This is a genomic window from Pseudomonas sp. ArH3a (assembly GCF_022648765.1).
Taxonomy (GTDB): Bacteria; Pseudomonadota; Gammaproteobacteria; order Pseudomonadales; family Pseudomonadaceae; genus Aquipseudomonas.
In genome coordinates this window covers 6,274,905-6,729,688 of sequence record NZ_CP080330.1, presented here as the reverse complement: position 1 = coordinate 6,729,688, position 454,784 = coordinate 6,274,905, and the positions used below count along the sequence as shown (strand labels likewise).

Genomic DNA, 454,784 nt, shown 5'->3' with positions numbered 1-454,784 from the left:
TCCAGGGCGTTGATGTCCTGGGTGAAGTCGATGTCTGACAGGGTGCCGAACAACACGTAGTCCGCGCCCTTGAAGTTGCCGGCCTTGATGCGCTTGATCACGTCATACACGTCACCCTTGGCATCGGCGGTGTAAGGCGTGCCCTGCACCAGCTGGAACTGGCGCGACTTGAGAATCTCGCCCTTGATATCACCGCTGAATTTACGCAGCTCGGTCTGTTCGATGTAGCTGGTGCGGCTTTCGTACTCGCTGTAGCTCGACGCACCGCTGGCGTTATACGCGCTGGCCTGGAAGTTATTGCTGGCCGAAACCGCGTGGATGTATTCCTCGACCCGCGCCTCGTAGGCAAGGTCGGTCACCGCGATCTTCGGGGCGGCCGAGGCGCCAAAGGCGCACAGCAGGCCGATCATGCCGATCCATGCACGCATTGCTTAGCGCTCCGTGGTTTTGCGGATTTCTTTTTCGTCCATCCATTCGGCCAGGCCGCTCTCGACGTCGATCAGCTGCAGGCTGAACTTGTAGAACACGTCCTTGTAGTCCGAGCTGCGTTTGACGATGGAGCTGATGGAGCCTTCCAGGCGGTACTTGGCGGCGACCATGTTGCCGGTCTTGCTGACCGTGGATTTCTTGTACAAGCCGCTCTGGTTCTGCAGCTTGAGCTGGTCGACCTGGCTTTGCATGTCGGTGTTATCGCTGGCGAAGCGGGCGGTGCCGGTCTTCATCAATTGGGTCTTGATCGACGTGGTGATCTCGCGGGTGTCGATGTACTCGCTGGTCTTGTTCTTCACGTCATACACCTGCACCACCGGGCGGCCTTGCAGGATGCCGGACTGAGCCAGGGAGCGGGTCATGCTTTCGGCGATCATCTGCAGGTCGGTGGAACCGAACTCGTTAGTCACCAGTTCCACAGCCTTGGTGTCGCCGTAGCTGATGTTCTTGCCGCCGAGTACCGGCGAGGTGTTGGAGCAACCGCTGGCCAGAAGGGCGACGACGGCGATGATCGAGAAGCGTGCAAACATGGGGAAATCTCTCTGAATTCTGATAGAGCAGCGGCTCAAGGGGTTTTCACTTCAAGACGGAAGTCCGCGGCCTGGGGCAGGTTAGCGATGGCCGGCAGGAAGGTTGCCTGGTTGGCGTACAGGTTCAGCACTTTCCAGGTTTCTTCATCGCCTACCGGGAAGCCATCGGCACCCAGCCAGGCGAAGCGGTAGTACATCATCTGGTTGCTGCTGGTGATGTTGCTCAACTGCACTTTGGCGGTGAGGAAGCCGTTTTCACGGGCCACACGAATGGCGCCGACGGCGATGCCCTTGAATTTGCCCATCACCACGATTTTGCTGGCGGCGCTGCCAGGCTCCGGCGGCGGCGGAGTGGCGCAGCCGGCGAGCAGGACCAGCGCCAGGGCGCCGAGGATGAAATGACGCATAGCGTGCTCCTTAAGGTTGTTTGAGGGCGATGGCTTGAGTGGAAGTGCTCGGCACTACACGGGCCGCGAGGCCGCCGGCGAATACTTGGTTGCCGACCACGCGCAGGGTGATCACTTGGTAGCGCTGATCGGCCTTGACCGTCACCAGCGTGCCGCCCAGGGCGTTGGGCAGGCTGACCTGATGGTCACCGTGCTTGAGGCGCAGGCGCGTCACTTGGGTCATGTCCGGCAGCGTGCGCCAGGTGCGGGTGTCGGCCCCTTCGGTCACGGCCGAGGCGATGCCCAGTACCAGACCTGCCATGGGGTTGGCCTTGTTCAGGTTGTTTTGCGCAATGCCACGGCTGACCGCACGCACGGTGGTGCGCAGGATGATCCCCGGCATGTCGTCACGCAGGGCGCGGCGCGACATGGCGGTGGTGCTGTTGAGTGCGGTGAGGTTCTGTTGCTTGCCGTCGACGCCGATCTGGGCAAAGGTCGCCGTGGAGTTGTCAGCCTTGATCACCGGGAACGACAGCGGCGTGATCACCAGGCGGCCGTCGATCGGGATCGGCAGTGGCAGGCGAATCGAGTCACGCGCCGGTGCCAGGCCGCTCTGGACCACAATCAGCACGTCGGTCTCGTCGGCACCGACCTTGGATTTGTCCAGGTTCAGCAACGCTTGCTCCAGCAGCGGCGTATTGGGGCGCAGCTCGGCGGCCTTGCGATAGCCGGGCGCCGCCAGGTCTCTTTCGCCCAGGGCTTCGTAGACAAAGCCCGCCAGGTAATGGCTGAACGCACTCTGGTAGCTGTTTTTCAGGCCGACCACTTCCGGTGCATCCAGTGCTTCTATCGGGTAGCCGCGCAGGTCTTTGATCTGGGTGGTGACGCCCTGGCGCTCGGCTTCGTTTTCGCGCTTGAGGTATTCCCTGTCGCGCAAGTCGGCGATGACCGCTTCGCGCTCGTGGGTCTTCTTGATCTCGGTGCGGGCACCATCGAAGTCGTTCAAAGCCAGCAGGTTCAAGGCCATCTGGGTGGTCAGCATGACCTTTTCGTAGTCATAACCCTCGTAGCGACGCACTTTGTCGTTGACCATGAAGCTGCCGAACTGGGCGAGGTACTTCTCGCTGTCGAACTTGACCGACTCTTCCCACTTGTAGACTTGCAGGTCGGCGCTGCGCCAGGCGGTCTGGCTACCGGTGAGGTCGCCTTTGGCACGTAACAGCTCGCCCTTTTCAAAGAAATAGAGCAGGTCCTTGTCTTCGCCGGTGTTGTTCTTTTCCAACAGGGTCAGGGCGCCGTCGACATTGCCGGTGGCCAGCTGTTGGTTGGTGGCTTGCAGCTCGGTGTCGTAGCTGCGAAACATCGTACAACCGGATAACAAGGTAACCGCCGCGAGTGCGAGTGGGGTCAAGGCGCGAAATGCCATGTAAACGTCTTCCCTGAAAGTCATCAGCCGATGTGCTAGTTCCTCATAAGAACGAGGAAATAAATTCCCTTTCGCAATAACAGGGCGCGGCATTATAGGCACCGCGAGTGGCAAAACAATGGCTTTTTGCTGTGATGTAATCGACAAATGCCATCGCTGGTATCTCGAAATAACGCATCCCTTCCGACGAGAAATCATTAACGCCTTGAGTCAAACCTTTTAACGATAAACAATGTGTTACTTCGCATTTCCACTTGAGATTCATTCATGACTGCCCCCTACCGTTTTCTCGCCTGGCTGCTGTTGCCGGTGTTGATGTCGTGCAGCTTCAACCTGCTGGCTGCGACTGCCGAAGGCGCCCCGCAAGCCCTGCATCTTCTGGATTACATTGGTGCTGACTACCCACCGACGGTGGAGGCGGGCAAGGTTATCGATGAGTCTGAATACCGCGAACAGCTAGAGTTTCTCGGCGTTTTGCAGGGCTTGGTGGCTGAACTGCCGCAAAGGCCGGAGCGCGCGGAGCTGGTCAAGGGCGTCGACGAATTGTTAGCGGCTGTAACCGCTCATCAGGATGGCGCGACAGTCGCCCGCCAAGCCCGTCAGTTGGGCGCCAAGCTCGCGGTGGCGTATGAAGTCAGCCAGGCGCCGGCGATCACGCCAGACCCCGCGCGTGGCGCACCGCTCTATGCCCAGCATTGCTCGGTATGCCACGGCACTGCGGGCGCGGGTGATGGCCCAGCGTCCACAGGCATGACGCCGCCGCCCGCTAACCTGCGCGATGCCGTGCGCCTTGATCGCCTCAGCCTCTATGCGATCTACAACACGCTCGGCCTGGGCGTTGAAGGCACCGACATGCCGTCCTTCGCCGATCAGTTGGACGACCGTCAGCGCTGGGACTTGGCAACCTACATCGCCGGCTTCACGGCTGACCCGGCCGCGGCCAAAAGCGAACAACCGTTCAACTTGGCCGACCTGGCCCGCCAGACCCCCAATGAAGTGCTGGCAGCCAGTGGTCCGGGCGCGGCCGCGACGTTCCGCGCCCAGCGCGCGCAACCGCCGCAGGTCAAGCGTGGCCCGGCGCAGTTGCTCGATTACACCGCCAGCACGCTGGACAAGAGCCTCGCCGCGTTCCGTAATGGTGATCACGAGCAAGCTTACGACTTGTCGGTGGCCGCGTACCTGGAAGGCTTCGAGCTGGTGGAAAGCTCGCTGGATAACGTCAATGCCAACGTGCGCAAGGACACCGAGAAAGCCCTGATGGCGTACCGGCAGTCGTTGCAGGACGGCCTGCCGATCGAGCAGGTGCAACAGCGCCTGGACGTGGCCAAGGGCAAACTCACCGAATCTGCCGGCTTGCTGGGCAGCGATGGCTTGAGCTGGTCGTTGAGCTACATCTCCGGCTTGCTGATCCTGTTGCGTGAAGGCCTGGAAGCGATTCTGGTGCTGGCGGCGATCCTGGCGTTCCTGCGTAACACCGGCCAACAGTCGGCGGTGCGCAGCGTGAACGTCGGCTGGGGCCTGGCGCTGTTGGCCGGCCTGGCGACCTGGGCATTGGCGGCGTATGTGATTGACGTCAGCGGCGCCCAGCGCGAATTGCTTGAAGGCTGTACGGCGTTGTTCGCCAGCGTGATGGTGTTGTGGCTGGGCGTGTGGATGCACGACCGACGCCACGCAGCGGCTTGGCAGGATTACATCAAGAGCAGCCTGGTGGGCGGCGGCGGGCGATTTGGCTTTGCGGTGCTGGCGTTCTTCTCGGTGTACCGCGAGTTGTTCGAAGTGATCCTGTTCTACGAAACCCTGTGGCTGCAAGCCGGCCCCGCCGGGCACAACGCGGTACTGGCGGGCGGCGCCACGGCGCTGGTGTTGCTGGTGGGCCTGGCGTGGGTAATCCTGCGCGGTTCGGCGAAGCTGCCATTGGCGTTGTTCTTTGGCATCAACGCGGCGCTGCTGTGTGCCTTGTCGGTGGTGTTCGCCGGGCATGGCGTCAAAGCGTTGCAGGAGGCGGGCATTTTCGGCACGCGGCCGGTGGCGTTCTTTGACTTCGACTGGCTGGGCATCCACGCCGATGCCTACTCATTGAGTGCGCAGGCGGTGGCGATCCTGGCGATTGTGGTGCTGTACGGCCGCAGCCGCCTGACTGAAAAACGCCGCGTGGCGGCCTAACCATGCGCGTATGGATCGATGCCGATGCCTGCCCACGGGCGGCCAAGGACCAAGTGGTGAAGTTCGCCCTCAAGCGCGAGTTCGAGGTGGTGCTGGTGGCGGGGCAGAGCCAGATCAAGCCGAGTTTCGCCTGTGTAAAGCTGATTGTGGTGCCCAGCGGCCCAGATGCGGCGGATGACTACCTGGTGGAGCACGCGGTGCCTGGGGAGTTGGTGATCTGCAGCGACGTGCCCCTGGCCGACCGCCTGGTGAAGAAGGGCGTGACGGCCCTCGACCCACGCGGTAAGGAATTCAGCCCGGCGAACATGAGCGAACGGTTGGCGGTGCGTAACCTGTTTACCGATCTGCGTGAGCAGGGCCAGATGGGCGGCGGCCCACCGCCCCATGGGGAAAAGGATAAGCAGGCTTTTGCCAATGCGCTGGACAGGATACTGACCAAGTTGATGCGCCAGGCCTGACCTCTTGTGAGCAGGGCTTTTTGTGGCTGACGGGTTTGTTGTGGCGAGCAAGGCTTGTTGTGGGGAGCGGGCTTTTCGTGGCAAGCCCGCTAGCCACAACATAAGTGTTCGGCGACCCGATCAATCATTCTCGTGGGTCAATTCCAACACCCGATCCACCAGTTTGTTGATGCCTGACGCCACTTCACTGATGCTCTTGCCGAGCATGTAGGCCGGGGTGCTCACCAGTTTGCGTGCCTTGTCCTCGACAATATCCTCAACCCCGCATTCCTGGTGGGTGGCGCCCATCTTGTCCAGGGCAGCGGCGGTGTCGGCGCAATTGCCGATGGTGCAGGTGACGCCGGGGCCGTAGATCTTCGCGGCGAGTGCTGGCGAGATACAGATCAGCCCCACCGGCTTGCCCGCTTCAGCAAACGCTTCAGCCAGCGCCAGCACCTGCGGGTTGACGCTGCAACCGGCGCCTTCCACGGCAAAGTTCGACAGGTTCTTCGCCGCGCCAAACCCGCCGGGCACGATCAGCGCATCGAAGTCTTCGGCGCTGGCCTCACGGATGTCCTTCACGTCACCCCGGGCGATGCGCGCCGATTCGACCAGCACATTGCGCGACTCAGGCATTTCCTCGCCGGTGAGGTGGTTGATCACGTGGTGTTGAGCGATATCCGGCGCAAAGCATTGAACCTGGGCGCCACGCTGGTCCAGGCGCAGCAAGGTGATGACGCTTTCGTGTATCTCTGCACCGTCGTACACGCCACAGCCGGAAAGGATCACTGCAACTTTTTTGCTCATGAGTATTTCTCCCTATTTCATGGCGTTAAATGTCTACTAATTTGTCACCTGTTGCCAATGGGATCTTGCTCCGCTACACCTAATCTTGATGTAACAAAAATAGACCGGACTAGCCCATGGACTTCGTGCCTTACGCGGTACCGTTTTTCATCGCCTTGATCGTGGTTGAGCTGCTCGCCGACCACTGGCGCGGCGAGCGCAACTACCGGGTGGCGGACGCCATCAACAGCCTCAGCACCGGCGTGCTCTCGACCACCACGGGGCTGCTGACCAAAGGCGTGGGCCTGCTGACCTACGCGTTCGCCCTCAAGCACCTGGCACTGATCGAACTGCCTGCCCAGAGCGTGTGGACCTGGGTGTTCGCCTTCGTCTTCTACGACTTCTGCTACTACTGGCTGCATCGCTGCGGCCATGAGCGCAATATTCTGTGGGCCGCGCACTCGGTGCATCACCAGAGTGAGGACTACAACCTGACCACCGCTTTGCGCCAGACCAGCACCGGCTTTCTGCTGAGCTGGATCTTCTACTTGCCTCTGGCCGTGGTGGGCGTGCCGCTGGTGGTGTTTATCAGCGTGGCGTCGCTCAATCTGCTGTATCAATTCTGGGTGCACACCCGCCATGTGCCCAAGCTCGGCTGGTTCGAGTGGTTCTTCGTCACACCGTCCAATCATCGGGCCCACCATGCACAGAACGCTCTCTACATGGATCGCAACTACGGCGGGGTGTTCATTATTTGGGACCGCCTGTTCGGCAGTTTCCAGGAAGAAGACGATAACGAACCGGTGATCTTTGGCGTCACCACGCCTTTAGCCAGTTGGAACCCGCTGTGGGCCAACCTGCAGTTTTATGCGCAGTTATGGAGTGACGCACGACGTACCGAGAGCGGGTGGGACAAGCTGCGCATCTGGTTCATGCGCACCGGCTGGCGCCCGGCAGACGTTAAAGCCAAATACCCGCTGGCTAAGCCTGACTTGAGCCAGTTCCGCAAATTCGAAGTGCCGTTGGACGCGCGCCAGCAGGTCTACATCGCCCTGCAATTTGCAGCGTATGTGGGGTTTGGCAGTTATCTGATGAATTTTGGCGAAGGGCTGTCTACGGCGGCGCTGATCCTGGGCTGGAGTGCGATGGCGTTGGGGTTGTTTACGCTGGGCGTGGCCCTGGAGAACCGCCCTTGGGCGCTAAAGGCTGAGCTGGTGCGCCTGGGGCTGAATGTGCCGCTGGTGTGGCTGGCGCCGGCGGTCGGGCTGTGGCCGGCCAGCAACTTGGGCTGGCTGGGCCTGGTGAGTTACAGCTTGCTCAGCGTGATCGGCCTCTACTGTTGCAGAGACCGGCTTACTCGATTGGCGTCTTAGGCGCCTCGACCGTGGCGGGCTCGGCGGCGAGCCGGGCTTTTGCATCTTCGCAGGCCTGGCGGGCAATGCGTGCGTTCTTGAAGCGGCGACGCAGCCACAGGCCTAAGCCCAGCAGCAGTAGCGCGCCCAACACCCACAGCTCATATTTCTTGATGCTGCCCAGCATGCCTTCCAATACCGCGCCAAAATGGTACGCCGCAGCGCCAAGCGCTGCCGCCCACACCGCTGCGCCAATGCCGTTCAGCACCAAATAGCGCAAAGGCGGGTAACCGGACAAGCCAATCGCCACAGGCATGACGGTGCGCAGACCATAGACGAACCTGAAGCTCAGCACCCAGATGTCCGGATGCTTACGGATATGTTCCAGCGCTTTGTCGCCCATCAATTGCCAGCGCGGCTTGCGCGCCAGCAGTTTGCGGCCGTGCTTGCGCCCCATGAAGTACCACAGCTGGTCGCCGGCGTAGCTGCCACAAAAGGCAACGACCACGACCAGATTGATATCCATGTATCCACGGAACGCCAAGAAGCCTGCGAGAACCAGGATGGTCTCGCCTTCAAAGAACGTGCCCAAGAAGAGCGCAAAGTAGCCGAAGTCATGCAGAAATTGTTGAAGCATGGTCTGGGGTGCTGGCGAAATGAACGCGCAGCCTACGCCTTCGTGAACATTCATGAAAGTATCGAGATGTGTCACGAAGTGAACAATTCCTACATAAACGACGAATGCGACTACAGGTCGCATCGATAAGCACAACTGTCATTCCTTCGTCATAATGGCCGCTTATAACTGCAACGCTCGCCCGTAAACGCGGGCTCAGGAGTCTGTCGTGAGCTTTACCCCTGCCAATCGCCTGTTCCCTGCCACCCGCCTGCGCCGTAACCGTCGTGATGATTTTTCTCGCCGCCTGGTCCGTGAAAACGTGCTGACGACGAATGATCTGATCCTGCCGGTGTTTGTGCTGGACGGTGAAAATCGTCGGGAAGCAGTGGCGTCGATGCCGGGTGTGGAGCGTTTGACCATTGATCAGTTGCTGATCGAGGCGGCGAACTGGGTCGAACTGGGGATCCCGGCGGTTGCGCTGTTTCCGGTGACGCCGTCTGAACTCAAGTCGCTTGATGCTGCGCAAGCCTGGAACCCGCAAGGTATCGCTCAGCGCGCCACCCGCGCCTTGCGCGAGCGTTTCCCGGAACTGGGGGTGATCACCGACGTGGCGCTGGACCCGTTCACCACCCACGGCCAAGATGGCATTCTTGACGAAGACGGCTATGTTCAAAACGACATTACCGTCGATGCGCTGGTTAAACAGGCGTTGTCCCACGCAGCCGCAGGCGCCCAGGTCGTCGCGCCGTCGGACATGATGGATGGCCGCATCCAGGCGATTCGCGAAGCCCTGGAGCTGGCCGGTTACGTTAACGTACGGATCATGGCCTACTCGGCCAAGTACGCCAGCGCCTATTACGGCCCGTTCCGCGATGCGGTGGGCTCGGCGCTGAACCTGGGCAAGGCTAACAAGGCCTCGTACCAGATGGACCCGGCCAACAGCCATGAAGCCCTGCACGAAGTGGCGGCCGACCTGGCCGAAGGTGCCGACATGGTGATGGTCAAGCCTGGGATGCCTTACCTGGACATCCTTTATCGGGTCAAAGAGGAATTCAAGGTGCCGACCTTTGTCTATCAGGTCAGCGGTGAATACGCCATGCACATGGCCGCGATCCAGAATGGTTGGTTGAGTGAAGGGGTGATCCTCGAATCCCTGACTGCCTTTAAACGTGCTGGCGCTGATGGCATCCTGACCTACTTCGCCGCCCGCGCTGCCCAATTGCTTAGAGAGCAACAATAGCCCTCACAGGAACACTCGATGAATACCGAAGGACTCTCAGAAGTTGCCGTAAAAGACGCTCACCCGGTGGTGGAACAAGTCACCGAGACCCCGCCGGAGCTGGAGCCCGCAGCGCCTGCGGTAGTGGCCGAAGCACCGGCGCCAGCCCCGGTGGTCGCGGTGACCAACCTGGATGACAGCAGCCTGTACATCCACCGCGAGCTGTCACAACTGCAATTCAACATTCGCGTGCTCGAGCAGGCGCTGGATGAGTCCTATCCGCTGCTGGAGCGGCTGAAATTCTTGCTGATCTTCTCCAGCAACCTGGACGAGTTCTTCGAGATCCGTGTCGCCGGCCTCAAGAAGCAAATTACCTTCGCCCGCGAACAAGCCGGCGCCGACGGCCTGCAGCCGCATCAAGCCCTGGCGCGCATCAGCGAGCTGGTGCACGGCCATGTAGACCGCCAATACGCGATCCTCAACGACATCCTGCTGCCGGAGCTGGAAAAACATCAGGTCCGCTTCATCCGTCGTCGCCACTGGACCACCAAGATCAAGACCTGGGTGCGCCGTTACTTCCGTGACGAGATTTCACCGATCATCACCCCGATCGGCCTCGACCCGACGCACCCGTTCCCGTTGCTGGTAAACAAGAGCCTGAACTTCATCGTCGAGCTGGAAGGCATTGACGCCTTCGGTCGCGACTCGGGCCTGGCGATCATCCCGGCGCCGCGGTTGTTGCCACGGATCATCAAGGTACCGGAAGAGGTGGGTGGCGCTGGCGACAACTATGTATTCCTGTCATCGATGATCCACGCGCATGCCGATGACCTGTTCCAGGGCATGAAGGTAAAAGGCTGCTACCAGTTCCGCCTGACCCGTAACGCCGACTTGGCACTGGACTCCGAAGACGTCGAAGACTTGGCCCGCGCCCTGCGCGGTGAGCTGTTCTCGCGCCGCTACGGTGACGCAGTGCGCCTGGAAGTGGCCGATACCTGCCCTAAACACCTGTCCGACTACCTGCTCAAGCAGTTCAACCTGGCTGAGTCCGAGTTGTACCAGGTCAATGGCCCGGTGAACCTGACGCGCCTGTTCAGCATAACCAGCCTGGACAGCCACCCGGAACTGCAATACACGCCGTTCACGCCGCAGATCCCGAAACTGCTGCAAAACAGCGAGAACATCTTCAGCGTGGTGAGCAAGCAGGACATTCTGCTGTTGCACCCCTTCGAGTCCTTTACCCCGGTGGTCGACCTGCTGCGCCAGGCCGCCAAAGACCCGCATGTATTGGCCGTGCGCCAGACCCTGTACCGCTCCGGCGCCAACTCAGAAATCGTCGATGCGCTGGTAGACGCCGCGCGTAACGGTAAGGAAGTCACCGCGGTGATCGAGTTGCGTGCGCGGTTTGACGAAGAGTCCAACCTGCAATTGGCCAGCCGCCTGCAGGCAGCCGGTGCGGTGGTGATCTACGGCGTGGTCGGCTTCAAGACCCACGCCAAGATGATGCTGATCCTGCGTCGCGAAGCCGGAGAGATCGTGCGTTACGCGCACTTGGGTACCGGTAACTACCACGCCGGTAACGCCAAGCTCTACACCGACTACAGCCTGTTGACCTCCGACGATGCCTTGTGTGAAGACGTCGGCAAGTTGTTCAGCCAGTTGATCGGCATGGGCAAGACCTTGCGCATGAAGAAGCTGCTGCACGCGCCGTTCACGCTCAAGAAGGGCATGCTCGACATGATTGCCCGCGAAACCCAGTTCGCCCTCGACGGCAAACCGGCGCACATCATTGCCAAGTTCAACTCGCTGACCGATCCGAAGATCATCCGCGCGCTGTACAAGGCCAGCCAGTCCGGTGTGCGCATCGACCTGGTGGTGCGCGGCATGTGCTGCCTGCGCCCAGGCATTGTCGGCGTGTCGCATAACATCCATGTGCGCTCGATCATCGGCCGCTTCCTGGAGCACACGCGGGTGTTCTACTTCCTCAACGGCGGCGAAGAGCAGATGTTCCTCTCCAGTGCCGACTGGATGGAGCGCAACCTCGATAAGCGGGTGGAGACGTGCTTCCCGGTGGAAGGCAAGAAGCTGATCATGCGCGTCAAGAAAGAACTGGAAAGCTACCTGACCGACAACACCCACAGCTGGAGCCTGCAATCGGACGGCCGTTACGTGCGTAACACCCCGACCGGCAACCAGAACCCGCGCAGTGCGCAGGCGACGTTGCTGGAGAAGCTGGGTAGCCCGATTCTTGTGGTGAATTAAGGCTGTACTTGGCACCCAAAAAATGGCCCTCTAGAGGGCCATTTTTATTTGCACTTTTGAGTGATGTGCAAGCCCGCTCGCCACAACAAGCCTGTCTGCCACGATAGCCATCAGCGCCCGAGTTAGCGCAGGTTTAATGTGAACCCCACCCGCGTCAGCCACTCCGCTTCCTGGGCGAAGTCCGCCTGGGTCAGTTGGTTTTCATCCAGCCAGCCTTTGGGGAACACCACGTCCAGGCTGTCGCCGTTGGCGCGCAGGGCCACCTGGGGCATTTCCTGGGTGCCACGGATGTGGTGGAACAGGATCGCAAAGCGCAGCAGCACGCACAGGCGGATCAGCTTGCTGCCCTCGCTGCCGAAGTCGGCAAACTTGTCCTTGGGGATGTTGCGGCGATGGCCGCGCACCAGCAGGGCGAGCATCTGTTGGTCTTCGCGGGAGAAGCCGGCGAGGTCCGAGTGCTCGATCAGGTAGGCGCCATGCTTGTGGTAATGGTAGTGGGCGATGTCCAGGCCCACCTCATGCACCTTGGCGGCCCAGCCGAGCAGCTCGCGCCAGACGCCGTCTTCCAGGTCCCAGTCTTCGGCTACTTGGTCGAAAGCATGCAGGGCTTTGCGTTCCACGCGCGCGGCTTGTTCCAGGTCGACGTGATAACGCTCCATCAACGAGCTGAGGGTGCGCTCACGCACGTCTTCATGGTGATGGCGGCCCAGCAGGTCGTAGAGCACGCCTTCGCGCAGGGCGCCGTCGCAGTGGTCCATGCGTTGCAATTCGAGGGCGTCGAAGATCGCCTCGAGGATCGCCAGACCGGCCGGAAAGATGGTGCGACGGTCGGGCTTGATACCGTCGAAATCGATTTTCTCTGCATCGCCCAGCTTGAACAGCTTGCGCTTGAGCCACGCCAGGCCTTCGGCGTTGACCTCACCGGTGCCATGGCCGCCAGCTTTCAGCGCCAGGCCAATAGCGCGAATGGTGCCGGACGAGCCGATGGCCTCATCCCAGGTCAGGCGGTGCAGGGCGTGCTCGATGCTCATGATTTCCAGGCGCGCGGCCGTGTAGGCCTGGGCATAGCGCGCCGGGGTGATCTTGCCGTCCTTGAAATAACGTTGGGTGTAACTGACGCAACCCATCTGCAGGCTTTCGCGCAGCAGCGGTTCAAAACGCTGGCCGATGATGAATTCGGTACTGCCGCCACCGATGTCGGCCACCAGGCGCTTGCCGGGGGTGTCAGCCAGGGTGTGGGACACGCCGAGGTAGATCAGGCGTGCTTCTTCGCGGCCCGAGATGACTTCTACGGGGTGCCCGAGGATTTCCTCGGCGCGGCGGATGAATTCGCCGCGGTTGCGTGCTTCACGCAAGGCGTTGGTGCCGACGATTCGCACGGCGCCCAGGGGCATGCCGTTGATCAGTTGGGCAAAACGCTTGAGGCAATCGAGCCCGCGCTGCATGGATTCTTCATTGAGCTGGCGCTCGTCGTCGATCCCGGCAGCCAGTTGTACTTTTTCGCCGAGCCGCTCAAGGATGCGGATTTCGCCGTTCTGGGCCTTGGCCACGACCATGTGAAAGCTGTTGGAGCCCAGGTCGATGGCGGCGATCAGGGACAGATTCTTGGCTTGGGATTGCGGCATGGTTTGGGGGTCTCGGTCGATAACCCGACCATCGTGCCACGATCGACCGCCGCCGCCAACGCGTGTGCTTCAGTAATTTGCGTGATGCTGTCTGTGAGGAATTCTTGTGGGAAATGTAGGATTGTTTTGTAAGTGTGCGTTGAATGAGGTGTTCGATACTGTAGGGGGTTTTAACTGTCTACTGTTGCAAGGCGCCTTATTGTTTTTCCTACAGTGGAAGAGTCGATAGGGATCTTTATTGTTTTGCTCAGTACTACATTGTCGATGGGTTAAGGCGATTATTTGTTTTTACTATTCCCACAGTGACTGATGTGTTGTCTGATTCTTTAAGTCAGTGCCAAAGCGACAGACTGTCATCGGCAATTTTGCCTGGGTGGTATTTATTTATCGTCGTGCATGTCCCGGAAGATAGTTGTTAGGCGATGGAGTCGCCAAGGCGCAAATAAAAAACACCTGATAACTTATTTTAGTGACAGGATAAAAATGAAAAGAATTGTTGGATTGACTCTCGGTATCGCGTGCCTGACTGCAGCCTTGAGTGCTCAGGCAGCGGGCAGCGCCCAATTAAGCGTCAAGGGTACGATCAAACCTGCAGCCTGTAGTCTCAGCCTGACGGGCAACGGTGAGATCAACTACGGCACGATTCACTCCGGCGATTTGTCCCAGGCAGCGTTCACCCCGCTCGCAGAGAAGACCACTGGCTTTAACGTCAGGTGCGATGCGAAGAGCACGTTCGCAATCACCTTCTCCGATTTGCAAATGGGCAGCAAGGTGACGAATATCCTGGGTGCGGGGTATAGCGAATCGCAAAACTTTGGTTTGGGGGCTGTAGGCGCCCAGCGCACCGGTGGCTATTCGGTCACTCTCCGGGACCTGGTGGCGTCCGGTACAACCCTACAGCCAATCATGCGTAACAGCAGTGGTAACTCTTCCGCCCCGTGGCAGCTCAGTGATGGCAAAGTTGCACAACTCAGCCAGTACTCGTGGCGCTATGGTGCTGCCGTCGCACCCGCCTCTATTAGCCAGTTGACGGGCACGATTGCGGTGAAAGCGGTCATCAATAGGGCGGCGGATCTAAACTTGACCAACGAAGTCCGCCTTGATGGGCGCGCGACGATTGTATTGAATTACACCTAAGCAACGGAAAACAGCCGATCAAGAAACTAACACTTCCTGATGGGCTGTTTTTTTATGGGTGTTTGTCTGCCAATGGTCAGCTTTATCGGTTGCGGGGAACATTGAGTGCGTAATTGTTCAGTACTAAGTTGTGCCGTGTTGTTGAGTGCAAGTGCTTGTCTGTTATTTACTGCCGTTGCAGCGGCGGACGGCATGCAGCCTGAAACAACTGTGGTGGTGCTTTATGAAGAAGAAGGCGAAGCCACAATAAATGTTAAGAATACCGATGCAGGGCCGGCGTTGCTTCATTCGGTCGTGGAGAACGTGCCCGAAGACCTGGAGCTGCTACTGATCGTCACACCGCCCATCGCCCGTGTGGAGGCGGGAGACACGCAATTGGTGCGTTTCATCAGCACCTTGAAGGAGCCGCTCAAGACTCAACGGCTCAAGCGCGTTTCCTTCGAGGGCATTCCCCAGGCGCGCGCAGCGAAAGGCGCGACCATCGGTATCACCATTCGCCAGAACTTGCCGTTGATCCTGCACCCACAAGGCCTGCCTCGGCATAACACACCCTGGGAGTTGCTGAAGTGGAAACGCGTGGGGGAGCGTCTTACCGTTCATAACGACAGTGCCTATATCGTGCGCATGACGGCGGATGTGCAGCTGCTTCCACAAGGCGTCAACGCTGTGATGCCGCGTACTTACATCTTGCCGGGCGAGGCGCTGGCGGTGACAGTCGACAGCCCTTTGGGCAGTGTGGCTGAGGTCGAGATTCAGCCGGCTAGTGTCTATGGGTTCGCAGTAGACAGGTATCGGGCCCCGATCAATGCCGATGAGGGTTGATCGACGCATGGCAAGCCCATCGAATAGGACCATCACGGCGTCTTTTTGGCTTGGCAGGCCGACGCTGCTCATGGGGTTTGCGACGCTGTGGGGGTTGCCCGGCCTTGTATCTGCGCAGGAGCTTGGTGAGGGGTTCGACCTTGCGGCACTGACAGCCCACGGTATCGACCCGAAGGTCTCCGATTACTTTCGCAACGCGGCGCGCTTTCGTGAGGGCGTCCAAGTGGTGGGGTTGCGCGTCAATGGCAACCCGCTTGGGCTGGTAGATGCACGGTTCGATCAAGAAGGCCGGTTATGTTTCACCCCTGGGTTTCTGGAAAAAGCCGGGCTGGTAACGCCTAGCGCAATCATTCAAGAGAACGCCACGCCGGACCAGGCCTGCCATGACTTCTTCGGGCAATTCCCGACGACGATGGTGAGGCTGCGTCCCGGCATTGACGAGGTGACGCTGGTAGTACCGACCCAGTCATTGCGTGATCCCCAGTGGGATGCGGGGCATTTCTCCAAAGGTGGGGCAGCGGCGTTGTTCAACTATGAAGTGCTGGGTTTCGACAGCCGTTCGCGCAGTGGGCCCAGCCGGTTCGTCTCCGCCTATACCGAGGCGGGTTTTAACCTTGATGACTGGATTGTTCGCAGCCGCCAGTTCTATGTGTCTGACAACGGTAAGGCCCGTACCGAACACCTCTACGCTTATGCACAGCGGGATATCGCCGCGCTGCAGTCGACTTTTCAGGTGGGCCAGATCTCCAGTAATAACCCACTGTTTGGCGGCGTGCAGTTGTCCGGCCTGCAGTTTTCCCCTGATGGGCAATCACGCACGCCTGCAGGCAGCAACAATGCCGTGGTGGAAGGGCTTGCGCAGAGCCAGTCACGCATTGAAGTTCGTCAGTCCGGCGTATTGATCCACAGCACGCTAGTGCCCGAGGGCCCCTTCCGTTTGACGGGGCTGGCATTGCTCAATGGCACCAGTGACCTGGAGGTCAGCGTAATCGATGTGCGTGGCGCCAGGCGTAGCTTCGTGGTGCCGGCGGCTTCATTCGCGGGGGCTGTGCCGGCGGCACCGGGTTACTATTTTTCTGCCGGTAAGCTGCGCAAAAATGCGGGCGAAGAAGGCCCGACGCCGGTGGTTGCCATGGGCAGCGGCACCTGGGGGTTGGGTCGCGACTCGTCTGCAGGCTTTGGCTTGTTGAGTACCGATGACTACTGGGCGGCAGGCGGCACACTGAGCAGCATATTCTTCCAGCGGGTTTCCGTGGGCACACGGCAGAACTTGTCCAGAGACAGCAAAAATGCAGTGTCCGGGGTGCGTAGCAGTGTGTCGGTTAGCAGCCCGCTGGCCGCCAATATCGACGTCAGCCTCAGCGCAACGAACCAAACGCGGGGTTATCGCGAGGTACTTGAAGTCGGCCGGTCATACAGGGGCGATGAGCTCAATTCGCGTTTCAAGAACCAGTACACGGCAAGCGTGAGTTGGGCGGATGCCACGCTAGGCGTTTTCTCTGCGGGCTATACCCGCAGTTCTCAATTTGACGGGCAAACCGCCGAACATGTGTCGGCCTCGTGGAACACATCATTCAGTCGCGCTGATGTTGCATTGATTGCCGATGCGCAAGTAGGCGGCACGCAGTCTGGCCGCGACACCACGCTTGCCGGCCGGCGACGTGATAACAGTCAGGAGAATGACCTGTCCTTGCGGCTACAGGTCAGCGTGCCCCTGGGCGGGGACCGTCGCGTGAGCAGCTACACCAGTCGCCGTGGCGACCGGTTCACCGCGGGTGCAGCGCTCAGTGAGCGGGTCAATGAGTACGTGAATTACGAAGTAGGCGTCGAACGGGACATCAGGGCTCGGGAGCAATCTGTTCGCGGGAACGTGGACGTCCTGGCGCGTTATTCCCGCGTTGGCCTGGGTGTCAGCCGTGATCCGCTGGGCACCAACTACACAGGGCAGTTGCAAGGTGGCGTGGTGGCTCACGAAGGAGGGGTGACCTTCTCGCCTTATACCGTGCAGGACACATTCGGCATCGTCTCGGTAGGCGACATTGGCGCTGCAAAAGTCGAAACGCCCCAAGGCCCGGTGTGGACCGATTCCAGCGGGAAGGCGGTGATCGCCGGTTTGCCGGCCTACACCAACAGCCGAGTCGAGGTACAGACCCAGTCCTTGCCCAAGCGCGTGGACCTGAAAAACGGCACCCAGGTGCTCACTGCCGGGCGCGGTTCCTTTAATGCCGTGAATTTCGACGTAGTGAAAGTGCGCCGCGTATTGCTCACCGCGAATGATCAGCAGGGCCGACCATTGCCCCAGGGCGCCTCGGTGTTCGGTAAGAACAATCGCTTCCTGACCAGCGTGGTGGGTGAAGGCATGATTTTCCTCAACGACGTCGATGAGGCGCAAAGCCTGCGGGTTTCGTTGCCGGATTCTTCCACCTGCCTGTTGCGCATTGACCTCGAGACCCCGCCAGACAATGACAAGTTCTATGAAACCAACTCGGCGGTGTGCCATGGCCAATAAGCTTAAGAACCTACCTTTGGCGTTGCTCTGCACAGTGCTGGCAGTGCCTGACGCTTGGGCCGAAAACTGTCGGTTATCGCTGAGTCAGCCGCGCATCGACTATGGCGCTATACGCCGAGAAGCGCGCGTTGAAAGCGCCTCCTTGGTGCTCGGCACTCGCTCGTTGCGCCTGAGCGTTCTTTGCACTGAGCCTGCGGCCATAGCGCTGCGTTTTATCGGCATAGCGGCCGATGGGCAGGGTTTTCAGTTTGGTCGCCAGGGGCGTTTTCGCTTGACCCTCAAACACGCCCAGGTGGATGGGCATGCAGTCGGCTGGGTTGCTGCGCAGCTGCCCGGCGAGCCTGCCAGTGGGCAACTGCTGCCCGGCCAGACGTTGATGGCGCGAATAGCAGGGATGCCCTTGGTAGGCCGGCAATTGACCGCCCAAGTTGATATCGACACCGAACTGCCCGCCGACGCCTTGCACGTGCGCGACGAGACGCGCCTGGAAGGGCTGGGCAGTTTCGAGCTGGTCAGCCCGGCTGTTCCACCGAGCCAATGAAGTTGGCAAGTTCCGGCGTTCTGGGGTTGGCGAACAAGGTCTTGGGATCGCCCACTTCATGCACCTTGCCTTGGTGCATAAACACCAGCTTGTCGCCGACTTCCCGGGCAAAACGCATTTCGTGGGTCACCATGATCAAGGTCATGCCGTCTTTTGCCAGTTGGCGCACCACACTGAGCACTTCATTGACCAATTCCGGGTCCAGGGCCGAGGTGATTTCGTCGCACAGCAGCACCTTGGGTGACATGGCCAGTGCACGCGCAATGGCCACGCGTTGCTGCTGGCCGCCGGACAGGCGATCCGGGAAGGCGTCGAACTTCTCGCCCAGCCCCACGCGTTCCAGCATCTGCCTGGCAAGCTGTGCGGCTTTGGCCTTGGGCACTTTCTGTACCACTTGCGGCGCGAGCATGACGTTTTCGCCCACTGTCAGGTGTGGGAACAGGTTGAACTGCTGGAACACCATGCCGACCTTCTGCCGCAGGCTGCGCAGGTCGGCGCGCGCGGCGTCAAGGTACTCGCCGTCGACTTCGATCACGCCGTCGTTAATCGATTCCAGGCCATTGAGGGTTCGCAGCAACGTGGATTTGCCCGAGCCACTGCGGCCGATGATCGCCACCACCTGGCCTTCATCCACCGTCAGGTCGATGCCCTTGAGTACGTGGTGGTCGCCGTAATACTTATGCAGGGCAGAAATTCTAAGCAGAGGCATGCAGTCTCCTTTCCAGGTAGCGGGCACTGAGGGACAAGGGGTAGCAGAGCAAAAAGTAACCGAGGGCCACCAGGCCGTAGACCATAAAGGGCTCGAAGGTGGCATTGGCGAGCATGCCGCCGGTCTTGGTCAGTTCGGTAAAACCGATAATCGAGGTCACGGCGGTGCCTTTGACCACTTGCACCGAGAACCCCACGGTAGGCGCCACGGCAATGCGCAGGGCTTGGGGCAGGATCACGTAGCGCAGTTGTTCAAGCGGGTTGAGGGCCAGGCTGGCCGACGCTTCCCATTGCCCGTGGGCGATGGATTCGACGCAGCCGCGCCAGATCTCGGCCAGGTAAGCGCTGGTAAACAGGGTCAAGGCAACTGCCGCCGCCAGCCAGGGCGAGATATCCACCCCCAGCAGGGCAATGCCGAAAAACACCAGGAACAGCTGCATCAACAGCGGCGTGCCCTGGAACAGTTCGATATAGGTGCGCGCAACATTACGCGGGAAGGCTTTGCGGCTGATGCGCATCGTCATCACCAGCAAGCCGATCAGACCGCCGCCGATAAACGCTACCAACGATAGCAACAGCGTCCATTGCAGGCCGGTGGCCAGGTTGCGCACGATGTCCCAGAACGAAAAATCACTCATCGGCTGTTCCTCATCACAAACCGGCGGCCAATCCAGTTGAGCAACTGGCGAATCATCAACGCCATGCACAGGTACACCAGCGTGGTCAGTGCGTAGGTTTCAAAGGCGCGGAAGTTACGCGACTGAATAAAGTTGGCGGCAAAGCTCAGCTCTTCGGTGGCGATCTGCGAACACACCGCCGAGCCGAGCATCACGATGATGATCTGGCTGCTCAGCGCCGGCCACACTTTGCCCAGCGCCGGCAGCAGCACCACGTGGCGGAACGCCTCGAAACGCGTCATCGCCAAGGCGGCAGCGGCTTCCAGCTGGCCGCGCGGGATGGCCTGGATGCCGGCGCGGATGATCTCGGTGGAATAGGCCCCCAGGTTGATCACCATCGCCAGCACGGCGGCTTGCCATTCGGTGATTTTCAGCCCCAGGGACGGCAGGCCGAAGAAGATGAAAAACAACTGCACCAGGAACGGCGTGTTGCGGATCAACTCGACATACACACCGAAGAACCAGGCGAACGGCTGGATCTTCCACGCCCGCACCACGGCGCCGACGGTGCCCAGGGCCACCCCCAATATCGCGCCGATGACCGTCAGCTCAAGCGTGAACAGCGCGCCGCGCAACAGCAGGTCGGTATTGGCCAGCACGGGCATAAAGTCGAATTGATAGGCCATCAATCAGCTCCATTGCTTCAAAGATCAGCAGGCAGCGGCTCTTTAAGCCACTGCATTGCATTCTTTTCCAGGCTGCCGTCGGCCTTGGCCGCCACCAGGATCTGGTTGACCTTCTCCAGCAGCGCCGGCTCGTTCTTGTTCACGCCCACGTACACCGGCGAGTCCTTGAGTTTCACTTTCAGCGCCGGTACGCGTTTTGGGTTGCGCTCACTGATCGCCACCATCACCACGTTACCGCTGGCGATCAGGTCGACCTGGCCGGCCAGGTAGGCGGCGATGGTCGAGTTGTTGTCTTCAAAGCGCTTGATGGTGGCTTCCTTGGGCGCAACAGCGGTCAGCTCGATGTCTTCAATGGCGCCACGGGTCACGCTGATGGTCTTGCCCTTGAGGTCGTCGGTGCTGCTGATGGCCGCATCAGGTGGGCCGAACACGGCCAGGTAGAACGGCGCGTAGGCCTTGGAGAAATCGATGACCTTTTCCCGCTCGGGGTTCTTGCCCAGGCTGGAAATCACCAGGTCGACCTTGCCGGTGGTGAGGAACGGAATACGGTTGGTGCTGTTGACCGGGGTCAGCTCCAGCTTGACCTTGAGTTGGTCGGCCAGCAGCTTGGCCGTGTCGATGTCCAGGCCGCGGGGCTTCATGTCGGGGCCGACCGAGCCGAACGGCGGGAAGTCCTGAGGCACGGCGACCTTGAGGGTGCCACGGGCGACGATATCGTCCAGACCATTGGCCTGGGCGGGTGCCTGGCTCAGCATCAGGCTGGCAAACAGGGCAGTGAGCAGGGCGCTGTAGCGCTTGGTCATGGCAACTCTCCGAAAAAGGCGAAGGGGTTTTCTGACTTTGCTCAGTGCACAGCCCATGCCATCACTGTCTGAATCGTCCGCGAAGCCGGTATTTGTTGAGCTGCAGTGGTCTTACTGGTCTGAACAGTGCTTAGGCTTTTCGCACCCTTTTCGAGCGTCGACAAAACCGTGCGAGCCCCTTTGGGGTGTGGCTTGCCGCCAGCCGCGAATAGCTTTACAACTACTCGCTACGTTGACTGCAACCTTGAGTTTTTTATGAATTCCATCGCCCAAGCCGTACCGGAAGCGGCCCTGCAGGCCATCCGCAAACTGATCAAGGAACAGGGCTTCGCAGCGGGCGATGCGTTGCCGTCCCAGCGCGACCTGGCGGTGCAGTTGGGCGTCAGCCGGGCGTCGTTGCGCGAGGCGTTATCGTCTCTGAGTGCCTTGGGCGTGGTCAGCGTGCAGCCCGGCAAAGGTGTGTTTGTGCAGGCGGCCGACGAGTCTCCGGGGTTTGCCTGGCCGTTCGCAGCCCAGGCCACGCCGCTGGATATCTTCCAGTTGCGCTATGCCCTGGAAGGGTTTGCTGCGGGGCTGGCTGCCGTGACGCTGACGGTCGAGGAGTTGGATGGCCTGCAAGATAATGTCGAGGCCATGCGCAAGGTGCTCAAGGCCGGCGACTTTGAAGCCGCCGCCCGGCTGGACTTCGAATTTCACCAGCGGATCCTGCTGGCCAGCGGTAACCAGGCGATGGTGAGCATCCTGAGTGCCAGCGCCGAGGTGTTCCTGGAGAGCCAGAAGCTACCGTTCATCCGGCCGGAACGGGCGATGGAAACCTGGCAGGAGCACCGCAAGATCCTGCGCGCGCTGGCCCGTCGCGCCAGCGCGGCGGCACAGAAAACCATGCAGGAACACGTGCGCAATGCGGCATTGCGCACGGGCATCGCGTTCGTCACGCCCGTGTCGCCCTGAGGTGGGCTATACCCAAACTCATGCACGGTCATAGCAAGACTCAATTAGAGGCGGCTTCCTGAACGAGGGAAGGGCAGCTATGATGGGCAACGTTTTTTTTGCTTACAATCCGGAGACATCCATGAGCAACGATCTTATCAAGCACGTCACCGACGCGACCTTTGAGGCCGAAGTACTCAAGGCTGCTGGCCCGGTGCTGGTTGACTACTGGGCTGAATGGTGCGGCCCTTGCAAAATGATCGCTCCGGTTCTGGACGACATTGCAACCACCTACGAAGGCAAGGTAACCATTGCCAAGCTGAACATCGACGACAACCAGGATACCCCGCTCAAGCACGGCGTGCGTGGTATCCCGACGCTGATGCTGTTCAAGAACGGCAACGTCGAAGCCACTAAAGTGGGCGCGTTGTCGAAGTCTCAGCTGCAAGCTTTCCTCGACGCGAACATCTAAGCGTCGTCAAAAAAGCCCCGCAAAATAGCGGGGCTTTTTCGTGAAACAGGGCTAGACGCTCCGAAACTCAGGTGGTACATTCGGCCCCGCACTGGTTTCTCCACTGCCCCCTGCAAGCCGTCGCCGACGCATTCCTTTTCGATTAGTACGCGATCCTGTCGCCTTCTCTGCGGCGCGGCCTCATTAAGCCAAAAGCTTAATTTTCCCCCCTCCATAAATGATTACGTCATTCCTATATGAATCTGACTGAACTCAAGCAAAAGCCGATTACCGACCTGCTCCAACTGGCCGAAGAAATGGGCATAGAAAATATGGCCCGTTCGCGCAAGCAGGACGTGATTTTCTCCCTGCTCAAAAAGCACGCGAAAAGCGGCGAGGAAATCTCCGGTGATGGCGTGCTGGAGATTCTCCAGGACGGCTTCGGCTTCCTCCGCTCCGCTGACGCTTCCTATCTCGCCGGCCCAGACGACATCTACGTCTCGCCGAGCCAGATCCGTCGCTTCAACTTGCGCACCGGTGACACCATCGTTGGCAAGATCCGTCCTCCGAAGGAAGGTGAGCGTTATTTCGCCCTGCTCAAGGTCGACACGATCAACTTCGATCGCCCCGAGAACGCGAAAAACAAGATTCTCTTTGAGAACCTGACGCCGCTGTTCCCGACCGTGCGCATGAAGATGGAAGCCGGTAACGGTTCCACCGAAGACTTGACCGGTCGTGTCATCGACCTGTGCGCCCCGATCGGTAAAGGCCAGCGCGGCCTGATCGTCGCACCGCCGAAAGCCGGTAAGACCATCATGCTGCAGAACATTGCAGCGAACATCGCCCGTAACAATCCTGAAGTTCACCTGATCGTGCTGTTGATCGATGAGCGTCCGGAAGAAGTAACCGAAATGCAGCGCACCGTGCGCGGCGAAGTGGTTGCATCGACGTTCGATGAGCCGCCAACCCGCCACGTGCAGGTTGCCGAAATGGTGATCGAGAAGGCCAAGCGTCTGGTTGAGCACAAGAAAGACGTGGTGATCCTGCTCGACTCCATCACCCGTCTGGCCCGTGCCTACAACACCGTGATCCCGAGCTCCGGCAAGGTCCTCACCGGTGGTGTCGATGCCCACGCCCTGGAGAAACCAAAGCGTTTCTTCGGCGCCGCGCGGAACATCGAAGAAGGCGGCTCGCTGACCATTATCGCCACCGCGCTGGTTGAAACCGGCTCGAAGATGGACGAAGTGATCTACGAAGAGTTCAAGGGTACCGGCAACATGGAACTGCCTCTGGACCGCCGTATCGCGGAAAAGCGTGTGTTCCCTGCGATCAACATCAACCGCTCCGGCACCCGCCGCGAAGAGTTGCTGACCGCCGACGACGAACTGCAGCGCATGTGGATCCTGCGCAAGCTGCTGCACCCGATGGACGAAGTCGCCGCCATCGAGTTCTTGCTCGACAAGCTGAAAGCCACCAAGACCAACGACGAGTTCTTCTTGTCGATGAAGCGTAAGTAATACGACGCTTCAGGTCCGAAAAATGGCGCCCTTTGGGGCGCCATTTTTTTTGCGCTGAAAAAAGGGAGGTTTGCACGGCAGGAGTGTCAGTAAAGAAACAAAAAGGGTAAGTGCGCCTACGCTTGCCTCCATCTGTATCAGAACTGACTACGATTTATGACTGCGCTTGCTTACCGAAGAGACATTGACGGCCTGCGTGCCATCGCTGTCCTGGCTGTTGTGCTTTTCCACTTTGGGGTTCCAGGCGTTACCGGCGGCTTTGTCGGCGTTGATGTGTTCTTTGTGATTTCAGGTTTCCTGATCACCTCGATCATCTGGCGCGAACGCGAAACCGAGCGTTTCAGTTTCCTCGATTTTTGGGCTCGACGCGCCCGGCGTATCCTGCCGGCGCTGATTGTCATGATGCTGGCGTCATTGGTGGTCGGCTGGTTTCTGATGGCGCCCAAGGACTACGAAGAGTTGGGGCGCTCGATTCACAATCAGGCGATTTTCATCTCTAACCTGTTCTTCATGCGTCAGGACGGCTACTTCGATACGGCCTCCGACATGAAGCCGATGCTGCACACTTGGTCGCTGTCGGTTGAAGAGCAGTTCTACATCGCATTTCCGCTGCTGCTGGTGTTGCTGTCGAGCCGGCTGAAGCAATGGCGTGGTGCTTTGTTTGTGCTGTTGCTGGTTTCATTTGCGGCGAGCGTGTGGGCGGTCTCTCATGAGCCTGAAAAGGCCTTTTTCCTGTTGCCTATGCGCGCCTGGGAGTTGTTGGCAGGCGCCATGCTGGCCGTCTTGCCGGTGCGCACTCAGCGCGTAAGCCCGAGGCTGGCCCAGGCTGTCAGCCTGATCGGCCTGGGCCTGATTCTAGTGGCGGTATTGGGTTATGACGCCGACACGGCCTTCCCTGGGGCCACGGCCCTATTGCCGGTGTTGGGTGTGGTGGGCCTGATTTGGGCCAACGGCCAACACACGACGCTGGTCGGGCGGTTGCTGGGCAGTCGTGTATTGGTGGGCATAGGGCTGATTTCCTATTCCTGGTACCTGTGGCACTGGCCGGTGCTGGTGTTTGGCAAGTACGCCAGTATCTTTGGCCTGGCGCCCTGGGAGCTGACGGCGCTGTTCTTCTTGAGCCTGTTACTGGGTTATGGGTCCTGGCGGTTTGTCGAGGGGCCGTTTCGTGAGCGGCGCCTTTTAGCGGGGAGCCGGTCGGTCCTGGTTGCGGGTGTCATGGCCCTCGTAGGCCTGGGCCTGGCCGGCAAAGGCCTGGTCTGGTCGGATGGGTTTGCAGAGCGCTTGTCACCCCAAGCACTGCAGTTTGCCCAGGCGCATACTTGGAGCCCTAAGCTCATGAGTTGCCTGGGCGATGACAAGAAAAACACTCACCGTGAACCTTGCCATTTTGGCCCGCAAACGAGCGCGGCGCGGGCCCTGGTATGGGGTGACAGCCATGCCTCGGCGCTCATTCCGGCGCTAAGCGACGCTTCGAGCAGGTACGACTTCAGCATCACCCAGGCCGGTTACGCCGGTTGCCTGCCTTTCTACAGAAAAGAAAACACGCCCGGATGCAGAGCCTTCAACGAGCACGTCACCCAACTGCTGAGCCGCGAGCAGTTCAGTGATGTGGTGCTGGTCGCGCGTTGGAGCCTTTACGTTTATGGAGAGCGTTCCGGTGATACGGGCGCGTCCATTCATGACCCGGCGACCGGGAAGTATGACCGCGCCATCGCTCAACAACTGTTTGCCGACGGTTTGAGTGCGTTGGTGCAGCAAATTCGGGCCAGTGGCCACCGGGTATGGCTGGTCAAGGAAGTGCCGCTGCAGGACTTCAACGTCCCTTATCGGCTCGCCCGCTTGGCGATGTTGGGGCGCCCAACCGATAAAGAAGGCTTGCCACTGGCCGAACATCTGGAGCGCCAGGCTTATATAAGCCGCGTGTTTGAGCGAATCGCGGCGGCGGATTCAGGGGTTCGAGTTCTGGATCCGGCGCCTAAGCTGTGTGATGTGAACGGCTGGTGTCGGGTCGAGCTTGATGGCCACTCGCTCTATACCGATGACAACCACCTATCAATCGCGGGCTCGCGGCTTGTTGAGGGGTTCCTTGAACCCTTCTTCCACGCGCTGCGCAACACATCCACTGAATCAGATGTGAGTCGCACTGACGTGCAATAAGCTGTCAGCGCTCTTAAGAGCAGGTAGGATGTACGCCTATTTTACGGGTGGCATGGTTAATGAAATTCAAGGATCTTCGGGATTTCGTGCAGCAACTTGAGCAGCGCGGAGAGTTGAAACGCATCCAGGTGCCGGTTTCCCCGGTACTGGAAATGACTGAGATTTGCGACCGTACCCTGCGCAACAAGGGCCCGGCGCTGCTGTTCGAAAAACCGACCGGCTTTGATATCCCGGTGCTCGGCAACCTGTTCGGCACCCCGGATCGCGTCGCCTTCGGCATGGGCGCTGAATCGGTCAGCGAACTGCGCGAGATCGGCAAGCTGCTGGCCTTTCTCAAGGAGCCCGAGCCACCCAAGGGCCTGAAGGACGCCTGGTCGAAGCTGCCGATCTTCCGCAAGATCATTGCCATGGCGCCTAAAGTGGTCAAAGACGCCGTGTGCCAGGAAGTGGTCATCGAAGGCGATGACGTCGACCTGGCCATGCTCCCGGTGCAAACCTGCTGGCCCGGCGACGTCGGCCCGCTGATCACCTGGGGCCTGACCGTTACCAAAGGCCCGAACAAGGATCGTCAGAACCTCGGCATCTACCGTCAGCAAGTGATTGGCCGCAACAAGGTCATCATGCGCTGGTTGAGCCACCGTGGCGGCGCCCTGGACTTCCGTGAATGGTGCGAAAAGCACCCCGGCAAGCCATTCCCGGTGTCCGTGGCCTTGGGCGCTGACCCGGCGACCATCCTCGGCGCCGTTACGCCTGTGCCCGACAGCCTGTCCGAATACGCCTTCGCCGGCCTGTTGCGCGGCAACCGTACCGAACTGGTGAAGTGCCGCGGCAACGACCTGCAAGTGCCGGCCACTGCGGAAATCATCCTCGAAGGTGTGATTCATCCGGGCGAAATGGCCGATGAAGGCCCTTACGGCGACCACACCGGCTACTACAACGAAGTCGACAGCTTCCCGGTGTTCACCGTCGAGCGCATCACCCACCGAATCAAACCGATCTATCACAGCACCTACACCGGCCGCCCGCCGGATGAGCCGGCCATTCTCGGCGTGGCCCTCAACGAAGTGTTCGTGCCGATCCTGCAAAAGCAGTTCCCGGAGATCACCGACTTCTACCTGCCGCCCGAAGGCTGCTCGTACCGCATGGCCATCGTGACCATGAAGAAGTCGTACCCAGGCCATGCCAAGCGGGTAATGCTCGGTGTGTGGTCGTTTTTGCGACAGTTCATGTACACCAAGTTCGTTATCGTCACCGACGACGACATCAATGCACGGGACTGGAACGACGTGATTTGGGCCATCACCACGCGCATGGACCCCAAGCGCGACACGGTGATGATCGACAACACGCCGATCGACTACCTCGACTTCGCTTCGCCGGTGTCGGGCCTGGGCTCGAAGATGGGCCTGGATGCTACCCACAAATGGCCGGGTGAAACCACTCGCGAGTGGGGCCGGGTGATCGTCAAGGATGAAGCCGTGACTGCTCGTGTCGATGCGATGTGGAAAGAATTGGGAATAGATTGATGCGTGTAACCCTGCAACCTTCCGGCGCGGTACTGGAACTTGTCCCTGGCGAGCGAATCCTCGAAGGCGCGCGCCGCCTGGGCTACGAGTGCCCGCAAGCGTGCCGCAATGGTGTGTGTCATGTGTGCGCGGCATTGCTGGTGGAAGGCCGGGTGCAGCAAGCCGGTGAGGTGCGTGACCATGGTGAGTTCTACACCTGCATCGCCGAGCCGCTGGAAGATTGCATCGTGTTATGGGATGGCGTGTTGGCGCCGGGAGAGTTGCCGTTGCGCAAGTTGTCGTGCCAATTGAGTGAGTGCGTGGAAGTCGGTGGCGATGTATGGCGCGTGCGCCTGCGGGCTCCGGCCGGCAAAGCGGTGCGTTACCACGCCGGGCAATACCTGATGATCGAGCGGGAGAATGGCGAAAAGTCGGCGTTCTCCCTGGCCTCGGCGCCCCACGCCGGGCGTGAGCTGGAGTTGCATGTGCTGGTCCGCGAGGACAGCGCCCGCAGCCTGATTGAGCAACTGCAGCGTAATCAGATGGCCCGCATCGAGCTGCCGTTTGGTGATACCCACCTGGCCGAGCTGCCGGACGGGCCGTTGGTGCTGATCGCCGCCGGCACCGGCATGGCGCAAATGCACAGCCTGATTGAGCATTGTCGCGCCTCTGGCTTCAAACACCCGGTGCACCTGTACTGGGGCGTGCGTCGCCCGGAAGACTTCTACGAAATCGAGCACTGGGACCAATGGAAGCAACTGCCTAACTTGTTCCTGCACAAAGTCGTCAGCGACCTGTGCGGTTGGGAAGGGCGTTGCGGGTTGCTGCATGAAGCAGTGTGCGAAGACATCAGCGACCTCAAGGCCGTGCACGTCTACGCCAGTGGTTCACCGGCGATGATCTACGGCACCTTGGATGCGCTGGTCGATGCTGGCATGGACGCGCACCAGATGCGCGCCGATGTCTTCGCCTACGCGCCGCGCCCTTAATGTGGGAGCTGGCTTGTCTGCGATAGCCATGCTGCGATAGCGGCAGTCAGTGCGACATGGGCTGGCTGACACCTCGCTATCGCAGGCAAGCCAGCCCCACACTGATAAGCGGTGCTGTCAGAAACGCACCCCCGCCGTCAGCATCGCCGCATTAAAGCCCAGCAACACCAACTCGCTGGCCACCGGGCCGAAGTTCACGCCCACCGAGGGGATGATCGCCGGTGCCACGCCAAAGCGGTTGAGGGGGATTTTGTCTCGGTACTTGCCGCGATACCCCTGAAGCGCGCCTGCAGTCACCTTCACGTAGAACGGCGAATCGCCAAGGTCGTAGCGTTTGCCTGCGTAAACGTAATATGAACGCTGGCTGAACGAGTTGCGAAAGGTCGCCCCGCCATACACCAGCCCGGACGCTTCGTTGCGTTCCAGGTTGATCAAATCCTGGTTGTTGTTGTGCTTGGGGTCCGGTGAAAAGTGCTGGGTGTAGACGCTCGTCTGGGCATACCAGAAGCCCTTATCGTCTTTGGCGGTAGCCTCAGAGGCCAAGGCGGTGGCGGCTTGTGCCATAAGCAGCAAGCCGGAATAAAAGTACTTCATGGTCCGACCTCGATAGTCGTTTGAATAGGCGGCTAATGTGGGGTCGCTAAACTTCTACAGTTTGGCGGCTAACGTCCTGCGCGGCCTGAACCTGCGCTGAAGGTTTGGTCGCCTATGCTTATGCATTTACGGTATTACTTATGTAGGAAAAATCTCCTTAAGCTATAAGCAACGGACTACCGACTATCTGCCAATAACCAATAGATGACCGCCACCGCCCGCCAGCCGGATCGATCGTATGAACTCAGAGCATTGACGTTCTGATTGTCGATTCTTGGGTTTTAAAAGGAGGGGAGCGGTATGGGGCGCTACAACAAGCACGCGCTGTACACAGCGATTTTGTCGGCTAATTTGCTGACCGCTGTGGGATTCAATCCAGTCCAGGCGGCCGAAACAGCGGCTGGCGACGCACCAAAACTCGACACCGTGATCGTCACCGGCACCCGCGCCCAAGAGCGCACCGCCAGTGCTTCGCTGTCGCCCATCGATGTGATCTCCGGCGAAACCCTGCGCAGCACCGGCTCCGATGAGCTGGGTGCGGTGTTGGCGCGCTTGATTCCGTCGATCAACTTCCCGCGCCCAAGCCTGGTGGATGGCGCCGAACTGGTGCGCCCTGCGCAGTTGCGCGGCTTGTCGCCGGACCAGGTGTTGGTGCTGGTCAACGGTAAACGTCGCCACACCAGTGCCTTCGTCAACCTCGGCGGCGCCGTGGGCCGAGGCTCGGCACCGGCGGACTTGAATGCCATCCCACTGTCGGCGGTCGATCATGTCGAAGTGCTGCGCGATGGCGCGTCCGCGCGTTATGGCTCGGATGCAATTGCCGGGGTGATCAACGTGATCCTCAAGCACGACGACCACGGCGGTTCGGTCTCGACCAAGTTCGGAGAGTACAAGAAGGGCGACGGCATCCAGCGCAATGTCAGCGGCAATACCGGGTTTGCCTTGGGCGACAACGGCTTTATCAACGTCTCCGGCGAAGGTGCCGACAACGACTACACCAACCGCGCCGGTGACGATTTGCGCCCGGGTAGCGTAGGCTCCACCACCTACGGCCAGCGCGTATTCCGTCAGGGCGAGCCGGCCACCAATGAAGGCAAGTTCCAGTTCAACTCTGAATACTCCTTCAACGATGCAGCCGAGTTCTACACCTTCGGCGGCTACAGCAAGCGGCGCGGCGAGACGGCGGCGTTCTACCGTGCGAGCAATGCGTCCAATAACATCCGCGCACTCAACCCCAATGGCTACCTGCCGCTGATCAAGGGCAACCTGGAAGACACCTCATTGGTCGTCGGCCTGCGTGGCTTGCTGGCCTACGACTGGCATTACGACCTGTCGGCCAACTACGGCAAAAACCAATACGCGTTGAGCACTGAAACCATCAACACCTCGCTGGGCCTGGCCACCCCGCGCAAGTTCGACAACGGCACCCTGAGCAACGACCAGAAACAAATCAGCCTGGACCTGTCGCGCGAATTCGACGTGGGCTTCCTGCCGTATCCGGTTTCCGTGGCGTTTGGCGGCGAATACCTACGCCAAGGCTATGAAATCGAAGCCGGTGAGCCTGCGTCCTACTACCAGACCGGCAGCTCGGGCCTGGGCGGTTTCCGTGATGCCGACGCTGGCAGCAGCTCGCGGCACAACTGGGCCCAGTACCTGGACCTGGAAACCAACTTCACCGAAAAACTCAGCGCTTCGGCCGCCGTGCGGCATGAGGACTACAGCGACTTCGGCTCCAACGTCAGCGGCTCGCTGTCGGCGCGTTATGACTTCACCCCACACGTAGCGTTGCGTGGCAGCATTTCCAACGGCTTCCGCGCGCCTTCGCTGGCCCAGCAGAACTTTGCCTACACCTCGTCACAATTGATCGGCAGCACCATTCAGGAAGCGGGCACGTTCCCGGCCAACAGCAAGGTGGCCCGCCTGCTGGGCGCTGAAGACCTGAAGGCCGAGAAGTCGCGCAACTACAGCCTTGGCCTGGTGCTGGAGCCGGCGGATGACCTGACTGTGACAGTCGACGTCTACCGCATCGACATCCGCGACCGCATCAGCCTGTCGTCCAACCTCACGCTCAACCCGGCGACAGTGGCTTACCTGCAAGCCAATGGTGTGGGCAACATCAACTACACCACCGCGCGTTACTTCACCAATGCCACCGACACCAGCACCGACGGCGTCGATCTGGTGGCCAACTATCGCTATCAGTTCGATAACGGCATCCGCTGGAACAGCACCGTGGGCTACAACTACAACCACACCAAAGTGACCGACGTGAAACCCAACCCGGCCATTCTGAACAGCCTGGGTGCCAACCTGGTGCGGGTGGACCGTCGCGAGCGCATCGGTTTGCTCGGTGACACCACGCCGCAGCACAAACTCAGCCTGGGTAACGACTTCACCTACGGCAATTGGGCGCTGCACAGCAACCTGGTGCGCTATGGTGAATTCACCAGTTACCAGGCGGACAAGGTCAACGACCAGACCTTCAAGGCGGCGTGGGTGTTGGACCTGTCGGCGGATTACAAGTTGAAGAGCTGGACCTTCACGTTGGGCGGCGACAACGTCACCGACAAATACCCGGAAAAGGTCAATGCCTACGCCAGCAGCGGCGGCAACCTCGCCTATAGCACTTTTTCGCCGTACGGTTACAGCGGCGCGTTCTATTACGGTAAAGTTGCTTACAACTGGTAATAGATTCTCGTAGCAGCATTGTGCAGTGGTAAAGGAGACCTAATCGATCCGCCATGACCGTCATTGAAACCGATCTTTTGCAATTGGCTTACCCTCCGCGGCTCGATCTGGGGCCGCAACTCACTCACGAACAGTTGATGAGCTCGATGCAGGCCACCATGGCCAAGCATAAGGGTGGGCCGGTCTGGCTATTCGCTTATGGTTCGCTGATCTGGCGGCCTGAATGTTCGTCGACCTTGAGAATGCGGGCGCGAGTTCACGGTTATCACCGGGGCTTGTACCTGTGGTCCCACGAGCATCGGGGCACGCCGGAGTCACCGGGTTTGGTGTTCGGGCTGGATCGCGGGGGTTCCTGCAGCGGGTTTGCCTACCGCTTGCCGGAAGATCAACTGGAGGCCTCGCTTTACGCCTTGTGGCAGCGCGAGATGCCTTACCCCTCTTACCGGCCGCACTGGCTCAGCTGCCGTCTGGAAGATGGCAGTCAGGTGCAGGCATTGGGGTTTGTGTTGGAGCGGCATTTGCCCAGCTATGCCGGCAACTTGCCCGACATCGTGCTTAACCACGTACTGCAAAGCGCTTGCGGGCGTTACGGCACTACTCGCGATTATGTCGAGCAGACCGTGAACGCCCTGCGTAGCCACGCCATGCCAGATAAGAATCTGGAGGCGCGGCTCAAGCGTTGTGCAAAGGATTGCTCAGGCGGTTAACGCGCTGTGCTGACGCTGTTGGTGTGCCACAGCGTTGGGATCAGGAAGGCGATCGCCAACAGGCATGCGCCCACCAGCAACACAAAACCACCATCCCAGCCGAAATGGTCAACCGTGTAGCCCATGGCTGCGCTGGCTGCCACCGAACCACCCAGGTAACCGAACAAACCGGTGAAGCCCGCAGCGGTGCCAGCGGCTTTCTTCGGTGCCAGTTCCAGTGCCTGCAGGCCGATCAGCATCACTGGGCCGTAGATCAGGAAGCCGATGGAGAACAGCGCGATCATATCGACCATCGGGTTGCCTGGCGGGTTGAGCCAGTAAACCAGGGTGGCCACGGTCACTAGGGCCATGAACACGATGCCGGTCAGGCCACGGTTGCCACGGAAGATCTTGTCCGACATCCAGCCGCACAGCAGCGTGCCCGGAATACCTGCCCACTCGTAGAAGAAGTACGCCCACGAGGTTTTATCCACGTCGAAGTGCTTGGCTTCCTTGAGGTACGTCGGTGCCCAGTCGAGTACGCCGTAGCGCAGCAGGTAGACGAAGACGTTGGCGAAGGCGATGTACCACAGCATTTTGTTGCGCAGCACGTACTTGACGAAGATTTCCTTGGCGCTGAATTCGTCTTCGTGGGTGGAGTCGTACCCTTCCGGATAGTCGTTCTTGTATTCCTCAATCGGTGGTAAGCCTACCGATTGCGGGGTGTCGCGCATGGTAATGAAGGCAAACGCCGCCACCAGCAAGGCCACGGTCGCGGGCACATAGAACGCCGCGTGCCAGTCGTTGAACCACGCCATACCCAGCAAGAACAGCGGGCCGATCAGGCCGCCGCCGACGTTATGCGCCACGTTCCATACCGACACCACGCCGCCGCGTTCTTTCTGCGACCACCAGTGCACCATGGTGCGTCCGCTGGGTGGCCAGCCCATGCCTTGGGCCCAACCGTTGATGAACAGCAAAATGAACATCATGGTCACGCTGGACGTTGCCCAAGGTGCGAAACCGAAAATGAACATCACCCCGGCCGATATCAGCAGGCCGAAGGGCAGGAAGTAGCGCGGGTTGGAGCGGTCGGACACCAGGCCCATGAGGAACTTGGACAAGCCGTAGGCAATCGCGATTGCCGACATCGCCAAGCCCAGCTCACCACGGGTGTAACCCTCGTCGATCAAGTAGGGCATGGCCAGGGAGAAGTTTTTGCGCAGCAGGTAGTAGCCGGCGTAGCCGAAGAAAATACCGGCGAAAATCTGCCAGCGCAGTCGTCGGTAGGTACTGTCTATTTTTTCTTCAGGCAGAGGCGCCTGGTGTGCGGCAGGACGAAAGAAAGCAAACATTCAAGAGCTCCAAATTTCTTGTTTTGACTGCGGATGCGAATGTTACAGTTTCGTTACCGAAAATAGCATCGCCTCTTATCTGCAAACACAGGAAATCAGAGCAATTGCATGTTCTCTTATGAACATGTCGCAAATGGATAAGTGTGGGTCGGTATCAGTGCTTGAGACCTATGGAGATCAACTGTGGGAGCAGGCAAGCCAGCTCCCACAGTTAATGGCATTTCAAGTCGGTCAGCGGGTTTGCACGACGACCTTGCCCACCGCCTTGCGCTGCCCCAGGTCATTGATCGCTTGGGCAGCCTGCTCCAGCGGATACACCTTCGACACCAATGGCTTCAACTTCCCCTCGGCATACCAACTGAACAACTGCTGGAAGTTCGCCGCATTGTCCTGCGGCTGGCGCTGGGCGAACGAGCCCCAGAACACCCCGACCACCGAGGCACCTTTGAGCAGCGCCAAGTTCACCGGCAACTCGGGAATGCGCCCGCTGGCAAAACCCACCACCAACAGGCGGCCGTTCCAGGCGATGCCCCGAACGGCCTGGTCAAACAGGTCGCCGCCGACCGGGTCGTAGATGACGTCGACACCGTTGCCGTCGGTCAGGCGCTTGATTTCATCCTTGAGGCTGGCTTCGCTGTAGTTGATCAGCTCATCCGCGCCGGCCGCCTTGGCCACGGCGAGTTTATCGGCACTGCTGGCGGCGGCGATCACCCGCGCGCCCATGGCCTTGCCGATTTCCACGGCGGCCAGGCCCACGCCACCCGAGGCGCCGAGCACCAACAGGGTTTCGCCGGGTTGCAGGTGGGCGCGTTGTTTCAGCGCATGCATCGAAGTGCCGTAGGTCATGCTGAACGCGGCGGCGGTGTTGAAATCCATGCTCGGCGGGATCGGCAGCACGTTGTAGCCCGGCACCGCGACCTGCTCGGCAAAGCTGCCCCAGCCGGTCAAGGCCATGACCCGGTCGCCGACTTTCAGGTGGCTGACCTTCTCGCCCACTTCACTGACCACGCCCGCTGCTTCGCCCCCCGGTGAAAACGGGAAGGGCGGCTTGAACTGGTATTTGCCCTCGATGATCAAGGTGTCCGGGAAATTCACCCCGGCAGCGTGCACGTCCAGCAGGATTTCGTTCTTCTTGATCGCGGGGCTGGCGATCTCTTCCAGCACCAGGGTTTCGGCGGGGCCGAAGGCTTTGCACAGCACAGCTTTCATCGGGCTATTCCTTTTGGTGTCGTGGCCGATAAGTGTAGGAGGGTACGCCCGTGGGTCAACGAGCATGCCCGGGCCTGATAAGTCGCCATAAGCTTGTGCTCAGCCTTGCTAGCGTTATGCTACCCGGCAACCGAATTTGAGGAATGAACTGTGAAAGCGTGGATCCTGTTGATGCTCGCCCTGACCTTGCCGATGGCAGCCCAGGCCGAAGAAGCAAAAGAAGGTGAGGCACCGAAGGTCAGCTATATCAGCCTGACTCCGCCGTTCGTGGGCAACTACGGCCTGGATGGCACGGCAAAACTCAAGGTATTCAAAGCCGATATCGCTCTGCGCGTGACCGGGCCGGAAGCCGCGGCGGCGGTCAAAGCCAACGATCCGCTGATTCGTAACCAGTTGGTGGCGTTGTTCACTCAGCAGACCAACGAGGCCATGAGTACGGTTGAAGGCAAGGAAAAGCTGCGCCAGGAAGCCCTGAAGCAGACTCAGCAAGTGATGAGCGACGAGACCGGCAAACCGGTGGTGGAAGACCTGCTCTTCAATAACCTGATCATCCAATAAAGCGGGCGCTTCGCGCCATCGCGGGCAAGCCCGCTCCCTCATTTGGAATGCATTCACCTGTGGGCGCGGGCTTGCCCGCGATGACGGCAGTAGATACGCCTCAAGACGCCAGGCTCTTCCTGAACCTGGCCAGCGCCACGGCAAAAAACACCAAGCCAATCCCCGCCAGCGCCAGCAAGTCCGGCCACACCACGCTCACGCCCGCATCCCTGAATAAAATCGCCGCGCTCAAACTCACAAAGTGCGTGGACGGCGAGCCCTGCATCACCCACTGCAACCACTCGGGCATGCTGTCCAGCGGCGTGCTGCCACCTGACAGCAACAGCATTGGGATGATCACCGGAATCGCCAGCAAGCCGAACTGCGGTGTCGAGCGGGCGAGGGTGGCGAGGAAGATCCCCAGCGCGGTACTCGCAAACAGGTACAGCGCCGTCACAAACAGGAACAGGCTCAAGGAACCGGCCAGCGGCACGCCGAGCAAGCCTTTGACCACCAGTTCCAGCGACAGCCACGTACACAGCACCACCACCAGCATGTTGCTCCAGATTTTCGCCAGCATGATTTCCAGCGCGGTCAGCGGCAGCACCAGCAAATGATCGAGGGTGCCGTGCTCGCGTTCGCGCAGCAGTGCGGTGCCGGTGAGCACGATGGCGAGGATGGTGATGTTGTTGACGATCTGGATCACCGCCAGGAACCAGCCGCCTTCCAAGTTGGTGTTGAACAGCGCACGGGTCGTCAGCAATGCGGGCGCCTTTTGGCTGGCGTCGGCCTGGCCGCTGTAGTTGAGCAATTCACGCTGGAAAATTCTGCCGATGTAGCCTGCGCCCATAAACGCTTGGCTCATCGCCGTCGCATCCACGTTGACCTGCACACCCGGCTGGCGACCCGCCAACAAGTCGGCTTGGAAATTCGCCGGCACGTTGATCACAAAGGTGTACTCGCCGCTGTCCATGACCTTGTCCAGTTGGTCGTAGGCCAGCGGCGCGGGCGGCTGAAACTCGGGAGGCTGCAACGCCTCGGCCATCTGCCGCGACAGCGCGCTGTGGTCTTCATCGATAAAGGCCACGCTGGCGTTGTGCACGCCAATCACCGAACCGGCGGCGGGCATGTAGATCGCGACCGTGAAGGCATAGGCCAGAAACAGCAGCAATACGCTGTCATGGCGCAGGCTGGTGAGTTCCTTGAGGCCCAGGCGCAGGATGTGAGCGAGCTTGTGCATCAGGCCTCCTGCTTCTTGAGCATGATCAGGCTTAACCCGGTGAACCCGACAAAAAAGCCGAACAGCGCCAGGCATTGCGGCCACAGCTGGCGCAGGTCCAGGGCCTTGGTGAAGGTGCCCACGGCGATGTCCAGAAAGTGCCCCGCCGGAAACAGCATGCCCATCCATGCGGCCGCGCCTTCCAGGGATGAGCGCGGCACGATCAGCCCGGAGAATTGGATGGTCGGCAGGCTGGTGATGATCATGGTGCCGAGGATTGCCGCGATCTGGGTGCGGGTGAATGCCGAAATCAACAAGCCCATGCTGGTGGTGGCCAGCACATACAACAGGCCGCCGACTGCCAGCGCCAAGGCGCTACCCTTGAACGGCACACCGAACAGCCAGCGGTTCATCGCCACCAGCAGCGCCAGGTTGACCAGGCTCACGGCCAAGTACGGCGCCTGTTTGCCCAGCAGGAACTCCAGGCGGGTCAGGGGCGTGGCATAGAAGTTGGTGATCGAACCCAGCTCCTTTTCGCGCACGATGCCCAGGGCGGTGAGCATCGCCGGGATAAACGCCAGGATCAGCGCCATCACGCCCGGGCCGATGGCATTTACGCTGACCACGTCCTGGTTATAGCGAAAGCGCGTTTCCAGCTTGGCGGCGGCTTGGCTGCTGCGGGGCACGCTGCTCAATTCGGCCAGTTGCGCAAGATTGCCTTGGTGCACGGCCTCCACGTAATTGCGGCTGGTTTCCGCGCGAAACGGCATGCCGCCGTCGATCCACGCCGCTACCGTGGGTTGGCGACCGGCGTACAGGTCACGGCCAAAGCCCGGCGGGATTTCCAGGGCCAATTTGATTTCCGAGCGTTGCAGGCGTCGGTGCAGTTCGGTCGCGTCGCGGATGGGCGCCTGTTCGGCGAAGTAGCGCGAACTGCGGAAGGCTTCTAAGTAAGCGCGACTTTGTGGGGTCTGGTCCTGGTCGTAGACGGCGAAGGCGAGGTTTTCCACGTCCAGGGAAATGCCGTAGCCGAAGATCACCATCATAAACATCGCCCCGAGCAGGGCGAAGGCCATGCGCACTTTGTCGCGCAGCAGCTCTTTGCCTTCGCGGCTGGCGACCGCCAATAGCCGAGACACGCTGAAGCCACGTTTGCTCACGGGCGGCGCGCTGGTTTCGCTGACGGTAGCGCTGGGCGTGGCAGGTTCGGCTTCGCCTTGGGCCTGCTCCAGGCAGGTAACGAAGGCGGCTTCCAACGTGTCGCCGTGGAATTGCTGTTGCAGTGCCTTGGGTGTGTCGCAAGCCAGCACCTTGCCCGCATGCATCAGCGAGATGCGGTCGCAGCGCTGGGCTTCGTTCATGAAGTGGGTGGACAGGAAGATCGTTACGCCTTGCTCGCGGGACAGTTCAATCAGCAGCCGCCAGAAATCATCCCGTGCTGCCGGGTCAACGCCCGAGGTGGGTTCATCGAGGATCAGCACTTCCGGGCGGTGCAGCACCGCCACGGCCAATGACAGGCGCTGGCGCAGGCCGAGGGGCAATTCGCCGGAAGGCTGCTCGGCCACCTCGCCGAGGTCGAAGCGCTGAATCAACTCGTCGATACGCAGGCCGCTGTCAGCCTTGGGTAAGTCGAACAGTTGCGCGTGCAGCACCAGGTTCTGGCGCACGCTGAGTTCGCCGTACAGCGAGAAACTTTGCGACATGAACCCCACACGCTTGCGGGTCGCCAGGTCCTTGGCGTTCACCGGGTTGCCGAGCAGCGTGGCACTGCCTTCGGTGGCCGGCATCAGCCCGGTAAGGACTTTCATGGTGGTGGTCTTGCCGCAGCCGTTGGAACCGAGAAAGCCAAAAATCTCGCCGCGGCCGATGGCGAAGCTGACTTTGTTTACTGCCGTGAAATCACCAAAACGCAGCGTCAGGTTGTGGGCTTCGATGGCGATATCGGTGTTGCCGCTTTCGCGCGGGGGGATCACCAGTGGTTGATTGTTGTGGGCGCTGTCGCCCTGGAAATGGGTAAAGGCTTCATCGAGTTTGCCGCTGGGTGTGGCGGCCGCCAGTTCGCTGCTCAAGCCATCGGCAATGAGTTTGCCGCGATCGAGCATCAGGCAATGTTCGAACTGTTCGGCTTCTTCCATGTAGGCCGTAGCCACCAGTAGCGTCAGTTGCGGGCGCTCTCGGCGTACGCTGTCGACCAACTCCCAGAAGCGTCGGCGCGACAGTGGGTCGACGCCGGTGGTGGGTTCGTCGAGGATCAGCAGGTCCGGGTCGTGGATCAGCGCGCAGCACAGACCGAGCTTTTGTTTCATGCCGCCGGACAACTTGCCGGCCGGCCGCTCGGCGAAGCGCGCAAGGTCGGTGGCCAGCAACAGGTTGTGCATGCGCTGCTCGCAGTCAGCTTTCGACAGGCCGAACAGCGTGGCGAAGAAGCGGATGTTTTCGCTGATGGACAATTCGGGATACAAGTTGCCGCCCAGGCCTTGAGGCATGAAGGCAATGCGCGGGTACAGGCTGTTGCGGTGACGGCGGTCTTCGATGGAACCGCCGAGCACTTCCAGCTGGCCGACTTGAAGCTTTTTAACCCCGGCGATCAACCCCAGCAGGCTCGACTTGCCCGCGCCATCCGGGCCGATCAGCCCGCAGCGAGTGCCGGCGGGCAAGCTGAAGGCGATGTCGACCAGTGCCTGTTGCTTGCCGTAGCGGTGGTTGATACCCGTGGCGTGCAGCGCCAGGCCGGTCATTGCAGGTTGGCCGGCCAGTCGATATCAGCCGTGCGCACGTAGCCGGCGCCGGGCATGCCCGGTTTGGCTTGCGGTACAGCACTGGGTTGAGTCAGGCGTAGTTTGACGCGGAACACCAGCTTCTGGCGTTCGTCGCGGGTTTCCACTTCCTTGGGCGTGAACTGCGATTTGGCGGCGACAAAGCTGATTTTGGCCGGCAACGGTTGCTGGGGCAGGGCGTCGAGCAGGATGCGCGCATCACTGCCGACGGTCAGGCGACCGGTGACGGAGGCGGGCAGGTAGAGGTTCATGTACTGGTCATTCGGATCAATCAGCAGCAACACGCGGCCGCCCGCGCCGAGCACTTCACCCGGCTCGGCCAGGCGCAATTGAATAATGCCGTCGATGGGCGCGCGCAGGCTGCTGTCGTCGATTTCGCTGGTGAGCTGGGCCACTTGGGCCACGGCGGCGCCGATGGCGGCCTTCACCGAGTTGACCTGGGCTTGCGCGGCAACCACGGCAGCATTGCCGGTGTTCTGGCGCGCTTGTTGTTGGTCGATCAACTGGCTGCTGGCGAAGCCGCGCCGGTACAGCTCTTGGGTGCGCTTGAGTTCCTGATTGGCCAGCAGTTGTTCGCTCTGGCGCAACTGCACGTTGGCCTCGGCGGCGGCGAAGTTTTCTTTGGCACGTAGCACTTCGGCTTCGGCCTGGGCGCGCTGGGCTTCGAGGGTGCGGGTGTCCATGCGCGCGAGCAATTGGCCCTTGAGCACCTTGTCGCCTTCATCCACGCGCACTTCGGCCAGGCGCCCGGGTATCTTGGCGGCGATCTGCACTTCGGTGGATTCCAGGCGGCCGTTGCCCATGCTCAAACCTTCGGGCAGGCGGTCCTGGGTCGATCGCCAGTAACCGAAGCCACCGGCGCCCAGCAACAGCACGATCAGGGCGATGGCGAAAAGGCGCGACATAGTAGGGTGGTTCGTTGACATGGCTGCATCCTGCGGCATTAGCATCCTAGTTTGACCGGTATCGACCCGAGGGCCGTTGATACGGGTCAACTGAAGCGCAAGCCTAACCCGCTTGGCACGTAGATGCATGCACCAGAAGTGTGACCGCAGGGTTCTGCCTGTTCAGCGCAGGGCAAGTACCGCCGCCCATTGATCGGCCGTCACCGGCATTACGGATAAACGGCTGCCTTTTTGCACCAGCGGCAACTCGGCCAGTGCCGTTTGTTGTTTCAGGTAGCCCAGGCCCAGCACCTTTGAAAACGTCTCGACGTGCGCCACGTTGATCGCACTCCACGGATTTTTCTCCGGGCTGGCCTTGGCGTCGAAATAGTGGCTATCCGGTTCCAGCGCGGTGGGGTCCGGATAGGCGGCTTCGATGATTTTGCCAATGCCGGCAATGCCTGGTTCGGGGCAACTGGAGTGGTAGAAGAAGAACTCATCACCCACGGCCATTGCGCGTAGGAAATTGCGCGCCTGATAGTTACGCACCCCGTCCCAACGGGCTTCGCCGAGCTTTTCAAGACCCGTGATGGACAGTTCATCGGGCTCGGATTTCATCAGCCAGTAGGCCATTTTTGGGCTCCTGAAAAAGGCATTGGGCAAGTTGTCCGGCAATTCCATGACAAACCGACAGTCGGTTGGCGTCAAGGTTTGCGTGTTGGTTCACGTTACCGCAGAATGCCCGCTTTTAAGCTTGACGCAGCTGCAACGGACTACATTGGAACGTTGTTGTCATCGTGTACGAGTGCCTGAAGGGGGGCAATCGATGCAACGTAAACCGGATTTACTATGGATTTTGGTTATTTTGTTTGGTCTGGGCGTCGTGACCACCGGGTATGCCCAGAGCTTGTGGTCGAACAAGACGGATGCACCTGTTGAGCTGGCTCAGCAGCAGCCACAACCGTTCAAGCGTTAAAACTATTCAAGACGTCGCTGGTTCCAGCGACGTTTCTGCGACATACCAGTGCTTATCGGTGATGGTGCCCGCCAACGGCACGTCCCAGCTCGCCTGCGCCAAGCGCTCGACCTTCTGACATTCATGGGCCAGCCCCAGCAGCGTCGGCTTGCGCCAGCTCTGGCGCCTGGCGAGGTAGGCCAGGCTGCGGTCGTAAAAGCCGCCGCCCATGCCCAATCTTCCGCCCCCATCGTCGAACCCCACCAGCGGCAGCAACACCAGATCGAGTGTCCAGACTTGGCGCTGGCGATTGGCGTTCACTCGCGGTTCTAGGATGCGAAAACGGTTGGGCAGCAACTTATCCCCAGGCCGCACGCGCTGGAACACCATCTTGGTTCGCGGCCAGGCGCTGAGTACCGGCAGATAGGTAGCCTTGCCCCGGCGCTGAGCGGCGCGCAGCAGCAGGCGCGGATCGATTTCACCGTCCGTCGGTAGGTATAAAGAAATATGCTTGGCCCGGCGAAACAGCGGGTGCTGTGCCAGTTGCCGATACAGGCCTTGGGCGGCCTGGCGCTGCTCGCTCGGCGTGAGGGCGCGGCGGGCTTTGCGCAACATGCGTCGAAGTTGCGGACGGGAAAGCGGCGCAGGTTCGGTCATGGTTTTTCGGCTCATAAAACAATGCCAGTCCTAAGACTGGCATTGAGTTTGGGAATTCAGGCTCCCCGACAGAGCCGCTGTCGACTTAGCCCTTGAACCCGAAAGTTCAAGGTGGAAGATGCAGTAGGCTTTAAGGCTTTCCGTCTAGCGGACATGCACACCAGCCCAACGTGCAACTTCCAGGGTAGTGCGAATCGGCTCAGGGACATCGCCGACTGGCAAACACGCCAGGGAGTGGGGCGAGTATACCTTAAACAGACTCGGCAATCAGCCCTTGGGTGGCTCTGGATCGGTAGAAAGTACCAGATCAACCCGCTCCAGCAGGTCACGCACTTGCTCGCGCGTCGAGCCGCTGGCCTGCACGTCAGGCCGCTCCTGCTTATGCAGCAAATCGTGGGTAATGTTCAGTGCGGCCATCACAGCGATACGATCGGCGCCGATAACTTTGCCGCTGCTGCGGATTTCACGCATCTTGCCATCCAGGTAGCGGGCAGCACTCACCAGGTTGCTGCGTTCTTCCTGGGGGCAGATGATCGAATATTCTTTGTCGAGGATCTGCACGGTAACGCTATTGCTTGAACTCATGAGTCTTGCTCCAGGGCCTTCAGGCGCGAAATCATCGATTCGACCTTACGCCGGGCGATTTCGTTTTTTTCAATGAGGTGCGCGCGTTCCTCGCGCCAGGTCTTTTCCTGAGCTAATAGGAGTCCGTTTTGACTCTTAAGTTGCTCGACCCGATCAATTAGCAGCTCGAGTCTGGCCATCAGCGCTTGCAGGTCGGTGTCTTCCATTGGGTTCCACTGGATTTGTCTGATGAATGGCAGCTGCAGGATAAACGATCTGACGCCCTCGATAGTCTTGGTACGTCTGCCGGTGCTAGGATACAGCGCTTCATTCTAGACATTGCGCCGTCTGGCGCCTAGCTCACCATGCCTATTCAGAACTCCCCGTACGATGCTTTTTCCAAACTGCTGAGCACCAGCGGTCATCCTTGCTCGCCTGCCGAACTGCACGGCGTGCTGTTGGGCCGCAGTTGCACCGGTGTTGGCTTTGATGCTGACAACTGGCTGGCTGATGTGGCCGAGCTGCTCGAAACCGAGCCGACCGAGAACGTGCGTAACGCGCTGATCGGCCTGCAAGAGATGGTCAAAGGCGAGCTGACCGGTGACGACGTCACCGTAGTCCTGCTGCTGCCGACCGACGACGCGCCGCTCGCCGAACGCGCTGCCGCGCTGGGTCAATGGTGCCAGGGTTTCCTCCACGGTTTCGGCGTGAACGCCGGCGGCCTGGAGCTGAGCACCGACGCCAAGGAAGTGCTGCAGGACCTGGCGGCGATCTCCCAGGTGCAAGACGCCTTGGAAGAATCCGAAGACGGTGAAGGCGACTACATGGAAGTGATGGAATACCTGCGCGTCGCGCCGCTGCTGCTGTTCACCGAGACCAAAAAATCCGCTGAGCCAGCCGCAGCCAAGCCGTCGCTGCATTAAGAAAGGAAGCCCATCTGCCCATGATCCATATCCCGAAAGCGGAATACACCCGTCGCCGCAAGGCGCTCATGGCGCAGATGGAACCCAATAGCATCGCAATCCTGCCGGCTGCCGCCGTGGCGATCCGCAACCGTGATGTCGAGCACGTCTACCGCCAGGACAGCGACTTCCAGTACCTGAGCGGCTTCCCCGAACCGCAAGCGGTGATCGTGCTGATGCCTGGTCGCCTACATGGCGAGTACGTGCTGTTCTGCCGCGAGCGCAATGCCGAACGCGAATTGTGGGACGGCCTGCGTGCCGGTACCGAAGGCGCGATCCGTGACTTTGGTGCCGACGATGCGTTCCCCATCACCGATATCGACGACATCCTGCCCGGCCTGATCGAAGGTCGCGACCGGGTGTACTCGGCTATGGGCAGCAACGCCGAATTCGACCGGCATGTGATGGAGTGGATCAACGTGATCCGCTCTAAAGCGCACCTGGGCGCCCAGCCGCCGAATGAATTTGTTGCCCTGGATCACCTGCTCCACGACATGCGCCTGTATAAATCGGCGGCAGAAGTGAAGGTGATGCGCGAGGCCGCACGAATTTCCTGCGCCGCCCACGTGAAGGCGATGCAGGCCAGCCGCGCGGGGTTGCATGAATTCAGCCTGGAAGCCGAGCTGGATTACGAATTCCGCAAGGGCGGCGCGAAAATGCCCGCCTATGGCTCCATCGTCGCCGCCGGGCGCAATAGCTGCATCCTGCATTACCAGCAGAATGACGCGGTGCTCAAGGACGGCGACCTGGTGCTGATCGACGCCGGTTGCGAGATCGACTGCTACGCCAGCGACATCACCCGCACCTGGCCGGTTAACGGCACGTTTTCGCCCGAGCAGAAGGCGATCTACGAGATTGTGCTGGCCTCCCAGGAAGCCGCTTTTGCCGAGATCGCGCCGAACAAACATTGGAACCAGGCCCACGAGGCGACGGTGCGCGTCATCACCGCCGGGCTGGTGAAGCTGGGGTTGCTGCAAGGCGACGTCGACGAGCTGATCGCCGGCGAAGCCTATCGCGCCTTTTATATGCACCGCGCCGGCCATTGGCTGGGCATGGATGTGCATGATGTGGGCGAGTACAAGGTGGGCGGTGAATGGCGGGTGCTGGAAGTCGGCATGGCGTTGACCGTGGAACCTGGCATCTATATTTCGCCCGACAACCAGAACGTGGCGAAGAAATGGCGTGGCATTGGCGTACGCATCGAGGACGACGTGGTAGTGACCAAGCAAGGCTGTGAAATTTTGACCGGCGGCGTGCCCAAGACCGTCGCCGAGATCGAAGCGCTGATGGCGGCTGCCCGATGAGCCGGGTCAACGTGGCGATTATCGGCGGCGGTCTGGTGGGCGCCAGCCTGGCGTTGGCGTTGCAGGCGGGTGCCAAGGCACGCGGCTGGAAGATCGTGCTGATCGAACCGTTCGCGCCGGGTGACAGTTACCAGCCGAGCTATGACGCGCGCTCTTCGGCGTTGTCCTACGGCGCTCGGCAGATTTATCAGCGCTTGGGCCTGTGGCAGGACATTTCCCGCCGCGCCGAGCCGATCAAACAGATTCACGTGTCGGACCGTGGCCGCTTCTCCACTGCGCGCCTGTCTGCCATGGAGGAGGGTGTGCCGGCCCTCGGCTATGTGGTGGAAAACGCCTGGCTCGGCCAATGCCTGTGGAAAGGCCTGGACAAGGACGTGGTCAGTTGGCGTTGCCCGGCGGAAGTCACCCGCATGGAGCCGCTGGCCGATGGCTATCGCCTGACCCTCAACGATGAAACCGTGCTGGAATGCGACCTCGCGGTATTGGCCGATGGCGGTCGCTCCGGTTTGCGCGAGCAATTGGGCGTCGGTGTGAAAACCCGGCCCTACAACCAGAGCGCGTTGATCGCCAACATCACCCCAAGCGAAGCCCACAATGGCGAGGCCTTCGAGCGTTTCACCGATGAGGGCCCCATGGCCCTGCTGCCGCTGCCGGACAACCGCTGCGCGCTGGTGTGGACGCGCATCGGCATGGACGCCCAGCGCCTGGCCAACCTTGATGAGCGCAGCTTCCTCAGCGAATTGCAGGGCGTGTTCGGCTATCGCCTGGGCACGTTGAAGCAAGTCGGCGCGCGGCACCTGTACCCGCTGACGCTGGTGGAGGCCGAAGAACAAGTACGCTCGCACCTGGCCATCCTCGGTAATGCCGCCCACAGCCTGCACCCGATTGCCGGGCAGGGTTTCAATTTGTCCCTGCGCGATGCCAACGCCTTGGCCGAAGCCTTGCTGGCCGGGCCTGAGGTGCCGGGCGATTTGGCAACCTTGCAACGCTATCGCGAGCGCCAACGCCTGGATCAGAAATTGACCGTAGGTTTCTCCGATCAAGTCACGCGGCTGTTTGGCAGTGCTCAACCGTTGGTGGCCTTGGGCCGTAACATGGGCTTGCTGGGCCTGGATTTGTTACCGCCGGCCAAACGCTGGTTCGCCCGTCAGGCCATGGGCCTGGGCACGCGCCCCGATGCGTAACTGGCTGACCCGACGCCTGGGCAAGGCGCGGCTGTTGCGCTGGGCTCTGTCCTTGTACCCGCCGTACCTGGGCGCTGGAATCCGGGTGCAGGCACTCAGTGCGGATTTGCGCTATGCCAAGGTGCGCATGGGCCTGGGCTGGTACAACCGCAATTACGTCGGCACGCAATTCGGCGGCAGCCTGTATTCGATGGTCGACCCGTTCTACATGCTCTTGTTGATGGAAAACCTGGGCCGCGACTACATCGTCTGGGACAAAGCCGCGAGCATCGACTTCGTGTCGCCGGGCAAAGGCCCGGTGTACGCCGAATTTTCCATCGACGAGGCCTTGCTGGACGAGATTCGCAGGCAGACCGAAGGTGGCGAGAAGTACTTGCCCCACCTCAAAGTACAGATTCATGACGGCTCCGGCACCTTGGTGGCGCGGGTCGAAAAAACCCTTTACGTGCGGCGCAAGCCGCCAGCAAAGCAGGCTTAAAGCATGGACATGCGCGCAGATGTGCTGATTGTCGGGGCCGGAATGGTCGGGAGCGCCCTGGCGCTGGCGTTGCAGGGCAGTGGCCTGCAGGTGCTGCTGCTGGACGGCAGCCCGCTGAGCGTCAAACCGTTCGACCAGGATGCGGCCTTCGAACCCCGCGTGAGCGCCTTGTCGGCCGCCAGCCAGCGCATCCTCGAGCGCCTCGGCGTGTGGGACGGCATCGTGTCGCGACGCGCCAGCCCTTATGGCGAGATGCAGGTGTGGGACGGCAGCGGCACCGGGCAGATCCACTTTTCGGCGGCCAGCGTGCATGCCGAAGTGCTTGGGCATATCGTCGAGAACCGTGTGGTTCAGGATGCCTTGCTCGACCGCCTGCACGACTGCGACCTGGGCCTGCTGGCCAACGCGCGCTTGGAACAGATGCGCCGCTCCGGCGATGACTGGCTGCTGACCCTGGCCGATGGGCGCAAATTGCGCGCGCCGCTGGTCGTGGCCGCCGACGGCGCCAATTCCGCCGTGCGCCGCCTGACCGGCACCACGACGCGCGAATGGGATTACCTGCATAACGCCATCGTCACCAGCGTGCGCAGCAGCCAACCGCACCAGCGCACGGCCTGGCAGCGCTTTACCGATACCGGCCCGCTGGCATTCCTGCCGCTGGTACGCGATGGGCAAGAGGACTGGTGCTCAATCGTCTGGTCGACCACGCCGGCGGAATCCGAACGCCTGATGGCGCTGGATGACGAAAATTTCTGCCGTGAACTGGAGCGCGCCTTTGAAGGGCGACTCGGTACGGTGATCAGCGCCGACCCGCGTGTCTGTGTGCCGTTGCGCCAGCGCCACGCCAAACGCTACGTGGCCGAAGGCCTGGCGTTGATCGGTGATGCGGCCCATGTGATCCACCCGTTAGCGGGCCAGGGCGTTAACCTGGGCTTCCTGGATGCGGCGGTGCTGGCCGAAGTGCTGTTGGCGGCGACCGAGCGCGGCGAGCGCCTGGCGGATGTGAAGGTGCTGAGCCGTTACGAGCGTCGGCGCATGCCGCATAACCTCGCGCTGATGGCGGCGATGGAAGGCTTTGAACGGTTGTTCCAGGCTGACCAGCTGCCATTGCGCTGGTTGCGCAATGCCGGGTTGAAAATGGTCGACCAGATGCCGGAAGCCAAAGCCATCTTCGTGCGCCAGGCCTTGGGCCTGACTGGCGATCTCCCGGAGCTGGCCAAGCCCTGAACTTGAAATGCGATCGTCTGTGGGAGCGGGCTTGCCCGCGATGAGCATAGGTCTCTACACAGCTTTCAAAGGCCGCCACAATCCTCCGTGGCGAGCCCGCTCTTCACAAAAGCTCGCCTGCTACAGATTTTGCGTTCACCAGCAGCTGTGTAGATACCTATGCCGCGATGAGGCCATCAGCCTCACGTAAATCGCGGCCATGCAACATCTGGTAACGCCTCCACCGAGCGCCACTAAATGTGAGTCCCTATCATTTGCTTTCCATTTGCATATGAGAGACCGCACCCATGTTGGCACCCAAACGCCTCCTGACTGCCCTGGCACTCACCCTCATCGGCAGCACCACCGTGCAGGCAGCCGACGAAGTCGTGGTCTACTCCTCGCGCATCGACGAACTGATCAAGCCGGTGTTCGACGCCTACACCCAGAAAACCGGCGTACAGGTGAAGTTCATCACCGACAAGGAAGCCCCGCTGATGCAGCGGATCAAGGCCGAAGGCGAAAACGCCACCGCCGACCTGCTGCTCACCGTCGACGCCGGTAACCTCTGGCAGGCCGAGCAAATGGGCATCCTGCAGCCGTTCACCTCGGCGGTAATCGACAAGAACATTCCTCTGCAATATCGCTCTTCAAAGCATGCCTGGACCGGCTTGAGCTTGCGCGCGCGGACCATCGCCTATTCCACCGACCGGGTAAAACCGGGTGACCTGACCACTTACGAAGCCCTGGCCGACAAGCAATGGGAAGGCCGCCTGTGCCTGCGCACGGCGAAGAAGGTCTACAACCAGTCGCTGACTGCCACCCTGATCGAAACCCACGGCGCGGCCAAGACCGAAGAAATCGTCAAAGGCTGGGTCAATAACCTGTCCACCGACGTGTTCTCCGATGACATCGCCGTGCTCGAAGCCATCAACGCCGGGCAGTGCGACGTGGGTATCGTTAACACTTACTACTACGGCCGCCTGCACAAGCAGAAGCCGGACCTGGCGGTGAAGCTGTTCTGGCCGAACCAGGGCGACCGTGGCGTGCATGTGAACCTGTCGGGCATTGGTCTCACCAAGCATGCGCCACACCCGGAAGCCGCCAAGGCGTTGGTGGAATGGATGACCACGCCTGAGGCGCAGAAAATATTTGCCGATGTGAACCAGGAATTCCCGGCCAACCCGGCCGTGCCGCCATCGGCGGAAGTGGCGACCTGGGGCAAGTTCGTGGCCGATACACTGCCGGTGGAAGTGGCCGGTAAGCGTCAGGCGGAGGCCATTCGCTTGATGGATCGCGCTGGCTGGAACTAAGTACAATTTGTAAGACGCCGCCGATCTAGAATGTGGGAGCCGGGCTTGCCCGCGATGCAGGCACCTCGGTGTGTCAGTCACACCGAGGTGATGCTATCGCAGCGTTGCGACGATTCGACAAGCCCGCTCCCACGCCAGCCCGCTCCCACATTGGTTGGTGGTGTTTTCAAGACAACTGACACTCTGAGAGTTTTTCCTTGGCCCACCCCGCCCAACGTCGCTGGTACCTGCCGGTCTTCACCGTCGCCGCATTGGTGCTGCTGCCGCTGAGCGTGCTGTTGCTGTCCTGGCAAAGCATCGATCAACAGATCTGGTCCCACCTGTGGGAAACCCAGATGCCGCGCCTGTTGGGCAACACCCTGACCCTGGTGTTGGGCGTCGGTGTCGGCGTGACACTGTTGGGCGTGAGCCTGGCCTGGTTGACCAGCCTGTGCGAGTTCCCCGGGCGGCGCTGGCTCGACTGGGCGTTGATGCTGCCTTTCGCGATTCCCGCCTACGTGCTGGCCTTTGTGTTTGTCGGCCTGTTGGATTTCGCAGGCCCGGTGCAAACCCTGCTGCGTGAATGGTTCGGCAGCGGCTTGCGTCTGCCACGTGTGCGCTCCACCAGCGGCGTCATCATCGTGTTGGTGCTGGTGTTCTATCCCTATGTCTACCTGCTGGCGCGCACTGCGTTCTTGGCTCAGGGCAAAGGCTTGATGGAGGCGGCACGGGTGCTTGGCCAATCGCCATGGCAGGCGTTCTGGCGTGTGGCGCTGCCCATGGCACGGCCGGCGATTGCTGCTGGCGTAGCCTTGGCGCTGATGGAAACCCTGGCGGATTTCGGAGCCGTCTCGGTATTCAATTTCGACACCTTCACCACGGCCATCTACAAGACGTGGTACGGCTTTTTCAGCCTGTCCAGCGCCGCCCAACTGGCCAGCCTGTTGCTGCTGGTGGTGATGTTGGTGCTCTACGGCGAACGGCGTGCTCGCGGAGCCAGCCGCCCGAGCAATGAGCGGCCACGGGGCAAGGCGTTGTACCACTTGCGCGGGTTCAAGGCCGCAGCGGCCAGTACCTGGTGTGGCTTGGTGTTCGCGTGCGCCTTTGTCATCCCCATGCTGCAACTGGTCGTCTGGTTCTGGCAGCGCGGCCGGTTTGACCTGGATGAGCGCTATAGCGGCCTGATCGTCCACACCCTCTACCTGGGCGGCATCGCCGCGCTGATCACGGTCAGCGTTGCGCTGATATTGGCGTTTGCCAACCGTCTGGCGCCGACTCGGGCGATTCGCTCTGGTATCAGCCTGGCTAATGTCGGCTATGCCTTGCCGGGCTCGGTGTTGGCGGTGTCGATCATGCTGGCGTTCAGCTACCTGGACCGTGAGCTGGTGGTGCCGTTGTCGGGTTGGCTCGGCGGTGCGGGCAAGCCCTTGTTGCTCGGCAGCCTGTCGGCGTTGGTGCTGGCGTATTTGGTGCGTTTCCTGGCGGTGGCCTATGGGCCGTTGGAAAACAGCCTGGCGCGAATCCGGCCCTCTTTACCGGAAGCGGCGCGCAGCCTTGGCGTGAGTGGGCCACGACTGTTTTGCAAAGTGTATCTGCCACTGCTGTTGCCCGGGACGTTGAGCGCGGCGCTGCTGGTGTTCGTCGATGTGCTCAAGGAAATGCCCGCGACCCTGCTGATGCGCCCGTTTGGCTGGGACACCCTGGCGGTGCGGATTTTTGAAATGACCAGCGAAGGCGAGTGGGCGCGTGCATCGTTGCCGGCGCTGACACTGGTATTGGTGGGGCTGTTGCCGGTAATCGGGCTGATCCGGCGCTCTGCCCGGCAAATCGCTTAGGTGCCAGTCCTACGGCTTACGGCTACAATGCGCGGCATTCGGTGCGCTCCGTCTTTCGGAGCGAGTCGCTGTATGTCACTGCAGGCCTTGTAATACGGGGTTCTCAGCGTAAACGGTAACTCTGCGCATCTTCGCCAAGCCCGGAAGGAGAAACCCATGGGACAGCGTACGCCTCTGTATGACCTGCATCTCGCCCTCGGCGCGAAAATGGTCGATTTTGGCGGTTGGGATATGCCTTTGCACTACGGCTCGCAAGTTGAAGAACACCATCAGGTGCGACGCGACTGCGGGGTGTTCGATGTATCTCATATGACCGTGATCGATGTTACAGGCCAACAGGCCAAGGAATGGCTCCAGCACCTGCTGGCCAATGATGTCGATCGTTTGCATGGCTGCGGCCGTGCACTTTACAGCGCCATGCTTAATGAGCAGGGCGGCGTAGTGGACGACATGATTGTCTACCGCACCGAGACCGGTTATCGGCTGGTGGTAAACGCCGCCACGCGTGATCAGGATATGGCCTGGATGCAGGCGCAGTTGGGCAACTACGCGGTGCAACTGCATGAGCGGCCCGAGTTGGCCATGCTCGCCATACAAGGCCCGCACGCCCGGCAGAAAATCGCCGAGCTGGTTACCCAGTCTCGTGGCACCCTGATCCACCAACTCAAGCCCTTTGAAGGCCAGGCAGACGGCGACTGGTTTATCGCCCGCACGGGTTATACCGGCGAAGACGGCCTGGAAATTGTCCTGCCGGCCGATCAGGCGCCAGGCTTTTTCAACGACTTGGTCGGTGCCGGTATTTCACCCATCGGCCTCGGCGCCCGCGATACCCTGCGCCTGGAAGCCGGCATGAACCTGTATGGCCAGGATATCCACCAGAATGTTTCGCCCCTGGCGGCCAACATGGCTTGGAGCATTGCCTGGGAACCTGTCGAGCGCCAATTCATCGGCCGCGCCGCCCTGGAGGCGGAAAAAGCCGCCGGTGTGCAGTTCAAATTGGTCGGTTTGGTACTGGAAGAACGTGGCGTTTTGCGCGCTCACCAAGTGGTTCGTATCGCCAATGTTGGCGAAGGGGAGATCACCAGTGGTAGTTTCTCTCCTACGCTGAGCAAATCCATTGCCCTAGCGCGCGTACCGACGGCAACCGCCGACCGGGCCGAAGTGGAAATCCGCGGCAAGTGGTACCCGGTTCGAGTGGTCAAACCGACCTTCGTGCGCCATGGCAAAACCTTGATCTAACGATTACCGGCAGCCCAGAGGCCGCTGACATTTCTTCTTGAGGACACAGACTATGAGCAATATCCCTGCCGACCTGCGTTTTGCCGAGAGTCACGAATGGGCCCGTCTAGAAGCTGACGGCACCGTGACCGTCGGTATCTCCGATCATGCTCAGGAAGCTTTGGGTGATGTGGTGTTTGTTGAGCTGGCTGAAGTTGGCGCCAACTTTGAAGCTGAAGGCCAGGCGGGTGTGGTCGAGTCGGTGAAAGCGGCGTCGGATATCTACTCGCCGATTGCTGGCGAAGTGATCGCGGTGAACGACGCCTTGGGTGGCGAGCCTGAGCTGCTGAACTCCGACCCGTACGGCGCCTGGATCTTCAAACTCAAGCCAAGCAACCCGGCTGATCTGGAAAAACTGCTGGATGCTGCTGGCTACAAAGCCGCCATCGGCGAGTAAACACAAGCAGCTGTAACAGCACAAATCAATGTGGGAGCTGGCTTGTGTGGGAGTCGGGCTTGCCCGCGATGCAGGCACCTTGGTGTTTCAGTCACACCGTGGTGATGCCATCGCAGCGGTGCGCCGACTCGACAAGCCAGCTCCCACATGGTTTAACCGGCTTTCAATACCGCTTTAACCGCTGCTACAGACCGTTCCACGTCCGCCTCTGTCATCGCCGTGAACATCGGCAACGACACGATCAAACGCCCAACACGCTCCGCCACCGGGAACATGCCTTCCTTGAAACCTTGTGCCCGATACAGGCTCAGCAGGTGGATCGGCGGGTAGTGATAGCCAATGCCGACGCCGTGGGCCTGCATTTGCTCCATGAAGGTAGCGCGCGCCGGCAGCCCATCCTGACGTTCCGGCAATACCAGCTGGAACAGGTGCCAGTTGCTGTTTTCGAAATCCGCCGGCGGCAATTGCGCGCCGTATTGCTCTTCAAAGTCACTGCCGAAGCACTTGAAGTAATGTCGCGCCAGGTTCTGGCGATGCGCCGTGATCTTCTCGATATGCGCGAACTGCCCTAGGCCGATGGCTGCAGCAATGTCGGTCATGTTGAACTTGCCACCCAACACGTCCACATCCAGGCCGTCGAAACCTGTACGGGTAACGCCCTGCAGGCGATACTTTTCGGCCAGGCGGGCCTCTTCGGCGTTGTTCAACACCAGGCAACCGCCTTCGGATGACGTGATGTTCTTGTTCGCCTGGAAGCTGAACGATACGAAATCACCGGTAGCGCCGATACGCTCGCCATCCCAGCTCGACCCCAAGGCCTGGGCGGCGTCTTCGACGATGCGCAGGTTGTACTTGTCGGCCAGTGCATACAGCATCGGCATGTCCAGGGGCAGCCCCGCCAGGTACACGGGGATAATTGCTTTGGTACGCGGGGTGATCGCGGCTTCCACCTGGGCCAGGTCGATATTGCGGGTGACCGGGTCGATATCGGCAAACACCGGCGTGGCGCCCACTTCCAGAATCACGTTGGCCGTCGCGACCCAGGAAATCGGCGTGGTGATCACTTCATCCCCAGGCCCGATACCGGCGATGCGCAACGCGATCTCCATGGTGCAAGTGCCGGAGTTGAAGGTGCGTACCGGGCGGCCGCCAAAGTATTCCGACAGCTGTGCCTCGAATGCCTGCACTTTCGGCCCGCTGGTGATCCAGCCCGAGCGTAAGACATCGCCGACCGCCGAGATGGTGGCTTCATCAATGGTAGGTTTGGAAAACGGCAGAAAGGGCTGTTGGCTCATAACGACGAAGGCATCCGTTTCAGGTAGGCGATGAGTAAAGGGTGTATCCGTACCGGCATGGTTACACGGCTCGACTGAATATAGCCTGTCGCCCGTGAATGAATCGTCATCTAGCGCACAAAAAATGCCGCTTCATCAGCGGCATTTTTTTGCAGCAGGTTAGAAGGCAATGCGGGCCTCAACAAACACATTCTGCTCCTTGAGTTTGCCTTTGAGCTGTTCATCGCGGGCGTTTATCCGGTTGGCGAAGGTGTTGTAGCCGGTCTCGACCTTGCCCATGTCTACGTAGCGCCAACCGGTGCCCAGGGTGACCGTTTCGCTGACCTTGGCGTCCAGGCCCAGGCCTACGCTGTAGGCGAAATTGTATTGGCGGTTGCTGGCGAACTGGCGGGTGGCGTTGCTCTGGTAACCCTCGGCATCAATTTGTGCCATGCCGATACCGGCCATGCCGTAGAACGACAGCCAATCATTGATCGGGATGTTTTTATAGCCATTGAGCATCAAGCGCTGGCTGTCGACTTCCAGGCGGTTGACGTTGGCATTGAACGGAGCCCAATAAGAGTCGAACGTCGAGCTGCTGCGGGTGGTGTATTCCCCTTCCAGGCGCCAGCCATCCGCAAAGGCGTAACCTACGGCGAATGAGCCGGTGAATGCTTTGTTGCTGTCAGGTGCCTCCACCTGATCAGTGACGCGAGGGCTGGTCAGTTGCGCACTGGAGAGGTTTTGACGAGCACTGTTGAGTTTTGCCGACCCATACCAGTTTTCTGCCTGAGCAAAAGGGGTGGCTAACGCAGAGAGAAGTAGCGCGTAGGCGAGTTTTTGCATGGAGAGAGATTCGCTTTGTATAAAGGAATCTTTAGTTTGTTGCCTGGTACTTAAGGGCTCGGCAGGACTTTTCTGCTTTTGGCGGGAAAAACCGGAAGACCTGGGCTGGCGGCAATAATCGTGGGGAGACAGGCAAAAAAATACCGCTGAAAAAGCGGTATTTTTTTTGGTTCGGGGTTTACTCGGTTACGGCATTTTTTGCGAGGATGGCGTTGGCCAGCTCCATGTCCGTGGCTTTGAGGCCAGGGTTGTCGGCGCGGACTTTCTGCATGGCAGCTTCAAGGTATGGGCCGCGGATGCCGCCGTCGCTGGCAACGAAGCTGCCCGCGTCGTCTTGGGCGGCGACCACCAGCTTATGGTCCTTGAAGGTCAGGTACGTCGAGCCGGTAGTGGCGCCCGACGAAATGACGTTGCGCCAGAAACTGTCGGCCATGGCTGAGCCGACAGGAAGGGAAAGCACAGCGAGGGTTGCGACAGCATATTTGAGACGCATGATGGGTGACTCCGACTGGGTTATCTGAACAGTTTGATTGTAGTTAGCCCAAGCGAGTTCCATCACTGACTAAACAGTTTCCACCTGTAAAATTACACCGTCCTGACCCGTGACACGCACATGAGCGCCCACGGGACTGTCCGGTCCGGTTGCCATCCACACACTGTCGCCGACTTTTATTTTGCCCCGGCCATCCATGATCGCCTGATGCACCACAAAGGTGCGGCCGATCAACTCCGAGCCACGCATGTTCAGCCCTGGCTGGTCGCTGACCTTCGCGCTGCTGCGCTGGCGTTTCCACCAGTACACCGCAGTCAGGATCGATAACACGGCGAACAACAGCAGTTGCCATTCCAGCCCGAGCGGCGGGACCAGGAACTTGATCACGCCCACGGCGGCGGCGGCGATCCCCATCCACAACAGGTAGCCACCGGTACCGAACACCTCAAGAATCAATAGCACCGTACCCAGTGCCAGCCAATCCCAGAACGACAGATGCTGCAGGAAATCCCACATGGCGATGGCCTCAGCCTTTCTTATTGTCGAAGGTTGCCTTGACGATTTCGCCGATACCGCCGACGGCGCCAATCACCTGGCTGGCTTCCAGCGGCATCAAGATGACTTTGCTGTTGTTGGCCGAGGCCAGCTTGCCCAACGCATCGATGTATTTTTGCGCGACGAAGTAGTTGATGGCCTGCACGTTACCGGTGGCGATAGCTTCGGACACCACTTGGGTCGCACGGGCTTCAGCTTCGGCCTGACGTTCACGGGCTTCAGACTCCAGGAACGCGGCTTGACGGCCACCTTCTGCTTCGAGGATTTGCGCCTGCTTCTTGCCTTCGGCGGTCAAAATCGCCGAGGCCCGCAGGCCTTCGGCTTCGAGGATCTGCGCACGCTTGATCCGCTCGGCTTTCATCTGGCCGGACATGGCGGCCATCAGGTCGGCAGGCGGGCTGATGTCCTTGATCTCGATCCGAGTGATCTTGATGCCCCACGGCGCTGTGGCTTCATCAACGGTACGCAGCAGCTTTTCGTTGATGCCGTCACGCTGGCTCAACATTGCGTCCAGCTCCATGGAGCCGAGCACGGTACGGATGTTGGTTTGCAGCAGGTTACGGATGGCGTGCTCGAGGTTGTTGACCTCGTAGGCGGCCTGGGCGGTATTGACCACCTGGAAGAAGCACACAGCGTCGATCTGCACGGTGGCGTTGTCGGCGGTGATGACTTCCTGGGGCGGGATATCCAGCACGCTTTCCATCACGTTGATCTTGCGACCGATGCGGTCCATGACCGGGATGATGATGTTGAGGCCGGGTTTGAGAGTGTTGGTGTAGCGGCCGAATCGCTCGACTGTCCATTGGTAGCCCTGAGGCACTACTTTAAAGCCCATGAACAGGATGGCCACGGCCAAACCCACGAAAAGAAGCAGTACGGTTCCGATCTGCATTGCGATTCCCTATCTGATGATGTCAGTGAAACAACGTTCGGGCGATTGTAACGGTCTGGTCACAGATAAGGACGGTTTCACGGCCCAACAATAAAAGCATTTGTATCTGAATCCCCGGGCGTTACCCGCATTACTTCTGCCGGGGTTGTCAGCCCGGCGTTCACCTTGTCGATACCGGCCATGCGCAAGCTGTGCATGCCTTGCCCCAGCGATGCCCGGCGCAGAGCCTGCACGTCGGCGCCGGGAGTGATCAGCGCCTTGAGTTTTTCGTCCACAACCATGATTTCGTAGAGCCCGGCCCGGCCGCGATAACCGCTGTCACGGCATTGCGCACAGCCCACCGCCTCATGAACATTATCCAGCGCGTTCGCCGGACGTTTGCAGTGCGGGCACAAAAGCCGCACCAAGCGCTGCGCCATCACGCCTATCAGCGTAGCTTTGATCAAATAATGAGCAATGCCCAGTTCTTGCAGGCGACTGATGGCGCTGGGCGCATCGTTGGTGTGCAGTGTGGACAGAACGAGGTGCCCGGTCAGCGCGGCCTGGATCGCCATTTCTGCGGTTTCCTGGTCACGAATCTCGCCGATCATGATGATGTCCGGGTCCTGTCGCAGCAGGGCGCGGATGCCACTGGCAAAGGTCAGGTCGATGTTGTGCTGCACTTGCATCTGGTTGAAGGCGGGCTCGACCATTTCTATCGGGTCCTCCACCGTGCACAGGTTGACCTCGCGGGTCGCCAGGCGCTTGAGCGTGGTGTAGAGCGTGCTGGTCTTGCCCGAGCCGGTCGGCCCGGTGACCAGGATGATGCCGTTGGCCTGGCCGGTCATGGCGTGCCAGCGCTGTTGGTCCTCGGGCGACAAGCCAAGCTGGTCGAAATCCTTGAGCAGCACCTGCGGGTCAAAAATCCGCATCACCAGTTTTTCGCCAAACGCCGTCGGCAAGGTTGAAAGGCGTAGTTCCACTTCAACGCCCGCTGGGCTTTTGGTCTTGACCCGGCCGTCCTGGGGTTTGCGTTTTTCCGCCACATTCATCCGGCCCAGGCTCTTCAGGCGGCTGACCACGGCCATGGTGACCTGGGCTGGAAATTGGTAGACGTCATGCAGCAGCCCGTCGATGCGAAAACGCACGCGGCCCTGGTCGCGACCCGGTTCGATATGAATATCACTGGCCCGCTGCCCGAAGGCGTACTGCAACAGCCAGTCGACGATATTGACGATATGCGCGTCATTGGCGTCTGGTTCTTTGTCGCTGGCACCCAGGTTGAGCAGTTCGAAATTGCCGGCCGCCGCGACCTTTTGATCAGCGCCGCTGACCGACTTGGCCAACCGGTAAAACTCGTCGATGCAGCGCTGAATGTCCTGGGGGTTGGCGACCACGCGCTTAACCGAGCGCTTGAGCACCTGCGCCAACCCGGCTTCCCATCCGCTGATATGCGGCTGTGCGCTGGCGACGGTGACACTCTGCGCATCCACGGCCACCGCCAGAATGGCGTGGCGCTGCGCGAAGGCGTGAGACATCAGCGGCACAACCGTTGCCACGTCGATCTTCAGTGGGTCGATACGCAGATAGGGCTGCCCGACATGCCCTGCCAGCCATTGAGTCAGCGCTTCCAGGCAAGGCCCTTGCGCCGCGATGCATTCCAAAGGGTGTTGCGTGGAGGGCGCCGTCGCCAACCTTTGCGCCACGTCCGCTGTCACCAGCCCTTGCTCAAGCAAGGCAGGCAGCAGTTGATGCAGTTCCAGTGGGTGATCGTGCAAGGCCGCGGGCATGAAGATTTCCTGGGTGGCGTGGGCTGTAATCCCAGGCTAGTCAGCCGCTGAAAATCCTCCTCCCAGTGTGTATTGCAGGCTTTTACTGAGCTGCTGCCGCCACCGCCTGAGGCCGCACGGAATCAGCTGGCCACAGCTCCAGCGTGCATACGCTGATCACGTTTCGAATCTTTTCACCGATCACTTGGGCGCGGTGCCAGCTCAAACCGTCCATCACAATTTCAATGTTCAGCAGGTCGCCCTCGCGGTTCACATTAACCTGTTGCGGCGTCAGAAATTGCAGCGCGAAGTAGTTGAGCACCCGGCACAGCACATCCGGCTCAGCCTCGGCGATGATCTGATAATGCGCCTGGCAATGGGCGCTGTTGACGGCCCACGCATCGACGCGGGTAGCGGGGTGGCGGGTTTCGACGGCGTGCATGCTGACTCTCCAAGTTCGACTGGAGAAATTTTTACATTCGCCTGCGGAGATTTCTTATCTAAGATGAGCCGTATTAACAGTAAATCGACTTAAATAATTCAAGTTAAGCATCATCATGGGTATTTTTATGCACAGCGAGTTGGACGCCTACGACCGCCGCATCCTGGCCTTGTTGCAAGAGGATGCCTCGCTTTCTAGCGCACAGATCGCCGAGCAGGTCGGCCTGTCGCAATCGCCGTGCTGGCGGCGTATTCAGCGGCTCAAGGAAGAAGGCGTGATCCGTGGCCAAGTCACCTTGCTGGACCGCAAGAAGATTGGCCTTAACACGCAGATTTTTGCCGAGGTCAAACTCAACGCCCACGGCCGATCCAACTTCACGGAGTTCACTGAAGCAATTCGCGGGTTTCCGGAGGTGTTGGAGTGTTATGTGCTGATGGGGGCGGTGGATTTTCTGCTGCGCATCGTCACCTCTGACATTGAGGCGTATGAGCGGTTTTTCTTCGAGAAGCTGTCGATGGTGCCGGGGATTCAGGAGGTGAACTCGATTGTGGCCTTGTCGGAGATCAAGTCCACCACCAGCCTGCCGGTTTAGCGCTAAACCTGTGGGAGCGAGCAAGTCGAATCGTCGCACCGCCGCTCCCACATCTGACCGATTTGCCTGGTATTACAGGCGCAGCAGGGTTTTCCAAGCACGATTCTGATACACCGCAATCGCCTGATGCATACGCGCATCCAGAGACTCATCGGTAATCGGCTGGTTAGCCAATTGCGCCAGCTTGTTCAGCTCGCCGTACAAACGGTCCAGTTCAGGAATGTCCACCACCTGACGTGCATGGTGCAGCCAAGCCTGGATACGTTCGATGCGCGGCAGTTGCTCGGCCAGGTCTTCCGGTTGCTGCTGGTAACGCTGCAGTTGCAGGGCAACGGCGTCGTCAGCCAACAGGCGTGGCAGCCAGTTGGTGATCTGCGCGGCGCCCTGGCGGTTGCCACGTACGTTGCGGTCGGCGGTCCAAGTGCGGGCCAGCAGCCAGCGCGAGGTGTTCAACGAGAACAAGCCCCAGCGCACGTCTTGCAGTTCTTCAACAAACTGTTCAGGTGCGGCTTTGCGGATGTCTTCATCGTCGTCACCGGCCTGCACCAGTGGGCGCCAGTCTTCCAGCAACGCATCCAGTGCGCTGCGCAGTTCGCTGGTGGATTGACGCGGTGCGGCCTGGCCGAGGCTGCCGATCAGCGCGCGCAGTTCGCCGAGGTTTTCGACCCAGTCCTGCAGCAGGCGCCAGTGGCCATTGAAGCGATACTGCTCAGCCAGGCGCTGGCTGCTGCCGAGCAGGTGCCACATGATCGCGGCGAACGCATCATCCAACGGCATTTCGGCCTGAATCTGTGGGGCCGGCAGGCTCAGCGAGTAGCTGCTGGCGTCATACAGACGGTAGCCGCGTTCGGCCTTGCTGATGTCGCACGGCATCAGGGCCAGGGTCGCGGCGAGTTCGGCGGCCAGCTCAAGCAGGGCGGCCGGTTCACCTTCGCGCAGTTCCAGTTCCAGCTCGCAGATTTCTTCTTTCTGCTTGCCGACCACAACATGGCCCAGGTCCAAAGCGGCTTCGATCACTACCTTGGCCTTGCCACGGCCCCAGGCGATTTCGGCGCGTTCACGCACAAAGTCGGTGGTGAAGATCGGCTTGAGGGTCTTTTTGTCCAGCTCGGCCAGTTGCTCGGGCCAGCATTCGCCGTCGAGTTTCTTCACGTCGAGCTTGGCTTTGGGCAGGTCCCAGTTGTACTCATTACGTTCCGACAAGCCTGCGACGCTTTGGCCGCGGGTCTTGAGGGTCTGGATGATTTCGTCACCGTCCTTGCGCAAACGCAGGGCGACTTTAGCCTGGGCCAGGTCGCGCTCAGGGGTGTCGAAATACTGGTTCATCAACTCACGGCGTTCCCAGCCACTTTTGTTGCGTTTTTTCAGTAACGGGTGCTCACGCAGCGCGGCGAGTGTTTCGCGGCTGACGCGGAGCTTGATTTCGGTTTCTTTCTGCATGGCCGGAAAATCCAGGATCGGGAGCGCAGCCGGGAAAAAGAGTGGCTGCCAAGGTCGTGCAGTGTACAGGACTGAGCCCGGCAACGCGCCGCAACGGTTTATTGTCGCGTGCAGATGGTTCTATAGTGGGGCTCATCCGGGAAGTTGAGAGGCCGCGCATGCCGTTACCGTCTATGAAAGAGCAATTCGCCGCGCTGATTGCCGCGCCGTCGGTCAGTTGCACCCAAGCGTCTCTCGACCAGACCAACCGCCCGGTGATCGATCTGCTTGCCGGTTGGCTGGGCGACCTGGGTTTCGCCATCGACATCCAGCAAGTCAGCCCCGGCAAGTTCAACCTGCTGGCCAGTTTCGGCAGCGGCCCTGGCGGCCTGGTGCTGGCCGGCCATAGCGATACCGTTCCCTACGATGCTGCGCTGTGGAAGACCGACCCGCTCAAGCTGACGGAAGTTGACGGCCGCTGGGTAGGACTGGGCAGTTGCGACATGAAGGGCTTTTTCGCACTGGCGATTGAAGCGGTGCTGCCGCTGCTGGACCAGCCGTTCAAGCAACCGCTGCTGATCCTCGCCACCTGTGACGAAGAAAGCTCCATGTCTGGTGCCCGTGCGCTGGCCGAGGCCGGGCGCCCGTTGGGCCGCGCAGCGGTGATCGGTGAGCCGACGGGCCTCAAGCCTATCCGCCTGCACAAAGGCGTGATGATGGAACGCATCGACATCCTTGGCCAAAGCGGCCATTCGTCGGACCCAAGCCTGGGCCACAGCGCCCTTGAAGCCATGCACGACGCCATCGGTGAGCTGCGCGGCCTGCGCCTGGCCTGGCAGCGTGAGTACCGCAACCCGCAATTCAGTGTGCCGCAACCGACCATGAACTTCGGCTGCATCCATGGCGGCGACAACCCTAACCGCATCTGTGGCCAATGCTCCCTGGAATTTGACCTGCGGCCCTTGCCGGGCATGGACCCGCAGGTATTGCGCGCGGCGATCCGGCAGAAGCTCGAGCCTTTGGCCGAGCGCCATAAAGTCAAGATCGACTACGCGCCGTTGTTCCCGGAAGTGCCGCCGTTTGAGCAGGCCGAAGACGCTGAGCTGGTGCGGGTGGCGGAACGATTGACCGGCCATCGTGCCGAAGCAGTAGCGTTCGGCACAGAAGCGCCTTATCTTCAGCGCCTTGGTTGTGAAACCCTGGTGCTTGGCCCCGGCGATATCGCCTGCGCCCACCAGCCGGGTGAGTACCTCGAAATGTCACGCTTGACGCCTACAGTGCGTCTATTGCGGGAACTGATCGACTATTACTGCCTGAAACCCGCATAAATTAACCCCTGCCCATTCGTACATAAGGAGAGCGAGCGTGTCGCCAAGCCTGTTCCGACGATAACCATCAGCCCGCTGTGCGCTTTTACGATTCATCCTTTTTTGGCTGCTTTTTATTACAGGCCCAGGTTTTATGCCCGAATACGTCAATTGGCTTCGTCACGCTTCGCCCTACATCAACGCCCACCGCGACTGCACCTTTGTGGTCATGCTGCCCGGCGATGGTGTGGAACACCCCAACTTCGGCAATATCGTCCACGACCTGGTGCTGCTCCATAGCCTGGGTGTGCGGTTGGTATTGGTTCACGGTTCGCGCCCACAAATCGAAGCGCGCCTTGAAGCGCGCGGCCTCACCCCGGCTTACCACGAAGGTTTGCGCATCACCGATGCCGCGACGCTGGAGTGTGTGATCGACGCGGTCGGCCATCTGCGGATCGCTATCGAAGCGCGCCTGTCGATGGACATGGCCTCTTCGCCAATGCAGGGCTCGCGCTTGCGCGTGGCGAGCGGCAACTTGGTCACCGCGCGGCCAATCGGCGTGCTTGAGGGCGTGGATTACCACCACACCGGCGAAGTGCGCCGTGTCGACCGCAAGGGCATCAATCGCCTGCTGGACGAGCGCTCCATCGTGTTGCTGTCACCGCTGGGTTATTCGCCCACCGGCGAAATCTTCAACCTGGCCTGCGAAGACGTCGCCACCCGCGCCGCCATCGACTTGGGTGCCGACAAGCTGCTGCTGTTTGGCGCCGACTTGGGCCTGATCGACGAACAGGGGCGGCTGGTTCGTGAGCTGCGCCCGCAACAAGTGCCGGCGCACTTGCAGCGCTTGGGCAGCAACTACCAAGCTGAACTCTTGGATGCGGCTGCCGAAGCGTGCCGTGGTGGAGTAGGGCGCAGCCATATCGTCAGCTACGCCGAAGACGGCGCGTTGCTCACTGAGCTATTTACCCGGGACGGTGGCGGTACGCTGGTGGCCCAGGAGCAATTCGAACTGGTGCGCGAAGCGGCGATTGAAGACGTCGGCGGCTTGCTCGACTTGATCAGCCCGCTGGAAGAGCAGGGCATTCTGGTTCGGCGCTCGCGAGAAGTGCTGGAGCGTGAGATCGAACAGTTCAGCGTGGTCGAACGCGAAGGCATGATCATCGCCTGTGCGGCGCTGTATCAGATCGCGGATTCGGATGCGGGTGAACTGGCGTGCCTGGCGGTCAACCCCGAGTACCGCCACGGCGGGCGCGGCGATGAGCTGCTGGAGCGCATCGAGACGCGTGCTCGGGCAAAAGGATTGAAGACGCTGTTTGTACTCACCACCCGCACCGCGCACTGGTTCCGTGAGCGGGGGTTTGTGCCGAGTAGTGTGGACCGCCTGCCATCGGCGCGGGCCTCGCTGTACAACTATCAGCGTAATTCGAAGATTTTCGAGAAGGCTCTCTAAGCCCGTTTTTCCTGCTTAATAAAGAGCTGGTTCTTGTGGGAGCTGGCTTGCCTGCGATGCTGGCGACTCGGTCTTTCGGATAAAACCGAGGTGATGCTATCGCAGCGATGCGGCGTTCCGACAAGCCAGCTCCCACATCTATGGTTACCCCCTTTTCTGCAATACTGTCTTTGATGGCGTGTATGGCTTGCTTTCATCTATTCGGCGTCTGAGTGGGGTATTGGCCCCGCGCCTCGATGAGAATTGATGCCCAACGACCCTAATTATTTGGACGGCCTTTCAGCCGTGTGGGAGCTCAGGGTTGTCGTCAGGCCGGTTGGCCGTTCACGTCATCTGTTATCCAGCATCGCAAAACCAGGTGGGTGGTGCTTGGGTGACAGCAGGGTCAAGCGTTCATCGCGCTTGGCCCTGCATCAAATTCAGTGTGGTTTGCCGCGATCGACCAAGCGATTCTTGCCAGCTTGTTGGCTAGCGCGCAGACCACTAAATTGGAGTGCCGATGGCCTGCCAGCAGCTTGCGAACCCAATCGGCCAAACTCCCTTTTTGCTTATCCAAGTGCATCAAGTAGATACGGGCACATTGAACAAACAAGCGTCGCTGGTTTCGATCTCCGCGCTTGCTGATGCCCAAAAGTACGGTTTTACCGCCAGTAGAATGCTGCTTTGGCACAAGTCCTATCGAGGCTGAATAGCCTCGACCACATTTGAACTGCTTGCCATCGCCCAACTCCGCAGCCAAGACGCTGGAGGTGATCGGGCCAACGCAGGGAATTGTCATCAAACGAGAAGCCAGATCATCTTCAGCGACTTGGCTCTCAACTTCTTTGTCGAGAACCTTAACCTGACGATCCAGGTAGACGTAGTGGTCATACAGCCCTTGCAGCAGCTTTTTGATCAGCCCATGAAATGAGGCTGTTTCGAGTAACGCGGGCACCTCTTTGACTGATTTAAAGCCCGGTGCCAAGCTGACACCCACCTCCAAAAGCCCTGCATGAATTCGATTAACGGCGGCTGTGCGTTCCTTGATAAGCGAGTCGCGGACCGAGTTGAGCATGGCCAACGCTTGCTGAGCTTGGGTTTTTACTGGTACGAAACGCATCGTTGGGCGACTAGCTGCCTCACAAATCGCTTCGGCATCAGCGAAGTCGTTTTTATTGCTTTTTACGTAAGGGCGCACGAGATGAGGAGCAATAAGTTTGGGGGTGTGTCCCAGCATGGCGACTTGTTGCGCCATGAAGTGGGCGCCGCCGCAGGCTTCCATCACAACAGTACAAGGCTCGATGGAAGCTAAATGCTGGAGCAATCCTGCTCGATTAAACTTTTTGCGCAGCAGTACATGGCCACGCTCATCTTGTTCGTGAGCGTGATAGCTGTGCTTACCAAGGTCAACGGCGGTGATGTCTACTTTGCTCATGGCTGCGGTCTCCGATAGATCCCCCTGTGAAAGCTTAGTGGGCGTTCACAGGGGGCGGCGGGGGTAGCCATCTCATTATTTGATTGCCTTACTTGCTGATAAATTTGTCAGTCACAAAGGCCGAGTAGTCCGGCAACACCGCTTCAACCTTCCCCTGCTCCTTCAAAAACTTCGCCGTCTCCCCAATCGCCTTCGCCGTGCCGCCTTTAAGCAGGGCATCGGTTTGTTGCGCCTGGGCATCGGGGAACGTGGTGCCGGCCAGCAGCTCAGGAATGTCGGCCGCATTTGAGCCTGTCAATTTAGCGATTTTCTGCACGGGTTCGGAATCTACCGTCCAGCTGTCTTTGTGGGCGGCATAGTCGGCGAACGAGTCGAGGGTGACTTTGGCAAACTTGGCCACTACGTCAGGATGTTTTTCCGCGAAATCCTTACGCGCCACCCACACTTCGAACGTCGGTGCGCCCCACTGGCCCACCTGGGCTGCGTCTGTCAGGGTTTTCCCGGTCTTGCGAATCTCGCCCAGGGCCGGTGACCACACGAACGCGCCGTCGATATCGCCACGTTTCCACGCGGCGGCAATTTCCGCCGGTTGCAGGTTCACGACTTTGACTTGCTGAGTGTTCAGCCCCCAATGCTTGAGCGCACCGAGCAGGCTGTAATGAGAGGTTGAGACGAACGGCGTGGCGATGGTCTTGCCGACCAGATCTTGCGGTTTGTCGATACCGCTGCCGTTACGCACCACCAAGGCTTCAGAAGCATTGATCTGGGCCGATACGACAAAGGCCACGATCGGTAGATTGCGTGAAGCCGCCGCTGCAAGGGGGCTGGAACCGAGATTACCGATTTGCACATCGCCGGAGGCAATGGCAGTGACGACTTCGGGCCCGCTGTTGAATCGGCGCCAGGCGATCTTCTCGCCAATGGCCTTTTCATAGAGGCCGTCGGCCTGGGGAACTTTGCTGGGGTCGATGCCGGTTTGGTAGCCAATGGTTAAATCGGCCGCTTGGACACCAAAAGAAATTATTAGTGACACAAAAACTGTAACAAATTGACGGGAGGATGTGCGTTTGGCCATGATGGCGTCGCCTTTTTGATCGTGAGTGACGTATGCAACCGTACGGCAACACTAATCGATCTAAAAAAAGGCTGGTAAATACCCTTTAGGAATTAGCTTATGGAGCAGGTGGTCTATGCTGATCAGCTTGCTGCGTGAAAAGTCTTATTCCTGAATCGTATGAAAAAGGATGAAACAATTCTTTTTGGGTGTATGAAAAACTCATTACCCTGCAGGGACCAAATCAACTGCGGTTAGACGAAGGTAGTAGACGTCAAAAGTTACGATTGACTTGGTAGTCACTATCCGGCGCTAATCGCGCATCTGTGGATCGAGGGCGTTAGACCCGAGACCAAAGAAATACAAAAATTAGAAATGAGAGGAGCGGTACATGAAGAAGTCCACCTTGGCTTTGGCTGTTGCTTTGGGCGCAATCGCCCAGCACGCAGGCGCTGCCGGTTTCATTGAAGATAGCAAGGCAAGCGTCAGTTCCCGAACGTTGTATTTCGATAACGACCAGCGTGATGGCGGGGCAGATCAGCGCGAAACAGCCACAGGCTTGAAGTTCAACTACCTGTCTGGTTTCACTCAAGGCGTTGTTGGCTTTGGGATTGACGCTCAGGCACTGGTTGGTTTTCATCTGGACGGTGGTCGTGGCCATCACCCAAACAGCAACTCCTTCGTTCCAAGTGATACCGATGGGTCTGCCGTCAGCAGCTGGAGCAGCGCGAGTGCCAACGTCAAGGCCCGCTTCTCCAAGACAGAGGCTCACTTAGGTGGTGCTCTGATGCCGAACTTGCCGGTCGTCATTGCGAGTGACGGTCGTCTGCTGCCACAAACCTTTGAAGGCGGCACTATCACCTCCAAAGAAATCGACAATGTGACCTTTAATGCCGGTCAACTTGAACATGCTACTGGCCGTGCCTCGAGCAACAGCACTGGCTTAGCTGTCAATGGTGGTACGAGAGACAGTAACCAGTTCCGTTTTGGTGGCGCTGACTGGAAGGTCACTAAAGACCTGACCCTGCAGTACTACTACGCGAACCTGGAAGATTACTACAAGCAACAATTCCTCGGCCTGGTACACGTTTACCCGATCACCGAGGGGCAGTCGTTCAAGACCGACCTGCGCTACTTCGACAGCAGTTCTGACGGCAAGAACGGCAAGACTGGTTATGCGTTCAACAACAACGGTGGCTACGCGAAGAACAATGGCGAGGTTGATAACAAGACCTGGAGTGCCATGTTCACCTACACCTTGGGCGGCAATGCCTTCCTGCTCGGTCATCAACGCGTCAATGATGACGGTGGTTTTGTTTGGCTGAACCAGGGTAGCGTTGTAGACGGTAATGGACGTAACGAAGGTGCCGGTGGCTCGAGCTTCTATCTGTTCACCGACAGCATGATCAACTCATTTGTCCGCGCCGGTGAAAATACCACCTTCGGCCAATACTCGTATGATTTCGCTGCGCTAGGTGTTCCGGGTCTGAAAACCTCGATTGCCTACCTGCATGGTGACAACATCAAAGCCAAAAACGGTGGCAGTGACCAGTCCGAGTGGGAGCGCGATATGCGTATCGACTACACCATTCAGCAAGGTGCTCTGAAGGGCTTCGGCACCACACTACGTCACGGTGCTTATCGTGGCAGCGGTACTGGTATCCAGGACCAGGATCAGACTCGCCTGATCTTCAACTACACCTATAGCTTCCTGTAACACCAAGGGAAGTTGTTGAAAAACCTCGCGCTTGCGCGAGGTTTTTTTGCGTTTTCTCAAGTCGGGCTCAACCCCCGCAAGCCCTTCTTGAATTCCTCTTTGTACAGCGTCTCAAGGCCTTCTCGAACCTTGGAATGGATGTTGATCCTCACCAGTAGAAAAGTCCAATGAACAGAATTTTAATATTCGTTTATCGTCTAAATAAATCGATATTTATTCTTTTTAAATAATCTCCAACCCATGCACAGTGGGCTCCATAAGCACTCACTAGGAGCCACACCATGAGCCTAAGATTGGGCGACATCGCCCCCGACTTCGAGCAGGATTCCAGCGCCGGCAAGATCCGCTTCCACGAATGGCTGGGCGATAGCTGGGGCGTGCTGTTTTCCCATCCGGCGGACTTCACTCCGGTGTGCACCACAGAGCTTGGCTTTACCGCCAAGCTCAAGGACGAATTCGCCAAGCGCGGCGTCAAGGCGATTGCTTTGTCGGTAGACCCGGTGGACTCGCACCACAAGTGGATCGAAGACATCAACGAAACCCAGAACACCGTCGTCAACTTTCCGATCCTGGCGGATGCCGATCGCAAGGTCTCGGACCTCTACGACCTGATCCACCCGAATGCCAGTGACACCCTCACCGTGCGTTCCTTGTTCGTGATCGACCCGAACAAGAAGATTCGCCTGACGATCACCTACCCGGCCAGCACCGGCCGCAACTTCCACGAAATCCTGCGGGTTATCGACTCGCTGCAGTTGACCGACACCCACAAGGTCGCCACGCCCGCTAACTGGCAGGACGGTGATGAAGTGGTGATCGTGCCGTCGCTCAAGGACGAGGAAGAGATCAAGAAGCGCTTTCCGAAGGGCTATCGCGCGGTGAAGCCGTACCTGCGGCTTACCCTACAACCTAACCGCTAAGGCTGAGACCGCCATCGCGGGCAAGCCCGGCTCCCACAGTTGACCGCATTCCCCTGTGGGAGCCGGGCTTGCCCGCGATGGCGGCCTCCAGGCTGATGCAGGATTCAAGGTGTAAACCGTCTCACATAGCAGGGGTTTTCATGCCGTTTCGACGGCCTTTTTTTTCGTCCTAAGCTTTATAAACTTCATATGCATTTATAGAATAAACAAATGAATAAATAAGATTTATAGATATATAAATCTGCTGCTAAGGTCTGTCACATCTTGGCGCCATCGCCACACAGCGAACCGCCGACACTTGCTCAAGGAATTTCCTACATGCTGGTCGTAACACTTGGAGGCAGTCCCAGCCAGCGTTCCCGCTCTGGGGTCTTGCTGGAAAAAACCCGTCAGTGGCTGCAAGACAAAGGCGTGGAAGTGGTGAGTTATCAGATACGCGACTTCCCGGCCGAAGACTTGCTGCACGCGCGCTTTGACAGCCCAAAAGTCATCGACCTGCTGCAACAAGTCGCCAACGCCGATGGCCTGGTCATTGCCACGCCGGTGTACAAGGCCTCGTTTTCCGGCGCGCTGAAAACCGTGCTGGACCTGCTGCCCGAGCGCGCCCTGGCGCATAAGATCGTGTTGCCCATGGCGACCGGCGGCAGTATCGCGCACATGCTGGCAGTGGATTACGCCTTGAAACCCGTGTTGTCGGCCCTGAAAGCCCAGGAGTTGCTCCACGGCATTTTTGCCGAAGACAGCCAGATCGCTTACGCCGAAGGCAGTGCCCAGGCGCAATTGGTGCCGGTGCTTGAACAGCGTTTGCACGAGGCCCTGGAAACGCTCTACGGCGCCATGGCCCGTCGCCCGAAACCGCTGGACCCCAATGTGTTGAATGAACGTTTGTTGAGCGCTCGCTGGAGCATTTGAGCCTTACCCGATTGTGTAGTACTCACCTTACTCAGCCGCCAACGGCCAAGCAGGTGCAGCCAACCCCCTAATCGCAATTTTTGGAGAGAGCGCCATGCGCACTGTCATCTTGCGTCGTGGTCTGGTCGCACTGTTTGCTGCGGCTGTGTCCTTCGGCGCCATTATTCAAGCCCAGGCCGCCGAAACCCTGCGCATCGGTTATCAGAAGTACGGCACGTTGGTGCTGCTCAAGGCCAAGGGCACGCTGGAAAAACGCCTGGCCGCCCAGGGCGTACAGGTGCAATGGACTGAATTCCCCGGTGGCCCGCAATTGCTGGAAGGCCTGAACGTCGGCTCCATCGACTTCGGCGTCACCGGCGAAACCCCGCCGGTGTTCGCCCAGGCGGCCGGTGCCGACCTGCTCTACGTCGCCTACGAACCGCCAGCGCCGACCAGTGAGGCGATCCTGGTGCCCAAAGATTCGCTGATCAAATCCGTGGCTGAGCTCAAGGGCAAGAAAGTCGTGCTCAACAAAGGCTCCAACGTGCACTACCTCCTGGTACGTGCGCTGGAAGATGCCGGCCTGAAATACACCGACGTACATACCGTGTTCCTGCCGCCCGCCGATGCCCGTGCTGCATTCGAGCGTGGCAGCGTGGACGCCTGGGTGATCTGGGACCCGTACCAGGCCGCCGCCGAGAAACAACTGCAAGCGCGCACCCTGCGTGATGGCACCGGCATCGCCGACAACCACCAGTTCTACCTGGCCACTAAGCCGTATGCCACGCAGCACCCGGAAGTGATCAAGGCGCTGGTGGAAGAAGTGCGCGCGGTGGGCGAGTGGTCCAAGGCCAACCCGCAAGAAGTCACCGAACAAGTCGCCCCGCTGCTTGGCTTGCCGGCTGACATCACCCTGACGTCGGTGAAGCGCCAAGGCTATGGCGCGCTGTTCCTGACCCCGGAAGTGGTCGCCGCCCAGCAGAAAATCGCCGACAGCTTCTACCAGCTCAAATTGATCCCCAAACCCTTGAGCATCAAGGACGTGATCTGGACTCCACCCGCCGCCGTCGCCACAGCGCCGTAAGCCGATTTATTCAGGAGACAACTCCATGAGCCTCAATATTTTTTGGTTCCTGCCTACCCACGGCGACGGCCATTACCTTGGCACCGCCGAAGGCGCCCGCGCCGTTGACCACGGTTATCTGCAGCAAGTGGCCCAGGCCGCTGATCGGCTGGGTTTTGGTGGTGTGCTGATCCCTACCGGCCGCTCCTGCGAAGACTCCTGGCTGGTGGCCGCCTCGCTGATCCCGGTGACCCAGCGTTTGAAATTCCTTGTCGCACTGCGCCCCGGGATCATTTCCCCGACGGTGGCTGCGCGCCAGGCCGCGACCTTGGACCGTTTGTCTGGCGGGCGCGCACTGTTCAATCTGGTGACCGGTGGTGACCCGGAAGAGCTGGCCGGTGACGGTTTATTCCTCAGCCACGAAGAACGCTACCAGGCCTGCGTCGAATTCACGCGCATCTGGCGCCGCGTGCTGGAAGGCGAAACCGTGGATTACGACGGCGAGCACATCAGCGTCAAAGGCGCGAAGTTGCTCTACCCGCCGATCCAGCAACCGCGTCCGCCTCTGTATTTTGGTGGTTCCTCTGAAGCGGCCCAGGACCTGGCAGCCGAACAGGTGGAAATGGTGCTGACCTGGGGCGAGCCACCGGCTGCGGTCGCGGAAAAAATTGAACAGGTGCGCGCCAAAGCCGCAAAACTTGGGCGCACTGTGCGCTTCGGCATTCGCCTGCATGTGATCGTGCGCGAAACCAACGATGAAGCGTGGAAAGCCGCCGACAAACTGATCTCCCACCTGGACGACGAGACCATCGCCCGTGCCCAGGCATCCCTGGCGCGCTTCGATTCCGTCGGCCAGCAACGCATGGCCGCTTTGCACGGTGGCAATCGCGACAACCTCGAAGTCAGCCCCAACCTGTGGGCCGGCGTCGGTCTGGTACGTGGCGGTGCCGGCACCGCGCTGGTGGGCGATGGCCCAACTGTTGCTGCACGCGTCAATGAATACGCTGCATTGGGCATCGACACCTTCATTTTCTCCGGTTATCCACACTTGGAAGAGTCGTATCGGGTTGCTGAGCTGTTGTTCCCGCACTTGGATATCGAACGTCCCGAGCTGCCGAAAAGCGCCGGTTACGTCAGCCCGTTCGGCGAAATGGTCGCCAACGACATTCTTCCCAAAGCTGCGTCGCAGAGCTGAGGCGTCGTTATGAACTTTGAAAAATTGAGCCATCGTGTCGCGCCCTGGGTGCTGCCGATCTTGTTACTGGCGGTGTGGCAGCTGTCGGTGTCGGCGGGCTGGTTGTCGACCCGTATTCTGCCGGCGCCGAGTGCGGTGATCGAAGCCGGGGTCAACTTGGTGCGCACTGGGGAAATCTGGACGCACCTGGCCATCAGCGGCTGGCGTGCGGGCTTGGGCTTTGTGATCGGTGGCAGCATCGGTTTGGCCTTGGGTTTTATCACCGGCCTGTCGAAGTGGGGCGAACGCCTGCTCGACAGCTCGGTGCAGATGATCCGCAACGTGCCGCACCTGGCGCTGATTCCGTTGGTGATCCTGTGGTTCGGCATTGACGAGACCGCGAAGATTTTCCTGGTCGCCCTCGGCACGTTGTTCCCGATCTACCTGAACACCTATCACGGCATCCGCAACGTCGACCCGGCGCTGGTGGAAATGTCGCGCAGCTACGGCTTGTCTGGCTTCAGCCTGTTCCGCCAGGTCATCCTGCCGGGCGCGCTGCCGTCGATCCTGGTGGGCGTGCGCTTTGCCCTGGGCTTTATGTGGCTGACGCTGATCGTGGCGGAAACCATCTCGGCCAGCTCGGGTATTGGTTACCTGGCGATGAATGCCCGCGAATTCCTGCAAACCGACGTGGTGGTGTTGGCCATCGTCATGTACGCCATCCTCGGCAAGCTGGCCGACCTCGCCGCTCGTGGCCTGGAGCGTGTGTGGCTGCGCTGGCACCCGGCTTACCAAGTGAATAAAGGAGGTGCGGTATGACTGCTCAACAACCTCCGCGCCTGCTCAAGGGCATCCCGCTGGCAGTGCGCAAATTGCGCAAAGCCTTTGGTGCGCGGGAAGTCCTCAAGGAAATCGACCTGCACATTCCGGCTGGCCAGTTCGTGGCGGTGGTCGGTCGCAGTGGCTGCGGCAAAAGTACCTTGCTGCGCCTGCTGGCCGGTTTGGACAAAGCCAGTGGCGGCGAGCTGTTGGCCGGTTCCGCGCCGCTCGCCGAGGCGATTGAAGACACGCGGTTGATGTTCCAGGAAGCGCGCTTGCTGCCGTGGAAAAAGATCATCGACAACGTGGGCCTGGGGCTCAAAGGCAACTGGCGGCCCAAGGCTTTGGAAGCCCTGGAAGCGGTCGGCCTGGCCGAACGCGCGAATGAGTGGCCTGCGGCGTTGTCCGGTGGCCAGAAGCAGCGTGTGGCCCTGGCGCGTGCGCTGATCCACCAACCGCGCTTGTTGTTGCTGGATGAGCCGCTGGGCGCGTTGGATGCCCTGACCCGCATCGAGATGCAGCAACTGATCGAAAACCTGTGGCAAAAGCACGGTTTCACCGTATTGCTGGTGACCCACGATGTCAGTGAAGCCGTGGCCATTGCCGATCGGGTGATCCTGATCGAAGACGGCGAAATCGGCCTCGACCTGATCGTCGACCTGCCGCGCCCACGTGCGCGAGGCTCTCATCGCTTAGCCGCGCTGGAAGCCGAAGTGCTCAATCGTGTGCTGTCGTTGCCAGGCGTGCCGCCGGAACCTGAACCTGTTTCACCGCTGCCTACGCAATTGCGTTGGGCGCAATAAAAGCAGCGGCAAGCTTCAAGCTTGAAGCTGCAAGGGAACGCAACGCGCTTTTACTTGCAGCTTGTAGCTAACAACTTGCAGCTATTTCGACCCGAGGAGAAATCGTATGACTATTAAAGCCATCAACGTGCGTAACCAGTTCAAGGGCACCATCAAGGAAATCGTCGAAGGCGACGTGTTGTCGGAGATCGACGTGCAGACGGCGTCCGGCATCGTGACGTCTGTGATCACGACTCGCTCGGTCAAAGAGTTGGAACTGGTGATTGGCAGCGAAGTGATTGCCTTCGTTAAATCCACCGAGGTGTCGATCGCCAAGTTGTGATTGCCCACCTTGAAATCGCTATCGCAGGCAAGCCCGCTCCCACACTTGAATGTAATCAGCGCTCAAAATGTGGGAGCGGGCTTGCCCGCGATGGCGCCCGCCCAGGCAGTACATGACTCAGGCAGCCACCACCCGCTTGGGCAAATACGCCGGCAAATAAAGCCCCACATACGCATCGAACACCCGCATCCCTTCCTCGGCCATGCGCGAGGTAATCTGCCCATGCTGATGCACCGAGCGCGCATACACGCGGTCGCTCAACTCCAGCGCTAGGGCAAACACGTCCACCTCTTCAGGCAAGGTCGGCACCTCGAAGTGGCGGTTGAAGACTTCGAACATCAAGTCGCCCAATTCCAGATCATGCTGACGATCAGCCTGTGTCACCTCGGTAAGCCCATGCTGCGCCAGGATCAACTGCCGCGCGGCAGCGTCGTTGCTGTAGATGCTGAGCATGCGCTGTTCGACGATGTAGGACAGGTCGCGCCAGTGCTTGAGTGAATCATGGTCGATAGGTGCCTGAATCGCGGCGCGGAAAGCGGCGTGCACATCGGCGGTCAACGCCTCCAGCAATGCCGGCACACTCGCGAAGAAGTGATACACCGACGACGGCGGAATCTGCGCGCGCTCGGCCACGCTGTAGATCGACAAACTGGCCACGCCTTCGGTCGCCAGCAAGGTGCGGGCGGCATCGAGGATCGCACCGATCCGGGCCTGGCTGCGGGCGCGGGGTTTGCGAGGGGCGGCGGGGCGGGTTGTCATGGAAGTCTCCTACAAGGCAGCGGGCATTGTATGAGCAGGAAGGTGTGTTGTCTGCCGGGCCGCCATCGCAGCGGTGCGACGATTCGACAAGCCCGCTCCCACCTTTTTGATTTGTGAATACATTCAAGTGTGGGAGCTGGCTTGCCAGCGACAAAGCCACCGCGGTCTACCTGACGAAACCCATAAAAAAAGCCGCAGGCCCTAAAGCCTGCGGCATTCTTTTATTGCAGCAACCGCTTACACGGTATGCAGGTACCAGTTGTACTCAAGGTCGGAGATGGAGTGTTCGAACTCTTCCAGCTCACTTTCCTTACAGGCAACGAAGATATCGATGTACTTAGGATCGATGTACTTGGCCATCACCTCGCTGTCGTCCAACTCGCGCAATGCATCGCGCAGGTTGTTTGGCAGGCTTTGTTCGTTCTGCTCGTAGCTGTTGCCTTCCACCGGTGCGCCAGGTTCGATCTTGTTGGTCAGACCGTGGTGCACGCCTGCCAGGACCGAAGCCATCAGCAGGTAAGGGTTGGCGTCGGCGCCGGCCACGCGGTGTTCGATACGCACGGCATCGGACGAGCCGGTCGGTACGCGAATCGCCACGGTGCGGTTATCCAGGCCCCAGCACGGCGAGTTCGGCACGTAGAACTGTGCGCCGAAACGACGGTAGGAGTTGACGTTAGGGCACAGGAACGCCATTTGGGCGGGTAGGGTCTCGAGCACACCGCCGATCGCGTGACGCAATGCGGCGTTCTGCTCGGGATCCTCGCTGGCAAAGATGTTCTTGCCGTCCTTGTCCAGGATCGAAATGTGTACGTGCAAACCGTTGCCTGCCTGGCCTGGGTAAGGCTTGGCCATGAAGGTGGTGTCCATCTCATGGTCGTAGGCGATGTTCTTGATCAGGCGCTTGAGCAGTACCGCGTAGTCGCAGGCCTTGATCGGGTCGGCCACGTGGTGCAGGTTCACTTCGAACTGCGCCGGGGCACTTTCCTTGACGATGGCGTCAGCCGGGATACCTTGCTCTTTGGCACCTTCCAGAATGTCCTGGAGGCAGTCGACGTATTCGTCGAGGTCGTCGATCAGGTAGACCTGTGTCGAGTGCGGACGTTTGCCGGAGATCGGCGAGCGGGGCGGTTGTGGGCGGCCGTTCACGTTCTCCTGGTCGATCAGGTAGAACTCAAGCTCGAAGGCGGCGCAGATGGTCAGACCGAGGTCGTCAAATTTGCTTACAACTTGGCGGAGCACTTCGCGAGGATCGGCGAAGAAAGGTTCACCTTCAAGTTCGTGCATGGTCATCAGCAATTGCGCGGTTGGGCGCTTTTGCCAAGGTTCATTGCACAGGGTGTCGGGGATTGGATAACAGATTCGGTCAGCATCACCGATGTCCAGACCCAGGCCGGTGCTTTCCACCGTCGAGCCGTTGATATCCAGGGCAAATAAAGAGGCAGGCAGGTTAATGCCCTTCTCGTAAACCTTGTGGAGGCTGGTGCGTTCGATGCGCTTGCCGCGCACCACACCATTCATATCCGCAATTAGAAGGTCTACGTACAGAACCTCAGGATGATCCTTAAGGAACGCGTTCGCTTCGTTAAGCTGAACGGCACGCGGGGGTACCGACATGATGCAACACCTTTGTTGTTAAAAATATCAATCATTGATCTTTCTGGTTTCAGTCAACCCGAACGGCATGCCGAAGTCAAGCGAGGCCTTTTTTGCCCTAAAAAAGCGCCTTGAGGCCTTTTTTGAGGCTTTTTGGGGCGATTTTTTGGGTTTGACCGGCTTGGGACTAGCAGGCTTGAGCGGGCCGTGTTGTATTTTTTACGGGGGTGTTGTGTAAAAAAATGAACAAGGCTAAGCTCGATTCAAACCCATAACAGCAATAATACCGGGGTGCTTCATGTCTCGCCTGCCGCTACTCGGCGTTTCAACCTGCTTCAGACAAGTCTTGTCACCAGTCCAATTTTTCCTTGTCAATGATCGCGCCCCGGCCAATATTCTTGACGCCTTGGGCGACCTCTTTTTTGCCTCCTCATTTCCCTCGCGCCTGCCACTGAGCGGCTCCCACCCAGGGTGCTGCTCATGATTCTGCACGAGTTTGGCCTGAGGAATGCAACGCTGCAGCAAATGGCAGGTAAGCTCCTAACCTGAACGAAAAAGACGACGCGGATGCTGCGTCAAACAACGCCTGACCTTTAATGGATGTCAGGAAACCCAGCCCAGAGGCATTTATGAGTAACAACCTCGACCAGCTCACCGATTGGTTGAAAGACCACAAGATCACAGAAGTCGAATGCATGATTGGCGACCTGACGGGCATCACCCGGGGCAAGATCTCGCCGACCAACAAGTTCATCGCCGAAAAAGGCATGCGCCTGCCCGAGAGTGTTCTGTTGCAGACCGTGACCGGCGACTATGTCGAAGACGACATCTATTACGAATTGCTCGACCCGGCCGACATCGACATGATCTGCCGCCCCGACCAGAACGCGGTGTTCCTGGTGCCTTGGGCCATCGAGCCCACCGCGCAGGTGATCCACGACACCTACGACAAGCAAGGCAACCCGATCGAGCTGTCGCCGCGCAACGTGCTCAAGAAAGTCCTCAAGCTGTACTCCGACAGAGGCTGGCAGCCCATCGTGGCGCCGGAGATGGAGTTCTACCTGACCAAGCGTTGCGAAGACCCGGACTTCCCGCTGCAACCGCCGATCGGCCGTTCCGGTCGCCCGGAGACGGGCCGTCAGTCCTTCTCTATAGAAGCAGCCAACGAATTCGACCCATTGTTCGAAGACGTCTACGACTGGTGCGAACTGCAGGAGCTGGACCTCGACACACTGATCCACGAGGACGGCACGGCGCAGATGGAAATCAACTTCCGTCACGGCGACGCACTGTCGCTGGCCGACCAGATCCTGGTGTTCAAGCGCACCATGCGTGAAGCCGCGCTCAAGCACAACGTGGCCGCCACGTTCATGGCCAAGCCGATGACGGGCGAGCCTGGCAGCGCGATGCACTTGCACCAGAGCATCATCGACATCGCCACCGGCAAGAACGTCTTCTCTAATGAAGACGGGAGCATGAGCCAGCTGTTCCTTAACCACATTGGTGGCCTGCAGAAATTCATCCCTGAATTGCTGCCACTGTTTGCCCCCAACGTGAACTCGTTCCGCCGCTTCCTGCCCGACACCTCGGCGCCGGTGAACGTGGAGTGGGGCGAAGAGAACCGCACCGTCGGCCTGCGCGTACCGGATGCCGGCCCGCAGAACCGCCGCGTGGAAAACCGCCTGCCGGGCGCCGACGCCAACCCATACCTGGCGATTGCCGCCAGCCTGTTGTGCGGCTACATCGGCATGGTCGAAGGCCATAACCCGAGCGCGCCCGTGGTGGGCCGTGGTTACGAGCGCCGCAACCTGCGCCTGCCGTTGACCATCGAAGACGCCCTGGAACGCATGGAAAACAGCAAGACCATCGAGAAATACCTGGGTCAAAAATTCATCACAGGTTACGTCGCGGTCAAGCGGGCCGAGCATGAAAACTTCAAGCGCGTGATCAGTTCGTGGGAGCGGGAATTCCTGCTCTTTGCCGTCTGATCCGCTGGGCGCGTCGCAGGAAAAGACGCGCCCTCACCTGAAAAAGTCTAGGAGATTGGTATGTCCAGCAACAACCCGCAAACCCGTGAATGGCAAGCCTTGAGCAATGATCACCACCTTGCACCGTTCAGTGACTTCAAGCAATTGAAGGTGAAAGGCCCACGGATCATCACCAAAGCCCACGGCGTTTACCTGTGGGACAGCGAAGGCAACAAGATCCTCGACGGCATGGCCGGCCTGTGGTGCGTGGCGATTGGTTACGGTCGCGCTGAACTGGCTGACGCCGCCGCCAAGCAGATGAAAGAACTGCCGTATTACAACCTGTTCTTCCAGACCGCTCACCCGCCGGTGCTGGAGTTGGCCAAGGTCATCTCCGACATCGCGCCAGCGGGCATGAACCACGTGTTTTTCACCGGTTCCGGCTCGGAAGGCAACGACACCATGTTGCGCATGGTCCGCCACTACTGGGCGATCAAAGGTCAGCCGAACAAGAAAACCATCATCAGCCGCAAGAATGGCTACCACGGCTCCACCGTGGCCGGCGCCAGCTTGGGCGGCATGATCGCTATGCACGAACAGGGCGACTTGCCGATCCCAGGCATCACCCACATCGCGCAGCCGTACTGGTACGGCGAAGGCGGCGACATGAGCCCGGAAGAGTTCGGGGTGTGGGCTGCCAACCAACTGGAAGAGAAGATCCTGGAACTGGGCGTGGACAACGTCGGTGCCTTTATTGCTGAGCCGATCCAGGGTGCCGGTGGCGTGATCGTGCCGCCAGCCACCTACTGGCCGCGCATCAAGGAAATCCTCGCCAAGTACGACATTCTGTTCGTCGCCGACGAAGTGATCTGCGGTTTCGGCCGTACCGGTGAGTGGTTCGGTAGCGACTTTTACGACCTCAAGCCCCACATGATGACCATCGCCAAGGGCCTGACCTCGGGTTACATCCCTATGGGCGGCCTGATCGTGCACGATGACGTGGTTGCCGTGCTGAATGAAGGCGGTGATTTCAACCACGGTTTCACGTACTCCGGTCACCCGGTGGCGGCAGCAGTGGCCTTGGAAAACATCCGCATCATGCGCGATGAAAAAATCGTTAAGCGTGTGCACGACGAAACGGCACCGTATTTGCAGAAGCGTCTGAGGGAGCTGGCTGATCACCCGTTGGTGGGTGAAGTTCGCGGTGTGGGCATGCTCGGGGCGATTGAGCTGGTGCAGGACAAGGCCACGCGCAAGCGTTACGAAGGCCGTGGTGTGGGCATGATCTGCCGCACGTTCTGCTTCGAGAATGGCCTGATCATGCGCGCCGTGGGCGACACCATGATCATTTCGCCGTCGCTGGTGATGAGCAAAGCGGAAATCGACGAGCTGGTGACCAAGGCTCGCCATTGCCTGGACCTGACTTTGGCGGCATTACAGGGCTAAATGCTAGGCTCAGTGCGCAGCGGCTTCGGCTGCTGTGTCTGAGCAGTTAGAAATCTGCATTGATAAAAAGGGTGCTTTGGTTGAAAGCCGGCACTCGAACTTGCCAGACTGTCGCCCTGTTTTGTTGCCCTTTAGACGGGCCGCTAAACATTAAGAACGTGGCCCAAAAAAGAAAAATTGGAGCATCACCAAATGAAGGCATTAGGTTTGAAGAACGCTGGCAAGACCCTCCTCGCCTTGTCCCTGATGGGCGCAATGGTGGGCGCGGCCCAGGCAGGCGATAAAGTGCTGCACATCTATAACTGGTCTGACTACATTGCACCGGACACCATCGCCAACTTTGAAAAAGAGTCGGGCATTAAAGTGGTGTACGACGTTTTCGACAGCAACGAGACCTTGGAAGCCAAGTTGCTGGCAGGCAAGTCCGGCTACGACATCGTCGTACCGTCGAACAACTTCCTCGCCAAGCAGATCAAGGCCGGTGTCTATCAGGAGCTGGACAAGTCCAAGCTGCCCAGCTACGACAACCTGAACAAATCCCTGCTTAAAGCCGTGTCGGTGAGCGACCCGGACAACAAGCACGCCTTCCCGTACATGTGGGGCTCCATCGGCATCGGTTACAACCCGGAGAAGGTCAAGGCTGCGCTGGGCGTGGACAAGATCGATTCGTGGGACGTGCTGATGAAGCCGGAAAACATCGCCAAGCTGAAAAGCTGCGGCGTGAGCTTCCTCGACTCGCCAACCGAAATGCTGCCGGTTGCGCTGCATTACCTGGGCCTGCCGACCGACACCCAGAAGAAGGCTGATCTGAAACAAGCCGAGGACCTGTTCCTCAAACTGCGCCCATCGATCGGCTACTTCCACTCGTCCAAGTACATCTCGGACCTGGCCAACGGCAACATCTGCGTGGCCGTGGGTTACTCGGGTGACATCCAGCAGGCCAAGTCCCGCGCGGCTGAAGCCGGTGGCAAGGTCAAGGTTGCCTACGACATTCCAAAAGAAGGCGCCGGCAGCTTCTATGACATGGTCGCCATCCCTAAAGATGCCGAAAACGTCGAAGCCGCCTACAAGTTCATGAACTACCTGCTGGAGCCAAAAGTGATGGCGGCCATCACCAACAGCGTACGTTTCCCGAACGGTAACGAGAAAGCCACCGCACTGGTCGACAAAGACATCACCAGCGACCCGGGCATCTACCCGGCGGCGGATGTGCAAGCCAAGCTCTACGCCATTGCTGACTTGCCGGCTGCAACCCAGCGTGAAATGACTCGCAGCTGGACCAAAATCAAATCGGGCAAATAAGCCTTGATACCGGTGGGGGCGGCGAATGGCCGCTCCCACAAATTAAATGACATAAAGCTTTGCCGGATCGGTTTATCGAGGGTAAGTTGCGCGCCGGTTTTGTTGCCGGGCAACAACTTTGGGCCCAACTATTTAAGAGGACCTCCACTTGCCAATTTCTTTATTTCGCAAAGCCATGCTGGTGGGTGCAGGTATCACGCTGGCTGTGAGCGTGCAGGCCGCACCGACGGTGCATATTTATAACTGGTCGGACTACATTGGCCCGGACACCCTGGTCAACTTTGAAAAGGCCACCGGCATCAAGCCTGTGTATGACGTGTTTGATTCCAACGAGACCCTGGAAGGCAAGTTGCTCGCCGGGCGTACCGGTTACGACGTGGTCGTGCCGTCCAACCACTTCCTCGGCAAGCAGATCAAGGCCGGGGCGTTCCAGAAGCTCGACAAGTCATTGCTGACTAACTATTCCAACCTCGACCCGGTGCTGCTCAAGCGTCTGGAAAAGAATGATCCGGGTAACCAGTACGCCGTGCCGTACCTGTGGGGTACCAACGGCATCGGTTACAACGTCGACAAAGTCAAAGAGGTGCTGGGCGTCGATCACATCGATTCCTGGGCCGTGCTGTTCGAACCGGAAAACATGAAGAAGCTGGCCACCTGCGGCGTCTCGTTCATGGACTCGGCGGATGAAATGCTGCCGGCGGTGCTCAACTACATGGGCTTGAACCCTAACAGCACTAACCCCGAAGACTACAAAAAGGCCGAAGAGAAGTTGCTGAAAGTGCGGCCCTACGTGACCTATTTCCACTCGTCCAAATACATCTCGGACCTGGCCAACGGCAACATCTGCGTGGCGGCGGGTTTCTCCGGTGATGTGTTCCAGGCCAAGGCCCGCGCAAGCGAAGCCGGCAAGGGGGTGAACATCGCCTACACGATTCCGAAAGAAGGCGGCAATTTGTGGTTTGACGTACTGGCGATTCCCGCGGACGCCGCCAACGTCAAAGAGGCCCACGCCTTCATCAACTATTTACTGCAACCTGAGGTGATCGCTCAGGTCAGTGATCAAGTCGGTTACGCCAACCCTAACCCAGGGGCGGACAAACTGATGGAGCAATCGATACGCACTGACGCAGCGGTTTACCCACCGCAGGCGGTTCTCGACCGGACGTTTGTCAACTTCGAGCTACCCCCGAAAGTGCAACGTTTGATGACCCGTAGCTGGACCAAGGTCAAGACGGGCAAGTAAGGCTTAAAGCTCAAACTATCCAAGGTTTCGCCCGTATTGGGTGAACCTCAAATTTTGTTGGGAGTTTCGTAAATGGCAGTTGCCTCCGGCGCCTATAAGAAAGCCCTCGAGGGCGACCAGACACCGAAAAAGGTGCTGGTCAAAATCGACCGGGTCACGAAGAAGTTCGACGAGACGATTGCCGTGGACGATGTGTCCCTGGAAATCAAAAAAGGCGAGATCTTCGCCTTGCTCGGCGGTTCGGGTTCGGGCAAATCCACCTTGCTGCGCATGCTCGCAGGCTTCGAGCGCCCAACGGAAGGTCGCATTTACCTCGACGGTGTGGACATCACCGACATGCCGCCGTACGAGCGGCCGATCAACATGATGTTCCAGTCCTACGCCTTGTTCCCGCACATGACCGTGGCGCAGAACATCGCCTTCGGCCTGCAACAGGACAAGATCTCCAAGGCTGAAGTCGACGCCCGCGTGGCCGAGATGCTCAAGCTGGTGCAGATGAGCCAGTACGCCAAACGCAAGCCGCATCAGCTGTCTGGCGGTCAACGTCAGCGTGTGGCGTTGGCGCGTTCCCTGGCCAAACGCCCGAAACTGCTGCTGCTCGATGAGCCGATGGGCGCACTCGACAAGAAGCTGCGTTCGCAGATGCAGCTGGAGCTGGTGGAGATCATCGAGCGCGTGGGCGTGACCTGCGTGATGGTGACCCACGACCAGGAAGAGGCCATGACCATGGCCGAGCGCATCGCGATCATGCACCTGGGCTGGATCGCCCAGATCGGCAGCCCGATCGACATCTACGAAACGCCTACCAGCCGCCTGGTGTGTGAGTTCATCGGCAACGTGAACATCTTCGACACCCAAGTGGTGGACGACGCCGAAGGCCACGCGGTGCTCAAGTGCACGGACCTGGACCGCGACATCTACGTGGGCTACGGCATCGCTACCTCGGTGGAAGACAAGTCGGTGACTTACGCCATCCGCCCGGAAAAGCTGCTGGTCACCACTGAAATGCCGACCTGCGAACACAACTGGTCCAGCGGCAAGGTGCATGACATCGCCTACCTGGGCGGTCACTCGGTGTTCTACGTGGAACTGCCGAGCGGCAAGCTGGTGCAGTCCTTTGTCGCCAACGCCGAACGCCGTGGCCAGCGCCCAACCTGGGGTGATCAGGTGTACGTGTGGTGGGAAGACGACAGCGGCGTGGTACTTCGCTCATGAATATGAAGAAGTTCAAGCGGCGCTTGGATCGCATAATCCCCAGTGGCAAGCAGGTGGTCATTGGGATTCCTTTCCTGTGGCTGTTCCTGTTTTTCGCACTGCCGTTTTTCATCGTATTGAAAATCAGCTTTGCCGAAGCCGATGTGGCGATACCGCCGTACACCGAGATCTACACCTACGTTGAGCAGAAGCTGCAACTGGTGCTGAACCTGGCGAACTACAGTTTGCTGGCGGGCGATGAGCTGTATATCGCCGCGTACCTGGGCTCGCTGAAGATGGCGTTTTTCAGCACGCTGTTGTGTCTGCTGATCGGTTACCCGATGGCCTACGCCATTGCCAGCGCGCGTAAAGAGATACAGACGGTGCTGGTGCTGCTGATCATGATGCCGACCTGGACCGCGATCCTGATTCGCGTGTATGCGTGGATGGGCATCCTCAGCAACAACGGTTTGCTCAACAGCTTTCTGATGTCCATCGGCTTGATCAACGAACCGCTGCAGATCCTCAACACCAACATCGCGGTGTACATCGGCGTGGTCTATTCGTACCTGCCGTTCATGATCCTGCCGCTGTATGCCAACCTGGTGAAGCATGACCAGAGCCTGCTGGAAGCCGCGTCCGACCTGGGCTCGAGCACCTTCAACAGCTTCTGGAAGATCACCGTGCCGCTGTCCAAGAACGGCATCATCGCCGGCTGCATGCTGGTGTTCATTCCAGTGGTGGGCGAGTTCGTGATCCCGGAACTGCTCGGCGGGCCGGAAACCCTGATGATCGGTAAAGTGTTGTGGCAAGAATTCTTCAACAACCGTGACTGGCCGGTGGCGTCTGCCCTGGCGGTGGTGATGCTGGCGATCCTGATTGTGCCGATCATCCTGTTCAACCGCAGCCAAGCCAAAGAGCTGGAGGGCAAGATATGAAGCGCTTCAGTTTCTCGAGTTTTATGCTGGTGGCGGGGTTGTTGTTTATCTACCTGCCGATGCTGATACTGGTGATCTACTCGTTCAACGAATCCAAGCTGGTGACGGTGTGGGGCGGTTGGTCGATCAAGTGGTACGTGGGCCTGTTGGACAACACCCAACTGATGGGCTCGGTGGCCCGCTCCCTGGAAATCGCCTGCTACACGGCGGTGGCCGCCGTGGCGCTGGGTACGTTGGCGGCGTTCGTGCTGACGCGCATCAGCCAGTTCAAGGGCCGCACGCTGTTCGGCGGCTTGGTGACGGCGCCGCTGGTAATGCCTGAGGTGATCACCGGTCTGTCGCTGTTGCTGCTGTTCGTGGCCATGGCGCAGATGATCGGTTGGCCGCAGGAACGTGGCATTGTCACCATCTGGATCGCCCACACCACGTTCTGTGCGGCGTATGTGGCGGTGGTGGTGTCGGCGCGCTTGCGTGAGCTGGACTTGTCGATCGAAGAAGCGGCCATGGACCTCGGCGCGCGGCCGTGGAAGGTGTTCTTCTTGATCACCATCCCGATGATCGCACCGTCGTTGGCGGCGGGCGGCATGATGTCGTTCGCGCTGTCGCTGGATGACCTGGTACTCGCCAGCTTCGTGTCGGGCCCGGGCTCGACCACCTTGCCGATGGAAGTGTTCTCGGCGGTGCGTCTTGGGGTTAAACCTGAGATCAACGCCGTGGCCAGCTTGATCCTGTTGGCGGTGTCGCTGGTGACCTTCCTGGTGTGGTTCTTCAGCCGTCGTGCTGAAGAGCACCGCAAGAAAGCCATCCAGCAAGCGATTGAAGAAGCCGCGGCCGATGGCTGGCAGCAGCCGGACAAGCGCCGGGCGGCTGCACCGGTTTAACTGCCGGAGTGGGATGAAAAATGTGGGAGCTGGCTTGCCTGCGATAGCGGTGTGTCAGTCGACAGATGAGTCGACTGGCAGGGCCTCATCGCAGGCACGCCAGCTCCCACAGTTGATTGCATTCCAAGTCAACTAGGCAGCCCACGGCGACTTACGAATCACCTCCACAAAATTCATCGGCTTGAACCCCGGCTCCTGATCCACCAGCACATCCGTCTTCACGTTGCCAAACGTGGTCTGCGGGCGATGGCGCAAGCCGTCGGCAAACGCGCAGATGATGCACTCCTTGAACCCCTCACCACGTGGATGCGCATGCACCACGGCTTCGCGCTGCACGCTGGTAAAGGCGGCGTAGTCCATGCCCAGCACGTCCATCTCGACACCGGCGGTCACCAGCGCCACGGTGGGGCGCAGATGCTGCGGCACGCCCGGCGTGGTGTGCAGGGCGATCGACAACCACACTTGCTCAATATCGGCATCACTCAGCCCGTACGGCTTTAGGAACGCGGCGGCGGCGTTGGCGCCGTCCACTTCGAAACGTTCGTTGTCACTGCGATGGCCTTCAACCAGGCCCAGGTCATGGAACATCGCGCCGACGTAAAGCAGCTCCGGGTTGTAGGCCAATTGTTTGCGTTCGCCGCTCAACGCACCGAACAGGAACACCCGGCGGGAGTGGTGGTAGAGCAGGTCGGATTCGACGTCGCGGATGTATTCGGTGGTGGCCTTGGCCAGGGCGCTGTCCGGGATCTGGATGCCGGCGATGGTGGGGCTCATGGTCGTTCTCCTCAAGCAAGCGCCGGTGGGGCGCCGATGAGTGAAGTCTGGTCGCGCGCTCGCGACGGGGCTATTGCCGCGAGGGTGCAATCCCGGCCAATGTGCCTCGATATCGCGCCAGATGCGGTCAAATGTGGGCGCTGGCTTGCCTGCGATGCTGGCGACTCGGTCTGTCAGTTAGACTGGGGTGATGCGATCGCAGCGATGCGGCGACCCGACAAGCCAGCTCCCACAGGGGGTTTATGTTCTTCCAGTAGAAGGTGAGTTGTTCATGGGCAAAACCATCGCCATCCTGATCTTCCCCGGCGTCCAGTCACTGGACGTGACCGGCCCCATGGATGTGTTCTGCGAGGCCAACCGTTTCCTGCCGCCCGAAGACCATTACCAACTCGAAGTGATCGGCCTGGGCCACGGCACCATGGCGGCCTCCAACGGCTTGTCGTTGCAGGCCCACCGGCATTACAGCGAAGCCCTGAGCGCCTACGACCTGCTGCTGGTCGCCGGCGGCCCGCAATTGCCCTTCGAAAATTTCGGCCCGGCGTTTGATGCTTGGCTATGCGACGCCACCGCCCGAGCGCAGCGCTTCGGCTCGATCTGCAACGGCGCCTTCATGCTGGCCCGCGCCGGGTTACTGAATGGCAAAACCGTCACCACCCATTGGAACGATGCCGCTGACCTGGCGCGCTTGTGCCCCTTGGCCCAAGTCGACGCCGACCGCCTCTACGTGCAGGACGGCAACCTCTACACATCGGCGGGTGTCACGGCGGGCATCGATCTGTCGCTGTTTCTGCTGGCCCAGGACCACGGCGCGGAAGTCGCGCTGAGCGTGGCCAAGCGCCTGGTGGTGTTCACCCAGCGTGCGGGCGGGCAGTCGCAGTTCAGCCCCTTCCTCACACCCCACGCCGAAAGCACCTCGGCGGTGGCGCTGGTGCAGTTGTACGTGCTGGCGAACCTGACCGGGGATTTGACCATCGCCGACCTGGCCAGGGCGGCCAATATGAGTGCGCGCAATTTCTCTCGCGTGTTTGCCCGTGAGGCGCGCATCACCCCGGCGGAGTTTGTCGAGCGGGCGCGGGTGGATGCGGCGCGGGTAATGCTCGAAAGCAGCCCCGCGCCGCTCAAGACCGTGGCCTACCAATGCGGGTTTCGCGATGCCCAGCACATGCGCAGCGTGTTCAACCGCCGGCTGGGCGTGACGCCGCAGCAGTTCAGGCTTAACTTTGCGGCGCTGGTTTGAGCGTGTCGTAGGCTTCCAGGGCGCGCAGTGAGTAGATATATGCCGCCCCCGCGTTCATGGAAATTGCGGTGGCCAGGGTCGCGGCCACTTCCTCGCGGGTCGCGCCGGCTTTGATCGCCGCATCCGCATGCACGCCGATGCAGCCGTCACAGCGCGTGGTGATAGCCACGGCGATGGAAATCAGCTCACGGGTCTTGGCGTCGAGCACGTTGTTTTCCTCGGCAGCCTCGTCCAACGCCATGTACGCTTTGACCATCTTCGGGTTGCTCTTGCCCAGCGCGCCAAAGGCTTTCTTTACGGTAGGCAGCAAGTCGGACCAGTTATTGAACATTGCGGTAACTCCTGAACAGGTTGGGTGTGAAGCCAGTCTGTGCTGTTCGGGGTTAGGGGCATTGTTCAATCCGCTCATCTTTTTGACCGATGTTCGCAAATGAATTCGATCGACACCCTTATCAAGATGGCCAACCTGCGCGGCAGCCTGGATTTGCGTTGCCAGTTCCAGGGCGACTGGGCGCTGGATCACACGCCGGAGAATTTGGGCGTGGCGCCGTATCACATTGTGCTCAGCGGCACCTGCCGCGCCGAGTTAACGAGCGGGCAGCACGTAACGCTGGGGGAGGGCGATATCCTGCTGATGCCCGGTGGCGCCACCCATTTGTTGCGCAGTCCAGGTTCACGCATCCAGCCGATGCCACCGACGGTGATTGAGGGCGGTTTACTTCCGGTTCATCGCCTGGGTGGCGAACGGGTGGACTTGGACATGCTCTGCGGCAGCTTTCACTACAACCGGCAGTCGTTGTTGTTTGCCGCGTTGCCGGAGTATCTGGTGGTGTCCAGTCGGCAGTGGCAGGGCGATGGGCAATTGGCTGCGTTGATTGCTTTGTTGCGCAGCGAAGCGGATGGGCAACAACTGGGCGCCCGCTCGTTTATCGATGCACTGTCGTCGGCCTTGTTCACCCTGATCCTGCGCACCTGGCTGACCCTTCAGGCGCCGGTGGCCGGCACCTTCGCCTTGCTCGCCGACAAGCGCCTGAGCAAGGCCTGGCAGGCGATGCTGGCCGAGCCCGGCCATGAATGGACCATCGACAGCCTGGCCTTGGTTGCGACGATGTCGCGAGCGACCTTCATGCGTACCTTTGTGAAGGTGGCGGGTGTATCCCCGTGGGTGCTGCTGACCCAGTTGCGTATGGAGTTGGCGTTCAATCTGCTGCACCAGTCACGCCTGAGCCTGATGGATATCGCCGCCCAGGTGGGTTATCAGTCCCAGGCAGCGTTCAGCAAGAAGTTCAAAGAAACCTACGGCGAGGCGCCGGGGCGCCTGAGGGCGCGGTAGCCGTCACAACCAAGATCAAATGGGTGAGCTGGTTTGCCCTGCGATGGTGGTGCGTCAGTCGACAGATGAGTCGACGGACATGGCCTCATCGCAGGCAAGCCAGCTCCCCCATTGACCGGGTTTCCAGGCGGTTATCTGGCAGGCAGTAATTTCAGCGTGCCCCGCGTATTCGCCGTCACTTCCTCATCACTGAAATGCGCCTGCTCATACCCGCCTTCAATGTAGGTTTCCGCTTGGTCGCCATAGTGCGAGTCAAACGGCACACCGCTTTGCCCCACCGGGTTGATGGTCAGGGCGTGGGCCGGGTCGGCGAAGTCGATCAGGCGGCGGGTCGATGGGCCGTAGGTCACCGGCCACGGCGCGGGGCCAATCATGGCTGTCTGGTTGTTCGGTACTTCGTGGCTGCCAGGGGCGGGGAAGGGGCCGACGTTGAAGACTATATCCAGCGGCTTCTGCATACCCAGCGGGTGGCCGTGGGTCAGGGTGTGCGCCTTGCCCCACTGCCATTGAGTCGGGTCATCACCGAAGGTGGCTTTGAGGTGTGTCAGGCTGTTGTCCCAGGCGAGCTTGACCGTGTCGGCGCGCTTGCCGTCCCACCAGGGCGAGTCCGGCGAGGCGGCCAGGCGTGGCAGGGCGGCATCGATCACCCGCGTAGTCAGCAGGGTCTTGAACATGGCATCGCCCAGTTTCGGGTGGAAGGCCGCGTCGGCGAGGTTGAACAGGAACTGGTTGAACAGCGTGGCGCTGGTGGAATCCAGCGGGTAGTCACCCTTCCAGCTTGCAAGCTGCTCCACCAGTTTCAACTGTGCCGGGTCCTTGACCACCTCGCGCAGCACCGGCAACAGCGGCGCCAGCAGGCGTGGGCCGTAGGCGGTGGTGGTGCCCAACTGCAAGGCCTGGCTGTTGGTCACGTCCCACTTCACGCTTTTGTCGCTCAGTTGCGTGTTCAACTGCTGGCCACGGTCGGCGAGGTTGTAGTAACCGGGGATTTCCATGCCGGTGGGCGAGACCGGCTGGGCATTGGCCGACACCACATAACCGCGCGCCGGGTTTTCTTCCTGGGGGTTGGCGCTGAATGGGTAGAAGCCCAGCTTGTCGGCCTGGGCGGTGCTGCCATCGAGAATAAAACCGGCATTCACCCCCGCCGGGCGGATTGGCAACTGCGCCGCCGCCCACCAGCCGATGTCGCCCTTGGCATTCGCCCACACAATGTTCAGGCCCGGCGCCGAGACCTTGGCCGCTGCCGCGCGGGCCTTGGCCAACGTGTCGGCGCGGTTGAGCTGGTAGAAACCTTCAAGGATCGGGTTTTCGGTGTCCAGGAACGCCCACCACATCGCGATCGGCGTCTTGCCGGCATTTTCGCCGAGCACGTCATTGATGATTGGGCCGTGGGGCGATTGGCGCAGCGTCAGCGTCACCGGCGCCTGGCCCTTGACCGCGATCTGCTGCTCGCTGCTGGTCATGTCGACCCATTGGTCGTGGTACCAGACTTGGTTGGGGTTGTCCGGGTTGACCTTTTCGGCGATCAAGTCGAGGTCGTCGTTCTGGAACATGGTCAGGCTCCAGCCGAAATCCAGGTTGTGGCCCAGGAATGCTACCGGCACCAGCGCGTTGTGATAGCCGTAGAGCTCAAAGCCCGGCGCCGACAACTGCGCCTCGTACCACACCGACGGCACCGAGAAGCGAATATGCGGATCGCCCGCCAGCAATGGCTTGCCACTTTTGGTGCGGCTGCCGCTGATGGCCCAGGCGTTGCTGCCTTCGAACTGCGGCAAACCGTTGTCGGCCAGGGCCTGATCGCTCAACGAGGCGAGGGCGCCGAGGGTTTTCCAGTCGCTGGCGGCAAGGTTGAGCGCGCCTTTGGGCTGCCAGTCCAGGTCGAAGACTTTCAGGTAATCGCTGCCCAGCTGGTCGCGTACGTAAGTCAGCAGCGGCTCGGTACGAAATGCGGCGGCAAAGCTGTAGGCCATGTACCCGGCAACGCTGATGGTGTCCTCGGCAGTGAACGGTCGCTTGGCAATGCCCAGCACGTCGAACTCCATCGGGCTGGCGTGGCTGTCCTGATACTGGTTGATCCCGTCCAGATAGGCTTGCAAGGCCTTCCATGCCTTGGAGTCGTGGTCGGTGTGTTCCACGTAACTCAAGGCACGCTCGCGAATACGCAGGCTGCGAAACAGCTTGTCGGTGCTCAGCAGCTTGGGGCCGAGCACTTCAGCCAGTTCACCACGGGCCAGGCGCCGCATGATCTCCATTTGGAACAGCCGGTCCTGGGCATGCACGTAGCCCAGGGCGCGATACAGGTCGGTCTCGTTCTCGGCGCGGATGTGCGGCACGCCACGGTCGTCGTAACGCACCGTGACCGAACCTTGCAGGTTGGCCAGTGTTTCGGTGCCCTGGCGGGTCGGTTGCTTGCTGTAGACATACCAGCCGGCGCCAGCCAAGAGGGTGGCAATCAGCAGAGCGAGCACGGTCAGGCTGCGTTTCATGGACGATCCTTGGTCATTCGCCTTTTAGGTCAACGGAGTCTAATAGGTTTGGTGAGGGCTGAGGGAAATGCTGATAACGCGCCCGATGTGCCTCGCCGACAGCCGAGGTTCAAGTGACCGGCAAGTCAAAAGGCTAGTATTGCGCTGTCATCTATGAGCTTTTTCCCATGACTTGCGCCACGCAACCATTGCCAGAACCCAGCCGCGCCGAGGCGACTTACGCGTGCTGCTTGGAAGCGCAATCGCTGATCAAGCGCTTTTTGCAGCACCCGCCGGAGGGCTTCGACGCCCGGCTATCCGAGCAGGGCCTGCCGTATTTTTTCACGCCATTCGACCTGTTGACCACCGCCGACGATGGGTTCGAGCAGCGCGTTCGCAACTGGCCGGGGTATCGGTTTTGGCGTTCGTGGCTGCGTATCGACAGCTGCTTCGTGGGCACTACCGTCAGTGAGTACTCGCCGTTTCCCCAAGGCGTGTCGCCCCAGGACCTCGCGCAGTGGCTGCAATATGAATGTGCACCGCAGCGCAAACTCACCGTGATCAAAGACGTGCCGTACAACTCACCGTTGCTCAGCGACGCGGACAACCTTTACGCGCAAGCCTTGATCGACGATTGCACCCAGCGTGGCTTCATCAGCCTGGAAGGCCAGGCGCTGGCCTATGTGCCGATCAACTTCACCAGCATCGACGAATACTTGGCGCGCTTGTCCCACAGCCGTCGGCGCAATATCCGGCGCAAACTGCGCAGTCGTGAAGCGATGCGCGTGGAAGTCCTGGAGACCGGCGATGCGCGCTTCAACGATGACGCCTGGCTCACGCACTTGTACGGGCTGTACAAGGCGGTGTACGACCAGAGCGAGATCCACTTTGACCTGCTCACCCCTGAATTTTTCCGTGGCTTGTTCCGCGACGCCAGCAGCAATGGGCGCGTGTTCTGCTACTGGCACTGCGATGAACTGATCGGCTACAACCTGTGCTACGTGGAAGGCGACAAGCTGCTCGACAAGTACATCGGCCTCAATTACCCGCTGGCGCTGGAATTCAACCTGTACTTCGTCAGTTGGTTTGTAAACCTTGAGTACGCGCTGGCCAATGGGCTGAAGTTTTACGTGGCCGGCTGGACCGACCCACAGGTCAAGGCCAGCCTTGGCGCCGACTTTACCTTCACCCGCCACCTGGTCTGGGTGCGCAACCCGCTGCTGCGCAAGCTGGGCAGTCGGTTCCGCCATCACTTTGAAAGCGATGCCCAGTGGCAACAGGAGCACACCTCATGAGCCTGGCCCGACCGCCGCTGATTCTGGATTTTGATGGCGCCGTCAGTGACATCCCCGGCGCGACCACCTTAGCGCTACAGGCCTGGCAGGAAAAAATCCGCTTCGGCTGCCGGTGGGCGCAGTTCAAGGCGCTGGAGACGGCCCTGCACGCGCAAATGCCCGGTGACTACGGCTGTGTGTTTACCGGCAGTGGCGACTATCACCACCTCAGCCAGTTGTTGCTGAACCGACTGCCAACGCAGCAGAAGTTCCAGTTGATCATTTGCGACAACCACCCCGACAACATGCGTTACCCGTTCGGCATCCATTGCGGCTCGTGGGTCTATTGGGCCAGCCGCTTGCCGCAGGTCGAGCATGTGCATGTGCTGGGCATCGGCTCGCAGGATATCGGCCTGGGCCACGCCTGGGAGAATCACTGGTCGCCGCTGCTCAAGCGCAAGCTGACCTACTGGAACGTCAACGTCGACACGCGCTGGATGAACTGGGTCGGCGCCGGTCGCAGCAATCGCGCCTTCAGCAACCCGGACGATTTGATGCGCGCGTTCTTGGCGCAGTTTGACCGTTCGTTGCCGGTTTACCTGTCCATCGACAAAGACGTGTTGAGCCCCGAGGTGGTGAACACCAACTGGGACCAGGGCGAGTTTCTGGAGCAGCACTTGAACGACCTGATCAGCGCCTGCCATGGCCTGATCATCGGCGCGGACATTACCGGCGACGTGTCGGCGTACCACTATGAAAGCAAGTTCAAGCGTTGGTTGAGTGCTTCCGATGGCCAAGAGGCGCTGCCTGAGGCGCAAGTGCAGATTTGGCAACAGCAACAGAACGCGCTGAATGGCCGTTTGGTGGACCGTATCAATCAGGGCTGGCGACAATAACCTTGAGCTGAGCCAGTACCTGTTCGAAGTGTTCGTCCGTCAGCCAATGGCTGTTGCTGATTGACAGTGTGCGGGCGGCGAAGGCTTGGGCCTGGGTAAGGTCGCCGCCTGGCTGCAACAGCGGGGCCGCCGCCGGATAGTCCGGCAAGGTGTGGATAAACAGGCGGGTCACGCCCAGCCCTGAGGTCCACAGCTGCGCCATCGCCGCATCACGTGTCTGTGCAGACGGCATCATCACCATCAAAAAAGGCCAGGTGCCTTGCTGCCCGGGCCGGTCCATTACCACCGAGACGCCGGGCAAGGCATTTAAGCGTGCTGCACGGCGTAAGGCGCGGGTTTGGCCCTGTTGCAAATAATCCGGCAGGCGCGCCAGCGCGGCGGCCCCGACCTTCTGGCGATAGCCGCCGAGACGGTGCAATGGGATGTCGTTAACCGAAAAGTCGTCGCCCACGGCGGCCACTTCATCGCCTTGGGCCAACGCTTTGCGCAGCGCCTTGCCATACACGTAATACAAGCCACGCGGCTGATAGGCCAGGGCGTAACCCCACAGTTCGGCGCTGCGTTGCAGCTCCCAGCGCAGGCTGAAGGGCAGGTCTTGCCGGCACTGGCGGTGCAGCGCCTGGTGCAACACCGGGTCGCGACTGAACAGCACACCGCCTTCGGCTGTCGTCAGGCCTTTACCCAATGCCAGGCTGAAAAAACCTACGTCGCCTTTGAGCCCAACGCTACGGCCATCGTCAAGGGCGCCCATGGCTTGCGCGGCGTCCTCGATGACTGCCGCACCGACGGCGTCGGCAATACGCTTGGCGGCACCCACATCGGCCACGCGCCCAGCCAGGTGAGTGACCACCACCGCCAGCGTGCTGTCGTCGCACAGGTGCGCCAGTTGCTGTTCATCGAGGTCAATGCTGTTGGGCTGCAAATCACAGGGCACTACTCGCAGCGGCGGGCAGTAATGCGCGGCCAATGCCACCAAGGGGCAGGTGTAGGCGGGCACGATGAGGCGCGTGCGGCCGGGCATACGCTGCTGCAAGGTGCGCAGGGCGATGATCAGCGCAGCGGTGCCGGAGCAGGGCAGCGCCGGCCGTGGAATCGAGAATTGGCGGGCCAGCGAGTCGGCCAGGCCGCCCGAGAAACCGAGTAAATCCCGCCAGCGCAAAGGCAGCCCTGCGGTCGGCGGGATTTCCCATGGGTGTGTCATGACACCGGGGCCTGCGCCGGCTCGACCTCGACCTGTTTGCTCTCTTTGTCTTCGCTGCGCGCCAGGCAGAGGATGCCGGCGATAATCAGCGCGCCACCGATGATTTTAGGCAGGGTCAAGGTGTCATCGAACAGCCACACGGAGATCAGCGTCACACTGATCAACTCCAGGTGGGAAGCCGCAAACGCCGGGCCCACGGGGGCGTATTTGAGCAAGGTCATCCAGGTGAAGAAGGCGCCGATATAGCCCACAAAGGCGCCGTAGATCCACGGTGCGCCAAACACCCGGACCAGCCAGGCGACGTCCATGGTCAGCGGTTCGGCATGCACCGAGGCGAATTTGAAGCTGACCTGCGCCAAAGTGTCGAAAATGATCAGCGCCAGAAAACCCAGGATATAGAAACGTTTCATCATTCAAACCCTACGACAGTCACGCCACAGGCGATCAGCATGATGCCGATCAAGCGCCATTTGCTCAGGTTCTCTTTAAACAGGAAACGCCCGGCAATCATGATCACGACAATATTGATGGAGCCCAGCATCACACCAACCGACAGTGGTACGAGTGTCAGGAACGCCAGCCACAACACGAATTCGAAGACATAACAGATCACGCCCAGCCAGATCCATGGACGCTTGAGCATGTGCTTCCAGTGGGCCAGACCGTCATGTTCGGCGCTGGCTGAGGCGGCGGCTTTAAAGGCCAGCTGGCCGGACGTATCAACGATAACGTTGAGCATCCAGAGGATGATGGTTAACTGGCTCATGTATTCCTACGCTTACAATCTCACTGAAAACGTACGATACAGCAGGCTGTGAATCGGGTAATTGGAGTTTGCCAGTTGAACAGCCTGTGTTCAGTTTGACGCCTTGCTCCACGCGCAATAGCAGCCCACTGCCAGGGTGTGGGTGGCGTCTACTTCGCGTCCGGCCTCAAGGGCTTGCAGGATCGGCTCAATGAAACTGTTGCTGGAATTACACGTGAGCCCTTCGCTATAGGGCCCGAAATACGCGAGCTTGCCCGTGCGATCCCAAATACCCACGGCAGGCGTGGCCGGTACCTGATCGGCGCCGGGCAAGGCGTTGAGGGTTTTCATCTTGCGCAGGTTGTCGGGCAACTGGCCGTGGCTGCCGGCTTTTTGCAGGGCGTAGAACTCGACGCCTTGGGGCGCGTACTGCTCGATCAACTCGCCCAGGTGCTGTTGGTTGCCGACGTTGCACGGGCAGGCCGGGTCCCAGAAGTGCACCAGGCGGATCGGGCCGGGGCCTGAGAGTTCGGCGGGCAGGCGCAGGGCATCGCCGGAGAAGACGGCCGTGTGTTCGCTGAATGCGCGCAAGTAGCGACCCTGGAACCAGTCATACGCCGCCCACAGCACGCCGGCGCAGATGATCAGGGTCAGGCTGGCGAACAAGGCGGAACGGTAGGGCTGTCGCATTCAGAACTATCCTCACAGGTCGCGTAGCTTGCCATGCTTGCCCGGACAGATGAATATCGCAGCTCGATATTCATCTTCACCGCAAGTCTGGAACCTTTTATGCCTGTCAGCTTTGACCCCGATCATCTGCGTGAAAGCTTGCGGCCACTTGTGGACGCGCAACCGCTCAGCGCCGAGGCGCGGGTCTACCAGCGCTTCTACGGGCTGGACCTGGCCGCGCGCAAAGTACCGGCGGTGAGCCGCCTGGGGTGTTTTGAGGTGGACGGCTTTGAGGTTGTCGCCCAAGTGTGGTGGCCGCCTGTGCCTGTGGCGACAATGTTCATGTTTCACGGCTTCTACGACCATATGGGTCTGTACCGCAACGTGGTGGACTGGGCGCTGGACCAAGGCTTCGTGGTCATCGCCTGCGATTTGCCGGGCCATGGCCTGTCGAGCGGCGCACGTGCCAGCATCGACGATTTTGCGGTGTATCAGGACGTGGTGCAGGCGCTGTTCGCCCAAGCCAAGGCGCTGCAACTGCCACAGCCCTGGCACCTGTTCGGGCAAAGCACGGGCGGCGCGGTGGTGGTGGACCATTTGCTCCATCACGGCGCCGACAGCCCGGCGCAGGGCAAGACCTTCCTGCTGTCACCCTTGGTGCGCCCGCGTGCGTGGGGGTGGTCGCAGGTCAGCTATTACCTGCTGCGGCCCTTCGTCAAAGGCATCGCCCGGCGGTTCAGCGAGAACACCAACGACCCTAAGTTCAAGCCGTTCCTGGAAGCTGACCCGCTGCAGCCGCGCCAGTTGCCCACCGCCTGGGTTGGCGCACTGGCGCGCTGGATCAAACGCATCGAAGCCGCCCCGCGCAGCCCGCGGCGGCCGGTGATTGTGCAGGGTGAGGAAGACATGACGGTGGATTGGCAGCACAACTTGCAGGTGCTGCGGGGCAAGTTTGATCAGCCTGAGGTGTTAATGATCCCGCGTGGCAGGCATCACTTGGCGAATGAGATTGCGCAGATTCGTGAGGAATACTTCAAGTACCTCACCGACCATCTGAAGTAATACGGACTAAATGTGGGAGCTGGCTTGCCTGCGATAACGGTGGGTCAGCAGCTTATTTGTGACTGATCCACCGCTATCGCAGGCAAGCCAGCTCCCACAATGATTACGGCGCCAGGCTTGAGGTGCTTTGGCCGACCGCCAAGCCTGCGCGAATGGCTGCAAGCGCCGCTTTGTAATACGTCCGACCCTCCGGCGACTCCGCAAACGTGGCGAATTCTTCCAGCTCCGGGTCAGACAAATCCCGATAGACGTACAGCAACGTGTTGTTCAGGTCATTGCCAATCTGCTGCATCAGCCGCTCACGCTGGCCATTCAACATGCCTTGAGCCTGACCACCGCCCAACAGGCCCGGGATCATCTGGCTTAGGCTATCGGCCGCCACACCGGCAATCGCCAAGCTGACTTCCGCGCCGGCTTCACGGGCGGGCAGCGCCTGGGCCAGGTGGCCGATGATCAGGCTGCGGGTGGCGTCGGCTTCGATGTGCGGCAGGCCCTTTGAGTTTTTTGCAAGTTGGTCGCGGCGCGTAGCCAGCAACTCGGCGGCGACAATCTTGCGGCCCAACGGCGATTGGAAAAACGCCAGGGCCGGTTTCGGGTCCGTGAGGTTCTTACGCAATTGCGCTTCGGCGCGTTGGTCCACGGCTTGGGCGGCAAAGCGTTTATTGCTGTTGTCCACCAGCGCCTGGTACACCGCCGGCGGCAGGCTATTGCGGTAGCGTTGCTGGGCGGCACTGAGGGCGTCATTGAAATGCGCACGTTGTTCGGCCCAGCCGGCGACCTTGTACAACTGGTCATGGCCGTCTGCCCACGCGGGCAAAACGCAGAACATCAGCATGGAAAAAAACAAACGACGCATATGGACTCCTGTCAGTCGGCCACTATTGTCCGTGTCGGGCGTAGGATTTGTCGAGAAATCCTATCGGTCACCTGACTAAAGTGTATTCAGACGCTCGGCGGCTCTGTCGGATTCACAGGCGTATGGATACTATGCGCGCCATGCAAATACCCCTTGATCATCCCCTGCTGCAACGCATCGTCGACGACCTGGCCGAAAAAGGTTGGTCGCAGCAGAACGGCTTCCTGCCCCAGGCTCTGACCCTGGAACTGGCGGCTGAGTGCCGTAAACGTGCGGCAGAGGGTGAATTGGCGCCTGCAGCCGTAGGACGCGGCCCGGCCCAGGAGATTCGCGAGGGGATTCGCGGTGACCATATCCAGTGGCTGGAAGAGGGGGATGCCGCAGTCTGCGAGACCTACATGGGCGTGATGGACAGCCTGCGCCAGGCGATGAATCGCGGCCTGTTTCTGGGCCTGGAAGACTTCGAAAGCCATTTCGCGATGTACCCGCCGGGGGCGTTTTACCTCAAGCACGTGGACCGTTTTCGCGACGATGACCGGCGCATGGTCTCGGCCGTGGTGTATTTGAACGATGCCTGGCTGCCCGAGCATGGCGGCCAGTTGCGCATGTACCTCAAGGGCGGCGTCGAACATGACGTGGTGCCCACCGGCGGCAGCCTGGTGGTGTTCCTGTCCGGGGAGGTGCCCCACGAAGTCCTGCCCGCCACGCGCGAACGCCTGTCCCTGACCGGCTGGTTTCGCCGCCGGGGTAACGAGCCTTTTTAACCATGCAAAAGATTCTGATCAGCCGCTGCCTGCTCGGGCACAAGGTGCGCTACGACGGCGGAGCCAGTGGCCCATTTGATCAATTGGCGGCGTGGCAGGCTGAAGGCCGCGTGGTTGCCATCTGCCCGGAAGTGTCGGGCGGTTTGCCCACGCCGCGTCCCTCCGCCGAGATACCGGGCGGGCAGGGCATCGATGTGTGGGAAGGCCGCGCTCAGGTGCTGACCGCCGAGGGCGAAGACTTCAGCGCCGCCTTTCTCGATGGCGCCCGCCAGGCGTTGGCGCTGGTGCAGCGCCATGACATCCGCATCGCCATTCTCAAGGCCAATAGCCCTTCCTGCGGTAACCTGTTGACCTATGACGGCACGTTCACTGGTGTAAAGGTGAGCGGTGAAGGGGTGACGGCGGCGTTGCTCAAGCGCCATGGGGTGTTGGTGTTCAGTGAGCTGGAGCTGTCCGAAGCGGCACGGCATCTCTCAAGCCTTATATAGATCAAAAATGTGGGAGCTGGCTTGCCTGCGATAGCGGTGTGTCAGTCACACATTAGGTGCTGACCCGTCGCTATCGCAGGCAAGCCAGCTCCCACATTGACCGAGTATTTATTCGGCCTTCGTATCGTTCTCAAACCACTTCTGCGCCAGCGCCTTCAGTCGGCCATCGGCCTTCACGTGCTGCAACGCCTTGTCCAAGCTGCTCTTGAACGCCGGGTTGCCCTTCTGGAACGGAATCACCAGCTCAGGCTTTTCCCGATAAGGCTCACTGAAATCGAAACGATCCTTCAGCTCGGCAGTCATAGCGATATGGTTGATGGCCACGTCGTACTTGCCGGTTTCCACGCCCGGCAGCAGGTCAGTGTCATCGGTGGTGATAAACGAGGGGCGCACGTCCATTTCCTTCGCCAGTTGCTCGCCCAGTTCCACTTCAAAACCGGTGAGCTTGTCGCCGTCCTTGAAGCTGAATGGCGGCGTGTTGGCCTCCAGGGCGATGCGCAGTTCGCCGCGATCAAACACATCATCGATCAATTCGGCGTGAGCCAATGGGCTCAGAAGGGGCAGTAAAAGTACAAGGCCAGGCGAAAAGCGCATGGTCGCTCCTAAAGAATTCGTCTGTGCGAGGCGCCGATCAGCATCGCTTTGCTATGGTGTTCAGTGCCTTGGACAGCAATTTGTCGCGAAGTTGTCATAACCCTACAGATTTCATAGAAAAACTGGAGAAGCGAATGAAAGCCTTTTTGTCCCGTGCCACCCTGGCCAGCCTGTTGCTGGGTGCTTCGATGCTGGCTACTGCGGCTGACGGTATTCCGCGCAGTGCGCCACCTGAAGGTGCCAAAGTGTTTATCGTGTCGCCAAAAGACGGCGCCACCGTCGATAAAACCTTCACCGTCAAATTCGGCATGGAAGGCCTGCAGTTGGCCCCGGCGACCAGCCAGGACCCAGGCACCGGCCACCACCACCTGCTGATTGACCAGAAAGAGCTGCCGGACGCCAGCGTGCCGATCCCGGCCACCGACACCGTGATCCACTACGGCAAGGCCCAGACCGAAACCCAGCTGACCCTCACCCCAGGCAAGCACACCTTGCAGCTGGTAGCTGGCGACAAACTGCACATGCAGTTCAACCCTACTGTAGCCTCGAAAGTGATCACGGTTAACGTTAAGTAAGATTTGTTCAGACAAAAAAATGGGAGACCCCTGCGGGCCTCCCATTTTTTATGCAGCGTTTAAAGCCTTAGAACAATACGCGGCTACGAATCGTGCCGTTGATGTGCTGCAGCTTCTCTTGCGCCAGGTCCGAGTACTCGGCGTCGACGTCGATCACCACGTAGCCGACCTTCTCGTTGGTCTGCAGGAACTGACCGGAGATGTTGATGCCGTTTTCCGCGAAGACCTTGTTGATCTCCATCATCACGCCAGGGATGTTCTGGTGGATGTGCAGCAGGCGGTGCTTGCCAGGGTGAGCCGGCAGCGCCACTTCCGGGAAGTTGACGGAAGACACCGACGTACCGTTGTCGCTGTACTTGACCAGTTTTTCCGACACTTCCAGGCCGATGTTGGCTTGGGCTTCAGCGGTGGAACCGCCGATGTGTGGAGTCAGGATCACGTTGTCCAGGCCACGCAGCGGGCTTTCGAAGATGTCGTCGTTGGAGCGTGGCTCCACCGGGAACACGTCGATCGCGGCGCCGATCAGGTGCTTGTCCTTGATCGCGTCGGCCAGGGCGTCCAGCTCAACCACGGTGCCACGTGCAGCGTTGATCAGGATGCCGCCTTTCTTGATGGCGCGGATTTCCTTCTCGCCGATCATCCACTGGGTCTCAGCGGTTTCCGGAACGTGCAGGGTGACGATGTCGGACATGCCCAGCAGCTCGGTCAGGCTCGACACCTGAGTGGCGTTACCCAATGGCAGCTTGGTCAGGGTGTCGTAGAAGAACACCTGCATGCCTAAGCCTTCGGCCAGCACTGACAGTTGAGTGCCGATCGAGCCGTAACCGACGATACCCAGCTTCTTGCCGCGGATTTCGAAAGAGTTGGCCGCGCTTTTGATCCAGCCGCCACGGTGGCAGGAAGCGTTTTTCTCTGGGATACCGCGCAACAGCAGGATGGCCTCGGCCAGCACCAGTTCAGCAACGGAACGGGTGTTGGAGTACGGTGCGTTGAACACCGCGATACCGCGCTCACGTGCAGCGTTAAGGTCGACCTGGTTGGTGCCGATGCAGAAACAGCCGACAGCCACGAGTTTCTTGGCGTGGTCGAAGATCTCTTCGGTCAGCTGAGTGCGGGAGCGAATGCCGATAAAGTGCGCGTCGGCGATCTTTTCCTTTAACTGGGCTTCCGGCAGAGAACTGGTGATGTACTCAATGCTGGAGTACCCAGCGGCTTTCAGTACGTCGACAGCCGATGGGTGGACGCCTTCCAGAAGAAGGAACTTGATCTTGCTCTTATCGAGAGAAGTCTTGCTCATCTGCGTAAACCTGTATCCCGGAGAAAAATGGCAGGGAATCGAGCAGTTAGTGCCTTGAATCAGTGCACAAGAGCTGACCCGGACGGCAGGAAAGCCGTCACCGCAGAACGCCCTTGGGCTCTGTCCTGCGGGGGCGGTATGCTAGCATACGCGCCCCGCTAAACACCTATTCCTGCGACGTGAAGCGTTCTCAGGATGACCATGAATTGTTCGAGAGTTCTGTCGATGACCCATCCTGCCCTGATTGATGAGCTGAAGACCCTGGTTGAGCCTGGCAAAGTGCTGACCGATGCAGACTCCCTGGAGGCTTACGGCAAGGATTGGACCAAGCACTTCGCGCCCGCGCCTAGCGCCATCGTGTTCCCCAAGACCACCGAACAGGTGCAAGCCATCGTGCGTTGGGCCAATGAACACAAGGTGGCACTGGTGCCGTCGGGTGGCCGCACCGGTCTGTCGGCTGCTGCTGTGGCGGCGAATGGCGAAGTGGTCGTGTCGTTCGACTACATGAACCAGATTCTCGGCGTGAACCTCACCGACCGCACCGCCGTGTGCCAGCCGGGCGTGGTCACCAAGCAATTACAGAACGTCGCCGAAGAAAAAGGCCTGTACTACCCGGTGGACTTCGCTTCGTCCGGTTCGAGCCAGATTGGCGGCAATATCGGCACCAATGCCGGCGGGATCAAGGTGATTCGCTACGGCATGACCCGCAATTGGGTGGCCGGCATGAAAGTGGTCACCGGCAAAGGTGATGTGCTGGAACTGAACCGCGACCTGATCAAGAACGCCACCGGCTACGACATGCGCCAGCTGTTTATCGGCGCTGAAGGCACCCTGGGTTTCGTGGTTGAAGCCACCATGCGCCTGGACCGTGCGCCAAAAAACCTCACCGCCATGGTGCTCGGCACCACTGATTTCGACTCGATCATGCCGGTGCTGCATGCGTTCCAGAGCAAGCTGGACCTGACCGCCTTCGAATTCTTCTCCGACAAAGCCCTGGCCAAAGTTATGGGCCGTGGCGATGTACCCGCGCCGTTCGAAACCGACTGCCCGTTCTACGCGCTGCTGGAATTTGAGGCCACCACCGAAGAAGTTGCCAACCACGCCCTGGAAACCTTCGAGCACTGCGTCGAGCAGGGCTGGGTGCTGGACGGCGTGATGAGCCAAAGCGAAACCCAGCTGCACAACCTGTGGAAACTGCGCGAGTACATCTCCGAGACCATTTCCCACTGGACCCCATACAAGAACGATATTTCGGTCACTGTCTCCAAAGTGCCGGCGTTCTTGAAGGAAATCGACGCGATCGTCGGCGAACACTACCCGGACTTCGAAATTGTCTGGTTCGGCCACATCGGCGACGGCAACCTGCACCTGAACATCCTCAAGCCGGAAAACCTGAGCAAGGACGAGTTCTTCGCCAAATGCGCCACCGTCAACAAGTGGGTGTTCGAAACCGTTCAGAAGTACAACGGCTCGATCTCCGCCGAGCACGGCGTAGGCATGACCAAACGCGATTACCTGACCTACAGCCGCTCACCGGTTGAAATCGAATACATGAAGGCAGTGAAGGCGGTGTTCGACCCTAACGGGATCATGAACCCGGGCAAGATCTTCGCTGTTTAATCGCCCCTGAAGGAGTCGTTCCATGAGCTACCAGCACAAGTATGTCGACGGCACCAACATCCACTTTCCCCTGGGTAAAGTGGTGTGCATCGGGCGTAACTACGCCGAACATGCCAAGGAACTGGACAACCCGGTGCCGACCGAGCCGCTGCTGTTCATCAAACCGGGCAGCTGCGTGGTCGCACTGGAAGGCGGCTTCACCATCCCTACCGAGCGCGGTTCGGTGCATTACGAAGCGGAAATCGCGGTGTTGATCGGCAAGCCCTTGTCGACCAAACCCAGCCGTGAAGAAGTGCTGGACGCCATCTCCGGCTTCGCCCCAGCCCTGGACCTGACCCTGCGCGACAAGCAGGCCGAGCTGAAAGCCAAAGGCCTGCCGTGGGAAATCGCCAAGTCGTTCGACGGCGCCGCTGTGATTGCCCCGTTTGTGGTGAGTAGCACCTTTGCGGACGTGACCGACATCGGCATCCGCCTGACCATCAACGGCCAAGTGCGCCAGGACGGCAACAGCGCGCAGATGCTCAACCCGATCATCCCGATGATCCAGCACATGGCCGGCTGCTTCTCGCTGCAGGCCGGCGACGTGATCCTCACCGGCACCCCGGCGGGTGTGGGGCCGTTGAATGTGGGGGATGAGTTGGTGCTGGAGTTGGCGGGCGTGAGCCGCTTCGAAAGCAGCGTTCGCTAAAGGCTGGATGCACTTCAAATGTGGGAGCTGGCTTGCCTACGATGCGGACACCTCGGTGTATCAGTGATACTGAGGTGATGCTATCGCAGGCAAGCCAGCTCCCACATTTGATTGAGTACATCCTCAGAATCCCAGGCTTTTGCATTTTTTTCACACGCCATCCGGATAATTCCAGCCTCCTGCGCGCAGGCCTGTTGATCCTGTGCTATCACCTAACGCTGACTTTCCGGAAAAGCGCTCAATGGCCGTGACCTTGCCCACCGCGACACCCAAGCCCCGTTCACGTTTTGCCCTGCGCTGGTATTCCTGGCTGTTCCTCGCCGGGGCGATTGTGTATGGCGTTGCCTGGCTCATGCACTGGGACGATCGTGGTGCGCTGTGGGTGGCGGAGCGCTTTGAGACGCCGGCCGAACAACAAGCCAGTGTGTGGCTGCCGGACTATCACGCGGTCATCGACGGCAAGTTGCTGCCCGGCATGGAGAAGGACGAGGCTTCGGACCTGGCCTACAACCCGCAGACCAAAACCCTGTTTTCCGTGATGGGCAAAAACCCGTTCCTGGTTGAGTTGAGCCTGCAAGGCGACGTGCTGCGCAAAATGCCGCTCAACGGCTGGAACAACCCGGAAGGCCTGACGGTGATGGAGAATGGCTTGATGGCCATTGTCGATGAGCGCATGCACACGCTCACCGTGGTGACAGTCGATGCCGGCACTCAACAACTGAACATCGCTGACTTCAAGACCTACGACCTCGGCCCGTCCAAGGACCAGAACAAAGCGTTTGAAGGCATCGCCTGGGACAAGCGTAACCAGCAAATCGTACTCGGCGAAGAGCGCCCACCTGCGCTGTTTACCTGGAAAAGCGATGGCGCCACGCTGACAGGCGACAAGCAAAAAGTCGCCAGCACCGAGTTGGACATGCGCAACCTTTCGGCCCTGGATGTCGACCCGCGCACCGGGCACTTGCTGGTGCTGTCGGCCGACTCCCACCTGTTGCTGGAGCTGGATGCAAAGGGCGAGCAAGTGAGCTTCATGACCCTGCTCGGTGGCTTCAACGGCCTCAAGCAGACCATCCCGCGTGCCGAAGGCGTGACCATGGATGAGAGCGGCACGTTGTACATGGTCAGTGAGCCGAACCTGTTTTATCGCTTCGAGAAACAGAAATAACTGACGATTACGTCGGATACAGCGCTAGGAGCGTCATTCGCCAGGCAGTCGGCTGCGTTTAAGTTTAAATTCAGACAGGCGTGATATTCATTCGCCACTTTTTGACGTTGAGCTTGCCTGATGCGCCGACTTACCCGCCCCAAACCCGCGTTTTTTTTGGTGTTGCTGATCGCCTTGGTCACCGGCGCGGTGGTCGCACAGCAATTTCGCTTGTTCGAACGCGCGTGGTTCAACTGGCAGGCGTGGGGCCAGCCCGCCAATGAGCGCTCCATCGGCTTGGCCGATTACCGTGTCAGCCTGGAAGCCAAAGTGATCGAAGGCCTCGACGATGACGTCTCGGCACTCACTTACGACCCGGTGCGAAAAAGCCTGTTTACCGTCACCAACAAAAACGCCGAGCTGGTCGAGCTGTCCCTGGACGGCAAGATCTTGCGGCGCATTGCGCTGGTGGGCTTTGGCGATGCCGAGGCGGTGGAGTTCATCAGCGACAACATCTACGTCATCAGCGATGAAGCCCAGCAGCGGCTGATCAAGGTGCATGTGAATGATGACACCCAGTTCCTTGACGCTGCCGACGCAGAGCAGATGACCTTGGGTGTGCACATCGGTGGTAACAAGGGTTTCGAGGGCCTGGCGTATGACTCGGTAGGTAAACGCCTGTTCGTGGCCAAGGAGCGCGACCCGATGCTGATCTACGAGGTCCACGGTTTTCCGCATTTCAAGCCGGAAAAAACCTACTCGGTGCACGTGATCAACAACCCTAAGCGTGATGCCGGGCTGTTTGTGCGCGACCTGTCGAGCTTGCAATACAACGAGCGCAGCGGGCATTTGCTGGCGCTGTCGGATGAGTCGTTTTTGGTGCTGGAGTTGGACATCGACGGTCGCCCGTTAAGCAGCCTTTCTCTGCTCAACGGGCGCCATGGTCTGCAAAAACGTGTGCCCCAGGCCGAAGGTATCGCCATGGACGATGACGGCAGCTTGTACCTGGTCAGCGAGCCGAACCTGTTTTACGTGTTCAAAAAGCCCTGATCAAAACATCCACTGCACACCCAGCGAATAGCCGGTCTGGCTGCCTTCGGCATGCCCAAGGCGGCTGTTCACCTCGGCGTAAACGCCCAACTGCGGGGTGATCGCCAGTTGGCTGCCGATTTGCGCGCGGCCAAAGCTTTTATCCACTGAACCCAGTTTGGCGGTGCGCGCCTGGCCGTCGGCGTGGGCGGTCAGGTCGAGGTCATCCAGGCGCCCATCTGCCAGCTCCTTGACCCAGGCGATATCGCCGTAAGGCAGCAGGCTCAAGCCATAGGGCAGGGCGACTGCGCCGCGCACGCGCCAACCGAGGCTGGCTTCCAGGGAATCGAAGGCTTGTTCTTCGTACTCAAGCGCGGTGCGCAGGTTCTGTTTCTCGTGGAATTTATCGATGCGGTAATGGCTGTAATCCAGGCCGGCAAACGGCCCGCTCTTGATCGCGCCGAAATCGAAATCATAGCCGCCAAGCACCCGCGCGCCCAAGGACAGGGCGTCAGTGTTGCCGCTCAGTCGCTGGTTGAGCAGGATCGGGCCGCCATTGGCCTGGATCAGCAGGTTGCGCTTGGCGTCGAAGCGCGTATGGCCGACGCTCAGGTCGCCGGCCAGCCAGCTTGGGCCGCCGTCATTGAGCAAGGCGTAGGCCGCAGCCTGCCAGGTGTCGCTGTCCAGTTTGCCGCGGTGCTCAAGTTTGTCGCGACCATTGAGGTAGCTCAGGCTGGCGCCGATGTTCAGGTTGGAGGTGAGTTGGTAATCGCCCAGCGCATGCACGCCCAGGCGCCGCGCCTCGGGGTTGAGTGGGCTGTCGAAGCCGCTGTCCGGGTTGTATTCGCCGTCCACACCGATTTCGCCATCGAAGCTTCCCACCTCGCGGCTGGCCGCTTGCAAGGTCAGCCAACGGCGATCATGCAGGCGCACCATGGCTTGGTGCTGGCGCTGCAGGTTGTCCTGCATATTGCGCGCAACGGCGCCGCCGGAGGCGGTCGAGGCCATCAGGTCGGCGTTGGTCAGCTCCAGCACCAGGCGGCTGAGCAGGCGCGAATAGTCGCGCAGGCGCTGGTCGATACGCGCCTGGCCGAAGGCGTCGGTGAGTACGGCTTTGTTGTCCTCGGCCGGGTCGTGCCAGGTGGAGCCGCCGGGGATTTTCGGGTTGTTGGTCTGGGTGTAGCCGTCCAGGTCGCCCAGCTCCCAGTTGGTGGCTTCTATGTACAGAATCGGAATTTTCAGCGGTTCGAACGGTTCGCCATCGCTGCAGCAACCGGTGCCCTTGGGGTATTGCGGGTCCAGGCCCGGGTTGGTGAACAGCGTGATGTTCAGCTCCTTGGCGATCTGCAAGGCGTGTTCGCGCAATGAGGCCAGCGCGGGGTTGGCGGTGCTGTTCTGGCCGGCGTGGGCGTACATCATGTCGCCGGTGATCAGGCTGTCGAGGTTGATCATCGCCAGCATGTTCGCGCGCTGGCTGGCGCTGAGTGAGTCGACGAAGGCCTTGGAGCCGCGTAGGCCTTCTTCTTCGGCGCCGAAGCCGACGATTTGCAGGCCGTTTTCCAACTGCAAGCCGCCGAGGTTCTTCGCCACCTCGGTCAGCACGCTGGCGCCGGAGCCATTGTCGTCCAGGCCTTGCAGGGCCGGGCGGCCGAAGTAGGTATCGAAATGCGCGCCAATCACCACGTACTGCGGTTTGGTGCCGGCGGCGTAGGCCACCACGTTTTGCGAGGCGCGACTGCCGTTGTTCCAGGTGAAATTCTGGCGACTAAGGCTGTAGGCCGAACCCATCTGGCTTTGCATCCAATCCGCGGCGCCGGCGAAATTGGCGGTGCCGCGATACCGGCCGGGGTAGTCGTTGATCAGCTTTTCCAGGGTGGTGTTGGCATGTTGGCCGTAATCGTAGGCCTGGGTGTGTGTCGACAGCAGCGTGCCGACAACGCTGATCGCGAGGGCTAAGGGCTTTATCACAAGGTCGTCCTTGAGGTGATGGGGATGTTCAAGCCCAGACCCATTGCACAATGCGCGCCTCATTCCGTGGGCGACTGCGAAGTGGCGCATTGTTAAACGCGTGGGTCGCTTGGCTGTAATTTGTAACGGATTTGATACTGATTGAGGTGTGAGATGTCGTGACTTGGCGCACGATTTTGGAGGGGGATGCTGCGAAAAGTAGCGTTTTTGTTACATGGATCTTTCGGACAATGGAATCAAATGTGGGAACTGCGGTGCGACGATTCGACTTGCCTGCGATGCGAACGGCTCGGTGTGTCAGTTAAACCGAGGCGATGCTATCGCAGGCAAGTCGAATCGTCGCACCGCAGCTCCCACACAAAGCCAGGCGGTGAGCTTTAGGCCTTGAGGGTTTTCACGCCTTCAGAGGTGCCCAGCAGCAACACATCAGCCGGGCGCGCGGCGAACAAACCGTTAGTCACCACACCGACGATCGCATTGATCTGGGTTTCCAGCTCCACCGGGTTGGTGATCTGCAGGTTGAACACGTCGATGATGATGTTGCCGTTATCGGTCAACACGCCTTCGCGGTACACCGGGTCGCCGCCCAGTTTCACCAGCTCGCGGGCCACGTGGCTGCGGGCCATCGGGATCACTTCCACCGGCAGCGGGAACGCGCCGAGTACCGGCACCAGCTTGCTGGCGTCGGCGATGCAGATAAAGGTCTTGGCCACGGCCGCGACGATCTTCTCGCGGGTCAGGGCTGCGCCGCCGCCTTTGATCAGGTTCAGGTGCTCGTCGCTTTCATCGGCGCCGTCGACGTAGAACTCCAGGTCGCTCACGGTATTGAGCTCGTACACCGGAATGCCATGGCCCTTGAGGCGCGCGGCGGTGGCTTCGGAGCTGGCCACGGCGCCGTCAAACGCGCCCTTGTGCAGGGCCAGCGCATCGATAAAGCAGTTGGCGGTGGAGCCGGTGCCGACACCGACGATGCTTTTGTCGTCGAGTTTAGGAAGGATTAAATCGACGGCGGCCTGGGCCACTGCCTGTTTGAGTTGATCCTGGGTCATGCGGGCTCCGGAACGGGCGGGGAATTATCGAGGGCGGCGAGTATAACCCAACAAAACCTCGGGATTCGTGTGGTCGCCCGGCTAAACGCTGGGTTAGACTCCTTGGCCCTGCCCAACCCGCCCAGTGATGCTTTCCGATGCTTGAACAGTACGTCAAAAAGATCCTCACCTCGCGCGTTTACGACGTTGCCGTAGAAACCCCCTTGCAGACCGCGCGCCAGCTCTCCGAGCGGCTGGGCAACAAGGTCTGGCTCAAGCGTGAAGACTTGCAGCCGGTGTTCTCGTTCAAGATTCGGGGCGCCTACAACAAGCTGACCCAACTGAGCGCTGAAGAACGCGCGCGCGGCGTGGTCACCGCGTCTGCCGGCAACCACGCCCAAGGCCTGGCCCTGGCGGCCAAGGTGTTGGGGGTCAAGGCCACCATCGTGATGCCCAAGACCACCCCGGAGATCAAGGTCGAAGGCGTGCGTTCGCGTGGCGGCAAAGTGGTGCTGCACGGTGATTCCTTCCCGGAAGCCCTGGCCTACTCGCTGAAACTGGTCGACGAAAAAGGCTACGTTTACATTCACCCCTATGATGATCCGCACACCATTGCCGGGCAGGGCACCGTGGCGATGGAAATTCTGCGCCAGCACCCGGGGCCGCTGGACGCGATTTTCGTACCGGTGGGCGGCGGCGGGCTGATTGCCGGTATTGCGGCGTACGTGAAATACCTGCGCCCGGAGATCAAGATCATCGGCGTTGAGCCGGACGACTCCAACTGCCTGCAAGCCGCCATGGCTGCCGGTGAGCGCGTGGTATTGCCGACCGTCGGTATCTTTGCCGACGGCGTGGCGGTGGCGCAGATCGGCCAGCACACGTTCGACATCTGCAAAGACTATGTGGACGAAGTGATCACCGTCAGCACCGATGAAATCTGCGCGGCGATCAAGGACATCTACGACGACACCCGCTCCATCACCGAGCCGGCGGGCGCATTGGGTGTGGCGGGGATCAAGAAGTATGTCGAGACCCGAGGCATCACCGGGCAAACCCTGGTGGCCATCGACTCCGGTGCCAACGTCAACTTTGACCGCCTGCGCCATGTGGCCGAGCGCGCCGAGCTGGGTGAAGGCCGCGAAGCTATCATCGCCGTGACCATCCCCGAGCAGCCGGGCAGCTTCAAGGCCTTCTGCGAGGCCGTGGGCAAGCGCCAGATCACCGAATTCAACTACCGCTACCACTCCGGCCGCGAGGCGCACATCTTCGTTGGCGTGCAGACTCACCCGGAAAACGACCCGCGCAGCGCGTTGATCGCCAGCCTCACCAGCCAGGGTTTCCCGGTGCTGGACCTGACCGAGAACGAACTGGCCAAGTTGCACATTCGTCATATGGTCGGTGGGCACGCGGCGAAAGTCAGCGACGAGCTGGTATTGCGTTTCGAATTCCCGGAACGCCCGGGCGCGCTGTTCAACTTTCTTAACAAATTGGGCGGGCGCTGGAACATCTCGATGTTCCACTATCGCAACCACGGCGCGGCCGACGGCCGTGTGGTCGCCGGCTTGCAAGTGCCGGCGGACGAGCGCCATTTGGTGCCGGCCGCATTGGCGCAAATCGGCTACCCGTACTGGGATGAAAGCGAAAACCCGGCCTACCAGCTGTTCCTCGGTTGAGCGACTACGCTGACTGAGCGGCCTATAAGGAATCAAGACCATGGAAACGCTGACCACCCTAAAAGTTATCCACATCACCGCCACTGTGTTGCTGTTGCTCTGTGGCCTGGGCCTGGCGGTACTGGCCTGGCGCAAGCGCAGTGCCGGCCCGGCGGTTACCGTGCAACGCCCGTGGGCATTTGTGTGGCTGCTGATGGGGGTTTGCATGGTCAGCATGCCATTCACCGGCTGGTGGCTGGCGCATTTGATCGGCTGGCCGCTGGGGCAAACCTGGATTCTGGGTTCCAGCATCCTCTACACCGTGGCGGCGCTGGCCTGGTTCTGGCTGGTGGCACGGCTTAACCGCCTGCGCCTGGGCGGCGGTGGCAGCCTGAATTTCACCCTGGCGCTGGCCGTGGTCAGCCTGGTGGGGTTTGTGGCGATTGCCGGGTTGATGGGCGCCAAGCCGGTCTAAAGGGGCTTCATGAACGTCCTTCTGGTCGGCGCCACAGGGTTTGTGGGCCGCCATCTGTTGCGCGCCTTGCAGCACGCCGGACACTGCGTGATCGCGACCTCTCGAACGCCTCAACACCAGAGTTGGCCGGGGGTTGAGTGGCGTTCGCTGGACCTTGGCCGCCTGGCTGTCGACCCCGAGCACTTTGTCTTTCCTGAATCTGTTGATTTATTGATCAATGCGGCGGGCCTGCTCAGCGTGGATGTGGCTGAGTTGAGCCGGGTGCAGGATCAGGGCACTCGCGTGCTGTTTGATCTGGCCGCCCAGCGTGGCGTGCGGGTGTTGCAGATTTCCGCCTTGGGCGCTGCGGCGCAATCCGACCTGCCGTTCCTGGCCAGCAAAGGCTTGGCGGATGATTATCTGCTCAGTCTGGGCATAACCGCTGTGGTGCTTCGGCCTTCATTGGTGGTGGGCGCGGGCGGCACCAGCAGTGCGTGGCTGGCCGGGCTTTCGCCTTGGCCGCTGATTCCGCTGCTCGACCTCAAGGCCCAGGTGCAGCCCGTGCATATCGACGATCTGGTCGGTGCGGTAATGGCCCTGCTGCGCCAGTGGCCTGCCGAATCAATGGTGCTGCCGTTGGTGGGGCCCGAGCCGATGCGGCTGTCGCAGGTCGTTGACCACCTGCGCGCGGCTCAAGGCTGGGAGGCGGGCCGCTACGTGCAAGTGCCGCTGCTGAGGTTGGGCGGTTGGTTGGGTGATCGCCTGGGCTGGCAGGTTTTGAACCGACAAAGTATCGCCCTGGCGCAACAGGACAATGTGGCCGACCCCGAGGTGCTGGCCTCGGTCTGCGGCTATACCGCCGCGCCGCTGGCCTCGCGCCTGCAGGATTGGCCGAACGCGGCCATCAGCAGCCAGCGCACTGTCCGCCCTCTGATGCTGGCGGTGATGGTGCTGATCTGGCTGGGCACCGCAGCGGTCTGCCTTGGCCCGGGTTACGACTGGGGCCTGCGCATCATGGCCGAGGCGGGCGTGCAAGGTACTTGGGCGACACTCGCTGTTATCGGCGGTTCGGCCTGCGATGCCCTGCTGGGCCTGGGCTTGCTGGTGAAGCGCTGGCGCAGGCAGGCCCTGATCCTGCAACTGCTGCTGATGGCCGGTTACACCGTGTTTATCAGCTTTGTTCTGCCCCATTACTGGTTTGACCCTTATGCCGCCGTCGCCAAGAACCTGGTGCTGATGGTGGCGACTGTATGGCTTCTTTGGACTGAACCTTTTTTGAATGAGCCTCGTCGATGAGCGCGTACCTGCTGCTGAAAACCCTGCATATCCTGTCCTCGACCATTCTATTCGGGTTGGGCGCGGGCTCGGCTTACTATGCCTTGCGCGCCTGGCGCAGCGGCAAGGTTGAAGTCATCGCCGTGACGTTCAAGCACCTGGTGTTCGCCGACTGGGCGTTTACCGCAACCACGGCGGTGTTCCAGCCCTTAAGCGGGGTCGGCTTGATGCACTTGGCGGGTTGGTCGATGCAGCAGAGCTGGCTGCAATGGACCGTCGGCCTGTATTGCCTGGCTGGGGTTTGCTGGTTGCCGGTGGTGTGGTTGCAGATTCGTGTGCACAAGATGGCGGAGCAGGCGTTGCGCGACGGCACGGCGATGCCGATCAAGGCGGCGACCTATATGCGCTGGTGGTTTGGCCTAGGCTGGCCGGCGTTTTTGGCGTTTATGGTGATTTTCTATTTGATGGTGGCTAAGCCGATGTAGGGCTTGGGACTGAGTCGACTTCATCGCAGGCAAGCCAGCTCCCACACTTGAATGTATTCACGAATCTAGGTGTGGGAGCTGGCTTGCCTGCGATGGGGCCATCAGCTTCGCAGTGTTATCACCGGCCAGCCGCGCTTCTGGGCCTCAGCCCGCAAATTCGGATCCGGATCCACCGCCACCGGGTGGGTCACTTGCTCCAGCAGTGGCAAATCATTCATCGAGTCGCTATAGAAATAGCTGTCTTCCAGGCTGTGCCCGGTTTCTTCCAGCCAACGATTCAAGCGCGTCACCTTGCCTTCACGGAAGCACGGCACATCGGTGCTGCGCCCGGTGTAGCGGCCATTTTCCATCTCGCACTCGGTGGCGATCAGGGTATCGACGCCCAGGCGTGCGGCAATTGGCGCGGTGACGAAGCGGTTGGTGGCGGTGATGATCACCAGCTTGTCGCCGGCAGCGCGGTGCTTGGCCAGCAGTTCCACTGCCTGGGGCAGCATGATCAGCTCGATGCAGTCGCGCATGTAGTCGTTGTGCCATTCGTCCAACTGGGCCATCTCGGTGCGGCCGAGGATTTCCAGGCAGAAGTTCAGGTAAGCGGCGTTATCCAGCGTGCCGGCCAGGTAGTCCTGGTAAAACTCGTCGTTGCGGGCCTTGTAGGCCACCGCGTCGAGAATCCCGCGTTCGCAGAGGTAATCGCCCCAGGCGTGGTCGCTGTCACCGCCCAGAAGTGTGTTGTCCAAGTCGAATAAAGCCAGGCGCATTGCAGTTACTCGCTGAAAAGTCTGTAAAAAGGCGTCCAGAATACGGTCTTTTCACAAGAGTGCACATAAGGTAAGAAGCCTCGTTGCCGCTGGAACAACCTTTGTGGAACAATGCGGCGACATGCGTTTGCGAGGTTGTTGCCGTGATCGACCCCGATGGTTTCCGTCCTAATGTCGGGATTATTCTTACGAATGATGCCGGACAGGTGCTATGGGCTCGCCGAATCAACCAAGATGCCTGGCAGTTTCCTCAAGGCGGAATCAACCCCGACGAAACCCCTGAAGACGCCTTGTACCGTGAGTTGAACGAAGAAGTCGGCCTTGAGCGTGAAGATGTGCAAATTCTGGCCTGTACACGCGGCTGGTTGCGCTATCGTTTGCCGCAACGCCTGGTGCGTACCCACAGCCAACCGCTGTGCATCGGCCAGAAGCAGAAATGGTTTCTCCTGCGCCTGATCTCCAACGAGCAGCGGGTGCGGATGGATTTGACCGGTAAACCGGAGTTCGATGGCTGGCGTTGGGTCAGCTATTGGTACCCGCTGGGCCAGGTGGTGACATTCAAGCGCGAGGTTTATCGTCGCGCTCTCAAAGAACTTGCCCCGCGCCTTTTAGCGCGCGACTGACGACGGAGTTCGACCCCGAGCCATGCTCAATACGCTGCGCAAGATCGTCCAGGAAGTTAACTCCGCCAAGGATCTCAAGGCGGCGTTGGGGATTATTGTGTTGCGCGTCAAGGAAGCCATGGGCAGCCAGGTCTGCTCGGTTTACCTGCTGGACCCTGAGACCAACCGTTTTGTGCTGATGGCCACCGAGGGCCTGAACAAGCGCTCCATCGGCAAGGTCAGCATGGCGCCCAATGAAGGTCTGGTGGGCCTGGTGGGGACGCGTGAAGAACCCCTGAACCTTGAAAACGCGGCCGATCACCCGCGTTATCGCTACTTTGCCGAAACCGGTGAAGAGCGCTACGCCTCGTTCCTCGGCGCACCGATCATTCACCACCGCCGCGTTGTCGGCGTGTTGGTCATCCAGCAAAAAGAACGCCGCCAGTTCGATGAAGGTGAAGAAGCCTTCCTCGTGACCATGAGCGCGCAGCTTGCCGGGGTTATTGCTCACGCCGAGGCGACGGGTTCGATTCGCGGCCTGGGGCGCCAGGGCAAGGGCATCCAGGAAGCTAAGTTCGTCGGCGTGCCCGGTTCGCCGGGTGCTGCCGTTGGTACGGCGGTGGTCATGCTGCCACCGGCCGACCTCGATGTGGTGCCGGACAAGACCGTCAACGACATCGACGCTGAAATCAAACTGTTCAAGACTGCCCTGGAAGGCGTGCGCGCCGACATGCGCAACCTCTCGACCAAACTGGCCACGCAACTGCGCCCCGAAGAGCGCGCGCTGTTCGACGTGTACCAGATGATGCTCGACGACGCGTCCCTGGGTAATGAAGTCAAAACCGTGATCAAGACCGGCCAATGGGCCCAGGGCGCGCTGCGCCAGGTGGTCACCGATCACGTCAACCGTTTCGAATTGATGGACGACGCCTACCTGCGCGAGCGTGCCTCGGACGTCCGTGACCTCGGTCGCCGTCTGTTGGCCTACCTGCAGGAAGACCGCACCACCAACCTGGTCTACCCCGACAACACCATCCTGATCAGTGAAGAGCTGACCGCCACCATGCTTGGCGAAGTGCCGGAAGGCAAACTGGTGGGCCTGGTCTCGGTATTGGGTTCGGGTAACTCCCACGTCGCGATCCTGGCCCGCGCCATGGGCATTCCGACGGTGATGGGCCTGGTCGACCTGCCGTACTCCAAGGTCGACGGCATCGACATGATCGTCGACGGCCATCGCGGTGAAGTCTTCACCAACCCCAGCGAGCTGCTGCGCAAGCAATACGCCGAGGTGGTGGAAGAAGAGAAGCAACTCGCGCTGGGCCTCGACTCGCTGCGCGAACTGCCGTGCGTGACCCTCGACGGCCACCGCGTACCGCTGCTGGTCAACACCGGCCTGCTGGCCGATGTGGCCCGCGCGCAACAGCGCGGCGCCGAAGGGGTAGGGCTGTACCGCACCGAAGTGCCGTTCATGATCAACCAACGGTTCCCGAGTGAGAAGGAGCAGCTGGCGATTTATCGCGAGCAACTGTCCGCCTTCCACCCCTTGCCGGTGACGATGCGCAGCCTGGACATCGGCGGCGATAAGTCACTGTCTTACTTCCCGATCAAGGAAGACAACCCATTCCTTGGCTGGCGCGGCATTCGCGTGACCCTCGACCATCCTGAAATTTTCCTCGTACAAACCCGCGCCATGCTCAAGGCCAGCGAAGGCTTGAATAACCTGCGCATCCTACTGCCGATGATCTCCGGCACCCATGAGCTGGAAGAAGCCCTGCACTTGATCCACCGCGCCTGGGGCGAAGTGCGCGACGAAGGCGCTGACGTGCCGATGCCGCCGATTGGCGTGATGATCGAAATCCCGGCAGCGGTGTACCAGGCTAAAGAGCTGGCGCGGCAGGTGGACTTCCTCTCGGTCGGCTCCAACGACCTGACCCAGTACCTGCTGGCCGTGGACCGCAACAACCCACGGGTGGCCGACCTCTACGACTACCTGCACCCGGCCGTGCTGCAAGCCCTGCAACACGTGGTGCGCGACGCCCATGCCGAAGGCAAGCCGGTGAGTATCTGCGGTGAAATGGCCGGCGACCCGGCGGCGGCGGTGCTGTTGATGGCGATGGGCTTTGACAGCCTGTCGATGAACGCCACCAACTTGCCGAAGGTGAAGTGGATGCTGCGTCAGGTGAATTTGAGCATGGCCAAGGAATTGCTGGCCGAGCTGATGACCATCGACAACCCGCAAGTTATCCACAGCTCGCTGCAATTGGCGCTGAAAAACCTGGGGCTGACGCGGATGATTAACCCGGCTTCGGCGAAAACCCTCTAGGCCGAGGCGCGGCCATTGCAGGCAAGCCAGCTCCCACAGGGGAATGCATTCCAAACTGTGGGAGCTGGCTTGCCTGCAATGGCGCCAGTCCAGTCACCGCTAAATGTTGAGTTCGACTTCACCCAGCCGGCCACCCAACGGCCCGAAGCTGCGCTCCACCATCCGCCGTGTGCCGTCGGCATTCACAATCAACGCCGTACTCGCCCGCGTCCCGTAACTGGGGCTGGCAATAAACACACTCGACAACAAACTCTCTGTCGCCAGCCCCACGCCGGTGTCCGGCAAGTCGGCAAACGGCGCGGTCTGTGGGTCGCTCAAAATGTCCAGCAAAGCCTCCGGCTGCGGGTTTTCCAGCACATCACTCAACGCCGCCTTGGCCTTGAGCAGCTTCGGCCACGGCGTATCCAGCCCGGCGTTGGATAACCCATAAACCCCAGCCTCGAGCCGCGTAGGGTCGATTTGGTTGGCGTTGTAGTGCCACAGCTCATCTCGTGTGCCAATCAGCAGGTTAAAGCCGGCATATTCGATCGATCTTCCGTTAACGTCGGTTAAATAGTCGTCAATCGGTAGCGATCCACTGAGAAAGCGCGCCACCAACTCGCCACGGGACTTGCGTGCGGGCGGCTGGTGCGGGTCGCGGATATTGGTCAGGGCGGCAAAACGCCCGTCGGCGTTCACCCCAAGCCAGGTGCCGCCTGCTTCCTGGTCGCGGCCGGCGTAGATGTGCGGCGCATCCGGCCACTGGGCCAGCGGCAGGCTGGGGCGGGCGTAGAACTCATCACGGTTGGCCGCGACGATCAGCGGTTGGGCATGGCCCGGCCGCCAGGCGAAAACAATCAGGCACATCAGGCGATCCCTTTTGTGTTTTTCTTCACTCTACCCATACAACGGCAGGCGTTCCATCGTATCGAAGTTGGGCGGCACGCCTTCCATCCGTTAACATGCCGGGCTATTAGGCGCGTGTGGACTTCTTAGTTTAAAAGAGCAGCTTAATTTGAAATTGCGGCTGTAACGCAGGCTTAATCGCACACCGGCATGGTCCGGTGCGCCATGACTATTGATTTAACGAGGAGTCGCAATGCTGCCTTACCCGCAGATCAACCCGGTGGCCTTGGCCATCGGTCCGCTGCAAATCCATTGGTACGGGTTGATGTACCTGATCGGCATCGGCGGTGCCTGGCTGCTGGCTTCCCGGCGCCTGAACCGTTTCGACCCGACCTGGACCAAGGAGAAGCTCTCCGACATGGTGTTCTGGATGTCGATGGGCGTGATCGTCGGCGGGCGTCTGGGGTATGTATTGTTCTACGACCTGTCGGCCTATATCGCCAACCCGACACTGATCTTCGAGGTGTGGAAGGGCGGCATGGCATTCCACGGCGGGTTTGTCGGCGTGATGATCGCCGCCTGGTGGTTCGGCCGCCGCAACGGCAAGTCGTTCTTCCAACTGATGGACTTCGTCGCGCCGTTCGTGCCGATTGGCCTGGGTGCCGGGCGCATTGGTAACTTTATCAACGCCGAGTTGTGGGGCAAGCCGACCGACGTGCCGTGGGCCATGGTGTTCCCGCCGTTCAGCGACCCGGCGCAATTGCCGCGCCATCCGTCGCAGCTCTACCAGTTCGCCCTGGAAGGTGTGGCACTGTTCCTGATTCTGTACATCTTCTCGCGCAAGCCGCGCCCAACCATGGCGGTGTCGGGGATGTTCGCGCTGTTCTACGGGATCTTCCGTTTCATCGTCGAGTTTGTCCGTGTGCCGGATGCACAGCTGGGCTACCTGGCGTGGGGCTGGTTGACCATGGGTCAGATCCTCAGCATGCCGATGATTCTGGCGGGCCTGGGCCTGTTGTGGTGGGCTTACAACCGCCCGCAAGGCATCAAGAACACCGCGCTTTAAATTCGAATGCCGAGGCTTTTGCATAGCCTCGGCTTCAACGATACGGGTACTCACATGAAGCAATATCTCGAACTACTGAACGACGTCGTGACCAATGGATTGACCAAGGGCGATCGCACCGGCACCGGCACCAAGGCCGTGTTTGCCCGTCAGTATCGGCATAACTTGGCCGACGGCTTCCCGCTGCTGACCACCAAGAAGCTTCACTTCAAAAGCATCGCCAACGAACTGATCTGGATGTTGAGCGGCAACACCAACATCAAGTGGCTCAACGAAAATGGCGTAAAAATCTGGGACGAATGGGCCACCGAAGACGGTGACCTGGGGCCGGTGTACGGCGAGCAGTGGACCGCCTGGCCGACCAAAGATGGCGGCAAGATCAACCAGATCGACTACATGGTCGACACGTTGAAGAACAACCCCAACAGCCGTCGCATCCTGTTCCACGGCTGGAACGTCGAATACCTGCCGGACGAAACCAAGAGCCCGCAGGAAAACGCACGCAACGGCAAGCAAGCGCTGCCGCCGTGCCACCTGCTTTACCAGGCGTTCGTGCATGACGGCCATCTGTCGATGCAGTTGTATATCCGCAGCTCCGACGTATTCCTCGGCCTGCCGTACAACACCGCCGCGTTGGCGTTGCTGACCCACATGCTGGCCCAGCAATGCGACCTGATCCCGCACGAGATCATCGTCACCACCGGCGACACCCACGCCTACAGCAACCACATGGAACAGATCCAGACCCAGCTGGCGCGCACGCCGAAGAAGCTGCCGGAATTGGTGATCAAACGCAAACCTGCGTCGATCTACGACTACAAGTTTGAAGACTTCGAAATCGTCGGTTATGACGCTGACCCAAGCATCAAGGCTGACGTGGCTATTTAAAGATGGCCCCGGTCTAAATATGAGAGCTGGCTTATGTGGGCGCTGGCTTGCCTGCGATAGCGGAGTGTCAGGCGACATCAATGTCGCAGATCCACCGCTATCGCAGGCAAGCCAGCTCCCACAATAGTATTCGGTTACCAAGCTGAATCAGTGCCCGTGGCTTCTGCCCACATGCGAAGGCTCAGCCTCGCTGGCCGCGACACTCCCGCTGACTTCCAACCGCTGCAAAATCCCGCACTGATCCAGGCCCGGCCCACCGCCGCAGCGTTGGCGAAGGTCCAGCAATTGCTCCTGTAACGCCAACAACCCATCGATCCGCGCTTTCACGTGGTGGATATGTTCGTCGATCAACGCATTCACGCTTTCGCACTGGTCCTGAGGGCTGTCGCGTAGCCCGAGCAGGCTGCGGATTTCCTCAAGCGTCATGTCGAGGCTGCGGCAGTTGCGGATAAAGATCAGCCGCTCGGTGTGCGCCTGGGTGTACACGCGGTAGTTGGCATCGGTGCGCGCCGGGGGCGGCAGCAGGCCTTCTTTCTCGTAATAACGGATGGTTTCCACCTGACAGTCGGTCAGTTTGGCCAATTCGCCGATCTTCATCGCAGCAATCTCCAAATGGGTGCTTGACCCTATAGTGGCTACAGGGTCTTTACTTGGCAACAGGCACCTTTACGGACGCGACAGAATGAGCGATTCCATCCACACCCCCAAACCGCATGATCACCCGCACGACCATGATCATGACCATAGCCACGACCACGGCGCCAAACTGACGCCCGTCAAACAGCATGACCATGCCAGCCATGGCGACGCTTGCTGTTCCAGCAAGGTTGCGCCTGCCGTGGTCACGCTGAGCGAAGCCCCGACCGCCGGCTCGCGGCTGAGCACCTTTCGCATCGAAGCCATGGACTGCCCCACCGAGCAGACGCTGATCCAGAACAAACTGGGCAAACTGGCCGGTGTGCAGCAGCTGGAATTCAACCTGATCAACCGCATCCTCGGCGTCACCCACGACCTGCCGAGCACCGCGCCGATCATCGAGGCGATCAAATCCATCGGCATGCAGGCCGACCCCATCGAAGAAGGCACCCCAGCCGCCGCGCCGCCCGCCAAGAAACACTGGTGGCCGCTTGCGCTGTCCGGTGTCGGCGCGTTGGGCGCTGAAGTGCTGCATTTCACCGGCGTAGCCCCGACGTGGGTGATTGCGCTGGTGGCGTTGGTATCGATCCTCAGCGGCGGCCTCACCACCTATAAAAAGGGCTGGATCGCGCTCAAAAACTTCAACCTGAACATCAACGCGCTGATGAGCATCGCGGTGACCGGCGCCGTGCTGATCGGTCAATGGCCGGAAGCGGCGATGGTGATGTTCCTGTTCACCGTGGCTGAATTGATCGAAGCCAAGTCCCTGGACCGTGCGCGCAATGCCATCAGTGGCTTGATGCAGATGACCCCGGAACAGGCCACGGTGCAGCAGGCTGACGGTACTTGGGTCGAAAAAGAAGTTAAAAGCATCGAGCTTGGCGCCATCGTGCGGGTTAAGCCCGGCGAGCGCATTGGCCTGGACGGTGAAGTCACCGCTGGCCAATCCACCATCGACCAAGCGCCGATCACCGGTGAAAGCCTGCCGATTGAAAAGGGCGTGGGCGATAAAGTCTTCGCCGGCACTATCAACCAGGCCGGTTCCCTGGAGTACAAAGTCACCGCAGCGGCGAACAATTCCACCCTGGCGCGCATCATTCACGCTGTGGAACAGGCTCAAGGCGCGCGGGCGCCGACCCAGCGGTTTGTCGACAGCTTCTCGAAGATCTACACCCCAGCCGTCTTCCTGTTTGCTTTGGGCGTGGCGCTCATTCCGCCGCTGTTCATGGCGGGTGCCTGGTTTGACTGGATCTATCGCGCCCTCGTGCTGCTGGTGGTTGCTTGCCCATGTGCGCTGGTGATCTCCACGCCGGTCACCATCGTCAGCGGCCTGGCCGCAGCGGCGCGCAAAGGCATCCTGATCAAAGGCGGCGTGTACCTCGAAGGCGGCTACAAACTCGATTACCTGGCCCTCGACAAGACCGGCACCATCACCCACGGCAAACCGGTGCAGACCGACTACCTGGCGCTGTTCCCGACTGTCGAAGACAGCGCACCGTCCTTGGCCGCCAGTTTGGCCGGGCGTTCCGACCACCCGGTGTCGCTGGCCATCGCCAACGCGGCTGTGGATAAAAACCTGCCGACCCACGTTGTGGATAACTTCGAGGCCTTGGCCGGTCGCGGTGTGCGCGGTGATATCAACGGCGAAACCTACCACTTGGGCAACCACCGCTTGGTGGAAGACCTTGGCCTGTGCTCACCTGAGCTGGAAGAAAAGCTCTTCGCCCTGGAAAAACAAGGCAAGTCCGTGGTGTTGCTGCTCGATAAATCCGGCCCGCTGGCGCTGTTCGCCGTCGCCGACACGGTCAAGGACAGTAGCCGCGAAGCCATCCAGCAACTGCACGAGCTGGGCATCAAAACCCTGATGCTCACCGGCGACAACGCCCACACCGCCAAAGCGATTGCCGCCCAGGTCGGCATCGACCAGGCCCAGGGCGACCTGTTGCCCACCGACAAACTGCAAGCCATCGAAACCCTCTACGGCCAAGGCCACCGCGTGGGCATGGTCGGCGACGGTATCAACGACGCTCCGGCGCTGGCCCGCGCCGAGATCGGTTTTGCCATGGCCGCCGCCGGTACCGACACGGCAATCGAGACCGCCGACGTGGCCTTGATGGACGATGATTTGCGCAAGATCCCGGCTTTCATTCGGCTCTCCAGGCAAACGTCGAGTATCCTCAAGCAGAACATCGCCCTGGCGCTGGTGATCAAGGCGATTTTCCTCGCGGTCACCTTCCTCGGCATGGCGACCATGTGGATGGCGGTGTTTGCCGACATGGGCGTGAGCCTGCTGGTGGTGTTCAATGGCCTGCGCCTGTTGCGCAAATAATTGATGTGAGGGTGGTGTGCTGAGTGCCGAGTTAAAGGCGTTTTTTATGGTCGCCCGCCTGGGCAGCATTACTCAGGCGGCGAAAAAACTCGGCCTGAGCCAGCCCACGGTCACCACCCAGATTCGCAACCTGGAAAGCCAGTACGGCGTTGAGCTGTTCTACCGTGGCGGCCGGCGCCTCACCGTCAGCGACGACGGTGCGCGCCTGCTGCCGATGGTCAAGACGCTGTTGCAGCAGGAAGCGGATATCGAGTTTTTCCTGCGCAACAACGGTCAGGTCCAGGGCGCCTTACGGATTGCCGCAACGGCGCCGTACTACATTCTCGACCTGGTCAAAGCCTTCCGCGAGCGCCTGCCCCAAGTGGACGTGTCGGTGGAAATCGGCAACTCCCAGCAGGTGCTCGAAGCGCTGGATGATTACCGCGTCGATGTCGCCGCGTCCTCACAACTGCTGGAAGACCCACGCCTGATCCGCCGCGTACTCGGCACCGATCCCTTGGTGTTGGCGGTGCATCGCAATCACCCTTTGGCCACGCTTGATCATGTGCCACTCAGTGCGTTGGCCGGGCATACCTTGCTGATGCGTGAGGCGGGTTCCACCACACGGCGCCTGACCGAAGAAATGTTGCAAGGCGCGGGTGTGAGCTATGGGCCGCTGCTGGAAATCGGCAGCCGCGAGTCGATCCGCGAGGCGGTGCTGCGCAACATCGGCATCAGCATCATCGCCCGCCAGGAAGTGCCCCATGACCCGCAGCTGCGGGTGCTGACTATCGAAAATGCGCCGCAGATTCCGGAGTATTTGTACTGCCTCAAAGAGCGCAAAGGTGCGCGCCTGCCGGCTGCCTTTCTGGGGTTGGCGCAGGAAATGTCGCCACTCTGAGGTCTTGTTGATCGTTCCCACGCTCCGCGTGGGAATGCCGCCCTGGACGCTCCGCGTCCGCTCTTGGACGTCGTGACGCGGAGCGTCACAAGATGCATACCCACGCAGAGCATGGGAACGATCGGCTATACCCAAATCCACCAATACCACTATCACTCCCTTTTGCCTTCCTGCCACACCAGGGACTCATTGCCCACCTAGCATGGCCTTCATCAGTTTGATGAGGTGCCTCCATGAACACAGCCCTGACCAACCCCGGCGCGCCCATGACGGTGCGCGGTATCCAGAAACGCTTCGGTGCCTTTACCGCGCTGGATAATGTGTCCCTGGACGTCGCCGCCGGCGAGCTGGTGTGCCTGCTGGGCCCGTCCGGCTGCGGCAAAACCACCTTGCTGCGCTGCATCGCCGGCCTGGAACGCCAGGACAGCGGTGAACTTCGCCTCGGCAACCGCGATGTTTCCCTACTGCCGCCTCAAGCGCGGGACTACGGCATTTTGTTCCAGTCCTACGCGCTGTTTCCCAACCTGACTGTCGAAGCGAACATCGGCTACGGCCTCACCGGCAGTGGCCGCGATGAAGTGCGCAAGCGCGTCGGCCAGATGCTTGAACTGGTCGGCCTGCTGGGCAGCGAAAAGAAATTTCCCGGCCAACTCTCTGGCGGCCAACAACAGCGCGTCGCTCTGGCCCGCGCCCTGGCACCGGCGCCTTCGCTGTTACTGCTCGACGAACCCATGTCTGCCCTCGACGCCCGCGTGCGTGAGCACCTGTGCACCGAGCTGCGCCAGCTTCAACGGCGCCTGGGCATCACCACGCTGATGGTCACGCACAACCAGGACGAGGCCATGTTGATGGCCGACCGCATTGCCGTGATGAACAACGGCAAGGTCGAGCAATACGCCACGCCCCAGGAAATCTACGACCGCCCGGCCACGCCGTTTGTGGCGGAGTTTGTCGGCCAGGGCAACTGGCTGCCGTTCAGCCGCAACAGCGCGAGCCATGCCCAGGTCGGCGGGATGAATATGCGCCTGGCCGACGATGCCGGCGTGGCCAAATCCGGGCGCCTGTTCTGCCGCCCTGAAGCCATCAGCGTCAACCCGCCGGTGCATGAAGAAAACCTGTTCCCAGCCAAAATCCGCGAGATCACCTTTCTCGGCAACCGCTGCCGCATGAGCTTTGAACTGGAGCAATTGCCCGGCCACCCGCTGCTGGCCGAACTGGCCCCCGAAGCCATGCCACGCCTGGGCGCCCAGGACATCTGGGTCGCCTTGCCGCCACGCAGCCTCCAGGTGTTTGCCTGAGATGGCGGCTGAAATGACTGTGCCGGTGCCGCGCCAGGCTTCCCGTGCCGAAACAGGTGATCGCATTTTTGTGCTCGGCGGCAAACTGCTGTGGCTGTTGCTGCTGGGTGTCGCCGTATTGTTGCCGTTGCTGGCGATCTTCTGGCGTGGCTTCAGCAGCGATGCCGGGCAGGGCGGTGGCTGGGTGGCGGCACGGGAGCTGGTGACCAGCGCCAACTTCCACTGGTTGCTGGGCAATAGCCTGAAAGTCTCCCTCAGCGTGGCGGCCATTGTCGTACCGCTGGCTTACCTGTTTGCCTACGCCCTGCAACGCACGCTGATTCCCGGCAAGACGATCTGGCGCGGCCTGTCACTGCTGCCACTGATGGCGCCGTCGATGCTGCCGGGCATTGCGCTGGTGTACCTGTTTGGCAACCAAGGCCTGTTGCGCGGGTTGCTCTCGGACAACATCTACGGCTTCTGGGGCATCGTGCTCGGTGAAGTGATCTACACCTTCCCACACGCATTGATGATTTTGCTGTCGGCACTGTCGCTGGCGGATGCGCGGCTTTTTGATGCGGCATCGAGCATGGGCGCCAGCCCCGCGCGTGCGTTTCGCAGCATCACCTGGCCGGCCACGCGCCAGGCAGTCTTCGCCGCGTTTTGCCTGGTGTTCACCCTGACCATCACCGACTTCGGCGTGCCCGTGGTGGTCGGCGGCGATTATCAGGTGCTGGCGCTGGAGGCCTACAAGGCGGTGGTCGGCCAGCAACAGTTTGGTCGCGGCGCATTGATCGGCATGGTCTTGCTGTTGCCGGCGCTGTTCAGCTTTGGCGTCGATGCCTGGTTGCGCCGTCGGCATGGCGACGCCATGAGCGGCCGCGCCCAGGTGTTCCAGCCGGCGCCATCGCGGCTGCGTGATGGCTGCTACTTGGCCATCGTGCTGCTGATTTGCGCGGTGTTGCTGCTGGTATTCGGCATGGCGGTGTATTCCTCGCTGGTGAAGTTCTGGCCGTACAACCTGTCGTTGTCGCTCAGCCACTATCAGTTCGAAGACACGGCCGGCGGCGGTTGGCTGGCCTATCGCAACAGCCTGACTATGGCCCTGTGCACAGCGCTGATCGGTAGCGTGCTGATTTTTACCGGCGCCTACCTGATGGAAAAGACCAAGAGCCAGAAAGGCCTCAACCTGGCATTGCGCATGCTCAGCTTTGTGCCGATGGCCGTGCCGGGCCTGGTGCTGGGCCTGGGCTACGTGTTCTTTTTCAACCTCAACGGCAACCCGCTGCACGTGTTCTACGGGACCATGACCTTACTGGTGGTGTGCACCATTGCGCACTATTTGACCACCGCGCAGATGACCGCCACCACGGCGCTGCGCCAGCTTGATAGTGAGTTTGAAGCCGCTGCGCTGTCCCTAAAAGCGCCGCTGTACCGCCACTATCTGCGCGTCACGGTGCCGATCTGTCTGCCGGCGCTGCTGGACATCGTGCGCTACCTGTTTGTGTCGGGGATGACCACCGTTTCCGCCGCGATCTTCCTCTACAGCCCCGACACCATCCTCGCCGCCGTCGCCGTGTTGAACATGGACGACGCCGGCAACGTGGGCGGCGCCGCAGCCATGTCGACCCTGATCCTGTTCACCTCAGCCGGCGTCTCGCTGCTGCTGGCGTGGGCTTCACGTGGCGCGCTGCGCCGCTCCCAAGCCTGGCGCCAGACTGCGCCGGGCCAATAACATCCTTGAAGGAGGTGCTCCATGTTCAAGCCCCTGGCGCTGGTCGCTGCCGTACTCACCGCATTCAGCCTGAATGCCTTCGCCAAGACCGAGCTGACCGTGTACACGGCCCTCGAAGCCGAGCAGTTGAGGACCTATAAACAGGCCTTCGAAAAGGCCAACCCGGACATCGAGATCAAGTGGGTGCGCGACTCCACCGGCATCATCACCGCTAAGCTTTTAGCCGAGAAAGTCCGCCCGCACGCCGACGTGGTGTGGGGTTTGGCCGCCTCGAGCCTGGCGATCCTCGACCAGCAAGGGATGCTCGATAACTACGCGCCCAAGGATCTGGACAAAATCGGTAAGAACTACCGCGACCCCGCTAACCCGCCAGCCTGGGTCGGCATGGACGTGTGGGCCGCGACCATCTGCTTCAACACTGTCGAAGCCGAGAAACAAGGCTTGAGCAAGCCGGTGAGCTGGCAAGACCTGACCAAGCCTGAGTACAAGGGCAAGATCGTGATGCCCAACCCGGCATCCTCCGGCACCGGTTTCCTGGACGTGAGCGCCTGGTTGCAGACCTTTGGCGAGAAGCAGGGCTGGCAGTACATGGACGACCTGCACCAGAACATCGGCCAGTACGTTCACTCCGGTTCCAAGCCGTGCAAGCTGGCGGCGTCCGGTGAGTTCCCGATTGGCATTTCCTTCGAGTACCCAGCGGTACAACTGAAACGCCAGGGCGCGCCACTGGACATCATCCTGCCCAAAGAAGGCTTGGGCTGGGACATCGAAGCCACCGCCGTGATCAAGGGAACGCCCCGTGCTGATGCGGCGAAAAAACTCGCTGACTTCTCTGCAAGCGCGGCGGCGATGGACCTGTACAAAGAAAACTTCGCTGTGCTCGCCCAGCCGGGTATTGCCAAGCCGCAGACTGAGCTGCCGGCCGATTACGAGCAGCGGCTGATCAAGAATGACTTTGTCTGGGCCTCGAAAAACCGCGACAGCATCCTGGCCGAGTGGCGCAAGCGCTATGACGGGAAGTCGGAGAAACAATGACTGATCGTTCCCACGCTCTGCGTGGGAATGCCGCCCTGGACGCTCTGCGTCCGCTCTTGAAGTCTTGACGCAGAGCGTCACCGGATGCATTCCCACGCAGAGCGTGGGAATGAGAGGAATGCATGAGTAGTGATCTCTTAGTTATCGGCGCCGGTATCCTCGGCCTGTCCCACGCCTATGCAGCCGCCAAACGCGGCCTCAAGGTCAAGGTGTTCGAGCGCAGCGCCACGCCGCTGGGCGCCTCGGTGCGCAACTTCGGCCAGGCACTGGTCACTGGCCAGCCGCCGGGGCCGATGCTTGAACTGGCCCAGCAAAGCCGTGATATCTGGGGGCACTGGGCGCAGGTGGCCGGTCTGCCGCTCAAGCGCAATGGCTCGTACCTGTTTGCCCGCACCGAAGCCGAAGAACACTTGCTGGAAGCCTTCTGCGCCGGTCGTGGCCGAGAGCACGGCTACAACGTCGAGCTGCTGCAAGGCGCGGCGATGAAAGATTTGTATGGCGGCCAGTTTCGCCATCACCGCGCGGCGCTGCATGGCAAGGATGATCAGCAGCTGTATTCGCGCGAAGCGATCCCGGCGCTGATCAACTACCTTCGCAGTGAACTGGAGGTGGAGTTTTATTTCTCCACGCTGGTACGCGACGTCGAGCCGGGCCAACTGCACAGCACGGCGGGCAGCTTTCGCGGCGAGCAGATCATTGTCTGCTCCGGGCATGATTACCAAACCCTGTTGGCCGAGGCGATCGGCGCACTCAACCCGAGCATCTGCCGCCTGCAAATGCTGCGCGCCCGGCCAGCGGTTAACCTGAACCTGCAACATGCTTTGCTCACAGGCCTTAGTTGCGTGCATTACGGCGCGTTCGCTGATTTGCCGCAAGCCGCGCCAGTGCAGGCGCAAATCCTGCGCGATGCGCCGCATTTGCAGGAACATGGGATCCACCTACTGATCAGCCCCACGCCCCACGGTGAGCTGATCATCGGCGATTCACACGACTACGGCAGCGATGCCTCGCCGTTCAACGCCGAGCAGATCGATGACTGGCTGATCGAACTGGCCGAGCAGACGTTGGGGTGCAAGATCCAAGTGGTGGAGCGCTGGCAGGGCGTCTACGGTTCACGCGGGCCGGCGCCGTTTTCATTCCTACGGGCGGCACCGGGCGTGAGTGCGGCATTGATGCACAGTGGCGTAGGCATGAGCGTGGGACCGGCGATGGCCGAGCGAAATATCACAGCATTGTGGGGATAAGCGCCATGAACCCTGAGCAGGCGATTGCCGAAGTCTTCGGCTTGTACGAGCAGCACGGCACGGCGGATTACATCGGCGAGCCGGTGTCGCAGATCGAACATATGTCCCAGGCCGCGCAGCTTGCTATCGCTGAAGGCTTTGATGATGAAGTGGTGCTGGCGGCGTTTTTCCACGACATCGGCCACCTCTGCGGCCAGGGCGGCGAGAACATGGGCGGTTATGGCGTGGTCAGCCATGAGCGCCTCGGCGCGGACTATTTACGCCGCGCAGGCTTCAGCGAGCGCATGGCCAAACTGGTGGAGTATCACGTGCAAGCCAAGCGCTACCTGACCTTCAGCCAGCCGGACTATTACGCCCGCTTGAGCGAAGCCAGCCGCCGCACCCTGGGTTATCAGGGCGGCGTGATGACGGCCGAAGAGGCCCGCGCCTTCGAGCAAGACCCGCTCTGCCAAGTCAGCCTGCGCATGCGTCACTGGGATGAGCAGGCCAAGCACATGCATGTGCCGGTGCTGGACCTGGAGCCGTTGAAAGCAATGGCACAACGTCTGCTGATAGCCGGCAGCGTGAATTCATACACGCAGCCCGGAAGCGGCGGCTAGCGAGGTTTTCGTCTGGCTCATTACTCTCATGCGACTTCAACCACGCAAGAGAGCATGTGATGCGTTACTTGAAAGCGACCGCACAGGATCGCAGCGGTAATGGAAAGGCCGATATGGTTGTCCTGCAGATTTTTGAGCAGGCTCCCAACGAACCTGACGAGATGATTCACGAGGCGGTGGCGATTGACATCACCGCTGACGGTGCCGCCGATATTCTGCTGCCCGGAGATATCAACCGCGACGGCTGCAAATCGGCCGAAGATAAAACGCTGCTCAAGCGTTTTACCGACACTTACTTGACGTTGAACTGGTTCAATTGTGGCGACACCTGGGCACGGTATATGACGATACGCGTCATGCACACCGCCAAGAACGGTGCGCCCAATGCGATTCAACTCAGCTTTTATGAATGCAGCGCGTCACGGGGAAAACGTACTTTGGTCTACACCGCGTCCGGCTATGACGGCGATAGCGATGGGGTACTGGAGTCATTCACGAACAGCGACGTGGACCGCAACGGCATTGCCGATCACAGCGACAAGGCGGCCATCAAAGCCCTGTGCAATGTGTTCCTGGCGCTCGTGCGAGAGGGTGCGGCTTGGCGTCATTCAGCTCACCACGGTGATGAGTCGCCAATTCCTACCGCCTTGGTAGACGCCGCATGCTAGTGGGCAAATAGGGCTTCAATTAGCGTAGGGGCCTGTTCTTTAAATGAGACACCCCATGCGCTATTTAAAAGCTACCGCCCAAGATCGCCGCAGCCTGCTGCGCAACCCCATACTGGTCTACCGGGCCGCCGGCTACGATGCCGACGGTAACGGCGTATTGGAGTCATTCAGCGCTAACGATGTAGACCGAAACGGCGTCGCTGACAAAGACGACAAAGCGCTGATCCGGTCCATGTGCAACCACTACCTTGCGTTCAAATGGTATGACGACGCTCCCCCGCGTTTGAGTGAACGCAAACAAGGAGTGGATCAATGCGCTATTTGAAAGTCATTGCCCAGGACCGCACAGACAGTGGGCAGGCCGATGCGGTGTTACTGAACTTCTATGAGCAACGTGACGGTGCGCAAGACGACGTTTTGCTCAACCAAGCTATTGCGACGGCTCGCATCGCGGGCGGCAAGCTGGATTGCACAGTGGGTGATGTAAACAACAACGGCCGTGAAACCTCCGTCGATCAGCGCCTGTTGGACATCTTCGCCAATAACTACCTCAAGTTGAAGTGGCTCAATCAAGGCCATGGTGTGGAACGCTACATGAAGGTCTCTGCCAGGGATCTTCATGCTGACGGTTCGCCCGACTCAGTGCACCTGGAATTACATGAAGGCGAGGGCGCGAGCAGCGGTAAAACCTTGGTCAGTTGGCATGCGGCATTCGACACGGATAACAACGGCTTGCTGGAAAGTATCGTCTACGGTGACGCCGACCAGAACCAGCATGTGGACGCGGCCGACCGGGCTGTCATTCAGTCCTTGGCCAATGTGTTCTTGAAATTCAACTGGAAGTGAAAGCGTCCGTCTCAATGGAGAGGAATCAATCAATGCGTTACTTAAACGTTTTCGCACAGGACCGAACAGGGGCTGGTTAGGCGGAGACTGTGTTGCTTCAGTTCTACCAAAGCACGCCGGGTATTCAAGACAGCTTGGTCAATGACGCCGTGGCTTACGACTTTTCGGCTGACGGAAAAGTCGACTACAGCAGGGGAGATGTGACGCATGGCAGCCGGGAAAGCCGCCTCGATAAAGTCTTGCTGGACAGGTTTGCCGCGGCCTATTTGAAGCTCAACGGGTTTAGCCCAGGGACTGCATCAACGCGCTACATGAAAATTTATTCCGAAGACTTCTACAAAGACGGTACGCCCGACACCGTGCGCCTGCACGCGCTGGAGCGGGCGGGGATTATCAACCCACCCACGCTGCTCGCCTGGCCCTAGCTGTCAATCTTCATTGAGCTCCTGCGCCAATGCTTGAATCTGCTCCTGGCGCTCAGCTTGGCTCAGCTTTGGCTGCGGGTTGAGGGACGACCACTGCGGATAGGCGCGGGCCTTGTTCAACGCATCCGGCAACTTGCCTTCACGCCAGGTTTTGTCCTGGGGCGTGTCGACCTTGATGCTGTGCATCGCCGCATGGCCGCGCAGGTTGAGCGCTTTGAGCAACTGGCGTTGGCGCAGGGCGAGCAGGCGTAGCACGCTGTCGTCGACGGTCAGCTCGCGGTGGCCCTTGATCTTGCCCAGCAGACGGCTGCCGTAGCTGCGCGCGGTTTGCAGCGCGCCACCGGCAATCGCGCCGGCAATCGCGGCAGCGCCGAGGGTCAGGCCGCCGACCAGCAGGTCCACACCCGCACCGGCGGCCGCGCCTGCAGCAATTCCACCGCCGACACGCACGCCCAGTTGCTTGAGGGTTTGCGGGTTGAACAGGTCATCGCCCCAGCGGCCGTCCAGCAACGGCAAGTCGCTGGCGGCGGCATCCTGTGGGCGGAAACCGAACAGTTTGAGCAGGGCATCCACGCATTTTTGCTCGCGCTGGCGCACAGCTTTGCGTAAATCGCTGATGGCTTGTTGCTCGTCTTCGGTGACCACGCTGCGCCGGCACGCGGCGCAGTCGATCAACAGCTCGGCGATCAACCGTGCAGCGCTTTGTTGGCGGGCGACGCGCTGGGCTTGCTGGTCAATAATCAAGCGTTCCAGCTGCGGCCGTGCGTTTTCCAACAGCAGCGCCAGGCTTTCGTACAGGCGGCGCTCGCCATCCTCCGGCGGCGCCACGCTGTCGAAACGCACCAGTGCGTGCAGGCCGAGGCGGGCCAGGGCTTCGCGCCAGTCCGGCTCGCGGTGGTCGCTGCTCGAGACAAAATTGAGCACCGGCAGCAACGGTTTGCCGCAACTGGCCAGCACCTGCAGCTCGTCGCGGTATTTGGCCAGCACCGGCTCGCGGGCGTCGATCACATACAGGCCAGCGTCGGAGGCCAGCAGTTGGCGCAATACTTTGGCTTCCTGCTCGAAACGCTGGCGCGCTTCGCTGCCCTCCAGAAACCGCGCCAGGCGGGCCGGGCCGTCGAGGCGTTCGCCGGGGCGGTCCAGGCGTTCCAGGTAATCGAGCAGGGCGATGGCGTCTTCCAGGCCGGGCGTGTCGTACAGCTCCAGCAAGGCTTCGCCGTCGACCGACAACCGCGCGCCTTCCACATGCCGCGTGGTGCTGGGGCGATGGGAGACTTCACCGAAACCCACGTCCCGGGTCAGCGTGCGCAGCAGCGAAGTCTTGCCGACATTGGTGTGGCCGACCACGGCGAGTTTCAGCGGTTTAGTCATGACCGGTCTCCAGCCACGTGAGCGGCGCGCAATCGGCGAAGGGCAATTCCAGCTGTTGCAGCGCAGCGTGCCAATCGCCCAGGCGTTCGGCGTCCAGCGCTTGGCCGGCTGGGGCTTGCAGCAGCCATACGCGGGTGGCCGTGGCGCTGCGCGCGAGCTCGGCGACCAATGCCAGGCTGCCACGGTCGGGCGAACGGCGCGGGTCACAGGCGATGGCCAGGCGCGCAGGCGGGAAGCGCGTGAGTTGTTCCAGCAGTTTGTTGCGCGATTCGCGGCTGTCGAGGATGCCGGCGTTTTTTACGCTGGCCGGCAGTTTGGGTGGCCAGGCGTGCTGGTCGTCCAGTTCGATGGCCACCAGCAGGGCACCGTCGCTCTCCAATTCGCTGACGCCGCCGCTGATGGCGTGCAGTTGCTCGGGGGCGGCATCGCTGACGCCAAGCCGTTCGCTGCTCGGCATCAGGCGTTCGCGCAACTGGCTGTAGCCGGGCAGGTTGAGGTCCAGGCGCAGGGCCGCGCACCCGCGTTTCCAGCGCCACAAGCACAGCAGGGCGAGGATCAACCGGGGCAGCAGGCCGTAGACCAGCAGCACGCCTACCAGCCAGGCGGCCCAGGCTTGGCGGGCGCTTTCGATATTCAGGGCCGAGTCGCCGCTGGCGCGGATCATCTCGACCGTCGGCACGTTAAAGCCCAGCAACGCAGGCAGGCTGCCCAGGGCTTGGGTCACGGCGACAAAGGTGTCGGCGCCGAGGAGGGTGGTTTCCCACACAAAGCCGTAGCGCCGCGTGGCCAATAGCGTGAGCAGGATCAGCATGGCGCTGAGCAGCGCCAGTAACCACAGGCTATTGACCAGCACACCCACGGCCCAGCGATTGAGCTTCTGGCGCTGCAATAACAGCAGCAACGCTGGCGCCAATTGCGCGGCCTTGGCATCGCGGGCGAATTTTTCGCTGAGCCACAACCACAGGCGGCCGAGGCTGGCGCTGTGTTCGCCGGCAAACAGCAGGCCCAGGGCCCAGCTGATTAACAGGATCAGATTCAAGCCGAGCAGGCTGCCCAAGGCCCAGAACACGTTAACCGGCGTCAAACCGTTGCCCAGCGCGGCAAACGCCAGGCCGGCGCCACTGATCACCGCGACCACGGCCAACAGCACCAGCGCCAAGCGGGCGCCCTGCAGCCAGCGCGTGAGGGCGGCGGTCAAACCGTCGCGTTCGGCCAAGTGCAGGGCGCGCTGTTGAATGCGCGTTGGCAAGTCGCCACCGGCCGTACGGGCGAGGCGGTTGGCTTCCAGGTCTTCGAGGGGACCTGCGTGTTCTTCACGCAGGCGCACGGTTTCTGTCAGCCAGAGTGTGTGCAGCGGGGTCAGTGCAGTCACGCGCTATCCTATTGAGCCAGTGAGGTTGGAGCATAACCGCAGACTCGCAGCTCTGGTATTCTCGTCGTCATGAAAAAAACTCTCCCTTTAAGCCTAATCGCAGCCCTCGGTGAAAACCGTGTGATCGGCGTCGACAACAGCATGCCCTGGCATTTGCCGGGGGACTTCAAATATTTCAAGGCCACCACACTCGGCAAGCCGATCATCATGGGGCGCAAGACCTGGGATTCCCTGGGCCGACCGTTGCCGGGGCGCCTGAATATCGTGGTTAGCCGTCAGACCGACTTGGCGCTTGAAGGTGCGGAAGTTTTTCCGTCACTCGATACGGCGGTCGAGCGGGCGCAAGCCTGGGCACTGGAACAGGGCGTGGATGAGCTGATGCTGATCGGCGGGGCGCAGTTGTATGCGCAGGGGCTGGAGCAGGCGGATCGCCTGTATTTGACGCGGGTCGCGTTGAGCCCGGAAGGCGATGCGTGGTTTCCCGAGTTTGATGTGAGCCAGTGGAAGCTGGTGTCGAATATCGAGAATGCGGCTGAGGGTGATAAGCCGGCGTATAACTTCGAAGTCTGGGAGAGGAGCAACTGCTAGCTTTAAGCCACAAGCTGCAAGTTAAAGCGAAGTGCTCTTTCTTGCAGCTTGAAGCTTATAGCGTGCAACTCAGCTAGCTAGCTGCACATGCTCATCGGCATTCAACAGCGTTTTATCCGTCTGCCCCATGATCTGGCTGGTAATCGCGCCCGCCGTCATCGAACCGTTCACGTTCAGCGCCGTACGGCCCATGTCGATCAGCGGCTCAACCGAAATCAGCAGCGCCACCAGTGACACCGGCAAGCCCATCGCCGGCAGCACGATCAGCGCGGCAAAGGTTGCACCGCCGCCAACACCGGCCACACCGGCCGAGCTCAAGGTCACAATCGCCACCAAGGTCGCGATCCACAGCGGGTCGAGCGGGTTGATGCCCACGGTCGGGGCAACCATCACCGCCAGCATGGCCGGGTAGAGACCGGCGCAACCGTTCTGGCCGATGGTGGCGCCGAACGAGGCAGCGAAACCGGCGATGGACTGCGGGATACCCAAGCGACGCGTCTGCGCTTCAATGCTCAGCGGGATGGCGGCTGCGCTGGAGCGGCTGGTGAAGGCAAACGTCAGCACTGGCCACACTTTACGGAAGAAGCGCAGCGGGTTGACCCCAGCCAACGACAGCAGCAGGCCATGCACCACAAACATCAGGCCCAACGCCAGGTACGACACCACCACAAAACTGCCGAGCTTAATGATGTCTTGCAGGTTGGAGCCGGCGACCACTTTGGTCATCAGCGCCAAAACACCGTACGGCGTCAGCTTCATCACCAGGCGCACCAGGCGCATCACCCAGGCTTGCAGGGTGTCGATGGCGTTGAGCACTTTTTGGCCTTTTTCCACGTCATCCTTGAGCAGTTGCAGCGCGGCAACCCCTAGGAACGCGGCGAAAATCACCACACTGATGATCGACGTCGGCTTGGCCCGGGCCAGGTCGGCGAAGGGGTTGGCCGGTACGAACGACAGCAGCAACTGCGGGATATTCAGGTCGGCGACCTTGCCTGCGTAATCACTCTGGATCACTTGCAGGCGCGCCATTTCCTGGGTGCCGGCCACCAGGCCTTCGGCGGTGAGGCCAAACAGGTTGGTCAGGCCGATACCGATCAGCGCCGCAATTGCCGTGGTGAACAGCAGCGTGCCGATGGTCAGGAAGCTGATCTTGCCCAGGGACGAGGCGTTATGCAGGCGCGCTACGGCACTGAGGATAGAGGCGAATACCAGCGGGATCACGATCATTTGCAGCAGTTGCACATAGCCGTTGCCGACCAGATCGAACCAACTGATCGAGGCCTTGAGCACCGGGTTACCGTCGCCATAAATAGTGTGCAACGCCGCGCCAAACAGCACACCAAGCACCAGTGCAAACAGGACCTTTTTAGCGAGGCTCCAGTTGGTGCGACGCGTTTGTGCCAGGCCCAGCAACAGGGCCATGAACACCAGTAAGTTGAGAATCAGGGGCAGATTCATTGAAGCTCCGTTGAGAAGGCAGCCAATCGCGTGAGCCTGCGATTGCGAACCGGGAAGCCTAACAGCTTGAAATATATTGATTTAATACCGATATGGAATGGTGACTGTCGTTTTTGGAATAAGCATTTGACGCTCAGGCACATGCCCTTGGCGCAATCACGACGCAAGCAGTCGCGCTCGGGCGATAACTGTCACACAAATTTGTTAGCGTCGATGTCTTTCACTCAGGGAGAAACGCTTATGAAGTTCGCGCCAACATTACTTGCCGCTGCCTTCTGCTTCGGCCTCGCCAGCCAGGCATTTGCCGCCACCGAGTTGAAGCACTGGCCGGCGCCTGCGGCCGAGCAATTGAACAAGATGATCGCCGCCAACGCCAACAAAGGCAACTTCGCGGTGTTCGACATGGACAACACCAGTTACCGCTATGACCTCGAAGAGTCCCTGCTGCCGTTCCTTGAGAACAAGGGCCTGATCACCCGCGAGACCATGGACCCTTCGCTCAAACTTATGCCCTTCAAAGACACCGCCGAGCACAAAGAAAGCCTGTTCAGCTATTACTACCGCCTCTGTGAAGTCGACGACATGGTCTGCTACCCGTGGGTCGCGCAGATTTTTTCCGGGTTTACCCTCAAGGAACTCAAGGGCTACGTCGACGAGCTGATGGCGTCGGGCAAGCCGGTGCCGGTCACCTATTTCGAAGGCGACGTGGTGAAAAAAACCGAGGTCCAGCCGCCGAAAGTCTTCACCGGCCAGGCTGAGCTGTACAACAAGCTGATGGAAAATGGCATTGAGGTGTATGTGATGACCGCCGCCTCTGAGGAGCTGGTGCGCATGGTCGCCGCCGATCCGAAGTACGGCTACAACGTCAAACCCGAAAACGTTATTGGCGTGAGTACCCTGCTCAAAGACCGCAAGACCGGCGAGCTCACCACCGCGCGCAAACAGATCGCCGCCGGCAAATATGACGAAAAAGCCAACCTCGGCCTGGAGCTGACCCCGTACCTGTGGACCCCGGCGACCTGGATGGCCGGCAAGCACGCGGCGATCCTGACCTACATCGACGAGTGGAAAAAACCGGTGATCGTCGGCGGTGATACACCGACCAGCGACGGCTACATGCTGTTCCACGATGTGGACGTGGCCAAGGGCGGCATCCACCTGTGGATCAACCGCAAGGACAAGTACATGACCCAGCTCAACGGCATGATGGCCAAGCATGCGGCCGCACAGGCCAAGGAAGGGTTGCCGGTGACGGCGGACAAGAACTGGGTGATCGTCAAGCCGGACGAGATTCAGTAAGAGCGAGGTGCCTGCTTCGCGAGCAAGCCCGCTCCCACATTCGACCGCATGCTTATGTTGGAACACGGTCAAGTGTGGGAGCGGGCTTGCTCGCGAAGGCGGTGTGTCAGGCAGTACAGATGTTGACTGGCTAACCGCTATCGCAGGAAAGCCAGTTTCCACATGTAATCTTCAGTGATTTGGCGAGTTAGCCAGGCAAAAAAATGCCCCGCACCTGGCGGGGCATTTTTATGCGCGAGGCTTACAGGCCGTCGAGCATCGCTTTGTTACGCACGGCACCCTTGTCGGCGCTGGTGGCCAGCAACGCGTAAGCCTTCAACGCGGTGGTGACTTTGCGCGGACGTTTTTCCACCGGCTTCCAGCCTTTCTTGTCCTGCTCGACGCGGCGCGCGGCCAGCTCTTCGTCGCTGATCAACAGGTTGATCGAGCGGTTCGGAATGTCGATCAGCACTTTGTCGCCGTCCTGCACCAGACCAATCGCGCCGCCGGCAGCGGCTTCCGGTGAAGCGTGGCCGATGGACAGGCCCGAAGTGCCGCCGGAAAAACGGCCGTCGGTCAGCAAGGCGCAGGCTTTGCCCAGGCCTTTGGATTTCAGGTACGACGTCGGGTAGAGCATCTCTTGCATGCCCGGGCCGCCTTTCGGGCCTTCGTAACGGATGATGACGATGTCACCTTCTTTCACTTCGTCAGCGAGGATGCCGCGTACCGAGCTGTCCTGGCTTTCGTAGATCTTGGCGCGGCCTTCGAACACGTGGATGGATTCATCCACACCGGCGGTTTTCACCACGCAACCATCCAGGGCGATGTTGCCGTACAGCACGGCCAGGCCGCCTTCTTGCGAGTAGGCATGCTCGACACTGCGGATGCAGCCGTTTTCACGGTCGTCATCGAGGGTGTCCCAACGGGTCGACTGGCTGAACGCCGTCTGAGTTGGGATGCCCCCCGGGCCTGCCTTGAAGAAGGTATGCACGGCTTCGTCGTCAGTCTGGGTGATGTCCCACTTGGCGATGCCTTCGGCCAGGGATTTGCTGTGCACGGTCGGCAGGTCGGTGTGCAACAGGCCGCCACGGGCCAGGGAACCCAGGATCGAGAAGATACCGCCGGCGCGGTGCACGTCTTCCATGTGGTACTTCTGGATGTTCGGCGCGACCTTGCACAGCTGCGGCACGTGGCGGGACAGACGGTCGATGTCGCGCAGGTCGAAGTCGATCTCGGCTTCTTGCGCGGCGGCCAGCAAGTGCAGGATGGTATTGGTGGAACCGCCCATGGCGATGTCCAGGGTCATGGCGTTTTCGAACGCCTTGAAGTTAGCGATGTTGCGCGGCAACACCGACTCATCGTTCTCGGTGTAGTAGCGCTTGCACAGCTCGACGATGGTGCGGCCGGCCTGCAGGAACAACTGCTCGCGGTCGCTGTGGGTGGCCAACGTGGAACCGTTGCCCGGCAACGCCAGACCTAAGGCTTCCACCAGGCAGTTCATCGAGTTGGCGGTGAACATGCCGGAGCACGAACCGCAGGTCGGGCAGGCGCTGCGCTCGTATTCCGCGACCTTCTCGTCGGACGCGCTGGAATCGGCGGCGATGACCATGGCGTCAACCAGGTCGAGGCCGTGGGAGGCGAGCTTGGTCTTGCCGGCTTCCATCGGGCCGCCGGAGACGAAGATCACCGGGATGTTCAGGCGCAGGGCGGCCATCAGCATGCCAGGGGTGATCTTGTCGCAGTTGGAGATGCACACGATGGCGTCGGCGCAGTGGGCGTTGACCATGTATTCCACGGAGTCGGCGATGATCTCGCGGCTCGGCAGCGAATACAGCATGCCGTCATGGCCCATGGCAATGCCGTCATCCACGGCGATGGTGTTGAATTCTTTCGCTACACCGCCGGCGCGTTCGATCTCGCGGGCGACCAGTTGGCCCAGGTCCTTGAGGTGGACGTGGCCCGGTACGAATTGGGTGAACGAGTTGGCAATCGCGATGATCGGCTTTTTGAAGTCGTCATCTTTCATCCCCGTGGCACGCCACAGTGCGCGCGCGCCGGCCATGTTGCGGCCGTGGGTGGATGTTTTCGAGCGGTAATCGGGCATTGGAGCTCTCCGGGCGGCTAATCAGGTACTAATCAGGTGCTAAAGGGGAAGTGAGCTTCTATTGACGTCTGGAACACTCAGAAAATGGCCGTGTGTCCAAACGTTGCCACTCGCGTCGCGGGATCGCCGCGTGCTTGGGCCTCGAGCTCATAAACCCGCCGGGGGATGACTGGCGATGAATAGGGTCGATTCTACACCGCTGGCGGCGGGAGGGAATGGGCAGGTGCTAGCGTCGGATGCGTGGGATCGCGGTTTTAGACCGTCTGTCGACGCCGGACAAATCTCTCTCGCTGATAAGTCAGGGCCTACAAGGGGCGATATCTAGCGCAATGTAGCTTGTTTAGACTCGCCCGCTTCGGCCTACACATCGCCCTCAAGGAATAGGAATGCCCGGTCCCCATCGTTTTTTAGGATTTTACCTGCTGATCGGCTTGCTCCAGGGGATCGTGTTCTATCTCTTCGACAAGCTTCATACGCTTGGTGTGCCGCTATTGTTTGTCTTCCTTACCCTGGCCTTGGTAGGGGGTACGACCCTGCAATTGCTCGGAGAAAAGGCTCGGCATTGGCGCTCTATGCTGCCTGCGCTGGTGTTCACCCTGTTGATGGGCGCAATAACACTGTGGATCAGTTACCGCGAGTCTGCAGGAGCCGGCGGTGTGAATGTTTTTGTGTGGCTGTTCAGTCTGCTGCCGCTCAGTTACATCGGCGCCAGCTTTTTGTCTGCATGGCCTGTCACCAAGGGGCAACGCTGGCGGTATGAAGACTTGTTTCATCACGCCTGGAACAGCGTGTTCATTGTGCTGGGCGCACTGATCCTGGTGGGTTTGTACGTGTTGTTGGTCACGTTATGGAGCCAACTGTTCCTGATGCTGGGCATCGAATTCTTCAAGCACCACTTCTGGAGCAATGGGTTCATGTCCATCAGCCTGCCGCTGGTGTTCGCGCTGGGCATGCACATGGGCATGCGCAACGAGAAAGTTATCGGCCAGATGCGCAGCATGTTCTTTGGCGTCTGTAGATTGTTATTGCCGATGATTGCACTGATCAGCCTGCTGTTTACGCTGACCTTGCCGTTCACCGGGCTCGGGCAGATCTGGGCAACTGGCTACTCCACGCCGATTCTGCTGGTGCTGGCCGGAGCTCAATTATTCTTGCTCAACGGCGTGTTCCAAGCGGGCGACCAGCCTCGGCCCTATCCGAAATGGCTGACGCACTTTATCGAGTTGAGCCTGCTGTGCCTGCCGATTCTCGCCGGGCTGGCGTTTTACTCAAGCTGGCTGCGTGTAGAGCAATACGCGTTGTCGCCGCAACGCTTTATCGCCCTGGTGCTGGCCTTGCTGTGTGGTGTGTATGGTTTGGCCGCGGTGTGGGCGGTGGCGCTGCGTTCGCCGGTCTGGCTAAACAACTTGCGCCTGACGAACCCGCCATTGGCGCTGCTTTTTTGTGGGCTGCTGGTGTTGATCCATACGCCGTTGCTCGACCCGGTGCGGCTCAGTGTCGACGATCAGGTCCGTCGCTTGCTCGACGGGCGAACCAAGCCTGAGGCGTTTGATGCGCACTACCTGCGCTTTAATCTGGAAAAGGCCGGTGAGGAAGCTTATGCCAAGCTGCGAATTGACTTGGATCAGGAGCGTATCCTGGACCCGGAAGCGCGTCGCTTATTGCGTGAGCGAATGGAGCGTACGGCGTTGAGTTACAGTGAGCGGTATGCCAAGGCAGAGGCCCAACGACTCAAACCAGAGCTGGAGTGGATCGGTCCTCAACCCACAGAAAGCGCGTATTTTGCTGTAGCCAGCGGGTTCGCTGACTCGCCGTGCAGAAACGGCTGTGTGTTATGGGCGGTCGACCTCGACCAGGATGGGCGTGATGAGGTGCTGGTGGTGTCCCGGACCGATCCGGGTCACAACTCCAAGCCGCCGCGCATTTTTGTGCAGGATGATATGGGCAGATGGAACGATCGCGGCCCGATGTTTTGGACGCAACAGCAGGACGGCTATATAGACACCGAGGCGCTGGTTCAGGATATCCGTGACGGCAAGGTCTCGCTGGTCCAACCGCGCTACATGCAATTGCAGTCCAGCGACAGGCTATTCACGCCGGTGATTCGCGAGCCTTAGCGGCGCCCGATCCGCCGGTTAGTGAGCAGCCCCCAAAGGCTGAACCCGATGAAGCTGAGGGCGATGGTCATCAGCAAATGGCTGCCAGTCTGCGCAAGGGCGGCGCTGCTGACGGCGGCGGTGAGGAACATGATGCTATTGCCCGCCGATGCCGCGGTTCCCGCGCTGCTCGAAAACAACAGCATCGCGGCCGAAATGGCGGCAGGCCTTACCAGCGTGACCGCCAGGGCGCTGATCAGCATGGGAATCAGCAGGGTGATGGTCGTTATGGCCTCGTAGTGAATGATCAGCGCCAGCAGCACGCCTGAAACACTGAGCAAGCCGAGGCCGATGTTGATTTGCCGGGACAGTGAGATGCGTTTTTGCAGGTACGAAGCCGCCACGCCACCGAGCAGGTAGGCAATGCCGTACACCATCAGCACCAGTGCATATTGGTATTCGGACAGCTTCAACGCATCCATGAAAATCAGCGGCGTTACGCTGATCAAGGCGAAATAGCAGGCGAACACCAGCGCGGCGATCCACCAGTAACGCAGGAAGTCGCGGTTGCTGGCGACGGCTTTGAGCGTGCCGATGATCGACACCGACGCGCGGTGCGGGCTGGCGGACTTGGATGGCAGGATGCAGAACGCATGAATCAACATGCCCAGTGCCATGAGCGCAAAGCCATAGAAGCTGCCCTGCCAGTCGAAGGTGGTTTGCAGCCATGAGCCGATCAACGGCGAGAGTGCGACAAACGAGCCACTCAGGGTCATGTAGTAGAGGCGCACGCGGGCGCGGTCTTGCTCTTCGAACAGGTCTTCCACCAGTGCGTGGCCCAACACGAAAAAGCCGCAGCCCATGGCCTGCACCGTACGAAACAGCAGGAAGGTCAGGTAGTCAGACGCCAGCGCGCAGCCAATCGCACCGAGGATCGACAGCGTGATGCAGCTGAGCAGGACTTCCTTGCGCCCCCATTTATCCGACAGCGGGCCCGCGACCAGTTGGGAGATAGAAAACACCAGCGTAAATAAGCTGATCGAGAGCGCGATGTCTGCGGTGGGCGTGTCGAACCGGGCAGCCAGAGCAGGGAACGAGGGCAGCAGAATATTGATCGGGAAGAAGCTGATCAGTGAAATGCAGGTGATGAGGATGAAGCGCGAGTGCTGTTGGCGTTTTACGTCGGCACTGGGCTGGGCGTAGGACTCAGACATTGTTTTTGTTTTCCGGAGTAATTCCAGAAACCGATACTAGTCTGCGAAATGTGGAATTCAATCAAAACCGGCGAGAGAGCTGCCTCCACTTGCATGGCTTGCGGCAATATTTCTGACACAGCACAAAAAAATGTGGGATCTGGCTTGCCTGCGATAGCGGTGCAACAGGTTAAAAGTCTGTACCTGATACACCGCTATCGCGGGCAAGCCCGCTCCCACAGTTTGATCTGCGCTTATAGCTTAGCTATTAGGCAGCAACCGGCACGTAATGCTCTTGATGTAACGCGTCTCGGCAATCGCCGGGTGCACCGGGTGATCCGGGCCCTGGCCGCCGCGTTCGAGCATCTGGATATTGCGGTCCAGGTGGCGGGCGCTGGTCAGCAGGATGTTTTGCAGGTCGTCTTCCGGCAGGTGCATCGAGCACGATGCGCTAACCAGAATGCCGTCCTTGCTGAGCAGGCGCATGGCTTGCTCGTTCAGGCGGCGGTAGGCGCCTTCGCCGTTTTTCATGTCTTTTTTGCGTTTGATGAAGGCCGGTGGGTCGGCGACGATCACGTCGAAGCGTTCTTCGCTGGCTTTCAGTTCTTTCAAGGCTTCGAAGACGTCGCCTTCGATGCAGGTCATTTTCTCGGCAACGCCGTTCAGCGCGGCGTTGCGCTCTACGCCGTCGAGGGCGAAGGCGGAGGCGTCGACGCAGAACACTTCACTGGCGCCGAAGGCCGCGGCTTGCACGCCCCAGCCGCCGATGTAGCTGTAGAGGTCGAGCACGCGTTTGCCTTTGGCATACGGGGCCAGGCGCGCGCGGTTCATGCGGTGGTCGTAGAACCAGCCAGTCTTCTGGCCCTGGATCACCGGGGCTTCGAATTTCACGCCGTTTTCTTCCAGCGCGACCCACTCCGGCACCAGGCCGAACACGGTTTCAACGTAGCGGTTGAGGCCTTCGGCATCGCGCGCGGCGGAGTCGTTCTTGAACAGGATGCCGCTCGGCTTGAGCACTTGGGTCAGGGCGGCGATCACGTCTTCTTTGTGCGCTTCCATGGTCGCCGAAGCGATCTGGACCACCAGGATGTCGCCGAAACGGTCGACTACCAGGCCCGGCAACAGGTCGGAATCGCCGTAGACCAGGCGGTAGAACGGCTTGTCGAACAGGCGATCACGCAGGGACAGGGCGACGTTGATGCGGTGCACCAGCAGCGACTTGTCCAAAGGCAACTTGATGTCGCGCGACAGCAGGCGCGCGCAGATCAGGTTGTTCGGGCTCATGGCCACGATGCCCAGGGTCTTGCCGCCGGCCGCTTCCAGGATAGCCTGGTCGCCCGCCTGGAAGCCGTGAAGTGGGGTGGCGGTCACGTCGATTTCGTTGCTGTAGACCCACAGGTGGCCGTTGCGCAAACGACGATCGGCGTTGGCTTTGAGACGCAGGCTTGGCAGGGACATGACGTCGCTCCGGAAAAAAGAGCGGGAGTATACCTGTTGCGCAGATATTCATGTGGGAGCTGGCTTGCCTGCGATGCAGGCGGCTCGATGTATCTGACGTACGGTGGTGATGCCATCGCAGCGGTGCGGCGACCCGACAAGCCAGCTCCCACATTTGACCTGGTTTCAGTTCGGTTTTTTGAGGTGTCGGTCAGCTTCCCATAGAGGTTAGAATCCCCGCCTAGCCCAGAGTGTGTACTTATGTCCCAAGAGCTTTCCGCCGAACAGATCCAACAGGCCCTGCAAGGCATCAGCGTGCCGCCCCAACCGCAAATCATGGTGGATTTGCAGATGGAGCAGTACATGCCCGACCCGGACCTGGACGTGATCGCGCGGTTGATCTCCCAGGACCCAGGCCTGTCCGGGGCCTTGCTGAAAATCGTCAACTCGTCGTATTACGGGCTGAGCAACAAGATCGCCTCAATCCAGCGCGCGGTGAACCTGCTGGGCAGCCGTTCGATCATCAACCTGATCAACGCCTTGTCGATCAAGGGCGAGATGAGCGATGACACCATCGTCACGCTCAACCGCTTCTGGGACACCGCGCAGGATGTGGCCATGACCTGCCTGACCCTGGCCAAGCGCACCGGCTCGCAAGCGGTCGACGAGGCGTATGCCTTAGGCTTGTTCCACGATTGTGGCGTGCCGTTGATGCTCAAGCGCTTCCCCAATTACATGACGGTGCTGGAACAGGCCTACGCCAATGCCGGCCCCGACTGCCGCGTGGTCGATACCGAAAACAACGCCTTCAACACCAACCATGCCGTGGTGGGCTATTACACGGCCAAATCCTGGCGCCTGCCGGAGCATGTGACCGACGCCATCGCCAACCACCACAACGCCCTGGCGATTTTCAGCGATGAGTCGACGCGCAACCCGCAACTGAAAAACCTGCTGGCGATCCTCAAAATGGCTGAGCACATCTGCTCGTCCTATCGCGTGCTGGGTAACCAGACCGTGGACCATGAGTGGAATGCCATCGGCCATCTGGTGCTGGATTACCTGGGCCTGTCGGACTACGACTTCGAAAGCATGAAGTTGTCGATTCGCGAACTGGGCGCGCACTGACCCTTTCTTCACGAGGTACACATGCCCGAGTTACCAGAAGTCGAAACCACCCGGCGCGGTATTGCGCCGCACCTGGAGGGCCAGCGCGTCAGCCGCGTGGTGGTACGTGAGCGGCGCCTGCGCTGGCCGATCCCGGAAGACCTCGATGTACGCCTGTCGGGGCAGCGCATTGTGCTGGTGGAACGGCGGGCCAAGTACCTGTTGATCAATGCCGAAGTGGGCACCCTGATCAGCCACTTGGGCATGTCGGGCAACTTGCGTCTGGTGGAAGTCGGCATGCCGGCGGCCAAGCATGAGCATGTGGATATCGAGTTGGAATCCGGCATGGCCCTGCGTTACACCGACCCACGGCGCTTCGGCGCGATGCTGTGGAGCCAGGACCCGCACAACCACGAACTGTTGATTCGCCTGGGCCCGGAGCCGTTGACCGACCTGTTTGATGGCGAGCGTCTGTTCCAGCGGTCCCGTGGCAAGTCGATGGCGGTGAAGCCGTTCATCATGGACAACGCGGTGGTGGTGGGCGTGGGCAATATCTATGCGACGGAAGCGTTGTTTGCCGCCGGGATTGACCCGCGTCGGGCCGCCGGTGGTATTTCACGCGGGCGTTACCTGAAGCTGGCGATCGAAATCAAGCGCGTGCTGGCGGCCGCCATTGAACGTGGCGGCACCACATTGCGGGACTTTATCGGGGGTGATGGGCAGCCGGGGTATTTCCAGCAGGAACTGTTCGTCTACGGCCGGGGCGGCGAGGGGTGCAAGGTTTGCGGGACCGAGTTGCGCAATGTGGTGCTGGGGCAGCGGGCGAGTGTGTTTTGCCATAAATGTCAGAGCTGATTGCTGTGTGATGGCTGATGCCGCCATCGCAGGCAAGCCAGTTCCCACAGTTAGATTTGTGAATCCATTCAGTGTGGGAGCGGGCTTGCCCGCGATGAGGCCCGGCCAGACACCACAAGGTCTCAGGCCTTACCGGTAATCAACCGGTACTTCTCCATCAACTGCTCTTCCGTTTCCGGATGGGCTTCATCCAGCGGAATGCAATCCACCGGGCACACTTGCTGGCACTGAGGCTCGTCATAGTGGCCGACGCACTGGGTGCACAGGTTGGGGTCGATCACGTAGATCTCTTCGCCTTGGGAAATCGCAGCGTTCGGGCACTCGGGTTCGCAGACGTCGCAGTTGATGCAATCGTCGGTGATGATCAAGGACATGGAAACTCCTGCCAGGGCTGTCAGCCAGGGCATCTGAAAACTAATGCGCGCAATTGTGCCGCATTGGCGCCCGCAGTGCGAGTGCACATGACCTGAGGTCAACTGGCATGTCTGTGTGGGCGCTCACCTGTGGCGAGCGCTTATTAGGGCAAGCCCGCTCGCCACAACAAGCCCACTCATCAGAAATTACTTCCTGAAGCGCAGCGTCAGCGCATCCGCGACAGCCGGGTGTACGAACTTGGTGATATCCCCGCCCAAAGCGGCAATTTCACGCACCAACGTCGAGGAAATGAACGAATAACGCTCCGACGGCGTGAGAAACAGGCTTTCCACGTCCGGCGCCAGTTGGCGGTTCATGTTGGCCAGCTGGAATTCGTATTCGAAGTCCGATACCGCACGCAGGCCGCGCAGGAATACATTGGCGTTCTGCTCTTTGGCGAAGTGCGCGAGCAAGGTCGAGAAACCCACCACTTCTACGTTGGGCAGGTGCTTGGTGACCTCACGCGCCAGTTCCACGCGCTGTTCCAGGGGAAACAGCGGGTTTTTCTTGGGGCTGGCAGCGACTGCGATGATCACATGGTCGAACAGGCGAGAGGCGCGTTCGACCAGATCGCCATGGCCTTTGGTAATCGGGTCGAAGGTTCCTGGGTACAACACTCGGTTCATCGCGTCGTCCTGGCGGAGTCCGTTGGGGAACCGGATGGTATCGCAGCCATCCCGGTCGGCCAAGTCAACTTATGCAGAAGAAAGCAGTATAGACATGGCGAATACCGTGTTTTTTCACGCTGTTTTCAGACGTTCGGCCAACGCTGTCGCCAGTTGCGCGGTTAATCCATACACCGACAATTGCGGATTAGCCCCAATGCTGGTGGGGAATAACGAGCCGTCGTGGATCGACAGGTTGCGCAGTTGGTGATGGCGACCGAGGCTGTCGGCCACTGCGGTTTTCGGGTCTTCACCCATGGCGCAACCGCCCATCACATGGGCACTGCCCAGCGTGGTTCGGTGCAGTTCCAGGCTCAGGCCGTCAATCAGGTTGCGTGCCTCAGCCAGGGTGTTCACGTAGCGCGCATCGTGATGCAGCGGCTTGACTGACTTGGCGCCCGCCGCGAACTGAATCTCGGCCATGCTGTGGAAGGCACGGCGCAGGCCGTCCCACGCGTAGGGCGAAACCTGGTAGTCGAGCACCGGCGTGCCGTCTGCGCGTAATTCCACTGTGCCGCCGGGGCTGTCGGGGTGGAAACCGTCGCGCAGCAGCGCGAGCATGGCGTGGGTGTGGGGCAATTGGCTCATGTCGAGCGCGTTCCCTGTGCCGTAGCCGCCGAACAGGGTGCTGGCCAATCCCGGGTGTAACGGCGGTGCCTCCAGCTTGTAGGACATTTTGCCGGTGGTACCGTCCTGCCATTGGAAGTGGTCGGAGTAGATCGACTGCGGCGCGCCGTAGAACGGGTTGATCACATCGTCGAACAAGCCGGCGGAGAAGTTCACCAAGTGCAGGAACGTTCGCTTGCCCAGCCGAGAATGCGGGTCAGGCGCGTCCGAGCGCATCAGCAGCGCCGGGCTGTTGATGCCGCCGCCCGCGAGCACGTAATGCTTGGCCTTGACCGTAATCTTGCGCCCGGTGGGTGCCACGCAGCGTTCGTCCATCGCCACGCATTCCAGGCTGCTGATGGTGTCGCCGCTGAATTTGAGGCGCTCGGCGCGGGCCAGGTACAGCAGCTCGCCGCCCTTTTCCAGGGTGGACGGGATGGTAGTTACCAGCATTGATTGCTTGGCGTTGACCGGGCAGCCCATGCCGCAGTAGCCCAGGTTGAAGCAGCCACGCACGTTGCGTGGGATCACGTGCCAGCTGTAACCGAGTTTTTCGCAGCCTTTGCGGATCACATCATTGTTGGCATTCGGTGGAATGGCCCACGGGGCGATGCCCAGGCGCTGTTCCATCTTCTCGAACCACGGTGCCATGTCGGCGCTGCTGTGGCCTTTTACTGCGTATTCACTGGCCCAGTGGGAAAGAGTGGCGTCGGGTGTACGAAAGCTCGACGTCCAGTTGATCAAGGTGGTGCCGCCTACGGCCCGGCCCTGCAGGATGGTGATCGCGCCGTCCTTACTCATGCGGCCGATGCCTTCCTGATAGAGGCTGGCGTAGGCCTCGTCTTCGAGCAGCTTGAAGTCGCTGCTGGTCTTGAGCGGGCCTTCTTCGATCAGCAGCACCTTGTAGCCGGCGGCGCTGAGGACCTCGGCGGTGGTGCCGCCACCGGCGCCGCTGCCGATAATTGCCACATCGGCTTCCAGGGTCAGATCGCCGTCAAGGGCAGCGCCATTGTGGGTTTTCCAGCCGCGGGCCAGGCCGTCGCGGAACAGATCGGGTACGGGCATAGGTGTGCACTCTTATTTTTTTGTACGAAGTGGCAACCAATGTGGGAGCTGGCTTACCTGCGATAGCGGTCTGCCTGCCGATCAATTCATCGCTGGCCCACCGCTATCGCAGGCAAGCCAGCTCCCACCTGTCTGAATGGGTTATCAACGTCAAATTTTGGGTGGCCCGGGGTAGCCGCAATGCGCCCAGGACTGCGGGCGGAAGTACCAAGCCATGATCACCAGCTTGAGCAGCGAGCCCTGGCCCATGCGCAGCAGGTTCAGGTAGCTGTTTTCCCAGCGGTGCAGGAAGTTGCGGATCTGCTCGCTACTGGCGTTTTCCCAACTGCCCCAGATACCGGTCAGTGGGCCGCGGGTGATGCCCATGCTCAATACGTCGAACAGTTGCTGGGTGAGCTTGAACATTTCCGGCGACAGGTGCTGGAGGCTGTAGTCGAGCTTTTTCAGGGTGTCTTCGATCCCGGCGACCACGTCCTGGGCGCTGGCCGCGCCTTCGAGCAGCACGGGGATTACCGCGCGCAAGAACGGTAAGTCACTGCTGCGCAACAGGGCAAAGCCGCTGGCCGGGGTGCTGCTGGAGCAGCCGCTGAGGCTGGCGCCTAGCCCGGCGGTGGCCAGGAATGCGCTGGCGCACAGGCCGATTTTCAGGACGCCGCGCCGCGACAGCGCAGGTGAATCAGTCAGGCTAGGGTTCATTGTTATTGTTACCCCGAGGTTGGCGGAATCAGCGAATAAACAGTTTTTGAATCAACGTCTGGATCGACTTGCCGTAAGGCGGGTAGATCAGCTTTGCCGCGTTCAGGCGCTGTTTCACCAGTACGCCCTTGGCTTTGCTGAACGTGAGGAAGCCTTCATGGCCGTGGTAGTGGCCCATGCCCGAGGGGCCGATGCCGCCAAAGGGCATGTCGTCCTGGGCCACATGCAGCAGGGTGTCGTTCAGGCACACGCCACCGGAGTGGGTTTCATGGAGTACGCGGTTCTGCTCGCCCTTGTTGTAGCCGAAGTAGTACAGGGCCAATGGGCGAGGGCGCTGGTTGATGTAGGCAAACGCCTGGTCAATGCCGCGATACGGCACGATCGGCAGCACCGGGCCGAAGATTTCGTCCTGCATCACGGTCATTTCATCGCTGACATTTAGCAGCAGGCTGTGGGCCATACGCCGTGCCTGGCCTTGGTCGTACAGCGGAATCAGGGTGGCGCCTTTGTCGGTGGCGTCTTTGACGTAGGCATTCAGCCGTGCCTGCTGCCTTTCGTTGATGATGGCGGTGTAGTCCGGGTTGTCGGCCAGGGTCGGATAAAACCCGCGAACGGCTTTGCTGTAGGCCTCGACGAACCCTTCGACGCGATCTTCCGGCACCAGCACGTAGTCCGGCGCTACACAGGTTTGCCCGGCATTCAGGCATTTGCCGAAGGCGATGCGCTCGGCGGCGTCCTTGAGCGGTACGTCGGCGGAGACAATCGCCGGCGACTTGCCGCCCAGCTCCAGCGTAACCGGCGTGAGATGCTCGGCAGCGGCGCGCATCACGTGCTTGCCGATGCTGGTGGCGCCGGTAAACAGCAGGTGATCGAAGCGCAATTTGGAGAACGCCATGCCCACTTCGGCTTCGCCCAGCACCACGCATACCAAGTCTTCGGGGAAGATTTTCGCCAACAACGCCTTGAGCAGTTCACCCGTGGCGGGCGTGGATTCGCTGAGCTTGAGCATCACCCGGTTACCGGCCGCCAGAGCGCCGACCAACGGGCCAATGGCCAAATACAGTGGGTAGTTCCACGGCACGATCACCCCAACCACGCCCAGCGGTTGGTAGATGACTTTGGCCGACGCGGGTTGGAAGGCAATGCCTACGGCGCGGCGGGAAGGTTTCATCCAGCCCTTTAGGTGTTTACTGGCGTAGTGAATGCCATGCAAGCTCGGCATCAGTTCGGCGAACAGGGTTTCGTCTGCGCTGCGATGGCTGAAGTCCTGGCTGATCGCGTTGATCAGGGCTTGGCGTTCGTCGCTGAGCAAGTCGCGCAAGGCTTTGAGCCATTGCTGACGCTGCGCCGCCGGCGGCATCGGGTTGGCGGCATAGGCGCGGCGTTGGGCGTCGAACAGGTCCTGGAGTTGATCCAGCGCCTGGGAATCTTGCAGGTAGGCAACGGTGGCAGACATGGTGCAGTTCCCAATTGTTATAGGTCTGCCTGGATTTTTAGAGTCATTGCTCTAAATTGTCAAATGTCATTGCAGCAACAAGCGGATTTATCCAGACAAGGATAGGCCGTAAGATGCCCCATCACGTGTTTAGAAGCTGATCCCCTATGGCACCACGAGTAAAGACCAGCGAGCGCATTGTGCAAACCAGCCTGGAGCTTTTTAACCAGCAGGGCGAGCGCAGCATCAGCACCAACCACATTGCCGCCCACATGGAGATTTCCCCGGGCAACCTGTACTACCACTTCCCCAACAAGCAGGCGATCATCGCCGTGCTGTTTCGCGAATACGAAGTGTTGGTGGACAGTTTCCTGCGCCCGCCTCAAGGCCGTGCGGTAACCGTTGAAGACAAACGCTTCTACCTGCAGGCCGTGCTGGCCGGCATGTGGCGCTACCGTTTCCTGCACCGTGACCTCGAGCACCTGCTGGAAAGCGACCCGGAACTGGCCACCGGCTACCGGCGTTTCTCTCAGCGTTGCCTGATCCAGGGCGGCGCTATCTATCAGGGGTTCGTGGATGCCGGCATCCTCAATATGGACCCGATACAAACCGAGGCCCTGACCCTCAATGCCTGGATCATCCTCACTTCCTGGGTGCGTTTCCTGTGCACCACCAATGAAAACTCCACCCATTTGAGCGCCGAGGCGATCAAGCGCGGGGTGTATCAGGTGCTGGTGCTGGAAGCAGGGTTTGTCACGCCCCAGGCGAAAGAGGCGGTGGACGCCTTGTTCAAAGAGTTTTACGTGCCGTTGAACCAGGCACTGGAAGAAGTGAAGTAGGACCTTTCCCGAATGTGTTCACAGGAGTCCGTCATGCCGCTTGCCCAACTGATCAGCCCCCAGCAATTAGCCGAGCGCCAGCAGGCTGCCGGGCTGGTGATCCTGGATTGCCGCTTTGCCTTGGAAGACCCGGACTACGGGCTTTGCAGCTATGCCGAAGGGCATATCGAAGGGGCGCAATACGCTGATCTGGAGCGCCACCTCAGCGGTCCGGTGACCAAAGGCGTGACCGGCCGACACCCATTGCCAGCCGCGGACACGTTCACCGAGCAACTGCGGGCTTGGGGTATCAACGCCGACACCGACATCGTGCTGTATGACGACGGCCCCGGTGCCTATGCCGCCCGCGCCTGGTGGCTGCTGGCCTGGCTGGGCAAGCGTGATGCTGTGTTTATCCTGGACGGTGGCCTCAAGGCCTGGCACGCCGCCGGTTTCCCGCTGAGCCTGGACGCGCCGGTGGTTGAGCCGGGGACGTTTGCCGGTACGCCGGACAATCACTTGGTGCTGGACGCCGAACACCTGCAAAAACGCCTGGGCGAACCGGGCATGACCTTGATTGATGCTCGGGCTCAAGCGCGCTTTCGTGGCGACGTGGAACCTATCGACCCCATCGCCGGGCACATTCCCGGTGCGCAATGTGCGGCGTTCAATGAAAACCTGGGCAGTGATGGCCGCTTTCTTCCGGCTGAGCAGCTCAAGCAGCGCTTCGCCGCGCAGTTGCAGGGCCGTTCGCCGGATGCGCTGGTGGCGTATTGCGGTTCGGGCGTGACGGCGTGTCATAACCTGTTTGCGTTGAGCTTGGCGGGTTATCCGTTGGGCAAGCTGTATGCGGGGTCGTGGAGCGAGTGGATTACTGATCCGGCGCGGGAAATTGCGACCGGCGACTGAGCTGTCAGGTCTGTAAACCCAATCAAAATGTGGGAGCTGGCTAGCCTGCGATGCCGGTGTGTCAGCTAAAAATCGGCTAACTGAAAAGCCCGCTCGCCACGAAAGCCCATCTGCTACAGATTTTGCGCTCACCGAAAGTTGTGTAGATACCTATGCGCATTGCAGGCAAGCCCGCTCCCACATTATTTATCGTGTTTCTCCAGTAGCCACTGGGGGATTCGGCGCTCCAGGTAGTAGCTGGGGCGCTTGAGCGAACCATCGACAAACCCCACATGCCCACCCTTGGTCAATAACTCGAACTCGGTGCATTCCGACAATTCACTGGCCTCGGGCAAGCTGTGGGCGAACACGAACGGGTCATCGGCGGCCTGGATAATCAGGGTGGGGGTGCGGATAGCACCCAGGTAATACCGACTGGATGCGCGGCGGTAATAGTCCTCGGCGCTGAGGAAGCCGTGCAGCGGCGCGGTCACCCTCCCATCGAAGTCCCAGAACGTGCGCATCTTCTCCAGCGAGCCCAGTGCCTCCAGGGTTTTCAGCCCGTCAGCCTGGCCATCCTGTAAAAAGCGCCGCTGCTTGGCGCGGATATACGCCAGCATCTCGCGCATAAAGTGCTTCTGATAAACCCGCGAAAAGCCCAGCCCGATGCGATCGGCGCATTGATCCAGCCGAAACGGCACCGACACCGCCGCGGCGCCGTGCAACCCCGAGGCCTCGCCGGTTTCCCCCAAATGCTTGAGCAGCACATTGCCGCCCAGGGAATAACCCACTGCGTACAGCGGCGCCAACGGCCGCTTGGCCCGCAGATGGGCAATCGCTGCCGCCAGGTCTTCGCTGGCGCCCGAGTGGTAACTGCGCGCTAGCAGGTTCGGCTCGCCCGAGCACCCGCGCCAGTTCAACGCTGCGCTGGCCCAGCCTTGAGCCGCGAGGGTTTTTTGCAGGCCGGCCACGTAGGGCGAGTTGGATGAACCCGTCAGCCCATGCAGTACCAGCACTAATGGCGCTTGTGCGTCGTGGGGGCCGTGCCAGTCGAGGTCGAGGAAGTCGCCGTCGTCCAGCCACAAGCGTTCGCGTTGGCGTTCGATATGGGTGGTGGTGCGCCACAGCGGCCCCCACAGCGTTTGCAGATGGGGGTTGCCGAGGCCGAAGGCGGGTTTGAACAGGTCGGAAGAAGGGGTCATGTAACTCTCGGTAGCAAGTGAACTCACTGTGGCGAGCGAGCTTGCTCACGCTGGGCTGCGGAGCAGCCCTATCAAGAACACCGCACTTATTCAGCCAGAACACTATTGCAGGTTTTGGGGCTGCTTTGCAGCCCAGCGGGAGCAAGCGCCCTCGCCACAATTGAAGCCAGGCTGAAAGACTAGGCAGCGATTTCGACCAACCGATGCCACAACGCGTAATACACCCGCCCGGACTTCTGCTCCCGGTGCAGGCGCCAGCTGCCCGGCAGGCCGAGGGTAGACGGGGCGGTCTCACTCTCAGTGTAGATCCACGCATCCGCAGCCAGCCACTGTCGCTCTTCCAGCAACGCACACACCGTCGGCAACAGGTTTTGATTGAACGGCGGGTCGAGGAACACCACGTCGTACTCAGTCGCCGCCTGGGTTTCCAGGTAGCGCAGCGCGTCGGCGGTCTGAACCTGGCCGGTGGTGCAACGCAGTGTGCCCAGGTGTTCCTTGAGGCTGGACACCGCCACATTGCTGGCATCCAGCGCCTGGCCCTGGGCCGCGCCACGGGACAGCGCCTCCAGGAACAGCGCGCCGCTGCCGGCGAACGGGTCCAGCACTTTGGCCCCGCCGATGTACGGCGCGAGCCAGTTGAACAGGGTTTCACGCACGCGATCCGGCGTCGGGCGCAGGCCTACGACGTCGGGGAAGCTCAGCTTGCGACTGCCCCATTCACCGCCAATGATGCGCAGTTGGCCCACACCGTTATGCACGTTGTGGACAGGTTTTTTTGGGCGAGATGAACTGGCCATTAATGCTCCGGAACCCCGAGCGGCTGCTCGGCAGGTTTATCAGTGGGGGGCGGTAGTGGCTTTTGCGCAATCGTCGGGCCGGCGGTCACGATGACCATCTTGTCGGCGCTCAAGTGTTTGTTCAATGCAGCCTTGACCTGCTCTACGGTAAGGGCCTGGGATTGTTTCATGAAATCTTCCAGATAGCTCAGCGGCAGGTTGTAGAAACCCATCGCGCCCAGTTGCCCGGCAATATCGGCGTTGCTGGCGGTGGACAGCGGGAAGCTGCCGGCCAGCTCACGCTTGGCGTCATCCAGTTCCTTTTGCGTCGGGCCGGTCTTGAGGTAGTCGGCCAGTACGTCCTCAACCAGGCGCAGGGTGCCGCCGCTCATTTCGGCGCGGGTCTGCAGGTTGATCATGAACGGGCCGCGTACTTGCATCGGCGAGAAACCGGAGTACACGCCATAGGTCAGGCCGCGTTTCTCGCGCACTTCGCTCATCAAGCGGGTGCCGAAACCACCGCCGCCGAGGATCTGGTTGCCCAGGGACAAGGCTGCGTAGTCCGGGTCGGCGCGGTCGATGCCCAGTTGCGCGAACAGCAGGTGCGTCTGCTTGGATGGGAACTCAATATGGCTCAGGCCGGCTTTGGGTTCGGTCGGTTGGGCGATCTTCGCCAGGGCCGGGCCTTTAGGCAGCGATGCGGAGACCTTGGCGGTCATGGCTTCGGCCTCGGCGCGGGTCAGGTCGCCTACAACGGCAATCACCGCGTTACCGGCGGCGTAAGCCTTGGCGTGGAAGGCCTGCAGCTGCGCGAGGGTAATCTTCGGAATGCTTTCAGGCGTGCCTTCGCTCGGGTGAGCGTAAGGGTGGTCGCCGTACAGGCGCTTGAACAGCTCAAGGCTGGCCAGTTTAGCCGGGTTCTGTTTCTGGTATTCAAAACCGGCAAGGATCTGGTTCTTGATCCGCGCCAGGGAGTCTGCCGGGAAGGTCGGCTTGCCGATCACGTCGTCGAACAGCGTCAGGGCTGCGTCGCGCTTGTCGCTGTCACTCAGGCTGCGCAGGGACACCAGCGCCATGTCGCGGTAGGCGCCATTGCCAAAGTCGGCGCCCAGGCTTTCAAAGCCACTGGCGATCTGGCTGACGCCCTTGCCCGGCACACCTTCATTGAGCATGGCGTTGGTCAGCAGGGCCACACCGGGCGTGTTGCCGTCCTGGCTGCTGCCGGCGGCGAACAGGATGCGCACGTCGAACATCGGCAATTCGTGGGCTTCGACGAACAGCACCTTGGCGCCTTCGGCGGTGGTCCAGGTTTGCACGTCGAGCTTGCGGTTGGTCGGCGCCTTGCCGTCCAGCTCCGCCAAAGATTGCAGTTTGCTGGCCGATTGGGCCTTGTCCAGCGCCTGGCTGGCCACGGATTCGCTCGGGCGCAGGAAATACACGGCGCTGGCGGCGATCGCGGTGACGGCGATCAGGGCTGGCAGGATCAGGCGGCTGCTTTTGCGATCACTCATGAGCGGTCTCCTCAGGCAAAACATGGGCGACGCTCAAACGCTCGCGGGTGAAATAAGTACGTGCGGCCTTCTGGATATCTTCCGGGGTCACGCTTTGCAGGTCGGCCAACTCGGTGTCCATCAGTTTCCAGGACAGCCCGACAGTTTCCAGGGAGCCAATGGCCGTGGCCTGGCTGGTGATGGAATCGCGCTGGTAGACCACGCCGGCGATGACCTGGGCGCGGATACGCTCCAGTTCTTCGGTGGTCGGCGGTTTGGCTTTCAATTCGTCCAGCAGGTGCCACAGGCCGGCTTCGGCTTGGGCAATGGTCTTTTTCTTCTGCTGGTTCGGCGTGGCCGTCAGGGTGAACAGGCTGTCACCCCGGGTGTAGGCGTCGTAGCTGGTGGAGGCGGCGGATACCAGCTCTTCACCGCGTTCCAGTTGCTCGGAAATACGCGCACTGTAGCCGCCATCGAGCAGGGCCGAGAGCAGGCGCAGGGCCTGAACCGAGCGTTTGTCTTCGGCGGTGGCCAGGCCTGGCACGTTGAAGCCCAGGATCACGCTCGGCAGTTGGGTCTGCACGTGCAGGGTCAGCAGGCGTTCGCCAGGCTCGGCGAGCTCCAGTGGGATTTTCGCGGGCGGCACATCACGCTTGGGGATTGGGCCGAAATAACGCTGAGCCAGGTTCTTGACCTCATCCGGGGTCACGTCACCGACTACCACCAGCGTGGCGTTGTTCGGTACATACCAGGATTGATACCAGTGGCGCAGCTCTTCGACTTTCATGCGCTCCAGGTCAGCCATCCAGCCGATGGTCGGCGTGTGGTAACCGCTGGCCGGGTAGGCCATGGCCTTGAAGCGCTCGTAGGCCTTGGACATCGGGTTATCGTCGGTGCGCAGGCGGCGCTCTTCCTTGATGACCTCGATCTCGCGGCTGAACTCATCCGCCGGCAGGCGCAGGCTGGCCATGCGGTCGGCTTCCAGCTCGAAAGCGACGCCCAGGCGATCACGGGCCAGTACTTGGTAGTAGGCGGTGTAGTCATCGCTGGTGAAGGCGTTTTCTTCGGCGCCTAGGTCGCGCAGGATCAGTGAGGCTTCGCCGGGGCCGACTTTCGCGCTGCCCTTGAACATCATGTGTTCCAGGGCGTGGGACAAACCGGTCTGGCCCGGGGTTTCGTAGCTCGAACCAACCTTGTACCAGACCTGGGAAACCACCACCGGCGCGCGATGATCTTCGCGCACGACCACTTTAAGGCCGTTATCCAGGGTGAATTCATGGGTGGGTTGTGGGTCGGCAGCCAAAGCTGAAAGGGGCAGACAAACTGTGCTGAACAGCAGGCCTGCAGCGCGGCGGGCTAGAGCATTCATTCGTTTTTAAACCTGTTGGGCTGCCCGCTTGGTCTTAGCGTCGGCGGGCGAGGAGGTTAGGGCGTGTCATTCCTCATTACCAGTACCGCGCCGCAGCCTGCTAGTGTGCAGGGCAAGGCGCGAGGAGCGCGATTTGGTTTTTCCAAATAAGCTCCGAGTAACGCAGCCCAGCACACTAACAGGCCCGGCCCTTCGGGTTGTGCCTAAAAGCAAGCCAGGCTGCGTTTGCAGGCCTGGGCAAGGGAAGCACATTCCCGGCGGCCTGCGCCTTGCCTGGCTTGCTTTTAGGCGGCAACGCGGTACTGGTAATGAGGAATGACACGCCCTAGGATACTGATCCGATTTGGACACGGCCACCATGGCGGTCATCTTGTTCCGGATCCAGTCGTAGGAACGTGGAGGTTAAAGGTGTTTTTTCCCGACAATCTTCCACTTTTCGCCGATTTTATCGCTTCAGTCCTTTATTGAAACGATTTGTTGAGGCCTTTATTTACGCCTTACAAAATGTTGCGCATGAACAAGCGAGCGTTAAAGCAGTCTGTTCTGCATCGAATTTATTTACCGAGGCGCCCTGGCGCATCGCTACTTTGAGATAGCCGTCCTCCATGTTTGGTTCCAACGACGACAAGAAGAGCCCAGCTGCGGCTGGCGAGAAAAAAGGCCTGTTCGGATGGCTGCGCAAAAAGCCGCAGGAAACCGTCGTCGAACAGCCGCAGGTTCAACCTGAGCCTATCCCTGAACCGATAGTAGAAGCCGAACCGGTTGCTGAAATCCCGGCACCGGTGGTGTTGCCGATGGCCGAGCCGGTGTTGCAGCCGGTGGCTGAAGCCGCGCCGGAACCTGAGCCCGAGCACAAGCCGTGGCTTGAGCTGCCGGTGGCCGAAGAGCCCGTAGCGCTGGTTGACGATGTGCAGGCCGAACATGTGGCGCCGCCGATTCCGTCGGTGGTTGAGCCGGTGGAAGTGGTGGTTGAAGCGCTGCCGGTAGTCGAAGTGCCTGCGCCGGTCGTTGTTGAGCCGACGCCTGTGCCTGTCGTCGTGGCCGCGCCTGCCGTTATCGAGCCGCCTGTCGAACAAGAGCCGGTCACCGCTGCTGTCGAAACCAGCAAAACCGGCTTCTTCGCGCGCCTCAAGCAGGGCCTGAGCAAGACCAGCGCCAGCATTGGCGAAGGCATGGCCAGCCTGTTCCTGGGCAAGAAGGTCATCGATGACGAGCTGCTGGAAGACATTGAAACCCGCCTGCTGACGGCCGACGTGGGCGTTGAAGCCACCGCCGTGATCATCCAGAGCCTGACCCAGAAGGTCGCACGCAAGCAACTGACCGACGCCGACGCGCTCTACAAATCCCTGCAGGCAGAGCTGGCTGCGATGCTCAAACCGGTAGAAGCCCCGCTGGTGATCACGCCGAACAAGCCGTTTGTGATCCTGGTGGTCGGCGTCAACGGCGCCGGCAAAACCACCACCATCGGCAAGCTGGCCAAAAAGCTGCAGTTGGAAGGCAAGAAAGTCATGCTCGCCGCCGGCGACACCTTCCGCGCCGCTGCCGTGGAGCAACTGCAGGTCTGGGGTGAGCGCAACAAGATCCCGGTGATCGCCCAGCACACCGGCGCCGACTCTGCCTCGGTGATCTTCGACGCCGTGCAAGCCGCCAAGGCGCGCAACATCGACGTGCTGATCGCCGATACCGCCGGTCGCCTGCACACCAAAGACAACTTGATGGAAGAGTTGAAGAAAGTACGCCGCGTGATCAGCAAGCTCGACGCCGAGGCACCGCATGAAGTCTTGCTGGTGCTTGACGCCGGCACCGGCCAGAACGCCATCAGCCAGGCCAAACAATTCAACCAGACGGTGCAACTGACCGGCCTGGCATTGACTAAGCTCGACGGCACAGCCAAAGGCGGCGTGATCTTCGCCCTGGCTAAACAGTTCGGGTTGCCGATTCGTTACATCGGCGTCGGTGAAGGTATCGACGACCTGCGCACCTTTGAAGCCGAACCCTTTGTACAGGCACTCTTTGCCGAGCGGGAGCGTTCATGATTCGATTCGAACAGGTCGGTAAACGCTATGCCAACGGGCATGTGGGCTTGCATGAGCTGAGCTTTCGAGTGCGTCGCGGCGAATTCTTGTTCGTGACCGGTCACTCGGGCGCGGGCAAAAGTACGCTGTTGCGCCTGCTGCTGGCCATGGAGCGTCCGACCACTGGCAAGTTGCTGCTGGCGGGCCAGGATCTGGCCACTATCAGCAACGCACAGATTCCTTTCCTGCGCCGTCAGATCGGCGTGGTGTTTCAGAACCACCAGTTGCTGTTCGATCGCACGGTGTTCAACAACATTGCCTTGCCGTTGCAGATCCTGGGGCTGTCCAAGGCCGAGATCGTCAAGCGTGTGGATTCGGCGCTGGAGCGCGTGGCGCTGTCGGATAAAACCGATCTGTACCCAGGCGACCTGTCCACCGGCCAGCAACAACGCGTCGGCATTGCCCGCGCCATCGTCCACCGCCCGGCCTTGCTGCTGGCGGACGAACCCACCGGTAACCTCGACCCGCGCCTGGCGGCCGAGATCATGGGCGTGTTCGAAGACATCAACCGCCTGGGCACCAGCGTGCTGATCGCCAGTCACGACCTGGCGTTGATCGCGCGTATGCGCCATCGCATGCTGACCCTGCAACGCGGCCGCCTGATCGGCGACGGGGAGGCCGGCGTATGAGTGCAACACGCAGCCCTAAAGTCTCCGAACGCGTGGCGCCAAAAGCGGCCGACCCGCAACCGCAGAAGAAAAAACGCGATGAAGACGATGGTCCGGATTTCAGCACGCTGCTGCGCGCCTGGATCGAAAGCCATCGCGCCAGCCTGCTCGACAGCCTGCGCCGCCTGGCCAAGCAGCCGATTGGCAGCTTTTTCACCTGCCTGGTGATGGCCGTGGCGCTGAGCCTGCCGATGGGTTTGTCGCTGCTGCTTAATAATGTCGAGCGTCTGGGCGGTTCCTGGCAGCGTGCGGCGCAGATTTCGCTGTACCTGAACCTCGACGCCAGCGCCAAAGATGGCGAAAGCTTGCGCGACGACATCAAGAACCTGCCGGGTGTGGCGGACGCCGAATACATCAGCCGCGACCAGGCCCTTGAGGAGTTTCAGCAGCAGTCTGGCCTGGGCGAGGCGCTCAAGGAGCTGCCGCAGAACCCGCTGCCGGGCGTGGTGCTGGTGACGCCGAATGAAGTCGACAAGCCGGCGCTTGAGGCCCTGCGACAAAAACTCGCAGAGATGCCCAAGGTGCAACAGGCGCAACTTGATCTAGTCTGGGTAGAGCGTCTTGCCGCGATTCTCAAGCTGGGCGACCGCTTTGTGTTCGGTTTGACGGTGCTGTTGGTGTCTGCATTACTTTTGGTGATAGGTAATACCATTCGTCTTCATATTGAAAACCGTCGCATCGAGATAGAAGTGATTAAACTGGTCGGCGGCACGGACAGCTATGTGCGTCGTCCTTTTCTGTACATGGGCGCGCTTTATGGCTTTGGTGCCGGGATTTTGTCCTGGGGCGTGCTAGCGTTTGGCCTTGACTGGCTGAACGACGCGGTAGTCGGGCTTGCCGGCTTGTACGGCAGCGATTTTGCCTTGGCCGGCGTGCCGGTTGCCGATGGTTTGTCACTCTTGCTTGGCGCGGTATTGTTGGGGTATATCGGTGCGTGGATTGCGGTCGCTCGTCATTTACGTGAGTTGGCGCCGAAGTAGTTAATGTCAGATTAATGTGGTTTCGTTTGTATTGACCGTATCAGTGGTTTAGGGAACTTGTCCTACGGTTCCCGGTCAATTTTCGCAGTGCTGAACTGCACGAGTTATGTGAGTCGGAGGTTTTTTCGTATGACCACTTCTTTGCAACCTGCTTATGCCTTGGTCCCAGGTGCGAACCTGGAAGCCTATGTGCACACGGTCAACAGCATTCCATTGCTGACGCCCGAGCAGGAGCGTGAACTGGCCGAGAGTCTCTACTATGAGCAGGATTTGGGGGCGGCTCGGCAGATGGTGCTCGCCCACCTGCGTTTTGTCGTACATATCGCCCGTAGCTATAGCGGCTACGGCCTGGCCCAGGCTGACCTGATCCAGGAAGGCAACGTCGGCCTGATGAAGGCTGTAAAACGCTTCAACCCGGAAATGGGTGTACGTCTGGTGTCGTTTGCTGTGCACTGGATCAAGGCGGAAATCCACGAGTTCATCCTGCGCAACTGGCGCATCGTGAAGGTGGCGACCACCAAGGCCCAGCGCAAACTGTTCTTCAACCTGCGCAGCCAGAAAAAACGCCTGGCGTGGCTGAATAACGAGGAAGTCCACCGTGTGGCCGAAAGCCTCGGTGTGGAGCCGCGTGAAGTGCGCGAGATGGAAAGCCGCCTGACCGGCCATGATATGGCCTTCGATCCGGCCGCAGAAGCGGACGACGACAGCGCCTTCCAATCGCCGGCCAACTACCTGGAAGACCACCGGTACGACCCGGCGCGTCAACTGGAAGACGCCGACTGGAGCGACAACTCCAACCACAACCTGCACGAAGCGTTGGAAGTGTTGGACGACCGCAGCCGTGACATCCTCTACCAGCGCTGGCTGGCAGAAGAAAAAGCCACGCTGCACGACCTGGCGCAGAAGTACAACGTGTCAGCCGAGCGGATTCGTCAGCTTGAGAAAAGCGCGATGAACAAGCTGAAGTTGTCGATCGCTGCTTAAAGGCTGCGAAAAGACAAAAAAATGCCCCGATCGAGAGATCGGGGCATTTTTGTTTGCATTCGAAAATCTCAAGTCCAACTCGGCCAGCTCCCACAGGGGGATGTGGTGTCAGTCGGACCAAGGTGCCTTGCGAGAGTTGTTCAACTCCACCAGATAACCATCCCCGCCCAATTGGCTCATCTGCTGGCGAATCCACGCCGCTCGCCGCGCCACATACGCGGTCGGATGGCTGGCACTCCACACCCGTGGGTTCGGCAACACTGCCGCCAAATAGCTGGCCTGCTGGCGAGAAAGCGCCTTGGCACTCACCCCAAAGTGATGCCGCGCCGCCGCTTCTGCGCCGAAAACACCTTCATCCCACTCCACGCTGTTGAGGTACACCTCAAGAATCCGCTGCTTGGGCCAGAACACTTCGATCAACCCGGTAAACCAAGCCTCCAGGCCTTTGCGCAAGTAACTGCGCCCGGCCCACAGGAACAGGTTCTTCGACACCTGTTGGCTCAACGTGCTGGCGCCGCGAATCGAACCGCCGCGCTCGTTGTGCAGCAGCGCCGCCTGAATCGCGCCAAAATCAAAACCCCAGTGCTGCGGGAAGCGCTGGTCTTCACCGGCCATCACCGCCACTTTGAGGTCATCGGAGATCTCGTCCCACGCCACCCACGTGCGTTGCAGGTCGATCGGCTCGCCGTCGATCCAGGATTCGACCTTGCGCTCCACCATCAGCGCGGTGAACGGTGGCGGCACGACACGAAACAGCAGCACCAGCAGCACACTGCCGATGGCAAACCATTTCACGACTTTGAGAAAACGCTTGAAGAGGAGACGCAGCATAGAGATGGCTTGGCCGAACCCGTTGAGCGGGCCATTATACAGACCCGGCCCTTTGAGTCTGATTGGAGTTCCTCATGCTGCGTAGCTTTCTGATGCTGGCTGCCTTTTTCGGCTTCACCGGCGTCGCCCTCGGCGCCTTTGCTGCTCACGGCCTGAAAAACCGCCTGAGCGCCGAGTACCTGGCGATCTTCCACACCGGCGTGACTTACCAACTGGTGCATGCCCTGGCGCTCTTCTGCGTGGCGTTGTTGGCTGCGCATATTCCTGGCCGACTGATCGGCTGGGCGGGTATCTCCTTTACTGTCGGCATCCTGCTGTTCTCCGGCAGTTTGTATGCGCTGACCCTGACCGGCATCAGCAAACTGGGGATCATCACGCCATTTGGCGGGCTGGCGTTTCTGCTCGGCTGGTTCTTCCTCGGTCTTGCTGCATGGCGCCTGCAGGCCATCTGACCGAGGGGCTTCTGACCAAGGGGCTTGGGCCGACAACCATGATCGGGCTAGAATGCTGGCCCCTAAAAACGATGGCGGCCCGTGGCATGCGCATTCAGTTGAACGGCGAATCCTTTGAACTGCCCGACGGTGAAACCGTTGCGGCCCTGCTGACCCGTCTGGACCTGACCGGGCGTCGCGTCGCAGTGGAGCTCAACCTGGATATCGTCCCGCGTAGCCTGCACGTCGAAACCGCGCTCACCGAAGGTGATCAGGTCGAAGTGGTCCACGCCATCGGTGGCGGCTAGCCGCCCGGCGCTCAAGGGCGCCATCCCGCATTCTGCAGAACCTCACTCCAATTCGAGGATTTCCCATGAGCATCGTTCGTAGCGACAAGCCCTTCGTCCTGGCCGGTCGCACCTACCAGTCCCGTCTGCTGGTCGGCACCGGCAAGTACCGTGACATGGAAGAAACCCGCCTGGCCATCGAGGCCTCGGGTGCCGAGATCGTCACCTTCGCCGTGCGCCGTACCAACCTCGGCCAGATCGAAGGCGAGCCGAACCTGCTCGAAGTGCTGTCGCCGGATCGCTACACTTTCTTGCCGAACACCGCCGGTTGCTACGACGCCATCGAAGCCGTGCGCACTTGCCGCCTGGCCCGTGAGCTGCTCGACGGCCACAACCTGGTGAAGCTGGAAGTGCTGGCCGACCAGAAAACCCTGTTCCCCAACGTGATCGAAACCCTCAAGGCCGCCGAAACGCTGGTCAAGGAAGGTTTCGACGTGATGGTCTACACCAGCGATGACCCGATCATTGCCCGCCAACTGGCGGAAATCGGTTGCATCGCGGTGATGCCGCTGGCTGGCCTGATCGGTTCCGGCCTGGGTATCTGCAATCCGTATAACCTGCAGATCATCCTCGAAGAAGCCAAGATCCCGGTGCTGGTGGATGCGGGCGTGGGCACTGCCTCCGACGCCACCATCGCCATGGAACTGGGCTGCGATGCGGTGCTGATGAACTCGGCCATCGCCCATGCCCAGCAGCCGATCATGATGGCCGAAGCCATGAATCACGCGATCGTCGCAGGCCGCTTGGCCTACCTCGCCGGCCGCATGCCGAAAAAACTGTACGCCAGCGCCTCCTCGCCGCTGGATGGTCTGATCAAGTAAGAGCCATTGATGACTGAATCAAACGAAACGCCGAACACCGTGGAAGAAGGCGACGAGTCCAAGCACCGCCGCATCAAGAGTTTTGTGATGCGCGCCGGTCGCATGACCGAAGGCCAGCAAAAGGGCTTGGAGCAGGGCACGCCGCTGTTCGTATTGCCATTGGCCGACGCGCCGGTGGATTACGACCAGGTGTTCGGCCGTTCGGCCCCGCGTTCCCTCGAAATCGGTTTCGGCATGGGCCACTCCCTGTTGGAAATGGCCGCAGCCTCGCCGGAGCAGGACTTCATCGGTGTGGAAGTACACCGCCCGGGTGTCGGCGCGCTGCTCAACGGCGTGCTCACCCAGGGCCTGACTAACCTGCGGGTCTATGACTGCGACGCGATTGAAGTGCTCAACCGCTGCATCGCCGACAACAGCCTCGACCGCCTGATGCTGTTCTTCCCGGACCCTTGGCACAAATCCCGTCACCACAAGCGCCGTATCGTCCAGGCGTCCTTCGCGGAACTGGTGCGCAGCAAGTTGAAAGTCGGCGGCATCCTGCACATGGCCACCGACTGGGAACCGTACGCGGAATACATGCTGGAAGTGATGAACGTCGCCCCTGGCTACCGCAACCTGGCCGAAGACGGCAAATGCGTGCCACGCCCGGCTGAGCGCCCGATCACCAAGTTCGAACGCCGCGGCGAGCGGTTGGGGCATGGGGTTTGGGATTTGAAGTTCGAGAAATTGGCGTAACTCGCCACTGATTTGAAATGCAATCCAATGTGGGAGCTGGCTTGCCTGCGATGCAGACACCTCGGTGTATCAGTGATACCCAGGTGATGCTATCGCAGGCAAGCCAGCTCCCACATTTGGTTTTGTGTTGGGTTTGGGGTCAGCGGCGGTCTGCGACGACGCCAATCAACACCAGCACCACCACCAACACGGGTGCCAGGCTGTAGTTATTGAACTGGCTCAGGCCCCGCACAATCCACGGTGTGGCATAGATCAACGCCGCACCGCTACCGATCATGCACACCAGCGCCATCAACGGTACGCGCAATGCACCGGCGATGCTGCCCAGTCGCGCCTCAACCCAGCCTTTGATGTCCGCGCCGAACAGCACCAGCAAGCAGCCGACGAGGGCCAGGGAGATTTCCGACAGGTTGCTACGGCTCCAGCGGGAGACGGTGGCGAGCAGGTCGAGTACCAAATCCATTCGATTTCCTTAAGAGCGATCAGCTCAAAAACGTCTGCAACAGGTCATTGAGAAAGAGTTGCCCGCGGTCGGTCGCCGCCAGGCGTGACGGTTCGACCTGCATTAAGCCACTTTGTTCTGCCTCACGGCGGCCTTCGTCCAGGCTCGCCAGATCAAGGCCGGTGCGCTCGGCGTAGAGCTTGGCGTCAACGCCTTCGGTGAGCCGCAATGCGTTCATCAGAAACTCGAACGGCAGTTCTTCGTTGGTCAGTTCTTTCGCCCCGGCCTGGAAGCTTTTGGCCGGGTTGAGGTAGTCCTTCGGTGCGCGGGTCTTCCAGGTGCGCACGATGCGCCCGTCCGGGTGGCTGAGCTTGCCATGGGCACCGGCGCCGATGCCGATAAAATCGCCGAAGCTCCAGTAATTCAGGTTATGCCGCGCCGGGCGACCCGGTTGGGCATAGGCCGACACTTCATATTGCGCGTAACCGTGTTCGGCCAGCAGCGCCTGGCCGGCTTCCTGGATGTCCCACAATGTGTCGTCTTCCGGCAGCGCGGGCGGCTGGTTCCAGAACACGGTGTTGGGTTCCAGGGTCAGTTGGTACCAGGACAAGTGCGTCGGCTTCAGTGCGATAGCTTGGCGCAAGTCGCTCAGGGCATCGTCCAAGGACTGATCGGGCAAGCCGTGCATCAAGTCCAAGTTGAAGTTATCGAACCCGGCCTGGCGCGCCATGCCCGCTGCGCGCACCGCTTCGTCGCCATTGTGAATGCGGCCCAGGGCCTCGAGCTTTTGCTGCTGGAAGCTCTGGATGCCGATGGACAGACGATTGATCCCCAGCTTGCGGTATGCCACGAACTTCTCTTGCTCGAAGGTCCCGGGGTTGGCTTCCAGGGTGATCTCGATGTCGCCGGCAAACGGGATACGCGCTTGCACACCCTTGAGCAAGCGCCCCAGCGCGGCGGCGCTGAACAGGCTCGGCGTGCCGCCACCGAAAAAGATCGAGCTGAGTTCACGGCCGTAAACCGCGTGCAGGTCTTGATCAAGGTCAGCCAGTAACGCGTCCACATACTCTTCTTCCGGCAGCACTTTGCTCGCGGTGTGGGAGTTGAAGTCGCAATAAGGGCATTTGCGCACGCACCACGGGATGTGGATGTACAGCGCCAAGGGCGGCAGCTGGGGCAGGGCCGCCCGAGGTGTTTGCGCGCCGCCGTGGATCAGCGGCTGCGCAGAGGTGTTTTGGGTCATTTCAGGCTCAGGCGTTGGCGCAGCAAATCCATTGCGCGGGCGCGGTGGCTGATCTGGTTCTTGTCGGCCGGGCTCAGTTCGGCGCTGGAGATATTGCGCTCCGGCACCCAGAACAGCGGGTCATAGCCGAAGCCATGCTCGCCACTGGCTGTATGCAGAATGCGCCCGTGCCACAGGCCTTCGCAGAGGATCGGCAACGGGTCATCGGCATGCCGCACCAGTGCCAGCACGCAGACGAACTGCGCGCCACGTTCCGCATCCGGCACGCCCTTGAGGGCGTCGAGCAGCTTGGCGTTGTTGGCCGCGTCACCCTTGCCGTCAGCGTAACGCGCCGAGTAGATGCCCGGCGCGCCGCCGAGGAAATCCACCGCCAGGCCCGAATCATCCGCCAATGCAGGCAAGCCGGAGATACGCGCGGCATTGCGCGCCTTGAGGATGGCGTTTTCGACAAACGACAGGCCGGTTTCTTCCGGCTCCACCTGGCTGAATTCGCCAATCGAGCGCAATTGCACGGATTCACCGAGCATGGCCTGCAATTCTTTGAGTTTGCCGGCGTTATGGCTGGCCAGTACGAGTTGGGTCAGGTTCATTATTCGGCCGGAAACAGTTCTTGGTTGAATTGGAAGCTATGGGCTTTTCCGCCGGTTTCAACGTTGATGGTAAACGTCTTGTATTCACGCTGCGGCACGGAGTAGGGCGCGAGGTAGTTGATTCCGCCTTTCTCGGTGATTTGCTTGAACGTCAATATCTCGGTCTTGCCGCCCAAATCCTTGATGGTGCCGGTCACTTGCGCCGCCACAGGGGTCACGCCCTTGACCACGGTTACATTGATCAAACCTTTGTTCTTGCTGCGCACAACGCCAACTGCCTGGGCGGTTTCCGGTTGCAGGAAGCTGGAGGTGAAGGTGTTGTAATGCACGGTGATATCGCCGAATTCTTTCTGGCGATTACCGTCGATAGTGTCCGCCGCCATGGCGCTGGCGCCCAGGCACGCGGTGAGCAGGAATACAGCCAAACGACTCATGTTCGTCCTCCTTGAAAATGGTTAGACGGCGATTTTGTGGTCTGTGAGGCCAGGACTGCTGACCCGGTAGATACCAATTTCGCCCAATAGGTTGGGCCATAGCTTACTCGCCCAGCCGTGGCGGTGCTGTTGATCGACAGCAAGGCGGTTGATCACCTTGGCTTCACGCTCGCCGCACAAGGCTTCGAAGTCTTCGAAGGTGCAGAAGTGGATGTTCGGCGTGTTGTACCACGTGTACGGCAGGAAATCCGACACCGGCATCCGGCCCTTGGTGGCCAGGTACCAGCGGCAGCGCCAGTGGCCGAAGTTGGGGAAGGTGATGATGCACTGGCGACCCACGCGCAGCATTTCGTCGAGGATGCGGTCCGGGTAGTGCACCGCTTGCAGGGCCTGGGTCATCACCACGATATCGAAGCTGTTGCTGGCAAAGTTGCCCAGACCCTTGTCCAGGTCCTGCTCGATCACGTTGATGCCCTTGGCCACGCACTGGGCGATGTTGTCCGGGTCGTTTTCCAGGCCATAGCCGGTGACTTGCTTGTTGTCGCGCAGCCAGCTCAGCAGTTCGCCATCACCGCAGCCAAGGTCGAGCACGCGGCTGCCGGCGGGGATCCAGTCTTGGATGATTTCCAGGTCGGCTCTCATGGCGTTCTCACAAAGAAATGCGGTTCATGTAGTTGCGAAAGGCCTGCAAGTAACGCGGGATCGGGATCAGGAAGGCGTCGTGGCCTTGCGGCGCATCGATCTCCAGGTAGCAGACGTCTTTCTTGGCGGCCATCAAGGCGTCCACCAGTTCACGCGAACGGGCTGGCGAGAAGCGCCAGTCGGTGGTGAACGACATCACGCAGAACTTGGCCGTGGCGCCCTCGAAGGTTTTCGCCAGGTCATCGTTGAAGTTGGCGGCCGGGTCGAAATAGTCCAACGCCTTAGTCATCAGCAAGTAGGTATTGGCGTCGAAACGCCCGGAAAACTCCTCGCCCTGATAACGCAGGTAGCTTTCCACCTGGAACTCGACGCTGTGGAAGTCGTAGTTGAGCTTCTCGCTCTTGAGGCCGCGGCCGAATTTCTCGCCCATGGAGTCATCGGACAGGTAAGTGATGTGCCCGACCATTCGCGCCAGCATCAAGCCACGTTTGGGGATCACGCCCGCTTCCTGGAACGAACCACCGTGGAACTCAGGGTCAGTGAGGATCGCCTGGCGTGCCACTTCGTTGAAGGCGATGTTCTGCGCCGAGAGTTTGGGTGCCGAGGCGATGGCCAGGCAATGGCGTACGCGGTCTGGGTAGGTGATGGTCCATTGCAGCGCCTGCATGCCGCCCAGGCTGCCGCCGATCACCGCGGCCCATTGGCCGATGCCCAGCAGGTCAGCCAGGCGCGCCTGGCTGTGCACCCAGTCTTCCACGGTCAGTACCGGGAAATCCGCGCCGAACGGTTTGCCGGTTTCCGGGTTGAGGCTGCTGGGGCCGGTGGAACCATTGCAGCCGCCGAGGTTGTTCAGGCTGACCACAAAGAATTTATTGGTGTCGATGGGTTTGCCGGGGCCGATGCAGCTGTCCCACCAGCCGGGCTTGCGCTCGTCGGCACTGTGGAAACCCGCGGCGTGATGGTGCCCGGATAAGGCGTGGCAGATCAGCACGGCGTTGCTCGCCGTGGCGTTCAGTTGGCCGTAGGTTTCGTAGATCAGGTCATAGGCCGGCAGCGAACGACCGCAGGCCAGGGCCAGCGGTTCGCTGAAGTGCGCCATTTGGGGCACGACCAGTCCAACAGAATCGGGGGGGAAGGCAGTTGGCATCGACCCTGCTCTCGTTTAAATGAGGCTTAAGTCTAAAGACCACTGCACCCAGCGGCAAGCAAAGGCCGGAGGTTTAGAGAACGTTCCTGCGCGGGTGCGCAGGAACGAATCGCCAATCAGATCAAGCTGTACAGCAGCGGCGGCATGCCGGTGAACTCGGCGAGGTAGGGGATTACCCAGATTTGCAGCAACTGCAGCGCGATAAATGCAAAAATCGGCGAGATGTCGAGGCCACCCAGGTTAGGCACCCATCGACGAAACGGCGCAAGTACCGGTTCGGTGATCTGCTTAACCAGCTCGGCACCCGGGCTGCGGCTGTCCGGAGCGACCCAGGACAAAATCACGCTGATGATCATTGACCAGAACAGGATCTTCAAAAATAGCGACAAGATACCAATCAGCGCCCATGGCACCATCAGCACCGTGTCAGGTCGCGAGCCCTTGAGCACTACGACCACCGCGAAAAGTGCCAGCTGCAACAGGAACGCCAAGACCAGTGATGACATGTCCAGGCCAAACATGCTCGGCACGATGCGGCGCAGTGGCTTGAGCAGCGGTTGCGTAGCTTTCACCACGAATTGGCACAGCGGGTTATAAAAGTTCGCCCGCACCACCTGCAGGATAAAACGCATCAGTACGATCAGCAGATACAGGCTGCCCAGGGTCTTGATGATGAAAATGACAGCGTCATTGAGTCCGAGCATCATTGTTTCCTTCGTAAGGGGCGACTACTTGCCCAGTTGTTCGGCCATTTCTGCCGAGCGATGCGCGGCGGCGCCGAGGGCTTTTTCCACCAGGGCTTCAAAGCCCCCGGCCTGGAACGATTCGATGGCGGCCTGCGTGGTGCCGCCCGGCGAGGTTACGCGGCGGCGCAACTCGGCGGCGTCCACGTCGCTGCCAACGGCCATCTTCGCAGCGCCCAGCGCGGTTTGCTCAGCCAGTTGCTCAGCCACTTCGTGTGGCAGGCCCAGTTTCACGCCAGCGGCAGTCATGGCTTCGATCAGCAGGAAGAAGTAGGCCGGGCCGCTACCGGAGACGGCGGTGACCGCATCCAGTTGCTGTTCCTGTTCCAGCCACACGGCGATGCCCACGGCGGACAGCAGTTCTTGAGCCTGGTCACGTTGTTCGGCGCTCACTTCGGACGTAGCGTACAAACCACTCACGCCCTGGCGCAGCAGCGCCGGGGTGTTGGGCATGCAACGCACGATCGGCTGGGCGCCCAGCCAGGTGTTCATGCTGGCACAGGTGATACCGGCGGCGATGGAGACCACCAACTGATGCGGCTGCAGGCTCGGGCGCAGGCTCTCACACACCGCCTTCATGGCCTGCGGCTTGACCGCCAGTACGATCACGTCAACGCCTTGGATGGCCTCAGCGTTGTCGGCAAAGGTTTCAATACCGTGCTCGGTGCTGACGCGGGCGCGGGTGTCGGCGCCTGGGTCGCTGGCGCGGATCTGTGTGGCTTCGAGGCCTTTGGCCCGTAAGCCACCGATCAGGCTGGCCGCCATGTTACCGGCGCCGATAAAGGCAATACGCGTGTTGCTCATGACAGGTCCTTATTCAGAGGAAAGTCAGCCATTTCACGGCTGGCCGTAGTCGCGGGCACCAAACAGGGCGGTACCGATCCGCACCCAGGTGGCGCCTTGGGCGATGGCTGATTCAAGGTCGTGGCTCATGCCCATAGAAAGTGTGTCCAGGCCCAAGTTCAGGCTCGCTTGCAGGTCGCGTACTGTCGCGAAGGCTGCATCCTGCTCGGCACGGTCGTCAGTCGGTTCGGGGATCGCCATCAAACCACGCAACGTCAGGCGCGGCAGGGCGCTGATTGCGTTAGCCAGTGCCGGCAGGTCGGCGGGCGTACAGCCGGACTTGCTGGCTTCGCCACTGACGTTGACCTGAATGCAGATGTTCAGCGGCGGCAGCTCGGCCGGGCGTTGTTCGGACAAACGTTGAGCGATTTTCAAGCGGTCCACGGAATGCACCCAAGCGAAGTTCTCGGCGATCGCACGAGTCTTGTTCGATTGAATGGGGCCGATGAAGTGCCAACTCAAGGGCAGGTCGGTTAATTCGGCCTGTTTGCCCAAGGCTTCCTGCAGGTAGTTCTCGCCAAAATCACGCATTCCGGCGGCATAGGCTTCGCGCACGGCTTGTGCAGGTTTGGTCTTGCTCACGGCCAGCAGGTGAATACTGCTTTCGTCACGTTGCACGGCGTGGGCCGCGGCGCGGATCCGCTCGCTAACCAGGCCAATGTTGTCTGCTATCGTCGACATTCAAGATGCACCCGTGGATATGGAGTCCGCGGCATTCTACTGGAAATGGAAAGCCCTATGGATATCACTGAACTGCTGACGGCCAGCGTGCGCCGTGGCGCCTCCGACCTGCATTTGTCAGCCGGCCTGGCGCCGATGCTGCGCGTCGATGGCGAAGTCTGGCCACTGGAAGGACCGACGCTTTCGCCTACGCAAGTTGCGGACATACTCAGCCCTTTGCTCAACCAGCACCAACAAAAGGATTTCGAAACATCTCTTGAAACGGATTTTGCCTTCGAACTGCCGGGCGTGGCGCGGTTCCGGGCCAATGTGTTTCAGCAGAACCGCGGCATGGGCGCGGTGTTTCGCACCATCCCCGCCGAGGTGCAGAGCCTGGAAGGCCTCGGGCTGGGCGAGGTGTTCCGGCGTATCGCGCAACTGCCGCGCGGCCTGGTGCTGGTGACCGGGCCGACCGGGTCGGGCAAGTCCACGACATTGGCGGCGATGATCGACTACCTCAACCAGCACCGGCGCCAGCACATCCTCACCCTGGAAGACCCCATCGAATTTATCCACAGCCCGAAAATGGCCCTGATCAACCAGCGGCAGGTACACCGAGATACCCACAGCTTTTCGTCGGCCCTGCGTTCCGCGCTGCGCGAAGACCCAGATGTGATCCTGGTAGGCGAGTTGCGCGACCTGGAAACCATCCGCCTGGCGCTGACGGCCGCTGAGACCGGGCACTTGGTGTTTGGCACCCTGCACACCACTTCGGCGGCAAAGACCGTGGGCCGGCTGGTGGACGTGTTCCCGGCGGGGGAAAAGGCCATGGTGCGCTCGATGCTCTCGGAGTCGCTACAGGCGGTGGTGTCGCAGGTGCTGGTAAAGAAGGTCGGCGGCGGGCGGGTGGCGGCTCACGAGATCATGCTGGGCACGCCAGCCATTCGTAACCTGATCCGCGAGGACAAAGTGGCGCAGATGGTCTCGGCGATTCAGACCGGTGGGGCGTTGGGGATGAAGACGTTGGACATGAGCTTGAAGGCGCTGGTCAGCGAGGGGCTGGTCAGCCGGGAGGAAGCGCGGGGGCAGGCGAGGGTGCCTGGGGATATCTAAAGGACACTGAGATCGCTGTGGGAGATGGCTTGCACGCGATGACGGTGTGTCAGCTTGCAGAGATGTAACCTGTCAGCCCGCTATCGCAGGCAAGCCAGCTCCCACATTTGATTGCATTTCAAATGGGGAGCTCAGTGCCTATTGGCTTAGCGCTGCACAACCCGCAGGTTGCTGTTCTGCTCTTTCGGCAGAACTCGTTTGGCAATCACGTAGTTCTTGTCCCAGAACGGCTTTTTCAGCGTGTCGATGCTCACCGACTTGCCACGACGCGGTGCGTGGATAAAGCGGTCGTTGCCCAGGTAGATGGCAACATGGTTGACCTGGCGGCTCTTCAATTTGAAGAACAACAGGTCGCCCGGTTTCAGGTCTTTGCGATCAACCTTCACGCCGTGGCCGGCGGCCATGGCGTTGGAGGTGCGTGGCAAATCCACCGCTTTGACGTCGTTAAACGCATATTTCACTAAACCACTGCAGTCGAACCCTTTACTTGGGCTGCTGCCGCCCCAACGATAAGGAGTACCGAGCACATTCACGGCGCGGCTCAAAACGTTGCTGCTTTGTTTGGTGTTGACTGCCATCAGGCCAGGAACTGCTTTACCGTTGTGGGCCTTGCTCACGTGAGTCGGGCGGTTGACGGTCAGCTTTACCGATTTGGCAGTGCTTGGCGTGCTGTGAACTTTAGGGGTGAAACCGTTAACGTTAGGAAGACGTTGCTCACGATTGGTGGCGTGGGCGGCCAGTGGCATTAATAGGCAGATGGTCAGCCATGTCTTGAAAAATGGTCGCATTCGGCGTGGCTCTTTTTGGTTTGCGCGCAACTTTATAACAGCTTTTTGTGTCGTTCTAAGGCCGTTTGTCGACTGAACCCTGGGGTCAAATTCAGGAAAAACGCGACGAATTGCCGCTATTGTCCTACAGAGGTCAGGTGGCATAAGGCTTTGCGGGAAGGAAGATACCATTTGCCGTGCGTCGGGCGCCCGTAAAAAAGTCACAAAGAAAATGAAAAAATTTATCTATCGAGGCAAAAGAGGTACTCCATGAACACCTATCGACAGGATGTGATGCAGCAGGACACCCACAGCAAGCTGATCGGTTACCTGCTGTGGATTTTCGGTTTTACTGGGGCGCACCGCTTCTATTACGGCAAGCCTGTGACCGGGACAATCTGGTTTTTTACCTTTGGTCTTTTCGGTATTGGCTGGCTGATCGACTTGTTTCTGATCCCCGCCATGGACCGCGAGGCGGACCTGCGTTTTACCGCCGGGCCTATCGAATACAACGTGGCCTGGATACTGTTGGCGTTCCTGGGTGTGTTCGGCTTGCACCGCATGTACCAGGGCAAATGGATCACCGGCCTGATCTACCTGCTGACCGGTGGGTTGTTCCTGATCGGGGTGCTGTATGACTTCTGGACGTTGAATACGCAGATTTCGATCCGCAATGCCGAGCGCAATAACGGGCGATAAAGATGCATCCATTTAACGTAGTCACGGCCAATGTGGGAGCCGGGCTTGCCCGCGATAGCATCACCTCGGTGTATCTGACGCACCGTGGTGCCTGCATCGCAGGCAAGCCAGCTCCCACATTAACTGTGCCCACTTTAGATTTTGCGATCTATCAGGCCTGGTAGCTGATCCGCCCATCCACCAAGGTGTACCGCACCGTCGCCGGCAGGCTATGGCCGATGAACGGGCAGTTTTCACCCTTGGACAACCAGTGCTCTCCGGCAACCGTAGAGCTGGCCGGGTCAAACAGCACCAGATCCGCCGCCGAACCCACTGCCAACTTACCCGCCGGCAGGCGCAGGGCCTCAGCCGGGCCAGCGCTCAGGCGCGCGAGCAACGTCGGCAGGTCGAGCAAACCGTCTTCCACCAACGTCATCGCCAACGGCAGCAACAACTCAACGCTGCTGATGCCCGGCTCTGTCGCGCCAAACGGCGCCAGCTTGGCGTCACGCTCGTGGGGCTGGTGGTGGCTGGAGATTGCCGACACCACACCCGACTTCACGGCCGCACGCAACCCTTCACGGTCGGCCAGGGTGCGCAGCGGTGGTTGCACGTGGTAGAGGCTGGAGAAGTCGATCAGCGCCTCATCGGTCAAAATCAGCTGGTACAACGCCACGTCCGCCGTCACCCGCATGCCGCGAGCCTGTGCCTGGGCGATTAATGCCACGCCGCGAGCACTGGTCAACTGGCTGAAGTGCGCACGCACGCCGCTTTGTTCCACCAACAGCAGGTCACGGGCCAGGGCCACGGTTTCAGCGGTTTCCGGAATGCCCGGTAGGCCGAGGAAGCTGGCAACGGCGCCTTCATGGGCCAGGCCGCCTTCGGCCAGGTCGCGGTCCTGGGAGTGGAAGATCACGGTCAGGTCGAAAGTGGCCGCGTATTCCAGGGCACGGCACAGCGTGCGCGTGCTGCGAAAGCTTTCCAGGCCATTGCCGAACGCCACGCAGCCGGCGTCGCGCAGGGCGATCAGCTCGGCGAGCTGTTCGCCTTCCAGGCCTTTGCTCAGGGCGCCGATGGGGAACACTTTGCAATTGCCGGCTTCACGGGCGCGGTCGAGGATCAGTTCGGTCACCGCCGAGGTGTCCAGGATTGGCTTGGTGTGCGGCGGGCAGCACAGGCTGGTGACGCCACCGGCAGCGGCGGCGCGGGTTTCACTGGCGATAGTGCCTTTGCGGCTGTAGCCCGGCTCGCGCAGGGCGACGTTCAGGTCCACCAGCCCAGGCGCGGCCACCAGGCCTTTGGCGTCGATCGTCTGGCTGGCGCTGAAGCCCGCAGGCGCGGCGCCGATGGCGATGATCTTGCCGGCTTCCAGATGAAGGTCGGTGACGTGATCCAGGCCACTGGCCGGATCGATGACGCGAGCGCCAAGTATGCTGAGCTTCACTGGGCGTTCTCCTGCTCGAATTGACGTTGCGCGGTTTGCCCGCTCATGGCCATGGACAACACCGCCATGCGCACGGCGATGCCGTAAGTCACCTGATTCAAGATCACCGACTGGTTGCCGTCGGCCACCGCCGACTCAATCTCCACGCCACGGTTGATCGGGCCTGGGTGCATCACGATGGCATCCGGCTTGGCGCCGGCCAAACGCGCGGTGGTCAGGCCAAACAGGCGGTAGAACTCACCTTCGCTCGGCAGCAGGCCACCGGACATGCGCTCGCGTTGCAGGCGCAGCATGATCACCACGTCCACATCCTTAAGGCCTTCGGTCATGTCGGTGTAAACCTTCACGCCGTACTGTTCGATGCCGATGGGCAGCAGGGTTTTCGGTGCGATCACGCGGATGTCCGGGCAGCCCAGGGCTTTGAGGGCCAGCATGTTCGAGCGCGCCACCCGTGAGTGCAGGATGTCGCCGACGATGGCCACCGAGAGGTTTTCAAAGCCTCCCTTGTGCCGACGAATTGTCAGCATGTCGAGCATGCCCTGGGTCGGGTGCGCGTGACGGCCGTCGCCGCCATTGATAATCGCCACGTTCGGGCACACGTGCTCGGCGATGAAATGCGCGGCGCCGGAGTCGCCGTGGCGCACCACGAACATGTCGGCGGCCATGGCTTCCAAGTTGCGCAGGGTGTCGAGCAGGGTTTCGCCCTTGCTCGCCGACGAGGTCGACACGTTCAGTGTGATCACGTCGGCCGACAACCGCTGGGCCGCCAGTTCAAAGGTGGTGCGGGTGCGGGTGGAGTTCTCGAAGAACACATTGCAGATGGTCTTGCCGCGCAAAAGCGGGACCTTCTTCACCGCGCGGCCACCGACTTCGAGGAACGAGTCGGCGGTGTCGAGGATTTCGGTCAGCAGTTCGCGGGGCAAACCGTCGAGGGACAGGAAGTGTTGCAACTGGCCCTGAGCATTGAGCTGCAGCGGGCGCTTGGCATCTAGAGGCGTCATCGCGGGGACTCTGTACAAGGCGGTTTAAAGGGCAAGGTCTTGCAGTTCGAGTTCGAGCGGCGTGGGACCGGACAATTTTACCCGTTGGTGGGCTTCCAAGGACAGGGTGGCGCCGACCACATCCGGGCTGATTGGCAATTCGCCGGCCTCCAGGTCCAGCAGGCACACCAAGGTCACGCTGGCCGGGCGGCCGTAGTCGAACAACTCGTTCATGGCGGCGCGGATGGTGCGGCCGCTCATCAACACGTCGTCGATCAGCACCAGGTGTTGGCCTTCGATCTCGAACGGCAGGGCCGAAGGGCGTACTTGCGGGTGCAGGCCGTTCTGGCTGAAGTCGTCGCGGTAGAAGGACACGTCCAGCGTGCCCAGCGGCGAATCACTGCCCAGTTCGTCCAGCAACGCTTGGGCCACCCACACACCGCCAGTGCGAATGCCGATAAAGCGCGGCTCGCTGATGGCACGGTGTTGCAGGTGCGCCTTGAGGCGAATCGCCATTTGGCTGATCAGTTCGGCGGGATTGGGCAGGCTCATGGTGGCTCCTTCAGGGCCTTGCGCAGGCAAGGTCCGGGCTCAAACGTAAAAAGACGCGGCAAGCCGCGTCAGTCAGGATTCAAATAAAGCGGTGTTTTCATCCAGCCAACCCTGCAACAGCAAGGCGGCGGCGATGGCGTCCACGGGGTTGTCGCGGTAGCTGCCTTTCTGCCCACCTCGGTCGCGACGTTCACCCTTGGCTTCAAAGGTGGTCAGGCGCTCGTCGTGGGTATAGAAGGGCAGGTTGTAGCGGCCATTGAGGCGGCGCGCGAACTTTTCGGCGCGCAGGCACATGTCGCTGGGGGTGCCGTCCATGTTCAAGGGCAGGCCGACCACGACGGCATCGGGCTTCCACTCCTTGATCAGGGCTTCGACCTGATTCCAGTCCGGCACGCCGTTCTGGGCTTTCAAGGTGCACAGCTCGCGGGCCTGGCCGGTAATCACCTGGCCGACCGCTACGCCGATCTGTTTGGTGCCGTAGTCAAAACCGAGGATCAAACGCAAGGCCATCAGGCGTGCCCCGCCTGGGTGGTCAGCAGGCTGAGGTTAACCCGCAGCTTGGCCGCCGCCGCTTCCAGGCGCAGTTCGCTGGCCGTGTTGAACAGAATGTCGGCGTCGAACGGGCAGGTCAGCCAGGCATTGCTGGCCAGTTCCGCCTCAAGCTGCCCGGCTTCCCAACCGGCGTAGCCGAGGGTGATCACGCTTTGTTCAGGCCCCACGCCGTCGGCGATGGCGAACAACACGTCCTGGGAGGTGGACAGCGACACACCTTCGAGGTCCACCGTGGCCTGAAACTTGGGCCCGGTGGGGTGCAGCACAAAACCGCGATCGGTCTGCACCGGCCCGCCGATATAGATCGGTACGTTTTGGCAACGCGCCGGCGGGTCGATCTCAGGGCGCAATTGCTCAAGAATGTCCGCCAGGCTCAGCTCTTGCGGGCGGTTCACCACCAACCCCATGGCACCATTGGCCGTGTGCTCGACGATGTAGGTCAAGGTTTGCGCAAAGTTCGGGTCGGCCATATGGGGCATAGCGATCAGGAATTGGTGCTTGAGGTAGGTCGGGCTGACATTTTTCATGTCCGCTAGTGTGGCGTTGGAGGGGCGAACTGACAAGCTGGGGATGCGCCCCGGAGGGTAATTGTCATCAATTGCTCGACAGCCGATCACCCCGGGCAAACTTCCAGGTGCGGATGATTTCCAGGCGGTCGATGTCGTTCAGGTCGCCGGTAAACGGTGCAAAAGGTGCGGCCAGGCGCACGATGCGCTGGGCGGCCTGGTCCAGCAACGGTTGGCCGGACGACTCCAGCACCTGCACTTCATATAACGAACCGTCACGGTTGATCGACACCAGTAAGCGCAAATTGCCATAGATCTGCTGGCGCCGGGCTTCGTCCGGGTAGTTGAGGTTGCCGATGCGCTCGACCTTCTTGCGCCACTCGTCCTTATACCAGGCGCCTTTGTCGCGCATGGTCGAGGCGGCATTCAAGCGGTAGATACGCGGGCGCTTGGCGTACAGCTGTTGTTCGTTGGCCAGTTCGGCTTCGAGGCTGGAAATCTGGTCGGAGAGCTGCGAACTGTCGAACGTCGGCGCCGGTTTTACTGGCTCGGGTTGCGGCTCGGTCTTGGCTTTCTCGCGCTGGGTCGGGGCTTTTTGCGGTCTCGGCGCGACGGTGGTCACAGCGGCCTTGGGCTCGGCCTGCTTGACCTCTGGCTTAGGCGTCGGCGGCGGGGTGACTTTATTGACCTTATTGTCCTGGAACGGCGCCACTTCGGTGGTCTTGGGCACGGCTTTCTTGTCGAGGGTGCCGCTGCCTTGCTGATTGTCCTGGGCGAGAAAGTCAGCCTTTTCGGGCTTCTTTTCGCTCTTGAACGTGGCGAGGGTGATTTCCAGGGTTTTGGTGATCTGCTTGGGTTCGACGAAGGTGAAGCCCAGGCCGAGCAACAACGCGAGGTGGATCAGGGCTGCCAGGAACAGGGTAAATCCGAGCCGATCAGCCGGGCGCACGCCGCTGTGGGAGAGTTCGGGGGGCAGATCGGGCGGGAGCGTCATGACAAAAAAACCAACATCGCGCGTTTCACAGGTGCCGCATGATAGCGCAATGTTGGTGTGTGTCCGGCTGTTCTATGTCACTTGGCTTGTAGCTTGCGCTCGATGGCCGCCATGAGCATTTCGCCGATGTTCGTGCCAAATGCGTTGTCGATCTCGCGAATACAGGTCGGGCTGGTGACGTTGATTTCGGTGAGGCTCTCACCAATTACGTCAAGTCCTACGAACAGCAGGCCTTTTTCCCGCAGGGTCGGGCCAACCTGAGCGGCGATCCAACGGTCTTTGTCCGACAAAGGCCGTGCCTCACCGCGACCGCCGGCTGCCAGGTTGCCGCGTGTTTCGCCCGCCGCCGGGATACGCGCCAGGCAGTAATCCACCGGCTCGCCGTCGATCATCAGGATGCGCTTGTCGCCGTCCTTGATCGCCGGCAGGTACGCCTGGCCCATGATCTGCTGGGTGCCCAGCGCAGTCAGGGTTTCCAGGATCACCGACAGGTTCGGGTCGCCGGCACGGTGACGGAAGATCGAAGTGCCGCCCATGCCGTCCAGCGGCTTGAGGATCACATCGCCATGTTTGGCGGCGAATTCACGCAGCACATCGGCGCGACGGCTGACCACGGTCGGCGGCGTGCACTGTGGGAAAAGGGTGGCGAACAGCTTTTCATTGCAGTCGCGCAGGCTCTGCGGCTTGTTGACGATCAGCACGCCGGCGCGCTCGGCCTGCTCCAGCAGGTAAGTGGAGTAGACAAACTCCATGTCGAACGGCGGGTCCTTGCGCATCAGGATCACGTCCAGATCGCTCAGCGGGCTGTCGATTTCATCCGCAAGCTCGAACCACTTTTCAGGGTTGGCGAACACCTGCAGCGGGCGCATGCGTGCGCGGGCTTCGCCGTCACCTTGATAAAGGTCGCGCTGCTCCATGTAGAACAGGGTCCAGCCGCGGGCCTGGGCGGCCAGGAGCATGGCCAGCGAGCTGTCCTTTTTATAGGAGATGCTGGCGATAGGGTCCATGACAATGCCGACGCGAACGCTCATGGGGATTTCCTCTAGCAAATTAGGGCGCATAAAAGTGGCGTCAGAGTGGCGCTGCGGCTGTTGTGGGTCAAGGAAAAACCACCTGGCCGGTTGCTCGATAGATTGCGCCCGGAGACTGTGCTAAAAAGACTCCCACGGTGCAGCAGCCCTTGAATTCCAAGGCTTGCAGCGCTCATCCTGTGCAACATCAGGCAGTACACACCGAAAACCGATTCGCTGTGGCGATGGTAGAGCAGATATGGAACAGCATTCCAACGCCTTGAGAGTGATGGTGATCGACGATTCGAAAACGATCCGCCGCACCGCCGAGACCCTGTTGAAGAACGTGGGGTGCGATGTGATCACGGCCATCGACGGTTTCGATGCACTGGCCCGGATTGTTGATCATCACCCGCACATTATCTTTGTCGACATCATGATGCCGCGCCTGGATGGCTATCAAACCTGCGCGCTGGTGAAGAACAACCCGGCGTTCAAGTCGATTCCGGTGATCATGTTGTCCTCCAAGGACGGCCTGTTCGACAAGGCCAAGGGGCGCATCGTTGGTGTCGATCAGTTTTTGACCAAGCCTTTCAGCAAGGAAGAACTGCTGAGTGCGATCAAGGCCTACGTGCCGGGCTTCGCCGCAGTAGAACAAGCACACTGACACCGCCTCACAAGGGCCGGCGTCCACCAATGTAGTGGGGAAAACCATGGCACGTGTTCTGATCGTCGACGATTCGCCGACCGAAATGTACAAACTGACCGGCATGCTGGAAAAGCACGGCCACCAGGTCCTCAAAGCCGAAAACGGCGCGGACGGCGTGGCCCTGGCCCGTCAGGAAAAACCCGACGCCGTGCTGATGGACATCGTGATGCCGGGCCTCAATGGCTTCCAGGCCACCCGCCAGCTGTCCAAGGAGCCGGAAACCAACGGTATCCCGATCATCATCATTACCACCAAGGATCAGGAAACCGACAAAATCTGGGGCGCGCGCCAGGGCGCCAAGGATTACCTGACCAAGCCTGTGGACGAAGAAACCCTGATCGCCACCCTGAACAAGGTGCTGGCCGGCTAACGGCACGCCATCATGACCGAGTCGCAAACCGCCTTCGAGCTGCTGCTGGACATCGACCGCCGCTGCCGCCTGCTGGCCGCCGACCTGCCGTCCCAGGAAACCCGCCTGCAACGTTGGAGCGGGATCGGTTTTCGCCTGGGGCCGTATTGGTATGTGGCGCCGATGGGCGAAGTCGCCGAGGTGTTGCATGAGCCGCGCTGCACCTTGATGCCCGGGGTCAAACCCTGGGTCAAAGGCGTGGCCAACCTGCGCGGGCGCTTGCTGCCGGTGATGGACCTGGGTGGGTTTCTCGAGCTGGGGCAGTCCAAGGCGGGCAAGCAGCGGCGGGTGCTGGTGGTGGAATTCAACGACTTGTTTGTCGGGCTGCTGGTGGACGAGGTGGTGGGCATGCAGCATTTCGCACAAGACGCATTATTAGCGAGCGCCGCGCCCACTGCGCCGTTTATCCAGGGCCAGTTCGACAGCGACCAGCTGTGGCAGGTCTTCAGCCCCTTCGCTTTGGCCCAGGCCCCAGGCTTCATGGATGTTGCCGCATGACCACCGTTACCTCGCCCAAACCGCAAGCCGCCTCGCGCAGCCGTTCGCAGATCATCGTGCTGTTTATTGCACTGATCGTGTTCATCATGCTGCTGTTCGCCAACTTCGCGTACCTCAACACCCAGTCCACCTATGACAAGCAGTACATCGGCCACGCCGGTGAGCTGCGCGTGCTGTCCCAGCGCATCGCCAAGAACGCCACCGAAGCCGCCGCCGGCAAGGCTGCCGCGTTCAAGCTGCTGAGCGATGCGCGCAACGATTTCGCCCAACGCTGGGGCTACCTGAAAAAAGGTGATACCGAGACCGGCCTGCCGGCCGCGCCCAGTGCCGTACGCGCCGAGATGCGCGCGGTGCAGACTGACTGGGAAGCGCTGCTGAAAAACACCGACGCGATTCTCGCCAGCGAGCAGACCGTGCTGTCGTTGCACCAAGTGGCCGCCACCCTCGCCGAAACCGTGCCGCAATTGCAGATGGAGTCGGAGAAGGTCGTCGACATCCTGCTGCAACGCGGCGCCCCGGCCAGCCAGGTGGCGTTGGCCCAGCGCCAGTCGCTGCTGGCTGAACGCATTCTTGGCGCGGTTAACACCGTGCTGGCAGGTGACGAAACCGCCGTACAGGCTGCCGACGCCTTTGGTCGCGATGCCAACCGCTTCGGCGTGGTACTCAACGGCATGCTCAACGGCAACCCAGGCTTGCGTATCACCCAGGTCGAAGACCACGACGCGCGTGCGCGACTGGCGGAAATCGCCGAGCTGTTCGAGTTTGTCTCCGGCTCCGTGGATGAAATTCTCGAAACCTCGCCGCAGCTGTTCCAGGTGCGCGCTTCGGCGAGCAATATCTTCAACCTGTCGCAAACCCTGCTCGATGAAGCCTCGCACCTGGCCACAGGTTTTGAAAACCTCGCCAGCGGGCGCAGCTTCGACACCATCGGCGGCTATGTGCTGGGCCTGTTGGCACTGGCCTCGATCATCCTGATCGGCCTGGTGATGGTGCGCGAAACCAACCGCCAGTTGCGTGAAACCGCCGAGAAAAACGAGCGCAACCAGAACGCGATCATGCGCCTGCTCGATGAAATCGAAGACCTGGCTGATGGAGACCTGACGGTGACGGCCTCGGTGACTGAAGACTTCACCGGCACCATCGCCGACTCCATCAATTACTCCGTGGACCAGCTGCGCGATCTGGTCGCCACCATCAACCTCACCGCCGGCCAAGTGGCCGGCGCGGTGCAGGAAACGCAGGCCACCGCCATGCACCTGGCACAGGCCTCGGAGCATCAGGCCCAGCAAATTGCCGAAGCGTCTACCGCGATCAACCAGATGGCTCAGTCCATCGACCAGGTATCGGCCAACGCCGCCGAGTCCTCGGCGGTGGCGGAGCGTTCGGTGGAAATCGCCAACAAGGGCAACGAGGTGGTGCACAACACCATCCATGGCATGGACAACATTCGCGAACAGATCCAGGACACCGCCAAGCGCATCAAACGTCTTGGCGAGTCTTCGCAGGAGATTGGCGACATTGTTAGCTTGATTGACGACATTGCCGACCAGACCAACATCCTCGCCCTCAACGCCGCAATCCAGGCGAGCATGGCCGGGGACGCCGGGCGCGGGTTTGCGGTGGTGGCCGACGAAGTGCAGCGGCTGGCCGAGCGTTCATCGGCGGCCACGCGGCAGATTGAAACCTTGGTGCGGGCGATCCAGACCGACACCAATGAGGCAGTTATTTCCATGGAGCAGACCACCACTGAAGTGGTGCGCGGTGCGCGGCTGGCGCAGGACGCCGGGGTGGCGCTGGAAGAGATCGAAGGCGTGTCGAAAACCCTGGCGGCGTTGATCCAGAGTATTTCCAATGCGGCGCAGCAACAGACCTCGTCGGCGGGGCAGATTTCGTTGACCATGAACGTGATTCAGCAGATCACCACGCAGACGTCGTCGGGCTCGACTGCCACGGCGGAAAGCATCGGCAACCTGGCGAAAATGGCCAGTCAGTTGCGCAGGTCGGTGTCAGGTTTCACCCTGCCACCGCCAAAACAGGTAGACGATTGAAAGGCTATCTGGAGAACACCACAGTCCAACTGTGGGAGCTGGCTTGCCTGCGATAGCGGACTGTCAGTTGATACATCTGCAACTGACCCACCGCCATCGCAGGCAAGCCAGCTCCCACAGTGGTTCTCCATTGTTCTTGGCAATACCAGCAATTCACGAATTCTAAGCGGAGCAGTTATGGTTGATCGGCACGACTACGTGGCCCTCGAATGGGTCAAGGGCGACATTGCCGAAACCCTGAAACAGGCCCGTTCGGCGCTGGACGCGTTTGTCGAAACCCGCGACAGCGACGCCATCGCTGAGAGCCTGGCCGGCATCCACCAAGTGCATGGCGCGCTGCAAATGATCGAGTTCTACGGCGCGGCGCTGCTCGCCGAAGAGATCGAAGCACTGGCCCTGGCCCTGCAAGCCGAGCGCGTCGGTCAGCGCGATGAAAGCATCCGCTTGCTGCAACAGGCCCTCGGCCAACTGCCGCTGTACCTCGACCGCGTGCACAGCGCCCGCCGCGACCTGCCGCTGGTGGTGTTGCCGCTGCTCAACGACCTGCGCAGTGCGCGCGGTGAAAGCCTGCTGTCGGAGACCAGCCTGTTCAGCCCGCAACTGTTGTCGATTGCGCCGTTGCCCGATGAGGCCTTGGCCCAGCGCACGCTGCCGGACCTTCACGAGCAGCTGCGCCAGTGGCACCAACTGCTGCTGCAAGCGCTGGCCGGTTTGCTGCGCGAAGACCACGGCCCCAGCAACCTGGAAGACATGGCGCGGGTATTCGCGCGTCTCGAAGCGCTGTGCCAGGGCGCGCCGCTGCTGCCGTTGTGGCAAGTCACCTCGGCACTGGTCGAAGGCATGCTCACCGGTGTGATTGCCAACAGCCCGGCGCTGCGCAGCCTGCTCAAGGCCAGCGGCAAACAACTCAAGCGCCTGCTGGCCCAGGGCATTGGCGGCATCAACCAACCGGCGCCGGATGAACTGCTCAAGAGCCTGCTGTTCTACGTCGCCAAGGTCACCCGGCCGACGCCGCGCATGCAAAGCCTCAAGGAACGCTACGGCCTGGATGAGGCCTTGCCCGACAGCGCCGTGGTCGATGCCGAGCGCGCGCGCTTGGCCGGGCCGGGCCGCAATGCCATGGGCTCGGTGCTCGGTGCCTTGTGCGAGGAACTGGTGCGGGTCAAGGAACGCCTCGACCTGTTCGTGCGCAGCGACCGCCAACACACCCACGACCTCGATGCCTTGCTGGCGCCGCTGCGGCAGATCGCCGATACCTTGGCCGTGCTGGGTTTCGGCCAGCCGCGCAAGGTCATCATCGACCAGCTCGCCGTGGTGCTGAGCCTGGTCCAGGGCCAGCGCGAACCCAATGACGCCGTGCTGATGGACGTCGCCGGCGCCTTGCTCTACGTCGAAGCCACGCTGGCGGGGATGGTCGGCACCGTCGAACCGGAAAGCCGTGAAGAAAGCCGCCTGCCCACCACCGACCTGACCCAGATTCACCAGTTGGTGATCCGCGAATCCTGCCAGTGCTTGCGCCAGGCCAAAGAGCTGGTGATCGACTGCATCGAGGCCGATTGGGACCGCCAGCGCCTGGAGTCGCTGCCGGAACTGCTGAGCCAAGTGCGCGGCGCGTTAGCGATGATCCCGCTGCCACGCGCGGCGAGCCTGATGCGCGGCTGCACCGATTACGTCGATGAACAGTTGATGGCCAGCGATACCGCACCGCCCGAGGCGCAGCTGGCGCACTTTGCCGACGTGATCAGCAGCCTGGAGTACTACCTGGAACGCATGCTCCAGGACCCCGACGCCGCTGGCGAACGGGTGCTGGAATTGGCCACCCAAGGCCTGGCGGCACTCGGCTATTTGCCCGCCGCAAAACCTTGGCGCCAAGCGCTGGTGGCGCCGGATGGCGCGCTGTCCAGCGAGATCACGCCGAGCCAATCACAGTTCGATGCCTTGGCCAGCCCCACTTCGCGCCTGAACCCACCGGCCCTGCAGCGTCCGGGCAGCCTGCTGCCGCCGCCCGCTGGCGAAGAGCCCATCGACGATGAACTGCGCGACGTCTTCCTTGAAGAAACCGACGAAGTCCTCGAAGTACTGCATCGCTATTTGCCCAACAGCGCCGACAAAACCGCTCAAGGCGAAATGCGCCGTGCCTTCCACACCTTGAAAGGCAGTGGCCGTATGGTCCGCGCCCTAGTGCTGGCGGAGTTGGCCTGGGCGGTGGAAAACCTGCTTAACCGCGTGCTCGAACGCAGCGTGACCCTCGGCCCTGACGTGCAACAGGTGCTGGATGAGGCCGTGGTCCTGCTGCCGGAACTGATCGCCGACTTCGCGGCCGACGACCAGCGCCAGCGCAATGAAGTCGACGCCCTGGCCGCCCGTGCACACGCTTTGGCCAGCGGCACCGAGCCGGCCGCAGAGCCCCACGACCCGATGTTGCTGGAGATCTTCCGCAACGAAGCCCAGAGCCACCTGGAAAGCCTCAACCACTTCCTGCAACAGGCCGCCGAACACGTGCCGCTGCAAGTCAGCGATGAACTGCAGCGCGCCCTGCACACCCTCAAGGGCAGCGCCTACATGGCCGGCGTGTTGCCAATTGCTGAACTGGCGCGGCCGCTGGATCACCTGACCCGCGAATACAAAGCCCACCGACTGCCGCTGGACCTGGATGAAGTGGAGCTGCTGCTGGAAGCCGAGGGCCTATTCCAGCGTGGCTTGCGCCAACTCGACAGTGACCCACTGGTGCCGATCAAGGGCGCGCCAGACCTGATCCGCCGCACCCAAAGCCTGCTCGATCAACAGCTGCAAGCCTTGCTCGACGCGCCCAACACCGGGCTTCGCATCAAGCGCGACCCGCAGCTGATTGCCAACTTCCTGGCCCAAGGCATGGACATCCTGCTGGACGCCGAAAGCCTGCTGCGCCGCTGGCAGCAACACCCCGGCGAGCGACAGGAACTGACTGCGCTGCTGGACGAATTGACCACCTTGGGCGAGGGCGCGCACATCGCCGACCTGCACGCCATCGACGCGCTGTGCGAAGCCTTGCTGGATCTGTATGGCGCCGTGGAGGAGAGCAGCCTGGCGGTCAGCGAACGGTTTTTCCATGAGGCCGAACAGGCCCATGAAGCGCTGATCAACATGCTCGACCAACTCGCAGCCGGCCAGGAAATCAACCCGGCCCCGGCGCGGGTGCAAGCCCTGCGCGAACTGCTCGATGAAGCCCTCGACCCGTCCGCCACCGGCCTGATCAAAAGCGACGGCAGCCGCGCCCTGAGTATCTGCGAACTGGGCGCCGCCACGGCCCAGTTGGACCAGGACACGGTGATGGACGACGAGATCGTCGAGATCTTCCTGGAAGAGGCGGTGGACATCCTCGACAGCGCCGGGCAGTCGCTCAAACGTTGGTTGTTGGAGCCGGATAGCACCGCACCGTTGTCGTCGTTACATCGGGATTTGCACACCCTCAAGGGCGGCGCGCGCATGGCCGAAATCGGCCCGATTGGCGACCTGGCCCATGAGTTGGAATGCCTTTACGAAGGGTTGGTGGACCGTCGCTACAGCTACTCGACCGAACTGTCCCAAGTGCTGATGGCCAGCCATGAACGGCTGGCCTTGCAGTTGGATGAACTGCAAGACCATCAGCCCCTTAGCGACTCCGGCGACTTGATCGCCCAACTGCGCGAGTTACGCCAGAGCAGCACGCCCGCTACGCCTACCGCTGCACCGGAAGCGGCGACGGCTGATCCTGAATTGCTGGATATCTTCCTCGAAGAAGCCGCCGATATTCTCGACAGCTCAAGCAGCGCTTTGCTGCGCTGGCAGGCCGAGCCGAGCAACCGCCAGGAAGTGGAAACCCTGCTGCGCGACCTGCACACCCTCAAGGGCGGCGCGCGCATGGTCGAGATCGGGCCGATTGGCGATCTGGCCCATGAGTTGGAGTTTCTCTACGAAGGGCTGTCTGCTGGCTTGCTCGCGCCGTCGCCGGAGCTGTTTGCGTTGCTGCAAGGTTGCCATGACCGCCTGGCGCAGATGATCGACGCCGTGGCGGGCGGGGCGCCAGTAGGGTCGGTGGACAAACTCATCGAGCGCATCAAAAGCCTGGTGCACCCCAGCGATGAATCGCTAGCGCCGGTAGCCTTGCCGGCCGGCAAGGCCGAGGCGGCGGTTGATCCCGCCGCCGACATGGTGAAAATCTCCGCCGATTTGCTCGATGACTTGGTCAACCTGGCCGGTGAAACCTCGATCTTCCGTGGCCGTATCGAGCAACAGGTCAACGACGCTCGCGTTGCTCTTAACGAGGTCGAAACCACCATCGAGCGCATGCGCGACCAGCTGCGCCGCCTCGACACCGAAACCCAGGGCCGTATCCTCAGCCGTCAGCAGGCCGAGGCCGAGCGCCTGGGTTACGAAGAGTTCGACCCGCTGGAAATGGACCGCCATTCGCAGTTGCAGCAGTTGTCGCGTGCGCTGTCCGAATCGGCCTCCGACCTGTTGGACCTCAAGGAAACCCTCGACCGCCGTAACCAGGATGCGCACACCCTGTTGCAGCAACAGGCGCGTATCAACACCGAGTTGCAGGAAGGCCTGATGCGCACGCGCATGGTGCCGTTTGAACGCATGCTGCCGCGCCTCAAACGCATCGTGCGCCAGGTGGCGGAGGAGTTGGGCAAGGACGTTGAGTTTGTGGTCGGCAACGCCGAAGGCGAGATGGACCGCAACGTGCTGGAACGCATGGTGGCGCCGCTGGAACATATGCTGCGCAACGCCGTCGACCATGGCCTGGAGTCCCGCGAGGCACGCGTGCTGGCCGGTAAGCCAGAGAAGGGCCGTATCAGCCTGGACCTGACCCACGAAGGCGGCGACATCGTCTTCGACATGCGCGACGACGGTGCCGGTGTGCCGCTGGACGCGGTGCGGCGCAAGGCGATCAAGCGCGGCTTGCTCACGCCTGATCAAGACATCAGCGACCGCGACGTGTTGCAGTTCATCCTGCAGCCGGGCTTCTCCACGGCGGAAAAAATCACCCAGATTTCCGGGCGCGGCGTGGGCATGGACGTAGTGCACGAAGAAGTGCGCCAGCTTGGCGGCTCGATGTTCATCGACTCGACGCCGGGCTCGGGCGTGCACTTTCGCATTCGCCTGCCGTTTACCGTGTCGGTCAACCGCGCGCTGATGGTGCAGTGCGCGGACGACCAATACGCGATCCCGCTCAACACCATCGAAGGCTTGGTGCGTGTACTGCCCCACGAGCTGGCCGGGCACTATCAGCAAGATCCGCCGCGCTACGAGTACGCCGGCCAGCGCTATGAGTTGTTTTACCTGGGCGACTTGCTGCACACCGTCGCCCGGCCGAAACTGCTGGGCCAGTTCCAACCGGTGCCGGTGTTGCTGGTGCAATGCAACGAGCGGCGCGTGGCGGTGCATGTGGATGACATGGCCGGTACGCGCGAGATCGTGGTCAAGGGCTTGGGGCCGCAGTTTGCCGGCGTGCAAGGGTTGTCCGGGGCGACCATTCTGGGCGATGGCCGCGTGGTGCTGATTATCGACTTGCTGGCGCACATCCGCGCACGGCAACCGGCGTTGCCGGCCCAGTCGGTCGACGCGCCGCTGATCCTCAACGACCCGCTGAAAAAGCGCCCGCTGCTGGTGCTGGTGGTGGACGACTCGGTCACCGTGCGCAAAGTCACCAGCCGCCTGCTGGAGCGTAACGGCATGAACGTGCTCACCGCCAAAGACGGCATCGACGCCATCGCACTGCTCGAAGAACACACCCCGGACCTGATGCTGCTCGACATCGAAATGCCGCGCATGGACGGCTTCGAAGTGGCTATCCAGGTGCGCAACGACCCCCGGCTGATGCGCTTGCCGATCATCATGATCACCTCGCGCACTGGCCAGAAACACCGCGACCGCGCCATGGCCATCGGCGTCAACGACTACCTCGGCAAGCCGTACCAAGAGTCGGTGCTGCTGGAAAGCATCGCCTACTGGAGCAAGTCCCATGCTTGACCACCGCACCAGCCAACTCACCGGCCTGCTACTGCCCCTGGCCGACCGCCACCTGGTGCTGCCCAACGTCGCCATCGCCGAACTGATCGACTTCCAACGCGGCGAGCCGGCCAGCGATGCACCGCCGTGGTATTTGCGGCAAGTGACATGGCGCGATCGGCAATTACCGCTGATCAGCTTTGAAGCGGCGTGCGGTGAGGCCAGCGTGACCGGCGAGCGCTCGCGGATTGTGGTGTTGAACGCGCTGGGCGGGCGGCCGACGTTGAAGTTTATTGCGATGGTGATTCAGGGAATTCCGCGTTCGTACAAGTTGGATAGCCAACTGAGTTACGTCGACGTGCCGCTGTGCCCGCTGGAGTTGGCGGCGGTGCAAGTGGGGGAACATGTGGCGAAGGTGCCTGACCTTATGGGGCTTGAAGCCTTGTTGGTGGAGTCCGGTCTGGCCTGACTGCGATGATCGTTCCTACGCTCCGCGTGGGAATGGATCCCGTGACGCTCCGCGTCACCTTTGTGCTGAACTTGAGCGTTGCACTGTCTGGCGGGACGCGGAGCGTCCCAGGCGGCATTCCCACGCAGAGCGTGGGAACGATCGAATCAAGCTAGGTGGTTTCCTTCGGATTTTTCCCGCAAGATTTCGGGCTGTGCATGAACTTGTTGCGGGTAGTCATGGCGGCTAGTCTTCGTCCCGTCATCGAAAAAACGGTGACACGGACGTGCAAGTCCGAGAAATCTGTTTAGGCGTTCAAGACGCCTAGATTCAAAGGCGTTCCTCAATGATTCGTTTAGGAACCGCACATCATGTCGAATTCGTCCTCGTCCAATATTTTCACCGTTAACCCCGATCAAAACACCGAAGCTCTACTGGTCAACGCCAGCGAAACCTTATCGTCGCTAAACGCCATGACCTGCAATCTTGCCTTCAACCTGGGCACCTCCCAGCGCGCAATCATGCTCGGCATTCAGCAAATGGCCGAGTTGGGTCAGTTGCTGGTCGATAGAGCGCTGGAACAAGTCAGCCCTGCACCGGAAGGTTAAATCGGTCCCTGTTTGGGACCGCTATCGAACACCCACCACCGAACAAATGTGGGAGCTGGCAAGCCAGCTCCCACATCTATGGTTACCCCCTTTTCTGCAATACTGTCTTTGATGGCGTGTATGGCTTGCTTTCATCTATTCGGCGTCTGAGTGGGGTATTGGCCCCGCGCCTCGATGAGAATTGATGCCCAACGACCCTAATTATTTGGACGGCCTTTCAGCCGTGTGGGAGCTCAGGGTTGTCGTCAGGCCGGTTGGCCGTTCACGTCATCTGTTATCCAGCATCGCAAAACCAGGTGGGTGGTGCTTGGGTGACAGCAGGGTCAAGCGTTCATCGCGCTTGGCCCTGCATCAAATTCAGTGTGGTTTGCCGCGATCGACCAAGCGATTCTTGCCAGCTTGTTGGCTAGCGCGCAGACCACTAAATTGGAGTGCCGATGGCCTGCCAGCAGCTTGCGAACCCAATCGGCCAAACTCCCTTTTTGCTTATCCAAGTGCATCAAGTAGATACGGGCACATTGAACAAACAAGCGTCGCTGGTTTCGATCTCCGCGCTTGCTGATGCCCAAAAGTACGGTTTTACCGCCAGTAGAATGCTGCTTTGGCACAAGTCCTATCGAGGCTGAATAGCCTCGACCACATTTGAACTGCTTGCCATCGCCCAACTCCGCAGCCAAGACGCTGGAGGTGATCGGGCCAACGCAGGGAATTGTCATCAAACGAGAAGCCAGATCATCTTCAGCGACTTGGCTCTCAACTTCTTTGTCGAGAACCTTAACCTGACGATCCAGGTAGACGTAGTGGTCATACAGCCCTTGCAGCAGCTTTTTGATCAGCCCATGAAATGAGGCTGTTTCGAGTAACGCGGGCACCTCTTTGACTGATTTAAAGCCCGGTGCCAAGCTGACACCCACCTCCAAAAGCCCTGCATGAATTCGATTAACGGCGGCTGTGCGTTCCTTGATAAGCGAGTCGCGGACCGAGTTGAGCATGGCCAACGCTTGCTGAGCTTGGGTTTTTACTGGTACGAAACGCATCGTTGGGCGACTAGCTGCCTCACAAATCGCTTCGGCATCAGCGAAGTCGTTTTTATTGCTTTTTACGTAAGGGCGCACGAGATGAGGAGCAATAAGTTTGGGGGTGTGTCCCAGCATGGCGACTTGTTGCGCCATGAAGTGGGCGCCGCCGCAGGCTTCCATCACAACAGTACAAGGCTCGATGGAAGCTAAATGCTGGAGCAATCCTGCTCGATTAAACTTTTTGCGCAGCAGTACATGGCCACGCTCATCTTGTTCGTGAGCGTGATAGCTGTGCTTACCAAGGTCAACGGCGGTGATGTCTACTTTGCTCATGGCTGCGGTCTCCGATAGATCCCCCTGTGAAAGCTTAGTGGGCGTTCACAGGGGGCGGCGGGGGTAGCCATCTCATTATTTTCAGTCTTTGTTTGGCTCAAGCCCTCATTTGCTGATAGTCCATTACTCCAACCGTAACGATCCAGCTTCGGGCTTGATTGATACCCCCCGATTTCACTCCTAAGGTACAGCCCACGACAGCAAACCCCGTGGAGCGACCATGACAACAACCATCACCCCCGACTCGCGCTGGACGCGGCGGCGCGACGAGAAGCAGCGGCGTCTCGGGCTGGTCAAAAAATACGCAGACGGGGCGGTGTTGCCCAGCGACAAAATCGTCGAGGCCCTGGAAGCCCTGATCCTCCCTGGCGACCGCGTGGTGCTGGAGGGCAATAACCAAAAGCAAGCCGATTTCCTCTCGCGCTCCCTGGCCAAGGCCAACCCGGCCAAGCTCCACGATTTGCACATGATCATGCCCAGTGTCGGCCGCTCCGAGCACTTGGACCTGTTTGAAAAGGGTATCGCGCGCAAGCTGGATTTCTCCTTTGCCGGCACCCAATCCTTGCGCATCAGCCAGTTGCTGGAAGACGGCTTGCTGGAAATCGGCGCGATCCACACCTATATCGAACTCTACGCACGGCTGGTGGTGGATTTGATCCCCAACGTCGTACTGTCGGCCGGTTTCATGGCCGACCGCGCCGGCAATATCTACACTGGCGCCAGCACCGAAGACACGCCGGCGCTGATCGAGCCTGCCGCGTTCAGCGATGGCATCGTGATCGTGCAGGTCAACCAGTTGGTGGATGACGTCACGGATTTGCCCCGCGTCGACATCCCAGCCAGCTGGGTGGATTTTGTGGTGGTGGCCGACAAGCCGTTCTACATCGAGCCGTTGTTCACCCGCGACCCGCGCCATATCAAGCCGGTGCATGTGCTGATGGCGATGATGGCGATCCGTGGCATCTACGAAAAACACAATGTGCAGTCGCTTAACCATGGCATTGGCTTCAACACCGCCGCCATCGAATTGATCCTGCCGACCTACGGCGAATCTCTCGGTCTGAAGGGCAAAATTTGCCGCAACTGGACCCTCAACCCGCACCCGACACTGATCCCCGCTATCGAAAGCGGCTGGGTGCAAAGCGTGCATTGCTTCGGCACCGAACTGGGCATGGAGAACTACATCGCCGCCCGCCCGGATGTGTTCTTCACCGGCCGTGACGGCTCGATGCGTTCCAACCGGATGTTCTGCCAACTCGCCGGCCAGTACGCGGTGGACCTGTTTATCGGCGCCACCCTGCAAGTGGATGGCGACGGGCATTCCTCCACCGTAACCCGTGGCCGCCTCGCCGGTTTTGGTGGTGCGCCGAACATGGGCCATGACCCGCGCGGCCGTCGCCATGGCACCCCGGCGTGGCTGGATATGCGCCACGATGACGCGCCGCAAGCCTTGCTTGAACGTGGCAAAAAGTTGGTTGTACAAATGGTTGAAACCTTCCAGGAAGGCGGCAAACCTACGTTCGTCGAAACCCTCGACGCAGTGGAAGTGGCGCGCAAAAGCGGCATGCCGCTGGCGCCGATCATGATCTACGGCGACGACGTCACCCACTTGCTCACCGAAGAAGGCATCGCCTACCTGTACAAGGCGCGCTCCTTGGAAGAGCGCCAGGCGATGATCGCCGCCGTGGCAGGCGTCACCGCCATCGGCATGCGCCACAACCCCAAGGACACCGCGCGCATGCGCCGCGAAGGCTTGATCGCCTTGCCCGAAGACCTCGGCATCCGCCGCACCGACGCCACCCGTGAGCTGTTGGCCGCCAAGAGTGTGGCCGACTTGGTGGAGTGGTCCGGTGGCTTGTACAACCCGCCCGCCAAGTTCAGGAGCTGGTAAATGCGCGCGCTCAAATTGCATGAAATAAGCCTCGCTGATCGCCTGGCGGATAGGGCCGTCGATGCGCTGATCGATGAGGCTGACCTGTCGCCCAAACCCGCCTTGGTGGACCGTCGCAGCAACGGCGCCCACAGCGATTTGCACCTGGGCCTGATGCACGCTTCGGCACTGTCACTGTGGCCGATGTTCAAAGAAATGGCGGAAGCCGCGCTTGAATTCGGTGAAGTCGGTTTACCTCTGCGCGAAGCCCTCGGGCGTATCGGTCGTGAAGGTGAACAGGCCATGCTCACCACCACCCACGGCGTGAACACCCATCGCGGCGCGATCTGGGCGCTCGGTTTACTTACCGCTGCCGCCGCCCTGGAGCCACGCGCCGTCACGCTGACGGCGGCCAAACTGGCCCTGCTCAACGACCGCTACGCCCCGCAGCCCCTGAGCCACGGCGCCCAGGTTGCGCAACGCTACGGCGCGCGCGGCGCCCGTGAAGAAGCGCAACTGGGCTTCCCATCCGTGATGCAACGCGGCCTGCCGCAACTGCACAAAAGCCGCCGGCAAAACGCTGGCGAACAAAACGCCCGCCTGGACGCCTTGCTCGCGATCATGACCGACCTGGTCGACACCTGCGTGCTCTACCGCGCAGGCACCGAAGGCTTGCACGCCATGCAACGCGGTGCCCAAGCCGTGCTGGATGCGGGCGGCAGCGCAACCCTCGCCGGCCGGCGCCAACTGCACGCACTCGATCTCCAATTGCTGGCCCTGAATGCCTCCCCCGGCGGCGCCGCCGACCTGTTGGCCGCCTGCCTGTTTATCGACCGCCTCGACGGAGCGTTGTGATGGAAACCTTATCCTTTGAATTCCCCGCCGGGCAGCCGCCCAAGGGCCGTGCGCTGGTGGGGTGTGTCGGCTCCGGCGACCTGGAAGTGCTGCTGGAACCGGGCACGCCCGGCACGCTGACTATCCAGGTGCAGACCTCGGTGAATGGCGCCGAACAACGCTGGCAGCATCTGTTCGAGCGGATCTTCCAGGCGTACACGCCGCCGGCCTTGAAGATTGATATCCACGACTTTGGCGCCACGCCCGGCGTGGTGCGCTTGCGCCTGGAGCAAGGCTTCGAGGAGATCGGCCATGACTGACTTGCTCAACAAACACAGCTTCGTTGAACTGGGCGCACGGCAGCGGGCCAAGGCCTTGCTGGACGCCGGCTCTTATCGCGAACTGATCGACCCCTTTCAACGCGTGATGTCGCCCTGGCTCAGCCGCCAAGGCGTGGTGCCCCAGGCCGATGACGGCGTGGTGATTGCCAAGGGCAACATCGCCGGATTGCCAGTCGTGGTCGCTGCTATCGAAGGCAACTTCCAGGGCGGCAGCCTGGGTGAGGTCGGCGGCGCGAAAATCGCCGGTGCCCTGGAACTGGCGGCTGAAGACAACCGCAAGGGCATCCCGACCCGCGCGGTGCTGTTGCTGGAAACCGGCGGCGTGCGCCTGCAGGAAGCCAACCTCGGCCTGGCGGCGATTGCCGATATCCACGCGGCGATTGTCGACCTGCGTCAGTACCAGCCGGTGATCGGCGTGGTGGCGGGCAGTGTTGGTTGCTTTGGCGGCATGTCCATCGCCGCGGGGTTGTGCAGTTACCTCGTCGTTACCCGCGAAGCGCGCCTGGGCCTTAACGGCCCGCAAGTGATCGAGCAGGAAGCGGGCCTGGACGAATACGACTCTCGCGACCGCCCGTTTATCTGGAGCCTCACCGGAGGCGAGCAACGTTTTAACAGCGGCTTGGCTGACCGTTATGTGGCGGACGATGTGGCGCAGGTGCAACAGACTGTCACCGCGCTGTTGCAACAAGGCTTGCCCGAACGTCAGCGCAGCCGTCAGGCCGATGTCTACCTGGCGCGCCTGGCCGAACTCGACGCCACGCCGCAAATCGACGCGGCCACGGTGCGCGACCTGTATCAAGGAGACCGCTCATGAGAGGGTTGCAGTGGTTCAACGCATTGAGCGCCGGCGCCACGCCTGTGGAAGGGCTGCCGGCCTCGCTGAAAGTCGCCGACGGCGTGTTAGGTGAACAAGCCGTGCGCTTCATCGCCGTGGTCACCGACGCGCAAAACCGTTTCCCGCGTGCGCGCAATGGCGAAGTCGGCTTGCTCGAAGGCTGGGGCTTGGCCAAGGCCGTGGACGAAGCCATCGCCCGTGGCGACAAGCGCCCGATCATCGCCATCGTCGATGTGCCCAGCCAAGCTTACGGCCGTCGCGAAGAAGCCCTCGGCATCCATCAAGCCCTGGCCGCCGCCGCCGACAGCTACGCCCGCGCTCGGTTGGCCGGCCACCCAGTAATCGCGTTGCTGGTGGGCAAGGCCATGTCCGGGGCGTTTCTCGCCCACGGCTATCAGGCCAACCGGATGATCGCCCTGCGTGACCCCGGCGTGATGGTGCACGCCATGGGCAAGGCCTCGGCGGCGCGGGTGACCCTGCGCAGCGTCGAAGAGCTCGAAGCCCTGGCCGCCAGCGTACCGCCCATGGCCTACGACATCGACAGTTATGCCAGCCTCGGTTTGCTCTGGGAAACGCTGTCGGTCAGGCAGATTGAACAACCCACGGCGGACGATGTGGTGCGGGTCAGTGATTGCTTGCTGCACGCTATCAACGATGTCGCTGGCCCGGATTTAAAAGGACGCCTGGGCGCCACCCATCGCGCCGCTTCCAGCCACGTACGCCAACTGCTGCGGGAGCAGTGGTGAACGCGCACGATTTGCTCTGGGGCATGGCCCCGGCGCATCTGCCCACCGATGCGCCGGCCTGGGCGCTGGATGTGATCAGCGCCGGCCACCCGGTGGTGGTGCGTCGTGCCATCGCCGAGTCGGGCCAGGTGGCGATCGGCGTGCGCGGGCGTTTGCGTGAGCAGCGGTTTGCGGCAGTGATGCCCGTCGCGGCCGTGCAGCGGCGAGTAACGCCGGAGGCTTTGCGTGGGGTGATCTCGCGTCGGGATCTACCGGCGTTGCGCGCGCTCGATCTACTGCGCCCGGTGTTGGCGCAGGAGGCGTGGGGCGTCACAGGCAGCGCGGGTTTCGAGCTGGCCAGCGGAATTGAAGCGCTGCATGAGCAGAGCGACCTGGATTTGATCCTGCGCACGCCCGAGCGGCTGGCGCGCGGCGATGCCGAGGATCTGCTGGCGATACTGGACACCGCACCGTGTGCCGTGGACCTGCAACTGCAAACCCCATTTGGCGCCGTTGCCTTGCGCGAATGGGCCGGCGGCTCACGCCGGGTACTGCTGAAAACCCTCAGCGGCGCGCATTTGGTGGTGGACCCGTGGCAGGCCGTGGCATGAGCAGCCTTCTGGTGTTTCCGGGGCAGGGCGCCCAACGCACGGGCATGCTCCAGGCGCTGGCGGCTGACATTCTGCAAGAAGCCAGTGATGCCTTGGGCGAAGACGTTCGCACGCTCGATTCGGCACACGCCTTGGCAAGCACGCGTGCCGTTCAGCTATGCCTGCTGATCGTCGGTGTCGCCCATGCCCGCCAGTTGCAACACACGCCCGATTACGTCGCGGGCCTGTCCATCGGCGCCTACCCGGCGGCGGTGATCGCGGGCGCCCTGGATTTTGCCGACGCAGTAAAACTGGTCAGCCTGCGCGGCGAACTGATGCAAAGCGCTTATCCACAAGGCTTTGGGATGACCGCGATCATCGGCCCGGCGTTATCCACAGTCGAAAATGTGCTCGCCGAAATCCACAGCCCGCAAACCCCGGTGTATTTGGCCAATATCAACGCCGACAACCAAACCGTCATCGCCGGCAGCGACGAGGCAATGAAGCTCGTCGTAGCACGCATCAAAGGCAACGGCGTTGCTAAGCGCCTGGCCGTCAGCGTGCCGTCCCATTGCGCGCTGCTGGAGGCGCCTGCCCAGGCGCTGGCCCAAGCGTTCGTGACGCTCAAAGCGCCGCGTATTACCTACCTGAGCAGCACCCGCGCGCGGCCGATCCACAACCCTGAGCAACTGCGCGACGACCTGGCCTTCAACATGTGCCGCATTGTCGATTGGCGCGGCACCGTGCAGAGCGCCTACGAGCGTGGCGTGCGCTTGCAAATCGAACTGCCGCCGGGCGCGGTGCTGACCGGCCTGTCACGCCGTGTCTTCGAACAAGGTACGGTGATCGCCTGCGAAGGCGCACGCCTGGACACCTTGCAGGCCCTGCTGCAAGAGGAGGAGCGCCGCCACCGATAAAGCATTACCCAAGGCTTTCGAAGCACAAAAACAACAATTTCGATGAAGCACTTTGAGGAAAAACACGATGATTATTTACGGTGTAGCGTTTCTAGCGTTTTGTACGCTGGTGGGGCTGTTTGTGGGCGAGGTGCTGGGTAAGTTACTGGGCATCCCAGCCAACGTTGGTGGCGTGGGTATCGCCATGTTGTTGCTGATCGGCCTGGGCAGTTATTTGCAAAAACGCGGCCTGTTTGTCGGCAAGTCCGAGCAGGGCCTGACGTTCTGGGCGGCGATTTACATTCCTATTGTGGTCGCCATGGCGGCCCAGCAAAACGTCTACGGCGCGATCAAGGGCGGCCCTATGGCGATTCTGGCTGGCACGCTTGCAGTGGTGCTGGGCTTTGCCTTAGTGCCGCTGCTGTCACGCATCGGCAACCGTGAGCCGCGCGCGGTTGTTCCCACCAAAGAAGCCGGGTGATCGTCATGTACGAATCGATGATGAAAGTGATCACCGGCTACGGCCTGATCAGTGGTTTTGCCGTGATCGGCCTGACCATGTGGGTGTCCTACTGGATCTCCAATAACTTTACCAAAGGCCGTCTGCACGGCTCGGCCATCGCTATTTTGCTTGGGCTGGCGCTGTCCTATGTCGGTGGCGCATTTACCGGTGGCTCCAAAGGGGTGGTGGATATTCCGTTGCTGTCGGGCATCGGCCTGTTGGGCGGTGCAATGCTGCGGGACTTTGCGATTGTCGCCACGGCGTTTGGGGTGAGTGTCGATGAGCTCAAACGCGCCGGCTATGCCGGTGTGCTGGCACTGTTTGTCGGCGTGGGTTCATCGTTTATCGCCGGGGTCGGCGTGGCCATGGCGTTCGGTTATACCGATGCGGTGAGTCTGACCACGATCGGTGCTGGCGCCGTGACTTATATTGTCGGGCCGGTCACCGGTGCGGCGATTGGCGCCAGCTCCGAGGTGATGGCGCTGTCCATTGCCGCGGGGTTGATCAAGGCGATTCTGGTGATGGTCATGACGCCGTTCGTGGCGCCGTTTATCGGCCTTAACAACCCTCGCAGCGCAGTGATTTTCGGAGGTTTGATGGGTACGTCCAGCGGCGTGGCCGGCGGGTTAGCGGCAACCGATCCGAAACTGGTGCCGTATGGCTGCCTCACAGCCGCGTTTTATACGGCGCTGGGGTGTTTGCTGGGGCCGTCGTTGTTGTTTCTGATCATGCGTGGCTTGGTGGGTTAGCCGCCCCGATTGGCATACATCCGACACTCGGCCAACAGCGCCAGCAAATTCGGGTCGCGCTCCTTGGCCTTCAAAAACGCCACGCCAATATGCTGCTGCAACCGATACCTGGGTTGCAGCGGTATCAGCTTCACGCGGTTCTCATACACCGCCGCAATCCGCCCCGGCAGCAGCGCATAACCCACGCCAGAACTGACCATGCTCAGCAGCGTGAAGATGTCATTGACCTGCATCGCCACCTTCGGCTCAAACCCCGCCTGCTTGAACACCCGGTTGCCATCCTGATGGGTGGCGAAGCCTTGGGTGAGGGTGATGAAGGTCGCGTCGCGCACGTCGGCCAGGTCGATTTCCTGTTCGCGGTCGAAGGGTGAATCGGCCGGCGTGGCGAGGAATATGTCGTCGGTGAATAGCGCGATCTGTTCGCAATCAGGGTCGTTGGCGCGTTCGTCGAAGGAGATCAGGATCGCGTCCACTTCCATGTTCTTGAGCTTGTAGAGCAGGTCGAAGTTGGAGCCCAGGATCAGGTCGATATTAAGTTCGCTGCGACGGATTTTCAGGCCCATGATCAGCTGCGGTACGGTTTTGACCGTCAGCGAATACAGCGAGCCGAGCTTGAAGCGCTCAGCTGAAAAGCCCGCAGCTTCGCGGGTCAGGCGCACGCTGTCGACCACGTCGGCCACCAGCTTTTGCGCGCGTTCCTCCAACACGTAAGCGCTTTCCAGCGGGGTGAGGTTGCGCCCTTCGTGTTTGAACAAGGGGCAGCGCAGCGCGTTTTCCAGCGAGTGGATGGCGCGGTGCACGCTGACGTTGCTGGTTTGCAGCTCGGCGGCGGCGCGGGCCAGGTTGCCGGTGCGCATGAACGCCAGGAAGATCTCGAGCTTCTTGAGGGTGAATTCTTCGTCGATCAGCATGGCCGTGGCTCTTATTTGAATGCCGTCGATTGTGCCTCTAAAACCAGTTTGCTCCCAGCCATGCACTGCACCGCCACTTGGCATAGGCCAAACCTGCGCACGCGGTGATCAATGGGGGGAACAGGTACCGCCTGCACACGGTCACAACCGCACCCGCCAAACTAAGCAGGCGTCGGCCGAAGAGAATGCCGACGTTGGCGAAGTTGGGGCCCAGGCATGAAGCGAATCATCTATCGGCGTATGCGTTTGGGAAAATGAAGAAAAGGTTGTTACCTGCCGAGCCGCCCAGCGCGTCAGAATGCAGGTAGCACAACCAAGTGGTAACCGTTATTCGAGGTGAGTGACACATGTATCACGGGGAACGATTCAACGCCTGGAGCCATTTGTTCGGGGCGGTTGCAGCTTTTGTGGGGGCAGTGTGGATGTTGGTGGTGGCGAGCCTGGACGGCAGCCCCTGGAAGATCGTCAGCGTGGCGATTTATGGCTTTACGCTGCTGGTGCTGTACAGCGCGTCCACCGTGTACCACAGCGTGCGCGGGCGGCGAAAAGCGATCATGCAGAAGGTCGACCACTTTTCGATCTACCTGCTGATCGCCGGCAGCTACACGCCGTTTTGCCTGGTGACGCTGCGCGGGCCGTGGGGGTGGACGCTGTTCGGGATCGTGTGGGGGCTGGCGGTGATTGGCATCCTGCAAGAGATCAAGCCGCGCTCCGAGGCGCGCATTCTGTCGATTGTGATCTACGCGGTGATGGGCTGGATCGTGCTGGTGGCGGTCAAGCCGCTGCTTGCCGCGTTGGGTACGGCGGGCTTTGTGTGGCTGGCCTCGGGCGGGGTGTTGTACACCGTGGGCATCATCTTTTTTGCCCTGGAAGATCGTATGCGCCATTCCCATGGGATCTGGCACTTGTTCGTGATCGGCGGCAGCGTGCTGCATTTTGTGGCGATCATGCATTACGTGCTGTAACAGGCAACGCGGTTAAAAAATGTGGGAGCGGGCGTGCTCGCGAATGCGGTGTTGAAGTGCGCCCCAAAAGTTGGACAGCTAATGGTTAGGCTACCGCGGACCGGGTTCTGTAAGCCACAGGGCTCAGTCCGCCAAGCTTCGTTTTGATTCGCTTATGGTTGTAGTAATGGATGTACTTATCCAGCCCGGCCTGCAGCTGAGCAACGCTGTCGAAGCTTTCCCGATAGTAAAACTCCGACTTCAGGGTACCGAAAAAGCTTTCCATTGTGGCGTTGTCATAGCAGTTCCCTTTGCGAGACATGCTCTGTTCCAACCCAGCTTTTTCCAGTTTTTCCCGATACTTTGAGTGTCGATAGTGCCAGCCCTGATCCGAGTGCAGCATGGGTTTGGCGCCTTCGGGCAAGCGCTCAAGGGCAAGCTCCAGCATGTCGCCTACCAAGGCGTATTGGGGGCGGACGGCGGTCTTATAGGCCACAATCTCTCCGTTGTACAAGTCCAGTACTGGGGACAGATACAGCTTTTTGCCGGCCACTTTGAACTCGGTGACATCGGTTACCCATTTCTGATTTGGTTGCTCAGCTTCGAACTGACGAGCCAGGATATTGGGCGATACCTCTCCCATTGGCCCTTTATACGATTTGTATTTTTTCGGTCGCACTGTGCATTTCAGGCCTAACTCTCCCATCAGCCGTCGTACCGTTTTACCGTTGATCAACGGCGTTTGCTTACGTAGCTCTAAAGTCATCCGACGGTAACCAAGGCGGCCCTCATTCTCGTCTTGGATAGTCTGGATAGAGGCTTTGATCGAGATAAACCGGTCCGCAACGCCCATCGCCTTGAGTTGGTAGTAGTACGTACTTCGCGCAAGACCTACCAGCTTGAGCAAATCACTCAAGGGGAAAGCTTGTTTGAGCTCAGTGACTAATCGGGCTTTTTCTTCGCTTCTCTCTCTCGCCTCATCACCGCCTCGCCCAACTCTCCAAGCTTTTTTAGGTAGGCGTTCTCCATGCGCAAATACTGCAGTTCATCGAGTAATGCCTTGTGTGCAAGCTGTGCGTCGGTGAGTGGGGTGGTAGTTTTACGCGGTTTAGAAGGCGGCTTGGGCATAGCGGTAATCGATCCTTTTTTCCCTGACTCCAGGGCTTCAATACCGCCACTGTAATACTGCTGTTGCCATCTGCCCACCTGGCTTGAGTTACCCAGGTTGAAGAGCGCCGCTGCGCGGCGCAAAGATAAGGAGTCGCGCCACATGCGTTGCAGCACTGAAAACTTGAACAAGGGACTGTAGCGTTCGCCGGTTCTGCTTAGACAGGCTTCGCCATGTAATCGGTAAGCCTCCACCCAACGACGAAGCAAGGTGGGATCCATTTGAAATTGAGCGGCTATGCGGCGAAAGCCTCGGCCCTGTTCAAGGAAAGTGGTAATGGCGGAAAGCTTGAACTGCGTCGTGTATTTGCTCATGAAAAGCCTCAGGAGTTGGACGGGTGTCCAACTTCTGGGGCGCACTTCAGTGTATCAGTGACGGATGAAGTGGCTGACACGCCGCATTCGCGAGCAAGCCCGCTCCCACATTAGTTTTGTGGTGTTCTCATAAGCGTTCCAGCAGTTCACGCGCGCGCTTGCCGAAAATCTGCAGCAGGTTCGCCAGCATATGCGGCGGCGGTTCATCGGCGCGGGTCAGCGCGTACAGGGTGATCGGCAGCGGCGGGGTAAGCGTACGGATGCAGGTAGTGGCCGTCGACGCGCCGAGGGCGGTGAACGGGTCGATCACGGTCAAACCGGCGCCGGACTCCACCATGGCCCGGGCCAGGGAATAGGTCTGTACGGAAATGGTCACCCGCGGCGGCGGGTCGACATTTTCCAGGTAACTGTCGAGTTTGGCCGCCAACGGGTCGGCGCTGGACAAGCCAATCAACGGCGCCCCCGCCAGATCGGCCAGTGGCAGTGGTTGGTGCAATTGCGCCTGCGGCCAATAGCCTTTTGAAGCCAACGCCACCAACACCCCATTGGCCAACACTTGCGTGGTCAAGCCGGGGTGGCCGGAGAAGTTGAGGGTCAGTGCCAGGTCGATCTCACGCATCAACAGCTTCTGTACCAACTCGCGGCTGTGGTCGCTGGACAGCTCGCAGGCGATGTCCGGGTAGTCGCGCGTCCACTCCAGAATCGCCGGCGGCAGCAGCGACAGGGCCAGCGCCGGAATGGCGCCTATGCGCACGCTCTGGCCTGGCTCGCGGCGCAAGCTCTTGGCCAGGCGCCGCACACCTTGCAGGCTCTGTGTGACTTTCTCGACTTCGCTTTCCAGCGCCAGGGCTTCCGGGGTGGGCTGCAACTTGCCGCGCACGCGCAGAAACAGCGGGAAACCCAATTGCAGCTCGGCGTGCTGCAACACTTTGGTCACCGCCGGTTGCGAGACGTGCAGCAACTGCGCGGCGGCGCTGACCGAGCCGGTTTGGCGGATAGCCTGGAAGATTTCGATATGACGTAAGCGCATGGCACGTCCATAACCTTTGTTTATAGGTGACCCATCTTTATTCATTGTCGCGGGCCTGTCACCTGGCCCTACGCTTGAGGCCTATTCATTCAACGGTAGGGGGCGGGGATGGCCAAGCGCATTTGCATCATCGGCGGTGGCGTCATCGGCTTGGCGACTGCCTACGCGCTGGTGCGTGCCGGGCACGCGGTAACGGTGATCGAGGCGCGCGACAGCCTGGGCAGCGAGACCAGTTTCGCCAACGGTGGGCAATTGTCCTACCGCTACGTCGCGCCGTTGGCCGATAAAGGCGTGCCGCTGCAAGCCCTTGGCTGGCTGCTGCGTGGTGATTCGCCGCTGAAGCTGCGCCCGCGCCTCGACCCGCAGCAATGGCGCTGGATGGCGGCGTTTCTCGGCGCCTGCCGTGGCTCGGTGAACCAGCGTAATGCCGCTCACCTGCTGCGCCTGGCGTCCTTGAGCCAGGCCACCTTGCAACAGTGGCGCGAGGATGACCGCCTGGGCGACTTCGACTGGCGGCGCAACGGCAAGCTGGTGACCTTTCGCAGCGCTGGTACTTTCGACAAGGCACGCAGCAGGGTCACCGATATTCTGCAGCAGCAGGTGCTGTTGGCCGCCGACTGCGCGTGCCTGGAACCGGCGTTGGCGGGCGGTGATTTTGTCGGTGGCATCTACACGCCCAATGAAGAAGTCGCGGACTGTCATGCCTTCTGCCAGCGGCTGGCCGCGCGGCTTGAGGCCTCGGGGCTTTGCACCTTTTTGCTGGGGCGCAAGGTCACGCAAATCCGCCACGCCGACGGTGCGGTGCAGGCCATCGTGCTCGGCGATGAAGTGCTGCCGGTGGAACACGTGGTACTGGCGGCCGGGCATCGCAGTGCGCAGTTGGGGTTGCCTGGCCTGTCGCTGCCGCTGTATCCGCTCAAGGGCTACAGCCTGAGCGTGCCGATTGGGGCGCAGCACCAGGCGCCGAGCGTGAGCATCACCGACTATGACCGCAAGATTGTTTATGCGCGGATTGGCGAGCAGCTGCGTGTGGCCGCCATGGTCGATATCGTCGGCTTTGACGCGAGCCTTGAGCCCAAGCGCCTGGCGCTGATCAAACGCCAGGCGCTGGAGACGTTTCCCCATGCCGGCGACTATGCCCACGCTGTCGAATGGGCCGGCATGCGCCCCGCCACGCCAACCGGGGTGCCGCTGATTGGCGCCAGTGCTTATCGCAACCTGTGGCTGAACCTGGGCCACGGCGCGCTCGGCTTTACCTTGGCCTGCGGCAGCGGCCAACTGCTGGCCGAGTTGATCGGCCAGCACGTTCCTTCCATTGATATGCAGGGCCTGACGCCCCGCGCCGCTTGAGGATGCAGCCATGACCATCAACCGAATCAGCAGCAATGAGCGCCTATCTGGCGCCGTCACCTTCAAGGACCTGGTGTTTCTTTCGGGCCAGGTGCCGGGTGAGGGCCAGGATGTGGCCACGCAAACCCGCGAAGTATTGGCCAAGATCGATGCATTGCTGGCGCAAGCCGGCAGTGATAAGGATCACCTGCTCAACGCAACGATTTACCTGAAAAACATCGGTGACGGTTTTGCGCCGATGAATGCAGTGTGGGCCGCGTGGCTGTCGCCAGGCATGGCGCCCACGCGCACGACCTTGCAGGCAGAACTGGCGCGCCCGACTGTGCTGGTGGAAATCAGCGTGATTGCTATCCGTAAATAACCGCAAGACCAACGGAGAATAACAATGAAAAAAATCCTGTTGACCGGCTGCACCCTGGGGCTTTTGTTTGGCGCCCAGGTTCAGGCGACTGAAACCCCGCTGGACGGCACGTTGAGCAAGATCGCCAGTGCCAAGTCCATCACCTTGGGTTATCGCGATGCGTCGGTGCCGTTCTCCTACGTTGGGGATCACAGCGGCAAGCCCATGGGCTATTCGGTCGACCTGGCGAGCAAGATCGTCGAGCGTGTCCAGCAGAAAACCGGGCTGGCCAACCTCGGCGTGAAGTACAACCTGGTGACTTCCCAAACCCGTATCCCGCTGGTGCAAAACGGCACGGTGGACCTGGAATGCGGCTCCACCGGCGTGACCGCCGAGCGGCAGAAGCAGGTGGCGTTTTCGTACGGGTTTATCTACGTGAAGGGCCAGTTGCTGACCGCCAAGGACAGCGGGATTCAAGGCTTTGAAGACCTCAAAGGCAAGAATGTGGTGACCACCGCCGGCACCACTAACGAACGCTTTCTGAAGAGCTATAACGCCGAACACAAGGCCAATATGTTTGTGATCAGCGCCAAGGACCACGGCGAAGCCTTCAAGATGCTCGAGACCGGACGTGCGGTGGCGTTTTACATGGATGACGCGTTGCTCTACGGCGAGCGCGCCAAGGCGCGTGACCCGCATCGCTGGGTGGTGGTGGGCAAGGAGCAGTCGCGGGAGATCTACAGTTGCATGGTGCGCAAGGACGACCCGCAGTTTCTCGCGGTGGTCAACGAAACACTCGGCGACCTGTATCGCTCCGGGGAGATCAACGGAATTTACCAGCGTTGGTTTGAACAGCCGATTCCGCCCAAGGGCTTGAACCTGGAATTCCCGATGACGGCTGAGTTGAAGGCGATTATTGCCAAGCCGGTCAGTGATCCGGTGGACTGACAGCCCGGTTCAAAATGTGGGAGCAGGCAAGCCAGCTCCCACAGTTGAATGGGGTTCACACGGCAGGGCTAGAAGTCGCCCCAGAGTTGCTGTGCGACGGCCAGCGCCACCACTGGCGCTGTTTCAGTGCGCAGCACCCGCGGGCCGAGGCGGGCGGCGTGGAAACCGGCGCCTTGGGCAGTTTGGACTTCGTTATCGGTCAACCCACCTTCAGGCCCGATCAGGAACGCCAGGCTCGCAGGCTTGGCATGGCTGATCATCGGCTCGGCCACTGGGTGCAGCACCAGTTTCAAATCGGCCTCGGCCTGCTTTAACCAGTCCGCCAGCAGCAGCGGCGGGTGAATCACCGGCACCGTTGAACGCCCGCATTGCTCACACGCACTGATTGCCACCTGGCGCCAGTGCAGCAGGCGTTTGTCGGCGCGTTCGTCCTTGAGGCGTACTTCGCAGCGGTCGCTGAAGATCGGCGTGATTTCATTCACGCCCAGTTCGGTGGCTTTCTGGATCGCCCAATCCATCCGCTCGCCCCGGGACAAGCCCTGGCCGAGGTGGATGTGCAGGGGCGATTCGGTCTGGCCTGCGAAGCTTTCGGTGAGTTGCACGCTGACGCGTTTTTTACCAACCTCCAGCAACGTGCCCGAAAACTCCTGGCCGGAGCCGTCAAACAGTTGCACGGCATCGCCTTCGCCCATGCGCAATACGCGGCTGATGTAGTGCGCCTGGGCTTCGGGCAGTTCGTGCTCGCCGAGGCTCAGCGGGGTGTCGGTGAAAAAGCGGGACAGTCTCATTTCTGTTCTCTGGAGAAGGTTGTGCACAGCGGACGCGCAGCGTCTTGGGCTGCATTCCCACGCAGAGCGTGGGAACGATCAGGTAGGGACCGTCAGCCTGGATCGCGGAAGCCTGGGTGGAAGTCTTTGGGCACCGCAACGCTGACTTTACTGTTGGTGGCGATATCGATGCCTTCGCTGGCCACTTCGGCCAGAAAGTCGATCTGCTCCGGTGTGATCACATACGGCGGCAGGAAATACACCACGCTGCCCAACGGCCGCAACAGTGCGCCGCGCTCCAACGCGTGTTCGAACACCTTCAGGCCACGGCGCTCCTGCCACGGGTAGGCGGTCTTGGTGGCTTTGTCCTGCACCATCTCGATGGCCAGCACCATGCCGGTCTGGCGCACTTCCGACACGTGCGGGTGGTCCACCAGGTGTGCGGTGGCCGTGGCCATGCGCTGGGCCAGGGCCTTGTTGTTTTCGATGACGTTGTCTTCTTCGAAAATATCCAGGGTCGCCAGCGCCGCGGCACACGCCAGCGGGTTGCCGGTGTAGCTGTGGGAGTGCAGGAAGGCGCGCAGGGTTGGGTAGTCGTCGTAGAAAGCGTCGTAGACATCGTCGGTGGTGACCACCGCCGCCAGCGGCAAATAGCCGCCGGTGAGGGCTTTGGATAAGCACAGGAAATCCGGGCGGATGCCGGCCTGTTCACAGGCGAACATCGTGCCGGTGCGGCCAAAGCCCACGGCGATTTCGTCGTGTATCAGGTGCACGCCGTATTTGTCGCAGGCTTCACGCAGCAGCTTGAGGTACACCGGGTGGTACATGCGCATGCCGCCGGCGCCTTGGATCAGCGGTTCGAGGATAACGGCGGCGACGCTGTCGTGGTTCTCGGCCAGGGTCTGTTCCATGGCCAGGAACATGTTGCGCGAGTGCTCTTCCCAGCTCATGCCCTCGGGGCGCAGGTAGCAATCCGGGCTGGGCACTTTAATAGTGTCCAGCAGCAGTGCTTTGTAGGTTTCAGTAAACAGCGGCACGTCGCCCACCGACATCGCGGCGATAGTTTCGCCGTGGTAGCCGTTGGTCAGGGTCACGAAGCGCTTTTTGTTCGGCAGGCCGCGGTTGAGCCAGTAGTGAAAGCTCATCTTCAGCGCGACTTCGATGCACGACGAACCGTTATCGGCATAGAAGCAGCGGGTCAGGCCTTCGGGCGTCATTTTGACCAAGCGCTCGGACAGCTCGATCACCGGCTGGTGGCTGAAACCGGCGAGGATCACGTGTTCCAGCTGATCAACTTGATCTTTGATGCGTTGGTTGATGCGCGGGTTGGCGTGGCCGAACACATTGACCCACCAGGAACTGACGGCGTCGAGGTAGCGCTTGCCTTCGAAGTCTTCCAGCCATACGCCTTCACCGCGTTTGATCGGGATCAGCGGCAATTGCTGGTGGTCTTTCATCTGGGTGCAGGGATGCCACAGCACCGCGAGGTCGCGTTGCATCCACTGGTTGTTCAAGCCCATCGTCTATCTCCTCGAAGCGGTCCTGCGGCCTGCGCAGGTGAAACAATCGCGCAAGCCTATGCAATGGTCGGCTGTGTCACAACCCATTACGGATAAATTCGTAGTAAACGCAGGACGGTCTGTCACGTTTCTTAGCAATAGTCCTTAATCCATTGTTAACGTACTGTGCATAACCTCTTGATCGTATTTCTCGATATTTCAAAGCGAAATTTTGAGCTTTAATTCGATAGGTAAATCGCTAGTCTTGGGCACAGTTCTTACGGGATTTGGGACATGCAGCTACGTAATTCACCGGCCCGCTATGGCTGGGTCAGTATGGTTTTGCACTGGGGTGTGGCCCTGGTGGTGTTCAGTTTGTTCGCCTTGGGCCTGTGGATGGTCGGTCTCGACTACTACAGCGCCTGGCGCAAAGACGCGCCCGACCTGCACAAGAGCATTGGCATCACGCTGTTCGCCATCATGCTGGTGCGCATCGTCTGGCGTCTGGTCAGCCCACCGCCACCACCGCTGGCCAGTTACAGCCGCTTGACCCGCATGGGGGCCGCGTTTGGCCATGTTTTTCTTTATCTCGGGCTGTTTGCCGTGATGATTGCCGGTTACCTGATTTCCACCGCAGACGGTGTCGGTATTCCGGTATTTGGCCTGTTTGAAATCCCTGCCGTGGTTTCCGGGCTACCGGACCAGGCAGACACCGCCGGCGTGGTGCACCTGTACCTCGCCTGGGTGTTGGTGGTCTTCGCCGGTTTGCACGGCGTGGCTGCGTTGAAACACCACTTTATCGATCGTGATGCGACCCTCAACCGAATGCTGGGGCGCAAAGCCTGATGTTCAACCTCGACTCATAAGGAATAGAAAGCATGTTGAAAAAGACTCTCGCTGCTCTGGCACTTGGTACTGCTCTGCTGTCTGCAGGTCAGGTCATGGCCGCTGACTACAAGATCGATAAGGAAGGCCAGCACGCCTTCATCGACTGGAAAATCAGCCACCTTGGCTACAGCTTCATCCACGGTACCTTCAAGGACTGGGATGGTTCGTTCAGCTGGGATGCCGCCAAGCCTGAAGCCAGCAAAATCGCCGTCGACGTGAAAACCGCCAGCCTGTGGTCCAACCACGCAGAGCGTGACAAGCACATCGCCAGCAAAGATTTCCTGGACGTCGCCAAGTTCGCTGATGCCAAGTTCGTGTCTACCGCGGTTAAATCAACCGGCGAAAAAACTGCTGACGTGACCGGCGACCTGACCTTTCATGGCGTGACCAAACCTGTGACCTTCAAGGCCACTTTCAACGGTGAAGGCAAAGACCCATGGGGCGGCGAACGTGCTGGCTTCAACGCCACCACCACGCTGAACCTGAACGACTTCGGCGTCAAAGGCCCAGGCCCGACTTCCCAGACCGTGGACCTGGACATCTCGCTGGAAGGTGTCAAAGCGAAGTAATTACTTTCGCTGCTTCACACTCAAAACGCCGACCTCAGGGTCGGCGTTTTACTGTCTGCCTGCTTATAAACTGGCCTTATAGATCACCACTTGCTCTTTGAGCCAGGTGTGCAGCGAGGTTAACTGCGCTGAATGTTTACTGCCGACCGGCCAGACCAGAAAGTAGCGTGAAGTGTGCACCGGTTCGATATCGGTGAGCCTGACCAAGTCCCCACGTTGAATCAGTGAGTGAGCAATCGAGCGGCGGGTCAGCGCGACGCCATACCCCAGCCTGACCGCTTCAAGCATCAACGTAGAGTCGGTGAACTCCAGCGAGGCTTGAGGGCGTTGTTCTTCCGCGCCGGCTGCACCGAGCCAAATTGGCCAGCTTTCACTGGCGTGCAGCAGTGGCTGCTCCAAGATGGCTTGCGCAGTGTCGGGCAACACGCCGTGATTGAAGTCGCGCGCGGCGACCACCAGCAATGAGTCATCCATCAGCGTTTCGCAATGCACATCGGGCCATTGCCCATGGCCGAAGCGGATGGCGCAGTCGAGCGGGCCCTGCCCGAAGCTGGCGAACTCCATGCCCGACTCCAATCTCAGGTGCAGTTCGGGGTGGGCGCTTCTGAAATCATGCAAACGCGGCAGCAACCAATGCATGGCATAGGAGGGCAGCACCGACACGGTCAGTTGCGGGTGCTTGGTCTTCGCCAGGAGCTTTTCCGTGACGCCTGCGATCTCGCCCAGTGCTTGCCTGATCTGGTAGGCATACACACGTCCCTCATCAGTCAGTATCAGGGAGCGTTTGTTGCGCATCACCAAGGCGATACCCAAATATTCCTCGAGAGAGCGAATCTGGTGGCTGACCGCACTGTGGGTCACATGCAGTTCAATCGCTGCCAGGTTCACCTTGCCCAGTCGAGCCAATGCCTCGAAGGCTCGTAACGCGGCGAGAGGAGGGAGTTTCATTGTGTGAATTCCTTTCACATAAAAACCCAATAATAGCCGCTATACGTGAAATAAAGGGACTAACGATAATGCGCGACCGGTTATTTATTTAAATAGCCCTGTGTTGAAATCGGGAGTTTTGAATCGTGATAGATGAAATTCAGGCGTTTCTGAAAGACTACTTTGATGTGTTGCAAACTCAGGACTTGAACAAGTTCGATCAGGTGTTTCACCGTGGCTGCGTGCTCTATAGCGCGCAGAATGCGGACGTGGTTGTGCGGCCTTTTGCTGAGTATCGCGCCATGGTTCAAGGCCGTAAGTCACCCTATGAGGGCGGCTTTCCACAACTTGATGAAGTGCTGATGATTGACGTGATGTCCTCGGAAATGGCCATCGTGAAGGTGCGCCTGCGCTTGTTCAATAATGTAATGGTCGACTATTTGAATCTTATGAAAGTTGAGGGGCGCTGGATGATCTTCGCCAAACTTTTTCATAAGGCGGGTGACGCGACTGAACAATAACTTAACCGCCGGATGCAAAAACGCCCCGATTAATCGGGGCGTTTTTTTTGCCGTCTAAAACTCAGCGGTTGCGGGTGAGCAGCGCTGGTTTTTCACCACGAGGGCGGCCTGGCAACTGATCCAGCTGCTCAGGTGTCGGGAAGCGGTCAGCTTTCGACTCCTTGTGGATGATCTTCGGCGCCGGGCCACCGCGCGGGTTCTGCACGGCGGGTTCGGACAGACTCGGCTGCTCATCACGGGCTGGGCGGCGGTTGTTGCTGCGCGAATCGTCGCGACGAGCTTGGCCGTCACGTGGCGCACCGCTACGTGGACCGCTGCGCTTGGCAGGCGGAGTGCCGGTGGTGCCGCCGCTGCTGTTGCGCGGAGCATTCTGACGACCGCCCTGTGGCTGGCCGCCACGTGGAGCGCCGGAACCTGTGCCCGCGCCCGGCGCTGGTGCACCTGGACGACGGCCACGGCCCTGGGCCGGCTTGGCCTGGGGCACGTAGTCGACGCGGTTACCGAAGTTATCCACGTCGTCGTCGAGGAACTCGTCCGGCGCGCGGTCGGCTGTGGCGCGTGGCGGTTGGCTCGGCTGGCGCTGTTCGCGGGCCGGGGTGCCTTCACGGGGCTTTTGCTCACGGGCTGGGCGTTCGCCACGGCCGTTGGTAGGCGCTTTTTCCTTGCCGCCTTTGTCTTTGCCCTTATCGCGACGACCACCGCCACCACCGCCGCCGTTCGGGCCATCGCCCTTCGGACCGCGTGGGTTGCGTGGGTTGCGCACATCCGGACGCTCGCGCACTTCAGGCTTCTCAGCCTCAACGGCGCTTGAGTCGAAGCCCATCAGGTCGCCGTCGGCGATTTTCTGCTTGGTCATGCGCTCGATGCTTTTCAGCAGCTTTTCTTCGTCCGGTGCGACCAGGGAAATGGCCTCGCCCGAACGACCAGCCCGGCCGGTACGGCCGATACGGTGCACATAGTCTTCGTCGACGTTTGGCAGTTCGAAGTTGACCACGTGTGGCAACTGGTCGATATCCAGGCCGCGGGCGGCGATATCGGTGGCAACCAGGATGCGCACTTCACCGGCCTTGAAGTCAGCCAGGGCTTTGGTGCGCGCGTTCTGGCTCTTGTTGCCGTGGATGGCGACGGCGGTGAGGCCGTGCTTGTCCAGGTACTCGGCCAGGCGGTTGGCGCCGTGCTTGGTGCGGGTGAACACCAGCACCTGTTCCCAGGCGCCTGCGGTGATCAGGTGGGCCAGCAGCGAACGCTTGTGGCTGGCGGCCAGGCGGAAGACACGCTGCTCGATACGCTCAACCGTGGTGTTCGGCGGCGTGACTTCAATGCGCTCTGGGTTGTGCAACAACTTGCCCGCCAAAGCGGTGATGTCGTTGGAGAACGTGGCCGAGAACAGCAGGTTCTGACGTTTGGCCGGCAGGCGCGCGAGGACCTTTTTCACGTCATGGACAAAGCCCATGTCGAGCATACGGTCGGCTTCGTCCAGCACGAGGATTTCCACGTGGGACAAGTCAACGCTGCCTTGGCCGCACAGGTCGAGCAAGCGACCCGGGCAGGCGACCAGCACGTCAACACCGCGGGACATGGCCTGAACCTGTGGGTTCATGCCGACGCCGCCGAAGATGCAAGCGCTGACGAACTTCAAGTCGCGGGCATACAGCTTGAAGCTGTCGTGCACTTGGGCGGCGAGTTCGCGGGTAGGGGTCAGGACCAGTACGCGCGGTTGGCGCGGACCGTGACGCTGGGATTTGTCCGGGTGACCGTTGGGGAACAAGCGCTCCAGAATCGGGAGGGCGAAACCACCGGTTTTACCAGTACCTGTCTGAGCCGCAACCATCAGGTCGCGACCTTGCAACACGGCGGGAATGGCCCGCTGTTGCACCGGAGTAGGCTCGGTATAGCCCGCCGCCTCGATGGCGCGGACTAAAGCCTCGGAGAGACCGAGGGAAGCAAAGGACATGAGTAATCCTGTTTTAGTTAGGGCTTGGCCCAAAGGGATAATCTTGCCGGGCGTGAATGGCGCTTAGGGGAGCGCAACCCCGTCCGGTCCTGCTGCGTCTGGCGGGCACTCCACTGGCTCGCGCGGGCTGAAAGCTGCGCAGTAGCTAGGTTAGGTGCCTTTTTCAAGACCTCAGCGGCCGGGCGTGAGCCTGGCGGAAAGGTCGGAGTATAACAGAGCAATCACGGCGCGCCGCTTTCCTGCTGCTCAACGGTGTGTTCTGAGGCCGTAATCGCTTGAATTCCGCCATATTTGGCGCTCAAGGCGGCGTAGGTGGGCTCTTGTTTAAAGCGCTTGAGCTCGGCGGCGAAGCGTTGCACCAGCAGGTCCATGCCCGCGCCACGGCGCACGGCGAGAAATTGCGGCTGGCGGCTGACCACGAGGGGCGCCTGGCTGACCTTGCCTTCCAGGCCCATGGCCTTGATCACATGCTGGCCGACCCGGCGGTCCGTGATCACCAGATCGACACGCCCCAGCGACAGTTTGCCGAAGTTGGCTTCATGGCTGGGCGCCGGCTCGCGGTTGAACAGGGTGGAGTCGCTGAAGGCGTCGCCATACAGGTAGCCCGGCGAATTGCCGACAGTCAGCCCGCGCAGGTCGTCGAGGGTTTCGGCCGGGTGAGGGCGGTCGTTGGCGTAGAACAGTACGAACTCGACGTCCGACAGCGGCTCGCTGGGGTAAAGCAGCAGGGCGTCGCGCTCATGGCTGTGGAAAATGTCCAGCGCGCCATCGGCGTGGCCTTGCTCGAGCATGGCCAGGCAGCGTTTCCAGGGCAGGAATTGCCACTCCACGTCCACGCCCAGGCGCTGGAACACGATCACCGTGGTTTCATAATCCAGGCCGCGCATGCTGCCGTTATCGTCGTACACATAAGGTGCCCAGGGCTCGGTGACAATGCGCAATTTCTCGCCGTAAGCGGTGAAGCTCAGGCAAGTAAAAAGCACAGCGGTCAACAGCTTAAGAATGACGGGCATACCCTGAGGTTACGATGCTAGAGCGCTAAAGAGAAGCTCTGGCACGAGCATTTGCGAGCGAGTCGATGTGGCGTATTTAAAACCAAAAGGCCCTCGTATTGACGAGGGCCCTTGAGTAACGGAGCAAGCCTTAGCGCGGCAGCTTGAGGTTGTTCCAGATGGCCAGGCTAGGCTCAGCCTGGTTCAGGGTGTAGAAGTGCAACCCTGGTGCGCCACCTTGCAGCAGTTGTTCGCACATCTGGCTGATAACCTGCTCGCCGAATGCCTGGATGCTCTTGACGTCATCGCCATAGGCTTCCAGTTGCTTGCGCACCCAGCGTGGGATTTCAGCACCGCAAGCGTCGGAGAAGCGCGCCAGCTTGCTGTAGTTGGTGATCGGCATGATGCCCGGCACGATCGGGATGTTCACACCCATGGCCCGTACACGCTCGACGAAGTAGAAGTAGCTGTCGGCGTTGAAGAAGTACTGGGTGATCGCGCTGTTGGCGCCGGCGTTGGCCTTGCGCACGAAGTTCTGCAGATCGTCTTCGAAATTGCGTGCCTGGGGGTGCATCTCCGGGTAAGCCGCCACTTCGATATGGAAGTGATCGCCGCTCTCTTCACGGATGAAACTCACCAGGTCATTGGCGTAGCGCAGCTCGCCGCTGGCCATGCCCATGCCGGACGGCAAGTCACCACGCAGGGCGACGATGCGCTTGATGCCGGCTTGTTTGTACTGGGTCAGCAGGCTGCGCAGGTCGGCCTTGCTGTCGCCTACGCACGACAAGTGCGGAGCGGCGGGAATTTTGACTTCGCTTTCCAGCTGCAACACGGTGTTGATCGTGCGATCACGGGTAGAGCCGCCGGCGCCGTAGGTGCAGGAGAAGAAGTCGGGGTTGTAGCTGGCCAACTGCTTGGCAGTCGCCATCAGTTTTTCATGCCCAGCATCGGTCTTGGTCGGGAAGAACTCGAAGCTGTAGCGACGGTCTTGGGACATGGTCGTACCTATGGAAACTCAGAATACCGGTGTGGGAGCGGGCTTGCCCGCGATGCAGTCACCTCGGTGTTTCAGTCATACCGAGGCGATGCTATCGCAGGCAAGCCAGCGCCCACAAAAGCCAGCTCCCCTATGGAAGCTGGCACTAGGCCGATCAGTAGCGGTAAGCGTGCGGCTTGAACGGACCTTCGACGGTCACGCCGATGTAGTCGGCCTGGGTCTTGGTCAGTTGAGTCACCACGCCGCCGAAGCCGCGGACCATTTCCAGGGCCACTTCTTCGTCGAGTTTCTTCGGCAGCACTTCCACGGTCAGGCGCTCGGCTTTCTGGGCTGGCGACAGGTCGGCGTACTTCTGGTCGAACAGGAAGATTTGCGCCAGTACCTGGTTGGCGAACGAGCCGTCCATGATGCGGCTTGGGTGGCCGGTGGCGTTGCCCAGGTTAACCAGGCGGCCTTCAGCCAGCAGGATCAGGTAGTCGTCGTTCTGTGGGTCGAAATCACCCGCACCGGTACGGTGAACCTTGTGTACCTGTGGCTTCACTTCTTCCCATGCCCAGTTTTTGCGCATGAAAGCGGTGTCGATTTCGTTGTCGAAGTGACCGATGTTGCACACCACGGCGCGCTTTTTCAGGGCCTTGAGCATGTTCGCGTCGCAAACATTGACGTTACCGGTGGTGGTCACGATCAGGTCGATCTTGCCCAGCAGGGCCTTGTCGATGCTGGCTGCAGTGCCGTCGTTGATGCCGTCGATGAACGGCGAAACCACTTCGAAACCGTCCATGCAGGCTTGCATGGCGCAGATCGGGTCAACTTCGGAGACCTTAACGATCATGCCTTCCTGACGCAGGGACTGGGACGAACCCTTGCCCACGTCACCGTAGCCGATCACCAGGGCTTGTTTGCCCGACAGCAGGTGGTCGGTACCGCGCTTGATCGCATCGTTCAGGCTGTGACGGCAGCCGTACTTGTTGTCGTTCTTGCTCTTGGTCACCGAGTCGTTGACGTTGATGGCCGGGATTTTCAGCTCGCCCTTGGCCAGCATGTCCAGCAGGCGGTGCACGCCGGTGGTGGTTTCTTCGGTCACGCCGTGGACGCGGTCGAGAATCTGCGGGTACTTCTTGTGCAGCAGCTCGGTCAGGTCGCCGCCGTCGTCGAGGATCATGTTGGCGTCCCATGGCTTGCCATCTTTCAAGATGGTTTGCTCCAGGCACCACTCGTACTCTTCTTCGGTCTCGCCTTTCCAGGCATAAACCGCGATACCGGCAGCAGCGATAGCGGCAGCGGCCTGGTCTTGAGTCGAGAAAATGTTGCAGGACGACCAACGCACTTCGGCGCCCAGGGCAACCAGGGTTTCGATCAGTACGGCAGTCTGGATGGTCATGTGGATGCAGCCGAGGATCTTCGCGCCTTTGAGCGGAAGCTCTGCGGCGTACTTGCGGCGCAGGCCCATCAAGGCAGGCATTTCGGATTCGGCGATAAAGGTTTCGCGACGGCCCCAGGCAGCGAGGGACATGTCGGCGACTTTGTAGTCGTTGAAATCTGCAGGCGTAATTACAGCGCTCATGAAGAGCCTCCATTCGTAGTGTGCGAATGGGCGCCGTTGTGCGTTTAGTATCCAGCCAGTAACCAGGCTGGACAACGCCCCATCCGAGCCTGACAGGTTGAACCTGCTGCAGCGCCCCTCGGACAGGTGGCGGGAGAACGGAATAGCCGTTCGAAATCGGAGACGATTATAGCTTTCTTTGTCCGGCTAGTGGCAAGCGACAAGCTACAAGCGGCAAGTTAAAACGATTCGGCTTTTACTTGCAGCTTGCAGCTTGCAGCTTGTCGCTTAAAACTTGAAGCTGGGGCCATTACTCTATCTCCCAAGCACCTCAACCCCGGAGCCCCCATGAACTTCCACACCCGCAAATGGGTAAAACCTGAAGACCTCAACCCCAACGGCACCCTGTTCGGCGGCAGCTTGCTGCGCTGGATCGATGAAGAAGCGGCCATTTATGCGATTGTCCAATTGGGCAACCAGCGGGTGGTGACCAAGTACATCTCCGAAATCAACTTCGTCAGCGCCTCGCGCCAGGGCGATATCATCGAGCTGGGCATCACCGCCACCGAGTTCGGCCGCACCTCGATCACCCTGACCTGCGAAGTGCGCAACAAGATCACCCGCAAGAGCATTTTGACCGTGGAAAAAATGGTCTTCGTCAACCTGGGTGAAGACGGCTTGCCGGCGCCCCACGGCCGTACCGAGATCAAGTACGTGAAAGACCAGTTTCAAGAAGACGGCATCAAAGACTAATCGTGTGGCTGACCAGTGAACGCTCTTGATGGGCGACAGGTCGTACCTGAACAACACCCCCGTTCAGGTACGACCCATGGCCACGCAAGAAGACGGCAAGACCCCCAACTTGTCGCAGGAAGAGCAACACGACGTCGACAAGAACCAGCCGCCTCGCGCGGCAGTGCTGCACGAAATCATCCGTACTCAGGGCGATCAGGAACTGGAGCGCAGCGTCGCCGCTTTATGGTGGTCGGCGTTGGCCGCCGGCCTGACCATGGGCTTGTCGTTGATGGGGATGGGCCTGCTAAATTCACGGCTGCCGGACGGTGAAGGGTTCAAGGTGATTGCCAGCTTCGGTTACTGCGCAGGTTTTCTGGCGGTGATCCTCGCCCGTCAGCAGTTGTTTACCGAAAACACCCTGACGGCCGTGCTGCCGGTAATGAGCAAGCCCACCCTGAGCAATGCCGGGCGATTGCTGCGGTTGTGGACGGTGGTGCTAGTCGGCAACCTGTGCGGCACCTTGCTGGTGGCCTACGTGATGCTGCACTTGCCGATCTTCGACACCAAGACCGACATGGCCTTCCTCGAAATCGGCCGTAAGGTCATGGAAAACGACCCCGGCCAGATGTTCGCCAAGGGCATAATTTCCGGCTGGATGATCGCCACCATGGTGTGGATGATCCCGTCCATGGAAAGCGCGAAGATGTTCATCATCGTCCTGATCACCTACCTGATGGCGCTTGGGGATTTCACCCATATCGTGGTGGGTTCGGCGGAAGTCTCGTACCTGGTATTTGCCGGCGAACTACCGTGGAAGGACTTCTGGCTGATATTTGCCGGGCCGACCCTGGCGGGCAATATCATCGGCGGCAGTTTTATCTTTGCCCTGATCAGCCATGCGCAGATTCGCAGCGAAAGCAGCTTGCCGGGCAAAGCGGCTGCGGACCCGAGGCATCCGCAGCAGATCAACAAGGGTCAGTGAGGCTCAGGCGTGGCCTGGGGCTCGTCCCGGGTCACGCGCTTGACCAGCTTGCCGATGCTCAACCCCTGCAACAGGATCGACGACAGCACCACGATGTAGGTGATGCTCAGCAACAGGTCGCGCTCCGGGCCCAGTGGCAAGGCCAGCGCCAGTGCCACCGAAACCCCGCCGCGCAAGCCGCCCCAGGTGAGGATGCGGATGGTGCCGCGCGGCACTGTGCGCCAGCGGCGCAGCAGCAGGATCGCCGGGGCCACGGTCAGTAGGCGTGAGAGCAAAATCGCCACGGCCAGCAAACTGGCGGCCAAGACGTGCAGCCAGTTGAACGGCAACAGCAACAGCTCCATGCCGATCAGCGCGAACAGCAGGGCGTTGAGCATGTCATCAAGCAATTCCCAGAAGCCGTCCAGATAGCGTCGGGTCATGTCGTTCATCGCCAGCGTGCGGCCCAGGTTGCCGATGATCAGCCCAGCGACCACCATCGCAATCGGCGCCGAGACGTGCAGTTCGGTGGCCATTGCCGAGCCGCCGATCACCAGCGCCAGGGTCAGCATGACTTCGATCTGGTGTTGCTCGATGCTCTTGATCATCAAGTACACCAAGTAGCCGATCAGCCCGCCGAACACCACACCGCCAATCGCCTCATGGGCGAACAGCATGGCGGTGGCGCCCACGGTCGGTGTTTCGCCTAACTGCGCGATGCCCAGCAGCACGGTAAACACCACCACGGCCGTACCGTCGTTGAACAGTGACTCGCCGACAATGGTGGTTTTCAGCGGTTTCGACGCGTTGGCGGTTCGCAGCACACCCAACACCGCAATCGGGTCGGTGGGCGAAATCAGCGCGCCGAACAGCAGGCAGTAGAGGAAGCTCACGTGCCAGCCAAACAGGGCAAAGATGTAGTACGCCAAGCTGCCGATTACCACGGTGGCAATCAACACGCCGAAGGTCGCCAGCAGGCCGATGGGCCAGCGGTAACTGCGCAGGTCGTTCAAGTTGACGTGCAAGGCGCCGGCGAACAGCAGGAACGACAGCATCCAATTCATCAGCAGGTCGCCGAAGTCGATCTGGCCGATTAACTGCTGGATACGTTCTTCCAGGCCTGGGTAGCCGATAAAACTCAGGCCTTGCAGGAGCAGCGAGAACAGCAGGGCCGTGACCATCACACCGATGGTGGGCGGCAGGCCGATAAAACGGAAGTTCACATACGTGAGCAGGGTGGTGAGGCAAATGAAGGCGGCGACAAGTTCAAGCATCCGGGGTCCTTGGAAGGTGGAGTGAGCGTTAGTTAATGGGTGGATGGACCGCAGCAGTGGCGGGAGGTTGCAAGCCATGGGGCAGAAGGCCGGTAGAACCTTTTGCGGTGGCGTGGTTCATAGCGGTTAAGTGCGGCGTGGCATTTTTAGTGCTAAAACTCTAACCGCTGGCTAAAACTACAAAAGGAATCAGTAATGACGGTGGCTTTCTGGTGTGTGTTGATCGCAATTTTCCTGCCTTACCTGTGCACGGGTGTGGCCAAGTTCAGCGGCGGCAAGTTCGGCCCACGCCAGAACCACGACCCCCGCGGCTTCCTGGCCACGCTCGAGGGGTTCGCCAAACGCGCCCACAATGCGCAACTCAACAGCTTTGAAGTGACACCTGCGTTTTCGGCGGCGGTGATCATTGCGCACCTGGCCGGCACGGCCTCGCTGGTGACCATCAATGTGCTGGCGGTGTTGTTTATCACCAGCCGCTTGCTGTACGTCATTTGCTACCTGGCGGACTGGGCGATGCTGCGCTCGCTGGTGTGGGCGGTGGGCATGGCGTTGATTGCGAGTTTCTTTTTTGTCTCGATCTAAGGCTTAACGCAGCGAGCGGGCTTGTTTGTGGCGAGCGGGCTCGCCACAGCAAGCCCGCTCCCACACTTGATCTTCAGGTTCCGGCAGGCGCATCCGGCACCTGCGGCAACGCCGCGCCCTTCGGCCACAACATCCAGATCTGCCCCTGCTGCTTCATATTCCCGGCCAATTCCCCCGCCGCATCGCCGGTGCCCCAGAACAAGTCCGCGCGCACTTCGCCGATGATTGCCCCGCCGGTGTCTTGGGCGGCCACAGGTCGGGCAATCGGCGAGCCGTCAGGTTTGGTGGTCGACAACCATAGCAGGCTGCCGAGCGGGATCACTTTGCGGTCCACCGCCACGCTGTAGCCGGCCGTCAACGGCACATTCAGCGAGCCGCGTGGGCCTTCATTGCTGTCCGGGCGGGCACTGAAGAATACGTAGCTGGGGTTGCTCGCCAGCAGTTCGGGGATGCGCTGCGGATGTGCCTTGGCCCACGCACTGATCGCACCCATGGTCACGTCTTCTTTCTTCAGTTCGCCTTGCTCCACCAGCCAGCGGCCGATCGGGCGGTAAGGGTGGCCGTTCTGGTCGCCATAACCCACGCGCAGTTGGCGCCCGCTCGCCAGTTGAATGCGGCCCGAGCCTTGGATCTGCAGGAATTGCAGGTCCATCGGGTTGGTCAGCCAGGCAATCGGCTTGGCGCTGGAGCCTTGGCCGTTGATGGTGTTGGCGTCGTCATAAGGTTTGAGCACACGGCCTTCGAGGCGACCGCGCAGGCGCTTGCCCTTGAGTTCCGGGTAGATGCTTTCCAAGTTGACGATGATCAAGTCATCCGGCACGCCATACACCGGCACATGGGCAGTGGCGGTTTCGGTCAGGCTGCCGGGGTACACCGGTTCGTAGTAGCCGGTGATCAAGCCGTTGGGCGTGTTATCGGCCGAACGCAGGCCGAACACATCCAGGCGCTCTTTGAGGAAGCTGCGCACCGCCGGGGCATTACCCGGCACGGTCGCCGCCGCCGCACATGTCGCGCCCCAGGTCGGATCAGCCTTGAGGCGTTGGCAAGCGCTGCGCCAGGATTCAAACCCGGCCAACAGGTCGCTGTCGGAAACAGCCGGCAGCGCGTCCCACGGTGCATTTACATAGGTGGCGACGGCATGAGGTTTAACGGTTTCATCTTTGCCGGCGTCTTTGCCGCCATCGCAACCGGCCAGCAGTGCAATCATCGGCAGAGCCCAGGCCAGGCGGCGGCTCCAAGGTTTCAAGGTGACATTCATACACGCAATTCCTGAAGCGATTGCCCGCGCCGTAGCGCTTTTGGGCAACCCTTATTAATAATAGGGCTATTGGCCTTTACGGGCGGGGCGAGGATACTGGCCGCCGTTTTCCGTGACCTTGAAGCCATGATGACCTTTAAAAAACTGACCCTGGTATTGCTGGCCTGCCTGACCTTGTCCGCCTGTGGCGGTGTTGATCCGAACTCGCCCTTGGGTCAGCGCAAGGCGATTTTCAAACAGATGCTCAAGACCGGCGAAGACCTGGGCGGCATGTTGCGTGGGCGTCTGCCGTTCGACGGCGCGAAGTTCGCCGAAGGCGCGGTCAAGCTCGATGCGTTGTCCCACGAACCGTGGAAACATTTCCCGAGCGTGCGCGAAGAAGATCACACCAGCGCCAAGGACAACGTGTGGCAGCAACAGGCACGTTTCCAGGAACTGGCCCGAAACCTTGAAGCGGCCACCGGTGAATTGGTGATCGCAAGCCAGGTGCAGCCTTACAAGGACAGCAATCTGGGGCCTGCGGTGCAGAAAGTCGAAGATGCCTGCACGGCTTGCCATAAACAGTTTCGGGACCACTGACCGGGCTTACTGGTCGAGTTCTTCGACGGCGTCCTGCAGTTCTTTGCGCGACTGGGCGAGCTTGTCTTTGCGCTTGTTGATCTTGTCCGCATCGCCCTTTTTCATGGCTTTGTCGAGGTCGGCCTGACGGCGGCTGACTTCGTGCTTGGCGTCGAGCACTTTGTTTTCACGCTCTTTACGCAAGGACGCGTCGGTGCAATGGGCGGTGACTTCACTCAGGGCTTTTTCCAGGCCTGCCTGTTGTTCGCTGTTGCCATGGGCCTTGGCTTGCTCGATCTGGGTGCTGATGGCTTGGCGCTTGGCGGCGCAGCCGGCCAGGGGTTGTGCATCTTCAGCGGCCAGCAGTGGCGTAGTCATGAAGCTTGCGACGGTGAGCAAGGCAAGCGGGGCAAGGAATTTCATGTGAGGCTCCAGAAACGCAATTAAATGGCAGGGTGAATTCTGCCGAGGGTTAGAGGTGGCAAGGCCGGGTTTAAAACCCTTCAACCCCCGCCACGCGTAATGTTTCAGCCAAAGCCTGTACCTGCGGGTCGCGAAAAAAAGCGCTCAGTTGCGCTGCGCGGCCCGGGCCGATGCCGTCGGTAGCCAGCCAGGCCTGGGTGTCTTTGGCGGCCAGGGTCTGCCAGCCGCCAGCCAGGTCGTTACGTGCCGAAGGCGGTACGCCCAGGGCTTTGAGCCATTGTGCAAAGGGCCGTTGCCGCGCGCTTTGAAGGCTGTTGAGCAATCGCGCACGGCTGCGATCACCGAAGCCCTCAATGTTAGCAAGCTCTGCCGCATCCAGGGTCAACCAATCGAGAATGCCTACGATTAGACCCGCCTGGATCAAGGCGTTCCAGGTCTCGCGGCCGATATGCGGCAAGGACAAGCCCTGGCTGCCGCTTAACCAGGCCAGGCGCGCCAGCAATTGTTCCTCACAGCCGGGGTCCAGTTGCCAGCAGCTCAACGCGTGAAAGTCCCGTGCATCGGGCGCTTGCACCTGCACCCTGGTTTCATTGCGCAGGATCACCTGCTCCAACTGTGGGATCACTTGGCCGGCAAGGCTGATGGACACCTGATCGCCGGGCCGGATATCCAGCGTTTGCCAGCGTTTCAGCGAGCCGACGCTGACGCGGCTGATTTGCCGATCGTCCAGTTGCACCGGCTCCAGTTCCAGGATAGGTGTAATGCGCCCGGTGCGGCCGATCTTGAACTGTACCTTGCGCACCAGCGCCAGCGCCTTGGCGGCCGGGTACTTCCAGGCGACCGCCCAGTAAGGCGTGCTGGCTTGCCAGCGTTTGGCGGGTGCGCGCAACGCTTGGTGCAACACCACGCCATCGCTGGCGAAAGGCAGTGGGTGGTTGTACCAGTACGTGCGCCAGTGCGCGGCATCGGTGATGTTTTCGATAGGCTGGCTGTAGCGACGGCTGTCGGTAAAGCCCCAGCGCGCCAAGGTGTCCAGGCGCTCGGTGAAGTCGGTTGGGCCGTCAGGCCAGGCCCAGACGAATAAGCCGATCCTCGCGGCCTCGGTATCGCTCAGCTGCCGGCGGTTCATCAAACCGGCCACTTTGCTGCGTGCATTCAGCCCGCCATCGGTTGACTGCACATGATCGTCGAGGCGCCAGTAGAGTTCGCCTTGCAGCACCAGGTTGATGGGCTCAGGCAGTTGCTGGAGGATGCCGGGAATCTGCCGTGCGGCAGTTGACCAGTCCTGGCCGAGCAGGCCATTACCTCGGCTGATAAGTCGGCTCAACCGGCCCTGGCGATAGACCAATGTCACTGCAACGCCGTCGACCTTGGGTTGAACCCACACGTCTCGGCGTGTCCTGAGCCAGTCATCGACTGCCTGCTCATTCAACAGCTTTTCCAGACCGGTATGAGCGACTGGGTGCGGTTGCGTACCCCGTGAACTCGCCAGAGGGTTGTCAGCCGCCTTTGGCGTTTGGGTGAAACATTGGCGCCAGTGAGCCAGGCGCAGGCGGGCCTGATCGTAGAGCTCGTCGCTGACCGGGGATTGGCCAAGTCGGTGATAGCTGTCATCCCACAGCTTGATCTGTTCAGCCAGAGTGTCGACCTGTGAGCGGGCTTCTTCGGGGCATTCTTCGGCCCACGCCAAAAAAGGTAGGGCGCTGAGTAAAAGCGTAATCAGTAAACGCACGATGAGCATCCTTGCTCGAGAAGGGTGCCCAGCCTAAGTGATCCACACCGCCATAAAAAAGCCCCGCCAGTGCGGGGCTTTTTACCGGGTGTTTCAGATTACTTGAACAGACCGCCCAGTGCTTTCACGGTGTCGTTCTTATCGGCCTTAGCTTCCTGTGTTTGCTGCTTGGCGTCGACTTTGGCTTGGGTTTCAGCAAGTTTGTTGCAACCTTTGTTGACCTGGTCCTGCGCTGCTTTAAACGCCTTCACTTTCAGGGTGTCGTTCGCGGCTTCGGCGGCATCGATCTTGGTTTGCAGGTCTTTGGCTTGCTGCTGGCAGTTGCCGGAGTTGCCGCCCAATTGGGAGCTCAGGGCGCCACTCAATGCGCTCAGGTCGGCGGCATGCGCCGGCAGGGTGAACAGGCTGAGCAGAAGGGCGGCAGGGGCGAGCGTGGAAATGCGCATGAAAACCTCAATGTTCGATTGCCTGCGCGTTTATCTGTCCCGGGCTGGCGCAGGGCAATATCCAAGTAAGGTGAAGGGCCCGAGAGGGCGCGGATTCTAGAGGGCCATTATTTGGCCTGCAAGCATTGGATCCAAAAACATGAGCATCGCTGGTTAATCATCCGGCAATAAAAAAGCCCCGCCGGTAAACCGACAGGGCTTTGTGTACCGCGAGCGATTACAGACCGGCAGCCGTGCGCAGGTCGTTGGCGCGGTCGGTTTTTTCCCAGGTAAACGTGGTGAAGGTGTCGTCGCCGACAGTCTTCTGTGCAGGCGTGCGACCGAAGTGGCCGTAGGCTGCAGTTTCCTGGTACATCGGGTGCAGCAGGTCGAGCATGGTGGTGATCGCGTAAGGACGCAGGTCGAAGATCTCACGCACCAGCTTGACGATCTTGTCATCGCTGATCTTGCCGGTGCCGAAGGTATTCAGCGAGATCGACGTAGGCTGGGCCACGCCGATAGCGTAGGAAACCTGGATTTCGCAACGCTCGGCCAGGCCGGCCGCGACGATGTTCTTGGCCACGTAACGACCGGCGTACGCCGCCGAGCGGTCAACCTTGGACGGGTCTTTACCCGAGAACGCGCCACCGCCGTGACGGGCCATGCCGCCGTAGCTGTCGACGATGATCTTGCGGCCGGTCAAACCGCAGTCGCCCACTGGGCCGCCGATGATGAACTGGCCGGTCGGGTTGATGTGGAACTGGGTGTCTTTGCTCAGCAGTTCGGCAGGCAGTACGTGCTTGACGATCAGCTCCATGACGCCTTCGCGCAGGTCGGCGTAGGAAACATCCGGGTTGTGCTGGGTCGACAGCACAACCGCGTCGATACCCACGACTTTGCCGCCTTCGTAACGGCAGGTTACTTGGGACTTGGCGTCCGGGCGCAGCCATGGCAGCAGGCCGGATTTACGCGCTTCGGCTTGGCGCTGCACCAACTGGTGCGAGAAGGTGATCGGCGCCGGCATCAGTACATCAGTTTCGTTGCTGGCGTAGCCGAACATCAGGCCCTGGTCGCCGGCACCCTGATCTTCAGGCTTGGCACGGTCCACACCTTGGTTGATGTCGGGCGACTGCTTGCCGATGATGTTCATCACGCCGCAGGTCGCGCCGTCGAAGCCGACGTCGGAGCTGTTGTAGCCAATGTCAGTGATCACGTCACGGACGATCTGTTCCAGGTCGACCCAGGCGGTGGTGGTGACTTCGCCGGCGATGATCGCCACGCCCGTTTTCACCAGAGTCTCGCACGCCACACGGGCGAACTTGTCTTCAGCAATGATGGCGTCCAGCACCGCGTCAGAAATCTGGTCGGCGATTTTGTCCGGATGCCCTTCAGACACGGACTCGGAGGTGAAAAGGGAGTATTCGCTCATCTCGATGTTTTCCTGATATTTACCGATGGTGAGTGTCGCCAGCCGGCCGCTGAAAATGGCGGACCTGAATCTGGAAACCATTACGTAAACCTACATAGAGGCTTTCCCCGGGAACGAGTCCCGCAGCGGTGGCCCAACGGGCCAGATCGTCCTGTTCAAAACCCAACCAGAGATCACCGCAGGCCTCCTTGGCCCAACTCTGGTTGTGGCTGCATAAATCTGTGACCAGCAGGCTACCGCCGGGTTGCAGCAAATTTGCCATCTGCTTGAGGGCGTCGGCAGGGGCGGCGAAATGGTGCAAGACCATGTTCAGCACCACGCAATCGGCCCGCAGGCTGGTGTCATTCAACGCGTCCGCCAGTTGCAGGCTGACGTTGCCCAGTGCTTCGCGCTCACAGAGCTGGCGCGCCAGTTCGAGCATCGCCGGGCTGTTATCCAGCGCGGTGACGTGCGCAAAGCGGCGTGCCAGTTCTGGCAGGAAACCGCCATCACCAGGGCCGACTTCCAGCGCCGTGGCCTCATCACTGAAGCCTAGCTTGTCCAGCAGTGCCAGTACGCTTTCGCGGTACTGCGGCAACCCTGCGATCAAGTCCTGCTGGGCGCGAAACTTCTCGGCGACCCGTGAGAAAAAGTCCTGGCTGGCAGCGGCGCGTTGCCCGTGGACTTGGCTGATGCGCGACTGCACTTCAGTCGGCAGGCTCAAGTTGTCCACTTCTTCGAGCAGGGCGGTGTGCAGCTTGCCGCCGAGCAGTTCAGTGTGGGGCAGGGCGCGGCGGTAAAAAATCGCATTGCCTTCACGGCGAGTAGCCACCAGATCGGCCTGGGCCAAGACCTTGAGGTGGTGGCTCATGCCGGACTGGCCGATGGCGAAGATCTGCGCCAGTTCCAATACACCGAAAGAGTCGTTGGCCAGTGCGCGCAATACGTTCAGGCGCAACGGATCACCAGCGGCCTTGCACAAGGCAGCCAGCTCATCGCCGTCGTCGGAACGTAGGGAGGGCACGGGTAGGTTCATAAGGCCAGCAGTCTAGTGACGGGTGGAACTCCCCGCAAGACCAATATCAAAAAGTTTTGATATTGGTCGATAATCGGTAGTTATGAGCAGCCGCTATAACCTTTAGACGAAGCCGGGGCGCTTTTCTGCAAGGGAATGCCGGGCAAACCGCAGGAAAAACACCTACAAGTGACTATCTATCATTGCCCGCAGGCGGTGGCTGAGGGAAAATGCCGGTCCTTTTTTCCGTTTCTTTTATTCAACCCCCTAGGAGATCAGCGATGCCCAGCCGTCGTGAGCGTGCCAACGCCATTCGTGCCCTCAGCATGGATGCCGTGCAAAAAGCCAACAGCGGCCATCCCGGTGCCCCGATGGGCATGGCGGATATCGCCGAGGTACTTTGGCGTGACTACCTGAAACACAACCCGAGCAACCCGTCGTTCGCCGACCGTGACCGCTTCGTGCTGTCCAACGGCCATGGCTCGATGCTGATCTATTCGCTGCTGCACCTGACCGGCTACGACGTCACCATTGATGACCTCAAGAGCTTCCGCCAGCTGCACAGCCGCACCCCGGGCCACCCGGAATTCGGCTACACCCCAGGCGTCGAGACCACGACCGGTCCCCTGGGCCAAGGCCTGGCCAACGCCGTGGGCTTCGCCCTGGCTGAAAAAGTATTGGGCGCGCAGTTCAACCGCCCTGGCCACAACATCGTCGACCACCACACCTACGTGTTCCTGGGTGATGGCTGCATGATGGAAGGCATTTCCCACGAAGTCGCTTCCCTGGCCGGCACCCTTGGCCTGGGCAAGCTGATCGCTTTCTACGATGACAACGGCATCTCCATCGACGGCGAAGTCGAAGGCTGGTTCACCGACGACACCCCGAAGCGTTTCGAAGCCTACAACTGGCAGGTGATCCGCAACGTCGACGGCCACGATCCGGAAGAGATCAAGACCGCCATCGACACCGCGCGCAAAAGCGAGCAGCCGACCCTGATCTGCTGCAAGACCACCATCGGCTTCGGCTCGCCGAACAAGCAAGGTAAAGAAGACTGCCACGGCGCCCCACTGGGTGACGCGGAAATCGCCCTGACCCGCGAAGCACTGAAGTGGAACCACGGCCCGTTCGAAATCCCGGCTGACATCTACGCCGAGTGGAGCGCCAAGGAAAAAGGCCTGGCGACCGAAGCCGAGTGGGACCAGCGTTTTGCAGCCTACTCCGCCGAATTCCCGGAACTGGCCAACGAACTGGTGCGCCGCCTGGCCGGTGACCTGCCTGCCGACTTCTCGGAAAAAGCATCGGCCTACATCGCCGAAGTCGCGGCCAAGGGCGAGACCATCGCCAGCCGTAAAGCCAGCCAGAACACCCTGAACGCCTTTGGCCCATTGCTGCCGGAAATTCTTGGCGGTTCGGCTGACCTGGCCGGTTCCAACCTGACCCTGTGGAAAGGTTGCAAAGGTGTCTCGGCTGAAGACGCCAGCGGCAACTACATGTACTACGGCGTGCGCGAGTTCGGCATGAGCGCCATCATGAACGGCGTGTCCCTGCACGGCGGCCTGGTGCCTTACGGCGCAACCTTCCTGATGTTCATGGAATACGCACGTAACGCCGTACGTATGGCCGCGCTGATGAAGAAGCGTGTTATCCATGTGTACACCCACGACTCCATCGGCCTGGGCGAAGACGGCCCGACGCACCAGCCGGTCGAGCAACTGACCAGCCTGCGCACCACGCCGAACCTGGATTGCTGGCGCCCAGCCGACGCGGTCGAATCCGCCGTGGCCTGGAAGCACGCCATCGAGCGTAAGGACGGCCCTTCGGCGCTGATCTTCTCGCGCCAGAACCTGCAGCACCAAGTGCGTACCGACGCGCAGATCGCTGCGATCAGCCGTGGTGGCTACGTGCTCAAGGACTGCGTTGGCGAGCCGGAGCTGATCCTGATCTCCACCGGTTCCGAAGTGGGCCTGACCGTTCAGGCGTACGACAAGCTGACTGCCCAGGGCCGTAACGTGCGCGTTGTGTCCATGCCGTGCACCAGCCTGTTCGAAGCCCAGGATGCTGACTACAAGCAATCGGTTCTGCCGTTGCAGGTCAGTGCGCGTATCGCCATCGAAGCGGCTCACGCCGACTACTGGTACAAGTACGTGGGCCTGGAAGGCCGCGTGATCGGCATGACCACCTACGGTGAGTCGGCGCCGGCGCCAGCGTTGTTCGAAGAGTTCGGCTTCACCCTGGAAAACATCCTGGGTCAGGCTGAAGAGCTGCTGGAAGACTAAGTCAGTCTGCGTTGTTTGCACTGGCGCTATCGCGGGCAAGCCCGCTCCCACATTTGATCTCGGTCTAAGGTGGGAGCGGGCTTGCCCGCGATGGCGTCAGAACATTCAACTCCGAACTAACATTGATCGAGAACCCCATGCCCCAACCGCGTCCCTACAAAGTTGCACTCAACGGCTACGGCCGCATTGGTCGTTGCGTCTTGCGTGCTCTGTTCGAGCGAGGGGCGGCGGCCGGGTTTGAAATTGTGGCGATCAACGATTTGGCCGACATGGCCAGCATCGAATACCTGACACGCTTTGACTCCACCCATGGCCGGTTCCCCGGCGAAGTGCGGGTTGAAGGCGATTGTCTGCATATCAATGGCGACTGCGTGAAAGTCTTGCGCAGTGCCACCCCCGAGGGCATCGACTGGGCGGCGCTGGGCGTCGACCTGGTGTTGGAATGCTCCGGTGCTTACCACACCCGTGCCGATGGCCAGCGTTTTCTCGACGCCGGCGCACCGCGTGTGTTGTTTTCCCAGCCGATGGCCAGCGAGGCGGATGTCGACGCCACCATCGTCTACGGCATCAACCAGGATTGCCTGACCGGCGCCGAGCTGCTGGTGTCCAACGCCTCCTGCACCACCAATTGCAGCGTGCCGCTGTTGCGCCTGCTGGATCAGGCGATCGGCCTGGATTACGTGTCGATCACCACGATTCACTCGGCGATGAACGACCAGCCGGTCATCGACGCCTATCACCACGAAGACCTGCGCCGCACACGCTCGGCGTTCCAGTCGGTGATTCCGGTGTCTACCGGCCTGGCTCGCGGCATCGAAAGATTGTTACCGGAACTTGCCGGGCGAATTCAGGCCAAAGCCGTACGCGTGCCGACAGTGAACGTGTCGTGCCTGGATATCACCATGCAAACTGTCAGTGACACCGATGCCACTGAGGTCAACCGGATACTGCGCGACGCCGCCACCAGCGGCCCGCTCAAGGGGCTTTTGGCCTACACCGAGTTGCCGCACGCCAGTTGTGATTTCAACCATGACCCGCATTCGGCCATTGTCGATGCCAGCCAGACCCGCGTTTCCGGCCCACGGCTGGTGAACATCCTGGCTTGGTTCGACAACGAATGGGGGTTTGCCAACCGAATGCTGGATGTTGCCGAACATTATCTGCACATCGCCTCTGCTAAATCAGCCCTTTAAATCAGCCAATTCAGGAACTGCGACCCATGACCGTGTTGAAGATGACCGACCTCGATCTGCAAGGTAAGCGCGTACTGATTCGCGAAGACCTCAACGTCCCAGTCAAGGACGGTGTTGTCACCAGCGATGCGCGAATCCTGGCCTCGCTGCCGACCATCAAGCTGGCCCTGGAAAAAGGCGCGGCCGTGATGGTCTGCTCCCACCTGGGTCGCCCGACCGAAGGTGAGTTTTCCGCCGAAAACAGCCTCAAGCCGGTCGCTGACTACCTGAGCAAGGCCTTGGGCCGCGATGTGCCGCTGGTGGTTGACTACCTGGGTGGCGTCGACGTTAAGCCTGGCGACATCGTGTTGTTCGAAAACGTGCGCTTCAACAAGGGCGAGAAAAAGAACAGCGACGAACTGGCCCAGCAATATGCGGCCCTGTGCGACGTGTTCGTGATGGACGCCTTCGGCACCGCGCACCGCGCTGAAGGCTCGACCCACGGCGTGGCCAAGTTCGCCAAAGTCGCCGCTGCTGGCCCACTGCTGGCTGCTGAACTGGATGCACTGGGCAAAGCCCTGGGCGCTCCGGCCCAGCCAATGGCCGCCATCGTTGCCGGTTCCAAAGTCTCCACCAAGCTGGACGTGCTCAACAGCCTGAGCCAGATCTGCAACCAGCTGATCGTCGGCGGCGGCATTGCCAACACCTTCCTGGCGGCTGCCGGCCACCCGGTGGGCAAGTCACTGTACGAACCGGACCTGCTCGACACCGCCCGCGCCATCGCTGCCAAAGTCAGCGTACCGCTGCCGGTGGACGTGGTGGTTGCCAAGGAATTTGCTGAAAGCGCCGCAGCCACCGTCAAGCTCATCGCTGACGTGGCGGCCGACGACATGATCCTGGACATCGGCCCGCAAACCGCAGCCAATTTCGCTGAGTTGCTGAAGTCCTCCAAGACCATTTTGTGGAACGGCCCGGTTGGCGTGTTCGAGTTCGATCAGTTCGGCAACGGCACCAAAGTACTGGCGCACGCCATTGCTGAAAGCTCGGCCTTCTCCATCGCCGGTGGTGGCGACACCCTGGCGGCCATCGATAAATATGGCGTTGCTGACCAAATCTCCTACATTTCTACCGGTGGCGGCGCGTTCCTCGAATTCGTCGAAGGCAAAGTTCTGCCAGCCGTTGAAGTGCTGGAAACCCGAGCCAAAGGCTAAGGCTCGTGATCCGGAAAAGGAGCATTCCCATGATCAAGTCGTTGGCACTGGTGATCGCAGCGGGCCTGTTGGCCGGCTGCGGCAGCACGCCAAGCGCTAAGCCTGCGGGCGCAGAGTCTGCGCCGGGGCAGAAAAAGAGCTGCTACCAGGCTGACTGGCAAGCCGAAACCATGCCGGTGATCAACAAGCGCATCGGCAACGAACGGCTGGAGCAATACGGCGCCGCGCCCAACGGTCAGGAACAGGGTTGCCCCTGACGGGTCTGATCAACTAACCGACAGCAGTGGCGGCCCTTGGGCCGTCGTTCGAGGATTGGCAATGAAAGGCGTTTTCGCCCTGGCAGCCCTGGCTTTATTGGCCGGTTGCAGCAACATGAACATGTTCAACAAGGCAGAGCCTGCCGACAAGTGGACCACTTGGACCTGCGACAGCAAGGCCGAGGTCAACTGGCGCTTTGCCAACCAGGCTCGTTCCGAAGTGGATGTACGCCTCGGCGGTTCGGACCAGGTTTACCGTCTTAAAGAAGACGTTGCCGCCTCGGGCGTGCTGTACAGCAACGACCAGTTGGCGTTTCACACAAAAGGTGAAGAAGGCCTGATTTACTGGGTCGCCACCGATGATTTGATCGGGCGAGGCTGCAAAGCTCAGTGAGAACACTATCTCAAGATAAATGAGATCTAAATGTGGGAGCTGGCTTGCCTGCGATTGCGGTGGGTCAGCAAAACAAATGTTGTCTGATCTGCCCCTATCGCAGGCAAGCCAGCTCCCACATTGATCGGCTTTTTCAGTGGCGTTAGCACACGGCCATGCCAGCAATAACGATTCAGCAGGCCAAGCCTTAACCCCTTGATCTGCAATAACTTGAATAGCAGCCGCCGCTACGGCAGGCTTGCACGATTAACGACCCTCGATCGGGAGAGACAACACAATGGCACTTATCAGCATGCGTCAAATGCTGGACCACGCAGCCGAGTTCGGCTACGGCGTCCCAGCTTTTAACGTCAACAACCTTGAGCAGATGCGCGCCATCATGGAAGCCGCTGACAAGACCGACTCCCCAGTGATCGTCCAGGCTTCGGCCGGTGCCCGCAAATACGCTGGCGCGCCTTTCCTGCGTCACCTGATCCTCGCCGCGATCGAAGAATTCCCGCACATCCCGGTGTGCATGCACCAGGACCACGGCACCAGCCCTGACGTGTGCCAGCGCTCCATCCAACTGGGCTTCAGCTCTGTGATGATGGACGGCTCCCTCGGCGAAGACGGCAAGACCCCAACCGACTACGAGTACAACGTACGCGTTACCCAACAAACCGTGGCCATGGCTCACGCCTGCGGCGTTTCGGTTGAAGGCGAACTGGGCTGCCTGGGTTCGTTGGAAACCGGTATGGCCGGCGAAGAAGACGGTATCGGCGCCGAAGGCGTGCTGGATCACAGCCAGATGCTGACCGACCCGGAAGAAGCCGCTGACTTCGTCAAGAAGACCCAGGTGGACGCCCTGGCCATCGCCATCGGCACCAGCCACGGCGCCTACAAGTTCACCAAGCCGCCTACCGGCGACGTGCTGGCTATCGACCGTATCAAGGAAATCCACAAACGCATCCCGAACACACACTTGGTGATGCACGGTTCTTCCTCGGTACCGCAAGAGTGGCTGGCGATCATCAACCAGTACGGCGGCGACATCAAAGAAACCTACGGCGTACCGGTTGAAGAAATTGTCGAAGGCATCAAGTACGGCGTGCGCAAGGTCAACATCGACACCGACCTGCGCCTGGCGTCCACCGGTGCGATGCGTCGCCTGATGGCTACCAACCCGAGCGAATTTGACCCACGTAAATTCTTCGGCGCCACCGTGACCGCGATGCGTGATGTATGTATCGCGCGTTATGAAGCGTTTGGTACGGCCGGTAATGCTTCGAAGATCAAGCCGATCTCCTTGGAAGCGATGTACCAGCGTTACCTCAAAGGTGAGTTGAACGCTAAGGTGAACTGAGCCTAAGGCGTTTGAAAAGAAGCCCGCAGCGATGCGGGCTTTTTTGTGGCTGGGATTTGATCAGGCCGCGTCAGGTGTATCGAAGCCGCGGCGCTCAATCACCCGGAACACATCACTCACGTCCTGCACCAGAATGCGCGCGGTGTTGGCCACGTTGTTCAGGTCGCGCTCGGCGAAGTCCGGCAGGCTGGAGCAGGCGATCAGGTTGAGGTGTTCGAGGGCGGCGTTGAGGCGTTCGCGCAGGCAGGCGTGGAGTTCAAGCAGTGGGGCGTCGCTGTCGATTAACAGTACGGGGTAATCGGTTGCGGTTTCGGTGCATGGGGTGAAGCGGCGGGGTGGCAGTTGTTGGGTCATGGTGAATCCTTAACTCGGGAGAAGAATGACCACCGTTTGCTGCGAAACAAATTGGGTGGCAGCTGTACGCGGGTTCGCAGACCGAGGAGTTAAGACCCGGCAGACCCGAAGGTCTCCCACGCACAGCCGCCATAACAAGACGGCCATTGGCAGGAACGCCAGGGCTGTTTTGACGGGTGCGGAATTAACTCTGTAGGGCTGCGAAACCCTATCGCTGTTCAATGCCAGCGACGGGGGGAACTATAAGCGCCGATCTAGCTTGCCGCAACGGTCGTGTAGGACGAGCACTTAACCCTCAACCGACGCAGGGCAACTGTGGGAGCCGGGCTTGCCCGCGATGGCGGTGTGTCAGCCGCCGCAAAGACTGGCTGATCCACCGCCATCGCGGGCAAGCCGGGCTCCCACAGGGACTGGCGGTGCGTTTAAGAGGTTGGATTACCCCATGAATTGTCCTTGGGTTTGCCGGACATTACCTACGAATCGAAACGCTCCTGAGTTGTTTGCAGTCGGAACTGTCCTGAATACTAATAAGTTGATGTTCCGGCGGCGCTACAGCCTTTCTGTTTTATTGGTAGGTCATTGAAAGTGCGCTTTTATCGGCCTTGGATCATTTAAGGTGAAGCCTTGGTGAAGTTCAATGATGGAGCGTTGATGATGGGTTTTATTAAAGCCGCTGGCGTTATTCTGGCGTTGGCAGCTGCAGGGTCTTTTGCATACGCGGAAAGTCGGATATTTACCGCCTCTATTGATGATAAAGGCCAGGTCACTGCGCAATCTCCCCAGTGGCTGAAAGAGGTAAAGTTGACTGCGCAGCCTGATTACTTTTCGGAGTACAAAGTCCGCTTCGTGCCCGGCGTCTTTAAACAGCCACCACGCTTCTGTTCGGTCTCGGTAACCGATGTCAGTACCACTGAGCATGTTTTCTATGGTCATGCGAAGTTGGGCAGTGTGCCCGCGATCAACTACGTGAATGTCTTGACCCTCAAGGTGGGCGATAATAACCCTACCGGTGATTCATCGATGGGCTTCATGTTGATATGCATTGAATAACTTTCTGTCACTGACAGGCGTTGGTAGGGCTTCCTTTAAGAGGAGGGTAGGTCACTAAAAACCTGGCTGCCATGCGCTTATTATTTGGTTTTATCAACTGTCAAACTTGGCAGTTGTTTTTCAGTGCCGGGTCTCTACGATCATCGTATAACCCACCCGGGTTTAAGCATGGTCGCAAGGTGAGGTGCAGGATGCCGCCCAGATATCGCGTACTTTCAGTAGCGCTTGACGGATATTATTCGGACTTTTTTACGGACAGGCTTGAAGATGAGCTGGGCTTTGATCCAGTTAATCCAGCAAACGTTGCCTACGCCAAATATAATAAGCCATATGCTCGATTTCAATATTTGGGCGGCTTTGGTCTGGCGGTACCCGCCACTGCATTGCCCGTTACGCCACAGCCTGGCGATAAATGGGACATTGATATTCAAAATTTAACAACGGGTAGTCCTTCGGCGGTTTTTAATTATTCATACACCTTTTTGTCGGGCAGTGTGGGCCGGTCACTGCGTGCATTGGTGGGTATGCCCGCTATGCAAGTGCTCGGGCCGGGCCTAATTGAAATCAACGCTTCATTCACATCAAACGCCGCCAATACGGTCTATATTTTCCAGCCTAAACAGATAACGTTGGTAGCGCCGTAATGATAACGTTCAGGCTAACAAACCATTACGTAGAGATACATCGACCTGTCGGAACTTGGCTGCTTACGTAATGCGAACCCCTATGGGGGCGATGAAAGCCCGCCCCCACCGTCGGTCGGCTATGCAATGATCATTGGGTTCAAAGGTTGAGGCTTATGTCGATTGAAGCCTGGCTTACTCGTGATCAATATCCAACTTCGCAAATGTCACCCGCGCGCCTTCTTTATTGTCCCCACTGTTGTCTTGCACATACGCCCCCGCCTTGAAATACAACGGTTTGGCGCCCCACGCGGCACCGATGCGTTCATTCCACTGCCCGTCAGCGGCCTCCACACTCAGCAAGCCGGCCTTATTGAGGTTGATCACATAGGTAAAGCTCTTCTCCAGCGGCACATTGGAGGCCACGATAACCACGCGGCCTTCGTCTTCATCCGGGCGCATGCGCACTTTGGCGACGATGTTGCCGGTCTGGGTTTTTTCCTTGAATTGGTATTCCAGTTTGATCAGCGGTTTTTGGCTGTCATAGGCGTGGATCTGGCCGATCACGACTTTGCCGGAAGAGGGCACCTGATTGACGGCCAGGGTTGCGCGCAGGAAGTTGTCGGCGTCGGGGTAGGTCCAGTTACGCAAACGCCCGTCGGCGTAGGTTTCGCGCAGTTCGCTGCGCGGGTAAACGGCGTTTTCGGTGCGGGTACCGGTCACCGGTGTCCAGAATTTCACGTTGCTGCCTTCGGCCTGGAAATATTGGTCCTTGAAGCCGCTAAGCAGTTTCGGCGTGTCGATGGTCGCGGGCGGCGAGCCGACCGGAATGCTCAGGTTCCAGGTGGAAAGGTCGATCATGGTGTTGGCCTTTTACAGAGGGTGAAGGCTTTGGCCCGAGGGCCTTGCAGGTTCTTTATAGGCGGTGATCGTCCGGTTGTTAAACGATTACTGGCAATTTATTGGCGTCAGAGGAGTGCCAAAAAGCCATGTTTCCCATGAACCGTGGCCTGTAGGGCTTGACCGTTAGTCGGCTTCCAGGGCTTTGGCGCAATGATGGCACCCACGTCACTTCTGCTTTTTTGGAACCGGGGCTAGAGTGAGGCCTCATTGTTTGTCCGGTTTTTATATCAGAAGTGACCGGTGCAGCCCCTCAAGGAAGAGACGTAGCATGGATTGCGCTCCACACCCAGGCGATGGCAGTTCGGTACTCTTGGTGGTCGATGACTACCCGGAGAACCTCGTCAGCATGCGTGCGCTTTTGCAGCGTGAAGATTGGCACGTGATGACTGCGGCGTCGGGGCTTGAAGCCTTGGAGCTGCTGCTGGCGCACGAAATCGACCTGGTGTTGCTGGATGTGCGCATGCCCGGCATGGACGGCTTCGAAGTCGCCCGCCTGATGCGCGGCAGCCAACGTACGCGCATGACGCCGATTATCTTCCTGACCGCCCACGCCCAATCGCCCGCCGCGGTGCTGGAAGGCTATGCCAGCGGCGCCATCGATTACCTGTTTAAACCGTTTGACCCGCATATTCTCAAGCCCAAGGTGCAAGCCCTGCTGGAGCACCAGCGTAACCGCCGGGCCTTGCAGCGCTTGAGCCATGATCTGGAATCCGCGCGAGCCTTCAATGCCTCGGTACTGGACAACGCCGCCGAAGGCATCCTGGTGGTGGGCGAGGGCAGTGTGATTGAGTACGCCAACCCGGCAGTTTCGCGGCTGCTTAACGCCACGATGGCGGAGTTGCAGGGCGAGAGCTTCCTGAGTTTCTTGCAAAAGCCCCATGTGCCCGCCTGGCTGGGCTTCCCGATGTACGAGGCGTATCGCAAGGGTGAGACGTGGCGCCAGCACGACGCCATTTTGCGCACCGGTCGCGGCCAGCAGGTGCCGGTGGCGTTGTCCTGCGCGCCCTTGCCCGCCGAGCAGAAGGCCATGGTGGTGACGGTGCTGGACATGTCCGAGGTGCGCCACCTGCATCAGCAACTGGAGTTCCAGGCGGTGACCGACCCGTTGACCGGGCTGCTGAACCGGCGTGGCTTCCACCAGGCGGTGGAGAACATGCTGCTGCGCAGCGAGCGTAACGAGTTGTCGCTGGTGTTGCTCTACCTGGACCTCGACGGTTTCAAGCGGGTCAACGACTCGTTGGGCCACGATGCTGGGGATCGGGTGCTGCGCTGGGTCTCGGAGCAGATGCAGGCGTGTCTGCGTTCCTACGACATTCTCGGGCGCATGGGCGGGGATGAATTCACTGCATTGTTAGAGCTGGAGTTCCCGGAGCAGGCGGCGAAAATTTCGGAAAAACTGATCGAGCGCGTGTCTGTGTGCCAGCAGGTCGACGGTTTGGATGTGATGCTCGGTGTCAGTATCGGCATTGCGACCTTCCCGGACTGCGGCTCGGATTTGAACGGCCTGCTGCGCGCGGCGGACATCGCCATGTACGAAGCCAAGCGCGCGGGGCGTCAGCAATATCGGTATTACGATCAGGAAATGAACGGCCGCGCCCGCTCGCGCCTGATGCTTGAAGACAGCGTGCGAACCGCGATTCAGAACAAGGACTTCACCTTGGTGTACCAGCCCCAGGTGTCGCTGGAGGACGGGCGTTTGCGCGGCGTCGAGGCGCTGCTGCGCTGGCAGCACCCGAGTGTCGGCGATGTGCCGCCGGGCCTGTTTTTGCCGCTGTTGGAAGAGGCGCGGCTGATCAGCCAGTTGAGCGCCTGGATCTACCAGCAAGTCGCCGCCCAACGGCAAGCCTGGCAAGCGAGTTTCCATGAAGAGCTGGTGCTGAGCGTGAGCTTGAGCAGCAGCCAGTTCAACATGCCCAACCTGGCCAGCCAGCTGCAGCAGGTACTCGACCGACATGGGTTGCAGGGGCGGCAGTTGGAGGTGGAAATCAGTGAAGACAGCCTGATGAGTAACCTTGAAGAAACCAACAAGCAGTTCAAATTATTGCGTCAGGTCGGCGTGCGTATCGCGCTGGATGACTTTGGTTTGGGGCAGTGTTCCCTGGCCCACCTGCGTGACCTGGAGTTCGACACGCTCAAGCTGGACCCACAACTGGTGGCGCGCCTGCCGGGCTCGATGCGGGACGCGGCCATGGCCCGTAGCATCATCCAGCTGTGCGGGCATTTTGATGTGCTGGTGATCGCCGAGGGCGTGGATACCCTCGAACAGTCGCAGTGGCTCAAGGCCAATGGTTGCTCATTTATCCAGGGGCCGTGGGCGGCGCAGCCGCTGCGGCCTGAGGAAATGGCCGATTGGTCCCACCCTGGGCCGCTTTGAATTCGCTACACTGGCGGCCATTCGAACCTTGTTGCTGAACTCATGACCGCGCTGAAATACCTCCAGGCCTACCCCGCAGCTCTTCAGGAACAAGTGCGCCAGATGATCGCCAAGGACCAGTTGGGCGCCTATCTGGAACAACGTTACCCCGAACGCCATGCGGTGCAGAGTGACAAGGCGTTGTACAGCTACGCCCTGGCCTTGAAGCAGGAACACCTGCGTAACGCGCCGGCCATCGACAAAGTGCTGTTCGACAACCGCCTGGACCTGACTCACCGCGCGTTGGGCCTGCACACCACGATTTCACGGGTGCAGGGTGGCAACCTAAAATCCAAGAAAGAGATTCGTATTGCCGCACTGTTCAAGGAGGCGGCGCCGGAGTTTCTGCGCATGATCGTGGTGCACGAACTGGCGCACTTCAAGGAATCGGACCACAACAAGGCGTTCTACAAACTCTGCGAATACATGATGCCCGGCTACCATCAGGTGGAATTCGACCTGCGGGTGTACCTCACGTATCGCGACTTGCAGGGCAAGCCCTAACCTCAGTAGGCGATCAAGCATGGACGTGAGCAAGACCAAAAGCAGTTTCTACCGCCGCCTGTATGTGGCGTACCTGATCGACAGCGGGCAAGCCAGCAGCGTCCCGGCGTTGACCGACGCCACCGGCATGCCTCGGCGCACGGCGCAGGACACGATTGCCGCGCTGGCCGACCTGGATATCGTGTGCGAGTTCGAGCAGGAAGACGGTGCGCGCAACCATGCCGGGCACTATCGGATTCGCAGTTGGGGGGCGATTGATCGGAAGTGGATCGAGGCGAACCTGGCGGGGATCAAGCAGGTGTTGGGTTATCCCTGAATGTGGCGGTGATTGGGCTGACGCTTTCGCGAGCAAGCCCGCTCCCACATTCGACCGCGTTTCAGAGGGTGTACACGGTTAAATGCGGGAGCGGGCTTGCTCGCGAAAAGGGGCTCAAGCGCGCCGCATACCAATATGTGGAATATCATCTTCCAAATATTGCTCACCCTCCACCACAAACCCATACCGCGCGTAATACCCCTGCAAGTGCGCCTGGGCTGACAGAAAGATCGGCGTCTCAGGCCAGATATCTTCAATGCGCTTGAGGGCCTCTTCCATCATCTGATGGCCCAGCCCGGTGCCGCGTGCCACTGGCGCGACGATCACGCGGCCGATCACCACATCATCGTCCTGGGTCTGCGGGTCCAGCAGGCGCAGGTAGGCCACCAGTTCGTCATCTTTCCAGGCCATCAAGTGGTGGGTATCGCCCGAAAGGTCCTGCCCGTCGAGGTCCAGGTAAACGCACTGCTGTTCAACGACAAAGACCTCGCTGCGCAGACGCAGAATGGCGTACAGCTGTTCCTTGCCTAAGTCATCGTGATGCTTGCAGACCCAATCAACCGTCATGGTGTGCTCTCTCAATTAATGGCTGTTGCCGATAGTAAGCGCGACGGGCCCCCCTGTCTAAATTCGTCATTTTTGTGAATGGCGTCAATTTGCCATCATTCAGTGCAATCCCCGCTGAGTTCTTTGTGTAATCTGCAATACAGGCTCATTGATGAGCTACTGTTATCAGGCCACTGCCTGCCCGCCAAGGACTTTAAGCATGCCGCGATTTTCTCGTGCCGTTGCTTTGATAGGAGTGTTGCTGCTGACCACGCCTGCGGTCGCACAACGTCTGCGCCTGGTAGCGGATGCCTGGCCCCCGTTCACCGATGCCACCTTGGTCAACGGTGGGTTGGCCACCGATATCGTCAGCACCGCCTTGGCTCGCGCCGGCTACGCCAGTGATTTCGAACAGGTGCCCTGGGCGCGAGCGCTGATGGGCGTGGGCGACGGGCGTTATGACGTGCTGGTCAATGCCTGGTACGACGATTCACGCACGCAATTGGGGCAGTTTTCCGCGGAATACCTGTTGAACCGTGTGCGCTTTATCAAGCGCCGCGACGATCCCATCGATTATCAGAGCCTGGAACAACTGCACGACCAGCCCATCGCGGTGGTGCGCGGTTATGCCTACTCGGCGGCCTTCGACCAGGATGCGCAGTTGCAGAAAGTGCCGGTGCATAACTTCGCCATGGCCGTGCGCATGCTCGCGGCGCAGCGCGTAAGGCTGACGCTGGAAGATGAATATGTTGCGCGCTATTACCTGGCGCGCGAATCGCCCCGGGTGCGCAATACGGTGGAGTTTTTACCCAAGCCGCTGAGTGAGAACAGCCTGCATATTCTGGTCAGCCTGAAGAACCCTGAGCATGAGCAAATTGTCGCCAGTTTCGACCGGGAGATTGCCAGGATGAAGGTCGATGGCAGTTATGCGCGGTTGATGAAGGCGCACGGGATGTAGGGTGCTTGAGGGCCACATCGCGGGCAAGCCCGGCTCCCACAGGTAACCGCATTCCAATGTGGGAGCTGGCTTGCCTGCGATAGCGATTTAGGCCGCGCTGGTATCTTTGATCAGGTGCGCCGCCAACGTGCGCAATGGCCCCAACTGCCGGCAGATCAACGCCAACTGGGTCTGCACCAACCGTTGCCCTTCATCAATCTCATCCGGCATCTGTTCCAGCTCCGCCGCCAACGCTTCCTCAGCATCGCTCTGAATCGCAACCGGCTGCTTGTTGGCCAGCCCCGTGGCGATCTCGTCGATGCTCGCCGCCAGGCTGTTACCGGCGCCGTCGATCAAATGTTCACGCACCTCGGCCGGCAGTTGCGTTTCGCGGTGCGCGCCCAGCCCCGACAGGTAACTGAGCAAGGTGTGCGACAGCACCAGAAAACGGAAGCCTACGTCAGCCTCTTTGCGAAAGTGCCCTGGCTCCATCAGCATATTTGCCAGCGTGGTGGACAGCGCCGCGTCGGCGTTGTGGGCGTTGCGCCGGGCCAAGCGGTAGGCCAGGTCGTCGCTCTTGCCCGCGGCGTATTGCTGCATGATCTGGCGCAGGTAGATGCTGTTGCAGGTCAGGGTGTTGGCCAGCACCTTGTTCAGGCGGCGGCCTTGCCAGTCTGGCAAGAACAGGAACACCGCGAGGCCCGCGATCAGGCTGCCGAGCAGGGTATCGAACAGCCGTGGCAGGAACAGCCCGTAGCCATCACCCACTTGGTTGAAGCAGAACAACACCATCAAGGTGATCGCCGCCGTGGCCAAGGTGTAGCGGGTGGTGCGGTTGATAAAGAACACCAGCCCTGCGGCGATGGCGAACAGCGATTGCACCACGGGGCTTGGGAACAGGTCGAACAGCGCCCAGGCCACGGTCAAACCGATGGCGGTGCCGATGATCCGCTGGCCGAGCTTGCGCCGGGTGGCGCCGTAGTTGGGCTGGCAGACGAACAAGGTGGTGAGGATGATCCAATAACCCTGGGAGGCGTGAATCGCATGCAAGGTGCCGTAGCCGATGGTTAACGCCAGGGCCAGGCGCAAGGCATGGCGGAACAGCAGCGAGGTCGGCGTCAGTTGCGTGCGCAGGCGCGTCCACATTTCCTTGAGGTTGCGCGGGGCGCGGTCCAGCAGGTTGCTGTCGGTGGCGTCGGCGAGTGCGTCGGGGTTGCTGGCGTCGCCGAGCAGGCGGTCGAGTGTCGACAGGTTGGCCGCCAGGGCGCGCAATGAGCGCAGCAGGCCGCGCCAGGCCGGGTTGCTCTGGACGCGCAGGTGTTCCAACGAGGCATTCAGGTCGCCGAGGGCTTCGGCGAAGCTGTCGTCGTAAATGAACGGCTGGCGCAGTTGAATCGACTCGCCCAAGGTCTGGCAGGCCTTGCCTTGCTGGCGCAACAGGCGCTGGCAGCGGAACAGCACGTCGCTGTGGAAGAAGGCATCGGCCAAGGCGTTATACGGGTAGTGAGACGAGCTGGCGCGTTCGTGGATGTCCTGGGCCAGGAAATACAGCTTCAAGTAGCGGCTGACCTTGGAGCCTGGGCGGCCATTGCCGACGCGGTGCAGGATGATTTCCTTCGCCGCATTCAGCGCCGCCACCACCCGGCCATTTTGCTGGGCCAGTTCCAGGCGGCGCGCTTCTACGTCCAGCTGACGGATCGGTTCGAACAGCGACGATTTGAGCTTGAGGTAACGCCCCAGCTCGCGAAACAGCCGCGCCAGGCTTTGCTGCACTGGCTGGTTGGAAAACAGCGCCTGCCACAGCACCGACAGCACGCCATACCACGCGGCACCGGCCACCAGCAGCAGCGGTTCATGCCAGAAATCAGACACGGCACCACCGCGCTGGTCCACACCGATCATGGTGTACACCGACAGAATCAGCGTCGCCGAGGCAATCGCACCATAGCGCTCGCCCAGCGCCCCGAGCATGGTCAGGCAGAAACTGGCCAGGGCCAGAGCGATCGCGAAGATCCAGGGGTAAGGGAACAGCAGTTCCACCGACAGCGCGGCGATGCTGAAACACACCAGCGTCACCGCTAGGGCATTGAGGCGGCCTTGCCAACTGTCATCGGTCTCGGCCAGGGCGCTGGCGATGATCCCCAGGAACAGCGGGATGAGCAGCGTCATTTCATCCTGATACCAGCACAGCGCCATGCTGCCGGTGAGGGCGATGAATACCCGCACGCTGTAACTGAATTTATCCAGCGCCCACAGGCGCCGCATGGACTGCTTGAACGAGGTCGATGACATGAAGTCTGGTGTCTTCCGGGACGATGCCGTTAAATTGAGCTATCAAGGACGCCACGGCAAGCGTAGCGATCACATCAATTGCGCAAAATAACTTCCAAGCACACCACAAAAGCAATGTGGGCGCTGGCTTGCCTGCGCTAGCGATGTTGGATTCACCACCGCTATCGCACGCAGGCAAGCCAGCTCCCACATTTTGACCGCGTACAACCTTTAGGCGTATTGCGCAGCCGCGTAGCCCGAAGCCCACGCCCACTGGAAGTTGAACCCACCCAAGTGGCCGGTCACATCCAGCACTTCACCGATGAAGTACAACCCCGGGCTTTTCAGCGACTCCATGGTCTTGGACGACACTTCGCGCGTATCCACCCCACCCAACGTCACCTCGGCCGTGCGATAGCCTTCAGTGCCGGCCGGCACCAGTTGCCAGCTGCCGAGTTTTTGCGCGATATCGGCGATTTCGGCGTGGGTGTACTGCTTCATCGGCTTGGACACAAACCAGGTTTCCGCCAGCAGGTTGGCCATCTTCTTGGTGAAGATCTCACCCAGCAGGGTTTTCAACTCGCTATTGGGGCGCTCGACCTGTTGCTGTTGCAGCCAGGCGTGGGCGTCGTGGTCGGGCAGCAGGTTGATTTCCACGGTGTCGCCGGTTTCCCAGTACGAGGAGATCTGCAGAATCGCCGGCCCGCTCAGGCCGCGGTGGGTAAACAGGATGTTCTCGCGAAAGCTTTGGTCGTTGCAGCTGACCAGGCAGTCCACCGAGGTGCCGGACAGCTCGCCACACAAGTCCTTGAGCTGGTCGGTGATGGTGAACGGCACCAATCCTGCGCGGGTCGGCAGCAGTTCATGGCCGAACTGCTTGGCCACTTGATAACCAAACCCGGTAGCGCCCAAGGTCGGGATCGACAGGCCGCCCGTGGCAATTACCAAAGACTCGCAGCGCAGTTCACCCAACGTTGTTTGCAACTGATAACCGGCGTCCAGCTTGGCAATCTCCTGGACCGACGTGTCCAAGTGCATGCTCACGCCAACTTGAATGCATTCATCCAGCAGCATGCCGAGGATGTCGCTGGATTTGTTATCGCAGAACAGTTGGCCGAGCTTCTTCTCGTGATACGGCACGCCGTGCTTGGCCACCAGCCCGATGAAATCCCACTGGGTGTAGCGGGCCAGGGCGGACTTGCAGAAGTGGGCGTTGTGCGAGAGGAAGTTGGCAGGCTCGGTGTACATATTGGTGAAATTGCAGCGGCCACCGCCGGACATCAGGATCTTTTTGCCGGCCTTGTTCGCGTGGTCGATCAACATCACCTTGCGCCCACGCCCGGCGGCGGTCAGCGCGCACATCAAACCTGCGGCGCCGGCGCCAATGATCACAACTTCGGTCGAGCGCAAAACGGTGTCCTCATACAAATTCTGAATTGGAATACAGTCAAATGTGGGAGCGGGCTTGTGTGGGAGCCGGGCTTGCCCGCGATGCAGGCACCTCGGTATGTCAGGTACACCGAGGTGATGCTATCGCAGGCAAGCCAGCTCCCACACAAGCCCGCTCCCACATTTAGATCTCTGTATAGCTTGAGATCTTTACAGGATCCGCACGCGCAACGAACGGCCTTTGATCTTGCCGTCATTCAAGCGCTGCAGGGCCTGCTTGGCGATCCCGCGCTCCACGGCCACGAAGGCCTGGAAGTCAAAGATCGCGATCTTGCCGACCTGGGCACCGGGGATGCCGGCATCACCGGTCAAGGCGCCGAGGATGTCGCCCGGGCGAACCTTGTCTTTACGGCCGGCGGCGATGCACAGGGTGCTCATCACCGGCAGCAACGGGCCGCCGCTCTGAGGCTTGAGGTTGTCCAACTGGTCCCAGTTCAACGGCGATTTCTGCAGCTGCTCGATGGCCTGGGCGCGGTGCGCTTCGGACGGCGCCACCAAGCTGATGGCGAGGCCGGTCTCACCGGCGCGGCCAGTACGGCCTACACGGTGAATGTGGATTTCCGAGTCACGGGCCAGTTCGACGTTGATCACCATGTCCAGCGAGTCAATGTCCAAACCACGCGCGGCCACGTCGGTGGCTACCAGTACCGAGGTACTGCGGTTGGCGAACATCGCCAGTACCTGGTCGCGGTCGCGCTGTTCCAGGTCGCCATGCAGGCCGACGGCGGAAATGCCCTTGGACGTCAGGTGGTCCACAGTTTCCTGCACTTGCTGCTTGGTGAAGCAGAACGCCACGCAAGAGGCTGGACGGAAATGCGCCAGTACCTTGGTCACGGCGTCCATGCGCTCTTCCGGAGAAATCTCGTAGAAGCGCTGCTCGATCTGGTCGTCGGAGTGGAACGCTTCGGCCTTCACTTGCTGCGGCGCGCGCATGAATTTCGAGGCCAGCTGCTTGATGCTCACCGGGTAGGTGGCCGAGAACAGCAGGGTCTGGCGGCGCGCCGGGGTCTTGCTGATGATGTCTTCGATGGCGTCGTAGAAGCCCATGTCGAGCATGCGGTCGGCTTCGTCGAGGATCAGCGTGTTCAAGCCGTCCAGCACCAGCGAACCTTTGCGCAGGTGCTGCTGGATGCGGCCCGGGGTGCCGACGATGACGTGGGCGCCGTGTTCCAGCGAGGCGATCTGCGGGCCGAGGGACACGCCGCCACACAGGGTCAGCACCTTGATGTTGTCTTCGGCACGCGCCAGGCGACGGATTTCCTTGGCGACTTGGTCGGCCAGCTCACGCGTCGGGCACATCACCAGGGCCTGGCAGCCGAAGTAGCGCGGGTTGATCGGGTTCAACAGGCCGATGCCGAAGGCGGCGGTCTTGCCGCTGCCGGTCTTGGCCTGGGCAATCAGGTCCAGCCCTTTGAGGATCACCGGCAAGCTTTGCGCCTGGATCTGCGTCATCTCGACATAACCCAGCGAGTCGAGGTTAGCCAGCATGGCGGCGGAGAGCGGCAAAGTATTAAAAGCGGTGGCGATGGTAGTCACGGGACTGGCTCTGCAAAACAAAATGTCGCGCAGTGTACCAGTCTCGTGGGAATTTCCCTGCAAGTTCTAGACGAGAAGCCTGTTAATGCTCGATGTCGTGCTCGCGGCTGACCACGCGTTTGCCGTCCGTTGGCGACAGTTGCAGGAAGATCGCCGCCGCCAGCATGGCCATGATGCCCACGGTGAGGAAGGTCAACTGGAATGCGCCGAGCACGCTTTCCACGCCATCGTTACCGGCCTCAGCGGTAAAGCCGCCGAGCAACGCACCGGCACAGGCCACGCCCAGGCTCAGGGACAGTTGCGCTACCACTGAGAGCAAACTGTTGCCGCTGCTGGCCTGGGCGTCGTCGAGGTCGATCAGGGTGACGGTGTTCATCGCGGTGAACTGCAAGGAGTTGATCGCCCCCAGTACCGCCAGCATCCCCAGTAGAAGCGGATAAGGCGTGTGCTCGCTGACCAGGCCCATGCTCGCCAGCATGATACCCAGTGCCAGCGTATTGCCGGTCAGCACGATGCGGTATCCCAGGCGCTCGATCAGTGGCCGGGCGATTGACTTGGCAAACATCGCCGCCGCCGCCAGCGGCAGCATGCTCATCCCGGCTTGCGATGGCGAGTACCCCAGCGCTACCTGCAACAGCAGCGGCACCAGGAACGGCAGGGCGCCGCTGCCGAGGCGCGCAAACAGGTTGCCGAGAATGCCCACGGCAAAGGTGCGGGTCTTGAACAGCACCGGCGAAAACAGCGGGTTATCGATATGCCCGGCGCGCAGCCAGTACGCCGCCAGGCACGCCAGCCCGCCGAACAGCAGCAACATCACGCGCAAATGCGGCAGGTGCAGTTCGCCCAAGCCTTCCATGGCGATGGTGATCAGCACCATCGCCGCACCAAACAGCACAAACCCCACGCTGTCGAAACGTGTGCGCTCGCTGCCGCGCAGGTCGGGGATGAGTTTCCACACGGCGTAGCAACCGATCATGCCCACCGGCAGGTTGATCAGGAAGATCCAGTGCCAAGTCAGGTATTGCACCATCCAGCCGCCCAGGGTCGGGCCGAGCAACGGGCCAAGCAGGCCGGGGATGGTAATAAAGCCCATGATCCGCACGAGTTCGGAGCGCGGATAAGCGCGTAAGACGACCAGGCGCCCCACCGGCAGCATCAGCGCACCGCCCAAGCCCTGGATGACCCGCGCGCCCACCAGCATGGTCAAGCTGCTGGACAGGGCGCACAACAGTGAGCCAATGCTAAACAGCATGATCGCGCCAAAGAAGATTTTCTTGGTGCCGAAGCGGTCGGCGACCCAGCCCGACGCAGGGATCAGCAAGGCGACGGTGAGCATGTAGGCGATCACCACCCCTTGCATGCGCAGCGGGTTTTCCGCGAGGTCCCGGGCCATGGCCGGCAGTGCCGTGTTGAGAATCGTCCCATCCAGCGACTGCATGAAGAAGGCAATCGCCACCACCCAGGGGAGCCAGCGGGCGGTCTTGGCATCGAGAGGGGCACGATTGGGCATGAGCTACCTTTTTGTTAGCAGGCTATGTGTCGGCGATTATGCGCCTTCCGTTACTCCTTTTCCCACTGGCGGTTCGTCTAAATCTGACAATGTCGCGTGCTCTCCGACGAGGAAATCCAACAGCGCTCGGTGCACCGCCAGCGCCGCCTCGCGGGACTCAAGGTCGAGTAAGTGGCCGGTGTGTTCGGCGACGGCGAAGCTGCTGCGACCGACGTACTTTTTGAACAGTTGGGCTTCGGCAGCCGGGGTGTACTCATCCAACGTACCGTTGAGGAAATGCACCGGGGTTTCGATCTGCGCGAGCGCCGGCAGGTAGTTGCCATCGCCCAGGCCCAGCACCTGGTGGATATGAAAGCGCGCTTGGCGGTACTCGTTGGTGGCCATGCTCGACAGGTGGCGGTGGTTATTGCGCTTGAGGCGGGGCGAGAGGTATTTGCCGACTGTTTCGTTGAGCAAATGGCCGACGGCGGACTTGTCATCGGCCTCAATTAGCACGCGCACGCGCTCCACATAATCGAGCATGGCCTGGTTGAGGTTGGGTGCCAGGGCCATCACCACCGAGCTTTCGATGGAGGGCGGGTTGTGCGCCAGGGTCAGCAATGTGGAGATGCCGCCCCACGAGGCTGATACCAAGTGGTTGACCTGGAAGCGCTCCACCAGCGCGCGCAGGATCTGCACCTCGTCGTCCTTGGTCACCAGGTCAAGGTCGGTGTTGTGCTCGCGCGAAAGGCCGGAGAACGGCAGGTCGAACAGCAGCACATTGAAGTGTTCCGCCAGGCATTTGCTGGTGCGGGCGAAGGAGCGGGTGGTGGACAGCGCTCCGTTGACCATCAGCACTGTTTTTTTTTCCGGATGCTCTTGTGAATGCTTACCTAGCTGCTCTACGTGCACGTTGTAGTGCTTGTAAAGCTTTTCAATGACAAAACTTCCATGGTCCATGTCAACGCTCCAGCTTGCCCAATCCAGGCAAGGTCATGCATCACGTGCGGGCACGTGGGGTTGGTGGCGGGATGCCACTAACCGTTATAACGAGGTTTTTTGCGGGCGACAACCGGCCGCACGGGGAGAAGTGTGAGATGGGATTTTGCGGTAGGAAGGGGTGAAGCGGGGGGGCAGAAACGAACATAGAACAGTGTGGGAGTTGGCTTGCCTGCGATGGCATCACGGCGGTCCTACTGACACACCGAGGTATCTACATCGCAGGCAAACCAGCTCCCACATAAGCCAGTTGCCACATTGGGTTTTGTGTTTACAGGGTGAGGGTCAGGCGTTTTACCAACGCGCCCGGCAACAGATTGGACGCCGTATTGCGCTGGCTGTACGTACTGGCCGACAACAACAGCTCCCGCTCAGCGGTCAGCGCTTCAAGCTGCGAACCGAGCAGGCTATAGACGCTGTCATCAAAACGCATGGTGCTCACCGGCGCCTTGATCTCGCCGTCTTCCACCCAGAACGTGGCGAAGCGCGTCATCCCGGTCAGGCGTGCTGCGGGCAAGTCCGAGTAGTTCAAATACCACAGGTTGCTGATGTACAGCCCAGTGCCCAACTGCTTGAGGATATCGGCCTGGGCCAGGCTGCCTGCGGCCATCTGCAAGGCGCTGGGCGACTCGTCGCTGCTGGCGCCGTTGGTGCTCAGGCCGTATTCGGCGGCGCTGCGCGAGTTGATCAACTGGCCGCAGGCGGTGCCCGCGTTAATCAGCGTGACATCCCCGCGCGGGTAGCCTTCGGTGGAAAACGCCTGGCTCAGCGAGCCGCTGATCTGCTCATCGACTTTTACCAATGGGCTCAACGACTGCTCACCGGCATACAGCTTTTGTAGCGAGCTGCCTTTGCTGGCGATGGCCTGGGCGGAAAACCCGCCCCAGGTGATGATGCCGATGATTTCTTCCAACGCTGCCGGGGCGAGGTAGGCGCGGTATTGGCCGGGGGCCAGGTTGTGCAAAGGGCGACCCAGAAATTCCAACTGTTCGCGCGCTTGCTGCAAGCGTGCGGCAAACTCGGCGCTGTTCCAGGTGTGCCCGGCGTAGCTGGCTTTGACCGCTTCGCCATTGGCGTGGAACAGGCTGAAATCGAAGTTGAAGCTGTTGGCCTGATGCCAGCCAAACGCACCGTCCGAACTGGCGAAGCCACGGCTGATCGGGCCTGCGGCATAGAAGCCGACCAAGTCCACGCCGGCGGCGGCCTGGCTGATGTCTTCCAGCACCTGGGCCAGTTCCGGTAAGGGCCGAAGCTGCTCGTTGTGGCTTTGCCAGGCGTTGTGATTAAGCAGCAAATACGGATCTTGCGGCAGCAAGGGCAAGGTTTCGCGCAATTGTTGCAGGCCATCGGCGAGGCGCTGGCGGTCCAGTTCCGGGGAGCCTGCCAAGGTAATGCCGAGGTCCGCATGGCGGCCGTCGTTGATCAGCTTGAGGTTCAGGCTGGCCTGTTGCACCTGGCCGGCTTGGCGTACCTGAGCGTGGTTGAAGCGCACGAACTCGGAGGATTCGCCCGCATAACCCAAGTGAAATTGTTCCTTGTCGGTGATGGCCTGCTTGAGCCATTGCACCAGTGCCTTAAAGTTGTTCATCAGGCATCTCCCCCAAATACGTCGACATCACTGAATACACACGCAGGTGACGCGTGGCCCACGCGGATCACTTGGTTAGGTTCGCCTTTGCCGCAGTTCGGCGTGCCCAATACCTTAAAGGTGCTGGCATCGCCGACGGCGCTGAGCTTGCGCCAGAACTGCGCGGAAATGGCACGGTAGTTGGGGTTTTTCACCACGCCCTTGAGCTCGCCGTTTTCGATCAGTTGGCCCCACTCGCAGCCGAACTGGAATTTATTGCGCGCGTCATCAATGGACCAGGAGCGGTTAGTACTCATCAGAATGCCGTGCTCGATACCGCTGATCAGCTCGGCCTGAGTCTTGTCGCCGGCCTCGATGTTCAGGTTGGCCATACGGTCGATCGGCGCGCGGTTCCAGCTGCACGCGCGGCTGTTGGCGACGCCGCCCAGGCCTGAGCGAAATTGCGACAGCGCGCCGCCCAATGGCTTGAGCAGCAGGCCGTCACGGATCAGGAACTGCTTGGTGGCGCGGGTGCCGTCGTCGTCATGGCTGTAGCTGGCGAGCTGCTCGGGGATGTCCGGGTCGAAGGTCACGTTGAGCAACGGCGAGCCGTATTGCAGGTGGCCGAAGTCGCTGGCTTTCACAAAGCTGGTGCCGGCGTAATTGCGCTCATCGCCCAGGATGCGGTCCAGTTCCAGCGGGTGGCCGATGGACTCGTGGATCTGCAGGATCATCTGGTCGGGCATCAGCAGCAGGTCGCGCGGGCCGTGGGGTGTGTTTGGCGCGAGCAACAGTTGCAGGGCTTCATCGGCCACTGAGCGGGCGGCGCCGGCCAGGCCGAAGCGGCGAATCACGTTCGCGCTGCCTTGCTGGCCGAAGTTGGTGCCGCCCAGGGTGCGAGTCTGGCTGTCGTTGCCGTCGAACGCGGTGACGCTCAGGCCCGGGTAGACGAAGCGCTGGGCCTGACGCAGCTCGGCACCGGCACTGTTGAGGTAGATCTGTTCCACGTGGGTGGTGCCCAGGCTGACTTCCCAGCTGACCAGGCGTTCGTCCTTGGGCACGCTGGCGGACTCATCGCCCAACAGTTGGTAGCAGTCGCTTAAGGAGGGAAAGGGCTGGTCAAGGTCAGGCGACAGGTAGTCGGCAACGTCGCTGGCCACCGGCTGCGTGTGCAGGTCGAGCAGGGCGTGGGGCAATATCCGCTGGGCTTGCTGTTCAGCGCGCTCAAGGGCGGCTTGCAGGCCGGCCAGGGAGGTGTCGTGGGTGGCGGCGTAGGCTTCCACGCCATTGAGGCGCACGGTGAGCATGGCGCCCTCATCGTGGTTCAGGTGTGGCGGCTCGGCGACGTTCTTGCGTACCGACAGGTATTGGCCGGATTCGCGCACGTAACGCAGCGAGAAGAATTCGGCGCGGGTGCGCAGGGCACTGAAGTGCTTTTTGAGTGTGGCGTGTTGGTCGAACATGGGGCCTTCCTTGTGGGCGGCTCATCGCGGGCAGGCAACAGATTAGGCCTGGGGCGGGGAGCGGATCAAGGAAAGTGTAGGGCGGCGAACTTGCGGTGTGGGGTCGGGCCTCATCGCGGGCAAGCCCGGTTCCCACAGTTGACCGAGTTGTTCAGATGAACTCGGTCAACTGTGGGAGCTGGCTTGCCTGCGATACAGGCACCGCGGTGCGTCAGTTACTGCGCGGTAGGGCCTACTTCACGCATCGGCTTGCCACGCACCGGCGCATCGCCGGCCACGTAGTAGTCGGCGGTGCTGCGCGGCAGCGGCTTGCGGCCACGGATCTTGTCGGCGATTTTCTCGGCGATCATGATCGTCGGCGCGTTGAGGTTACCGGTGGTGATGATCGGCATGATCGACGCATCGACCACACGCAAGCCCTGCATGCCATGCACGCGGCCTTCGCCATCCACTACAGCCATCTCGTCGTCGCCCATCTTGCACGAGCAGGACGGGTGGAACGCGGTTTCGGCGTGTTCGCGGATGAACTTGTCCAGCTGCTCATCGGTTTGCACGTCAATACCCGGGCTGATTTCGCGGCCACGGTATTGGTCCAGTGCCGGCTGCTGCATGATTTCGCGGGTCAGGCGGATGCCGTCGCGAAATTCCTGCCAGTCTTGCTCGGTGGCCATGTAGTTGAAGAGGATGCTCGGGTAGTCCCGTGGGTTCTTCGACTTCAATTGCACGCGGCCACGGCTTGGCGAACGCATGGAACCCATGTGCGCCTGGAAACCGTGCTCTTTCACACCGTTGCTGCCGTTGTAGTTAATCGCGACCGGCAGGAAGTGGTACTGGATGTTCGGCCAATCGAATTCTTCACGGGTACGGATAAAACCGCCCGCTTCGAACTGGTTGCTGGCGCCGATGCCGGTGCCGTTGAACAGCCATTCGGCACCAATGGCCGGCTGGTTGTACCAGAGCAGCGACGGGTACAGCGACACCGGTTGGGTGCAGGCGTATTGCAGGTACAGCTCAAGGTGGTCCTGCAGGTTTTCGCCGACGCCTGGCAGGTCGTGGACCACCGGGATGTCGAGGCTTTCCAGCAGTTTGGCCGGGCCCACACCGGAGCGTTGCAGCAGTTGCGGCGAAGCGATTGCGCCGCTGCACACCAGCACTTCTTTACGCGCACGGGCTTCAACGCGCTCTTCGGCGGCGCCGATCAGGTAGCGCACGCCAACGGCACGCTTGCCTTCGAACAGCACTTTGTCGGTCAGGGCGTGGGTGACGATGGTCAGGGTCGAACGCTTTTTAGCCGTGTCCAGGTAACCGCGAGCGGTGCTGGCGCGACGGCCTTTAGGCGTGACGGTACGGTCCATCGGGCCGAAGCCTTCTTGCTGGTAGCCGTTCAAGTCTTCGGTGCGCGGGTAACCGGCTTGTACGCCAGCTTCAACCATCGCGTGGAACAGCGGGTTGTTGCCGGCTTTAGGCGTGGTCACGCTGACCGGGCCGTCGCCACCGTGGTAATCGTTGGGGCCGATGTCGCGGGTTTCGGCCTTACGGAAATACGGCAGGCAGTCGAGGTAGGACCAGTTTTCCAGGCCTGGCAGTTTCGACCAGTTGTCGTAGTCCATCGCGTTGCCGCGGATGTAGCACATGCCGTTGATCAGTGAGGAACCGCCGAGGCCCTTGCCGCGACCGCATTCCATCCGGCGGCCGTCCATATGTGGCTCTGGGTCGGTTTCGTAGGCCCAGTTGTAGCGGCGGCCTTGCAGCGGGAACGCCAGGGCGGCCGGCATTTGGGTACGGAAGTCGAAACGGTAGTCTGGGCCACCGGCTTCCAGCAGCAAAACAGTGACGCCTTCGTCTTCGGTCAGACGGGTCGCCAGGGTGTTACCGGCGGAGCCGGCACCCACAATGATGTAATCGTATTCTTGGGACATAATGCGCCCTCGTAAAAGTTGGTTCAGGCTGTTTTTTGTGGCGAGGGGGCTTTTCCCCCGTTCGACTGCGCAGCAGTCGCAAATTCAGCGATCGAGTTCTATCTGAAAGACTGCGGTGGCTGGAATGGGGCTGCTTCGCAGCCCAACGCGGGGCAAGCCCGCTCGCCACAGAGGCCAATCCGCTTGGCTTTAGAACACCGAGGCGTAGTCGCCCAGCTCTACCTGTACCGATTTGATGCGGGTGAAGTTGTTCAGCGAGCTGATGCCGTTCTCACGGCCCACACCGGATTGCTTGTAGCCACCGACCGGCATTTTGGCGTCGGATTCGCCCCAGGCATTGATCCAGCAGATACCCGCTTCCAGCTGATGAATCACGCGGTGAGCGCGGTTCAGGTCTTTGGTCACAAGGCCAGCGGCCAGGCCGAAGTCGGTATCGTTGGCGCGGCGGATCACTTCTTCTTCGGTCTCGTAAGTGAGGATGCTCATCACTGGGCCGAAGATTTCTTCACGGACGATGGTCATTTCGTCGGTGCAGTCGGTGAACACGGTCGGGGCCACGTAGGCGCCTTTGGCGAATGCACCGTCGGTCAGACGGTCGCCGCCGCACAGGACGCGGGCGCCTTCTTCCTTACCTTTGGCGATGTAGCCGAGCACGCTTTCCATGTGGGCGAAGCTGACCAGCGGGCCGAAGTTGGTGTTCTCGTCTTGCGGGTCGCCAACGCGAATGCGCGCAACACGCTCAACGATCTTGGCTTCGAAGGCCGCTTGCAGGTGCTTAGGCACGAACACGCGAGTGCCGTTGGTGCAGACCTGACCGGAGCTGTAGAAGTTGGCCATCATCGCGATGTCGGCCGCACGATCCAGGTCGGCGTCTTCGAACACGATCAGCGGCGACTTGCCGCCCAGTTCCATGGTCACTTCTTTGAGCGAAGAGCTCGAAGCGCTGGCCATGACTTTCTTGCCGGTGTCGGTGCCGCCGGTGAACGAGACTTTCTCGATGCGCGGGTGCTCGGTCAGCCAAGTGCCGACTTCACGGCCGCTGCCGGTCAGGACGTTGAACACGCCATCCGGAACGCCGGCTGCGGTGTAGATTTCAGCCAGTTTCAGGGTGGTCAGCGAGGTGACTTCGCTCGGCTTGAAGATCATCGCGTTACCGGCGGCCAGGGCCGGTGCGGATTTCCACAGGGCGATCTGGATCGGGTAGTTCCACGCGCCGATACCGGCAACCACGCCCAGCGGCTCGCGGCGGGTGTAGACGAACGAAGTGTCGCGCAGTGGGATCTGCTCGCCTTCGATGGCTGGCACCAGGCCTGCGTAGTATTCCAGCACGTCAGCGCCGGTGACGATGTCGACGTATTGGGTTTCGGAGAAGGCTTTACCGGTGTCCAGGGTTTCCAGCGCGGCCAGCTCGTCGTTGCGCTCACGCAGGATGTCGACGGCACGGCGCAGGATGCGCGAACGCTCCATGGCGGTCATCGCAGCCCAGATTTTCTGGCCTTTTTCAGCGCTGACCACGGCACGTTCAACGTCTTCCTTCGTGGCGCGTTGCACTTGGGCGAGAACTTCACCGTTAGCCGGGTTGATGGCTTCGAAGGTGGCATCGCTGCCAGCGTCGCTGTAGCCGCCGTCAATGTAGAGTTTTTGCAGTTCGAAACGGGCCATAAAGTCCTCGCAAGTGCATAAGTGGTTGGCGTTACCCGCCGCCAGTGGGCCATGGTGTTCTGGCAACACTGAGCGGCAGACGTTCAGGGGTTGAGCGTTTATGTGTGCTCTAACTCACCTGCTTGGCCAATTGGAAATCCATGTATTCGTAAGCGATCCGTTGCGCCTGCTCCGTGTCGAAAGCGTCTCCCGACAGGGCGCCGCGCAACCACAAACCGTCGATCAGGGCCGCCAGGCCTCTGGCTGCTTTGCGTGCGTGCGGCAGCGGTAGCACTCGGCGGAACTGGCAGCACAGGTTGGAATACAGACGTTGATCGTTGATCCGCTGCAACCTGTGCAATGACGGGTGATGCATGCTGGTGGCCCAGAAGGCCAGCCAGGTTTTCATTGCCGGTCCGTTGACCTGGCTGGCGTCGAAGTTGCCCTCGATGATCACCCGAAGGTGCGCCCGTGGGCTGTCGTCCTTCAGCGCAAGCCTGCGTTCGTGGACGTTCTCGATCAGCACATTCATCAAGTACCGCATCGTTGCGGCGATCAGGCCGTTCTTGTCCTGAAAGTAGTGACTGATGATGCCGTTCGAGACACCGGCCAAACGGGCGATCAGCGCAATGCTGGCATCTCCCATCCCAACCTGATCGATGGCCGTCAAGGTGGCTTCGATCAACTGCTGGCGGCGTATGGGTTGCATACCGACCTTGGGCATGTAGCACCTCTCCTTAGGCCTGCCGGTGGGCGATAAACGTCCGTCGGCTTGAAGGCCAGTCTATTTTGTTTTGATTGAACGTTCAATCAACAAAGAATAAGATCTGCGACAAATGGTCGCTCCCTACAGATATTTCCTACCTGTGAGCAGCAGCCTCTGACACCTGCAAAAATCCTTGAAACCGGCCATATCAGGGCCTGCCACCGCTTCGGCGGGGCTCAGGAATTTTCGGGGTGTCTTTATAACACCCGTCCGTCGACTGCCGAAAAATCGATGTCCCGGGATAACCGTTGCCTTGTGTTTCTCTCTCGCACTGCCCGGAGCATCTGCGCCATGAGTTCTGCCTCTCTTATAAAGACCCCACCGGAAAAGGTCCGGGTCAACGGTTGGGTGTTCTACACCTCCACCGCGCTCATTCTGTTGTTGACCGCCATTCTGATCATCGCCCCGCAGGAGGCCGGGCGCATGCTCGGCGTAGCACAGGCTTGGCTTTCCAAAAGCTTTGGCTGGTACTACATGGTGGTCATCGCCGCTTACCTGGTGTTTGTGGTCGGCCTGGCGTTTTCGTCCTACGGTAAATTGAAACTGGGCAGCAAGGACGACACCCCGGACTTCAGCTACGGCGCCTGGGCCGGCATGTTGTTCTCGTCGGGTATCGGCATCTCGCTGCTGTACTTCGGCGCCTCGGAACCGTTGGACCACTACTTCAACCCGCCCGAAGGCGCGGCTGCCAGTAATGGTGCGGCACGCCAGGCGTTGCAGCTGACCTTCCTGCACTGGGGCCTGCATGGCTGGGCGATCTATGCTTTGGTGGGCCTGGCCGTGGCGTACTTCGCCTACCGTCACAACCAGCCGCTGGCCTTGCGTTCGGCGCTGTACCCGCTGGTAGGCGAGCGTTGGGTGAAAGGCGCGGCCGGCCACGCGGTGGACGGTTTCGGCATGTTCGTGACCTTGCTGGGCCTGGTGACGAACCTGGGGATTGGTGCGATGCAAGTGTCGTCCGGGTTGGAAAACCTGTTCGGCATGGAGCACAACAACACCAACCTGCTGATCGTGATCATCGTGATGAGCACCGTGGCGACCATCGCCGCCGTGTCGGGTGTGGAAAACGGTATTCGCCGCCTGTCCAACCTCAACATCGTGCTGTTCAGCGGCTTGCTGATTTTCGTGCTGTTGTTCGGCCCGACGCTGCACCTGCTCAATGGCTTGGTGCAGAACACGGGTGATTATCTCAACGGCATCGTGCTGAAGACTTTCGACCTGTATGTGTACGAAGGCGACGCCGACAAGACCGAGCGTTGGATGGGCCTGTGGACCCTGTTCTACTGGGCCTGGTGGATTTCCTGGGCGCCATTCGTAGGCATGTTCATCGCGCGTATTTCCCGTGGTCGCACCGTGCGTGAACTGGTGGCCGGCGTGCTGCTGATCCCGCTGGGCTTCACCTTGGCGTGGTTGTCGATCTTCGGTAACTCGGCCCTGGACCTGGTGCTCAACCACGGTGCCGTGGAGTTGGGCAAGACGGCGCTGGAACAACCGTCGATGGCCATCTACCAATTGCTGGAGCACTACCCGGCGTCGAAAATTGTTATCGGTGTGTCGATCTTCGTGGGCTTTGTGTTGTTCCTGACCCCGGCGGATTCCGGCGCGGTGATGATGGCCAACCTTTCCTGCAAAGGCGGCAATGTGGATGAAGATGCGCCGCACTGGTTGCGTATCTTCTGGTCGGCCGTGATCACCCTGGTGACCATCGGCCTGTTGTTTGCTGGCAACTTCGAAGCCATGCAAACCATGGTGGTGCTGGCGGGGCTGCCGTTCTCGGTGGTGCTGATTTTGTTCATGTTCGGTTTGCACAAGGCGATGCGCCAGGATGTGGCCATCGAACAGGAGCAGGCGCAATTGGCCGAACGTGGCCGCCGTGGTTTCAGCGAGCGCTTGACCGCCCTGGACCTGCAACCGAGCCAGGCCACCGTGCAGCGCTTTATGGACAAGCACGTAACGCCGGCGCTGGAAGAAGCGGCGGTTGCGTTGCGTGATCAAGGGCTGGAAGTGCAGACCTTGTTGGGCAAATCCAAGCGTTGCATCGGTGTGCGCATCGAGATGGAAGAGGGCAACCCGTTTGTCTATGAAGTGAGCCTGGATGCTTATTCGGCGGCACCGAGCGACTTGCCCGAAGAAGAGCGCACGCGTTATTACCGGGCCGAGGTCTACCTGCACAACGGACCTCAGGAATACGACCTGATGGGCTTTGCCCAGGAACAGATCACCCGGGACGTGCTCGACCAGTTTGAAAGCCATCGGCAGCTCCTTGGCCGTGTCTATAGCTGATAGTTGAGTTTGAATGATCATTCCCACGCGCAGCAAAGGAATGCATCCTGTGACGCTCTGCGTCACGACTTAAGAGCGGACGCAGAGCGTCCAGGGCGGCGTTCCCACGCAGAGCGTGGGAACGATCAAGCGACTAGCCCAGGTTCTTGCCCAGCAGGGCATGGTAAAGCTCACTGTCCCCCAAGATTCCCACCACCTGGTGGTTGCTGTCATGCAACACCAACTTATTCCCGGTGTGATAACGAATCTGCAACGCATCACGCATGCCGATATTGGAATCCACCAGCGTCGGCACACGGCCCAAACCTTCTACCGGTTGCCCTGGTGCCCAGTTCTGCAGGTTCATCACCGCGCCATTCTGGCGGGCACCCTTGATGGTGTTGCCTTCTGCCAGGTCCAGCCACGAATCGCCGCCCGGGTCCAGGCACACTGAACCGTTGATGCGTTTGCAGTTGTCCAGGGTGCGCATCAGGCTGCGACCGCACAATACGTTCAGCGGGTTGGTATGCGCGACGAAGGTGCGCACATAGTCGTCCGCCGGGTTCAGCACGATCTCTTCCGGCACGCTGTACTGGATGATCTTGCCGTCTTTCATGATCGCGATGCGGCTGCCGAGTTTCAGTGCCTCATCCAGGTCGTGGCTCACGAACACGATGGTCTTGCTCAGCTTGCGTTGCAGCTCCAGCAGTTCATCTTGCAGGCCTTGGCGGATCAGCGGGTCGAGGGCGGAGAAGGGTTCGTCCATCAGCAGGATATCGGCGTCCATCGCCAACGCGCGGGCCAGGCCGACGCGTTGCTGCATGCCGCCGGAAAGCTCGTCGGGCTTCTTGTTGCGCCATTGGGCCAGGCCCACCAGCTCGAGTTTTTCATCCACCAGCGCGCGCCGTTCTTTCTCGGGGCGGCCCTGCATCTCAAGGCCAAAGCTGATGTTTTCGCGCACCGTCAGCCAGGGCATCAGGGCGAACTTCTGGAACACCATGGCGATGCGCTTGGTGCGCATCATTTTCAGCTCCGCAGGCGTGCAGGACGCGATGTCGATCTGGCGCCCTTCATGCTCCACAAACAGCTGGCCACGGCTCACGGTGTTGAGGCCGTTGATACAGCGCAGCAAGCTCGACTTGCCGGAGCCCGACAGGCCCATCAGCACGCAGATCTCGCCTTTCTCCACGTCCAGGCTGGCTTTTTCAACGCCGACAATCTGCCCGGTCTTTTTCAGGATCTCGTTGCGGTGCATGCCCTGGTCGAGCAGCTTGAGCGCTTCGCGCGGGTCTTTGGAGAAGATCACATCGACATTGTCGAATCGGATAATGCTCATGCATCACCCCCTACTTTGGCGTCGGGTTGTTTGCAGATGCGGTCGAGCATGATCGCCAGCAATACGATTGCCAGGCCGGCTTCAAAGCCCAGGGCGATGTCGGCGGTGTTCAGTGCGTTGACCACTGGCTTGCCGAGGCCGTCGGCGCCTACCAGGGCCGCGATCACCACCATCGACAACGACAGCATGATGCATTGGGTAATGCCGGCGGCAATGCTCGGCATAGCGTGGGGCAGTTCAATCCGTGAGAGCAACTGGCGGCGCGAGCAGCCAAAGGCCTTGCCGGCGTCCATTAACTCTTGCGGCACATCGCGGATACCCAGGTAAGTCAGACGGATAGGTGCGGCAATCGCGAACACCACCGTGGAAATCAGCCCGGGCACCACACCCAGCCCGAAGAGGGTCAGGGTAGGGATGAGGTAGACGAAGGTCGGTACGGTCTGCATCAGATCGAGCACCGGCCGCATCAGGGTGTAGAACATGGGTTTGTGCGCGGCAACAATGCCCAGTGGCACACCGATGACCACGCAGACCAGGGTGGCGAACAGCACCTGGGCGAGGGTCTCCATGGTTTCCTGCCAGTACCCAAGGTTCAGGATCAGCAGGAAGGAGGCAATGACAAATACCGTCAGGCCCCATTTACGTTGAATAAAGTGAGCGAGTAGCGCAATCAGACCGATCAATGCCAGCGGATTGAACCAGGTCAGCGCAAACGTCACGCCGTGGATCATCGTTTCCAGAGTCGATGCGATTGCGTCGAAGTAGTTGGCACCGTGTTGGGTCAACCATTCGACGAAGGCAGCGATGTACTGGCCTAGTGGGAGTTTATGTTCAGTCAGCATGGTAGTGAATGTCCACATGCGAAGGGGAAAACATCCCAGGCCAGCGCACCGGCCTGGGGTCAGCGGGTGCTAGTTGGCGAGATACGCTTTTACGGCCTCCAGCCCAGGTTTGCCGTCAACCGTGGTCACACCGGCGAGCCAGGTGTCGAGCACTTGCGGGTTCTTCTGCAGCCAGGCCTTGGCCGCGGCGTCGGGCTTCATCTTGTCGTCAAGGACGTTACCCATCAGGGTGCTTTCCATGTTCAACGTGAACGCCAGGTTTTTCAGCAGTTGGCCAACGTTGCTGCATTCCTGGGTGTAGCCCTTGCGGGTGTTGGTGTAGATGGTGGCCTGGCCGTAGTTGGGGCCGAACGAATCGTCACCGCCGGTCAGGTATTTCATCTTGAAGCGGGTGTTCATCGGGTGCGGTTCCCAGCCGAGGAACACGATGGCCTGGCCGCGCTTGGTGGCCCGTTCGACCTGGGAGAGCATCCCGGCTTCGCTGGATTCCACGACCTTGAAGCCCGCGTCTTTCAAACCGAACTGGTTCTTGTCGATCACGGTCTGGATGGTGCGGTTGCCGTCGTTACCCGGCTCGATGCCGTAGATCTTGCCGCCTAGCTCATCCTTGAATTTGGCGATATCGGCGAAGTCTTTCAGGCCCTTGTCATACAGCGCCTCGGGGACCGCCAGGGTGTACTTGGCGTTTTCCAGGTTGGCGCGCACGGTTTCCACGGTGCCGGCATCACGGTACTGCTTGATGTCGTTTTCCATGGTCGGCATCCAGTTGCCGAGGAAGATGTCCATGTTTTTGCCGTCGGCCAGCGACTTGTAGGTCACAGGTACCGAAATCATCGTGGTGCGCGGCTTGTAGCCTAGGCCCTTGAGGATTTCGCTGGTGGTCGCGGTGGTGACGGTAATGTCGGTCCAGCCGACATCGGAGAAGTTAACGGTCTTGCACTGTTCCGGTTCTGCAGCGTGTGCCAGGACTGGCAGACTCAGCATGGCGGCCAACAACAACGAGGGTGAACCTTTCATCGGGGTAGACTCCTGTGTCTTTTTTCTGGCGGCTTTCGCCGCGCTTTATAAGTGTTGCGGTTGGGGCGTGCGATGAAGCGCCGGCACGGTGCCTTGCCATCGAGTCGAGACTGATCATGTACCAGTGAAAATCTGACGCCTACAGGGGGCGTCGTATCCAGTACAGGGATGGTCGTATCCAGTGTCGGTGACGTCGCTTACAGATTTTTCCGAAGGCAAAACTGCAGTTTTTATCGATCTGCACCGCTAAAAACGGCCAAAACGCTTGATCGCACGGGAGCGACGCTGTTGAGCATGGGTGCGTCGGTGTGAGACGCCGTGAGGGCGGATAAAAGCTTGATGATGCCGCCATCTGGGCGATCTGAGCGTAGCAGCTTGTTCATGCCTAGCCTGCTCACCGAGGAGTTTCACGGCAATGGCTATCAGCGTTTTCGACCTGTTCAAGATCGGCATCGGGCCTTCTAGTTCTCACACCGTCGGCCCCATGCGCGCCGCAGCGTTGTTCGTCCAAGCTTTACGTGAACGTGAACTGTTGGAACAAGTCAGGCGCGTCGAAGTTCAGCTGTATGGCTCATTGTCGGCCACCGGCATCGGCCACGGCAGCGACACCGCCACCATCATGGGCCTGATGGGCGAGTGGCCGGACGCTATCGACCCGGCGCAAATTGGCCTGCGTATTCACACCCTGCGCGAGACCGACACACTGTTGCTCGACGGCCGCCTGCCGGTGCCCTTCATCTGGGCGCGCGACATGCGCCTGCTCGACGAAAACCTGCCGTTCCACCCCAACGCCATGACCCTGGTGGTGTTTGGCGATGATGGCGAGTTGCACCGCGATACCTACTATTCGGTCGGTGGCGGTTTTGTGGTGGACCACGCCCAGGCGCAAAGCGGCGTGGCCGATATGGACCGCACCGAGCTGCCGTATGATTTTTCCAGCGCGGTGGAGCTGTTGCAGCTGTGCAAGACCCACAACCTGCGCGTGGCCGAGTTGATGCTGGCGAATGAAAAGACTTGGCGCAGCGAGGAAGAAATCCGCAGCGGCCTGATGAAGCTCTGGCGCGCCATGCAAGATTGCGTGGAGCAGGGCCTCAAGCACGAGGGCATCTTGCCCGGCGGCTTGAACGTGCGGCGTCGCGCCGCCAAATTGCACCGCAGCTTGCAGGAGTTGGGCAAGCCAAATGTGATTGGCTCGACCTTGAGTGCGATGGAGTGGGTCAACCTGTTCGCCCTGGCGGTGAATGAAGAAAACGCCGCCGGCGGGCGCATGGTCACCGCACCGACGAATGGCGCGGCGGGGATCATCCCGGCGGTGCTGCACTACTTTATGAAGTTCAGCGACGAAGTGACTGAAGCCAACGTGGTCGACTATTTGCTCAGCGCGGCGGCCGTGGGAATTTTGTGTAAAAAGAATGCCTCGATTTCCGGCGCCGAAGTCGGCTGCCAAGGCGAAGTCGGTTCGGCCTGCGCCATGGCCGCAGCCGGGTTGGCCGAAATCCTCGGTGCCACGCCGGAGCAGCTGTGCAACGCCGCCGAAATCGGCCTGGAACATAACCTCGGCCTGACCTGCGACCCGGTGGGCGGGCTGGTGCAAGTGCCGTGCATCGAGCGCAATGCGATTGCAGCGGTGAAAGCGATCAACGCGGCGCAGATGGCGCTGCGCGGCGATGGCCAGCACTTTATCTCCCTGGACCGAGTGATCCGTACCATGCGCGATACCGGCGCGGACATGCATGACAAGTACAAGGAAACATCGCGGGGTGGGTTGGCGGTAAGTGCGGTGGAGTGTTGAGCGCTTTCTTCGGGTGAGCGGCTTGTTGTGGCAAGCCCGCTCGCCACAATTGATTGGCAAACTGCTCATAAAGTGAACACCCGGATTCAAAAGCGCCACCTTTTAGCGCGTCGCAAACAGATAAGTAGCTCCAGAACGAATTCCCGCCCGACCACCCGTCACCCGTGCGTGCGGTGACAGACTCTTCCTACGCCCGCAAAGCGCCTTCCCACAAGTGCTACCGATCTGCTCACACCCCGTGAGCAGGCGCACGCCAGCGTCCTTTTCGAGGCATATCCCGCACTTCCTGCGCGGGCTTAAATAGACGCGTCATCAGGTCGTTTTCAGGAGTTATTGAATGCTCATTCAATTTTAGGCATGGCATTTGCTCTATCTATTCAAAGCCTCTCCTTTCCAGGGCGAGCGCAATAACAAGAGCCTCGCCTGAGGCCATCACCCGCTTTGTGTGAGGAGATACCGCGATGACGTCGTTCAACTCAGGGGCCCAACCCCAGAACCGTGCGCCTCAATCCATCGGCTTTTTGCTGCTGGACAATTTCACGCTGATTTCCCTGGCGTCCGCAGTGGAACCGCTGCGCATGGCCAACCAGTTGTCCGGCCGTGAGCTGTATCGCTGGTCAACCCTGAGTGTCGACGGCAACCAAGTGTGGGCCAGCGACGGTCTGCAAATCACCCCCGATGCCTCCATGCACAAAGCCCCGGCCCTGGACACTGTGATTGTGTGCGGCGGCGTGGGTATCCAGCGCACCGTTACCCGTGAACACGTGTCGTGGCTGCAAAGCCAGGCGCGCCAGTCGCGTCGCCTCGGCGCCGTGTGCACTGGCAGTTGGGCCCTGGCCTGCGCCGGTTTGCTCGACGGTTTCGATTGCAGCGTGCACTGGGAATGCCTGGCGTCGATGCAGGAAGCGTTCCCGCGTGTCGCCATGAGCACACGCCTGTTCACCCTTGACCGCAACCGCTTCACCAGCTCGGGCGGCACCGCGCCGCTGGACATGATGCTGCACCTGATCAGCCGCGACCACGGCCGTGAATTGTCGGCAGCGATCTCCGAGATGTTTGTGTACGAACGCATCCGCAACGAACAGGATCACCAGCGTGTGCCGCTCAAACACATGCTCGGCACCAACCAGCCGAAACTGCAGGAAATCGTCGCGCTGATGGAAGCCAACCTGGAAGAGCCGATCGACTTGGACGAGCTGGCGGTGTACGTCGCCGTGTCGCGTCGCCAGTTGGAGCGGCTGTTCCAGAAATACCTGCACTGCTCGCCGTCGCGTTATTACTTAAAACTGCGCTTGATCCGTGCACGGCAACTGCTCAAGCAAACGCCGATGTCGATCATCGAAGTAGCCTCGGTGTGCGGGTTTGTGTCCACGCCGCACTTCTCCAAGTGCTACCGCGAATACTTCGGCATACCGCCACGGGATGAACGCGTAGGTTCCAACACCACCCAGCAAGTGGCGATGATGCCGATTCCGCAGGCGCTGGTGTTGTCACCGTTGTCGGGGCCGATGTCGGCGTTGAGTCAGGCCAGGAATGAGTCGACTTTCGCGAGTGTAAGGCTCTAGACCGAAGGTACTTCATCGCAGGCAAGCCAGCTCCCACATTTTGATCTGTGAATACATTCAAATGTGGGGGCTGGCTTGCCTGCGATAGCGATCTATCAGACGCCAGAGTTCTGCTTGAACTGCCCCAACGCCGGCAACAACTGCTTATCGATCGCCTGGCGCACAGCCGGCAAGATCGTCGCGCTGCCGGTGTACATCTGTTCCACCATGCCCTTGAGCGCCTTGGCCCGCGCGGCACTCAAACCGCGCACCGCACACTCGCAAGCCTGCTCGGCGGTGGCGCCGCTGGACACTTCAAAACCCAGTGAGCGCAGTTGGCCCAGCAGGTCATCCTGGTCAATCAAATCCGCGTGCATCATGACGTTCATCCTGGTGTAGGGAGCGGGGACTGACTGGGATTCTGGTAGGCCCTCGGCCGGTCGGCAAGGGCAGATTCAACGAATGGCTCAGATGGCTATGAACAGGTCGTTTTCGGGTCATTTACCGACACAAGTAATAGGCACACTGAACGCCAGGCACGCACCTTGAAGGTTTGGTCACCCTCGGGATGTCACGCTCACACCAAGCACTCTGCCCCGATCCAGTCACGGCTGGATCGGGGCTTTTTTTGCCTGGGGTTTGTGGTGAGTTCACGGGCCCCCTCGCAGGCAAGCCAGCTCCCACATTTTGACTTGTGAACGCAGTCAAATGTGGGAGCTGGCTTGCCTGCGAGGGGCGCGCCGCGGTCTACCGCTGCAACACCAGAATCCGTGAGAGCAACTCATCCCGGTCGATGTAACAACCCTGAAAGTGCCGCGCTCCGGAAGCCGGGTCAAACGCATTGCGCGCATGCAACGTGCGGCGGTTATCAAAGCACCACAACTCGCCCGGATTCAAACGCTTGACCAACCGAAACCGCTCCTCCCGCGTCATCGCAATAAAGCGCCGATACGCGCGATACAACAACGGCATCTGTTCCACCGGCGCCTCGAATGGCCCACGCAGAAAGTTGGCCATGCGGATCTCCGCCACTTCACCCAAGGCATCCAGCGCAATGATCGGCGCGAGGCGGCGATAGTCGCTGTGACGGTCCTTGTTGCGAAACTCCACCGGTATTTCACACAGCGCGCGAAACGCCTCGGGGTCTTCGCTGCGCAGCGCATTGGCGATGGCGAACCCATCGACAAAAATGCTCTCGCCGCCCGTGGCCTCGTTCACCAGGCAGTGCAAAAACTGCAGCCCCGGTTGCAGCTCCCGCGTCGGCAAATCGCTGTGCAATGGCAGGTTGAAAGCGGTGTAGGCATTGCTGTCGGCATCGGCCTTGGATTGCACGTTGAACAGCACGCCGAAGTTGCTCTCGCGGATAAACGAAATACGCTTGGCGATCAGCGCCAGGGAGCCGGGTTCGGTGGGTACGCCACGGATTTGCGTGAGGCCGCCTTCACGCAAGGCCAGCAACCATTGCAGCAGGACCTTGGGGTCTTCCATCACCGCCGCGTAGTCGAAAACCGGCAACGTGAAGTGCTGGTCCCACAGCTGGGGTTGGGGTATCGCCGCACGGCGCTCAGCGCGGGATTCATCGTCGTAGGCGTGCGCCCGTAACCAGCCGGGATCGTACTGGCTCAGGTGGCCGCCGTTCCATTCCACACTCAGCAAGCCCTGATCAATGCGCGCGCTGCTGGCGCTGAGATTCTCATCCACATCGACAATCTCCAGCACCTGCTCACGGGTCACGCTGTACACGCATTCCGCGCACGGGCAGTTGTCCCGCAGCCATTGATGATGAAACGGGCTTACCCGGCCATCGGCCCAATGCACGCGAAGCTGATCCTCCAGCACCTGCACCTCGGCGAGGTCGCAGATCGTTGGGTAAGTACGAAAGTCGGCAACAGCGGCTGCAGTGCGCATGACGGCTCCTTAGGGTTTTTTGGGCGGCAAACCGATCACACGGCCGAGGAGGGCGGGCCTTGGCAGGTCGGCCTGCGCAGCGCGGATAGCGATGAGTTTTTCCAGGGTGGCCGCGGTGAACGGCGCCGAATGCGGGCCGGCGAGGTCGACGTGCAGCAGCATCTGTTCGTTGCCGGCCAGTTCTTTTTCATCGCCCGCTAAATGCAGGCTGTGATACAGGTGCAGGCGCTTGGCATCGTGGGCGATCAGTTGGGTGTGCACCTCTACCTCGGCACCGAGTTTTACCTCGTGCAGGTAGTTGAGGTGCAGTTCCAGGGTGAACAATGAATTGCCGCTGGCCTCGCGGTTTTCACTGTCCAAACCCAGGGTGTCCATCAGCGCGTCGGTGGCGTAGCTGAAGATCAGCAGGTAGAACGCATCGCGCAGATGGCCGTTGTAATCCACCCAGTCGGGGAGGATTTTTGTGGTGTAAGTCGTCAGTGCAGGCATCACATAAATTCCGGCTATGTACTCGGTCAAATGTGGGAGCTGGCTTGCCTGCGATAGCCATGTACGACTCACCGCCGCTATCGCAGGCAAGCCAGCTCCCACAGGAAATCAACAGCGGTTACTCAGCGAAGCTCATGCCGTGTTTGGCTTTGGTGGTTTTCACCGCTTCAAGCACCGCCAACAGGCAATCATCACGATAGCGTTCCAGCGCCGAAATGCTGTGCTTGCCCAACTGCTCGCTGGTGCCATCGACCACATCATCAATCAACTTGTCAGTCAATTCCGGCGCCGGCAGGTACGTCCACGGCAACTGCAGCGCCGGGCCGAACTGCGCCATGAAATGCCGCATCCCGGCATCACCGCCGGCCAGGGTGTAGGTTAGGAAGGTGCCCATGAACGACCAGCGCAACCCGGCGCCAAAACGGATGGCGTCATCGATCTCTCCGGTGGTCGCCACGCCGTCGTTGACCAAGTGCAGCGCCTCACGCCACAGCGCTTCAAGCAGGCGGTCTGCGATAAACCCCGGCACTTCCTTACGCACATGCAACGGGCGCATGCCGAGGGATTCATACACCTTGATCGCCGCCTGAACAGCCTCCGGCGCGGTATTTTTGCCGCCCACCACTTCCACCAGCGGCAACAGGTAAACCGGGTTAAACGGGTGGCCGACCACGCAGCGTTCCGGGTGGGTGGAACCCTCGTAGAACTCGCTTGGCAACAGGCCCGAGGTACTCGAACCAATCAGCGCATTCGGCTTGGCCGCCGCGCTGATCTTGCTGTGCAACTCCAGTTTCAGCTCCAGGCGTTCCGGGGCGCTTTCCTGGATGAAGTCGGCGTCTTTCACGCACGCTTCAATGGTGGCGACAAAGCGCAGGCGGTCCTGGGATGCTCCCGGTGCCAAGCCTTGTTTTTCCAAAGCGCCCCAGGCGTTGGCGACACGTTTGCGCAGGGCCGCTTCGGCGCCGGGCGCCGGGTCCCAGGCGACTACATCCAGGCCGTGGGCCAGGGCGCGGGATACCCAGCCGCTGCCGATGACGCCGCTGCCGAGGGCGGCGAAGGTTTTGATTTCGGTGATAAAGCTCATAGTGACGATCCTGAAAAGTCCGGTGATTCAATGTGGGAGCTGGCTTGCCTGCGATAGCGGTGTGTCAGTTGGAGTATCCGGTGCAGGTGTACCGCCATCGCGGGCAAGCCCGGCTCCCACAGGGTTCAGCGGTGGTTGGAAAAATTAGCCGCGCTTGGTCAGGCCCATCTTGACTCGGCCTTCCGCCGGGCTCATGACCCGCGCGCCCAGGCGGCTGAGGATTTCACTCGCTCGCTCCACGAGCTGGCCGTTGGTGGCGAGCACGCCTTTGTCCAGCCACAGGTTGTCCTCCAGACCGACCCGTACGTTGCCGCCCAGCAGCACCGCTTGCGCCGCCATCGGCATTTGCATGCGGCCGATACCGAAGCCGGCCCACACCGCGTCGGCGGGCAGGTTGTCGACCATGGCTTTCATCGTGGTGGTGTCAGCCGGTGCGCCCCATGGGATGCCCAGGCACAGTTGGAACAACGGGTTGTCGAGCAGGCCTTCCTTGATCATCTGCTTGGCGAACCACAGGTGGCCGGTGTCGAAAATTTCCAGCTCGGCCTTAACGCCCAGTTTCTGAATGCGCTTGGCGCCAGCACGCAGCTGGGCCGGGGTGGACACGTAAATGGTGTCGCCATCGCCGAAGTTCAGGGTGCCGCAGTCCAGCGTGCAGATTTCCGGCAGCAACGCTTCCACGTGGGCCAGGCGGGTCAGCGGGCCGACCAGATCGGTGTTGGGGCCGAACTCCATCGGGTTCTCGCCACCGCCGATTTCCAGGTCGCCACCCATGCCAGCGGTGAGGTTGACGATGATGTCGATGTCGGCCTCGCGGATGCGCTCCATCACCTCGCGGTACAGCGCGACGTCGCGGCTGAACTTGCCGGTTTCGGGGTCACGCACGTGGCAGTGCACCACGGTCGCGCCAGCCTTGGCGGCTTCCACGGCGGCAGCGGCGATTTGTTTGGGAGTGACCGGCACGTGTGGGCTTCTGCCGGTCGTGTCGCCAGCACCGGTGAGTGCGCAGGTGATGATGACGTCGTGGTTCATGAGTCGGTTCCTTGCAGGCGGGCGTAGTGATGCCGCGCGCAGCCAAAAGCGGCTGCGACACGGTGATTCGGATCGGTTATTTGCGGGTCAATTGCAGGTTGGCCGCGGCCGGTTTGCCGTCGAAGGTGGTCACGCCTTCAAGCCAGCGCTGCTGGTCTTGCGGGTGGTCCTTGAGCCACTGCTTGGCGGACTCGAGCGCGTCTTTGTGATCCAGCAACGGCTGCATCATTCGGCTCTCGTCGGCGGCGGTGAAGGTCAGGTTGGTCAGCAGCTTGTGCACGTTCGGGCATTGTTCGGCGTAGGTCGGCGAGGTGACGCTCCACACCGTGGCCATGCCTTCGTTCGGGCCCAGGGCGTCGTCGCTGCCGGTGAGGTAAGTCATCGCCACGTTGACGTTCATTGGGTGCGGCGCCCAGCCGAAGAACACCACGGCTTCCTTGCGGCGTACCGCACGGTCGACAGCGGCGAGCATGCCGGCTTCGCTGGATTCCACCAGTTGGAATTTGCCCAGGCCGAACTGGTTCTTGGCGATCATCGCCTTGATCTGGGTGTTGGCGCCCGAGCCTGGCTCGATGCCGTAGATCTTGGCGCCCAGTTCTTTCTCAAACTTGGCGATGTCGGCAAAGGTTTTCAGGCCCTTGTTCGCCAGGTAAGTCGGCACGGCGAGGGTGGCGCGCGCGTCTTCCAGGCTGGGTTTTTCGAGGACTTTGACTTGCTTGGCGTCGACGAACGGCGTGATGGTCTGGGTCATCAGCGGGTTCCAGTAGCCCAGGAACAGGTCCAGGCGCTGGTCACGGATGCCAGCGAAGATGATTTGCTGGGACGCGCTGGTTTGTTTGGTCTTGTAGCCGAGGCCGTCGAGCAACACTTGGGTCATGGCGCTGGTCGCGATCACGTCGGTCCAGTTCACCACGCCCATGCGCACGTTTTGGCAAGACGCCGCATCGGCTGCCATCACGTGGGTGCTCAAAATGGCGCTGGCGCTGAGTGCAAGCACACAGCGGCTGATCAGTCGGTTCATGGTGGATCCCTCGGCAGGTCGTTATTGTGGGGGCCGGCGTCTTTGTGCACCGTGGGATCAAGGTACGCAGCTTAAAGGGCGGCAAAGCGCACGGCGGCGACCAGCTCTTGCACTGCAGCGACCTGTGCTCTTGAATGGCCTGTTGAACTGGCGTATCACAGTGACCACGCTGCCCGTCCTACGAGAGCGCCACCATGTCCCAGGATTTCTACTTTCTGCTGATGCCGGGTTTCTCGGCCATCGGCTTTATCTCCGCGCTGGAACCGCTGCGCGTGGCAAACCGCTTTCGCGGCGAGCTGTACCGCTGGCATGTACTCAGCGCCGACGGCGGCGCGGTGCTGGCGAGCAATGGCATGTCGGTCAACGCCGACGCCGCACTGGAACCGCTGAAAAAAGGCGCGACGCTGATGGTGGTCGCCGGCTTCGAACCCTTGAAGTTCACCACGCCCGCGCTGGAACACTGGCTGCGCCGGCTCGACCACGATGGCGTCACCCTCGGCGCCATCGACACCGGCGCCTGTGTGCTCGCCGAAGCCGGTTTGCTCGACGGCCACCGCCTGACCCTGCACTGGGAAGCCATCGATGCCTTCAAGGAATCTTATCCACAGCTCACCGTGACCCAGGAGCTGTTCGAAATCGACCGTCGCCGCATCACCTGCGCCGGCGGCACCGCCTCCATCGACCTGATGCTCGACCTGATCGCACAGGCTCATGGCCCCGACTTGGCGATCCAAGTCTCCGAACAATTCGTGCTCGGGCGCATCCGCCCACGCAAAGACCACCAGCGCATGCAGATCGCCACGCGCTACGGCATCAACAATAAGAAGTTGGTGCAGGTCATCGGCGAAATGGAGCAACACACCGAGCCGCCGCTGAGCACCTTGGCATTGGCCGATGCGATCAAGGTGACGCGGCGCCAGTTGGAGCGGCTGTTTCGTCTGCACTTGAACGACACGCCGAGCAACTTCTACCTCGGCCTGCGCCTGGAAAAAGCCCGGCAGCTATTGCGACAGAGCGATATGAGTGTGCTGGAGGTGAGTATCGCGTGCGGGTTTGAGTCGCCGTCTTACTTCACCCGTAGCTATCGAGCGCGGTTTGCCAAATGCCCGAGGGAGGATCGGCGACGGGAGGTGGTTTGACGGGCAATTATAGTCAATTATACTCGTCACTATAATTTATAGTCCTTTCCATAATTGAGTATAAAAGTATGTCGAAGAACAGCGGCTTCGTGTTCCGCCGCCCCGCCCTGGCAAGCAGCATTGCTGACGGATTGGTGGGGGCCGGTATTCAGGATTTTACGTCCGGCCTGTTCCTTGCGGCGCCGCGTCGCACCGGCAAAAGCACCTTTTTGCGCGAAGACCTGATCCCCGAGTGCCAACTGCGGGGTTGGTTGGCGGTGTATGTCGATCTCTGGGCGGACAAAGAGAAAGATCCCGCTGAGTTGATCGCCAGCGCTATTGCCGCTGCTCTGGTGCCCTATGAAAAAGGCATTCGCAAACTGGCCAAGAATATTGGAATCGAGAAACTCAGCTTTCTGCGTACCCTCTCCTGGGACTTTACCAAGCCACAATTGCCCGTCGGCGCCACGCTGACCCAAGCCTTGGAATTGCTCCACAGCGCGGCGGAAAAAACCGTGGTGCTGGTGATTGACGAAGCGCAGCACGCCTTAACCACCGAGTCCGGTATCAACGCGATGTTCGCGTTGAAGGCCGCCCGGGATCAGCTCAATCAAGGTCGTGACGAGGAAGGCAGTGGCTTGCGCCTGGTGTTTACCGGCTCCAACCGCGACAAGCTGGCTCACTTGGTGTTGGGCAAAAGCCAGCCATTCTTCGGCTCCAGCATCACGCCGTTCCCCTTGCTCGGCAAAGAGTTCACCCAGGCCTACACCGTGCACCTCAACGCGCATTTGGCTAAAACCAATCAGTTTAACGCGGCGGATATCGACGAAGCCTTCGAGCTGGTAGGCCGTCGTCCCGAGATGCTGCGCACCATCATCGGTGAAGTGGCGCTGGAGCTGGGCGAGGCAAGCAATTTGGGCCAACTGCTGCACAGCCGTGCCGAACTGCTGCGCGCGGGCGTGTGGACCGAATTTGAAAGCGCCTGGAACAACCTCACCATCCCCCAGCGCGCCGTGTTGGAAGTGATGGTGGAGCGTTCGCAACACAACCAACCGTTCGCGCCGTTTACCGACAGCACCCTGACGGCAGTCAGCAAAGCGCTGGAAGACATGGGCAGCGACGTGGTGCCAGGCACCCAGACCATTCAGGCCTGCATCGATGCGTTGCGCGACAAGGAGCTGGTGTGGAAGTCGAGCCGGGGCGGCTATGCCCTGGAAGACAAAACGTTCGGCGATTGGCTGCAGCACAAGAACCGCACAAGGATTTAAACGCAACAAGGTTCAAAGGTGGGAGCTGGCTTGCCTGCGATGCAGGCACTTCGGTGTATCAGTGACACACAGTTGATGCCATCGCAGGCAAGCCAGCTCCCACATTGATCTTCGGTGTGGCCTATTTCTTTACCAGCGCCGAACACGCCGCCTTAAAGGCCTCATGCTGATACTTGTTCAGCGAGGCCGGCAGGGGAAAATCGTGCTTCTTGTTCTGCGCATTAATGGTCTGTGGCGACAACAACGTCACCTCAACCCCCTCCAGCAACTGAAACACTCCTTCAATCTTGAACGTGGTCGGGCCACCGGCGAACTCGCCTTTCTTGCTGCGCTTCTTGATCGCGATGCGGGTGATGGCGTTTGCCTGTACAAACGCTTTCACTTGGGCGGCGAAGGCTTTGACGTTGGCCGCCTCATCGTCGTCTTCCAGGGCGATTTTCTTGGTGGCCACCGTGATGTGGGTCAGCGCCTGGTTGTCCAGGGAGGCGACGGCGATGATGGCTTCGCTGCCTTTGATTTCGATGCCGCAGATAGTCATGAAAGGCCTTGGTTGGGAAAGAGGGAGTGGAAAAAGGATTGTCACCTATCTACTCCCAGATGCACTACCGCTTCTATAGCGTAAGGTCGTCACGGCCTACAATTTTGAAGTGTCCGTCGTTGATCACCAGGATGCTTCCATCCGGGTTGGTGGACTTGAAGCTGAAGGTTCCTTCGACAGTCTCGAGTGCGTCATTGAAAGCCACGTTGATGAAACCGGAGTCTGCGTCATGGGTGTAGAAAACCGATTCGTCGTTTTCTGCCAATAATTGCCAATAAACGGCACTTACCTTCTTATCTTCAATCGTGTGTTTACCGTCGGTGAGCGTGCTGAGAAAGGTGATTTCGACGCCGTGAATCATGTCGGGCAAGTGCTGCAGCACCGAGAGCGTCATACGCATTTGTCGGTCGGTCGTGTAGTAGTCCCGTGCGAAATTGATGCCTTCGGCCGTTAACGTCAGGGAAGGGGACGTTCCAATGTTGGCGCTCAGATTGCCCTGGGATGGGGTTGTATAGATTTGAGGAATGACGTGTCGAGTCAGCATGATCAGCTCCTTGGAGTAGCTCCTTGATGATCGGATAATCCGTATCACCGGCTAAACTTAGGCGCTGCCTGGCACATCGTAAACTGTGAGAGTTGACAGTTGACATGTGCCTGGCAATTAAAATGACAGCGCATTTTGTATGCGCTTATTCCTGCCCAATCGACTCCAAAAACTCCGACCGCTCGTCGCTCATCCGCGCCAGGCAATCATTCTGTTGAATCGCATACTCCTTGCTACCGTTCACCGCCGGGAAGGTGTCCACTGCACAATCGGCATCGCGCAATTTTTCCCATTTCTGCTGGGCATCCTTCAGACGAGCGGTAATGTCGGCCAGTTGCGACTTGTTGCTGCCATAGGTCGAACCCATGCGTTCCAGCAGGCCTTGATAGTTATCCTTGAGCAATTGCTCGGCGGTGGTTTTGTTATAGGTGGCGCATTCCAGGGTTTGCTTGTCGTTCTCGATGCCATCGCACGGCGTGCTGTCGGTGTCTTCGGCCGCGTGGACGCCGGTTGCGATGAGTGCCAAAGCCAGGAAAATCGATTTCATTGCGCCGTCTCATATCAGGTGATACGGAATTCTGGCTCAAGCGTCAGACAAAGAACAGTCGTCAGTCGGACGTGTCATGTAGGCCTTTGTCGCGGATTGACGCTTTCGGCAATTCCCCTGTCGTTTTTGCACCCGGTTCGTTCAGCCCCTGGGCATATGCTGGCCCCAAAGCGCCGGCAGACGATTCGGCGCACGAATCGCCAAAAAGGGGACAGCCTGATGAGCCCAGCCGAACTGCACGCCGACAGCATCGTTATCGACGGGCTGATCATTGCCAAGTGGAACCGCGACCTGTTCGAGGACATGCGCAAAGGTGGGCTGACCGCCGCCAACTGCACCGTGTCGGTGTGGGAAGGCTTCCAGGCCACGATCAATAACATCGTGGCCAGCCAGACCCTGATCCGTGAAAACAGCGATTTGGTGATCCCGGTGAAAACCACCGCCGACATCCGCAAAGCCAAGGAGCAGGGCAAGACCGGCATCATCTTCGGCTTTCAGAACGCCCATGCGTTTGAAGACCAGCTCGGCTATGTGGAGATCTTCAAGCAGCTCGGCGTCGGTGTGGTGCAGATGTGCTACAACACCCAGAACCTGGTCGGCACCGGTTGCTACGAGCGTGACGGTGGCCTGTCGGGCTTTGGCCGTGAGGTTGTCGGTGAGATGAACCGCGTCGGCATCATGTGCGACCTGTCCCACGTCGGTTCCAAGACCAGCGAAGAAGTCATCCTCGAATCGAAAAAACCGGTGTGCTATTCCCACTGCCTGCCGTCCGGCCTTAAAGAACACCCGCGCAACAAGTCTGATGAAGAGCTGAAGTTCATCGCCGATCACGGCGGTTTTGTCGGCGTGACCATGTTCGCGCCGTTTTTGGCCAAGGGCATCGATTCGACCATCGACGACTACGCCGAAGCCATCGAATACACCATGAACATCGTCGGCGAGGACGCCATTGGCATCGGCACCGACTTCACCCAGGGCCATGGCCAGGATTTCTTCGAAATGCTGACCCATGACAAGGGCTACGCCCGCCGCCTGACCAGCTTCGGCAAGATCATCAACCCGCTGGGCATCCGCACCGTGGGCGAGTTCCCCAACCTCACCGAGACCCTGCTCAAGCGCGGCCACAGCGAGCGCGTGGTGCGCAAGATCATGGGTGAAAACTGGGTCAATGTCCTCAAGGACGTCTGGGGCGAATAAGCCAACCTCTCTTTTCCTCCGGCCATCTGTGCCGGGGGCATCAAAACGAATTTTTCGGAGTTAAGTTTCCATGGCCAAGATCGCCCCGCAATTGCCAATCGAAGTCGACAGTGAAACCGGTGTCTGGACCTCCGACGCCCTGCCGATGCTGTATGTGCCACGCCATTTCTTCGTCAACAATCACATGGGGATTGAAGAAGTATTGGGCGCCGACGCCTACGCCGAAATCCTCTACAAGGCCGGCTATAAATCCGCTTGGCACTGGTGTGAAAAAGAAGCTGAATGCCACGGCCTGGAAGGCGTTGCGGTGTTTGAGCACTACATGAAGCGCCTGTCGCAGCGCGGATGGGGCCTGTTCAAGATCCAGGACATCGACCTCGACAAAGGCACCGCCAGCGTCAAGCTCGAGCACTCGGCGTTTGTCTACGTGTATGGCAAGGTCGGGCGCAAGGTCGACTACATGTTCACCGGCTGGTTTGCCGGCGCCATGGACCAGATTCTGCAGGCGCGTGGCAGCAAGATCCGCACGGTGGCCGAGCAAGTCTACGGCGGCTCCGAAGAAGGCCACGACGACGGCCTATTCACCGTCAAGCCGTTGTAAGTCGAGGACCCTGCCATGGCTTTCGAAGCAATGTTCGCACCGATCCAGATCGGCAAACTGACCATCCGCAACCGCGTGCTCAGTACCGCCCACGCCGAGGTGTATGCCACCGACGGCGGCATGACCACCGACCGCTATGTGAAGTACTACGAAGAGAAAGCCAAGGGCGGGATTGGCCTGGCGATCTGCGGCGGGTCTTCCAGTGTGGCCATCGACAGCCCGCAAGGCTGGTGGAAATCGGTGAACCTGGCCGACGACCGGATCATCCCGCACTTCCAGAACCTGGCCGATGCCATGCACAAGCATGGCGCCAAGATCATGATCCAGATTACCCACATGGGCCGTCGCTCGCGCTGGGACGGCGAGCATTGGCCGACCCTGCTGTCGCCGTCGGGCATCCGTGAGCCGGTGCACCGTGCGACCTGCAAAACCATCGAGCCGGAAGAAATCTGGCGCGTGATCGGCAACTACGCCAGCGCCGCCGCGCGGGCCAAAGCCGGTGGCCTGGATGGCGTGGAGCTGTCGGCGGTGCACCAGCACATGATCGACCAGTTCTGGAGCCCACGGGTCAACAAGCGCACCGACGAATGGGGCGGCAGCTTTGAAAACCGCATGCGCTTCGGCTTGGAAGTCCTGAAGGCTGTGCGCAAGGAAGTCGGCCCGGATTTCTGCGTGGGCATCCGCCTGTGCGGCGATGAATTCCACCCGGACGGCTTGTCCCACGAGGACATGAAACAGATCGCCAAGTATTACGACGACACCGGCATGTTGGACTTTATCGGCGTGGTGGGCTCGGGTTGCGACACTCACAACACCCTGGCCAACGTGATCCCAAACATGAGTTACCCACCGGAGCCGTTCCTGCACTTGGCAGCCGGTATCAAGGAAGTGGTCAAGTCGCCGGTGCTGCACGCGCAGAACATCAAGGACCCGAACCAGGCCACGCGCATTCTGGAAGGCGGCTACGTAGACATGGTCGGCATGACCCGTGCGCACATCGCCGACCCGCACCTGATCGCCAAGATCAAGATGGGCCAGATCGACCAGATCAAGCAGTGCGTCGGCGCCAACTACTGCATCGACCGCCAGTACCAAGGGCTGGACGTGCTGTGCATCCAGAACGCCGCGACCTCGCGTGAGTACATGGGCGTGCCGCACATCATTGAGAAATCCACCGGGCCCAAACGCAAGGTCGTGGTGGTCGGTGCCGGCCCGGCCGGGATGGAAGCTGCGCGCGTTGCCGCCGAGCGTGGCCATGACGTGACGCTGTTCGAGAAGAAAGACTTTATCGGTGGGCAAATCACCACCGCCTCGAAAGCCCCACAACGTGACCAGATCGCCGGCATCACGCGCTGGTTCCAGCTGGAACTGGCACGCCTGAACGTCGACCTGCGCCTGGGCGTGGCGGCGAATGCCGAAGCGATCCTCGACCTGCGCCCAGATGTCGTGGTGCTGGCTGTCGGCGGGCATCCATTCCTGGAGCAGAACGAACACTGGGGCGCGGCGCAAGGCCTGGTGGTCAGCAGTTGGGACGTGCTCGACGGCAAAGTCGCGCCGGGCAAGAACGTGCTGGTGTACGACACCATCTGCGAGTTCACCGGCATGTCGGTGGCGGACTTTTTGGCGGACAAGGGCTGCCAGGTTGAGATCGTCACTGACGACATCAAGCCCGGCGTGGCCGTCGGTGGTACGTCGTTCCCGACTTACTACCGCAGCATGTACCCCAAGGAAGTGATCATGACCGGCGACATGATGCTGGAAAAGGTCTACCGCGAAGGCGACAAGCTGGTGGCGGTGCTGGAGAACGAATACACCGGCGCCAAAGAGGAGCGAGTGGTGGATCAGGTGGTGGTGGAAAACGGCGTGCGCCCGGACGAGGAGATCTACTACGCCCTCAAACCCGGTTCGCGCAACAAGGGCCAGATGGACATCGAAGCCCTGTTCGCGATCAAGCCACAGCCGTGCCTGAGCGAGCCGGGTGAGGGGTACTTGCTGTTCCGCATTGGTGACTGTGTGGCGCAACGTAATACCCACGCCGCCATCTATGACGCCCTGCGCCTGTGCAAGGATTTCTGACCCAACAGGAACGCGATCAATGTGGGAGCCAGCTTTTCTGTGGGAGCCGGGCTTGCCCGCGATGCAGGCAACTCGGTCTATAGGAAGACCGCGTTGATGCCATCGCAGGCAAGCCAGCTCCCACACAAGCCAGCTCTCACATTGAACCGATTCCCATGCAAGACCTGTGTGGTCTTCGGGAGCTTCACCATGTTGAACACCTTGCTGCCTGTTCTCTTGTTTGCCGCCCTGGGCCTTGCCGTCTTGGGCGCCCTGCGCCGGGCAGCCATGTGGCGCCGTGGCCGCGCCTCCAAAGTCGACCTGCTTGGCGGCCTGCTGGCCATGCCCAAGCGCTACATGGTCGACCTGCACCACGTGGTCGCCCGCGACAAATACATTGCTAACACCCACGTCGCTACCGCGCTGGGCTTTGTGCTGTCGGCGCTGTTGGCGATTCTGGTGCACGGTTTCGGCCTGCATAACCGCGTCCTCGGCTATGCCTTGCTGCTGGCCTCGGTGCTGATGTTTGTCGGCGCCACGTTCGTTTACCTGCGGCGGCGTAACCCGCCGTCACGTCTGTCGAAAGGCCCGTGGATGCGCCTGCCGAAAAGCCTGATGGCGTTCTCGGTGAGTTTCTTCCTGGTGACCTTGCCGGTGGCCGGGGTTCTGCCAGCCGACTTCGGCGGCTGGTTGCTGGCCGCCTTGTTGAGCCTGGGCGTGCTGTGGGGCGTGTCGGAAATGTTCTTCGGCATGACCTGGGGCGGCCCGATGAAACACGCCTTCGCCGGTGCCCTGCACCTGGCCTGGCACCGCCGTGCCGAACGTTTTGGTGGCGGCCGTTCCACCGGGTTGAAGCCGCTGGACTTGAGCGATAAAACCGCGCCGCTGGGCGTGGAAAAACCCAAGGATTTCACCTGGAACCAACTGCTCGGCTTCGACGCCTGCGTGCAGTGCGGCAAGTGCGAAGCCGCGTGCCCGGCGTTCGCCGCCGGCCAGCCGCTGAACCCGAAAAAGCTGATCCAGGACATGGTGGTCGGCCTGGCCGGTGGCACCGACGCCAAGTTCGCCGGCAGCCCGTATCCAGGCAAGGTTATTGGCGAACACAGCGGCAACCCGCACCAGCCGATCGTCAACGGCCTGGTGGATGCTGAAACCCTGTGGTCGTGCACCACCTGCCGCGCCTGCGTGGAAGAGTGCCCGATGATGATCGAGCACGTGGACGCCATCGTCGACATGCGCCGCTACCTCACCCTGGAAAAAGGCGCGACCCCGAACAAGGGCGCCGAAGTCCTGGAAAACCTGATCGCCACCGACAACCCTGGCGGCTTCGCACCGGGCGGTCGCCTGAACTGGGCGGCGGATTTGAACCTGCCGTTGTTCAGTGAAAAAGGCAGCGCCGATGTGTTGTTCTGGGTCGGCGACGGCGCCTTCGACATGCGCAACCAGCGCACCCTGCGCGCCTTCGTCAAAGTGCTGAAGGCGGCCAAGGTCGACTTTGCCGTACTCGGCCTGGAAGAGCGCGACAGCGGCGATGTCGCGCGCCGCCTGGGCGATGAAGCCACGTTCCAACTGCTGGCCGCGCGCAATATCCAGACGTTGGCCAAGTACAGCTTCAAGCGCATTGTCACCTGCGACCCGCACAGCTTCCACGTACTGAAAAACGAGTACGGCGCCTTCAACGGCAATTACCTGGTGCAGCATCACAGCACCTTTATGGCCGAGCTGATCGGCGACGGCGCGTTGAACCTGGGCCAGCACAAGGGCAACATCGTGACGTATCACGACCCTTGCTACCTGGGCCGTTACAACGGCGAATACGAGGCCCCGCGCCAAGTGCTGCGCGCGCTGGGCATTGAGGTCAAGGAGATGCAACGCTCGGGCTTCCGTTCTCGCTGCTGCGGTGGCGGTGGCGGTGCGCCGATCACTGACATTCCCGGCAAGCAACGTATTCCCGATATGCGCATGGAAGACATCCGCGAAACCGGCGCCGAGCTGGTGGCTGTGGGTTGTCCACAGTGCACAGCGATGCTTGAGGGTGTGGTTGAACCGCGCCCATTGATCAAGGACATCGCCGAGTTGGTGGCCGACGCGTTGCTGGAAGACGCCGCCCCGGCCAAGACCCTGAAACGTGAACCTGCGCAGGTGCATTGATGAGCGACATTATCCGCCGCGACCCACGGGCCGAATGGATCGCCCGTAACCGCCTGCACCCGCTGCATGCGGCGATGCAGCCGGTGCAACACAGCTGGATGGGGCCAAACGGCGTCATTCGCAAAAACGTGCATGGCGTCGGTTTTATCGGCCCCAATGGCATCAAGCGCATTGACCGCAGCGGCGCCCAGCAGGGCGGCGCGGCCAAACGCACAGCGGCGGTGCAAGTGCAGTTGCCGCTGCATCAGGTGCCTGCGCCGGCGTTCTACATCAACGTGGTGCCGGACATGGTCGGCGGCCGCCTGAGCAGCCACGACCGCGACTTGCTCGGTTTGGCGCGGCAACTCGCCGGCAGCGACGGCGCGGTGTTGGCCGTGGTGTTCGGCGAATACAAAGAAAGTGCGTTCGCCACGGCGGGCGTTGATCGCCTGCTGGTGTTGGAAGGCCATGAATTCGACGGTTATTCACCGGAGCAACGCGTGCAAGGCCTGCGGGCTGTGGATAACCAGTTCAACCCGCGCCATTGGCTGCTGCCGGATAGCCGCAGCGGTGGTGGCGAGTTGGGTCGGCGTTTTGCCGCGAGCCTCAAGGAGCGCCCGGCCACGCGAGTCTGGCAGATCAAGGGCGAGGCGTGTATCGGCCGCGCCGGTGCGGGCCAGGAAGATTTGGCCCGGCCATTGCCGCGCCTGATCCTGGCGGCAGTGGAATGCGCCGAACCGGTCAGCGAAACACGCCATGAAGTATTGCCCGTGGAGTTATCCACAGCCTTGGCGCGCAGCTTGCCGCGTATCGAAGACCTCGGTGCCGTGGCGGTGGACCCCGGCGCGATTCCCATGGCCGAGGCGGAGTTTATTTTCTCCGGCGGCAACGGCGTGAAGGACTGGGCCCTGTTCCATCAGACCGCCGCGGCCCTGGGCGCCACCGAAGGCGCCTCGCGGGTGGCGGTGGATGATGGCTTTATGGCGCGTGATCGCCAGGTTGGCGCCAGCGGCACCTGGGTCACGGCGCGGGTTTACGTGGCCGTGGGGATTTCCGGGGCGATCCAGCACCTGCAAGGCATCGGTGCCTGCGACAAAGTGGTGGCAATCAACCTCGACCCGGGCTGCGACATGATCAAACGTGCCGACCTGTCGGTGATCGGCGACAGCGCCGCGATACTGCAAGCCTTGATCGCTGCGGTCGAGGCCCACCGCAACGGCGCCAAGCGCGATGCGGCTTAAGGACATGACCATGACGACACATGTAATCAGCTTGGTGTCCATCGGCGCCCACCCTACTTCAGGCCGCCCACGCCGCGCCGAGCAAGATGCTCGCGCTGTCGAGCTGGGTTTGCAGATGGCTGGGGATAAGTTGCAGGTGCTGCATGCGGGCAACATTCACGAGCCTACGTTACGCAGCTACCTGGGCATGGGCTTGCCGCAGTTGCACGTGCTGGAGCAGCCGGCAGGTTCTGATGCCTTGCCGGTGCTCAGTGAATACCTGCGTGACGCCGGCGCCCAGGTGGTGCTCACCGGTAGCCAGGCGGAAACCGGCGAGGGCTCGGGCATGTTGCCGTTCCTGCTGGCCGAACAACTGGGCTGGCCGCTGATTGTCGGGCTGGCGCAGGTGGAGTCCATCGATGGCGGTGTGGCCCATGTGCTGCAAGCCTTGCCGCGCGGGCAGCGGCGGCGCTTGAAGGTGCGCTTGCCGTTTCTGGCCACGGTGGATAACGCTGCGCCCAAGCCACGGCAAAGCGCCTACGGCCCTGCGCAACGAGGCGAGCTGGCCGCCCATGAGGTCGAGATTGAGCAAGACGAGTTATTCACAGGTGCGCTGCTGCAACCCGCCAAGCCACGGCCTAAGCGCCTCAAGGTGATCAAGGCCAAGAGCGGCGCCGACCGCATGAAGGCCGCCACGGCCAAGGCCAGCGGCGGCGGTGGGCAAGTGCTCAAGGGCCTCAGCCCCGAGGCGGGCGCCGAAGCAATCCTCAAGCTGCTCATCGAAGAAGGCGTCGTGCGCTAACCCAAGGTGGGAGGAGGCCAGTGTGGAAGCTGGCTTGCCTGCATCGCGGGCAAGCCCGGCTCCCACAGAAAAGCCAGCAGCCAGATTGTTTTTGCGGCGCGCGTGTAGGCTTACCCACAATCCCTGTTGACCCGTCTGTGGATAACCTGTTCGCGGTTGTCCACAGCCCCGGTAAATCAAGCCCTGCAGCCCTCTGTACGAAAAACAACCAGGCTAACTGACGGTTTTTGCTTGGGTTTTTCCACATCCCAAGCCATCGCCCAGTTCAGACTTGCCCCCAAAGTCTGTTGGCGCTTCTGTGGATAAGATGTTCGCTATCATCTGCAGCCCATATAAATAAAGGCTTTCACTGGGTTGATCAAAATATGATCAATTGGTCTTATTTGCCGAAGAAAAACCCTGAATGGCCCGATTTGTGAAGCTTTGACGCGGTTTTCCACAGCGTTGGCAAAGTTGCCCCCAAAGTCTGTTGGTGCTTCTGTGGATAAGGTGTTTGCGTACTGCTACAGGCCACGTGAATAGAGGCTTTCAGAGACTTGGTTAATAAATGATCAGGCGTGCAAAAAACCGCAAGCTTTGAATAAGTCACGGATTTTCTTCATTTAATTTCGGGAGGAAGGTGTACTTGCCCACAATTACTGTGGGTGGCTTTGTGGATAAGTTGTTGGGCGAAGGCTGGAGGGCAGGTTATTAGGGGCCTGTAAAAGGTTTGATCGAAATTTGAACAATGGTGATAGCCAATGTGGGAGCTGGCTTGCCTGCGATGGCATCACCCCAGTGCAACTGAGGCTCCGAGGTGTCCGCATCGTAGGTAAGCCAGCTCCCACACAAGCCCCATATTGATGATCTGTGGGGTGTCAGTTATTCGTGTACGGCCACACCTTTGAGATACGGCGCCGGCGCCGCGCCCAGGTTGCTCAGCATCCGCTCGCTGTACCAATCCACAAAATTCACCACGCCAAACTCATAGGTCTTGGAGTACGGCCCTGGCTGGTAAGCGGTGGAGTTGATCCCGCGCTGGTTTTCTTCGGCCAGGCGACGGTCCTGGTCGTTGGTGGCGTCCCACACTTTGCGCATGCGCTCCACGTCATAGTCCACGCCTTCGACGGCGTCCTTGTGCACGATCCACTTGGTGGTGACCATGGTTTCCTGTGCGCTGATCGGCCACACGGTGAACACGATGATGTGATCGCCCATGCAGTGGTTCCAGGAGTGCGGCAAGTGCAGGATGCGCATCGAGCCCAGGTCCGGGTTCTTGATGCGGCCCATCAGCTTGTTGCAGCCTTGTTTGCCGTCGAGGGTCATCGACACGGTGCCCTTGAGCAGCGGCATGCGCACGATACGGTTACGCAGGCCGAAGCTGGCGTGGGCGTAAGGGATTTTTTCCGCGTCCCAGGCGGCGGCCGACGCCGCGACGTGGTCCTTGAAGGCCTGGTCGGCGCGCGGGTCGGTGACGTCGTCCCATTCCAGCAGGGTTTTCAACAGTTCCGGGTGCGACGCGTTGCAGTGGTAGCACTCGCGGTTATTTTCCAGCACCAGTTTCCAGTTGGCTTTTTCAAACAAGGTGGTCTGGATCGCCACCTTGGTGTTTTCCATGTCGTAGGGTTCCATGTAGTGGTTTAGCGTCGACAGGAAGTCATCGATGGCCGGCGGGTTCTCGGCCAGGCTGATGAAAATGTAGCCGCCGGCGGTCTTTACGTTCACGGGTTTCAAGCCGTATTGCTTCATGTCGAAGTCGGCGCCCATCTCGGTGCCGGCGAACAGCAGGCGGCCGTCCAGTTCGTAGGTCCACTGGTGGTAGTGGCAGACCAGTTTGGCAACCTTGCCCTTGTCGCTGGTGCACAAGCGCGAACCACGGTGGCGGCACACGTTGTGGAACGCATGCACCACGCCTTCGGCGCCACGGATCACGATGATCGGGTTCTTGCCCACTTGCAGGGTCAGGTAGTTGCCCTTGGTGGGGATCTCGCAGGTCATGCCGGCGATCAACCACTCTTTCTGGAAAATCTCCTGCATGTCGATGTCAAACAGCCGCTCGTCAGAGTAAAACGGCTGCGGCAGCGAAAAGGTGCGCTCGCGCTCTTGCAGCATGTGCGCGGTGGCCTTGCGTGCGGGTTCCAGCGGATCGCCCAAGCTTAAGGTTGCGGTGACGTCCATCGTGTGTGTCCTCAGGGCCATTCTGTGTGGCCGGCGAATAGTGGCTACGGTTGTTGCTGTGCAAGGCGTAAAGAAAGTGTCTTTGTTGGGAGTGAGTGTGGGCCCGGCAAAGGCCAGAACCTTGTCCATTAACGACATGGCCCACTCTGATCCCGACGCGCAACCCCCGTGATATGGGGGCTGGTCGCGATAAGTATGTGAATGTCGCAGATAGGTAAATGGGTGGTTCTCGCGTTACGCAGAATCGCCACCATAAGGCCGAATATCGGCGGTGGAGAACAGCATGTCCAACAGCTTCCTGAATCCGGTAACTACCCAGACCTGGGCCAATGGTCGGCACATCGTCCGTTGCGTCAAAGTCATCCAGGAAACCTGGGACGTGCGCACCTTCTGCTTTATGGCCGACCAACCGATCCTGTTCTTTTTCAAGCCGGGGCAATTCGTCACCCTGGAGCTGGAAATCGATGGCCAGCCGATCATGCGTTCCTACACCATTTCCAGTTCGCCGTCGGTGCCGTACAGCTTTTCGGTGACGATCAAGCGTGTGCCGGGTGGCAAGGTCTCCAACTGGCTGCACGACACCCTGCACGAAGGGCAGGAGCTGGCGGTGCACGGGCCGGTCGGGTTGTTTAATGCCATCGACTTCAGTAACCCCAAAGTCCTCTACCTCAGCGGCGGCGTCGGCATCACGCCGGTGATGTCCATGGCGCGTTGGTATTACGACACCAACGCCAACGTCGACATGACCTTTATCCACAGCGCGCGCTCGCCCAAAGACATCATTTACCACCGTGAGCTGGAACACATGGCGTCGCGGATCGACAACTTCAGCCTGCACCTGATCTGCGAGAAGCACGGCCTGGGCGAGCCCTGGGCCGGCTATCGCGGCTACCTGAACCACAAGATGCTCGAACTGATGGTGCCGGACTTCCTCGAGCGCGAAGTGTTTTGCTGCGGCCCTACGCCGTACATGAACGCGGTGAAGCGCCTGCTGGAAGTGGCGGGCTTCGACATGGCGCGTTACCACGAGGAATCCTTCGGCGCCACGCCTCCCGAGGCGCGTGCCGACGCGGTGGAACAGGCCGAGCAAGCCGCCGACGCCCCGGAAATCGACTTGGCGGATTTGCATCAGGTGGAGTTCATTGCCTCGGGCAAAAGCATCCGTGTGGCCCCGGGCGAAACCGTCCACGCTGCTGCCGCCAAGCTTGGCCTGCTGATCCCCAAGGCCTGCGGCATGGGCATTTGCGGTACGTGCAAGGTGATGAAGCTGGGCGGAGAGGTCGAGATGGAGCACAACGGCGGTATCACCGAAGAAGACGAGGCCGAGGGTTACATCCTGTCGTGCTGCAGCGTGCCGAAGGGTGATGTGCGTATCGAGTTCTGAAAGATCGTTGAAAGATCGTTCCCACGCTCCGCGTGGGAATGCCTCCTGGGACGCTCCGCGTCCCGCCTCCGTGTATCTTGTGACGCGGAGCGTCACGGGCTGCATTCCCACGCGGAGCGTGGGAACGATCGTTACGATCATCAGTACCACTGTTGTATGTCTATTAAACCCTCACTTCCTGCGTAATTACGGGCGCTGGAATATCGCCAGTGCTCGGCCAAGTCCACATATCCTCGCTTTACTGGGTTGCAATGGATGTAATCAAGTTTTTGGCGCATCACTGTCTCGCTGTACACCAATTCGGCATGTGAGCCTTCCTGCCAAAGCTGATAAACCCGATCTGCCTTGTGTGCTCGTTTGCTGAAGCGCAGGCGTTGTAACACCCGCTCGGCACCTTTGCTTTGCAGGTCATCAATGATGGTACGAGCGGTGAAGGATTTGAATTGACTGACGCACTTGCGCAGGTCCGGCGCTTGGGCGACGAAGTGCAGGTGGTTTTCGAGAATGACGTAGCCAAATAGGCTTAGCGCATGGTGCTTTTGCTGATATCGCCAACAATCCAAGAGATGGCCCACGAGGTAGTCGCGGGTAAACAGCGGTAGCCACTCCATGACAGTGCACGTTAGGAAGTGCGGTTTTTCGGGTTCGGTGATGACGTAGCGGCTTCTACCCATCTATTCGTCCTTGAATGGAGGTGTGGCGTGGACGCGGAGCGTCCCAGGGAGGCATTCCCACGCGGAGCGTGGGAACGATCACTACGATGCGACGCGCTCCTTAGTCGTTAGCGGGTGTAGATCTGGATGGAGAACTGATCGCCGGAAGCTGTCAATTCGAAGGCTTTTTCATAGATGGTCAGGGTTCTCGAAGGCTCCCTGATGGTGTCACCGACGTTTGCCAGTTTCCTGAACTCGTCCCAACTTACGAACGTGTCGTTCAGGCTGCCGTCTTGTCGTGCGTTCATGGCGTAGCATTGAACTTCCATGGTCTAACCCTCTGCTGGATTTCCGTTTCCGGCCGATTATTCGGCAGGCAGTTGTTCCCGAAAGGTGGCCGCTGCAGCGGCCTTTTCCTTCCGAGTTCCAGTAGGCTAGTCGATGAAAATAGGGTTAGATGCTGTCGGAAACACCAAATAACAGTCTCGGCAATCCGCCAGTATTCGTCACGCCTAGGCGCCCATCACTTTCCTAATATCCGCAGCTAATTCTCTTACGCGTTCTTCCTCGGTATCCCACGCACACATGAAGCGCGCGCCGCCTTTGCCGATGAAGGTGTAGAAACGCCAGCCCTTGGCCGTCAGCGCCTCGATGGCCGCTTCAGAGAGCTGTAGGAACACGCCATTGGCCTGTACCGGGAACATTAATTCCACGCCGGGAATATCCGCCACCAGGCTGCTGAGCAGTTGTGCGCAATGGTTGGCGTGGCGTGCGTGTTTGAGCCAGGCGTCGTTTTCCAGCAAGCCCACCCACGGCGCCGAGAGAAAGCGCATTTTCGACGCCAGCTGGCCGGCCTGTTTACAGCGGTAGTCGAAGTCTTCGGCCAGTTTGTGGTTGAAGAACAGGATGGCTTCACCCACCGCCATGCCGTTTTTCGTACCGCCGAAGCACAGCACGTCCACGCCGGCTTTCCAGGTCAGGTCGGCTGGGGAGCAGCCGAGGAACGCGCAGGCGTTGGAGAAGCGCGCGCCGTCCATGTGCAGGTTCAGCCCCAGTTCTTTGCAGGTGACGCTGATCGCGCGGATTTCTTCTGGGGTGTACACGCTGCCGACTTCGGTGGCTTGGGTCAGGGTGACCACGCGTGGTTTGGGGTAGTGGATATCCTGGCGCTTGAGGGCGATCTCGCGGATCGACTCCGGGGTCAGCTTGCCGTTTTCGGTGCGCGCGGTGAGCAGCTTGGAACCGTTGGAGAAGAACTCCGGTGCGCCACATTCGTCGGTTTCGACGTGGGCGGTTTCCGAGCAAATCACGCTATGGTAGCTCTGGCACAGCGAGGACAATGCCAAGGAGTTGGCGGCGGTGCCGTTGAAGGCGAAGAACACTTCGCAGTCGGTTTCGAACAGGTTACGGAAACCGTCGGCGGCGCGGTGGGTCCATTCATCATCGCCGTAGGCGCGTTGATGGCCTTGGTTGGCGAGTTCCATGGCGGCCCAGGCTTCCGGGCAGATGCCGGAATAATTGTCGCTGGCGAATTGTTGGCTCTTGTCGGTCATGGCCCATTCCTGTGGTCGATGTTGGTGCGCACTGTACCCAAGATTGTCTGAGGTGCGCACGCACTGTAAATGCAAAGTCACTGGGGAATTATGCACGGTACACAAGCGTTGCCTGTCGGACGCGTCCGCGATGGCGCCCTGGATTTGCTCAAGTGGCTGGCACTGCTGAGCATGGTGCTCGACCATTTGCGTTATGTCGGTTTGAACCTGGATGGCCTGTATGTACCCGGCCGCCTGGCGTTTCCCTGGTTTTGCCTGGCGATTGCGGCCAATTTGCACCGAGTCAGGCATGCGCCCGTAACCGGCCAATGGCGATACCTGGGCTGGCTGCTGCTGTTCAGTGTGATCAGCGAAGTGCCCTATCGAATGTTTATCGATGATGCCGATACGTTGAACGTATTACCGACCTTGGCGCTGGGCTTGCTGGTTGCCCGAGGATGGCAGCATAAAGCGCTTTTTGATCGAGGATTGGCGCTGATCGCCCTCATGATCGCCGGTGTGTTTTCCACGCACCTGATGTTCGGTTTCTTCGGTGTCTTGCTGCCGCTGGCGATGCTGCTGGTGTTCAGCCGCCGATGGTATTTCAGCGTGTTGCCGGGTTTGGTCTGTGTGGCTGCCAACCAATGGCAGATTCTGCTCAATAGCGGCACGCTGGTCGCGATACTTGGGCTGGCGGCTTGCCTGATCGCGCCATTGGCGGGATTGCTGCTTTTGCGACACGCCAAACACGCCTCCGCACCCGCCATGCGCCGCTGGGCCTATGCGCTGTACCCGCTGCATTTTTTACTGCTGTTGTTGGTGCGCAAAGCCATTGGCTGAACACGCGTGAAGCCAGCGAGGAGGAAACGGGTGAGCCGCGTAAAACTCGCGCATTTTTTGTACGTCGCGTTCGAACCAGTCCCGTAGCCATTGGCAATATTGCAGTGAGATAGCCTGCCTATGCGCTGGGGTGGCATGTTCATCGACAATGCAGCGCGCGGCCATCATTCCCGACATCAAGGCCTTGAGTACCCCGTGAGAAGCCCCCGGGTCCAGCACGGCAGCCGCGTCGCCTATGATGAAGTAGCCATTACCGGCCGCGTGTTCGCAGACTCTCCAGGTGACATCGGCACCCTGGATCGCGCCCTCGCACACCAGTTGTTCAAAACAGCCCGGTACCGCTGACGCCTTGGGGGCTTTATCTTGCGCAAAGTGCAGTCGTGTCCAGTGATAAAGCCCCTGGCCTATGTGAGCCGTCCAGTACCAGCCTGATCGGTCAGCGAAGATACCAAGAGCGCGCTCGTCGACCGTTCCGCGCTTATAGCCATACAGGGCCGTCAGTGCGGGTGAGTAGCGACGTGTTGCCAGCCCCAGTTGGCGTGCCAGCCAGCCATGAGCACCGCTGGCATCGATAAGGTGCCTGCAAAACAATTGCTCAGTCTGGGTACGAATACCAACAACGCGATCGTTTTCCACCAACAACTGCTTTGCCTGGCAGGGTTGCAGGGCATGCACGCCCAATGCGATCGCTCTGTCCAACAGCAACCCATCCAGCGTAGCCCTTGGAATCTGAAACCCTCGCCACGGCCCATTTGCGTCTTCCCCGAAGGGCACAAAGCGCCGGTCTTTATCCCACTTCACCCAGGCACCCTCAGGGCGGATGAAGGTATCACCGCCCACTTTTTCAGCCACACCCAGTTGCTGGAGCAGCGGTTCTATACCCGGGTGCAAAGTTTCACCTGGGCGATGGCGGGGAAACAACAGGCGCTCAACAAGGGCCACTTTCAGGCCCTGTTGAGCGCAAGAAATAGCGGCCGAACAACCCGCCGGGCCGGCGCCTAGGATGATGACGTCATATGTGTTCATTGAGTCTGGCCTGGATCTCTCTAAACGCGTTGCCAAGGTTTAATACCTTGCTGGCGCAAGATAACGTTCGGCCATACGAAGTAAGTAAAACTCTCGGTCAGTTTGCGACGTACTTGGTCGAACGCCGGTGATTGTGCAGGGAGAAAGCGGAACAGTTCAAGCCGATAACCTGGGCCATATGACGTCGCTGGCAAGTCTGTGTTTGCCGTGACTACTGCGTAGTCGACAGGCATTGCAGGGTTGAACGAGTCGATAAACCAATCCCTTGCGGTGCTTCCCAATGAACGTCTGACTCGCCGCCAGGCATCAACGCGACGTTGATATTCCTGTGAATCGACTTTACCCGTCAGCGCCAGTGAGAACGTCGCGTTTAGCGCGTTTTCCACGTAATCGGTGTAGTGGTAAGTCTCGTAGGCCCTATGTGTCGCGCCATTGGAGATATAGCTTTTCGCAGCGGGTACGCCATCCCAGGGTAATCCGGTTTTCTTGCCGATTTCCTGATCCAACATCGGCTTGACGGTCGGCCCGGCTCTGCCTCCCGGTTCATAGGATTGCGCTGAGTCCGGCGCAACGGCGGGCCAGAAGGAACTCAGGGCTGCGCAAAGTTTGGCATCTTCGGGAAATGGGCTACCCAGTCTGTAAGAGGCCAGGTGCGTAACGTCGTCCAATTCAGAGATGCCAACGTCCCATCCAGGTGCGAATACCCCGGCTCCTGCATCAGTCAGATGCGAGGCACACTTTGCTGATGCGACATTCGGTGTCAGGGGTGTAGCAGGGGCGGGCGAGGTATTAAACTGGGCGACAATTGCAGTCATGCTGACGTCGGTGCTGGAAAAAGACTCTGGGAAAGACTGGATATTGGCCGCGAAACGAGAGTCGGACAGGCACCTCGGTCGTACGGAAAAGACCGTGAACTGAGAGGCTGCATCCATGCTTTCAAGCCATTCCAGCAGGTGCCGCTGGTCGCACAAAGGGTAAAAGTCAGGTGCGCAGATCAGCGAATACGCGGTCACACGTTGTGGAATCGCGGGGTCCAGCGCCGCGCAATGGGCTTTAATCCCGCCATCGCCAGTGAAGTCCAGATAGTGCAGGGCCTTGAAATTGCCCTTCCTCAATTCGCCAAGCATGTCTGGCCGCCGATTCAGATTGATCACGTTCCCCGTGTCATCGACTTTATGACGAATGTGCACAAATTCCGGCGCATTCCCGTCAATTGCCAAGCTGGAAATCAGAATTCCAGGATTGGCAGGCACATTGAACGTCAACGGTTTGCCCAGGTATTGGGCAGCCTCCGTCAGGCGTTTATGGGGCATGGCAGACATGAGTCCGGGGCCATACGCTTGTTCAGGGAGCCAGTCTGCGAGACCTTCAGTCATGACGAAGGGCGGTTGGCTGATATCGGGTTCGCCCCAGCCCGAACCCGCCCCTAATTCCAAGTGTATGCGGCGTAACTTCTCGTTTTTATGCTGCGCCTGGAGGTTAACCGCCAGCGTCATGCCGGCGATGCACTCGTTGCCGCTGAACAGTTTATGCAGTGGCACCCAGAAATCATTGGCTGCGTCATTTGTCCCAAAACGCATGGGGCCGAAACTGGCGCGGTCGCCTTTAAGCTGCACCGCAACATAAGCACTGTAGCGCGCCGGCAAGACGCGAATAGCGTGGTTTTCCCCTTCTACAAAAGGCAGGAAACCCCTGCTTTTTTCATCGTACAGCGGGGCCGCAGTACCGACTCGTGTTATGCCGGTGCGGGAAAAACACAGATCGGCATGGGCCTTATGCACAGTGTCCGGTGCTGTGCGGTATTCGAGTGCGAAAACCACCACCGCCATGGGCCTGCCATTGGCGCGCGCCTGCAACTGCGCAAGGCTGGGCGCCTGTCTGGCATAAACATAGTTGAGGACGGTTTCAAGTTCTGCCGGCGTGGGGTACGCCTGGAGCGGGTTGCCCCTGGCATCGGTTGTCACGTTGGCATTTGCCAGTGCGTGGTACAGCAGGCTATGTGCGGGTTTGCCAGGCTCAATACCGCGGGTTCCGGCCAAGGCAAAGTCTTCAAAACCTGGAAGTGTTCGGTTTGGGGTCAGCGTTTTACCCAGTTCGGCTTCAAGGCTGGGCGCCAGGATGTCGAGACCATGGCCAAGCAACAAATTTTGCCAGCCATGGGGCGCCAGGCGTTTGCAGATATCAATAACTTGGTTAAGTAGAGCCATGTTGGCATTCCTCGACGTAGCAGGGCGTTCAATCTTTTCGATTGAACCGTGAACGCGTCGAATGCATGAACTGGCGCTTTTGATTGGCAATCGTAGCTATCTTTTTGTGTTTTGTGCGACTAGGCCGGTTTTTTTGCGTTCCCCGCGCCCTGTGTGACGTGAGCAATCTCAGCGCTTTGTTCGCCTGCACGTCAGGCCATGTCGTAAACGCACCTTTGCGTGGCGTCCGTAGGCATTTGACCTGTCTGCGCCAGCCCTACCATCGCATCAAAGGGCCCTGCACGGGCCTTAACAATACGAAAGGCTGGGAGAGACGCGATGTTCAGCAAAAAAGACCAGATCCAGGGATATGACGACGCCTTGCTGGCGGCGATGAATGCCGAGGAGCAGCGTCAAGAAGATCATATCGAGCTGATCGCGTCAGAGAACTACACCAGCAAACGCGTGATGGAAGCCCAGGGCAGTGGCCTGACCAACAAATACGCCGAAGGCTACCCGGGCAAGCGCTACTACGGTGGCTGCGAGCACGTGGACAAGGTTGAAGCCCTGGCCATCGAGCGCGCCAAGCAACTGTTCGGCGCCGATTACGCCAACGTGCAGCCGCACTCCGGTTCGTCCGCCAACAGCGCGGTGTACCTGGCGCTGCTGAACGCCGGCGACACCATCCTTGGCATGAGCCTGGCCCACGGCGGTCACTTGACCCACGGCGCCAAAGTGTCGTCCTCGGGCAAGCTGTACAACGCAGTGCAGTACGGCATCAACACCGACACCGGCCTGATCGACTACGACGAAGTCGAGCGCCTGGCGGTGGAGCACAAGCCGAAGATGGTGGTGGCCGGTTTCTCCGCTTACTCCAAAACCCTGCATTTCCCACGTTTTCGCGCGATTGCCGACAAGGTCGGCGCGCTGCTGTTCGTCGACATGGCTCACGTCGCCGGCCTGGTGGCTGCTGGTTTGTACCCGAACCCGCTGCCTTACGCTGATGTGGTCACCACCACCACCCACAAGACCCTGCGCGGTCCCCGTGGCGGTTTGATCCTGGCCAAGGCCAACGAAGAGATTGAGAAAAAACTCAACTCTGCGGTGTTCCCCGGTGCCCAGGGCGGCCCGCTGATGCACGTGATCGCCGGCAAGGCCGTGTGCTTCAAGGAAGCGGCAGAGCCGGGCTTCAAGGTTTATCAACAACAGGTGATCGACAACGCCCAGGCCATGGCCAGCGTATTTATCAAGCGTGGCTACGATGTGGTGTCCGGCGGCACCGATAACCACCTGTTCCTGGTCAGCCTGATTCGCCAGGGCCTCACCGGCAAAGAGGCGGACGCCGCCCTCGGTCGCGCCCACATCACCGTCAACAAGAACGCCGTGCCGAATGACCCGCAGTCGCCGTTCGTGACCTCGGGCCTGCGTATCGGCACCCCGGCGGTGACCACACGTGGCTTCAAAGTACCGCAGTGCATTGAGCTGGCTGGCTGGATCTGCGACATCCTCGATAACCTCGGCGACGCCGATGTCGAGGCCAACGTGGCCAAGCACGTGTCTGCCCTGTGCGCTGATTTCCCGGTTTATCGCTGAGCGCGGTTTTGGAGTAATGACTATGCAACGCTACTCGGGCTTCGGCCTCTTCAAGCACTCACTCAGCCACCACGAAAACTGGCAGAAGATGTGGCGCACGCCCACGCCGAAAAAAGTCTACGACGTGGTCATCGTCGGCGGCGGCGGGCATGGTCTGGCGACCGCCTATTACCTGGCCAAAGAGCACGGCATCACCAACGTGGCCGTGGTCGAGAAAGGCTGGCTGGGCGGCGGTAACACCGCGCGCAACACCACCATCGTGCGCTCCAACTACCTGTGGGACGAGTCAGCGCACCTGTACGAACACGCGATGAAACTGTGGGAAGGCCTGTCCCAAGACCTGAACTACAACGTGATGTTCTCCCAGCGTGGCGTCTACAACCTGTGCCACACCCTGCAAGACATCCGTGATTCCGAGCGCCGCGTGAGCGCCAACCGCCTCAATGGCGTGGATGGCGAACTGCTCAACGCCAAACAAGTGGCCGACGAGATCCCGTACCTCGACTGTTCGAAAAACACCCGTTACCCCGTCCTTGGCGCCACCGTGCAACGTCGCGGCGGCGTGGCCCGTCACGATGCCGTGGCCTGGGGCTTTGCCCGCGCGGCTGACGCACTCGGCGTGGACCTGATCCAGCAGACCGAAGTGATCGGCTTTCGCAAGGAAAACGGCGTGTGCGTCGGCGTGGAAACCAACAAGGGCTTTATCGGCGCCAAGCGCGTCGGTGTGGTCACCGCCGGTAACTCCGGGCACATGGCTTCGCTCGCCGGTTTCCGCCTGCCGATCGAATCCCACCCGCTGCAAGCGTTGGTGTCGGAGCCGATCAAGCCGATTATCGACAGCGTGATCATGTCCAACGCCGTGCACGGCTACATCAGCCAGTCGGACAAAGGCGACTTGGTGATCGGTGCCGGTATCGACGGTTATAACGGTTATGGCCAACGCGGCTCGTACCCGGTGATCGAACACACCATCCAGGCCATCGTCGAGATGTTCCCGGTGCTGTCGCGCGTGCGCATGAACCGCCAGTGGGGCGGCATCGTCGATACCACGCCGGACGCCTGCCCGATCATCTCCAAAACCCCAGTGCCGAACATGTTCTTTAACTGCGGTTGGGGCACCGGTGGCTTCAAGGCCACGCCGGGCTCAGGCAACGTATTTGCCGCCAGCCTCGCCAAGGGTGAAATGCACCCGTTGGCCGCACCTTTCTCCATCGACCGTTTCCACAACGGTGCGTTGATCGACGAACACGGCGCTGCGGCCGTCGCCCACTAGCTCTCGGCGTATCAAGAGGAGAAATACCCTATGTTGCATATCTTCTGTCCTCACTGTGGCGAACTGCGCTCTGAAGAGGAATTCCACGCGTCCGGCCAAGCGCACATCCCGCGCCCGCTGGACCCGAACGCCTGCACCGACGAGCAGTGGGGCGACTACATGTTCTTTCGCGATAACCCACGAGGCCTGCACCACGAACTGTGGATTCACGCCGCCGGTTGCCGCCAGTATTTCAACGCCACCCGCGACACGCTGACCTACGAAATTCTTGAAACCTACAAGATAGGCACCAAGCCGCAATTCACCGCCAAGGCTTCTGGAGAGAAGGTATGAGCCAGATCAATCGCCTGTCCAACGGTGGCCGCATCGACCGTAATAAAGCCCTGACGTTTACCTTCAACGGCCAGAGCTACAAAGGCTTTGAGGGCGACACGCTTGCCGCTGCCTTGTTGGCCAACGGCGTCGACATCATCGGCCGTAGCTTCAAGTATTCGCGCCCACGCGGCATCTTTGCCGCCGGTGCCGAAGAGCCGAACGCGGTGCTGCAGATCGGCGCCACCGAAGCCACCCAGATTCCCAACGTGCGCGCCACGCAACAGGCGCTGTACCAAGGCTTGGTCGCCACCAGCACCAACGGCTGGCCGAGCGTGAATAACGACATGATGGGCATTCTCGGCAAGGTCGGCGGCAAGCTGATGCCGCCGGGTTTCTACTACAAAACCTTCATGTACCCGCAATCGTTCTGGATGACCTACGAGAAGTACATCCGTAAGGCCGCAGGCCTTGGCCGCTCGCCGACCGAGAACGACCCGGACACCTACGACAACTTCAACCGTCACTGCGACGTGCTGATCGTCGGCGCCGGCCCTGCCGGGCTGTCGGCAGCCTTGGCGGCTGCGCGCAGTGGCGCGCGGGTAATCATTGCCGATGAGCAGGAAGAATTCGGCGGCTCTTTGCTGGACTCCCGCGAAAGCCTCGATGGCAAGCCGGCTACCGAGTGGGTCGCCAGTGTGATCGCTGAACTCAACGCCCTGCCGGACGTGGTGCTGCTGCCTCGCGCCACCGTCAACGGTTACCACGACCATAACTTCCTGACCATCCACGAGCGCCTCACCGATCACCTCGGTGACCGTGCGCCGATTGGCGTGGTGCGTCAGCGTATCCACCGTGTGCGCGCCAAGCGCGTAGTGCTGGCGACCGGCGCGTGCGAGCGCCCGCTGGTGTACGGCAACAACGACGTGCCGGGCAACATGCTCGCTGGCGCCGTCTCCACTTACGTGCGCCGCTACGGCGTGGCGCCGGGCAAAAAACTGGTGCTGTCGACCAACAACGACCACGCCTACCGCGTAGCGCTGGACTGGTTCGACGCAGGTCTTACCGTGGTGGCCGTGGCCGATGCGCGCCACAACCCACGCGGCGCGCTGGTGGAAGAAGCGCGCGCCAAAGGCATTCGTATCCTCACCGGCAGCGCCGTGATCGAAGCCCGTGGCAGCAAACACGTGACCGGCGCCCGCGTGGCGGCCATCGACGTCAACGCGCATAAAGTCACCAGCCCCGGCGAGTGGCTGGAGTGCGACCTGGTCGCCAGCTCCGGCGGCTACAGCCCGGTGGTTCACTTGGCTTCGCACTTGGGCGGCAAGCCGACTTGGCGTGAAGACATTCTCGGTTTCGTACCGGGCGAAGCACCGCAGAAACGCGTGTGCGTCGGTGGCATCAACGGCGTCTACGGCCTTGGCGATTCCCTGGCGGATGGTTTTGAAGGCGGCGTGCGCGCGGCCAGCGAAGCCGGTTTCACGCCGGTGGAAGGCACGCTGCCCAAAGCCTTGAGCCGTCTAGAAGAGCCGACGTTGGCGCTGTTCCAAGTGCCTCACGAGAAAGCTACCGCACGGGCGCCCAAGCAATTTGTCGACCTGCAAAACGACGTGACCGCCGCCGCCATCGAACTGGCGACCCGCGAAGGTTTCGAGTCGGTCGAACACGTCAAACGCTACACCGCGCTGGGCTTCGGCACCGACCAGGGCAAGCTCGGTAACGTCAACGGCCTGGCCATCGCGGCCCGCTCGCTGAACGTGACCATCCCGCAGATGGGCACCACCATGTTCCGTCCCAACTACACGCCGGTGACCTTCGGCGCAGTCGCGGGCCGCCACTGTGGGCATATCTTCGAGCCGGTGCGCTACACCGCGCTGCAAGCCTGGCACGTGAAAAACGGCGCCGAGTTTGAAGACGTCGGCCAGTGGAAACGCCCATGGTATTTCCCGCGTGACGGTGAAGACCTGCACGCGGCGGTGAAACGCGAATGCCTGGCTGTGCGCGACAGCGTCGGCCTGCTGGATGCGTCGACCCTCGGCAAGATCGACATTCAAGGCCCGGATGCCCGTGAGTTCCTCAACCGCATCTACAGCAACGCCTGGACCAAGCTCGACGTGGGCAAGGCGCGCTACGGCCTGATGTGCAAGGAAGACGGCATGGTCTTCGACGACGGCGTAACAGCCTGCCTCGCCGACAACCACTTCCTGATGACCACCACCACCGGCGGCGCGGCGCGTGTACTCCAGTGGCTGGAAATCTACCAACAGACCGAATGGCCGGACCTCAAGGTGTACTTCACCTCGGTCACCGACCACTGGGCGACCATGACCTTGTCCGGCCCCAACAGCCGCAAGCTGTTGGCCGAAGTCACTGACATCGACCTGGACAAGGACGGCTTCCCGTTCATGACCTGGAAAGAAGGCTTGGTCGGCGGCGTACCGGCGCGGGTGTTCCGTATCTCGTTCACCGGTGAGCTGTCGTACGAAGTCAACGTGCAGGCCGACTACGCCATGGGCGTGCTTGAACAGATCGTTGAGGCCGGCAAGAAATACAACCTGACGCCGTACGGCACCGAAACCATGCACGTACTGCGCGCCGAGAAGGGCTTCATCATCGTCGGCCAAGACACCGACGGCTCGATGACCCCGGACGACCTGAACATGGGCTGGTGCGTAGGCCGCACCAAACCGTTCTCGTGGATCGGCTGGCGCGGGATGAATCGCGAAGACTGCGTGCGTGAAGAGCGTAAGCAGTTGGTGGGCTTGAAGCCGATTGATCCGACGGTGTGGCTGCCGGAAGGCGCGCAATTGGTGTTCGATCCGAAGCAGACGATCCCGATGAAGATGGTCGGCCACGTGACCTCAAGCTATGCGCATAACTCGCTGGGTTATTCGTTTGCGATGGCGGTGGTGAAGGGCGGCTTGAAGCGCATCGGTGAGCGGGTGTTTTCGCCGCAAGCGGATGGCAGCGTGATCGAGGCGCAGATTGTGTCTTCGGTGTTCTTTGATCCGAAAGGTGAGCGGCAGAACATCTAACACCTGATCGTTCCCATGCTTCGCGTGGGAATGCATCCCGGGGCGCTCCGCGCCCCAAAAGCGGACGCAGAGCGTCCATGGCGGCATTCCCACGCAGAGCGTGGGAACGATCAAATTAGGAAAGGTGCTTTATGACAGCAGCCAATGTTTACCAGCAACGCCCCACCTCCGGCGCCAAGGCCGAGTCGTCGCTGCACCATGCCGACCTCGCCAGCCTGGTCGGCAAGGGCCGCAAGAACGCCGGCGTGACCGTGCGCGAAAAGAAACTTCTCGGCCACCTGACAATCCGTGGCGATGGCCACGATGCGGCCTTCGCTGCCGGCGTGCACAAAGCCCTGGGCATCGAACTGCCTGGCGCCCTGCAAGTCATCGTCAAAGGCGAAACCAGCCTGCAATGGCTCGGCCCGGACGAGTGGCTGTTGATCGTGCCAAGCGGTGAAGAATTCGCCGCCGAACAAAACCTGCGTGCCGCCCTGGGCGACCTGCATATCCAGATCGTCAACGTCAGCGGCGGCCAGCAGATCCTCGAGCTTAGCGGCCCGAACGTGCGCGACGTGCTGATGAAGTCCACCAGCTACGACGTGCACCCCAACAACTTTCCGGTGGGCAAGGCGGTGGGCACGGTGTTCGCCAAGTCGCAGCTGGTGATCCGCCACACCGCTGAAGACACCTGGGAGCTGTTGATCCGTCGCAGCTTCTCGGACTACTGGTGGTTGTGGTTGCAGGATGCCTCGGCCGAGTTCGGCCTGAATGTCGTCGCATAACGATCATTCCCACGCTCTGCGTGGGAATGCATCCCAGGACGCTCCGCGTCCCAAGAGCGGACGCAGAGCGTCCATGGCGGCATTCCCACGCAGAGCGTGGGAACGATCAACGACGATCAACGAAGGCCTGAGGATTCACTATGAGCCGCGCACCTGATACATGGATTTTGACCGCCGACTGCCCCAGCGTGCTCGGCACGGTGGACGCGGTCACCCGCTACCTGTTCGAACAGGGCTGCTACGTCACCGAACACCACTCGTTCGATGATCGCCTCTCGGGCCGCTTTTTTATCCGCGTGGAATTCCGTCAGCCCGACGGTTTCGACGAGCAGGCTTTGCGCGAAGGCTTGGCCACTCGCGGCGAAGCCTTCGGCATGGTCTTCGAGCTGACGGCGCCGAACTACCGGCCAAAAGTGGTGATCATGGTCTCCAAGGCCGACCACTGTCTCAACGACCTGCTGTACCGCCAGCGCATCGGCCAACTGTCGATGGACGTGGTCGCGGTGGTGTCCAATCACCCTGATCTCAAACCCTTGGCCGACTGGCACCAGATTCCCTACTACCATTTCCCCCTCGACCCTAACGACAAACCGTCCCAGGAGCGCGAGGTGTGGCAAGTGATTGAAGCTACCGGCGCTGAACTGGTGATCCTTGCGCGCTACATGCAAGTGCTGTCGCCGGAGCTGTGCCGCAAGCTGGATGGCAAGGCCATCAACATCCACCACTCGTTACTGCCGGGGTTCAAGGGCGCCAAGCCGTATCACCAGGCGTACAACAAGGGTGTGAAGTTGGTCGGCGCCACCGCGCATTACATCAACAACGACCTGGACGAAGGCCCGATCATCGCCCAAGGCGTGGAGGTGGTGGATCACAGCCACTATCCCGAGGATTTGATTGCCAAGGGGCGCGATATCGAAGGGCTGACATTGGCCCGGGCCGTTGGGTATCACATAGAGCGCAGGGTGTTTCTCAATGCCAATCGCACGGTCGTTCTTTAGATCGCTATCGCAGGCGAGCCAGCTCCCACATTTGAATGTGTTCACAAATCAAAAGGTGGGAGCGGGCTTGCCCGCGATGAGGCCATCAGCAACAACGCACAAACAGCATCTGTACCCGAGCATTTTACGCGCTGCCTGCCTGGGCAACGCGGTTCCATAAAAACAACAGCGAGGTGAAAGCATGTCTGGTAATCGTGGTGTCGTGTATCTCGGCAACGGCAAGGTCGAAGTACAGAAAATCGACTATCCCAAAATGCAGGACCCCCGTGGCAGGAAGATTGAACACGGCGTCATCCTGCGCGTGGTCTCCACCAACATCTGCGGCTCCGACCAACACATGGTGCGCGGCCGCACCACTGCCCAGACCGGCCTGGTGCTCGGTCACGAAATCACCGGCGAAGTGATCGAGAAGGGCAGCGACGTAGAGAACCTGAAAATCGGCGACTTGGTCTCGGTGCCGTTCAACGTCGCGTGCGGCCGCTGCCGCTCCTGCAAAGAACAACACACCGGCGTGTGCCTGACCGTTAACCCGGCGCGTGCCGGTGGTGCTTATGGCTATGTCGACATGGGCGACTGGACCGGTGGCCAGGCCGAATACGTACTGGTGCCGTACGCCGACTTCAACCTGCTGAAACTGCCGGACCGCGACAAGGCGATGGAGAAAATCCGCGACCTGACCTGCCTCTCCGACATCCTGCCCACCGGCTACCACGGCGCCGTCACCGCTGGCGTTGGCCCAGGCAGCACGGTGTACATTGCCGGTGCTGGCCCGGTCGGCCTGGCCGCTGCCGCGTCCGCACGCCTGCTCGGCGCGGCCGTGGTGATCATCGGCGACGTCAACTCTATCCGCCTGGCCCACGCCAAGGCGCAAGGGTTTGAAGTGGTTGACCTGTCCACCGACACCCCGCTGCACGAACAGATCGCCGCGTTGCTGGGCGAGCCAGAAGTGGACTGCGCCGTTGACTGCGTGGGCTTCGAAGCGCGTGGCCACGGGCATGACGGCGCCAAGGCCGAAGCCCCGGCCACCGTGCTTAACTCGCTGATGGGCGTGGTGCGTGTGGCAGGCAAAATCGGTATTCCTGGCCTGTACGTCACCGAAGACCCAGGCGCGGTCGATGCCGCCGCGAAAATGGGCAGCCTGAGCATTCGCTTTGGTCTGGGCTGGGCTAAATCCCACAGCTTCCACACCGGGCAGACGCCGGTGATGAAGTACAACCGCCAGCTGATGCAGGCGATCATGTGGGACCGCATCAACATCGCTGAGATTGTGGGTGTGCAGGTGATCAGCCTGGATGATGCGCCGCGTGGGTATGGCGAGTTTGATGCGGGTGTGCCGAAGAAGTTTGTGATTGATCCGCATAAGTTGTTCAGTGCGGCGTAACTATCGGAGAAGCAAGAGGAGAGATGATCGCTTCATTTCTCCTTTTGCTGTAAACAGCGATGGGGGCGTATCTGGTGTGATTAGCTAAGTCTTGATTTTTATCTTTTATCCTCCATTCGCCTCCCTCTCTTGCTTCTCAAACTCCGCTTTCTCTCGTTCGAATTCGTCTGATGTAACGCAGCTAAATGTGTCTCTCGGATCAGTGTATTTTTTCTTCAGTATTTCAATCGCCTCGGCCTCGCTGTTTGCAACGACATCCTCTTTTTGCACGTTGCGGTAGCCGGTTGTTGTCCCAATAGTGCAATTGTATTCGCGCTCGCTCATCTCAATCATCCTTGTGCGTGTTCGGCTTTTTTTTGGCTTCCAGAGAGAGTGTGTTTGATATTTTATTTGTGTGTACCTGTTAGATTTCACAGTTTTTTATAGGTGTTCGAAATATTAATGCGAGGTTTTTTTCTTAAAGGATCTATGCGGGTGCTTTGTTAAAGGTAGAAGTGATTAGGTCGTTTTTGCCTGGGCGATCTGGGCACCGTTATCAAAAAAATCAGCAGATGAACTGGGTGCTTGGACGATGCGTCCCATGGTGATGGCGAGTTTGATGCGGGTGTGCCGAAGAAGTGTGTGATTGATCCGCTTAAGAAGCTGAGTGACGCGTAAAGCCAAAGCTGAAAAAATGGCGACCCTGGAGTTTGCCCGTGAGTCGCCCATTGTGTACGTTCAGTGTCCCCAGGTCAGGTTTAAATTGTTTATACTGCCGAAGGTTCTGAAGAGCGTTGCTGCAGGTCGTGTTGAATCGGAGTGTTGGATTTAATTTCGTTGTAATTGCTCTAACTTTACTTGGAGATATATCTTCTTTTGTGGATCCGTCTCAGTCTTTAATTGTTCTTCAATCTCTGCTTTGCGTTTATTTTCCTCTGCTTTCCCCGAGAAAGTGCAGCTAATAACATCGCGGGAGTCGTTGTACTTTTGCTTCATCTTCTCAAGCGCTGCAGCCTCGCTATTTGCATTTAGACTCTCATATATTACGTTGCGATAGCCAGTTGTTGTACCTATGCGGAAACTAAAATTATAATCTTTCGTTGCGGCATTTCTCATGTTTTCTTGGTGGTGGGCTTACAGGGTGATGTTATTAGGAAAACGTATTATGTGTAGCTGTTGGTGCTAACAGGTTGTTGTGTTTTTTAGAAAAAAAGTTATTGAAGAAGTATTTTGCTTGTCTCATTTAAGGTACTTGAAATAGTGTAAGTTCAAAGAAAAAGCACGGCGCCCGATGGGCCGCCCTTGCTATTTATTTGAACGTACAGGCTGTCGGGTCTGTAGACGTGCAGTACGTGTTTTCAGTGCCGGCGGAGTTGGTAACGACAGTCCTGTTAATGGTCTCGGTCAACCAATTGCCTTTGTCTGGCTTAGGCAGCGTAGTGTATCGCTTGGAAAGCCGGACGCGATCAGGCGGTGAGCCGGCTTTGCTGCCACCAGCGCCAACATAATCGCATTTGACAAACGAGACGATAGAGCCCGCTGTATCTTTTGGGTCTTCTCCATGCGTGCCAATTTTGCGTTGCGACAGGGTCGCTCGTTCAAACTTTAAGGTGGGGCTCAAGTACGATCGATTTTCGTCGTTTCCGCTGTCCTCGTTATTGCCTTTAAACTCGCCCGCTGTGTATACGACCTCGCCGCCACTTTCACTTGCCGTAATCTGGCTCTCTGGCGCACAACTTTCAGCGAATGCGCAAGTGCTACCAATTAGGGTCGCCAAGGTAATGACAACTTTCAAACATTGAGAGCTAAGAGTTGATCGTTTTGTTGTGCTTAGGCATTTCATGAGTAGGTACCCTGTGTGTTGGTTCAAGACTGAATATTCAGTGATGATCAGGGCGGACGGATACTGTTAGAAACAACAGTTTTTTAGAATTGTTCGTGCTTAGTCGCCTTATTGTTTGTTGCGATAAACTATAAAGACGTGCGGTGAGAGGGGCCACGTGCTGTACAGAAAGGGCTACCCATAGGTCGCCCTTTTTTGCATCTGGGTGTTTAGGCCTGCAACCGCCGGCTGATCACATCCAGCAGGTCGCACCCGTCCCGCAAGGGAATGGCGCAGAGCAGGGCGAAGTCCTGGAGGACGAGATTGTCGATGTGCAGGCCCTCACGAAACGCGAGGTTTTCCATGACTTGTGTCACCGCGCGGATGCGGTAGACCGCGGCGTCGTGGAGGACGTCGAGCGGGACTTGGGTGTCGATGAGCAGGGAAGGGGTGGTGCTGTCGTGGCCGGTGAGCGGCATGTATCGGTTCATGTTTTAAAACCCATTCAAGTAGAGGTGGGCTACACACTTATTCGTCGCCAAACGAATTGGGTGGCAGCTGTACGCAGGTTGGCGAACCGGGAATGGAACCGGCAGACCCGAAGGTCTCCCGCGCACAGCCACCATGAAAGCAGCTATTGCGGACGCAAAAGAACCTGCAAAAAAGCAGAAGCTTTTGCACCATTCACCCGAGTCGCCAAACCCGTGTCGCCATGTGGACGACCGCCGAACTATAAGCGCCATCCGTCGCCAGGAGCAAGTCGCCTGGGCGATGATGATCAACTGCGGGTCACCGATGGGTGAATGAGCACTTGGTGGCGTCAGAGTCTTCGCAATAGGTGCCTTTCCAGTAACCAATAGGCGTGAGGTTCCACCCCTCGACGGATTTGAGCGTGACCGAAAGCTGTGCGTCATTACCCATTGGACCCTTGTAGGTGCAGGTGACGGCTTCGTTTTGTGCATCGTAACGGGCATCGTGAAACGTCGAGTCATTGAGGTAGGAGGCGGTAGCTGACGGGTTTTTGCCGGTCCAGGTAAGCCCGCCCGGCTGTGAGGCTTCATAGCTATAACCGCCACCGGCCATCGCGGTTTGATGGATGCTCTGGATCGGTGGGCAAGTTGCGGTCGCCGCGATGGCATTTGCTACCAGCCCTGTCATTGCAGACAAGCCCGCAAGCAGTGCGCGCTTCATAAATGTCTTCCGGTGGGGAGCAGATGTTTCATGCTGCGGGTGATACAGAGTGTTGGCTACTGTTATAAATGACAGTTCTTTAGCGTATTTACTTCTTGTAGAGGCACTGGTTATTTCAAAGTTGCCCAGCCGATGAAGATCAAATGTGGGAGCTGGCTTGCCTGCGATTGCGGTCGGCCAGTCAACCTGTCTCTGGCTGACCCACCGCTATCGCAGGCAAGCCAGCTCCCACAGGGATTATGTGGTGTCAGCGAGAGGCCAGTGCGCCTTGATAGAGCACCGGTCCGGTGGGTTGGCCTGTCGGCGAGCCGCCTGCAGGCTCCAGGCTGACGGCGAGGGTCAGCGGTGCGGCCAACAATGCTTGCTGTTCCTTGCTCAACTGGATTCGGCCTTTACCCGAGCTGGGCACCAACCCCAGAGAAATCGGTTTGCCGCCGGCCGCAATGGCCCACAGTTCCAGTGCACGCGTCGGCTCAACCGCCGCCAACGTCAACGGCTCAACTTGCAGGTGATCCCCAAATGCCTGGATCTGCAACGCCGGTTGTTGGTTAGCCGCGATCAGCGTGGCGTTGTACTCGGCGCCGATATCACGCTGATAAAGCACACCCACCAGCACTGCGACGACCACCGCGCAGGCAGCCGCTAGCACACGAAAGCTCATCCAGAACGGTTTCTTCGCCGGCACATGCAGCACCTGCGGCTCGATACGTGCCTTGATACCTGCCCACACGTGATCGGGCACCGGCCGCTCGGGCAGGGCGCCGGTCAGGCTGGCGAGCGCATCCTGCCAATGACCGAGTTCGACGCGCAGTGCGGCGTCTTCCACTAACAGGGCGTCGAAACGTCGACGCGCCGTGGCTGGCATTAGCCCGATGGCGTAATCGGCGGCTAGGGCTCGGCGCAGGGCGGTGGTTTGGTAGTTCATGATTCAAGGCACCTGCGCAGGCGCTCTATGCCGCGGCGAATCCAGGATTTGACCGAGCCCAAAGGCGCCGCCAAATGTTCGGCTAACTCCGAGCACGACAGGCCTTGGAAGTAAGCCACGGTGACTGATTGGCGCTGCATGCCGTCGAGCGTGTCGAGGCAGCGGTTGAGGGCGCGCGCTTCGCGTTCGTTGTTGAGTTGCTCGTGGGCGCTGGGGCTGTCGTCGAGCAGGGCGTCCTGCTGGCCGTCGGCCAAGGGCTGTTCGCGGTGTTTGCGCAATTGGTCGATGGCCAGGTTGCGGGTGATGTTGACCATCCATGTCATGGGCGCCGCCAGGTGTGCTTCGTAGCGTGAGGCGTTGTACCAGATACGCACGAAGGCTTCCTGCAGTACCTCTTCGGCCAGGTCGGCGCGGCCCATGAAGCGCAATGCAACACCGTGAAGACGTGGCGAAACGCTGCGGTAAAGGGTTTCGAACGCCTGGCGGTTGCCCAGGGCACACTGGGCCAGCAAGGGCCGCAATAGATCAGCATCGTTGATGGAAATAGGGCTTCTCCAGGCTCTCGAACGAGGGCGACGGGACTGCGCACGGTAGGCAGAGGGTAGACCAGCTTGAGCATTCATTCCATCCAACTCCGGGCGGCGCATGTTCGATATACGCGCGGGCGGGTGATTTGGATGCAGCTTTTTCTGAACTAATCTCTAGGTGGGAACATTCCTTCTGGACCGTCAGTCCAACGCCTGCTTTTAGCTCCTACATTCAGAGGTTGTCTTGATGAAGATTTCACGCGGTTTTGCCCTGTCCTGCCTGATGACCGTGGCTGCCAGCCCGGTATTTGCCGCAGGTTTCAGCCTCGGTGACGTGGCCAATGCCGTCTCCGGCGCTCAGGGCAGCAATAACAAGGCGGCTGCCGCAGCGCCGAGTTCCCAGACCGCCGGCCTGCTGAGCGCCCTGACGTCGCAACTGAACGTCACCCCCGAACAAGCCGTCGGCGGCACCGGCGCCATGCTGGGGCTGGCCAAAAACAAACTGAGCGGCACCGATTATTCGCAACTGGGCAAGAGCGTGCCCGGCTTGGATCAACTGTCGGGGAGCAACTCCCTGGGCAGCCTTGGCGCCTTGAGCGGGATGCTCGGCCAGAGCGGCGGCAGCAAGACCAGCGGCCTGGACGGCTTGCTGGGTAACGTCAAGAACACCAGCGACCTGAACACCGCGTTCAGCGCGCTGGGCATGGATAACAGCATGATCGGCAAGTTTGCGCCGGTGATCCTGCAATACCTGGGTGGTCAGGGCGCCAACGAGTCGGTGCTGGGCAAACTGGCCTCGGCCTGGGGCACTGGCAGCTAAATACGTTCCGCGCGCAGTTGAGCGATGCGCGCGTCCTTCTCCCTCCAGAGCTGGTTCACCCAGTTCTGGACGGTCTGGCGAAAGGCCGGATCATTCTCGTAATCGCCCTGCCACAACGCCGGGTCCAGCTCGCGGGTGCGGATATCAATGATCACTTTTGGCACCGCGCCGCTGATCAAATCCCAGAACCCCGGAATCTTTTGCTGCTGCTTTTGAGATGGATAGACCACGGTCACATCAAGCACCGCGTCCAGCTGTTCCCCCATCGCCGCCAACACAAACGCCACGCCGCCCGCCTTGGGCTTGAGCAACCGGGCAAACGGCGACGCCTGCTGCTTGTGTTTGGCCGCGCTGAACCGCGTGCCTTCCAAGTAATTGACCACCGTCACCGGCTGGCGCTTGAACAGCTCGCAGGCCTCTTTGGTGATTTTCAGGTCCTGGCCTGCCAGTTCCGGGTGCTTGGCCAGGAATGCCTTGGTGTAGCGCTTCATGAACGGGTAATCCAGCGCCCACCAGGCCAGGCCGAGGAAGGGCACCCAGATCAGCTCCTTTTTCAGGAAGAATTTGAAAAACGGCGTGCGCCGGTTGAGCGCCTGGATCAGGGCCGGAATGTCGACCCAGGATTGGTGGTTGCTGATCACCAGATAGGACGTGTCACCGCGCAGGTCGCCGCCGCCGCGGATCTCCCATTGGGTTGGGATGCACAGCGAAAAGATCAGCTTGTCGATTTCTGCCCAGGTTTCGGCGATCCACATCACCGCCCAGGAGGCATAGTCGCGATAGCGACCGGGGGCCACCAGCTTGAGCAGGGCAAACACCATCAACGGGCCGAACAGCACCAGGGTGTTGAGCAATAACAGCAGTGTGACGAAACAGCCGGTGAGCAGGCGGCGCATAAGTAACTCTTGGAATCCTGTGGGCGGGCCATGATAAGCAAGCTGAGTCTAGAGGCCAAATCGCAAATCGCCGCACGAATGTTTCACAATGTGAAGGCTATGCTGATCGTTCCCACGCTCTGCGTGGGAATGCCGCCAGTGACGCTCTGCGCCAAGCCTTTAAAAGCAGACGCAGAGCGTCCAAAGCTGCATCCCCACGCAGAGCGTGGGAACGAGCTGCTGATGGCGGGGCTAACTAAGTGCTGCTTTTGCGGTCTAGAATCCGCCTACTTCTTTCGAGGAAATCACTTCGTGAAATTGCTCCTTGCTGCGTTCGCCCTGGTGGCTCTGCCGGTCATGGCTGCCGAACCGACCCTCTACGGTCGCTACGAATACATCCAGCTGCCGGAGATCGGCGAAACCTTCAAGGCCAAGATGGACACCGGCGCACTGACGGCTTCGCTGTCGGCCCGTGACATCGAGACCTTCACCCGCGATGGCGACGACTGGGTGCGCTTCCGCCTCGGCGGCAAGGACACCACCAACAAGGTCTACGAACACAAAGTCTCGCGCATCAGCAAGATCAAGAGCCGCGCCGACGAAGATGAGGACAAGGACGAAGCCACCGTGGCCAAGCGCCCGGTCATCGACCTGGAGATGTGCCTGGGCAACGTCAAACGCACCGTGGAGGTCAACCTCACCGACCGCAGCAGCTTCAACTACCCGCTGCTGATCGGCGCCAAAGCTCTGCGTGAATTCGGCGCAGCGGTAAACCCGGCACGTCGTTACACTGCTGACAAACCGGACTGCTGACGGACCCACATGCCGCATATCCTGATTGTCGAAGACGAAGCGGCGATAGCCGACACGCTGATTTTCGCCCTGCAAGGCGAAGGCTTTACCACCACCTGGCTGAGCCTCGGCCAGGAGGCGCTGGCCCACCAACGCCAGACGCCGGCGGACCTGATCATTCTCGACATCGGCCTGCCCGACATCAGCGGCTTTGAAACCTGCAAGCAATTGCGCCGTTTCAGCGAAGTGCCGGTGATGTTCCTCAGTGCGCGGGATGCTGAGATTGACCGGGTGGTGGGCCTGGAGATCGGCGCCGACGATTACGTGGTCAAACCGTTCAGCCCACGGGAAGTGGCGGCGCGGGTCAGGGCGATCCTTAAGCGCGTCGGCCCAGGTGTTGCGCCCAGCGTGTTTCAGGTGGACCTGGAGCGCATGCAGATCCATTATCGCGGCCAGCCTTTGAGCCTGACCCGTCATGAGTTCCGTCTGTTGCAAAGCCTGCTCGAGCAACCCGAGCGCGTATTCAGCCGCGAGCAATTGCTCGATGCGGTGGGCGTGCCCGCCGACGCTGGCTACGAGCGCAATATCGACAGCCATATCAAAAGCCTGCGCAGCAAACTGCGTAGCGTGGCCGCCGATGCCGAGCCGATCCAGACCCATCGTGGCCTGGGCTACAGCTATAGCCCGAGCCACAGCTGATGCGCCTGGGGCTGCGGATTTTCCTGGTGTACGCGCTGTTTATCGGCCTGACCGGCTACTTCGTGCTCAACACGGTGATGAAGGAAATCCGCCCCGGCGTGCGCCAGTCCACCGAAGAAACCCTGGTGGATACCGCCAACCTGCTGGCTGAAATCCTGCGGCTGGACGTCAAGAACGGCACCCTTGGCCAGAGCCACTGGCCAGAGTTGCTCAAGGCCTATGGCAACCGCCAACCGGGCGCGACCATCTGGGGCCTGCCGAAAAACCAGGTCAACCACCGTATCTACGTGACCGACGCCAAGGGCATCGTGTTGCTCGACTCGACGGGCGAAGCGGTGGGCCAGGACTACTCCAAGTGGAACGACGTGTACCTGACCCTGCGCGGTGAGTACGGCGCCCGTTCGACCAAAAGCGAACTGGATGACCCCAACTCGTCGGTGATGCACGTGGGCGCGCCGATCCGCGACAACGGCCAGATCATCGGCGTAGTCACTGTGGCCAAGCCCAACAGCTCGTTGCAGCCCTATGTCGACCGCACCGAGCATCGCCTGCTGTGGTACGGCGCAGGGTTGGTGATTCTCGGCCTGCTGCTCGGCGCGCTGTTGTCCTGGTGGCTGAGCGGTGCGCTGCACCGGCTCACGGCGTATGCGCAGGCCGTTAGCGAAGGCCGGCGTGCCGAGTTGCCGCATTATCGTGGCGGCGAGCTCAAGCAACTGTCCACCGCTGTGGAGCACATGCGCACGCAGCTGGAAGGCAAGGCCTACGTCGAGCATTACGTGCACACCCTGACCCACGAATTGAAAAGCCCGCTGGCGGCGATTCGTGGCGCGGCGGAGTTGTTGCAGGGTGACATGACCCGCGAGCAGCAGCAGCGTTTCGTCGGCAATATCGACAGTGAAAGTGCGCGCTTGCAGCAGTTGATCGAGCGCCTGCTAAACCTGGCCCAAGTGGAACAGCGCCAGGGGTTGGAAGAACAAATCAGCATGCCGTTGGCCGCCTTGGTCGACGAGGTGCTCAAGGCCCAATGCGCGCGAATCGAAGGCGCCGGTTTACACATCGAACAGGCGATTACCGCGGATGTGAAAGTGTTCGGCGAGCCTTTCCTGCTGCGCCAGGCCTTGGGCAATCTGCTGGATAACGCCCTGGACTTCACGCCACCCGGTGGCACGTTGAGGTTCAGTGCGCACACCCAGCACAACGACGTGCAGGTGAGCCTGTTCAACCAGGCCGCGCCGATTCCCGACTACGCCTTGCCGCGCCTGAGTGAGCGTTTTTACTCCCTGCCACGCCCGACCAGCGGGCGCAAAAGCACCGGCCTTGGCCTCAACTTTGTCGAAGAAGTGGTGAAACTGCACGGCGGCGCCCTGCAGATCGGCAATGTGCAAGGCGGCGTGCAAGTGGTGCTGCATCTCCACACAGTCTCCACATTGCCCACATAAATCTCCCATACGCGCGGTTCACGCTCTGCCCATCAAAACAGGGAGAGACCCATGAACCGCAGCTTGCTTTTCAAACTTGGCGCGATTGCGCTGCTGATCCTGCTGTTGCTGATTCCGTTGCTGATGATCAACGGCATCATCAGCGACCGCCAGCAGATGCGCGATGGCGTATTGATGGACATCGCCCGCAGCTCAAGCTACAGCCAGCGCCTCACTGGCCCGGTGATGGTAGTGCCCTATCGCAAGACCGTCCGTGAGTGGAAGCTCAATGAAAAGCTCAACGAACGCTACGAGCAAGTCAGTGAAGTGCGCGGTCGTCTGTATTTCTTGCCGGAGCAGTTTGAACTCGACGGCAAGGTGCAAACCGAGCTGCGCTCGCGGGGCATTTACCAGGCGCGGCTGTTCCATGCAGACAACCGCATCAGTGGGCGTTTTGAGCTGCCTGCGCAGTTGGGCATCACGGAAAACTTTGCCGATTATCGTTTTGAGCCGGCGTATTTGGCGGTGGGTATCAGTGACATTCGCGGCATCGAAAATGCGCTGAAGCTGGAACTCGGCAGCCAACGCCTGGAGTTTGCGCCCGGCTCTCAAGTGGCCTGGCTGGGCGAGGGCGTGCACGTGATGCTGCCCGAGCAAGACAGCAGAAAACCAGCCCCGTTTGACTTCGCCTTTGACCTGCGCCTGCAAGGCACCGAGCAGATGCAAGTGGTGCCGGTGGGCAAGACCAGCCAGGTGAAACTGGCGTCGAACTGGCCGCACCCAAGCTTTGTCGGCAACTTTTTGCCAGCTCAGCGTGAGGTCACGGCTCAAGGCTTTAGCGCCCATTGGCAGACCACGTTCTTCGCCACCAACCTGGAAGAAACCCTGCGCGGCTGCGAGTGGGACAAGGTGTGTGACGACTTCAACAGCCGCAGCTTCGGCGTGCGCTTTATCGACCCGGTGGACCAGTACCTCAAGAGCGACCGCGCGATCAAATATGCGCTGCTGTTTATCGCCCTGACGTTCGCCGGCTTCTTTCTGTTCGAGGTGCTCAAGAACCTGGCGGTGCACCCGATTCAATACGCGTTGGTGGGCTTTGCCTTGGCGTTCTTTTACCTGCTGTTGTTGTCGTTGTCCGAGCACATTGGCTTTGGCCTGGCGTACCTGTTGTCGGCGAGTGCCTGTGTGTTGTTGATTGGGTTTTACGTGTGCCATGTGCTGCGCAGCATCGCCCATGGCCTGGGCTTTTCGGCAGGGTTGGCGGCGTTGTATGGCTTGTTGTACGGGCTGTTGAGCGCCGAGGATTACGCGCTGCTGATGGGCTCGCTGTTGCTGTTCGGCCTGCTGGGCACGGTGATGGTGCTGACGCGCAAGCTGGATTGGTATGGCGTGGGCAAGCGCAAGGTGCAGTTTGATCTGGAGGAGGTGCAATGATCGGGTTGCGCGAAGATCAGCAGGTGAGGGCGCAGCTGATAGGCAAAATTAACGCGCTGTTTTTTGTGGTAAATGGGCTCCCTGTGGCGAGCCCGCTTGCCACAGGTAGCGGGCTTGCCTCAAGGCAGGCTAGACCGGCGGCTGGGTCTCAAACATCGACGGCCGCTGGCTGACCTCGGCGTACCAATCGGCAAGCTTGGGGTTAGCCGTGCGCCATTGCAGGTCAGGGTGGCGGAAGTCCAGGTAACCCAGCGCGCAGGCCACGCTGATGGAGGCGATGTCGAAGCGGCTGGCCAGCTCGGCAATCGCCTCTTTCTCCAACTCGGCGACGGCGCGGCGGATTTTGTTGCGCTGCTCATCGAGCCATTGGGCCCAGTGCTTTTCTGCCGGGCGCATGGCGGTTTCGTAACGCACCAGCACGGCGGCATCCATGATGCCGTCGGCCATCGAGGCTAGGGTCAGGCGGCGCCACCGGGCGGAACCGTCGCGCGGTATCAGCGGGTTGCCGACATGCTGGTGGTCCAGGTAGTCGAGGATCACCCGGCTGTCGTGCAGCACCGAACCGTCGGCCAGGCGCAGGGCCGGGATCTTGCCCACGGGGTTTTCGCGAGCCAGCTGCGCATCCGGGTTGACCGGCGTCGGCATGCAGCCGTGCAGCGCCACACGGTCCTGCTGGCCGGTCTCGATCAGCAGCACGCGGACTTTGCGAACAAAGGGTGAGGCCGGGTTGTGAAACAAGGTCATGCTGGGCGCGGACATGGGCATTCCTCGAAATGGGCAGTGGCTAGCCTAGTGGGTTGCTCGGTGGCTGGCGAGTGGTGGGTGGGTGTTTTTGGCGGTCTCATCGCAGGCAAGCCAGCTCCCACAAGGGGAATGCATTTCAAGGTGGGAGCTGGCTTGCCTGCGATAGCGCCCTCAGCCGCGCCGCTTAAATAACGCCCAAACACCAATGACAGCAGGAACCCCCAACCCCACCCAACTGAGCGAATCCCACAGCCCATCCCCCAGCAACGCGGCAAACAACCCGGCCGCGCTGAGCACGCCAATCCCCAGCGGTATGCCAAACACCTTCCAGAAATTCGACTGGCGCGGCTTCATACCTGGGCCGCCTTGCGCCGCACGATCCACAGGTACACGCCGCTGCCCAGCATGATGATGGTCAGCACATCCAACAGCGCCCAGAGGATCTTCATCGGCATGCCGCCGTAGTCACCGAAGTGCAACGGCTGGGACATGCCCATGGCGTCCATGTACCACGGCCGCTCGGCGATAGCGGTGACGGCCAGGGTGCTGGCGTCGATCAGCACCGGCGTGAGCAAGTGCGAGGTCAGGTGCGTGCTGCCCTTCATGAACACCGCGTAATGGTGCTCACTGGAAAAGCGCGTGCCGGGGAAGGCGATAAAGTCTGGCTGCATGCCGGGCGCGGCCTTGGCGGCGATGCTCAGCAGCTCGGTAGCCGGTGCACGCAAGGTCAGCGGCGGCGCGTTTTTGTACGGTTCGATCATGGCGCTGAGGCTGTCCTGGCGCCACGCGGCGATGATCAGGTCGGCGCAGGCACTGATTACGCCGGTCACGCCCACCACCAGCGCCCAGGTCAGTGTGACCACGCCGATCAGGTTGTGCAGGTCAAGCCAGCGCAGGCGAGTGGATTTGTCCTGGCGCACAGTGGCGAACTTCACGCGGCGCATGAACGGCAGGTACAGCACCGTGCCGGAAACAATCGCCACCACAAACAGAAGGCCCATGAACGCCAACAGCAACTTGCCCGGCAGGCCGGCAAACATGTCCACATGCAGGCGCAGCAGGAACAGCGTCAGCCCGCCATTGGCCGCCGGCGTTTCCACGGCTTCGCCAGTGCGCGCATCGAGCATGAAGGTGTGGGACGCGTTGGGTTCGGTGCCGGCCGTCGCGGCCATGATCGCGATCACGCCGTTCTTGTCGTCCTCGTCCCACGCCAGGTATTGCATCGCCTCACCCGGGCGATGCGCCTGGGCTTTGGCCACCAGTTGCTCAAGGTTCAGCTGTGGGGTGTTGGCAGGCATCTGCTGGAGTTCGGGCTCGTTGCCCAGCAGGTGATCGATCTCGTGATGAAACACCAACGGCAGGCCGGTGAGGGCGAGCAGCAGCAGGAACGCCGTGCAGATCAGGCTGGTCCAGGTGTGGATGAAGGACCAGTGGCGGATGGTTTTGCTTTTCATTTTCGAACCTTCAGACACACCAAAGCCGCCCCGAAGGACGGCCTGGTTATTAACTCAGCCGATTACCACTGGTAGGTGGCGCTGGCGACTACGCTGCGTTGGTCGCCGAAGTAGCAGTAGGAAGCATCACAGGTGGAAATGTAGTCCTTGTTGAACAGGTTAGTGGCGTTGAGTTTCAACGAGGCACCTTTGAGGCTGCTGTCGAGGCTGCCCAGATCGTAATGCACGGCACCGTCGAACACGGTGTAGGCATTTGCTTTACCCAGCCATGTGTTGGCCTGGTCGCCATAGGTGTTGCCGGTGTAGCGGGCACCAAAGCCGATGCCGAAACCATCGAGTACACCGTTGTGCCAGGTGTAGTCGGTCCACAGGGAGGCTTGCTGGTTTGGCATCAACTGCAGGCGGTTGCCCTTGAAGCTGCCTTTTTGCACTTCGGATTTTGCCAGCGTGTACGCGGCGATCACTTTGAGGTTTTCGGTGACGTCGGATACGGCTTCCAGCTCCAGTCCTTTGACTTTCACTTCGCCGGTTTGGTCGGTGACAGACTGGCCGCCTGCGCCGGTGCTAGAGACAAGCACGTTTTTCTGAGTCAGGTCATACACCGCCGCACTCAGCAAAGTGTTTGAGCCGGGCGGCTGGTATTTGATCCCCAGTTCCCATTGCTTGCCTTCGGTGGGCTTGTACGACTTGAGCGGGTCAACACTGGCATTGCTGGCGGGCTGGAAAGATTCGGCGTAGGACAGGTATGGCACAAAGCCCGAGTCGAACACGTAGCTCAGTGCCGCGTTGCCACTGAAGTTTTTGCTGCGGTCGGTATTGGTCGCGTCGTTCTTGTTGAAGTAGGTCGTGCCTTGATGCACCCAGTCTTCACGCCCGCCGAGGGTCAGGCGCCATTTGTCCAAAGCCATCTGGTCTTGCACATAGAGGCCGGTCTGTATCGTCTTCTGGTTATAGTCGTAGTAAGCATCGGCGCGTGCCGGACGCACTACCGGTGTTGTGTTGACGGGGTTGAAGATGTTGACGCGCCCAGCGCCACCATAGATCGACAGGTAAGAAGTGTCGGTGCGCTGGTGGTCCAGGCCCAGTAGCAGAGTATGGGTGACATCACCGGTCGAGAAGTCGGCTTGGAAATTGTTGTCGACCGCGAATTGGCCGATGTTCTCGTCCACGTTGGTCGAGGTGCGGTCGATATTGCCCGCTGCATCAACCGGATAATAGCCGAAGGCGCCCACGGTCAGTTGCTGGAATGACAGCTCGGACTTGGTATAGCGCAGGTTCTGCTTGAACTGCCAGGTATCGTTGAAACGATGCTCGAAGGCATAGCCCAGCGCGTAGTAGGTGCGGTCGTAGAACTCGTAATCCGGGTCGCCCAGGTTTTTGTGGTGCGAGACTTTGCCCAGCGCAGAGTCGATTTTGGTACCCACAATCGGCAAGAACTGACTGGTGGCACCCGTATCGTCACGGGTGAACTGCGACAGGAAAGTCAGCTTGGTGTCGGTATCAATATTCCAGGTCAGGCTCGGCGCGATGTTATAGCGCTTGTTGTCGATGTGATCGACCTGGGTGTCGGCATCGCGCACTACGCCGCTGATGCCATACAGGAACTGGCCTTCATCATCGATTTTGCCGGTGCTGGCAAAGTTGATCTGGCGGTAGTTGTCACTGCCGTATTGCAGCTGGATAGCATGGCTCGATTCCTCGTTGGGGCGGCGGCTGACCATGTCCAGCAGGCCGCCCGGTGGCGTCTGACCGTAGACCGACGAAGCCGGGCCGCGCAGCAGGGCGAGACGATCGAGGTTCCAGGTTTCGGCTTTTGGGTTGGCATACACACCGCGTGGCAGTGGCAGGCCGTCAAGGAACTGCGTGGGTTCGAAACCGCGCACGCGCATCCAGTCGTAACGGGTGTCGCTGCCGTAGCTGGAAGATACGATGCCGGGCATATATTTAACCGCGTCATCGAGGTTCTGGACGTTGCGGTCCTGCATCTGCTGGCGGGTGGCGACGGAGATCGAGCGCGGCGCTTCAACCAGTGCTGTATCGGTCTTGGTGCCCGCTGCGGTGCGTGTCGCCAGATAGCCAGTCACCGGCCCCCATGCACTTTCAGTGTTGCCTTGAGCAATGATGCTGGTCTCGGCCAATGCAACCACCCCGTCAGGAATCGCAACCAGGGAATAAGTCCCCGCGCTGCTTTGCTCCAACTGCAACCCAGTCCCCCGCAACGCTTCCCGCAACGCGCCTTGCGCATCGAATGGGCCCTTGACCGGTGCCGAGGTCTTGCCCGATGCCAGCGAAGGATTAAGCGTCAACGCAAGACCGGCTTGGCTGGCGATCTGGTTCAGGGTGCTGGCCAATGGGGCCGCCGGCAGGTTGTACGCGCGCACGCTGGAAGCCTGTTCGGCGGCGATCAGCGCGGTGCTGGCCAGCGGGGCGCTAAGGGCAATGGCCACGGCCAACAGGCTGGGGCGCAACAAGGTGTCTAGCGTGCGGGACATAGGACGGCTCCTGAATGGAAACATTTCTCAATTGCCTAGGTGCCGAGCGAGAATCAAAAAGTGATAGGGCCAAGCGAAAATAAATCTGTGAATGCTCACAACTGTTCGAACTGCATGGCCCTCAGGGCTCAGGATAGCGGGGGTTCTCAGCCGACGGCCCACTGCAGTTTGTCGGCCAGTGCTTCAGGGTAATCGTCGACATTGGAGATCGCAGCGCGCGTGGCTTCGCCATGGCCGAAGGTTTCGATCAGCAGCTCGACGTGTGTGGTCAGGAAATCGCTCAACGTATCAAGCCGTTGCTCAAGCGCGCGGTAGCGGGCAATGTCCATGAGGCCTTCGCTGATGAACCAGGCCGCGTGTTTGTTCAGGTACTCCAACACGTAAAGGCCGCACAGCGCGCTTGCCAGTTCCTTGGCCAGCCCTTGGGCCAGTGAGTCGCCGGCCCGGACTGCGCTCTCGATGGCCAGGCGGTGGGCATAGGCCTCACCCGCGCGGGCAACGATCATCAATTGCGAGTTCCAGATCTGCATGTCGTCTTCTCCCTCGCCACGGTGCTGGGCAACATGGTCGGCAACCTGCTTGAGCAAGCGGTACTCCAAGGTGTGAGCCATGGCCAGCCAATACTCGGCATCATCCAGCTTGCCTTGTGGGTCTGGCGGGGTGGGTTCGCTCAAGGGCTGGCCGATCAAGACCTTGGCCGCGTCCAGCAGGATCATGCGGTTATTGCCACCGGCATCCTGATAGATCTTGGCCATGCCTTCGTAGTCGGCGAAGCGATTGAGGTTAAGCGCACCGGCCACCCCGCAGCGCAAGCGGCATTCTGTCGCCAGTGCTTCGGCGGCGGGGGCGCAGAGCGCTTTGGTCAGCGCCAGGGTCTGGCTGATGGCGGCCCACGGTGTCCACGTCACATCGCCTGTGCCGGTAGCTTGCAGCGACGCCTGACTGGCCGTGCCTTCAATCCACAGGCGCGCGGAGTCATTGGCAAAGCATTTCATGACATACGCGGTGGCCAGGCAACCGAACAGCGCGCGGCGTTGAGTGCGAAACGCCAGCAGGCTGGTGCCGTTGCCGATGCGCGCCTGCGTGGTGCGGCGGTTGGCATGGGTCAGGGCCAGGGTGGAACAAGCCAGCATCACCGAGCTCAAGCCGACACCGACCATTGCCCATACATTTTTGGGCGCGAACAGTGAGCGAATCAGGCGTCGGTCGGTGCTGCCCAGCGGGTCGTGGAACTGGTTGGATGCGCTGATCGAGGCGCCATCGCGAAGCCACGCATCGAAGGGCAGACGCACGTGATCAAAGCTTGCCAGGCCGTAATCCAGTGGCACTGCACGAATTTCTGTCGGTGACGACATTGAAATACCCGGGCGCGGGCCCTGGGCATCACTCATTGGCAGCACAAAAGCGAATACGCCACAGTGCTGGCCTTGCACGATGACTTGGGCAAACACCACGCCGACCTTGTTCAGGTTATTGATACCCACGTTGGCGAATTTCAAGGCCGCCTTGTTTGGCGTATTCAGCACAAAGGTACGCGTGTCGGCGTCGAAGGTTGCCTCGACACACGCGCCCATATGGGAGTTGCTGTGCCCTATCTCGGTCAGTGCGTAAACCCCCAGGGTTTCGCCAGCCTCCAGTTCGCGGCGCCACGTTGCCGCATGAGGGTGATCCTGCTCGAACGCCAGGAGTGTGCCGATGCATAGCCCCTGCTGAATCACGCATCCCATGAACAACGAGGGGTCACTAATCGCCGCATGGCTGGCCACGGCCATCAACAGTTGCGGTTGTTTGAACGCGTGAATGCCTTCGGGCAGCTGGCGCATCAAATGTTGCAAGCGCTGGTAGGTCTGTCGATGCCCGTCGTGGAAGCTCTGGTTGGCGCGGGGATGGAGCTGCCGGTCGCTGAAAATCCTGGCCATTTGCGCGTGTGCCTGAGCGTCGACGGGGCCATTGGCCAACTCACGCAAAGCCGCGACCGCGGCCTGTTCAGTCGGCGCTTTGAGCAACAAGTGGTGCAGGGTTTCGATGGGTTCTGCAAGCGGTGCGTACGTCTGTGCAGGTGGCAAGCTCTTGCGTATGCACATCGACATGCCGCTGTTCACCCCGAGGTCGATAAACACGGTGTGTTCGTCGGTCGGCAGTTGCGCCAGTGTGTGGGGCAGGTTGGTCGGTTGCGTGACGCCCCGGGTAAACATTTCATGCAGGTCGTCCGTGGCCTCATAGCGACGTCCCAGCACGGTTGAGTAGATCGGTGTGTTGAAGGGTTTGGCTGTCAGCGGTTGTAGGTTCTCGAGGAGGCGCCGGGCAACTTCCTGGTGATGGGGGTAGTGTGAGGCGTAGGCGATCGCGACCGGCCGCAAAGGATGCGCGCTGTCGTCATGGTGGGCAAGCAGGTGTTCAAGGTCTGCCGTCTCGCCGCTGATGATGCATTGTGCCGGCGCGTTGACGGAGCCCAGCACCAGGTTCGACGCGGGGAAACGGTCCAGCAGTGCTTGAGTGGCCTGCGCTGAAAGGTTGATCAGCAGCATGGTGCCTCGTCCCTCTTCGGCGCGGTAGGCGTCGTTGAGAGCACAGACCGCGCGGGCGCCCTGGGCAATGTCGAGCACTCCGGCACAGACCCTGGCCGCAATTTCGCCGAAGCTTTGCGCCAGGATCAACGTCGGACGAACACCTGCATCCTCAAGCAACTGATTGAGCACCACGGCCGCGCCATACAGCGCCAACTGCGCGATGCCGGAAGGCAGAGGGAGCCTGTGATCCCGGGTCAGCAGTACTTGCGTTACAAGCCCAGGTTTTGGCTCGGGTTCGTACTGCGCAGCCTCGTTTTCGATAATTGCCAGAAGGGTGTCAATTCGGTGCCTGGTTTCAGGAACGCATTGATACAACTCGGTCAGCGCACCACAAGGATCGCTGCCTTGGCCGGGAAACGCGAAGACGTAGCTCTGACGTGAGATGTTTAGTTGGGTTGACATGGAACCATCCTCGTTAGCCTAACAGGGAACGCTTTTACCAGCGTCATGCTGGAAAAAACGAAGGCTCATTGGATGGCAAAAGAGGGTGGTGCGGATCTGTGAGATATGACAGTTCTTTGGACTATTTCGAAATAACCCTAATTCAGTTATGGCTGATGGACCCACCTTGCGCTGGCCCTGCGATAACCTTGGTCCACCACGGCGTGTGCTGCTCGATCTGCACCGGCAAGGTCGGCAGCAGCGCATTCAGCGCCAGCGTGGTGTCGTGCAGCGGGAAGCTGCCGGTGATGCGCAGGTCGGCCACGCTTTTATCCACACCCAAATAGCCGCTGCGGTAGCGGCTGAGTTCCTTGACCACATCGCCCAGGCGGGCGTTGTCGACCACCAGCATGCCGCGTGTCCAGGCGTCGGCGGCGTGGGTGACGGCAAGCGCAGGGCCGAGGCCGTGGCTGCGCATCAGCACTTGCTGGCCTTGTTCGAAAATCTGTTCCGTGTGCAATGCCCCTGGCTGGGCGGCCACGGCGGACTGCAGCACGCTCAAGCGCGTGGCGTCGTCTTCGCGTTTTACGATGAACCGCGTGCCCAGGGCCCGCAGGCTGCCGTCGCGGGTTTGGACATAGAACGGGCGGGCATCGTTGTGGCCGGTTTCGACAAGGATTTCGCCTTCCTGCAGCACGATCAGCCGGCGTTTTTCATCAAAGCGCACGTCGATGGCGCTGTGGGTGTTGAGGTTGATCAGAGTGCCGTCCGTCAGTTTCAGCGTGCGCTGCTCGCCCGTGGCGGTGCGTTGGTCGGCCAGCCAGTAGTGGATCGGCACGTAACGCTCGCCGGCAAACAACGCCAGGCCGCACACCAACGCGATACTCGCCAAGCCGCTCCCAAGCTTGCGCACGCGCTGGCGAATGCCCTCGCGTGACTGCAACAACGCCGCCCGCGCCGGGCCTGCGGCCGCGCTGAAACGCTGGTCGAGCATGCCCAACTGGCGCCAGGCGCGTGCATGTTCGTCATTGCTGGCCAGCCATTTGGCGAATTCTTCCTGTTCCACAACGCTGCCATCGCCCGAGTCGAGGGACAGTTGCCAGGCAATCGCAGCATCCAGCACACGGGCCGAGACCGGTTTGGAACTGATCGCGGTCACAACGGCTCGCCATACAGCGCGATGTAGCACTGGCGAATGCCCTGGGCCAGGTATTGGCGCACGCGCGGCACTGAAACGCCGAGGCGCTGGGCGATTTCGGCGTGGCCCAGGCCATCGAGGCGGTTGTAGAGGAAGGCGGCGCGGGCCTTACTCGACAGCTTGCCGAGCAGGCGGTCGATGGCCTTGAGGTCTTCGAGGATCAGGTGCTGTTCTTCCGGTGAAGGGTGTTCGCTTTCCGGGATCAGCATTAATTCGGTGAGGTAGGCCTGTTCGAGGGCTGCGCGCCGGAAGTAGTCGAACAACAACCCTTTGGCGATCGCCACCAGAAACGCGCGTGGCTCGCGGGGTTCGCGCAGCTCTTCACGGCCCAGCAGACGCATGAAGGTGTCTTGGCTGAGGTCTTCGGCGCGGCTCGGGCAGGCCACGTTGCGGCGCAACCACGCCAACAGCCAGCCACGATGGTCGCGGTACAACGCGCCAACAAGCTCACTGTGTGGGTTTTGGACCGACGACAAGGCATCACCGAATAAAAGAGAGGTTTAAACTAACGAGAATTATTCGCGATTGTGTCAGAGGCAGGCAGTGGGCGCAATTGGCGTCTGTCGGGCGATCATTCCCACGCTCTGCATGGGAATGCCTCACTGGACGCTGCGCGTCCCGCTAGAAACCGGGCGCTTGTTTACGCCGTTTCCATTGGCTCAAGCGTTCCTGAAGCGCTTGCGGGGAGTCGATGTGCTGCTGGCGCGCACGACTAAACAGGATGAGCATCAACTCCGCCGTGGCCAGGGCATCGGCGCTGGCGTGATGGCGCTCACCCACCTGCAGCTTGAAGTGGCTGATCCAGTCGTCCAGCCCGGCTTCACGGATATTCGCTTCGGGGCAGAGGAGCGGGGCGATGTCGGCAACGTCCAAAAAAACATGGGCGAGGCGATAACCCAGGCTGTCCTTGAGTGCCCGGCACAGCATGTGTTGATCGAACGGCGCGTGGAAAGCCAGCAGTGGGCTGTCGCCAACAAACGCCAGGAAATCCAGCAGCGCCTCGACCGGGTCGCTGCCGGCGGCGATGGCGCTGGGGCCGAGGCCGTGGATCAGCACGCTGGGGCTGAGTTTTGTTTCGGCTCGGTGCAGGGTGCGCTCGAACATTTGCGAGAAATCCACGGCGCCGTCCTCAATCACTACGGCGCCGATGGACAACACCTGGTCACGGTTGAGGTTCAGGCCGCTGGTTTCCAGGTCGACCACTACCCAACGCTGGCTGCGTAAGGCGTTGTCGCCCAGCACTGCGGGTTTGGGCAATTGCTCCAGGCGCCGCTGTTGGACCGCGTCGAGGCCAGGCTTTTTCGTACGCAGCCAGTCGAACAAGCTCACAGCTGATACCGAAAGGTCAGGCTGCTTTGCAGGCGCTGGGCCTGGCGCAGGGATTCACGCAGGATGCGCCGGTCCAGGTGGTTGAGGCTGTCGGGGTCGACTCGGTTGGAGTACGGCTGGTTCTCGCGGGTTTGTAACTGGTGCTGCTGCATGCGGGTTTGCTGGATGAAGTGGTAGGCCTCTTCGTATGCGGCGCCGTCCAAGGGCTCAATGACCTCTTTATCCACCAACTGGCGCAGGCGCTCCAGGGTGTTGTTGGCGTGGATGCCGTTGGCCAGGGCCAGCAGGCGCGCGCCATCCACAAAGGGTGTGAGGCCCTGCACCTTGAGGTCGAGGGTGGCTTTTTCGCCGCCTTTGCGTGTCAGCACAAAGTCCCGGAAGCGACCCACCGGCGGGCGCTGGCGCAAGGCGTTCTCGGCCAGCATGCGTTGGAACAGCCGGTTATCCGCGACCTGATCGAGAATGCCCTGGCGCAATTGCTCGCAACCCTGTTCATCGCCCCACACCACGCGCAAATCGAAATAGATGCTCGACCCCAGCAGGTTCTCCGGCGTCGCCTCACGGATAAATGCCCCGAAGCGCCGCGCCCATTCGGCCCGCGACAAGCACAGCTCGGGGTTGCCGGCCATGATATTGCCCTTGCACAAACTGAAGCCGCACAACGCCAGGCTCTGGTTGATTTGCTGCGCCAGGGGCAACAAACGGCCGCGAATCTCGTCGGCTTCGGCGGCGTCCTTGGCGTCGAACAGGATGCCGTTGTCCTGGTCGGTAAACAGCGTTTGCTCGCGGCGGCCTTCGCTGCCGAAACATAACCAACTGAATGGCACGCCGGGGTCGCCTTTGTCGGCCAACGTCAGCTCGATCACCCGGCACACGGTGTGATCGTTGAGCAGGGTAATAATGTGGGTGATCTGGGTGGAGGACGCGCCATGGGCCAGCATGCGTTCCACCAGTTGGCCGATTTCACCGCGAATCGCCACCAGGTGTTCCACCCGTGGCGCGTTGCGGATGGTGCGGGCCAGGTGCACCAGGTCCACCCGCTGCAGGGAAAACAGGTCGCGCTCAGACACCACGCCGCACAGGCGCTGGTATTTCACCAGGCACACATGGGCGATGTGCCGCTCGGTCATGGCAATGGCGGCGTCAAAGGCGCTGTGGTCCGGGCTCAAATAGAACGGCGCCTGGGTCATATGGCCTGCGATGGCCTGATTGAAGTCACTGGTGCCGTCGGCCACCACTTGGCGCAGGTCGCGCAGGGTGAAAATCCCCAGAGGCGCCTTGTGTTCGTCGACGATCACGATGCTGCCCACCTGCTGCTCATGCATCAGCGTCACCGCCTCGCGCAGCGGCGTGTTCGGGCTGCACGTGACCGGATGGCGCATGGCCAATTCGCCCAGGCGCGTGTTCAATGAGTATTGGGTGCCGAGGGTTTCCACGGCTTTTTGCTGCACCTGTTGGTTCACTTGGTCTAACAGGCTGCTGACGCCGCGCAGGGCAAAGTCGCGAAACGGGCTCGAAAGCGCGAACAGCTTTATAAACGCCGGCTTGTTCAGTTGCAGGCAGAAGGTGTCTTCGGCGGCTTTGTGCTCAGTGCGGGTGGCGCGTTCGCCCAGCAGTGCGGCGAGGGGGAAACACTCGCCGGTGGCGATTTCGAAGGTGGTTTCGGTCGCATCTTGATTCAGCAGCGGGCGTTCGCCGACGACTCGGCCCTGCTTGACGATGTAAAAGTGCTCCACCGGCCCGCCCGACGGCGTGAGGATGCTGTCGCCTTGGCCGTAGAAGCGCAATTGGCACTGTTCGACCAGAAACGCCAGGTGCGCGTTTTCCATCTGGTTGAACGGGGGAAAGCGTTGCAGGAATTGCAGGGTGCCGTGGATGTTCTGCAACACGGCAGTTTTTCCCGCCTGCGTGAAAGCATCAGCTTTACTCATAACAGTGACCGCAGTTTCTTGTCGTTATCGTTCTTTATGGTCGGCCCCCGTGCCCTGGGTGCCCATTGGACGTAAGTCTAGGTAGCGGTAAATCCATTCACGAATAGGGAAAAACCTTACACGACTATCGTCCAAACCCCGTAGAACGCCCACTAGGCAAACTTTCCGACGAAGTGCACATTGTTCGCACTTCCGCAGATGTCTGACGAGTGTGCTGCGAGATTGATGAGAACTGCTGAGAAACGTATGTCCGACCACGATATTTTGAGTGATGCCGAGCGCGAGGCGCTGAGCGCCGTGATGCTGGAGCCCGATCTACCGCCACAACGCGTGTTGATTGTTGATGATGACAAGGACGCGCGCGAACTACTGGCGGAGATCCTGGGCCTGGACGGCATTCGCTGCATGACCGCCGACAGTGGTGAGTCGGCGTGGGATTTGTTGGAATCCAGCAGTTCCATTGGCCTGTTGATTACCGATCTGCGCATGGAGCCCAGCAACGGGCTTAAATTGATCGAGAAAGTGCGCAGTTCCGAGCGCGCGGCGTTGCCGATCATCATCATGTCGGGGGACGCCGAAGCGCCGGATGTGATTGATGCAATGCATTTGAGCGTGGTGGACTTTTTGCTCAAGCCGATTGATAGCGTGAAGCTGGCGAAGATGGTCAAGCGCGAGTTGGGCATGGCTTCCTGATTTTTTGGCTGTGCTCGCGAAAGCGCCAGTCCAATCGCTACACAACTTAGTAAAAAAGGCCCTGATCTCGCGATCAGGGCCTTTTCTTTTACAGGCCGTTTTTAGCCTTGAACTCACGACGCCTGCGGTGCAACACCGGCTCGGTGTAACCGTTAGGCTGCTTAGTCCCTTCAATCACCAACTCCACCGCCGCCTGGAACGCGATGTTGCTGTCGAAATCCGGTGCCAGCGGGCGATACAGCGCATCCCCGGCGTTCTGACGGTCTACCACCGGCGCCATGCGCTTGAGGCTTTCCATCACCTGGGCTTCGTTGACGATGCCGTGGCGCAACCAGTTGGCGATGTGCTGGCTGGAGATGCGCAGGGTAGCGCGGTCTTCCATCAGGCCGACGTCGTTGATGTCCGGCACTTTCGAACAGCCTACGCCTTGGTCGATCCAGCGCACCACATAACCGAGGATGCCCTGGGCGTTGTTGTCCAGTTCGTTGCGGATTTCTTCGTCGGACCAATCGGTGTTGCTGGCCAGAGGAATCGTCAGGATGTCGTCCACCGACGCACGCTCGCGCGTGGCCAGTTCGGCCTGACGCGCGAACACATCGACCTTGTGGTAGTGCAATGCGTGCAGCGCTGCCGCCGTCGGCGATGGGACCCACGCGGTGTTGGCGCCAGCCAGTGGGTGAGCGATTTTCTGTTCGAGCATCGCCGCCATCAGGTCGGGCATCGCCCACATGCCTTTACCGATCTGCGCACGCCCTTGCAGGCCGGTGCTCAGGCCGATATCAACGTTCCAGTTTTCGTAGGCGCCGATCCATTTCTCGGCTTTCATGGCCGCTTTGCGCACCATCGCGCCGGCTTCCATGGAGGTGTGGATCTCGTCGCCGGTACGGTCGAGGAAACCGGTGTTGATAAACACCACGCGCTCGCTGGCCGCCTTGATGCAGGCCTTGAGGTTGACCGTGGTACGGCGCTCCTCGTCCATGATCCCGACTTTGAGGGTGTTGCGCGGCAGGTTCAGCACTTCTTCGATGCGGCCGAACAGCTCGTTGGTGAACGCCGCTTCTTCGGGGCCGTGCATTTTCGGTTTGACGATGTACACCGAACCGGTGCGGCTGTTCTTGCGGCTGCTGTTGCCATTGAGGCTATGGATCGCCGCCAGGCTGGTGAGCAGGCCGTCGAGAATGCCCTCAGGCACTTCGTTGCCGTCTTTGTCGAGGATCGCATCGATGGTCATCAGGTGGCCAACGTTGCGCACGAACAGCAGCGAACGGCCGTGCAGGGTCACGTCCTGGCCGTCCACTCCGGTGTAGACGCGGTCGGGGTTCATGGTGCGGGTGAAGGTCTTGCCGCCCTTGGCCACTTCTTCGGCCAGGTCGCCCTTCATCAGGCCGAGCCAGTTGCGGTAGATCACCACTTTGTCGTCGGCATCGACGGCGGCGACGGAGTCTTCGCAGTCCATGATGGTGGTCAGCGCAGCTTCCATCAGCACGTCTTTGACGCCGGCGGCGTCGGTCTGGCCGACCGGGGTGCTGGCGTCAATCTGGATCTCGAAGTGCAGGCCGTTGTGTTTCAGCAGGATTGCAATCGGCTCGGCCGCTGGGCCTTGGAAACCGATCAACTGGGCATCGTCGCGCAGGCCGCTGTTGCTGCCGCCTTTAAGGCTGACGATCAGCTTGCCATCAACGATCTTGTAGCCGGTGGAATCGACGTGGCTGCCCGCCGTGAGCGGCGCCGCTTCGTCGAGGAACGCACGGGCGAAGGCGATGACCTTGTCGCCACGGACCTTGTTGTAACCCTTGCCCTTCTCGGCGCCGCCGGCTTCGCTGATGGCGTCGGTGCCATACAGCGCGTCATACAGCGAGCCCCAACGCGCGTTGGAGGCGTTGAGGGCGAAACGCGCATTCATCACCGGCACCACCAGCTGAGGGCCGGCCATGCGGGCAATTTCGTCATCGACGTTTTGGGTCGAGGCCTGGAAGTCTGCGGCTTCTGGCAGCAGGTATCCGATGTCTTGCAAGAAGGCTTTGTAGGCCGCCGGGTCGTGGGCCTGGCCGGCATGCGTCTGGTGCCAGGTGTCGATTCGCGCTTGGAAATCGTCGCGTTTGGCGAGTAGGGCTTTGTTCTTCGGTGCCAGGTCGTGGATGACCTTGTCGGCGCCGGCCCAGAACTGGTCGGCAGTAATGCCGGTGCCGGGAATGGCTTCGTTGTTCACGAAGTCGAACAGGACTTTGGCGACCTGCAGGCCACCGACTTGAACGTGTTCAGTCATTGCTTGCCTCACTCTGCGGAGCTTATGCGCTTTTTCAGATTTTCATTATGTAGTGCACGGTTGGGCATACTACATGATGACTTGCGGTTGTGAAAATTAGACTAAATACGTCGTTTAGCGACCCACTTTGGTCGTACGGTCACAGCGGAGTACCGGATGTTCTCAAAAAACTATTCGATTGTTCCAGATAAATATAAAAATGGTACACGATTTGTTTTCGAGGGCTCACGAGTCCACCTTGTAGATTGAATTCAGAGGGCTTCGCCATGGACCATCTTGTACTCACTATTATCGCCGCCGACAAACCCGGGCTGGTTGAACGCATCGCGCAGAACATTGCTGCCCACGGCGGCAACTGGCTGGAAAGCCGTATGGCGCACATGGCCGGGCAATTTGCCGGGATCCTGCGGGTCAGCGTGCCGACAGAAAGCCGTCAGGATCTGGTGAATGCGCTGGAGGACTTATCCACACATGGCATTCGCGTACTGGTGGGCGAGGGCAGCACCGGCCAGGCGTCGGCTGCAAAGGCGATCCTGATGACGCTGGTGGGCAATGATCGGTCGGGCATCGTGCGTGAGATCACGGCGCTGTTGAGCAAGCAGGGCGTCAACCTGGAGCGGCTAAGCACCGACGTGCGCCCGGCGCCCATGAGCGGTGATCCGTTGTTCAATGCCGAGGCGCTGTTGCAGGTGCCGTCGTCGCTGTCGCTTGAGACATTGCAGGCGTCGCTGGAAACCTTGGCGGATGACTTGATGGTGGAACTGCGCAGCGAAGAGTAATTGCCTACAGGGTTATGCATGGAAATCTTGCATGGGCCTGTGGATAACCTGTAGAGACCCGGCGCTATGCCACACCGGCCGGGCCTCTTCCACCGTTGAGCAAAAAACGATCAGTTTCAACGGCTTGTGCACAAATGGCGGGGATCAGGTTGTGGGTAACCTTGGGGTGGATGCCTGCAAGCCACGCCCGTTGTGGCTTGCAGAGGTTTGTATGTTATTTGATCAGCGTTTACGCAGGGTCAGCCACGCATCCAGGCTGTAGACCACCAAGCCGGCCCAGATAAACGCGAAGGCAATCAGGGTGCTCGTTGCCAAGTGCTCGCCGAACAACAGCACCGCTTCAAGCAGCACCAGGGTCGGCGCCACATACTGCAAGAAGCCCAGCGCGGTGTAGGGCAAATGCCGCGCAGCCGCGTTGAAGCACACCAGCGGGATCAGCGTCACCGGGCCTGCGGCCACCAGCCACCAGGCTTCGGACGTGCTCCAGAATTCAAGCTGTGCACTGTGCGCCGACGGGTTGAACAGCAACCACGCCACGGCGATCGGCACCAGCATCCAGGTTTCTACCACCAGCCCCGGCAGCGCCTTGACCGGCGCCTGCTTGCGGATCAAGCCGTAGAAGCCGAACGTCAGCGCCAGCACCAGCGACACCCACGGCAAACTGCCGACCTGCCACACCTGCTGCATCACGCCCACTGCAGCCAGCCCGACGGCCATCCACTGCAAGCGGCGCAGGCGTTCGCCGAGGATCAGCATGCCCAGCAGCACATTTACCAGCGGGTTGATGTAGTAACCCAGGCTGGCTTCGAGCATGCGCCCGCTGTTCACCGACCACACATAGGTCAGCCAGTTAGCCGCAATCAACGAACCGCTGAGTGCCAGGATCGCCAGGCGCTTGGGGTTGTCGCGCAGTTCGCGGAACCAGCCCGGGTGTTTCCACACCATCAGCAACAAACCGCCGAACAGCGCCGACCACAACACGCGGTGCACGATGATTTCGGCGGCAGGAACGCTGGCGATGGCTTTGAAGTAAATCGGGAACAGGCCCCAGATGATATAGGCGCTCAGGCCCAGGATGTACCCTTTGCGAGGGTTGGCGGCTTGCATTGCAGAATCCTTGCTTAGGCAGCTAACAAAGGCGCAATTGTAAGGATTTTTGTCAGGCGATGGGTGATGCTTTTCTGTGGGCGCTGGCTTGCCTGCGATGGCATCACCTCAGTGTGACTGATACACCGATGTGGCTGCATCGCAGCGGTGCGGCGATCCGACAAGCCAGCTCCCACAAGGAGTAGCGGCAGTGTCAGAACAGTTTCAGCGGTTCTTCATTCAGCGCCGACAACTGCTCGCGCAACGCCAACACCTGATCACCCCAATAGCGCTCGCTGCCAAACCACGGGAAGCTGTGCGGGAACGCCGGGTCATCCCAGCGCCGTGCCAGCCAGGCGCTGTAGTGCATCAGGCGCAAGGCGCGCAGGGGCTCGATCAGTGCCAGTTCGCGTGGGTCGAAGTCGTGGAACTCCTGATAACCGTCCATCAATTCCGACAGCTGGCCGAGGCATTCCTGACGGTCGCCAGCAAGCATCATCCACAGATCCTGCACGGCCGGGCCCATGCGGCAGTCATCCAGGTCGACGATATGGAACATCTCGTCGCGGCACATCATGTTGCCGGGGTGGCAATCGCCGTGCATGCGGATGTTCTTGTGCGGCGTGGCCTTGTACACCTCTTCCACCCGCTTGAGCAGGTCGCGGGCCACGGACTCGTAGGCCGGCAGCAGGCTATTGGGAATGAAGTTGCCTTCGAGCAAGGTGGTGAGGGAGTCGTGACCGAAGTTCTTCACCCCCAAGGCTTCGCGGTGTTCGAACGGGCGGGTGGAACCCACCGCGTGCAAACGGCCGAGCAATTGCCCCAGGCGATAGAGCTGATCGAGATTACCCGGCTCCGGCGCACGGCCGCCACGGCGGGGGAACAGGGTGAAGCGGAAACCGGCGTGTTCGAACAGGCTTTCGCCGTTGTGGATCATCGGCGCGACCACCGGCACTTCGCACTCGGCCAGTTCGAAGGTGAAGCGGTGTTCTTCAAGGATCGCTTCGTTGGTCCAGCGCTGCGGCCGGTAAAACTTGGCGATCAGCGGTTCGGAGTCTTCGATGCCCACCTGGTAGACGCGGTTTTCGTAGCTGTTAAGCGCCAGAATGCGAGCATCGCTGAGGAAACCGATGCTTTCGACGGCGTCGAGCACCAGGTCGGGGGTGAGTGTTTCAAACGGATGGGCCATGCGAACTCCTGCGCGCAGCAGGTCGCCGCGTCCGGCTCGGTATGGTAACGCACCAAGGCAGGGATAGGTGGTGACTGTTAGTCCGCCATCGCGGGCAAGCCCGCTCCCACACTTGGAATGCAATCCCCTGTGGGAGCGGGCTTGCCCGCGATGGCTGTCTATCAGGCGCCTACAATCCCGCCGTCATCCCGCCGAATCGCCATCACCGACGAGCGCGGCTTGCCATTGGGCAAATGCTCTGGCCAGGTCGAACCGCCGGTTTCGCCCGGGTGTTGAATCCCCACAAACAGCGTCTTCTGATCCGGCGAAAAGCTGATGCCTGTCACCTCACACGCCACTGGCCCGACCATGAACCGGCGGATTTCCCCGGTGCTCGGGTCAGCACACAGCATCTGGTTATTGCCCATGCCGGCGAAGTCGCCCGCGTTGCTGTAGTCGCCGTCGGTGAGAATCCACAGGCGCCCGGCCTTGTCGAAACCCAGGCCGTCGGGGCTGTTGAACATGTTCTGCGGGTTGATGTTGGACGAGCCGCCCTTCGGCGTACCGGCATGCACGCCGGGGTTGCCGGCCACCACAAACAGGTCCCAGGTAAAGTCTGGCGCGCCGTGGTCGGAGGCGTTGGCCTTCCAGCGTAGGATCTGGCCGTAGACGTTTTTCTCGCGTGGGTTAGGCCCGCCCACCGGCTGGCCGTCTTCGCCGCGCTTGGCGTTGTTGGTCAGGGTGCAGTAGACCTGGCCGTCGGTGGGGCTGACCACGATCCATTCCGGGCGGTCCATGCGCGTGGCTTTGACCACACTGGCGGCCAGCCGCGCGTGGATCAGCACTTCGGCCTGGCTGGCGAAACCACTGCTGGCGTCGATGCCATTTTTGCCATGGGTGAGCTCAACCCATTGGCCGCTGCCCTTGGGGTGGTCGGCGTTGCCGTCGCCTGCGTCGAAAATCGCCACGTACAAGGTGCCGTGGTCGAGCAGGTCTTTGTTGGCCTTGGGGTTTTTGTGGTTGATCTTGTCACGGCTGACGAACTTGTAGATGAACTCACCGCGCTCGTCGTCGCCCATGTACACCACGGCGCGACCGTCGCGGGTTTCAGCCAAGGCGGCGTTCTCGTGCTTGAAGCGGCCCAGGGCGGTGCGTTTGGCCGGGGTGGATTGTGGGTCGAACGGGTCGATCTCTACCACCCAGCCATGACGGTTGAGCTCGTTGGGGTTTTTGGCCAAGTCAAAACGTGGGTCGTGTTGATGCCAGTTGATGTCTTTGCTGGCCGCCACCGCGCCGTAGCGCTTTTGCCCGGCGTCGAAGGTTTGCTGTGGGTTGCTGCTGCCAAAGCAGTCGGTGAAGTTCTCTTCGCACGTCAGGTAAGTGCCCCACGGGGTCTTGCCGTTGGCGCAGTTTTGGAAGGTGCCGAGGGCTTTCTTGCCGGACTTGTCGGCGCTGGTTTTCAACCACTCGTGGCCGGCCGCCGGGCCGCTCAGGCGAATCGGCGAGTTGCCGTGAATGCGCCGGTTGTAGCGTGAGTCCTGAACGAACTGCCAGGTGTCACCTTTGCGCCGCACCTCGATCACCGACACGCCTTCGCTGGCCTGAGCCTTGCGCACGTCTTCGGCCGATTGCGGCGCGCCGCCATGGGCAAAGAGGTAACGGTAATTGGTGTATTCGTTGTTGATCGCCATCAGCGCGCGGTTGTCGTCGCCGGGGAAGGCGAACAGGCTCATGCCGTCATTGTTGTCGCCGAACTGCTGCTCCTGGGCCTTGGCTGTGCCGTTGCCGGACGGGTCGAACGCCGGGGCACTTTTGTGCAGCGGCTGGCCCCAGCTGATCAGCACCGAGGCGCTGTAGCCCGGCGGCAAGGTGATGGCGTCGCTGGTGGCGGCGGCGATGCTGGTGAACCCCAGCAGGGGGCTGGCGCTGGCGGCATTCACGGCGAGGGCGCTACGGGTCAGCAGGTTGCCGCCGAGGAACATCGCGGCACCGCACAGGGCGCCGGCCCCGATAAAACGACGGCGGGTGAGGCCGACGATTTGTTCCAGGTCGGTGGCTTGGTTTTCTTCTAATAGGCTCATCTCAGGCTCCCTACGGTTTTTGCAGATACCTTAAGGAGCACTCGTGACGAAATTGTTGCAGTTTGAAGAGACTCGCCCGCTACACCGGCGTGCCGAGCAGCACATTGCTCGGGGCGAATTGCACCTGGATCGGCTGGCCCTTGGCGGCCTTTAATGCCTTGAGCGCCGCAGGCTGCGCCAGGGCGCATAAAACCTGGCCGTTGGGTAGCGTGATGCGCACCTCGCTGGGGCCATCATCGGCGTCGAAAATCGTCTCGATCACACCGCCCATGCAATTGTGTCCAGGTGTTGCAGCCTGATCCATTGCGAGCAGTTCCAGCCAACCGGCCTTGATCAAGGCGACCACTTCCACGCCGGTCTCAAGTTCCAGGCGTTGCGTGCTGTCGTGGGTGATTTGCGCACTCAAGCTCAAGCCGCCCGATAACTGCAGGCGGATAAGGTCATTGCGGCCATGGCTGTCGATGCCGATGACCTGGCCGTGCAATTGGTTGCGCGCGCTGGTGCGCAGCATCAAGCGGCCCAGCAGGTTGAAGTCGCTGGCCGCTTCGTCGGAGCCGAGCACCTCGGCCTGCAGCACTTGCAGGCGCTGATAAAGGCGCAGCACGCGCTCACCTTCGGCCGTGAGCTTGGCACCGCCGCCGCCTTTGCCGCCAACGCTGCGTTCCACCAGTGGTTTTTGCGCCATATTGTTCAGTTCATCGATAGCGTCCCAGGCGGCCTTGTAACTCAAGCCGGCGCTTTTGGCTGCGCGGGTGATTGAGCCTTGCTCGGCGATGTGCGCCAGCAAGGCAATGCGCTGGGGGCGGCGGATGATGTGTTGGCTGAGGGACGTCGGCAGAGACATGTGGATACGCTTAGATAAGGTCAGCCGACGTTGCAGGTGTGGCGCACGCGAGTCAAGTCATGTACCCGGTTTGGGTGTGCGTGCCAGGCAGTACACGTCGACCTGACGCGCACCGGCCTCCATCAACAGCCGTGCCAGGCTGTGGGCGGTGGCGCCGGTGGTGAGTACGTCGTCGACCAGCGCGAGGTGACGGCCCTGCACCTGGGCGTCGGGTGCCAATGCAAACGCGGCGAGCAAGTTGCGTTTGCGCGTCTTGGCGTCGAGGGCTTGTTGCGCAACGGTTTCATGGGGGCGTAACAACAGATGTTCATCGTGTGCAATAGCCAGGTGTTCACTGAGCCAGCGGGTCAGCATCAGCGCCTGGTTGAAGCCGCGCTGGCGCAGACGTTTACGCGCCATGGGCACCGGCAGCAGGCAGTCGGGGAGGCTGAGTTCAGCGTTGTCGAACCGGTGTTGCAGGTGCTGCCCCAGCAGGCGCGCGAGCAGGTGGCCGAGTGGCCAGCGCGACTGATGCTTGAAGCGGCTGATAAGGGTGTCGACCGGAAAACTGTAGGTCCAGGGCGCGACCACCTGTTTAAAGGCCGGTGGTTGTTTCTGGCATTGGCCGCAGATCAGACCGTCCATCGGCAACGGCAGGGCGCACACCTCGCAGTGTTCCAGTAACCACGGCAGCTCGGTTTCGCAGACGTTGCAGACACAATCGGCCGATTCTGTGGGCTCATCGCAAATTAAACACATCTGGTTGTTTTTTAGCCAGATGTAAACCTCGCGTTTGTATCTAGGTTGACAGTGCATGAATCTTCCTTAAATATGCCGAGCATCCGTGTCGTGACTGTGGGTATTGCCCTTCCCGCAGCGAAAGCCCAAGCATAATCAAGGAATCGCCCATGAGCGCCAGCACCACTGCCACCCTGCGTCACGATTGGTCCTTAGCCGAAGTCAAAGCGCTGTTTGTGCAGCCCTTCAATGACCTGTTGTTCCAGGCGCAGACCGTGCACCGCGCGCATTTCGACGCCAACCGCGTGCAGGTGTCGACGTTGTTGTCGATCAAAACCGGCGCCTGCCCAGAAGATTGCAAATATTGTCCGCAGTCGGGCCACTACAACACTGGCCTGGAAAAAGAAAAGCTGATGGAAGTGCAGAAGGTCCTCGAAGAGGCCGCCCGCGCCAAGGCCATCGGTTCGACCCGCTTCTGCATGGGTGCCGCGTGGAAGCACCCGTCGGCCAAAGACATGCCGTACGTGCTTGAGATGGTCAAAGGCGTGAAGGCCATGGGCCTGGAAACCTGCATGACCCTCGGGCGCCTCGACCAGGACCAGACCGAAGCCCTGGCCCAGGCCGGCCTCGACTATTACAACCACAACCTCGACACCTCGCCTGAGTTCTACGGTTCGATCATCACCACCCGCACCTACGGCGAGCGCCTGCAAACCCTGGCCTACGTGCGTGATTCGGGCATGAAAATCTGCTCGGGCGGCATCCTCGGCATGGGCGAGTCCCTCGACGACCGCGCCAACCTGCTGATCCAACTGGCCAACCTGCCGGAGCATCCGGAGTCGGTGCCGATCAACATGTTGGTGAAGGTGGTCGGTACGCCGCTGGAAAACGCCGAAGACATCGACCCGTTCGACTTTATCCGCATGCTCGCCGTGGCGCGCATCTTGATGCCGCAATCGCACGTGCGCCTGTCGGCCGGCCGTGAAGCCATGAACGAGCAGATGCAGGCCCTGGCGTTCTTTGCCGGTGCCAACTCGATCTTCTACGGCGACAAACTGCTGACCACCGCCAACCCGCAGGCTGACAAGGACATGCAACTGTTCGCGCGCCTGGGGATCTTGCCGGAAGCCCGTGAAGAGCACGCCGATGAAGTGCATCAGGCGGCGATCGAGCAGGCGTTGGTGGAGCAGAAAAGCAGCGAGCAGTTTTATAACGCCGTGGTTTGACACCGACCCACATTGGATTGAGTTCAACCTGATCTACCGAGGCCTGCATGTCTTTTGATCTCGCCGCGCGTCTCGCTGCCCGCCGTGCCGAACACCTTTATCGTCAACGGCCCTTGCTCCAAAGCCCTCAGGGCCCGCAAGTGGTGGTGGACGGCCAGCCGCTGTTGGCGTTCTGCAACAACGATTACCTGGGCCTGGCCAATCACCCGCAGGTGATCGAAGCCTGGCGTGCCGGTGCGTCGCGTTGGGGCGTGGGCGGTGGCGCGTCGCACTTGGTGGTCGGGCATTCCACGCCGCACCATGAACTGGAAGAGGCCCTCGCCGACCTGACCGGCCGCCCGCGCGCGCTGCTGTTTACCACCGGCTATATGGCTAACCTCGGCGCCGTCACGGCGCTGGTGGGGCAGGGTGATACGGTGCTGGAAGACCGTCTCAACCATGCCTCGTTGCTGGATGCCGGTTTGCTCTCCGGTGCGCGGTTCAACCGCTACCTGCATAACGACGCCGCCAGCCTGGCCAAGCGCTTGGAGAAGGCCACCGGCAATACGCTGGTGGTCACCGACGGCGTATTCAGCATGGACGGCGACCTGGCCGACCTGCCCGCGCTGGCCCGTGAAGCCCGCGCCAAAGGTGCATGGTTGATGGTGGATGACGCCCATGGCTTCGGCCCGTTGGGTGCCACTGGCGCTGGGATTGTCGAGCATTTCGGCTTAAGCCAGGAAGATGTGCCGGTGCTGGTCGGCACCCTGGGCAAAGCGTTCGGCACTGCCGGTGCCTTTGTAGCGGGCAGTGAAGAGCTGATCGAAAGCCTGATCCAATTCGCCCGGCCCTACATCTACACCACCAGCCAACCGCCGGCGCTGGCCTGCGCCACCTTGAAAAGCCTGGAACTGCTGCGCACCGAGCATTGGCGACGTGAGCACCTCAATGGCCTGATCCGCCAGTTCCGCGAGGGCGCCGAGCAGCTCGGCCTGGGCTTGATGGACAGCTTTACGCCGATCCAGCCGATCTTGATCGGCGACAGTGCCAAGGCCGTACGCCTGTCGCAGATGCTGCGCGAGCGCGGCCTGATGGTTACTGCGATTCGCCCGCCCACTGTGCCTGCCGGTAGCGCGCGTTTGCGCGTGACATTGACGGCGGCCCACAGCGAGGCGCAGGTGCAGCTACTGTTAAACGCATTGGAAGCGTGTTTTCGCTTGTTAGGCGCCACGGAGCCCGACCATGCGTGATCGACTGATATTACTGCCCGGCTGGGGCCTCGGCGTGTCGCCGCTGGAGCCGTTGGCCGCCGCCTTGCGCGGCCTCGACGAGCACTTGCAGGTGCAGATCGAACCGTTGCCGGCGCTGGATTCCAGTGACTTGAATGAATGGCTCGATGAGCTCGACGCCACACTGCCGGACAACGCCTGGCTGGGTGGATGGTCCTTGGGCGGCATGCTCGCGTCAGAACTGGCGGCACGGCGCGGCGAGCGTTGCTGCGGCCTGCTGACGCTGGCGAGCAACCCATGTTTTGTTGCCCATGCCGGTTGGCCCAGCGCCATGCCGGCCGAGACGTTCGATGCGTTTCTCGCCGGTTGCCAGGCCGATTCCCAGGTCACCCTTAAACGCTTTGGCCTGCTGTGTGCCAAGGGCTCGCAGGACCCGCGCGGGCTCTCGCGTTTGTTGGTCAGTGGTGCGCCGAGTGCGCCGTCCAGCGTGTTGATGAGTGGCCTTGAGCTGCTTGCCCAGCTGGATACTCGCGAAGCCTTGCAAGCCTATCGCGGCCCGCAGTTGCATCTATTCGCCGGTATGGACGGGCTGGTGCCTGCCGAAGCCGCCAGCGACTTGCTGGCGCTGCTCCCCGATGTAGAAATCGGCCTGATTGAACAGGCCGGTCACGCTTTTCTTCTGGAAGACCCCCACGGTGTAGCGGCGGCCATCCAGGCTTTTTTGCATGAGTGCGTTGATGACTGATTTATCCCACCCATCACTGCCTGGCGGCTTGCCGGACAAGCGCCAAGTGGCGGCGTCCTTTTCCCGTGCCGCCGCCAGCTACGACAGCGTGGCCGAGTTGCAGCGCGCGGTGGGCACTGAGCTGTTGGCGCGCTTGCCGGCGGCCACCGCGCCGCAACGTTGGCTGGACCTGGGGTGTGGCACGGGGTTTTTCAGCCGCGTATTGGGCCAACGGTTACCGGCCAGCCACGGCGTGGCGCTGGATATTGCCGAGGGCATGCTCAACCATGCGCGACCTTTGGGTGGCGCCGAGCATTTCATCGCCGGTGATGCCGAACGCCTGCCGTTGCAGGGTGAGAGTTGCGGGCTGATCTTCTCCAGCCTGGCGGTGCAATGGTGCGCGGATTTCGACGCGGTGCTCAGCGAGGCTTATCGCGTGCTGCAGCCCGGTGGGGTGTTGGCGTTTGCGAGCCTGTGCGTGGGCACCCTGAATGAATTGCGTGAAAGCTGGCGCGCGGCGGACGGCCTGGTGCACGTTAATCGCTTCCGCACCTTTGAGGCGTATCAACAGCTGTGCGCCGCCAGCGGCTTGCGGGTGGTGAGCCTGGAGCGCCAGCCCCACGTGTTGCATTACCCGGATGTGCGCAGCCTGACCCACGAACTCAAAGCATTGGGCGCGCATAACCTCAACCCCGGTCGCCCAGGAGGGTTGACGGGCCGCGCGAGGATTGTTGCACTGGTGGACGCTTACGAGCAGTTCCGTCAGGCCCAGGGCCTGCCCGCCACGTATCAAGTTGTGTACGCCGTACTGGAGAAACCTTTATGAGCGCCGCTTACTTCATCACCGGCACCGACACCGATGTCGGCAAAACCACCATCGCGGCAGGCCTGTTGCATGCCGCAAGGCTGGCGGGCAAAAGCACTGCAGCCGGCAAACCGGTGGCCTCGGGTTGCCAGGTCACGGCTAAAGGTTTGCGTAACAGCGACGCCTTGGCACTGCTGGCTGAATGTTCGTTGCCGCTGAGCTATACCGAGGTCAACCCGGTGGCGTTCGAGCCGGCCATTGCGCCGCACTTGGCGGCGCGGGAAGCGGGCGTGGCCTTGACGGTGCAATCGCTGCTCAAACCCATGCAGCAGATTCTGGCGCGGCAGGCTGACTTCACCTTGATTGAAGGCGCGGGCGGCTGGCGCGTGCCGTTGGCCGATCAAGACAACCTGTCGGACTTGGCCATGGCGCTCCAGCTGCCGGTGATCCTGGTGGTCGGCGTGCGCCTGGGCTGTATCAGCCATGCGTTGCTCACCGCCGAAGCCATTGCGCGGGACGGTTTGCCGTTGGCGGGCTGGGTGGCAAATATCATCGACCCCAAGACCTCTCGTCTGGAAGAAAACCTCGCCACCCTGGCCGAACGGTTGCCTGCGCCGTGCCTGGGTCGTGTACCGAAACTTAAGCAGGCCAGCGCTGAAGCCGTCGCCGAGTACTTGGAATTGGACCTGCTTGACTGATTTTGGCTATCGCTAAGGCATTATGCCATTAGTGTTTTTGACGAGCGTTTTGCCGGGATGTCTGCTTCAATTCAACTTCACGATTCTCTAAAGGCAGGCTTACGCCATGGAAATCTCTGGAAGCAGCGCGTTTTATTCGGGGCTGAGCACTATTCAGGCCGGGCAGAGCCGCGTCGACCAGGCCGCCGGCAAAATCGCCAGCGCCGCGACCACCCAGCCATCGGATGCACAAAGCGACCGTCTGCAAGCTAACGACCGTGCCCAGCCGTCTAACTCGGCGAGCAACATGGTCGAAATGGCCCAAGGCAAGTTTCAAGTGGAGCTGGGCGCCAAAGTCGCCAAGGCTTCGGATGAAATGCTTGGCACCTTGATCGACACTTACGCTTAATCCCTCTCTCCAGGTATGCCGGCTCGTCTGTGGGAGCTGGCTTGTCGGGTCGCGCATCGCTGCGATGGCATCCACTCGGTCCCCCTGATACACCGCGGCGTCTGCATCGCAGGCAAGCCCGCTCCCACATTTGTCCTGCTTAGCGCTCTCGAATTTCTAAACTCCTTTTGACGTGGCATCTCGCCGCAGGCGTTGCCGTGCCTGATGTTGATCCGCGTCATGACAAATGGCATCTGGACGGTGCTTGACAACCCCAGGACGTAAACGTATGTTTCAAACACCTGTTTGACCGCCACAACACATCCACGCGGTTGTTCATCCCAGATACATCAGCAGAGGTTTATCGCTATGCCTGACTACAAGGCCCCCTTGCGTGATATTCGCTTCGTTCGTGACGAACTGCTCGGCTATGAAGCGCACTATCAGAGCCTGCCGGCTTGCCAGGACGCTACTCCGGACATGGTTGACGCCATTCTCGAAGAAGGCGCCAAGTTCTGTGAGCAAGTGCTGGCACCGTTGAACCGCGTGGGTGACATCGAAGGTTGCACCTGGAGCGAGTCAGGCGTTAAGACCCCTGCTGGTTTCAAAGAAGCCTACAAACAATTCGTTGAAGGCGGCTGGCCAAGCCTGGCCCACGACGTGGAGCACGGTGGCCAAGGCCTGCCGGAATCCCTGGGCCTGGCCGTCAGCGAAATGGTCGGTGAAGCCAACTGGTCATGGGGCATGTACCCGGGCCTGTCCCACGGTGCGATGAACACTATCTCCGAGCACGGCACCCCGGAACAGCAACACGCTTACCTGACCAAACTGGTCTCGGGTGAATGGACCGGCACCATGTGCTTGACCGAGCCCCACTGTGGCACTGACCTGGGCATGCTGCGCACCAAGGCCGAGCCTCAGGCGGACGGTTCCTACACAGTCACCGGCACCAAGATCTTCATCTCGGCCGGCGAACACGACATGGCCGATAACATCGTCCACATCGTGCTGGCCCGCCTGCCGGACGCGCCGGCCGGCACCAAAGGTATTTCGCTGTTTATCGTGCCAAAATTCCTGCCGAACGCAGACGGCTCGATCGGTGAGCGCAACGCGGTGACCTGTGGCTCCCTGGAGCACAAGATGGGCATCCACGGTAACGCGACCTGCGTGATGAACTTCGACGCGGCCACCGGTTTCCTGATCGGCCCGGCGAACAAAGGCCTGAACTGCATGTTCACCTTTATGAACACCGCTCGCCTGGGCACCGCACTGCAAGGCCTGGCCCACGCTGAAATCGGTTTCCAGGGCGGCCTGAAATATGCTCGCGATCGTCTGCAAATGCGCTCCTTGACTGGCCCGAAAGCGCCGGAAAAAGCCGCTGACCCGATCATCGTGCACCCCGACGTGCGCCGCATGCTGCTGACCATGAAAGCCTTCGCCGAAGGCAACCGTGCGATGGTGTATTTCACCGCCAAGCAAGTGGACATCGTCAAGTACGGCACCGACGACGAAGCCAAGAAGCAGGCTGACGCACTGCTGGCCTTCATGACCCCAATCGCCAAAGCGTTCATGACCGAAGTCGGTTTTGAGTCCGCTAACCACGGCGTGCAAATCTACGGCGGCCACGGCTTTATCGCCGAGTGGGGCATGGAGCAGAACGTTCGCGACAGCCGCATTTCGATGCTGTACGAAGGCACCACCGGCATCCAGGCGCTGGACCTGCTCGGCCGTAAAGTGCTGATGACTCAAGGCGAAGCGCTCAAGAGCTTCACCAAGATCGTGCACAAGTTCTGCCAGGCCAACGAAGGCAACGAAGCCGTGAAGGAATTCGTCGCACCGCTGGCTGCACTGAACAAAGAGTGGGGCGAGTTGACCATGAAGGTCGGCATGGCCGCGATGAAAGACCGTGAAGAAGTCGGTGCCGCCTCGGTGGATTACCTGATGTATTCCGGCTACGCGTGCCTGGCTTACTTCTGGGCCGACATGGCGCGCCTGGCTGCCGAGAAACTGGCTGCCGGCACCGGCGAAGAGGCGTTCTACACCGCCAAACTGCAGACCGCGCGCTTCTACTTCCAGCGCATCCTGCCGCGTACCCGCACCCACGTGGCCACCATGCTGTCGGGCGCCAGCAACCTGATGGACATGAAAGAAGAAGACTTCGGCCTGGCTTACTAAGCCTCAGCTGGTTCACTAAAAAGCCGCCGCTCCTTCTGGAGCGGCGGCTTTTTTGTGGGCGTGGGCAACATGGCACTTAAGGTGTCGGGATAAAAGGCGCGCCGTCGCAATAGGTGTTGCCGGGCAAAACACTCCTGACTGCAATTGCCACGGGCGGTGATTGAAGCACTTGCCCGGCAGTATTCGGCGTCGTATAGCTGAAATACATCACGCCTCTGCCGATGATCCGCATTGTGGTCGAGTACGGTACGTTTACGGTCTGCCCCACTGTTGATGCATTGGGTGAAAGTGTTATTGGGATAGTCAGCGGGGGCGCAATCAGGGTTGAGCCATCGTCCTGCCGGCTCAGTACGCAGGTCAATATCGCCGCCGTGTTAGCCCGCAACAGAACAGAAGGTGGAAGAAATACCTCAATAAACCGGTTTGCATAGGCTGCGCTCGCAGGCAGCGGTGAGTTGCAAGTGAGGTTGCCGTTACTCAGGTTGCGCACCACCGGTGGTGCCAACTGCATCAAGGTCCAAAAGTTGAAGAAGATGTTTCTGGCAGGCCCAAAGACGGTATTCAGGCCGCTGCTGACCATGAACCTTAGCGCGGCTTGCGTATTACCGTTTGCGGTGCCTGGAAGATAGGCTTGTATTTGCGCCACGGTAACAATAAACCGTAGCGGTAACGGCTGCCCTGTGTAAGTCAAAGGCGTTGTCAGCGGGGTATTCGAACCATTGATTACCGTGACAGTATCGCCAGGTTGCAAACCGTCGGCGCTGTCCAGCCACACCTCGACCCCGCCTTGCCCGCTTTGGTTGATATCCCCCAAAGTCACCGTGTTGTCGGGCGCAATCGCTTGGAGCACGCGTGGCATGGCAATGTTCGACGGCGTGATTCGCAGCGCCACCATGATTTCAAGAATCAACGAATCCCGAGCGCGGTTGCCGGCCCGGTCCAGAAGGCGGTAAGTCAGTTGCCGCATGCCGTTGCCACGAGCGCGAATAACTGACGCTGGAACAGGTAGGTAGCGAACCGCCGGATAGTCGGGCAAGTTGACCACAATGTTAGGTGCCAGGTTGTAAGACACCTCCATATGGCTGTCGGTGCTGCCATAGTAAGGGACGTACCTCAGCCCTGTTTCGGCGTTTGTCACCGGGTGTTCAGGAATCCGGAACATGACGGGATCATTGTTGGCCAAATACTCGTCTGTAATCGGCCCGGTCAGGTTCGCGGGCAGCAGTGGGCGCGGCGCGGTGATGACCTCGTAACCAAACGGTGGGGTTTTGTGCACCCGCAGGGGAGTGCTGGCGGTCGCGCGCAGAACGTTGTCACCATCGTCCACGATATAGGTGAGTCGATACTCGCCTTCATTGCCCACCATGCGGCGCGGCACTTCTATATTGATATCCCCTGTGGGGAAAGTCGGAAATCGCTGGTAGGCCACCGCTTGGTATTCACCCGGCGGGGGAGATTCAATGAACACCATGATTCGGCACTGAGCCCCGGCAGGCCCGGGTTGCGGCAGCGCCGGGATTTGAACTTTCAAGTCACTTGCCGCCGCCCGCAAGGGGATCAAGCCGTCGGTATTGGGGATCGCGTCCACTACGATCAGCGGCGGCAGCCTGAGTATTGCGTTACGAATCAAGAACAGTGAGCCGGTGCGCACTTGTTCGGTGACTAAGTTATCCATGGCGGTTACTCCCATTGCGTGTAAGGACACTCCCTTGTCCCGAATACCCACTGGGGAAAATTGAGTGGACCGCGCAAGTAAGCACGCCACAGCCAACGATGGATACTGTCATAAATGACAGGTTGAGATGGCTCACGCATTGCGCGGGCTTCTTGCTGTATTCATAGCGGTGATAAAAAACCGCAGCGTGACACTCAGGGATTAGGCTGATCGGCCGTTACAGTGATGGCAATGTGATACAGGTCACATTGAATGTGCTTAACTGTGAGCAGTGAAGGCACTGTGCCATCTTTTTAAGTGGGTCGGAGCTTTACCCTTGTCGCGCGCGTCTGCTGTACGTTTCAGTCATTTTTTACCCTCACTGCTGTTGCTATTGGCGGGGCTCTCGGCTGCGTACGTGAAGGACCTCAACGTATTCTTCACTTCGTTATTCAACGTACTGCCAACCTTGGTGTTGCTGCTCGGTGGTGCGTATTGCGCGGTGTATCGGCGCCAGCGTGAGCTGTTTTTGATGATCACGGTGTACGTCGTCTACTTCCTGCTGGATACCCAGACCGATTACTACCGCGACAACGGTCGCGTGCGAGAAGATGCGGCGGTGGTTTTCCACCTGTGTTGCCTGCTGTTGCCGCTACTGTTCAGCATCTATGCGTTGTGGCAGGAAAAAACCCACCTGTTCCGCGATTTCGTGGCCCGCTGCGCGGTGCTCTTCGCGGTCGGCTGCGTGGCCCTGGCGCTTGAGCAAAGTTTTCCACAGGCCTTGTTGAACTGGCTGGCGGAGATTCGCTGGCCGCTCTTGCACGGCAGTTGGATGAGCCTGATCCAGCTGTCGTACCCGATGTTCCTGATTGGTTTTGTCACCCTGGCGGCGCAGTACTGGTATCAGCCACGGCCCTTGCACGCCGCGCAACTGGTCGGTTTGCTAGGGTTGTTCTGGATGTTGCCGCAAACCTTCATCCTGCCGTTCACCCTGAACATCATGTGCAGCCAAGTGATGCTGATGATCGCGGCCGGCGTGGCGCATGAGGCCTATCAAATGGCCTTTCGCGATGAGCTGACCGGCTTGCCAGGCCGCCGTGCCCTCAACGAGCGCATGCAGCGGTTGGGGCGCAACTATGTGCTGGCGATGAGTGACGTCGACCACTTCAAACGCTTTAACGACACCCACGGCCATGACGTCGGCGACCAAGTACTGCGCCTGGTCGCCAGCAAGCTGTCGAAGGTCAATGGCGGCGGGCGCGCCTACCGGTATGGCGGTGAAGAGTTCGCCGTGGTGTTTGCCGGCAAGACCTTGGATGAATGCATGCCGCACTTGGAAGAGATCCGCGAGATCATCGCCAACTACGATATCAAGCTGCGCAACCCGGACCGTCCCCATGACGACCAGCAAGGCCGCCAACGCCGAGCAGGCAGTGGCGCGTCGAGTGTGTCGGTGACGGTCAGCATCGGCGTGGCCGAGCGCCAGGTCGAGCAACGCACCCCGGAAGAAGTCCTCAAGTCCGCCGACCAGGCGCTCTACACCGCCAAGGGGGCCGGGCGTAACTGCGTGGTCGCGGCCGGGCAAACCCGGCGTGGCGCGGTGCGTATGGAAAGCGCTGTCGGTTGAGTGATGGCGATGTATTCAGCGGTTCTACAGTGATTGTTTGCGGCGTTGGCCAGCAGTAGGTTGAAACCATCTGCTGCCGGAGACATCGCCATGCCTGAGTACAAAGCTCCCCTGCGCGACATGCGCTTTTTGATCGACAACGTGTTTGATTTTCACGGCCACTACGCTGCCCTGGGCGCGACGGACGCCAGCCCGGATATGGTCAGTGCGATCCTCGAAGAAGGCGCTAAGTTCTGCGAAAACGTACTCGCACCGCTCAACCGTAGCGGCGATGAAGAAGGCTGCCATTTCGACAACGGCGTGGTCACCACGCCCAAGGGTTTCAAGGAAGCCTTCGCGCAGTACGTGGAAGGCGGCTGGCACGGCCTGGCAGCGGACCCGGCTTACGGCGGCCAGGGCTTGCCACAGTCGCTGGGCCTGGTGCTGAGCGAAATGATCGGCTCCAGCAACACCTCCTGGGGCATGTACCCGGGGCTGACCCACGGCGCCATGACGGCAATCCACGCCCACGGCACTGAAGAACAAAAAGCCACCTACCTGAGTAAACTCACCGCCGGCGAATGGACCGGCACCATGTGCCTGACCGAAGCCCACTGCGGCACTGACCTGGGCCTGATCAAGACCCGCGCCGTGCCCCAGTCGGATGGCAGTTACGCGGTCACCGGCAGCAAGATCTTCATCTCGGCCGGCGAGCACGACCTGAGCGCCAACATCATCCATCTGGTGCTGGCCAAGCTGCCGGAGGCGCCGGCCGGCACCAAAGGCATCTCGTTGTTTATCGTGCCCAAGTTCCATGCCGATTCGGGGGAGCGTAACGCGGTGCACTGTGGCTCCATCGAGCACAAGATGGGTATCAAGGCCTCGGCCACCTGCGTGCTGAATTTCGACGGTGCCAAGGGGTTTCTGATTGGCGAGGCGAATAAAGGCCTCAATTGCATGTTCACCATGATGAACCACGCGCGCCTGGGCACCGGTATGCAGGGCCTGTGCTCTGGCGAAGCGAGCTTCCAAGGCGCGATCAAATATGCCAACGACCGCCTGCAAATGCGCTCGCTGACCGGCGCCAAGGCCCCGGAAAAAGCCGCCGACCCCATCATCGTGCACGCCGATGTGCGGCGCATGTTGCTGACCATGAAAGCCTTCAACGAGGGCAACCGCGCGCTGACCTATTTCACCGCGCAACTGCTCGACACCGCGCACCTGAGCAGCGACGCCGCCCAGCGCCAGGACGCTGAAGACCTGTTGGCGTTTCTCACGCCCATCTGCAAAGCCTTTATGACTGACACTGGGCTTGAGGTGACCAACCACGGCATGCAGGTATTCGGCGGCCATGGCTACATTCGCGAATGGGGCATGGAACAGTTGGCCCGCGATGCCCGGATTGCGCCGATCTATGAAGGCACCAACGGCATTCAGGCCCTCGACTTGCTGGGGCGCAAAGTACTCGGCAGCCAAGGCAAGCTGTTGCGCGGCTTCACCAAGATTGTGCATAAGTTCTGCGCGGCCAATGCCGAGCATCCGCAGCTCAAGGCGCAGGTGGAGCAGCTCAATCAACTGAACCAGCAGTGGGGCGAGTTGACGGTCAAGGTCGGCATGGCCGCCATGAAGAACCCGGATGAAGTGGGCGCGGCGGCGGTGGATTACTTGATGTACAGCGGTTACATCATCCTCGCCTACCTGTGGTTGCGCATGGCGATAGCGGCTCAGGCACAAGACGACGTTGAGTTTGCCAAGGCCAAATTGGCTACCTGCGACTTCTACTTCAAGCGTTTGCTGCCGCGTACGGCCACGCACCGGGCGGCGGTGGAGGCGGGCAGCGAATGCCTGATGAGCTTACCTGCTCAATTGTTTGCACTGTAGGCGCTAGATTCTCCAGGGTTTAACTGTGGGAACGGGCTTGCTCGCGAGTGCGATGTGTCAGAAACAAATTAGGTGACTGACACGCCGCTTTCGCGGGCAAGCCCGCTCCCACATTAGAACCATGCGTGACTTATAAAAACCTAATAGTCACGAAAGGACCCTATGTGTTTGAAAAGTTGTTCGGGTACACTCGGAGCTTGTAAAACCGACCCTATCGAATCACTTTTCACGTTCTCACGAGGTTTGCCATGGCTGATTACAAAGCGCCGCTGCGGGATATGCGTTTCGTCCTCAACGAAGTTTTTGAGGTCGCCACGACTTGGGCCCAATTGCCGGCATTGGCAGACACCGTGGATGCCGAAACCGTCGAGGCGATCCTCGAGGAGGCCGGCAAGGTCACCGCCAAATCCATCGCCCCGCTCAGCCGTGGCGGCGATGAGCAAGGCTGCCGTTGGGCGGATACCGTGGTCAGCACGCCGGATGGTTTCCCCCAGGCCTACAAAACCTACGCCGAAGGTGGCTGGGTAGGTGTTGGTGGTGATCCGATCTTTGGCGGCATGGGCATGCCCAAGGCGGTGTCGGCCCAGGTCGAAGAGATGATCAATTCGTCGAGCCTGGCGTTCGGCCTGTACCCGATGCTGACCTCCGGCGCCTGCGTGTCGATCAATACCCACGCCAGTGAGGAACTCAAGGCCACCTACCTGCCGAAGATGTATTCCGGTGAGTGGGCCGGTTCCATGTGCTTGACCGAAGCGCACGCCGGGACCGACCTGGGGATTATCCGCACCAAGGCTGAGCCTCAGGCGGACGGCTCCTATAAGGTCAGCGGCACCAAGATCTTTATCACCGGTGGCGAACACGACCTTACCGAAAACATCATCCACCTGGTGCTGGCCAAGTTGCCGGATGCGCCAGCCGGGCCCAAGGGCATTTCGCTGTTCCTGGTGCCGAAGTTCATGGTCAATGCCGACGGCAGCCTGGGCGCGCGTAACCCGGTGAGCTGTGGTTCCATCGAACACAAGATGGGCATTCAGGCGTCCGCGACCTGCGTGATGAACTTCGACGAAGCCGTGGGTTATCTGGTGGGCGAGCCGAACCGTGGGTTGGCGGCGATGTTCACCATGATGAACTACGAGCGTTTGGGGGTGGGTATCCAAGGCTTGGCATCGGGCGAGCGCTCTTATCAGAACGCGATTGAGTACGCCCGTGACCGTCTGCAAAGCCGTTCGCCGACCGGCGTGCAGGCCAAGGACAAAGTGGCTGACCCGATCATCGTCCATCCCGACGTGCGCCGCATGTTGCTGACCATGAAAGCCTCGAACGAAGGCGGTCGCGCGTTCTCCACCTATGTGGCCACGCAGTTGGACATCGCCAAGTTCAGTGAAGATGCCGTCGCCCGCGAGCGTGCCGACAACCTGGTGGCGCTGTTGACGCCGGTTGCCAAGGCCTTCCTCAGTGACCTCGGCCTGGAAACCACCGTGCTCGGCCAGCAAATCTTTGGCGGCCACGGTTACATTCGCGAGTGGGGCCAGGAGCAGCTTGTTCGGGATGTGCGCATCACCCAGATCTACGAAGGCACCAACGGCATCCAGGCTCTGGACTTGATGGGGCGCAAGATTGTCGGCAGCGGCGGTGCGTTCTACACCCTGTTCGCTGATGAGATCCGCCAGTTCATCGCCACGGCGGGCGCCGAACTGGGTGAATTCACCCGGCCGCTCAGCGCGGCGGTGGACAACCTGGATGAATTGACCGCCTGGGTGCTGGATCGCGCCAAGGCCAACCCGAATGAAATCGGCGCGGCCTCGGTGGAGTACCTGCACGCCTTTGGCTACATGGCTTATGGCTATATGTGGGCACGCATGGCCAAGGCCGCGTGGGGCAAAGAGGCTGAGGAAGACTTCTACGCCAGCAAACTGGGCACCGCGCGCTTCTACTTTGCCCGCTTGCTGCCGCGTATCCAGTCGCTGAGTGCGTCGGTAAAAGCCGGTAGCGAATCGTTATTTTTGTTGGATGAAGCACTGTTTTAAGGGCTTGGAGGGCGTGTAAGCATTCTCTTACATGACGTGCTGCTATTCGTCCTCTATCGCCAAATTGGATCCACGGATAATCTACTTCACATGGACGTCGCGCAGGAAGCGCAAAGCAACAACAGGGACACGTAGGATTCTGCCAGGATGGCGGAGTGAAATGGATGTCAGGGAAACAGTCTGCAAAGCCCCGCTTCGGCGGGGTTTTCTTTTGCCTGCGAAAAAGTCAGGCAGGCGCCTGCGGCGCGTTCATCACGTCTTCCAGCAAGGTGCGCAGCAACGCCACCGTCGCTTGCTGGCGCTGCACATCGCGGCACACCAAACCCACTTTCAGCGGCACCCTCGGCTCACTCAAAGGCTTCCACAGCAGCGCCTTGCTGTTGTGCTCATCTTGGGAGCGTCCCGGCAGCACTGTTGCCAGTTTGGTGTGGGGCAGGCTGTCGAGTATCCCAATCATCGTATTGAGCTCCGCCTGCACTTGCGGCCGCCGGCCCAGGTTAGAGAGTTGGCCCTGCCAGATCTGCCGCACCTGAAACTCTTCACCCAACAGCAACATCGGCAATTCGGCTGCCTGTTTCAGTGAGACTTTCTTGAACTCGCGCAGGGGATGGTCTTCGGGTATCACCACCTTCAACTCATCTTCATACAACAGCACACCGTGCAGCCCCGGCTGGCGTGGCGGCAGGTAGCTGATGCCGATGTCCAACGAGCCGTTAAGCAGCCGCCGTTCGATCTCAAGCCCGGTCAATTCGTAGATCTGCACCACCAAATGCGGCTGAGCCTTGCGCACGCGCTCGAGCATTTGCGGGACCAGGCTGGTGTGCACGGTTTGCAGCACGCCGATGGCCAGGGTGCGCATCGCCTGGCCCTTGAAGTTGCGCAAGGCTTCGACGGCTTGTTGCATGCCATCAATCAGCGGCAACGCGTGGTTGTACAAGGTATGCGCGGCCAGCGTCGGCAGCAGGCGCTTGCTGCTGCGCTCGAACAGGCTCACATCCAGGTTCTGCTCCAGCTGGCGAATCTGTTGCGACAGAGCTGGTTGAGAGATCGAAAGACGCTCCGCAGCCCGGCCCACGTGGCCTTCCTCATACACCGCGACGAAATAACGCAGTTGCTTGAAATCCATAAGACTTACTTATCGAAAAAGCTGGAAAATCGAAATGGCCGATGGCCCCTGAGACGCCTAGTCTAGCGCCTATTCGCAAGGCTTACAGGGCCGGATCTGGCAATGAACAGCGTATTTGTTGATAGCGTTTACATAGGCAAGGCAAAACACCTCAAGGCGCTTTTTCGAGGCGACATCGACCAAGGTCAGGTTGCCATCGGGGCCAACCTATGAACCTGTTCAATATCCGTCGCCCCGCGCCAAGCCTGGATGACCTGATCCTGGATACCCCGCGTGATCATCTCTGTGGTGAATGTCTAATGCCGACGGTGGCGCGAGCGCCTCAAGTCTTCGTGCGTGGCCAGGGTTCCTGGCTCTGGGACAGTGACGACCGCGCCTACCTGGACTTCAGCCAGGGCAGCGCCGCCAACAGCCTCGGCCACAGCCCGCAGGTATTGATCAAGGCCTTGGCCGATCAAGCTCACGCGTTGATCAACCCCGGTAGCGGCCTGTACAACCGCGCGCAACTCAACCTCATCGACCAGCTCTGCCAGCGCACCGGTAGCGGTCAGGCCTACCTGCTCAACAGCGGCTCGGAAGCGTGCGAAGCCGCGATTAAGTTGGCGCGCAAATGGGGCCAGCTGCATCGTGGGGGGGCTCATCGCATTATTACCGCCAGTAACGGCCGCCATGGCCGCAGTTTTGCGGCGATGGCGGCCTCGGCAGGCGGCTGCGAAAACCGCTTCGATCCGCAGTTGCCTGGCTTCAGCCACGTACCTTTCAACGACCTGCCGGCCCTGCACGCTGCGGTCGATGCGCAGACCGTCGCGATCATGCTGGAGCCTATCCAGGGCGACGCCGGCGTCATCCCTGCAACCGAGCACTACCTCAAAGGCGTCGAGCGGCTGTGTCGCGAGCTGGGCATTTTGCTGATCCTCGATGAAGTGCAAACCGGGATTGGCCGTTGCGGCACTTTGCTTACTGAACAGCAGTACGGCGTACGTGCCGACATCATCACCCTTGGCAAAGGCTTGGGCGGCGGCGTGCCATTGGCGGCGCTGCTGGCGCGAGGCAAGGCCTGTTGCTTCGACGTGGGCGAGCTGGATGGTACCCATCATGGCAATGCGTTGATGGCATCGGCCGGGGTGGCGGTACTCGATACGGTGCTGGAGCACGGCTTCCTGGAACAAGTCCGTGAGTCCGGCGTTTACCTTGGCGAAGGCCTCGCTCGACTGGCCTATCGCTACGACCACGGCCAGTTGCGCGGCCATGGCCTGATGTGGGGCCTGACGTTGTCGGATGATTCTGCAGATGCCGTGGTAAAGGCAGCACTGCACGAAGGCCTGATTCTCAACGCCCCGCAGCCCAATTGCCTGCGCTTCACGCCTGCCTTGACGGTGAGCAAAAGCAACATCGACGAAATGCTCCAGCGCCTGGTCCGCGCCTTCTCCCGCGTGCGCACCGCACAGCTGCAATGCCGCAAGGGCATCGCCGTTTAACCCCCATTCCAGAACCGTCTCGCGGCATACGCGGCGCCTCCAGCTTGATTCTTTTGGCTGGGGGCGTTTTTTTGTCTGCTCATTTCAGGATGGCCCAGTGCCAGATCTCACTGAACCCTTACGAACGCCCAAGGTCGATTAGCTACACGGCTCACACGAGCCGATTTTCTGGAGCTGACCCATGGATATCATTCGTATCATCATCGCCATTCTGCTGCCGCCACTGGGTGTGTTCTTGCAAGTGGGTTTCGCCGGCGCGTTCTGGCTGAACATTTTGCTGACCTTGTGCGGTTACTTCCCAGGCATCATTCACGCCGTGTACATCATCGCCAAACGCTAAAACCCTCAGCCTTTTGCGATGAGTCGTGAGTTGCGCTCGTTGCGAAAGGCCAGTTGCTCGATGGTCTGAGTGGCGTGTTCGGCCTCTTCCCGCGCTTGCAGGATGATGCCGTGCTGCTCGGACTTGCTGCACACCGGGTCGGCATTGCTCGCGTCGCCCGTGAGCATGAACGCCTGGCAACGGCAGCCGCCAAAGTCCTTTTCCTTCTCGTCGCATGAACGGCACGGCTCGGGCATCCAGTCGTAGCCGCGAAAGCGGTTGAAGCCAAACGAGTCGTACCAGATGTGCTGCATGCTGTGGTCGCGCACATTCGGAAATTGCACCGGCATCTGTCGGGCGCCGTGGCAGGGCAGGGCGGTGCCGTCCGGCGTGACGGTCAGAAAAATACTGCCCCAGCCATTCATACAGGCTTTGGGGCGCTCTTCGTAGTAATCCGGCGTGACGAAGATCAGCTTGCACGGGTGGCCTTCGGCTTCCAGCTTGGCGCGGTACTCGTTGGTGATGCGCTCGGCACGCACCAGTTGTTCTTTTGTCGGCAATAACCCCACACGATTGAGCTGCGCCCAGCCATAGAACTGGCAAGTGGCGAGCTCGACGAAGTCTGCTTCCAGCGCGATGCACAGTTCGATGATGCGGTCGATCTTGTCGATATTGTGCCGATGGGTGACAAAGTTCAGCACCATCGGATAGCCATGCGCTTTCACCGCGCGGGCCATTTCGAGCTTTTGCGCGAAGGCTTTTTTCGACCCGGCCAACAGGTTGTTTACCTGTTCATCACTGGCCTGGAAGCTGATCTGAATGTGATCCAGCCCAGCCTTCTTGAAGTCGCTGATCTTCTGCTCGGTCAGGCCAATGCCGGAAGTGATCAGGTTGGTATAGAACCCCAGCTTGCGCGCCTCGGCGATCAGCTCGGCAAGGTCCTGGCGAACCAGCGGTTCACCGCCGGAAAAGCCCAACTGTGCGGCACCCATCTCCCGCGCTTCACGAAATACCTTGATCCATTGCTCAGTGCTCAGCTCCTTGCCCTGCTCGGCAAAATCCAGCGGATTAGAGCAATACGGGCATTGCAACGGGCAGCGATAAGTCAGCTCGGCGAGCAGCCACAGTGGCAGGCCAACAGGTGGCTTTTCAGGCAAGGGTGATCCAGTGCTCAGCACGGGCGACCTCCATGAAATCCTCGATGTCTTTGCCGAGCTCAGGCACGCCGGGGAATTGTTTATCCAGCTCGGTGATGATGGCGGCGACGTCGCGCTCGCCGTCGATCAAACCACCGATCAGCGCGGCGCTGTCGTTGAGCTTGATCATGCCTTCGGGGTAGAGCAACACGTGGCCTTTTTGCGCCGGCTCGTACTGGTAGCGATAGCCCTGGCGCCAGGTCGGTGTTCTGCTGCGATCAAAGCTCATAGGGCGATCCCTTTATGCCACACCCGCTGCGCGGTCACGCTGTGATAAGGCGGGCGGTTCAGTTCGTAGGCCATGCTCATGGCATCCAGCATGCTCCACAAAATGTCCAGTTTGAACTGGAGAATTTCCAGCATGCGCTCCTGGCCCTCGCGGGTGGTGTAGTGCTGCAGCGTTATCGCCAGCCCGTGTTCCACGTCGCGCCGGGCTTGGCCCAGGCGGGTGCGGAAGTATTCATAGCCGGTGGGGTCGATCCACGGGTAGTGCTGCGGCCAGCTGTCGAGGCGCGACTGGTGGATCTGCGGCGCAAACAGCTCGGTCAGCGAGCTGCTGGCGGCTTCCTGCCAGCTGGCGCGGCGGGCAAAGTTGACGTAGGCATCCACCGCAAAGCGCACGCCGGGCAGCACCAGTTCCTGGGAGCGCAGTTGGTCCGGGTCGAGGCCGACCGCTTGGCCCAGCCGCAGCCAGGCTTCGATGCCGCCGTCTTCTCCGGGGGCGCCATCATGGTCAAGCAGGCGCTGGATCCACTCGCGGCGGATCTCGCGGTCCGGGCAATTGGCCAGAATCGCGGCGTCCTTCAGCGGGATGTTCACTTGATAGTAGAAGCGGTTGGCGACCCAACCCTGGATCTGCTCGCGGGTGGCGCTGCCTTCATACATCGCCACGTGGTACGGGTGATGAATATGATAGAAGGCGCCTTTGGCCCGCAAGGCATGCTCGAACTCGGCGGGCGTCAGCGGTGTGTCAGTCATGTGGTCTGCTCCTACAATTCTATGCTCATGCCGTCGTAAGCCACTTCGACATTACGCCGCACCAGCTCGGCTCGCTCAGGGGAGTCTTCATCGAGGATCGGGTTGGTGTTGTTGATGTGGATAAGTACCTTGCGCTGCTCGGGCAACTGCTCCAGTACTTCGAGCATGCCGCCGGGGCCGTTCTGTGCCAAGTGGCCCATCTCGCGACCGGTGCGGGTGCCGACGCCACGGCGCTGCATTTCATCGTCGTCCCACATCGTGCCGTCCACCAGCAGGCAATCGCTGCCGGCCATGATCTCCAGCAGCGGCGCGTCGACCTTGCCCAGGCCCGGGGCGTAGAACAGTTTGCCGCCGGTGCGCAGGTCTTCGACGATCAGGCCGATGTTGTCGCCAGGGTGCGGGTCGAAGCGGTGCGGCGAGTAGGGCGGCGCGGCGCTGCGCAGTGGCAGCGGGGTGAAACGCAGGTTGGGGCAGGCGGGGATGGTGAAGCTGGCGTCCAGCTCAATGCGGTTCCAGGCCAGGCCGCCATTCCAGTGCGTGAGCATGGTGAACAGCGGGAAGCCGGTGCTCAAATCTTCGTGGACCATGTCGGTGCACCACACCTGGTGCGGGCAGCCTTCGCGCAGGCTCAACAGGCCAGTGGTGTGGTCGATCTGGCTGTCCATCAGGATTATCGCGCTGATGCCGGTGTCGCGCAGGGCACGGCCGGGTTGCATCGGTGCAAAGCCTTGCAACTGCGCGCGGATATCCGGCGACGCGTTGCACAGCACCCAATTGACGCCATCGTCGGAGATCGCGATGGATGATTGAGTACGCGCCAGGGCCCGCAGGCTGCCGTCGCGAAAGCCTGCGCAGTTCACGCAGTTGCAGTTCCACTGCGGGAAGCCACCGCCGGCGGCGGAACCTAGAATCTGGACAAACATGATCGCTCCATCAGCAAAGCTCAAAACAAAAACGCCCCGGACGAGCCGAGGCGTTGTATTACTCAGCCAATCAACGGCTGGCGAAGTACATGGTGACTTCGAAACCAATACGCAGATCAGTGTAAGCAGGTTTGGACCAAGACATATTTATACTCCTACGAAGGGATGGGACGTTCAATACTCATACATATAGTCCACCTCCAACCGGAGATGTTCAGAGGTGTGCGTATGGATGTTACGCAATTCTTTTCAAGTTAGCGCTGTCTTGGTGGCAAAAGCCTTTTGCAGGGCCAGCAATGATCAGCCTGCCGCGTGCCAGGAACCCTTGATGGACGGGCCGTTGGCCACACAGCGCCAGCCGCCAGCAGCGTCGTTGAGTTGCCGTGCGGCGTGCTGCAAATCCTCGCGTGTACGGGTTTGGATCAGTTGCTGAAGCGGCTCCAGATAACCCGACGAATGGTCGGCCAACTGCGCTTGCCAGAGCAGCTCGGCCGCTTGGGCGATGGGTAATGCCTGGGCAGTGAATTGCTGCGCCAGGGTCTGGTTGCCCAGGTCGGCATTGTTGGCGATTAACGCCGGCATTTGCGCCAGGAAGGTCTGCAGGTGTTCGAAGATCCCAGCCAGGGAGACGCTTGGGGATTGCACGCCGAACAGCAGGCCGGTTTGCCCGTTGATCTGTCGGATGCCGCTGAATACGGCGTAGCCGACTTGCAGTTCGACCCGCAGGCGTTGGTAAAACGGCGCGTGGAGCAGATGCCCGAGCAGTCGCCATGCCGCTTCATCGGCCAGGGTTTGGGTTGGCGTTGGGCAAAACAGCAGCAACGCGGCTTCGCTGGAGTCGGTTTTCACCGGGTGCCAGAACCGCTGGCCGTCGAGGCTTTGGCGCGTGTATTCAAGGCTTGCCGGCTGGCCGGGCAATCGCACTGCTGCGGTTTTGATCGCCGCTTCACACGCGGCGGGCAAACCGATTCCCAGACCTTGCCAGCGCGCGGTGCTCCATGGCGCTGACGTCTCGCTGGCTCCCGAACTGCCGACACAACAAGCAGGCAACGCCTTGAGCAATTCCCGAATCGCAATCATCGGCGTTGATGTGGAAGGCGACGGCAGTTCATCGGACCGGCTCAGGTTAAGCGCTAGCGCTTCGACCACGGCCGGCATCGGTTCGTGAAGGCCGACCATTTTCACCCGCCAGTCATTGGCGAGGGTCTCGAAAGACAATTCGATTCCAGCCTGGCGAGCATGCTCACGCAACGGCTGTAATGGGTTTTCCAGCCCGGCGGGCACGCCGCCATCAAATCGCCAATGCAGATACAGCGCGCCCTCATCCGTGTCATCCGCCAAGGCTTGGCTGAAGGTCAGCGCCGACACGTCTCGACGTCCCCGCGAGCGATCCTGGGCAAAGGTGCGCAAGCCACGGTGGGCGCTGGTCTGGCCGCGAATCAGGCCGGCGCGCTCTTCTTTGACCGGTGGGCGCAGGAATGGATTGTTGGGCGGCAATTGCCAAGCGTGCTGGGGAGGTGGCAGGTGCAGTGAGTCGAGCAGGCTCTTCAGGGCTGCGATGCCCGGCCCCGACAGGTCTTCGCTGTCGTTGCGAGCCAGTGCCAGGGCGCCTTGGACCTGTTGCTGGCGAGCGTTCAGCAAGGCGAACTCTTCTCGCAACAGCGTCCAATCGCTCTGTGCGAAAAAGCTCAACCAGTCGTGCAACAACACTTTGGTCTGAGTAACCGACTCGCCTTGAGTGACGAGGGTAAAGTCGATATCCAGCAGCGCTTGCCCGGCGAAGTGATACAGCACGGATGCTTGCAGTGCGCTCGCCAGCTTTCGCGCTTTCAGCTCCGCCAGCAAACCGCCGGGCGCCGAGGCGTTGAGCCAGGAGCAGAGAAAATCCAGTGCTTGGCGGGGTACGTCACAGGCAATGACGTGGTGCAAGTGATGATTGGCGGCGTGTTGATAGGCGTGTGCTGCGCCTTGCATCAGTGCGGGCGGTTCGGCCTGGGGGTGCAAAGGCCCCGAGGCTAATGCTTCGCTGAATTGCTGCGCCAAGGCTTGCAGTTCATCCAGCGGCTGCGGGCCTGCAAGGCTCAAGGTCATCTGCCCGCTTTGGTAAAAGTGCGCGTGGAATTCCCGCAGTGCTTGCTGAAATGCCTCACGCTCCACCGGCAAACTGTCGCGATTGCCCGCGTGAAAACCGCGCAGAGGGTGATCAGCCGCCAAACCCTCCAGCAGCGCAACCTCCTGCTGCGCCTTGGCATCCTGGGACCAGGCGATAAACTCCGCGTGCACCACTTCGCGCTCACGCAACTGATCTTCAATCGCCAAGCACGGGTGGGCCAGCATGTCCGCCAGGCGCTCCAGCCCATCGGTAAAGGCCGCCACCGGCAGTTCAAAGAAGAAGTCGGTGGTGCGTTCGCGGGTGCTGGCGTTGACCTGCCCACCGTGGCGTTGCACGTAGGCCATCAAGCCTTCGCTTGTGGGAAAGCGCTCGGTGCCGAGAAACAACAAATGCTCAAGGAAATGCGCCAGCCCCGGCCAGGCCAAGGGCACGTCATGGCTGCCAGCGGCCACGCGTAAAACGGCAGCGCAACGCTTCAGGCGCGGCGCATGGCGCAGGGAAACCCGCAGGCCGTTGGCCAGGGTCAGGTGAAGGTGGTGAGGGTGGGCCGGCGCAGGCATGGGCACTTCCGAAACGTAGGATGTGGCCATGTTAACAAACCGCTGACAAACCGGCTGGGTCAGGGCTTATGCAGTGCGCCGTACAACTCCGGGCGACGGTCTTGCAGGTAGTGATTGGCGGCGCGTGCATCAAGGATCGACTGGCGATCCAGCTCCCCGACGATCAAGGCCTCATCCAACCCGGCCTGGGCGATGCGCTGGCCATTGGGCGCAGCAATGCTGCTTTGCCCGCAATAGTGAATCTCGCCTTCCTGCCCGCAGTAATTGGCGTAAGCCACATAACACTGGTTTTCAAAGGCCCGCGCACGCACGGTCACGTCGGCGACAAAGTCGAACGGCACCATATTGGCGGTGGGCACCAGGATCAACTCGGCGCCGGCCAGGGCCAGGCGACGGGTATTTTCCGGAAACTCCAGGTCGTAGCAGATCAGGAAACCGAGCTTCCAGCCGTTCAATTCCACCAGCGGGAAAGCATCTTCCCCGGCACTGAACATCGAGTGGTCCAGATCGCCAAACAGGTGGGTCTTGCGGTAGTTGCAGAGGCGCTGGCCATGGGCGTCGATCAACTGCACGGCGTTGTAGATCTGGCCATCCTCGGCCCGCTCCGGGTAGCCGTACAGAATCGCCAGCCCGGCGCTTTTGGCAAGTGCAGCTATCGCCTGTGCCGAGGCGCCATCCTGTGCTTCAGCCAGCGCGCCAACGGCTTCGGCGCCGATGTTATAGCCGCTGAGAAACATCTCCGGCAGCACCAGCACATCGGCATCCGACGCCTCATGCGCGAGCTGGTGCAGGCGCTTGAGGTTACCGGCTACATCCAGCGGCAGCGGTGGGCATTGGTACAGGGCGACGCGCATACTCAACTCCTTAATCGGCCAGGGCGATTGGGCCGATTTCGTCAAATACATCTCCCGGCCCTGGGTTCTGCGGATGCGTGCTGCCGCCGAAGTGGGTCATGATGCCCCACACCGCGTTCAGCGAGGTTTGTACCGCGCCTTCCACCCAGGCGGGTGTCCAGGAGACGTCGTCACCGGCGATAAAAATCCCACGTTGTTCGGCGGGCATGTCCTTCTGCATGAAGTGCGCATACATCCGCTGGTTGTAGCGATAGTGGCCGGGCAACGCGCCTTTGAAAGCCCCAAGGAAGTGCGGGTCGGCTTCCCAGGACACCGTGATCGGGTCGCCGATGATGCGCGCCTTGATATCGACTTTAGGGTAGATCTTCTTCAGCGCATCAAGGGCCAATTTCACGCGCTTGTCGATGGGCTGCGGCAGCATTTTCAGCGCGTCGCTCATCCACGAGTACGACAGGCAAATCACGCCCGGCTTGTCGTCACCATTGTCGAACAGATAAGTGCCACGGGTCAGGCGATCGGTGAGGGTCATGCTCATCAAGTCGCGGCCGGTTTCCGGGTCTTTGTCTTTCCAGAACGGGCGGTCAACCATCACGAAGGTTTTCGACGACTGCATATAGCGGGTGCGATCCAGTGCCATCCACATTTTCTGCGAGAACAGGGTTTCGTCGCATTCGATCTGGGTGGTCAGTAGCCAGCTTTGGCAGGTGGTCAGTACGGCGGCGTATTCACGCGTGTCGCCATAGTTGTCGGTCACGGCAAAGCGGCCATCGGCGGCGTGGGCAATACGGCTCACACCGGCCCGTGGCGCACCGCGATGCAGCGAGCTGAGGCTGGTGCCGGCGGGCCAGTGCGCACAACGTTCCGGCACATGGCGCCAAATGCCCATGGGCACTTGCGCCACGCCGCCGACCACCAAGTGCTGGTGGTCGTCGCAGTTGGTCATCACCACGCGGAAAATTTCCAGCATCGAGTTAGGGAAGTCCGAGTCCCAGCCGCCGGTGCCGAAACCCACTTGGCCAAACACTTCGCGGTGCGCGAAAGACAGTTTGGCGAACGCCTTGGAGGTGGCGACGAAGTCATAGAACGTGCGGTCGTCCCACAGCGGCACCAGCTTGTTCCACAGCTCTTTGAGGCGTGGCACGTCGCGGTCGCGGATGGCCTGCTGGATATCACCGAACTGCGAGCCGGCTTCCAGCGCATCGGCCCAGGCGTCAGCGACTTCCTGGAACAGCACCGGCAAGTCAGAGAGTTTTTGCGCGTAGTGGGTCTGGCCTTCGAGGTCGACCACGGTGCTGCCGGAGGCCGGCGTCAGCGGGTTGGGGAAGGGTTTGGTCTCCAGGCCCAACTTGTCCACATAGTGGTAGAACGCGGTGGACGACACCGGAAAACGCATGCCGCCCAACTCGGCGATGATGCCCTCGGCCCCTTCAAACGCCTGGGAGCGCAAACGGCCGCCCATCTTCGAGGCTTCGTACACCACGGGCTTCAGGCCCAGCTTCATCAGCTCGTAAGCGGCTACAAGGCCCGCGATCCCGGCCCCGACAATCGCCACTTCCGCGCCATGGTTGGCCGCGGGGATGCTGCCCAGGCCAGCCGGGTGTTCGATCCAGTCATCAAAGGCAAACGGAAAGTCCGGGCCAAAGATGGTGATAGGCTTTTTACCGTCGGCGGGGTGGCGATGGGTCTTGCTGATGGTGCTGGACGGAATGCTCATGGCTGACCTTACTGACGACTCGGCGGGAGGTGGCCCGTTGAGTATAGGAAAAGATGGCAGCCAGTTTAGGCAGCGTAGCGTTCGTTATTAAGACTCAATGTGTCGTCGGATTGAGCTGTTTTTAGTCAGAGTGACGAACGTGGTGGTCAGATTGGCTGTCCGCGATCCAATTTGTTACTGAGGATGATCGAAGTAGTGGTTTTCTCCACACCGTCGACACTGCCGATCTGGTCCAGCAATTGATCCAGTTGCTCCGGCGAATCCGTGCGCAGCCAGGCCACGTAATCGAACTCGCCACTCACCGCACACAACTGCTGCACCTGCGCCATGGCACTCAGCCTGCGCAGCACTTCCTTGCCCGAGCGCGCTTGCACGGTGATCCCCACATAAGCCTGCAAACCGCCATCGACCACCCGCTGCCCGAGGCGCACGCCATAACCGGTAATCACCTGGGTTTTTTCCAGGCGCGCCAGGCGCGACGTCACCGTAGTGCGCGCAATACCCAACTGCCGGGCAAGCATGGCCACGCTTTCGCGGGCGTTGATCTGCAAGGCAGCGATCAGTTGGCGATCGATTTCATCGAGGACGGGCAAGGGGAGCTCCAGTGCGGGCGGCAATGGGTCGCCATGTTACAGGCTTGCGCCCTTCTGGAGCGGTGCGATCTGCGAGATTAAGGCGCCTTGCATACTTTCGCAGCGGCAGCATCGTTCGGGATAAACGAGTCCGGCGTGCCAGGCTTGAGCACTACGTAGCCACGACGCCACGGCTGATCGTCGATTAGATTCCAACGATGGCCGGTGCCGGTATTGTCTTCAGCGACCAGCACTTCACCGGGGTGCAGGGTGAACGTCTCGCCGCCTCGGGTAGCAAAGCAGTTGGGGACAATTAACAAATCTTTCATTGCAGAAAAGGGCGAGAGGGCCAGCGTTCCCCATTTCCAAACGCCAGACACACAAAAGCCGCGCAGTGCGCGGCTTTCTTGTTTGGTGGGCCCAGTAGGACTCGAACCTACGACCAAGGGATTATGAGTCCCCTGCTCTAACCAACTGAGCTATAGGCCCTCAGTAGGTCGCGGATTATAACGATGGTTTCCCCACTGTGCCATCCGAAAAGTCTGAAACCCTCATATGAAGAAAAGCCTCGGCAAAAAGCTCGGGCGGCAGGGGCAGGCTGACGATGTAGCCTTGCATCTGTTCACAGCCTTCGGCAGCGAGGAATGCCTGCTGTGCGGGGTTTTCCACGCCTTCGGCGATGATGGTGAATTGCATGCTGTGGCCTAGGGCGATGATGGCGCGCACGATGGCGGCGTCGTGGGGGTCGTCGGGCAGGCCGCGTACGAAGGATTGGTCGATCTTCAGGAAGTCCAGCGGCAGGCGCTTGAGGTAGCTGAGGGATGAATAGCCGGTGCCGAAGTCATCAATCGCCAGTTGCACGCCCAGGCGTTTGAGTTGGTGCAGTACTTCCAGTGCTTCTTCGGCCTGGCTCATGATGAAGTTTTCGGTGATTTCCAGTTGCAGGCAGCCGGGCTCCAGGCGGTAGTCGCGCAGGAGCTGTTCGATGCGTGCGAGCAGGCCGGGGTGGCGCAGTTGGGCGCCGGCAAGGTTGACCGACAGTGGGCCGAAGTCATCGAAGGCTTCTTTCCACTGGTGCATCTGACGGCATGCCTGTTCCAGTACCCAGTCACCGATCTGCAGGATCATGCCGTTCTCTTCGGCCAGGGCGATGAAGTGTTCAGGCGGCACATCACCAAAGGTCGGATGGTGCCAGCGAATCAGGGCTTCGGCGCCGATCAGTTCCTGGGTGATCAGGCTCAGCTTCGGCTGGTAGTACAAAAATAACTCTTCACGCTCGATGGCGCGGCGCAGTTCGTGTTCCAGGGCCACGCGTTCGTTGGCCTGGGCGGTGAGGTCTTGGGTGTAGCTTTCGACGCGGTTGCGGCCCTTGGCCTTGGAGCGGTACATCGCCGCGTCGGCGTTTTTGACCAGGGTGGCGACGTCGGTGCCGTCCTGTGGGTACAGGCTGGTGCCGATACTAGCGCTGATAAAGAACTCGTGCTCGCCGGCCTGGAACGGCGGGGTGAAGCAGGCGAGCAGTTTATTGGCCAGGTGCTCGGCATCGCTGGCGTGCTGCAGGCCGGGCAGCAGGATGATGAATTCGTCGCCGCCCAGGCGAGCCACGGTGTCGACGTCGCGCAGTTGGTCTTTGAGGCGCACGGCGATGTCTTTGAGCAGCAGGTCGCCGACGGGGTGGCCAAGGCTGTCATTGATGTGTTTGAAACGGTCCAGGTCGAGGAATAGCACCGCGCCTTGGTTGCCGCTTTCTTGCTGGCCATTAAGTGCCGCCTGCAGCCGGTTTTCGAACAGGGTGCGGTTAGGCAGGCCCGTCAGTGGATCATGATGCGCCTGGTAGTCGAGGCGCGCCTGGGCATGCTTAAGGCTGGAGATGTCGGCAAACACGGCAACAAAGTGGGTGATCAGTTGCTCGCGGTTGCGCACGGCATTGATGGTCAGCCAACTGGGGTACAACTCGCCGTTCTTGCGGCGGTTGGAGATCTCGCCCTGCCAGTGCCCCTGGGCGGTCAGTTGGTGCCACATGGCCGCATAGAACGCGCTGTCGTGCAGGCCGGAAGCGAGCAGGCGCGGCGTACTGCCGAGGGCTTCGGCTTCGCTGTAGCCGGTGATTTCGCTGAAGGCGCGGTTGACGGCGCTGATGTTCTGCCGGGTGTCGGTGATCAATACGCCTTCGGCCGTACTTTCGAACACCGTCGCGGCCTGTTGCAGCTTTTCCTGCATGAATTGGCGTTCGGTGATGTCCCGGGCGATGGTCAGCATGCAATCTTCATCGCCGATGGGCAGTGGGCGGCTGGACACTTCACAGAGGCGAATCTGGCCGTCGTTGCGGCGTATGTGGCAGACGAAATCGCGGACAAGCCCGTCGCGCTGCATCAGTTCCAGCATGTGTTTGCGTTCGTTGAGGTCGACCCAAATGCCCAGTTCCAAGGTGGATTGGTCGAGCGACGTTGCGCTGGTGAACCCGGTCAGCCGGCTGAAACCGTCATTCACTTCAATCAGCAGCCCATCGCGCTGGCGGCTGAGCAGCAAGCCATCGGGTGAGGCGTGGAAGGCCTTGGCGAATTTCTCTTCGGAGGTTTGCAGTTGTTGCTGGGTTTCCTTGAGCGGGGTGATGTCACGCACCACCACCACCAAGGCTTCGGTGGTGTCGAGTTGGAATGGCTCTGCCGAGATCAACCCGGTAAAGGTTTGGCCGTTGCTGCGCCGAAAAGGCATTTCCAGGTTGCGGATGCTGGTGGTTTGCACCCGTTGCAGCAGGTCGGGACCGACGCCTTGAATGCCCCAGATATCTAATTCGGTGGCGGTTTTGCCCACCACGTCTGCGGCGCTCAGGCCGATCTGGTCCTCAAACGCCTTGTTGACCTCCAGAAGGCAGCCATCGGACAAGCGCGCAATCACCAAGATGTCCGGGCATTGCTGGAACACCGAGGCAAATTTCTCCTCGGACAATTGCAAGGCTTCTTCGGTGCGCTTGGCTTCGCTGATATCGATCATCAGGCCGCGCAGTACTGGCTCATGCCCGTGCTCGATGAGGCTGACAATGTCGCGCACCCACAAGCAGCGGCCGTCGGCGGTGATTACCCGATAATCGACGCTGTGATCACGGTTGGCGCGGGTTTCCTGGTAGCAGTAGGCCTCGGCACGTGTCAGGTCGGCGGGGTGGATGATGTTGCGCCAGAAGCCTGGAATCAGCCAATGCGCACGCGGGTAGCCGAGCAAGTCTTCGGCATGGGGCGACACGTAGCTGTAGGTGAAATCGGTGATGCTGGCCTCCCAGGCGATGGCGGACAGGCTCTCCACCAGGCCGCGGTAGTGGTATTCGCTGCTGCGCAGTTCTTGCTCGAGGGCCACCCGGCGGGAGATTTCCGAGCTGAGCCGGCGGTTGATCCGAATCACAATGGCCAGCACGGTGCTCAGCAGCAGCACTGCCGGCAGGCCGTACATCAGCAGGTCGGACCAAAACGTGCGGTGATCGGTGATGCTGCCGACCCAGTGTTGCTGGATGGCGTCGGTTTCGCTGGGGCTGAGGTCGGCGAGGACCTTGTCGAGGATGCCCACCAGCATTTTCTCATCCCGCGGCACGCCCATTGCCAGCTGATAGCGGTAGGGCGTTTCGCCGCTGACGTATAAACCATCGAGCTTGAGCTGGCGCAGGCTCCAGACGCTGGACGCGAGGTCGCCGACCACGGCATCCACTTCGTCGGTGGCCAGGGCTTGCAGCGTCGAGCTGACGTTGGGCAAAGCCACCAGGTTGAGGTCGGGATGGTGGGTGCGCAGCAATTCATGGGGGGCGTAGTTTTCCACTACGGCGATCTTCAGCCCGTAAAGGTCCTTGAGGTTGCGCGGTTTCGCGCCGCCTTCATGGGCGAGGATGACAATAGGGAAATCCAGGTACGGGCGCGTAAAGGCCAGGAAGCTCTGGCGCTCCGGCGTGGACATGATGCCGGGCAGCAGGTCGAGCTGGTTGTTTTTGGCCTGCTCAAGCACGGCGGTCCAGTTGACCGGCTCGATCAGCTTGATTCTGACGCCCAGGCGGTCCTGGATCAGGCGGATGTAATCAGCGGCCAAGCCCTGATAGCGGCCATTTTCATCACGGTATTCGAAGGGTGGCCATGAGGCGTCCACCCCAAGGCGCAGCTCCTGATGGTCCGACAGCCAGCCACGCTCTTCATCAGTAAGAGTCAACGCGCCAGCCGTTGCGGTCCAGGTCAGCAGCGACAGCAGTATCACGGTCGGCAGTCTGGGCATAACGGTCTCGTTATGGCACGGGGAATGTTTCGAGTGTAGACGGGCATTGCGGGGGAGGGGGGCGCGGCAGTTAATCTATAGAAAGTAATCGGCACAAAGCAAAACCCCCGGCCTGGGCCGGGGGTTTTGGTATCACTCGTCGAGGAAGGAGCGTAGATGCTCGCTTCGCGTCGGGTGGCGCAACTTGCGCAGCGCCTTGGCTTCGATCTGACGGATCCGCTCGCGGGTCACGTCAAACTGCTTACCGACTTCCTCAAGGGTGTGGTCGGTATTCATGTCGATGCCGAAACGCATGCGCAGTACCTTGGCTTCACGGGCAGTGAGGCCGGACAGTACGTCGCGAGTCGCTTCTTTCAAGCTCTCAACAGTGGCGACATCGATTGGCGACTGCATAGTCGAGTCTTCGATGAAGTCACCCAAGTGGGAGTCTTCGTCATCACCAATCGGCGTTTCCATGGAGATCGGCTCTTTAGCGATCTTCAATACCTTGCGGATTTTATCCTCAGGCATTTCCATGCGTTCGCCCAGCTCTTCCGGGGTCGGTTCGCGACCCATTTCCTGCAACATCTGCCGGGAAATACGGTTGAGCTTGTTGATGGTCTCGATCATGTGCACCGGAATACGGATGGTGCGGGCCTGGTCGGCGATCGAGCGAGTGATCGCCTGACGGATCCACCAGGTGGCATAAGTCGAGAACTTGTAGCCGCGACGGTATTCGAACTTGTCCACAGCCTTCATCAAGCCGATGTTGCCTTCCTGGATCAGATCGAGGAATTGCAGGCCACGGTTGGTGTACTTCTTGGCGATGGAGATCACCAGACGCAAGTTCGCTTCAACCATCTCTTTCTTCGCGCGGCGGGCCTTGGCCTCACCGATCGACATGCGACGGTTGATGTCCTTGATCTCGGCAATCGTCAGACCGGTTTCGGTCTGCAGCGCAGTCAGCTTCTGCTGGCAACGGATGATGTCGGGCTGCAGGCGACCAATGGCTTCGGCGTATTTTGCCTTGCCCTTGGCCAGTGCGTCGGTCCAGCTTTCGTCAACTTCGTTGCCCGGGAACTGGCGCAGGAAGTCAGTACGCGGCATGCGTGCATCACGTACACAGAGCTGCATGATTGCGCGCTCTTGGGCACGCAGACGCTCAAGGGCACTGCGAACACGCTCAACCAGGCCTTCGAATTGCTTCGGCACCAGCTTGATTGGCATGAACAGCTCAGCCAGGGCTACCAGCTCGGCGATTGCCAGCTTGTTGCCACGACCGTGCTTTTTCAGGGCCTTGCGGGTGATTTCCATTTGATCGGAAACCGCACCGAAACGCTGGGCAGCGACGATTGGGTCCGGGCCGCTTTCGACTTCATCTTCGTCGTCGGTGCTGGCTTCAGCCTCGTCGTCATCAGTGTCGTCGTCAGCTTTAACCGCCTTCGGGTCGACTGGCGGCGGTACTTCGGCGGCAGGCGGCGCAATGCCGTCGTCCGGGTCGATGTAACCGCTCAAGACGTCAGACAGGCGACCACCTTCGGTGGTGACGCGGGTGTACTCGGAGAGAATGTGGTCAACCGTGCCAGGGAAGTGCGCGATTGCGCCCATCACTTCACGGATGCCCTCTTCGATACGCTTGGCGATTTCAATTTCGCCTTCGCGTGTCAGCAACTCGACCGTACCCATTTCGCGCATATACATGCGCACAGGGTCCGTCGTGCGACCGATATCGGTCTCCACTGCTGCCAACGCTGCTGCTGCCTCTTCGGCCGCCGCTTCGTCGGTATCGGCGTCGGCCAGCATAAGGGAATCCTTATCTGGCGCAACCTCGAATACGTTGATCCCCATGTCATTAATCATGCGGATGATGTCTTCCACCTGCTCTGGATCTGAAATATCCTCAGGCAGGTGGTCGTTGACCTCCGCGTAAGTCAGGTAACCCTGCTCACGACCGAGTGTGATCAACTCTTTGATACGAGACTGCTGTTGCGCTTTTCCGGACATAACACCCTATCCACTGAAGGTCTTGGCGGGCAAAAAACAAGCCGAGGATTATACCCGAGCTATGACCTCACGCGCCAGCTGAGGTCGGGTTTGATGCGGAAACATTCTGTTTTAAGAGGTCGCGCATCTGTTTTGCTATCTGAATTTGCTCTTCAGCCGACAATCCCGGCTGTCTTGCTCTTTTGATGAGTTCGTCGAGGGTCTGCGTATGCTGACCCGCGGATAACCTAGTAATGGTGTCTAAAAACTGTTGTTCAAGGTTATCGCCGTCAATTAGCCACTCCTTTTCTGCGAGTGCTCTCAAGAGGCGGCCTTGTTCGGTGCCATGCCAACGAGCCATAAGCTGAATTGAGTTTAGCTTAGGATTTTTCTGTACCGCCCCGATCAAGGCGATCAGTACCTGCGCATAGGTGTTGCTTTCGTTGGCAAAATGATCAGCGCTCTCGACCTTCTTGGCCAATTGCGGGTGGTGGATAAGCGTGCGCAACGCAATAAGCGTCGGTGCTTCCACCGCCACTGGCGTACGTGGCGCGTAGGCTTCATCGCGGTCGCCGCGTTTGCCGTTCTTGCTCCAGGGTTTCTTATCCCATTTCTTGCCGCCGGCGCCGGGTTTCTTCGGTGTCCACTCCTGCTGGGGCGTGAACGCATCCTGCGGTTGGTGGAAGTCTGAATAGTCCGGCATGGCGTCGTAATCCATGCCCGGGTCGTACGCCGGTGGCGCATTTTGTGGTGCGTTGTGCACCAGCTGGCTGACGGCTTCACCGCTCAAACCGGTGATTTCCAGCAGGCGCATGCGCATCAGTGATTTCAGGTTGGCGCCCGGCACTTTGTCGATCAGCGGTGCTGCGAGGGTAGCCATATGGGCCTTGCCTTCGAGCGAGCGCGGGTCGGCTTCTTCGGTCAATTGCTGGAAGAAATAGTCCGCCAGTGGTTGCGCGTGTTGATTGATGCGCGCACGGAACGCGTCGGTACCTTCGGAGCGCACCAGGGTGTCCGGGTCTTCGCCTTCGGGTAGGAACAGGAAGCGCGCACGGCGGCCATCCTGCAGGCTCGACAGCGTGGCTTCGAGTGCGCGCCAGGCGGCGTTGCGGCCGGCCTGGTCACCGTCGAAACAGAACAGTACGTTGGGCACCACGCGAAACAGGCGTTTCATGTGTTCTTCGCTGGTGGCGGTGCCCAGGGTGGCCACGGCGTTACGCAGGCCTTGCTGGGCGAGCGCGATCACGTCCATATAGCCTTCAACCACGATGATTTCATCGAGGTTGCGGTTGTTTTTGCGCGCTTCGAACAGCCCGTAGAGCTCCTGGCCCTTATGAAACACCGGGGTTTCCGGGGAGTTCAGGTACTTGGGCTTGTCGTCGCCGAGTACGCGGCCACCGAACGCGATGATCCGGCCACGGCTGTCGCGGATCGGGAACATCACGCGGTCGCGGAAACGGTCATAGCGCTTGCCGGTCTCGGCGTTTTCCACCAGCAGGCCAGCGTCGATCATGGCTTTCTGCTGCAGGGTGTCGCTGCTCAGGTGCTTGTACAGGTTGTCCCAGCCGGGCGGCGCGAAACCCAGGCCGAAGTCCCGGGCGATTTCACCGGTGAGGCCGCGACCCTTGAGGTACTCAACGGCGGCCTTGCGCTGCGGATGGCTTTTAAGCGCCTGACGGTAGAAGTCGGCAGCGGCCGTCAGCAGCGGGTACAGCGGCGAGTCGGTGGGTTGGCGCGGCTTGTGCGGGCGGCCACTTTCTTCGCGAGGTATTTCCATGCCCGCGGCTTTCGCCAGTTCCTCGACGGCCTGGGGGAAGTCCAGGTTGTCGTGGTCCATGATGAAGCCGAGGGCATTGCCGCCCGCGCCGCAGCCGAAGCAGTAGTAGAACTGCTTGTCGGGGCTGACGCTGAACGAGGGGGTTTTTTCTTTGTGGAACGGGCAGCAGGCGGTGTAGTTCTTGCCAGCCTTCTTCATTTGCACGCGAGAGCTGACAACATCGACGATGTCGGTGCGGTTCAGAAGGTCGTCAATAAAGCTCTGGGGAATTAGCCCGGCCATGGCGTTCTCGTCATCACTGCGTGTCAATGAGGCCCGCGAAGTGCTCAGGCGCGCATTATGCGGCTCGATCAGCTTTCGTCTGGTTGGGCTGTCAGGGAGTGTATCTGCCGAACATTCACTGACGTTAATTTCTATCAGTGTTCGGCTTTGAAATGTTGCCCTGGCGTCCGGTGTTGGCCAATAAAGGGCCTCGGAAACGCATCGTTGGGCACAGCCGACACAGTTGATCGTCTGCTTAAAAGAATGAGTGTGCTCGTCAGTAGCCTTGTTAGGCTCGTCAGAAGAGACGCGCACCGCTGGCAAAAGAGCCAGTCCTGACGTTTGAAGCAGTGTCTCGGTCGCATGTGCGGCGTCGACGATGAAGCATCAAGCGATATCCGCAAATGCCAATAGCCCGGCTGAGGGCCGGGCTTGGCAGAAGCTTGCTACGTAAGTCTGTGTATTAGTACAGACGAACGGCGCGGCGCTGCTCGCGCTGAACTTTCTTAGCGTGACGCTTAACAGCGGCTGCTGCTTTACGCTTACGCTCAGAAGTTGGCTTCTCATAAAATTCGCGGCTACGAACTTCAGCCAGAACACCGGCTTTTTCGCAGGAGCGCTTGAAACGACGCAGAGCTACGTCGAAGGGTTCGTTCTCTTTTACTTTGACGGCTGGCATCCAGAGCTACCTTCTTTCATTACCGGGAATCAACGTTCTCATCGCAAAAAATTCGCGGCTGAGGTCGTCGGTTTTTAAGGGTTGCGGATGTTAACCCCTCATTGCCCGGAATGCAAAGCCTCTGATCGAAAACCGCTAGTCGGGAGGGGGAGTGGCGACTATTATGCGCGCCTTCGAATTCAGCCTCTACAAGGCGCAAACCCATGCTAGTACTGGGACTTGAAACCTCCTGCGACGAAACCGGTGTCGCACTTTACGACAGTGAACGCGGGCTTTTGGCCGATGCACTGTTCAGCCAGATCGACCTGCACCGCGCCTATGGCGGCGTGGTGCCGGAGCTCGCCAGCCGTGATCACGTCAAACGCATGCTGCCGTTGATTCGCCAGGTGCTGGACGAGGCTGGCTGCGTGCCGACCGAGATTGACGCGATTGCCTACACCGCCGGCCCCGGATTGGTCGGAGCCCTGCTGGTTGGGGCCTCTTGCGCCCAGGCGCTGGCGTTTGCCTGGGGCATTCCGGCCCTCGGCGTGCACCATATGGAAGGCCATTTACTGGCGCCTATGTTGGAAAAAACACCGCCGCAGTTCCCGTTCGTCGCTTTGTTGGTGTCGGGTGGGCATACGCAGCTGGTTCAGGTCGATGGGATCGGCCAATACACACTGTTGGGCGAGTCTTTGGACGATGCCGCCGGTGAAGCGTTCGACAAAACCGCGAAGATGATGGGCCTCAATTATCCCGGCGGCCCGGAAATCGCGCGCCTTGCCGAAAAAGGCGTCCCAGGCCGCTACACCTTCCCGCGCCCAATGTGTGATCGCCCGGGCCTGATGTTCAGCTTCAGTGGTTTGAAAACGTCTGCGCTGAACACCTGGCAGCAGAGCGTCAGCGCCGGGGACGACAGTGAGCAAGCCCGTTGCGACATCGCACTGGCGTTCCAGCAGGCCGTGGTGGAGACTTTGACCATCAAGTGCAAGCGTGCCCTGAAACAGGCGGGCATGAAGCGCCTGGTGATCGCAGGCGGCGTCAGCGCTAACAAAGCCTTGCGCACCTCGCTGGAAAAAATGCTCGGCGACATGCAGGGCGATGTGTTCTATGCGCGCCCTGAGTTTTGCACCGACAACGGCGCGATGATCGCCTATGCCGGTTGCCAGCGCCTGCAGGCCGGGCAGCATGAAAGCCTGGCGATCAGCGTGCAGGCGCGCTGGCCGATGGAGCAACTGTCGCCGCTGTAGGCCGTTGTATGGCCGCGACGTGAGCCGGGCTCATCGAACGTATTTAAAAATGCCGTTCGCGCCCGGTAAACAGGTCGCGTAAATTGCCGCGGTGGCGCCAGACGATCAGCAGGGTCAACACGCTCATCGGCAACAGCGCTGCCGGCGCTTGCCAGGCCAGCAAGGGCAGGGTGAGCGGCGTGGCGATCAATGCGGCCAGCGAGCTGGTGCGGGTCAGGTAGAACGTCAGCAGCCAGGCAAGCACGGCCAGTAACGCCGCTGGAGGGTAAATCCCCAGCAACATGCCGGCCGCCGTGGCGACACCCTTGCCACCGCGAAAGCGGAAGTACAGCGGAAACAGATGGCCGAGGACGGCGCACACGCCTACCCAGGCCTGCTGTTGCAGGGTGAGGCCGGCGAGGCTGGCGATGAGTACGGGCAACAGGCCCTTGCAGATGTCGCCCAGCAGCGTCAGTACGGCGAGTTTTTTGCCGGCCAGGCGCAACATGTTGGTGGCACCGGCATTGCCTGAGCCACTCATTCGCGGGTCGGGATTTCCCGTCAGGCGGCTGAGCAAAATGGCGAAGGACAGCGAGCCGAGCAGGTAGGCGAGAATCGCCAGTGACCAAAACATGCTAACTATTCCGGGCGAGGACGCCCTGATTCTAACGGGGCATCGCGCCCTTGTCGTGCTGCGGAGAAGAGCTTGGACAGAGTGTTTATCGAAGGCCTGGAAGTCGACACCGTGATCGGGGCCTACGACTGGGAGCGCGGCATCAAGCAATGCCTGCGCCTGGACCTGAGTTTTGCCTGGGACAATCGCCCGGCCGCGGCCGGTGACGACCTGACCCTGGCGCTCGATTACGCCAGCGTGTCCGCGCGTATCCAGGCCTTTGCCGAGCAGTCCCAGTACCAACTGGTGGAAACCTTTGCCGAGCGTCTGGCCGAAGTGCTGATGAGCGAATTCCAGATTCCTTGGCTGCACCTCAAATTGACCAAGCCAGGCGCCGTGCCGGCAGCCAAAGGCGTGGGCGTGGAGATCGAGCGCGGATGTCGCTAACTCAGGTTTACCTTGGCCTTGGCAGCAATATCGAGCGCGAGCCGCACCTGCGCGCTGGCCTGGACGCGCTGGCGAGCTTCTTGACCGACGTGCGCTGCTCGCCCGTGTTCGAAAGCCAGCCGGTGGGGATCAAGAGTGGGCCGTTTTTCAATCTGGTGGTGTCGGCCTATACCGACTTGCCGTTGATGGAACTTGATCGCCGGTTGAAATTTATCGAGGCCGACAATGGCCGCTATGCGCCCGACCGCAAAGGGCTGCCGCTGGATATCGACGTATTGCTGTATGGCGAGCTGGTGGGGAATTTCGACGGCTTGATCCTGCCGCGCGCAGAAATCCTGAAAAACGCCTTCGTGCTGTGGCCGCTGTCGTTGATGGCACCGGATCGCGAGCACCCCGAAGCGGGCAAGACATTGGCCCAGCTGTGGCGCGATGCGCAGATCGATCAAGTGCTGGCGCCTGTCGGCTTCGAGTGGCAGGGCCGGCAACTCACCCCGGCGGATCTCCTATAGCCGCCGATACTCTTGGCTTGACCGATTCAAGTGTGGGAGCGGCGGTGCGACGATTCGACTTGCCCGCGATGACGTCGGCCCAGCAAACATGGATGTTGACTGACCCACCGCTTTGGCGGGCAAGTCGAATCGTCGCACCGCCGCTCCCACAGGGGATCTGCGCTTAACTGAACGGCATTAGGGCAAGCCCGCTCGCCACAAAAGCTCGCCCGCTACGCGTTGTGTTGTTCCTTGTAGGTTTTCAGCGCTTTGAGCCGTTCGCGCTTGAGCGCCTCGCCCAGTTCCGGGCCTTTGAAGCCTTTCTCCAGCAGGGGCGCGACCGCCACTTCGCGCGCAACCTTGGCCGCACCACGTAAATAATCCGCCTGTGGATAACTTCGTTGCTCAAGCCCCTTGCGGCCACGCGCATCCATTTCACAGCTCACCACGAATTCCTCAAAGCGTTGCGGCCGGCGATACACGTCGAAACTCTGCAGCAACTCCAGCAATGTCGAAGCTTTTAGCTCCGGCGCTCGATGGCCATGAGTGTGATATTGGCCCACCAGCAGTGCCAGCTCCTGGCAGTCCTTCGGCACTTTGAAGCGCTCATTGACCGCCTTGATCAGCTTCAAGCCCGTATGCTCATGAGCAATATGCTGCGGCAACTTATCCACAGGTGTCAGGCCCTTGCCCACGTCATGCAGCAAGCAGGCCCAACGCACCGTAAGCGGTTGTTTGTGCAAGGCGGCCTGTTCCAACACGCTCAAGGTGTGCAGGCCGGTGTCGATTTCGGGGTGATGGGCCTCGGGCTGTGGCACGCCGAATAGCGCGTTCACTTCCGGCATCAGGGTTTTCAGCGCATCGCAGTCACGTAGCACCTGAATAAACACCTGTGGCTGATCTTCCATCAGTGCCCGGGAAATTTCCTTCCAGCTGCGTTCCGGTGTCAGTGCTTCCAGTTCGCCGGATTCGCTGAGCTGGCGCATCAATTCCAGCGTCTCAGGAGCGACCGTGAAACCCAGGTGCGCATAACGCGCCGCAAAGCGGGCAACACGCAATACGCGCAGAGGATCTTCGGCGAACGCCGGGGAAACGTGACGCAAAATGCGCGCCTCCAAATCGCTCTGGCCGTGGTACGGGTCGGTCAAGTTGCCGTCATCGTCCTCAGCTATGGCGTTGATGGTCAGGTCGCGACGAATCAAGTCTTCTTCCAGCGTGACTTCGGGGCTGGCATGAAACACAAAGCCGCCGTAACCCCGGCCACTCTTGCGTTCGGTGCGGGCGAGGGCGTACTCATCGCCGTTTTTCGGGTCGAGGAATACCGGGAAGTCAGCGCCCACCGGCTTGTAGCCCTTGGCGAGCATTTCTTCAGTGGTCGCGCCGACCACAACGCGGTCGATGTCAGTGACCTTGATGCCGAGCAGGCGATCACGCACCGCGCCGCCAACTGTGTAGATTTTCATGAAAAAGCCTCCATTAGCGGCACAGGATAACGCCTGTGCCTGACCAATGGAGGCTTTGCTGTTTCAGAGATGAACGACGGCCAAGTCCAGGCGGCCGTAGTCGTTGTCGTTGTGATCGCTGCGCGGTGGCACGTGGTGAGTCTTCATCACTTGGTCGCCCTGCAGGGTTTCCAGGTGAATGTCGAAGCCCCACAACCGGTGCAGGTGCTTGAGCACTTCCTCGGTGGATTCGCCCAAGGGTTTGCGGTCGTGCTGCTGGTGACGCAAGGTCAGCGAGCGGTCGCCGCGTACATCGATGCTGTAAATCTGCACGTTGGGTTCGCGGTTGCCCAGGTTGTACTGCGCCGCCAGGGTTTCACGGATGGTGCGGTAGCCGGGTTCGTCGTGGATGGCCGGCACCACCAGATCATCCTTGAGGTCGTCGTCCATGATGCTGAACAGCTTGAGGTCGCGAATCACCTGGGGTGACAGGTACTGCAGGATGAAACTCTCGTCCTTGAAGCTGCTCATGGCGAACTTGATGGTCGACAGCCAATCGCTGCCGGCGATTTCCGGGAACCAGCGGCGGTCTTCTTCGGTGGGGTGTTCGCACATGCGCCGGATGTCGCGGTACATGGCAAAGCCCAGCGCATAGGGGTTGATGCCGCTGTAATAGGGGCTGTCGAAGCCGGGTTGGAACACCACGCTGGTATGGGAGGTGAGGAACTCCATCATGAAACCGTCCGTGACCAGGCCCTCGTCGTACAGGTCATTCATCAAGGTGTAGTGCCAGAACGTCGCCCAGCCTTCGTTCATTACCTGGGTCTGGCGCTGTGGATAAAAGTACTGGGCGATCTTGCGCACGATACGCACGATTTCGCGCTGCCAGGGCTCCAGCAGGGGCGCGTGTTTTTCCAGGAAGTACAGGATGTTTTCCTGAGGTTCGGCGGGGAAGCGTGCATTGTCTTTGTCGCTGTTCTTGCCGGCGCGCTTTGGAATGGTGCGCCACAAATCGTTGATCTGCTTCTGCAGGTGCTCCTCGCGCTCCTTCTGGCGCAGGCGTTCTTCCTCGGCGGAAATCGGGTATGGGCGTTTGTAGCGGTCGACCCCGTAATTCATCAGGGCGTGGCAGGAATCGAGCAAATCCTCCACTGCATCGATGCCGTGGCGTTCCTCGCACTGCATGATGTACTGCTTGGCGAACACCAGGTAATCGATGATCGAGCTGGCATCGGTCCAGGTGCGGAACAGGTAGTTACCCTTGAAGAAGCTGTTGTGCCCGTAGCACGCGTGCGCCACCACCAGTGCCTGCATGCAGATGGTGTTTTCTTCCATCAGGTAGGCGATGCACGGGTCGGAGTTGATCACGATCTCGTAGGCCAAACCCATCTGGCCACGCGTGTAGGACTTCTCAGTGCTGAGGAAGTGTTTGCCATAGGACCAATGGTGATAGCCCAAAGGCATACCCACCGAGGCATAGGCATCCATCATCTGTTCGGCGGTGATCACTTCGATCTGGTTGGGGTAAGTGTCCAGAGCATAACCGGCCGCGATACGGCTGATTTCCCGGTCATAGGCCTGGATCAGTTCAAAGGTCCACTCGGACCCGGTGGAAATGGGTTGGCGCTTATGCTCTTTTTTGGCGGTCATGTCACTAACCTGCGCTGGAAGAGTTCACGGAAGACCGGGTAGATATCGCCGGCCGAGACCAGTTGCTGCTGGGCGAACGTGTCGGCAAAGGCTTCGCCGATGCGTTCATATTCGAACCACAGGGCCTGGTGCTCACGAGGGGTAATTTCGACGTAGGTGTAGTACTGCACAAACGGCATGATCTGGTTGATCAGAATGTCGCGGCAGATCGGCGAATCATCATTCCAGTTGTCGCCGTCGGAAGCTTGGGCTGCGTAGATATTCCACTCATTAGCCGGGTAGCGTTCGGCCATGATTTCCTGCATCAGCTTCAACGCGCTGGAGACGATGGTGCCGCCGGTTTCCCGCGAATAGAAGAACTCTTCTTCGTCGACTTCCCGGGCGCTGGTGTGATGGCGGATAAACACCACATCGATCTTGTCGTAGTTCCGCTTCAGGAACAGGTACAGCAGGATGAAGAAGCGCTTGGCAATATCCTTGGTTGCTTGGGTCATCGAGCCGGACACGTCCATCAGGCAGAACATCACGGCCTTGGAGCTCGGGTTGGGTTGTTTGACCAGCAGGTTGTATTTCAGGTCGAAGGTGTCGAGGAACGGCACGCGGTGAATCCGCGCGCTGAGTTTCTCGATTTCCACTTCGACTTCCTGGATATCGCCGAAGTTGTCGGGCTCTTCGCGTTTTAAACGCGCCAACTCTTCCTTGGCCTGCTTTAGTTTGGCGCGGCTGCTGCCGGACAGGGCGATACGCCGGGCGTGGGCCGAGCGCAGGGTGCGGATGATGTTGATCCGCGACGGGTTGCCCTCATTGCTGATCCCCGCGCGCACGGTCTTGAAGGTGTCGGTGCCGGTCAGGTTGCGTTTGACCAGGTTGGGCAGTTCCAAGTCTTCGAACATGAACTCCAGGAATTCTTCCTGGGTGATCTGGAACACGAACTCATCCATGCCTTCGCCAGAGTTACCGGCCTTGCCTGGGCCTTTACCGCCGCCACCGCCTTGCGGGCGTTGGATATGTTCGCCGGTGGTGAATTCCTTGTTGCCGGGGTGCACGACGGTTTGTTTGCCGCCGCGCCCGTGGTGCAGCACCGGTTCGTCGATGTCGCGTCCGGGAATGCTGATTTGCTCGCCATGCTCCATATCCGTAATGGAGCGGCGGCTGACGGCCTCTTCAACGGCCTTTTTGATGTGGTCACGGTAACGCCGCAGGAAACGCTGACGGTTTACCGTGCTCTTGTTCTTGCCATTGAGGCGTCGGTCGATCACATAGCTCATGGGGAGCCCTCCGGGCAGCTTCACGTTACAAGCTTCAAGCCGCGAGCTGGAAGCTTAGAGACAAGCGGTCAGCTGCCAGGCCAAAGGCCCGGCAGCGCGCGCCTGTCGCTGCCTTACTGTGATTTACGAACCCGCAGGTACCACTCGGAGAGCAGCCGTACCTGTTTGTCGGTGTAGCCACGCTCGACCATTCGTGTAACGAAGTCGTTGTGTTTTTGCTGATCCTCCTTGCTGGCCTTGGCGTTGAAGCTGATGACCGGCAGCAGATCCTCGGTGTTGGAGAACATTTTCTTCTCGATGACTACCCGCAGCTTCTCGTAGCTGAGCCAGGTAGGGTTCTTGCCGTTGTTGTTGGCGCGGGCGCGCAGCACAAAGTTGACGATTTCGTTGCGGAAATCCTTCGGATTGCTGATGCCGGCCGGTTTCTCGATCTTCTCCAGCTCCTCGTTGAGGGCCACGCGGTTGAGAATCTCGCCGGTTTCCGGGTCGCGGTACTCCTGGTCCTGGATCCAGAAGTCGGCGTACAGCACGTAGCGGTCGAAGATGTTCTGGCCGTACTCGCTGTAGGACTCCAGGTACGCGGTCTGAATTTCCTTGCCGATAAACTCGATGTAGCGCGGCGCCAGGTATTCCTTGAGGAAGCGCAGGTAGCGTTCGCGGGTTTCGGCCTGGAACTGTTCCTGTTCGATCTGCTGCTCCAGCACATACAGCAGGTGCACTGGGTTGGCGGCGATTTCGTGTGGGTCGAAGTTAAATACCTTGGAGAGGATCTTGAACGCGAAACGTGTGGAAAGGCCATTCATGCCCTCATCCACGCCCGCAGTGTCGCGGTATTCCTGGATCGACTTGGCCTTGGGATCGGTGTCCTTGAGGTTTTCGCCGTCGTAGACGCGCATCTTCGAATAGATGTTCGAGTTCTCCGGCTCCTTGAGGCGCGACAGCACGGTGAACTGGGCGAGCATCTTCAAGGTGTCAGGCGCGCAATGGGCCTTGGCCAGGGAGCTGTTGAACAACAACTTGTCGTAGATCTTGATCTCATCGCTGACGCGCAGGCAGTACGGCACCTTGACGATGTAGATCCGGTCGATGAAGGCTTCGTTGTTCTTGTTGTTACGGAAGGTGTGCCATTCCGATTCGTTGGAGTGGGCCAGCAGGATCCCGGTGAACGGAATTGCGCCCAGGCCTTCGGTACTGTTGTAGTTACCTTCCTGGGTGGCGGTCAGCAGTGGGTGCAGCACCTTGATTGGCGCCTTGAACATCTCCACGAATTCCATCAGGCCCTGGTTGGCCCGGCACAGCGCGCCCGAGTAGCTGTAGGCGTCGGCGTCGTTCTGTGGGAACTCTTCGAGTTTGCGGATATCGACTTTACCCACCAGTGCCGAGATGTCTTGGTTGTTCTCATCGCCCGGTTCGGTCTTGGCTACGCCGATCTGGTTGAGGACCGACGGGTAGAGTTTCACCACGCGGAACTGGCTGATATCGCCGCCAAACTCAGCCAGGCGCTTGGTGGCCCAAGGCGACATGATGGTATTGAGGTAGCGCCGTGGGATGCCGAAGTCTTCTTCGAGGATCGCGCCATCTTCCGTGGCGTTGAACAGCCCTAGAGGCGACTCGAAGACCGGCGAGCCCTTGATCGCGTAGAAGGGCACTTTCTCGATCAGTTGTTTGAGTTTTTCCGCCAGGGACGACTTGCCGCCGCCGACGGGGCCGAGCAGGTAGAGGATTTGCTTCTTCTCTTCCAGGCCTTGGGCGGCATGGCGGAAGTAGGAGACGATCTGGTCGATGCATTCTTCCATGCCATGGAAGTCTTCAAAGGCCGGGTAGCGGCGGATCACCTTGTTGGAGAATATTCGCGACAGGCGCGAATTGTTGGCGGTTTCCACCAGCTCCGGCTCACCAATTGCCAATAGCAGGCGTTCGGCGGCAGACGCGTAGGTGCTGCGGTCCTGTTTGCACAGCTCGAGATACTCTTGCAGCGTGAGTTCTTCCTGCTGGGTGGACGCGAAGCGTTGTTGGAAGTGGCTAAAGATACTCATGACGTCGTCACCTCGCTCGATACGTGGAGCCGACGCCGGGTCAATCAGTCGATGCTGGCAGTCATTGGTGATCAACCAATGGCCGTTTTCCCCCCAAACACCCTGAAACGCTACCGATGACCCGTACGCCGGTGTACCGGCTCTCCCCTGATTCGGATGGCCTGCGCTTAAGGATAGTTCGGAATCCGGGAGGTCAAGGCGGGATACGTAATTAGTTTGGCTGCGCCGTTCGTCAGAAACGGCGCGAGCCCAAGCGTCACGCGGGGTAGCGGGGTGTGAAAAAAATTATTGCGAATCGCTGGAGGCAATTTCCGCAGGATAGGTCGCACGCCACAGCTCAAAGCCGCCGTCCAGGCTATAGACGTCGGAGAAGCCCTGGCTGATCAGATAGGCCGCTGCGCTCTGGCTGGAGTTGCCGTGGTAGCAGGCCACGATCACCGGCGCGTCGAGGTCGGCGGCACGGATGAAGTCGGCAATGCTGTGGTTGTCCAGATGCTGCGCGCCGGTGATATGGCCAGCGGCGTGAGCCTGAGGGTCGCGGATGTCGACCACCACGGCACCTTGCTCGCGCAGGGCCTGGGCTTGTTCGGGAGGGATACGTTTGAATTCGCTCATGGCGGGCTCCTTGGACATGGCTGCGGCGTTTAGCGCTTGGCGGCAGCCGGCAGTGTAACGGGAAGGGGAGATTCGCACTGGCAGCTCAGGCGCTCGCCGGTGTCGATGTTCATCAGGGTCATGCTACCGCCCCACACGCAGCCGGTGTCGAGTGCGAATACGCCGGGTTCATTGCACTTGCCCTCAAGGGCTGCCCAGTGGCCGAAGATGATCTTCGTGTCACGGGTCTTGCGTTCCTTGTGCGCGAACCACGGCTTATAGCCGGGCAGTGCGGTGTCGGCGCCTTCCTTGCTCTTGAGGTCGAGCTTGCCCTCGGCAGTGCAGAAGCGCATGCGTGTGAAATAGTTGGTGATCACGCGCAGGCGGGCCACGCCAGTGAGGTCGTTGTCCCACTTGACCGGCTCGTTGCCGTACATGCCGTCGAGGTAGGCGGTGTACAGGCTGTCATCGGTCAGGGCGCTCTCGACTTCGGCGGCGCACTTGAGGGCTTTTTTCAGCGTCCACTGCGGCGGGATGCCGGCATGGACCAGCGCCATGTTGCGGCCTTCGTCGTAATGCATGAGTTTCTGCCCACGCAGCCACTCCAGCAGCTCGGTGCGATCCGGCGCTTCAAGGATCTCACGCAGGGTGTCGCCCTTTTTCAGGCGCTCGATGTTATTGCCGGCGGCCAGCAGGTGCAGGTCATGGTTGCCCAGTACGCACACCAGCGATTCGCGCAGGCTATATAAGTAGCGCAAAGTCTCCAGAGACTCGGGGCCGCGATTGACCAGATCCCCCACCAACCACAGGCGGTCGCTTGCCGGGTTGAAGGCCACCCGCTCCAGCAAGCACTTGAGGGGCTCTAGGCAGCCTTGCAGGTCGCCGACCGCGTATGTCGCCATCAGTGCAGGGCTCCAGGCACTGCGAGGCGGAACGGCGCGATGATGGCGTCGAACAACTTACCGTCGGTGGCCTTCATCTGATACGAGCCCTGCATGGTGCCGACCTTGGAGGTCATGACCGTGCCGCTGCTGTAGGTATGGCTGGCGCCAATGTCGATCAACGGTTGCTGGCCAACCACACCGGCGCCGCGCACCTCTTCGACCTGGCCGTCACCGTCGGTGATCACCCAGTGGCGCGACAGCAGCTTGGCCGGCACCTGCCCGTTGTTCTTCACCGTGATGGTGTAGGCAAAGGCGAAGCGGTTGTGTTCGGGTTGCGATTGGTCCGCGAGGAAGCGGGTGACGACGCTGACGTCGATCTGGTAGCGAGGATCGGACATGCAAGAGGCCTTAAAAGCAAAAGCGGAGGACAGCAGATGCGGATCAGTCTAGGCCATGAGGAGGGCACTAGGCCAGACATGCTGTCTGGCCCATGCTTGGCAGGCTTTAGTCCGCGGCTGGCGCAGGCTGGATGGCAAGCTGGTCGGCCAGGCGCACGAACGCGGCCAGGTCCAGTTGCTCGGGGCGCAAGCTGCCATCGACGCCGGCGGCTTCGATTTCGGCGTTGCTGAGCAGCGCCTTGAGCGTGTTGCGCAGGGTCTTGCGGCGTTGGTTGAACGCCTCGCGTACCACGCGCTCCAGCAGCTTGTGATCCTTGGCTGGGTGGGGCAGCACGGCGTGAGGCACCAGGCGCACGATGGCCGAATCGACCTTCGGCGGCGGGTTGAACGCACCCGGGCCGACGTTGAACAGGTGTTCCACGCGGCAATGGTACTGAACCATGATCGACAAGCGGCCCCAATCACCACCGCCGGGACCTGCGGCTAAACGCTCAACCACTTCTTTTTGCAGCATGAAGTGCATGTCGCGGATGATCCCTGCGTTGTTCAGCAGGTGGAAAATCAGCGGCGTGGAGATGTTGTACGGCAGGTTGCCCACTACCCGCAGGCTGTTGGGCGCAGCGTTGAGGCTGTTGAAGTCGAACTTCAGTGCATCGCCCTGGTGCAGGTTGAAGTTGGGCTTGTCTGCGAACTGCTGGTTGAGGATCGGGATCAGGTCCTTGTCCAGCTCCACGACGTCCAGTTGGCCGCCACTGGCCAGCAGGCCTTGGGTCAATGCGCCCTGGCCCGGGCCAATTTCCAGCAAGCGGTCTTCGGGCTTGGCATGGATGGAGCGCAGGATACGGTCGATCACGCCGGCGTCGTGCAGGAAGTTTTGCCCGAAACGCTTGCGCGCCCGGTGTTGGTAATGCTCAGTCATATACGGGTCTCGGCCATCTGATAGGCGGTTTCCAGGGCCACGTGCAGGCTGCCGGTATCGATCTTGCCGCTGCCCGCCAGGTCCAGGGCAGTGCCATGGTCGACGGAGGTGCGGATGATCGGCAGGCCCAGTGTCACGTTGACTGCGGCGCCGAAGCCTTTGTATTTCAGCACGGGCAGCCCTTGGTCATGGTACATCGCCAGCACTGCGTCGCAGTGCTCCAGATATTTGGGGGTAAACAGAGTGTCAGCAGGCAGTGGGCCACGCAGGTCCATGCCTTCTTGGCGCAGACGCTCTAATGTCGGTTCAATGATGTCGATTTCTTCATGGCCCAAGTGGCCGCCTTCACCGGCGTGGGGGTTGAGCCCGCAGACCAGGATGCGCGGTTGGGCAATGCCGAATTTGTGTTGCAGGTCGGCGTGCAGGATGCGCGTGACGCGCTCCAAACGCTCGGCAGTGATGGCGTCGGCGATATCACGCAACGGCAAATGCGTGGTCACCAGGGCCACGCGCAGGCCGTGAGTGGCCAGCATCATCACAACTTGGGCGGTATTGGTCAGCTCGGCGAGGAATTCGGTATGGCCGGAAAAGGCGATGCCGGATTCGTTGATCACACCCTTGTGCACCGGGGCAGTGATCATGCCGGCGAAGTCGCCGTCGATGCAGCCCTGGCCTGCACGCGTCAGGGTTTCCAGCACAAATGCCGCATTGGCTTTGTTCAGTTGCCCGGCAATCACCTTGGTCGCAAGTGGGGTGTCCCATACGTACAGGCTGCCCGCAGGTGCCGGCAGGTCGGGCCAGTTGCCTGGCGCCACGTCCAGCAGGTTGACAACCACGCCCAACTGCGCGGCCCGCTCAAGGAGCAGGTCGCGGCTGGTAATGGCAATCAGGGGGTGTGGCTGAGGTTGCGAGGCGAGCAGCAGGCACAGGTCTGGACCAATGCCGGCCGGCTCGCCGGGTGTTACCGCGAAACGCTGGGGTTTCACTGCGCTGCCTGGTCGGTGCCTGTTTGCTCGGCGCCTGGCAGCTTGTTTTCTACGTAGGCTTCGTCACGGATCTGACGCAACCAGGTTTGCAGCTCTTCGTCGTACTTGCGGTTACGCAATACGGACAGTGCTTGTTGCTCGCGGGCCTGGGTGGTGTTGTCGGTGGCGCGACGGCCAAGGACTTCCAGGACGTGCCAGCCATATTGGGTCTTGAACGGCTTGGACAGCACGCCTTGCGGCGTATCGGCCATTACTTGCTGGAACTCAGGCACCAAGGCTTTCGGGTCGATCCAGTTCAGGTCGCCACCGTTGAGGGCCGAACCTGGGTCTTCCGAGAAGCTCTTGGCCAAGGTGGCGAAATCTTCACCGCCTTCGATGCGGTCATAGATCTTCTGGGCCAGTTCCTTGGTTTGTGCTTCGGTGCGAATTTCGCTTGGTTTGACCAGGATGTGACGAACATGTACTTCGTCTTTCAGCGAAGTCTCGCCACCGCGTTTTGCCAGCAGCTTGAGGATGATGAAGCCACCCGGTGTGCGTGCTGGCTGGGTGATTTCACCCGGCTGCATGGCGCTCAGCTCGCGGTCGAACGGAGGTGGCAATTGAGCGGCTTTACGCCAGCCCATGTCACCGCCGTCCAGGGCGTTGTCGCTGCCCGATACCGCGATAGCTGTTTGGGCGAAGTCAGCGCCAGCCTTCAGGCGGTCATAAACTGCCTGGGTTTTGGCGGCGGCTGCATTGAGCTGCTCGGCGTTGGCGCTGTCCGGGGTTGGAATCAGGATATTGGCCAGGTGCAGTTCTTCGGAGAGCCGCATCTTGCCAAGGTCCGAGGCCAGGAAGTTCTTCACTTCCTGCTCGGAAACCTGAACCCGCTCGGCCACACGGCGCTGACGCACACGGCTGATGATCATTTCGCGGCGGATCTGGTCACGGGCGTCCTCATAGGACAAACCGTCGCGGGCCAGGGCAGCGCGGAACTGGTCAATGCTCATGTTGTTGCGTTGAGCGATGGTGCCGACGGCCTGGTTCAGTTCTTCGTCCGAAATACGGATGCCGGAACGATCGCCGATCTGCAGTTGCAGGTTTTCGACGATCAGGCGCTCCAGAACCTGTGGGTCCAGCACGCTGGTAGGCGGTACACCGCCGCCACGCTTGGCGATGGTTTGCTGAACTTCCTTGACCCGTTGGTCCAGTTGGCTCTGCATGATCACGTCGTTATCGACAATGGCCACTACCTTGTCCAGCTGTTGAACCGCAGCGTGTGCCGATGCGGTCCCCAGGAACAGTGCGCCCAGCACTAGCGGGCGCAGACAATCAGAAAGCTTGATCTTCACGTTCACGATAACCTTGAATGCCTTTGTCGAGGAAGCTCTCTACCTTGGCGCCAGTCAGGCCGCCGAGTCCTTTAAGGACGATCTGGAAGAAGAGCCCGTGGTCACCCTTTTCGTTCAGCGGGGCGATCTGGCTGTATTCGTCGTTGGAAACCCAGTAACGGTTGATGACGCGCAGTTTCCAGCAGCAGTTGTCGTACTCGAAACCACCAAAGGCTTCCAGGGTACGGTTGCGTGCATAGTCATACTGCCAGCGGGTGATCAGGTTCCACTGAGGAATGATCGGCCACATCATCGAGAAGTCGTGTTGCTGGATTTTGTAGTAATCCTTGATGAAGTTCGGTTGGCCCGCAGTACCGTAATCACCACCGAACTGCCATTTGCCGGTCAGCTGGTTGTAGACCACTTGGTCGTTACGATAGCGGTAGCCGACGTTGATGATCTTGTTCGGGTTGTCTTCCGGCTGGTAGTGGAGCATTGCGCTACCGGAACGAGGGGTGTGTTCCTCAGTGTCCCAGTTGTAGTCGGCAGTGGCGCGCCAGTCGCGGTTGAAGCGGAACTCGTATTCCAGGGCAACTGGCGATACGTCAGACTGTGCGTCGGCACGGTCAGAGGCGAGGATGCCCGGCAGTTGAACCTGGCGATCCTTGAAGTACACCGCCTGGCCTATGGCCGCGCGTTGACGTTCGAAGCCATTCTCTTCGATCCAACGGCTGGTTAAGCCCAGGGACAGCTTGTTCTCGTCGCCGATCCGGTCGTTGCCGCTGAAGCGGTTGTCGCGGAACAGCGAGGCGTAGCTGAACGAGTACTCGCTGGTGTCGAACACCGGGATATCGCTCTGGTCCTTGTTCGGGACATAGAGGTAGAACGCGCGCGGTTCCAATGTCTGGCGATAGTCTTTGCCGAACCAGTTGGTATTGCGGTCGAAGTACAGGCCGCTGTCTACGCTGGCGATTGGGATTGCGCGGTCTTGGTTGCTCTTGAAGGTGCCACCGGCATAAGGGTTTGCCGCAGTGGCGGCTGCTTGCGCAGCAATAATTTCGTTCTTGCCCTTGGTATCAAGGTCCAGATCGTACTTGGTGTAGACGTACTTGAGCTTCGGCGTAATAAAACCGTAGGTCCAGTTCATCGGGTATTCGACGGCTGGTGCTACGTTCAGGCGAGTACCGTTTGCACGGGTCAGACCTGTTACGTAGTCATCCAGACGCTTATCACCTACAGCAACACCGTTCGCAGCGAACGGGCCACCGTCCTTGTCGAAAATGGTGCCGCTCCTGAGGTCCCGGTCAAACCGAACAGCCTCAGTCTCATAGGTAAAGTTCACGCCACCCGGGTGGTACGGCAGCATCCCATTGAAGGTGATCTGCGGCAGCCGGTCATACGGGGTGATCTGGGAAATAGTCGCCAGTTGGTAGGCCTGAACGTTCAGGCGCGCCTGGTAGCTGTCACCGCGATAGGTCAGGGAACCCTGCTGGTTGACGAAGTCCTGGGTTTGGATGCCTTCCTGGTAGGACTTCAAGTCCTGGTAGTAGAACGGATCGCTGATCTTGGTGTAGTCGACCTGGGTCGCCAGACGCGAATCCAGCCCGCCCTTATGCTGCCAATTGAGCATATAGCGAGTTTTTTCGTAATCAGTCTGTTTCTTCCGCTCGTCGCTGTCGTCGTTCAGGTACGCGCCGCCGAACTGACCTTCGCTGGATTTGGTGAGGTAGCGGAATTCGCCTTCCATCAACAAACCGCGCTTGGTCATGTATTGCGGGTACAACGTGGCGTCGTAGTTTGGCGCCAGGTTGAAGTAGTACGGCGTGACGAGCGTGAAGCCGGTTTCGCTGCCGGTGCTGAAGCTCGGCGGCAGGAAGCCGGATTGACGACGATCGTCGATCGGGAAATAGATATACGGGGTGTACAGGATCGGAATGTTCTTGACCCGCAACGTCGCGTTGGTCGCCGTACCGAAACCGGTGGCCGGGTTCAACGTGATGTTGTTGCCTCTGAGCTGCCAGGCGTTGCTGTCCGGCTCACAGGTGGTGTACGTACCGTCCTTGAGACGGATGATCGCGTTCTCGGCACGCTTGGCGTACAGCGCGTTACCGCGGATACGCGATTTGTGCAGCACGTATTCGGCGTTGTCGATCTGGGCGGCTCCAGTATCGAGCTGGACCTCAGCGTGGTCACCAACGATCAGAGCGCCGTTGTCGCGCAAACGAACGTTGCCGTTCAGCTCGCCACGGTTCTCGGCCTGATACAGGCTGGCTTCCTGAGCCTCCAGCTGCATGCTGCCCTGGCGCATGACGACGTCGCCGGCCAGGGTTGCGATCTGTTGTTCTTGCTCGTAACGAGAGGCCTTGGCACCGATGAAGGTCGGCGCATCGCTCTTGTCCGTCTTGTCGTTCATGCCAGGACGCATCGGCTCGATGTACGCGCCGGCGCAATAAGGACCGGTTTCGGCCAGCTGGGCTGCAGTCAGCTTCTCGCGCGGTACCCAGTCCAAGTGGCTGTAGTCGGCGCTGCGCGCACGCAGGCCTCGGCCCTTGGCTTCGGTGACCAGTGCGGTCTTCGGTTCGGCCTCGGCGCTGCCACCAGCATCGGCTTGCGCCGTGCTGCCGGCGGAGCTGACGGCTGCGCCGTCATGCACCGGGCGTGGTGGCAACGGGGCTGCGGCGGTTTTTGGCGCGCAATCCCAGGCACCCGAAGCAGAGACTGAGCAGTCATACTGTTCCGCGGCGACCACGAATGAGGTGGCGAAAGGTTGCATGGCCAGCAGACTGCCGGTTACCAGCAACGGAAATTTTCTACGAAACGCGGGGGATTTCAATGCCATCTTATTAGTCCGGGCTTCCTGCGTGCCATCTGCCCGCGGTTTGGGCCGCACGCCTCTCGATGGTCTGAAAAAGATGCGTGATAATAAAGCATGACCCGCTTGACGGCTAGCGCCGTCGGAGACCCTTGTAATGCCCGAGCAAGATCTACGTTTACAACAGCTGAAAGTCTGGCTGGATGAGCAGTTGCCAATCCTTTTCAACGCTCAGGACTGGGGTGTCGTACCTCCGGCCACGTTGACCGCGGCCAGCAGTGACGCGAGTTTCAGGCGTTACTTCCGGTGGGAAGGCGGTGGGCGAAGTTTCGTCGTCATGGACGCGCCGCCGCCCCAGGAAAACTGCAAACCTTTCGTCGATATCGCTGATTTACTGGCGAAATCAGGAATAAATGTTCCAAAAATTTATGCAGAAGATTTGCCCCGCGGCTTTCTTTTGCTCAATGACCTGGGCAAAAAAACCTATCTGGACGTGATTGACGAGCAAAACGCCGATCAATTGTTTGCCGATGCCATCGACGCGTTGCTGGCTTTTCAGCAATTGCCGATGGACACGCCGCTGCCCAGCTATGACGTCGCCTTGTTGCGCCGTGAGCTGGAATTGTTTCCGGAATGGTACGTGCGCCGGCACCTGGGCATCGATTTCGACGCCCAGCAGCAGGCTCTCTGGCAGCGCGTCAGCGACCACTTGATCGACAGCGCCCTGGCTCAGCCCAAAGTGCTGGTGCATCGCGACTATATGCCGCGCAACCTGATGATCAGCGAGCCGAACCCGGGCGTGCTGGATTTCCAGGACGCGGTCTACGGCCCGGTCACCTACGACATCACCTGCCTGTTCAAGGATGCATTCCTCAGTTGGCCCAAGGCACGTGTACGTGAATGGCAGCGTGGCTACTGGGAGCGTGCCGGGCAACTGGGCATTCCGGTGCAGGCCGACTTTGCAGCGTTCCTGCGGGCCAGCGACCTGATGGGCGTGCAGCGCCACCTCAAGGTGATCGGCATCTTTGCGCGTATCTGCCATCGCGACGGTAAGCCGCGCTACCTGGCCGACGTACCGCGCTTCTTTGCTTATATAGAGGCGGTGCTGGCAGACCGGCCGGAGCTGGACGAGCTGGGCGAACTGCTCGCCAGCCTGCGCCAACCTGTCGAGGCGGGCGTATGAAGGCCATGATCCTGGCGGCCGGCAAGGGCGAGCGCATGCGCCCGCTCACCTTGCACACGCCCAAGCCGCTGGTGCAGGCGGGCGGCAAGCGGTTGATCGAATATCACCTGGAAGCGCTGGCCAAGGCCGGTTTCAGCGAAATTGTGATCAACCATGCCTGGCTCGGCCAGCAGATCGAAAGCTACCTGGGCGACGGTGCGCAGTTTGGCCTGCGCATCCAGTATTCCGCCGAAGGCGAGCCGCTGGAAACCGGAGGCGGGATTTTCAAGGCGTTGCCGCTGTTGGGAGATGAACCCTTCCTGCTGGTTAATGGTGATGTCTGGACGGACTTCGACTTTGCCAGCCTGCTCAACAAACCGTTGGAAGGGCTTGCCCACCTGGTCATGGTCGACATGCCTGACCATGCGCCTACTGGTGGCGACTTCTATTTGAGCGGCGGCTTGCTTCATGATGCGGCGCCCGGTGCCGATAACCTGACCTTCAGTGGCATCTCAGTGCTCGACCCTCAATTGTTCGCGGGTTGCAGTGCCGGTGCCTTCAAGCTGGCGCCGCTGTTACGGGTGGCCATGGCCAAAGGTCTGGTAACGGGGGAACACATGACAGGACGCTGGATTGATGTCGGCACGCTGGAGCGTCTGGCGCAGGTTGAAACCTTGCTGACTGCGGGGCAATAAGATGTTGTGGCCAGGGACACTGATCGGTGCCGGGGCTGGCTTTGCCATTGCCAGTATTCCGGGGGCCTTATTGGGGGCATTGCTGGGGCAGGCGCTGGATCGCCGCCTCCAGTTGCAAAGTTGGGCGCAACTGCGCGAGCGCCTGGGCGGGCGCCCGGCGTTGCGCAATGACGAACTGTTGTTCGTGCTGTTAGGGCGTCTGGCCAAGAGTAATGGCCGCGTGGTGGATGGGCATATCCAGCAGGCGCGCCAGGAAATGCGCGCGCTGGACATGACTGAGCACGCCCAGCGCCGGGCGATCAGCGCGTTCAATCGCGGCAAGTCCGGTTCCGACCGGGTGCGTAATTATCTGCGTGTGCTCAAGGCTCAGCCCCATGCCGCCGAAGGTGTGTTGCGCGCGTGTTGGCGCATGGCCTGGGCGGACGGCAAGGCGGATAACGCCGAGCGCGACTTAATCGACCTGTGGGGCAAGTGGCTCGGCTGGACGCCGCAACAGCTTCAGGCACTGGCGGCCGATTACGTGCGCGAGCGCAAGCCGTTGGCCAATCGTGCCGGAGCTTATCAGGACGCGATGCGGGTACTGGGAGTAACGTCCACCACCGAGCCGACCGTGATCAAACGCGCCTATCGCCGCCTGCTCAGCCGCCACCACCCGGACAAGATTGCAGGCACTGGCGCCAGCCCAGCGCAGGTGCGCGAAGCGACCGAGCGAACCCGAGAGTTACATAACGCCTATGCATTGATTCGCGAGCGCCGAGATTTTCGCTAGCCGCCACAAATCCTGAGTTGCTAACCCAATTAGTGTGAGAGCTGGCTTGCCAGCTCCCACACTAATTGGGGTATCAAGCCAAGATCATTCGGCGGCAGCTTGCGGGCTCAACCACCCGCGAATCCGTCGATACAACTGCTCCTGCTCGGCAGCACTGTTGCCGGGCAGGGTCTTGAGTGACACCTGCTTATACCCTTCATTCTTCCCACGCTTGGCGGCGTGGGCGCGCGCGAGTGCGTTTTTGCGCTCCAGGGCGCCGTCTTGGTAGAAGACATCCGCCGTCGGCACTTTCAACGCGGGGGCCAGTTGTTGCAGGTCTGGCTGGCGACCGGCAGGCGTCTTGCCGGCCACCATCACCAACTTCTGCACTTGGGCCGGTTGTTTCTCGCTCAGGTAACGCGCGGCCCACCAGGCGCCCGTGCCATGGCCGAGCAGCACCACGCTGCGCGCGCTCTGGGTCTGGGCAAAGGCGACGGCAGCGTCGATGCGGTCGAAGATGCGCTTGGCGTCGGTCTTGTCCTGTTCATCCGCGCCCGGCACTACCGCCGGATCGGTGCCTTCGGCTTCGGCACTGGCGGCCTGTTCGATAGGTTTGGCGGCGGTGCTGCCGTCTTTGCTGCTGGTGTCGACGGCGGCCTTGGGCGATTCCATGACGCGTGGCGGCAAGGTGTCGACATTCACGTCCGGCAGCGACAGGCTGACTGTGCCCCAGTTGGCATCGGGCAATTTGCGTCGCAACGGTGCGATTGCTTGCGGCCAGTCAGCACTTTCGCCAGCGCCCGGCACGATAATCACCACGCCTTCGGGCTCGGCGCTGTTGGCCGGTTTCCACAAGGCCAGAAATGAATCGCTGCCGGCCTGCAATTGTTGCTGTTCCTGTTGCGGAACCTGGCGCTCCAGGGCGTTGGCTTCTTCCTGGCTGCGCTCGGGCAGGGGTTGGCGTTCAGCCGGTTTGTCGGCAGCGGGTGCCGGCGCGTCGTCGGCCTGAACAGAAAAGGCGCTGGTAAATAGCAGCGACAGGCACAATGCTGGCAGTGCCGAACGGTGGATAAAGGGCATCGTTAATTCCCGGCCAGAAGTGATTCCAGCAGCCTAATGGGTTGGTCAGTATTTGTCAGTGATGTGAGACGTGGATCATGGGTTTTCGCTGTCTGCTGGTTATCGGCGGTTTGTGCTTTGCCTTGATGGCGAATGCCGCGCCTGCGCCTGTTGCACCACAGGCGCAGCTCAATGCACCGCAGCGTGAATGGCTGGCCGAGCACCCGGAGCTGCGCGTGGGCGTGGTATTGCAGGCGCCGTACGCGCAATACGATCGGCGCCTGCAGCGTTTGTCCGGGGCCAATGTCGAGTTGATGCAGTGGCTGGCCAAGGCGCTGAACATCGAGCTGACGTGGCGTAACTTCCCCAGCCAGGAACAACTGGAAACCGCTGTGCGCGACGGCGAGGTGGATATTGCCCCCGGCCTGCAGCAAACCCCGGCCGGCTTGCGCCTGTGGTTATTCAGCGACCCTTATATGCGCGTGCCCCAGCATATCGTCGGTATCCGCGAGGGCAGCGGCGCGGTGGAGCTGGAGAAACTCGACGAACTGTCCCGCGTTGCCGTGCGCATGCCCAGCGCTGTGGCCGATTACCTGCGCAGCAATTATCCCAACCTCAACTTGCAAGGCGTGCCCATGGAGCGCCAGGCGCTGCAATTGCTGGTCAGCCAGCAAGCGCGTTATGCCGTGGTGGATGAGGCACAGTTGAGTCGGTTGTCCGGCGAGGCGGAGTTTGCCGGGCTAGCAGTGGTCGGCGATATCGGCCTGCCGCAACTGCTGCGCGTGGCCACCCGCCGCGAATGGCCTGCGCTTGCCGGCATCATGCAAAGCGCTTTGCGCGCGATACCCGCTCGCGACCTCGATCAATTGCACAGCCGCTGGCTGCAACCCAAATACCCACGGCTGACCGAATCGCCGGGACTGTGGCAAAACCTTAGCCTGCTCTTGGCGATGTTCTTGCTCGCCAGCCTGGCGGTGGTGTTCTGGCAGCGCCGTCACCAGCGCGTGCTGGAACACAGCCTGCTGGCCGCCCGGGAAGAAAGCGCCGCCCGCGCCGCCGGCGCCGAAGCCTTGCGCTTGACGCAGTTCTCCATTGATCAAAGCACCGTGGGCATCTTGTGGGTCAATTGGGACAGCCATGTGCGATACGCCAACCGCGCCGCCGAGACCATGCTGGGCTACGGCCCCGGCGCGTTGATCGAGCGACCGCTGATCGATTTCGACCCGACCTTGAACATGGACCGCTGGCTCAACATGTGGAAGCGTGCGCGTGCCAGCGAAGAAGGCGCGCAAACCTTCGCCGCCGATTGCGTGCGCGCCGACGGCAGCATCCTGCCGGCCGATGTGTCGCTGAGCTTTTTGCGCTTTGCCGAAGGCGAGTACCTAGTGGTCTACCTCAATGACGTCACCGAGCGCCGCCGTTACGTGGCCGCGTTGCAGCAAAGCGAAACACAATTACGCGAACTCTCGGCCCACCTGGAAACCGTGCGCGAAGAAGAAAAGGCGCGCATCGCCCGTGAAGTGCACGACGAACTCGGGCAGATGCTCACGGTGCTCAAGCTGGAAACCTCGATGTGCGAGCTGGCCTATGCACAACTGGACCCAGGCCTGAACGAGCGCTTGAACAGCATGAAGCGCCTGATCGCCCAGCTGTTCCAGCTTGTCCGGGACGTGGCGACCGCACTGCGCCCACCGATTCTCGACGCCGGCATTGCCTCGGCCATCGAATGGCAGGCACGCCGCTTCGAAGCGCGCACACACATCCCTTGCCTGGTCCAAGTCCCGGATAACCTGCCGGCCCTGAGCGATGCCAAGGCCATTGGCCTGTTCCGCATCCTGCAGGAGGCGCTGACCAATGTGATGCGCCATGCCCAGGCGCATACTGTCGAGCTGACCTTGAGCGTGGAAGGCGCCGACCTGCGGCTGACCATCAGCGATGACGGCATCGGTTTCGTCGAAACCCAGGGCCGCCCGGTGTCCTTTGGCGTAGTCGGTATGCGCGAGCGCGTATTGATGATGGGTGGGCAACTGAGCCTGCACAGCGAACTGGGGGAGGGCACGACCTTGAGTGTCACGGTGCCGTTGGATGCATAACCCTAAGAGGAAGCCCCTGTGATTCGTGTACTGGTAGCCGAAGACCACACCATCGTCCGTGAAGGCATCAAGCAATTGATCGGCCTGGCCAAAGACCTGCTGGTGGTCGGCGAGGCCTGTAATGGCGAGCAGCTGCTCGAGACCTTGCGCCATGTGCAGTGCGAGGTGGTGTTGCTGGATATCTCGATGCCCGGTGTGAATGGCCTGGAAGCCATCGCGCGTATCCGTGCACTGAGCCATCCGCCGGCGATTCTGGTGTTGTCGATGCACGATGAAGCGCAAATGGCCGCCCGCGCCCTGAAGGTCGGGGCGGCAGGGTATGCCACCAAGGACAGCGACCCGGCGCTGCTGCTGACGGCGATTCGCAAGGTCGCGGCAGGCGGGCGCTATATCGACCCGGACCTGGCCGACCGCATGGTCTTTGAAGTCGGCCTCACCGATACGCGGCCGCTGCATTCATTGCTGTCGGAGCGCGAGTTCTCGGTGTTCGAGCGCCTGGCCCAGGGTGCCAACGTCAATGACATCGCCCAGCAACTGGCGCTGAGCAGCAAGACCATCAGCACCCATAAGGCGCGGTTGATGCAAAAGCTCAATATCACTTCATTGGCTGAATTGGTGAAGTACGCCATGGAACACAAGCTGTTGTGACCCCATGATCGTTCCCGCGCTCTGCATGGGAATGCAGCCAAGGACGCTCAGCGTCCCAAAGCGTGACGCCGCGCGTCACAAGAGGTGTTCCCACGCGGAGCGTGGGAACGATCAGTGGCAGGCGGCATGCCCAATAACGACACCTCGAAAATACCGTCGAGCCCATTCCTGCTGCTTGTAGCTCGCCCCTTGTCGCTGCCCTGTCCCATCCCCGCCATCCGTGTAGGGCAATCCCTACCCCGAACCTTCCATCCTGCTGATGCGATTCTCTCCTGGCCCCCGATTTCCGGGGCCTCGCGCCTGGACTACGCTTGTGCCACAGCAGTCCAAAACAAAAAGGTGCGGGTATGAGCGAGGCGGATTCAAATGATGTGCTGGTCAGCTTTCGTGGCGTGCAGAAAAGCTACGACGGCGAGAACCTGATCGTCAAAGACCTCAACCTGGAGATTCGCAAGGGCGAGTTCCTCACCCTGCTCGGGCCCTCCGGTTCGGGCAAGACCACCAGCCTGATGATGCTCGCCGGCTTCGAGACGCCGACCGCCGGTGAAATCCTGCTGGCCGGGCGTGCCATCAATAACGTGCCGCCGCACAAGCGCGACATCGGCATGGTGTTCCAGAACTATGCGCTGTTCCCGCACATGACCGTGGCCGAGAACCTGGCATTCCCGCTGTCGGTGCGCGGCTTGAGCAAGACCGATGTCAGCGAGCGGGTCAAACGCGTGCTGAGCATGGTCCAGCTGGATGCCTTCGCCCAGCGCTACCCGGCGCAACTCTCCGGCGGCCAGCAACAGCGCGTGGCCCTGGCCCGGGCGTTGGTGTTCGAACCGCAACTGGTGCTGATGGACGAGCCCCTCGGCGCGCTCGACAAGCAACTGCGCGAACACATGCAGATGGAGATCAAGCACCTGCACCAGCGCCTCGGCGTGACCGTGGTGTACGTGACCCACGACCAGGGCGAAGCCTTGACCATGTCCGACCGCGTGGCGGTGTTCCACCAGGGCGAGATCCAGCAGATCGCCGCGCCGCGCACCTTGTACGAAGAACCCAAGAACACCTTCGTTGCCAACTTCATCGGCGAGAACAACCGTCTCAACGGCCGCCTGCACAGCCACACCGGCGAGCGCTGCGTGGTGGAGCTGGCGCGCGGTGAGAAGGTCGAGGCGCTGGCGGTGAATGTCGGCCAGATCGGTGGCCCGGTGACGTTGTCGGTACGCCCGGAGCGCGTCAGCCTCAATGGCTCCAGCGAATCGTGTGTGAACCGTTTCTCCGGGCGCGTGGCCGAATTTATCTACCTGGGCGACCACGTGCGTGTGCGCCTGGAAGTCTGCGGCAAGGCCGATTTTTTTGTGAAACAACCGATTGCCGAGCTGGACCCAGCCCTGGCGGTCGGCGACGTGGTACCGATTGGCTGGCAAGTCGAGCACGTTCGCGCACTCGACCCACTTCTAGAGGCGAATTGATCGCCCCCTGGCTTCACCAACCCTGCACGTGGAGAGAACAACAATGTTGAGATCCCTGAAATATTCAGCGCTGGCCATCGGTTTGATGGGCGCGACACAGGCCATGGCAGGCCCGGACCTGACGGTCGTGTCCTTTGGTGGCGCGAACAAGGCGGCCCAGGTTAAGGCCTTCTATGCACCGTGGGAAAGCGCGGGCAACGGCAAGATCGTCGCCGGTGAGTACAACGGTGAAATGGCCAAGGTCAAAGCCATGGTCGACACCAAGAGCGTGTCCTGGGACTTGGTGGAAGTGGAGTCGCCGGAACTGTCTCGTGGCTGTGACGAAGACATGTTCGAGCCGCTCGACCCGAAACTGTTCGGCAATAGCGCTGACTACGTGAAGGGCGCAATCCAGCCCTGCGGCGTGGGCTTCTTTGTGTGGTCCACCGTGCTGGCGTACAACGCCGACAAGCTGACCACTGCACCGACCAGTTGGGCGGACTTCTGGGATACCAAGAAATTCCCAGGCAAGCGCGGCCTGCGCAAGGGCGCCAAGTACACCCTGGAATTCGCCTTGATGGCGGACGGTGTGGCACCCAAAGACGTGTACAAAGTGCTGGCCGGTAAAGACGGCCAGGACCGCGCGTTTAAGAAACTCGACGAACTCAAGCCGTCGATCCAGTGGTGGGAAGCCGGCGCCCAACCGCCGCAGTACCTGGCCTCTGGCGACGTGGTCATGAGTTCGGCCTATAACGGCCGTATCGCGGCCGTGCAAAAAGAAAGCAACCTGAAAGTGGTGTGGAACGGCGGCATTTATGACTTTGATGCCTGGGCCATTCCAAAAGGCCTGGCCAAGGACCGCGCCGAAGCGGCGAAGAAGTTCATCGCCTTCTCGGTGCAGCCACAGCAACAGAAGATCTACTCGGAAAACATCGCCTACGGTCCGGCGAATACCCAGGCCGTGCCGTTGCTGGCCAAAGATGTACTGAAGGATATGCCGACCACGCCGGAGAACATCGCCAATCAGGTGCAGATCGACGTGAGCTTCTGGGCGGATAACGGCGAGCAGCTCGAGCAGCGCTTCAATTCCTGGGCGGCCAAGTAACCCCGCATAACCCCCTGTGTAAGCAGGCTTGTGTGGGAGCAGGCAAGCCAGCGCCCACAAAAAGCCCGGCCCACAGGGGATCCTTAGAAGATTTTCGGAGTTAGCCATGGCCATCGCCGTTCCCTCCAACGAGGTCAACAGCCCCACCCTCAAGCAGCGCCTGGCGCGTGCCGAGCGGCTCAACCGCTGGAAGGCCCAGGCCTTGATTGCGCCGCTGGTGCTGTTTTTGCTGCTGGTGTTCCTGGTGCCGATTGTTGCGCTGCTCTACAAAAGCGTCGGCAACCCGGAAGTGGTGGGCGGCTTGCCGCGCACCGTGGTGGCGGTCAAAACCTGGGACGGCCGTGGCCTGCCGGCTGAGCCGGTGTACCAGGCGCTGAGCGAAGACCTGGGCGAGGCGCGTAAAAACCAGACCTTGGGCGACCTGTCCAAACGCTTGAACATGGAACTGGCCGGCTACCGTAGCCTGCTGACCAAAACTGCGCGGGCGCTGCCGTTCACTCAAGCGCCGGCCTCTTATAAAGAAGCGTTGGAAAGCCTCGACGAACGCTGGGGCGACCCGGCGTACTGGCAGGCGATCCGGCGCAATACCAGCAGCCTCACGCCGTACTACCTGCTGGCAGCGGTCGATCACCGCATCGATGACCTGGGCGAAGTGGCCCCGGCCACGCCCGATCAGGCGATCTACCTGGACATCTTCGCCCGAACGTTCTGGATGGGCTTGGTGATCACCTTCGTCTGCCTGCTGCTGGCGTATCCCTTGGCCTACCTGCTGGCTAACCTGCCGGCACGCAAAAGCAACCTGCTGATGATTCTGGTGTTGTTGCCGTTCTGGACCTCGATTTTGGTGCGAGTGGCGGCATGGATCGTGTTGCTGCAGTCCGGCGGGCTGATCAACAGCGCGTTGATGGGCATGGGCCTGATCGATAAACCCATGGAGCTGGTGTTCAACCGCACCGGGGTTTACATCTCGATGGTGCACATCCTGTTGCCGTTCATGATTTTGCCGATCTACAGCGTGATGAAAGGTATCTCGCCCACGTATATGCGCGCGGCGATTTCCCTGGGTTGCCACCCGTTCGCCAGCTTCTGGCGCGTGTATTTCCCGCAGACCTATGCCGGTGTCGGCGCCGGTTGCCTGCTGGTGTTCATCCTGGCGATTGGTTACTACATCACCCCGGCGCTGCTCGGCAGCCCGAACGACCAGATGGTCAGCTACTTCGTGGCGTTCTACACCAACACCAGCATTAACTGGGGCATGGCCACGGCGTTGGGCGGCTTGTTGCTGCTGGCGACGGTGGTGTTGTACCTGATCTATAACCGGCTGGTGGGCGCCAGTCGCCTGCGCCTGAGCTGAGGAGACCTAGCGATGCTGAGCCCTTATATGTCACCGGTGGAACGGGTGTGGTTCTACAGCTTGCGGATCCTGTGCGGCTTGATCCTGCTGTTCCTGATCCTGCCGGTGCTGGTGATTATCCCGCTGTCGTTCAACAGCGGCAGTTTCCTGGTGTACCCGCTGCAAGGCTTCTCGCTGCATTGGTATCAGGACTTTTTCGCCTCGGCCGAGTGGATGCGTGCGCTGAAGAACAGCGTCATCGTCGCCCCGGCGGCCACCGTGCTGGCCATGGTCTTCGGCACCTTGGCGGCAATTGGCCTGACGCGCGGCAACTTCCCCGGCAAAGCGCTGGTGATGGCCTTGGTGATTTCGCCGATGGTGGTGCCGGTGGTGATTATTGGCGTGGCCAGCTACTTGTTCTTTGCGCCGTTGGGCTTGGGCAACAGCTTCTTTTCGCTGATCGTGGTGCACGCGGTGCTGGGCGTGCCGTTTGTGATCATCACCGTGTCGGCGACGTTGCAGGGCTTTAACCATAACCTGGTGCGGGCGGCGGCCAGCCTGGGCGCTTCGCCCTTGACCGCGTTTCGCCGGGTGACCTTGCCGCTGATCGCGCCGGGGGTGATCAGCGGGGCACTGTTTGCCTTCTCAACGTCCTTCGATGAAGTGGTGGTGACGCTGTTCCTCGCCGGCCCGGAGCAAGCGACCCTGCCTCGGCAGATGTTCAGCGGCATCCGTGAAAACTTAAGCCCGACGATTGCGGCGGCGGCCACGTTGCTGATTGCCTTCTCGGTGCTGTTGTTGCTGACCCTTGAATGGCTACGAGGCCGCAGCGAGAAACTGCGTACTGCTCAGGTCTAACTGTGGAAACCCGATCAAATGTGGGAGCTGGCTTGTCGGATCGCTGCACCGCTGCGATAGCATCACCTCGGTTTGCCTGTAACACCGAGTCGCCCTCATCGCAGGCAAGCCAGCTCCCACATTGACCGAGCCATTCAGCCCCTGAATGCTAGGCAACCCAAAATACCCAGCTATCCTTGTGCCAGCCCATCATTAATAAGAGGCCGCGCACATGAGTACCTCCTCATTCAAGATCGCCCACAAGCTGCTGACCGGCGCTGGCGCCATCGAGCAGCTCGCCTTTGAGCTCACCCGCCTGGATGTGGATAACCCGCTGATCGTCACCGACGCCGCGCTGGTCAAGTCCGGCACCGTGGCGCTTGCGCTGGAACACTTGGGCGAACGGTCCTATGAAATATTCGACCGCGTGCTGCCCGACCCGGAAATCGCCATCGTCGAGGACTGCATGCGCGCGTACCGCGAAGGTGGGCATGACGGCCTGATCGGCGTGGGCGGTGGCAGTGCCATCGACATCGCCAAGAGCGTTGCGGCCTATGCCGGTTACCACGGCGCGCTGGCGGACTTGTTCGGCGTCGACCAAGTGCCGCGCAAAGGGCCACCGTTGATCGCCATCCCCACTACCGCCGGTACCGGCTCGGAAGTGACCAATGTGGCGATCCTCTCTGACAAGGCCGCACAACTGAAAAAAGGCATCGTCAGCGATTACCTGCTGCCGGACGTCGCGTTGATCAGCCCGCAAATGACCCTCACGTGCCCGCGCAGTGTGACCGCCGCCAGTGGCGTGGATGCCATGGTGCATGCCATCGAATCCTACCTGTCGCTGAATGCCTCGCCGATCACCGATGCCCTGGCCATCGGCGCGATCAAGCTGATCGCCAAGGCGCTGCCCAAGGCTTACGCCAACCCGGCCAACCTGCAGGCCCGCGATGACATGGCCACCGCCAGCCTGATGGCCGGCATGGCGTTTGGCAATGCCGGGGTGGGCGCGGTGCATGCGTTGGCGTACCCGCTGGGCGGGCGTTTCAATATCGCCCACGGCGTGAGCAATGCGCTGCTGCTGCCCTACGTGATGCACTGGAACAAGCTGGCGTGTGTGGAGCGCATGCGCGACATTGGCGAGGCCATGGGCGTGAATGTCAGTGGTTTAAGCGTTAATGATGCCGCCGACCAGGCCGTCGAAGCGATGACGCGACTGTGTGCCGCAGTGGAGATCCCGTCAGGCCTGCGCAGCTTCGGTATTCCCGAGGACGCGATCCCGGCCATGGCCACTGAAGCGGCGGGCATTGAACGCTTAATGCGCAACAACCCGCGCAAGCTCAGCGCGGCGGATATCGAGAAAATCTACCGGGCGGCTTACTAACCGTTGAGTTAGGTCACGGTGCGCGCAGCAAAGCATGAGGTATACAATGCGCGCCATCGTGATTTAGCTCAAAAAAGGTGCGTCATGCAGCCCTTCGTTATCGCTCCATCGATTCTCTCCGCCGATTTCGCCCGTCTGGGTGAAGAAGTGGACAAGGTGTTGGCCGCCGGCGCCGACTTCGTGCACTTCGATGTCATGGACAACCACTACGTTCCCAACCTGACCATCGGCCCGATGGTCTGCGCGGCGCTGCGCAAGTACGGCATCACTGCGCCGATCGATGCGCACCTGATGGTCAGCCCGGTGGACCGTATCGTCGGTGACTTCATCGAGGCCGGCGCGACCTACATCACCTTCCACCCGGAAGCCACGCTGCACGTCGACCGCACCTTGCAACTGATCCGCGAAGGCGGCTGCAAGGCGGGCCTGGTGTTCAACCCGGCCACCCCGCTGAGCGTGCTTGAATATGTGATGGACAAGGTCGACATGGTCTTGCTGATGAGCGTCAACCCAGGCTTCGGCGGGCAGAAATTCATCCCTGGCACCCTCAACAAGCTGCGCGAAGCCCGCGCGCTGATCGACGCGTCCGGCCGGGATATCCGCCTGGAAATCGACGGTGGGGTCAACGTCAACAATATCCGCGAAATCGCCGCCGCTGGCGCTGACACCTTCGTGGCCGGCTCGGCGATCTTCAACGCCCCGGACTACCAGGAAGTCATCGACAAGATGCGTGCCGAACTGGCGCTGGCGCGTCCATGAGCGGCTTTGAGCAGCTGTTCCCCGGCAAACTGCCACGGCTGGTGATGTTCGATCTGGACGGTACCTTGATCGACTCGGTGCCGGACCTGGCGGCAGCGGTGGACCAGATGCTGCTCAAGCTGGGGCGCAAGCCTGCGGGTGTTGAGTCGGTGCGTGAGTGGGTCGGCAACGGCGTGCAGATGCTGGTGCGCCGGGCCTTGGCCAATCACATCGATGCCGAAGGTGTCGATGAGGTAGAGGCCGAACACGCCCTAGAATTGTTCAACGCCGCCTATGAGGACGGCCACGAGCTGACCGTGGTTTACCCCGGCGTGCGCGACACCCTCAAATGGCTGCACAAGCAAGGCGTGGAAATGGCCCTGATCACCAACAAGCCGGAGCGTTTTGTCGCGCCGCTGTTGGATCATATGAAAATCGGCCGGTATTTCCGCTGGATCATCGGCGGCGATACCTTGCCGCAGAAGAAACCCGACCCGGCGGCGCTATTCTTTGTGATGAAAATGGCCAATATCCCGGCTTCCCAGTCGTTGTTTGTCGGTGATTCGCGCAGTGATGTGCTGGCCGCAAAAGCCGCAGGCGTGCAGTGTGTGGCGCTCAGTTACGGCTATAACCATGGCCGGCCGATCGCCGAAGAATCACCGGCACTGGTGATTGATGACCTGCGACGGCTAATCCCCGGTTGCTTGGGAGCGGGCGCTGAGATAACGTTGGCCGACATCGAACCAACCCCTTCTGGAAACGCCATCGTGGTGGTCACTCGCAAACTCTGGATGAAAGTCATCAAGGCCCTGGCCCGCTGGCGTTGGCGCGCCTGACTGATCCTGGCCGCGCTGCGGCACGTTTGCACACCTGACCGTTTGACCCTCATGCCACGAGGCACCTCATGATCCGCGAAGAATTCCTGCGTTTGGCCGCTGCCGGCTATAACCGTATCCCCTTGGCCTGCGAAACCCTGGCCGACTTCGATACGCCGCTGTCGATCTATTTGAAGCTGGCCGACGAGCCCAACTCCTACCTGCTGGAATCGGTACAAGGCGGCGAGAAGTGGGGCCGTTACTCGATCATCGGCTTGCCGTGCCGCACCGTGCTGCGGGTGCATGATCACCACGTGAGCATCACGCTGGATGGCGTCGAGATCGAAAGCCACGACGTTGAAGACCCTCTGGCCTTCGTCGAGGCATTCAAAGCGCGTTACAACGTGCCGACCATCGCTGGCCTGCCGCGCTTCAACGGTGGCCTGGTGGGGTATTTCGGCTACGACTGCGTGCGCTACGTGGAAAAACGCTTGGGCAAATGCCCGAACCCGGACCCGCTGGGCGTGCCGGACATTCTGTTGATGGTCTCTGACGCGGTGGTGGTGTTCGACAACCTTGCCGGCAAGATGCACGCGATTGTCCTCGCTGACCCTTCCCAGGCGGGCGCCTTCGAGCAAGGCCAGGCCAGCCTCGAAGCCCTGCTGGAAAAACTGCGCCAGCCAATCACCCCACGTCGTGGCCTGGACCTCAGCCGTCCTCCGGCCGCCGACCCGATATTCCGCTCCAGCTTTACCCAAAACGACTACGAACGCGCCGTCGACACCATCAAGGAATACATCCTCGCCGGTGACTGCATGCAGGTGGTGCCGTCGCAACGCATGTCCATCGACTTCAAGGCCGCGCCGATTGACCTGTACCGCGCGCTGCGTTGCTTCAACCCGACGCCATACATGTACTTCTTCAACTTCGGCGACTTCCACGTGGTGGGCAGTTCGCCGGAAGTGCTGGTGCGGGTCGAAGACAACCTGATTACCGTGCGCCCGATCGCCGGGACGCGCCCGCGTGGCGCCACCGAAGAAGCTGACCTTGCGCTGGAAGAAGACCTGCTGAGCGACGACAAGGAAATCGCCGAGCACTTGATGCTGATCGACCTGGGCCGCAATGACACCGGCCGCGTTTCGGAAATCGGCTCGGTGAAGCTGACCGAGAAGATGGTCATCGAGCGGTATTCCAACGTGATGCACATTGTGTCCAACGTCACCGGCGAGCTGAAAGAAGGGTTGACCGCCATGGACGCGCTGCGGGCGATTCTGCCGGCGGGCACCTTGTCGGGCGCGCCGAAGATTCGCGCGATGGAGATCATCGACGAACTGGAGCCGGTCAAGCGCGGTGTGTATGGCGGCGCCGTGGGCTATTTCGCCTGGAACGGCAACATGGATACCGCGATTGCGATACGCACCGCCGTGATCAAGGACGGCGAACTGCATGTGCAGGCCGGCGGCGGGATTGTGGCTGACTCGGTGCCAGCGCTGGAATGGGAAGAAACCCTGAACAAGCGCCGCGCGATGTTCCGTGCGGTGGCGTTGGCCGAGCAAACTCCGCAAAACTGAGATCAGATGTAGATCAAAATGTGGGAGCTGGCTTGCCTGCGATAGCATCACCTCGGTCTACCTGATACACCGAGGTGATGCTATCGCAGGCAAGCCAGCTCCCACATTGGGTTTGCGCTGGCTTCAAGACCGCATCAGAAATCCAGACTCACCCCCACACTCACCCCTTGCTGGGTCAGGCTGTCATCTTTCCTCACGTTATACGCCGCCCGTAACGCCAGCTCCTGAGTCAGCTTATGGCTGACACCCACACTCAAGCGATCCGAATTGCTGCGTGGCGTGTAGCCATCCAGTTTGAAATCGATCCCTTGCACGCTGTTGAGCGACATCTTCACCTTTTGGGTGTCGTTTTCGAACTCATGCTCGTGAGCCACTTCGCCAAACACCTGGGTTTGCGGGGTGACGCGGTAGCTGCCCTGCAGGCCTACGCCCAGGCGCTTGGAGTCGCGTTGTTGATCATCGAAGGTCAGCGCGGTAGAGCGGTTGTCTTTTTCCGAATAGCCGTTCACTTCGACGCGCGCATAGTCGGCGCTGACGAACGGTGACAAGTGCCAGTCGCTGCCGGCCCCGGCGATGTCATAACCCACGCGGCCGCTCAAGGCCCAGAGCCAGCCGTCGGTGTCGCCTTTTTCCGAGCCTTCGCCGACGCCCAGGGCGAACTTGCGCTTAAGGCTGTCGAAGTCCAGCTTGCCGCCGGTCAGTGCGGCATCGGCCCACCAGTGATTTTGCTGATATTGCGCGAACGCGGTGCCCATGTAGCTGTTGAGCTTGTAGTTTGAATCGCTGGCGCCGGCTTCGAGTGTCTGCCGATACAGGCCGGCGGCCACGCCGACGCGCCAGTTTTCGTCGAGCCGGTAGCTGCCGCCGACGTTCAGGTTATAGCCACTGCCGTCACCGCTGGCCGAGCTGCTTTGATCATCGAAGTCCAGGTGCTGGCCGCCGCCGGCCACAATCGCGCGCCATTGGCCGACCGCTTGCCAGCTACCGGTGTCGGCCTGCCACTGGTTGCGCAGTTCATCTTGGTGGGCGCGCAAGGTGCCTTGGGCCATCTCCGGCAGCAAGGTCAGTTCCCATGGCGCTGCCAGCAGTGAATAGGCGTAGTCGGCGATCAAGCGTTGCCCGGCGATGGTGGGGTGGACCGAGTCGTTGTAGATCAGCTTGGTTGGGTCCGGGTGGGTGCCGCCAATGCCGTAGGTCGGGTTGGCGGTGCAGCTGTTACCGCTGAAGCAGGTGCCGGTGAGGTTTTGCCCGGTGGCCAGGCCGAAGCGGGCAGGGTCGGCGAAGGTTTCCTTCAGCAGCAGCGGAATATTCAGCGGGATGATCTGCGCGTCGATCTGTGACAGGCGCTGCACCAGTGACTGGTTGAAGATGTTACTCAGGGCCGAGCTTGCTGCCTGCGACGGCGTGCCATTGATGGCTGGGGTCAGGCCCAGGTCAGGCAGCATCCACACCATGATGTAGCGCGCGCCGGCTTGTTGCAGGGCTTGGGCGCTGTCTGCCAGCCGGCCGCCGGCGGCAACAGCCTGGCCCGGGCTGAGAACGCGCCCTTGCAGGAAGTCGTTACCGCCACCGGAGAGGAAGTACAGCGCGTTCGGGTCGGCCCGCCCGCCGTTTGCGGGCAGATAACCCTGGCGGCTGCGCAAAACAGTGCCGCCACCTGGGTTGCCCGGCGGAATCGCCGCGTTGGAGACTGAGGTGATGGAGTCCAGAATGTTGTCGGTGCGGTAGCCGCCCACTGCCCAGTTGTTGCCGTCAGGCAAGCCTTGGGCTGCGCGAACCGGCGAGGTGGAGGCGTTCAGGTCGTTTGGCGCTACGCCCAGTTTCGAACCCAGTAAGGTCGATGAAACCAGGCCGTAGTCGCCCTGAAACGTGGGGCCGGTGCGGTTGGTAAAGCGCAGGGTGGCGCCGTTCGAACCATCCGGGAACTGGCCTGCGTCAGCCAGGCTGTCGCCAAAGACGATCATGGTTGAGTACGGCGAAGGGGCTGCCAATGCCTGCGCGCAGGCCAGTGACAGGAGACAGCCGGCCAGGGGCGCGAAAAACGGTGGTCTGAGCATGCGAAATTCCATTTAGTTGTTTTTGTATCGGAAGCGAAACACTAGCAATGTATTGCGAGAATTCGACGAAGAAAACCGTTTTTTCCTATAAAGATTCCGTCGTGATTTCCCCGTATTCGCTGCTCCATATTGCACCGCTGGCGAGGCTACGTTACTGTGCCTGAACGTATGAATGAGACCCTCCCCGTGTTGATCATCAGCAAACTCTTGATGCGAGTAGTCAAGGCACACGCCCGTTGGCGTTGGCGCGCCTGACATTTTTCTCTGCCGGCCCGGCCGGACCTGTACCGATTTGCCTTCTTCACCCGTTGTTTGACGCCCCTTGTCGGCTAACCCTGGCAACCGGAACGTGCGTCTGGCAGCGGGTCACTCTCTTGGAAGGCGGTCATTTGAAATCAGTGAATTCAAGAGGTTTGAACCCACATGTTGCTGATGATTGATAACTACGACTCCTTTACCTACAACGTTGTGCAGTACCTGGGTGAACTCGGTGCCGAGGTCAAGGTGGTGCGCAACGATGAACTGACGGTCGCCGAAATCGCCGCCCTGAACCCGGAGCGCATCGTGGTTTCGCCTGGCCCTTGCACGCCGACTGAAGCCGGTGTGTCCCTGGAAGCGATCAAATATTTCGCCGGCAAGTTGCCGATCCTGGGCGTGTGCCTGGGCCACCAATCCATCGGCCAAGCCTTTGGCGGTGATGTGGTGCGCGCGCGCCAGGTGATGCATGGCAAGACCAGCCCGGTGTTCCATAAGGACCTCGGTGTATTCCACGGCCTTAACCTGCCGGTGACGGTAACCCGCTACCACTCGCTGGTGGTCAAGCGTGAGACCCTGCCGGAGTGCCTGGAACTCACCGCCTGGACCCAACTGGAAGACGGCTCGGTCGATGAGATCATGGGCCTGCGCCACAAAACACTGAATATCGAAGGGGTGCAATTTCACCCCGAGTCAATCCTGACCGAGCAGGGCTACGAGCTGTTCGCTAACTTTCTCAAGCAGAGCGGCGGCACGCGCTAAGGACTTTCCATGGATATCAAGACTGCCCTGAGCCGTATCGTCGGCCACCTGGACCTGAGCACCGCTGAAATGAGCGATGTGATGCGCGAGATCATGACCGGCCAATGCACGGACGCGCAGATCGGCGCGTTCATGATGGCGATGCGCATGAAGAGCGAAAGCATCGACGAAATCGTCGGCGCCGTGTCGGTGATGCGTGAGCTGGCTGACAAGGTCGAACTCAAGACCCTCGACGGTGTGGTCGATGTGGTCGGCACCGGCGGTGACGGTGCGAATATTTTCAACGTGTCGACGGCGTCCTCCTTTGTGGTCGCGGCCGCCGGCTGCACCGTGGCCAAGCACGGTAACCGTGCGGTCTCCGGCAAGAGCGGCAGCGCCGACTTGCTGGAGGCGGCCGGCATCTACCTGAACCTGACGCCGGTACAAGTGGCGCGCTGCATCGACAGCGTCGGCATTGGCTTCATGTTTGCCCAGTCCCACCACGGCGCGATGAAACACGCCGCCGGCCCGCGCAAGGACCTTGGCTTGCGCACCCTGTTCAACATGCTCGGCCCGCTTACGAATCCGGCCGGTGTGAAACATCAGGTGGTCGGCGTGTTCAGCCAGGCGCTGTGCCGCCCGCTGGCCGAAGTGTTGCAACGCCTGGGCAGCAAGCATGTGCTGGTGGTGCACTCCAAAGACGGCCTGGACGAATTCAGCCTGGCGGCCCCGACCTTTGTGGCGGAGCTGAAGAACGACCAAGTCACCGAATATTGGGTTGAGCCCGAAGACCTCGGCATGAGAAGCCAGAGTTTGCATGGCCTGTCGGTGGAAAGCCCGGCGGCCTCGCTGGAGCTGATTCGTGATGCCTTGGGGCGTCGCAAAACAGAAAACGGCCAGAAAGCTGCCGAAATGATCGTACTGAATGCCGGTGCGGCACTCTATGCGGCAGACCATGCCTATAGTCTTAAAGAAGGTGTCGCGTTGGCTCATGATGCGCTGCACACCGGCCTGGCTCGCGAGAAGCTCGAAGAACTCGGGGCATTCACCGCAGTATTCAAGATGGAGAATGAAGGATGAGTGTGCCGACCGTTCTGGAAAAGATCCTGGCCCGCAAGGCTGAAGAAGTCGCTGAGCGCCGCGCGCGCGTCAGCCTGGCTGAGTTGGAAGGCCTGGCGAAAAGTGCCGATGCACCGCGTGGTTTTGCCAATGCCCTGATTGCCCAGGCCAAGCTCAAGCAGCCGGCCGTGATCGCCGAGGTCAAGAAGGCCTCGCCGAGCAAAGGTGTGATCCGTGAGCACTTTGTGCCGGCTGACATTGCCGTCAGCTATGAGAGGGGCGGCGCAACCTGTCTGTCGGTACTGACCGACATCGACTTCTTCCAGGGTTCCGACCTGTTCCTGCAACAGGCCCGCGCTGCGTGCAAGTTGCCGGTAATCCGCAAGGACTTCATGGTCGACCCCTATCAAATCGTCGAAGCCCGTGCCTTGGGCGCCGATTGCGTGCTGCTGATCGTCTCCGCACTGGATGACGTGAAGATGGCTGAGCTTGCGGCCGTGGCCAAAAGCGTCGGCCTGGATGTGCTGGTGGAAGTGCACGACGGCGATGAGCTGGAGCGTGCACTGAAAACCCTCGACACACCGTTGGTGGGGGTCAATAACCGTAACCTGCACACGTTTGAAGTCAGCCTCGAAAACACGCTGGACCTGCTGCCGCGTATTCCACGTGACCGCCTGGTGATTACCGAGAGCGGCATCGTCAACCGCGCTGATGTGGAACTGATGGAAATCAGCGGTGTGTATTCGTTCCTGGTGGGCGAGACCTTTATGCGCGCCGAGAACCCGGGGGCGGAACTGCAGCGTTTGTTCTTCCCTGAGCGCGGTGTGGCGGTTAGCGGCTCCACATTGGATTGATTTGAAACACAGTCAATGTGGCAGCTGGCTTGTGTGGGAGCTGGCTTGCCTGCGATAGCATCACCTGGGTGTAACTGATACACCCAGGTGTCTGCATCGCGGGCAAGCCCGGCTCCCACACTTGCCGGCTCCCACATTTGGAATGGGTTTGCGCAGTGAGGATGGCGCAATGATTAAGCCAGTCGCGATGACCGTTGAAGCAGGCCTCGCCGCCGAGCAAGACCTGCTGGCGGCCGTTTGCGCCGGTGAGCAGGCATTTGGACTGTTGTTCTGGCAGCCCAGTGATCAAGCATTGGTGATGCCGCGCCGCTTGAGCCGCCTGCCGGCGTTCGACGCCGCCAGCCAAGTATCAGACGAAGCCGGCTGGCCGGTATTGCTACGGGAAACCGGCGGTGAGCCGGTGCCGCAATCTGCCGCGACCGTCAATATCGCCTTGGTGTACGCGCCGCCGCGCAGCGAAGGCGATCAGGGCCGCATCGAAACCGGCTACCAGCGTTTGTGCCAGCCGATTTGTGACTTGCTGATCGAGTTGGGCGGCGATGCGTCCGTCGGTGAAATCGACGGTGCGTTCTGCGACGGTCGCTACAACGTCAACCTCAATGGCCGAAAAATGGTGGGCACTGCCCAGCGCTGGCGGCAGAGCGGTGGCCGCCCAGTGGGGTTGGTGCACGGCGCGTTGTTGCTGGATAACGACCGCGAGGCGTTGATTGCGGCAGTCAATCGCTTCAATGAGGCGTGCGGCCTCGACCAGCGAGTGCGTGCCGACAGCCATATCGCACTGCACGAAGTCTTTCCTGCGCCGGATGCGATCAGCCGGCTGGATACCTTGTACCGGCAGATGCTGGCCGGTTTTCTGCCAAGTTAACGCGTACCGAACACCACCATTGTCTTGCCTTTGACGTGCACCAGGTTGCGTTCTTCCAAGTCTTTGAGCACGCGCCCGACCATTTCCCGTGAGCAGCCGACAATACGCCCGATTTCCTGGCGTGTGACTTTGATCTGCATGCCGTCCGGGTGGGTCATTGCGTCAGGCTGTTTGCACAGTTCCAGCAGGCAACGCGCCACGCGCCCGGTGACGTCAAAGAACGCCAGGTCGCCGACTTTGCGCGTGGTGTCGCGCAGACGTTGGGCAATCTGACCGCTCAGCGCGTAGAGAATGTCGGGATCATGTTGGGCCAATTCGCGAAATTTCGCGTAACTGATTTCGGCAACTTCGCACTCAATCTTGGCGCGCACCCAGGCGCTGCGTTCCTGCTCTTTGCCGGCTTGTTCGAATAGCCCTAGCTCGCCGAAGAAATCCCCGGTATTGAGGTAGGCGATGATCATCTCGCGGCCGTCTTCGTCCTCGATCAGGATGGTGACCGAGCCCTTGATGATGAAGAACAGTGTTTCGGAGCGTTCACCCGCGCAGATGATGTTGTGCTTAGCCGGATAACGTCGGCGTTGGCAGTGCATCAGCAGCTTGTCGAGGTTCTTGATCTTGGGTGTGGGAGTAAGAGCAACCATGGTTGTATCCCGAAAAGACTGCACGGTGTGGTTGGATTTATTTTTATCCAGCGGGGTGGGCATTGATACACGCTGTACAAAGGATGGCAATGCGCCATTGAATTGGCGCCAGCTTACCAGACACATTCTGCCTCGATTAAGGAATTTACCCGGCAAACGTTGTCATTGATCGTTTTCAGGAAGAAAGCTGCTGCTTCGAGGCCCTGTGCTAAGCTGGCGACCCTTTTTTAGCAGTGGAGTCTGGGCGATGAAGGCACGCATCCAATGGGCGGGCGAAGCCATGTTCCTCGGTGAATCGGGCAGTGGCCATGTAGTGGTCATGGACGGCCCGCCGGAAGCCGGTGGCCGTAACCTAGGCGTACGCCCGATGGAAATGCTCCTGCTGGGTGTTGGCGGTTGCAGCAATTTCGATGTGGTCAGCATCCTGAAGAAATCCCGACAGGCTGTGGAAAGCTGCGAAGCTTTTCTGGAAGCCGAGCGCGCCACTGAAGATCCCAAGGTGTTTACCAAGATCCATATGCATTTTGTGGTGAAGGGCAGGGCGCTGAAAGAAGCTCAGGTCAAGCGTGCCATTGAGCTGTCAGCTGAGAAGTATTGCTCGGCGTCGATCATGCTCGGCGCAGCTGGTGTGGTCATCACTCATGATTACGAGATCATCGAGTTGGGTTGATCGCCAGTCGGCAAAAAAAGAAGGGCGCCTCGATGGCGCCCTTTTTTGTGGATCAGATTCGATGCACCTAAATTCGATAGGTGCTTTTGGTCATGACCTTGGCCAAAAGGCTCATGCCAAACCTGACCGGCGCCGGGAAGCGGAAACCGCCCGCATCCAGTGCGCTTTCGGCGTGGTGTTCTTCATCAATGCGCATCTGCTCAAGGATGGCGCGGGACTTTTCGTCTTCGGCCGGCAGTTGCTCAAGGTGCTCATCCAGGTGTTTGCACACCTGATGTTCGGTCGCGGCGACAAACCCGAGGCTGACCTTGTCGCTGATCAAGCCGGCAGCCGCACCGATACCGAACGATAAACCGTAAAACAGTGGGTTCAACACGCTGGGATGGCTACCCAGCTGGCGAATGCGCTGCTCGCACCAGGCCAGGTGGTCAATTTCTTCCTCGGCGGCATGTTCCATCGCTGCACGTACTTGCGGCAGCTTGGCAGTCAGCGCCTGGCCCTGGTACAGCGCTTGGGCACAGACTTCGCCGGTATGGTTGATACGCATCAGGCCGGCGACGTGGCGGGTGTCGATTTCGCTCATCTGCGCGTCAGGCTGCACGATGGCGGGCGATGGGCGGTACGGTTGGCCGCTGAACGGCAACAGCGTGCGCATGGCCATGTCGGCTTGCAGCAACAGGCGGTCAATCGGCGAGTAGTGACGTTGGGTAGTCATGCTGACCTCCGGGAGGAATCTCGGCGGCCAGTTTACCGCAAGAGAGGGCGAAGCGTTTGCGCTGAGTCAAGGGCATGAGGTCGCAGCCTGGGGCCACGACCTATGCAGCAAGGCTGATCAGCCCGGTGGCCAGTTCATCTGGCGCTGACCCAGTACGTGCATGTGGATGTGGTAAACGGTCTGGCCGCCATCCTCATTGCAGTTCATGACTACGCGAAAGCCTTTCTCGCAGCCTTGCTCCACCGCCAGCCGCTGAGCGGTGAACAGAATGTGGCCGGCCAGGGCTTTGTCTTCTTCGGTGAGGTCATTGAGGGTGCGAATCGGCTTTTTTGGAATGACCAAAAAATGCACGGGCGCCATTGGGGCAATGTCGTGGAAGGCGAGGACCTGGTCATCTTCGTAGATGATCTTCGCCGGTATTTCCCTGTTGATGATCTTGGTGAACAGAGTATCCACAGCTGTTTCTCCATTGTGAAAGTGCAGGGGAGTGTACCCAGCCAGTCAGCGTGGGCAATAGGCCTTGTTGATCGCGCCGGCAATCTTGCGCGTCAGCCAGCGTGGGCTAAAACGCGGGCTGAATGCCAGCCAGCGGTTGCGTCGGCCGGGAATGATGATGGCTTTGTTTTTTTCCAGTGCGCGAACGGTGTAGAGCGCGACTTCTTCCGGGCTCATCAACTGTTGGCTGCGGTCGAGCTTGGCGGTGTCCATTTGCGCGGTGCCGAAGAACGCGGTGCGCGTAGGGCCAGGGCACAGCACCGAGACCTGGATGCCGCAGGTCTTCAGCTCTTCGCGCAGGCCTTCGGAAAAGTGCAGCACATACGCCTTGCTGGCGTAATAGCTGCTCATCCAGGGGCCGGGCTGGAAGGCTGCAACCGAGGCAACATTGAGAATATGCCCGCCGCCCTGCAACGCCATGGCATTGCCCAGGGCATGGCACATGCGGGTCAGGGCGAGGATGTTGACTTCGATCAGGTCTTGTTCGGTCATCCAGTCCTGGGCCAGGAAGGGCCCGCTGGTGCCCATGCCGGCGCAGTTGACCAGCAGGTCGATCTGGCGCTCACCCTCTTCAAGTTCCAGCAGAAACCCGGACAAACGCAATGGCTCACCCAAGTCGCAGGCTCGAAACAGCACCTCGACGCCGAAGCGTTGAGTCAGTTCGATTGCAATGCTTTCCAACTGATCACGCTGGCGGGCTACCAGAATCAAGCTGCGGCCGCGACGGGCCAGTGCTTCGGCCAAGGCCAGGCCGATGCCGCTGGAGGCACCGGTGATCAGAGCGTAACGGGTCATGCCTTTCTCCATCGCAACGCCGCCGGGCCTGTGACAGAGGCATCACAGGCGGCGGGCGTTTCTTCACTGTTCTGGAGAGTCTACAGGTTCGGCCGCGTCGTCAGCACTTTGCGCGCCTTCTTCTTCATCAACGGTGACGCTTTGATCGGTGGCGTCATCGGAGGTGATGGAGCTGCTTTCGTAGCTGCTGTCCATGTTGGCTTCGAGCTGATTCAGGTAGCCGTTCATGCCCAGCGTCACCAGAATGGCGAGCATCACCGGAATGAACGCCAGCCACAGCGCGGCCAGCACTTTTACCGCTGTGGAGTTGCGCGGCGGCGGCGGGCCGTACTGGTTGGCGCCGGTATTGCCCGGCAGTACCAGCAACAGCAGTGGGAAAATGCTGTTTACGAACGGCACCAGGTTCAGGAAGTACAGCCAGCCTGACCACCCGAGGTCGTGCAGGCGCTGCACACCGATTTGCACACTGACCCAGACAATCGCTACAAACAATGCGAAACCCAGCAGCGAGCCAAGAATGACGCCCGCTGTTGGCGAGGCGGTCGCCACGGCGAAGCTAGCGGTGGAGATGATCCCCCCAATGACCAGCATCGCGATGGTCAGTACCAGCGTCCAGGCCAGGTAGCGCAGGCGGCCGATACGCCCGTGGATGGTGAAGACTTTGAGCGTCGAGTACTCCGCAGTGTTGTCACCCACAGCGGCACGCGGCGGTGCATAGGGCGAAGCGGCAGGACGTGAGAAGTCCGAGGCGCCGGAATCGGTCTCGTGCGCTTCGGCCAAGCTGAAGGCCACAGGTTGTTCAGGCTCGATACGGGCATCGACACCGGCGTTTTGCAGCGCGGTGAGGTAGGTTTCGGCGTCGGAACGCGACAGGTCACGCTTGAGCGCTACCGAGCGGCCGGTGAAGAGTTTCTCGATGGCTTCCACATCGCTTTTGAATAGCTCGGCGAGGTTCAATTTGGCGGTTGTGCTTTCGACACCCGGGAGCAAGGCTCCGTCAAACACAATCTTGAAACGGTTGTCGCTCATGCGGGCATCCTTGTCACTTAATCAGGAAGGGGAGTGCAGGTCGGCTTAATCAGCAGACCTGGCGGTGATCAACGCGGCCATTGTAACTGGGTGGCCTGCTCGCGCGCTTTGCGATATTCGGTATCCAGGCGCGCAATCAGTTCATCGACGCTGGGCAAGTCATCAATTTCACCGACGCCTTGGCCGGCGGACCATACCGTTTTCCAGGCCTTGGCCTCCTCGCTCAACGGCTTGAGCTTGGAACCAAAATTGACTTCACCTTTGCCCTGCAGGGCGGCGAGGTCGAAACCGGCGTTTTCCAGGCTCTGGCGCATAAAGCTGGCGGGCACGCCGGAGACTGCCGGAGTGTGCACGATGTCGGCAGCGCGCGATGTGAGCAGCATCTCTTTATACGCATCCGGGGCATGGCTTTCGGTGGTGCCGATAAAGCGTGTGCCGAAATAAGCCAGGTCTGCGCCCAGCAATTGGGCGGCGAGGATCTCGTGCCCATGGTTGAGGCAGCCGGCCAACAGCAGGGTTTTGTCGAAGAATTGGCGAATCTCTGCAATTAATGCGAATGGGCTCCAGGTGCCGGCATGGCCGCCTGCGCCTGCGGCCACGGCGATCAGGCCATCAACACCTGCTTGCGCGGCTTTTTCGGCATGGCGCCGGGTGGTGACATCGTGAAACACCAGGCCGCCGTAACTGTGCACGGCATCCACCAGTTCCTTCACCGCGCCCAGGCTGGTAATCACGATCGGCACCTTGTGCTCGACGCAGATCGCCAGGTCGGCTTCCAGGCGTGGGTTACTGTTGTGCACGATCAGGTTAACGGCATAGGGCGCGGGGTTGTCCAGTTGTGCCAGGCCCGCTTCGATTTCTTCCAGCCAGGCTTTGAAACCACTGCTTTCGCGCTGGTTGAGCGCTGGAAAACTCCCGACCACGCCATTGCGACAGCAGGCTAGGACCAGCTGCGGGTTGGAAATCAGGAACATCGGCGCAGCCACTACGGGCAGGCGCAGACGTTGTTCAAGCAAAGCGGGCAATGACATTGGAGGTACCCCGAGTGATTGAAGTTAAAACGGTTTGACCACGACCAAAATTACGATAGCCAGCAATATCAGAACCGGCACTTCATTGAACCAGCGATAAAAGACATGGCTGCGGGTGTTTTCGCCACGGGCGAAGCGTTTTACCTGCGCGCCGCACATATGGTGGTAGCCGATCAGCAGTACGACCAAGGTCAGCTTGGCATGGAGCCAGGCGCCGGATTGAAAGATGGCAGGGTTGAGGTAGATCAGCCAGCCGCCGAATATCAGGGTGGCGATCATCGCCGGACCCATGATGCCGCGATAGAGCTTGCGCTCCATGATGCAGAAGCGTTCTTTGCTGACGGTGTCCTCACTTTGCGCGTGGTAGACGAACAGGCGTGGCAGGTAGAACAGCGCGGCAAACCAGCAGACGACGCTGACGATGTGGAAGGCTTTGATCCATAGATAGAGCATTTCTAATTATTCCCAGGTTCACGGTAACTGAAGATAGTAGTGGCTCATGCGCCCGTACGTCACGTTGACGGTTGTCGCAGGACGATACGGCCCCTATTATCGACGGCTTTCCAGTGGGTTCGTTGAGGGCAGGTTTATGGTCAAGGTCGGTATCGTCGGCGGCACGGGTTACACCGGTGTCGAATTGCTGCGTCTGTTGGCTCAGCATCCGCAAGCTGAGGTGGTGGTCATCACTTCCCGATCCGAGGCCGGGCTGGCCGTGGCCGATATGTACCCGAACCTGCGAGGCCACTATGACGGCCTGGCGTTCAGCGTGCCGGACATCAAGACCCTGGGTGCCTGTGACGTGGTGTTCTTTGCCACGCCTCACGGTGTTGCGCATGCATTGGCTGGCGAACTGTTGGCGGCGGGCACCAAGGTCATCGACTTGTCGGCCGACTTCCGCTTGCAGGATGCTGATGAGTGGGCCAAGTGGTACGGCCAGCCACATGGCGCGCCTGAGTTGTTGGAAGAGGCGGTGTACGGCCTGCCGGAAGTCAATCGCGAGCAGATCAAGCAAGCGCGCCTGATTGCCGTGCCGGGTTGCTATCCGACCGCAACGCAGCTGGGTTTCCTGCCATTGCTGGAGGCCGGCTTGGCAGATACTTCGCGCCTGATCGCCGACTGTAAGTCGGGTGTGAGCGGTGCCGGTCGTGGGGCAGCGGTAGGTTCGCTGTACTCTGAGACGTCGGAAAGCATGAAGGCCTATGCGGTAAAAGGGCATCGTCACTTGCCGGAGATTCGCCAGGGGCTGCGTCGCGCCGCCGGTAAAGACGTGGGCCTTACCTTCGTGCCGCACCTGACGCCGATGATCCGTGGCATTCACTCCACGTTGTACGCCACCGTGGTGGATCGCTCGGTAGACCTGCAAGCCTTGTTTGAAAAACGCTACGCCAACGAACCGTTCGTCGATGTAATGCCTGCCGGCAGCCACCCGGAAACCCGTAGCGTGCGCGGTGCCAACGTATGCCGGATTGCCGTGCATCGTCCGCAGGATGGCGACCTGGTGGTGGTGCTGTCGGTGATCGACAATCTGGTTAAAGGCGCTTCGGGCCAGGCTGTGCAGAACATGAACATCCTCTTCGGCCTGGATGAGAAGTTGGGCCTGTCCCACGCTGGAATGCTGCCGTAAGGCTTGGCGACTGATTACAAAAGGCCCGTTGATCGGGCCTTTTGTGTTTTTAAGGGCCGCAGCGCAGATTGATATACCGTAACAATAGTTGACCGCTTTTCTAGGAGAAGCGGATAATGCCCGTCATTACGCATATGGCGGCGGTACGCCGGGAGATTATCAGCATGAGCGTTGAGTCCTTCACCCCCACGGCTTTGCAATTCACCCACGGTGCTGCGCACAAGGTGAAGAGCCTGGTCGATGAAGAGGGTAATGATCGCTTGAAGCTGCGCGTATTTGTTACGGGCGGCGGTTGTTCAGGGTTTCAGTACGGTTTTACCTTCGATGAAGATGTGGCCGATGACGACACCATCGTCGAGCGCGAGGGCGTCAGCCTGGTCGTGGACCCGATGAGCTTCCAATACCTGGCAGGTGCCGAGGTGGATTACCAGGAAGGTCTGGAAGGCTCGCGTTTCGTGATCAAGAACCCTAATGCCACCACGACGTGTGGCTGCGGGTCTTCGTTCTCGATCTGATCGACTGCGCGATACAAGAACGCCGCTTGGCTTTGATCGGCCAAGCGGCGTTTTGCTGTCTGCGAATTATGAAGACGTCAGGCCGGGTAGATCGCGCCCAGTACCCGCAGCCCGAGTGCGCCGGTGACGCTGGGGCGGTTGGCGGCGATGCCTTCGAGGCAGCAATGCGCCAGCCAGGCGAAGGCCATGGCTTCGACCCAGTCAGGATCGACGCCATAAGTGGCGGTGCTGCTGACCTGGGTGGAAGGCAACAGTGCCGCCAGACGACTCATCAGTGCGGCGTTATGTGCGCCGCCGCCACAGATCAGCAGGGTTTCGGTGTCGGTCTGTGCGGCTTGCAGGGACTCGACGATGGTGAGTGCCGTCAGTTCAAGCAGGGTTGCTTGCACATCCTGGGGTTGCAGTGCTGGCAATCGACCGAGGTGGAGTTGCAGCCATCCCAGGTTGAAGACTTCTCGGCCGGTGCTTTTTGGGCCTTTAGTCAGGAAGAAGGGATCGCTGAGCAGGGCGTTGAGTAGTTGAGCCTCGACCTTGCCACTGGCCGCCCATTGGCCGTCGCGATCAAAGTGCTCACCACGTTGATGGTGAATCCAGGCATCCAGCAGCACGTTGCCCGGCCCGCAGTCAAAGCCGGCTACGGGCTTGCCCGTCTCGATCAGGCTGAGGTTACTGAACCCGCCGACGTTCAATACGGCACGGTTGCCGCTGTGTTCGCCAAATAATGCTTCATGAAAGGCGGGTACCAGCGGCGCGCCTTGGCCGCCAGCGGCCACATCACGGCTGCGGAAATCGCTGACGACGGTAATGCCTGTCAGTTCGGTCAGCAGGGCGGGGTTGCCAATCTGCACGGTAAAACCTCGAGCAGGTTCATGGCGGATGGTTTGGCCGTGGCTGCCAATCGCGCGGATGTCCTGAGGCTTGAGGTTCTGTTGTTCCAGCAAAGCATGGATGCCCTGGGCGGCAAGTGTCACCCAGTGCTGCTGGACGATTGCCGAGCGGGCGATCTCGTCCGGGCCGCTGGCGCATAGGTTCAGCAACTCAGCACGCAGGCTGTCGGGCATCGGGATGTAGTGCGTGGCGATCAGTTTGATCGCCGGGTCTTGTTCGATCAGGGCGATATCCAGGCCATCAAGGCTGGTCCCGGACATCACACCTATATAGCGCGGCATACCTTAGCGCTTCGCCGAGGCCAGCAGGGTAGAGCGCTCCTGGTCCATGCGTGCCATCAGCGGCTGGCTTTGCTGCAGGAAGCGGGCCCGCTCGGCTTTGGCGATCGGGTCGGCCATCGGCAGCTTCTGGCCCAGTGGGTCAACGTGGACGCCATTCACCTGGAACTCATAGTGCAAGTGCGGACCGGTGGACAGGCCGGTGGTACCGATATAACCGATTACTTGGCCTTGCTTAACGTTGCCGCCCGTCGACACGCCCTTGGCGAACCCTTGCATGTGGCCATACAGCGTACGGTAGGTGTTGCCGTGCTGGATGATCACAGTATTGCCGTAGCCGCCGCGACGCCCGGCCAGCAGAACCTTGCCGTCACCGGCCGCCTTGATTGGCGTGCCACGTGGGGCGGCATAGTCGACGCCTTTGTGGGCGCGGATCTTGTTCAGGATCGGATGCTTGCGCCCCATCGAGAAGCGCGAGCTGATGCGGGCGAAGTCCACTGGCGTGCGGATGAAGGCCTTGCGCATGCTGTTGCCATCAGCCGTGTAGTAGCTGCTATTGCCTTGTTTGTTGGTGTAGCGCACTGCGGTGTAGGTCTTGCCGCGGTTGGTGAAGCGTGCGGACAGGATATTGCCAGTGCCGACGACTTTGCCGTTGGCGACTTTCTGCTCGTAGATCACGTCGAATTCGTCACCCTGGCGGATGTCCTGGGCGAAGTCGATGTCGTAGCCAAACACACTGGCCATGTCCATGGTCATGCTGTGAGACAGGCCCGCGCGGGCGGCCGATTGCGACAGGGAGCTGTTGATCACGCCGTGTACGTAGGCGGAGCGCATAACCGGTTTGGTGGTGGTGCGGTTGAAAGCGAAGCCTTTGGCGCCCTTGGTCAGGGTGATGCTTTCGAGGTCGCTGACACTGCTGTGCAGGTTGTTCAACTGGCCGTTGGGCGACAATTCGAATTCAAGTTTCTGGCCGTGTTTGAGCTGAGTGAATTGTTTGGCTTGTTTATCGCTGGCCAGCACCTCATTAACAGTGGCAGCTGGCAGGCCGACCTTCTCGAACAGGGTCGACAGCGTGTCGCCTTTGGCCACGATCACTTCGCGGTGCAGCGGGTTCTTGGCCGCGGGCGGCTCTTGGGTGGCTTGTTGAGTGTCCCCAGGCGTGCTTTCTATCTGTGCGAACGGCGACTCAACAGGTGCATTTGTGGCTTGTTGCACGTCGGCAGCGTCTTGATCTTGTGTCAGTTGGTCAACTGGACTTTCCAAGTCAAGGCTCAGGGACGTTCGTTTGGCTTCTACGTCACTGGAAGGGAATACCAGGAGTGCCAGGCTGAGAAGGGCGGCGATACCACTTGCGGCGAGCAGGTGGGTCTTCGGGTAAAGCGGCGGCGCTTTAGACGGTTCTGTGGTCATAAGTAGTTTTTGACTTTAAAGATGAAATGGAAAAGATGAATGACATGATGAAGATGAAATAACTGTATAAAATATAACCAAATCATCTGTGGCGCAAGCTCGCGAACGCTGGGCTTGCTGAACGGTGTCCGTGCGCAGGGCAAAACTTGTAATTAGTCCCTGATCTTGTATGGTTGGTTCCCTTTTGAATCTGAGCCTTGCGGGTCTGTTATGAAGTCGGTTGAAGAGCAGCTAGCGCTGATAAAACGTGGTGCGGAAGAACTGTTGGTCGAGGCTGAGCTGATCGAAAAGCTCAAGCGTGGCCAATCCCTGCGTATTAAGGCTGGCTTCGATCCTACGGCGCCGGACCTGCACCTGGGTCATACCGTGCTTATTAATAAGCTGCGTCAGTTCCAGGAGCTGGGGCATCAGGTCATCTTCCTTATAGGTGACTTCACTGGGATGATCGGCGATCCGAGCGGCAAGAGCGCGACGCGTCCGCCGTTGACCCGTGAACAGGTTCTCGATAATGCCGAGACCTATAAGACCCAAGTGTTCAAGATTCTCGATCCAGCCAAGACCGAGGTGGCGTTCAACTCCACCTGGATGGACCAGATGGGCCCGGCGGACTTCATTCGCCTGACATCCCAGTACACCGTGGCGCGCATGCTTGAGCGTGACGACTTCGACAAGCGTTACTCCACCAACCAGCCAATTGCGATTCACGAGTTCTTGTACCCGCTGGTTCAAGGGTATGACTCGGTGGCGTTGCGCGCGGACGTTGAGCTGGGTGGCACTGATCAGAAGTTCAACCTGCTGATGGGGCGTGAACTGCAGCGTGCATACGGGCAAGAGGCTCAGTGCATTCTGACCATGCCGTTGCTGGAAGGGTTGGATGGCGTCAAGAAGATGTCCAAGTCTTTGGGTAACTATGTCGGTATCCAGGAAGCGCCGGGTGTGATGTACGGCAAGCTGGTTTCTATTCCTGATGCGCTGATGTGGCGTTACTTCGAGCTGTTGAGCTTCCGCTCGATGGACGAGATCAATGCGCTGCGTGCTGAAGTCGAGGCGGGCGCCAATCCGCGCGACGTGAAGATCAAGCTGGCGGAAGAAATCGTTGCGCGCTTCCATGGTGAAGAGGCTGCGGCGAGTGCTCATCGTGCGGCAGGTAATCGCATGAAAGATGGCGAGCTGCCGGATGATCTGCCGGAGATCGAGTTGACCGCTGCTGAGGCGATGCCGATTGCCGCTGTCCTTAATAAGGCTGGCCTGGTGAAGAACTCGGCAGTTGCTCGCGATCTGTTGGGCTCCGGCGGTGTGCGTATAGATGGTGAGGTTGTAGATCGCACCTTTATATACGAGCTAGGCGCGACCCACGTTTGCCAGGCCGGGAAGAAGGCATTTGCGCGTATTACGCTCAAATCCGAATAAACCTGAAATTAAGTGTTGACGGCGTTTTGTATCTGTCTATAATTCGCCCCACTTCCGGCGCAGTCGAAACGGAAAACTCCTTGGTAAACAAAGAGTTATGCAGAATTCGACAGCGGTTCGCTTCAGTTAATCGAAGTCCAGAAGGAGTTGGTAGAGCAGTGTTGTTTGGCTCTATTAACGTTTCGATCTTCTCGGTCGAAAGCGGAGAAAAAGAGGTGTTGACAGCAGCGTGTAACGCTGTAGAATTCGCCTCCCGCTAACGAGAGATCGGAAGCGCAAGTGGTTGAAGTTGTTGAAGAAATCTTCGAAAACTTCTGAAAATAATCACTTGACAGCAAATGAGGCTGCTGTAGAATGCGCGCCTCGGTTGAGACGAAAGATCTTAACCAACCGCTCTTTAACAACTGAATCAAGCAATTCGTGTGGGTGCTTGTGGAGTCAGACTGATAGTCAACAAGATTATCAGCATCACAAGTTACTCCGCGAGAAATCAAAGATGTAACCAACGATTGCTGAGCCAAGTTTAGGGTTTCTTAAAAACCCAAAGATGTTTGAACTGAAGAGTTTGATCATGGCTCAGATTGAACGCTGGCGGCAGGCCTAACACATGCAAGTCGAGCGGTAGAGAGAAGCTTGCTTCTCTTGAGAGCGGCGGACGGGTGAGTAATGCCTAGGAATCTGCCTGGTAGTGGGGGATAACGTTCGGAAACGGACGCTAATACCGCATACGTCCTACGGGAGAAAGCAGGGGACCTTCGGGCCTTGCGCTATCAGATGAGCCTAGGTCGGATTAGCTAGTTGGTGAGGTAATGGCTCACCAAGGCTACGATCCGTAACTGGTCTGAGAGGATGATCAGTCACACTGGAACTGAGACACGGTCCAGACTCCTACGGGAGGCAGCAGTGGGGAATATTGGACAATGGGCGAAAGCCTGATCCAGCCATGCCGCGTGTGTGAAGAAGGTCTTCGGATTGTAAAGCACTTTAAGTTGGGAGGAAGGGCAGTTACCTAATACGTGATTGTTTTGACGTTACCGACAGAATAAGCACCGGCTAACTCTGTGCCAGCAGCCGCGGTAATACAGAGGGTGCAAGCGTTAATCGGAATTACTGGGCGTAAAGCGCGCGTAGGTGGTTTGTTAAGTTGGATGTGAAATCCCCGGGCTCAACCTGGGAACTGCATTCAAAACTGACTGACTAGAGTATGGTAGAGGGTGGTGGAATTTCCTGTGTAGCGGTGAAATGCGTAGATATAGGAAGGAACACCAGTGGCGAAGGCGACCACCTGGACCAATACTGACACTGAGGTGCGAAAGCGTGGGGAGCAAACAGGATTAGATACCCTGGTAGTCCACGCCGTAAACGATGTCAACTAGCCGTTGGGAGCCTTGAGCTCTTAGTGGCGCAGCTAACGCATTAAGTTGACCGCCTGGGGAGTACGGCCGCAAGGTTAAAACTCAAATGAATTGACGGGGGCCCGCACAAGCGGTGGAGCATGTGGTTTAATTCGAAGCAACGCGAAGAACCTTACCAGGCCTTGACATCCAATGAACTTTCTAGAGATAGATTGGTGCCTTCGGGAACATTGAGACAGGTGCTGCATGGCTGTCGTCAGCTCGTGTCGTGAGATGTTGGGTTAAGTCCCGTAACGAGCGCAACCCTTGTCCTTAGTTACCAGCACGTAATGGTGGGCACTCTAAGGAGACTGCCGGTGACAAACCGGAGGAAGGTGGGGATGACGTCAAGTCATCATGGCCCTTACGGCCTGGGCTACACACGTGCTACAATGGTCGGTACAGAGGGTTGCCAAGCCGCGAGGTGGAGCTAATCCCACAAAACCGATCGTAGTCCGGATCGCAGTCTGCAACTCGACTGCGTGAAGTCGGAATCGCTAGTAATCGCGAATCAGAATGTCGCGGTGAATACGTTCCCGGGCCTTGTACACACCGCCCGTCACACCATGGGAGTGGGTTGCACCAGAAGTAGCTAGTCTAACCTTCGGGAGGACGGTTACCACGGTGTGATTCATGACTGGGGTGAAGTCGTAACAAGGTAGCCGTAGGGGAACCTGCGGCTGGATCACCTCCTTAATCGACGACATCAGCTGCTCCATAAGTTCCCACACGAATTGCTTGATTCATTGAAGAAGACGATAAGAAGCAGCCCGAAATTGGGTCTGTAGCTCAGTTGGTTAGAGCGCACCCCTGATAAGGGTGAGGTCGGCAGTTCGAATCTGCCCAGACCCACCAATTTTGTGTGGGAAACGCCTGTAGAAATACGGGGCCATAGCTCAGCTGGGAGAGCGCCTGCCTTGCACGCAGGAGGTCAACGGTTCGATCCCGTTTGGCTCCACCACTACTGCTTCTGAAAGTTTTGAAAGCTTAGAAATGAGCATTCCATCGAGGTGATGGTGAATGTTGATTTCTAGTCTTTGATTAGATCGTTCTTTAAAAATTTGGGTATGTGATAGAAAGATAGACTGAACGTTACTTTCACTGGTAACGGATCAGGCTAAGGTAAAATTTGTGAGTTACTCGTAATTGAGTATTATCGAATTTTCGGCGAATGTTGTCTTCACAGTATAACCAGATTGCTTGGGGTTATATGGTCAAGTGAAGAAGCGCATACGGTGGATGCCTTGGCAGTCAGAGGCGATGAAAGACGTGGTAGCCTGCGAAAAGCTTCGGGGAGTCGGCAAACAGACTTTGATCCGGAGATGTCTGAATGGGGGAACCCAGCCATCATAAGATGGTTACCTTACACTGAATACATAGGTGTAAGGGGCGAACCAGGGGAACTGAAACATCTAAGTACCCTGAGGAAAAGAAATCAACCGAGATTCCCTTAGTAGTGGCGAGCGAACGGGGACTAGCCCTTAAGTGGCTTTGAGATTAGCGGAACGCTCTGGAAAGTGCGGCCATAGTGGGTGATAGCCCTGTACGCGAAAATCTCTTAGTCATGAAATCGAGTAGGACGGAGCACGAGAAACTTTGTCTGAATATGGGGGGACCATCCTCCAAGGCTAAATACTACTGACTGACCGATAGTGAACTAGTACCGTGAGGGAAAGGCGAAAAGAACCCCGGAGAGGGGAGTGAAATAGATCCTGAAACCGTATGCGTACAAGCAGTGGGAGCCCACTTTGTTGGGTGACTGCGTACCTTTTGTATAATGGGTCAGCGACTTATTTTCAGTGGCGAGCTTAACCGAATAGGGGAGGCGTAGCGAAAGCGAGTCTTAATAGGGCGTCTAGTCGCTGGGAATAGACCCGAAACCGGGCGATCTATCCATGGGCAGGTTGAAGGTTGGGTAACACTAACTGGAGGACCGAACCGACTACCGTTGAAAAGTTAGCGGATGACCTGTGGATCGGAGTGAAAGGCTAATCAAGCTCGGAGATAGCTGGTTCTCCTCGAAAGCTATTTAGGTAGCGCCTCATGTATCACTGTAGGGGGTAGAGCACTGTTTCGGCTAGGGGGTCATCCCGACTTACCAAACCGATGCAAACTCCGAATACCTACAAGTGCCGAGCATGGGAGACACACGGCGGGTGCTAACGTCCGTCGTGAAAAGGGAAACAACCCAGACCGTCAGCTAAGGTCCCAAAGTTATGGTTAAGTGGGAAACGATGTGGGAAGGCTTAGACAGCTAGGAGGTTGGCTTAGAAGCAGCCACCCTTTAAAGAAAGCGTAATAGCTCACTAGTCGAGTCGGCCTGCGCGGAAGATGTAACGGGGCTCAAACCATACACCGAAGCTACGGGTATCACTTAGGTGATGCGGTAGAGGAGCGTTCTGTAAGCCTGTGAAGGTGAGTTGAGAAGCTTGCTGGAGGTATCAGAAGTGCGAATGCTGACATGAGTAACGACAATGGGTGTGAAAAACACCCACGCCGAAAGACCAAGGTTTCCTGCGCAACGTTAATCGACGCAGGGTTAGTCGGTCCCTAAGGCGAGGCTGAAAAGCGTAGTCGATGGAAAACAGGTTAATATTCCTGTACTTCTGGTTATTGCGATGGAGGGACGGAGAAGGCTAGGCCAGCTTGGCGTTGGTTGTCCAAGTTTAAGGTGGTAGGCTGGAATCTTAGGTAAATCCGGGATTCTAAGGCCGAGAGCTGATGACGAGTTAACTTTTAGTTAACGAAGTGGTTGATGCCATGCTTCCAAGAAAAGCTTCTAAGCTTCAGGTAACCAGGAACCGTACCCCAAACCGACACAGGTGGTTGGGTAGAGAATACCAAGGCGCTTGAGAGAACTCGGGTGAAGGAACTAGGCAAAATGGCACCGTAACTTCGGGAGAAGGTGCGCCGGTGAGGGTGAAGGACTTGCTCCGTAAGCTCATGCCGGTCGAAGATACCAGGCCGCTGCGACTGTTTATTAAAAACACAGCACTCTGCAAACACGAAAGTGGACGTATAGGGTGTGACGCCTGCCCGGTGCCGGAAGGTTAATTGATGGGGTTAGCTAACGCGAAGCTCTTGATCGAAGCCCCGGTAAACGGCGGCCGTAACTATAACGGTCCTAAGGTAGCGAAATTCCTTGTCGGGTAAGTTCCGACCTGCACGAATGGCGTAACGATGGCGGCGCTGTCTCCACCCGAGACTCAGTGAAATTGAAATCGCTGTGAAGATGCAGTGTATCCGCGGCTAGACGGAAAGACCCCGTGAACCTTTACTATAGCTTTGCACTGGACTTTGAATTTGCTTGTGTAGGATAGGTGGGAGGCTTTGAAGCGTGGACGCCAGTTCGCGTGGAGCCAACCTTGAAATACCACCCTGGCAACTTTGAGGTTCTAACTCAGGTCCGTTATCCGGATCGAGGACAGTGTATGGTGGGTAGTTTGACTGGGGCGGTCTCCTCCTAAAGAGTAACGGAGGAGTACGAAGGTGCGCTCAGACCGGTCGGAAATCGGTCGTAGAGTATAAAGGCAAAAGCGCGCTTGACTGCGAGACAGACACGTCGAGCAGGTACGAAAGTAGGTCTTAGTGATCCGGTGGTTCTGTATGGAAGGGCCATCGCTCAACGGATAAAAGGTACTCCGGGGATAACAGGCTGATACCGCCCAAGAGTTCATATCGACGGCGGTGTTTGGCACCTCGATGTCGGCTCATCACATCCTGGGGCTGAAGCCGGTCCCAAGGGTATGGCTGTTCGCCATTTAAAGTGGTACGCGAGCTGGGTTTAGAACGTCGTGAGACAGTTCGGTCCCTATCTGCCGTGGACGTTTGAGATTTGAGAGGGGCTGCTCCTAGTACGAGAGGACCGGAGTGGACGAACCTCTGGTGTTCCGGTTGTCACGCCAGTGGCATTGCCGGGTAGCTATGTTCGGAATAGATAACCGCTGAAAGCATCTAAGCGGGAAACTAGCCTCAAGATGAGATCTCACTGGGACCTTGAGTCCCCTGAAGGGCCGTCGAAGACTACGACGTTGATAGGTTGGGTGTGTAAGCGCTGTGAGGCGTTGAGCTAACCAATACTAATTGCCCGTGAGGCTTGACCATATAACACCCAAGCAATTTGACTACTTCGGACTTGGAAACAAGTAGAGGCATCAGATTGCGGTGTGTGAAGACGATAGAACCGAAAGTTCGATCTCACAAAACACCGAAAGCTATCACATACCCAATTTGCTGAAGCGAGGCCATAAGGTCACGACTCAGTACCCGAATTTCTTGACGACCATAGAGCATTGGAACCACCTGATCCCATCCCGAACTCAGCAGTGAAACGATGCATCGCCGATGGTAGTGTGGGGTTTCCCCATGTGAGAGTAGGTCATCGTCAAGATTAAATTCCAGAACCCCTGTTTGCTAACGCAAACAGGGGTTTTGTTTTGGTGGTCGGAAAATGACCTGAAGGGCACGGCGCTCCTTTGATTTCTAGGCTCCAGCCTTTCTATGCAATGGCCTTATGCATGGCTATCATGCGTGCCTCATTGTGAGGCGATACTTGGATGCTGACGTTGTTAGAACTTCTGAAAGATGGTCGATTCCATTCCGGAGAAGCGCTGGGTGCCGCCTTGGGCGTCAGCCGCAGCGCTGTTTGGAAGCAGCTCCAGCATCTTGAGGCGGAGCTGAATCTGCCTATTCACAAAGTCCGTGGTAAGGGGTACCAGCTTGCTTCTCCGTTGGTGTTCTTGAATGCGGAAGAAATTGAAGCGAATACTGTTCCTTTGGCGTGGCCCGTTCATATCTCAGACTCTATTGACTCCACTAATGCCGAAGCTTTGCGCCTAGTCGACGCCGGCTACGCTGCACCATTTCTTGTGCTGGCGGAGCAGCAGACGGCGGGTAGGGGCAGGCGAGGCCGTAAGTGGGTAAGTCCGTTTGCTCAGAATGTCTATTACAGCCTTGTGTTGCGCATTGAAGGCGGGCTGCGGCAGCTGGAGGGCCTTAGTCTCGTTGTTGGCTTGGCGGTCATGCAGGCCCTGCGTGAGTTGGGTGTGCAGGGTGCGGCCTTGAAGTGGCCAAACGACGTTCTGGTTGGGCAGAAGAAAATTGCCGGTATCTTGCTTGAGTTGGTGGGAGATCCTGCTGACATTTGCCACGTTGTTCTCGGAATCGGCATTAACGTAAATATGCAGCAGGCTGCTGAGGTTGATCAGCAGTGGACCTCGGTACAGTTGGAGACAGGTTCTCCTGTCGACCGCAATCACTTGGTTGCACGGCTGTGTCTGCAGCTGCAAAGCCACCTGGAGCGGCACAAGGCCTTTGGCTTTGGTGCGCTTCAGGCTGAGTGGGAGCGAAATCATTTGTGGCAAGGTAGGGCTGTGTCCCTCATTGCGGGCGTCAACCAAATTGACGGGGTTGTGCTGGGGATCGATCACCAGGGCGCGCTGCGCCTGAATGTCGATGGTGTCGAGAAAATATATAGCGGTGGTGAGTTAAGCCTGAGGCTGCGTGATGATTCTTGAGCTCGACTGTGGGAATAGCTTTATCAAGTGGCGTGTGCTCGGCTCGGCGATAGCTAGTGCCTCTGCGGAAGGTATTGTTGGGTCGGATCTCGCGTTAATTGAAAGTTTGATCGCAATTCCGGGTCTGTTGCTGACGCGATGCCGCCTGGTGAGCGTCCGTGCCTCAGAAGAAACCGGAAAGCTTGTTGAGGCATTGCAAGAGGCCTTTGGTGTTACGGTGTCCTGCGCGGCCCCGGCGCGCGAAATGGCTGGGGTGCGCAATGGCTATGAAGAGTTCGAGCGCCTCGGGCTTGATCGCTGGTTAGCAATGCTGGGTGGGTTCAAGTTGGCGTCAGGTAATTGTCTGGTGCTCGACTTCGGTACCGCGGCGACTGCGGATTTTATTGCTACTGATGGTGAGCACCTCGGTGGTTTTATATGCCCAGGGATGCCTCTCATGCGCAGCCAACTGCGGACGCACACCCGCAAGATTCGCTACGACGATGCAGCAGCCGAGCAGGCTATGGAGCGTCTTTCCCCGGGTCGGACGACCGTTGAGGCTGTTGAGCGCGGCTGTACGCTGATGCTCAGGGGGTTCGTATTGACTCAGCTGGAGCTGGCTCGGCGTTACTGGGGGGATGATTTCACGGTATTCCTGACTGGCGGGGATGCTGACCTGGTCTCGGACGCCGTACCGCAGGCTCGCTTCGTTCCTGATCTGGTTTTCGTCGGTCTGGCGATGGCGTGCCCTTTGTCTTGAGGTATTTATGCGTTGGCTGTTTTTGCTTTTGCTCGTTCTCAATGCCTTCTATTACATTTGGCATCAACAAGAGGCGCCGTTGCGGGCCAAGGATGTTACTCCGCTGAGCCTCTATCGCGGCTCCCAGCAGGACATTCGGCTGTTGAGCGAATCTGCTGATTCGGTGGTCCGCCGTGATCGAGCAAAAGCCCCGGATCTGCAAAATACCTGCTTGTACATCGGTGGCTTTGCTGATCAGCGGCAAGCAATGTCGCTTGAGCAGCGCCTTACAAGCCTGGATATAAAGGTCAAGGTGCAACAGCTGAATGCACCTGACGCTTCCGGCTACTGGCTCCGTGTGGCCCCTGAAAGCAGGCGCCTGGCTGACGATCTACCCTTTGAAAACCTTGCTAAGGAATTCAATGAGTTAAAACATAAAATAATGTTGTGCGAAGGCGTTGCAACTGTCGAATAGTTTGCATAGAATGGCGCCCGCTTCGCAGTGAAGACCTTTACGGTCTACAGCGTGAAGCGAAGGTCAACGCAGCTAACCTCATATTTTTAATGAGAAAATGCTTGACAGAAGGTCGGCGTGATGTAGAATGCCGGCTCGCTTAGGAGGGGTTCCCGAGCGGCCAAAGGGATCAGACTGTAAATCTGACGTCTACGACTTCGAAGGTTCGAATCCTTCCCCCTCCACCATTTTTAGCGTGAGCTGCAAGCTCCGCGGGTATAGTTTAGTGGTAGAACCTCAGCCTTCCAAGCTGATGATGCGGGTTCGATTCCCGCTACCCGCTCCAAGTTTGCAGGTTGTGCATGGTGTTTTGCTCTTGTAGCTCAGTTGGTAGAGCACACCCTTGGTAAGGGTGAGGTCAGCGGTTCAAATCCGCTCAAGAGCTCCATATAACAAGGCAGATATGAAAATATCTGCCTTTGTTTTAACAGCTGCCTCGGCTTGATAGTGTTGTGCTCGGCTTTGATGTTGGGTGATTTCAAGTCTCTTGGGGTTGGTTGTTGTAAAGTCTTTTTCAGGCCTGCATAATGGTCGGCCTGATTTTGTTTTAGGTCAGTAGCTCAATTGGCAGAGCGACGGTCTCCAAAACCGTAGGTTGGGGGTTCGATTCCCTCCTGACCTGCCAGATTCACGTGGTGTGTCTGGCTTTCTTTTCACAGGATCTTCATAGATGACTCCTAAGGCTGAAGCTCAAAGCTCTCGTTTCGATCTGGTCAAGTGGCTTGCTGTAGTCGCATTGGTGGTCGTAGGCGTTGTTGGCAATCAGTACTACTCTGCTTCGCCGATCCTGTACCGCGTACTCGCTTTGCTTGCTCTTGCTGCTGTAGCTGCCTTTGTAGGCCTGCAGACTGCCAAAGGCAAGTCTTTCGCAGTCCTGGTAAAGGAAGCTCGCACAGAAATCCGTAAAGTCGTTTGGCCGACTCGCCAAGAAACCACGCAGACCACGTTGATTGTTGTGGCTGTTGTTCTGGTTATGGCGTTGCTGTTGTGGGGGCTTGATTCCCTGCTCGGCTGGCTTGTTTCCTTGATTGTTGGCTAAGGGTGTCCCGTGGCTAAGCGTTGGTACGTTGTGCATGCTTACTCGGGTTACGAGAAGCATGTCATGCGCTCTTTGCTAGAGCGCGTAAAGCTGGCAGGCATGGAAGATGGCTTCGGCGAAATTCTGGTTCCCACTGAAGAAGTGGTTGAAATGCGGAATGGTCAGAAGCGCAAAAGCGAACGCAAGTTCTTCCCTGGCTACGTGCTGGTTCAGATGGACATGAATGAAGGTACTTGGCATTTGGTCAAGGATACTCCTCGTGTCATGGGTTTCATCGGCGGTACTGCTGATAAACCTGCTGCGATCACTGACAAAGAGGCGGAAGCAATTCTGCGTCGTGTTGCTGATGGTAGCGACAAGCCTAAGCCGAAGACGTTGTTCGAGCCGGGTGAGGTTGTTCGTGTCACAGATGGTCCGTTTGCTGATTTCAACGGGACTGTCGAAGAAGTTAACTACGAAAAGAGCCGGATCCAAGTGGCAGTGCTCATTTTCGGTCGCTCTACTCCGGTAGAATTGGAGTTCAGCCAGGTCGAGAAGGTCTAGCTGAGCAAGCATCCCAACCCCGCAGCCCTAGGCTGTGGGGTTTTGTCGTCACTGGGATAAACGCGCAAGTAACCGGGGAGCCTTTCGAGGCGTTTGAACCCGTAATTGGAGTGCCTCATGGCCAAGAAGATTACCGCTTACATCAAGCTGCAAGTGAAGGCCGCTCAGGCCAACCCAAGTCCACCTGTCGGCCCAGCTCTGGGTCAGCACGGCGTGAACATCATGGAATTCTGCAAGGCCTTCAACGCCCGTACTCAGGGTATTGAGCCAGGTCTGCCGACTCCAGTGATCATCACTGTATATAGCGACCGTAGCTTCACTTTCGAAACCAAGTCGACCCCGGCTTCGGTTTTGTTGAAGAAGGCTGCTGGTCTGACTAGCGGTTCCGCTCGTCCTAACACCGTTAAGGTTGGCACCGTAACTCGTGCTCAGCTGGAAGAAATCGCGAAAACCAAAAACGCGGATCTGACTGCAGCTGATATGGATGCAGCCGTGCGTACCATCGCCGGTTCTGCTCGTAGCATGGGCCTTAACGTGGAGGGTGTGTAATGGCTAAGCTGACCAAGCGCCAAAAGGCTATCGCCGGCAAAATCGAAGCAGGCAAGGCCTACAACTTTGTAGACGCTGCTGCCCTGCTGACCGAGCTGTCGACTGTCAAGTTCAGCGAGTCCGTTGACGTTGCTGTAAACCTGGGTGTTGACCCACGTAAATCCGACCAGGTCGTTCGTAGCGCTACTGTGCTGCCACACGGTACTGGCAAGACTGTACGTGTTGCTGTCTTCACTCAAGGCCCGGCAGCTGAAGCTGCTCTGGCCGCCGGCGCAGACCGCGTTGGTATGGACGACCTGGCTGCCGAAATGAAAGGCGGCGACCTGAACTACGACGTAGTCATTGCTTCCCCGGATGCAATGCGCGTTGTAGGTCAGTTGGGTCAGATCCTCGGTCCACGCGGTCTGATGCCTAACCCTAAAGTTGGCACCGTAACGCCAGACGTAGCTACCGCGGTTAAAAACGCCAAGGCTGGTCAGGTTCGTTATCGCACCGACAAAAACGGCATCATTCACACCTCCGTTGGCAAAGTCGGCTTCGACGCCGTCAAGCTGAAGGAAAACGTTGAAGCCCTGATCGCTGATCTGAAGCGTATCAAGCCAGCTTCCTCGAAAGGTATCTACGTCAAGCGCGTTACCCTGAGCACCACTATGGGCCCAGGTCTGGTCATCGACCAAGGCTCGCTGGACGTATAAGACACAGATTGGCGCGAGAGATCGCGCTAATTGAAAAAATTGGGGTCCCTGCCTGGCGGGGGCTATCCAAGACCGTAGGCGGCGTAAGCCTTAAACCAAAAGCCTACGCAGATGGTGCTCCCGGTTCCTTACCGAATCAGACACCAAAACGACATCCGGCTTCGGCCAGATGAAACGGTAACAAGCAGGAGTTAAACCCGTGGCAATTAATCTCGAAGACAAGAAGGCCATCGTCGCTGAAGTCAACGAGGCTGCCAAAGCTGCTCTGTCCGCTGTCGTGGCTGATGCCCGTGGTGTGACAGTAAGCGCTATGACCGGACTCCGTAAAGAGGCTCGTGAAGCTGGCGTATACGTACGTGTTGTGCGTAATACCCTGCTCAAACGCGCTGTTGCAGACACTGAATACAGTGTTCTCAACGACGTGTTCACTGGCCCGACTCTGATTGCGTTCTCCAAAGATCATCCAGGCGCTGCTGCCCGTTTGTTCAAAGAATTCGCTAAGAGTCAGGATAAGTTCGAGATCAAGGCAGCTGCGTTCGAGGGCAAGTTCCTCGCAGCTAACCAAATCGACGTACTGGCAACACTGCCGACCCGTAACGAAGCTATTTCTCAGCTGATGAGCGTGATTCAAGGCGCTACCAGCAAGTTGGCTCGTACTCTGGCCGCAGTTCGCGAGCAAAAAGAAGCTGCCGCAGCCTAAGGCTGAGCAACCTCTCTCGCGTTTTTTTGTTTATTTCGATGGCCGCGTAGGCCGTCCCCCAATTCAGGAAATACAGCAATGTCTATCTCCCAAGACGATATCCTCAACGCCGTAGCTGAAATGTCGGTTCTGCAGGTTGTTGAGCTGATCAAAGCTTTCGAAGAAAAATTCGGCGTTTCCGCTGCCGCTGCTTCTGCTGGCCCAGCTGTTGCTGCTGTTGCTGCTGAAGAACAAACCGAATTCAACGTTATGCTGTTGGAATCCGGCGAGAAGAAAGTAAACGTGATCAAGGCAGTACGTGAACTGACCGGTCTGGGCCTGAAAGAAGCCAAGGCTGTAGTTGACGCTGCTCCAGGCATGGTTCTGGAAGCCGTATCGAAAGACGCAGCTGACAAAGCCAAAGCTGCTTTGGAAGAAGCAGGCGCTAAAGTCGAGCTGAAGTAAGCATCGACCTTGCGTCTCCAGCCCAAGCGTTAAGCTGAAGGCTGATGGCTGGTGGCTCTTGCCACCGGCCTTTTTCCGTTCTTGGCTGTCGACTCGGTCGCCGCCATTAACGTGCTGTAGCCACCCGATGCGGTGGTGCAAACCATGGGGTTTGCGAGATTTTCTGGCTGCTCCCGTCGGGAGGGGCCAAACAAGCAGGTGACCAAGCTGGGGAACGCTGATGGCTTACTCATATACTGAGAAAAAACGTATCCGCAAGGACTTTAGCAAGTTGCCGGACGTCATGGATGTCCCGTACCTTCTGGCTATCCAGCTGGATTCGTATCGTGAATTCTTGCAAGCGGGAGCGACTAAAGATCAGTTCCGCGACGTGGGCCTGCATGCGGCCTTCAAATCCGTTTTCCCGATCATCAGCTACTCCGGCAATGCTGCGCTGGAGTACGTGGGTTATCGCCTGGGCGAACCGGCATTTGATGTCAAAGAATGCGTGTTACGCGGTGTTACGTACGCCGTACCTTTGCGGGTAAAAGTCCGTCTGATCATTTTCGACAAAGAATCGTCGAACAAAGCGATCAAGGACATCAAAGAGCAAGAAGTCTACATGGGCGAAATCCCACTGATGACTGAAAACGGTACCTTCGTTATCAACGGTACTGAGCGCGTTATCGTTTCCCAGCTGCACCGTTCCCCGGGCGTGTTCTTCGACCACGACCGCGGCAAGACGCATAGCTCCGGTAAGCTCCTGTACTCCGCGCGGATCATTCCGTACCGCGGCTCGTGGTTGGACTTCGAGTTCGACCCGAAAGACTGCGTGTTCGTGCGTATCGACCGTCGTCGTAAGCTGCCGGCCTCGGTACTGCTGCGCGCGCTCGGCTATACCACTGAGCAAGTGCTGGATGCTTTCTACACCACCAACGTATTCAGCCTGAAGGATGAAACCCTCAGCCTGGAACTGATTGCTTCGCGTCTGCGTGGTGAAATTGCTGTCCTGGACATCCAGGATGAGAATGGCAAGGTCATCGTTGAGGCTGGTCGCCGTATTACTGCGCGCCACATCAACCAGATCGAAAAAGCCGGTATCAAGTCGCTGGATGTGCCTCTGGACTACGTTTTGGGCCGCACCACCGCCAAGGTCATCGTTCACCCAGCTACAGGCGAAATCCTGGCTGAGTGCAACACCGAGCTGAACACCGAGATCCTGGCGAAAATCGCCAAGGCTCAGGTTGTTCGCATCGAGACCCTGTACACCAACGACATCGACTGCGGTCCGTTCGTCTCCGACACACTGAAGATCGACTCCACCAGCAACCAATTGGAAGCGCTGGTCGAGATCTATCGCATGATGCGTCCTGGTGAGCCACCAACCAAAGACGCTGCCGAGACCCTGTTCAATAACCTGTTCTTCAGCCCTGAGCGCTATGACCTGTCTGCGGTCGGCCGGATGAAGTTCAACCGTCGTATCGGTCGTACCGAGATCGAAGGTTCGGGCGTGTTGTGCAAGGAAGACATCGTCGCGGTACTGAAGACCCTGGTCGACATCCGTAACGGTAAAGGCATCGTCGATGACATCGACCACCTGGGTAACCGTCGTGTTCGCTGCGTAGGCGAAATGGCCGAGAACCAGTTCCGCGTTGGCCTGGTACGTGTTGAGCGTGCGGTCAAAGAGCGTCTGTCGATGGCTGAAAGCGAAGGCCTGATGCCGCAAGACCTGATCAACGCCAAGCCAGTGGCTGCAGCGGTGAAAGAGTTCTTCGGTTCCAGCCAGCTCTCGCAGTTCATGGACCAGAACAACCCGCTCTCCGAGATCACCCACAAGCGCCGTGTTTCCGCACTGGGCCCGGGCGGTCTGACCCGTGAGCGAGCAGGCTTTGAAGTTCGTGACGTACACCCGACGCACTACGGTCGTGTTTGCCCGATCGAAACGCCGGAAGGTCCGAACATCGGCCTGATCAACTCCCTGGCCGCTTATGCGCGCACTAACCAGTACGGCTTCCTCGAGAGCCCGTACCGTGTAGTGAAAGACGCTCTGGTCACCGACGAGATCGTGTTCCTGTCTGCCATCGAAGAAGCTGATCACGTTATCGCTCAGGCTTCGGCCACGATGAACGATAAGAAAATGCTGATCGACGAGCTGGTCGCTGTTCGTCACTTGAACGAGTTCACCGTCAAGGCGCCGGAAGACGTCACCTTGATGGACGTATCGCCGAAGCAGGTAGTTTCGGTTGCAGCGTCGCTGATCCCGTTCCTGGAACACGATGACGCCAACCGTGCGTTGATGGGTTCCAACATGCAGCGTCAAGCTGTACCCACCCTGCGCGCTGACAAGCCGCTGGTAGGTACCGGCATGGAGCGTAACGTAGCCCGTGACTCCGGCGTTTGCGTCGTGGCTCGTCGTGGCGGCGTGATCGACTCCGTTGATGCCAGCCGTATCGTGGTTCGTGTTGCCGATGACGAAGTTGAAACTGGCGAAGCCGGTGTCGACATCTACAACCTGACCAAATACACCCGCTCCAACCAGAACACCTGCATCAACCAGCGTCCGCTGGTGAGCAAGGGTGATCGGGTTCAGCGCAGCGACATCATGGCTGACGGTCCTTCCACCGATATGGGTGAGCTGGCACTGGGTCAGAACATGCGCATCGCGTTCATGGCCTGGAACGGTTACAACTTCGAAGACTCCATCTGCCTGTCCGAGCGTGTGGTTCAGGAAGATCGCTTCACCACGATCCACATTCAGGAACTGACCTGTGTGGCACGTGACACCAAGCTTGGGCCAGAGGAAATCACTGCAGACATCCCGAACGTGGGTGAAGCTGCACTGAACAAGCTGGACGAAGCGGGTATCGTTTACGTAGGTGCTGAAGTTGGCGCGGGCGACATTCTGGTAGGTAAGGTCACTCCGAAAGGCGAGACCCAACTGACTCCGGAAGAGAAGCTGTTGCGTGCCATCTTCGGTGAAAAAGCCAGCGACGTTAAAGACACCTCCCTGCGTGTACCTACCGGTACCAAGGGTACTGTCATCGACGTACAGGTCTTCACCCGTGACGGCGTTGAGCGTGATGCTCGTGCACTGTCCATCGAGAAGACTCAACTCGACGAGATCCGCAAGGACCTGAACGAAGAGTTCCGTATCGTTGAAGGCGCGACCTTCGAACGTCTGCGTTCCGCTCTGGTAGGCCACAAGGCCGAAGGCGGCGCAGGTCTGAAGAAAGGTCAGGATATCACCGACGAAATCCTCGACGGTCTTGAGCACGGCCAGTGGTTCAAACTGCGCATGGCTGAAGATGCTCTGAACGAGCAGCTCGAGAAGGCCCAGGCCTACATCGTTGATCGTCGCCGTCTGCTGGACGACAAGTTCGAAGACAAGAAGCGCAAACTGCAGCAGGGCGATGACCTGGCTCCAGGCGTGCTGAAAATCGTCAAGGTTTACCTGGCAATCCGTCGCCGCATCCAACCGGGCGACAAGATGGCCGGTCGTCACGGTAACAAAGGTGTGGTCTCCGTGATCATGCCGGTTGAAGACATGCCGCACGATGCCAATGGCACCCCGGTCGACGTCGTCCTCAACCCGTTGGGCGTACCTTCGCGTATGAACGTTGGTCAGATCCTTGAAACCCACCTGGGCCTCGCGGCCAAAGGTCTGGGTGAGAAGATCAACCGTATGATCGAAGAGCAGCGCAAGGTCGCAGACCTGCGCAAGTTCCTGCACGAGATCTACAACGAGATCGGCGGTCGCAACGAAGAGCTGGACACCTTCACCGACCAGGAAATCCTGGATCTGGCGAAGAACCTGCGCGGCGGCGTTCCAATGGCTACCCCGGTGTTCGACGGTGCCAAGGAAAGCGAAATCAAGGCCATGCTGAAACTGGCAGACCTGCCAGAAAGCGGCCAGATGCAGTTGTTCGACGGCCGTACCGGCAACAAGTTTGAGCGCCCGGTTACTGTTGGCTACATGTACATGCTGAAGCTGAACCACTTGGTAGACGACAAGATGCACGCTCGTTCTACCGGTTCGTACAGCCTGGTTACCCAGCAGCCGCTGGGTGGTAAGGCTCAGTTCGGTGGTCAGCGTTTCGGGGAGATGGAGGTCTGGGCACTGGAAGCATACGGTGCTGCTTACACTCTGCAAGAAATGCTCACAGTGAAGTCGGACGATGTGAACGGTCGGACCAAGATGTACAAAAACATCGTGGACGGCGATCACCGTATGGAGCCGGGCATGCCCGAGTCCTTCAACGTGTTGATCAAAGAAATTCGTTCCCTCGGCATCGATATCGATCTGGAAACCGAATAACACGTGACGCGAATCGAGAGCGGGGCTGTTTAGCCCGCTCTCTGCTCCGCCAGGAGGAAAGGCCTTGAAAGACCTACTGAATTTGCTGAAAAACCAGGGTCAAGTCGAAGAGTTCGACGCCATCCGTATTGGATTGGCATCGCCTGAGATGATCCGTTCGTGGTCGTTCGGTGAAGTTAAAAAGCCGGAAACCATCAACTACCGTACGTTCAAACCTGAGCGTGACGGCCTGTTCTGCGCCAAGATCTTTGGCCCGGTAAAGGATTACGAGTGCCTGTGCGGTAAGTACAAGCGCTTGAAGCACCGTGGTGTGATCTGCGAGAAGTGCGGCGTTGAAGTTGCGCTGGCTAAAGTTCGTCGTGAGCGCATGGCGCACATCGAACTGGCTTCGCCGGTTGCCCACATCTGGTTCCTGAAATCGCTGCCGTCCCGTATCGGCTTGCTGATGGACATGACCCTGCGTGATATCGAACGCGTTCTCTACTTCGAGAGCTATGTCGTTATCGATCCAGGCATGACCACCCTTGAAAAAGGTCAGTTGCTGAACGACGAGCAGTACTTCGAAGCGCTGGAAGAGTTCGGCGATGACTTTGATGCCCGCATGGGTGCTGAAGCCGTCCGCGAACTGCTGCACGCTATCGACTTGGAACACGAGATTGGCCGTCTGCGTGAAGAAATTCCGCAAACCAACTCTGAAACCAAGATCAAGAAACTGTCCAAGCGTCTGAAGTTGATGGAAGCCTTCCAGGGTTCCGGCAACTTGCCAGAATGGATGGTGCTGACCGTTCTGCCGGTTCTGCCGCCAGACCTGCGTCCGCTGGTACCGTTGGACGGTGGTCGTTTCGCGACGTCCGACCTCAACGACCTGTACCGCCGCGTGATCAACCGTAACAACCGCTTGAAGCGCCTGCTTGATCTGTCCGCTCCGGACATCATCGTGCGCAACGAAAAGCGTATGTTGCAAGAAGCTGTCGATGCCCTGCTCGACAACGGTCGTCGTGGCCGCGCTATCACCGGTTCCAACAAGCGTCCTCTGAAATCCTTGGCTGACATGATCAAGGGTAAGCAAGGTCGTTTCCGTCAGAACTTGCTCGGTAAGCGTGTTGACTACTCCGGTCGTTCGGTAATTACCGTAGGCCCGACCCTGCGTCTGCACCAGTGCGGTCTGCCTAAGAAGATGGCACTTGAGCTGTTCAAGCCGTTCATCTTCGGCAAGCTGGAAATGCGCGGTCTCGCGACCACGATCAAAGCGGCCAAGAAAATGGTCGAGCGCGAACTGCCAGAGGTTTGGGACGTTCTCGCCGAAGTAATTCGCGAACACCCGGTTCTCCTCAACCGTGCACCGACCCTTCACCGTCTGGGTATCCAGGCGTTTGAACCGGTACTGATCGAAGGTAAGGCTATCCAGCTGCACCCTCTGGTCTGTGCTGCGTACAACGCCGACTTCGACGGCGACCAAATGGCCGTGCACGTACCGCTGACACTGGAAGCCCAGTTGGAAGCGCGTGCGTTGATGATGTCGACCAACAACATTCTGTCGCCAGCCAACGGTGAGCCAATCATCGTTCCGTCGCAGGACGTTGTATTGGGTCTGTACTACATGACGCGTGAAGCGATCAACGCTAAAGGCGAAGGTCGTGTGTTCGCTGACCTGCAAGAAGTTGACCGTGTGTTCCGTGCCGGCGAAGCCGCACTGCACGCCAAGGTCAAAGTGCGGATCAACGAAACCGTCAACGACCGTGACGGCGGCAGCGTGAGCGGCACCCGTATCGTCGACACCACTGTCGGCCGTGCGCTGTTGTATCAAGTTGTGCCAAAAGGCCTGTCGTACGACGTCGTTAACTTGCCGATGAAGAAAAAGGCGATCTCCAAGCTGATCAACCAGTGCTACCGCGTGGTTGGTTTGAAAGAGACCGTAATCTTCGCTGACCAGTTGATGTACACCGGTTTTGCTTACTCGACCATTTCCGGCGTTTCCATCGGTGTTAACGACTTCGTTATCCCGGATGAAAAAGCCCAGATCATCAGTGCTGCTACCGATGAAGTGAAAGAAATCGAGAGCCAGTACGCCTCCGGCCTGGTAACCCAGGGCGAGAAGTACAACAAAGTGATCGACCTTTGGTCCAAGGCCAACGACGAAGTGTCGAAGGCGATGATGGCTAACCTCTCGAAAGAGAAGGTTATCGACCGTCACGGCGTAGAAGTCGATCAAGAGTCTTTCAACTCGATGTACATGATGGCCGACTCGGGCGCACGGGGTTCTGCTGCGCAGATCCGTCAGCTCGCCGGTATGCGTGGCCTGATGGCCAAGCCGGACGGTTCCATCATCGAAACGCCGATTACTGCGAACTTCCGTGAAGGTTTGAGCGTACTTCAGTACTTCATCTCGACTCACGGTGCTCGTAAAGGTCTGGCGGATACCGCGTTGAAAACCGCTAACTCCGGTTACCTGACTCGTCGTCTGGTAGACGTTGCGCAAGACTTGGTTGTGACTGAAGTTGACTGCGGTACCGAACACGGTCTGCTGATGACTCCGCACATCGAAGGCGGCGACGTTGTAGAGCCGTTGGGTGAGCGCGTACTGGGTCGAGTAATCGCCCGTGACGTATTCAAGCCAGGTACCGAGGAAATTATCGTTCCTGCCGGCACCTTGGTAGACGAGAAGTGGGTCGAGTTCATCGAGCTCAACAGCATCGACGAAGTGATTGTTCGCTCGCCGATCAGCTGCGAAACCCGCTACGGCATTTGTGCCAAGTGCTACGGCCGTGACTTGGCCCGTGGTCACCAGGTGAACATCGGTGAAGCGGTCGGCGTTATTGCTGCCCAGTCCATCGGTGAGCCGGGTACCCAGCTGACCATGCGTACGTTCCACATTGGTGGTGCGGCAAGCCGGACCTCCGCAGCCGACAGCGTTCAGGTGAAGAATGGCGGTACCGTCCGTCTGCACAACCTGAAGCATGTTGAGCGAGTGGATGGTTGCCTGGTTGCTGTGTCCCGTTCCGGTGAGCTGGCGATCGCTGATGACTACGGTCGTGAGCGTGAGCGTTACAAGCTGCCGTACGGTGCTGTGATTTCGGTTAAAGAAGGTGACAAGGTCGACGCTGGCGCAATCGTGGCCAAGTGGGATCCGCACACTCACCCAATCGTTACCGAAATGAAAGGTACCGTGACCTACGTGGGCATGGAAGAAGGCATCACGATCAAGCGTCAGACTGACGAATTGACCGGTATGACCAACATTGAAGTACTCGACGCGAAAGATCGTCCAGCTGCCGGTAAAGACATCCGTCCTGCCGTTAAGATGGTCGATGACAACGGCAAGGACTTGTTGCTGCCAGGCACTGACGTAATCGCTCAGTACTTCCTGCCAGCCAACGCCCTTGTCGGTGTAGCGGATGGTGCGAAGATCGCGATCGGTGATGTTATCGCGCGTATCCCGCAAGAAACTTCGAAGACCCGTGACATCACCGGTGGTCTGCCGCGTGTTGCCGACTTGTTCGAAGCTCGTCGTCCGAAAGAAGCGTCGATTCTGGCTGAAGTCAGCGGCACCATCGCGTTCGGTAAAGAGACCAAAGGCAAGCGCCGTCTGGTCATTACCCCGAACGACGGTAGCGATCCGTACGAAGAGCTGATTCCGAAGTGGCGTCACCTGAACGTCTTCGAAGGCGAACAGGTAAACCGCGGCGAAGTTATCTCCGACGGCCCAAGCGATCCACACGACATCCTGCGTCTGCTGGGTGTGAGTGCGCTGGCCAAGTACATCGTTAACGAGATCCAGGACGTTTATCGTCTGCAAGGCGTGAAGATCAACGATAAGCACATCGAGACCATCCTGCGTCAGATGCTGCGTAAAGTTGAAATCGCTGAATCCGGCGATTCCAGTTTCATCAAGGGCGACCAGATGGAACTGACTCACGTACTGGTAGAGAACGAACGTCTGGGCGCGGAAGACAAATTTGTCTCCAAGTTCACTCGTGTGTTGCTGGGTATCACCAAGGCGTCGTTGTCCACTGAGTCGTTCATCTCGGCGGCCTCCTTCCAGGAGACCACTCGCGTACTGACCGAAGCAGCGGTAACCGGCAAGCGCGATTATCTGCGCGGCCTGAAAGAAAACGTGGTCGTGGGTCGTTTGATCCCGGCAGGTACCGGCTTGGCCTACCACAGCGAGCGTAAGCGCCGCCGTGAACTCGACAAGCCGCTGCGCGTAAGCGCCAGTGAAGTGGAAGCTGCACTGACCGAAGCGCTGAACTCAAGCGGTAACTGAGTTCTGCGATAGATAAGTCTGGGCCCTGGCAGCCCCCATTCGTCGGATCGAGGCAATTTTGCCCCGCTTCGATGAGAGGGGAGGTCGGGGCCTTGCCTTGACTGGGGGCAAGATCCTCTTTAGACTCTTGTACCCCTAAATTTGGCGGGAATTCGTTCCTGCCATTTTGCTTTTCTTGCAAGACAATAGCGTCGCAAGACAACAGTGGAGCTAGTAGATGGCAACTATCAACCAGCTGGTACGTCAGCCGCGTAAGCGTATCGTCGAGAAATCCGACGTACCTGCGCTGCAGAACTGCCCGCAACGTCGTGGCGTATGCACTCGCGTGTATACCACTACGCCGAAAAAACCTAACTCGGCACTGCGTAAAGTATGCCGTGTGCGTCTGACCAACGGTTTCGAGGTTTCCTCGTACATCGGCGGTGAAGGCCACAACCTGCAAGAGCACAGCGTGGTACTGATCCGCGGCGGTCGTGTAAAAGACTTGCCAGGTGTTCGTTACCACACCGTACGCGGCTCCTTGGATACTTCCGGCGTTAAAGGTCGTAACCAGGGTCGTTCGAAGTACGGTACCAAGAAGCCTAAGTAGTAGCGGCTTTTTGTAAACCTGAATCATCTTATTTTCTGAGTCGATAAGAGTAAGGTCGGAGGCGTCCCGAAAGGGCACTGATTCCGAGCGAACCTGAAGACCGTTTGAGGGCTTATCCATGCCAAGAAGACGCGTAGCAGCCAAGCGCGAAGTGCTTGACGATCCAAAATACGGAAGCCAAATTCTGGCCAAGTTCATGAACCACGTGATGGAAAGCGGCAAGAAAGCCGTTGCCGAGCGTATCGTTTATGGCGCGCTGGAAAAGGTTAAAGAACGCAAGAACAGCGACCCCCTGGAAATCTTCGAGAAAGCTCTCGACGCCATCGCTCCGCTGGTCGAAGTGAAGTCGCGCCGTGTAGGCGGTGCTACTTACCAGGTTCCGGTTGAAGTTCGCCCGTCCCGTCGTAATGCTCTGGCAATGCGCTGGTTGGTAGACTTCGCCCGTAAGCGCGGCGAGAAGTCTATGGCTCTGCGTTTGGCTGGCGAACTGTTGGACGCTGCTGAAGGTAAAGGTGCTGCTGTTAAGAAGCGTGAAGACGTGCACCGTATGGCTGAAGCTAACAAAGCTTTCTCGCACTACCGCTTCTAATCTTAGCTTCACTAATTTTGCGAGGGCTTTATGGCTCGTACTACTCCGATTAGCCGCTACCGTAACATCGGTATCGTTGCTCACGTGGATGCTGGTAAAACCACCACCACCGAGCGCGTGCTGTTTTACACCGGCAAAAGTCACAAGATGGGCGAGGTGCATGACGGCGCCGCGACCACAGACTGGATGGTTCAGGAGCAGGAGCGTGGTATTACCATTACTTCTGCTGCTATTACCGCCTTCTGGAAAGGTTCCGAGAAGCAGTACAAGGATGAGCACCGCTTCAACGTAATCGATACCCCGGGCCACGTAGACTTCACTATTGAAGTTGAGCGTTCCCTGCGCGTACTCGACGGCGCTGTCGTTGTGTTCTGCGGCACCTCGGGTGTTGAGCCTCAGTCGGAAACCGTATGGCGTCAAGCCAACAAATACGGCGTTCCACGTCTTGTTTACGTAAACAAGATGGACCGTGCTGGTGCGAACTTCCTGCGCGTGATCGGTCAGATCAAGCAGCGTCTGGGTCACACCCCGGTGCCAATCCAGTTGGCTATCGGTTCCGAAGACAACTTCCAAGGCCAGATCGATCTGCTGACCATGGAAGCTGTTTACTGGAACGATGCTGACAAGGGTATGGTTCCTGTTCGTAAGCCTATCCCTGCTGAACTGCAGGAACTGGCTGACGAATGGCGCAACAACATGGTTGAAGCTGCGGCCGAAGCCAACGAAGAGCTGATGAACAAGTACCTCGAAGGTGAAGAACTCACCAACGTGGAAATCAAGGCTGCTCTGCGTCAGCGTACTATTGCTGGTGAGATCGTCTTGGCTGTTTGCGGTTCGTCGTTCAAGAACAAGGGTGTTCCCCTGGTTCTCGATGCTGTGATCGACTACCTGCCTGCGCCAGTTGATATTCCTGCCATCAAGGGTACTGACCCGGATGACGAGACTATCGAGCTGGAGCGTCATGCAGACGATGCAGAACCGTTCTCTGCTCTGGCATTTAAAATTGCCACTGACCCATTCGTGGGTACCTTGACCTTCGTCCGTGTTTACTCGGGCGTGTTGAACTCCGGCGACGGCGTAATCAACTCGGTTAAAGGCAAGAAAGAGCGCGTGGGTCGTATGGTGCAAATGCACGCGAACGCCCGCGAAGAGATCAAGGAAGTGCGCGCTGGTGACATCGCGGCCTTGATCGGCATGAAGGACGTCACCACTGGTGAGACTTTGTGCAACGCTGACAAGCCAATCATCCTGGTTCGTATGGACTTCCCGGAGCCGGTTATTTCGGTTGCCGTGGAGCCTAAGACCAAGGATGACCAGGAAAAAATGGGTATCGCTCTGGGCAAACTTGCTCAGGAAGATCCATCTTTCCGCGTCAAGACTGATGAAGAGACTGGTCAAACGATCATCTCCGGCATGGGCGAGCTGCACCTGGACATCCTGGTTGACCGGATGCGCCGTGAGTTCAACGTCGAAGCCAACATCGGTAAGCCTCAGGTTTCCTATCGTGAGCGCATCACGAAGAACTGTGAAATCGAAGGCAAGTTCGTTCGTCAGTCCGGCGGTCGTGGTCAGTTCGGTCACTGCTGGATCCGTTTTGCTCCTGCTGACGAAGGTCAGGAAGGTCTGCAATTCGTGAACGAAGTAGTGGGTGGTGTTGTTCCTAAGGAATACATCCCTGCTATCCAGAAGGGTATCGAAGAGCAGATGAAGAACGGTGTTGTTGCCGGCTATCCGCTGATCGGCCTGAAAGCAACCGTTTTTGACGGTTCTTACCACGACGTCGACTCCAACGAGATGGCGTTTAAGGTGGCTGCTTCCATGGCAACCAAGCAACTGGCCCAGAAGGGCGGTGGTGAGTTGCTTGAGCCAATCATGGCGGTAGAAGTTGTTACACCTGAAGACTATATGGGTGATGTCATGGGCGACCTCAACCGTCGTCGCGGCATGATCTTGGGTATGGAAGACACGGTTTCCGGCAAAGTGATTCGCGCCGAGGTTCCGTTGGGTGAGATGTTCGGTTATGCGACCGACGTTCGCTCCATGTCTCAGGGTCGCGCAAGCTACTCTATGGAATTCAAAAAATACAACACAGCTCCGGCGCACATCGCTGAAACTGTATCCAAAAAACAAGGCTGATTCAGTCCTTTAGGCAAGGAGTTAATTGTCGTGGCTAAAGAAAAATTTGATCGTTCCCTACCGCACGTCAACGTTGGCACTATCGGTCACGTTGACCACGGTAAAACCACTCTGACTGCTGCTCTGACTCGCGTTTGCTCCGAAGTATTCGGTTCCGCAATCGTTGATTTCGATAAAATCGACAGCGCACCAGAAGAAAAAGCTCGTGGTATCACCATCAACACCGCGCACGTTGAATACAACTCGCTGATCCGTCACTACGCTCACGTTGACTGCCCAGGTCACGCTGACTATGTGAAGAACATGATCACCGGTGCTGCCCAGATGGACGGCGCGATCCTGGTTTGTTCGGCCGCTGATGGTCCGATGCCACAAACCCGTGAGCACATCCTGCTGTCCCGTCAGGTAGGCGTTCCGTACATCGTGGTTTACCTGAACAAGGCTGACCTGGTAGACGACGCTGAGCTGCTGGAACTGGTTGAGATGGAAGTGCGCGATCTGCTGAGCACTTACGACTTCCCAGGCGACGACACTCCGATCATCATCGGTTCTGCTCGTATGGCTCTGGAAGGCAAAGACGACAACGAAATGGGCACCACGTCCGTTCGTAAACTGGTTGAAACTCTGGACAGCTACATCCCAGATCCAGTTCGTGTTATCGACAAGCCGTTCCTGATGCCAATCGAAGACGTATTCTCGATCTCCGGTCGTGGTACTGTTGTGACTGGTCGTATCGAGCGCGGTATCGTTAAGGTTCAAGATCCACTGGAAATCGTTGGTCTGCGTGACACTACCGTCACCACCTGCACCGGTGTTGAAATGTTCCGTAAACTGCTCGACGAAGGTCGTGCTGGCGAGAACTGCGGCGTTCTGCTGCGTGGTACCAAGCGTGACGACGTTGAGCGTGGCCAGGTTCTGGTTAAGCCAGGTTCGGTTAAGCCGCACACCAAGTTCGAAGCTGAAGTGTACGTGCTGAGCAAAGAAGAAGGCGGTCGTCACACTCCGTTCTTCAAAGGCTACCGTCCACAGTTCTACTTCCGTACTACCGACGTTACTGGTAACTGCGAGCTGCCGGAAGGCGTAGAAATGGTAATGCCAGGCGACAACATCAAAATGGTTGTCACCCTGATCAAAACCATCGCTATGGAAGACGGTCTGCGCTTCGCAATCCGTGAAGGCGGCCGTACCGTTGGTGCTGGCGTTGTAGCTAAAATCATCGAGTAATTATCTCTTCTGAGATAGCTTTGATGTTTTGAGAAGGCCCCCGCTTAGCGGGGGCCTTTTTTATTGGGTTGACACCTATCTAGGCCGTCTATAGAATTGCGCCTCCTTTTAACGGGCGTATTGCGCTCGCTGGGAATAGCAGCCGGAGTCTGAAATCCAATGCAAAATCAGCAAATCCGTATCAGGTTGAAGGCTTTTGACCATCGCCTGATCGACCAATCCACCCAGGAAATCGTGGAAACCGCGAAACGTACTGGTGCTCAAGTGCGTGGTCCAATTCCACTGCCTACCCGTAAAGAGCGGTTCACCGTTCTGGTCTCCCCGCACGTCAACAAAGACGCGCGTGACCAGTACGAGATCCGTACTCATAAGCGCGTACTGGACATCGTCCAGCCAACGGATAAAACCGTTGATGCGCTTATGAAGCTTGATCTGGCGGCCGGTGTGGAAGTACAGATCAGCCTCGGCTAAGACTTGGGTCTTAGTCGTGTAACGCTCTGAAATGGGCGGCCATAGCGGGTGAAAGCCCCGTACACTCATGAGGTTTACAACATGACTATTGGTGTAGTCGGTCGTAAATGCGGTATGACCCGTATTTTCACCGAAGAAGGTGTCTCCATTCCGGTCACGGTCATTGAGATCGAGCCGAATCGCGTCACCCAGTTCAAAACTGAAGAAACCGATGGCTATCGTGCAGTGCAAGTCACTGTCGGCGAGCGTCGTGCTTCGCGCGTGACTGCTGCTCAAGCAGGTCACTTCGCTAAAGCAAACGTTGCAGCTGGTCGCACTGTTATGGAGTTCCGTCTTGAAGATGGCGACTACCAGGCTGGCGATCTGATCAACGCTGAAATCTTCGCCGCTGGTCAACTGGTTGATGTAACCGGTCAGTCCAAAGGTAAAGGCTTCCAGGGTACGATCAAGCGTTGGAATTTCCGTGGTCAAGACAACACTCACGGTAACTCCGTTTCCCACCGCGTCCCGGGCTCTATTGGCCAGTGCCAGACTCCTGGTCGTGTATTCAAGGGCAAAAAAATGTCCGGTCATATGGGCGCTGAGCGCGTGACCGTGCAGTCCCTCGAAGTAGTGCGCGTCGACGCTGAACGCAATCTGTTGTTGGTCAAGGGTGCTGTTCCTGGCGCTACTGGCGGCAACCTGGTTGTACGTCCAGCGGCCAAGGCTCGCGGTTAAGGGGAAGCTGACATGCAATTAAATGTAAATGACGCTCAAGCGATCGAAGTTTCCGAACTGACATTTGGCGGCGAATTCAACGAGACGCTGGTTCACCAAGCAGTCGTGGCCTACATGGCCGGCGGCCGTCAAGGTAGCAAGCAGCAAAAGACCCGTTCCGACGTACGTGGTGGCGGTAAGCGCCCTTGGCGTCAGAAAGGTACTGGCCGTGCTCGTGCCGGTACTATCCGTAGCCCTATCTGGCGTGGCGGCGGTACCACTTTCGCAGCTCGTCCACAGGATCACACTCAGAAGCTCAACAAGAAGATGTATCGCGCAGCTCTGCGCTCCATCCTTGCTGAACTCGTGCGTACTGATCGTCTGGTCGTGGTTCAGGACTTCGCTGTTGATGGTCCAAAAACCAAAGACCTGCTGGGCAAACTGAACAACATGAATCTGACCGACGTTCTGATCGTGTCTGAAGCTGTTGATCAGAACCTGTACCTGGCTGCTCGTAACCTGCCACACGTTGATGTACGTGACGTGCAAGGTTCCGATCCAGTTAGTCTGATCGCATACGACAAGGTGTTGATCACCGTGTCGGCCGTGAAGAAATTCGAGGAGCTGCTGGGATGAACCAGGAACGCGTATTTAAAGTTCTGCTTGGCCCGCACGTTTCCGAAAAGGCTACGGTTCTGGCTGACAAGAAAGGCCAGTTCGTTTTCAAGGTTGCAACTGACGCAACCAAGCTGGAAATCAAGAAGGCCGTCGAAAGCCTGTTCAGCGTGAAAGTAGAGCGTGTTACTACCCTGAATGTTCTGGGTAAGAGCAAGCGCACTGCTCGCGGTCTGGGCAAGCGTAATGACTGGAAGAAGGCAGTTATCTCCCTTCAGCCAGGCCAAGATCTCGATTTCAGCAGCAGTGCTGAGTAAGGAAGGGGTGCATCATGGCAATCGTTAAATGCAAACCGACTTCCCCTGGCCGCCGTTTTGTGGTCAAGGTGGTCAACCAGGAGCTGCATAAAGGCGCTCCTCACGCACCGCTGCTCGAGAAAAAATCGAAGACTGGTGGTCGTAACAACAATGGTCGTATTACCACTCGTCACATCGGTGGTGGCCATAAGCAGCATTATCGTCTGGTCGATTTCCGTCGCAACGACAAAGATGGCATCACTGCCACTGTCGAGCGTATTGAATACGATCCAAACCGTACTGCTCACATCGCTCTGCTGCTGTACGCAGATGGCGAGCGTCGCTACATCATCGCCCCTAAAGGCGTGAGTGCTGGTGACCAGCTGATCGCAGGTGCTTTGGCACCGATCAAGCCGGGCAACGCTCTGCAACTGCGTAACATTCCAGTTGGTAGCACCGTACACGGCATCGAATTGAAGCCAGGTAAAGGCGCGCAAATCGCTCGTTCCGCTGGTGCTTCGGCTCAGCTGATCGCTCGTGAAGGTGTCTACGTGACCCTGCGTCTGCGTTCTGGTGAGATGCGTAAAGTGCTGGCTGAATGCCGCGCGACCCTGGGTGAAGTCTCGAACTCCGAGCACAGCCTGCGTTCGCTGGGTAAAGCTGGTGCCAAACGCTGGCGTGGCGTTCGCCCAACCGTTCGTGGTGTTGCCATGAACCCGGTTGACCACCCACACGGTGGTGGTGAAGGTCGTACCTCTGGTGGTCGTCATCCGGTATCGCCATGGGGCTTCCCGACTAAGGGCGCGAAGACTCGTGGTAATAAGCGTACCGACAAAATGATCGTCCGTCGTCGCAAGTAAATAGAGGGATACGACAGTGCCACGTTCTCTGAAAAAAGGTCCTTTTATTGATCTTCACCTACTGAAGAAGATCGAAGTGGCGGCGGAAAAGAACGATCGCAAACCAGTTAAGACCTGGTCGCGTCGTTCGATGATCCTGCCACAAATGGTCGGTTTGACCATCGCAGTACACAACGGTCGTCAACACGTCCCAGTTCTCGTTAACGAAGACATGGTCGGCCACAAACTAGGCGAGTTTGCCGGTACCCGCACTTATCGTGGGCACGTGGCAGACAAGAAAGCCAAGCGTTAAGGGGTAAGGAAATGGAAGTAGCCGCTAAGTTGTCGGGCGCTCGAATCTCCGCCCAGAAAGCCCGCTTGGTCGCCGACCAGATCCGCGGGAAGAAGGTGGGCGAAGCGCTCAACCTGTTGGCTTTCAGCAGTAAGAAAGCCGCCGAGATCATGAAGAAAGTGCTGGAGTCGGCCGTAGCCAACGCCGAGCATAACGAAGGCGCAGACGTTGATGACCTGAAGGTCAGCACCGTTTTCGTCAACGAAGGGCGTTCGCTGAAGCGTATCATGCCGCGTGCCAAAGGCCGTGCTGATCGCATCGTCAAGCGGTCTTGCCATATCACTGTCAAGGTTGCTGACAAGTAACGGAGTCGAAGAGATGGGTCAGAAAGTACATCCCATTGGCATTCGCCTGGGAATCGTCAAGGAGCACACCTCCGTCTGGTACGCAGACGGTCGGACTTATGCGGACTATTTGTTCGCTGATCTGAAGGTGCGTGAGTATCTCCAAGACAAACTAAAAAGCGCGTCCGTAAGCCGTATCGATATCCATCGTCCGGCACAAACTGCACGTATCACCATCCACACCGCTCGTCCAGGTATCGTTATCGGGAAGAAAGGTGAAGATGTTGAGAAACTGCGTCAGGACCTGACCAAGCAAATGGGTGTGCCTGTGCACATCAATATCGAAGAGATCCGTAAGCCGGAGCTCGACGGTATGCTGGTTGCGCAGAGCGTAGCTCAGCAGCTGGAGCGTCGCGTAATGTTCCGTCGCGCTATGAAGCGCGCTGTACAGAACGCCATGCGCATTGGTGCCAAAGGCATCAAAATCCAAGTGAGCGGTCGTCTCGGCGGTGCTGAAATCGCACGTACTGAATGGTATCGCGAAGGTCGTGTGCCACTGCACACCCTGCGTGCCGACATCGACTATGCCAACTACGAAGCTCACACCACTTACGGTGTGATCGGTGTAAAGGTTTGGATCTTCAAAGGCGAAGTAATTGGTGGTCGCCAAGAAGAACTGAAACCACAAGCACCAGCGCCTCGTAAAAAAGCTGCTAAGTAAGGGGTACGCCAAATGTTGCAACCTAAGCGTACGAAGTTCCGCAAGCAGATGACAGGTCACAACCGTGGCCTGGCACAGCGCGGTAGCAAAGTCAGCTTCGGCGAGTTCGCGCTGAAGTCTGTAGCTCGTGGTCGTCTCACCGCTCGTCAGATCGAGTCAGCGCGTCGTGCTCTGACCCGTCACGTTAAACGTGGCGGCAAGATCTGGATCCGTGTATTCCCGGACAAGCCGATCTCCAAAAAACCTCTCGAGGTTCGGATGGGTAAAGGTAAGGGTAACGTGGAATACTGGGTAGCCCAGATTCAGCCAGGCAAAGTCCTGTATGAAATCGAGGGTGTAACTGAAGAGCTGGCGCGTGAGGCTTTTGCCCTGGCTGCTGCAAAGCTGCCGCTCGCCACCGCCTTTGTTAAACGGACGGTGATGTGATGAAAGCGAATGAACTTCGTGAAAAATCCGCACAGCAGCTGAACGAGCAACTGCTCGGCTTGCTGCGCGACCAGTTCAATCTGCGTATGCAGAAAGCAACTGGCCAGTTGGGGCAGTCTCATCTGCTCTCGCAAGTTAAGCGTGACATCGCTCGCGTGAAGACTGTGCTCAACCAGCAGGCAGGTAAGTGATCATGGCTGAAGCCGAAAAGACTGTCCGTACGCTGACTGGCCGTGTTGTCAGCGACAAGATGGACAAAACCATCACCGTTTTGATCGAGCGTCGCGTTAAGCACCCGATCTACGGTAAATATGTTAAGCGTTCGACTAAGCTGCACGCGCACGACGAAACCAACCAGTGCCACATCGGCGACAAAGTCACTATTCGTGAAACTCGTCCGCTGGCCAAGACTAAGTCTTGGGCGCTGGTTGATGTTCTCGAACGCGCTGTGGAAGTCTAAGGACTAGGGGTCGGAGAAATTATATGATTCAGACTCAATCCATGCTCGATGTGGCCGATAACAGCGGCGCTCGCCGTGTTATGTGCATCAAGGTGCTGGGTGGCTCCCATCGTCGTTACGCTGGTATCGGTGACATCATCAAGGTTACCGTTAAGGAAGCAATTCCTCGCGGTAAAGTGAAAAAAGGCCAAGTGATGACTGCTGTTGTAGTCCGCACTCGTCACGGCGTACGCCGTGCAGATGGCTCCATTATCCGCTTTGATGGCAACGCTGCTGTTCTTCTGAACAACAAGCAAGAGCCGATCGGCACCCGTATCTTTGGGCCAGTGACCCGTGAACTTCGTACTGAGAAGTTCATGAAGATCGTCTCGCTCGCCCCAGAAGTGCTGTAAGGAGATCCGACATGCAAAAGATTCGTCGTGACGACGAGATCATCGTGATCGCCGGCAAAGACAAAGGTAAGCGCGGTAAGGTGCTTAAGGTTCTCGCTAATAACCGTTTGGTTATCGGTGGTCTGAACCTGGTTAAGCGTCATACCAAGCCTAACCCGATGTCGGGCGTACAAGGCGGTATCGTCGAAAAAGAAGCTCCGCTGGACGCTTCTAACGTCGCTATTTTCAATGGCGAAACCAACAAGGCTGACCGCGTTGGTTTCAAAGTAGAAGATGGCAAGAAAATTCGTGTCTTCAAGTCGACCCAAAAAGCGGTTGATGCTTGAACACTGCTAGGTAGAAGACCATGGCACGACTAAAAGAGATTTACTGGAAAGAAATCGCACCGAAGCTTAAGGAAGAACTTAAGCTTTCGAACGTGATGGAAGTTCCACGCGTTACCAAAATCACCCTGAATATGGGTCTGGGCGAAGCGGTCGGTGACAAAAAAGTCATCGAGCACGCTGTTGCTGACCTGGAAAAGATCACCGGTCAAAAAGTCGTTGTGACTTACGCTCGGAAATCCATCGCTGGCTTTAAAGTCCGTGAAGGTTGGCCGATCGGCGTCAAAGTGACTCTGCGCCGTGAGCGTATGTACGAATTCCTGGATCGTCTGCTGTCGATCTCCCTGCCTCGGGTACGCGACTTCCGCGGCCTGAATGCCAAGTCCTTCGATGGTCGTGGTAACTACAGCATGGGCGTGAAAGAGCAGATCATCTTCCCGGAAATCGACTACGACAAGATCGATGCTCTCCGCGGTCTGGACATCACCCTGACCACCACTGCCAAGAACGATGATGAAGGTCGCGCCCTGTTGCGTGCTTTCAAATTCCCGTTCCGCAACTGATTGGAGTAGGACCATGGCCAAGATGAGCATGAAAAACCGCGAGCTGAAGCGTCAGCTCACGGTTGCCAAGTACGCCAAGAAGCGTGCAGCACTGAAAGCAATCATCGTTGATCTGAACGCAAGTCCAGAAGCGCGCTGGGAAGCTACAGTTGCTCTGCAGAAGCAGCCACGTGACGCAAGCGCTTCGCGCATGCGTAACCGCTGCCGCCTGACCGGTCGTCCACACGGCGTTTACCGCAAGTTCGGCCTCGGCCGTAACAAACTGCGTGAAGCGGCAATGCGTGGTGACGTACCAGGTCTGGTTAAAGCCAGCTGGTAAGTACTTTCGAAGTCCAGGTGGTCTGCATCGCAAGATACTGACCGCCGGTGACCTTGAATCTGGAACAAGCCCCTTTTGGGGCTTGTTTCATTTCCGCAGTGTGTCTAGAATACCCGGCTCGCCTGAGCCCGTGTTTTCTATGCTCGGAGATTCTCGGCGACATATGTAGCCGCAAGGCTAATTTTTTTGTATTAGGAGCGTCTAGCCCATGAGTATGCAGGACCCGTTAGCGGACATGCTAACTCGTATCCGTAATGCCCAGATGGCTGAAAAGTCCGTCGTAAGCATGCCATCTTCCAAGTTGAAGGTAGCTGTTGCCAAAGTCCTGAAAGACGAAGGCTACATTGCGGGTTATCAGATCAGCAGCGAAATCAAACCACTGCTGTCCATCGAGCTGAAATACTTCGAAGGCCGTTCGGTCATCGAGGAAGTGAAGCGCGTTAGCCGTCCAGGCCTGCGTCAGTACAAGTCCGCTGAAGATCTGCCGAAAGTTCGTGGCGGTCTGGGCGTGTCTATCGTCTCCACCAACAAAGGTGTGATGACGGATCGTGCTGCGCGCGCTGCCGGTGTCGGCGGCGAAGTTCTTTGCACTGTGTTCTAAGGGGGGATAAGCATGTCTCGCGTCGCTAAGAACCCCGTTAAGCTGCCAGCCGGTGTCGAAGTCAAATTCGCAGGCCAACAGCTTTCGGTGAAGGGTGCCAAGGGCACTCTTGAACTGAACATCCATTCGTCCGTTGAGATCGTTGAAGAAGCTGGTGAGCTGCGTTTCGCTGCTCGCAATGGCGATCAACAAACTCGCGCAATGGCCGGTACCACGCGTGCGTTGGTAAACAACATGGTCCAAGGCGTAAGCCAAGGCTTCGAGCGTAAGCTCCAGCTGGTCGGTGTTGGTTACAAAGCGCAAGCAAAAGGCACGGTTTTGAACCTTGCCCTTGGCTTCTCGCACCCAGTGGATTACGAACTGCCGGAAGGCATCACCGCTGAGACCCCTAGCCAAACCGATATCCTGATCAAGGGTATTGATAAGCAGCTGGTAGGTCAGGTGGCCGCTGAGATCCGCGACTTCCGTCCACCAGAGCCGTACAAAGGCAAAGGTGTGCGCTACGCGGACGAAGTCGTCCGTCGTAAAGAAGCCAAGAAGAAGTAGGGCATAGCAAATGACCGACAAAAAAGTTACTCGACTGCGTCGCGCTCGCAAAGCACGCCTGAAAATGCACGAACTAGAAGTCGTGCGTCTCTGCGTGTTCCGCTCGTCGCAGCACATCTACGCCCAGGTCATCTCGGCCGACGGCAACAAAGTCCTGGCAAGCGCCTCGACTTTGGATAAAGAACTGCGTGATGGTGCCACTGGCAACATCGACGCGGCCACAAAGGTTGGCCAGCTGGTCGCTACGCGTGCTAAGGCCGCTGGCGTCTCGCAAGTGGCTTTCGACCGCTCTGGCTTCAAGTACCACGGCCGCGTTAAAGCGCTGGCTGATGCTGCTCGTGAAGCTGGGCTGGAGTTCTAAGTTATGTCAAATAACGACCAAAAGCGCGACGAAGGCTACATTGAGAAGCTGGTTCAAGTTAACCGCGTAGCCAAAACCGTTAAAGGCGGCCGTATCTTCACTTTCACCGCGTTGACCGTGGTTGGTGATGGTAAAGGGCGTGTTGGCTTCGGCCGTGGCAAGTCACGTGAAGTGCCTGCTGCGATCCAGAAGGCAATGGAAGCTGCTCGTCGCAACATGATCCAAGTTGATCTGAACGGCACCACTCTGCAGTACGCAATGAAGTCCGCCCATGGCGCTTCGAAGGTGTACATGCAGCCTGCTTCTGAAGGTACCGGTATCATCGCTGGCGGCGCTATGCGTGCTGTCCTCGAAGTTGCTGGCGTTCAGAACGTTCTGGCCAAGTGCTACGGCTCGACTAACCCGGTAAACGTGGTTCACGCCACTTTCAAAGGTTTGAAAGCTATGCAATCTCCTGAGTCCATCGCTGCCAAGCGTGGTCTGACTGTCAAGGAGATCTTCTGATCATGGCTACCGTTAAAGTAACGTTGATCAAAAGCATGACCGGCCGCATCCCTAACCACAAACTGTGTGTTAAAGGTTTGGGTCTGCGTCGCATCGGTCACACTGTAGAAGTCCAGGATACTCCCGAGAATCGCGGGATGATCAACAAGGCTTACTACATGCTGCGTGTAGAGGGTTAATCGATGAAACTCAATGATCTGAGTCCAGCGCCGGGTTCCCGTCGCGAAAAGCATCGTCCGGGCCGTGGTATCGGTAGCGGTTTGGGTAAGACTGGTGGCCGTGGCCACAAAGGTCAAACCTCCCGCTCCGGTGGCACCATTGCTCCAGGCTTTGAAGGCGGTCAACAGCCGCTGCATCGTCGCCTGCCTAAGTTCGGTTTCGTATCCCTGAAAGCCATGGACCGCGCAGAAGTGCGTCTGTCCGAGCTGGCTAAAGTGGAAGGCGATATCGTTACTGTGCAGACCCTGAAAGATGCCAACGTGATCAACGTCAACGTACAGCGTGTGAAAATCATGCTGTCCGGTGAAGTGACTCGCGCTGTCACTATCGGCAAGGGAATCGGCGCCACCAAAGGTGCGCGTTCGGCTATCGAAGCAGCTGGCGGCAAGTTCGAGGAATAAATGGCTAAGCAAGGTGCTCTCTCAGCGCTCGGCAAAGGCGGTATGTCTGAACTTTGGGCTCGTCTGCGTTTTC

Annotated in this window: 424 protein-coding genes, 7 tRNA genes, 3 rRNA genes, 1 other RNA gene, 1 pseudogene and 1 riboswitch (2 of these 437 cut by a window edge); of the genes and pseudogenes, 242 read left to right on the top strand and 194 right to left on the bottom strand. The window is 59.9% G+C overall.

Annotated elements, in window-relative coordinates:
* The 4 genes in view from K0P33_RS31095 to K0P33_RS31080 are tightly spaced (at most 35 nt apart) and all read right to left on the bottom strand, a layout consistent with a single transcriptional unit that may run on beyond the window.
* On the bottom strand, positions 1–428 hold the 5' portion of the coding sequence (locus tag K0P33_RS31095) for a penicillin-binding protein activator LpoB (RefSeq protein ID WP_094948767.1). It extends 313 nt beyond the left edge of the window; only the first 428 of its 741 coding nucleotides appear in the window; it begins with the start codon at positions 426–428; its stop codon lies beyond the left edge, outside the window.
* A gap of 3 nt (positions 429–431) precedes the next feature.
* Positions 432–1,019 carry a penicillin-binding protein activator LpoB gene (gene lpoB / locus K0P33_RS31090; RefSeq protein ID WP_094948768.1) on the bottom strand — a complete coding sequence of 196 codons (588 nt, stop codon included), beginning with the start codon at positions 1,017–1,019 and terminating at the stop codon, positions 432–434.
* A 35-nt stretch (positions 1,020–1,054) separates the two neighbouring features.
* Positions 1,055–1,426: a YcfL family protein gene (locus tag K0P33_RS31085; RefSeq protein ID WP_008439304.1), complete on the bottom strand. Its 372-nt coding sequence runs from the start codon at positions 1,424–1,426 to the stop codon at positions 1,055–1,057.
* A gap of 10 nt (positions 1,427–1,436) precedes the next feature.
* Positions 1,437–2,831, bottom strand: a complete 1,395-nt coding sequence (locus K0P33_RS31080; RefSeq protein ID WP_242156152.1) for a hypothetical protein — start codon at positions 2,829–2,831, stop codon at positions 1,437–1,439.
* A gap of 267 nt (positions 2,832–3,098) precedes the next feature.
* Here K0P33_RS31080 and K0P33_RS31075 point away from each other — a divergent pair, with 267 nt between their 5' ends.
* Positions 3,099–4,994 (top strand): FTR1 family protein, encoded by a 1,896-nt coding sequence (locus K0P33_RS31075; RefSeq protein WP_094948770.1) that lies wholly within the window; start codon positions 3,099–3,101, stop codon positions 4,992–4,994.
* Between the two features lie 2 nt (positions 4,995–4,996).
* The gene (locus K0P33_RS31070; RefSeq protein WP_094948771.1) at positions 4,997–5,452 is read left to right on the top strand and encodes a YaiI/YqxD family protein; all 456 of its coding nucleotides are present in this window, start codon (positions 4,997–4,999) and stop codon (positions 5,450–5,452) included.
* Positions 5,453–5,572: 120 nt separating this feature from the next.
* Here the strand turns inward: K0P33_RS31070 and elbB are convergent, their stop codons facing one another.
* Complete coding sequence (gene elbB, locus K0P33_RS31065) at positions 5,573–6,238, bottom strand: isoprenoid biosynthesis glyoxalase ElbB (RefSeq protein WP_094948772.1); 666 nt, start codon at positions 6,236–6,238, stop codon at positions 5,573–5,575.
* Between the two features lie 116 nt (positions 6,239–6,354).
* Here elbB and K0P33_RS31060 point away from each other — a divergent pair, with 116 nt between their 5' ends.
* Positions 6,355–7,590: a sterol desaturase family protein gene (locus K0P33_RS31060; protein ID WP_094948773.1), complete on the top strand. Its 1,236-nt coding sequence runs from the start codon at positions 6,355–6,357 to the stop codon at positions 7,588–7,590.
* Here the strand turns inward: K0P33_RS31060 and K0P33_RS31055 are convergent.
* A complete protein-coding gene (locus tag K0P33_RS31055; RefSeq protein WP_242153430.1) occupies positions 7,571–8,206 on the bottom strand; it encodes a DedA family protein in 636 nt (211 codons plus the stop codon). The genes K0P33_RS31060 and K0P33_RS31055 overlap by 20 nt on opposite strands.
* A gap of 208 nt (positions 8,207–8,414) precedes the next feature.
* Here K0P33_RS31055 and hemB point away from each other — a divergent pair, with 208 nt between their 5' ends.
* Both hemB and ppk1 read left to right on the top strand, forming a co-directional pair.
* Positions 8,415–9,428 (top strand): porphobilinogen synthase, encoded by a 1,014-nt coding sequence (gene hemB, locus K0P33_RS31050; protein ID WP_094948774.1) that lies wholly within the window; start codon positions 8,415–8,417, stop codon positions 9,426–9,428.
* An 18-nt stretch (positions 9,429–9,446) separates the two neighbouring features.
* On the top strand, positions 9,447–11,669 hold the full coding sequence (gene ppk1 / locus K0P33_RS31045) for a polyphosphate kinase 1 (RefSeq protein WP_094948775.1): 2,223 nt from the start codon (positions 9,447–9,449) through the stop codon (positions 11,667–11,669).
* A gap of 122 nt (positions 11,670–11,791) precedes the next feature.
* On the opposite strand, the gene ppx is transcribed toward ppk1, so the two are convergent.
* Complete coding sequence (gene ppx / locus K0P33_RS31040) at positions 11,792–13,294, bottom strand: exopolyphosphatase (protein WP_094948776.1); 1,503 nt, start codon at positions 13,292–13,294, stop codon at positions 11,792–11,794.
* A gap of 483 nt (positions 13,295–13,777) precedes the next feature.
* Here ppx and K0P33_RS31035 point away from each other — a divergent pair, with 483 nt between their 5' ends.
* The 4 genes from K0P33_RS31035 (at position 13,778) to K0P33_RS31020 (ending at position 18,303) form a co-directional block, all read left to right on the top strand.
* Entirely contained in the window at positions 13,778–14,431 is a 654-nt protein-coding gene (locus tag K0P33_RS31035) for a DUF1120 domain-containing protein (RefSeq protein ID WP_242153427.1), read from the top strand.
* 135 nt (positions 14,432–14,566) lie between these two features.
* On the top strand, positions 14,567–15,253 hold the full coding sequence (locus K0P33_RS31030) for a fimbria/pilus chaperone family protein (RefSeq protein WP_242153425.1): 687 nt from the start codon (positions 14,567–14,569) through the stop codon (positions 15,251–15,253).
* Positions 15,254–15,323: 70 nt separating this feature from the next.
* Positions 15,324–17,762, top strand: a complete 2,439-nt coding sequence (locus K0P33_RS31025) for a fimbria/pilus outer membrane usher protein (RefSeq protein WP_242153422.1) — start codon at positions 15,324–15,326, stop codon at positions 17,760–17,762.
* On the top strand, positions 17,752–18,303 hold the full coding sequence (locus K0P33_RS31020) for a hypothetical protein (protein WP_094948780.1): 552 nt from the start codon (positions 17,752–17,754) through the stop codon (positions 18,301–18,303). Before K0P33_RS31025 ends, K0P33_RS31020 begins: the two co-directional genes overlap by 11 nt.
* Here K0P33_RS31020 and K0P33_RS31015 read toward each other — a convergent pair.
* The 4 genes from K0P33_RS31015 to K0P33_RS31000 are packed head-to-tail and all read right to left on the bottom strand — an operon-like array spanning position 18,275 to position 21,117.
* Positions 18,275–19,012 carry an amino acid ABC transporter ATP-binding protein gene (locus K0P33_RS31015; protein WP_094948781.1) on the bottom strand — a complete coding sequence of 246 codons (738 nt, stop codon included), beginning with the start codon at positions 19,010–19,012 and terminating at the stop codon, positions 18,275–18,277. The genes K0P33_RS31020 and K0P33_RS31015 overlap by 29 nt on opposite strands.
* Positions 18,999–19,649, bottom strand: coding sequence for an amino acid ABC transporter permease (locus K0P33_RS31010; protein ID WP_094948782.1), 651 nt, complete (start codon positions 19,647–19,649; stop codon positions 18,999–19,001). Before K0P33_RS31010 ends, K0P33_RS31015 begins: the two co-directional genes overlap by 14 nt.
* The gene (locus tag K0P33_RS31005) at positions 19,646–20,314 is read right to left on the bottom strand and encodes an amino acid ABC transporter permease (protein WP_094948783.1); all 669 of its coding nucleotides are present in this window, start codon (positions 20,312–20,314) and stop codon (positions 19,646–19,648) included. The genes K0P33_RS31010 and K0P33_RS31005 overlap by 4 nt, the downstream gene beginning before the upstream one ends.
* Before the next feature lie 17 nt (positions 20,315–20,331).
* Entirely contained in the window at positions 20,332–21,117 is a 786-nt protein-coding gene (locus tag K0P33_RS31000; protein WP_017530859.1) for a transporter substrate-binding domain-containing protein, read from the bottom strand.
* Between the two features lie 255 nt (positions 21,118–21,372).
* Between K0P33_RS31000 and K0P33_RS30995 the strand changes: the two genes are divergently transcribed.
* From K0P33_RS30995 to K0P33_RS30970, 6 genes are all read left to right on the top strand, one after another.
* The gene (locus tag K0P33_RS30995) at positions 21,373–22,068 is read left to right on the top strand and encodes an FCD domain-containing protein (protein WP_094948784.1); all 696 of its coding nucleotides are present in this window, start codon (positions 21,373–21,375) and stop codon (positions 22,066–22,068) included.
* 121 nt (positions 22,069–22,189) lie between these two features.
* The gene (trxA, locus tag K0P33_RS30990) at positions 22,190–22,519 is read left to right on the top strand and encodes a thioredoxin TrxA (RefSeq protein WP_094948836.1); all 330 of its coding nucleotides are present in this window, start codon (positions 22,190–22,192) and stop codon (positions 22,517–22,519) included.
* A gap of 236 nt (positions 22,520–22,755) precedes the next feature.
* The gene (rho, locus tag K0P33_RS30985; RefSeq protein WP_094948786.1) at positions 22,756–24,015 is read left to right on the top strand and encodes a transcription termination factor Rho; all 1,260 of its coding nucleotides are present in this window, start codon (positions 22,756–22,758) and stop codon (positions 24,013–24,015) included.
* A gap of 156 nt (positions 24,016–24,171) precedes the next feature.
* Positions 24,172–26,175, top strand: a complete 2,004-nt coding sequence (locus K0P33_RS30980; RefSeq protein ID WP_242153419.1) for an acyltransferase family protein — start codon at positions 24,172–24,174, stop codon at positions 26,173–26,175.
* Between the two features lie 59 nt (positions 26,176–26,234).
* Positions 26,235–27,701: a 4-hydroxy-3-polyprenylbenzoate decarboxylase gene (gene ubiD / locus K0P33_RS30975; RefSeq protein ID WP_094948788.1), complete on the top strand. Its 1,467-nt coding sequence runs from the start codon at positions 26,235–26,237 to the stop codon at positions 27,699–27,701.
* Positions 27,701–28,669: a CDP-6-deoxy-delta-3,4-glucoseen reductase gene (locus K0P33_RS30970; protein ID WP_094948789.1), complete on the top strand. Its 969-nt coding sequence runs from the start codon at positions 27,701–27,703 to the stop codon at positions 28,667–28,669. The genes ubiD and K0P33_RS30970 overlap by 1 nt, the downstream gene beginning before the upstream one ends.
* 117 nt (positions 28,670–28,786) lie before the next feature.
* Here K0P33_RS30970 and K0P33_RS30965 read toward each other — a convergent pair whose 3' ends face one another.
* Positions 28,787–29,263, bottom strand: a complete 477-nt coding sequence (locus tag K0P33_RS30965; protein ID WP_094948790.1) for a sn-glycerol-3-phosphate transporter — start codon at positions 29,261–29,263, stop codon at positions 28,787–28,789.
* 300 nt (positions 29,264–29,563) lie between these two features.
* Here K0P33_RS30965 and K0P33_RS30960 point away from each other — a divergent pair, with 300 nt between their 5' ends.
* On the top strand, positions 29,564–31,951 hold the full coding sequence (locus K0P33_RS30960; RefSeq protein WP_242153416.1) for a TonB-dependent receptor: 2,388 nt from the start codon (positions 29,564–29,566) through the stop codon (positions 31,949–31,951).
* A gap of 53 nt (positions 31,952–32,004) precedes the next feature.
* Complete coding sequence (locus tag K0P33_RS30955) at positions 32,005–32,658, top strand: gamma-glutamylcyclotransferase (RefSeq protein ID WP_094948792.1); 654 nt, start codon at positions 32,005–32,007, stop codon at positions 32,656–32,658.
* On the opposite strand, the gene glpT is transcribed toward K0P33_RS30955, so the two are convergent.
* Both glpT and K0P33_RS30945 read right to left on the bottom strand, forming a co-directional pair.
* Positions 32,655–33,992, bottom strand: a complete 1,338-nt coding sequence (gene glpT / locus K0P33_RS30950; RefSeq protein WP_094948793.1) for a glycerol-3-phosphate transporter — start codon at positions 33,990–33,992, stop codon at positions 32,655–32,657. The genes K0P33_RS30955 and glpT overlap by 4 nt on opposite strands.
* 231 nt (positions 33,993–34,223) lie before the next feature.
* Positions 34,224–35,201 (bottom strand): NADPH:quinone oxidoreductase family protein, encoded by a 978-nt coding sequence (locus tag K0P33_RS30945; protein ID WP_094948794.1) that lies wholly within the window; start codon positions 35,199–35,201, stop codon positions 34,224–34,226.
* Between the two features lie 150 nt (positions 35,202–35,351).
* Here K0P33_RS30945 and K0P33_RS30940 point away from each other — a divergent pair, with 150 nt between their 5' ends.
* Positions 35,352–35,759: a flagellar basal body-associated protein FliL gene (locus K0P33_RS30940; protein WP_094948795.1), complete on the top strand. Its 408-nt coding sequence runs from the start codon at positions 35,352–35,354 to the stop codon at positions 35,757–35,759.
* A 100-nt stretch (positions 35,760–35,859) separates the two neighbouring features.
* Here K0P33_RS30940 and K0P33_RS30935 read toward each other — a convergent pair whose 3' ends face one another.
* From K0P33_RS30935 to K0P33_RS30920, 4 genes are all read right to left on the bottom strand, one after another.
* A complete protein-coding gene (locus K0P33_RS30935; RefSeq protein WP_242153413.1) occupies positions 35,860–36,978 on the bottom strand; it encodes an ABC transporter permease in 1,119 nt (372 codons plus the stop codon).
* Entirely contained in the window at positions 36,978–39,695 is a 2,718-nt protein-coding gene (gene rbbA, locus K0P33_RS30930) for a ribosome-associated ATPase/putative transporter RbbA (RefSeq protein ID WP_242153408.1), read from the bottom strand. The genes K0P33_RS30935 and rbbA overlap by 1 nt, the downstream gene beginning before the upstream one ends.
* Complete coding sequence (locus K0P33_RS30925; protein ID WP_094948798.1) at positions 39,692–40,660, bottom strand: biotin/lipoyl-binding protein; 969 nt, start codon at positions 40,658–40,660, stop codon at positions 39,692–39,694. Before K0P33_RS30925 ends, rbbA begins: the two co-directional genes overlap by 4 nt.
* Before the next feature lie 141 nt (positions 40,661–40,801).
* Positions 40,802–41,251, bottom strand: coding sequence for an EVE domain-containing protein (locus K0P33_RS30920; RefSeq protein ID WP_094948799.1), 450 nt, complete (start codon positions 41,249–41,251; stop codon positions 40,802–40,804).
* A 193-nt stretch (positions 41,252–41,444) separates the two neighbouring features.
* Between K0P33_RS30920 and K0P33_RS30915 the strand changes: the two genes are divergently transcribed.
* Positions 41,445–41,594, top strand: a complete 150-nt coding sequence (locus tag K0P33_RS30915; protein ID WP_010207387.1) for a hypothetical protein — start codon at positions 41,445–41,447, stop codon at positions 41,592–41,594.
* Positions 41,595–41,600: 6 nt separating this feature from the next.
* On the opposite strand, the gene K0P33_RS30910 is transcribed toward K0P33_RS30915, so the two are convergent.
* The 4 genes from K0P33_RS30910 to K0P33_RS30895 all read right to left on the bottom strand — a co-directional run bounded on the left by K0P33_RS30910 (position 41,601) and on the right by K0P33_RS30895 (position 43,021).
* Positions 41,601–42,230, bottom strand: a complete 630-nt coding sequence (locus K0P33_RS30910; protein WP_242156150.1) for a 5-formyltetrahydrofolate cyclo-ligase — start codon at positions 42,228–42,230, stop codon at positions 41,601–41,603.
* A 58-nt stretch (positions 42,231–42,288) separates the two neighbouring features.
* Positions 42,289–42,467, bottom strand: a non-coding RNA gene (gene ssrS / locus K0P33_RS30905) — 6S RNA.
* 30 nt (positions 42,468–42,497) lie between these two features.
* Complete coding sequence (locus K0P33_RS30900) at positions 42,498–42,815, bottom strand: cell division protein ZapA (RefSeq protein ID WP_003213956.1); 318 nt, start codon at positions 42,813–42,815, stop codon at positions 42,498–42,500.
* Positions 42,812–43,021 carry a TIGR02449 family protein gene (locus K0P33_RS30895; protein WP_003177365.1) on the bottom strand — a complete coding sequence of 70 codons (210 nt, stop codon included), beginning with the start codon at positions 43,019–43,021 and terminating at the stop codon, positions 42,812–42,814. Before K0P33_RS30895 ends, K0P33_RS30900 begins: the two co-directional genes overlap by 4 nt.
* A 138-nt stretch (positions 43,022–43,159) precedes the next feature.
* On the opposite strand from K0P33_RS30895, the gene K0P33_RS30890 reads away from it, so the two are divergent.
* The 9 genes from K0P33_RS30890 (at position 43,160) to gcvH (ending at position 52,730) form a co-directional block, all read left to right on the top strand.
* The gene (locus K0P33_RS30890; protein WP_094948801.1) at positions 43,160–43,717 is read left to right on the top strand and encodes a YecA family protein; all 558 of its coding nucleotides are present in this window, start codon (positions 43,160–43,162) and stop codon (positions 43,715–43,717) included.
* Positions 43,718–43,737: 20 nt separating this feature from the next.
* Positions 43,738–45,060, top strand: a complete 1,323-nt coding sequence (gene pepP / locus K0P33_RS30885) for a Xaa-Pro aminopeptidase (protein ID WP_242153405.1) — start codon at positions 43,738–43,740, stop codon at positions 45,058–45,060.
* Positions 45,057–46,244 carry a 2-octaprenyl-6-methoxyphenyl hydroxylase gene (gene ubiH / locus K0P33_RS30880; protein ID WP_242153402.1) on the top strand — a complete coding sequence of 396 codons (1,188 nt, stop codon included), beginning with the start codon at positions 45,057–45,059 and terminating at the stop codon, positions 46,242–46,244. Before pepP ends, ubiH begins: the two co-directional genes overlap by 4 nt.
* Positions 46,237–46,722, top strand: a complete 486-nt coding sequence (locus K0P33_RS30875) for a DUF4442 domain-containing protein (RefSeq protein WP_094948804.1) — start codon at positions 46,237–46,239, stop codon at positions 46,720–46,722. The genes ubiH and K0P33_RS30875 overlap by 8 nt, the downstream gene beginning before the upstream one ends.
* A 9-nt stretch (positions 46,723–46,731) precedes the next feature.
* Positions 46,732–47,949, top strand: a complete 1,218-nt coding sequence (locus K0P33_RS30870) for a 2-octaprenyl-3-methyl-6-methoxy-1,4-benzoquinol hydroxylase (protein WP_242156148.1) — start codon at positions 46,732–46,734, stop codon at positions 47,947–47,949.
* Between the two features lie 287 nt (positions 47,950–48,236).
* Positions 48,237–49,241 carry an extracellular solute-binding protein gene (locus tag K0P33_RS30865; RefSeq protein ID WP_094948806.1) on the top strand — a complete coding sequence of 335 codons (1,005 nt, stop codon included), beginning with the start codon at positions 48,237–48,239 and terminating at the stop codon, positions 49,239–49,241.
* Between the two features lie 197 nt (positions 49,242–49,438).
* A complete protein-coding gene (locus K0P33_RS30860; RefSeq protein WP_242153399.1) occupies positions 49,439–51,055 on the top strand; it encodes an iron ABC transporter permease in 1,617 nt (538 codons plus the stop codon).
* Positions 51,056–51,211: 156 nt separating this feature from the next.
* Complete coding sequence (gcvT, locus tag K0P33_RS30855) at positions 51,212–52,294, top strand: glycine cleavage system aminomethyltransferase GcvT (protein WP_094948808.1); 1,083 nt, start codon at positions 51,212–51,214, stop codon at positions 52,292–52,294.
* A gap of 52 nt (positions 52,295–52,346) precedes the next feature.
* On the top strand, positions 52,347–52,730 hold the full coding sequence (gene gcvH, locus K0P33_RS30850) for a glycine cleavage system protein GcvH (RefSeq protein ID WP_242153396.1): 384 nt from the start codon (positions 52,347–52,349) through the stop codon (positions 52,728–52,730).
* 152 nt (positions 52,731–52,882) lie between these two features.
* Here the strand turns inward: gcvH and K0P33_RS30845 are convergent, their stop codons facing one another.
* The 7 genes from K0P33_RS30845 to K0P33_RS30815 form a co-directional block, all read right to left on the bottom strand.
* Positions 52,883–54,025, bottom strand: coding sequence for a DegT/DnrJ/EryC1/StrS aminotransferase family protein (locus K0P33_RS30845; RefSeq protein WP_242153393.1), 1,143 nt, complete (start codon positions 54,023–54,025; stop codon positions 52,883–52,885).
* 159 nt (positions 54,026–54,184) lie between these two features.
* Positions 54,185–54,850 (bottom strand): outer membrane beta-barrel protein, encoded by a 666-nt coding sequence (locus tag K0P33_RS30840; RefSeq protein WP_242153390.1) that lies wholly within the window; start codon positions 54,848–54,850, stop codon positions 54,185–54,187.
* A gap of 178 nt (positions 54,851–55,028) precedes the next feature.
* Positions 55,029–55,343 (bottom strand): DUF2388 domain-containing protein, encoded by a 315-nt coding sequence (locus K0P33_RS30835; RefSeq protein WP_043046966.1) that lies wholly within the window; start codon positions 55,341–55,343, stop codon positions 55,029–55,031.
* A gap of 69 nt (positions 55,344–55,412) precedes the next feature.
* Positions 55,413–55,859 carry an NfeD family protein gene (locus K0P33_RS30830; protein WP_094948812.1) on the bottom strand — a complete coding sequence of 149 codons (447 nt, stop codon included), beginning with the start codon at positions 55,857–55,859 and terminating at the stop codon, positions 55,413–55,415.
* A gap of 10 nt (positions 55,860–55,869) precedes the next feature.
* Positions 55,870–56,790 (bottom strand): SPFH domain-containing protein, encoded by a 921-nt coding sequence (locus tag K0P33_RS30825; RefSeq protein ID WP_024077991.1) that lies wholly within the window; start codon positions 56,788–56,790, stop codon positions 55,870–55,872.
* 77 nt (positions 56,791–56,867) lie between these two features.
* The gene (locus K0P33_RS30820) at positions 56,868–58,559 is read right to left on the bottom strand and encodes a GspE/PulE family protein (RefSeq protein ID WP_242153387.1); all 1,692 of its coding nucleotides are present in this window, start codon (positions 58,557–58,559) and stop codon (positions 56,868–56,870) included.
* Positions 58,560–58,641: 82 nt separating this feature from the next.
* Positions 58,642–58,980, bottom strand: a complete 339-nt coding sequence (locus K0P33_RS30815) for a hypothetical protein (RefSeq protein ID WP_094948814.1) — start codon at positions 58,978–58,980, stop codon at positions 58,642–58,644.
* Positions 58,981–59,107: 127 nt separating this feature from the next.
* Here K0P33_RS30815 and K0P33_RS30810 point away from each other — a divergent pair, with 127 nt between their 5' ends.
* Complete coding sequence (locus tag K0P33_RS30810; RefSeq protein ID WP_094948837.1) at positions 59,108–59,572, top strand: Lrp/AsnC family transcriptional regulator; 465 nt, start codon at positions 59,108–59,110, stop codon at positions 59,570–59,572.
* Positions 59,573–59,644: 72 nt separating this feature from the next.
* On the opposite strand, the gene K0P33_RS30805 is transcribed toward K0P33_RS30810, so the two are convergent.
* The gene (locus K0P33_RS30805; protein ID WP_094948815.1) at positions 59,645–61,012 is read right to left on the bottom strand and encodes a CYTH domain-containing protein; all 1,368 of its coding nucleotides are present in this window, start codon (positions 61,010–61,012) and stop codon (positions 59,645–59,647) included.
* Positions 61,013–61,170: 158 nt separating this feature from the next.
* On the opposite strand from K0P33_RS30805, the gene argE reads away from it, so the two are divergent.
* Together argE and argA are read left to right on the top strand one after the other, a co-directional pair.
* Entirely contained in the window at positions 61,171–62,319 is a 1,149-nt protein-coding gene (argE, locus tag K0P33_RS30800) for an acetylornithine deacetylase (RefSeq protein WP_242153384.1), read from the top strand.
* 133 nt (positions 62,320–62,452) lie between these two features.
* Positions 62,453–63,751, top strand: coding sequence for an amino-acid N-acetyltransferase (gene argA / locus K0P33_RS30795; RefSeq protein ID WP_094948817.1), 1,299 nt, complete (start codon positions 62,453–62,455; stop codon positions 63,749–63,751).
* Positions 63,752–64,136: 385 nt separating this feature from the next.
* Here argA and K0P33_RS30790 read toward each other — a convergent pair whose 3' ends face one another.
* A complete protein-coding gene (locus K0P33_RS30790; protein WP_242152133.1) occupies positions 64,137–65,165 on the bottom strand; it encodes an IS110 family transposase in 1,029 nt (342 codons plus the stop codon).
* 88 nt (positions 65,166–65,253) lie between these two features.
* A complete protein-coding gene (gene tauA, locus K0P33_RS30785; RefSeq protein WP_094948818.1) occupies positions 65,254–66,240 on the bottom strand; it encodes a taurine ABC transporter substrate-binding protein in 987 nt (328 codons plus the stop codon).
* Between the two features lie 370 nt (positions 66,241–66,610).
* On the opposite strand from tauA, the gene K0P33_RS30780 reads away from it, so the two are divergent.
* The 8 genes from K0P33_RS30780 (at position 66,611) to K0P33_RS30745 (ending at position 73,928) form a co-directional block, all read left to right on the top strand.
* Complete coding sequence (locus tag K0P33_RS30780) at positions 66,611–67,936, top strand: OprD family outer membrane porin (protein ID WP_083356216.1); 1,326 nt, start codon at positions 66,611–66,613, stop codon at positions 67,934–67,936.
* A 281-nt stretch (positions 67,937–68,217) separates the two neighbouring features.
* Complete coding sequence (locus K0P33_RS30775; RefSeq protein WP_242153381.1) at positions 68,218–68,856, top strand: peroxiredoxin; 639 nt, start codon at positions 68,218–68,220, stop codon at positions 68,854–68,856.
* 318 nt (positions 68,857–69,174) lie between these two features.
* Positions 69,175–69,768, top strand: coding sequence for an NADPH-dependent FMN reductase (gene ssuE, locus K0P33_RS30770; protein WP_094948821.1), 594 nt, complete (start codon positions 69,175–69,177; stop codon positions 69,766–69,768).
* A gap of 94 nt (positions 69,769–69,862) precedes the next feature.
* Complete coding sequence (locus tag K0P33_RS30765) at positions 69,863–70,831, top strand: sulfonate ABC transporter substrate-binding protein (protein WP_094948822.1); 969 nt, start codon at positions 69,863–69,865, stop codon at positions 70,829–70,831.
* Positions 70,832–70,856: 25 nt separating this feature from the next.
* Entirely contained in the window at positions 70,857–72,005 is a 1,149-nt protein-coding gene (ssuD, locus tag K0P33_RS30760) for an FMNH2-dependent alkanesulfonate monooxygenase (protein ID WP_242153378.1), read from the top strand.
* 9 nt (positions 72,006–72,014) lie between these two features.
* Positions 72,015–72,803, top strand: coding sequence for an aliphatic sulfonate ABC transporter permease SsuC (ssuC, locus tag K0P33_RS30755; protein WP_242153376.1), 789 nt, complete (start codon positions 72,015–72,017; stop codon positions 72,801–72,803).
* The gene (ssuB, locus tag K0P33_RS30750; protein WP_094948825.1) at positions 72,800–73,606 is read left to right on the top strand and encodes an aliphatic sulfonates ABC transporter ATP-binding protein; all 807 of its coding nucleotides are present in this window, start codon (positions 72,800–72,802) and stop codon (positions 73,604–73,606) included. The genes ssuC and ssuB overlap by 4 nt, the downstream gene beginning before the upstream one ends.
* 106 nt (positions 73,607–73,712) lie before the next feature.
* Entirely contained in the window at positions 73,713–73,928 is a 216-nt protein-coding gene (locus K0P33_RS30745; protein WP_003213899.1) for a TOBE domain-containing protein, read from the top strand.
* 117 nt (positions 73,929–74,045) lie between these two features.
* Here K0P33_RS30745 and K0P33_RS30740 read toward each other — a convergent pair whose 3' ends face one another.
* Both K0P33_RS30740 and K0P33_RS30735 read right to left on the bottom strand, forming a co-directional pair.
* Positions 74,046–74,687 carry a TetR/AcrR family transcriptional regulator gene (locus K0P33_RS30740; RefSeq protein ID WP_094948826.1) on the bottom strand — a complete coding sequence of 214 codons (642 nt, stop codon included), beginning with the start codon at positions 74,685–74,687 and terminating at the stop codon, positions 74,046–74,048.
* 237 nt (positions 74,688–74,924) lie between these two features.
* The gene (locus tag K0P33_RS30735) at positions 74,925–76,301 is read right to left on the bottom strand and encodes a glutamine synthetase family protein (protein WP_003213894.1); all 1,377 of its coding nucleotides are present in this window, start codon (positions 76,299–76,301) and stop codon (positions 74,925–74,927) included.
* 608 nt (positions 76,302–76,909) lie between these two features.
* Between K0P33_RS30735 and K0P33_RS30730 the strand changes: the two genes are divergently transcribed.
* From K0P33_RS30730 to K0P33_RS30700, 7 genes are all read left to right on the top strand, one after another.
* A complete protein-coding gene (locus tag K0P33_RS30730; RefSeq protein WP_094948827.1) occupies positions 76,910–78,268 on the top strand; it encodes a glutamine synthetase family protein in 1,359 nt (452 codons plus the stop codon).
* Between the two features lie 60 nt (positions 78,269–78,328).
* On the top strand, positions 78,329–79,693 hold the full coding sequence (locus K0P33_RS30725) for an aspartate aminotransferase family protein (RefSeq protein ID WP_094948828.1): 1,365 nt from the start codon (positions 78,329–78,331) through the stop codon (positions 79,691–79,693).
* Between the two features lie 207 nt (positions 79,694–79,900).
* Positions 79,901–80,995, top strand: a complete 1,095-nt coding sequence (locus K0P33_RS30720; protein ID WP_094948838.1) for a polyamine ABC transporter substrate-binding protein — start codon at positions 79,901–79,903, stop codon at positions 80,993–80,995.
* A gap of 148 nt (positions 80,996–81,143) precedes the next feature.
* A complete protein-coding gene (locus K0P33_RS30715; RefSeq protein ID WP_094948829.1) occupies positions 81,144–82,238 on the top strand; it encodes a polyamine ABC transporter substrate-binding protein in 1,095 nt (364 codons plus the stop codon).
* Positions 82,239–82,310: 72 nt separating this feature from the next.
* On the top strand, positions 82,311–83,453 hold the full coding sequence (gene potA, locus K0P33_RS30710) for a polyamine ABC transporter ATP-binding protein (protein WP_094948830.1): 1,143 nt from the start codon (positions 82,311–82,313) through the stop codon (positions 83,451–83,453).
* Between the two features lie 35 nt (positions 83,454–83,488).
* A complete protein-coding gene (locus K0P33_RS30705) occupies positions 83,489–84,370 on the top strand; it encodes an ABC transporter permease subunit (RefSeq protein ID WP_176462878.1) in 882 nt (293 codons plus the stop codon).
* Positions 84,367–85,251, top strand: a complete 885-nt coding sequence (locus tag K0P33_RS30700) for an ABC transporter permease subunit (RefSeq protein WP_083356229.1) — start codon at positions 84,367–84,369, stop codon at positions 85,249–85,251. Before K0P33_RS30705 ends, K0P33_RS30700 begins: the two co-directional genes overlap by 4 nt.
* A 132-nt stretch (positions 85,252–85,383) precedes the next feature.
* Here the strand turns inward: K0P33_RS30700 and K0P33_RS30695 are convergent, their stop codons facing one another.
* The gene (locus K0P33_RS30695) at positions 85,384–86,025 is read right to left on the bottom strand and encodes an HD domain-containing protein (RefSeq protein WP_242153369.1); all 642 of its coding nucleotides are present in this window, start codon (positions 86,023–86,025) and stop codon (positions 85,384–85,386) included.
* 271 nt (positions 86,026–86,296) lie between these two features.
* On the opposite strand from K0P33_RS30695, the gene K0P33_RS30690 reads away from it, so the two are divergent.
* A complete protein-coding gene (locus tag K0P33_RS30690; RefSeq protein WP_242153366.1) occupies positions 86,297–87,262 on the top strand; it encodes a DJ-1/PfpI family protein in 966 nt (321 codons plus the stop codon).
* On the opposite strand, the gene K0P33_RS30685 is transcribed toward K0P33_RS30690, so the two are convergent.
* Positions 87,240–87,593, bottom strand: coding sequence for a carboxymuconolactone decarboxylase family protein (locus tag K0P33_RS30685; protein WP_083356232.1), 354 nt, complete (start codon positions 87,591–87,593; stop codon positions 87,240–87,242). The two genes, K0P33_RS30690 and K0P33_RS30685, sit on opposite strands and share 23 nt — an antisense overlap.
* Positions 87,594–87,692: 99 nt before the next feature.
* Between K0P33_RS30685 and K0P33_RS30680 the strand changes: the two genes are divergently transcribed.
* On the top strand, positions 87,693–88,595 hold the full coding sequence (locus K0P33_RS30680) for an AraC family transcriptional regulator (protein ID WP_094949230.1): 903 nt from the start codon (positions 87,693–87,695) through the stop codon (positions 88,593–88,595).
* A gap of 131 nt (positions 88,596–88,726) precedes the next feature.
* Here the strand turns inward: K0P33_RS30680 and K0P33_RS30675 are convergent, their stop codons facing one another.
* Entirely contained in the window at positions 88,727–91,081 is a 2,355-nt protein-coding gene (locus K0P33_RS30675) for a penicillin acylase family protein (RefSeq protein ID WP_242153363.1), read from the bottom strand.
* A gap of 167 nt (positions 91,082–91,248) precedes the next feature.
* Here K0P33_RS30675 and K0P33_RS30670 point away from each other — a divergent pair, with 167 nt between their 5' ends.
* On the top strand, positions 91,249–92,355 hold the full coding sequence (locus K0P33_RS30670; protein ID WP_242153360.1) for a GNAT family N-acetyltransferase: 1,107 nt from the start codon (positions 91,249–91,251) through the stop codon (positions 92,353–92,355).
* The gene (locus K0P33_RS30665) at positions 92,352–93,230 is read left to right on the top strand and encodes a hypothetical protein (RefSeq protein ID WP_094949227.1); all 879 of its coding nucleotides are present in this window, start codon (positions 92,352–92,354) and stop codon (positions 93,228–93,230) included. The genes K0P33_RS30670 and K0P33_RS30665 overlap by 4 nt, the downstream gene beginning before the upstream one ends.
* Here K0P33_RS30665 and K0P33_RS30660 read toward each other — a convergent pair.
* From K0P33_RS30660 to K0P33_RS30645, 4 genes are all read right to left on the bottom strand, one after another.
* Positions 93,208–94,431: a DegT/DnrJ/EryC1/StrS family aminotransferase gene (locus K0P33_RS30660; protein WP_094949226.1), complete on the bottom strand. Its 1,224-nt coding sequence runs from the start codon at positions 94,429–94,431 to the stop codon at positions 93,208–93,210. The two genes, K0P33_RS30665 and K0P33_RS30660, sit on opposite strands and share 23 nt — an antisense overlap.
* Positions 94,428–94,841, bottom strand: coding sequence for an EamA family transporter (locus tag K0P33_RS30655; RefSeq protein ID WP_094949225.1), 414 nt, complete (start codon positions 94,839–94,841; stop codon positions 94,428–94,430). Before K0P33_RS30655 ends, K0P33_RS30660 begins: the two co-directional genes overlap by 4 nt.
* The gene (locus tag K0P33_RS30650; protein WP_094949224.1) at positions 94,841–95,197 is read right to left on the bottom strand and encodes an EamA family transporter; all 357 of its coding nucleotides are present in this window, start codon (positions 95,195–95,197) and stop codon (positions 94,841–94,843) included. Before K0P33_RS30650 ends, K0P33_RS30655 begins: the two co-directional genes overlap by 1 nt.
* Before the next feature lie 90 nt (positions 95,198–95,287).
* On the bottom strand, positions 95,288–95,866 hold the full coding sequence (locus tag K0P33_RS30645; RefSeq protein WP_094949223.1) for a DUF6436 domain-containing protein: 579 nt from the start codon (positions 95,864–95,866) through the stop codon (positions 95,288–95,290).
* 99 nt (positions 95,867–95,965) lie between these two features.
* Between K0P33_RS30645 and K0P33_RS30640 the strand changes: the two genes are divergently transcribed.
* A complete protein-coding gene (locus K0P33_RS30640; protein WP_242153357.1) occupies positions 95,966–96,907 on the top strand; it encodes an alpha/beta hydrolase in 942 nt (313 codons plus the stop codon).
* A gap of 103 nt (positions 96,908–97,010) precedes the next feature.
* On the opposite strand, the gene K0P33_RS30635 is transcribed toward K0P33_RS30640, so the two are convergent.
* Complete coding sequence (locus tag K0P33_RS30635) at positions 97,011–97,763, bottom strand: DUF2059 domain-containing protein (protein WP_094949221.1); 753 nt, start codon at positions 97,761–97,763, stop codon at positions 97,011–97,013.
* Between the two features lie 131 nt (positions 97,764–97,894).
* Here K0P33_RS30635 and K0P33_RS30630 point away from each other — a divergent pair, with 131 nt between their 5' ends.
* Both K0P33_RS30630 and K0P33_RS30625 read left to right on the top strand, forming a co-directional pair.
* Entirely contained in the window at positions 97,895–98,527 is a 633-nt protein-coding gene (locus tag K0P33_RS30630) for a 2OG-Fe(II) oxygenase (RefSeq protein WP_094949220.1), read from the top strand.
* A gap of 2 nt (positions 98,528–98,529) precedes the next feature.
* Complete coding sequence (locus K0P33_RS30625; RefSeq protein ID WP_094949219.1) at positions 98,530–99,015, top strand: DUF523 domain-containing protein; 486 nt, start codon at positions 98,530–98,532, stop codon at positions 99,013–99,015.
* A gap of 108 nt (positions 99,016–99,123) precedes the next feature.
* Here K0P33_RS30625 and K0P33_RS30620 read toward each other — a convergent pair whose 3' ends face one another.
* Complete coding sequence (locus K0P33_RS30620) at positions 99,124–99,609, bottom strand: transporter substrate-binding domain-containing protein (RefSeq protein ID WP_242153352.1); 486 nt, start codon at positions 99,607–99,609, stop codon at positions 99,124–99,126.
* A gap of 134 nt (positions 99,610–99,743) precedes the next feature.
* On the opposite strand from K0P33_RS30620, the gene K0P33_RS30615 reads away from it, so the two are divergent.
* Positions 99,744–100,184, top strand: a complete 441-nt coding sequence (locus tag K0P33_RS30615) for a DUF4399 domain-containing protein (protein ID WP_094949217.1) — start codon at positions 99,744–99,746, stop codon at positions 100,182–100,184.
* A 67-nt stretch (positions 100,185–100,251) separates the two neighbouring features.
* Here K0P33_RS30615 and serA read toward each other — a convergent pair whose 3' ends face one another.
* Positions 100,252–101,481 carry a phosphoglycerate dehydrogenase gene (serA, locus tag K0P33_RS30610; protein WP_010167810.1) on the bottom strand — a complete coding sequence of 410 codons (1,230 nt, stop codon included), beginning with the start codon at positions 101,479–101,481 and terminating at the stop codon, positions 100,252–100,254.
* 225 nt (positions 101,482–101,706) lie between these two features.
* Here serA and K0P33_RS30605 point away from each other — a divergent pair, with 225 nt between their 5' ends.
* The 4 genes from K0P33_RS30605 to K0P33_RS30590 all read left to right on the top strand — a co-directional run bounded on the left by K0P33_RS30605 (position 101,707) and on the right by K0P33_RS30590 (position 105,983).
* Positions 101,707–103,101 carry an FAD-binding oxidoreductase gene (locus tag K0P33_RS30605; RefSeq protein WP_094949216.1) on the top strand — a complete coding sequence of 465 codons (1,395 nt, stop codon included), beginning with the start codon at positions 101,707–101,709 and terminating at the stop codon, positions 103,099–103,101.
* Between the two features lie 22 nt (positions 103,102–103,123).
* A complete protein-coding gene (locus K0P33_RS30600) occupies positions 103,124–103,789 on the top strand; it encodes a fumarylacetoacetate hydrolase family protein (protein ID WP_094949215.1) in 666 nt (221 codons plus the stop codon).
* Between the two features lie 241 nt (positions 103,790–104,030).
* Entirely contained in the window at positions 104,031–104,954 is a 924-nt protein-coding gene (locus tag K0P33_RS30595) for an SdiA-regulated domain-containing protein (RefSeq protein ID WP_242153349.1), read from the top strand.
* A gap of 120 nt (positions 104,955–105,074) precedes the next feature.
* Positions 105,075–105,983: an SdiA-regulated domain-containing protein gene (locus K0P33_RS30590; RefSeq protein ID WP_094949212.1), complete on the top strand. Its 909-nt coding sequence runs from the start codon at positions 105,075–105,077 to the stop codon at positions 105,981–105,983.
* Here K0P33_RS30590 and K0P33_RS30585 read toward each other — a convergent pair whose 3' ends face one another.
* Positions 105,984–107,930 (bottom strand): autotransporter domain-containing protein, encoded by a 1,947-nt coding sequence (locus K0P33_RS30585; RefSeq protein WP_242153346.1) that lies wholly within the window; start codon positions 107,928–107,930, stop codon positions 105,984–105,986.
* Positions 107,931–108,307: 377 nt separating this feature from the next.
* Positions 108,308–108,979, bottom strand: a complete 672-nt coding sequence (gene rpiA / locus K0P33_RS30580) for a ribose-5-phosphate isomerase RpiA (RefSeq protein WP_094949210.1) — start codon at positions 108,977–108,979, stop codon at positions 108,308–108,310.
* Between the two features lie 137 nt (positions 108,980–109,116).
* Between rpiA and ilvA the strand changes: the two genes are divergently transcribed.
* The 4 genes from ilvA to K0P33_RS30560 are packed head-to-tail and all read left to right on the top strand — an operon-like array spanning position 109,117 to position 112,824.
* Positions 109,117–110,631 (top strand): threonine ammonia-lyase, biosynthetic, encoded by a 1,515-nt coding sequence (gene ilvA / locus K0P33_RS30575; RefSeq protein WP_094949209.1) that lies wholly within the window; start codon positions 109,117–109,119, stop codon positions 110,629–110,631.
* A 40-nt stretch (positions 110,632–110,671) separates the two neighbouring features.
* On the top strand, positions 110,672–111,085 hold the full coding sequence (locus tag K0P33_RS30570; protein ID WP_242153343.1) for a DUF2269 family protein: 414 nt from the start codon (positions 110,672–110,674) through the stop codon (positions 111,083–111,085).
* Between the two features lie 9 nt (positions 111,086–111,094).
* On the top strand, positions 111,095–112,360 hold the full coding sequence (locus K0P33_RS30565; protein WP_242153340.1) for an SDR family oxidoreductase: 1,266 nt from the start codon (positions 111,095–111,097) through the stop codon (positions 112,358–112,360).
* Complete coding sequence (locus tag K0P33_RS30560) at positions 112,357–112,824, top strand: DUF2269 domain-containing protein (RefSeq protein ID WP_242153337.1); 468 nt, start codon at positions 112,357–112,359, stop codon at positions 112,822–112,824. The genes K0P33_RS30565 and K0P33_RS30560 overlap by 4 nt, the downstream gene beginning before the upstream one ends.
* Positions 112,825–112,925: 101 nt before the next feature.
* Here the strand turns inward: K0P33_RS30560 and K0P33_RS30555 are convergent, their stop codons facing one another.
* Positions 112,926–113,582 (bottom strand): HAD family hydrolase, encoded by a 657-nt coding sequence (locus K0P33_RS30555; protein ID WP_242153333.1) that lies wholly within the window; start codon positions 113,580–113,582, stop codon positions 112,926–112,928.
* A 143-nt stretch (positions 113,583–113,725) separates the two neighbouring features.
* On the opposite strand from K0P33_RS30555, the gene K0P33_RS30550 reads away from it, so the two are divergent.
* Both K0P33_RS30550 and ptsP read left to right on the top strand, forming a co-directional pair.
* Positions 113,726–114,205 (top strand): RNA pyrophosphohydrolase, encoded by a 480-nt coding sequence (locus K0P33_RS30550; RefSeq protein ID WP_003176750.1) that lies wholly within the window; start codon positions 113,726–113,728, stop codon positions 114,203–114,205.
* 22 nt (positions 114,206–114,227) lie between these two features.
* On the top strand, positions 114,228–116,507 hold the full coding sequence (gene ptsP, locus K0P33_RS30545; RefSeq protein ID WP_094949204.1) for a phosphoenolpyruvate--protein phosphotransferase: 2,280 nt from the start codon (positions 114,228–114,230) through the stop codon (positions 116,505–116,507).
* A 99-nt stretch (positions 116,508–116,606) separates the two neighbouring features.
* Here the strand turns inward: ptsP and K0P33_RS30540 are convergent, their stop codons facing one another.
* Complete coding sequence (locus K0P33_RS30540) at positions 116,607–117,353, bottom strand: NRDE family protein (RefSeq protein WP_242153330.1); 747 nt, start codon at positions 117,351–117,353, stop codon at positions 116,607–116,609.
* A gap of 232 nt (positions 117,354–117,585) precedes the next feature.
* Between K0P33_RS30540 and lgt the strand changes: the two genes are divergently transcribed.
* Positions 117,586–118,398: a prolipoprotein diacylglyceryl transferase gene (lgt, locus tag K0P33_RS30535; RefSeq protein ID WP_094949202.1), complete on the top strand. Its 813-nt coding sequence runs from the start codon at positions 117,586–117,588 to the stop codon at positions 118,396–118,398.
* A 54-nt stretch (positions 118,399–118,452) separates the two neighbouring features.
* Positions 118,453–119,286: a thymidylate synthase gene (locus K0P33_RS30530; protein ID WP_094949201.1), complete on the top strand. Its 834-nt coding sequence runs from the start codon at positions 118,453–118,455 to the stop codon at positions 119,284–119,286.
* A gap of 147 nt (positions 119,287–119,433) precedes the next feature.
* Here K0P33_RS30530 and cadR read toward each other — a convergent pair whose 3' ends face one another.
* Positions 119,434–119,883, bottom strand: a complete 450-nt coding sequence (cadR, locus tag K0P33_RS30525) for a Cd(II)/Pb(II)-responsive transcriptional regulator (protein ID WP_094949200.1) — start codon at positions 119,881–119,883, stop codon at positions 119,434–119,436.
* A gap of 85 nt (positions 119,884–119,968) precedes the next feature.
* Here cadR and K0P33_RS30520 point away from each other — a divergent pair, with 85 nt between their 5' ends.
* The 11 genes from K0P33_RS30520 to K0P33_RS30470 all read left to right on the top strand — a co-directional run bounded on the left by K0P33_RS30520 (position 119,969) and on the right by K0P33_RS30470 (position 130,960).
* Positions 119,969–122,251: a heavy metal translocating P-type ATPase gene (locus K0P33_RS30520; RefSeq protein ID WP_242153325.1), complete on the top strand. Its 2,283-nt coding sequence runs from the start codon at positions 119,969–119,971 to the stop codon at positions 122,249–122,251.
* A gap of 16 nt (positions 122,252–122,267) precedes the next feature.
* On the top strand, positions 122,268–123,131 hold the full coding sequence (locus K0P33_RS30515; protein WP_094949198.1) for a LysR family transcriptional regulator: 864 nt from the start codon (positions 122,268–122,270) through the stop codon (positions 123,129–123,131).
* A 233-nt stretch (positions 123,132–123,364) separates the two neighbouring features.
* Positions 123,365–124,429, top strand: coding sequence for a putative 2-aminoethylphosphonate ABC transporter ATP-binding protein (locus K0P33_RS30510; protein ID WP_094949197.1), 1,065 nt, complete (start codon positions 123,365–123,367; stop codon positions 124,427–124,429).
* 1 nt (position 124,430) lies between these two features.
* Entirely contained in the window at positions 124,431–126,143 is a 1,713-nt protein-coding gene (locus tag K0P33_RS30505; RefSeq protein WP_242153322.1) for a putative 2-aminoethylphosphonate ABC transporter permease subunit, read from the top strand.
* 21 nt (positions 126,144–126,164) lie between these two features.
* A complete protein-coding gene (locus tag K0P33_RS30500; RefSeq protein ID WP_242153319.1) occupies positions 126,165–127,178 on the top strand; it encodes a putative 2-aminoethylphosphonate ABC transporter substrate-binding protein in 1,014 nt (337 codons plus the stop codon).
* A gap of 122 nt (positions 127,179–127,300) precedes the next feature.
* Positions 127,301–128,422, top strand: a complete 1,122-nt coding sequence (locus tag K0P33_RS30495; protein WP_242153315.1) for a TIGR03364 family FAD-dependent oxidoreductase — start codon at positions 127,301–127,303, stop codon at positions 128,420–128,422.
* A 5-nt stretch (positions 128,423–128,427) separates the two neighbouring features.
* Positions 128,428–129,021 carry a phosphonate degradation HD-domain oxygenase gene (locus K0P33_RS30490; protein WP_094949192.1) on the top strand — a complete coding sequence of 198 codons (594 nt, stop codon included), beginning with the start codon at positions 128,428–128,430 and terminating at the stop codon, positions 129,019–129,021.
* Between the two features lie 59 nt (positions 129,022–129,080).
* Positions 129,081–129,689, top strand: coding sequence for a hypothetical protein (locus K0P33_RS30485; protein WP_242153312.1), 609 nt, complete (start codon positions 129,081–129,083; stop codon positions 129,687–129,689).
* Between the two features lie 55 nt (positions 129,690–129,744).
* Positions 129,745–130,014, top strand: a complete 270-nt coding sequence (locus K0P33_RS30480) for a hypothetical protein (RefSeq protein ID WP_242153309.1) — start codon at positions 129,745–129,747, stop codon at positions 130,012–130,014.
* Positions 130,002–130,535 (top strand): hypothetical protein, encoded by a 534-nt coding sequence (locus K0P33_RS30475; protein WP_242153306.1) that lies wholly within the window; start codon positions 130,002–130,004, stop codon positions 130,533–130,535. Before K0P33_RS30480 ends, K0P33_RS30475 begins: the two co-directional genes overlap by 13 nt.
* 92 nt (positions 130,536–130,627) lie before the next feature.
* Complete coding sequence (locus tag K0P33_RS30470; protein WP_242153303.1) at positions 130,628–130,960, top strand: hypothetical protein; 333 nt, start codon at positions 130,628–130,630, stop codon at positions 130,958–130,960.
* A gap of 3 nt (positions 130,961–130,963) precedes the next feature.
* On the opposite strand, the gene K0P33_RS30465 is transcribed toward K0P33_RS30470, so the two are convergent.
* Entirely contained in the window at positions 130,964–132,331 is a 1,368-nt protein-coding gene (locus tag K0P33_RS30465) for a DUF3482 domain-containing protein (protein ID WP_094949190.1), read from the bottom strand.
* Entirely contained in the window at positions 132,324–133,703 is a 1,380-nt protein-coding gene (locus K0P33_RS30460) for a DUF2868 domain-containing protein (protein WP_242153300.1), read from the bottom strand. The genes K0P33_RS30465 and K0P33_RS30460 overlap by 8 nt, the downstream gene beginning before the upstream one ends.
* A gap of 69 nt (positions 133,704–133,772) precedes the next feature.
* On the opposite strand from K0P33_RS30460, the gene K0P33_RS30455 reads away from it, so the two are divergent.
* On the top strand, positions 133,773–134,291 hold the full coding sequence (locus K0P33_RS30455) for a dihydrofolate reductase (protein WP_242153297.1): 519 nt from the start codon (positions 133,773–133,775) through the stop codon (positions 134,289–134,291).
* 69 nt (positions 134,292–134,360) lie between these two features.
* Here the strand turns inward: K0P33_RS30455 and K0P33_RS30450 are convergent, their stop codons facing one another.
* Positions 134,361–135,749: an L-cystine transporter gene (locus K0P33_RS30450; RefSeq protein ID WP_242153294.1), complete on the bottom strand. Its 1,389-nt coding sequence runs from the start codon at positions 135,747–135,749 to the stop codon at positions 134,361–134,363.
* Between the two features lie 240 nt (positions 135,750–135,989).
* Here K0P33_RS30450 and K0P33_RS30445 point away from each other — a divergent pair, with 240 nt between their 5' ends.
* A complete protein-coding gene (locus tag K0P33_RS30445) occupies positions 135,990–137,048 on the top strand; it encodes a haloacid dehalogenase-like hydrolase (RefSeq protein WP_242153291.1) in 1,059 nt (352 codons plus the stop codon).
* Positions 137,049–137,289: 241 nt separating this feature from the next.
* Here the strand turns inward: K0P33_RS30445 and ilvD are convergent, their stop codons facing one another.
* Positions 137,290–139,131, bottom strand: a complete 1,842-nt coding sequence (gene ilvD / locus K0P33_RS30440) for a dihydroxy-acid dehydratase (protein ID WP_094949185.1) — start codon at positions 139,129–139,131, stop codon at positions 137,290–137,292.
* Positions 139,132–139,517: 386 nt separating this feature from the next.
* Here ilvD and K0P33_RS30435 point away from each other — a divergent pair, with 386 nt between their 5' ends.
* Entirely contained in the window at positions 139,518–141,248 is a 1,731-nt protein-coding gene (locus K0P33_RS30435; protein ID WP_242153288.1) for a DUF4153 domain-containing protein, read from the top strand.
* On the opposite strand, the gene K0P33_RS30430 is transcribed toward K0P33_RS30435, so the two are convergent.
* Positions 141,245–142,441 carry an MFS transporter gene (locus K0P33_RS30430; protein ID WP_242153285.1) on the bottom strand — a complete coding sequence of 399 codons (1,197 nt, stop codon included), beginning with the start codon at positions 142,439–142,441 and terminating at the stop codon, positions 141,245–141,247. The genes K0P33_RS30435 and K0P33_RS30430 overlap by 4 nt on opposite strands.
* A 240-nt stretch (positions 142,442–142,681) precedes the next feature.
* On the bottom strand, positions 142,682–143,878 hold the full coding sequence (locus K0P33_RS30425) for a class I SAM-dependent rRNA methyltransferase (RefSeq protein WP_242153282.1): 1,197 nt from the start codon (positions 143,876–143,878) through the stop codon (positions 142,682–142,684).
* A gap of 294 nt (positions 143,879–144,172) precedes the next feature.
* On the opposite strand from K0P33_RS30425, the gene K0P33_RS30420 reads away from it, so the two are divergent.
* Together K0P33_RS30420 and mutM are read left to right on the top strand one after the other, a co-directional pair.
* Complete coding sequence (locus K0P33_RS30420; RefSeq protein ID WP_176462894.1) at positions 144,173–144,985, top strand: HDOD domain-containing protein; 813 nt, start codon at positions 144,173–144,175, stop codon at positions 144,983–144,985.
* A gap of 21 nt (positions 144,986–145,006) precedes the next feature.
* Positions 145,007–145,819: a bifunctional DNA-formamidopyrimidine glycosylase/DNA-(apurinic or apyrimidinic site) lyase gene (gene mutM, locus K0P33_RS30415; RefSeq protein WP_242153279.1), complete on the top strand. Its 813-nt coding sequence runs from the start codon at positions 145,007–145,009 to the stop codon at positions 145,817–145,819.
* Positions 145,820–145,941: 122 nt separating this feature from the next.
* Here mutM and K0P33_RS30410 read toward each other — a convergent pair whose 3' ends face one another.
* The 5 genes from K0P33_RS30410 to K0P33_RS30390 all read right to left on the bottom strand — a co-directional run bounded on the left by K0P33_RS30410 (position 145,942) and on the right by K0P33_RS30390 (position 150,721).
* Positions 145,942–146,193, bottom strand: a complete 252-nt coding sequence (locus tag K0P33_RS30410) for a YfhL family 4Fe-4S dicluster ferredoxin (RefSeq protein ID WP_003213796.1) — start codon at positions 146,191–146,193, stop codon at positions 145,942–145,944.
* A gap of 186 nt (positions 146,194–146,379) precedes the next feature.
* The gene (gene coaD / locus K0P33_RS30405) at positions 146,380–146,859 is read right to left on the bottom strand and encodes a pantetheine-phosphate adenylyltransferase (RefSeq protein ID WP_242153273.1); all 480 of its coding nucleotides are present in this window, start codon (positions 146,857–146,859) and stop codon (positions 146,380–146,382) included.
* 114 nt (positions 146,860–146,973) lie between these two features.
* A complete protein-coding gene (locus K0P33_RS30400; protein WP_242153269.1) occupies positions 146,974–148,569 on the bottom strand; it encodes a GMC family oxidoreductase in 1,596 nt (531 codons plus the stop codon).
* 150 nt (positions 148,570–148,719) lie between these two features.
* Positions 148,720–149,265, bottom strand: coding sequence for a twin-arginine translocation pathway signal protein (locus K0P33_RS30395; protein WP_094949179.1), 546 nt, complete (start codon positions 149,263–149,265; stop codon positions 148,720–148,722).
* Between the two features lie 28 nt (positions 149,266–149,293).
* Positions 149,294–150,721 carry a coniferyl aldehyde dehydrogenase gene (locus K0P33_RS30390; RefSeq protein ID WP_094949178.1) on the bottom strand — a complete coding sequence of 476 codons (1,428 nt, stop codon included), beginning with the start codon at positions 150,719–150,721 and terminating at the stop codon, positions 149,294–149,296.
* Between the two features lie 146 nt (positions 150,722–150,867).
* On the opposite strand from K0P33_RS30390, the gene K0P33_RS30385 reads away from it, so the two are divergent.
* Together K0P33_RS30385 and K0P33_RS30380 are read left to right on the top strand one after the other, a co-directional pair.
* Positions 150,868–151,539, top strand: a complete 672-nt coding sequence (locus K0P33_RS30385) for a TetR/AcrR family transcriptional regulator (RefSeq protein ID WP_094949177.1) — start codon at positions 150,868–150,870, stop codon at positions 151,537–151,539.
* A 33-nt stretch (positions 151,540–151,572) separates the two neighbouring features.
* A complete protein-coding gene (locus tag K0P33_RS30380) occupies positions 151,573–152,427 on the top strand; it encodes a sulfurtransferase (RefSeq protein WP_094949176.1) in 855 nt (284 codons plus the stop codon).
* Between the two features lie 182 nt (positions 152,428–152,609).
* Here the strand turns inward: K0P33_RS30380 and K0P33_RS30375 are convergent, their stop codons facing one another.
* The 4 genes from K0P33_RS30375 to K0P33_RS30360 all read right to left on the bottom strand — a co-directional run bounded on the left by K0P33_RS30375 (position 152,610) and on the right by K0P33_RS30360 (position 157,243).
* Positions 152,610–153,608 carry a hydrolase gene (locus K0P33_RS30375; RefSeq protein WP_242153266.1) on the bottom strand — a complete coding sequence of 333 codons (999 nt, stop codon included), beginning with the start codon at positions 153,606–153,608 and terminating at the stop codon, positions 152,610–152,612.
* Positions 153,609–153,787: 179 nt separating this feature from the next.
* On the bottom strand, positions 153,788–154,405 hold the full coding sequence (rsmD, locus tag K0P33_RS30370) for a 16S rRNA (guanine(966)-N(2))-methyltransferase RsmD (RefSeq protein ID WP_094949174.1): 618 nt from the start codon (positions 154,403–154,405) through the stop codon (positions 153,788–153,790).
* Positions 154,405–155,895, bottom strand: coding sequence for a pitrilysin family protein (locus tag K0P33_RS30365; protein WP_242153263.1), 1,491 nt, complete (start codon positions 155,893–155,895; stop codon positions 154,405–154,407). The genes rsmD and K0P33_RS30365 overlap by 1 nt, the downstream gene beginning before the upstream one ends.
* Complete coding sequence (locus tag K0P33_RS30360; RefSeq protein WP_242153260.1) at positions 155,888–157,243, bottom strand: pitrilysin family protein; 1,356 nt, start codon at positions 157,241–157,243, stop codon at positions 155,888–155,890. The genes K0P33_RS30365 and K0P33_RS30360 overlap by 8 nt, the downstream gene beginning before the upstream one ends.
* Positions 157,244–157,848: 605 nt before the next feature.
* Between K0P33_RS30360 and ftsY the strand changes: the two genes are divergently transcribed.
* From ftsY to rpoH, 4 genes are all read left to right on the top strand, one after another.
* Positions 157,849–159,279: a signal recognition particle-docking protein FtsY gene (gene ftsY, locus K0P33_RS30355; RefSeq protein WP_242153256.1), complete on the top strand. Its 1,431-nt coding sequence runs from the start codon at positions 157,849–157,851 to the stop codon at positions 159,277–159,279.
* Positions 159,276–159,947 carry a cell division ATP-binding protein FtsE gene (gene ftsE / locus K0P33_RS30350; RefSeq protein WP_003213784.1) on the top strand — a complete coding sequence of 224 codons (672 nt, stop codon included), beginning with the start codon at positions 159,276–159,278 and terminating at the stop codon, positions 159,945–159,947. The genes ftsY and ftsE overlap by 4 nt, the downstream gene beginning before the upstream one ends.
* Positions 159,944–160,966 (top strand): permease-like cell division protein FtsX, encoded by a 1,023-nt coding sequence (gene ftsX / locus K0P33_RS30345; RefSeq protein WP_094949170.1) that lies wholly within the window; start codon positions 159,944–159,946, stop codon positions 160,964–160,966. The genes ftsE and ftsX overlap by 4 nt, the downstream gene beginning before the upstream one ends.
* Positions 160,967–161,095: 129 nt before the next feature.
* Entirely contained in the window at positions 161,096–161,950 is an 855-nt protein-coding gene (rpoH, locus tag K0P33_RS30340) for an RNA polymerase sigma factor RpoH (RefSeq protein ID WP_003176698.1), read from the top strand.
* Positions 161,951–162,058: 108 nt separating this feature from the next.
* Here the strand turns inward: rpoH and mtgA are convergent, their stop codons facing one another.
* The gene (mtgA, locus tag K0P33_RS30335) at positions 162,059–162,781 is read right to left on the bottom strand and encodes a monofunctional biosynthetic peptidoglycan transglycosylase (protein ID WP_094949169.1); all 723 of its coding nucleotides are present in this window, start codon (positions 162,779–162,781) and stop codon (positions 162,059–162,061) included.
* A 74-nt stretch (positions 162,782–162,855) separates the two neighbouring features.
* Between mtgA and K0P33_RS30330 the strand changes: the two genes are divergently transcribed.
* The 4 genes from K0P33_RS30330 to trmB all read left to right on the top strand — a co-directional run bounded on the left by K0P33_RS30330 (position 162,856) and on the right by trmB (position 165,115).
* Positions 162,856–163,233, top strand: coding sequence for a DUF423 domain-containing protein (locus tag K0P33_RS30330; protein WP_094949168.1), 378 nt, complete (start codon positions 162,856–162,858; stop codon positions 163,231–163,233).
* A gap of 86 nt (positions 163,234–163,319) precedes the next feature.
* The gene (thiS, locus tag K0P33_RS30325; protein WP_176462891.1) at positions 163,320–163,520 is read left to right on the top strand and encodes a sulfur carrier protein ThiS; all 201 of its coding nucleotides are present in this window, start codon (positions 163,320–163,322) and stop codon (positions 163,518–163,520) included.
* Between the two features lie 65 nt (positions 163,521–163,585).
* Positions 163,586–164,380 (top strand): thiazole synthase, encoded by a 795-nt coding sequence (locus K0P33_RS30320; RefSeq protein ID WP_015886353.1) that lies wholly within the window; start codon positions 163,586–163,588, stop codon positions 164,378–164,380.
* Between the two features lie 9 nt (positions 164,381–164,389).
* Entirely contained in the window at positions 164,390–165,115 is a 726-nt protein-coding gene (trmB, locus tag K0P33_RS30315) for a tRNA (guanosine(46)-N7)-methyltransferase TrmB (RefSeq protein ID WP_094949166.1), read from the top strand.
* Positions 165,116–165,254: 139 nt separating this feature from the next.
* Here the strand turns inward: trmB and K0P33_RS30310 are convergent, their stop codons facing one another.
* The 9 genes from K0P33_RS30310 to K0P33_RS30270 all read right to left on the bottom strand — a co-directional run bounded on the left by K0P33_RS30310 (position 165,255) and on the right by K0P33_RS30270 (position 171,880).
* Positions 165,255–165,578, bottom strand: a complete 324-nt coding sequence (locus K0P33_RS30310; RefSeq protein ID WP_016972961.1) for a DUF3392 domain-containing protein — start codon at positions 165,576–165,578, stop codon at positions 165,255–165,257.
* 19 nt (positions 165,579–165,597) lie between these two features.
* The gene (gene hemW, locus K0P33_RS30305; RefSeq protein ID WP_242153253.1) at positions 165,598–166,800 is read right to left on the bottom strand and encodes a radical SAM family heme chaperone HemW; all 1,203 of its coding nucleotides are present in this window, start codon (positions 166,798–166,800) and stop codon (positions 165,598–165,600) included.
* Positions 166,797–167,393, bottom strand: a complete 597-nt coding sequence (gene rdgB / locus K0P33_RS30300; protein WP_242156144.1) for an RdgB/HAM1 family non-canonical purine NTP pyrophosphatase — start codon at positions 167,391–167,393, stop codon at positions 166,797–166,799. The genes hemW and rdgB overlap by 4 nt, the downstream gene beginning before the upstream one ends.
* Complete coding sequence (locus K0P33_RS30295) at positions 167,390–167,824, bottom strand: DUF4426 domain-containing protein (RefSeq protein ID WP_094949162.1); 435 nt, start codon at positions 167,822–167,824, stop codon at positions 167,390–167,392. The genes rdgB and K0P33_RS30295 overlap by 4 nt, the downstream gene beginning before the upstream one ends.
* 21 nt (positions 167,825–167,845) lie before the next feature.
* Positions 167,846–168,466, bottom strand: coding sequence for a methionine biosynthesis protein MetW (gene metW / locus K0P33_RS30290; protein WP_016972957.1), 621 nt, complete (start codon positions 168,464–168,466; stop codon positions 167,846–167,848).
* A 7-nt stretch (positions 168,467–168,473) separates the two neighbouring features.
* On the bottom strand, positions 168,474–169,613 hold the full coding sequence (locus K0P33_RS30285) for a homoserine O-acetyltransferase (RefSeq protein ID WP_094949161.1): 1,140 nt from the start codon (positions 169,611–169,613) through the stop codon (positions 168,474–168,476).
* Between the two features lie 116 nt (positions 169,614–169,729).
* Positions 169,730–170,317, bottom strand: a complete 588-nt coding sequence (locus tag K0P33_RS30280; RefSeq protein ID WP_094949160.1) for a YggT family protein — start codon at positions 170,315–170,317, stop codon at positions 169,730–169,732.
* Between the two features lie 24 nt (positions 170,318–170,341).
* Entirely contained in the window at positions 170,342–171,160 is an 819-nt protein-coding gene (gene proC, locus K0P33_RS30275) for a pyrroline-5-carboxylate reductase (protein WP_094949159.1), read from the bottom strand.
* Between the two features lie 33 nt (positions 171,161–171,193).
* The gene (locus tag K0P33_RS30270) at positions 171,194–171,880 is read right to left on the bottom strand and encodes a YggS family pyridoxal phosphate-dependent enzyme (protein WP_094949158.1); all 687 of its coding nucleotides are present in this window, start codon (positions 171,878–171,880) and stop codon (positions 171,194–171,196) included.
* A gap of 57 nt (positions 171,881–171,937) precedes the next feature.
* Here K0P33_RS30270 and K0P33_RS30265 point away from each other — a divergent pair, with 57 nt between their 5' ends.
* Positions 171,938–172,972: a type IV pilus twitching motility protein PilT gene (locus K0P33_RS30265; RefSeq protein ID WP_242153250.1), complete on the top strand. Its 1,035-nt coding sequence runs from the start codon at positions 171,938–171,940 to the stop codon at positions 172,970–172,972.
* Between the two features lie 146 nt (positions 172,973–173,118).
* On the opposite strand, the gene K0P33_RS30260 is transcribed toward K0P33_RS30265, so the two are convergent.
* Complete coding sequence (locus K0P33_RS30260; protein WP_094949156.1) at positions 173,119–173,760, bottom strand: C40 family peptidase; 642 nt, start codon at positions 173,758–173,760, stop codon at positions 173,119–173,121.
* Positions 173,761–174,009: 249 nt separating this feature from the next.
* Between K0P33_RS30260 and K0P33_RS30255 the strand changes: the two genes are divergently transcribed.
* On the top strand, positions 174,010–174,438 hold the full coding sequence (locus K0P33_RS30255; protein ID WP_242153247.1) for an NINE protein: 429 nt from the start codon (positions 174,010–174,012) through the stop codon (positions 174,436–174,438).
* A 151-nt stretch (positions 174,439–174,589) separates the two neighbouring features.
* Here the strand turns inward: K0P33_RS30255 and K0P33_RS30250 are convergent, their stop codons facing one another.
* From K0P33_RS30250 to gshB, 7 genes are all read right to left on the bottom strand, one after another.
* Positions 174,590–175,861 carry a dihydroorotase gene (locus K0P33_RS30250; protein WP_094949155.1) on the bottom strand — a complete coding sequence of 424 codons (1,272 nt, stop codon included), beginning with the start codon at positions 175,859–175,861 and terminating at the stop codon, positions 174,590–174,592.
* Entirely contained in the window at positions 175,858–176,862 is a 1,005-nt protein-coding gene (locus K0P33_RS30245) for an aspartate carbamoyltransferase catalytic subunit (protein WP_094949154.1), read from the bottom strand. Before K0P33_RS30245 ends, K0P33_RS30250 begins: the two co-directional genes overlap by 4 nt.
* A 24-nt stretch (positions 176,863–176,886) precedes the next feature.
* Entirely contained in the window at positions 176,887–177,393 is a 507-nt protein-coding gene (pyrR, locus tag K0P33_RS30240) for a bifunctional pyr operon transcriptional regulator/uracil phosphoribosyltransferase PyrR (protein WP_094949153.1), read from the bottom strand.
* A 72-nt stretch (positions 177,394–177,465) separates the two neighbouring features.
* On the bottom strand, positions 177,466–177,903 hold the full coding sequence (gene ruvX / locus K0P33_RS30235; RefSeq protein ID WP_003195067.1) for a Holliday junction resolvase RuvX: 438 nt from the start codon (positions 177,901–177,903) through the stop codon (positions 177,466–177,468).
* A complete protein-coding gene (locus K0P33_RS30230; protein ID WP_094949152.1) occupies positions 177,903–178,472 on the bottom strand; it encodes a YqgE/AlgH family protein in 570 nt (189 codons plus the stop codon). Before K0P33_RS30230 ends, ruvX begins: the two co-directional genes overlap by 1 nt.
* Positions 178,473–178,539: 67 nt before the next feature.
* Positions 178,540–179,445, bottom strand: a complete 906-nt coding sequence (locus tag K0P33_RS30225) for an energy transducer TonB (RefSeq protein WP_242153244.1) — start codon at positions 179,443–179,445, stop codon at positions 178,540–178,542.
* 77 nt (positions 179,446–179,522) lie between these two features.
* Positions 179,523–180,476 (bottom strand): glutathione synthase, encoded by a 954-nt coding sequence (gene gshB, locus K0P33_RS30220; protein WP_094949150.1) that lies wholly within the window; start codon positions 180,474–180,476, stop codon positions 179,523–179,525.
* 238 nt (positions 180,477–180,714) lie between these two features.
* On the opposite strand from gshB, the gene pilG reads away from it, so the two are divergent.
* The 7 genes from pilG to K0P33_RS30185 all read left to right on the top strand — a co-directional run bounded on the left by pilG (position 180,715) and on the right by K0P33_RS30185 (position 191,148).
* Entirely contained in the window at positions 180,715–181,122 is a 408-nt protein-coding gene (pilG, locus tag K0P33_RS30215) for a twitching motility response regulator PilG (protein WP_003176671.1), read from the top strand.
* A gap of 46 nt (positions 181,123–181,168) precedes the next feature.
* Positions 181,169–181,534: a twitching motility response regulator PilH gene (pilH, locus tag K0P33_RS30210; RefSeq protein WP_014720320.1), complete on the top strand. Its 366-nt coding sequence runs from the start codon at positions 181,169–181,171 to the stop codon at positions 181,532–181,534.
* Between the two features lie 12 nt (positions 181,535–181,546).
* On the top strand, positions 181,547–182,071 hold the full coding sequence (locus K0P33_RS30205) for a chemotaxis protein CheW (protein ID WP_094949149.1): 525 nt from the start codon (positions 181,547–181,549) through the stop codon (positions 182,069–182,071).
* Positions 182,068–184,119 carry a methyl-accepting chemotaxis protein gene (locus tag K0P33_RS30200; protein WP_242153241.1) on the top strand — a complete coding sequence of 684 codons (2,052 nt, stop codon included), beginning with the start codon at positions 182,068–182,070 and terminating at the stop codon, positions 184,117–184,119. The genes K0P33_RS30205 and K0P33_RS30200 overlap by 4 nt, the downstream gene beginning before the upstream one ends.
* A 177-nt stretch (positions 184,120–184,296) precedes the next feature.
* Positions 184,297–190,113 carry an Hpt domain-containing protein gene (locus K0P33_RS30195; RefSeq protein ID WP_242153239.1) on the top strand — a complete coding sequence of 1,939 codons (5,817 nt, stop codon included), beginning with the start codon at positions 184,297–184,299 and terminating at the stop codon, positions 190,111–190,113.
* The gene (locus tag K0P33_RS30190; protein ID WP_094949146.1) at positions 190,106–190,561 is read left to right on the top strand and encodes a chemotaxis protein CheW; all 456 of its coding nucleotides are present in this window, start codon (positions 190,106–190,108) and stop codon (positions 190,559–190,561) included. The genes K0P33_RS30195 and K0P33_RS30190 overlap by 8 nt, the downstream gene beginning before the upstream one ends.
* Positions 190,562–190,911: 350 nt before the next feature.
* Positions 190,912–191,148: a DUF6124 family protein gene (locus K0P33_RS30185; protein WP_094949145.1), complete on the top strand. Its 237-nt coding sequence runs from the start codon at positions 190,912–190,914 to the stop codon at positions 191,146–191,148.
* A gap of 323 nt (positions 191,149–191,471) precedes the next feature.
* On the opposite strand, the gene K0P33_RS30180 is transcribed toward K0P33_RS30185, so the two are convergent.
* On the bottom strand, positions 191,472–192,500 hold the full coding sequence (locus K0P33_RS30180; protein WP_242152133.1) for an IS110 family transposase: 1,029 nt from the start codon (positions 192,498–192,500) through the stop codon (positions 191,472–191,474).
* Positions 192,501–192,720: 220 nt separating this feature from the next.
* Between K0P33_RS30180 and mdcA the strand changes: the two genes are divergently transcribed.
* The 9 genes from mdcA to madM all read left to right on the top strand — a co-directional run bounded on the left by mdcA (position 192,721) and on the right by madM (position 199,842).
* The gene (gene mdcA, locus K0P33_RS30175) at positions 192,721–194,391 is read left to right on the top strand and encodes a malonate decarboxylase subunit alpha (protein ID WP_242153236.1); all 1,671 of its coding nucleotides are present in this window, start codon (positions 192,721–192,723) and stop codon (positions 194,389–194,391) included.
* Entirely contained in the window at positions 194,392–195,225 is an 834-nt protein-coding gene (locus K0P33_RS30170; protein ID WP_242153232.1) for a triphosphoribosyl-dephospho-CoA synthase, read from the top strand. It abuts the gene before it with no gap.
* Entirely contained in the window at positions 195,225–195,524 is a 300-nt protein-coding gene (locus tag K0P33_RS30165) for a malonate decarboxylase subunit delta (RefSeq protein WP_094949142.1), read from the top strand. Before K0P33_RS30170 ends, K0P33_RS30165 begins: the two co-directional genes overlap by 1 nt.
* Positions 195,517–196,359 (top strand): biotin-independent malonate decarboxylase subunit beta, encoded by an 843-nt coding sequence (locus K0P33_RS30160; RefSeq protein WP_242153229.1) that lies wholly within the window; start codon positions 195,517–195,519, stop codon positions 196,357–196,359. Before K0P33_RS30165 ends, K0P33_RS30160 begins: the two co-directional genes overlap by 8 nt.
* The gene (gene mdcE, locus K0P33_RS30155; RefSeq protein WP_094949140.1) at positions 196,356–197,126 is read left to right on the top strand and encodes a biotin-independent malonate decarboxylase subunit gamma; all 771 of its coding nucleotides are present in this window, start codon (positions 196,356–196,358) and stop codon (positions 197,124–197,126) included. Before K0P33_RS30160 ends, mdcE begins: the two co-directional genes overlap by 4 nt.
* Positions 197,120–197,716 (top strand): malonate decarboxylase holo-ACP synthase, encoded by a 597-nt coding sequence (locus K0P33_RS30150; RefSeq protein ID WP_094949139.1) that lies wholly within the window; start codon positions 197,120–197,122, stop codon positions 197,714–197,716. Before mdcE ends, K0P33_RS30150 begins: the two co-directional genes overlap by 7 nt.
* A complete protein-coding gene (gene mdcH / locus K0P33_RS30145) occupies positions 197,713–198,612 on the top strand; it encodes a malonate decarboxylase subunit epsilon (protein ID WP_242153226.1) in 900 nt (299 codons plus the stop codon). Before K0P33_RS30150 ends, mdcH begins: the two co-directional genes overlap by 4 nt.
* Before the next feature lie 67 nt (positions 198,613–198,679).
* Positions 198,680–199,072, top strand: a complete 393-nt coding sequence (gene madL / locus K0P33_RS30140; protein WP_094949137.1) for a malonate transporter subunit MadL — start codon at positions 198,680–198,682, stop codon at positions 199,070–199,072.
* Positions 199,073–199,077: 5 nt separating this feature from the next.
* Positions 199,078–199,842: a malonate transporter subunit MadM gene (gene madM / locus K0P33_RS30135; protein WP_094949235.1), complete on the top strand. Its 765-nt coding sequence runs from the start codon at positions 199,078–199,080 to the stop codon at positions 199,840–199,842.
* Here madM and K0P33_RS30130 read toward each other — a convergent pair.
* The gene (locus tag K0P33_RS30130; RefSeq protein ID WP_242153223.1) at positions 199,839–200,753 is read right to left on the bottom strand and encodes a LysR substrate-binding domain-containing protein; all 915 of its coding nucleotides are present in this window, start codon (positions 200,751–200,753) and stop codon (positions 199,839–199,841) included. The genes madM and K0P33_RS30130 overlap by 4 nt on opposite strands.
* Before the next feature lie 347 nt (positions 200,754–201,100).
* Between K0P33_RS30130 and K0P33_RS30125 the strand changes: the two genes are divergently transcribed.
* Entirely contained in the window at positions 201,101–201,718 is a 618-nt protein-coding gene (locus tag K0P33_RS30125; protein ID WP_094949135.1) for a hemolysin III family protein, read from the top strand.
* 85 nt (positions 201,719–201,803) lie between these two features.
* Here K0P33_RS30125 and K0P33_RS30120 read toward each other — a convergent pair.
* A pseudogene (locus K0P33_RS30120) lies at positions 201,804–203,179 on the bottom strand (IS3 family transposase).
* Positions 203,180–203,306: 127 nt separating this feature from the next.
* Positions 203,307–204,209, bottom strand: coding sequence for a LysR family transcriptional regulator (locus K0P33_RS30115; RefSeq protein ID WP_094949134.1), 903 nt, complete (start codon positions 204,207–204,209; stop codon positions 203,307–203,309).
* 108 nt (positions 204,210–204,317) lie between these two features.
* On the opposite strand from K0P33_RS30115, the gene K0P33_RS30110 reads away from it, so the two are divergent.
* Genes K0P33_RS30110 through K0P33_RS30100 form a run of 3 tightly spaced genes read left to right on the top strand, consistent with a single transcriptional unit; the run spans position 204,318 to position 206,847 of the window.
* The gene (locus K0P33_RS30110) at positions 204,318–205,559 is read left to right on the top strand and encodes a D-amino acid dehydrogenase (protein ID WP_242153219.1); all 1,242 of its coding nucleotides are present in this window, start codon (positions 204,318–204,320) and stop codon (positions 205,557–205,559) included.
* A 10-nt stretch (positions 205,560–205,569) separates the two neighbouring features.
* A complete protein-coding gene (locus K0P33_RS30105) occupies positions 205,570–205,920 on the top strand; it encodes a RidA family protein (protein WP_094949132.1) in 351 nt (116 codons plus the stop codon).
* A 24-nt stretch (positions 205,921–205,944) separates the two neighbouring features.
* Positions 205,945–206,847 (top strand): transporter substrate-binding domain-containing protein, encoded by a 903-nt coding sequence (locus K0P33_RS30100; protein WP_242153216.1) that lies wholly within the window; start codon positions 205,945–205,947, stop codon positions 206,845–206,847.
* A 68-nt stretch (positions 206,848–206,915) separates the two neighbouring features.
* Here K0P33_RS30100 and K0P33_RS30095 read toward each other — a convergent pair whose 3' ends face one another.
* A complete protein-coding gene (locus tag K0P33_RS30095) occupies positions 206,916–207,635 on the bottom strand; it encodes a 16S rRNA (uracil(1498)-N(3))-methyltransferase (protein ID WP_242153214.1) in 720 nt (239 codons plus the stop codon).
* A 92-nt stretch (positions 207,636–207,727) separates the two neighbouring features.
* Positions 207,728–209,134 carry an adenosylmethionine--8-amino-7-oxononanoate transaminase gene (locus tag K0P33_RS30090; RefSeq protein WP_242153210.1) on the bottom strand — a complete coding sequence of 469 codons (1,407 nt, stop codon included), beginning with the start codon at positions 209,132–209,134 and terminating at the stop codon, positions 207,728–207,730.
* 273 nt (positions 209,135–209,407) lie between these two features.
* On the opposite strand from K0P33_RS30090, the gene K0P33_RS30085 reads away from it, so the two are divergent.
* Together K0P33_RS30085 and K0P33_RS30080 are read left to right on the top strand one after the other, a co-directional pair.
* The gene (locus K0P33_RS30085) at positions 209,408–209,959 is read left to right on the top strand and encodes a cytochrome b (RefSeq protein WP_094949128.1); all 552 of its coding nucleotides are present in this window, start codon (positions 209,408–209,410) and stop codon (positions 209,957–209,959) included.
* Positions 209,960–209,991: 32 nt separating this feature from the next.
* Positions 209,992–210,570, top strand: a complete 579-nt coding sequence (locus K0P33_RS30080; RefSeq protein ID WP_094949127.1) for a YceI family protein — start codon at positions 209,992–209,994, stop codon at positions 210,568–210,570.
* Positions 210,571–210,633: 63 nt separating this feature from the next.
* Here K0P33_RS30080 and K0P33_RS30075 read toward each other — a convergent pair whose 3' ends face one another.
* Positions 210,634–211,518 carry a LysR substrate-binding domain-containing protein gene (locus K0P33_RS30075; protein WP_094949126.1) on the bottom strand — a complete coding sequence of 295 codons (885 nt, stop codon included), beginning with the start codon at positions 211,516–211,518 and terminating at the stop codon, positions 210,634–210,636.
* A 125-nt stretch (positions 211,519–211,643) separates the two neighbouring features.
* Between K0P33_RS30075 and K0P33_RS30070 the strand changes: the two genes are divergently transcribed.
* A complete protein-coding gene (locus tag K0P33_RS30070; RefSeq protein WP_218193655.1) occupies positions 211,644–212,018 on the top strand; it encodes a nuclear transport factor 2 family protein in 375 nt (124 codons plus the stop codon).
* A gap of 61 nt (positions 212,019–212,079) precedes the next feature.
* Here the strand turns inward: K0P33_RS30070 and K0P33_RS30065 are convergent, their stop codons facing one another.
* From K0P33_RS30065 to ahcY, 4 genes are all read right to left on the bottom strand, one after another.
* The gene (locus tag K0P33_RS30065; protein ID WP_094949124.1) at positions 212,080–213,972 is read right to left on the bottom strand and encodes a DEAD/DEAH box helicase; all 1,893 of its coding nucleotides are present in this window, start codon (positions 213,970–213,972) and stop codon (positions 212,080–212,082) included.
* 221 nt (positions 213,973–214,193) lie between these two features.
* Positions 214,194–214,985, bottom strand: a complete 792-nt coding sequence (locus K0P33_RS30060; RefSeq protein ID WP_094949123.1) for a transporter substrate-binding domain-containing protein — start codon at positions 214,983–214,985, stop codon at positions 214,194–214,196.
* 130 nt (positions 214,986–215,115) lie between these two features.
* Positions 215,116–215,961, bottom strand: a complete 846-nt coding sequence (gene metF / locus K0P33_RS30055; protein ID WP_242153206.1) for a methylenetetrahydrofolate reductase [NAD(P)H] — start codon at positions 215,959–215,961, stop codon at positions 215,116–215,118.
* A gap of 154 nt (positions 215,962–216,115) precedes the next feature.
* On the bottom strand, positions 216,116–217,525 hold the full coding sequence (ahcY, locus tag K0P33_RS30050; protein ID WP_094949121.1) for an adenosylhomocysteinase: 1,410 nt from the start codon (positions 217,523–217,525) through the stop codon (positions 216,116–216,118).
* Positions 217,526–217,546: 21 nt separating this feature from the next.
* Positions 217,547–217,651, bottom strand: a riboswitch (S-adenosyl-L-homocysteine riboswitch).
* 201 nt (positions 217,652–217,852) lie between these two features.
* Here ahcY and K0P33_RS30045 point away from each other — a divergent pair.
* The gene (locus tag K0P33_RS30045; protein ID WP_064454506.1) at positions 217,853–218,257 is read left to right on the top strand and encodes a hotdog domain-containing protein; all 405 of its coding nucleotides are present in this window, start codon (positions 217,853–217,855) and stop codon (positions 218,255–218,257) included.
* Between the two features lie 76 nt (positions 218,258–218,333).
* Positions 218,334–219,221, top strand: a complete 888-nt coding sequence (locus K0P33_RS30040) for a formate/nitrite transporter family protein (RefSeq protein WP_094949120.1) — start codon at positions 218,334–218,336, stop codon at positions 219,219–219,221.
* Here the strand turns inward: K0P33_RS30040 and K0P33_RS30035 are convergent.
* On the bottom strand, positions 219,215–220,474 hold the full coding sequence (locus K0P33_RS30035) for a sodium:proton antiporter (RefSeq protein ID WP_094949119.1): 1,260 nt from the start codon (positions 220,472–220,474) through the stop codon (positions 219,215–219,217). The genes K0P33_RS30040 and K0P33_RS30035 overlap by 7 nt on opposite strands.
* A 195-nt stretch (positions 220,475–220,669) precedes the next feature.
* On the opposite strand from K0P33_RS30035, the gene K0P33_RS30030 reads away from it, so the two are divergent.
* Entirely contained in the window at positions 220,670–221,056 is a 387-nt protein-coding gene (locus tag K0P33_RS30030; protein WP_094949118.1) for an MAPEG family protein, read from the top strand.
* A 73-nt stretch (positions 221,057–221,129) separates the two neighbouring features.
* Here the strand turns inward: K0P33_RS30030 and K0P33_RS30025 are convergent, their stop codons facing one another.
* Complete coding sequence (locus K0P33_RS30025) at positions 221,130–222,314, bottom strand: murein transglycosylase A (RefSeq protein WP_242153203.1); 1,185 nt, start codon at positions 222,312–222,314, stop codon at positions 221,130–221,132.
* A gap of 129 nt (positions 222,315–222,443) precedes the next feature.
* Between K0P33_RS30025 and K0P33_RS30020 the strand changes: the two genes are divergently transcribed.
* Positions 222,444–222,893, top strand: coding sequence for a cytochrome c (locus K0P33_RS30020; RefSeq protein WP_242153199.1), 450 nt, complete (start codon positions 222,444–222,446; stop codon positions 222,891–222,893).
* Positions 222,894–222,899: 6 nt separating this feature from the next.
* On the opposite strand, the gene K0P33_RS30015 is transcribed toward K0P33_RS30020, so the two are convergent.
* The 5 genes from K0P33_RS30015 to K0P33_RS29995 form a co-directional block, all read right to left on the bottom strand.
* Positions 222,900–223,295, bottom strand: a complete 396-nt coding sequence (locus tag K0P33_RS30015; RefSeq protein ID WP_094949115.1) for a DUF1090 domain-containing protein — start codon at positions 223,293–223,295, stop codon at positions 222,900–222,902.
* A 70-nt stretch (positions 223,296–223,365) separates the two neighbouring features.
* The gene (gene ligB / locus K0P33_RS30010; RefSeq protein ID WP_242153196.1) at positions 223,366–225,036 is read right to left on the bottom strand and encodes an NAD-dependent DNA ligase LigB; all 1,671 of its coding nucleotides are present in this window, start codon (positions 225,034–225,036) and stop codon (positions 223,366–223,368) included.
* An 89-nt stretch (positions 225,037–225,125) separates the two neighbouring features.
* Positions 225,126–225,473 (bottom strand): DUF1090 family protein, encoded by a 348-nt coding sequence (locus K0P33_RS30005; RefSeq protein ID WP_094949114.1) that lies wholly within the window; start codon positions 225,471–225,473, stop codon positions 225,126–225,128.
* 217 nt (positions 225,474–225,690) lie between these two features.
* Complete coding sequence (metK, locus tag K0P33_RS30000) at positions 225,691–226,881, bottom strand: methionine adenosyltransferase (RefSeq protein ID WP_083356355.1); 1,191 nt, start codon at positions 226,879–226,881, stop codon at positions 225,691–225,693.
* 19 nt (positions 226,882–226,900) lie between these two features.
* Positions 226,901–227,896: a metalloregulator ArsR/SmtB family transcription factor gene (locus tag K0P33_RS29995; RefSeq protein ID WP_242153192.1), complete on the bottom strand. Its 996-nt coding sequence runs from the start codon at positions 227,894–227,896 to the stop codon at positions 226,901–226,903.
* Between the two features lie 260 nt (positions 227,897–228,156).
* Here K0P33_RS29995 and tkt point away from each other — a divergent pair, with 260 nt between their 5' ends.
* From tkt to fba, 6 genes are all read left to right on the top strand, one after another.
* Positions 228,157–230,154: a transketolase gene (tkt, locus tag K0P33_RS29990; protein WP_094949112.1), complete on the top strand. Its 1,998-nt coding sequence runs from the start codon at positions 228,157–228,159 to the stop codon at positions 230,152–230,154.
* A gap of 137 nt (positions 230,155–230,291) precedes the next feature.
* The gene (gene epd / locus K0P33_RS29985; protein WP_242153189.1) at positions 230,292–231,347 is read left to right on the top strand and encodes an erythrose-4-phosphate dehydrogenase; all 1,056 of its coding nucleotides are present in this window, start codon (positions 230,292–230,294) and stop codon (positions 231,345–231,347) included.
* A gap of 26 nt (positions 231,348–231,373) precedes the next feature.
* Positions 231,374–232,537, top strand: coding sequence for a phosphoglycerate kinase (locus K0P33_RS29980; RefSeq protein ID WP_242153186.1), 1,164 nt, complete (start codon positions 231,374–231,376; stop codon positions 232,535–232,537).
* Positions 232,538–232,566: 29 nt separating this feature from the next.
* On the top strand, positions 232,567–232,794 hold the full coding sequence (locus K0P33_RS29975; protein WP_094949109.1) for a hypothetical protein: 228 nt from the start codon (positions 232,567–232,569) through the stop codon (positions 232,792–232,794).
* A gap of 61 nt (positions 232,795–232,855) precedes the next feature.
* Positions 232,856–233,188 (top strand): MliC family protein, encoded by a 333-nt coding sequence (locus K0P33_RS29970; protein WP_094949108.1) that lies wholly within the window; start codon positions 232,856–232,858, stop codon positions 233,186–233,188.
* Positions 233,189–233,465: 277 nt separating this feature from the next.
* Entirely contained in the window at positions 233,466–234,530 is a 1,065-nt protein-coding gene (gene fba, locus K0P33_RS29965) for a class II fructose-bisphosphate aldolase (protein WP_003177554.1), read from the top strand.
* Positions 234,531–234,590: 60 nt separating this feature from the next.
* Here fba and K0P33_RS29960 read toward each other — a convergent pair whose 3' ends face one another.
* On the bottom strand, positions 234,591–234,884 hold the full coding sequence (locus K0P33_RS29960; RefSeq protein ID WP_242153183.1) for a fructose-bisphosphate aldolase: 294 nt from the start codon (positions 234,882–234,884) through the stop codon (positions 234,591–234,593).
* Between the two features lie 654 nt (positions 234,885–235,538).
* Between K0P33_RS29960 and K0P33_RS29955 the strand changes: the two genes are divergently transcribed.
* Together K0P33_RS29955 and K0P33_RS29950 are read left to right on the top strand one after the other, a co-directional pair.
* Positions 235,539–235,934 (top strand): hypothetical protein, encoded by a 396-nt coding sequence (locus K0P33_RS29955; protein ID WP_242156141.1) that lies wholly within the window; start codon positions 235,539–235,541, stop codon positions 235,932–235,934.
* A 191-nt stretch (positions 235,935–236,125) separates the two neighbouring features.
* Positions 236,126–236,578, top strand: a complete 453-nt coding sequence (locus K0P33_RS29950; protein WP_242153180.1) for a hypothetical protein — start codon at positions 236,126–236,128, stop codon at positions 236,576–236,578.
* A 174-nt stretch (positions 236,579–236,752) separates the two neighbouring features.
* Here the strand turns inward: K0P33_RS29950 and K0P33_RS29945 are convergent, their stop codons facing one another.
* On the bottom strand, positions 236,753–237,418 hold the full coding sequence (locus K0P33_RS29945; protein WP_242153177.1) for a polysaccharide lyase family 7 protein: 666 nt from the start codon (positions 237,416–237,418) through the stop codon (positions 236,753–236,755).
* 310 nt (positions 237,419–237,728) lie between these two features.
* On the opposite strand from K0P33_RS29945, the gene K0P33_RS29940 reads away from it, so the two are divergent.
* The 3 genes from K0P33_RS29940 to K0P33_RS29930 are packed head-to-tail and all read left to right on the top strand — an operon-like array spanning position 237,729 to position 240,693.
* Positions 237,729–239,834: an EAL domain-containing protein gene (locus K0P33_RS29940; RefSeq protein ID WP_242153174.1), complete on the top strand. Its 2,106-nt coding sequence runs from the start codon at positions 237,729–237,731 to the stop codon at positions 239,832–239,834.
* A gap of 42 nt (positions 239,835–239,876) precedes the next feature.
* Entirely contained in the window at positions 239,877–240,377 is a 501-nt protein-coding gene (locus tag K0P33_RS29935) for a M48 family metallopeptidase (protein WP_094949103.1), read from the top strand.
* Between the two features lie 19 nt (positions 240,378–240,396).
* The gene (locus tag K0P33_RS29930; protein WP_094949102.1) at positions 240,397–240,693 is read left to right on the top strand and encodes a winged helix-turn-helix domain-containing protein; all 297 of its coding nucleotides are present in this window, start codon (positions 240,397–240,399) and stop codon (positions 240,691–240,693) included.
* Between the two features lie 114 nt (positions 240,694–240,807).
* Here K0P33_RS29930 and K0P33_RS29925 read toward each other — a convergent pair whose 3' ends face one another.
* Complete coding sequence (locus K0P33_RS29925; protein WP_094949101.1) at positions 240,808–241,260, bottom strand: GNAT family N-acetyltransferase; 453 nt, start codon at positions 241,258–241,260, stop codon at positions 240,808–240,810.
* Between the two features lie 199 nt (positions 241,261–241,459).
* Here K0P33_RS29925 and K0P33_RS29920 point away from each other — a divergent pair, with 199 nt between their 5' ends.
* On the top strand, positions 241,460–242,197 hold the full coding sequence (locus tag K0P33_RS29920; RefSeq protein ID WP_094949100.1) for a transporter substrate-binding domain-containing protein: 738 nt from the start codon (positions 241,460–241,462) through the stop codon (positions 242,195–242,197).
* Positions 242,198–242,284: 87 nt separating this feature from the next.
* Here the strand turns inward: K0P33_RS29920 and yccS are convergent, their stop codons facing one another.
* The 10 genes from yccS to betI form a co-directional block, all read right to left on the bottom strand.
* Positions 242,285–244,468: a YccS family putative transporter gene (gene yccS, locus K0P33_RS29915; protein WP_094949099.1), complete on the bottom strand. Its 2,184-nt coding sequence runs from the start codon at positions 244,466–244,468 to the stop codon at positions 242,285–242,287.
* Between the two features lie 210 nt (positions 244,469–244,678).
* On the bottom strand, positions 244,679–245,857 hold the full coding sequence (locus K0P33_RS29910) for an NAD(P)/FAD-dependent oxidoreductase (RefSeq protein ID WP_094949551.1): 1,179 nt from the start codon (positions 245,855–245,857) through the stop codon (positions 244,679–244,681).
* Positions 245,858–246,046: 189 nt separating this feature from the next.
* Complete coding sequence (gene dbpA, locus K0P33_RS29905; RefSeq protein ID WP_240995367.1) at positions 246,047–247,384, bottom strand: ATP-dependent RNA helicase DbpA; 1,338 nt, start codon at positions 247,382–247,384, stop codon at positions 246,047–246,049.
* A gap of 130 nt (positions 247,385–247,514) precedes the next feature.
* Positions 247,515–248,942 (bottom strand): multidrug transporter subunit MdtD, encoded by a 1,428-nt coding sequence (mdtD, locus tag K0P33_RS29900; protein ID WP_094949550.1) that lies wholly within the window; start codon positions 248,940–248,942, stop codon positions 247,515–247,517.
* 36 nt (positions 248,943–248,978) lie between these two features.
* Positions 248,979–249,881, bottom strand: coding sequence for an alpha/beta hydrolase (locus tag K0P33_RS29895; protein WP_094949549.1), 903 nt, complete (start codon positions 249,879–249,881; stop codon positions 248,979–248,981).
* Positions 249,882–250,191: 310 nt separating this feature from the next.
* The gene (locus K0P33_RS29890; RefSeq protein ID WP_242153171.1) at positions 250,192–251,508 is read right to left on the bottom strand and encodes a metallopeptidase TldD-related protein; all 1,317 of its coding nucleotides are present in this window, start codon (positions 251,506–251,508) and stop codon (positions 250,192–250,194) included.
* Entirely contained in the window at positions 251,508–252,950 is a 1,443-nt protein-coding gene (locus K0P33_RS29885) for a TldD/PmbA family protein (protein ID WP_242153168.1), read from the bottom strand. The genes K0P33_RS29890 and K0P33_RS29885 overlap by 1 nt, the downstream gene beginning before the upstream one ends.
* Positions 252,951–253,165: 215 nt before the next feature.
* The gene (gene betA / locus K0P33_RS29880) at positions 253,166–254,869 is read right to left on the bottom strand and encodes a choline dehydrogenase (protein WP_094949546.1); all 1,704 of its coding nucleotides are present in this window, start codon (positions 254,867–254,869) and stop codon (positions 253,166–253,168) included.
* A 189-nt stretch (positions 254,870–255,058) separates the two neighbouring features.
* The gene (gene betB / locus K0P33_RS29875) at positions 255,059–256,531 is read right to left on the bottom strand and encodes a betaine-aldehyde dehydrogenase (RefSeq protein ID WP_094949545.1); all 1,473 of its coding nucleotides are present in this window, start codon (positions 256,529–256,531) and stop codon (positions 255,059–255,061) included.
* A 109-nt stretch (positions 256,532–256,640) separates the two neighbouring features.
* On the bottom strand, positions 256,641–257,234 hold the full coding sequence (gene betI / locus K0P33_RS29870) for a transcriptional regulator BetI (RefSeq protein WP_010207128.1): 594 nt from the start codon (positions 257,232–257,234) through the stop codon (positions 256,641–256,643).
* Positions 257,235–257,624: 390 nt separating this feature from the next.
* Here betI and K0P33_RS29865 point away from each other — a divergent pair, with 390 nt between their 5' ends.
* A complete protein-coding gene (locus tag K0P33_RS29865) occupies positions 257,625–259,559 on the top strand; it encodes a BCCT family transporter (protein WP_242156139.1) in 1,935 nt (644 codons plus the stop codon).
* A gap of 133 nt (positions 259,560–259,692) precedes the next feature.
* Here K0P33_RS29865 and choV read toward each other — a convergent pair whose 3' ends face one another.
* The 3 genes from choV to K0P33_RS29850 form a co-directional block, all read right to left on the bottom strand.
* On the bottom strand, positions 259,693–260,874 hold the full coding sequence (gene choV, locus K0P33_RS29860; protein WP_094949543.1) for a choline ABC transporter ATP-binding protein: 1,182 nt from the start codon (positions 260,872–260,874) through the stop codon (positions 259,693–259,695).
* Positions 260,871–261,716, bottom strand: coding sequence for a choline ABC transporter permease subunit (choW, locus tag K0P33_RS29855; RefSeq protein ID WP_242153165.1), 846 nt, complete (start codon positions 261,714–261,716; stop codon positions 260,871–260,873). Before choW ends, choV begins: the two co-directional genes overlap by 4 nt.
* 69 nt (positions 261,717–261,785) lie before the next feature.
* On the bottom strand, positions 261,786–262,733 hold the full coding sequence (locus K0P33_RS29850; protein WP_242153162.1) for a choline ABC transporter substrate-binding protein: 948 nt from the start codon (positions 262,731–262,733) through the stop codon (positions 261,786–261,788).
* Positions 262,734–263,148: 415 nt separating this feature from the next.
* On the opposite strand from K0P33_RS29850, the gene K0P33_RS29845 reads away from it, so the two are divergent.
* Both K0P33_RS29845 and K0P33_RS29840 read left to right on the top strand, forming a co-directional pair.
* Positions 263,149–264,525 carry an L-serine ammonia-lyase gene (locus K0P33_RS29845; RefSeq protein WP_242153159.1) on the top strand — a complete coding sequence of 459 codons (1,377 nt, stop codon included), beginning with the start codon at positions 263,149–263,151 and terminating at the stop codon, positions 264,523–264,525.
* Positions 264,526–264,986: 461 nt separating this feature from the next.
* Complete coding sequence (locus tag K0P33_RS29840) at positions 264,987–266,090, top strand: GlxA family transcriptional regulator (RefSeq protein ID WP_094949539.1); 1,104 nt, start codon at positions 264,987–264,989, stop codon at positions 266,088–266,090.
* Between the two features lie 95 nt (positions 266,091–266,185).
* Here K0P33_RS29840 and K0P33_RS29835 read toward each other — a convergent pair whose 3' ends face one another.
* The 6 genes from K0P33_RS29835 to K0P33_RS29810 all read right to left on the bottom strand — a co-directional run bounded on the left by K0P33_RS29835 (position 266,186) and on the right by K0P33_RS29810 (position 271,603).
* A complete protein-coding gene (locus K0P33_RS29835; protein ID WP_083356383.1) occupies positions 266,186–266,449 on the bottom strand; it encodes a hypothetical protein in 264 nt (87 codons plus the stop codon).
* Positions 266,450–266,816: 367 nt separating this feature from the next.
* Positions 266,817–267,977: a gamma-butyrobetaine dioxygenase gene (locus tag K0P33_RS29830; RefSeq protein WP_242153154.1), complete on the bottom strand. Its 1,161-nt coding sequence runs from the start codon at positions 267,975–267,977 to the stop codon at positions 266,817–266,819.
* A gap of 9 nt (positions 267,978–267,986) precedes the next feature.
* Positions 267,987–268,466 carry a thioesterase family protein gene (locus K0P33_RS29825; RefSeq protein WP_242153152.1) on the bottom strand — a complete coding sequence of 160 codons (480 nt, stop codon included), beginning with the start codon at positions 268,464–268,466 and terminating at the stop codon, positions 267,987–267,989.
* Between the two features lie 118 nt (positions 268,467–268,584).
* Positions 268,585–269,550 carry an L-carnitine dehydrogenase gene (locus tag K0P33_RS29820; RefSeq protein WP_094949536.1) on the bottom strand — a complete coding sequence of 322 codons (966 nt, stop codon included), beginning with the start codon at positions 269,548–269,550 and terminating at the stop codon, positions 268,585–268,587.
* Positions 269,551–269,694: 144 nt separating this feature from the next.
* Complete coding sequence (locus K0P33_RS29815; protein ID WP_242153148.1) at positions 269,695–270,582, bottom strand: 3-keto-5-aminohexanoate cleavage protein; 888 nt, start codon at positions 270,580–270,582, stop codon at positions 269,695–269,697.
* A gap of 76 nt (positions 270,583–270,658) precedes the next feature.
* Complete coding sequence (locus K0P33_RS29810; RefSeq protein WP_242153145.1) at positions 270,659–271,603, bottom strand: choline ABC transporter substrate-binding protein; 945 nt, start codon at positions 271,601–271,603, stop codon at positions 270,659–270,661.
* A gap of 194 nt (positions 271,604–271,797) precedes the next feature.
* Between K0P33_RS29810 and K0P33_RS29805 the strand changes: the two genes are divergently transcribed.
* Positions 271,798–272,742 (top strand): GlxA family transcriptional regulator, encoded by a 945-nt coding sequence (locus tag K0P33_RS29805; RefSeq protein ID WP_094949533.1) that lies wholly within the window; start codon positions 271,798–271,800, stop codon positions 272,740–272,742.
* Positions 272,743–272,810: 68 nt separating this feature from the next.
* Positions 272,811–273,989: an AAA family ATPase gene (locus K0P33_RS29800; RefSeq protein WP_242153142.1), complete on the top strand. Its 1,179-nt coding sequence runs from the start codon at positions 272,811–272,813 to the stop codon at positions 273,987–273,989.
* 121 nt (positions 273,990–274,110) lie between these two features.
* Here K0P33_RS29800 and K0P33_RS29795 read toward each other — a convergent pair whose 3' ends face one another.
* The 3 genes from K0P33_RS29795 to K0P33_RS29785 all read right to left on the bottom strand — a co-directional run bounded on the left by K0P33_RS29795 (position 274,111) and on the right by K0P33_RS29785 (position 275,618).
* Positions 274,111–274,527, bottom strand: coding sequence for a DUF3010 family protein (locus K0P33_RS29795; protein WP_242153139.1), 417 nt, complete (start codon positions 274,525–274,527; stop codon positions 274,111–274,113).
* 73 nt (positions 274,528–274,600) lie between these two features.
* Entirely contained in the window at positions 274,601–275,071 is a 471-nt protein-coding gene (locus K0P33_RS29790; protein WP_094949530.1) for a hypothetical protein, read from the bottom strand.
* 145 nt (positions 275,072–275,216) lie between these two features.
* Entirely contained in the window at positions 275,217–275,618 is a 402-nt protein-coding gene (locus K0P33_RS29785; protein ID WP_094949529.1) for a lysozyme inhibitor LprI family protein, read from the bottom strand.
* 219 nt (positions 275,619–275,837) lie between these two features.
* On the opposite strand from K0P33_RS29785, the gene K0P33_RS29780 reads away from it, so the two are divergent.
* The 6 genes from K0P33_RS29780 to K0P33_RS29755 all read left to right on the top strand — a co-directional run bounded on the left by K0P33_RS29780 (position 275,838) and on the right by K0P33_RS29755 (position 283,623).
* Positions 275,838–276,815 carry a dipeptidase gene (locus tag K0P33_RS29780; RefSeq protein WP_016972866.1) on the top strand — a complete coding sequence of 326 codons (978 nt, stop codon included), beginning with the start codon at positions 275,838–275,840 and terminating at the stop codon, positions 276,813–276,815.
* Positions 276,816–276,885: 70 nt separating this feature from the next.
* Entirely contained in the window at positions 276,886–277,416 is a 531-nt protein-coding gene (locus K0P33_RS29775) for a DUF5943 domain-containing protein (RefSeq protein WP_008033249.1), read from the top strand.
* Positions 277,417–277,431: 15 nt separating this feature from the next.
* Positions 277,432–279,492, top strand: coding sequence for a dimethylglycine demethylation protein DgcA (dgcA, locus tag K0P33_RS29770; RefSeq protein WP_094949528.1), 2,061 nt, complete (start codon positions 277,432–277,434; stop codon positions 279,490–279,492).
* A gap of 189 nt (positions 279,493–279,681) precedes the next feature.
* On the top strand, positions 279,682–281,622 hold the full coding sequence (gene dgcB / locus K0P33_RS29765) for a dimethylglycine demethylation protein DgcB (protein ID WP_242153135.1): 1,941 nt from the start codon (positions 279,682–279,684) through the stop codon (positions 281,620–281,622).
* The gene (locus K0P33_RS29760) at positions 281,622–282,842 is read left to right on the top strand and encodes an electron transfer flavoprotein subunit alpha/FixB family protein (RefSeq protein ID WP_242153132.1); all 1,221 of its coding nucleotides are present in this window, start codon (positions 281,622–281,624) and stop codon (positions 282,840–282,842) included. Before dgcB ends, K0P33_RS29760 begins: the two co-directional genes overlap by 1 nt.
* A 10-nt stretch (positions 282,843–282,852) precedes the next feature.
* Positions 282,853–283,623, top strand: coding sequence for an electron transfer flavoprotein subunit beta (locus K0P33_RS29755; RefSeq protein WP_094949525.1), 771 nt, complete (start codon positions 282,853–282,855; stop codon positions 283,621–283,623).
* 861 nt (positions 283,624–284,484) lie between these two features.
* Here the strand turns inward: K0P33_RS29755 and gbcA are convergent.
* Positions 284,485–285,780, bottom strand: coding sequence for a glycine-betaine demethylase subunit GbcA (gene gbcA, locus K0P33_RS29750; protein ID WP_094949524.1), 1,296 nt, complete (start codon positions 285,778–285,780; stop codon positions 284,485–284,487).
* A 283-nt stretch (positions 285,781–286,063) separates the two neighbouring features.
* Here gbcA and gbcB point away from each other — a divergent pair, with 283 nt between their 5' ends.
* Positions 286,064–287,164 (top strand): glycine-betaine demethylase subunit GbcB, encoded by a 1,101-nt coding sequence (gene gbcB / locus K0P33_RS29745; protein WP_094949523.1) that lies wholly within the window; start codon positions 286,064–286,066, stop codon positions 287,162–287,164.
* A gap of 140 nt (positions 287,165–287,304) precedes the next feature.
* Here the strand turns inward: gbcB and K0P33_RS29740 are convergent, their stop codons facing one another.
* The 3 genes from K0P33_RS29740 to K0P33_RS29730 all read right to left on the bottom strand — a co-directional run bounded on the left by K0P33_RS29740 (position 287,305) and on the right by K0P33_RS29730 (position 289,370).
* A complete protein-coding gene (locus K0P33_RS29740; protein ID WP_094949522.1) occupies positions 287,305–287,838 on the bottom strand; it encodes a transposase in 534 nt (177 codons plus the stop codon).
* Positions 287,839–287,945: 107 nt separating this feature from the next.
* Positions 287,946–288,125: a hypothetical protein gene (locus tag K0P33_RS29735; protein WP_242153129.1), complete on the bottom strand. Its 180-nt coding sequence runs from the start codon at positions 288,123–288,125 to the stop codon at positions 287,946–287,948.
* A gap of 204 nt (positions 288,126–288,329) precedes the next feature.
* Entirely contained in the window at positions 288,330–289,370 is a 1,041-nt protein-coding gene (locus tag K0P33_RS29730) for a low specificity L-threonine aldolase (RefSeq protein ID WP_094949520.1), read from the bottom strand.
* Between the two features lie 90 nt (positions 289,371–289,460).
* Between K0P33_RS29730 and K0P33_RS29725 the strand changes: the two genes are divergently transcribed.
* Positions 289,461–290,189 (top strand): TraX family protein, encoded by a 729-nt coding sequence (locus tag K0P33_RS29725; RefSeq protein ID WP_094949519.1) that lies wholly within the window; start codon positions 289,461–289,463, stop codon positions 290,187–290,189.
* Here the strand turns inward: K0P33_RS29725 and K0P33_RS29720 are convergent.
* Together K0P33_RS29720 and K0P33_RS29715 are read right to left on the bottom strand one after the other, a co-directional pair.
* Positions 290,154–291,215, bottom strand: coding sequence for an NAD(P)/FAD-dependent oxidoreductase (locus tag K0P33_RS29720; protein WP_094949518.1), 1,062 nt, complete (start codon positions 291,213–291,215; stop codon positions 290,154–290,156). The genes K0P33_RS29725 and K0P33_RS29720 overlap by 36 nt on opposite strands.
* Before the next feature lie 20 nt (positions 291,216–291,235).
* Complete coding sequence (locus K0P33_RS29715; protein WP_242153126.1) at positions 291,236–293,422, bottom strand: hypothetical protein; 2,187 nt, start codon at positions 293,420–293,422, stop codon at positions 291,236–291,238.
* 318 nt (positions 293,423–293,740) lie between these two features.
* Between K0P33_RS29715 and glyA the strand changes: the two genes are divergently transcribed.
* The 7 genes from glyA to fdhA all read left to right on the top strand — a co-directional run bounded on the left by glyA (position 293,741) and on the right by fdhA (position 302,757).
* Positions 293,741–294,994, top strand: a complete 1,254-nt coding sequence (gene glyA / locus K0P33_RS29710) for a serine hydroxymethyltransferase (RefSeq protein WP_242153123.1) — start codon at positions 293,741–293,743, stop codon at positions 294,992–294,994.
* A gap of 22 nt (positions 294,995–295,016) precedes the next feature.
* Positions 295,017–296,267, top strand: coding sequence for a sarcosine oxidase subunit beta (locus tag K0P33_RS29705; protein WP_094949515.1), 1,251 nt, complete (start codon positions 295,017–295,019; stop codon positions 296,265–296,267).
* A 30-nt stretch (positions 296,268–296,297) separates the two neighbouring features.
* Positions 296,298–296,600 (top strand): sarcosine oxidase subunit delta, encoded by a 303-nt coding sequence (locus K0P33_RS29700; protein ID WP_083356404.1) that lies wholly within the window; start codon positions 296,298–296,300, stop codon positions 296,598–296,600.
* Entirely contained in the window at positions 296,597–299,614 is a 3,018-nt protein-coding gene (locus K0P33_RS29695) for a sarcosine oxidase subunit alpha (RefSeq protein ID WP_242153119.1), read from the top strand. The genes K0P33_RS29700 and K0P33_RS29695 overlap by 4 nt, the downstream gene beginning before the upstream one ends.
* Positions 299,615–299,745: 131 nt before the next feature.
* The gene (gene soxG, locus K0P33_RS29690; RefSeq protein WP_242153116.1) at positions 299,746–300,378 is read left to right on the top strand and encodes a sarcosine oxidase subunit gamma family protein; all 633 of its coding nucleotides are present in this window, start codon (positions 299,746–299,748) and stop codon (positions 300,376–300,378) included.
* Positions 300,379–300,518: 140 nt separating this feature from the next.
* Positions 300,519–301,376 (top strand): formyltetrahydrofolate deformylase, encoded by an 858-nt coding sequence (gene purU / locus K0P33_RS29685; protein WP_242153112.1) that lies wholly within the window; start codon positions 300,519–300,521, stop codon positions 301,374–301,376.
* 181 nt (positions 301,377–301,557) lie between these two features.
* Positions 301,558–302,757, top strand: coding sequence for a formaldehyde dehydrogenase, glutathione-independent (gene fdhA, locus K0P33_RS29680; protein ID WP_094949511.1), 1,200 nt, complete (start codon positions 301,558–301,560; stop codon positions 302,755–302,757).
* A gap of 105 nt (positions 302,758–302,862) precedes the next feature.
* Here the strand turns inward: fdhA and K0P33_RS29675 are convergent, their stop codons facing one another.
* The 7 genes from K0P33_RS29675 to K0P33_RS29645 all read right to left on the bottom strand — a co-directional run bounded on the left by K0P33_RS29675 (position 302,863) and on the right by K0P33_RS29645 (position 307,297).
* Positions 302,863–303,081: a hypothetical protein gene (locus K0P33_RS29675; protein WP_242153109.1), complete on the bottom strand. Its 219-nt coding sequence runs from the start codon at positions 303,079–303,081 to the stop codon at positions 302,863–302,865.
* A 174-nt stretch (positions 303,082–303,255) separates the two neighbouring features.
* Positions 303,256–303,465, bottom strand: coding sequence for a hypothetical protein (locus K0P33_RS29670; protein WP_242153106.1), 210 nt, complete (start codon positions 303,463–303,465; stop codon positions 303,256–303,258).
* A gap of 99 nt (positions 303,466–303,564) precedes the next feature.
* Positions 303,565–303,852: a hypothetical protein gene (locus K0P33_RS29665; RefSeq protein WP_242153104.1), complete on the bottom strand. Its 288-nt coding sequence runs from the start codon at positions 303,850–303,852 to the stop codon at positions 303,565–303,567.
* A gap of 936 nt (positions 303,853–304,788) precedes the next feature.
* The gene (locus K0P33_RS29660; protein ID WP_242153102.1) at positions 304,789–305,049 is read right to left on the bottom strand and encodes a hypothetical protein; all 261 of its coding nucleotides are present in this window, start codon (positions 305,047–305,049) and stop codon (positions 304,789–304,791) included.
* A 298-nt stretch (positions 305,050–305,347) separates the two neighbouring features.
* Entirely contained in the window at positions 305,348–305,749 is a 402-nt protein-coding gene (locus K0P33_RS29655) for a DUF3757 domain-containing protein (protein WP_242153099.1), read from the bottom strand.
* Positions 305,750–305,996: 247 nt separating this feature from the next.
* Positions 305,997–306,674: an anti-sigma factor gene (locus tag K0P33_RS29650; RefSeq protein ID WP_242153096.1), complete on the bottom strand. Its 678-nt coding sequence runs from the start codon at positions 306,672–306,674 to the stop codon at positions 305,997–305,999.
* On the bottom strand, positions 306,671–307,297 hold the full coding sequence (locus K0P33_RS29645; RefSeq protein WP_242153093.1) for a sigma-70 family RNA polymerase sigma factor: 627 nt from the start codon (positions 307,295–307,297) through the stop codon (positions 306,671–306,673). The genes K0P33_RS29650 and K0P33_RS29645 overlap by 4 nt, the downstream gene beginning before the upstream one ends.
* 151 nt (positions 307,298–307,448) lie before the next feature.
* On the opposite strand from K0P33_RS29645, the gene K0P33_RS29640 reads away from it, so the two are divergent.
* A complete protein-coding gene (locus tag K0P33_RS29640; protein WP_242153090.1) occupies positions 307,449–308,021 on the top strand; it encodes a DUF2780 domain-containing protein in 573 nt (190 codons plus the stop codon).
* Here the strand turns inward: K0P33_RS29640 and K0P33_RS29635 are convergent.
* On the bottom strand, positions 308,018–308,917 hold the full coding sequence (locus tag K0P33_RS29635; protein ID WP_094949503.1) for an acyltransferase: 900 nt from the start codon (positions 308,915–308,917) through the stop codon (positions 308,018–308,020). The two genes, K0P33_RS29640 and K0P33_RS29635, sit on opposite strands and share 4 nt — an antisense overlap.
* A 291-nt stretch (positions 308,918–309,208) precedes the next feature.
* On the opposite strand from K0P33_RS29635, the gene K0P33_RS29630 reads away from it, so the two are divergent.
* From K0P33_RS29630 to creD, 4 genes are read left to right on the top strand one after another with little or no spacing between them, the layout of a single operon-like run.
* A complete protein-coding gene (locus tag K0P33_RS29630; protein WP_094949502.1) occupies positions 309,209–309,709 on the top strand; it encodes an ATP-dependent zinc protease in 501 nt (166 codons plus the stop codon).
* A 9-nt stretch (positions 309,710–309,718) separates the two neighbouring features.
* Positions 309,719–310,387 (top strand): two-component system response regulator CreB, encoded by a 669-nt coding sequence (gene creB / locus K0P33_RS29625; protein WP_094949501.1) that lies wholly within the window; start codon positions 309,719–309,721, stop codon positions 310,385–310,387.
* A complete protein-coding gene (gene creC / locus K0P33_RS29620) occupies positions 310,387–311,826 on the top strand; it encodes a two-component system sensor histidine kinase CreC (RefSeq protein ID WP_242153087.1) in 1,440 nt (479 codons plus the stop codon). The genes creB and creC overlap by 1 nt, the downstream gene beginning before the upstream one ends.
* A 51-nt stretch (positions 311,827–311,877) precedes the next feature.
* On the top strand, positions 311,878–313,239 hold the full coding sequence (creD, locus tag K0P33_RS29615; protein WP_242153084.1) for a cell envelope integrity protein CreD: 1,362 nt from the start codon (positions 311,878–311,880) through the stop codon (positions 313,237–313,239).
* A gap of 129 nt (positions 313,240–313,368) precedes the next feature.
* Here creD and K0P33_RS29610 read toward each other — a convergent pair whose 3' ends face one another.
* From K0P33_RS29610 to K0P33_RS29570, 9 genes are all read right to left on the bottom strand, one after another.
* A complete protein-coding gene (locus K0P33_RS29610; RefSeq protein WP_094949498.1) occupies positions 313,369–313,998 on the bottom strand; it encodes a glutathione S-transferase in 630 nt (209 codons plus the stop codon).
* 156 nt (positions 313,999–314,154) lie between these two features.
* Positions 314,155–314,337, bottom strand: a complete 183-nt coding sequence (locus K0P33_RS29605; RefSeq protein ID WP_094949497.1) for a hypothetical protein — start codon at positions 314,335–314,337, stop codon at positions 314,155–314,157.
* Positions 314,334–315,437 carry a PepSY-associated TM helix domain-containing protein gene (locus tag K0P33_RS29600; RefSeq protein ID WP_242153081.1) on the bottom strand — a complete coding sequence of 368 codons (1,104 nt, stop codon included), beginning with the start codon at positions 315,435–315,437 and terminating at the stop codon, positions 314,334–314,336. The genes K0P33_RS29605 and K0P33_RS29600 overlap by 4 nt, the downstream gene beginning before the upstream one ends.
* 62 nt (positions 315,438–315,499) lie before the next feature.
* On the bottom strand, positions 315,500–317,929 hold the full coding sequence (locus K0P33_RS29595) for a TonB-dependent siderophore receptor (RefSeq protein WP_242153077.1): 2,430 nt from the start codon (positions 317,927–317,929) through the stop codon (positions 315,500–315,502).
* 146 nt (positions 317,930–318,075) lie between these two features.
* Positions 318,076–320,901: an acyltransferase domain-containing protein gene (locus K0P33_RS29590; protein WP_242153074.1), complete on the bottom strand. Its 2,826-nt coding sequence runs from the start codon at positions 320,899–320,901 to the stop codon at positions 318,076–318,078.
* A 142-nt stretch (positions 320,902–321,043) separates the two neighbouring features.
* A complete protein-coding gene (locus K0P33_RS29585; protein WP_242153070.1) occupies positions 321,044–322,039 on the bottom strand; it encodes a FecR family protein in 996 nt (331 codons plus the stop codon).
* Positions 322,036–322,554 (bottom strand): RNA polymerase sigma factor, encoded by a 519-nt coding sequence (locus tag K0P33_RS29580; RefSeq protein WP_094949492.1) that lies wholly within the window; start codon positions 322,552–322,554, stop codon positions 322,036–322,038. Before K0P33_RS29580 ends, K0P33_RS29585 begins: the two co-directional genes overlap by 4 nt.
* 145 nt (positions 322,555–322,699) lie before the next feature.
* Positions 322,700–323,407: a 3'-5' exonuclease gene (locus K0P33_RS29575; RefSeq protein ID WP_094949491.1), complete on the bottom strand. Its 708-nt coding sequence runs from the start codon at positions 323,405–323,407 to the stop codon at positions 322,700–322,702.
* The gene (locus K0P33_RS29570) at positions 323,404–325,338 is read right to left on the bottom strand and encodes a putative nucleotidyltransferase substrate binding domain-containing protein (protein WP_094949490.1); all 1,935 of its coding nucleotides are present in this window, start codon (positions 325,336–325,338) and stop codon (positions 323,404–323,406) included. The genes K0P33_RS29575 and K0P33_RS29570 overlap by 4 nt, the downstream gene beginning before the upstream one ends.
* Before the next feature lie 246 nt (positions 325,339–325,584).
* Here K0P33_RS29570 and K0P33_RS29565 point away from each other — a divergent pair, with 246 nt between their 5' ends.
* Entirely contained in the window at positions 325,585–326,031 is a 447-nt protein-coding gene (locus K0P33_RS29565) for a response regulator (RefSeq protein ID WP_094949489.1), read from the top strand.
* An 88-nt stretch (positions 326,032–326,119) separates the two neighbouring features.
* Here K0P33_RS29565 and K0P33_RS29560 read toward each other — a convergent pair whose 3' ends face one another.
* The gene (locus K0P33_RS29560) at positions 326,120–328,297 is read right to left on the bottom strand and encodes a malate synthase G (RefSeq protein ID WP_242153067.1); all 2,178 of its coding nucleotides are present in this window, start codon (positions 328,295–328,297) and stop codon (positions 326,120–326,122) included.
* Between the two features lie 266 nt (positions 328,298–328,563).
* Here K0P33_RS29560 and K0P33_RS29555 point away from each other — a divergent pair, with 266 nt between their 5' ends.
* The gene (locus tag K0P33_RS29555) at positions 328,564–329,076 is read left to right on the top strand and encodes an ACT domain-containing protein (protein ID WP_242153065.1); all 513 of its coding nucleotides are present in this window, start codon (positions 328,564–328,566) and stop codon (positions 329,074–329,076) included.
* Between the two features lie 222 nt (positions 329,077–329,298).
* On the opposite strand, the gene rarD is transcribed toward K0P33_RS29555, so the two are convergent.
* The 5 genes from rarD to K0P33_RS29530 all read right to left on the bottom strand — a co-directional run bounded on the left by rarD (position 329,299) and on the right by K0P33_RS29530 (position 335,050).
* Positions 329,299–330,183, bottom strand: a complete 885-nt coding sequence (gene rarD, locus K0P33_RS29550) for an EamA family transporter RarD (RefSeq protein WP_094949486.1) — start codon at positions 330,181–330,183, stop codon at positions 329,299–329,301.
* Positions 330,184–330,376: 193 nt separating this feature from the next.
* The gene (locus tag K0P33_RS29545) at positions 330,377–331,351 is read right to left on the bottom strand and encodes a serine/threonine protein kinase (protein ID WP_242153063.1); all 975 of its coding nucleotides are present in this window, start codon (positions 331,349–331,351) and stop codon (positions 330,377–330,379) included.
* 161 nt (positions 331,352–331,512) lie between these two features.
* Entirely contained in the window at positions 331,513–333,411 is a 1,899-nt protein-coding gene (locus K0P33_RS29540) for a PhoX family phosphatase (RefSeq protein WP_094949484.1), read from the bottom strand.
* 79 nt (positions 333,412–333,490) lie between these two features.
* On the bottom strand, positions 333,491–334,255 hold the full coding sequence (locus K0P33_RS29535) for a TOBE domain-containing protein (protein WP_242153060.1): 765 nt from the start codon (positions 334,253–334,255) through the stop codon (positions 333,491–333,493).
* Between the two features lie 57 nt (positions 334,256–334,312).
* Positions 334,313–335,050, bottom strand: a complete 738-nt coding sequence (locus tag K0P33_RS29530) for a ComF family protein (RefSeq protein ID WP_094949482.1) — start codon at positions 335,048–335,050, stop codon at positions 334,313–334,315.
* Between the two features lie 92 nt (positions 335,051–335,142).
* Here K0P33_RS29530 and bioB point away from each other — a divergent pair, with 92 nt between their 5' ends.
* From bioB to K0P33_RS29495, 7 genes are all read left to right on the top strand, one after another.
* Positions 335,143–336,198 carry a biotin synthase BioB gene (gene bioB, locus K0P33_RS29525; RefSeq protein ID WP_094949481.1) on the top strand — a complete coding sequence of 352 codons (1,056 nt, stop codon included), beginning with the start codon at positions 335,143–335,145 and terminating at the stop codon, positions 336,196–336,198.
* A gap of 47 nt (positions 336,199–336,245) precedes the next feature.
* The gene (bioF, locus tag K0P33_RS29520; protein WP_242153057.1) at positions 336,246–337,427 is read left to right on the top strand and encodes an 8-amino-7-oxononanoate synthase; all 1,182 of its coding nucleotides are present in this window, start codon (positions 336,246–336,248) and stop codon (positions 337,425–337,427) included.
* Positions 337,420–338,151: an alpha/beta fold hydrolase gene (locus tag K0P33_RS29515; protein WP_094949479.1), complete on the top strand. Its 732-nt coding sequence runs from the start codon at positions 337,420–337,422 to the stop codon at positions 338,149–338,151. Before bioF ends, K0P33_RS29515 begins: the two co-directional genes overlap by 8 nt.
* The gene (gene bioC, locus K0P33_RS29510; protein ID WP_242153055.1) at positions 338,144–338,956 is read left to right on the top strand and encodes a malonyl-ACP O-methyltransferase BioC; all 813 of its coding nucleotides are present in this window, start codon (positions 338,144–338,146) and stop codon (positions 338,954–338,956) included. Before K0P33_RS29515 ends, bioC begins: the two co-directional genes overlap by 8 nt.
* Positions 338,953–339,633: a dethiobiotin synthase gene (gene bioD, locus K0P33_RS29505; protein ID WP_242153052.1), complete on the top strand. Its 681-nt coding sequence runs from the start codon at positions 338,953–338,955 to the stop codon at positions 339,631–339,633. Before bioC ends, bioD begins: the two co-directional genes overlap by 4 nt.
* A 106-nt stretch (positions 339,634–339,739) precedes the next feature.
* Complete coding sequence (locus K0P33_RS29500) at positions 339,740–340,021, top strand: pyrroloquinoline quinone biosynthesis protein PqqE (protein ID WP_094949476.1); 282 nt, start codon at positions 339,740–339,742, stop codon at positions 340,019–340,021.
* 348 nt (positions 340,022–340,369) lie between these two features.
* Positions 340,370–342,175 carry a phenylacyl-CoA dehydrogenase gene (locus tag K0P33_RS29495; protein ID WP_242153049.1) on the top strand — a complete coding sequence of 602 codons (1,806 nt, stop codon included), beginning with the start codon at positions 340,370–340,372 and terminating at the stop codon, positions 342,173–342,175.
* Between the two features lie 76 nt (positions 342,176–342,251).
* On the opposite strand, the gene K0P33_RS29490 is transcribed toward K0P33_RS29495, so the two are convergent.
* Positions 342,252–343,850: a hypothetical protein gene (locus tag K0P33_RS29490; RefSeq protein WP_242153045.1), complete on the bottom strand. Its 1,599-nt coding sequence runs from the start codon at positions 343,848–343,850 to the stop codon at positions 342,252–342,254.
* A 316-nt stretch (positions 343,851–344,166) separates the two neighbouring features.
* On the opposite strand from K0P33_RS29490, the gene K0P33_RS29485 reads away from it, so the two are divergent.
* From K0P33_RS29485 to K0P33_RS29475, 3 genes are all read left to right on the top strand, one after another.
* Positions 344,167–345,456 (top strand): GGDEF domain-containing protein, encoded by a 1,290-nt coding sequence (locus K0P33_RS29485; RefSeq protein WP_094949473.1) that lies wholly within the window; start codon positions 344,167–344,169, stop codon positions 345,454–345,456.
* A 90-nt stretch (positions 345,457–345,546) separates the two neighbouring features.
* A complete protein-coding gene (locus K0P33_RS29480) occupies positions 345,547–347,316 on the top strand; it encodes an acyl-CoA dehydrogenase C-terminal domain-containing protein (protein WP_094949472.1) in 1,770 nt (589 codons plus the stop codon).
* A gap of 248 nt (positions 347,317–347,564) precedes the next feature.
* Positions 347,565–349,343, top strand: coding sequence for an acyl-CoA dehydrogenase C-terminal domain-containing protein (locus tag K0P33_RS29475; RefSeq protein ID WP_094949471.1), 1,779 nt, complete (start codon positions 347,565–347,567; stop codon positions 349,341–349,343).
* A 226-nt stretch (positions 349,344–349,569) separates the two neighbouring features.
* Here K0P33_RS29475 and K0P33_RS29470 read toward each other — a convergent pair whose 3' ends face one another.
* A complete protein-coding gene (locus K0P33_RS29470; RefSeq protein WP_094949470.1) occupies positions 349,570–350,469 on the bottom strand; it encodes a LysR family transcriptional regulator in 900 nt (299 codons plus the stop codon).
* A 209-nt stretch (positions 350,470–350,678) separates the two neighbouring features.
* Here K0P33_RS29470 and K0P33_RS29465 point away from each other — a divergent pair, with 209 nt between their 5' ends.
* Complete coding sequence (locus tag K0P33_RS29465; RefSeq protein ID WP_242153042.1) at positions 350,679–351,947, top strand: aminotransferase class III-fold pyridoxal phosphate-dependent enzyme; 1,269 nt, start codon at positions 350,679–350,681, stop codon at positions 351,945–351,947.
* Between the two features lie 181 nt (positions 351,948–352,128).
* Positions 352,129–352,287, top strand: a complete 159-nt coding sequence (locus tag K0P33_RS29460) for a YqaE/Pmp3 family membrane protein (RefSeq protein WP_010207008.1) — start codon at positions 352,129–352,131, stop codon at positions 352,285–352,287.
* A gap of 5 nt (positions 352,288–352,292) precedes the next feature.
* On the opposite strand, the gene pqqE is transcribed toward K0P33_RS29460, so the two are convergent.
* From pqqE to rpsU, 15 genes are all read right to left on the bottom strand, one after another.
* Complete coding sequence (gene pqqE / locus K0P33_RS29455; RefSeq protein WP_053258335.1) at positions 352,293–353,423, bottom strand: pyrroloquinoline quinone biosynthesis protein PqqE; 1,131 nt, start codon at positions 353,421–353,423, stop codon at positions 352,293–352,295.
* Positions 353,416–353,691: a pyrroloquinoline quinone biosynthesis peptide chaperone PqqD gene (gene pqqD, locus K0P33_RS29450; protein WP_094949468.1), complete on the bottom strand. Its 276-nt coding sequence runs from the start codon at positions 353,689–353,691 to the stop codon at positions 353,416–353,418. Before pqqD ends, pqqE begins: the two co-directional genes overlap by 8 nt.
* Positions 353,688–354,440, bottom strand: a complete 753-nt coding sequence (pqqC, locus tag K0P33_RS29445; RefSeq protein WP_242153037.1) for a pyrroloquinoline-quinone synthase PqqC — start codon at positions 354,438–354,440, stop codon at positions 353,688–353,690. Before pqqC ends, pqqD begins: the two co-directional genes overlap by 4 nt.
* Before the next feature lie 11 nt (positions 354,441–354,451).
* A complete protein-coding gene (pqqB, locus tag K0P33_RS29440) occupies positions 354,452–355,363 on the bottom strand; it encodes a pyrroloquinoline quinone biosynthesis protein PqqB (RefSeq protein ID WP_083356453.1) in 912 nt (303 codons plus the stop codon).
* Positions 355,364–355,433: 70 nt separating this feature from the next.
* Positions 355,434–355,508: a pyrroloquinoline quinone precursor peptide PqqA gene (gene pqqA / locus K0P33_RS29435; protein WP_009045898.1), complete on the bottom strand. Its 75-nt coding sequence runs from the start codon at positions 355,506–355,508 to the stop codon at positions 355,434–355,436.
* A gap of 155 nt (positions 355,509–355,663) precedes the next feature.
* Positions 355,664–358,036 carry a pyrroloquinoline quinone biosynthesis protein PqqF gene (gene pqqF, locus K0P33_RS29430; protein ID WP_242156137.1) on the bottom strand — a complete coding sequence of 791 codons (2,373 nt, stop codon included), beginning with the start codon at positions 358,034–358,036 and terminating at the stop codon, positions 355,664–355,666.
* Positions 358,037–358,095: 59 nt separating this feature from the next.
* Positions 358,096–358,890, bottom strand: a complete 795-nt coding sequence (locus K0P33_RS29425; protein WP_242153034.1) for a carbon-nitrogen hydrolase family protein — start codon at positions 358,888–358,890, stop codon at positions 358,096–358,098.
* A 10-nt stretch (positions 358,891–358,900) separates the two neighbouring features.
* Complete coding sequence (locus K0P33_RS29420; RefSeq protein WP_242156135.1) at positions 358,901–360,583, bottom strand: NAD(P)/FAD-dependent oxidoreductase; 1,683 nt, start codon at positions 360,581–360,583, stop codon at positions 358,901–358,903.
* 167 nt (positions 360,584–360,750) lie between these two features.
* Positions 360,751–361,197: an Lrp/AsnC family transcriptional regulator gene (locus K0P33_RS29415; RefSeq protein WP_078734923.1), complete on the bottom strand. Its 447-nt coding sequence runs from the start codon at positions 361,195–361,197 to the stop codon at positions 360,751–360,753.
* 77 nt (positions 361,198–361,274) lie between these two features.
* The gene (locus K0P33_RS29410) at positions 361,275–361,505 is read right to left on the bottom strand and encodes a hypothetical protein (protein ID WP_242153031.1); all 231 of its coding nucleotides are present in this window, start codon (positions 361,503–361,505) and stop codon (positions 361,275–361,277) included.
* Between the two features lie 83 nt (positions 361,506–361,588).
* A tRNA-Ile gene (locus K0P33_RS29405) sits at positions 361,589–361,665 on the bottom strand.
* A 15-nt stretch (positions 361,666–361,680) separates the two neighbouring features.
* Positions 361,681–365,424 carry a bifunctional diguanylate cyclase/phosphodiesterase gene (locus tag K0P33_RS29400; RefSeq protein ID WP_242153027.1) on the bottom strand — a complete coding sequence of 1,248 codons (3,744 nt, stop codon included), beginning with the start codon at positions 365,422–365,424 and terminating at the stop codon, positions 361,681–361,683.
* A gap of 132 nt (positions 365,425–365,556) precedes the next feature.
* Positions 365,557–367,407 (bottom strand): RNA polymerase sigma factor RpoD, encoded by a 1,851-nt coding sequence (rpoD, locus tag K0P33_RS29395; RefSeq protein ID WP_242153024.1) that lies wholly within the window; start codon positions 367,405–367,407, stop codon positions 365,557–365,559.
* A gap of 67 nt (positions 367,408–367,474) precedes the next feature.
* Complete coding sequence (gene dnaG, locus K0P33_RS29390) at positions 367,475–369,445, bottom strand: DNA primase (protein ID WP_094951991.1); 1,971 nt, start codon at positions 369,443–369,445, stop codon at positions 367,475–367,477.
* Positions 369,446–369,887: 442 nt separating this feature from the next.
* Positions 369,888–370,103 carry a 30S ribosomal protein S21 gene (gene rpsU / locus K0P33_RS29385; protein ID WP_002551877.1) on the bottom strand — a complete coding sequence of 72 codons (216 nt, stop codon included), beginning with the start codon at positions 370,101–370,103 and terminating at the stop codon, positions 369,888–369,890.
* 203 nt (positions 370,104–370,306) lie between these two features.
* Here rpsU and tsaD point away from each other — a divergent pair, with 203 nt between their 5' ends.
* Positions 370,307–371,332 carry a tRNA (adenosine(37)-N6)-threonylcarbamoyltransferase complex transferase subunit TsaD gene (gene tsaD, locus K0P33_RS29380; protein ID WP_094951990.1) on the top strand — a complete coding sequence of 342 codons (1,026 nt, stop codon included), beginning with the start codon at positions 370,307–370,309 and terminating at the stop codon, positions 371,330–371,332.
* A gap of 43 nt (positions 371,333–371,375) precedes the next feature.
* Here tsaD and plsY read toward each other — a convergent pair whose 3' ends face one another.
* Entirely contained in the window at positions 371,376–371,945 is a 570-nt protein-coding gene (plsY, locus tag K0P33_RS29375) for a glycerol-3-phosphate 1-O-acyltransferase PlsY (RefSeq protein ID WP_242153021.1), read from the bottom strand.
* Positions 371,946–372,017: 72 nt separating this feature from the next.
* Here plsY and folB point away from each other — a divergent pair, with 72 nt between their 5' ends.
* Complete coding sequence (folB, locus tag K0P33_RS29370; protein ID WP_026140135.1) at positions 372,018–372,371, top strand: dihydroneopterin aldolase; 354 nt, start codon at positions 372,018–372,020, stop codon at positions 372,369–372,371.
* Positions 372,362–372,880 (top strand): 2-amino-4-hydroxy-6-hydroxymethyldihydropteridine diphosphokinase, encoded by a 519-nt coding sequence (gene folK / locus K0P33_RS29365; protein WP_094951988.1) that lies wholly within the window; start codon positions 372,362–372,364, stop codon positions 372,878–372,880. Before folB ends, folK begins: the two co-directional genes overlap by 10 nt.
* Before the next feature lie 212 nt (positions 372,881–373,092).
* On the opposite strand, the gene K0P33_RS29360 is transcribed toward folK, so the two are convergent.
* The 11 genes from K0P33_RS29360 to K0P33_RS29310 form a co-directional block, all read right to left on the bottom strand.
* Positions 373,093–374,322: a multifunctional CCA addition/repair protein gene (locus K0P33_RS29360; RefSeq protein ID WP_242153017.1), complete on the bottom strand. Its 1,230-nt coding sequence runs from the start codon at positions 374,320–374,322 to the stop codon at positions 373,093–373,095.
* 63 nt (positions 374,323–374,385) lie between these two features.
* The gene (locus K0P33_RS29355) at positions 374,386–375,951 is read right to left on the bottom strand and encodes a SpoVR family protein (protein WP_242153015.1); all 1,566 of its coding nucleotides are present in this window, start codon (positions 375,949–375,951) and stop codon (positions 374,386–374,388) included.
* The gene (locus K0P33_RS29350) at positions 375,948–377,219 is read right to left on the bottom strand and encodes a YeaH/YhbH family protein (protein WP_094951400.1); all 1,272 of its coding nucleotides are present in this window, start codon (positions 377,217–377,219) and stop codon (positions 375,948–375,950) included. Before K0P33_RS29350 ends, K0P33_RS29355 begins: the two co-directional genes overlap by 4 nt.
* A 113-nt stretch (positions 377,220–377,332) precedes the next feature.
* Positions 377,333–379,255 (bottom strand): PrkA family serine protein kinase, encoded by a 1,923-nt coding sequence (locus K0P33_RS29345; RefSeq protein WP_094951401.1) that lies wholly within the window; start codon positions 379,253–379,255, stop codon positions 377,333–377,335.
* A gap of 285 nt (positions 379,256–379,540) precedes the next feature.
* A complete protein-coding gene (gene glpE, locus K0P33_RS29340; RefSeq protein ID WP_094951402.1) occupies positions 379,541–379,870 on the bottom strand; it encodes a thiosulfate sulfurtransferase GlpE in 330 nt (109 codons plus the stop codon).
* Between the two features lie 29 nt (positions 379,871–379,899).
* Positions 379,900–380,751 carry a symmetrical bis(5'-nucleosyl)-tetraphosphatase gene (locus tag K0P33_RS29335; protein WP_242153012.1) on the bottom strand — a complete coding sequence of 284 codons (852 nt, stop codon included), beginning with the start codon at positions 380,749–380,751 and terminating at the stop codon, positions 379,900–379,902.
* A complete protein-coding gene (gene apaG, locus K0P33_RS29330; protein ID WP_069551974.1) occupies positions 380,751–381,131 on the bottom strand; it encodes a Co2+/Mg2+ efflux protein ApaG in 381 nt (126 codons plus the stop codon). The genes K0P33_RS29335 and apaG overlap by 1 nt, the downstream gene beginning before the upstream one ends.
* Positions 381,132–381,237: 106 nt before the next feature.
* Entirely contained in the window at positions 381,238–382,050 is an 813-nt protein-coding gene (rsmA, locus tag K0P33_RS29325; protein ID WP_017739504.1) for a 16S rRNA (adenine(1518)-N(6)/adenine(1519)-N(6))-dimethyltransferase RsmA, read from the bottom strand.
* Entirely contained in the window at positions 382,047–383,036 is a 990-nt protein-coding gene (gene pdxA, locus K0P33_RS29320; RefSeq protein WP_094951405.1) for a 4-hydroxythreonine-4-phosphate dehydrogenase PdxA, read from the bottom strand. The genes rsmA and pdxA overlap by 4 nt, the downstream gene beginning before the upstream one ends.
* On the bottom strand, positions 383,033–384,367 hold the full coding sequence (locus tag K0P33_RS29315; RefSeq protein WP_242153007.1) for a peptidylprolyl isomerase: 1,335 nt from the start codon (positions 384,365–384,367) through the stop codon (positions 383,033–383,035). Before K0P33_RS29315 ends, pdxA begins: the two co-directional genes overlap by 4 nt.
* Positions 384,348–387,185 carry an LPS-assembly protein LptD gene (locus K0P33_RS29310; protein WP_094951406.1) on the bottom strand — a complete coding sequence of 946 codons (2,838 nt, stop codon included), beginning with the start codon at positions 387,183–387,185 and terminating at the stop codon, positions 384,348–384,350. The genes K0P33_RS29315 and K0P33_RS29310 overlap by 20 nt, the downstream gene beginning before the upstream one ends.
* Positions 387,186–387,315: 130 nt before the next feature.
* On the opposite strand from K0P33_RS29310, the gene K0P33_RS29305 reads away from it, so the two are divergent.
* From K0P33_RS29305 to K0P33_RS29295, 3 genes are read left to right on the top strand one after another with little or no spacing between them, the layout of a single operon-like run.
* Positions 387,316–388,341: a phosphotransferase gene (locus K0P33_RS29305; RefSeq protein ID WP_242153004.1), complete on the top strand. Its 1,026-nt coding sequence runs from the start codon at positions 387,316–387,318 to the stop codon at positions 388,339–388,341.
* Positions 388,338–389,015, top strand: a complete 678-nt coding sequence (murU, locus tag K0P33_RS29300; RefSeq protein WP_094951408.1) for an N-acetylmuramate alpha-1-phosphate uridylyltransferase MurU — start codon at positions 388,338–388,340, stop codon at positions 389,013–389,015. The genes K0P33_RS29305 and murU overlap by 4 nt, the downstream gene beginning before the upstream one ends.
* Position 389,016: 1 nt before the next feature.
* Complete coding sequence (locus tag K0P33_RS29295; RefSeq protein WP_094951409.1) at positions 389,017–389,784, top strand: TerB family tellurite resistance protein; 768 nt, start codon at positions 389,017–389,019, stop codon at positions 389,782–389,784.
* An 84-nt stretch (positions 389,785–389,868) separates the two neighbouring features.
* Here the strand turns inward: K0P33_RS29295 and K0P33_RS29290 are convergent, their stop codons facing one another.
* A complete protein-coding gene (locus K0P33_RS29290) occupies positions 389,869–390,843 on the bottom strand; it encodes an alpha/beta hydrolase family protein (protein WP_242153001.1) in 975 nt (324 codons plus the stop codon).
* Positions 390,844–390,920: 77 nt separating this feature from the next.
* Here K0P33_RS29290 and K0P33_RS29285 point away from each other — a divergent pair, with 77 nt between their 5' ends.
* The 10 genes from K0P33_RS29285 (at position 390,921) to trpE (ending at position 402,782) form a co-directional block, all read left to right on the top strand.
* Positions 390,921–392,915: a transporter substrate-binding domain-containing protein gene (locus K0P33_RS29285; RefSeq protein WP_094951411.1), complete on the top strand. Its 1,995-nt coding sequence runs from the start codon at positions 390,921–390,923 to the stop codon at positions 392,913–392,915.
* A gap of 18 nt (positions 392,916–392,933) precedes the next feature.
* Complete coding sequence (locus tag K0P33_RS29280; RefSeq protein ID WP_094951412.1) at positions 392,934–393,563, top strand: response regulator transcription factor; 630 nt, start codon at positions 392,934–392,936, stop codon at positions 393,561–393,563.
* A 347-nt stretch (positions 393,564–393,910) separates the two neighbouring features.
* Positions 393,911–395,023 carry an ABC transporter ATP-binding protein gene (locus K0P33_RS29275; RefSeq protein WP_094951413.1) on the top strand — a complete coding sequence of 371 codons (1,113 nt, stop codon included), beginning with the start codon at positions 393,911–393,913 and terminating at the stop codon, positions 395,021–395,023.
* 43 nt (positions 395,024–395,066) lie between these two features.
* Positions 395,067–396,107 carry an ABC transporter substrate-binding protein gene (locus K0P33_RS29270; protein WP_058420488.1) on the top strand — a complete coding sequence of 347 codons (1,041 nt, stop codon included), beginning with the start codon at positions 395,067–395,069 and terminating at the stop codon, positions 396,105–396,107.
* A gap of 106 nt (positions 396,108–396,213) precedes the next feature.
* On the top strand, positions 396,214–397,461 hold the full coding sequence (locus K0P33_RS29265) for an ABC transporter permease (RefSeq protein ID WP_094951415.1): 1,248 nt from the start codon (positions 396,214–396,216) through the stop codon (positions 397,459–397,461).
* 12 nt (positions 397,462–397,473) lie between these two features.
* Positions 397,474–398,298, top strand: coding sequence for an ABC transporter permease (locus K0P33_RS29260; protein WP_010206955.1), 825 nt, complete (start codon positions 397,474–397,476; stop codon positions 398,296–398,298).
* Positions 398,299–398,509: 211 nt separating this feature from the next.
* Positions 398,510–399,658 carry an iron-containing alcohol dehydrogenase gene (locus K0P33_RS29255; RefSeq protein WP_242152998.1) on the top strand — a complete coding sequence of 383 codons (1,149 nt, stop codon included), beginning with the start codon at positions 398,510–398,512 and terminating at the stop codon, positions 399,656–399,658.
* 84 nt (positions 399,659–399,742) lie between these two features.
* A complete protein-coding gene (rpe, locus tag K0P33_RS29250) occupies positions 399,743–400,417 on the top strand; it encodes a ribulose-phosphate 3-epimerase (RefSeq protein ID WP_034116070.1) in 675 nt (224 codons plus the stop codon).
* Positions 400,414–401,232: a phosphoglycolate phosphatase gene (locus tag K0P33_RS29245; protein ID WP_094951417.1), complete on the top strand. Its 819-nt coding sequence runs from the start codon at positions 400,414–400,416 to the stop codon at positions 401,230–401,232. The genes rpe and K0P33_RS29245 overlap by 4 nt, the downstream gene beginning before the upstream one ends.
* Before the next feature lie 68 nt (positions 401,233–401,300).
* Positions 401,301–402,782, top strand: coding sequence for an anthranilate synthase component I (gene trpE / locus K0P33_RS29240; RefSeq protein WP_094951418.1), 1,482 nt, complete (start codon positions 401,301–401,303; stop codon positions 402,780–402,782).
* A gap of 134 nt (positions 402,783–402,916) precedes the next feature.
* On the opposite strand, the gene estP is transcribed toward trpE, so the two are convergent.
* Positions 402,917–404,839: an esterase EstP gene (gene estP / locus K0P33_RS29235; protein WP_242152994.1), complete on the bottom strand. Its 1,923-nt coding sequence runs from the start codon at positions 404,837–404,839 to the stop codon at positions 402,917–402,919.
* 423 nt (positions 404,840–405,262) lie between these two features.
* On the opposite strand from estP, the gene K0P33_RS29230 reads away from it, so the two are divergent.
* The 4 genes from K0P33_RS29230 to K0P33_RS29215 all read left to right on the top strand — a co-directional run bounded on the left by K0P33_RS29230 (position 405,263) and on the right by K0P33_RS29215 (position 408,613).
* A complete protein-coding gene (locus K0P33_RS29230) occupies positions 405,263–405,856 on the top strand; it encodes an aminodeoxychorismate/anthranilate synthase component II (RefSeq protein ID WP_094951420.1) in 594 nt (197 codons plus the stop codon).
* A gap of 9 nt (positions 405,857–405,865) precedes the next feature.
* A complete protein-coding gene (gene trpD, locus K0P33_RS29225) occupies positions 405,866–406,915 on the top strand; it encodes an anthranilate phosphoribosyltransferase (protein WP_242152991.1) in 1,050 nt (349 codons plus the stop codon).
* Complete coding sequence (trpC, locus tag K0P33_RS29220; protein ID WP_094951422.1) at positions 406,912–407,748, top strand: indole-3-glycerol phosphate synthase TrpC; 837 nt, start codon at positions 406,912–406,914, stop codon at positions 407,746–407,748. The genes trpD and trpC overlap by 4 nt, the downstream gene beginning before the upstream one ends.
* A 169-nt stretch (positions 407,749–407,917) precedes the next feature.
* Positions 407,918–408,613 (top strand): lipoate--protein ligase family protein, encoded by a 696-nt coding sequence (locus tag K0P33_RS29215; protein WP_242152988.1) that lies wholly within the window; start codon positions 407,918–407,920, stop codon positions 408,611–408,613.
* On the opposite strand, the gene crp is transcribed toward K0P33_RS29215, so the two are convergent.
* Complete coding sequence (gene crp, locus K0P33_RS29210; RefSeq protein ID WP_094951424.1) at positions 408,610–409,254, bottom strand: cAMP-activated global transcriptional regulator CRP; 645 nt, start codon at positions 409,252–409,254, stop codon at positions 408,610–408,612. The genes K0P33_RS29215 and crp overlap by 4 nt on opposite strands.
* 247 nt (positions 409,255–409,501) lie before the next feature.
* Between crp and K0P33_RS29205 the strand changes: the two genes are divergently transcribed.
* Positions 409,502–409,924 carry an OsmC family protein gene (locus K0P33_RS29205; RefSeq protein WP_003194686.1) on the top strand — a complete coding sequence of 141 codons (423 nt, stop codon included), beginning with the start codon at positions 409,502–409,504 and terminating at the stop codon, positions 409,922–409,924.
* 67 nt (positions 409,925–409,991) lie between these two features.
* On the opposite strand, the gene coq7 is transcribed toward K0P33_RS29205, so the two are convergent.
* The 6 genes from coq7 to hemJ form a co-directional block, all read right to left on the bottom strand.
* On the bottom strand, positions 409,992–410,639 hold the full coding sequence (coq7, locus tag K0P33_RS29200) for a 2-polyprenyl-3-methyl-6-methoxy-1,4-benzoquinone monooxygenase (RefSeq protein WP_242152985.1): 648 nt from the start codon (positions 410,637–410,639) through the stop codon (positions 409,992–409,994).
* 117 nt (positions 410,640–410,756) lie between these two features.
* On the bottom strand, positions 410,757–411,095 hold the full coding sequence (locus K0P33_RS29195) for a histidine triad nucleotide-binding protein (RefSeq protein ID WP_003210943.1): 339 nt from the start codon (positions 411,093–411,095) through the stop codon (positions 410,757–410,759).
* A 45-nt stretch (positions 411,096–411,140) separates the two neighbouring features.
* Positions 411,141–411,929, bottom strand: a complete 789-nt coding sequence (locus K0P33_RS29190) for an SDR family oxidoreductase (RefSeq protein WP_094951425.1) — start codon at positions 411,927–411,929, stop codon at positions 411,141–411,143.
* Between the two features lie 63 nt (positions 411,930–411,992).
* Positions 411,993–412,958, bottom strand: a complete 966-nt coding sequence (locus K0P33_RS29185; RefSeq protein ID WP_242152982.1) for a DUF805 domain-containing protein — start codon at positions 412,956–412,958, stop codon at positions 411,993–411,995.
* A gap of 68 nt (positions 412,959–413,026) precedes the next feature.
* A complete protein-coding gene (locus K0P33_RS29180) occupies positions 413,027–413,989 on the bottom strand; it encodes a nitronate monooxygenase family protein (protein WP_242152980.1) in 963 nt (320 codons plus the stop codon).
* Positions 413,990–414,013: 24 nt separating this feature from the next.
* Positions 414,014–414,442, bottom strand: a complete 429-nt coding sequence (gene hemJ, locus K0P33_RS29175) for a protoporphyrinogen oxidase HemJ (protein ID WP_094951428.1) — start codon at positions 414,440–414,442, stop codon at positions 414,014–414,016.
* 136 nt (positions 414,443–414,578) lie between these two features.
* Between hemJ and argC the strand changes: the two genes are divergently transcribed.
* Both argC and erpA read left to right on the top strand, forming a co-directional pair.
* Complete coding sequence (argC, locus tag K0P33_RS29170) at positions 414,579–415,613, top strand: N-acetyl-gamma-glutamyl-phosphate reductase (protein WP_064454365.1); 1,035 nt, start codon at positions 414,579–414,581, stop codon at positions 415,611–415,613.
* Positions 415,614–415,777: 164 nt separating this feature from the next.
* Positions 415,778–416,128, top strand: coding sequence for an iron-sulfur cluster insertion protein ErpA (erpA, locus tag K0P33_RS29165; RefSeq protein ID WP_003176443.1), 351 nt, complete (start codon positions 415,778–415,780; stop codon positions 416,126–416,128).
* 77 nt (positions 416,129–416,205) lie between these two features.
* Here the strand turns inward: erpA and K0P33_RS29160 are convergent, their stop codons facing one another.
* Complete coding sequence (locus tag K0P33_RS29160) at positions 416,206–417,297, bottom strand: anhydro-N-acetylmuramic acid kinase (RefSeq protein ID WP_094951429.1); 1,092 nt, start codon at positions 417,295–417,297, stop codon at positions 416,206–416,208.
* Between the two features lie 3 nt (positions 417,298–417,300).
* Positions 417,301–418,704, bottom strand: a complete 1,404-nt coding sequence (locus tag K0P33_RS29155; protein WP_094951430.1) for a peptidoglycan DD-metalloendopeptidase family protein — start codon at positions 418,702–418,704, stop codon at positions 417,301–417,303.
* Positions 418,705–418,914: 210 nt separating this feature from the next.
* On the opposite strand from K0P33_RS29155, the gene tyrS reads away from it, so the two are divergent.
* The 47 genes from tyrS to secY all read left to right on the top strand — a co-directional run.
* Positions 418,915–420,114 (top strand): tyrosine--tRNA ligase, encoded by a 1,200-nt coding sequence (tyrS, locus tag K0P33_RS29150; RefSeq protein ID WP_094951431.1) that lies wholly within the window; start codon positions 418,915–418,917, stop codon positions 420,112–420,114.
* Between the two features lie 553 nt (positions 420,115–420,667).
* A 16S ribosomal RNA gene (locus K0P33_RS29145) occupies positions 420,668–422,204 on the top strand.
* An 82-nt stretch (positions 422,205–422,286) separates the two neighbouring features.
* Positions 422,287–422,363: transfer RNA gene (locus K0P33_RS29140), tRNA-Ile, on the top strand.
* A gap of 30 nt (positions 422,364–422,393) precedes the next feature.
* A tRNA-Ala gene (locus tag K0P33_RS29135) sits at positions 422,394–422,469 on the top strand.
* A 251-nt stretch (positions 422,470–422,720) separates the two neighbouring features.
* Positions 422,721–425,612 (top strand): 23S ribosomal RNA (locus tag K0P33_RS29130).
* A gap of 170 nt (positions 425,613–425,782) precedes the next feature.
* Positions 425,783–425,898: ribosomal RNA gene (gene rrf / locus K0P33_RS29125) — 5S ribosomal RNA — on the top strand.
* Together the 16S, 23S and 5S rRNA genes with 2 tRNA genes alongside form the textbook arrangement of a ribosomal RNA operon.
* A 166-nt stretch (positions 425,899–426,064) precedes the next feature.
* Positions 426,065–427,024: a bifunctional biotin--[acetyl-CoA-carboxylase] ligase/biotin operon repressor BirA gene (gene birA / locus K0P33_RS29120; protein WP_242152977.1), complete on the top strand. Its 960-nt coding sequence runs from the start codon at positions 426,065–426,067 to the stop codon at positions 427,022–427,024.
* Complete coding sequence (locus K0P33_RS29115; RefSeq protein WP_094950478.1) at positions 427,014–427,763, top strand: pantothenate kinase; 750 nt, start codon at positions 427,014–427,016, stop codon at positions 427,761–427,763. The genes birA and K0P33_RS29115 overlap by 11 nt, the downstream gene beginning before the upstream one ends.
* 7 nt (positions 427,764–427,770) lie before the next feature.
* Positions 427,771–428,217, top strand: coding sequence for a hypothetical protein (locus tag K0P33_RS29110; protein WP_242152974.1), 447 nt, complete (start codon positions 427,771–427,773; stop codon positions 428,215–428,217).
* Positions 428,218–428,359: 142 nt separating this feature from the next.
* Positions 428,360–428,444: transfer RNA gene (locus K0P33_RS29105), tRNA-Tyr, on the top strand.
* 24 nt (positions 428,445–428,468) lie between these two features.
* Positions 428,469–428,542: transfer RNA gene (locus K0P33_RS29100), tRNA-Gly, on the top strand.
* 26 nt (positions 428,543–428,568) lie between these two features.
* Positions 428,569–428,644 (top strand) — tRNA-Thr (locus K0P33_RS29095).
* 161 nt (positions 428,645–428,805) lie between these two features.
* Positions 428,806–428,881: transfer RNA gene (locus K0P33_RS29090), tRNA-Trp, on the top strand.
* A gap of 45 nt (positions 428,882–428,926) precedes the next feature.
* Positions 428,927–429,295 (top strand): preprotein translocase subunit SecE, encoded by a 369-nt coding sequence (gene secE, locus K0P33_RS29085; protein ID WP_003194658.1) that lies wholly within the window; start codon positions 428,927–428,929, stop codon positions 429,293–429,295.
* Between the two features lie 9 nt (positions 429,296–429,304).
* Positions 429,305–429,838 carry a transcription termination/antitermination protein NusG gene (gene nusG / locus K0P33_RS29080; protein WP_048724899.1) on the top strand — a complete coding sequence of 178 codons (534 nt, stop codon included), beginning with the start codon at positions 429,305–429,307 and terminating at the stop codon, positions 429,836–429,838.
* Positions 429,839–429,955: 117 nt separating this feature from the next.
* Entirely contained in the window at positions 429,956–430,387 is a 432-nt protein-coding gene (rplK, locus tag K0P33_RS29075) for a 50S ribosomal protein L11 (protein WP_003210097.1), read from the top strand.
* The gene (rplA, locus tag K0P33_RS29070) at positions 430,387–431,082 is read left to right on the top strand and encodes a 50S ribosomal protein L1 (protein WP_003232403.1); all 696 of its coding nucleotides are present in this window, start codon (positions 430,387–430,389) and stop codon (positions 431,080–431,082) included. Before rplK ends, rplA begins: the two co-directional genes overlap by 1 nt.
* Before the next feature lie 199 nt (positions 431,083–431,281).
* On the top strand, positions 431,282–431,782 hold the full coding sequence (rplJ, locus tag K0P33_RS29065; RefSeq protein WP_056861893.1) for a 50S ribosomal protein L10: 501 nt from the start codon (positions 431,282–431,284) through the stop codon (positions 431,780–431,782).
* Positions 431,783–431,860: 78 nt separating this feature from the next.
* Complete coding sequence (gene rplL / locus K0P33_RS29060) at positions 431,861–432,226, top strand: 50S ribosomal protein L7/L12 (RefSeq protein WP_094950474.1); 366 nt, start codon at positions 431,861–431,863, stop codon at positions 432,224–432,226.
* Positions 432,227–432,446: 220 nt separating this feature from the next.
* Positions 432,447–436,520 (top strand): DNA-directed RNA polymerase subunit beta, encoded by a 4,074-nt coding sequence (gene rpoB, locus K0P33_RS29055; RefSeq protein ID WP_094950473.1) that lies wholly within the window; start codon positions 432,447–432,449, stop codon positions 436,518–436,520.
* A 64-nt stretch (positions 436,521–436,584) separates the two neighbouring features.
* Complete coding sequence (gene rpoC, locus K0P33_RS29050) at positions 436,585–440,784, top strand: DNA-directed RNA polymerase subunit beta' (protein ID WP_094950472.1); 4,200 nt, start codon at positions 436,585–436,587, stop codon at positions 440,782–440,784.
* A 217-nt stretch (positions 440,785–441,001) separates the two neighbouring features.
* On the top strand, positions 441,002–441,373 hold the full coding sequence (gene rpsL / locus K0P33_RS29045; RefSeq protein ID WP_002555494.1) for a 30S ribosomal protein S12: 372 nt from the start codon (positions 441,002–441,004) through the stop codon (positions 441,371–441,373).
* A gap of 118 nt (positions 441,374–441,491) precedes the next feature.
* Complete coding sequence (gene rpsG / locus K0P33_RS29040; RefSeq protein ID WP_002555493.1) at positions 441,492–441,962, top strand: 30S ribosomal protein S7; 471 nt, start codon at positions 441,492–441,494, stop codon at positions 441,960–441,962.
* Positions 441,963–441,992: 30 nt separating this feature from the next.
* Positions 441,993–444,098, top strand: a complete 2,106-nt coding sequence (gene fusA, locus K0P33_RS29035) for an elongation factor G (protein WP_015886136.1) — start codon at positions 441,993–441,995, stop codon at positions 444,096–444,098.
* A 30-nt stretch (positions 444,099–444,128) separates the two neighbouring features.
* Complete coding sequence (tuf, locus tag K0P33_RS29030) at positions 444,129–445,322, top strand: elongation factor Tu (protein ID WP_003176426.1); 1,194 nt, start codon at positions 444,129–444,131, stop codon at positions 445,320–445,322.
* A gap of 159 nt (positions 445,323–445,481) precedes the next feature.
* Positions 445,482–445,793 carry a 30S ribosomal protein S10 gene (gene rpsJ / locus K0P33_RS29025; RefSeq protein WP_003186070.1) on the top strand — a complete coding sequence of 104 codons (312 nt, stop codon included), beginning with the start codon at positions 445,482–445,484 and terminating at the stop codon, positions 445,791–445,793.
* Between the two features lie 81 nt (positions 445,794–445,874).
* Positions 445,875–446,510, top strand: coding sequence for a 50S ribosomal protein L3 (rplC, locus tag K0P33_RS29020; RefSeq protein ID WP_003194649.1), 636 nt, complete (start codon positions 445,875–445,877; stop codon positions 446,508–446,510).
* Between the two features lie 12 nt (positions 446,511–446,522).
* Entirely contained in the window at positions 446,523–447,125 is a 603-nt protein-coding gene (gene rplD / locus K0P33_RS29015) for a 50S ribosomal protein L4 (protein WP_058414071.1), read from the top strand.
* Positions 447,122–447,421, top strand: coding sequence for a 50S ribosomal protein L23 (rplW, locus tag K0P33_RS29010; protein WP_002555488.1), 300 nt, complete (start codon positions 447,122–447,124; stop codon positions 447,419–447,421). Before rplD ends, rplW begins: the two co-directional genes overlap by 4 nt.
* 14 nt (positions 447,422–447,435) lie before the next feature.
* Positions 447,436–448,260, top strand: a complete 825-nt coding sequence (gene rplB, locus K0P33_RS29005; RefSeq protein WP_032884535.1) for a 50S ribosomal protein L2 — start codon at positions 447,436–447,438, stop codon at positions 448,258–448,260.
* A gap of 16 nt (positions 448,261–448,276) precedes the next feature.
* Positions 448,277–448,552, top strand: a complete 276-nt coding sequence (gene rpsS, locus K0P33_RS29000; protein WP_002555486.1) for a 30S ribosomal protein S19 — start codon at positions 448,277–448,279, stop codon at positions 448,550–448,552.
* An 11-nt stretch (positions 448,553–448,563) separates the two neighbouring features.
* On the top strand, positions 448,564–448,896 hold the full coding sequence (gene rplV, locus K0P33_RS28995; protein ID WP_003103908.1) for a 50S ribosomal protein L22: 333 nt from the start codon (positions 448,564–448,566) through the stop codon (positions 448,894–448,896).
* Between the two features lie 13 nt (positions 448,897–448,909).
* On the top strand, positions 448,910–449,596 hold the full coding sequence (rpsC, locus tag K0P33_RS28990) for a 30S ribosomal protein S3 (RefSeq protein ID WP_003176422.1): 687 nt from the start codon (positions 448,910–448,912) through the stop codon (positions 449,594–449,596).
* Positions 449,597–449,608: 12 nt separating this feature from the next.
* Positions 449,609–450,022 carry a 50S ribosomal protein L16 gene (gene rplP / locus K0P33_RS28985; protein ID WP_003232424.1) on the top strand — a complete coding sequence of 138 codons (414 nt, stop codon included), beginning with the start codon at positions 449,609–449,611 and terminating at the stop codon, positions 450,020–450,022.
* Positions 450,022–450,213, top strand: coding sequence for a 50S ribosomal protein L29 (gene rpmC, locus K0P33_RS28980; RefSeq protein ID WP_002555481.1), 192 nt, complete (start codon positions 450,022–450,024; stop codon positions 450,211–450,213). Before rplP ends, rpmC begins: the two co-directional genes overlap by 1 nt.
* 2 nt (positions 450,214–450,215) lie before the next feature.
* Complete coding sequence (gene rpsQ / locus K0P33_RS28975; protein ID WP_003176419.1) at positions 450,216–450,482, top strand: 30S ribosomal protein S17; 267 nt, start codon at positions 450,216–450,218, stop codon at positions 450,480–450,482.
* A gap of 23 nt (positions 450,483–450,505) precedes the next feature.
* Positions 450,506–450,874, top strand: a complete 369-nt coding sequence (gene rplN / locus K0P33_RS28970) for a 50S ribosomal protein L14 (protein WP_002555479.1) — start codon at positions 450,506–450,508, stop codon at positions 450,872–450,874.
* Positions 450,875–450,885: 11 nt separating this feature from the next.
* Positions 450,886–451,200, top strand: a complete 315-nt coding sequence (gene rplX, locus K0P33_RS28965) for a 50S ribosomal protein L24 (protein ID WP_003176416.1) — start codon at positions 450,886–450,888, stop codon at positions 451,198–451,200.
* Positions 451,201–451,220: 20 nt separating this feature from the next.
* Positions 451,221–451,760 (top strand): 50S ribosomal protein L5, encoded by a 540-nt coding sequence (gene rplE / locus K0P33_RS28960; RefSeq protein WP_003176415.1) that lies wholly within the window; start codon positions 451,221–451,223, stop codon positions 451,758–451,760.
* 13 nt (positions 451,761–451,773) lie between these two features.
* Positions 451,774–452,079, top strand: a complete 306-nt coding sequence (gene rpsN, locus K0P33_RS28955) for a 30S ribosomal protein S14 (protein ID WP_003176414.1) — start codon at positions 451,774–451,776, stop codon at positions 452,077–452,079.
* A 208-nt stretch (positions 452,080–452,287) separates the two neighbouring features.
* On the top strand, positions 452,288–452,680 hold the full coding sequence (rpsH, locus tag K0P33_RS28950; protein WP_003176413.1) for a 30S ribosomal protein S8: 393 nt from the start codon (positions 452,288–452,290) through the stop codon (positions 452,678–452,680).
* Positions 452,681–452,692: 12 nt separating this feature from the next.
* Entirely contained in the window at positions 452,693–453,226 is a 534-nt protein-coding gene (gene rplF, locus K0P33_RS28945; RefSeq protein ID WP_003176412.1) for a 50S ribosomal protein L6, read from the top strand.
* Between the two features lie 10 nt (positions 453,227–453,236).
* Positions 453,237–453,587 carry a 50S ribosomal protein L18 gene (rplR, locus tag K0P33_RS28940; protein ID WP_003186037.1) on the top strand — a complete coding sequence of 117 codons (351 nt, stop codon included), beginning with the start codon at positions 453,237–453,239 and terminating at the stop codon, positions 453,585–453,587.
* Positions 453,588–453,590: 3 nt separating this feature from the next.
* A complete protein-coding gene (gene rpsE / locus K0P33_RS28935; protein ID WP_003176409.1) occupies positions 453,591–454,091 on the top strand; it encodes a 30S ribosomal protein S5 in 501 nt (166 codons plus the stop codon).
* Positions 454,092–454,093: 2 nt separating this feature from the next.
* Positions 454,094–454,270, top strand: a complete 177-nt coding sequence (rpmD, locus tag K0P33_RS28930; RefSeq protein ID WP_003176408.1) for a 50S ribosomal protein L30 — start codon at positions 454,094–454,096, stop codon at positions 454,268–454,270.
* Between the two features lie 3 nt (positions 454,271–454,273).
* A complete protein-coding gene (gene rplO, locus K0P33_RS28925) occupies positions 454,274–454,711 on the top strand; it encodes a 50S ribosomal protein L15 (RefSeq protein WP_003176407.1) in 438 nt (145 codons plus the stop codon).
* On the top strand, positions 454,712–454,784 hold the start of the coding sequence (secY, locus tag K0P33_RS28920) for a preprotein translocase subunit SecY (protein ID WP_094950471.1). Its footprint extends 1,256 nt past the window's final position; 73 of the gene's 1,329 nt are visible here — the first part of the coding sequence; the start codon lies at positions 454,712–454,714; its stop codon lies beyond the right edge, outside the window.

Coding starts and splice junctions, on each gene's coding strand:
- K0P33_RS30045 (WP_064454506.1), top strand. CDS start 217,853: ATGAACTTCCACACCCGCAAATGGGTAAAACCTGAAGACCTCAACCCC.
- K0P33_RS30570 (WP_242153343.1), top strand. CDS start 110,672: ATGGAAACGCTGACCACCCTAAAAGTTATCCACATCACCGCCACTGTG.
- dnaG (WP_094951991.1), bottom strand. CDS start 369,445: ATGGCCGGGCTAATTCCCCAGAGCTTTATTGACGACCTTCTGAACCGC.
- K0P33_RS30615 (WP_094949217.1), top strand. CDS start 99,744: ATGAAAGCCTTTTTGTCCCGTGCCACCCTGGCCAGCCTGTTGCTGGGT.
- K0P33_RS29735 (WP_242153129.1), bottom strand. CDS start 288,125: ATGAACGCACGACAAGACGGCAGCCTGAACGACACGTTCGTAAGTTGG.
- K0P33_RS29845 (WP_242153159.1), top strand. CDS start 263,149: ATGGCTATCAGCGTTTTCGACCTGTTCAAGATCGGCATCGGGCCTTCT.
- K0P33_RS31080 (WP_242156152.1), bottom strand. CDS start 2,831: ATGGCATTTCGCGCCTTGACCCCACTCGCACTCGCGGCGGTTACCTTG.
- K0P33_RS30840 (WP_242153390.1), bottom strand. CDS start 54,850: ATGCAAAAACTCGCCTACGCGCTACTTCTCTCTGCGTTAGCCACCCCT.
- birA (WP_242152977.1), top strand. CDS start 426,065: ATGCTGACGTTGTTAGAACTTCTGAAAGATGGTCGATTCCATTCCGGA.
- rpsC (WP_003176422.1), top strand. CDS start 448,910: ATGGGTCAGAAAGTACATCCCATTGGCATTCGCCTGGGAATCGTCAAG.
- dbpA (WP_240995367.1), bottom strand. CDS start 247,384: ATGCTGGCTAACCTCGACTCGCTGGGTTATGTCGAGATGACGCAGATC.
- K0P33_RS30190 (WP_094949146.1), top strand. CDS start 190,106: ATGCTTGACCACCGCACCAGCCAACTCACCGGCCTGCTACTGCCCCTG.
- madM (WP_094949235.1), top strand. CDS start 199,078: ATGTACGAATCGATGATGAAAGTGATCACCGGCTACGGCCTGATCAGT.
- rplV (WP_003103908.1), top strand. CDS start 448,564: ATGGAAGTAGCCGCTAAGTTGTCGGGCGCTCGAATCTCCGCCCAGAAA.
- K0P33_RS30105 (WP_094949132.1), top strand. CDS start 205,570: ATGACCATCAACCGAATCAGCAGCAATGAGCGCCTATCTGGCGCCGTC.
- creD (WP_242153084.1), top strand. CDS start 311,878: ATGAACCGCAGCTTGCTTTTCAAACTTGGCGCGATTGCGCTGCTGATC.
- K0P33_RS30640 (WP_242153357.1), top strand. CDS start 95,966: ATGCCTGTCAGCTTTGACCCCGATCATCTGCGTGAAAGCTTGCGGCCA.
- K0P33_RS30600 (WP_094949215.1), top strand. CDS start 103,124: ATGAGCTACCAGCACAAGTATGTCGACGGCACCAACATCCACTTTCCC.
- K0P33_RS29160 (WP_094951429.1), bottom strand. CDS start 417,297: ATGCCGCGCTATATAGGTGTGATGTCCGGGACCAGCCTTGATGGCCTG.
- rpoD (WP_242153024.1), bottom strand. CDS start 367,407: ATGTCCGGAAAAGCGCAACAGCAGTCTCGTATCAAAGAGTTGATCACA.
- K0P33_RS29780 (WP_016972866.1), top strand. CDS start 275,838: ATGAGCCCAGCCGAACTGCACGCCGACAGCATCGTTATCGACGGGCTG.
- K0P33_RS30360 (WP_242153260.1), bottom strand. CDS start 157,243: ATGAATGCTCTAGCCCGCCGCGCTGCAGGCCTGCTGTTCAGCACAGTT.
- K0P33_RS29660 (WP_242153102.1), bottom strand. CDS start 305,049: ATGAACCGATACATGCCGCTCACCGGCCACGACAGCACCACCCCTTCC.
- K0P33_RS30230 (WP_094949152.1), bottom strand. CDS start 178,472: ATGAAAAATGTCAGCCCGACCTACCTCAAGCACCAATTCCTGATCGCT.
- K0P33_RS30920 (WP_094948799.1), bottom strand. CDS start 41,251: ATGGCCTACTGGCTGATGAAATCCGAGCCCGATGAACTGTCCATCACG.
- K0P33_RS29515 (WP_094949479.1), top strand. CDS start 337,420: ATGCGTGATCGACTGATATTACTGCCCGGCTGGGGCCTCGGCGTGTCG.
- K0P33_RS30205 (WP_094949149.1), top strand. CDS start 181,547: ATGACCGAGTCGCAAACCGCCTTCGAGCTGCTGCTGGACATCGACCGC.
- K0P33_RS30255 (WP_242153247.1), top strand. CDS start 174,010: ATGAACACCTATCGACAGGATGTGATGCAGCAGGACACCCACAGCAAG.
- K0P33_RS29720 (WP_094949518.1), bottom strand. CDS start 291,215: ATGAACACATATGACGTCATCATCCTAGGCGCCGGCCCGGCGGGTTGT.
- K0P33_RS29185 (WP_242152982.1), bottom strand. CDS start 412,958: ATGAGCGACAACCGTTTCAAGATTGTGTTTGACGGAGCCTTGCTCCCG.
- K0P33_RS29285 (WP_094951411.1), top strand. CDS start 390,921: ATGGGTTTTCGCTGTCTGCTGGTTATCGGCGGTTTGTGCTTTGCCTTG.
- K0P33_RS30895 (WP_003177365.1), bottom strand. CDS start 43,021: ATGGAAGACACCGACCTGCAAGCGCTGATGGCCAGACTCGAGCTGCTA.
- madL (WP_094949137.1), top strand. CDS start 198,680: ATGATTATTTACGGTGTAGCGTTTCTAGCGTTTTGTACGCTGGTGGGG.
- rplX (WP_003176416.1), top strand. CDS start 450,886: ATGCAAAAGATTCGTCGTGACGACGAGATCATCGTGATCGCCGGCAAA.
- trpD (WP_242152991.1), top strand. CDS start 405,866: ATGGATATCAAGACTGCCCTGAGCCGTATCGTCGGCCACCTGGACCTG.
- K0P33_RS30620 (WP_242153352.1), bottom strand. CDS start 99,609: ATGCGCTTTTCGCCTGGCCTTGTACTTTTACTGCCCCTTCTGAGCCCA.
- ubiH (WP_242153402.1), top strand. CDS start 45,057: ATGAGCCGGGTCAACGTGGCGATTATCGGCGGCGGTCTGGTGGGCGCC.
- K0P33_RS29815 (WP_242153148.1), bottom strand. CDS start 270,582: ATGAACCACGACGTCATCATCACCTGCGCACTCACCGGTGCTGGCGAC.
- ppk1 (WP_094948775.1), top strand. CDS start 9,447: ATGAATACCGAAGGACTCTCAGAAGTTGCCGTAAAAGACGCTCACCCG.
- ssuB (WP_094948825.1), top strand. CDS start 72,800: ATGACTGCTCAACAACCTCCGCGCCTGCTCAAGGGCATCCCGCTGGCA.
- K0P33_RS30225 (WP_242153244.1), bottom strand. CDS start 179,445: ATGACGCTCCCGCCCGATCTGCCCCCCGAACTCTCCCACAGCGGCGTG.
- K0P33_RS30015 (WP_094949115.1), bottom strand. CDS start 223,295: ATGAAATTCCTTGCCCCGCTTGCCTTGCTCACCGTCGCAAGCTTCATG.
- pyrR (WP_094949153.1), bottom strand. CDS start 177,393: ATGAGCCTGCCCAATCCCGCCGAACTGATCAGCCAAATGGCGATTCGC.
- mutM (WP_242153279.1), top strand. CDS start 145,007: ATGCCCGAGTTACCAGAAGTCGAAACCACCCGGCGCGGTATTGCGCCG.
- K0P33_RS29495 (WP_242153049.1), top strand. CDS start 340,370: ATGCCTGACTACAAGGCCCCCTTGCGTGATATTCGCTTCGTTCGTGAC.
- K0P33_RS30160 (WP_242153229.1), top strand. CDS start 195,517: ATGACTGACTTGCTCAACAAACACAGCTTCGTTGAACTGGGCGCACGG.
- ubiD (WP_094948788.1), top strand. CDS start 26,235: ATGAAATTCAAGGATCTTCGGGATTTCGTGCAGCAACTTGAGCAGCGC.
- K0P33_RS30995 (WP_094948784.1), top strand. CDS start 21,373: ATGAATTCCATCGCCCAAGCCGTACCGGAAGCGGCCCTGCAGGCCATC.
- gcvH (WP_242153396.1), top strand. CDS start 52,347: ATGAGCAATATCCCTGCCGACCTGCGTTTTGCCGAGAGTCACGAATGG.
- rsmA (WP_017739504.1), bottom strand. CDS start 382,050: ATGACTGAGCATTACCAACACCGGGCGCGCAAGCGTTTCGGGCAAAAC.
- K0P33_RS29255 (WP_242152998.1), top strand. CDS start 398,510: ATGAGTACCTCCTCATTCAAGATCGCCCACAAGCTGCTGACCGGCGCT.
- K0P33_RS30115 (WP_094949134.1), bottom strand. CDS start 204,209: ATGCGCTTACGTCATATCGAAATCTTCCAGGCTATCCGCCAAACCGGC.
- K0P33_RS30945 (WP_094948794.1), bottom strand. CDS start 35,201: ATGAAAGCTGTGCTGTGCAAAGCCTTCGGCCCCGCCGAAACCCTGGTG.
- soxG (WP_242153116.1), top strand. CDS start 299,746: ATGACAGCAGCCAATGTTTACCAGCAACGCCCCACCTCCGGCGCCAAG.
- K0P33_RS31000 (WP_017530859.1), bottom strand. CDS start 21,117: ATGACCAAGCGCTACAGCGCCCTGCTCACTGCCCTGTTTGCCAGCCTG.
- K0P33_RS30320 (WP_015886353.1), top strand. CDS start 163,586: ATGAGCATCGTTCGTAGCGACAAGCCCTTCGTCCTGGCCGGTCGCACC.
- K0P33_RS30085 (WP_094949128.1), top strand. CDS start 209,408: ATGCAGCTACGTAATTCACCGGCCCGCTATGGCTGGGTCAGTATGGTT.
- K0P33_RS29480 (WP_094949472.1), top strand. CDS start 345,547: ATGCCTGAGTACAAAGCTCCCCTGCGCGACATGCGCTTTTTGATCGAC.
- K0P33_RS30005 (WP_094949114.1), bottom strand. CDS start 225,473: ATGCGCATTTCCACGCTCGCCCCTGCCGCCCTTCTGCTCAGCCTGTTC.
- K0P33_RS30530 (WP_094949201.1), top strand. CDS start 118,453: ATGAAGCAATATCTCGAACTACTGAACGACGTCGTGACCAATGGATTG.
- K0P33_RS30025 (WP_242153203.1), bottom strand. CDS start 222,314: ATGAATGTCACCTTGAAACCTTGGAGCCGCCGCCTGGCCTGGGCTCTG.
- K0P33_RS30835 (WP_043046966.1), bottom strand. CDS start 55,343: ATGCGTCTCAAATATGCTGTCGCAACCCTCGCTGTGCTTTCCCTTCCT.
- choV (WP_094949543.1), bottom strand. CDS start 260,874: ATGAGCATTATCCGATTCGACAATGTCGATGTGATCTTCTCCAAAGAC.
- plsY (WP_242153021.1), bottom strand. CDS start 371,945: ATGTTTTGGTCACTGGCGATTCTCGCCTACCTGCTCGGCTCGCTGTCC.
- K0P33_RS30560 (WP_242153337.1), top strand. CDS start 112,357: ATGAGCGCGTACCTGCTGCTGAAAACCCTGCATATCCTGTCCTCGACC.
- K0P33_RS29925 (WP_094949101.1), bottom strand. CDS start 241,260: ATGACGGTTGATTGGGTCTGCAAGCATCACGATGACTTAGGCAAGGAA.
- rplF (WP_003176412.1), top strand. CDS start 452,693: ATGTCTCGCGTCGCTAAGAACCCCGTTAAGCTGCCAGCCGGTGTCGAA.
- K0P33_RS29800 (WP_242153142.1), top strand. CDS start 272,811: ATGTCGAAGAACAGCGGCTTCGTGTTCCGCCGCCCCGCCCTGGCAAGC.
- ppx (WP_094948776.1), bottom strand. CDS start 13,294: ATGCCGCAATCCCAAGCCAAGAATCTGTCCCTGATCGCCGCCATCGAC.
- K0P33_RS29995 (WP_242153192.1), bottom strand. CDS start 227,896: ATGAACCTACCCGTGCCCTCCCTACGTTCCGACGACGGCGATGAGCTG.
- K0P33_RS29840 (WP_094949539.1), top strand. CDS start 264,987: ATGACGTCGTTCAACTCAGGGGCCCAACCCCAGAACCGTGCGCCTCAA.
- K0P33_RS29115 (WP_094950478.1), top strand. CDS start 427,014: ATGATTCTTGAGCTCGACTGTGGGAATAGCTTTATCAAGTGGCGTGTG.
- K0P33_RS29155 (WP_094951430.1), bottom strand. CDS start 418,704: ATGACCACAGAACCGTCTAAAGCGCCGCCGCTTTACCCGAAGACCCAC.
- rsmD (WP_094949174.1), bottom strand. CDS start 154,405: ATGGCCAGTTCATCTCGCCCAAAAAAACCTGTCCACAACGTGCATAAC.
- pepP (WP_242153405.1), top strand. CDS start 43,738: ATGATCCATATCCCGAAAGCGGAATACACCCGTCGCCGCAAGGCGCTC.
- ftsY (WP_242153256.1), top strand. CDS start 157,849: ATGTTTGGTTCCAACGACGACAAGAAGAGCCCAGCTGCGGCTGGCGAG.
- K0P33_RS29790 (WP_094949530.1), bottom strand. CDS start 275,071: ATGCTGACTCGACACGTCATTCCTCAAATCTATACAACCCCATCCCAG.
- rplO (WP_003176407.1), top strand. CDS start 454,274: ATGAAACTCAATGATCTGAGTCCAGCGCCGGGTTCCCGTCGCGAAAAG.
- K0P33_RS30510 (WP_094949197.1), top strand. CDS start 123,365: ATGAACACAGCCCTGACCAACCCCGGCGCGCCCATGACGGTGCGCGGT.
- rpsQ (WP_003176419.1), top strand. CDS start 450,216: ATGGCTGAAGCCGAAAAGACTGTCCGTACGCTGACTGGCCGTGTTGTC.
- bioC (WP_242153055.1), top strand. CDS start 338,144: ATGACTGATTTATCCCACCCATCACTGCCTGGCGGCTTGCCGGACAAG.
- K0P33_RS29760 (WP_242153132.1), top strand. CDS start 281,622: ATGAGCGACATTATCCGCCGCGACCCACGGGCCGAATGGATCGCCCGT.
- estP (WP_242152994.1), bottom strand. CDS start 404,839: ATGCTCAGACCACCGTTTTTCGCGCCCCTGGCCGGCTGTCTCCTGTCA.
- rpsH (WP_003176413.1), top strand. CDS start 452,288: ATGAGTATGCAGGACCCGTTAGCGGACATGCTAACTCGTATCCGTAAT.
- ilvA (WP_094949209.1), top strand. CDS start 109,117: ATGCTTGAACAGTACGTCAAAAAGATCCTCACCTCGCGCGTTTACGAC.
- rpoB (WP_094950473.1), top strand. CDS start 432,447: ATGGCTTACTCATATACTGAGAAAAAACGTATCCGCAAGGACTTTAGC.
- K0P33_RS30475 (WP_242153306.1), top strand. CDS start 130,002: ATGCGCTATTTGAAAGTCATTGCCCAGGACCGCACAGACAGTGGGCAG.
- gshB (WP_094949150.1), bottom strand. CDS start 180,476: ATGAGCGTTCGCGTCGGCATTGTCATGGACCCTATCGCCAGCATCTCC.
- K0P33_RS29345 (WP_094951401.1), bottom strand. CDS start 379,255: ATGAGTATCTTTAGCCACTTCCAACAACGCTTCGCGTCCACCCAGCAG.
- K0P33_RS29655 (WP_242153099.1), bottom strand. CDS start 305,749: ATGAAGCGCGCACTGCTTGCGGGCTTGTCTGCAATGACAGGGCTGGTA.
- metW (WP_016972957.1), bottom strand. CDS start 168,466: ATGAGAGCCGACCTGGAAATCATCCAAGACTGGATCCCCGCCGGCAGC.
- ssuD (WP_242153378.1), top strand. CDS start 70,857: ATGAGCCTCAATATTTTTTGGTTCCTGCCTACCCACGGCGACGGCCAT.
- K0P33_RS30435 (WP_242153288.1), top strand. CDS start 139,518: ATGCCCGGTCCCCATCGTTTTTTAGGATTTTACCTGCTGATCGGCTTG.
- K0P33_RS30650 (WP_094949224.1), bottom strand. CDS start 95,197: ATGAGCCAGTTAACCATCATCCTCTGGATGCTCAACGTTATCGTTGAT.
- serA (WP_010167810.1), bottom strand. CDS start 101,481: ATGAGCAAGACTTCTCTCGATAAGAGCAAGATCAAGTTCCTTCTTCTG.
- K0P33_RS30260 (WP_094949156.1), bottom strand. CDS start 173,760: ATGCGACCATTTTTCAAGACATGGCTGACCATCTGCCTATTAATGCCA.
- K0P33_RS30805 (WP_094948815.1), bottom strand. CDS start 61,012: ATGCAGAAAGAAACCGAAATCAAGCTCCGCGTCAGCCGCGAAACACTC.
- K0P33_RS29590 (WP_242153074.1), bottom strand. CDS start 320,901: ATGTCAACCCAACTAAACATCTCACGTCAGAGCTACGTCTTCGCGTTT.
- bioF (WP_242153057.1), top strand. CDS start 336,246: ATGTCTTTTGATCTCGCCGCGCGTCTCGCTGCCCGCCGTGCCGAACAC.
- K0P33_RS30385 (WP_094949177.1), top strand. CDS start 150,868: ATGGCACCACGAGTAAAGACCAGCGAGCGCATTGTGCAAACCAGCCTG.
- K0P33_RS30625 (WP_094949219.1), top strand. CDS start 98,530: ATGCAAAAGATTCTGATCAGCCGCTGCCTGCTCGGGCACAAGGTGCGC.
- lpoB (WP_094948768.1), bottom strand. CDS start 1,019: ATGTTTGCACGCTTCTCGATCATCGCCGTCGTCGCCCTTCTGGCCAGC.
- rplC (WP_003194649.1), top strand. CDS start 445,875: ATGACTATTGGTGTAGTCGGTCGTAAATGCGGTATGACCCGTATTTTC.
- K0P33_RS31035 (WP_242153427.1), top strand. CDS start 13,778: ATGAAAAGAATTGTTGGATTGACTCTCGGTATCGCGTGCCTGACTGCA.
- K0P33_RS30735 (WP_003213894.1), bottom strand. CDS start 76,301: ATGTCGGTACCCCCGCGTGCCGTTCAGCTTAACGAAGCGAACGCGTTC.
- K0P33_RS30630 (WP_094949220.1), top strand. CDS start 97,895: ATGCGCGCCATGCAAATACCCCTTGATCATCCCCTGCTGCAACGCATC.
- K0P33_RS29740 (WP_094949522.1), bottom strand. CDS start 287,838: ATGGGTAGAAGCCGCTACGTCATCACCGAACCCGAAAAACCGCACTTC.
- K0P33_RS30900 (WP_003213956.1), bottom strand. CDS start 42,815: ATGAGTTCAAGCAATAGCGTTACCGTGCAGATCCTCGACAAAGAATAT.
- K0P33_RS30490 (WP_094949192.1), top strand. CDS start 128,428: ATGAACCCTGAGCAGGCGATTGCCGAAGTCTTCGGCTTGTACGAGCAG.
- ssuE (WP_094948821.1), top strand. CDS start 69,175: ATGCTGGTCGTAACACTTGGAGGCAGTCCCAGCCAGCGTTCCCGCTCT.
- rarD (WP_094949486.1), bottom strand. CDS start 330,183: ATGCAAGCCGCCAACCCTCGCAAAGGGTACATCCTGGGCCTGAGCGCC.
- K0P33_RS29205 (WP_003194686.1), top strand. CDS start 409,502: ATGAAGGCACGCATCCAATGGGCGGGCGAAGCCATGTTCCTCGGTGAA.
- trmB (WP_094949166.1), top strand. CDS start 164,390: ATGACTGAATCAAACGAAACGCCGAACACCGTGGAAGAAGGCGACGAG.
- rho (WP_094948786.1), top strand. CDS start 22,756: ATGAATCTGACTGAACTCAAGCAAAAGCCGATTACCGACCTGCTCCAA.
- rplA (WP_003232403.1), top strand. CDS start 430,387: ATGGCTAAGCTGACCAAGCGCCAAAAGGCTATCGCCGGCAAAATCGAA.
- proC (WP_094949159.1), bottom strand. CDS start 171,160: ATGAGCAACACGCGTATTGCCTTTATCGGCGCCGGTAACATGGCGGCC.
- K0P33_RS29400 (WP_242153027.1), bottom strand. CDS start 365,424: ATGCCCAGACTGCCGACCGTGATACTGCTGTCGCTGCTGACCTGGACC.
- K0P33_RS30660 (WP_094949226.1), bottom strand. CDS start 94,431: ATGACACACCCATGGGAAATCCCGCCGACCGCAGGGCTGCCTTTGCGC.
- fba (WP_003177554.1), top strand. CDS start 233,466: ATGGCACTTATCAGCATGCGTCAAATGCTGGACCACGCAGCCGAGTTC.
- K0P33_RS30810 (WP_094948837.1), top strand. CDS start 59,108: ATGCACAGCGAGTTGGACGCCTACGACCGCCGCATCCTGGCCTTGTTG.
- rplP (WP_003232424.1), top strand. CDS start 449,609: ATGTTGCAACCTAAGCGTACGAAGTTCCGCAAGCAGATGACAGGTCAC.
- glyA (WP_242153123.1), top strand. CDS start 293,741: ATGTTCAGCAAAAAAGACCAGATCCAGGGATATGACGACGCCTTGCTG.
- K0P33_RS29570 (WP_094949490.1), bottom strand. CDS start 325,338: ATGAGTAAAGCTGATGCTTTCACGCAGGCGGGAAAAACTGCCGTGTTG.
- ftsE (WP_003213784.1), top strand. CDS start 159,276: ATGATTCGATTCGAACAGGTCGGTAAACGCTATGCCAACGGGCATGTG.
- K0P33_RS30955 (WP_094948792.1), top strand. CDS start 32,005: ATGACCGTCATTGAAACCGATCTTTTGCAATTGGCTTACCCTCCGCGG.
- K0P33_RS29810 (WP_242153145.1), bottom strand. CDS start 271,603: ATGAACCGACTGATCAGCCGCTGTGTGCTTGCACTCAGCGCCAGCGCC.
- gbcA (WP_094949524.1), bottom strand. CDS start 285,780: ATGGACGTCACCGCAACCTTAAGCTTGGGCGATCCGCTGGAACCCGCA.
- creB (WP_094949501.1), top strand. CDS start 309,719: ATGCCGCATATCCTGATTGTCGAAGACGAAGCGGCGATAGCCGACACG.
- K0P33_RS29500 (WP_094949476.1), top strand. CDS start 339,740: ATGGAAATCTCTGGAAGCAGCGCGTTTTATTCGGGGCTGAGCACTATT.
- betA (WP_094949546.1), bottom strand. CDS start 254,869: ATGTCCCAAGAATACGATTACATCATTGTGGGTGCCGGCTCCGCCGGT.
- betB (WP_094949545.1), bottom strand. CDS start 256,531: ATGGCCCGTTTCGAACTGCAAAAACTCTACATTGACGGCGGCTACAGC.
- K0P33_RS31060 (WP_094948773.1), top strand. CDS start 6,355: ATGGACTTCGTGCCTTACGCGGTACCGTTTTTCATCGCCTTGATCGTG.
- K0P33_RS30765 (WP_094948822.1), top strand. CDS start 69,863: ATGCGCACTGTCATCTTGCGTCGTGGTCTGGTCGCACTGTTTGCTGCG.
- K0P33_RS29560 (WP_242153067.1), bottom strand. CDS start 328,297: ATGACTGAACACGTTCAAGTCGGTGGCCTGCAGGTCGCCAAAGTCCTG.
- mdcA (WP_242153236.1), top strand. CDS start 192,721: ATGACAACAACCATCACCCCCGACTCGCGCTGGACGCGGCGGCGCGAC.
- K0P33_RS30195 (WP_242153239.1), top strand. CDS start 184,297: ATGGTTGATCGGCACGACTACGTGGCCCTCGAATGGGTCAAGGGCGAC.
- coq7 (WP_242152985.1), bottom strand. CDS start 410,639: ATGACTACCCAACGTCACTACTCGCCGATTGACCGCCTGTTGCTGCAA.
- K0P33_RS31070 (WP_094948771.1), top strand. CDS start 4,997: ATGCGCGTATGGATCGATGCCGATGCCTGCCCACGGGCGGCCAAGGAC.
- K0P33_RS30870 (WP_242156148.1), top strand. CDS start 46,732: ATGCGCGCAGATGTGCTGATTGTCGGGGCCGGAATGGTCGGGAGCGCC.
- argE (WP_242153384.1), top strand. CDS start 61,171: ATGCCGTTACCGTCTATGAAAGAGCAATTCGCCGCGCTGATTGCCGCG.
- K0P33_RS30655 (WP_094949225.1), bottom strand. CDS start 94,841: ATGAAACGTTTCTATATCCTGGGTTTTCTGGCGCTGATCATTTTCGAC.
- ahcY (WP_094949121.1), bottom strand. CDS start 217,525: ATGAGCGCTGTAATTACGCCTGCAGATTTCAACGACTACAAAGTCGCC.
- gcvT (WP_094948808.1), top strand. CDS start 51,212: ATGGGACAGCGTACGCCTCTGTATGACCTGCATCTCGCCCTCGGCGCG.
- rpmC (WP_002555481.1), top strand. CDS start 450,022: ATGAAAGCGAATGAACTTCGTGAAAAATCCGCACAGCAGCTGAACGAG.
- K0P33_RS29705 (WP_094949515.1), top strand. CDS start 295,017: ATGCAACGCTACTCGGGCTTCGGCCTCTTCAAGCACTCACTCAGCCAC.
- gbcB (WP_094949523.1), top strand. CDS start 286,064: ATGTCCAACAGCTTCCTGAATCCGGTAACTACCCAGACCTGGGCCAAT.
- K0P33_RS30040 (WP_094949120.1), top strand. CDS start 218,334: ATGGCCACGCAAGAAGACGGCAAGACCCCCAACTTGTCGCAGGAAGAG.
- K0P33_RS30730 (WP_094948827.1), top strand. CDS start 76,910: ATGAGTAACAACCTCGACCAGCTCACCGATTGGTTGAAAGACCACAAG.
- K0P33_RS29540 (WP_094949484.1), bottom strand. CDS start 333,411: ATGAGCCTATTAGAAGAAAACCAAGCCACCGACCTGGAACAAATCGTC.
- K0P33_RS29755 (WP_094949525.1), top strand. CDS start 282,853: ATGACGACACATGTAATCAGCTTGGTGTCCATCGGCGCCCACCCTACT.
- ruvX (WP_003195067.1), bottom strand. CDS start 177,903: ATGGCCTTGCGTTTGATCCTCGGTTTTGACTACGGCACCAAACAGATC.
- K0P33_RS30590 (WP_094949212.1), top strand. CDS start 105,075: ATGCGCCGACTTACCCGCCCCAAACCCGCGTTTTTTTTGGTGTTGCTG.
- K0P33_RS29535 (WP_242153060.1), bottom strand. CDS start 334,255: ATGTCTCTGCCGACGTCCCTCAGCCAACACATCATCCGCCGCCCCCAG.
- K0P33_RS29230 (WP_094951420.1), top strand. CDS start 405,263: ATGTTGCTGATGATTGATAACTACGACTCCTTTACCTACAACGTTGTG.
- thiS (WP_176462891.1), top strand. CDS start 163,320: ATGCGCATTCAGTTGAACGGCGAATCCTTTGAACTGCCCGACGGTGAA.
- K0P33_RS29665 (WP_242153104.1), bottom strand. CDS start 303,852: ATGAGAAATGCCGCAACGAAAGATTATAATTTTAGTTTCCGCATAGGT.
- K0P33_RS29215 (WP_242152988.1), top strand. CDS start 407,918: ATGATTAAGCCAGTCGCGATGACCGTTGAAGCAGGCCTCGCCGCCGAG.
- K0P33_RS29935 (WP_094949103.1), top strand. CDS start 239,877: ATGACCGCGCTGAAATACCTCCAGGCCTACCCCGCAGCTCTTCAGGAA.
- K0P33_RS30130 (WP_242153223.1), bottom strand. CDS start 200,753: ATGCTGATCGACGAAGAATTCACCCTCAAGAAGCTCGAGATCTTCCTG.
- murU (WP_094951408.1), top strand. CDS start 388,338: ATGAAGGCCATGATCCTGGCGGCCGGCAAGGGCGAGCGCATGCGCCCG.
- K0P33_RS29180 (WP_242152980.1), bottom strand. CDS start 413,989: ATGTCATTGCCCGCTTTGCTTGAACAACGTCTGCGCCTGCCCGTAGTG.
- dgcA (WP_094949528.1), top strand. CDS start 277,432: ATGGCTTTCGAAGCAATGTTCGCACCGATCCAGATCGGCAAACTGACC.
- K0P33_RS30180 (WP_242152133.1), bottom strand. CDS start 192,500: ATGAGCAAAGTAGACATCACCGCCGTTGACCTTGGTAAGCACAGCTAT.
- K0P33_RS30020 (WP_242153199.1), top strand. CDS start 222,444: ATGACCTTTAAAAAACTGACCCTGGTATTGCTGGCCTGCCTGACCTTG.
- metF (WP_242153206.1), bottom strand. CDS start 215,961: ATGTCCCAAGACCGTCGCTACAGCTTCGAGTTCTTCCCGACCAAGACC.
- K0P33_RS29975 (WP_094949109.1), top strand. CDS start 232,567: ATGATCAAGTCGTTGGCACTGGTGATCGCAGCGGGCCTGTTGGCCGGC.
- mtgA (WP_094949169.1), bottom strand. CDS start 162,781: ATGCTGCGTCTCCTCTTCAAGCGTTTTCTCAAAGTCGTGAAATGGTTT.
- K0P33_RS29360 (WP_242153017.1), bottom strand. CDS start 374,322: ATGAAAATCTACACAGTTGGCGGCGCGGTGCGTGATCGCCTGCTCGGC.
- bioB (WP_094949481.1), top strand. CDS start 335,143: ATGAGCGCCAGCACCACTGCCACCCTGCGTCACGATTGGTCCTTAGCC.
- K0P33_RS29650 (WP_242153096.1), bottom strand. CDS start 306,674: ATGAACTACCAAACCACCGCCCTGCGCCGAGCCCTAGCCGCCGATTAC.
- fdhA (WP_094949511.1), top strand. CDS start 301,558: ATGTCTGGTAATCGTGGTGTCGTGTATCTCGGCAACGGCAAGGTCGAA.
- K0P33_RS29490 (WP_242153045.1), bottom strand. CDS start 343,850: ATGGATAACTTAGTCACCGAACAAGTGCGCACCGGCTCACTGTTCTTG.
- potA (WP_094948830.1), top strand. CDS start 82,311: ATGGCAGTTGCCTCCGGCGCCTATAAGAAAGCCCTCGAGGGCGACCAG.
- K0P33_RS30395 (WP_094949179.1), bottom strand. CDS start 149,265: ATGAACCCTAGCCTGACTGATTCACCTGCGCTGTCGCGGCGCGGCGTC.
- K0P33_RS30125 (WP_094949135.1), top strand. CDS start 201,101: ATGTATCACGGGGAACGATTCAACGCCTGGAGCCATTTGTTCGGGGCG.
- K0P33_RS30200 (WP_242153241.1), top strand. CDS start 182,068: ATGACCACCGTTACCTCGCCCAAACCGCAAGCCGCCTCGCGCAGCCGT.
- argA (WP_094948817.1), top strand. CDS start 62,453: ATGCCCGAATACGTCAATTGGCTTCGTCACGCTTCGCCCTACATCAAC.
- K0P33_RS30935 (WP_242153413.1), bottom strand. CDS start 36,978: ATGCACAAGCTCGCTCACATCCTGCGCCTGGGCCTCAAGGAACTCACC.
- K0P33_RS30400 (WP_242153269.1), bottom strand. CDS start 148,569: ATGCCCGTACCCGATCTGTTCCGCGACGGCCTGGCCCGCGGCTGGAAA.
- K0P33_RS29885 (WP_242153168.1), bottom strand. CDS start 252,950: ATGTTCGACCAACACGCCACACTCAAAAAGCACTTCAGTGCCCTGCGC.
- K0P33_RS29850 (WP_242153162.1), bottom strand. CDS start 262,733: ATGAAAGGTTCACCCTCGTTGTTGTTGGCCGCCATGCTGAGTCTGCCA.
- K0P33_RS29835 (WP_083356383.1), bottom strand. CDS start 266,449: ATGATGCACGCGGATTTGATTGACCAGGATGACCTGCTGGGCCAACTG.
- K0P33_RS30925 (WP_094948798.1), bottom strand. CDS start 40,660: ATGTCAACGAACCACCCTACTATGTCGCGCCTTTTCGCCATCGCCCTG.
- rplB (WP_032884535.1), top strand. CDS start 447,436: ATGGCAATCGTTAAATGCAAACCGACTTCCCCTGGCCGCCGTTTTGTG.
- rplN (WP_002555479.1), top strand. CDS start 450,506: ATGATTCAGACTCAATCCATGCTCGATGTGGCCGATAACAGCGGCGCT.
- pqqB (WP_083356453.1), bottom strand. CDS start 355,363: ATGTTTGTCCAGATTCTAGGTTCCGCCGCCGGCGGTGGCTTCCCGCAG.
- rplL (WP_094950474.1), top strand. CDS start 431,861: ATGTCTATCTCCCAAGACGATATCCTCAACGCCGTAGCTGAAATGTCG.
- K0P33_RS30485 (WP_242153312.1), top strand. CDS start 129,081: ATGCGTTACTTGAAAGCGACCGCACAGGATCGCAGCGGTAATGGAAAG.
- K0P33_RS29600 (WP_242153081.1), bottom strand. CDS start 315,437: ATGAAAAGCAAAACCATCCGCCACTGGTCCTTCATCCACACCTGGACC.
- K0P33_RS30555 (WP_242153333.1), bottom strand. CDS start 113,582: ATGCGCCTGGCTTTATTCGACTTGGACAACACACTTCTGGGCGGTGAC.
- rpmD (WP_003176408.1), top strand. CDS start 454,094: ATGGCTACCGTTAAAGTAACGTTGATCAAAAGCATGACCGGCCGCATC.
- glpE (WP_094951402.1), bottom strand. CDS start 379,870: ATGAGCGAATTCAAACGTATCCCTCCCGAACAAGCCCAGGCCCTGCGC.
- K0P33_RS29530 (WP_094949482.1), bottom strand. CDS start 335,050: ATGCACTGTCAACCTAGATACAAACGCGAGGTTTACATCTGGCTAAAA.
- dgcB (WP_242153135.1), top strand. CDS start 279,682: ATGTTGAACACCTTGCTGCCTGTTCTCTTGTTTGCCGCCCTGGGCCTT.
- rplW (WP_002555488.1), top strand. CDS start 447,122: ATGAACCAGGAACGCGTATTTAAAGTTCTGCTTGGCCCGCACGTTTCC.
- trxA (WP_094948836.1), top strand. CDS start 22,190: ATGAGCAACGATCTTATCAAGCACGTCACCGACGCGACCTTTGAGGCC.
- K0P33_RS30505 (WP_242153322.1), top strand. CDS start 124,431: ATGGCGGCTGAAATGACTGTGCCGGTGCCGCGCCAGGCTTCCCGTGCC.
- pqqD (WP_094949468.1), bottom strand. CDS start 353,691: ATGAGCTTTGATCGCAGCAGAACACCGACCTGGCGCCAGGGCTATCGC.
- K0P33_RS29940 (WP_242153174.1), top strand. CDS start 237,729: ATGGATTGCGCTCCACACCCAGGCGATGGCAGTTCGGTACTCTTGGTG.
- elbB (WP_094948772.1), bottom strand. CDS start 6,238: ATGAGCAAAAAAGTTGCAGTGATCCTTTCCGGCTGTGGCGTGTACGAC.
- K0P33_RS29335 (WP_242153012.1), bottom strand. CDS start 380,751: ATGGCGACATACGCGGTCGGCGACCTGCAAGGCTGCCTAGAGCCCCTC.
- rbbA (WP_242153408.1), bottom strand. CDS start 39,695: ATGACCGGCCTGGCGCTGCACGCCACGGGTATCAACCACCGCTACGGC.
- K0P33_RS29635 (WP_094949503.1), bottom strand. CDS start 308,917: ATGCGCCGCCTGCTCACCGGCTGTTTCGTCACACTGCTGTTATTGCTC.
- K0P33_RS31085 (WP_008439304.1), bottom strand. CDS start 1,426: ATGCGTCATTTCATCCTCGGCGCCCTGGCGCTGGTCCTGCTCGCCGGC.
- K0P33_RS30725 (WP_094948828.1), top strand. CDS start 78,329: ATGTCCAGCAACAACCCGCAAACCCGTGAATGGCAAGCCTTGAGCAAT.
- mdcH (WP_242153226.1), top strand. CDS start 197,713: ATGAGCAGCCTTCTGGTGTTTCCGGGGCAGGGCGCCCAACGCACGGGC.
- K0P33_RS29730 (WP_094949520.1), bottom strand. CDS start 289,370: ATGACCGACAAGAGCCAACAATTCGCCAGCGACAATTATTCCGGCATC.
- K0P33_RS30825 (WP_024077991.1), bottom strand. CDS start 56,790: ATGCAGATCGGAACCGTACTGCTTCTTTTCGTGGGTTTGGCCGTGGCC.
- K0P33_RS30445 (WP_242153291.1), top strand. CDS start 135,990: ATGAAGTTCGCGCCAACATTACTTGCCGCTGCCTTCTGCTTCGGCCTC.
- K0P33_RS30820 (WP_242153387.1), bottom strand. CDS start 58,559: ATGCCCGCGGCCTTGCACGATCACCCACTGGAACTGCATCAACTGCTG.
- K0P33_RS29310 (WP_094951406.1), bottom strand. CDS start 387,185: ATGGCATTGAAATCCCCCGCGTTTCGTAGAAAATTTCCGTTGCTGGTA.
- tkt (WP_094949112.1), top strand. CDS start 228,157: ATGCCCAGCCGTCGTGAGCGTGCCAACGCCATTCGTGCCCTCAGCATG.
- hemJ (WP_094951428.1), bottom strand. CDS start 414,442: ATGCTCTATCTATGGATCAAAGCCTTCCACATCGTCAGCGTCGTCTGC.
- bioD (WP_242153052.1), top strand. CDS start 338,953: ATGAGCGCCGCTTACTTCATCACCGGCACCGACACCGATGTCGGCAAA.
- K0P33_RS31010 (WP_094948782.1), bottom strand. CDS start 19,649: ATGAGTGATTTTTCGTTCTGGGACATCGTGCGCAACCTGGCCACCGGC.
- tauA (WP_094948818.1), bottom strand. CDS start 66,240: ATGGCCAAACGCACATCCTCCCGTCAATTTGTTACAGTTTTTGTGTCA.
- K0P33_RS30285 (WP_094949161.1), bottom strand. CDS start 169,613: ATGCCAACTGCCTTCCCCCCCGATTCTGTTGGACTGGTCGTGCCCCAA.
- K0P33_RS29640 (WP_242153090.1), top strand. CDS start 307,449: ATGAAGATTTCACGCGGTTTTGCCCTGTCCTGCCTGATGACCGTGGCT.
- K0P33_RS29715 (WP_242153126.1), bottom strand. CDS start 293,422: ATGGCTCTACTTAACCAAGTTATTGATATCTGCAAACGCCTGGCGCCC.
- K0P33_RS30745 (WP_003213899.1), top strand. CDS start 73,713: ATGACTATTAAAGCCATCAACGTGCGTAACCAGTTCAAGGGCACCATC.
- K0P33_RS29820 (WP_094949536.1), bottom strand. CDS start 269,550: ATGAGCTTTATCACCGAAATCAAAACCTTCGCCGCCCTCGGCAGCGGC.
- K0P33_RS30890 (WP_094948801.1), top strand. CDS start 43,160: ATGCCTATTCAGAACTCCCCGTACGATGCTTTTTCCAAACTGCTGAGC.
- K0P33_RS30740 (WP_094948826.1), bottom strand. CDS start 74,687: ATGACAACCCGCCCCGCCGCCCCTCGCAAACCCCGCGCCCGCAGCCAG.
- K0P33_RS29970 (WP_094949108.1), top strand. CDS start 232,856: ATGAAAGGCGTTTTCGCCCTGGCAGCCCTGGCTTTATTGGCCGGTTGC.
- K0P33_RS30380 (WP_094949176.1), top strand. CDS start 151,573: ATGCCGCTTGCCCAACTGATCAGCCCCCAGCAATTAGCCGAGCGCCAG.
- K0P33_RS30700 (WP_083356229.1), top strand. CDS start 84,367: ATGAAGCGCTTCAGTTTCTCGAGTTTTATGCTGGTGGCGGGGTTGTTG.
- K0P33_RS30670 (WP_242153360.1), top strand. CDS start 91,249: ATGACTTGCGCCACGCAACCATTGCCAGAACCCAGCCGCGCCGAGGCG.
- K0P33_RS29700 (WP_083356404.1), top strand. CDS start 296,298: ATGTTGCATATCTTCTGTCCTCACTGTGGCGAACTGCGCTCTGAAGAG.
- K0P33_RS30110 (WP_242153219.1), top strand. CDS start 204,318: ATGGCCAAGCGCATTTGCATCATCGGCGGTGGCGTCATCGGCTTGGCG.
- rplD (WP_058414071.1), top strand. CDS start 446,523: ATGCAATTAAATGTAAATGACGCTCAAGCGATCGAAGTTTCCGAACTG.
- K0P33_RS29555 (WP_242153065.1), top strand. CDS start 328,564: ATGGACCATCTTGTACTCACTATTATCGCCGCCGACAAACCCGGGCTG.
- rpoH (WP_003176698.1), top strand. CDS start 161,096: ATGACCACTTCTTTGCAACCTGCTTATGCCTTGGTCCCAGGTGCGAAC.
- K0P33_RS30960 (WP_242153416.1), top strand. CDS start 29,564: ATGGGGCGCTACAACAAGCACGCGCTGTACACAGCGATTTTGTCGGCT.
- ptsP (WP_094949204.1), top strand. CDS start 114,228: ATGCTCAATACGCTGCGCAAGATCGTCCAGGAAGTTAACTCCGCCAAG.
- K0P33_RS30680 (WP_094949230.1), top strand. CDS start 87,693: ATGAATTCGATCGACACCCTTATCAAGATGGCCAACCTGCGCGGCAGC.
- K0P33_RS30685 (WP_083356232.1), bottom strand. CDS start 87,593: ATGTTCAATAACTGGTCCGACTTGCTGCCTACCGTAAAGAAAGCCTTT.
- K0P33_RS29920 (WP_094949100.1), top strand. CDS start 241,460: ATGCCGCGATTTTCTCGTGCCGTTGCTTTGATAGGAGTGTTGCTGCTG.
- mdtD (WP_094949550.1), bottom strand. CDS start 248,942: ATGCCCAATCGTGCCCCTCTCGATGCCAAGACCGCCCGCTGGCTCCCC.
- ssuC (WP_242153376.1), top strand. CDS start 72,015: ATGAACTTTGAAAAATTGAGCCATCGTGTCGCGCCCTGGGTGCTGCCG.
- K0P33_RS29930 (WP_094949102.1), top strand. CDS start 240,397: ATGGACGTGAGCAAGACCAAAAGCAGTTTCTACCGCCGCCTGTATGTG.
- K0P33_RS29465 (WP_242153042.1), top strand. CDS start 350,679: ATGAACCTGTTCAATATCCGTCGCCCCGCGCCAAGCCTGGATGACCTG.
- K0P33_RS30035 (WP_094949119.1), bottom strand. CDS start 220,474: ATGCTTGAACTTGTCGCCGCCTTCATTTGCCTCACCACCCTGCTCACG.
- betI (WP_010207128.1), bottom strand. CDS start 257,234: ATGCCCAAGGTCGGTATGCAACCCATACGCCGCCAGCAGTTGATCGAA.
- apaG (WP_069551974.1), bottom strand. CDS start 381,131: ATGTCCGATCCTCGCTACCAGATCGACGTCAGCGTCGTCACCCGCTTC.
- K0P33_RS31075 (WP_094948770.1), top strand. CDS start 3,099: ATGACTGCCCCCTACCGTTTTCTCGCCTGGCTGCTGTTGCCGGTGTTG.
- metK (WP_083356355.1), bottom strand. CDS start 226,881: ATGAGCGAATACTCCCTTTTCACCTCCGAGTCCGTGTCTGAAGGGCAT.
- hemW (WP_242153253.1), bottom strand. CDS start 166,800: ATGACCCAAAACACCTCTGCGCAGCCGCTGATCCACGGCGGCGCGCAA.
- K0P33_RS30170 (WP_242153232.1), top strand. CDS start 194,392: ATGCGCGCGCTCAAATTGCATGAAATAAGCCTCGCTGATCGCCTGGCG.
- glpT (WP_094948793.1), bottom strand. CDS start 33,992: ATGTTTGCTTTCTTTCGTCCTGCCGCACACCAGGCGCCTCTGCCTGAA.
- K0P33_RS29805 (WP_094949533.1), top strand. CDS start 271,798: ATGTCCCAGGATTTCTACTTTCTGCTGATGCCGGGTTTCTCGGCCATC.
- K0P33_RS29305 (WP_242153004.1), top strand. CDS start 387,316: ATGCCCGAGCAAGATCTACGTTTACAACAGCTGAAAGTCTGGCTGGAT.
- crp (WP_094951424.1), bottom strand. CDS start 409,254: ATGGTTGCTCTTACTCCCACACCCAAGATCAAGAACCTCGACAAGCTG.
- coaD (WP_242153273.1), bottom strand. CDS start 146,859: ATGAACCGAGTGTTGTACCCAGGAACCTTCGACCCGATTACCAAAGGC.
- K0P33_RS29565 (WP_094949489.1), top strand. CDS start 325,585: ATGTCCGACCACGATATTTTGAGTGATGCCGAGCGCGAGGCGCTGAGC.
- K0P33_RS30695 (WP_242153369.1), bottom strand. CDS start 86,025: ATGAGCCCCACCATCGCCGGCATCCAGATCCCGGACAGCGCCCTGGCC.
- K0P33_RS29945 (WP_242153177.1), bottom strand. CDS start 237,418: ATGATCGACCTTTCCACCTGGAACCTGAGCATTCCGGTCGGCTCGCCG.
- K0P33_RS30645 (WP_094949223.1), bottom strand. CDS start 95,866: ATGCGACAGCCCTACCGTTCCGCCTTGTTCGCCAGCCTGACCCTGATC.
- K0P33_RS30915 (WP_010207387.1), top strand. CDS start 41,445: ATGCAACGTAAACCGGATTTACTATGGATTTTGGTTATTTTGTTTGGT.
- K0P33_RS29605 (WP_094949497.1), bottom strand. CDS start 314,337: ATGAAGCCGCGCCAGTCGAATTTCTGGAAGGTGTTTGGCATACCGCTG.
- K0P33_RS30030 (WP_094949118.1), top strand. CDS start 220,670: ATGACGGTGGCTTTCTGGTGTGTGTTGATCGCAATTTTCCTGCCTTAC.
- K0P33_RS30480 (WP_242153309.1), top strand. CDS start 129,745: ATGCGCTATTTAAAAGCTACCGCCCAAGATCGCCGCAGCCTGCTGCGC.
- K0P33_RS29725 (WP_094949519.1), top strand. CDS start 289,461: ATGCACGGTACACAAGCGTTGCCTGTCGGACGCGTCCGCGATGGCGCC.
- K0P33_RS31005 (WP_094948783.1), bottom strand. CDS start 20,314: ATGGCCTATCAATTCGACTTTATGCCCGTGCTGGCCAATACCGACCTG.
- K0P33_RS29295 (WP_094951409.1), top strand. CDS start 389,017: ATGTTGTGGCCAGGGACACTGATCGGTGCCGGGGCTGGCTTTGCCATT.
- K0P33_RS30965 (WP_094948790.1), bottom strand. CDS start 29,263: ATGAAGTACTTTTATTCCGGCTTGCTGCTTATGGCACAAGCCGCCACC.
- K0P33_RS29475 (WP_094949471.1), top strand. CDS start 347,565: ATGGCTGATTACAAAGCGCCGCTGCGGGATATGCGTTTCGTCCTCAAC.
- K0P33_RS29670 (WP_242153106.1), bottom strand. CDS start 303,465: ATGGGCGACTCACGGGCAAACTCCAGGGTCGCCATTTTTTCAGCTTTG.
- ilvD (WP_094949185.1), bottom strand. CDS start 139,131: ATGCCCGATTACCGCTCGAAAACATCCACCCACGGCCGCAACATGGCC.
- rpiA (WP_094949210.1), bottom strand. CDS start 108,979: ATGACCCAGGATCAACTCAAACAGGCAGTGGCCCAGGCCGCCGTCGAT.
- argC (WP_064454365.1), top strand. CDS start 414,579: ATGGTCAAGGTCGGTATCGTCGGCGGCACGGGTTACACCGGTGTCGAA.
- K0P33_RS30365 (WP_242153263.1), bottom strand. CDS start 155,895: ATGAGTGATCGCAAAAGCAGCCGCCTGATCCTGCCAGCCCTGATCGCC.
- K0P33_RS29350 (WP_094951400.1), bottom strand. CDS start 377,219: ATGAGCTATGTGATCGACCGACGCCTCAATGGCAAGAACAAGAGCACG.
- pqqC (WP_242153037.1), bottom strand. CDS start 354,440: ATGACTGACACACCGCTGACGCCCGCCGAGTTCGAGCATGCCTTGCGG.
- trpE (WP_094951418.1), top strand. CDS start 401,301: ATGATCCGCGAAGAATTCCTGCGTTTGGCCGCTGCCGGCTATAACCGT.
- K0P33_RS29355 (WP_242153015.1), bottom strand. CDS start 375,951: ATGACCGCCAAAAAAGAGCATAAGCGCCAACCCATTTCCACCGGGTCC.
- K0P33_RS30970 (WP_094948789.1), top strand. CDS start 27,701: ATGCGTGTAACCCTGCAACCTTCCGGCGCGGTACTGGAACTTGTCCCT.
- K0P33_RS30430 (WP_242153285.1), bottom strand. CDS start 142,441: ATGTCTGAGTCCTACGCCCAGCCCAGTGCCGACGTAAAACGCCAACAG.
- K0P33_RS30060 (WP_094949123.1), bottom strand. CDS start 214,985: ATGCCCGTCATTCTTAAGCTGTTGACCGCTGTGCTTTTTACTTGCCTG.
- K0P33_RS29795 (WP_242153139.1), bottom strand. CDS start 274,527: ATGACTATCTGCGGCATCGAAATCAAAGGCAGCGAAGCCATCATCGCC.
- purU (WP_242153112.1), top strand. CDS start 300,519: ATGAGCCGCGCACCTGATACATGGATTTTGACCGCCGACTGCCCCAGC.
- K0P33_RS29830 (WP_242153154.1), bottom strand. CDS start 267,977: ATGCGCACTGCAGCCGCTGTTGCCGACTTTCGTACTTACCCAACGATC.
- K0P33_RS31055 (WP_242153430.1), bottom strand. CDS start 8,206: ATGCTTCAACAATTTCTGCATGACTTCGGCTACTTTGCGCTCTTCTTG.
- rplK (WP_003210097.1), top strand. CDS start 429,956: ATGGCCAAGAAGATTACCGCTTACATCAAGCTGCAAGTGAAGGCCGCT.
- pilH (WP_014720320.1), top strand. CDS start 181,169: ATGGCACGTGTTCTGATCGTCGACGATTCGCCGACCGAAATGTACAAA.
- rpe (WP_034116070.1), top strand. CDS start 399,743: ATGCAGCCCTTCGTTATCGCTCCATCGATTCTCTCCGCCGATTTCGCC.
- K0P33_RS30495 (WP_242153315.1), top strand. CDS start 127,301: ATGAGTAGTGATCTCTTAGTTATCGGCGCCGGTATCCTCGGCCTGTCC.
- K0P33_RS30500 (WP_242153319.1), top strand. CDS start 126,165: ATGTTCAAGCCCCTGGCGCTGGTCGCTGCCGTACTCACCGCATTCAGC.
- K0P33_RS29275 (WP_094951413.1), top strand. CDS start 393,911: ATGAGCGAGGCGGATTCAAATGATGTGCTGGTCAGCTTTCGTGGCGTG.
- K0P33_RS29265 (WP_094951415.1), top strand. CDS start 396,214: ATGGCCATCGCCGTTCCCTCCAACGAGGTCAACAGCCCCACCCTCAAG.
- K0P33_RS31020 (WP_094948780.1), top strand. CDS start 17,752: ATGGCCAATAAGCTTAAGAACCTACCTTTGGCGTTGCTCTGCACAGTG.
- K0P33_RS30520 (WP_242153325.1), top strand. CDS start 119,969: ATGAGCGATTCCATCCACACCCCCAAACCGCATGATCACCCGCACGAC.
- K0P33_RS31025 (WP_242153422.1), top strand. CDS start 15,324: ATGGGGTTTGCGACGCTGTGGGGGTTGCCCGGCCTTGTATCTGCGCAG.
- K0P33_RS30865 (WP_094948806.1), top strand. CDS start 48,237: ATGTTGGCACCCAAACGCCTCCTGACTGCCCTGGCACTCACCCTCATC.
- K0P33_RS30280 (WP_094949160.1), bottom strand. CDS start 170,317: ATGCTCGGACTCAATGACGCTGTCATTTTCATCATCAAGACCCTGGGC.
- mdcE (WP_094949140.1), top strand. CDS start 196,356: ATGAGAGGGTTGCAGTGGTTCAACGCATTGAGCGCCGGCGCCACGCCT.
- K0P33_RS29425 (WP_242153034.1), bottom strand. CDS start 358,890: ATGCGCGTCGCCCTGTACCAATGCCCACCGCTGCCGCTGGATGTAGCC.
- K0P33_RS29260 (WP_010206955.1), top strand. CDS start 397,474: ATGCTGAGCCCTTATATGTCACCGGTGGAACGGGTGTGGTTCTACAGC.
- K0P33_RS29775 (WP_008033249.1), top strand. CDS start 276,886: ATGGCCAAGATCGCCCCGCAATTGCCAATCGAAGTCGACAGTGAAACC.
- K0P33_RS29290 (WP_242153001.1), bottom strand. CDS start 390,843: ATGCCCTTTATCCACCGTTCGGCACTGCCAGCATTGTGCCTGTCGCTG.
- K0P33_RS30845 (WP_242153393.1), bottom strand. CDS start 54,025: ATGAGCCAACAGCCCTTTCTGCCGTTTTCCAAACCTACCATTGATGAA.
- tyrS (WP_094951431.1), top strand. CDS start 418,915: ATGAAGTCGGTTGAAGAGCAGCTAGCGCTGATAAAACGTGGTGCGGAA.
- K0P33_RS29825 (WP_242153152.1), bottom strand. CDS start 268,466: ATGCCTGCACTGACGACTTACACCACAAAAATCCTCCCCGACTGGGTG.
- K0P33_RS29610 (WP_094949498.1), bottom strand. CDS start 313,998: ATGTCCGCGCCCAGCATGACCTTGTTTCACAACCCGGCCTCACCCTTT.
- rpsG (WP_002555493.1), top strand. CDS start 441,492: ATGCCAAGAAGACGCGTAGCAGCCAAGCGCGAAGTGCTTGACGATCCA.
- K0P33_RS29245 (WP_094951417.1), top strand. CDS start 400,414: ATGAGCGGCTTTGAGCAGCTGTTCCCCGGCAAACTGCCACGGCTGGTG.
- creC (WP_242153087.1), top strand. CDS start 310,387: ATGCGCCTGGGGCTGCGGATTTTCCTGGTGTACGCGCTGTTTATCGGC.
- rpsJ (WP_003186070.1), top strand. CDS start 445,482: ATGCAAAATCAGCAAATCCGTATCAGGTTGAAGGCTTTTGACCATCGC.
- K0P33_RS30075 (WP_094949126.1), bottom strand. CDS start 211,518: ATGAAACTCCCTCCTCTCGCCGCGTTACGAGCCTTCGAGGCATTGGCT.
- K0P33_RS29980 (WP_242153186.1), top strand. CDS start 231,374: ATGACCGTGTTGAAGATGACCGACCTCGATCTGCAAGGTAAGCGCGTA.
- K0P33_RS29270 (WP_058420488.1), top strand. CDS start 395,067: ATGTTGAGATCCCTGAAATATTCAGCGCTGGCCATCGGTTTGATGGGC.
- fusA (WP_015886136.1), top strand. CDS start 441,993: ATGGCTCGTACTACTCCGATTAGCCGCTACCGTAACATCGGTATCGTT.
- epd (WP_242153189.1), top strand. CDS start 230,292: ATGCCCCAACCGCGTCCCTACAAAGTTGCACTCAACGGCTACGGCCGC.
- K0P33_RS30410 (WP_003213796.1), bottom strand. CDS start 146,193: ATGTCCTTGATCATCACCGACGATTGCATCAACTGCGACGTCTGCGAA.
- K0P33_RS29895 (WP_094949549.1), bottom strand. CDS start 249,881: ATGGACCATGGAAGTTTTGTCATTGAAAAGCTTTACAAGCACTACAAC.
- K0P33_RS30690 (WP_242153366.1), top strand. CDS start 86,297: ATGGGCAAAACCATCGCCATCCTGATCTTCCCCGGCGTCCAGTCACTG.
- K0P33_RS30295 (WP_094949162.1), bottom strand. CDS start 167,824: ATGAGTCGTTTGGCTGTATTCCTGCTCACCGCGTGCCTGGGCGCCAGC.
- cadR (WP_094949200.1), bottom strand. CDS start 119,883: ATGAAGATCGGCGAATTGGCCAAACTGACCGACTGTCAGGTGGAAACC.
- tsaD (WP_094951990.1), top strand. CDS start 370,307: ATGCTAGTACTGGGACTTGAAACCTCCTGCGACGAAACCGGTGTCGCA.
- rplR (WP_003186037.1), top strand. CDS start 453,237: ATGACCGACAAAAAAGTTACTCGACTGCGTCGCGCTCGCAAAGCACGC.
- K0P33_RS30665 (WP_094949227.1), top strand. CDS start 92,352: ATGAGCCTGGCCCGACCGCCGCTGATTCTGGATTTTGATGGCGCCGTC.
- K0P33_RS30100 (WP_242153216.1), top strand. CDS start 205,945: ATGAAAAAAATCCTGTTGACCGGCTGCACCCTGGGGCTTTTGTTTGGC.
- K0P33_RS29785 (WP_094949529.1), bottom strand. CDS start 275,618: ATGAAATCGATTTTCCTGGCTTTGGCACTCATCGCAACCGGCGTCCAC.
- rpsU (WP_002551877.1), bottom strand. CDS start 370,103: ATGCCAGCCGTCAAAGTAAAAGAGAACGAACCCTTCGACGTAGCTCTG.
- ligB (WP_242153196.1), bottom strand. CDS start 225,036: ATGCTCATCGTGCGTTTACTGATTACGCTTTTACTCAGCGCCCTACCT.
- K0P33_RS30165 (WP_094949142.1), top strand. CDS start 195,225: ATGGAAACCTTATCCTTTGAATTCCCCGCCGGGCAGCCGCCCAAGGGC.
- K0P33_RS29675 (WP_242153109.1), bottom strand. CDS start 303,081: ATGAGCGAGCGCGAATACAATTGCACTATTGGGACAACAACCGGCTAC.
- K0P33_RS30425 (WP_242153282.1), bottom strand. CDS start 143,878: ATGTCCCTGCCAAGCCTGCGTCTCAAAGCCAACGCCGATCGTCGTTTG.
- K0P33_RS30635 (WP_094949221.1), bottom strand. CDS start 97,763: ATGCGTCGTTTGTTTTTTTCCATGCTGATGTTCTGCGTTTTGCCCGCG.
- K0P33_RS30910 (WP_242156150.1), bottom strand. CDS start 42,230: ATGACCGAACCTGCGCCGCTTTCCCGTCCGCAACTTCGACGCATGTTG.
- K0P33_RS30815 (WP_094948814.1), bottom strand. CDS start 58,980: ATGCACGCCGTCGAAACCCGCCACCCCGCTACCCGCGTCGATGCGTGG.
- K0P33_RS30980 (WP_242153419.1), top strand. CDS start 24,172: ATGACTGCGCTTGCTTACCGAAGAGACATTGACGGCCTGCGTGCCATC.
- K0P33_RS29955 (WP_242156141.1), top strand. CDS start 235,539: ATGGGTTTTATTAAAGCCGCTGGCGTTATTCTGGCGTTGGCAGCTGCA.
- K0P33_RS29190 (WP_094951425.1), bottom strand. CDS start 411,929: ATGACCCGTTACGCTCTGATCACCGGTGCCTCCAGCGGCATCGGCCTG.
- K0P33_RS30090 (WP_242153210.1), bottom strand. CDS start 209,134: ATGGGCTTGAACAACCAGTGGATGCAACGCGACCTCGCGGTGCTGTGG.
- K0P33_RS30450 (WP_242153294.1), bottom strand. CDS start 135,749: ATGAATCTGCCCCTGATTCTCAACTTACTGGTGTTCATGGCCCTGTTG.
- K0P33_RS30455 (WP_242153297.1), top strand. CDS start 133,773: ATGAAAAAAACTCTCCCTTTAAGCCTAATCGCAGCCCTCGGTGAAAAC.
- K0P33_RS30245 (WP_094949154.1), bottom strand. CDS start 176,862: ATGACGCCTCTAGATGCCAAGCGCCCGCTGCAGCTCAATGCTCAGGGC.
- K0P33_RS29645 (WP_242153093.1), bottom strand. CDS start 307,297: ATGAATGCTCAAGCTGGTCTACCCTCTGCCTACCGTGCGCAGTCCCGT.
- K0P33_RS30095 (WP_242153214.1), bottom strand. CDS start 207,635: ATGAGACTGTCCCGCTTTTTCACCGACACCCCGCTGAGCCTCGGCGAG.
- folK (WP_094951988.1), top strand. CDS start 372,362: ATGTCGCTAACTCAGGTTTACCTTGGCCTTGGCAGCAATATCGAGCGC.
- secE (WP_003194658.1), top strand. CDS start 428,927: ATGACTCCTAAGGCTGAAGCTCAAAGCTCTCGTTTCGATCTGGTCAAG.
- K0P33_RS30185 (WP_094949145.1), top strand. CDS start 190,912: ATGTCGAATTCGTCCTCGTCCAATATTTTCACCGTTAACCCCGATCAA.
- K0P33_RS29470 (WP_094949470.1), bottom strand. CDS start 350,469: ATGGATTTCAAGCAACTGCGTTATTTCGTCGCGGTGTATGAGGAAGGC.
- K0P33_RS30270 (WP_094949158.1), bottom strand. CDS start 171,880: ATGTCGACGATAGCAGACAACATTGGCCTGGTTAGCGAGCGGATCCGC.
- K0P33_RS30065 (WP_094949124.1), bottom strand. CDS start 213,972: ATGTCCTTTGCTTCCCTCGGTCTCTCCGAGGCTTTAGTCCGCGCCATC.
- K0P33_RS30675 (WP_242153363.1), bottom strand. CDS start 91,081: ATGAAACGCAGCCTGACCGTGCTCGCTCTGCTGATTGCCACCCTCTTG.
- choW (WP_242153165.1), bottom strand. CDS start 261,716: ATGCTGACTGAACATAAACTCCCACTAGGCCAGTACATCGCTGCCTTC.
- pilG (WP_003176671.1), top strand. CDS start 180,715: ATGGAACAGCATTCCAACGCCTTGAGAGTGATGGTGATCGACGATTCG.
- pqqF (WP_242156137.1), bottom strand. CDS start 358,036: ATGCCTGCGCCGGCCCACCCTCACCACCTTCACCTGACCCTGGCCAAC.
- K0P33_RS30595 (WP_242153349.1), top strand. CDS start 104,031: ATGGCCGTGACCTTGCCCACCGCGACACCCAAGCCCCGTTCACGTTTT.
- rplE (WP_003176415.1), top strand. CDS start 451,221: ATGGCACGACTAAAAGAGATTTACTGGAAAGAAATCGCACCGAAGCTT.
- rpsL (WP_002555494.1), top strand. CDS start 441,002: ATGGCAACTATCAACCAGCTGGTACGTCAGCCGCGTAAGCGTATCGTC.
- K0P33_RS29695 (WP_242153119.1), top strand. CDS start 296,597: ATGAGCCAGATCAATCGCCTGTCCAACGGTGGCCGCATCGACCGTAAT.
- K0P33_RS29950 (WP_242153180.1), top strand. CDS start 236,126: ATGCCGCCCAGATATCGCGTACTTTCAGTAGCGCTTGACGGATATTAT.
- K0P33_RS30565 (WP_242153340.1), top strand. CDS start 111,095: ATGAACGTCCTTCTGGTCGGCGCCACAGGGTTTGTGGGCCGCCATCTG.
- K0P33_RS30775 (WP_242153381.1), top strand. CDS start 68,218: ATGAGCCTAAGATTGGGCGACATCGCCCCCGACTTCGAGCAGGATTCC.
- yccS (WP_094949099.1), bottom strand. CDS start 244,468: ATGTCATCGACCTCGTTCAAGCAGTCCATGCGGCGCCTGTGGGCGCTG.
- K0P33_RS29960 (WP_242153183.1), bottom strand. CDS start 234,884: ATGACCCAACAACTGCCACCCCGCCGCTTCACCCCATGCACCGAAACC.
- K0P33_RS30310 (WP_016972961.1), bottom strand. CDS start 165,578: ATGGATTTGGTACTCGACCTGCTCGCCACCGTCTCCCGCTGGAGCCGT.
- K0P33_RS30265 (WP_242153250.1), top strand. CDS start 171,938: ATGGATATCACTGAACTGCTGACGGCCAGCGTGCGCCGTGGCGCCTCC.
- K0P33_RS31015 (WP_094948781.1), bottom strand. CDS start 19,012: ATGCCTCTGCTTAGAATTTCTGCCCTGCATAAGTATTACGGCGACCAC.
- rpsN (WP_003176414.1), top strand. CDS start 451,774: ATGGCCAAGATGAGCATGAAAAACCGCGAGCTGAAGCGTCAGCTCACG.
- K0P33_RS29410 (WP_242153031.1), bottom strand. CDS start 361,505: ATGAAAGATTTGTTAATTGTCCCCAACTGCTTTGCTACCCGAGGCGGC.
- K0P33_RS30875 (WP_094948804.1), top strand. CDS start 46,237: ATGCGTAACTGGCTGACCCGACGCCTGGGCAAGGCGCGGCTGTTGCGC.
- K0P33_RS30390 (WP_094949178.1), bottom strand. CDS start 150,721: ATGTCTGCCACCGTTGCCTACCTGCAAGATTCCCAGGCGCTGGATCAA.
- K0P33_RS30375 (WP_242153266.1), bottom strand. CDS start 153,608: ATGACCCCTTCTTCCGACCTGTTCAAACCCGCCTTCGGCCTCGGCAAC.
- trpC (WP_094951422.1), top strand. CDS start 406,912: ATGAGTGTGCCGACCGTTCTGGAAAAGATCCTGGCCCGCAAGGCTGAA.
- ftsX (WP_094949170.1), top strand. CDS start 159,944: ATGAGTGCAACACGCAGCCCTAAAGTCTCCGAACGCGTGGCGCCAAAA.
- K0P33_RS30465 (WP_094949190.1), bottom strand. CDS start 132,331: ATGACTAAACCGCTGAAACTCGCCGTGGTCGGCCACACCAATGTCGGC.
- K0P33_RS29890 (WP_242153171.1), bottom strand. CDS start 251,508: ATGAACAACTTTAAGGCACTGGTGCAATGGCTCAAGCAGGCCATCACC.
- K0P33_RS30540 (WP_242153330.1), bottom strand. CDS start 117,353: ATGTGCCTGATTGTTTTCGCCTGGCGGCCGGGCCATGCCCAACCGCTG.
- K0P33_RS29110 (WP_242152974.1), top strand. CDS start 427,771: ATGCGTTGGCTGTTTTTGCTTTTGCTCGTTCTCAATGCCTTCTATTAC.
- K0P33_RS30080 (WP_094949127.1), top strand. CDS start 209,992: ATGTTGAAAAAGACTCTCGCTGCTCTGGCACTTGGTACTGCTCTGCTG.
- lgt (WP_094949202.1), top strand. CDS start 117,586: ATGCTGCCTTACCCGCAGATCAACCCGGTGGCCTTGGCCATCGGTCCG.
- K0P33_RS30790 (WP_242152133.1), bottom strand. CDS start 65,165: ATGAGCAAAGTAGACATCACCGCCGTTGACCTTGGTAAGCACAGCTAT.
- K0P33_RS29460 (WP_010207008.1), top strand. CDS start 352,129: ATGGATATCATTCGTATCATCATCGCCATTCTGCTGCCGCCACTGGGT.
- rpsE (WP_003176409.1), top strand. CDS start 453,591: ATGTCAAATAACGACCAAAAGCGCGACGAAGGCTACATTGAGAAGCTG.
- erpA (WP_003176443.1), top strand. CDS start 415,778: ATGAGCGTTGAGTCCTTCACCCCCACGGCTTTGCAATTCACCCACGGT.
- K0P33_RS29595 (WP_242153077.1), bottom strand. CDS start 317,929: ATGTCCCGCACGCTAGACACCTTGTTGCGCCCCAGCCTGTTGGCCGTG.
- K0P33_RS30330 (WP_094949168.1), top strand. CDS start 162,856: ATGCTGCGTAGCTTTCTGATGCTGGCTGCCTTTTTCGGCTTCACCGGC.
- K0P33_RS29545 (WP_242153063.1), bottom strand. CDS start 331,351: ATGGCCCATCCGTTTGAAACACTCACCCCCGACCTGGTGCTCGACGCC.
- K0P33_RS30605 (WP_094949216.1), top strand. CDS start 101,707: ATGACCCATCCTGCCCTGATTGATGAGCTGAAGACCCTGGTTGAGCCT.
- K0P33_RS30830 (WP_094948812.1), bottom strand. CDS start 55,859: ATGTGGGATTTCCTGCAGCATCTGTCGTTCTGGGATTGGCTGGCACTG.
- K0P33_RS30780 (WP_083356216.1), top strand. CDS start 66,611: ATGAAGAAGTCCACCTTGGCTTTGGCTGTTGCTTTGGGCGCAATCGCC.